We start from the raw sequence: 461,373 nt of genomic DNA on the forward strand, positions 1-461,373 counted from the left end.
CGACGGCGGATTCAGGCGTCACTGCGACACCAGATCACGACTCAGGTAAAGAAATGTGAGATTCCTGCTTTTCTTTTTGAGATCAATGCGGTACATTACGTCTCGTCTTGAGGGGGAAGCTCTTCCAGACACTGTCGGGACGTGGCGCAGCTTGGTAGCGCGCTGCAATGGGGTTGCAGAGGTCGCAGGTTCGAATCCTGTCGTCCCGACCAGATTCAAGTGAAAAGGCCATCCGGAAACGGATGGCCTTTTTGCGTTTTCGCATGTCCGAAAGATACCTGCCTCTTCACTGTTCGCTCTGCGCTCTTCATTTCCATTCTCCGCTCCTCATTTCCCTTCTTGCGCCAACCAGCCTGTCTCCCGCATCTCGCCTACGTCCGTATTGCTCACTTTCCTGGCCCCTCAGCTCAATCAGCGCTGTGCTCGCGAAAGTTCTTTTGTGTTGATCCAGGCAGATGCCTCTGACATGCGACCCTGAAAGCGCTGCCGATTGAGTTGATGTGGATCAATTTTCTGTCGGTTCGAAGGGCGGGGCAGGAAGGATGAGTTCTCTAAGCATGTAAGTATTAGTGTTTTCGTATATACTGCGCGTGTCGATATTGGGGGTGATAATGAAAATCATAGACATTTACACGGCATCTCGATTCAATCCCGAACGCTCCATCCTCAGAGAACAGCTGGGCGGAGGCTATGTGGTGCAGACCTGCGCCGTGGCCGCCGAGAACTACTGTTTCGAGGTCTCTCAGTCGCGCCATTTCATCCTGGGGTTTGAGGTCGCGGGTGCACGCAGTGCTGAATTTCTGTCCATCATCACCGAGGATTACGTCTTCCAGCATCCCGGCATTCGCCCGGAAACGCTCTCGGCCTACCTGCAGGATCGCGCCCGACATCCACTGCGTCGTCGCGCAGCCTCTGCGCCTTCCGCCACTGCGTCGGGCGCCGCACGGCGCAGTGTCACCAGCGTTGCCGTTGGCTGATGATGCTTGAGGCGACGCTCTTCAGCGAATGTCGTTGCGCCGTGCTGAGGTGAAAATCAGGCCAGAAGCAGGCAAGAGACAGGCAAGAGACAGGCAAGAGGCAGGCGCGTGCAGGGCTAGCGAGACAGCAAGAAAGACAGTCAGGAAGACTATAAAGACAAGAAAAATTAGAACGGCAAGGAAGGGTAGAACGCAGTGCTGGGGAAGGGGAGCCGTTCAGAGAAGACTGCGCAGGTTTTTCACTTTTTACGGCGCACACTGTTGCGGCACGGGCTTTTGCGGCACACGCTTTTTACGACGTTCACTCTTCGCCGTGCATCTGCTCTTCGCCCTGTATTTGCGCGCCCCATGTATTCGCAGGGCGCGCGCAGGGTCACGTTCTGGCCCGATAGCGCCTGAGCGCCCAGACCGTAGTGGCCAGGCTTACACAGCAGAGCAGCGGCAGGGCGACATCGAGACAGGAATCCAGATTCCAGTGTTGCAGCAGGCCGTAGTCCCAGCTCTCTGCCTTGGGGCCGTCGCCCTTGTATTCGTGCTGAGCAATCTCGCGGCCCACAAACAGGGCCACGGCGATGGCGCCTGCTGACCACACGCCAAACAGCGGCCATAGCGCCAGCTGGATCAGCACGGCGATCATGCCGTGCTGAACGGCACTGTTCAGAATCTCGGCGGTCATCTCTCGACCTTCACTTCTCGATCCTCATCCCTGGGCCCTCATTTTTCAACCCTCATTTCTCGACTTTGGTTGTTCGATCCAGCTTGCGCCTCTCACGTATAGCCCAACGCCTTCTGCAGGCGCTCGGCGTTGTCGGCGACCCACTGGGCATTGATCGGCCCCCAGTCACGAATCACGTAGTGGCCGATGTTGTTGCGCTGGCCTTCCTCGCGCTGGAATTCACAGACGATCTCGAGCTCACCCAGGGCGGTGATGGTGTCCTGGGCGGTGCGCCGCGGCATGCCGGTGGCCGCGATGATGGCCGGTACGCTGGCGATGTCATGCGCGATGAGGTGGGCCACGAACAGGCGTCGATAGAAGCTCGTCTGGGTCTTGCTCAGCGGGGTGTCGGACATGGGGGCTCCATACGGCGAAGAAGGGGGCTGTCGAGAGGTGATCAATGGCTCAGGGTGTAGTCGATGGTGGTCACGACTCTGACGTTCTTGATGTCAGGGGTATAGCTGTCGAGATCCGAGATCGAGAAATAGCCCTGGCTGGCATGCTTGATGTGGCCGACCGTGCTGCCGGAATCCTCTGCGAACTGCTGGGCGGCGCGTCGGGCATCCGCGGTCGCGGCCGCGATCATGTCGGGCTTGATGGCTTCAAGCCCCGTGAACAGGAATTCGGTGCGATAGGCATAGTCAGCCGAGAGCAGGATACCCTCGCGCACCAGCTCACCGGTCAGTGAGGCACTCTGCTTGACGAGGTCGACCTTGGGCGAGCGCACCAGCACCGTGGCTTCGGCGCGATAGCGCTCATCCGGGCGCTGGGCGTTGTAGCTGTTGGCGTAGAGGTCAGTCACCTGGGGAGAGGTCACGCTGACCTGGTCGGCGGGGAAGCCCCGGGCGGTGAGAAAGGCGCGAATCTTGCGCTCATCATTGGCCAGCGCCTCATGAAGGCCGGTCAGCTGATTGGCATTGACGCTGAAGTGCAGCGGCCAGAGGGCCAGATCGGCCTTGACCTCACGCTCCGCGAGCCCCTTGACCGTGACCACGCGGCTGGAAGATTCCCACACCTGCGCGGCCTGCTTGAGATAGCTGCCACTCCAGACCATTCCCACGGCCAGCAGGCCGCCCAGCACGGCCGAGCTGATGATGTTGCGCATGAATTGTCGTCCCTGACGTGAGCTGTGAGCTGGCCGCCGCCTGCGGCGGGGTCAGTCCTGTACCTTGCCGCGCATGGCCTTGATCTTGCCCTTGCGCGTCTTGCTGTCGACGCGGCGACGCTTGGCGCCCTTGCTGGGCGCTGTCGCACGGCGCGCCTTCTGTACCTTGACGGCTTCCAGAATCATCGCCTTGAGGCGCGCCAGCGCATCTTCCTTGTTCAGCTCGAGGGTGCGATGGCTCTGCGCCTTGATGATGATGACGCCTTCCTTGCTGATGCGCTGATCCGACAGCTGCATCAGGCGCTCCTTGTAGAAGCCGGGCAGCGTCGAGCGCTGCACATCGAAGCGCAGGTGAACGGCGGAGGCGACCTTGTTGACGTTCTGGCCGCCATTGCCCTGGGCGCGAATCTGGGTAAGGTCGATTTCCCAGTCGGCCAGCGCTACCGAATTGGAGATGGTCAGCATATTGAATCTCCTTGTTTTTGGGACTGTGTGGTTTGTCACGCAGGCACAGTCAGTAAAGCGATGGTCCATCTTAGCCTATTCGCGCACTGGCTTCAGAATGGCGGGTGCGTCTGCCCCTCCATTCGGTCAGCTCGCGACGCTGATCGCCTGCCCTCGCGTCACAGCGCAGAGAGCGGTGAGAACTGTCATGACGAGGAGGAGAGGCGGGGAGGCGAGGCGACGATTTATCCTGATATGGCGTTTAGAGAGGGTGAGTTCAACCGCGCGCTGCCCGAGACGCCCGGATATCGGGTACTCTGCTGGCTGCGTCTTGCGTCAAGTCTCTCTACTTTGCTTAGCCCCTCTCCCATCCTCTGCAGAGCGCCTCATGGATATCCCGCATCAGCGTCTCGTCTATTTTCAGGTCACCGTCGAAGCCGGCTCCATCCGGCGTGCCGCCGCGCGTCTGAACATCGCCCCCTCGGCTGTCAGTCGTCAGATAGGTCTGCTCGAAGAGGCCATGGCCGCCTCGCTCATCGAGCGTACCCGCGTCGGCGTGCAGCCGACGCGGGTCGGCGAGATGCTGCTGGATTACATCCTGCAGCGAGAGAAGCTCGACCAGCACCTCGGCGAGCGCCTCGATGCCTATCAGCGGCTGGAAACCGGGGAAATTCGCCTGATCATCGGCGAAGGCTTCGTCGGCGACATCATCAACAGCCCGCTGCGGGCCTTTCGCAAGCAGTACCCCGGCATCACGCTCAAGGTCGATACCGGCAGCATGCAGAGCATCATCGACAGCGTGATCGAGGATGAGGCGGATATCGGCCTGATGTATCACGAGCGGGTCCATCCCCAGCTGCGCTTCTGGCATTCGAGCCCGCAGCCGCTGGTGGCCATCATGTCACCGGAGCATCCGCTGGCGAGCGAGTCCCATGCGCTGACGCTCGAGGAAGTGGCACAGCATCCCATGGCGCTGTGGGGGCCGAGCCACGGCGTGCGTCAGCTGATGGACGATGGGTTTCGTGAGGCAGGAGTGCGCCCGCATATGGTGGTGCAGACCAATTCCATGGAAGTGCTCAAGCAAGCGGCGCGCTCCGAGCTGTGCATCACGCTGTTGCCGGCCTTCGCCGCGGCGCGTGAGCTTCAGGAGGGCGTGTTGATCGCGCGGGATGTGGAGTGCGCCAGCTTCCGCCAGGCCCGCGCACATATCATCACGCGGGTCGGGCGGCGCATGCCGCGTGCCAGCCTGCAGCTGCTGCGCCATCTTGAACGCTGGATTGCGGCGTTCAGTGGTCCGCGTCAGGAAGCGCGCTGATAGCAAGGGCTTGTGGTCTAGGGGCTCTGGGGTCGGTCAGGCGAGGCGGGTGCAGCTGGGCGGGCACCTTGCTCAGCCAGCGATCGCACAGATGATGGAGATCATCCTCGTCCGCCGGACACAGCTCCGGCGGCTGACAGCGCTCGAAGACCGCCTTCATCAAGCCTTCCGGCAGGTTGAGCGTGGTGACGAAACTGCGTGCCAGGCGCAGGTCGCGGCGCAGCTGGCCGGTGGAGATCCCCGAGTCATAGCGGCCCGGCAGCACCCAGCGCGGGAAATTCACCTCGCTCACGGCACTGCGACCGGCGCCCAGGTTGATGGCATCGATGCACGCCTGGGGTGTCACGCCCGCGCGATAGGCCATGGCGACCGCCTCGGCGGTGGTGATCAAGTGTGCGGCATGCAGATAGTCGCTGGCCAGGGCGGCGGCATGGCCACAGCCGGCATCCCCGACGTGAAGATGCTGCGTGCTGATGATGTCGAGCAGCGCTGTCATGCGCGTCACTGTCGCCTCATCACTGCCGATCAACAGCGTCAGGCTGTCATTCGCTTCATCGGCCGGATTGCGACTGGTGGCCGCTTCCAGCCAGTGATGGCCGGCGAGGCGTGTCTGCACGGCCAGTTCGCGGCTGAGCGTGACATCACCACTGCAAAGATCGATCACGGTACTGCCGGGCGGCGCCCTGCGCAGCAGGCCTTGTTTGCCCGTCAGTACCTTCTGCACCTGTTGCGATGTGGCCAGCGCCATCAGGTAGACCTCGGCACTGAAGGACGAATGGCTCGCGACTTGCCCCTCGGGCGCCGCCACTGCCATGACGCCCTCGACTCCGGCATGCGCAAGCGTCTGTATGGCCCGAGTGCCAATGGGCGCATCGCCAATCACGCAGATCTTCATGCTGAGCATCCCTCGAGGGTTTGTTCACCTGGCCTCAGGCGGCGGCCAGCAGCTGACGCACCAGCGACGTCCAGTAGCTGACGCCGATGGGCGTGGCAGCATCATTGAAGTCGTAGTGCGGGTTGTGAAGCGAGGCGCTGTCTTCGCCGTTGCCCAGCCAGATATAGGCGCCCGGACATTCCTGCAGCAGATAGGCGAAATCTTCCGAGGCCATCGAGGGCGGCAGGTCACGGTGGACCCGCTGGATGCTCGGCAGCTGCTCGAGAACGCTGGCGCAGCGTTCGGCATGGCCGGGTGCATTGAGCGTCGCGGGATAGCGCGGCTGATAGTCGAAGTTGACCTTGAGACCGTGGAAGGTCGCCATGGCATCGACGGCGTCATGGAAGCGCTGCTGCAGATGCGCGCGCAGTGCCGGGTCAAAGCAGCGCAGGGTGCCGCGCAGTTCGACCTCTTCCGGCATCACGTTGAAGGCGTCGCCGGCATGGAACTGGGTGATGCTGAGAATCGCGGTCTGGTGCGCCGGCGTCTCGCGGCTGATCAGCCCCTGCAGCTGGGTCACCAGCTGACAGGCCGCCAGGATGGTGTCCTTGCCCAGATGCGGCATGGCGGCGTGGCAGCCGTGGCCGCTCAGGGTCAGGGTGAAGACATCGAAGGCCGCCATCACCGCCTCTTCATGCACCGCCGCCTCGCCGAGCGCCAGCCCCGGCCAGTTGTGCAGGCCATAGATGGCATCCATCGGGAACTGCTCGAACAGGCCGTCCTCGACCATGCGGCGCCCGCCGCCTTCGTTCTCCTCGGCCGGCTGGAACACGAACACCACGCGGCCGGCAAAGTCAGGATCGCGCGCCAGTTCACAGGCCGCGCCCAACAGCATGGTGGTGTGGCCATCATGGCCGCAGGCATGCATCTTGCCCGGCGTGTGCGAGCAATGTGAGACAGCGTTGGCCTCGGTGACATCCAGCGCATCCATGTCGGCGCGCAGGCCGATGGTCTGGCCCTTCCCCAGCTTGCCGTCGAGCACCGCGATCACGCCGGTCTCGGCGAGTCCCGTGGTGACTTCCAGGCCCGCTGCACGCAGGATCTCGGCGACGCGCGCCGAGGTGCGGTGCTCCTCGAAGGCCGTCTCGGGATGCTGATGAAACTCATGACGCCAGCTGCGCAGCAGTGCCTCGTCGATCTTGTCGGGTAGTTGCATGCTGAATTCCTGTGGAAACCGGCACCCTGGAGTGCCGGCGTGAAAGTGATGAGAAGGGGGTAGCAAAGTGAGAAGCGAAAGGTAATGCGAAAGGTAAAGCCCGAAGCCCGTGTGGTCAGAGCAGTGCCTGCGCCACGACCGCCGAGCCGATATAGGTGCCAGTGAAGACCAGCAAGGAGATGATCACCAGCTTCCAGCCCGCCTGGCGGAACATGCTGAACTCGCGCTTGCTCAGCGCCAGACCTGCATAGCCGAGCACCGGCGTGACGATGGCGAGGAAGTTGACGAAGCCCAGCTGTTCGGTGATCCAGCCGCTGCCCGGGAACCACGGCAGCGTCATCAGGATGCTGACCAGCGACACCCAGGCGATGGCCGGCAGGTAGAAGGGCATGATGCGGGCGACCAGCAGGCCGAGCATGGTCATCACGTACAGGATCAGCATGCCGGGGGCGGCGTCGATCAGGCTGGCACCATTGATGGTGTTGACCACCCACCCGACCACGCAGACGGCCGCGACGACCATGGCTGTCTTGCCCAGCTGGTTCTCCGGGCGGTCTTCAACCAGCGCGTCTGAGGCGAGCTTGGCTTCCTCGTCATTCATGGCGTCATCGCTGCCGGCCCGCTTGCGGCTGAAGAAGCGGAACAGGCGCTCGGCGACCGGCAGGGCGATGAACAGCGACACGTAGAGGCCGGTGGCATAGGTCAGCAGGTTGCTGGCGCCGGCGAAGGCCAGCAACTCTTCGCCCATCTCCGGCAGAGCACCGGCGATGGCGCCGGAACATGCCGCCACCATGCTGCCGCTGCCGACACCGCAGGCCATGGCCAGCGCGCGCGGGTCGAAGATGTCCAGTGAGGTCAGGTAGCCCGCCATCAGCGCGAACCACAGGGTGCCGAACATGGTACCGACCACATACACGCCCATCACGCCGACGCCTTCCGGGCCCTTGAGGCCGTATTTGTCGGAGATGATCGCGATATTGGGTTCACGCGCGATGGAGTAGGTCGCACCGATCGCCTCACGGCCCATCTTGAGCACCACCACCGCGATCGGCATCGCGATCAGCATGGTGCCCAGATTGCCCAGCTCCTGCAGGATCAGCGCCGGACCCGCCGAGATCAGCTGCTCGATGGCCGGGCCGATGGTGGAACCGAAGCGGGCGATGAACGGCATGATCGACAGCAGGATGACTGGTCCTGCCGCCGCGCTGACCACCGGCGGGATGAAGCGCCTGGTACCACTGAACAGGTGCGGATTGCACAGTACGGCGGCAATGAAGGCATAGAACAGCGGCAACAGCAGCAAGGTGCCGGGGCCGAGCGGGAACTTGAGAATACCGATCAGTTCGGCGCCGAGAGACAGCACCACGACCAGCAGGTGCAACCGCCAGTCCAGGAGTTGAGAAAGGGGCATGTGGGACTCCGCTTGTTATTGTAGTTTCTCTAGCTGATGAAACGTCTGGAATGCAGCGCCTCGGGGCATGCCCGCGGCTGTCGGCTGCCACCCTCTGTCGGGGCGGTCAGCGCAATCCAGTATTGTCAGGAGCGGTGCTCTAAAGAAACACGGAGGGTGTTCGAAAAAATAGCGCGGGTCGTCCTTGCCACTGAACCAGACGCCCACAACGCAACGACCCGACACGCCGCGGGAGGCGGCGTATCGGGTCGTCGGGTGTATCGAACGTGTCGCGACTGGCCGCAGGCCGCCATTCACGGCCCGGCGGGCAATCAGTCGCGGGTGATCACGCGCAACAGCTCATGGCAGGCGCCGAGGCTGTGATAGTCACACTTGGCACCCGGCGAGCTCTTCAGGTCATCGAAGCGCTGGTTGTCGGCATTCAAAAGGCGATACCAGGCACCGTGCTGGTGATCGATGAAGTGCTGCCAGGCGTAGCCCCACAGGCGCTCGTACCACTCGGCGTAGTGTGAATCGCCGGTGGCCTCGTGCAGCAGCGCCGCGGCCACCAGGCTCTCGGCCTGCACCCAGAAGTACTTGTCGTCGTCGCAGATGGTGCCATCCGGCGCGAAGCCGTAGTAGATGCCGCCGCGTTCGCTGTCCCAGGCCAGATCCAAGGCGGTATCGAACAGACGCTGCGCGGTCGGCAGCAGCCAGTCGTCATCGCGATGACGCTTGAGCATCAGCAACAGCTTGGCCCATTCCGTCAGGTGACCCGGCTGGAAGCCCCACGGACGGTAGAGGTTCTTGGGGTCGTCGCGGTTGTAGTCCCAGTCGACGTTCCAGTCGCGATCGTAATGCTCCCAGATCAGGCCATCGGCCTTGGCGGCCTGACGCTGACAGATGTTGCTGGCCAGGGTCATGGCCCGCTCCAGATAGTGCGCCTCGTCGGTGGCTTCGAAGGCGGCCAGCATGGCTTCACAGGCATGCATGTTGGCGTTCTGGCCACGGTAGTCGGACAGCGTCTGCCAATCGGCGCTGGCCTCGTCGGCATAGAGCCCCGCCTCTGGCGACCAGAACTTGTCTTCCATCAGCGCACGGGTCTCCTCGAGCCAACCGCGAGCCTCCTCGATGCCGGCGCGCCAGGCCGTCGCATAGGCCAGCATCACGAACGCCAGGCCGTAGCACTGGTTGGTGTGGTCCGCCTCGCCTTGCTCGCTCAGCGACCACAGATAGCCACCGGTCTGCGGATCGAGATGGACATCGCGCAGGTAGTCGATGCCATGACGGGTCGCGGCCAGACACTGCTCATCACCGCTGCGCAGATATTCCATCGCGAAGTTGAAGACCATCCGCGTGCTGCTGACCAGATGTCGCGCCGCGGGCGCATACACCTTGCCGTCGTCGCGCCAGGCCTGGAAGTAGCCACCGCGCTCATGGTCTACCGCCTTGGGCAGATAGAAGTCCATGATCGAGCGGATATGCTCACCCAGAAAGCCGCGGCTGGCGAACGTTGCCGGCATGGGCGGTACTGCCTGGCGTGACAGCGGTGCCTTTTGCGGTGCCTGCATCAGTGGAGAGGCTTGTTGAGGCTGTTGTTGAGACTGTTGTTGAGACTGCTGCTGAGAGGCGTGCTGAGTCATCAGGAAGCCTCCACGACGCCGGCTGCCGCCTTGCTGGCAGTGAAGCTCTCCAGCGGGTTGAGCCAGTAGAGGTCCATCGCCGCGGTCCAGGAGAAGTCGCGGCCGCCACAGCCTTCGCCGGTCACCGAGTTGAAGTACTCGTAGTAGCCGGCAGCCTCGATGCACTTCTGGCTGGCCTGCTTGATCTGGTCGGCCTCGCGGGACATGTCATATTCCTCGCAGCCGATGGCCAGCATCCAGTTGATGTGCAGCCAGCTCGGTCCGCGCCAGTAACGCTTCGGCTCGAAGCGGGTGCTTTCAGGATGGGTGGAGGCGACACCGAAGGGCGCCTGTTCCAGCCATTCCTCGAGCAGACCGCCCATGCGCTGCGCCTGGGCGCCGCTGGCGACACCGGCGAACAGCGGCAGAATGCCGGCGGTGGTGACGTGCTCCAGCAGCACGTTGGCACGCGCATCGCGGCTCAGGAAGCAGCCCAGCTCATCGCTCCACAGCGCCTGCACGCCTTCCTCGGTGCGCGCCAGCGACTGCTTGAGGCTGAAGAGCGCCTCGCCGTGGGTGTTGACCAGGCCCAGACCGGCGGCATCCTCTTCGCACAGCGCGATCAGGTCGCGCGTGCCACGGTGCAGGATGGAGATCAGGCTGATGTCCTCGACGCGGTACGGGCAGTCGCGATACAGCACCTCGGCGTCGTGCTCGTTCTGCTGGAAGAACTTCACCAGATAGATGTAGCGATCATATTCATACTTGTGCGGGCGCTCGGACGGATCGACCAGCCCGGTATCGCGACGCACGTATTCGGCATCGACCGGCGGCACGCCAGCCAGCGGGCCATCCCACTGGGGGCTATTGTCCATGCCCGATTCCCACGGGTGATAGCTGCACACGCGGCCGGTGTGTTCCGGATCACGATCGCGGTAGAACCACAGGTGGTAGCGGATGACGCCAGGCAGGGTGGCGGCCAGTTTTTCCTCGGCAAGCCGGCGATCACGGCCTTCCTCAAACAGCAGTTTTATGACGCTGGCCAGCACCGGCGGCTGGGAGATGGCGCTGGTCGACGGGCTATGCTTGACGCCCCAGACTTCCGGCCCCGGGAAGTAGGTTTCCGCATCACCGTGGAAGACGATATGCGGCACCATGCCGTTGTCCCACTGACCTTCCAGCAGGCGCTCGACCTCACGCCAGGCACGCGCCTCGTCACCGGCGGCCAGCCAGCCCAGCGCGGTGATGGCGGCGTCCCAGTTCCACTGGAAGGGATAGAGGCCACGCGTGGGCACGGTATAGCCGCCCAGGTCGTTGAGCTTGAGAACGTCGTGAGCGCTGAGCGCGTCGAGCTTGGCATTCATGTGAGTCGGCTCCGTTCGGGATGAAAGCTTTGGGCTGAAAGGTTGGGTAGAGAGGGGGCGGGGTGCCTTACGCCGACATCAGGTGGCCGCTGTGGTCGTAGAAGCGCACCTTTTCGGCCAGCGGGCGGATGTGGATGTCGCTGCCATTGCCGACATCGAGATCACTCGGCACGTTGACGCGAATCATCTCGTCGCCGAAACGCGCGGTCAGCTGCTTGTGCGATCCCAGCAATTCCGAGACCAGTACGCGCACCGGGGCGAAGTTCTCGGTGGGCTCGAAGCGCACCTCGAAGTCCTCGGGGCGGATACCGCACTTGTGCACCTGCTGGCTCGACTGCTCGGGGCGGGTCGGGTGATTCCAGCGCGCATCCGGCGGGATGAAGTTCATCGGCGGGTTGCCGATGAAGCTGCCGACGAATTCGGTCGCCGGGTAGTGGTAGATCTCGGAGGGCGGCGCGTACTGCTCTATCTGGCCACCCTTCATGACCGCGATACGGTCCGCCAGGCTCATGGCCTCGACCTGGTCATGGGTCACGTAGATGGTGGTAGTGTCGGAGGCGGCGAGAATGGTCTTGAGCTCGGCGCGCATCTCCAGACGCAGCAGGGCATCCAGATTCGACAGCGGCTCATCCATCAGCAGCACTTCCGGCTCCATCGCCAGGGCGCGCGCGACCGCGACCCGCTGACGCTGACCGCCGGAGAGCTGACCGGAGTAGTGATCGAGGCGGTCCTCGATATGCATCAGTGCGGCGGTTTCCTTCACCTTGCGCTGGATATGCGCCTCGCTGTCCTTGCGCACGCGCAGGCCGAAGGCGATGTTCTCCGCCACGGTCATGTGCGGGAAGACGGCGTAGTTCTGGAACACCATCGCGATGCGACGATCGCGCGGTGCCAGCGAGGTGATCTCACGCTCGCCGATGCGGATCGAGCCGCTGCTCTCGTATTCCAGCCCCGCGATGATGCGCAGCAGGGTGGACTTGCCGCAGCCGGACGGGCCGAGCAGCACGGTGAATTCCTTGTCGCGGATCTCGAGATCGATGGACTTGAGGATTTCCTGCTTGCCGAACTGCTTGCGTACGGCGCTGATTTGGATGGCTGACATGGTCTGACTCCTTTGATCGAGAGCGGCGGCGAGGAAGTGAACTCGCTTGCGAGAGACGATGAAGATCGCCGCCGGTCATTGGCCTGATGAGCGGGCGTACGTTAGCGGTTGGAAATGCCCCACATGCTGAACAGGTACTTCCTGATCGCGAACAGGAACAGCAGCGCCGGAACGACCAGAATCAGACCACCGGCATATTTGATCTCGGCAGGTGACTCGGAAAGGCTCTGCACCAGGAAGGCGGTCAGGGTGCGGTTCTCGACGGTGAGAATCGCCGAGGCGAACACCTCGTTCCACGAGATCACGAAGGCGAACACGGCCGAGGCGGTGATGCCCGGCGCGGCCAGCGGCAGCACCACGCGGCGGAAGGCCTGCCAGCGGTTGCAGCCCATCAGCCAGGCGGCTTCCTCGAGTTCCACCGGAATGCCCATGAACAGGCTCGAGGTGATCAGCACCGCAAACGGCAGTGCCAGGGTGGCGTGCACCATCGCCAGACCCAGGATGGAGTCATCGATGCCGACCTGGATGAAGATGACGGCCAGCGGCAGCGCCAGCAGCGGCATCGGGAAGGCCCGCGACAGGATGATGATCATGCGGTAAGCATTCATGCCCGGGAACACGAAGCGGGCCAGTGCATAGCCTGCCGGTGCGCCGAGCACGATGGCGATCACCATGGTGAAGACGGCGGCCAGCAGCGAGTTGCCCAGCGCGCTGATCACGCCCTGGTAGTGCCAGAAGAAGTCGAGGGTCTCGAAGCTCAGCGCCGGGGTCAGGGTCTTGGGCCAGCCGGTGATCTGCTCCGGCGTGCTGACGCTGTTGAGCATCAGCAGGGCGATGGGCACCAGCACCCACAGCACCAGGATCGAGACACCAGCCCGGAACAGCCATTTCCAGGCCATGTCATTGCGACGAGGCTTGTGGGCGGTCTGCGCCACCTGGTTTGAGGAGTCGGCGGAGGAGGCGCTTGCGCGTGACGAAAGCGATGACGGCATGACGGCCTCGGAAGAAGAGGATTTCATCAGCGGGCCTCCTTCGGCACATTGAGGAACTTGATGTAGAAGCCGGTGATGACCACCGAGATCAGCATGATCAACACCGCGTAGGCTGCAGCGGCACCTGTCTGCTGGTAGAGGAACTGCCAGTCGAAGGTCTCGCTCATCAGTACCGGCATGTCACTGCCGCCCAGCATCATCACCACCGCGAAGACCTCGAGTGCCAGCAGGGTGCGCAGAATCAGTGCCGACTGGATGCTGGGACGCAGCATCGGCAGGGTGATCTTCCACAGGCGCTGCCAGTAGCTGGCGCCGAACACCTGACCGGCCTCGTCATATTCCTTGGGGATCAGCCCCATGCCTGATACCAGGATCACCAGCACGATGGCGGTACCGCGCCAGATCTCGGCGACCACCACGGCCAGGAACAGCGCGAAGGCATTCTGATAGTTGAGCCAGGACGCCGGCGCATCGATCACGCTGACCGCGCTCAGGAAGCTATTGAGGAAGCCGAACTGCTCGAGGATCGCCAGCCAGATGATGCCGGCGGCCAGATCGGAGATGCCCAGCGGGATGGTCCAGATGTAGAGGATGCTGTCGCGGCCCTTGTTCATCTTGGTAACCATCAGCGCCATGCCGATGGCCAGCACCAGCTGCAGCGGCACCACGACCCCGGTCAGCAGCAGGGTGTTCTTGAGTGACGGCCAGAAGTTGAAGTCCTGATAGATGCGTGTGAAGTTGGCCAGGCCCACGTTGCCGTCACTGCTGGTGAAGGCCTCGGCGAAGATCTGGATGAACGGATAGAGAAAGAAGGCACCCATGAACAGCAGGCTGGGGGCGATCAGGTAATAAGGTAGCCAGCGATCGTGCTTCATCTTTGCTCACCTTTGGCGTTGTTGTGATGGCTTGTCGGAATGGTTTGGTGGCACCGGGTCGGCATGACAGGGGTTGGCGTTCCGTCATGGCGACCCGTCGGGGGGTGCCGTTGCTGCTGCTGTGTTGCGAGTAATGCGTGTGTGGCGAGTGCTGCTGCTGTTGCGAGTGTTGCGTTCTTGAGTGTTGCGTTCTGACGCCAGCGGCTTACTTGACCGGGCAGGGGCCGTCGCTGGGCGTATCCGGGAGCCAGCAGCCTGCGCCTGATGTGTTGATCAGCGTCTGCAGGCGCGGAGCGAGGATATCCAGCGTCTCCTCGATGTCGGCGTCGCGCAGTACGATCTGCACGAAGGCATCGCGATAGATCTTGTTGAACAGGCCCGACTGCTGGCCCAGGCCGCTGGGCAGCAGCGAGAGCACGGCGTCATCGGCGGAGGACTGGGCCGCGACCGCCTTGCCGGACATGCGAATGCTGGCGGGCAGGTCATCGGGCAGTTCAGCCTCCACCACCGGGAAGAAGTTGGTGGCCCGCAGGGTGCGAATCTGGGCTTCCGGCGTCATCAGATAGCGGATCAGCTTGCGCGAGGCATCGGGATTCGTGGCATTGGCGGGGACTGCCAGACCGGCGACCACCGGCATGTAGCCGCGTCCGCTGGGGCCGGCAGGGGCCGGGAAGGCCACGTACTGATCCGGCTGCTTGTTGAAGGCATCCTTCAAGCGCGCGGTGTGATCGAAGGCGACCCACACCTCGCCATTGAGCAGCGGTTCCTGCATGAAGCCGTAGGCGGTGGAGCGCGGATTGGTCACCGCCCAGATCTCGCGGAACTTCTGCCACATGGTCACGGCGTCATCGCTGCGGAACTCACGCACCACCGAGTGGGTGAAGGACGGGTAGAGATAGCCTTCCAGGAAGCGGTGGATCAGCCCCTTGCGACCGGCCGGGAAGCCCAGCTTGGGGCTGCCGGTGGCCTCCTGCATGTTGCGGCCCCAGGCCAGCAGCTCGTCATAGCTCAGTGCGTTCAGGTCAGCGCCTTCGGGCAGGTAGGGCAGCGCCTTGCGGTTGGCGGCCATGATGTAGGTCGCCTGCATCCACGGAATGTAGCGCTGCTGGTCGCCGCCCAGCTTGCCCAGTGTCATGTACTGTTGGCTGATGCCCGTGTCCGCAAGCGAGCCTTGCAGGTCATCCAGCGGCGCCAGAATGCTGGGCGTCAGCGACCCCAGTTCGCCGTGCAGCCCGCCGAGCAGATCCAGCGCGCCATCAGGGCTGGTCTTCTCGGCCTCGAGACGCGACAGGAAGGTGCCCGTCTCCTGCGGCATGTAATTGATGGCCTCGGCGTAGGGTGCCAGCGCGATCTCGCGCATCTGCTGGGCCTCTTCCAGCGGTCTGGCCTGGGTGCTGAAGAAGGTGATGTCAGCGAGGGCGGACGTACTGCCCAGCAGCGCCAGCAAAGCGAGGGCGGTTGGCATCTTGCGCATGGAGGTCTCCCCGGTCGGGTGTTGTTTTTCTGGCGTCACGCTGACCACGTTCTGGCGATGGCATTTTCAGATCAGGCGTTTTGCGGTCAGGCATCTGGCGTCGTGAGGTCAGTCGATGGTCCTGTGTGCTCAGGCATGTGTGCTCAGGCAGTGGTATCGCGCAGCAGCAGGTCGTAATCGAAGCAGCGATGGCGTGGCGCGCCATCCTGCGGTGCCAGCACCAGTTCGATCAGCGCCTGACTGACGGTCTCGAACGAGATGTCCAGAGTGCTGAGGCTGGGCTGGCGGTACATCTGCGGCGGCAGGTTATCGGCGCCTATGATGGCGATGTCCTCGCCGGGTGTATGGCCGCAGGCACTGACCGCTTCCATCACGCCGTAGGCGAAGATGTCGCTGGCACACACGAAGGCGGTGGGGGCGTTGGCCCCGGACAGCGCTTCATGGGCGACCTGATAGGCGCTGGCATAGCCGTGCGGGCAATGGCGCGAGCTGGGCGCGAGGCCGGCGTCGTGCATCGCCTGCAGATAGCCGGTCTCACGTTCGACGGCGGTATAGAGATCGCTGAAGAAGTTGAGGAACAGGATGTTGCGATGGCCCAGGCCAATCAGGTGGCGGGTGGCGCGCATGAAACCGTCGGCGGCATTGATGTCGACCCAGTCGTGCTCGCTGGCACGGCCGGTACGACCGTGAGTGACGAAGGGGATGCCGCTGTCGAGCAGGAAGTCGACGCGCGGGTCCTGAATGCGGGTACGGGCCACCACGAAGGAATCGACCTTGCCGCCATCGATGAAGCGCTTGTAGGTGTCCAGCTCGTCGCGGTCCTCGGGCACCGTGGTGACGATGAGGTCATGTTCCGGTGCGGCGTCGTGCAGCGCCTGGCCCAGCGCGACCAGCAGGCGGGTGTTGAACTGATCACGAAAGTCGCCCTGGGCGCCGTTCATGATGTAGCCCACCGAGGAGGTGCGGCCTGTCTTCAGGCGGCGTGCGCTCTGATTGGGCTTGTAGCCCACTTCACTGGCGTAGGCCTGCACCCGCTCACGGGTCGTGGCGCTGACATCTTCGAATCCGCCCAATGCCCGCGAGACCGTCGTAACTGACAGGCCCAGCTGGCTGGCGAGATGCTTGAGTGTGATGTTCGGCGGCATGGCACTTTTCCTTTGCGGTAACTGTGAGCGGAAACCGTTACCCGAAACGTTTCGGAAGCGATCTTTTCACTGTTTTGATTAGCTTGGCAAGAATGACGAGACCAAAGAATATATCCGTAATAATCCCGACATATGGCGCTGAAAATCGCCGCTCAGGCTGGCGATTGAGCCGGCGACGATACCACGCTATTTGCACGTAGCGATCTGGCGCACGTCAGCGCAGGAGCAGGGGCAGCAAGCCATGTGCGTTGTGGGTAGTGGAGCCGCTCTCATGTCGTGAGGCGACGCTCGGCGGGGGCTCCTGACGGGCATGGCTGCCAGAGCCACAAACGCCGACACCCCGCACAGGGCGGGGTGTCGGCGTCTGGAGAGCGATGTTGAGTCAGGCTTCAAAGCCCAATCGTCAAGAGCCTCAGTTGCCCTGTGGCGCGAGTGCCGCGGCCTGTTCCTGCTCCTTCTCCTTGCGCGAAGGGCGGATCAGACGGCCCTGCAGGTCCTCAAGCGAGACACCCTTGGTCTCGGGCATGAAGAACAGCACGAACACCAGTTGCAGCAGCATCATGACGGCGAAGAAGGCAAACACCGGCCCGCCGCTGAAGTGGCTGAGGATGGTCGGCATCAGCAGCGCGATCAGCGCCGCGAAGATCCAGTGCACGGAGCTACCGAAGGACTGGCCCATGGCGCGTACCTTGTTGGGGAATATCTCGGAGATGAACACCCAGATCACTGTGCCCTGGCTCATGGCATGCGCCGCGATGAACACGCCAAGCAGCACCGGCACGCCATAGCCGCCCATGGCGGAGAAGTCCTCGAGATGGAAGGCCCAGGCGATCAGGCACAGTGACACCAGATAGCCGGCAGAGCCGATCTTGATCAGGGTGCGGCGCCCCAGCTTGTCGATCAGCGACATGCCCAGCAGGGTGAAGACCAGGTTGATCACCCCGATGCCCGCCGTCGAGAGCAGGGCGGCACTCGCTTCCAGCTGCGCCTCGGCCAGAATGCGCGGCGCGTAATAGATGATGAAGTTGATGCCGGACAGCTGATTGAAGGCCGCGATCAGGAAGGCGAACAGCACCGGCAGACGATAGCGCCAGGCGAACAGACGGGTGTGCTGCTTGGCACTCTCCTCGCTCTCGGTGCCGGGGATGATGGCGATTTCCTCGGCGATGTCGGCCTTGGGGTTGATCAGCGCGATGATCTCGGCGGCGGCCGCCTCATCGTTGCGCTTGAGGATCAACCAGCGCGGGCTGCGCGGTACCTTGCAGATCATCAACAGATAGAGCGCGGCCGGCACGGCTTCCACGCCCAGCATCCAGCGCCAGTTCTCACCGTCGATGAAGCCGATGAAGTAGTTGGAGACGAAGGCGATCAGGATCCCGAAGACGATATTGAACTGATAGAGCCCGACCAGCGCACCACGCCGCTTGCGCGGTGCGATTTCCGAGATGTAGATAGGCGCCGCGACGGACGAGGCCCCCACACCCAGCCCGCCCAGCAGGCGGAAGAACGAGAACACATAAGGGTCAGTGGCCAGCGCCGACCCCAGCGCCGAGACCAGATAGAGGATACCGATGCCGATCAGCGTGGCGCGGCGCCCGAAGCGATCGGTCGGCCAGTTGCCGAAGATGGCGCCGATCACGGTGCCCCACAGGGCCATCGACATGATGATGAGGCCGTGGTTGAGATCGCTCAGACCCCATTGGCTCTGCAGTGAGGTATCCGCCCCCGAGATGACGGCGGTATCGAAACCGAACAGGAAGCCGGCGAGGGCAACCGTGATCGACCATTGAAGTATTCGTGACATGGTGTAGCTCGTCCAATGAGGGCTAGGGTAAGTGACAGCAACTTGTGAAACTTAATCGTTCAAGATTGTATGGCTGAATCGTGTCACCGCGCAATGTCAGCATAGCGTGTGCGATTCTTTCTATCAGCTATACCTTATGGTGAAAGGCATTTCGCTGAGGGATGTCGCTCATCGCCTATTCGGAAATTCAATAGCTAGAACAATAGGTTATTGAAAATGCCTTATTGTTATTCTTTATAGTTTTAACGTTATTCTTTTTTGCGTTGTTGCCGCTGCAGGCGTAGGCTTGAGGCATCAATCCTTGAGCGAAGCAGGAGGTCGAAAGATGGCAACCTCAACACAGCGCCCCCAGGTCGAGAGCTTCTTCGACGAAGATAGCAACACCTTCACGCACCTGGTGCGCGACCCGCAGTCCCGCCAGTGCGCGATCATCGATCCCGTGCTCGACTTCGATTATCCCGCAGGCCACACCAGCACCCGCACTGCGGATGCCTTGCTTGCGCATATCGAGGCCGAGTCCCTCGAGGTGGCGTGGATTCTCGAGACCCACGTTCACGCCGACCATCTATCGGCGGCCGCCTATCTGAAAGGCAAGCTGGATTGCCAGCTGGCGATCGGGGCGCGCATACGCGAAGTGCAGGACATCTTTGCCGATATCTTCGCCGCCGAGGCGGGCTTCGCGCGTGATGGCCGCCAGTTCGATCGCTTGCTGGAAGAGGGCGACAGCCTGGCGATCGGGGGGCTTGAATGCCGCGTGCTGCATACGCCGGGCCATACGCCGGCCTGCGTGAGCTACGTGATCGGCGACGCCGTCTTCGTCGGCGATACCCTGTTCATGCCCGATTACGGCACTGCGCGCTGCGATTTCCCCGGCGGCGATGCGCGTACGCTGTATCGCTCGATTCACAAGGTGCTCTCGCTTGCGGATAGCACACGCATCTTCCTGTGCCATGATTATTCGGCCGAAGGGCGTGAAGGCTTCTGCTGCCAGACGTCGGTGGGTGAGCAGCGTGAGCACAATATCCATGTGCATGACGGCATCGATGAGCAGGCCTTCGTCGACATGCGTACCAAGCGTGATGCCGGTCTTGGCATGCCGCGTCTGATGCTGCCGGCGGTGCAGGTGAACATGCGTGCCGGCCAGATGCCGCCGGCGGAAGACAATGGTCGCGCCTATCTCAAGATTCCGCTCAACCTGCCGTTTGATCAGCTGTGATGGCTGCCATTCCGGCAGGGAGTATGTCCAGGCGCTTTGCCTATGTAGCTTGCTTACGTAATTTTGTGACTCAAATGGACGAATTTCCGCGATGGGAGCCTTATCGATGAGCCAGAGCACGCCACAGACCCCGCCAGTTTCGGATTCTGCAACGACGCCTTGTGACAATCAGGGGGCTGATTCGGCCACCGAAGCGACCCGCGCCGCCAATCACCGCCTGGCACCCAACGCCCACAAGGTGGTGATCATCGGTGGCGGGGCCGGCGGAATCGCGGTGGCGGCCAGTCTGCTCAAGCGCCAGCCGGGCATGGACATCGCCATCGTCGAACCCGCTGAGCAGCATAGCTATCAGCCGGGCTGGACGATGGTCGGTGGCGGCATCTTCACGCCGGAATTCACGCGCAAGCCGATGCACTCGGTGATGCCCAAGGGCGTGCACTGGTATCGCGATACGGCCACCGGCATCGATGCCGAGGCGCATGAAGTCACGCTCGGCAATGGCCATCGCCTGCGCTACGAGCGTCTGGTGATCGCCATCGGGCTGGAGCTGGACTGGGGCGCCATCGACGGGCTGGAGGAGACGCTGGGCGAAAATGGCGTCACCTCCAACTATCGCTATGATCTCGCGCCTTATACCTGGCAGCTGGTGCAGACCCTCAAGGGCGGCAAGGCGCTGTTCACCCAGCCGCCGATGCCCATCAAGTGCGCCGGTGCGCCGCAGAAGGCGATGTATCTGGCCTGCGATCACTGGCAGCGCGAGAACGTGCTGTCGCAGCTCGAGGTCAGCTTCCACAACGCCGGCGGCGTGATGTTCGGCGTGCCGGCCTACGTGCCGGCGCTGGAAGAGGCGGTCGCGGGCTATGGCATCGATGTCAGGTTCCATCAGCGGCTGGTCGCGGTGGATGGCGAGACGCAGACGGCACGCTTCGAGGTGCCGGCAGCCGAGGAGGGCGGCGAGCCGCAGATCGTCGAGCAGGCCTTCGATATGCTGCATGTGGTGCCGCCGCAGAAGGCACCGGCGTTGATCGCACAATCCGGGCTGGCCAACGCCGCAGGCTGGCTGGATCTCGAGCCCGAGACCCTGCAGCACATGAGCCATCCCGACATCTTCGGGCTGGGCGATGTCAGCGGTACCTCGAATGCCAAGACCGCCGCGGCGGTGCGCAAGCAGTCCCCCGTGGTGGTCCAGAACCTGCTGGCCACGCTGACCGGTGGCGCGCTCACGGCGGGCTATCGGGGCTATGGCTCCTGCCCGCTGACGGTGGAGAACGGCCGTATCGTGCTGGCGGAATTCGGCTACGGCGGTGAACTGCAGCCCACCTTCCCCAAGTGGGTCAATGATGGCACGCGCCCGACTCGCCTGGCCTGGCAGCTCAAGGCACGGGGTCTGCCGTTCATCTACTGGAACCTGCTGCTCAAGGGCCACGAATGGCTGGCGCGTCCGGCGTCACGCGATGTCTGAGCCGGTTCGAGAGGCAAGGGGGACGTCGTTTGCCCGCTGGCTGCCGCTGGCGGGTTGGCTTGCCCACTATGACCGCCACAGTCTCGGCCGTGATCTGCTGGCGGCGGTGATCGTCAGCGTCATGCTGGTGCCTCAGGCACTGGCCTATGCGCTGCTGGCGGGGTTGCCGGCGCAGGTCGGTCTCTACGCCAGCATGTTGCCGCTGGTGCTGTATGCGCTGTTCGGCACCAGCAGCACCCTGGCGGTGGGGCCGGTGGCGATCATCTCGCTGATGACGGCCTCGGCGATCGCGGGCATGAGCGGCGCCGATGGCGCGGCGCTCTCCACGCCCGAGATGCTGGCCGCCGCGCTGCTGCTGGCCTTTCTCTCCGGCGCGATGCTGATCGCCATGGGGCTGTTGCGCCTCGGAGTGCTGGTGAATTTCATCAGCCACCCGGTGATCTCGGGCTTCATGACCGCCTCGGGCATCCTGATCATCGCCAGTCAGCTCGGGCCGATCACTGGCCTGAGCCTGAGCGGCGGCAATCTGATCGCGATGGGCGAGTCGCTGTCGGCAGGCGAGCAAGGGCTTCATTGGCCGACACTCGCCATCGGGCTGGGCTGCCTGGCGTGGCTGATACTGGCACGCCGCCACCTCAAGCACGGCCTGATGGCCTTGCGAATGAGCGAGAGCGCGGCGGGCATGCTGTGCAAGACCACGCCGATCATCGCCGTCATCGTCTCCAGCCTGCTGGCCTGGGGGCTGAGCGGTCAGCTTGACCAGGGCCAGCTTGCTCAGGGCGAACAGCTTGAGCAGGGCGAGCGCGGCATGGCGCTGGTCGGGGCCGTGCCCGGCGGGCTGCCCGACCTCAGCCTGCCAAGCCTTGTCAGCCATGACTGGTCGGGGCTGCTGATCTCGGCACTCTTGATCAGCGTGGTCGGCTTCGTCGAATCGCTGGCGCTGGCCCAGACCCTCGCCGCACGGCGTCGTCAGCGCATCGACCCCGACAAGGAGCTGATCGCGCTGGGCGTCTCCAACATGGGCGCAGGCGTCAGCGGTGGCATGCCGATCTCGGGCGGGCTGTCGCGCTCGGTGGTCAACTTCGATGCCGGCGCCGCCACGCCCTTGGCGGGGGCCTTCACCGCCATCGGCATTCTGCTCGCCAGCCTGTGGCTGACCGACTGGCTGGCCTGGCTGCCGCGCGCGACGCTGGCGGCGATCATCATCGTCGCCACCACCAGCCTGATCGATATCGCGGCGATCAAGCGTACCTTCCGCTACTCGAAGGGTGACGGTGCGGCGCTGATGATCACGCTGATCATCACCCTCGCGCAGGGGGTGGAGAGCGGCATCATCGTCGGTATCGCCGTGTCGCTCGGGCTCTATCTCAAGCGCACCAGCCAGCCGCACAGTGCATTGGTCGGGCGCGTGCCGGGCAGCGAGCACTTTCGCAATGTCGAGCGCCATGAGGTGGAGACCGACCCCGAACTGGCGATTCTGCGCATCGACGAGAGCCTGTATTTCGCCAATGCGCGCTATCTGGAAGACACGGTGCTGGCGCTGATGGCCGAACGCCCCTCGCTCAAGCATCTGGTGCTGGCCTGTCAGGCGGTCAATCTGATCGACGCCTCGGCACTGGAAAGTCTGGAAGTCATCAATGAGCGCCTGAGCGCCGCTGGTGTGAAGCTGCACCTGAGTGAAGTGAAGGGCCCGGTGATGGACCGCCTCAAGTGCTCGGAGCTGCCAGCCAATCTCGGTGGCGACATCTACCTCAGCACCTTCGATGCCTGGCAGGCGCTGAGCATTCACGGCAGCCATTGCGGCCAGTCCTGCGCGCGGGACGGCATCAGCCAGACGGCGGCGGTCGGCTGATAGGGGAAGTCGCTGGTTTCAAGAAAGAGCCGTAAACGAAAACGCCCCGCCTCGGCAATCACCGAGGCGGGGCGTTTTCTTATCTGGTCACACAAGATGCTCAGTCAATACGTTCAATCAAGTGCTGGGCCGATGATGTGCTTGACCTCCAGATAGCCCGCCAGGCCCCAGGGGCCCAGCTCACGACCGATGCCGCTGCGCTTGAAGCCGCCCCAGCTGGCCTGCACCAGCGGTAGCTGCTCGCTGTTGTACCACACCACCCCGGCGCGCAGGCGACGGCCGATCTGCTGGGCGCGCCTGGCATCGCTGCTGACCACCGTGGCCACCAGCCCGAAATCACAGTCATTGGCGAGGCGGATCGCCTCGCCCTCATCGGCCACGCGGCGCGAGCACAGCACCGGCCCGAAGATCTCCTCACGCCACAGACGGCTTGTCACCGGCACATCGGTGTAAAGCGTCGGCGCCACGAAGTAGCCCTTGCTCGGCAGGCTGCGATGGGTGCCATCGCGCAGCGCCGTCAGGCCTTCCTCGCGCGCCACGTTCAGATAGCTCAGCACGGTGTCGCGCTGACGGGCACTGGTCATCGGGCCCATCTGGGCCGCGGCGTCCAGCGGGTCACCCAGCACCAGTGCATCGATGCGGCTGGCCAGTGCGGCGTGCAGCTCATCGGCGATGGCCTCGTGCACCAGCAGGCGCGAGGTGGCAGAGCAGATCTGACCGGCATTGAAGTAGATGCCCGCCATCACCCAGTCGGCGGCTTCCTCGACGTCGGCATCGTCGAGCACGATGATCGGCGACTTGCCGCCAAGCTCGAGAGAGACGCCGCGCGTGCCACAGGCCGCGGCCTGCATGACCTTCTCGCCGACCACATTGCTGCCGGTGAAGGAGATCTTGTCGATGCGCGGATGACGGGTCAGCGGCGCGCCGATGCCCTCGCCATCGCCGTGCAGCAGGTTGAACACGCCCGCCGGCAGTCCGGCTTCCAGCGCGATCTCGGCCATCACCTGCTCCTGCAGCGGCGTCACTTCAGATGGCTTGATCACCAAGGTGCAGCCCGCGGCGAGGGCCGGCGCGACCTTCCAGGCGCTGGTGACCAGCGGGAAGTTCCACGGCGTGATCAGTCCCACCACGCCTGCCGGCTCGTGATAGGTGCGCGCGGCAAAGCCTTCGACATCATGCGCGACTTCCGCGCCCTGACGCGCATCCAGCGCGCGTGCCTGGGCGGCGTAATAGCGGTAGCAGCCGATGGCGTCATCGAGATCGATCTCTGCCTCGGCGCGAATCTTGCCGTTGTTGCGACACGACATCTCCACCAGCGCTTCCCGGCGTGAGGTCAGCCCCTCGGCGAAGGCCTCCAGATAGACCGCACGCTCGGCGCCACTCAGTGCCTGCCAACCCTCGAAGGCCTCGGCGGCGGCCGCGACGGCGGCCTGTACATCACGCGCATCACCTGCCGTCACCTCGGCGATGACGGTCTCCTCGCAGGGATTGGTGACCGCCAGACGACGCTCGCCGTGGGACTTGATCCACTCGTTGTTGATGAACTGATGATCGAGCTTGTGCATGGACATTGTTGGCATGGACATTGTTGGCTTGGACATTTCTGGCATGTGAGTTCCTTGCCGCCTGCCACCTCAGGGTCACAGGCGGGCATTGTTCGTGAGAATGATGCGCTGCGCCTAGCCGGACTCAGCCGGCGATTGAGCGCTGCCATCCTGCCGCATCAATTTCCACCAGCAGCGGGGCGCTTGCGTCGCGCTCGCTGATCGCTGTCGCCAGCTCACTGGGGGAGTCGATCGCCACGGCGGCGCAGCCGAAGCCCTGGGCGAGCAGCTGGAAGTCGGGGGCCTTGATGTCGACGCCCAGGCGCGTGACGCCGGCGTTGTCCATGAAGCGGCGAATCTCTTCATAGCCCTGGTTATGCCACAGCACGATCACCACCGGCAGCTGTTCTTCCACTGCGCAGGCGAGTTCGGACAGCGTGAACATGATGCCGCCATCGCCGACCAGCGCGATCACCGGCAGGTCCGGGCGGCCCAGGGTCGCGCCCATCGCGGCAGGCAGGCCATAGCCGAGCGTGCCGTAGCCGGTGGAGGCATTGAAGTAGCGGCGCGGTGCCGGCTGGCTGAGCAGATGATTGGCGGCGTAGACGGTCGCGCAGGAATCGCCGACCCAGATCGCCTCCGGCAGCGCTTGCTTGAGGGTGTCGAACAGCGGCACGTAGGGTGCGAAGGCCGGGTCAGTCGGCAGTGCGAGGGCCTCGAGCGTGGCGGCGGTGATCTGCGCGCCGCGTGTCTTGCCTGCCTCTGCGTCAGCCGTCTCGGCCGGCTTGTCATAGGTTTCGCCCAGGCCATCAGCAACACGCGCGGCGAGGGTCTCCAGCGCCAGGCCGGCGTCGGCGACGATGGCGAGTGTCGCCCGCTGGTTGCGCGCCAGCTGTTCGGGGTCGATATCGATGCGGATCAGCTGGCCACCGATCACGAAGCCATCATCGAACACCACGTCGTAGTCGGTCTCGCCAAGTTCGGTGCCGATCGCCAGCACCACATCGGCGTCGCGCGCCAGTTCACGTACCGCAGGCAGCGCGGCGTTGGCACCGAGATCCAGCGGGTGGGCGCCGCCCAGCAGACCCTTGGCATTGATGGTGGTGACGGTGGGGGCATCGAGCGCCTCCACCAGCTGGCGGGCCGCTTTTGGCGCAGCGACACAGCCACCGCCCAGCAGCACCAGCGGACGCTCGGCGCCCTGCAGCAGGCTCACGGCCTCATCGAGCAGGGCCGGGTCCGGCGCGAGTCGGCCGATGCGCGGGCGCGTGAAGTCATGCGTGGTGCGACCGGCGGGCGGTGGGATCTCGGCATTGAACAGGTCGATGGGAATCTCGATATGCACGGGGCCGGGGCGGGCACCCTCGAACAGCGCGAAGGCGCGGGCCAGCACTTCCGGCAGCGCGGCCGGGTCAAGCAGCGTGTGGCTGAAGCGCGCCACGCCCGACACCAGCTGCTGCTGGCTGGGCAGCTCGTGCAGACGCCCCTGGCCACGGCCGAGGGTGTCGGTGCGATTGACGCTGGAGATCACCAGCATCGGGATGGAGTCGGCCAGCGCCTGGCCCATCGCGGTGGTGATGTTGGTCATCCCCGGGCCGGTGATGATGAAGCACACCCCGGGCTTGCCGGTGCTACGGGCATAGCCATCGGCCATGAAGCCGGCGCCTTGTTCATGGCGCGGGGTGACGTGGCGAATGCTGCGCGCGGCGGGATCGGCATCCGGCTCCAGGCCACGGTAGAGCTCGACGGTATGCACGCCGGGAATACCGAAGACGGTGTCGACGCTGTAGGTGTCACGCAGCAGTCGGATCAGGAGTTCAGCACATGTCATGGCAGGTTATTCCAATGACGGGAGCACCGTGGTGCTCCCGTATGAGATGAGAAACAAGTTGAGTGCCCGCTTGGCTCAGAACACGAACAGATGCGCGATACCGGCGATGATCGGCAGGGTGATCAGCGTGCGCAGCACGAAGATGGCCACCAGTTCCCAGATCTTGAGCGGAATCTTCGACTTGAGCAGCAGGGCACCGATCTCGGACATGTAGATCAACTGGGTCAGCGACAGGCAGGCGATCACGAAGCGCGTCAGTTCGCTGTCGATGTCCTTGGCCAGCACCGCCGGCAGGAACATGTCGGCAAAGCCGACCAGCGTCGCCGGGGCTGCCTCTGCCGCGTGAGGAATCTGCAGCAGTTCCAGCAGCGGAATCATCGGGTAGGAGAGCCAGGTGAACACCGGCGTGAACTCGGCCAGCATCAGCGCCACGGTGCCGATGGCGATCACCACCGGCAGCAGGCCGAGGAAGATGTCCGCCACGTTGAAGCCGGCCGATTTCACCAGCTTGAGCGGGTCCGGCGCATGTTCGGCGCGCGCGACCGCCATGCCGAGTGAGTAGCGCAGCACGCCACAGTCGCTCTGGTTCTCTTCACTGATCTGGCAGCCGACTGGCTCGTGGTAGTCATCACGCTTGCGTGACAGCGGCGGCAGACGCGGCACGATGACGGCGGCGATCAGGCCCGCGATGACGACGGTCAGATAGAAGGGCACGAACAGGTGGTTGATGTTCATGAAGCTGGTGACCAGCAACGCGAAGGCGATCGAGACCACCGAGAAGTTGGTGGCGATCACTGCCGCTTCACGCTTGCTGTAGAAGCCCTGCTCGTACTGCTGGGTGGTGATCAGCACGCCGACGGTGCCGGAACCCATCCACGAGGCGGTGGCATCGATGGCGCTGCGCCCGGGCAGATTGAAGATGGCGCGGAACGGACGACGCACCAGGCTGCCGATGAATTCCATGAAGCCGAAGTCGACCAGCAGCGGCAGCAGAATGGCCGCGAAGAAGAAGAAGGTCAGCAGCACCGGCGCGAGATCATTGAGCATCACGCCACCGGTGAAGGCCGCGGTGACCTGGGTCGGCCCCCACTGGAAGTAGGTCATCAACGCGAAGATGGCGCCGAGGGCACGCATGGCAAACCACACCGGCGAGACATCGAACAGCTCGTGTGCCGCGCCCTGACGTGCCCAGGCCGGCTTGGCGAGCTTGACGAAGCCGGTGAGGATCACCGACAGACACAGCACCGCGACGGCGATGGCGGGCAAGGCGCTGCCGAGCGTGGCCTTGAGCCAATCGGCCATCAGGCCCATGCCGATGTTGATGGTGTCGCCGACACTGAACGGCACCAGAAAGAAGCTGACGCCGAGCAGTGACGGCACCAGGAATTTCATCAGCCCCCTGGCCGTGAGCGGCACGGGGCGGGTGGCGATGAGGTCTTTCTGCGCCTTCTGTGGCTTGGCGGTCTCAGCTTGTTCAGCACCAGAGCCAGAACTTGATACGGAATTTGAGACAGAGTCAGAAATAGCGCGGGGCGGCGTATGGTCCGCCGCGGAGTCGATGCTGGTTGTCATTCGGGTCACCTAGATCTTGTTGTAATGGTCAGGCTCTAGCCGAGCATTGTGTGATGCATCATGCCGTATCGTGCCGGGTGATTCTGTGTGCGCCGAGGGCGGGACGGGCCCCCGGCGCGGGTGCAGCAGGACAGCGGGTCATTCGTGGGTCGTTCGTGGCTCAGTCGCGCTGTTGCACGCCCGGCAGTACGCAGAGCATCTCGTAGAGCAGGGTCGCGCCCATCAGCGCGGTGTTGCCGCTGGTGTCGTAGGGCGGGGAGACTTCCATCAGGTCACCGCCGACGATGTTGAGGCCACGCGCGCCGCGCACGATTTCCATGCCCTGCGGCATGGTCAGACCGCCGGCTTCCACGGTGCCGGTGCCGGGGGCGACGGAGGGGTCCAGGCCATCGATGTCGAAGGTGATGTACACCGGGCGGTCGCCCATCATGTCGCGCACTTCGGCCATCAGCGGGGCGAGTGACTTGAACCAGCACATCTCGGCGGTCTCGACACGGAAGCCCTGCTGGCGGCACCAGTCGAAATCATCGGCGGAGTAGCCGGTGCCACGCAGGCCGATCTGCACCACGCGATTGCTGTCGAGCAGGCCTTCTTCCTGGGCGCGACGAATCGGTGTGCCGTGGGCGATGGGCTCGCCGAACATGTGGTCGTTGACGTCGGCGTGGGCATCGATGTGGATCAGGCCGACCGGACCGTGCTTCTTGGCGATGGCGCGCAGCACCGGCAGGGTGACGGTGTGATCGCCGCCCAGCGTCAGCGGCACGCAGTCGTGGCGCAGCACCTCATCGTAGAACTGCTCGATGATGTCCATGCTCTTGGGCAGGTGGAAGGTGTTGATCGGCACATCGCCGATGTCCGCCACCTGCAGGCTGTCGAAGGGCGCGGCGCGGGTGGCCATGTTGTAGGGGCGCAGCATGCGCGATTCATCACGGATCTGACGCGGGCCGAGACGTGCGCCCGGACGGTTGGAGGTACCGATGTCCAGCGGAATGCCGATGAAGGCGGCGTCCAGGCCTTCCGCGGTTTCCTGAGCCGGCAGACGCATCATGGTGGCCGGGCCGCCGAAACGTGGCATGTCGTTGCCGCCCAGCGGCTGATTGAACTCGCTCATCTGTCTCTCCAGGGTCTTGAGTCGCTCGCGCTGACGTGACGGCGAGCGGGGTATTGTGATTTTTCGCCTGATCGCTCGGCCGGACGGTGTCATGAAGGCCGGCGATCTTCCTTGGCGCATACCCCAGCATTGCAGTAACCATGCCAATTTTTAGTCCATTGATTTTATTGATTTTTATTTGAGCGTGGTCGCTAAGTGATTCATTTATGGATCACTCGTGCACTGATAATGATTCAAAAATGGATCGCTGATTCATTTGTGGATCACATTCGGGCATCATCGAGAGTGTCTTCAAGCGCAGTGCGAGAAAGACCAGCAGGAAAGACCTGCTGGAAAGTACTGATAGAAAGAAGCGCTGGAAAGAACTGCTAGAAAGACCTGCTAGAAAGACCTGCTAGAAAGACCTGCTGGAAAGCCCCGCCCGATTCACAGGCGCGACCATGAGGTGCCCGCCATGTCAGAGCTCGACCGTCAGATTCTCAAGACCATCATCGACACCGCTCACGATCACTACTTCGTGGTCAATGCGGATGGCCAGGTGATGGATGTCAGCCCCGGCGCCGCGGCGGTCTATGGCATGACCCGCGAGGAGTTGTGTGCCGCCAACGTGCATGAGCTGGAAGCCAGCGGCGTGCTCAAGCCCTCCATCAGCCTGGAGGTGCTGCGTACGGGGCGCACGCTGCAGATGATGCAGCTCACCGCCACCGGGCGGCGGGTGGTGGCGCAGGCGCATCCGGTGTTCGTCGCGGGCAAGCTCGAGTGCGTGGTCAGCCGTTCGATGGATCTCACCGATATCCAGCTGCTGCAGCAGGAGTACGCGGTGCTCCAGCAGCGCTTCAGTGATCACCTGCGCCGTAACTCACGCGGTGGCGAGCTGAGTGGCGTCAGTCAGGCAGAGGGCGATCGGGCAACGGCGGGGGCAGGGCAATCAGTCCAGGCCACGGAGCAATATGCACAGAGCCAGGCTGAACAGCGGCAACGTGAACAATCAGCGCGCGAGCAGGCCGAGTGCGAAGACGCCGCGCTGGAGCTGGGCGAGCTGCAAGTCAGAAGCCCCGTGATGCGCGAGATAGCGTTGCTGCTCAAGCGGGTCGCGCCCACCAACGCCACGGTATTGATGCTGGGCGAATCCGGGGTCGGCAAGACGGCCTTCGCCCATCAGCTGCACCGCTGGAGCCAACGCGCCGACGGCCCCTTCATCGAGGTGAACTGCGGCGCCATCCCCGAGAGCCTGTTCGAGTCCGAGATGTTCGGCTATCAGGCCGGTGCCTTCACCGGCGCGGGCAACCGTGGCAAGGCGGGCCTGATGGAGCAGGCCGAAGGCGGCACCCTGTTCCTCGATGAAATCGGTGAGCTGCCGCTGGCCACCCAGACCAAGCTGCTCAAGGTGATTCAGGACGGGATGATCACCCGCCTGGGCGACACCACCACCCGCCGCGCCGACTTCCGCCTGGTCGTCGCCACCAATCAAGACCTCGCTGCCCGCGTGGAGCAGGGCCAGTTCCGCCTCGACCTCTACTACCGCATCAATGTGCTCCCCGTCAGCCTGCCGCCGCTGCGCGAACGCCACGAAGACATTCCCGCCCTGATCGAGCAACACCTCTCCCGCCTCAATCAACGCCACGGTCGCCGCAAACTCCTCGACGCCTCGTTATGGCCCATCCTCATGCGCCAGGACTGGCTCGGCAATATCCGCGAACTGGAAAACTGGCTGGAACGCGCCTGGCTCAGCGCCCCCAGTGATGTCATCGACAGCGACTCAGTGAAAACACTGCTCAACACTTGTTCCACGAATAACGCTAATGGACTAGGCAATTCATTTGGCTTCAGTAATGCAAAATCTAATGGAATAGGCGTTAATGATAGTTTTACCACTGCCGATAACTCTTATAGTTCCAATTCTCTCTCAGAGCCTGCCGCTGAGGGGGCGGTAGCCATGACAGTACCCAAACTCGGCCCCAACGAAACCCTCAAGGAAGGCCTGGCACGTATTGAAGCACAATGGCTACGTGAGATGGCTGCGGAATTGCCCAGTACCTATGCAATAGCGAAGAGGACAGGGATGAGTCAGCCGACAGTGGTGAGGAAGATGAAAAGATTGAAGGATTGAATCCTTTGCATCTGTATCCGCCATAGATAATAGACTGATATTGCCCAGTATCCATGGACACCAATCTAAGAGCTCATTCGGATTTCTAAGGCCTGTGGGCCAATCACCCTGATGGCACAGGCATTGTCAAAGCCCTTTCCCTTGACGCTCATGCTGCGCTGGAGATCGCAGTGGGTCAACAACGACCGATATAGGGATGAGCAAAATTGGCTGCCGCGATCTGAGCGGGGCAATCACATTTTCAGTATCTCTCGTCACCATAGGGCCATCTTTAAGGCGTTACCGGTCATTCATTCACTTATCGCCCAGTCGATAACATTACGCGAGTACAGATTGATCAACACTGTGGACGCTACCGGCAGGCGGCCTGGGCTGCAGCCCCAGCTCTCGGGCGGCGGCACTAATACCGATGAGGTCGGCAAGCGTCTGAGCCTCATTCTTGTAGGCTTGGGAGTAACTGTACGAGTCTTCTTCATGCCTTGCTATGAATTTCTTCGCTCAGTATACTTACTTAATGGGGGACACGGGTAATGGTTAAAATCAATGTGCTACTTTTCAGTCTGATTCCATAGTACAAGCCCGCAAAGACATTCCTCGTGAACGAGTAATACATCTTCCGTCTCAATCAACGTCAAGAATATCGCAAACTTCCCTACGCCTCGTTAAGGCCTAGCATCATGCGACAATAATTATTAAAATAATAACCTCAAGCTGGAAAGCTATCTGGAACGGTACCCGGCAACTAGCTTTATATCTCTAATGATGTTACAGCTCTCGTTTTAATAATCTGTGTTAACTTTCGATAATTAGGTTGGGGTTATGAATATTTTTGTTTGTACTATTTTTATTAATAAAATTCTGCAATTGATAAGGTAGAAGCTTTGATGTCTTTTGATGAATATTAATGTGTCAATTCACTTTAATATTAAGTTATACTAAATCGTCTTTGTTTTATAATATATCTTCTCAAGACGCTACTAGCGCGCAATGATGTGCAAGTGACAGTGCATTTGCTGAAATCTGAATACATAAAGTTGCACGGGTAATAGCGTAGTGACTGGCTACATTTTCTTGTTATGTATGTCTGCTCTAAATAGCATCGATTATTTTGGGGTGTGGTAAGTGTGTTTAATTTAAATGACAAATAGTGAGGGGAATATGGAATTTCTCAAAGTAGAGATCGAAAATGTTAAAAGCATCAAAAACTTTAGTTTAGAGATACCTATCGAGCAAGGGTTGTACGCTATTGCAGGTACTAATGGTGTAGGGAAAAGCACTATTATGGCCTTGCTGGCAGTGCCTTTTAGGCCTGCATTATTAAATGATCTTTTCGGTAGATGTGGTAATACATCCAAGGTTAATTATTTTTATGAAGGTAAATCAGATTACTGGGAGAAGGAGGAGGCAGGTGCAAGATGGAAAGTTAAAGGTAAGTCTTCTAAAGATATAAGGATCGATGGTTTTATTGAGGGTAGTATTATTCATGGTACACGTTTCTCCGATTCTACTCTTGAATCTTTACAACTGTCAGATAGTGTTAGTGAAGAGCATCTAGTCGATGCTGATGATTTTATAAACACTAACTTCAATTATATTTTGCATGGCAAGAAGAGTGTTTACCCTATTATTAGAAAAGTTAGAAATAGACAAGTAGCTTCTGAGCTTGGCTTTGAAACAGTACCTTATTTTATGCACTACCCAGATACAATGCTAAGTCAGTACTGGCTCAGCACTGGAGAAAATCTGCTTTTGAGCCTGTTACATTTTTTGAATAATAAGATTTTTCAGCAAAAACGAAAGGGCACAGATAACAAGTCATTTATACTTATTGATGAAGTTGAGCTTGCGTTACATCCTGTGGCTATCAGTAGGTTACTTGATTTCCTGAAGTCTATATCAAGAGAGTATAATCTCGCCGTATACTTTTCTACTCATTCAACTGAGCTATTACGTGGTATTGGTGCCGATAGTATATATTATCTTCAGACTTTGCCAGATAGAACTATTGAAGTGATTAACCCATGCTATCCTGCTTATGCAACGAGATTTCTCTATAATCAAGATAGTTACGACTTCTTGATATTGTGTGAAGATGAACTGGCTAAATTTGTTATTGATGAAGTGATAAATTCTGAAAATCTTTATAGTGGGAAGCTATATCATATATTACCTTGTGGAGACTGGAGGAACACTATTAGGCTTCATAGGGAGATTTACGATTCTAACTTAGCCAGCAAAGCTACAAAAATTATCTCTGTTTTAGATGGTGATGTAGTTGAGGAATTTGAAAAGAGTAAGTCTAACGATAGTATTGTTGCCAGGCTTAATGTAACATTTCTTCCCGTGCCTAGTCTTGAGAAATACTTGCATTCAAATTTAATAGAAAGCGTTGATACAACTTTGTTTAGAGAGTTGAATGATAGGTTTTTCAGGAAAGAGTCGCTAGATGATGTGATTACAAAATACCAAGATGGCAAAACTGACAATAAGGGAAAAAAGCTTTGGAGCCTGATGGTGGCAAGCGTAGCAAGTAATAATGTTAGTGAAAAAGAGTTTTTAAGAGAGGTTTGTGGGGTTATATATAAAAAGGTTAATACGGATTCGTTAACCAATCGAATTGTTAGGATGTTCTAGATAACTTATAGCTCGCCAATTGATATTGGCGAGCTATATCTGGGCTAAGTTTTACGGAAAGCTCCTAGTGGGAGCTATCTCTCTAGATGTTAAGTCTAAATATATTTATCATTAATATGGGTTTTGCAAGCAGATAGAGCATTTTAATAATTTTCGCAGATAGCCATGTATCTATTTTTTTGATAACGAAGAAATTTTATTTCTTATATGATTTTTTATATATGGCGGTGCTAATTTATTTCCATCACCACCAAACTCCCCATCACCCCTTGGCATAACGGCTTGATCTCGCTGAAGCCTTCATCGACGGCGAGGTCTGTCTTGGCTTTGGCGTAGGTGGTGCCGTCGGCGGTGGGGTGGTAGCTGGTGCAGTGCAGGCGGATCAGCTTGTCGTCGAGGAAGAGGCCGTATTCGCGGGTCTGCGAGGTGATGGGCGTGCCCTGGTGTCGCTGTGTCATGGCGATATCGAACCAGTAGACCTGACGGTGATCCACTCGGGTCAGGCCGGAGTCGAGCATCTGACTGTTGATGGGCGCCCACTGCGCCAATTGGTCCGTGGCGGCCATTACCTTGAGCTGCGCGTCGCTGACGGTGTCGCCATGCAGGTCATAGATCTCGAGGATGATCATGTCGGTGCCGGTACCCGCCTGACTCTGCCATTTCTGCACGATATGCGGCAGGCGCCCCTCGGCGGCAGACCATGAGGCGGGCAGATGCAGCGCCAGGTTGATGCCCAGTGACTTGCCGTGGCCCTTGGTGTGGAATTCCTGGAAATAGCCGTCGTACAGCTCGTATACCGGCTCGATCTGATATTTGGTTGCCAGCAGGAATTCCTTGAACGGCGAGGGCAGGTATTCCCCCTGGGCGCGCAGATGAATGGCCTCGATGAAGCGGGCCGCGAAGTCGCTGGTCAGCTTGTCGGTGGTCAGCTGGGAATCCAGTTCCTTCTTTATCTGACGGCGGATGCCATCCAGTACTTCTCGCGCGTGGTCCTTGCCCATCAGGGTGGCGAGGTTTTCCGCCAGACGATGGGTGATATTCGGGAAGGCATTCTTGAAGTAGGCGGAGGCCAGTTCGGTATCCGGCGCGAGGCCGGGAAACTCGTCGGCGATGCGTGACAGCGTGATGTCCTGGGCGATGACGAAGCCGTAGGTACTGCTCAGCGTATTGATGACCTTGGGCGTGGGGCGAAACTGTGCGGCTTCGGCGCGTGCCGAGGCACCGGGAGTAATGAGACACAAGCCCAGGCTCAGGCCCAGTCCGAGCGTCAGGGCGGCGGCGGCCAGCCCGGGAATTGCCCCAAAGGAGCGTGTTACGGCAAACGCCATGCGTGACATCCTGTCAGAGTGCGATCGATTCAATCCTATCATCGGCCTACGGTGACTTCTTGCGTGCTGACGCTGTTCAGATACCTAATCAGGCAGAAGTATCAGACTGCGCGTCATGCGGCGCACGCGGTTTCCCTTGTGAGAGAGCAGCAGACAATGATGTCCAGACGACACCAGTATTCGGTTGAACTTGAGTGGACCGGCAATCGCGGTGATGGCACCCGCCATTACACCGCCTATGAGCGTGATTTCGTGGCCCGCGTCAGTGGCAAGCCGAGCCTGGAAGGCTCCGCCGACCCCGCCTTTCGGGGCGACGCTGGCCGCTGGAATCCGGAAGACATGCTGGTGGCCTCCGTCTCGGCCTGCCACAAGCTGTGGTATCTGCACCTGTGTGCTGAGGCCGGCATTCGTGTCATGAGCTATCACGACCACGCCGAGGGCACGATGCAGGAAGGCGCGCCCGCCGCTGATGACAAGACTCAGACAGAGAACCAGGGTGAGGCGGGACGCTTCACCTCCATCGTGCTGCGCCCCGAGATCACGCTGGCCGCCGGTGACGATATCGCGCTCGCCCATGAGCTGCACCATCGGGCGCATGCGCTGTGCTTCATCGCCAATTCGCTGAATTTTCCGGTCAGCTGTGAGGCGGTGATCACCCATCAGTGATGGGTAGCCCTCAGCCCGCGTCGGACTGACCGTGTCAGAACCCAAAAGGCCACCAGAGCAATCTGGTGGCCTTTTTTGGTTTCAGCATCTCTCTAAAGACTCAGCTTCTCTCTAGAGAATCAGCGTCTCGCGGGCGAATCACGAGGTTGGATCAACCGCGTGCATTCACTTCCTCGATCAGCTTGCTGGAGCCGGTGAGGTCCGGCAGGCAGGCGCCGTCGGCAATCTTCGCCAGCAGCACTTCTTCGGCTTCTTGCACCTCGATGGCGTGGCTGGCGATGGCCGAGACTTCCTCGGGCGCCATCACGATGACGCCGCTTTCATCAGCGAGGATGGCATCGCCCGGATTGACGACGACACCGCCGATGCTGACCGGCACATTGAGCGCGCCGCCGATACCGGCGAAGCGGGTGGTCAGCGAGGCGACACCGCGACTCCAGACCGGGAACTGCTTGTCGCGAATGGTCAGCGCATCGGTGGCCATGCCATCGATCACCACGCCTGCCACGCCGAGGCGCGAGGCGACTTCCGTCATCACGCCGCCCCAGCAGGCGCGGTGGCGATCGCCCTGACGATGCACGATCAGCACATCGCCCGGTCGCACCAGGCGCATCAGGTGGTTGAGCAGGGTGCCGTCTTCCGGCGGCAGCGAGACGGTGACGGCGGTACCGGCGATGCGCACCTCGGGCAGCATGCTGGCAATCGCCGGTTCGACGAAGCCGTGGGTGTGGAAGTGGCCGATGGTGGCCGTCTCGCACTGGCGGAGCTGTTCCAGCCGTTCAGGCGCGACCTGCGCTGGCATGTCATTGAGTTGGTACATGGAAGTCTCTCGTCGTGGTCGGTCAGATCAGGCTGGGCAGGAAGGTCGTCAGCCACGGGGCCCAGTAGAGCATCAGCATCGCGAACAGGAAGCAGATGACGATCGGCCAGGCCGCGGCGTAGATGGTCTGCATCGGCGTCGCCGGGGCGGCGCCTTTCACCGCGAACAGGTTGTAGCCGAAGGGCGGGGTCAGACTGCCCACCGAGATGTTGATCAAGAACAGCGTCCAGAACCACACCGGATCAAAGCCATACAGCTTGACCAGCGGCGCGTAGATGGGAATCACCACCATCATGAAGGCGATCTGGTCGATGAACATGCAGGCGATCAGCGGAATCAGCATCAGGATCAGCAGCATCCACACCGGGTCAAGATCCAGCCCGGTCACGCTGCTCACCAGACCGCTGGTGGCGCCGGTGAAGCTCAACAGCTGCGAGAACAGCTTCGAACACGCCAGGATCAGGATGATCATGGTGCTGACCTTGAGCGAGGACATCACCGCCTCGCCGGCCATCTTGAACGAGAACTTGCGGTAGTAGGCCGCGACCACCAGCGAGCCCAGCACGCCGGTGGCGGCGGATTCGGACGGCGTGGCGATGCCGAGCAGAATCAGGCCGAGCACGGCGAAGATGATGATGGTGAACGGCAGCATGTTGATCACGGCGCGGCGCTTTTCCCGGGCCGTGCCGCCACCGCTTTCATCGACGGGCGGCGCGCGGCGCGGGTCCAGCGTGATGCGCACCTTCACATAGAGGATGAACAGCGCGGCCAGCAGGATGCCGGGCAGGATACCCGCGATCAGCAGGCGCGCGATGGAGACATCCACCATCGAGCCGATGATGATCACCAACAGGCTCGGCGGGATGATCGGCGCGAGACTCGCCCCACCCAGAATCAGGCCGATGGAGAGCCTGTCGTCATAGCCGCGCTCCTGCATGGTCGGCAGCGCCGAGCGGCTGAGCATGGCGGTCACGGCCAGCGCCGAGCCGGACAGGGCACCGAACAGCGTCGAGAGGGCGACGACGAAGAAGTAGAGGCGACCCTTCATGCGGCCCATCAGGGCATCCAGCGAGTCGAAGATCACATCGATGGAGCCGGAGCGGAACAGCAGCTCCCCCATCAGCACGAACAGCGCGATGGTGGTCAGCGTCTCCGAGGTCATGCTGTCGTAGACACTGTTGGCGAACATGCCGAAACCGGCGGTGCCCATCAACCACAGCGTGCCGAGCACGTTGATGGTCAGGAAGGCGGCGAAGACGGGAATGCCGAGGGCGAACAGGCCCATCAGCAAGGCGATGGCCAGGCCCAGAGAGGTATACCATTCCATGACTCAGGGTCCTTTTCTGGCGGCGGTTGCCGGGGGCGTCGCGCGGCTAGTCGAGCGGCTAAAGGCGTGGCGCAGGAAGTACAGGGCGGCGCTGATCATCGCGTAGGCGATGAAGCTGGAGACCCAGTACTTGGGAATGTCGAGGCCCATGGCAGTGGTGGTGTGGTAGTGGAACTGTCGCAAGCTTTCCTGCACGCAGATCCAACCGGCCACGGCGCAGACGGCGCCGGTCACCAGGGCGAGGAGACGATCATAGAAGGCGCGTGCGGCAGGGCCGAGGCGCTCCGGCAGCACGGTGATGGCGATATGGCCGTGGGTGCGTGCCAGTTCCGGCGTTGCCAGCGAAATCGAGAGGCATAGCAGGTAAGCCACCATCGCGCCGGACCACAGGGTGGGAGAGTTGAAGAAGTAGCGCGCGATGACTTCCAGCCAGAAGCACAGGACGATGCCACACAAGGTGACACCGCCCAGAAGGAAGCCTGCTCGCGTCACGCCGTCATGCACACGTGCAAGCAGGGTTAGCATGGTGGATTCCTTACTCGCTGACGGTGGTCAGGTTCTTCTCGATCGCCAGTTCACGCATGGCGGTCACCGTGTCCGGGGTCTTGTCGATGCCCAGCTGCCAGATACCGTCGGTGACGAGGGCATCCAGACGCTCGGCGTCTTCCGGTGCGAATTCGGTGGCCTGCATGCCGGCTTCGTCCAGCGCCTTCCACTCTTCGACTGCCAGCTCATCCAGGATCGGGACGATTTCGGTTTCCAGCTCACGCCCTTCGTCGAGCAGCACTTGCTGCTGTTCCGGCGACAGGGTGTTGAAGGCGTTCAGGTTCATCAGCACGAAGTTGTAGGTCTGACCGAAGGTCGGCTTGGAGTAGTAGCCGGCGACTTCCTGCCAGCCCATGTCCTTGACGCCATTCAGGCCCCAGGCCGCGCCGTCGATCACGCCACGGTCCATCGCGGAATAGACATCGCCACTGGACATCAGCACCGGCGTACCGCCCAGGCCCTTGGTGACGTTGGTATAGGTGGGGCTGCCGCGCAGACGACGGCCATCCAGACCCGGCGTACCGGTGATCGGCTCCTTCAGCACATACTGGAAGCCGTGGCTGCCCAGCGGCGGAATCGCGATCAGCTTGAGGCCCAGGTCGTTGTAGTGCTCATCAACCATGTCCCACAGGCCGGATTCGCGCGTCTGTTCCGGATTCACCGCCACGCCATCCATCGCAGCGCCGACGCCGGTGGTGTTGGTGTGATAAGCGGCGTGGGTATACAGCAGCTGGAAGACACCGGCCGCGACAGGCTGCAGCTGCTCGAAGGGCGGCACCACATCCGGGCCGGTCAGCTTGATGGTGAGGTCGGCGGCCTTGTTGGCTTCGACTTCCTTGATGAAGCGCTGGGCAATCTCGCGGGAGTAGGCAGTGGTCTGGTCGTAACTGGACAGCATGCGCAATTCGGTGGCCATGGACTGGGTGGCCGGGAGGAGGGCGAGCAGCGGGAGCAACAGAGCGGGCTTGAGGGTTTTCATAGCAGTATCCACGTTATCGTTATTGTGAGCGGGGCAGTGCATGCGGGACTTCTCGTGACCATGATGCTGCGTCCGGGAGATGCATGCGGTACCTGTCCCTGCTTCTTGTTGTGATGGTACGCCTTCAATCTATGAGGCCCTCCCTTCGCGGTCAACGAATCATCAGCCTTTTGGGCTTTCAAATTTCAATACGCAGTATTTGCCAAATTTATGTAAGAAAATATGTGTGTATTGTGCGCTGACAACATGCGGGGATTGCGATGAGAAATTGGCCGATTGATGCCAGAAAAGGCAGCCTAGTCGTCGCAAGGATAGTGGGCAGTCGAACGCGAAAAAACCGCCTGAAGCCATCTGCTCGGCTAGTAGAATGGTCAAAAGAATAGCCATCATGGTGGCCAGCAGAATGGCTATCAGAGTGGCGAGCAGGAAACCTGCAGAGCATTGATCCTGACCACAGCAAAGCCCCCGTTACCGATGCTTTCAAGAGATCATCGGCAACGGGGGCTTTCGGGTGGTGCATCACTACTTGATAAGCACTGAGCGCAACTGTTCTCTCAACCAGTCAGCTCGGCTAGTCAGCTCAGTCAGTCAGCGCGCTGCGGACTCGGTCGAGAGGCCCAGGCTCGGCTTGCGCAGCGCCAGCGGCATCAACGCCAGCGAGACCGGCAGGCCGATCATCACCGGGTGCAGGCCGAAGGGATGGCCCAGCACCTGCCACAGCACGGCGGTGGCCAGCCCGCCCCACATCATGATCACCCCGCCACGCGGGTCTGGCGTGCGACGACACAACGCGACCACCGTCGGCACCAGCACACCGCAGACCAGCATCGCGCTGCCGAGAATCCAGATATCGAGCAGACGCGGCGCGTAGAGCGCCAGGCCCAGCGAAATCAAGGACATGGCGACCACCGAGTGGCGGCTCATGCGCAGCATGAAGGCATCATCGCGACCCTTCATGCGCGGTTTGATGATGTCGTTGGCGATGGAGGACGCACCGGCGATGAAGAACGAATCCGCGCACGAGATGATGGTCGCCAGCAACACGACGACCATGCTGACCATCAGCGGCAACGGCAGGGTGGCCTTGATGATGGCGTAGAAGGACAGGTCCGGATTGGCGACCGCGATATCCAGTCCCAGCTTGGCGAAGGCGCCGATCAGGACCACGGCACCGCCGACCAGCAGCGTGAAGACGATGGCGACGGCGTAGCCGGTACGTGCCGCCTTGAGGCTGCGCGCGGCCCAGAAGCGCTGCCACAGGTCCTGGCGCACGAACTGATAGGCGCCGATGGTCAGCATGTAGACCGCCAGTTCATGGCCGGAAATGCCGGTCAGGCTCAGGAAGTCAGGGTTGCCTTCGGGCATGGGGGCCGCGCTGATGAATTCCCAGCTGCCGCTGGCGTAGTAGACGGTGACCAGCAGGAAGAAGATGCCCAGGGTCTGCAGGGTGCCCAGGATGGCATCTGACCAGATGACCGCCATCAGGCCGCCCAGCCATGTCTTGGCGGTCAGCAGTGCCCAGGTCAGCAGGATGCCCACCGGCAGCGCCAGGCCGAATACCAGCTTGAGCACCGTGGCCACGGCCACGAACTGCATGCCGGTGATGGCCGCGTAGGCACACAGGATGCTGAGCAGGGTCGGCACCCTGACGCCTTCGCCAAAGCGACTGACCAGGAAGTCGGCCAGGGTCACCATGTTGAGGCGCTCGCCTTCGGCGTGGATCTTGCCGATGAAGAAGTACAGCGCAATGCCTGCGAAGGTCATGCCCACCGGCAGCCACAGCTGTCCCATGCCGAAGGTGTAGCCCTTGGAGACGAAGCCCAGCAGGGTAGAGCCGCCGACGGCGGTACCGATCAGCGTACAGATCAGCGGGAAGGTCGAGGTGGAACGGCCTGCGACATTGTAATCATCATAGGTCTTGATGCGGCGGAAGAAATAGAGCGAAAGCCCCATCAGAAATACGCCACATGCTATGATCATGATCGAGAGAATGAAGGTTTCTCGGGTATCGAACATCGTCGTGTTTTCCGCTTTATTGATATTGTATTGATCGTCATTGGTGTCTTGAGCGAGGGGGAATATATCACTCGAGGGCAGACGTTGGTGACGCGGTGCTGACTTTATTACCATCTGGCGTGCCACCGGGAGTGCGTTTCATTGCGCTCTTGCCGGTCGCGCCACTTTCGGGACAGGAACAATCGCCATGCGACCCATACATGACACGCTGGACTGGAACCTGCTGAGAACATTCATCGTCATCGTCCAGGAGGAAAGCGTCAGTCGGGCCGCGGCGCGTCTCTACCTGTCACAGCCAGCGGTGAGTCTGTCACTCAAGCGCCTGGAAGAGCGCCTGGGGCAGCGTCTGATCGAACGGGACAGTCACAGTTTTCGCGTGACCGGGGCGGGGCAGGTGGTCTATCGCGAGGCGGTGGAGATCTACGCCAATGTGGCGCGTCTCGCCTCTGAGGTGGGCAATAGTCATACGGAGATTTCCGGACATGTCTCGCTCCTGTTCATCACCGGCATTGAATGCCGTTTCCTTGATAGCGTGTTCGCACGCTTTCACCGCTGTTTCCCCCAGGTCACCTTCTCGATCCAGGAAATGTCCAGTCACGAGGTGCAGCAGGGCCTGCTGCAGCGCCAGGGGGCCTTGGGTATCTGTCTGGCCCAGCAGACGCCTGAACAGCTGATGTCCCAGGTGCTGGCGCGCCAGAATTACCGCTACTTCTGTGGTCGCATGCATCCGTTGTTCGGCCAGCAGAACCTGCCGATGGATGCGCTGCGCAATGAACGCTATGTCTCCTTTGGCAGTGAGCAGCTCGATGGCGTGCTGTCACCGCTGGCGATGTTCCGTGCCCGCGAAGGCGTGCAGGGTCCGGTGATCGGTCAGTCCAGCAGCCTGCAGGAAATCCGCCGCATGGTGCTGGCCGGTTGGGGCATCGGCTGCATGCCCGAGCACATCGTGCGCCGTGAAGTCGCGGAAGGAGAATTGTGGCCCCTGCCGCCCTACGGTGGTGTGGCCGATATCGACCTGCACCTGATGTGGCACCGCGAGGCGCGTTTCAGTGCCGCCGAATCCACCTTCGTCAACTTCATGCACAACGCGCTGGCCAAGGTGCCGCTGGAAGAGCGCCTGCATCGGGGGCTGGAAATGCAGCCCGCCGCGGCCTCTGCCGCAGCCGACGGCGTGCCGGCCAGTCGCGACCCGCTTGCCGCCGTGCATGCTGATCCAGATGCGGCCCAGCCGGGTGCTGAACGGCCAGATTCCGGCGAGGGCGAAACCGTCTAGACCGAATTTCAGTTTCTAGCCCATTTCTCGACTACCACCATCGGCACCGCTGCCATCCTGCAATATCGGATGACAGCGGTGCCGTGGGTGAGTGGGTCGTCCGAGGCCTCAGTAGGCGAGATTGATCCAGGTGGTCTTCAGGTCGGAGTACTTGTCCAGCGCGTGCAGTGACTTGTCACGCCCGAAACCGGACTGCTTGACGCCACCGAAGGGCACGCTGATGTCGCCATCGGCGTAGCAGTTGACCCACACCAGACCCGCCTTGAGACGCCGCGAGACACGATGGGCCCGTGCCAGGTCGCGGGTCCACAGACCAGCGCCCAGCCCGTAGATGGAATCATTGGCCAGTTCGATGGCCTCTTCCTCGCCGCTGAAGCGGGTCACGCCGAGTACCGGGCCGAAGATTTCCTCGCGCATCACGGTGCTGTTCTGGCCGCCTTCCACGATAGTCGGCTCCAGATACCAGCCGCCGGCGGTGGCATCGCTGGGAGCGATCGCCTGGCCGCCCTGGTGCAGCGTCATGCCTTCCGAGAGCGCCGTCTCGACGAAGCCGAGCACCTTCTCGTGGTGGTCCGCGCTGACCAGTGCGCCCATGCGCGTGGCCGGGTCGAGCGGATCACCGGCCGGCATGGCGCGGGCGCAGGCGATCAGACGCGGCATGAAGTCATCGAAGATGGCCTCATCGACATACAGGCGCGAACCGGCGATGCAGACTTCGCCCTGATTGATGAAGATGGCGTCGGCGGCAGCGCGTGCGGCCTGGTCCAGGTCCGGGCAGTCGGCGAACACGATATGCGGCGACTTGCCGCCACACTCCAGCCACACACGCTTGAGGTTGGAGTCGCTGGCGTAGCGCATGAAGCGCTTGCCGGTCGCGGTGGAGCCGGTGAAGGCCAGCGCATCGACTTCCATGTGCAGGCCGAGCGCCTGACCCGCCACCGCGCCCAGGCCCGGCGTGACGTTGAACACGCCCGCCGGAATGCCGGCTTCATCGGCCAGTGCCGCGAGACGCAGCGCACTCAGGCTTGAGGCTTCGGCCGGCTTGAGCACCACGCTGTTGCCCAGCGCCAGCGCCGGCGCGAACTTCCAGGAAGCGATCATCAGCGGGAAGTTCCACGGCACCACCGCCGCGACCACGCCCAGCGCTTCACGGGTGATGGTGGCGTGCACGTTCTCGCCGGTGGGCGCGATCTCGTCGTAATGCTTGTCGATGGCCTCGGCGTACCAGGCTACCGAGCGCGCGGTTTCCGCCAGATCAAAGCCCAGGCTGTCGCCGATCGGCTTGCCCATTTCCAGCGTCTGCAGCAGAGCCAGTTCTTCGGCATTGTCGCTGATCAGCTGGGCAAAGCGCTGCAGCACGGCCTTGCGGGCCTGAGGGGACTGACGCGACCAGACACCGGATTCGAAGGCGCGACGCGCGGCCATCACGGCGCGGTCGATGTCCTGCTCGGTGCAGGCGGTGATATGCGCCAGCACTTCGCCGGTGGCCGGATTGTAGGCCGGGAAGGTGTCACAGCCGGTGCTTTCGGCATAGGCACCGTCAATGAAGGCACGTGTCTCGAAGGTCAGCGCGGCGGCGCGTTGCTGCCAGTCGGCATGCGTCAGCGGGGCGGATGTGGCAGTGCTCATTGGGCGTTCTCCGCGGTGTTGTGGGTCGCATTGGCGTCGTCAGTGTTGGTGCTGACGATGCCGGCACGCTTGAGCATCGCCAGCAGCAGGACGTTGGCGCCATCCTCGAGATCGGACGGTTCGGCGTTCTCGCTCTCGTTGTGGCTGATGCCGTCTTCGCAGGGCACGAAGATCATCGCCACCGGATTGATGCCGGCGATCTGCACGGCGTCGTGACCGGCGCCGGTTTCCATGTCGCGGTAGCTGAGTTCCAGCTCTTGACTTGCGCTGCGCACCATCTCGATCAGTTCCGGCGCGAAGGGCGTCGGCGGAATGTGCTGGACCTCGATCAGCTCGATGTCCACGCGTTGCTTGTCGCTCTGGTTGGCGGCGTGATGCTTGAGGCACAGCGCCTTGAGCTGGTCGTGCATCTCGGCCAGCACTGCCGGTTCCAGGTGACGCAGGTCGACGCTGAAGCGCACCTGGCCCGGAATCACGTTGCGCGAGTTGGGATGCACATTGAATTCGCCACAGGTGACGCGACCGTTGGGCTGGTAGGCATCGGCCAGCGTCAGGATGTCACTGACCAGCGCGCAGGCGGTCTTGAGCGCATCGCGGCGGTAGGGCATCGGCGTCGGGCCGGCGTGGGCTTCCTGACCGCTGACCACCACGTCGAACCAGTGCAGACCCAGCGAGCCGGTGACGGCGCCGATGGTGATCTCTTCCTGTTCCAGCACCGGGCCCTGCTCGATATGCGCCTCGAAATAGGCGCCGAAATCATGGCTGCCCACCGGCACGTCGCCGGCATAGCCGGTGCGCGACAGTGACGCGGCAACGCTGTCGCCGTCACGATCGGTGGCGGCCATGGCCTTCTCGAGCGGGATCAAGCCCGCATGCACGCCGGACCCCATCATCACCGGCACGAAGCGGCTGCCTTCCTCGTTGGTCCAGATCACCACTTCCAGCGGGGCTTCGGTCTCGATGCCGCGCTCATCCAGCACGCGCATGACTTCCAGGCCGGCCAGCACACCGTAGCAACCGTCGAACTTGCCGCCGGTGGGCTGAGTGTCGATGTGGCTGCCGGTGGCGACCGGCGGCAGGCTGTCATTGCGGCCCGGGCGACGGGCGAAGATGTTGCCGATCTCGTCGACGCGCAGTGTCAGGCCAGCGGCCTCGAGCCAGCCGGTGACCAGCTCGCGGCCGGCGCGGTCTTCTTCGGTCAGGGCCAGACGGCAGTTGCCGCCCTTGGGCGTCGCGCCGATCTCGGCCAATGTCATCAGCGCGTCCCACAGGCGCTTGCCATCGACGCGCAGGGCGAGGCTATCCAGAATCTGCTGGGTCTGTTCGGTGTTGGCAGAGGGAGCTGAAGGGGTAGTGGTAGTGGACATGTTGTTGTATGGCTCCTGTCGTCGCGCTCTGGCGGCATGGTTCAACTGTTCTGACGGTTCAACTGTTCTGACTGGCGACCTTCCCGCCTTCGGGCGACGGGAAGGTCGTCCGAAGGCGGGAAGGCGCGTCTCCCTGTGACTTACTCGGCCGCGTTACGCGTGAGGGCATCTTCACGGATGCCGCTGAGCAGCTTGCCCGGGGCGATGCCGTCCGGGTCATAGCGCAGCTCGATCAGGGCCGGCAGACGCTCGCGGTCGGCGAATTCCAGGGCGCGCTTGAAGCTTTCCTCGAAGTCCTCGTCCTTCTCCACCACCTGACCCAGGCCGCCGTAGGCGGTGACCAGCGCCGCGAAGTCCGGGTTGGTGAAGGTCAGCGCGATCTCGCGGCCCGGGAAGTCGTTTTCCTGGTGGGCGCGGATGGTGCCCCACATGCCGTTGTTGAACACCAGTACCACGACGCCGAGGCGGTACTGCAGTGCCACGCCCAGTTCCTGCAGGTTCATCTGGAAGCAGCCATCACCGGCGTAGCAGACGGCGGGGCGTTCCGGATATTCCAGCTTGCTGGAGATGGCGGCGGGCAGGCCGTACCCCATGGAACCGACGGTCGGGGCCAGCGAGCTGCCCAGGCCACGGAAGCGCACGTAGCGGTGTGCGTAGAGCGCATAGTTGCCGGCGCCGACGCTGATGCAGCCCTTGCCATCGAGGATGCGGTCGACGGTAAGGCTGACCTTGTCCAGGCTCAGCGGGCCCGGCGACGGCTGCTCTTCCAGCGTGGCCAGATAGGCGGCGCGCGCCTCGCGGGTAATGCCGGACCAGCGCGGCGCGCTATCCGGGGACAGAGTGGAAAGCGCCAGCGCGAAGCCGTTGACGTCGGTATTGATGGCCAGCGTCGGCTGATAGACACGGCCCAGCTCTTCCGGGTCTGCGTAGATATGCACCAGCTTCTGGGTCGGCACCGGCGACTGGATCCAGCTGTAGCCTTCGCTGGTGGCTTCGCCGATGCGGGTGCCGACGGCGATCACCAGGTCACTCTCGACCAGCTGCTGACGCAGCGCGTCATGCATGCCCATGCCGACGTGTCCGGCGAATTGCGGCAGTTCGGCATCGACGCACTCCAGACGGCGCCAGGCGACACCGGTGGGGATATCGAAGCGCTCGGCGAAGCCTTCCAGCGCGACCTGGGCATCGCGGGTCCAGCCGCTGCCACCGACCAGCAGGAAGGGACGCTCGGCAGTCGCGAGCAGGCTCTTGAGCTCATCCAGCTGCGGCTGACCCGGGTAGGTGGCCAGACGCGGGTGCGGCTTGACGTCCGCGACCTGGGCCTCGCCCCACAGGGTGTCTTCGGGCAGTGCCAGCACCACCGGGCCCGGACGGCCACTGCGCGCCACCTGATAGGCACGCGCGATGTATTCCGGAATGCGCGAGGTGTCGTCGATCTGCGCGACCCACTTGGTCATCTCGCCGAACATGCGGCGGTAATCGATTTCCTGGAAGGCTTCGCGCTCGATGAAGTCGCCCCCGACCTGACCGATGAACAGGATCATCGGCGTGGAATCCTGATAGGCGGTGTGCACGGCGATGGAGGCGTTGGTGGCGCCCGGGCCACGGGTGACGAAGCACACGCCCGGCTCGTTGGTCAGCTTGCCGTAGGCTTCGGCCATGTAGCCTGCGCCACTTTCCTGGCGGCAGACGATGGGCTCGATGGCGCCCTTGTGCTCATTGAGCGCATCGATGCACGGCAGGTAGCTTTCACCCGGTACCAGGAAGACACGCTTGGTGCCGTGCAGACGGATCTGGTCGACGAGGATCTGCCCGCCATTGCGCAGCGGCAGAGTGGAAGCGGAGGAAGTGTTCGCGGCCTGAGTCATGGGAGTGCTCTCGTTGTTGTTGAGAAATCAGTGTTGAGAATTCGGATGTTGAGAAATCGGTGTTGAGACGTCGGTAGTTTTTGACGCGGTAATGAATTCGGTGCGGCGCTCGGCAGGGCAGCGGCTCAGCTCTGAGGCGCGGTGCTGTCGACGGGCATCGGGTCAGCGCCGCGAGCGGGCATGAGGTCATAAAGCGCCTCGAGCTGTTCGGGGTAGATGACGCAACGCGCCTGCAGCCCCTGCTGATTGGCCCAGTGCTGGTCGGTGCCCAGCCCGTGCTTCCAGCGCCACGGGCCATCGATGGCCAGCCGGCGATGGGTCTTGCAGGCCCGCGCCAGCCCCTGACGCCACGGCTTGAGCGTCTCGGTGATGGCGGCGGCGGGCTGGTCGGGCATCAGGCCCAGATCCGTGGCCAGATCCCCGGTACCGATCAGCGCCCCCAGCAGGCGTGGCGTGTCATCGCCCGCGGCGAGCAGTTCCTCGGCGGCCAGCAGTCCGGCCTGGCTTTCCAGCGTCGCGACGCTCTTCAGACTGCCCCGTGGCAGGCCATGCAGGTCTTCCTGCTCGGCGAGGGCGTCATCCAGCGCGGCCAGCTGGGCGCGTTGCTCGACGGCGGGCAGGAAGATGGCGGCGGGCGTGCCCGCCATGTCGCCCTGGGCGCCTTGCAGCAGGGCGGCCAGTTCGTCGTGACCGCCGTGCTCCAGCAGGTTGAGGCGCACGGCCGGCCACACCTTCAGGGCACGGGCGCGTCTGGCGAAGTCGGCGAAGCGACTGATGGCGAGCTTGCGTCCGGCGGCAGGGGTGAACTCTTCGAGATCGACCACGATGGCATCGGCGCCGCTGGTGAGGGCGGCCTGCAGACGGGCGGCGTCGTCACCCGGCACGAACAGCCAGCGCTGGGGAAGCTTGTGGTCCATGGCGGTGGTCATCACTCAGCCCTCCATCAGGTTGGGCAGGAACAGCACGAGTTCCGGAATGAAGGTGATCAGCATCAGCACGGTCAGCATCGCGCCCAGCATCAGGCCCAGCGGGCGCAGCGAATCACTGACGTTGATACCGGCGATGCGACAGGCGGCCATCAGGTCGATCCCCAGCGGCGGCGTATTGGCGCCGATGGCCAGATTGACGGTCAGCAGTACCCCGAAGTGCACCGGGCTGATGCCGTATTGCGCCAGCAGCGGCATCACGATGGGCGTCACGATGATGATGATCGCCACGCTTTCCATGAAGGACCCCAGCACCAGCAGCACGGCGGTCAGCAGCAGCAGGACGCTGATGCGGCTGTCGGTGAATTCGCCGATCAGCTGGGCGATGGCCTGCGGCACCTGCTCGTAGGTCAGGCCCCAGGCGAACATGCCGGCCGCACCGATGATCAGCAGGATGGCGCCGGTGGTCTCGGCGGTTGCGCGGACGCTGTCCAGGAAGCCGCGCCAGGTCAGGCTGCGATAGACACAGGTGCCAATGATGATGGCATAGAGAATCGCGGAGGCGGCGGCTTCAGTGGGCGTGAAGACCCCGAAGCGGATACCGCCGATGATCATCACCGGCACCATCAGCGCCGGCATGGCGCTGAGCAGGGCGCGGCGACGCTCGCCGGGCACACGGGCCGCGACACCGCCCGACCAGCCATGCTTGCGTGACATGTAGAGGGCGACGCCGACCAGCGCGACGGTCAGCATCAGGCCGGGGATGATGCCGCCCATGAACAGCTGGCCCACTGAGGTATTGGAGGTGGTGCCGTAGACGATCATCACGATGCTGGGCGGAATCACGGTGCCGATGGAGCTGGCGGTACCGACCAGCGCACTGCTGAAGCCCTTGTCATAGCCGTTGCGGGCCATGGTGGGCAGCAGCATGCTGCCGATGGCGATCACGTCCGCCACGCCGGAGCCGGACAGCGCGCCGAACATCATGCAGGCGAGCACCGCGACCACCGCCAGACCGCCGCGGATGTCACCGACCATCGCCATGCACAGGCGTACCAGGCGTTCGGTCAGGCCGGCGCGGTTCATCAACTGGGCGGCGAGCACGAACAGCGGGATCGCCAGCAGGGTGAAGCTTTCCATCCCGGCCACGAATTGCTGCGCCGAGACCATCATGGGCGCGGCACCGAAGGCCAGCAGGTAGAAGAGGGCCGACATCAACAGCGCGAAGGCGATGGGGATGTCGATGAGGATGCCGAGCGCGAATACGCCGAGCAGAGCCAGGGCGCCGAGAGTCATGAGGCATCTCCTTGGCGTGGGGATGACGTGGCGTCATCGGCCAGGGTGTCACGGGAGGTTGCGGTCGGCGTCAGCAGGTGCTCCAGCTGTACCAGTGCCATCGCGGTGCAGCACAGCGGCACGGACAGATAGACGATACCGGCCGGAATCTGCAGCGCGGTGGTGGTCTGACGCATCGTGATGGCACTCAGGTCCATGCCTGCCTTGGCCAGCAACAGCAGCATGATCAGGATCATGGCGTCAGTGATGCGTCCGGTGATGCGCTGGATACGCACCGAGTGCACCAGCAGCGGCAGCAGGCCCGCACTCAGGTGAGTGCGGTTGCGGGTGCAGGACACCGCGGCCAGCAGGGTGGTCCATACCAGCACCAGCTGCGGCAATTCTTCTGCCCAGTGCGGCGGCTGACCCATGACCCAACGCATGAAGACGGTCCAGATCACCAGTGCCGACAGCGCGGCGACTCCGCTGGCAGCCAGGGCCAGACAGCCCCGGCAGCTCCAACGTGAGAGGGTGATCATCAAGGTACGCACGGCACACAACACGGCCAGCGGCTTGACGGAGGGAGAGGCGGAAGACATCGTTACTCGCCCTTGCGGTATTGCTCGACCAGGCCCATCAGCTCAGGCCCGAAGACGTCGGTGTACTCGGCCCACACACCCTGCACCTTGGCATTGAAGGGCGCGGTGTCGACCTCGTTGACCTGCATGCCTGCCTCTTCCAGCTTCGCGACCAGCTCGGCGTCATCCTTCTGGGTCATCGCGCGCTGCTTGTCACGCCATTCGTCGGCGCTCTTCTGCACTGCGGCCTGATCCTGCTCGGAGAGCTGATTCCAGGTGAAGTTGGAGATGGTCAGACACGCCGGTGCCCAGACGTGACCGGTGAGGGAGACATAGTCCTGCACTTCGCTGAAGGAAGAGGAATAGATGATGGCCAGCGGGTTTTCCTGGGCATCGAACACGCCCTGCTGCAGCGCGGAGTAGAGCTCGCCGAAGGACAGCGGCGCAGGGCTGGAACCCAGTGCGGTGAAGGTGTCCAGACGCATCTTGTCCGGCGTGACGCGAATCTTCAGGCCCGCGAGGTCTTCCGGGGTGGTGATGGGGCCACGGTTGTTGGTGACGTGACGGAAGCCGTTTTCCCACCACGACAGGATCTTCATGTTGTGCTCGTCGGCGACATCCTCGAGCGCATCGCCCAGCTTGCCATCGTAGGCGGCGTAGGCGTGTTCGCGGTCCGGCCAGGAGTAGGGCAGCTCGACGATGCCGAAGCGGGCATCCAGCGGCTGGAAGGAGCCACAGCCGATCACGCCAGCCGGCACGCTGCCGATCTGCATGCCTTCCACGACCGTCTTCTCGTTGCCGAGCTGTCCGCTGGGGAAGACCTGGAAATTGACGCGGCCATCAGTGGCCTCGGCGACATCCTTGGCAAAACCTTCCGCAGCGATGTTCCAGCTATGGGTGGGCGCCAGCACGTGGCCGAGCTTGATATCCTGAGCCTGAGCGGCGCTCAGCGGCAGGATAGCGGTAGCGGCAATTGCAGCGGTCAGCAGGGTACGCTTCATCGGGACACCTCTTGGAGTTGTTATCGTTGTGACAGGCGCCTCTGTGTGCGCCTTGATCCAAGAGTGTGTTCTGTTCGTGTATTTCGGTAGTTTCGATTTTTTATTCTTGGTATTAACCAGATTTATGCTGGGTCTCGATGGTTCGCCAATCCTGTAGTCCAGTCCTTTTATATACCGTTATCTTTCTTTGCTGCCCATTGTGATTCTGGCAGGCCTGGGCGAAGCGGCAGTCATCGGGACACGCAACACAAGGCGCCCGCGAAGAGGAGTGTCTTCGCGGGCGCTGAGATATCACTGAGACAGCCTGGTTGGCGCCTCAATGTCGTTTGGGAGCCGCTCTCGCGTCACGCCACCGCCTTGTCCAGCGCCTGGCTGACATCGGCGATGATGTCGTCGATGTGCTCGATCCCCACCGAGATGCGCACCAGATCCGCCGAGACGCCGGCCTTGGCCAGTTCTTCCTCGTTGAGCTGGCGGTGAGTGGTGGAGGCCGGGTGGCAGGCCAGCGACTTGGCATCGCCGATATTGACCAGGCGCAGAATCATCTGCAGCGCATCGATGAACTTGCCGCCGGCGATGCGCCCGGCTTCGGCCTTGTCGTCACCTGTCGCGTCCGTCTTGATGCCGAAGCTCACGATGCCGGAGGCCTTGCCGCCGGTGATCTTCTGGCAGGTGGCGTGATAGGGGCTGTCGGGCAGTGCGCCGTAGTTGACCCAGCTGACGCTCGGGTGCTGCTGCAGATACTCGGCCAGCGTAAGCGCATTGCTGCAGTGGCGCTCCATGCGCAGGCTGAGGGTTTCCAGGCCTTGCAGCAGCAGGAAGGCACTCTGCGGTGACAGCGCCGCGCCGGTATTGCGCAGCGGCACCACACGGCAACGCCCGATGTAGGCAGCCGGGCCGAAGGCTTCGGTGTAGACGACGCCGTGGTAGGAGGGGTCCGGCTCGTTGAGAATCGGGAAGCGCTCCTTGTTGGCGACCCAGTCGAACTTGCCTGAATCGATGATGATGCCACCCACGGTGGTGCCGTGGCCGCCGATGTACTTGGTCAGCGAGTGGATCACGATATCGGCGCCGTGATCGAAGGCGCGGCACAGCACTGGCGTGGCGACGGTGTTGTCGACGATCAGCGGCACGCCATGCGTGTGGGCGATCTCGGCCAGGCGCGCGAGATCGACGATGTTGCCGGCAGGGTTGCCGATGGACTCGCAGAAGACAGCGCGGGTCTTGTCATCGATCAGTGCCTCGAGGCCGGCGAAGTCATCGAAGGCCGCCATGCGCACCTCGACCCCCTGACGCGGCAGGCTATGGGCGAACAGGTTGTAGGTGCCGCCATACAGCTGGCTGGTGCTGACGATGTTGTCGCCGACCTGCACCAGCGCCTGGATGGCATAGGTGATCGCCGCCATGCCGGAAGCCACCGCCAGCGCCGCGATTCCGCCTTCGACGGCGGCCATACGCTGTTCGAGCACGTCGTTGGTCGGGTTCATGATGCGGGTGTAGATGTTGCCCGGCACCTTGAGATCGAAGAGGTCCGCGCCGTGCTGGGTATCATCGAAGGTGTAGGAGGTGGTCTGGTAGATCGGTACCGCCGCCGCCTTGGTGGTGGCTTCCGAGGTATAGCCGTGATGCAGGGCGAGAGATTCCAGCTTCATGTTGTCAACCGACATGACAGTGTCCTTGTGCGAGAGCGTGGCGAGATCTTGTTGTGTTGTGCTGTTCTTCGTGATGTTCAGTTCGTGCTGTTGTCGTTCGTCCGTATGCGGCTGCGGTCTGCCTCCACCGCCAGCAGGGCACATGCCGCAACGACGCTCAACATTAGCAACGGGTCATCGCCAAGTCCAAGCGTCGCTACGCGGGCACCAGCGGGCGCTGACTGGGCGGCACGCCGAACTGGCGGCGAAAGGCGGTGGCGAAGTTGGCCGCGCTGCGATAGCCCGCCAGTTCGGCTGCGGCTTCAATCGAAAGCTTGCGGTCCTGCAGCAGGTGCGCCACTCGGGTCAGTTGCCGCCGTCGCAGGTCCTGCGCCAGGGTCTGGCCGTAGGCGTCGCGATAGCGGCGCTGCAACTGGCGTACGCTCATGCCCAGCCGTGATGCCATCTCCGCCTGGCTCAGATAGGCGGCTTCCCCGCTGTGTATCCAGTCTTCCAGTCTTGCCGCCCAGTGCTCGCCAAGCCCTTCGGGAGTCGGATGAGAAAGAGAGGCGCTGGCCGCCAGACATTCGCTGATCACTTCCAGCGCCAATGACTCGATGCCGAGGCGCAGCGCCAGCGTCCCCGGCCGTTGGCGGCTGAATTCCTCCAGTCGCTCGATCAGACGCGCGGACGGCTGCCAGGCGTAATGGGCCAGATGCCGCGCCTCGGGCATCAGCTGGCTGGCGCGTGATACCCCCATGTGCAATTTCAGCCACGCCGGTGTCAGCGACAGGATGGCGCTGTGCTCCTGCGCGCCTTTCACACTCTTGAGCGCGAATTCCGTCACCTCATCGAGGGCGATGCATAGTGCGCGCCCCGGTGCCAGCGCATGGCTGTCCGGGCCGAAACTGACCTTCGGCTCCCCGCGCCACACCACGGCGATCTTGAGGGACGGCTCGATACGGGAGCGAATCATCAGATCGGCACGTTTGCGCACGCGGTTGAGGCGCATGAACAACCCCGGTTGAGCCTCATGCAGATGCATGTTGCCGATCAGCGCGCCATCGCCGGACTGGCCCTCGGCAGGCTCGCACTGGTGGTCGCTGGTCAGGGCGCGCGCCATGCGGTGGACGTGTTCCAGCTCGATGATCCTGGGCCTTGCGCTCTCGCTTGAGGGCAAGGAGGAGGCTGTAGAGAACGCAGTGGAGGAGAAAGCAGAGGAGAAGGAAGAGGAGGGCATAGAGGAGGAAATAGAGGGCGAAGCAGAAAGCGCATCAGCGGTCGTCGTGGCACCGCCAGCGCGGCCGGAAAGGGAGGTAAGGCTCATCTTGTCGCACCTGCAAACATCATGGAGGGTTCCGCAAAGGTTTTTGTCGTCGTGGAGTGCCAAAATGCCTCGTCAATGCATCAAATGCAAATAATTATCATTAGTGTCGATAGGCAATGAGCACCAGACAATGAGCACGAGGCAAGGGGACACGATGAACAAGAAGCACACTCAAGGACGCGGACTGTGTGGGGCAGGGACCCGTCGTTTGATGCTCGGGGCGGGCGTGGTGCTGGTCAGTCTGCCGGCGCAGGCGGACGACTCGACGTTGGTGCTGGATACGCAGCGAGTCACTGGTCTGCGTCTGTATGACATGGCCTCCAGTGAGGAGAGTGGTGGCTACAGCGTGGATGCCGCCACGGTGGGCTCCAAGGTGCCGGCCTCGCTGCGTGACATTCCGCAGTCGGTGAGCGTCGTGACCCACGACGCCATCGAGGACCAGAACTTCATCACCCTGGATCAGCTGGCGGCACGGACACCGGGTGTGCGGGTGTTGAACAATGACAGCGGGCGCTCGTCGATCTTCGCGCGTGGCTATGAGTACGATGCCTACAGCATCGATGGCCTGTCCGCACCGATGTCGAGCCTGACGGGCTCGGTGCCTTCGCTGACCGCCATCGATCGGGTCGAGGTCATGCGCGGGCCATCCGGCCTCTTCAACAGCACCAGTGAGCTGGGCGGCGTCATCAATCTGGTGCGCAAGCGTCCGACCGATACCTTCCAGGGCTCCATCAGCGGGAGTGTCGGTACACTGGATGACAGAAGCGTCAGCGTCGATATCTCAGGGCCCATCGATGCGCAGGGCCGTATCCGCGGGCGTCTGGTAACCCGCTCCACGGAGCAGGCGCAGTGGGTCGATGACAACGACAACACGCTGAATGATTTCTATGGCGCGCTGGATATCGATCTTGACGAGAACACCGAGCTGTCACTGGGCGTGATCCACAACACCAAGGACATCACCGTCAATCAGGGTCAGCCCGTCGACAGTGATGGCAACTTGAGCTATGGCCGGAGTTCGGCCTTCTATGGCGCGGACTGGAACAGCTTCGAGAGCGACTCCACCGATGTCATCGCCGAGCTGACGCACCACTTCAGTTCGCGCGGTTATGGACGGCTGGCGGCGCGTTACAGTGATCGCAATGCCGATTACGAGTACGCCTACAGTGGCTCCGCGCTCAGTGACAGCGGCGACATGAGCAGTGTCGCGGGCTATGCCGGTTTCACCGATGAGACCTCGGTGAGCGTGGATGCCAGCTACACCCAGGGCTTCGATGCCTTCGGCAACCAGAACGAATTCGTGGTCGGGGTCGACTACAAGACCTCAGAAGCGGACACCACCGCGGCGCGCACCAGCGACCTGACCGGTTCCAGCGCCAGCATCAGCGAGCTGAACAACCTGGCCTATGTCGACATTCTCGGCAACGCGCGTGACGGCGTCAGTGGCTACAGCCTGTCGCGCACCAAGACCACCCTCGAAGAACAGGGCCTGTACGGCAAGGTGACGCTGCGTCCCGTGGCGCCGCTGGCCGTGATACTGGGCGCGCGGATCAGCCATTTCTCGGCGGATTCCGAAGACAGGATCAATGGCGGCAGCAGCGACATGCAGGACACGGCTGTCACGCCCTACGGCGGACTCGTGTACGACCTGGACGCCGATCACTCCATCTATGCCAGCTACTCCAAGGTCTTCGAGCCTCAGACCAGTGAAGGCGAGGACGGGGACCTGATCGACCCTCGGGAAGGCGAGCAATACGAGATCGGCATCAAGGGCAGCTATCTGGATGGCGCCCTCAATGCGCGCATCAGTGGCTTCCAGCTGACCGACAGCCACCGCGCGGCATCCTCCACCGACAGCAGCGTCGATTACTCGGTGGATTCCGGCAAGATGCGCATCACCGGTGCGGAGCTGGAGCTGGCCGGCAACATCACGCCGCAGTGGGATGTCATCTTCGGCTACACCTACATGGACTCCGAAGTGCTGGAGGCCGGCAGCTCCGATGCCCTGTTGATGCTGATGCCCAACAACATGGTCAATCTGTGGACCCAGTATCGCTTCGAAGGCAACCCGCTGGACGGCGTTTCCGTCGGTGCCGGCATGACGGCGCTGAGTGACTTCGACAACACCCAGGGCACCATCCATGCACCGGGCTACGCGGTATTCGATGCCATGCTCGGTTATCAGTTCACGCCACGACTCAGCGGCCAGCTGAACGTCTACAATCTGTTCGACCGCGAATATTACGTGCGCGCCGGTTCTGCCAGTGTCTTCAACTTCGTGGGACGCCCGGCCAGCGCCGTTGCCACCATGAAGTATGAGTTCTGATGATGAGTCTCGGATTGCGAGCGCGCTTGAGGCTTTTCGCACGACTACAGGCATGGGGACTCATCATGCTGACATACGGTGCTGTCAGCGTGCCGGCCCTTGCCATGACTCACGCCGCTGATGAGGCGCTGCCAGGCACCACGACCTCCTTCACCCAGCATTCGCGCCTCACGGGGCACGATTATCTGATCCAGGTGGCATTGCCCAGGGTCGCGCCGCCTACGGGAGGTTATCCCGTGCTGCTGGTACTGGACGGCAACCGCCATCTCGATCTGTTCACGGCGGCGCGGGATGTGCTGGGACGTCGCGGCTTTGACAAGGCACCGGCGAATCTCGCCATCGTCGCGGTCGGCTATGCGGGCAGTGACGATCAGGCAGCGGCGGCGCGTACTACCGTCACGACACTGCGCTACAAGGACTTCACGCCACCGCTCACCAGCGGCACCGCACCTGAAGGCACGGGTGGCGGGGCGCAGTTTCTGGACTATCTGACGCAATCCCTGATGCCTGAACTGGCCTCACGCTATCCGCTCGATCTCAAGCAACCGGCGCTGGTCGGTCACTCGCTTGGCGGCCTGTTTGCACTCCATGCCCAGCAACAACAGCCCGAGGCGTTCGGCGCGATCTTCGCGATCAGCCCTTCGCTTTGGTGGCTGCAGGAGAATGACCAGGCCAACTGGCCGCTGCGTCTTGCCTGCTCCGAGGCGGCGGGCCCGGTATTGATTGCCGCTGGCGGACGCGAGCAATCCCCGCAGCCACAGCGCAATGACCCCAAGCGGGACAGGCTGCGTGTCCAGCGCGCGATGATCGACAACGCCCATGCCCATGCCCGCCAGTTGGGCGAGCGCTGCCCGCAGATCGAGGTGCAATGGCGGCGTTATGCAGGCGAAGACCACGGCAGCGTGATGTGGCCCGCCGCGCGCTCGGTGATGGAAATGTTGTTGGGGGCGCGCTGATCAGGCTTGCCTGCGCGAAAGTGCGAAAGCGCGTGCGTGCAGTTGAAAGGGGGCAGCTAGACAGTAAAGACACGACGGCGGCATCAGCGTGGGACGTTTTGTCCTTGCTGATGCCGCCGTCGTCTTGTTTCAGCGCCGCTTGTTCAGAGCGATTTGTATCAGAGCAACGCTTACATCACCGCACGTACCGCCAGGAACAGCACCGTCGGGGCGAGCAGGATGCCCAGGCCGGTGTAGAAGGTGGCCGTCATCGCGCCGTAGGGCACCAGGCGGGCATCGGTGGCGGCGAGACCGGCCGCGACGCCGCTGGTGGTGCCGATCAGGCCGCCGAAGATCATCGCGGAGCGTGGATTGTCGAGCCCGATCAGGCGCGCCGTCATCGGCGTGGCGACCATGGTCAGGATCGACTTCACCAGTCCGGCGGCGATCGACAGCGCGACCACTTCGGAGCTTGCCCCCAGGGTGGCACCGGTGACCGGGCCGACGATGTAGGTGACCGCGCCCGCGCCGATGGTGGTGATATCGACAGGGTCGGTATAGCCGAAGGCGATGGCGACACCGCCACCGGCGATGAAGGAGATCAGCACGCCGACGAACAGCGCCACGACCCCACGAAAGCCGGTCTGGCGGATTTCCTTCAGGTTGACCCCGTAGGCGGTGGCGATGATCGCGAGATCACGCAGCATGCCGCCGCCCATCAGGCCAAGCCCCGAGAACAGCGTGACATCCGAGAGCCCCTTGCTGCCGCCGGTGGTCGCGCCGCCCACATAGGCCAGCACCAGGCCGAGAATGATGGCGATGGCGGAGCCGTGCAGCTTGCCGTGGGTCAGGTTGTTGCTGATCCAGTAGGCGACATACATCGCCAGGCCGATCACGGCGAAGGCAGCGACCAGATGATACTTGTCGAACAGTTGGACGAGTGACTCGATCATGGTTCAGCCCTCAGTGTTTGTGCGCAGGAGTGGAGGAGGTGTGGCGGCTGCGGTCCAGCACCGGCGCCCCCGTCGTCACTGAGGTTCTGGTCGGCGTATAGCGGGTCTCGCCGGCGAGCGGGTCATCTTCCAGCGCATTCTCGGGGCGCTTGCCGGTCAGCAGCGGCACGAGGGCCAGCCCCAGCACCACGGCCAGCACGCCCGCCACCAGCGCGACCATGCCGCCACTGAAGGCCGCGACCACGTTCTGGCTGGCGGCCATCGCGACCACGATGGGAATGTACATCGCGTTCCAGAAATTGATGCCGCTGGCGGTGCTGTCGGCCATCTTGCCGCGGTCCTTCAGCACGCCGGTGATGAAGATGAGCAGCAGCATCGCGATGCCGACGCCGCCGAGATTGGAATCGATATTGAGCATTTCTCCGAGCAGATCACCGATCACGAGACCGGCCATCATGCACCCTGCGAGCAGGGCAACTCCGTAGATCACCATGGCGTAATACCTTCTTGTTGTTGTGGTGAAGTGGTGGTGAATCAGTGTGACGTCTTGTCGTCTATCTGATTTATCTCTCGTCTATCCAGGTTGGCTAGCCTGGCTTTACGTGTCTTGTGTCTGACTATTGCGCGTCCTTTGCCTGTCCTTTGCCTGTCCTTTGCAGGGCTTGAGGGTGAGTGAACCCACCGGCATGACGTGATGGCGTCACGCCATGCCGGTGGCACGAATGTATCGGGGGCAGGCCTGGCTGTGATGGCTCAGCCGTGTGAGCGGGCCGGTTCAGGTGCGAACAGCTCGGCATACTCCTCGCGCAGCTGTTTCTTCTGCACCTTGCCCATCACGTTGCGTGGCAGGCTGTCGATGAAGAACACGCGCTTGGGCTGCTTGTAGCGGGCCAGCTTGTCGCTGAGGGCGACCAGCACCGCCGCTTCATCGAGACTGTCCTGGTGGCCGGGCTGCATCACCACCACCGCGCAGACGCCTTCGCCGAAGTCCGGGTGGGGCACGCCGAACACCGCCGATTCGTTGACGCCGGGCATGTCATCGATCAGCAGCTCCACCTCCTTCGGGTAGATGTTGTAGCCGCCGGAGATGATCAGGTCCTTGTCGCGGCCGCTGATGCACAGATAGCCATCAGCATCGATATGGCCGAGATCGCCGGTGATGAAGAAGCCATCCTCACGGAATTCGCTGGCGGTCTTCTCCGGCATCTTCCAGTAGCCCTTGAAGACGTTCGACCCACGCACCTCGATCAGCCCGGTCTCGCCGCGCGGCAGGATGGCGCCTGTCTCGCGGTCGGTGACGCGCACCTCGCTGCCGGGCAGGGCCATGCCCACCGTGCCCGGACGGCGCTCGCCGTCGTAGGGGTTGGAGGTGTTCATGTTGGTCTCGGTCATGCCGTAGCGTTCGAGAATCGCGTGGCCGGTGCGTGCGCTGAATTCGCTGTGGGTCTCGCTGAGCAGCGGCGCGGAACCGGAGACGAACAGGCGCATGCTGGCGGTCGTCTCGCGGTTGAGGCGCTCGGATTCCAGCAGGCGCGTGTAGAAGGTCGGCACGCCCATCAGCACGCTGGAGCGTGGCATCAGATCGAGAATCTGCTCAGCATCGAACTTGGGCAGGAAGGTCATCGAGGCGCCGACGGTCAGCACGATGTTGCAGGCCACGAACAGCCCGTGGGTATGGAAGATGGGCAGGGCGTGGATCAGGTGATCGTCCGCGCTGAAGCGCCAGGTCTCGGCCAGTGCCTGACAGTTGGAGGCCAGGTTGGCGTGGGTCAGCATCGCGCCCTTGCTGCGCCCGGTGGTGCCGGAGGTATACAGAATGGCCGCGAGATCATCGGCGGCGCGTGGCTCGACCTCGTGGCTCGCGCTGCATTGGCGCGCCTGCTCCATCAGGCTGCCGTCTTGCTCGGTACCGAGGCTCTCGATGCGCGGCACGCCGCATTGCTTGCCGAGTTCGCGTGCCGTCTCCAGCACCTTGGGCTGGCAGACATACAGGTGCGGGCCGGCGTCACCCAGGAAGTAGCGGATCTCCTCGCCGGTGTAGGCGGTGTTGAGCGGCAGATAGACCGCCCCGACCTGCAGGCAGGCCAGATACAGGATGACGGTCTCGCAGCTCTTGTCGATCTGCACCGCGACGCGGTCGCCCGGTGCCACGCCCAGCTCGCGCAGGGCACTGGCCATCTGGCCGGCGGCAGTACGTGTCTGGGCGAAGGTGTAGCCGTGACCTTCGACGGTATCGAGGAAGGTGGCATCCGGGCGCTCGTCGAAGTTGCGCGCGAATTGCAGATAAAGGTTGTCGTGGTTGGCGTGAGACATCATTGGCTCCAAAGGCGTTGTTCTTGTAGTGAGGTATTGTCTTGTCATGAGGCGTTATTGACGCAAAGAGACGTTGGGGTCAGGCGTGCTCCGGCAGGCGGCGTGCCTGCCGAGCGACTCATTCTTCGAGCGGCTTATTCTTCCAGAGACTCAGGCGCTTGCTTGCTGTCGTTGGCATCAGCAGCCGGTTTCGGTGCTGGCGGCTGTTTGGCCGCTTTTGGTGTTTGGGGTGAATTGGAGAGGGGCGAACTGGACAGGGAATCGGTTTCCTTCTTGGTTTCGCGCCTTGGGGCCTTGGCCAGTTCCTTGTTGGCTTTCGATTCCTTCTTGACCTCGCTGCTGCACACCACGCTGTCGTTGCGGCTGAAGGCCTCGTGGTTCTGCTCGATACGGTGCGGCTCGTAGAGGTAATTCACCATCAGGCCGTGGGCCTGCTGGCGGCCATTGGGCGAGGTGTCGCCGGGCCAGTTGAGGCGATGCAAGCTGGCACCGTTGCCGAGGTGGAAGCGTGCGACCGGGTCCATCGGCTGACCGCTGCGATGCTTGACGTTGACCAGATAGTGGGCGGCGAGGGCACGCAGTTCCGGCGCCATCTTCTGCTGGGCCTCCTCGTCATTCATCCAGTCATCGTGTTGCAGGTGATGGGCCAGCAGGTCGGAGACTTCCAGGCCTTCCTCGTCACGCGCGCGTTCAAGCCACTGGCTGAAGCCGGGCACCGGCGAGAGGGTGACGAAACGGCTGAGATTGGGCAGTTCGCGTTGCAGTTCCTGCACCACCTGCTTGATGAGGAAGTTGCCGAACGAGATGCCTTTCAGGCCCTTCTGGCAATTGCTGATGCTGTAGAAGACGGCGGTATCCGCCTCGCGCTCGGTGGTCTGGCCGCTGTTGGCGAGCAGATGCTGGATGTTGTTGGGCACGCCCTTGCACAGCGCCACCTCGACGAAGATCAGCGGCTCATCGCCGATGGCCGGGTGGAAGAAGGCGTAGCAGCGGCGGTCCTCGGGGTCGAGGCGCCCGCGCAGGTCGCTCCAGTCCTGGATGGCGTGCACCGCCTCATAGCGGATGATCTTCTCCAGCACCGCCGCGGGGGTGTTCCAGTCGATGGCCTCCAGCATCAGGAAGCCGCGATTGAACCAGGAGGCGAACAGGTGCGCGAAGTCGGCATCCAGCGGTTTGAGCTCCGGATGCTGCTTGATGAGCTTGAGCAGGTCGGCGCGCATGCGCACGATTTCATAGGTGCCGCCGGGGCATAGATTCAGACGGCGCAGCAGCGATTGGCGCCTGGGTTCGCTGGCGGCGAACAGCGTGCTCAGATTGGCGTTGTCCGGGGAGTCACGATAGGCCGCGTAGGCGGCGTGGATCCGCGCTTCATCGGCGGCGTAGTGCTCGGCCAGCACATGGAAGAAGGCGAGGCGCTGCTCGTGGTCCAGCTGCTGATAATCCTCCAGCGCCCGCTGGGCCATCATGATGCGCGAGGCTTCACCGCTGCTCTCGGTGAGGTTGTGGCAGCTCTCGGTCAGGCGGGCGAGGGCGGTGTCTTCATTGCCGGCGCCTGGTGAGAGGCCGACCTGCTGGCGGGCACGCTGGCCGACATGGGTCAGCAGATCCTGCAGAAAACTCAGATTGATGTTCATGGCGGTCTTCCTCAAGGCGCGAGACGCGAAGCTGTGGTGGCTGGTGCATATCCATTGCTCAGTATGGCGTCTGAGGAATGAATATTTGGCTTCGTCTTGTTGTATACAACAGATAGGCGTCTGGTGTGTTAGCGTCAAGTCCTGGCATGCCAGACACGACTAAAGTCAGTTTCCTGCGCGGCCACTTCCCCTGTTCAATGAAGGCAAGGGGACGAGGCAGCGACTGGCCTCATGGCCGGTTGGCATGCCTGTGAGGGGGATTGAGGCAAGGTCGGCAGGAATTGGCGCCATCGTCACCGCAACATGGCCGCAAGGCATCAGCACCAGTGCTCAGCATCAGCACTCAGCATCAGTGCTCAGCATCAGTGCTCAGCATCAGTAAAAGGACGCCGCAGATGATCAAGATGTCCCACACCCAGCGCCTTCGCGATCTGCTCGAAGATGCCATCGTCGAAGGGCGCTTCCCGCCGGGGACCAAGCTCGATCCCGAGGCCCTGGGGCGCGAGTACCAATGTTCACGCACGCCGATCCGCGAGGCGCTGCAGCAGTTGGCCGCCTCCGGCATGGTGAAGGTGGTGCCCAAGCGCGGCACCTTCGTGACGCAGCTGGGGGTCTCGGAGCTGGTGGAACGCTTTGAAGTCATGGCAGAACTGGAAGCCATGTGCGGTCGACTCGCCGCGCGACGCATCACCACGCAGGAGCTTTCTGAACTCAAGGACGCCCACGCCGCCTGTCGTGAACGCCTGGAAGCCGACGACGCCAATGGTTACTACTACGAGAACGGCCTCTTTCATCACTGTCTCTACCGCGCCAGCCACAACGCCTTCCTCACTGAAGAAGCCACGCGCCTGCACGCCATCCTCAAGCCTTACCGCCGCCTGCAACTCCACGTCCGCCACCGCATGCACAGCTCCTACGCCGAACACGAAGCCATCGTCGCCGCCATCGAAGCCGGCGACGCCGCTGCTGCAGAACAGGCGCTGAAGGATCATGTGCATATTCAGGGGGAGAGGTTTACGGATCTAGTGGCGAATATTGAGCGGTTGCATGTATAATTTATTGTATTAAATATTTTGTGTGTATTCTAAAAGGAAAGTTTATGGATGAATTCTCTGAAAATAAATTTAATGAAAATTTGAGCAAGATTGATGTAGCGAGTGAGTTGTACGGTGAAATACGCAGAAGGGAGCAGGAGGTAGAGGAAGCGAAAAAAGAATTATCAGTACAGAAAGACGAGATGTATGATTACCGCGATAAAATCGAACAAGAATATATGCTTAAGAATAAATCTTTAGCTGAACAAAAGTCTCTGTTTAATAATGAGATAGCCAGTAGGGAAGCGCACTTTTACGCTGAGCAAAAGAAACTAGAGACTAAGTTTTCTGAGAAATTTTCAGAAGTTGAACAGGCTAGAGATATACTAGAAAAGGAATATCAGATAAAGCATTCTCGTTTGAATGAATTGATTAAGGAAACAGAAAAAGAAAAGGAGCGCTATAGAGAAGAAAGTCGCAAGAATATTGAATCTAAGTCTGAAAAATTTGTTCAGTCAGCCTTGGATTTGTTGGGTGATAAAGAAAATAGATTCCATGATATTTCAAAGTATTGGGCAATAATCGGTGTTGCTTCAATTATATTAAGTATTGTATTTGCCATATGGGTTACTATAGATAGTGCTAATGCTTATCATAGTTCAAATAATTCATCTATAGCTTACTATATTTATTCTCTTTTAAGAGGTCTGATAGTAGTAAGTTTATTTGGCCTATTGGCAAGATATGCATTCTTGATTAGTAATTCATATATGCATGAGTCTCTCAAAAGTGGAGAAAGGCTACATGCTATCAAGTTTGGTGAGTTTTATCTAGATGCTTATGGTGCCGATGCTGAATGGGACCAGCTTAAGGAAGCGTTTGAAAACTGGAATATAAGTGGTGTTAGTGCTTTCTCACGAAAAGAAAATTCTCAGAGTACTGATTACTCAGACTTGGTCGTATCTACTATAAAAAAGGGTATGAATAGTATAAGCTCGAAAAGCGACTAAAGATATATTTGCATGATTTAAGTTTAAAGTCTGTATCTGCTTGAAGTTGACTCACTAGTACAATCCCGCCCATTCAGAGGGCGGTATAGAGAGCTCGATCAATATTTAGGCGTCCTACTGGCTCTAGTGAGGAAAGTTTAGTCTTTATACAACTGATTGAAGCCTTTGACACTGAACCCCTTCAAGAACTGATCGCCAATCTTCAGGACAGGCACGCTGCGAAAGCCTGTCTTGGCGAATTCCTTCTGTCCCGCGGGGGATCGGACATCCACCAGGCGGAAGCCGATCTTCTGCTGCTCCAGATACTGCTTGGCTGTCTTGCAGTGCGGGCAGTTTGCCATGGTGAAGAGTGACACCCGTTTCATTGCTGTGCTCCCGTGTTGATCGATCCCGCGCGTTGTACGCATCGCCTGAGATGCTGGCGGGCAATGATACCAGTCGTCGCTTTCTCTCTACACCAGCGCTCTCTACACCAGCACTTCCCGCATCAGCGCCCCCACACCAGGCATCCTGAAGATCAGCCCTTGCGCGGGATATGGCTCATCGCATGTTCCGCCAGTGCAGTAATGGTCAGGCTGGGATTGACGCCCAGGTTGGCGGCGAGCATCGAGCTGTCACAGATCAGCATGTTGCGGTAATGGAAGACGCGATTCTGGCCGTCGCAGACGCCGTCCTCGGGGGAGGCCGCCATGGCCGCACCGCCCATGCAATGCGCCGTGGTCGGGATGTTGAAGAGTATCTCGGGAATGCTGCTGCCGGGGATGGCGCCGATGGCCTCTGCGCCACGCGTGACGAAATCATTCGCCTCGGGAATGAAGGTCGGGATGCGCTTGCCCTCGGTGACCAGCGCCTTGCGCAGCGGCCAGTACCACAGGCGTTTGAGCGTCATGTTGAGATGGCCATCCGCCGTCTGCATGCACAGAAAGATGATCGTCTCCTTCGCGAAGCCCCACGGCAGCTGGAATTTCAGCGCCCGCCGTGGATTGGCCGCCACCACCTTCGCCATGGCCTTGAGCCACGAGAAGGGCCGTGTCCAGCCGGGCTTGCCCCTGGCCATCGCGGTGAACAGCAGCCCCATGAAATCGGAGCCCGCCGGATAGCGCGTGGCTTCGATATGGGTGTGCTCATCGATATGAATGCCGGAGCCGATGGCGATGCCCTTGGACATGTCATCGGGACTGTCCGGCATGCGACAGCTGATCAACGACTCCGCATTGGTGCGCACCCGCTTGCCCAGTGCGTTCGAGATGTTCGGCAATGAGCCCCTGTCCCTGAGGTGGAACAGCAACTCCTGGGTGCCGAGCGACGAGCCTGCGAAGACGATGGACTGGCAGGTGACACGGCGCTTGCCCAGCCCAAGATAGAGCCCGGCGAAGGTGGAGGGCACCGTCGTCACCGCATAGCCATCGGCCCCATCCGCCTTGCCATTGAGCGGCACGACATCGATCACCTTGGTCTCGGCGTGCACTTGGGCGCCGTGCTTCTCGGCCAGATACAGATAGTTCTTGTCGAGGCTGTTCTTGGCGCCGTGTCGGCAGCCCATCATGCAGCCACCGCAGCCGATGCAGCTGTGTCTTTCAGGGCCTTCGCCAGCGAAGTAGGGGTCTGCATGCGCGCTACCGGCGGCTGGCGTGCCGCTTTCTCCCTCGGGGCCGAAGAAGATGCCGACCTCGGTGGGGTACCAGGTGTCTTCGCAGCCGGCGACTTGCGCCATGCGTTTCAGGTGGTGATCCGCTGGCGCGATGATCCGATTGGTCGTCACGCCGAGCATCTGCTTCGCCGTGGCGTAGTGCGCCGGCATCACCGCATGCCAATCATTGAGCCCCGCCCACTGGCCGTTGTCCCACACCCTGTCGGGCGGCACCAGCAGCGTCTGCGCATAGGTGATGGAGCCGCCACCCACCGCGTTGCCATGCAGCACGATGACATGGCGGAAAAAGCTCATGGTGAAGAAGCCGCGCAGGCCCAGCATCGGCCGCCACAACCAGCGTCTCAGCCGCCAGTTGGAGCGCGGCATGTTGTCCGGTGTCCAGCGCTTGCCCTGCTCCATGACCGCCACGCGATAGCCTTTCTCTGTCAGGCGATGCGCGCACACCGAGCCGCCAAAGCCCGAGCCCACGATGAGGTAGTCGTAGTTGTGTTTATGGGCGTGATTATGCTCGTGCTTATGGACGTGCGCCTGCTGCGCGGTGTCACTGGCATGGCGATCGGTCTCTGACATGGCGGCTCTCTTCAGGGAAGCGCTGCGCTCAGCAGGAAAGACTCCTTCGCACGGCGCTGGCTGGGCGACTGCCTCAGGAATGCTGGCGAACGGGCTAGCTAGCGAGGGGGCTAGTGAGGGAAATGCTGCGCCAGCTGCCGGACGATCAGGTCGACGAAGCCCTGGCGGTCGATATCGAACAACACCCTGGCGTTGTGCGGCTTGCCGGTGAGCTGATAGCGGTCCACCACCGTCATGCCCTGGGTGTGCTCGCCCTGTGTCTCGACGCCGACCCAGCACTCCACCGTGGTGAACAGCTCAGGCGCCAGCAGCCAGGCGATGGTGCAGGGATCATGCAACGGCGCGCCGTTGAAGCCCCACTTGGGATCGCGATGGTAGATCATGAAGAAGTCGAGCAGCTCGGCGACACACTGGGCGACGGGATTGTCGATGGCGCGGATGCGCTCGATGTCCTCATCCATGATCTGCGCCTGATGGGTGACGTCCAGCCCGCACATCACGATGGGCAGGCCGGACTTGAACACCATGTCGGCGGCTTCGGGGTCGACGAAGATGTTGAACTCGGCGGCGGGCGTCCAGTTGCCGACACCGGCCGCGCCGCCCATCAGCACGATGCTGTCGATGCGCGGGTGCAGCTCAGGATAGGCTGAGAGAAACAGCGCGATGTTGGTCAGCGGGCCGGAGGGCACCAGCGTGACCTTCTGCTCACAGGCGCGGACCTTCTCGGCCATCAGCTCGATGGCGCTCTGGGTGACGGGGGCAAAGCCGGGGTCCGGTAGTTCAGGGCCATCCAGGCCACTTTCGCCATGCACGTTGTCGGCGATGATCAGCTCGCGCGCCAAGGGCTTGGGCGCACCGCCTGCCACCGGGATATCGTGGCGGCCCAGCAGTGTGAGCACCCGCAGCGCATTGTTGAGCGTCTTGTCGGGCGTCTGATTGCCGGCGCTGGTGGTGACGGCCAGCACCTCAAGTTCAGTAGCGCTGAGGGCCAGAATCAGCGAGATGGCGTCGTCGTGGCCGGGATCGCAATCGAGAATGATGGGGCGCGGCATGCGGCAGTCCTTGTCGTGAGTCGTCTTGTTGTCGTGGTTTGCCTCTATAAGCTTTTCCTTTATGCCTGAACGCAAAACGACACGCCATCCTTGCGAAGGGCGTGTCGTCTGTCAGGGCATTCGCGGCAATGCGGGGCGGATCAGTCCGCCTGCTGGGCACGCGCCTCATTGAGCATCTGCACCAGCACGTCCACCGGCTGCGCGCCGGGCACGTAGTACTGGCCGACGATGGTGCTGGGCACCGACTGGATACCGGCGTTGCGCAGCGCCTCCTGCTGGGCGGCGACTTCCTGCTCGCCCGCGTCGGATTCAAGGAAAGCCAGCGCCTGCTCGATGCTCAGGTCGTCATCGTGCTGGCTTGCGATCTCGGCCAGCACCTGCCGGTCACCCACGTCCTTGCCATCGTGGAAGTAGGCAGTGAACAGGGCTTCCAGCAGCGGGCGCTCCGCCAGACCCTTGGATTGCTGGCGCCACACGATGCGCTGGGCATCGGTGGAGTTGGGCGTGCGCTCCATCAGGGCATGGCGGAAGGTGACGCCGCTCTGCGCGCCGGCCTGGGCCACCTGGGCATCCAGTTCCGCGCCGCGCTCGACACTGCCGAACTTCTGCGCGCGGTAGTCGGCCCGCAGCATGCCTTCACGCGGCACCCACGGATTGAGCTGGAAGGGCAGGTAGTTCACGCGCACCTCATCCTTGAAGTCGAGTTGCGCGATGGCGTCATCGAGATGGCGCTTGCCGATCCAGCACCAGGGGCAGACCACGTCGTAGGCGACCTGGATATCGAGCTGTGACATGGGGATTCTCCTGCTGATCTCTCAAGCGCTCTTCACTACAACGTGAAGGGCGCATGAGAGCACGTCGAAATGATTTTGAGCAATCGCTCATCAGTGTCCTGCCATCCTAGAGATTCTGGGCGTGGGACGCTACCGAAAACGCCCTGACCGATCATGTGTCATGACCGGACAGGGCGTTCGGGTTCAGTGCCTCGAGTTCAGCTCTGCGTATTCACTGCACCGGACTCAGCCCCTCAATCAACTCAGCGCCTTGCGCAGATCCGACAGGGCGCGGATGTCGTCCGGGCCGGTGCGGCAGCAGCCACCGATAGCCGTGGCGCCGGCGGCCAGCCAGCGCGGTGTCCAGCCGGCGAGGTCATGGTCGTGGTCATAGCCATGCTCAGAGCCGTGGCCATCGGCATCTGAGACGGCGCAGGCGGCAGACCAGGTCTTGGTGACCGGATCATAGACCTCACCGGAGTTCGGGTAGATGACGATGTCCTTGTCCGTCTCGCCGCGAATCTCGCGCACCAGCGATTCGATGTGCTCAAGCGCGGTGCAGTTGACGCCGATGGCGACCACCTGCTCGCAGTCGGCGATGGCGCGCACGGCGTCACGGATCGGCGTGCCGTCGCTCAATTCGGTGGCGTTGCGCGCGCTGAAGGCGATCCAGGCACGCGCGGTCGGGAATTCATCGCGCAGCAGATCACACACGGCCAGTGCTTCCTCGGCGCAGGGGAGTGTCTCGACGGCGAGCACGTCCGGCTTGGCATCGAGCAGCGTGGCGAGGCGGGCACGGTGGAAGTCGCGCAGACCGGCGCGGTCCAGCGCGTAGCCGCCACGGTATTCGCTGCCATCGGCGAGCCAGGCGCCATAGGGGCCGACGGAGGCCGCGACCAGCGGCGGGCAGTCCAGGCGCTCCGGGTGCGCGGCCAGATAGTCGCTGCGGGCCTGCGCCGCCAGGGTCACGGAGCGCTGGATCAACGCGCTGGCCTGGGTCTCGCTCAGGCTGCGTGCCATCAGGCCTTCAAGCGTTGCCTGGTAGCTGGCCGTGGTGGCGACATCGGCACCGGCCTCGAAGTAGGCGCGGTGGACATCGACGATCGCCTGCGGATCATCGGCGAGCACCTTGGCCGACCACAGCGAGTCGTTGAGATCGAACCCGGCGCGCTCAAGCTCGGTGGCCAGGGCGCCATCGACGATCATGAAGGGCTGGCGCGCGGTGATGGCGCTCAGCGGATTGCGGGTGGCATCAGCGGGCATCGAGGGCCTCCTGCGGGGTCGGGTTGTCAGATTTCGCGGCGTCACCAGACGTGCGATGGGTCAGATAGTGCACCAGATAGCACAGCGCCACGAAGGGCACGCCGAAGTAGAGCGCGATGCGCTGGTTGGGATCAAAGGCGATACCGATGCAGGCCAGCGCGCAGAACAGGAAGGCGGCAATCGGCACGACGGGATACAGCGGCGCACGGTAGGTCAGCTCGCTGGCGCTATGGCCGGCCTTCAGCCACTGGCGGCGGAAGCTGAACTGGCTGGCGGCGATCGCCATCCACACCAGCACCACGGCAAGCCCGGAAATCGACACCAGCGCCAGATAGAGGGTGTCCTCGGCATACACGCTGGAGAGCAGCGACAGCAGGCCGCCGAGCATGGTGATCAGCAGTGCGGGCACCGGAATGCCGCGCTGATTGACGCGACTGAATACGCGCGGCAGCGTCTTCTGGTCCGCCAGGGTCCACAGCATGCGCGAGGCGGCGTAGAGGCCGGAATTGGCCGCCGACAGCAGCGCGGTGATGATCACGAAGTTCATGATATCCGCCGCGTAGGGAATGCCGGTGAGCTGGAAGACCGCCACGAAGGGGCTTTCCTTGAGGCCGGCGCTGTCCTGCGGCAACAGGGCGGCGATGACGATGATGGTGCCGATGAAGAAGATGATCAGGCGCCACAGGGTCGCGCGGATCGCCAGGGGCACATTCTTCTCGGGGTTCTCGCTTTCGCCGGCGGCGATGCCGATCAGCTCGGTGCCGGAGAAGGCGAAGCTGACGGCCAGCAGCGTCATCAGAATCGGCATCACGCCGTGATCGAACACGCCTTCCTGCAGGATACGCGTGACGCCCGGCGCCTCGACGTTACCCGCCAGGGGCGTGAAGCCGAACATGGCGGCGGCGCCCACCGCGATGAACACGATCACCGCGGCGACCTTGATCAGCGACAGCCAGAATTCGGATTCGGCGAAGAAGCGCGCCGAGACGATGTTCATGCCGAACACGATCAGCGAGAAGATGCCGCACCAGATCCATGGCTCGACGCCGGGGAACCAGCGCCCCATGAACACGGCGGAGGCGGTGAATTCCGACCCCAGCGCCACGGCCCAGGTCAGCCAGTAGAGCCAGGCCACGGTATAGCCGGTGGCAGGGCCCAGATAGCGGGTGGCGTGGGCGCTAAAGGCGCCGGGTTCCGGGTGATGCACGGCCAGTTCGCCGAGGCACATCATCACCAGATAGACCACCAGGCCGCCGATCAGATAGGCGAGTACCGCACCCGCCGGGCCCGCCTGCTGAATGGTATAGCCGGAGCTGAGAAACAGGCCGGTGCCGATCACACCGCCCAATGACAACATCACCAGATGGCGCTGCTGCATGCTGCGTTTGAAGTCGGTGGCGTTGCTGTCAGACATGGTGGGTGTCACTCGTGGAGCTGATGATCTGACTGTCGCTCAGGCTGGTGATCAGAGCTTGCTCGTGCAGGCCGCGCTCGTGCAGGCAGTGCGGATGGATGGACACATGTGGCATGGCAGAAACCGGCTGGAGGTGGGAGGGAAACAGGCCGGATATGATAAATGAGCGATAAAGTCTATCCCAACGAATCATCAAGCCGATTGGCTATATATTTAGATGGGCAACTAACGGTGAGGTGCGCGATTGGTGGTTGACGAACCCCGCAGCGGCAGGGATTGGCGTGATAATTCATCTCACGCCTTGAAACGGGGTCGTGGCGCATATCGCTAGACTTTTCACAATGATGGCGCCGCCTTTTCTCGTGTCATATTGTGCGATATCAGGTTGCAGAAAACGCAAAACGGCCACCCGTAGGTGGCCGCTGTTTTTCTGCATGCCTGCGCTAGACGTTCTGCGCCAGGCAAGCGATCAGGCGAGGCTTTCCAGCGCCTGCTCGATGATGGCGAGACCTTCCTCGAGCACTTCCGGCTCGACGGTCAGCGGCACCAGGATACGGATGGTGTTGGAGTAGAAACCACAAGACAGCAGGATCAGCCCCAGCTCCTTGGCCTTGGCACACACGGCGGCGGTGGCGGCGGCGTCCGGCTGGCCCTTGGCGTCCACCAGCTCGAAGGCCGCCATGGAGCCCTGGTTGCGTGAGTGCGCGACATGCGCGAAGCGCTCTTCCCACTTGGCGAAACGCGCGGCCAGCAGCTCGCCCATCTGGGTGCTGCGCTCCAGGATGTTTTCTTCACGAATGACGTCGATGACGGCCAGCGCCGCTGCGCAGGACAGCGGGTTGCCGCTGTAGGTGCCACCGAGCGAACCCGGGCCGGAGGCATCCATCACCTCGGCGGTACCCACGACGGCCGACAGCGGCATGCCGTTGGCCAGGCTCTTGGCCATGGTCATGATGTCGGCCTCGACACCACTGTGCTCCATCGCGAACAGCTTGCCGGTACGCGCAAAGCCGGACTGTACTTCGTCAGCGATCAGCAGGATGCCGTGCTCGTCACACAGTTCGCGCAGTGCGGTCAGGAAGCTTGGCGAGGCGATATAGAAGCCGCCTTCGCCCTGGACCGGCTCGATGACGATGGCTGCGGTCCGGTGCGGTGCGATGTCAGTCTTGAACAGGGTGCGGATGGCGTTCAGGGACTGCTCTTCGCTGATGCCGTGAATCGGGTTCGGGTAGGGCGCACGGAAGATGTCACCCGGCATCGGGCCGAAGTCATTCTTGTACGGCAGCACCTTGCCGGTCATCGCCAGAGTCATCATCGTGCGGCCGTGGAAGGCGCCGTCGAAGGTGATGACACCGCTGCGACCAGTGGCGGCACGTGCGATCTTGATGGCGTTCTCGACGGCTTCGGCGCCGGAGTTGACCAGCAAGGTCTTGCGCTCGGGGCCACGCACAGGCGTCATCTCGGCCAGCTTCTGGCTCAGTTGCACGTACGGGGCGTAGGAGATGACGCCCGCGGCGGTGTGCATGACCTTGTCGAGCTGCGCCTTGACGGCGGCGACGATCTTCGGGTGACGGTGACCCAGGTTGAGCACGCCGATACCACCGGCGAAGTCGATCCAGCGGTTGCCGTCCGCATCCCAGATTTCCGCGTTCAGTGCGGTGTCGGCTGACTGCGGGGTGGCGGTGGCGGCACCACGTGCAACGTACTTCTTCTTGAGAGTTTCGAGTTGAGCGTTGTTCATCTTGTTCTCCGTACGGATTTCATCGGCATGCTCTGTACACGCCTGTCACTGTTCGGGGCCCGCACGCCGTGGCGTGCGGGGATCTTGTCGAGAGTTGCCGTGCCGCGCCTCAGAGGCCGCCGATGCAGACGTATTTGAGCTCGGTGAACTCTTCCAGGCCGTGGTGCGAGCCTTCGCGACCCAGTCCGGATTCCTTGATGCCACCGAAGGGGGCGAGTTCGGTGGAGATCAGGCCTTCGTTGACGCCGACCATGCCGTATTCCAGCGCTTCCAGCGTGTGCCAGATGCGGCGGTAATCGTTGGCGTAGAAATACGCGGCCAGCCCGAACGGGGTGTCGTTGGCCATCGCGATGGCTTCCTCGTCCTTGCCAAAGCGGAACACCGGCGCCAGCGGGCCGAAGGTTTCCTCATCCGCGACGACCATGTCGGTAGTGACATCGGCCAGCACGGTCGGCTCGAAGAAGCTGTGACCGAGAGCGTGCTTCTTGCCGCCGGTGACCAGGCGCGCGCCCTTGCTGACGGCATCATCGACGTGGCTCTGCACCTTGTTGACCGCCGCATCGTTGATCAGCGGGCCGATGGTGTTGCCTTCGACCAGGCCATCACCGACCTGCATGCTCTCGACACGTGCCGCGAGCTTGGCGACGAAGGCGTCGTAGACACCGTCCTGAACGAGGAATCGGTTGGTGCACACGCAGGTCTGGCCGGCGTTGCGGAACTTGGAGGCGATGGCGCCATCGACGGCTGCATCCAGATCGGCATCATCGAAGACGATGAAGGGGGCGTTGCCGCCCAGCTCCATCGCGGTCTTCTTGACGGTGGAGGCACACTGCGCCATCAACGTCTTGCCCACCGGGGTGGAGCCGGTGAAGGACACCTTGCGGATGCGCGGATCGGTGGTCAGCACTTCCCCGATGGCGATCGGCTTCATGGCGGTGACGACACTGATCAGCCCCTTCGGCAGGCCGGCTTCCAGCGCCAGGTCCGCCAATGCCAGCGCGGTCAGCGGGGTGGCTTCGGCCGGCTTGATGACTACCGCGCAGCCAGCGGCGATCGCCGGGGCGCACTTGCGGGTGATCATCGCCAGCGGGAAGTTCCACGGCGTGATCGCGGCTACCACACCGATTGGCTCGCGCAGCACCATCAGGCGCTTGTCGGCGCCGTGGGATGGCAGGGTCTCACCGGCCATGCGCTTGGCTTCTTCGGCGAAGAATTCGATGAAGGAGGCACCGTAGGTCACCTCGCCACGCGACTCCGCCATCGGCTTGCCCTGTTCCAGCGTCATCAGCTGCGCGAGGTCTTCCCGGTGCGCCAGCACCAGATCGAACCAGCGACGCAGCAGTGCGGAACGCTCCTTGACCGGCACCTTCTTCCAGGCGTTGCCGGCGATCTCGGCCGCGGCGACGGCGTCACGGGTGTCATCGGCGCTGACCTCGGCGACACGCGCCAGCTGCTCGCCGGTGGCCGGATTGGTCACGTTGAAGGTGGTGCCGGTCTCGCGGTGCTCGGTACCGATGAGCGCCGGGACGAAGACGTCGCTGCTGGTTTCCGAGTTGACGTAGCGCTTCAGGAAGTCGCTGATCGGGAGGGCGGAACGGGACATGTGAAGCTCCTCTGGCGTTCTGGCGTGCAGGTCATTCATGGAGTGAGCAGCATGTCGCAAGAGGCGTCAGCTGCTCTCGAGTCGGCTCGAATATGACTGAGTCGAGATGGCTGGGCAGGCGGAACAGACTGCCCAGCGGTGTAGGTATTGCGTGTTTACTGCGCCGTGAAAGCCGGTGCCATGACACGGTCGCTATAGGCTCGGCCGAATTGCTTCAGGGCGATGACATACATCACCAGACCCAGAGCCATCCAGGCGCCGAAGATCAGCCATTCGGTACCGGTCAGCGCGGAAGGACTACCCGGCAGATACAGGCAGGCCATGCCGAAGGACAGAAGGATGGCCAGTGTGCCGCAGAGCTTGCCGTGGCGGACGCGGAACGGACGCGGCATGTCGGGCTCACGGATACGCAGGATCAGGAACGAGATCGCGACGAACAGATAGGCGATGACGATACCCAGGCCACCCGCATCGACGATCCACACCAGTGCCGGACGACCGAAGAAAGGCGCGATGCAGGACAGCAGACCGATCAGCAGTACCGCATTGGTGGGCGTCTTGTGCTTGGGGTGCAGCTTGCCCAGCCAGGCAGGCAGCATGCCGGCATGTGCCAAGGCATAGATGGCGCGAGAGCCACCAATGTAGAAGGCATTCCAGCTGGTGATGATGCCGGCGATACCTGCAAGGATCATCAGCTTGCTGGCCCAGGGCGAATTGAACAGGGCGCCCATGGCGTCCGGCACGCTCAGTGAACTTGCCAGCAGGGAGTCATGATCCAGCGCCATGCTGGTGGCCAGAATGATCAGCGCATACCAGACCACGGCCAGTACCACGGACATCATCAGCACCTTGCCGATGGCGTTGTAGGGCAGATTGATTTCCTCTGCGGCCTGCGGAATGACGTCGAAGCCGACGAACAGGAAAGGCACCAGTACCAGCACCGCGATGATGCCTGCCACCACGCCGCCTTCGGATTGGGTGAACAGCGGTGTCATGTTGGCGACATCACCTTCGAACAAGGCGCCGGTCACGAACAGGACGCCGGCGATCAGAATTACGCCTGTGACGACCTTCTGCAGCAGTGCGGCAGTGGTGATCCCGACATAGTTGATCGCCATCATGGCCAGCGAGCCGCCGACACCGACAGCCACCCAGGTCGCCTTCACATCCCAACCGGCGATGGTCCACATGTGGCCAACGGCATAGTTGGGCGCGAGGTTCTCGATGACCGTGGGCAATGCCACCGCCTCGAAGGACACCACGCTCAGATAGCCGAGAATGATGGTCCAGGTGCACAGGAAGGAAGAGAAATGCCCCATGGCCCGGTAGCTGTAGACATGCTCACCGCCCACCTTGGGCATGGCTGCTGCCAGTTCTGCATAGGTCAGACCGATCAGGACGACGGCGATGCCGCCAATGATGAAAGCGATGATGGCGCCGACGCTGCCGGCATCCTGAATCATGCCGCCGGTGAGGACGATCCAGCCCCAACCGACCATGGCGCCGAAGGCAAGTGCCAGGACGTCGCCACGCGCAAGGACTCTGACTAGCTGTTCTGCAGGGGGAGTACTGTTGTTCATTGGAATACTCAAATCGATCTTGGAATTTGTTATATAGCGAAGCCGTTTCCTGCTGATGTCCCGTGCGCTCTTCTCAATTTCAAATCCAAAGCTTGCTGGCATGAACGAGAAGTAATGACAGTCCTGTCGCTGGCTGATGCTTGCTGAAAGGTCGCTCCTGTAAAGGGGGAGCCAAGAGCGATTCAGCAATCATTTCGCTGTGAGCATCAGTCAGTAGGCAACGCCTGAAACACACGCTACCAGCGCCATGCCCGATGGCGAATAGACCAATTTTGCGTTTGACTGGACCAATCAGCAGGGGCTGCGGATAATCAGGGCTGAATGGGCGTTGCACGCCGCCTGACAGGCGAGTGGCTGGCGGGGGGGGACGACCTCGGGAAGCTGCGTGACAGCACTACGACAACGACAACGACAACGACAACGACAACGGGAGACCGGGATGGAACTGGCCGCGCTTGAGCCGCTGATCGAATGTTATCGCCGCCAGTCCGAGACCCTGGGCAAGCAGGTACGGCTGGAGCAGGCGTTGCTCGAGGTGATTCGTGAGCAATGGCCGCTGGGCGCGCGGCTGCCGCCGCACCGCAAGCTGTGCGAGGCGCTGGGGGTGGCGCGCAATACGCTGGCCTTGGCCATCAAGTCGCTGATCGAGGAGGGCTATCTGCACACCGGCCAGGGTCAGGGCACCTGGACGCGTCGCCCGCATGCGCGCCGGGCCAGCGCGGGGTCGGGGGAGTTCGGGGCGGCGGAGTTAGGGCCGGGTGAATCAGGGGCGGTCGCGGCGGGGGCAGCACCGGCACCGCTGCCGTTGTCAGCTCGGGCCCGCAAGGTGCTGGGCGGGCAAGGGGCGAGCCTGATCCAGAGTGGCGCCTTCGTGCCGGGTATTCCGGACATCGCGCGCTTTCCGATGCGCAAGTGGCGTCAGCTGTATGCCAGCGTGACGGTGCCCCACAACGCGCTGTTGCTGTCCTACTCCAGCGGCGGCTATGGCCCGCTCAAGCGTGAGATCCGCGATTTTCTGCGTCGTTGGCGCAATATCGATTGCGATACCCAGCAGATCATCATCACCGAGGGCACCCACCACGGCATCGAGCTGTGCGCGCTGGCGCTGGCGGATGCCGGGCAGCGGGTAGTGATGGAGTCGCCCTGTTATTGGGGCGCGCGCAATGTCTTCCTGGCCGCAGGCCTCGAGACCCGCCAGATTCCGTGGCGGCCGGTGAGCGATACGACGAGTGATACGACAAGTGAGGCAGGACACGATCTCACCTCGCTTGGCGAGGGGCCGGTGCAGATCGCCTACTTCACCGGCTCGCATCACTATCCGCTGAGTGTGCCCACCTCGCGGCGTGACAAGCAGAGACTGTGCGAGGCCTGTCAGCCCGCCTATATCCTCGAGGATGATTACGAGTTCAGCGGTGATGATCACGGCGAGCTGCTGTTTGATCCCGATTCCGGCAATCGCCTGCTGGTGGGGTCGTTCTCCAAGCTGATGTTCCCCGGGCTGCGGCTGGGCTATCTGGTGGTACCGCGTGCGCTGGCCGGGCCGATGAACCGCCTGCGCAGCGAGGTGTTCCGTGAGGGGCGCATGCTGGATCAGGCGGTGCTGGCGCAGTTCATCGCCGATGGCGATCTGGACGCCTGGTATCAGCGCATCCAGCGCGATTATCTCGGCCGGCAGCAGGTGGTGCATGACCAGCTGTGTCAGGTGAAGGGCGTGATCAGCATCTCGCCGCCGTCGCGCGGCATCAGCCTGTGCGTGCAGTTCGCCCCCGAGATCGACGATCAGCGCGTCGCGCAGCTGATGGTCAAGGAGCATCTGATCGTGCGGCCACTGAGCATGGTCTGCAGCAGCGAGGACTCGCGGCGCGGGCTGGTGCTGGGGGTCGGCATGCTGGCGGGCGAGAGTCTGGTCAGTGAGGTGGCGCGCCTGAGACGCACGCTGGAGAGCATTCTGAGCATGCGGGATATTCGCCGCCACAACTGAAAACGCCTCCGCCGGCAGGGCGAAGACGTGGTATCGACGCTGATTGCGTGGGTTATTTTGCCTGCTGCATGCGCTCGGTCAGCTTGCGGAATTCCTCGCGCATGGCGCTGTTCTCGAAGCTGGTGGCGACCGGTACCTGCAGGCCGGCGAGGGTGTCGAAGGTCTTGACGCCCTGGCGGATCAGGTCGGCGACGTGGGCGCTGAGCTTGACGGTGCGATAGGTATTGGTCGCCACCGCAAGCTCGCGCTGGCTCTTGGTCAGAGAGGTCGTGACGCGGTCGCGCTGCTCGGTTACCAGCGAGCGATACAGGTTGATCGTCTTGAGCGTCAGCGCATTGGCGCGGATGTTGTTCACCAGACTCTCGCGTGATCCGCCTTGCTTGATCAGCGTGCGAGCTTCGCGCGTGGTGGCCTCGGCTTCGTCGGCGAAGCCTTGCAGTTGCGGCAATACTTCATCATTCACGCGCGTGATGAAGTCCTGCTGCATGGTCACGATCATGCGGTGAAGCATGACGACCATGCCGTAATAACGGCGCGCGTAGTCGAGGTTCTCGCCGCTGTCGCGGGTCAGCTCGGCGAGCTGCTGGGCCACCGACTTGATGCTGGCGAAGACGACACTCATGGTCAGCACATCATCGCCGACTACCGAAGATAGCCACACCTGGACCTGGTCCGGCGTCAGGGTGATACCGATCTCCTCGAGTCGCGCAGCCAGCTTGCCTTCCAGCGTGGTCAGCTCGTCTTGATAGGCGGCGATGTTCTTCTCATGCGCGGCGATCAGCAGATCATAATCGCCGCGCGTGCTGGCGGTGAATTCGCGCAGGGTATCGGTGGGCGTGAGGCGCGTCAGCGTCGAGACATCAGTGTCCGGCGCGAGGATGCGCTTTTCCTTCAACTCGGAAATCTCGCCGCGCGATTCGCGAATCTTGTCCTCGACCTGGCGATAGGTGCTGCGCAGTGTCGAGAGTTGTGGCACGTCGAGGGCCTGCATGGCTTCCTCGATCATCTCGTCCATATCGCTGCGCGCAGACGCTTGATCGCGGCTGATCCAGGCCTCTTCCGGCAAGGTGTCCATTTCATCGAAATAGCTGACCGCCTTCTTCAGAGTGGCGAAGGCTTCCGGCTGGTCGTAATCCATGTCCTGTGCGGCGAGCGCCGGCGAGGCGGCCAGCGTCGTCATGCTCAGGCCAAACCCGACGAGCCAGGCGCGCAGGGAGGGGATTAAGGAGTCGTCAGGCGCTTTTGGCATTCAAGAGTCTCGATTGATCAAACTGCTCGGCAGCGCAGGGTAGCAAAATCGCTGACAGGCGTCTTGCGACGCCCGAAGCGCTTGGTCATCACTCCTGGTCAGCATCCAGCGCAGGCACGACCTCTTCCTCGAGCCCGATACAGCACTCGTTGCACAGAAATTCGATCACCGCCTGCAGGTGCCCGTACTGCGGCACGCAGATGATGCTGCGCCCCTGTTTCTTCTGGGTGATCAGGCCGACGGCGGCCATGCGACTGAGGTGATGTGAGAGCGTGGAGCCCGGGATTTCCAGCGCATGCTGGATGTTGCCCACCGTGGCACCGTCGAAGCCGGCCTTGACCAGAAAGCGGAAGATCGCCAGGCGGTGAGGGTTGCCCAGCTCGGCAAGGCTGGCGGCAGCGGCATCATGTTCCATGGCAGTCATCCTGTTAAGCGTGTCGTCTGGAGAGGTGAAAGCATATGTTTCGATATTTCTAGAATTATAGTTGACACAAGCGTGAGCTGCAATCTAGGCTTTGCATCGTTTCCATGTTTCTAGAAATATAGATTCTAGGAGTATAAATCCTGGTATGTAGGGCCTGGCAATTTAGAGGTATGCAATGTCTGACTCACTGCACGACGCCTTGGGCATGTTTGCCTTCCTGGCGGTAGAACTCTCGGTATTGTTCCTGTTGATCAGTCTGCTGGTCGGGGTGTTGCAGCGACATATTCCGCCATCCCGGGTCGAGGCGCTGCTGAGCGCCAGTCGCCGCAGCAGTTACTTCATGGCCGCTGGCCTTGGCGCGATCACGCCATTCTGCAGCTGCTCGACCATTCCGATGCTCAAGGGCTTGATCCGTGCTCGCGCCGGCTTCGGGCCGATGATGGTCTTCCTGTTCTCATCACCGCTGCTCAACCCGATCATCATCGGCCTGTTGCTGGCCACCTTCGGCGCCAGACTCACCGCTGTCTATGTGACGGCCGCGTTGGGCGTGGCACTGGGGGCGGGCTGGTTGCTGCAGGCGCTGGGGTTCGAGCGCTTCATCCGCCAGGACAAGGTGCAGGACGCCTCGAGCTGTGGCGGAAAGGCGCAAGCCACCGGCGGCTGTGGCTCAGCCGTCGCCAGTACCAGCAACTGTGGGGCGGCGGTGGTCGCGGAGGCAACGCGCAAGCCCGAGGGGCGTTATCACGGCCTGGTGCGTGAGGCCTGGAAGGACTTCGTGAAGGTGATTCCGTATCTGTTGATCGGCATCGCCATCGGCAGTGTCATCTATGGCTTCATGCCGACGGAGCTGCTGGTGCAGTACGCCGGCCCGAGCAACCCGTTGGCCATTCCGGTCGCGGCGGTGATCGGCGTGCCACTCTATATTCGCGCGGAAGCGGTGATTCCGCTGGCCTCGGCACTGATGGCCAAGGGCGTGGGGGCGGGGACGGTGCTGTCGTTGATCATCGGTAGCGCGGGCGCCAGCCTGACCGAGCTGGTGCTGCTGCGCTCATTGTTCGGTATCAAGTTGATCCTGGCCTTCGTGACGGTGATCTTCGCGATGGCGATGATCGCCGGTTACGCCACCTATCTGTTGTTCTGACAAATGTCGTTCTGACAGCTGGCGTTCGAGAGAAGATCATTCGGGTTGATAGGCTTGCGGTCGGCCAGTGAGAGGGTCGATGCGATCCAGCGACGGCCCTTGATAGCGGTCGGTGATCAGGGCCACCACGGCGTCACCGTATTGCTCGAACCAGAAATCGCCCATGGCCTTCAAATGCTTGATGTTGGTGGTGCTGATGTCATCCATCGCGTCATCAGGCGCCTTGAGCATGCCGGGCTGTGGGCGCATCTCGGCATTGACGCGGATGTAGCTGCCCGGCGGCGAGATGGTGATGGCCTGATAGCCGACCACCTTCTCATCGGAGAGCACGTCGATCAGGCTGCCTTCCAGTACCCACTGCACTGCGCCCCAGTGCTGGGAATCCGGGCCATTGATCTTGCGCGTGCGTGTTCCGGTGCCGATCGACAGCACGCGACGCGGCTCATGCGGCCATAGGCGACAGGCTTCGGCGATGGCGCACATGGTGGGGTTGTTGGCGATGACGCCTCCATCGATAAGCCAGGTCTGCTCGTTGTCCGGCCCGAGCTTCATGTCGCGGGTCGGGAAGTAGGTGGGCGCCGCGCTTGAGGCGTCCGCGACCTGCCAGGCCAGCAGCTTGTGATGCTCGCGCTTGCTCGACTTCAAGACATGCGGGCGGCGTCGCTCGATGCCGTAGGTGACGACAAGCACCTGCTTGCCAGCGGGGACATCCCTGAGCTTGGCCTGGCCGAGGTGCTTCTTGAGCATCGTGCTCTTGCCCTTGGCCTCGTACTTGGGCGCATTGATGCCATCGAGTTCGAACCAGCCGCGGTTGTCGGCGAAGATCTGCCTGGCGCTGGTCGCGCTGTAGAGCCCACTTATGTCCTCGAGGCTCATGTTGGTGGTGGCCAGCGCCAGCGCGATCAGACTGCCGGTGCTGGTGCCTGCATAGAAATCGACCCGCTCACGCAGGCTGGTCTGGTGGTCATTTCTCAGTGTCGCGTCGACACGCATCAGGAATTGCGCGGTGGCTGCCCCGCGTATGCCGCCACCATCCAGTGAGAGAATCAGCTTGGACATGCTTGCCTCCTGCAGAGCGGGTAACGCTCAGTCCTGTCCACAGGCAATGCCTGTGGCTGCTACCAGAATAGAGAGGCCACTGGTTTTCAGCCGACTGAAATGACTGATACGGACAAACAGCAGGGCCTGATACTGGCAGGGAGAGCAGAGGTGACAGGCCAGCGAGGCACTGAAGACGAGACAAAGGGGGAAGGCGGAAAGAGGAGAGAGGGGAACAGAAGAGGAGAGAAAAGAGGCGTGGCGAGGAAAGTCGCGATTACCTCCCATGCAGCGGGCTGATCGCTCACTGCATGGGAGGCAAGCCGTTGGCGGCCGGAGTCGGTGCTAGAGGGTGTAGTCGACGCCGACCCACAGGCGGCGACCATCTTCCACGTAGCCGAAGTCGTCGTAGCGCACGCGCTTGTCGAACAGGTTGTAGAGGCCGGCGCTCAACGTCAGCTGAGTGGTGGCATCGAAGCTGACGCCGGTATCGACGATCGTGTAGGACGGCGCGATGACGGTACGACTGGTGACACCGGTGGCGGGCTGAGTCTCTTCGCCACGCCAGTCGACTCGTGTCCAGTGATTGAGGCGATGGTTGAGCTGCCAGTCCAGCTGAGCCGTGGCCTGGTGGCGGGGAATCTGGGTCAGCGGTTGGCCCTTGTTCTCGCCACTGGTCTGCTCGGAATCGGTATAGGTGTAGCTGAGTGCCAGCGCGAGGTCGTGACGCAGCTCCTGATTGAGGCTCAGCTCGACGCCCTGGGTGACGGCACTGTCGACGTTGTTGTACCAGCGCGCATCATCCGCGCCGCCGGCGCAGGCGCCATCCGGACACAGTTCGGTGACGATCTTGTCATCGAAGTCGCTGCGGAACAGGGTCACGCCCGCCTGGGTGCCTCTGGCATTGTCATACAGCAGGCCGATCTCGCGGCTGAGAGAGGTCTCGGCTTCCAGATCCGGATTGCCGTAGATATCGCCGCCGCGACTGTCCTGTACCCAGTTGTCGGCGACCTGACGCAGACTCGGCGCCTTGTAACCGGTCGCCACGCCCGTCTTGAGCGTCCAGCTGTCGGCCAGTTGATAGACGCTGTAAAGACGCGGTGACAGGTGGCTGCCGTAGTTCTCGTCTTCATCCAGACGCACGCCGCCGGTCAGCGCCCAGTCGTCGGTCAGCAGCCATTCGTCCTCGGCGAACAGTGACCAGCGGCTGTTGCGGATCTCGTTGATGTCGCTCAGAGCGTTGGTGTCGTTGTCCTCGAGGTGCTCCTCCTCGAAGCTCACGCCCAGGGTGGTCAGGTGATCGCCCAGCGGAATCAGCACGTTGCTGCTCGCCTTGGTATTGCTCAGCGTGATGTCACGGCTATCGTTGCGTGACGTCTCGTACTGGACGTAGGAATTGGTGCTGGCGCTGGCCCAGTCACCCTGATGGCTCAGGCTGAAGCGGCGAGTATCCCAATCACGATCACTGTCCTGGCCCTGACTGCGGTCTTCCTCGGTCTGACGATTCTGGTCATGGTAGGCGAATTCGGCCTCGATGCGCTGGTTGTCGTCCGGCGTGAGGCTGAGCTTGGTGTCGAGGTCCTGACGCTTGCGCTGTGGGTAGCCGCGGGTGATGTCATCTTCCTGGCGCGTGGTCTGTCCGGCGCTGACGCTCAGGCCCAGCAACCCATCGATGAGCGGGCCCGAGGTGCGAATGCGGCTCTGGCGTTCATGTCCCGACACGCTGTGCTGGGGGATGAAGGTGTCATAGTGCAGATTGGTGACCCATTCCTCCTGCGTCTTGCGGGTGATGATGTTGATGACCCCGCCGATGGCATCGGAGCCATAACGCGTCGACATCGGGCCACGTACCACCTCGATACGCTCGATCGCTTCCAGTGGCGGCAGCCAATCCTGCTCGAAGCCACCACTGCCGCTCGGTCGCGTATCACGGCTGTCGATCGGGCGGCCATCCACCAGAATCAGCGTGTATTCACCGGGCATGCCGCGAATGCTGATGTCCTTGGAGTATCCGCCGCTGGATACCGTCACGCCGGGCAAGCCGCGCAGCGCATCGGTGAGGTCGCTGTAATGACGGCCTTCAAGGCTCTCGCGTGTGATCACGCTCATCGAGGCCGGGGCATCCTTGACCATCTGATCGTGACCGGACGCGGTGACGACGATGTCTTCCAGCTGGTCGGAGGCATGGCTCGGGAGTACCACCAGAGAGGGGAACGCCGCCAGGGCCAACAAGACGGCTGAGCGTGAGGCCTTGGGGCGGTGAGGTGCAGGAGGGTGCGCTGGCATCGATTGAAGTTCCCGAGATTATCGTTATGTGTGTGCATCATTCGTGCACTTTTTGAATGATAATGCTTTGCATTGGCGAAGTGCAACGCACTGTTGCGAAAATGTGACGTTGGTGACAATCTTCGACGCTGAATCCATTCATCTTGGTGAGATAGGGCTATCTATGGGGAATTCTCGGCTAGTAACGGCAGGACTCTTGGCAGGGTTGATCGGCCTGCCGCTGTCAGGTGTCGCCTTGGCCAGCGCGGCATCGCAGCCAGCTGATGCTCCTGCTGCGGCGATGTCGCCGCTTGCGACCCAGCTTGCGCAACGGGGGTTGGCGGCGGGTGAGGGGTATCCCGGCCTGCACAGCCTGTGTAGCCTCGAGGCACCCCTGGTTGACGCGGGCAAGCGCCACCGACACTCCGAGGATGAAACTGCCAAGCCCAGACCCAGATCGAAGCCCTCCGCTGACAAGCGCAAGTCGCTGGGGCCGCACAGGGTATTCGACAATCTCTACTTCGTCGGCAATGGCCAGGTGTCGAGCTGGGCCTTGACCACCTCCGAAGGCATCATTCTCATCGATGCGATGAACACTCCGAATCAGGCCGAGACCATCATCGCGCCAGGCATGCGCGAGCTGGGTCTGGACCCTGCCGATATTCGCTATCTGGTGATTACCCATGGCCATGGCGACCATTACGGCGGCCAGTCCTGGATCGTGGAGCAGTATGCGCCCGAGGTGATCATGACCAAGATCGATTGGGACATGCTGGATGACCCCGAGCAGCGCATCGACAACCCGCGCTGGGGAGAGCCGCCAGAGCGGGACCATCAGGTCATCGACGATGAGAGGCTGACGCTGGGTGACACCACGCTCGGCATGTACATCACGCCCGGCCATACCCCTGGCACGCTATCGCTGGTGCTCCCGCTCAAGGATGGCGATGAGATGCATCAGGCCGTGTTGTGGGGCGGCACTGGTTTCAACTTCGGGCCGGATGAGGCCAGATTGCGCGGCTATTCTGCCTCGGCGTCACGCATGCATCAGATCGCGCAGCAAGCCGGCGTAGACGTCTTCCTGTCCAATCACCCCAAGCGTGACGGCACGCCCGGACTAATCGCGGCGCTTGAGGCTCGCAAGCCTGGCGAAGCGCATCCCTTCGTGACCGGAGGCCAGGCGTTGGGCGCGCTGGATCTGCTCAGTGATTGCACGTTGGCCCAGGCCGAGCGTCTGCGCGCCGCACGCTGAGTCATCCTGCGGACATTGCGCGCGACAAACGAAACAGGCCGCCCAAGATGGGGCGGCCTGTTTCGTGTCGAGCATGTCGCATCACACTCGACTTGCTCAGGTGTGTGCTGAAGGTCTGCGATCAGGTGTTGAGCACGACGCCACCATTGAGGTGAATCGTCTGGCCTGTCATGTAGCTTGAGTCTTCGCTGGCCAGATAGACGTAGGCCGGGCCCATTTCGCTGGGCTGGCCGGGGCGTTCCATCGGTACCTGCTGGCCGAAGTTGGCGACCTTTTCATCCTCGAAGCTGGCGGGGATCAGGGGGGTCCACACCGGGCCGGGGGCGACGGCATTGACGCGAATGCCGCGGTCCATCAGCGTACCGGACAGTGAACGTACCAGCCCCTGGATGGCGCCCTTGGTGGCGCTGTAATCGATCAGGCTGTCATTGCCCTTGAAGGCGTTGACGGATGAGGTGGCGATGATGGAATCGCCTTTGGAGAGGTGCGGCACGGCGGCCTTGATCATGTAGAAGTGACTGAACAGATTGGTCTTGAAGGTGCGCTCGATCTGCTCGTCATCGATCTCGGTCACGTCATCCCAGTCGTACTGCTCGGCGGCATTGTTGACCAGAATATTGAGCTGTCCGAATTCTTCCATCGCGCCCTCGACGACCTTGCGGCAGAAGGCCGGGTCGCCGATATCCCCTGCGATGCGGCGTCCGCGTCTGCCTTCGGCTTCGATCAGACGGATGGTCTCCTGGGCATCGACTTCTTCACTGCCCAGGTGCGTGATCAGACAATCGGCACCCTCGCGTGCGAAGTGCACGGCGGCGGCGCGACCGATACCGCTGTCACCACCGGTGATGACTGCCACCTTGCCCAGCAGTTTGCCGCTGCCGCGATAGCTCTCGCGGATATATTCGGGCTTGGGGTCCATGCGATGTTCATCGCCCGGTTGATGGTTCTGATGCTGTGGGGGCTGTTGCTGAGTCATGCCGTCACCTCCGGTTCGTTGATCTTGAATGCGCTGCAGCGCGTTCAGACGCTGAACGTCTCCCCACAGACCTGTGGACGATCGTGGCGGATTAAACCCCTTTGATCATGATTTTCTTGTTTAGCGATATAAAAACGCCCAGCCCCGTGTGAACGGAGCTGGGCGTCAGAATGTCTCATTATCGGCAAGCCTGACGGTTGTCAGGAGGCGATATCCTCATGCTTGTCATGCATGGTGGCTGGCGTACTGGCGCCCGCTGCCATGGTCTGCGCAAACGGAACACGCGGCTCGCTTTCCTGGGTCTGTTCTATTCCGTGCAGGCTCGGCAGATTGGCAGGGTCATGCCCGGGACCGGTTTCGAGGCTGGGCAGTGCCTTGCGAATGATGCTGGCGCACAGGGCACGGTGTGCATGCAGTGTCAGACCTTCCCGTTCGAGGAATTGCAGCAGCCGAGTGGCTGAGACCAACGCCACGATGGGATGGAGATCGCGAAAGTGTTCCTCGACCTGGCTGGCACTGATCGTCGCGAGTCGCTCCGGATGGGTATGCGGCATCGAAATATCCTCTTTTCGGGTTCCGATGAGTCGGAATCTTGAGTGCTTCTTCAGGTGTCACGCTGCCTCGACGGCGATGGGGGCGACCCATCTGCCGGCGTGACCGCTGCGCTTTCCTTGGCCCAGCGGTCATTGGTCTTGAGGTGACTGTTCGTATTGAGAGTGTTCGTGCTGAAAGTCTTTGCTTTACGACGGTGTTGCGTTCTTCAAAAGCTAGTATTAGAGAATTCGCGAATATCTTCCAGCCTTGATGCGCGCATGCTCTCATTTTTATCGTGCTTTCGCGAAACATCATGCCTTCGCGCAGGCGGATACCTGCCACGGGGTTCTGACTGTTAGACTAACGCTCCCCCATGTCGTACAGATGTCCGTCATGTTGAATATAGTCAGGATGGCCACGAAGCCACCTGACAGATGATCATTTTTCCTTCTATGGATGTGCCATGAAACGCTTTGTGCTGCTCGATACCGCGCCGATCCCCGGCACGACGGATTCGTTGTGTCTGTTCGAGTATGGCGAGGACTTCGTCATCAAGATCGAGAGTGGCAAGGGCGGGCAGCTGATGAATACCCGCATGCATGGCTCGGAAGATGCGCTGGCAGAGATTCCGGCCGGTCTGCTCAAGAGTCGCGGTACGGCCTCGGCGCCGCAGCGCGTTCTGATCGGCGGGCTCGGGATGGGCTTCACGCTGGCCGCCGCGCTCAAGCACTTCAAGGCCGATGCCGAGGTGGTCGTCGCCGAGCTGGTGCCGGGAGTGGTGGCCTGGAATGACGGCCCGCTGGGGGCCAAGGCGGGCTACCCGATTCGGGATCCGCGCACGACAGTCGAGAATCGCGATGTGGCCGAGGTGCTGCGTGAAGCGCCCGGCGGCTTCGATGCCATCATGCTGGATGTGGACAATGGCCCGGAAGGCCTGACCGCGGATGACAACGACTGGCTCTACAGTGCAGAGGGGCTGGCGGTGTGTGCCAAGGCGCTGCGACCGGCCGGCATTCTGGCGGTGTGGTCGGCCACGGCCGATGCGCGTTTCTCGCAGCGCCTGTCGCGGGCCGGTTTCAAGGCCGAGGCACGTCAGGTCTATGCGCATGGCACCTCGGGGGCCAAGCATACCATCTGGATCGCGCGTTACGTGGGGCGTGCGGAGAAGCCTGATGACAAGACGAAGGCCGGGAAAGGCAATGGCAAGCGCTCAGGCAGCCCGAGCAGAAAGCCGGCATCGAAGGGGGCCGCACGCCCGCCGCGCCGCAAGTAGGCTGAGTGTCTCATTGCTGATGATGTGATGGATGACTCTTCGCCTTAGTCGTTGTGACACACGCTGTGAGAGACAGCAGCGCCTTCACCGCAGGGTGAACGCATGACAAAACGGGCTGGCCACATGATGTGGTCAGCCCGTTTTGTCATGCGTCATTGGCGCTTATCGATAGCGTTCAGCCTGTTGAAGCGCCAAGCGCTTTCGACTAGGCCCGATGCTGGATTCTGGCTCAGGCCGCTTCGCGCGCCTTCATGTCCTGGTGATATTCCTCGGCGAGGCGCTTCTTGGTGGCGTCATCGAAGACGCGGCCTGCCAGCTGGAAGACTTCCTGCTCTTCCTCATCCAGGTGGTGGGTCACCAGGTGCTCGAGCTGCTTGGCAGTGGTCAGCCAGCCCGGTGAGCTGTAGTCGGTCGCCTCGAGCTTCTCGACCAGCTCATCGATCTCATGGTGCTCGGCGACACTGTGACGCGCCTTCTCCTGCGTCATGTCGTGCTCCATCATCGGCATGTAGAGCGCGCGCTCCTCAGCACCGGCGTGATTGGTGAGCGATTCCTTGAGGCGTTTGAACAGGTCATCGCGCGGCTCGCTGTCACCCTCGGTCTGCAGCAGCATGTCCAGCAGGCGGCGTTGTTCGTCGTGGGTCTCGCGCAGGGCTTCAAATACGGTCATGTTCCAGCTCCTCATCATGTCTGGCGTGTTGAGTGGCGGGTCTGCTTGTGTGCGGTCTTGCTCAAGTGCGATCTTGCTTGTGTCAGGTCTGTACAACTCTGGTGGCGGATCGGCGGAAGTTCAAGTGCGCAACGCCGATCGGCCTTGAAAAAGCCTTGGCGCGAGGCAAGGAAACAAGGGTGACCCTTGAATTCTTTGCTCGGTGGCGTGTCCGCAACGGTGTCTGATCGATGCCAGCTGCCGGCCGCCACCGTCAGGAGCCCCGACATGTCCCAAGACCAGACCACGCCAGTCGATTCCTTCAGCCCCAAGGGGTCCCACGCACCGGCGTTATCGGCGTCGCTGTCCGGCAGTCAGCTGGACCGGCCGCCGGGCGGTGGCTGGCCGTCGATCAAGGCGGTCGAGAAGTTCATCTGGCAAGAGCATCTGCCCATCGAGGGCCATCGCAGCCTGATGAAGATGAACAAGCCCGATGGTTTCTACTGCCCGAGTTGTGCCTGGCCGAATGGCGACAAGCCCAAGGGCGCCAACTTCTGCGAAAACGGCGCCAAGGCGCTGGCGTGGGAGGCGACACGCGAACGTGTCAGTGATGAGCTGTTCGCCAACAACACGCTCAGCGAGCTGCGCGAGTGGTCGGATCACCATCTGGAGAAGGAAGGGCGCTTGACGCGGCCCCTGCGCTACAACGCCCAGACGGACCGCTACGAGGTCACCAGCTGGGAAGCGGCCTACGCCGAGATCGGCCAGCGCCTCAAGCGCTATGAGGACCCGAACCAGGTCGAGTTCTATACCTCGGGGCGTACCTCCAACGAGGCGGCGTTCCTGTTTTCCCTGTTCGGGCGCATGTACGGCACCAACAACTTCCCGGACTGCTCGAACATGTGCCACGAGACCACCTCGCGGGCGCTTCCGGAATCCATCGGCATCGGCAAGGCGACGGTCAATCTCGAGGACTTCAAGCAGGCCGATGCCATCTTCATCTTCGGCCAGAACAGCGGTACCAACAGTCCGCGCATGATGGGTGATCTCCACGAGGCGCGTGGCCGCGGGGCCGAGGTGGTCAGCTTCAACCCGCTGCGCGAGCGGGCACTGGTCAGCTTTGCCGATCCGCAGTCGCCCAAGGACATGCTGAGCGGCAAGGGTGTCGAGATCAGCAGTCAGTATCATCAGCTGCGCATCGGCGGGGACCTCGCCGCCGTGCAGGCGATGTGCAAGTACGTGATCGAGGCCGACGATGCGCTGCGCGAGCGCAATCCGCATGCGGTGGGCTATCTGGATCATGACTTCATCGCCCAGCACACCCACGGCTTTGATGCCTTCGCCGAGCATTGCCGCAAGCTCGAGTGGCAGGACCTGGTCGCCATGTCCGGCCTGTCACGCGAATCGCTGGAACAGGCGGGGCAGACCTATCTGGAGGCCGAGCGCGTGATCTGCTGCTGGGGTATGGGCATCACCCAGCATGCGCGCGGCGGCGACACCATCCAGCAGATCATCAATCTGTTGCTGCTGCGCGGCAATATCGGCAAGCCCGGCGCGGGTGCCTGCCCGATACGCGGCCATTCCAATGTGCAGGGCGACCGCACCGTTGGCATCGAGAATCTGCCCAATGACGCGATGCTGGATGCCTTTGATCGGGTCTTCGATATCAAGTGCCCGCGCGAGAACGGCCATGATGTCGCTGAATGCTGCGAGGCGATTCTGCGCGATGAGGTACGCGCCTTCATCGGCATGGGCGGCAACTTCTTCCGCGCGATTCCCGATCAGAAGCGCGTGGTCGAGAAGGTGCACGAGATGGACATGACGGTGCATATCGCCACCAAGCTCAATCGCAGTCACCTGCATCCCGGCAAGCATGGCTGGGTGCTGCCCACGATTGGCCATAGCGAGCGCGACCTGCAGGCCGGCGCCGATGGCAAGGGCGCGGAACAGGTCTCCAGCGCCGAGGATGGCATGTGCAACGTGGCACCGTCGCGCGGTGTGATGGCACCGGCGGACCCAAGCCTGCACTCCGAGATCGCCATCACCTGTCAGCTGGCCAAGGCGACGTTGCCGCCGCATCCGACCCTGGATTGGGATTGGCTGCAGGCGGATTACGCGCGGATTCGTGATCGTATCGAAGAGGTCTTCCCGCAGATCTTCCCCGACTACAACGCGCGCCTGGCTCAGGGCGGCTTCCATATTCGCATCGCCCCGCGCGAGCGCATCTGGCATACCGACTCGGGACGTGCCAACTTCCTGTTCCCCGAGGGGCTGGGCACGGATGAGGAGGGCCTGAACAAGGTCACCCATGAGACCCTGAACATGGATAGCACCTTCCTGCTCATCACCATGCGCGGTCACGACCAGTTCAATACCACTGTCTATTCAAATGACGACCGCTATCGCGACGTCTATGGCACGCGGATGGTGGTGATGATCAGCCCGCAGGATCTCGAGACGCTGGGTCTGAGCGAGGGTCAGCGCGTGACGCTGGAAACGGTCAGCGAAGACGGCGTCGAGCGCAGCATGGCGGGCTTCAAGCTCAAGGAATACGACATCCCGACCGGCTGTCTGGCAGCGTACTACCCGGAAACCAATGATCTGATTCCGCTGGATCACCGCGATGCGCGCAGCAACACGCCCGCCTCGAAATCGGTGCCGGTCAGGTTGCGCCTGATGGACAGCGAAGAGGTCAATGCCAGCGAAGGGGTGCTGGCGAGTAGCTGAAGGGCTTCAGCATGAACCGCTAAACAAGAAAAGGCTGAAAAATTTGCATCCTGTACTCGGCGTCAGGTTTTGATGTCAGTGAAGGAGGGCGAGAGCCACGCCACGCGCTGCACTGAAAGAGTGCGCCGCGTGGCGTTCTGGTGTCTGGCGGTCAAGATGATGCCAACGTCGGCGTACCTGAGGGGTACGTAGGTGCTGCGCTGGACTTGTCGCAAAATCATTTCTGGAGGCGGTCTTGCGCCCAACCGCGCCTGTAGCCAGGCCGGATCCTGACGCCTGTGTCAGCTTCATGGCACAGGCGGCGAGCTGGCGTCTTGCACGGCTCGAGGATGGGTGGCGTGAATCTTGCGTGGTGGTAGGGTAGCGACCGCCACTCTGACCGCCCCCCCCCCTGCCCGCCACCTTGCCCGCAGGGGGGGGGCGGTGGCCGGCGTTCAGGCAGGCTGACACCACCACAAGACTCGACGACTCACGACCGAGCTCCAGGAAGGCACTCATGGCAGAACACTCCTCACCTCATTCCGCAGACCATGCATCGATGGCAGGCGAATCCGGCAACGATTATCCCTTGAGCGAAGTGCCTGCCTCGGCACGACGGGGACTGCTCTCCACCTCGATGGTGCTGCTCGGTTTCACCTTCTTTACCGCCACCATGTGGGCGGGCGGGTCATTGGGTGCCGCGTTCGCGCTCAATGAACTGCTGTGGATCATCGTGATCGGCAATCTGCTGCTCGGCGGTTACGCTGCCGCCCTGGCCTATATCGCCTGCAAGAGCGGTCTGAATTCGGTGCTGATGGGCCGGCTGTGCTTTGGCGAGAAGGGCAGCCGCCTGTCTGACTTCGTGCTCGGGTTCACCCAGATCGGCTGGTACGCCTGGGGCACCGCGACCATCGCCATCGTGCTGGTCAAGACACTCGGCTTGCCGGAGTGGCTGACCACGCCGCTGATGGTCATCTTCGGTTTCGCCTTCTGTCTGACGGCGATGATCGGGTATCGCGGGTTGGACATGCTCTCGCGCATCGCCGTGCCGGCCATGTTGCTGTTCATCCTGTTCAGTCTCTACACCGGCATGGTCGATGTCGGCGGTGTCGCAGGCCTTGCGGCACTGACGCCGACGGATTCCATGAGCTGGACGGCCGCCATCACCGCGGTGATCGGCACCTTCATCAGTGGCGGCACCCAGGCGACCAACTGGAGCCGCTTCGCGCGTTCACCGAAGATCGCCGTCATTGCCACCCTGGCGGCCTTCTTCGTCGGCAATGGCCTGATGGTGCTCACCGGCGCGCTCGGCGCGATGATCTACCAGCAGGCCGATATCGTCGACGTGATGATCGCCCAGGGGCTGGTCAGCCTCGCCGTCCTGATGCTGTTCCTCAATATCTGGACTACCCAGGACAACACCATCTACAACTTCGCGATCGCCGGCTGCAACCTGCTGCGCACTCCGCATCGTCAGCGTGTCACTCTGGGCGGTGCGGCCATCGGCACTGTGCTGGCGGTACTCGGTATGTATGAGTGGCTGATTCCGTTCCTGATTCTGCTCGGCACCTTCATTCCGCCGATCGGCGGCGTGATCATGGCCAACTTCTGGCTCGGTCACAAAGGGCAGTATCCGCGCCTCGCCGAGATGCCCAAGGTCGATTACCACTGGCCGGGCCTCGCCGCCTACGCCATCGCCTGCCTGTGCGCCTGGAGCTCACCCTTCATGCCGCCCGTCGTGGGTGTCGTGGTCGCCTTCGTCGTCTACGGCGGGCTGATCAAACTTGCCAAGGTCGAACTCTCCAACAAGGCGGCGGCGTGAGTGACTGAGCGTCTGATGTGAAGAGCAGTGGAATATGAAACGCCCAACGAGTCCTGGGCTCGTTGGGCGTTTTTCATGCGAAAGAAACGTCAGGGTAGAGCCGCTTCAGGGCAGAGTCACTTGATGCACAACATAGTTGTGCATAGAATGAGGGGAAAAGGTGCTGCCATGGCGGTGGAATTCAGGGATGTATGGCTCGAGAGCTTCTATGAGCATGATGTTGGCCACCGCAAGATACCTGCGGCGCTCTCCAGTTCGCTCTATCGCAAGTTGCAGATTCTCGATGCCGCAAGTCAGGAGTCTGATCTGAGGATTCCACCGGGCAATCGGTTCGAGCATCTGCAGGGCAATCTCGCAGGTTATTGCTCGATTCGTGTCAACAAGCAGTATCGACTCATCTTTCGATGGGAGGCAGGGATTGCCCATCAAACATATCTAGACCCGCATGCTTACAAGGGCTAGAGGAGGTAGCAGTGATGAGAAACACCCAGCGGCGCCCACTGACGGTAGGAGAGATGTTGACGGCAGAGTTTCTGGAGCCGATGAACATCGACATTCGCACCCTGGCCGAGGCGATGGGAGTGCACAGAAATACTCTGAGCCGTATCGTGCATGACAAGGGCACCTTGACGGCCCCGATGGCCATCAAGCTGGCGGCTGCGTTAGGCAATACGCCGGAGTTCTGGCTCAACATCCAGCATGCCGTGGAGCTTTGGGATGTGCGTCATCGTGCCTACGCGCAGGATGCCAAGGGCGTACGCCGGATAACGCCGCGCGTTGAGGCCGCCGAGCTTGCCTCGCATTGACGTTGCGCGCTCTCCACGGCAAGTGATTGAGATGGCGTGAGCCCGTGAGTTCATGCCCAGCAATGCAAAGCCCCAGCCTGAAACTCAGGCTGGGGCTTTGTGCTTTTCGCATTCGGTAACACCTCGTCGTGCCGCTCGCGTTGATCAGGCGGTTGCTGGCTTCACCTGAATCACCAGGCAGACGGCGATCAGCGCCATGCCCAGCCAGCCGAGTGGTGCGATATGTTCCCCGACGATGGTCACGGCGAGCAGGGCGGCGACCAGTGGTTCGAACAGGGTGAGAAGGGTGGCCTTGCTGGCGGCGACGGTCTTCAGGCCGTAGCCGAAGGCGATATAGCCGAGGAACATCGGCACCAGCGCCATATAGAGCGCGACCGATGTGTTGCCGGGGGTGGCGAACAGGCGCGGGTCTGCAACCAGCATGCTGAGGCCCAGGCCTGCGATCAGCGTGATACCGGCGACGCCGAACAGGCTGCCCATGGCAGCGCGGGCGTGGGTGCCTTGGTCCATCATGCGCCGGGCGATCAGCGAATAGGCGGCGTAGGTCGTGCCGGCGATGATGCCCAGCACGATACCGGTCAGGCGTTGCCAGTCAGCGTCAGGCGCGCTCCCTGACCCTGTCGCCATCGGGTCGCCGCCGGCACTGACGGTGGCAATGTCTGCGCCATGAGTGGCCGTTTCGCCCATCGCCATCATCACCACACCCGCAATGCCCAGCGCGAGGCTGATATACCAGCTCAGCGTGAGTCGGTGATGGCCGAACAGGCGCTCCAGAATCGCCGCGGCCAGTGGCGCAGTGGCGATGGTGATCACCGTGCCGATGGCGACGCCGGCCAGATGCATCGAGGAGTAGAAGGCCAGCGGGTAGATGACGACACACCCGGCGCCGAGCAATACCCAGCGCTTCTGCGCCATCAAAAGGCCCAGGCAGCCCATGATATTGGGCCGTGCGATCACTGCCTGAAGCAGGCCGCCGACGCCCATGGCGAAGGCGCCGGTCGCCAACGGACTGACATCCTGATTGAAGTGGGCCGCCGTGCCGGTGGTGCCCCACAGCAGCGCGGCAAACAGAACGGCCAGGCTTCCCATGTCGGTCGACCTTGAAGAGGCCGCGATATCGGAGCGAGTGGTTGTCATGGTGATGTCCTTGCGTGTCTTGCCAATCCCTTGGCCGTTTTCAGTCGCAGCATGAGCGCTGGCGAAAGTGTGCTGAAACCACTTTCGGGCAGTTGAGTTGCCGCGGTAGCTGGCTGCCGCTCAGGGCGCACTGTGACTTGCCCTCAATTCCCTCATCGGCGTCAGGCGTCGTGACGCTGCCATGGTTCTGTTCCTAGCTCCGTTCCTTGCTTGGCATCGCGGTCATGCTCGGTATCGCTCCACGGATCACGCTCACCCCAGTAAGCAGTGTCGCCGTGTGTATCAGCTAGCGCGTCGCAGGCCTTGTCAGGTGTCGTCCAGGCCGCGAGGTCTGCCTGCGGGCTGGCCATTGGCGCCTGCGTTGCCTGTGGACGCAATTGCAGCATCAGGCAGGTCATGATCAGCACCATGCCGATGGCGCCCATCAGCGTGAACTGCTCGCCGACCACGATGACGGCCAGCAGGCCCGCCACCAGCGGCTCGAACATCGTCAGAACCGTCACCCGGCTGATGGGCACGCTGGCAAGGCCGCGTCCGAAGATGAGACTCGCCAGCAGCATCGGGATCAGCGCCATGTAGATGGCGACCGCCGAATTCACCGGCGTGGCGAACAGGCGTGGATCGAGGAACAGGCAGCTGATGGCCAGGCCGATCAACAGCAGGACGCCGGCACAGCCGAACATTGCCCCCATGGCCGCACGGCGATGAACGCCCAGCAGCATCATGCGTCTGGCAAGCAGCGAATAGGTGGCGTAGCTCGCGCCGGCCAGCACGCCCAGCCCGATACCGATGAGCTTGCGGCTCTCGCTGGCAACGCCGCTGGCAGTGGCGTGCGCCGCGGTATCTGCCAGGCGTGTCTCGCCCATGGCCATCAACCCCACGCCGGCCATGCCCAGCATCAGCGCCGCGTACCAGCGCGCACTGACGCGCTTGCGATCCAGCACATATTCCAGCACCGCTGCCGCCAACGGCGCCGTGGCGATGGTGATCACGGTGCCCATCGCCACGCCGGTGTATTCCATGGCCGAATAGAACGCCAGCGGGTAGACGATGATGAACAGCGCCGCCCACAGCACGAGATGCTTGTGGACCAGCAGGGCGGCTAGCTCCTCATGGAGGATTCGTCGCGACAGCACGGCCTGCAGAATGCCGCCAAAGCCCATGGCGAAGGCGCCGGTGGCCAACGGGCTGACATCCTGATTGAAGTGGGCGGCGGTGCCGGTCGTGCCCCATAGCAGGGCGGCCGTGAGGACGGAAAGATTGCCGATCTGGCGTTCCAGCGCTGGGCGGAAGGGCGTCCGGGAGAAGGAGTGCTGCATGGTGGATGGCTCGCAATGAAGTGTGTCTCGGTGTGCACGAGATTACGCCTCATCGCGAGAATATATTGTGCTGAAACTACGCTCTGATCTGCCAGGAGAAGCAAAACGTCATATACCGCTGGAGTGCGGTGATTGACTGCTGGGTTCGGGTGCTCAAGCGGTTGTTCAGATGATCGAGTCAGTCGGTCATTCAGTCATTCATTCGGGGGAGTGAGGCTCGAATACTGTCGCGTCATCTCGCGTGGCGACTGGCCGAAGTAGCAGGAAAAGCGCCGCGAGAAGGCGGAAAGGTTCTGATAGCCGACGGCCTCGGCGACCTGCTGGACGCTGAGATCGGTATGGATCAACTGCGCCCGCGCGCGCTCCATGCGTCTGGCGGTCAGGTACTGCTTGACGCTGACGCCCAGATTGTCGCGGAACACCTTGTGGAACTGGGTCGGGCTCAGGTGGGCGAGCCGGGCCAGGGATGCCACATCGTGGGGCTGGGCCAGCTGCGCGTTCATGACGTCGAGCACTCTGAGCAGACGACGATCGACGCGCTGATCACAGGTCTGCTTCTCCAGCAGACCGAGAAACAGCGCGATGGAGAGCTGATCGATGTGCTTGTCGACCTCGCCCTGCAGCTGCGCTTCGAGAAACAGCAGGTAGTTCATCAGCAGGGTGCTGATCGAGAACACCACGCGTTGCGACGCCGCGAGATTGTCGGGCAGGTAGTCCAGATCGGCGACGATGAAACGCGCGGCGTCCTTGGCATGAAACAGGTGCGCCTCCCCGGGGCGAATGATGACGCACTCGCCGGTGACCACGGTGCCGTGATGGCTGCCGACCTGGATATCGAGATGGCCGCGGATCGGCAGCACCAGCTGGTGGTGGTCGTGGTCATGACTCGTCGCCTGTGGGGTATAGGCGCGCAGCGAGAGTGTCGTCATGGTGCGGTGGCCATCATCCGGCGATGCAAGGGCAGCAAGCAGAGCAAGAGGAACACGCGGGCTATCAGCGGCTCAACTCGATGCTGCGGGTCTGGCCGCGGCCTATCTGCACCTGACTGAGAATCAGCGGGCTGCGTGTGCCGTCCGGCAACTGGATGACACCGGCGACATAGAAGGTGCCGGATGGCAGGCCAGTGGCATTGAAGTAGCCATTGCTGTCAGTGCGCACGATGTGGGTGTAGGCCTGGGCACGCGGGTCGGCGCGAGACGCCGTCTTGCCCGCCAGGGCCAGTTCCGCGGCTTCGGCGGAGTAGGTGGTGACCGGCGCGATCGAGATGCCCGCCCGGTTGGCGTAGATCGTCTGGCCCTGCCACTCATAGGACATGCGACCCTTGATCACCGAGGTGCCGGTCTTGTCGAGCTTGGCGTACTCCGCCTCCGGGAAGGCGACGGTGCGCTGGACGCGTTGCTCGCCCTGTTCGGTCTGCGAGGAGGAGCCGAAGTCCGGCAGCGAAATGCTGTCGGCCATGCGCGAGGCGCTTTCACACCCGGCAAGAACGGCGGTGCACATGAGCAGAGCGAGCGGAGTACGCAAGTGACGAAGCATGGCGAGTCTTCCCTGAAGTCGAGTGATGGGCGGCGCGGGCGTCGGCTCGTGAGCGAGCCAGTCTGGCCACAGCTGCTGCCTTTGCCCCACATCCTACTGCGCCGAGCACAGTCAGGGAACTGTCGACGAGCGGGAGACAGGCGCGGGTGACTCTTCCGTCAGGCATCGGCATCCGTGGGCATCCGCTGGTAACTCTCGCGGTTTCGACCGACCCTTGTCAGTAGGCCAGCAGCAAGCGTTTGCCCGTGAGCGCGCTGGGTTGCGAAGCATGCCCCTGGAGTTGCTTAAACAGGAACTCCTTGTTCATTATACGTTTGTCTATAAGGTGATGGCGCTTGTTACCATGCGCTCATCAAACCCTGTGCAAGGGCTGCGCAAGAGCTGTTCAAAACCGCTCGAGGTCTGCTTGTGTGCTGTTTGAGTGCTATTCGGGTGCAGCTCACAGGAGGCAATACCGCCTTGTGCGCTGGCGTCGGGTGAACCATTCATTGTCCGGGAGGGCCGCATGTCGACATCCCAGAGCGCTACTGATCCTTCACGTCGCCAGCTGTTGAAGCTGGGGCTCGGTGGGGCAGGCATTGCCGTGTTCGGCGGCCTGTCCCTTCAGGCCCTGGCCGAGACAGTCGCTGACGAGCAACAGACGCAGGATGACAGTTCCTTCGCGACGTTCATGATCCTGTCGCGCTGGCTGCTGAGCGACAAGACCCTGGATGAGCGGCTGGGCCAGCGCTACTTCGAGGCGCTGGCGAGAATTCCGGCCGAGGGAGTGCCCGGTGTCGGCAGCTTGCCGGCCCTCAAGACCCGCTTGCTGGCCCTGGGCGAGTCGCGAGAGTACGTGAAAAAGGAAGACCTGAGTGACGGTGAGATGGCGCTGGTGCGCCGTCTGCTGCAGGCCTGGATGCTGGGCACGGTCGGCAGGTCGATCAGTGATCCTGCCGCCGAGGTCATCGCCTTCGAGCGCGCTGGCATGTATGCCGGGCCGCGCGATGTGCAGGTGGTGCGTACCTATTGCCCCAATCGTCCGGGGTTCTGGGCAGAGGCGCCCAAGGCCTGAGTGGTCACGCTTTCTCCCCAGGCTTGCGCGTTGCGGATGGTCGGGCCTTGAGTCCGTGCTTGGTCATCAGCTCCTGACATCGCCTGCGTGCCAGACCTTCCAGGGGCGTCCTGACCGCTCCTGTTGCTGTTCCCATTTTCCCGAGGAGAATCCTGCATGGCCGAGGAATCCCGTGCGTATGATGCCGATGTGATCGTGGTCGGTTCCGGTGTCGCCGGTGCCCTGATCGCACATCGCCTGGCCGAGGCCGGCAAGTCGGTCATCATGCTGGAAGCCGGCCCGCGCATGCAGCGCTGGCAGATCGTCGAGCGCTTCCGCAACCAGGCCAACAAGATGGACTTCATGGGGCCCTATCCTGCCAGCAAGGCGGCGCCCCATCCGATGCTCTACGGCGAGAATGCCGACTATCTGGTGCAGAAAGGCGAGCAGGCCTACGACGCCCAGTACATTCGCGCCGTCGGCGGCACTACCTGGCACTGGGCGGCATCTTCCTGGCGTTTCCTGCCCAGCGATTTCGTGCTCAAGAGCGAGTATGGCGTCGGGCGCGACTGGCCGATCGGCTATGACGACCTGGAAGACTATTACTTCCGTGCCGAGGTCGCGCTGGGTGTCTGGGGGCCGAATGATGTCGATCTCGGCAGCCCGCGCAGCGCCGAGTATCCGATGGCACCGCTGCCGCTGTCGTGGAACGAGCGGCGGGTCAGCGAGCGCATCAATCCCCACGGCTTCGACATGGTCACCGAGCCGGTGGCGCGCAACAGCCGCCCCTATGATGAGCGCCCGACCTGCTGCGGCAACAACAACTGCATGCCCATCTGCCCGATCGGCGCGATGTATTCCGGCATCATCCATGTCGAGAAGGCCGAACGTGCCGGCGCCAGGTTGATCGACAATGCCATCGTGCATCATCTGGAAAGTGACGCCAGCGGCAAGATTCGCGAGGTGCGCTATCTGGATCCCGACGGCAAGCAGCATCGCCTGAGTGCGGCGCGGGTGGTGCTGGCGGCCAATGGTATCGAGACACCCAAGCTGATGCAGATGTCGGTCAACGCCCATACCCCCGATGGGGTGGGTAACCAGAACGACATGGTCGGCCGGCATCTTATGGACCATCCCGGCACCGGGGTGAGCTTTCTGGCCGATGAGCCGCTGTGGGCCGGGCGTGGCCCTCAGGAGATGACCTCGATCATCACCTGGCGCGACGGCGACTTCCGCAAGGACTTCGCGTCCAAGAAGCTGCACCTGTCCAACATTGCCCGCACGCAGCAGATGACCACGGAGGTGCTGTCGGAAACACCGCTCAGGCTCGGCGCGGATCTGCAGGCGCAGATCGATAACCGCGCCAGCCGCTATGTGCAGTTCGACAGCTTCCACGAGCTGTTGCCAGAGGCCGCCAATCGCATCACGCCGTCAAAAAAACGTGACGCTCTCGGCCTGCCGCGCCCGGAATTCCGTTATGCTATCGATGATTACGTCAAGCGCAGCGCCGCGCATACCCGTGAACAATATGCGCGTATCGCTCAGCTGATGGGAGGCACCGACATCGCGTTCCGTGATGAGTTCTCCAACAACCAGCATATCTGCGGTACGACCCTGATGGGAGACAACCCCAAAGACTCCGTGGTGGATCGCGATTGCCGGGTGCATGGCCATGACAACCTGTTTGTCGCCAGCTCCGGCAGCATGCCCACCGTCGGGTCGGTCAATTGCACCCTGACCATCGCGGCGTTGTCTCTGCGTATTGCCGATCTGCTCGAACAGGAAATATAAGCATGGTCCCGCACGTCCGTACTGCTGGCACCCGTGATGCCATTGATGAGAAAGGTCGCGGTGCCCGCCCGATCCTTCGCCCCGCACGCCTGACCCGTGCCGTCCGCCTGGCCGCCATTGCGGGCACCAGCGCCTTGTTGCTCAGCGCCTGTGGTAGCGGCGAGGACGAGCACGCCAGCCAGGTGGAAGCCGACAAGGCCGCCACCAATGACCCCGCGCTGATCGAGAAGGGTCTGTACATGGCGCGCGCCAGCGATTGCGCGGCCTGTCACAGCACCGAGGACGGCGATGAATACGCCGGTGGCCTCGGCTTCGAGACCCCGGTGGGCGAGATCTACGCCACCAACATCACTCCGGACACCGAGCACGGCATCGGCAACTACACCCTCGAGGAGTACACCCGTGTGCTGCGCGAGGGCGAGGCTGCCGATGGCCACAACCTCTATCCGGCGATGCCGTTCCCGTCCTACGCACGTCTGACGGATGAGGACATCAAGGCGCTCTACGCCTGGAACATGCATGAGGTGACGCCGAGCAGCACGCCCAACCGCGAAAGCGAGATTCCGTTCCCGCTCAACATGCGCTGGCCGATGGCACTGTGGGAAGAGATCTTCTCGCCGCTGGAGCCGTGGCAGGACCACGACGACAAGAGTGCCGACTGGAACCGCGGTGCCTATCTCGTCCAGGGGCCGGGCCACTGTGGCAGCTGCCACACCGAGCGTGGCTTCGCCTTCCAGGAAACGGCACTGACCGGTGATGAAGAAGGCTATCTCGGTGGGGCGATGATCGAAGGCTGGCGTGCCTTCAACCTCACGCCGGACATTCAGGATGGTCTGGGCAGCTGGAGCGAGCAGGATATCCAGACCTATCTGGCGACCGGCAACCTCAAGGGCAAGGCGCAGGCTGGCGGCCCGATGGCGGATGTGGTCGAGCACTCCATGCGTCACATGAGTGAAGATGACCTGCGCGCCATCGCGGTCTATCTGAAGTCGATTCCGGCGGTGGATGGCAAGGGCGAGCAGGGCGAGGCGGTCAATGATGGCGATCGCGAGGCCGAAAGCGAGCCGCAGGTCGCCACGCGCTTCAATCAGGGTGCGCCGGCCGATGACGTGCTGTTGCTGCGCGGTCAGCCGCTGGACAAGCGCCCCGATGATGAAGACCTGATCGGTCAGCTGACCGACGCCACGCCGGGCGTGCGTCTGTATCTGGGCCACTGCGCCATGTGTCACGGCGCGGATGGCGCCGGCACCCAGGATGGCTACTATCCGTCGCTGTTCCACAACAGCGTGACCGGCAGTGTCTATCCGGACAATCTGGCCCAGGCGATCCTCAATGGCGTGCAGCGTGAGAACAATGGCCACAGTGTCTTCATGCCGGCCTTCGATGACAGCCTGACCGATGATGAGCTGATCAACCTGATGGACTATCTCGAGAATCGCTTCGGGGAAGGTCATCAGTCCGAGACGCTGGCATCACCCGATACACGTCGTCAGCAGCTGAGCGACAAGCTCGAGGACTGGCGCAAGCACTGAGTCCGGTGCAGGCCTGAGTCCGGTGCAGGCGCTGAGGTCTGTGCTGACAGGCCTGCGCAAGCGCTTGGTCGCCGAGTAAAAAGACAGCCCATGAAAGTGGGCTGTCTTTTCCGTGACCTGCGCCATGGCGGCGAGAGTGCGGTTGTCGTGTGCGTTCAGGCCGTCTCATTCCGTGTTCAGTTTCTCCGTGACTGGATCATCCGTGACTGGCGATGTCACACAGTTGGGGTAATATTGCCCCATGCAGGACCCCCGATTCACATTCATCCCGCTCGGGTTGCGCTCAAATGCAGCACAAACTGAAGAACTGCGGTAGAATGTGCGCCCAGACTTTAGCTCTTTATCAATTATTCGAGGCAACATAGCAGTATGACCGACGCTAATCTTGACGACCAGCTTGCATCCCTGTTTCAGGAGCAGGACACCAAGCAGGACCAGAACGCCCGCATCAAGGAGCTGGAGCGTCAGCTGCGTGAAGCCAGCAAAGAAGCCGACAAGCTCCGTAATGCCCGTGACAAGGCAAAGAAGGAAGTCGAAGACCTGCGCGCTCGCAACGAACGCCTGAGCGAGAAAGCCGCAGCCTCTGACAAGCACCGCAAGCAGGTCGAACACGAGTTCAACCAGAAGCTGGTGCAGTACAAGGCACGTCTGGCACGCGAACAGGCCATCGCCCAGTCTCGCATGATGCCGATGGGCGCAGCCGTCGAGGAAGCGACCGAAGAAGCCGATGCGGCCTCTCTGGAAGACCTCGGCCTCAACGCTGCTGCTATCCGTGCCCTGACTGACGCTGGCTACGACGACGTCGCCAAGGTTCGCAAGGCTCACGCCGATGGCGTGATCTCTGAAGTCAAGGGCATCGGCCCGAAGGCTCAGTCTCAGATCGCTGAAGCCCTCGACGCCTGATCGTTGCCGTTGATCCGAAAAAACCCGCCAATCGGCGGGTTTTTTTGTGTCTGTCATTCGCCCTGTGGCGGACGTGACTGTTGGGCCTGCGGCCGGGTCTACACCTGGGCCTACTGCCGGGCCTACTTCTGGGTCTACTGCTGTGGCTAATTCTGAATAGCAGGCCAGCTGACCGCTGACTGTTGCTCGCCCAGCCAGTCCTCGAGGGCGGTGCGCATGTCGGCGGTCGGGATCGAGCGTCCGTTCAGCGCATGCACCACCCTGGGCAGGCTCGGCGCCTCACCGGCATCCGCCGGCCAGGCCTGCTTGAGCGTGAAGGCAAGCTTCATCGGCTCCTCGCCGTGCAGGTTCTGCTGCATGCGGGCGTGTTCCACGGCCAGCGACTCGAGATCGGCCTCAAGGCTCGCATCCTCGAGATCGGCGCGGCTGACCAGCAGCATGCGCGGCAGGTCGAGCATGTCGGCGCGTGGCAGCCAGTCCTTGGACAGCGGATGCAGTGCCACCAGACGCGTCGCGTCATCGCCGTTGAGGAAGGCAGCGTGCATCTTGCGGCTGTTGATCAGTGCCTGGGGCGCATCGCCGACATATTCATCGCCTTCGAGCTCTTCCAGCGAGCGCGGGCTGACCAGCTGCATGCTGGAGCCGACCTTGACCTCGACCCACTGCTTCAAGGCCAGATGCGAGCGTGCATCGTCATCGCTCATTACCACTCGCACGGCACGCGTGGTGTCGTTGAGGAAGCGGATCAGCAGCTCCTGCGGCTCGAACAATTCGGTGTAGCGGATCAGCTCGTCACGCGCGACCAGGCTGACATCGTCGAGATCCGCGCCGTCCAGCACTCGCAGTGACATGCCGCCTTCGGCCAGAGCCTTGAGCATCTGCGGCGTCAGGTAGGCGGCGTCGAGGCTACCATCGCTCAGCCCTTGCTCCACGGCCTCGTGGCTTGAGAACTGCTTGAGCAACAGCGGGCTGCTCAGTTGCTCATCGAGGGTGCCCTCGGCTTCAAGCATCACGGCGGGACTGACGCTGACGCCACCATCGGCGGGCATGCCGATTTCCAGCGCGCTGGCGTGCTGGGCAAGGGTCAGGCTGGCAGTGGTGAGCGACAGGGTGGCGAACATGCGTGCCAGACGCGGGCGAGATATCGGTAGTGATATCGAAGGACAGAACAGTGCAGGGGGAAGCAGGGACATCTGGCACTCCGGCAACGGTAACAGGGTGATGGCGTACGGCAGCGATGACAGCACTCGCGCGTGGGCGCCAATGGTAGCCGTTTGGCCTGTGGGTGTCAGGCGCGGCGCGGCGTCATGTCTCACCTCGCCGCCAGGCATGCCATCCTGCAGGGTGATTGAGAGGAGGATCGTGAGGATGACCGTGAGGAAGACCGTGGAGATGAGCGTATGGATAGCCGCTGGCATGAAAAAGCCCCGTCTCCGAAGGGAGGCGGGGCTTTTGACGACTGTCAGTGCATGTGGCTCAGCACATGCGGCAGCTCACGGCTGTGAGCGTGCCACCGGTGCTTCACCGGTCGCGGCATCCGGCGCAGGCGTGGCCACCACACCATCGCGGCGCGCGAAGTGGTCGACCCACAGCGCGATCACGCCATCGCCGGTGACGTTGGTGGCGGTGCCGAAGCTGTCCTGAGCCAGGTACAGCGCGATCATCAGGCCAAGTTCCGCCTCGCCAAAGCCGAGCATGCTGCCCAGCACCCCCAGCGCCGCCATCACCGCGCCACCCGGTGCTCCGGGCGCGGCGATCATGGTCAGGCCCAGCATGATCAGAAACGGAATCACTTCGCCGAGGCTTGCGAGTGCCAGGTTGTGGCTCATCATCATCACGGCGGTGGCGCAGGTGACGATGGTGATGGTGGAACCGGAAAGGTGGATGGTGGCGCACAGCGGCACGCTGAAGTTGGCCACTTCATCGCTGACGCCGTTGGCCTTGGTCTGACGCAGGCTGACCGGAATGGTTGCCGCCGACGACATGGTGCCCAGCGCCGTCAGGTAGGCCGGCAGCATGTTGCGCAGGAGGCCCAGCGGAGAACGACGCTGGATCAGGCCGGTGATCAGGTAGGCCGTGCTCAGCCAGATCCAGTGCATCACGATCGCCAGCACCAGCACCTTCCAGAAGGTATCCAGAGTCGACAGCGCCTTGCCCTCGTAGGCCATCTCGGCAAAGGTGCCGGCGATGAACAGGGGCAGCAGCGGGATGATGACGCGATTGAGGAACACCTCGACCACTTCACGCGATTCGAAGACGGCGCTTTTCAGGGTTGGCAGTTCGCGGCGGCTGATGACCACGCCGAACACGAAGGCCAGCACCAGGGCCGTCATCACCGGCAGTGCAGCGGGGATTTCGAGATCGAGAAAGGGAGTCAGGGCATCGCGGCCTTCAGCGACCGGCGCCATGCCGGACAGCATGCCGGGCAGCAGGTTGCTGGCCACCAGGAAGGCGAAGATGCCGGCCAGAATCGTCGACCCGTAGGCCATGCCGACGGTGCGACCCAGCATGGCGCCGGAATTCTTCGGCAGCGACGCGATGCCGCTCATGACGTAGAACAGGATGATCAACGGGATGGTGAAGTTGATCAGCTGGCCGATGATGACCTTGGCGGTCAGCGCGGCACGTACGAGGGCATCCGGGGCCATCAGGCCGATCAGCAGGCCGGCAATGATGCCGAGGATAAGTTTGACGATGAGCTTCATGTGGATCTCGAGGGTTTGACGGGTTCTTGCCCCGATAACGGGTCGTGAATCGCGTACCACCTCGGCGACGCACCGAAATGGCGCGCAGAGTTTACCTGAATTGCGCCACCATTTCAGGCGCCTGGCCAGCTGCCGTGGCATGGGGTGTGAATGCCCATGACTCGACGTGCTGACCAGGCGCCATATCAGGCTCTCAGCCGTTCATCGCTTCGCTTTCATCACTTTCGCGCTTTCTCTCTTTCGCACCTCGCTTGCCCACCCAGCGCTTCGCTTGCGCTCTCGTCTCACTGTGTTGATCTCACTGTGTTGAAGAGGCCGAGCGGCGCTGCTTCACACCATGATGAACCAGTGCCACCGCTGCCAGTGCCAGCCCGAACAGCGACATGCCCTGCCAGCCATACACGCTCATCATCTTGACGCCGATGGCGGAACCGGCTGCCGCGCCGAGGTAGTAGCACAGCATGTAGACGGCGTTCATGCGGCTCTGGGCCTTGGGGTCGATCGAGAACACGCGCACCTGGTTGGGAATCTGGGCCGCGAAGACGCCCAGGTCCAGCAGGATGATGCCGACGATCAGCCCGGCCAGGCTGTCACCCCACGCGGCGAGCACCGCGAAGGACGCCAGCACCATCACCAGGGCGAAGCTGATCAGGCGCCCCGCGCCGACACGATTGACCAGTCGGCCCGCCGCCTTGGCACCGAAGATGCCCGCCAGCCCGATGATGCCGAACAGCCCCGCCTGCTGGACGCTGTAGTCAAACGGCGCATCGGTGACGTGAATGGCCAGTGTCGCCCACATGGCATTGAAGGCCGCGAACCACAGTGCGCCGGTCAGCGCGGATTCGCGCAGCAGGGCATGTTGTTTGAACAGCGTGCCCATCGAGGCGATCAGTCTGGGGTAGGCCATCTGCACGGCGGGCGCGCGGCTGGGCAGATGACGATGCAGCAGCACACCGATGATGACGGTGATGATGGCCGCGACCAGGAAGACGCTGCGCCAGCCCCAGTATCCGCCGATGCTGCCGCTCAGGGTGCGTGACAGCAGTATGCCGATGGTCAGTCCCATCATCAGGGTGGCGATGTTCTTGCCGCGAGCCTCGGGGGTGGACAGCGAGGCGGTCAGCGGAATCAGCTGCTGGGTGATGTTGGCGCCCAGCCCGGCCACGAAGCTTGCCAGCAACAGCGGCCAGAAGCTGGGGGCGAGGAAGATGCCCAGTGAGGCCAGTGCCAGGGTGATGGACAGATTGCGGATCAGCTGGCGCCTGTCCATGGTGTCGCCCAGCGGCGAGATCAGCAGGATGGCGGCGGCATAACCGAATTGGGTCGCGGAGGGAATCAGGCCGATCATGCCTTGGCTCACGCCCAGTGAGCGGGCCATCTCCGCCAGCAGCGGCTGGTTGTAGTACAGATTGGCGGCGGTCGCGGCGACCGCGATCGCCATCAGCAGCAACAACCCGCGGCCAATGGCGGGCGTGCTGTCGGTCTCTGGTGTCGATGTCGGCGTATCAGTGCCTGCCTGGACAGTATCTGATCGGGCAGTGTCCGATGGGGAAGTGCTTGAAGGGGAAGTGCTTGAAGAAGTGCCTGTCACCTGGGTGTCCTCATGTTCGTGCTGCCAAGCGTGGCAGCGGTGATTCACGAGGGGCAGAGTAGGCAGTGTTCACCTATAAGAGAAATGTTGTTGTTTGATATGTTTGATGCTCATCCGGTATAGATCTGTGATCTAGCCTGAAGGCGCTCAAACGTGGCCCAGAAGGCACTGGCCTGGCCGCGCGACACTGTCGCGTTCCACCAGCCTCGGGGCCAGTTGGGTCTGGCCCGGGAAGGGAGTGCCTTCCAGACGCGCGATCAGCTGATCGACGGCCGTGGTACCCAGCGCATAGATCGGCTGGCGGATGGTGGTCAGGGCGGGTGAGAGGTAGGCACTGATCTCGATATCGTCGTAGCCGATGATCGAGAGTTGCTGAGGTACCTCAAGGCCCAGGTCCTGGGCGGCGCGCAGACAGCCCAGCGCCAGCAGGTCATTGAAGGCGAAGATGGCATCCGGTCTGTCGGCCGGATTGGCCAGCAGCAGGTGGGCCGCGCGATGACCGTCGGCCAGCATCAACTGGGTCGCGATCTGCCAGTCCTCGGCAAGTCCCAGGCCGGCGGCGTGCAGGGCGTCCAGTGCTCCGCTCAGGCGCTCGCGGGAACGGGCATGATCACGAGGCCCGGTCAGCAGAGCGATGCGCTCGATCCCCTGCGCCAGCAGGTGCTCGATGGCAAGCCTGCCCCCCAGGCGTGAATCATCATTGACCACCGTCATGTCCCAGCCCGGCTGGGGCTCGGCGTCCATCATCACCGTCGGCAGTGGCAGGGCGCTGAGCGCCTCGAGAAAGCCGGCACCGTTCTCGGCGGTCATCACCACCAGGCCATCGATGCGCCGATCCCGCAGCGTCTCGAGATAGCTGAGCTGCTTGGCGTCGATATCGTCGCTGTTGCACAGGATCAGGCTGTAGCCTGCCTGGTAGCAGCGGTCCTCGACGCCGCGGATCACCTCGGCGAAGAAGGGGTTGTGCGCACTGGTGACGATCATCCCCAGGGTGCGGCTGCGGTTGGATTTCAGCGCGCGGGCGACGCTGTCGGGCCGATAGCCGAGTGCGGCGATCGATTCGCGTACCCGCGCCTCGGTCGCGCTGGCCACCGGGCGGGTGGCATTCACGACATGCGACACCGTGGTCACCGAAACTCCAGCGTGTGCCGCCACATCCTTGAGTCGAATCACTTTTCTATCCCTGGTGGTGAGCCTGATGGTGAAAGTCGAGCGGGCGTCACTGCCCCTGCGAGGCGAGCAAGACACGCCATTGATGAAAAGACGCAAAAAGACGAAAAAACGCCGGCCAGTGGCCGGCGTCCTGTCCCGCGATGCAGGCGGCGTGAGCCGTGCGAGCGCTTATTCGGTGATCAGCTTGAGCGGCACGGAGATGGTCTTCTCGACGTCCTCGTCCTTGAGCAGCTTGTCGGCGGTATCGACGCCGAGACTGCCGATCAGCGCCGGTTGCTGGGCGACGGTGGCGTCCATCTTGCCGGCCTGTACGGCCTTGATGCCTTCATCGGTGCCATCGAAGCCGACCAGCAGGATGTCCTTGCCGGCGGCCTGCAGCGCACGCTGGGCGCCCAGCGCCATTTCATCGTTCTGGGCAAAGACGGCATTCACGCCCGGATGCGCCTGCAGCAGGTTCTCCATCACGTTCAGGCCCTGGGTGCGGTTGAAGTTGGCCGGCTGAGTGGCCACCAGGCTGAGGCCTGACTGGCCGTCGATGGCCTTCATGAAGCCTTCACCGCGATCACGCGTGGCCGAGGCGCCGGCGACGCCTTCCAGCTGCACGATCTCACCCTTGCCTGCGAGTTTTTCGGCGATGAAATTGCCCGCCAGTTCGCCACCGGCGACGTTGTCGGAGGCGACGTGCGCCGCGACGCGACCGCCATTGGCGCTGCGATCCAGTGTCACCACCGGCACATCTCGGCCATTGGCGGTGCGCACGCTGGAGACTACGGCATCGGAATCGGTCGGGTTGATCAGCAGCAGATCGACACCGCGGGACAGGGCGTCCTCGACGTTGGACAGCTCCCGCGCGGCGTCATCGCCGGAATCCAGCACGATCAGCTCGTGGCCCAGTTCCTCGGCCTTGTCCTTGGCACCCTGCTGGAGGCTGACGAAGAACGGGTTGTTCAGCGTCGAGACCACCAGCGCGATCTTGTCGGCCATGGCGGATTGCACCGGCATCAAGCTCAGGCCTGCGGCAGTGATGGCGGTTGTCAGCGTGGAGGTGAGCATCTTTTTCATGGCGATGGTCCTTTCGTTGTTGTCGGCGACCCGCTGGAGGGCCCCCGTGGTTGGCGCACGGGGGCGAGGGTCTTCGATGCTGCCGGGAATGAAACCGTGTCGTGTGTTACTTACTTGCTCTTCTATTTCTGCGTTACTTGCGCTTCTATTTCTGCGCGCGGCTGTCGATCAGTACCGCAAGCAGTATGACGGCGCCCTTGGCGATCATCTGGTAGTAGCTGGAGACGCCCATGATGTTCAGCGCATTGTTGAGCACGCCGATCACCAGTGCCCCGATCAAGGTGCCGAAGATGCGCCCACGGCCACCCATCAGGCTGGTGCCGCCGATGACGACTGCCGCGATGGCGTCCAGCTCGTAACCGGTGCCGGCATTCGGCTGTGCCGAGCCCAGACGCGCGGCGAGGATGGCGCCCGCCAGTGCCGCGAAGGCACCCGCGATGGCATAGACACTGATCTTGATGCGATTGACGTTGATGCCGGACAGGCGCGCGACCTTCTCACCACCGCCGACCGCATAGACGTGGCGCCCGAAGCGGGTGTGATGCAGTACGCCCCAGCACAGCACGTAGACGAAGAACATCATGTAGATCGGGATCGGCACGCCGAGCCAGTAACCGCCGCCCAGATTCCAGAAGCTGTCGGCGGCTTCGCTGACGCCGATGGAAACCGGACGGCCATCGGTGTAGACGAGCGTGGCACCGCGCAGCACCGTCATCGCCACCAGCGTGACGATGAAGGCCTGGATGCGACCGAAGGCGACGAACAGACCGGAAATGGCACCCAGGCCGGCACCGGCGATGATGGTGCCCGGCACGCTCAGCCAGGGGGAGAGGCCGGCGGCGGTCATCGAGGCCGCGAAGGCGCCGGTCAGCGCCAGTACCGCGCCGACGGACAGATCGATACCCGCGGTGAGAATGACGAAGGTCACGCCCATGGCGATGATGGCATTGATGCTGGTCTGGCGAAGCACGTTGAGCAGGTTGTCAGACGACAGGAAGTTGTCGGACAGGCCGGCACTCACGGCGATCAGCAGAGCCAGCGCGATCAGCGCCTTGTTGTCGACCAGCAGGCGCATGACGTCGAGGCGGCGGCCGCTGGCGGCAGAGGAAGAAGGAGTAGACATCAGTTCGGCATCTCGTGGCGGGAAGCGGAGGAATCGGGGGTAGAAGACGGGCGGACGGTATCGCGTGATGCAGCGCTGGACGTTGACGTGCCATTCGCGGCGTCGTTGCCACTGCTGAGGGGGCTCTCGAGGCCCGAGGCCGCGGTCATGATCGCTTCCTGGGTCGCGTTCTCACGGCTGAATTCGCCGGAGATGCGCCCATCGGCGACCACCAGAATGCGATCGGCCAGGCCTAGCAGTTCAGGCATTTCGGAGGAGATCAGCAGCACGCACTTGCCCTGGCGCTTGAGCTCGTTGATCAGCAGGTAGATCTCGCGCTTGGCGCCGACATCCACGCCACGGGTCGGTTCATCGAGAATCACCAGCTCCGGCGCCGGCATCAGTGCCTTGGCCAGCGACACCTTCTGCTGGTTGCCGCCAGACAGCGTATCGACCGGCTGGTCGGTATTGCTGACCTTGATCTGCATGCTCTTGACGAAGCTTTCGACGGCGGCGGCTTCCTCGCCATGGCGAATGCGCCCGAACGCGCCACAGAAGCTCGGCAGGGCGCTCAACGACATGTTGCTGGCCACCGAGTGGGCGAGAATCAGGCCCGCCTGCTTGCGGTCTTCCGGCACATAGACCAGACCCGCGGCCAATGCCTCGGCCGGCGAGGAAAATCTCACCGGCTGACCATGCAGCTGCACGCTGCCGGCGCTGATGCGGGTATCGCCGCACAGGGCGCGGGCCAGTTCGGTGCGCCCGGCGCCCATCAGGCCGCCAAAGCCGAGCACTTCTCCGCGGCGTGCCGAGAAGCTGATGCCCTTGACGCCCGGCGCCTCGAGGTCCTTCACCTCAAGCATCACTTCGCCATCAGGGCTGGCGGGCGTGTAAGGGTAGCGCTCTGCCAGCTCACGACCGACCATCAAGCGAATCAGGCCGTCCTCATCCAGCTCCGCCGTCGGCCCCTGGTGGATCATCTGGCCATCGCGCAGCACGGCGACTTCATCGCACATGCTGAAGATCTCGTTCAGGCGGTGGGTGATCAGGACCAGCGAGCGGCCTTCGGCGCGCAGCTCCGCGACGACCTCGGCGAGAATCTCGGTCTCGATGTCTGTCAGCGCGTCGGTGGGCTCATCCATGATGATGATCTCGGCGTCCAGCGACAGCGCACGCGCGATCTCGACCATCTGCTGCTGACCGATGCTCAGCTCGCTGACGGCGGTGCGGGAATCCAGCGATTGGCGCAGGCGGTCGAGCAGCTGGCGGGCATCGCGGTGCAGACGCTTCCAGTCGACGGTGCCCAGCGCGGTGCGTGGCTCACGGCCGAGGAAGATGTTCTCGCCGGCGGACAGACCCGGCACCAGATTGAGTTCCTGGTGGATGATGGCGATGCGGCTGTCCATCGCCTGACGCGGGGTGGTGAAGACCACTTCCTCATCACGCAGCCACAGCGTGCCGGCGTCATAGCGATAGACGCCGGAGAGAATCTTCATCAGCGTCGACTTGCCGGCGCCATTCTCACCGGCCAGCGCATGCACGCGCCCCGCGCGCAGCGTCAGGTCGACACCCTTGAGCACGCTGACCCCGGAGAAGCCCTTGTCGATGCCCTTGAGTGCCATCAGCACCCGCGGTTGTGCATGGCTCTGCATCAGAAGGGCACTCCACAGTGCAGGATCACGTTGGCGTACGGCGTGCACTCGCCCGTGCGCACGATGACGCTCGCTTCGGGCAGCGCCGCCTTGAAGGCTTCATGACTGAGCTGCTGGCGGGCGATCGGTGCGAGGGACAGGCGGTCCAGCGTGTCCAGGCGTTCGACGATGGCGTCATGGAAGGAGGGACTCTTGACCGGCAGCTCCTCGGCCAGGGTCGTGGCCTCGATGCACAGCTCGGCCAGCAGGGCGTCCAGCACCGGCAGCATGGCGGGCAGGCCGGGAACCACCGCGAGATCGACACAGGGCACGCCCTCGGGAATCGGCAGGCCGGCGTCGGCGATCACCACGGTGTGGGTATGGCCGAGACGGGCGAGGTGGCCACTGAGAGGTCCGTTCAAGATGCCGTGTCGTTTCACGTCGCAGTCCTTGGGTAAAGCAGGAATGAGTCGATCCAGTGTCTGAATCCGCTGGTTCACAATGGCGCCAATTATGAACCGCAAACGTTTGCGGTGCGGTAAGCGATACGTCGTAGGCGCTGTAGGGTGACTACCTTTCTGTAGTCTGAGGTCTAGTGAGGGGTGTGCTCGGGAGGTGATCAAAACAGAAGGCGATCGAAAAGAAGGTGATCGAAAGAAGAGGGTGATCAAGAAGGTGATCGAAAACAGAAGATGCTTGCACAAGACAACGTCTGCACAAGAAAGCCCTCAAGTTCACGAACCCTGTGCCGATAGCCACCACACTCAGACAGACAAATACGCCCGGTATGCGTGCTTTTTCGCCTGATGGCGACTCAGCGGGCATGTGAAAATACCTTCACCCTATCGAGAGGTGCATATGGCGACGATTTCATCGCTGGGGATTGGCTCTGGGCTCGACCTCAACAGTCTGCTGACGGATCTGGAGACGGCAGAGCGTCAGAAGCTCACGCCGATCGAGACCCAGCAGGCAAGTTACGGGGCCGAGTTGTCGGCCTGGGGCACGATTCAAAGTCGTCTGGAATCCCTGGATACCGCCGCCGCGGCGCTGGCCGATGCCGAGACCTATGCTGGCATGACGACCACCGCCAGTGGCTCGGGCGTCAGTGCCACGGCAACCTCGGAAGTGAGTGCGGGCAGTTATTCGGTGGCCGTCACCCAGCTGGCGCAGGCGCAGAGTCTGGCGACGACGGGCCAGGCGAGTCGTGATGAGGCCATCGGTGATGGCACTGCGACCACGCTGACGCTGTCATTGGGCACGCTGGCCAGTGATGGCAGCTATGCGGCGGACGCCGAGCGCAGCGCCAGCATCGTCATCGACGAGAGCAACAACACGCTGGAAGGCATTCGTGATGCCATCAATGAGGCGGGCCTCGGGGTCACGGCCTCGATCGTCAATGATGGCTCTGACACGCCGTATCGCCTGGTGATGACCTCGGACGAGACGGGCAACGAGGCGGTGATGAGCCTCTCGACCAGCGGTGAGGTGGCAGAGCTCGATAGCCTGCTCAGCCATGACCCGGCGAGCTATGACGCGACAAGCAATGATCCTTCAGCCAGTGGGATGGAGGAAGTCGTCGCGGCGCGCAATGCCGAGTTCAGCGTCAACGGCATCAGCATGCAAGCCACCTCCAATGTCATCGATGATGCCGTGGATGGCTTGACCCTGACGCTTAGCGAGACCAACACGACTGCGAGCGTGGTCACCGTCAAGGAGAACGCCGAGTCGGTAAGCAAGGCGATGGAGACCTTCGTCAATGCCTACAACGATCTTCAGGACACCATCGACAATTACACCGCCTTCAATGCCGATGAAGGGACGGCGGGGGAACTGCTGGGCGATTCGACGCTGCGCACCATCGAGAGTCGCCTGACCTCGGCGCTGAATTTCACCAGTGAGGGCGATTTCTATGCGCTCTCCTCGCTGGGAGTGAGCCGTACCAACGATGGCAAGCTCGAATTCGACAGTGCCGCGATCGAGGCTGCCGACAGTGAGCAGCTGGCGGCGATGTCGGGGTTCTTCATCTCCGATGATGAGGCGGGCACCAGCGGTTTCGCCAGCCAGATGTCCAGTCTGCTGGAAGAGGTGGTCGGAGAAGACGGTACGCTGGAAAGCACCACGGAAGGTATCGAGGGGTCGCTGGAGAGTCTCGCCAGTCAGTATGAGCAGACCGAAGACACCATCGAGGCCACCATCGAGCGTTATCGGGAGCAGTTCACGGAACTCGACATCCTGGTGGCCAACCTGACATCCACCAGTGACTACCTGACCAGTCAGCTGGAAACGCTGGAAAACAGCTGGGACATGACGGGCTGATCGGTGGCTGATGCCCCGAGACATTGGTCACTGGTCACTGACCCAGGCCCAGGCCATCCGCAATCCGCTTGCGTGATTCGATGCGTCCGGCGATGCCCGCAGTCGAGACGGCATGCCGACGACGGCTCCATATCTGACAGAGATACTGACAAACGCCATGAACAAGGGAACCCAATCACCATGAGTCGCTATCGTGGCGCCAATGCCTATGCCCGTGTCGGCGTGGAATCCGGTGTGCTTTCCGCCAGCCCGCACCAGTTGATCGTGATGTTGTTCGAGGGAGCAGACCGCGCGCTGGCGGCGGCGCGCCTGCAGATGGAGGCCGGCGACGTGGCCGCCAAGGGACAGTCGCTGGCCAAGGCGACCAGCATCGTCACCGAAGGTCTGCGTGCCTGCCTGGATCATGAGCAGGGCAATGAGGTCGCGACCAATCTTGATCGCATGTATGACTACATCGCGCGCCTGATCATGCAGGCCAACCTGGGCAACAGCCCGGAAAAGCTCGACGAGGCGCGTCGCCTGCTCAACGAGCTGGGAGACGCCTGGCGTCAGATTGCCGTACACGACAAGGGAATGGGCTGACCATGGACAGCAATGCACTGCTCGCCGATGACACCTTCCAGCAATGCGATGAGCTGCTGGAGCAGATGAATGCCATGCTGCGTTCAGCACGCCTGGGTGATTGGCCCGCGGTACTCGGCGGGCAGGCCTGCTATATCGAGAAGATGCAGCAGCTGCGCATGCCGCGAGGTGGCAACGCCGAGACGCGCAGGGCGCTGGAACAACGTCTGCGCACGCTGACCACCCTGGAATCAGAGCTGACCGTCCAGCTCAAGGCGCGCCAGAGCCAGTTGCAGGAAGTGCTCGGGGATGTGGGTACGCGCCGCAAGCTGGCACGCAGCTATGGCCAGGGCAATTATGGCCAAGGCAGCTACGGTCAAAATACCTGAGGTCACAGTAGCCAAGGCCAGAACAGCCAAGATCAGAACGGCCAAGGTCAGGCAAGTTACGATCAGGGCGGCCAGGCTCAGCAGAGCAAGGCTTGATCGGACACGGGGAGAACCGAGTCTTCAAGGCCTCGCGCATGTCTCCCTGACGGCCTCCCCGGGCAATGAGGATTGCACGACATGAGCGGCATCAATCCCTTGATCGATAGTCTGCTTCATCAGGTGTTGGGGAGGACGGCACAACGCCCGCCGCCGGCGGACTCCGGTGTCGTCTTCCCGACCTCCGCTCTCCTATCGCGTCAGGGGCTGGGGGCGGAAGACGGCAAGGGTAGTGGCGGCCAGAATGGCGCCAATCCGCTCTTCCAGACGGGCACGGGAGTTGGAACAGGATCAGGCGCAAGGCCTGCGGCCCCGTCATTGAATGTCAGCGCAGCGTTGCTGACAGCCTCGCAAGCCTCCACTTCTCCCACTGGTATCCTAGCGTCAGCTTCCTCTTCCCTCCCACCGTCCGGTGCTTCCGTCGAACTGACGACGCAGACACAGACGATGTCGCGTTTGCTCGATGCCCTGTCACAGCTGGTGGCCAGTGGCTCAGCGTCTGCGCGGGTCGGGTTGGCGCTGCCGGAAGGGCAGTCATTTGTGTCTCTGCTGGCGCGCGGCCAGCCCTTGCCCGGTCTTCTGGCGCCCATGGCGTTGTCCAGCGCATCGCTTCTCAGTCTGTCGGCGGCCTTGAGCCAGCAGATTCACCAGAGCGGGCTCTTCTACGAAGCGGACCTGCTCGCCTGGGTCGAGAATCGGCTGGGATTGGCCGACCTCGCCGGTCATCCGCAGCTCGCCAATGCCAGATTGGAGGCTCTGTTGGCCTGGCGACAATGGCCGGTGCTGGCGGAGGCGCGTTTCATCCCCTGGGAGGCGACACGCGAGGACGCCTTTGTCTGGCGCATGCGAGACATGCGAACAGAGCTGCGCCGTGAGTCGCGCCCGGGCATGGCTCGCCCGAGCAGTGACATGCTCTTGCCGCCGGGTGGTATTGACGCAGCTAGACAAGGCGCCAGTGCTCATGAAGCCAGTGCGCTGGGTGCCTATCGCGCCAACATGCAATTGGGCGTCGCTCAACCTGCTGCCTCTGATGTGTCTCGCCAGGCGATTGGCTCAGACGCCCTTGCCAGCGGGCTGGTACAGCAACAGCTGTTGTTGATTCTGGGTCAGCCCTTCAATTGGCAGGGCTTGTTGATGCCCGGCCTGCATGTCTTCTTCAGCCTGTATTTCCCGGGGCCGCCTTATCGGCATCGCTCGCGGGATGAGGAGGAGCGACGTACAGCGCCATTGGCCGTGACGCCCGTGGCTGCGCATGACGCCACACCTGACAGTCGCCGCAGTGATCACGGCGAGGCTCAGCAGTGGAAGATGTCGCTGACCTTGGTGGCAGGCGACAGCGATGGCGAGGAGGGCAGCGATCGCAAGCCACAGGTGACTTCCGAGTCGGAGGATCTTGCCGCGAAGGACAATGCGGAGCAGGGCGAAGGGCAGGCGCCAGCGCCCGGTAGTGTGGAAAGTGCGGGAAGTGAGGGTGGTGATAAGAGCAAGAGTAGTGAGAGCGGTGATACTGCCGCGCGGGCAACGCTTGCAGTGAAGCTGACCTGGTATCAGCTCGCTGCGCCTGTGGCATTGGTGGTCGAGATCGAGCAATTGACGCAACCCTCCAGCAACGCAGGCGAGCGTGATGCGGCCTTGCGCGAGCTGCAGCATGCGCTCGCGCAAGGTCTGGCCGGGATGGCGCCCAGGGTGCACGTACGCCCCGTCGATGCAGTACCTGATCATGAGGCGCCCGCGTCTTCTGATGGCACATCTGTTGATGCCCCCCGGGCCACGGCAGAGCAAGCGACGGATTTCATGCATACCCAGGGTGAGAGGCTGGGGCAGCGCATCCAGCAGCGGGCCAATTCGCTGGGTCTGAGCGTGCATGAAATGCCCGAGCTGGTCGAAATGCTGGCCACCGGCCTGCCGGCACGCAAGGAATTGCCCACAGCCTTGATGCAGGTCGTCGTCAAAATCGCCGAGCTATGGACCGAGAGGCATCGCTCACAGAAGGCGCCTTCCGAGTAAAATCCTCGAATGTCCCGCCCTGCAGGATGATGTTTCATCCTTGTACGATTCTTGCTCATTGAGTCCTGGCGAATGTTTTTATGGCATGCCACTGCATGGCGACTGTGGAGGTGTGAAATGACACTTCAGGCGTCACGCCACAGGCCAGGATATCGAGAAATATAATTTATTTATAATATTTAAATAAAGCGTCACTCAGGCGAACTGCTTGCGTGGATACGGTATTGAAACTCCGCCGAGGGTCGCCATGAAAATGCAGCTCGATCCTGCATGTTGTTTGTGCCAGAACCCTCATATGCAGTGTTTTATTGTGTTGAAGCGGCGAGAGAAGCCCATTTGGGCGAGCCGCTGGCGGGTCCTCTCGCAGCGTTGAAATAGCAGATAGCCCGCCTTGGTCAAGTGCTGACATTGCATTATCCCTCGCCTTTACGCAGGGGTAACTTGCTGCCTGTTGGCGCCCCGTTCGGAGCAATTGCTCGATATTGTACAAGGCATGCCCCGGGTGTCGGGAAAGGGTCAGGCCTGCTTTCACGAAAATGCAACACACTGTGCGCACCATCCGCTTGCTATTGCTTTGTATGACAAATCTGGTGCATCGTGATTATGCAAGTCGTCTTGAAGACAAGATTGAGGGCTTTTCTGACACACCTTGCTGCCATTTCGGCGGCTTGATGCAGCTTTTGTGCATATAGCGTAGTGGTATGTAAAAAAATGTTGATGAAGAGTCTGGTCCATTACGTGATTAAGTATTAGAATCGCCATCTTAAAGTGGGTGGCTCATTTGGTCATGAAGCCGCTAGCCCGCATGGCGCCATTGGTCCGGCGCCATTGAGTATTTCGTTTCATCACATCAAAACCATAAGGAATGACGGTCGAGCGCCAGGGTTGGCGGTAGCTCGGGACGATCAGACCACTCAGGGAATCATGATGTCCTCACTGCTCAATGATATACAGAGTGTCAATCTGTCGTATCTTCTGCTTGTGCAGCGCTTGTTGGTCGAAGATACGGAAATGGCGCTGGTACGCCTGGGTCTCGATCAAGAGATGGCGGATCTATTGTCTGGCATGAGTGTCAGTCAGCTGGTGTCGTTGTCGTCCTGCAATCAACTGCTGTGCGAGCTGGCGTTGGATGATGCCTCGCAGCTCAAGGGAGTCTTGCAGGGTGGACGCGACCAGGATTTCAGCGCGATGCACACTGCCATGCTGCTGAATGCGCGCCAGAACGATGCTGGACTTCGCCAGGGGGGAGTCAGCTGATGATCCAGAAAAGTCTCGTCGATGAACTGCAACAGCTGCAGTTGGCAGTAGAGTTGATCGAACTGGGGGCCCGCCTGCAGGTGCTCGAGACGGAAACGGAGATCAGCCGCGCGCGTCTGGTCAAGCTGTACAAGGAAGTTCGGGGTGTCTCGCCGCCCAAGGGCATGCTGCCGTTTTCCACCGACTGGTTCATGACCTGGCAGCCCAATCTGCATGCGTCGCTGTTCCACGGCTTCTACCGCCGGCTCAAGGCGCAGGGCGCGTCGCGCATGAACGCCTTCGTCAAGGCATATCGCTTCTACCTCGAGCATGTCGGCGAAGACGAGCCGGTGCTGGCGCTCACGCGCGCCTGGACGCTGGTGCGCTTTTTCGAAAGTGATCTGCTGGAAGTGGCCAGCTGCAAGACCTGCAGTGGTCATTTCGTGGTGCACGCCCACACGCCATCACACGATTACGTGTGTGGCATCTGTCAGCCGCCATCGCGTGCCGGCAAGACGGCCGCCCGTCGCAAGGCCCGTGAAGAACTGGCACTGGAGCAGTCGGCAGCCGTCGCCAGCCTCGGCTGATAGCTGTCTCGTGTCAGTGAAGGCGCCAGGATGGCGCCAGGCGAACGAGCAAGACGAGCGTGCAAAGACCAGAAGGCTTGCCCATCCCCGGGCAGGCCTTCTTGCGTTGTGCGCCATTGCTCTGACGCCTGGCTCAATACCGACTGTTCGAGCATGACTGTTTCGACCATGGTGCTTTCGACCATGGCTCTTTCGGCAACGACTGCCTCAACGAATATTCCGCCGTGACCCTAAAGACATGCTCAGCGACGCCGATAGTCAGATTCATGCGACGTTGACCGAATGCCAAGGGGGTTATTGTGTTGTTGTTCATAGGCTATCTAGTGGTCATCGGGTCCACCCTGGGCGGGTATCTGATGGTGGGCGGGCACCTGGCGGTGCTGATGCAGCCCGCGGAATTGCTCATCATCTGTGGCTCTGCCGTCGGCGCCTTTCTGGCCGGCAACAACGGCAAGGCCATCAAGGCCACCGGCAAGGCATTCTCGAAGTTGAAGCGCACGCGTGGCTACAACAAGTCCCTGTATATGGAAGTCATCGGGCTGCTGTATCTGCTGCTGTCGCGTGCCCGTCAGCAGGGCATGCTGGCGATCGAGCAGGACATCGACAATCCGCAGGAAAGCGCCTTGTTCGCCGAGTATCCACGCCTGCTCTCCGACCCCATTCTGATGAATTTCATCACCGATTACCTGCGCCTGATGGTCAGCGGCAACATGGACCCCTTCGAGCTCGAGTCGCTGATGGAGCACGAGATCGAGACCTTCAAGCACGAGACCGAGATTCCGGTACATTCCCTCTCGGCGGTGGCTGATGGCCTGCCGGCCTTCGGGATCGTCGCCGCCGTGATGGGGGTGGTGCATGCGCTGGCCTCGGCGGACCAGGGCGCCGCCCAGCTGGGCGTGTTGATCGCCAATGCCATGGTCGGCACCTTCCTCGGCATCCTGCTGGCCTATGGCTTCGTCACGCCGGTCGCCAACAAGATCCAGCACGAGGTACATGAAGCCGTGAAGATGATGCAGTGCATTCGCGTCATCCTGATGGCCTCGCTCAATGGCTACGCTCCGCAGGTCGCGGTGGAATTCGGCCGCAAGGCGTTGTTCACCGCCGAGCGTCCCAGCTTCAACGAGCTGGAAGAGCATGTGCGCGAGATCAAGAACAAGGGTGCGGGCTGATATGGCGTTGCTGTCAGTTGCAAGTGCGTCTCTCGCAAGTGCGTCAGTCGCAAGTGCGTCATTCGCAAGCGCGCCCGTCACCTGCGTGTCAGTGACAGAGGTATCGCTGGCTGTCGTGGTCGAGGCAGTGGGTGTCTCTGGACTGAAGCTCGGAGGTCTCGATGAGTGAAGAGCGCAGACCCATCGTCATCAAGCGGCCGCGTATCGTCAAAGGACATCATGGCGGTGGCTGGAAGATCGCCTACGCCGACTTCATGACCGCGATGATGGCCTTCTTTCTGGTGATGTGGGTGATCTCGAATGCCTCGGACGACGACCTGCGGGAAATCTCCGATTACTTCGGTGCGCCGCTGGAAGTCTCGCTGCTGGGGGGCGATCGCAATTCGGCCTCCAGCAGCGCCATACCCGGTGGCGGCTTCATGGCCGAGCAGACCCAGGGCGAGAAGGGCGCTGATCTGCAACCCCTGCAGCGCCAGGCGCTGGCCGATGATTCCCGCATGGCCGCCATTCGCGACGAGATCGATACCACCATGACGCAGCGCATGGCCGATGATGCGGACCTGGCCGAACTGCGTGAGCAGCTGCAGATCGAGCTGACCTCCGAAGGCTTGCGCATCCAGATCACCGATAGCGATCAGCACCCGATGTTCGCGCTGGGCAGCAAGCAACCCTCGCCACAGCTCTCGCAGCTGCTTGGCTTGCTGGCGCCGATTCTCAAGCGGCTGCCCAATCATCTGAGCATCACCGGGCATACCGACAATCGTCCCTTCGTCGGTGAAGGCGGCTACGGCAACTGGGAGCTCTCCACCGATCGCGCCAATGCCGCGCGCCGCGTGCTGGGCAACAGTGGGCTGCCCTATGAGCGCATCGTGCGTGTGGTCGGCATGGGCTCGCGCATCAGCCTCGACAGCCAGAACCCCGAGGCCGCCATCAATCGTCGCATCAGCCTGATGGTGCTCAGCCAGTCGGCCTATCGCGATATCACCGACAGCAACGGCGTCAATCCCCAGCCCGCCGAGGACATCAACAGCCTGCGCGAGCGTCTCGAGCAGCTGGCAAGCCCGGTGCGCGTGACGAATCCCGTCGCTGGCAGTCCTGTCACCGACGGCCCCGTCGCCTCCGGGCTGGACAGCTGAGTGCGCTCAAGGCGCCTCATGTCAGAACTTAAGCGGCGCCGCTTCCCGTGTGATAGCGCAATGACAGCCAGCGAGAACATGCATGGATATCAGTGAGTTTTACGACACCTTCTTCGAGGAGGCGCAGGAGCTGCTGGCCGAGATGGAGCGCCTGCTGCTGGCGCTGGATGTCGAGGCGCCGGATGCCGAGCAGCTCAACGCCATCTTTCGTGCGGCCCATTCCATCAAGGGCGGCGCCGCGACCTTCGGCTTCACGGTCCTGCAGGACACCACCCATCACCTCGAGAACCTGCTGGACCGTGCCCGCCGTGGCGAGTTGCGGTTGAGCATTCAGCATATCGATCGCTTTCTGGAGACAAAGGACATGCTCGACGACCAGTTGGCGGCCTATCGCAATGCCCAGTCCCCCGATCCCGAGGCCTACGCGCATATCGTTGCGGTGCTCAAGCAGCTGGGCGAGGAGCCGTCGGTGATGGATGCCCCGAGCGTACCAGTGCCATCTGACATTGATGGCCCAGGGGCACCAGGGCCGTCAGGCGAAGCGTCTGCGCCAGTCGACAGCGATATGGCCACGCCGTCTGCGCTCGAGTCACACCCCAGCGCCGACGCAAGTGTGCCGTTGCTGTCGGTCACTTTGATGTTCGTCGACGACCGCGAGCGTGAACTGCTGATCGAAGAGCTGGCCAACCTCGGTGAGGTCATCTCCAGCAGCGGTGACGATCAGGTATGTCGCGTCATCGTGAGTTCCACGGTCAGCGCTACGGATATCGAGGCAGTAATGTGCTTCGTCATCGAGCCGGAGCAGATTCTGATCGAGCCCGCGACACCCGCTCCACCAGCGGAGGTTGATGACGTAGTTGATGGACAGGTTGAAGCGCTGGCTGAGGAGCTGTCTGAAAAGCAGGTCGAGGACGTCGCCGACGGCATGGCTGACGACGCAGCAAACGAACTTGCTGGCATGCAGCCAGCGCCCGCGGAAGCGGCTGTCGATACAGGCTCGTCGCCACGACTTTCCTCTGCTGGCGCGGCAGAATCGTCCTCCGCTGGCATGGAAGAGTCGTCCCCCGCTGGCGCGGCAGGGCCATCTACCGCTACCCCGGCGAGTGGTGAGCGACGCAGCCAGCCGGGGCGGCGCGCCACTGATGCGCCCACCGAGCAGGGCTCCATCCGCGTCGGCGTCGACAAGGTCGATACCATCATCAACCTGGTCGGCGAGCTGATCATCACCCAGTCGATGCTGGAGCAGACGGCATCGGCGACCACGCCGCCGGATCAGGCGGCGCTGGTCAGTGGCATCAGCCAGCTGCAGCGCAATGCACGAGATCTGCAGGAAGCGGTGATGTCGGTGCGCATGATGCCGATGGATTACGTGTTCTCGCGGTTTCCGCGCCTGATTCGCGACCTTGCCTCGCGGCTGGGCAAGCAGGTCGAGCTGGTCAGCCAGGGGCATGACACCGAGCTGGACAAGAGCCTGATCGAGCGCATCATCGATCCGCTGACCCATCTGGTGCGCAACAGCCTCGATCATGGCATCGAATCGCCCAGCGAGCGTGAGGCGAGTGGCAAGAGCGCCCACGGCACCCTGACGCTGTCTGCCCGCCATCAGGGCGGCAATATCGTCATCGAGGTGATGGATGACGGCGCCGGCCTCGATCGCGCCCGCATTCTGGCCAAGGCGCACAGCAACGGCCTGGCGGTCAGCGATGGCATGAGCGACGACGAGGTCTGGCAGCTGATCTTCGCCCCCGGCTTCTCGACGGCCGAGCAGGTCAGTGACGTCTCGGGGCGTGGAGTCGGCATGGATGTGGTCAAGCGCAATATCCAGGCGCTGGGCGGGCATGTGGAGCTTGCTTCCGTGACCGGACAGGGCACCACCACACGCATCGTGCTGCCGCTGACGCTGGCGATACTCGAGGGCATGGCCATTCGCGTCGGCGAGGAAATCTACATCCTGCCGCTGTCGGTGGTGGTGGAGTCGTTGCAGCCACAGGCCGACATGCTGTTCAGCATGGTCGGCAATGATCGCCTGCTGAAGGTGCGGGACGAATACCTGAGCCTGGTCGCCTTGCATGAGGTGTTCGCGGTACCTGGCGCCCAGACGCAGCCGGAGCAGGGCATCGTGGTGGTGGTGCAGGGCAAGGGGCGTCACTACGCCTTGCTGGTGGATGAGCTGATCGGTCAGCAGCAGGTGGTGGTCAAGAATCTCGAAAGGAATTATCGCAAGGTGCCAGGCGTCTCTTCGGCGACGATCCTGGGCGATGGGCGGGTGTCGCTGATTCTGGATGTCTCGGACCTGCATCGCCTCGCCAACCAGATGCCAGCGGTGCAGAGGCAGGCAGAGGTCGCCACTGAGTCCGCCATGCCCCAGGGCGCCATCATGCCCCGGGACGCCATTGTCAGCTGAGGCGATGGCCGTTCACCGGCCGCACACTCGCCCCTTGCGCCTCGGCGCGAAGCTCCACCCCATCACAGACAGGAGATGAGCATGTCTCACACTCAAGTTGCCGCGGCGCAGACGTCCAATGTCGGCCTGGCGCAGGACCACGCCTCCAAGGTCAATGACGGCGGCGAATACCTGGTATTCAGCCTCGGCGAGGAGCACTACGCCGTGGATATCCTCAAGGTGCAGGAGATTCGCGGTTACGAGAACGTCACGCGTATCGCCAATGCACCGGCCTTCATCAAGGGCGTGACCAACCTGCGTGGCGTCATCGTGCCGATCGTCGATCTGCGGCTGAAGTTCCAGCTGGGTCAGGCCGAATACACCGCGCAGACGGTGGTCATCGTGATCAATATCGGTGAGCGTGTGGTCGGCATCGTCGTCGATGGCGTCTCCGATGTGATCAGCCTCGCGGCCGATCAGGTGCTGCCGCCGCCGGAATTCGGTGCGCGCATGAACAGTGACTTCCTGGCGGGGCTGGCGACCGTCAATGATCACATGCTGCTGATCATGGATATCGAGCACATGATGACCAGTGATGAAATGGCGCTGATGGAGCCCGCGGCGCAGCCGGCATGACCTGCTGTCTCGCGGCATGAGTCAGGCGCAATGCGCGGCATGTTGCCTGCGGCGTGTGCTCGCCTGATCTCGCAAGCTTTTCCACCCGTTTCGCCTCGAGCGCCGCTGGCCTGCTGGTCAGCGGCGCTCTTGCATTCAAGAACTGCCGACAGCGGCCGATAAGGTGTGCACCACAAGGTCGTGGGCGGCTGTGCCGGGCAATGACGGTCATGCTGCCGGTCAGTGGTCTCGCCGGGTCAATGATGATCACGCTGTGACGAGTACGAGGCTAAGCAAGGGCAATGCGAAACAATCAGCCGGTGACGGCAAGGGAATACCCCATTGGTGAGCATGACTACCTGATCTCGCGTACCGATCTCAAGGGACGCATCACCTACGCCAACTCTGTCTTCATCGAGGTCAGTGGCTTCACGCGTGATGCCTTGATCGGTGCGCCGCACAATCTGGTGCGCCACCCCGACATGCCAGAGGCCGCCTTCGAGAATCTGTGGTCGACGCTCAAGCAAGGCGAAAGCTGGCAGGGACTGGTCAAGAATCGACGCGAGAACGGCGACTATTACTGGGTCGACGCCTGTGTGACGCCGCTGATCGAGCAGGGCGAGGTGATGGGATTTGCCTCGGTGCGCGTCAAGGCCAGTCGCGAGCAGATCGACCAGGCCGAGCAGGTCTACGCGGGCCTCAAGCAGGGCAAGCGCGACTATCGCTTGAGCAAGGGTCGCATCGTGCGTGCTGGTTTCACGGGGGCCTTCAAGCGCCTCACCCAGTGGCGCATGGCGCCGCGTATCGCGCTGCTGGCCGCACTGCCGTTGGTGGCCGGAGCCTTGATGGGCAGCGAGCTGCTGCAGGTGCTGGCCGATAGCCAGGCGCATACACGTACCGTGCTGACCCAGCTTGCCGCCGAGCTGCCCGCGGCACAGCTGGCGACGCTCGAGCAGCGCCAACAAGCGCTTGAGGCGAGCCATGCGCGTCTGGAGTGGGGGCTGTGGACCGCCTTCGCTGGCGTGGGCGTGGCATCGCTGTGGTTGGCACTGCGTACCTACCGCAGCCTGGTGCGTCCGCTGCGCAGCACCCTGGATTTCGCGCGTCAGATCGCCGCGGGCAATCTTTCCCAGTCGATGACGCTGGCGGGCAATGACGAGATGGCGCGCCTGGTACGAGCGCTGGACAGCATGCGCAAGTCGCTGGTCGGCATCGTCAGCGAGGTCAATGCGGGCATCAATGTGGTCAGGCCTGCCGCTGGCGACATGGCACACGGCAATCAGGAGTTCTCGGCGCGGGTCGAACAGCAGGCGGCATCGCTGGAAGAGACGGCGGCCAGCATGGAGCAGATGACCGGCACCGTGCGCCAGAATGCCGACAATGCCATCCAGGTCTCGCAACTGGCTGATCAGACCACGCGCTCCTCCAATGAAGGTGGCGAGGTGATGCAGGCGGTGGTGGTGCGCATGCAGGGGATTACCGCCACCTCTGAAAAGATGGCCGACATCATCAAGGTGATCGACTCGATCGCCTTCCAGACCAACCTGCTGGCCCTCAATGCCTCGGTGGAGGCTGCGCGCGCCGGTGAACATGGCCGCGGCTTTGCCGTGGTGGCCGGTGAGGTGCGCAATCTGGCCTCTCGCAGTGCCGAGGCGGCGCGCGAGATCAAGACCCTGATCGACACCACCCAGCGGGAGATCAGTGATGGCGGGGATCAGGTCGAGGCGGCGCGCGGCACCATGGAGGCGATCGTGACCGGCATCTCGCGGGTCAATGATCTGATCGCCGAGATCTCCTCGGCCTCGCGTGAGCAGAGCGGCGGCATCGAGCAGATCAATACCGCCATCAACGAGATGGACCAGGCCACCCAGCAGAACGCCCAGCGTGTGATGAGCAGCGCTCACTTGGCGCAGGATCTCGAGCGTTCGGTCGCGGGGCTGTCGCATGCGGTCAACGTCTTCCGCTTTGGCGGCGAAGGGCCGGAGCAGATTCCCGCACGCCTGCCGGGGGACGCATCAGCCGAGCAGTCTTCTTCTGTGCACGCTCAGGCCGCGACTCGAGCGCAGGTGCCTGGTGGCTCACAGGGCCCGCGACGGTGACAGATCTCACGCCGCCACCCGTCTGGTCAGCCCCGTCACCGGCCTCCCATGCCCTCGGGCGGGACCTGGTGATGACCGATGACGACTTCGAGCGCATCGCGCGCCTCATCTATCAGCGCGCCGGCATCGTGCTGGCGCGTCACAAGCGTGAGATGGTCTACAGCCGTCTGTCGCGCCGGCTCAGAGTGCATGGTCTGACGCGTTTCCATGACTATCTGACCATGCTGGAGGCCAGCCTGAGTCGCAGTGATCACGACGAGTGGCCTGCCTTCATCAATGCGCTGACCACCAATCTGACCGCGTTCTTTCGCGAGCCCCATCACTTCGTCATGCTCGAGAACTTCCTGCGCGAGCGCCTCCAGCGCCAGGCGACGGGTCAGCGGGCGCCACTGCGTATCTGGTGTGCGGCCGCCTCGACCGGGGAGGAGCCCTATTCCATCGCGATGGTACTGCGCGAGGTGTTGGGGGCCGCGGCGAATCAGGTCGAGCTGATCGCCACCGATATCGACACGGACGCGCTGCGGGAAGCCGAACTCGGCATCTACCCCTTCGAGCGCATCGCCAAACTGGGTGAGCAACGCTGCAAGCGCTTCATGCTGCGTGGCAGCGGCAGTCGCCAGGGGCAGGTGAGGGTACGCCCGGAGATCAAGCAGCTGGTGCGCTTTCGCCACCTGAATCTGCTGGACAGCCACTGGGACCTCGGTAGCGGCTTTGACGTGATCTTCTGTCGCAACGTGATGATCTACTTCGACAAGCAGACCCAGTCACGTCTGCTGGACCGCTTCGCACTGATGCTCAAGCCAGATGGACTGCTGTTTGCTGGTCATTCCGAGAATTTCTCATGGCTCAATGATGCCTTCACGCTGCGTGGCCAGACGGTCTATACCCTGTCTCGCCGCCGGACGGAGGGCGCGTGATGGGTCGTGATGGCTGGTGATGATTCCCTTTCTCTTACCCACTCTCCAGGAGTGTCTGGATGCCTACCCCCGCTTCATCGTCATGCTCGGTCTCAAGCTCAAATGCTGGTTCAAGGTCAGATTCGAACTCAAGTGCAGCTGCTGGCGCAGGCACGTTCCAGGCCGGGGCGGGGCGCATGATCCGTGTGCTGTGTGTCGATGACTCCGCGCTGATCCGTGAGTTGATGGCCGAGATCATCAATGCCCAGCCTGACATGCAGGTCGTGGCCACCGCGCCGGACCCGCTGGTCGCGCGAGACCTGATCAAGCGTCACGAGCCGGATGTGCTGACGCTGGATGTGGAAATGCCGCGCATGGATGGGCTGGACTTCCTCGAGCGCCTGATGCGCCTGCGACCGATGCCGGTGGTGATGGTGTCTTCGCTGACCGAGCGCGGCGGGGAAATCACGCTACGCGCGCTGGAGCTGGGCGCGGTGGATTTCGTCTCCAAGCCGCGCCTGGGAATACGTGGCGGCATGCTCGAGTATGCCGAGACGATTGCCGACAAGATTCGCGCCGCCGCGCGGGCGCGTGTGCGGCCTGCGGGTCGCGCCGTGACGTCGCCATCTGCTGGCGGTGTACAGGCCGGCTCGGTTCTGTCCAATCCGACCCTGTCCAATCCGGCTCAGTCCCATCCTTATCCATCCAGTCTGGCAGACAGGTCAGTCGCCGCTTCGGTCGCCGCTTCGGTCGCCACTTCAGTCGCCGCTTCGGTCGCCACTTCAGTCGCCACTTCGGTCAGTCAGGGCACGGTCAGCCCGCCTGCGACCGCTGCTGCCAGCCGCCGGCCATTGCTGTCGAGCGAGAAGCTGATCGCGGTGGGGGCCTCGACCGGCGGGACCGAGGCGATACGCGCGGTGTTGCAGTCGTTACCGGCGGATGCGCCTGCCATCCTGGTGACTCAGCACATGCCGCCGGGCTTCACGCGCTCGTTCGCCGAGCGACTCAATGGGTTGTGTCGTATCGCCGTCAAGGAAGCTGCGCACGGTGAGCGCATCCTGCCCGGGCACGCCTATATCGCGCCTGGCGACGCCCACCTGACGCTGTCGCGCAGCGGGGCCAACTATGTGGTCACCCTCGATCAGCGTCCGCCGGTCAATCGTCACCGCCCATCGGTGGATGTACTGTTCGATTCCGTGGCGCGGGTGGCCGGTCGCAACGCCGTGGGCGTGATCCTCACCGGCATGGGTCGCGACGGCGCGCGGGGGTTGTGGCAGATGCGCGAAGCCGGCGCCCACACCATCGCCCAGGACGAGCAAAGCTGCGTGGTCTACGGCATGCCGCGGGAAGCCGTCGAGCTCGGGGCCGCACAAAGCGTGTTGCCGTTGAGTCGCATCAGTGGGCAACTGCTCCACCTGGTACAGCTGGCCGGGCGTTCGCAACGCGTCTAGACCGCTTCGATCTGCCTGGGCGTGGAGGTTAAGTGGGTGTGAGTTGTCGGCAAGGAGAAGATGGGCGCAGAGGGTAAAGTCTGCCGGCTCGTGGCCGATAATCCCCTAACAAGGCTGGAATTTTCAGCCGTTCCCTCATGTGATTCTGGAAGAGAGCCCGACCGCTGATGGCCGACAAGAACCTGCGAATCCTCGTCGTCGACGACTTTCCCACCATGCGTCGGATCGTGCGCAACCTGCTCAAGGAGCTCGGCTTCACCAATGTGGAGGAAGCCGAAGATGGGCAACAGGCCCTGGAATTCCTGAATCAAGGCAGTTTCGAGCTGGTGATCTCCGACTGGAACATGCCCAACCTCGATGGGCTCGAGATGCTCAGGCGCGTGCGTGCCAATCCCGCCACGGCCACGTTGCCGGTACTGATGGTCACCGCTGAGGCCAAGAAGGAAAACATCATTGCCGCCGCTCAGGCCGGTGCCAGTGGCTATGTGGTCAAGCCCTTCACGGCGGCGGTGCTGGAAGAGAAGCTGGGCAAGGTCTTCGAGAAACACGGCCTCTGAGCCATCGGGCCACGTTGTCCGCGCCACGTTGGTCGGGCCGCGCTGGCCGCGTAGTTGGTCACATCAAGGAGGGTGTCATGAGTCATCTGGAATCATCATCTGAACCCCAGTCATCCTCGGGCGCTGATCCTGGTGTGATGGCGCGCGATGGGGCAGCCAACCTCGCCAGAACGGGGGATAGCAGCGAAGACCTGATTCGGCGTATCGGCCAGCTGACGCGCATGCTGCGCGACAACATGCGTGAGCTGGGGCTGGATCGCGAGATCGAACGTGCTGCCGAGGCGATCCCCGATGCTCGTGATCGCCTCAATTATGTGGCCAGCAAGACGGAGCAGGCGGCAGATCGTGCCCTCAACGCCTGTGAGCGGGCCCAGCCGCTGCAGGATGCCCTGGCCAATGAGGCGAAGTCGCTCAGCGGGCGCTGGGATGCCTGGTTTGCCGAGCCGGTGGCCCTGGATCAGGCGCGTGAATTGGTGATCGACACGCGTGCCTATCTGGCCGTGGTGCCTGATCAGACCAGCGCCACCAACAGCGAATTGCTCGAGATCATGATGGCGCAGGATTTCCAGGACCTTACCGGTCAGGTGATCAAGCGCATGATGGATGTCATCCAGCAGATCGAGATGCAGCTGTTGCAGTTGCTGCTCGACAATGTCCCGGAGGGCCATGCACGTTCGGCGCTGGCGTCTTCCGGGCAGGCCGCCACCCCGGCGGCCGCTGCGGGGCTTTCGGCAGCAGAACTTTCAGCCTCGGTGCTGGATGAGCAGGCAACCCCCGGCGCCGGGGACGCCCAGTCTGGCGCCTTGCTCAATGGCCCCCAGGTGCGAGCCGATGCACCGGGGGTGGTCGCCAGTCAGGATGAGGTCGATGACCTGCTGGATAGCCTCGGTTTCTAGCCGCCTTCCCGGCAGTGGCACCTGCTGGTCCTTGTTCTTAATACTCTCGTCCTTCATGCCCTTGCCCATCACGCCCTGCGTGGCGGGCAAGGGCGTTTTTGGGCGCTATTCCGCGCTTTGATCCCCGCCGTGCTTGGCACAATAAGACCCATTCTCGGCATGATGCGTTCGCCGTGCGCGCCAGTGTGAGCGTGCGTCATGCTCCTCGGCAGTTTAGGTAGATGCGATCCCAGGCAAGCGGAGTAGCCGGTGGCTGACGAGCAGAGCAGCGACGACAAGACAGAAGACGCCACGCCCCACCGAATACAGAAGGCCCGCGAGGAAGGGCAGGTGCCCCGTTCGCGGGAGCTGGCGACCTTTCTGTTGCTGGGCGGAGGTGCGGCAGGCCTGTGGCTGTTGGCTGGGCCGCTTGGCGACACCCTGGAGCGAGTGCTGGGCGCCTCGTTCGGCTTTGATCGCGCTCAGGCACTCGACAGTCGCGTGATGCTTGCCAACGCCTTGATGCTGGGCCAGGAGGCCTTGCTGGCACTGTTGCCGTTGTTCGCCCTGCTGATGGTGCTGGCGCTGGTCGGCCCGGTGCTGCTGGGCGGCTGGATGTTCTCCACCAAGTCGCTGGCGCCGTCGCTGGGCAAGCTCAATCCCATCAAGGGGCTGGGCCGGATGGTGTCCTCCCAGGCGCTGGCCGAGCTGCTCAAGACCATCGCCAAGTCGATACTGGTCGGTGGCGTGGTGGTGATGTATCTGCATGCCCAGCGCCAGGAATTGATGGCGCTGATGATGATGCCGCTGGGCAACGCCATGGCGGATGCGCTGGCGATCGTGGCGCGCTGCACGGCGCTGGCGATATTGATGCTGATCGTGCCGACGCTGATGGATGTGCCGTATCAGCTGTGGAGTCACGCCAAGAAGCTGCGCATGAGCCTCGAGGAGATCAAGCGCGAGCACAAGGAGACGGATGGCGACCCGCAGATCAAGGCGCGCATCCGTCAGCAGCAGCAGGCCATGGCGCGTGCGCGCATGATGAGCGCCGTACCCACGGCCGATGTCATCGTCAACAACCCGACGCACTACTCGGTGGCGCTGGTCTATCACGAGGGCGACATGCGCGCACCGCGGGTGGTGGCCAAGGGGCGTGATGAGGTGGCACTGCGCATTCGTGAAGTGGGCGAGGCGAACGGGGTGCCGATGCTGAGTGCGCCGCCCCTGGCGCGTGCCCTGCACACCCATGTCGATCTCGAGCAGGAAATTCCCATTGCGCTCTATCAGGTGATCGCCGAGGTGCTGGCCTGGGCGATGCGACTCAAGCGGGCGCGCCAGCAGGGTGGCCTGCGCCCGAGTCTGCCGGCAGATCTGTCCGTTCCCGATGAGTATCAGGTGCCCGAGGAGGCGCAAGGGACGGCTGAGGAGGCTGGTCCGCCAGGCACCGAGCGTGATGGCGGGGAGTCGACAGCCGAAGCTGACGCGTTAGCCTCAGGCGCACCGCCCTCTGACACGACATCCTCTGATGACGCCGATGCCGGGGCGGTGTTCCAGCCCAGCGCCAAGCCCGGGCCGGACGGTGATGCGACGACGGATTCTCGTGTCGGAAGTTGATGACCGCAGTTGATGACCGCCATTTGTGCTCCCCAAGCCCGGGCCGCTGCGCCGCACGCGCAACGCCCTTCACGATCGATGAGCCGCTTGCATGAATACCTTGCTGACACTGTTTGACCGCGTGGGGCTCAACACCTCCAGCCAGCTGAAGGTGCTGGCCGGGCCGCTGCTGATCATGATGATCCTGTCGATGATGGTGTTGCCGCTGGCGCCCTTCATCCTCGATCTGCTGTTCACCTTCAATATCGCGCTGTCGATCATGATCCTGATGGTCAGCATGTTTGCGCAGAAGCCGCTGGATTTCTCGGCCTTCCCCGCGGTGCTGCTGTTCTCGACCTTGCTGCGCCTGTCGCTCAATGTCGCCTCGACGCGGGTGGTGCTGCTGGAAGGTCACAACGGCGGTGACTCGGCCGGCAAGGTCATCGAGGCCTTCGGTCAGTTTCTGGTCGGCGGCAACTTCGCCGTCGGTCTGGTGGTGTTCTCGATTCTGGTCATCATCAACTTCATGGTCATCACCAAGGGTGCCGGGCGTATCGCCGAGGTCGGCGCACGCTTCACGCTGGACGCCATGCCCGGCAAGCAGATGGCGATCGATGCCGACCTCAACGCCGGCCTGATCGGCGAAGACCAGGCGCGCGAGCGCCGCCGGGAAGTGTCGCAGGAATCTGATTTCTTCGGCTCGATGGACGGTGCCAGCAAGTTCGTGCGCGGCGATGCGGTGGCGGGGCTGGTGATCATGGTGGTCAATATCATCGGCGGGCTGATCATCGGGGTCGGGCAGCACGACCTGAGCATGTCCGATGCGGCGCGCACCTATACGTTGCTGACCATCGGCGATGGCCTGGTGGCCCAGATTCCGTCGCTGGTCATCTCGACTGCCGCGGGTGTGATGGTGTCGCGGGTCAACACCAATGAAGACGTCGGTCAGCAGATGATCGGCCAGCTGTTCAAGAGCTCGCAGGTGCTGTGGTTGGCGGCTGGCGTGATGGGGCTGCTGGGTCTGGTGCCGGGCATGCCCAACATGGTCTTCATTCTCTTCACCTTGCTGCTGGCGGGGCTGGGGGGGTGGGCCTCCCAGCGCGAGAAGGAGGTCAGCAGCGAGGCGAAGGAAGAGGTGGCGCCCGCGCCTGCAGCGGCCGTGCAGGAGGTCAGCGAGGCCAGCTGGGATGACGTGCGACTGGTGGAGCCGCTGGCGATGGAGGTCGGTCATCGCCTGATCGCGATGGTCGACATGCGTCAGGGCGGAGAGTTGCTGGCGCGCATCAAGGGGGTGCGTCGCAAGTACGCCCAGGAGATCGGGTTCCTGCCGCCGGTGGTGCATATCCGCGACAACCTCGAGCTTGGGCCCAATCAGTATGTCATCAGCCTGAAAGGTGCCGAGGTCGGGCGGGGCGAGGCCTATCCGGGCCGCTGGCTGGCGATCAATCCGGGTAAGGTCTCCGGCAAGCTGCCGGGCGTGGCCACCACTGAGCCGGCCTTCGGCCTGGCCGCCACCTGGATCGAGCCGGAAACCCGCGAGCAAGCCCAGGTCTATGGCTACACGGTGGTCGACACCCCGACCGTGATCACGACCCACCTCAATCATCTGATGACCCGCCATGCCGATCAGCTGCTCGGGCGCAGTGAGGTCAGCAAGCTGCTCGAGAAGCTGGGCCCGCAGGATGGTGGCCTGGTGGAGGAGGTGGTGCCGGCCTTGATCAGTCAGGGCACCCTGCAGCGCATCCTGCACAACCTGCTGGATGAGGAAGTCTCGATTCGCGACATGCGTACCATCCTCGAGGCACTTGCGGAACATGCCCCGCACAGCAAGGACCCCAACGACCTGACTGCCATGGTGCGCGTCGCCCTCGGGCGTGCCATTACCCAGTACTGGTTCGGGGCCGAGCGCGTCTTGCGCGTGATTGGTCTGGAGGCGCAGCTCGAGCAGGTGCTGATGCAGGCCTTGAGCAGTGGCAATGCGCTGGAGCCCGGCCTTGCCGATACCTTGATGCAGCATGCCGAGAATGCCGTCGCCGCGCAGGACGCCAATGGCGAGCCCAGCGTGCTGGTGGTCGGGCATGCGCTGCGACCCTTGGTGGGCCGCTTCCTGCGTCGTCGCTTCAAGAGTCTGGCGGTGCTGTCCCAGGCAGAAATCCCCGATGACCGCGAGCTACGGGTCACGCAGATGATCGGGGGTCGTGCGGCGTGACGACGGGGTAGCGCGACTCACCACCGAGCAAGACAACAACATGCCGCAAAGGCAGAGAAGTGCGACAGGGAAGGCGTCGACAAGGGGTGTGTCGAGCGTCTGCAGCAAGACGGATCTGAAGGAGTCAGCAGTGCAGAGAAGAAGGCGAGTGGCGACAGGGTGCAGGAAGGCCTGGGCGGGAGTGGTGTCGAGAGCGAAGCTGAGTGCGAAGCCTGGAAGCAGGACGGCACCGATAGCGGCCTTGATGACAGCAGCAGCGCTGTGGGCCGCGACGCTGGCCGCGCCGGCACAGGCCGCCAGTGCGGCGGTGATGATGTCCGTCGAATCGCTGACCATCGCTCAGCGGGGGCATTGGTATATGCGCCCTCTGGCAGTGGCAGATGCCGTGCGTGCTTCAGGGCTGATGGCGCCTGACAGGACGCGCGTCACCGCGATTCATTGGCGCTATTCGCTCACGAGTGCGCCGGGGGAGTGGCAGGTCATGCTCTGCCTGGAAGAGCGCTGCGCCATGCTTGCGGCAAGGCGTGGCAAGTTGACCCTGCCCACCCGGGAGCTGGCGACGGCGCCATTCTCGCTGAAGGTCTATCGCAATGGGCGTGGTGTACTCAAGCCGGCGGCACATCTGGATGACATCCAGCTGGTGATCGACGTCGAGAGTCTGGAAGGCGCGTGACTGGCGGCGTTGTCAGCGAAAGGGGCTGGCTTTGAATGACTGACGATCGCTGGTTGATTGGCTAGTGAGTGGCGTGCAGCAGCAGTGTCTGGAGGCTCGGCAGAATGCCGGGCCTCGCGTGTTTCTGGGGCAGCAGGGGCGGCGTTGCAGTCGGGATGTGCAGCCCGCGGGTCTCACGCCTGAGATATTCAAGCCGGGACATTCAGGCCGGGACATTCAGGCCGAGACGTTCAGTCGTGAGGCCCCCGCCGCAGGCCGTCCATCGGCGGCGTAATGGCCGGGCGCACGTTGATGCAGGCTGTCGAGAATCTTGCTGTGCAGTGCCATGCGCTGACCGATCAGCTCACCATTCAAGCGATTGCGTGCCTGGGCGCGGCGCGTCAGCGTCACCAGATGCCACCACTGGGTGGCCAATACCGGCTGGCTGGCGAGCACCGTATGCAGTTCCAGTGGGTCATTGGTGAGCCCGGCGCTGCTCAGCCAGCTGCGCCGGCGGCTCTCCAGCGCTTCCAGGCGGGCGGCGTTGGCCAGCTTGGCTTCGCGCGAGGCCTCAAGGTCTGCCGCGCTCGGTAGTCGTTGGCCCAGCAGGCGCTGTTCTTCCTCGAGCAGGGCGATGAAGTCATTCAGCTCCTGCTCGAGGCCGGAAAAGATCTCGCCCAGCAAGGCTGTCGAGGCGTCATCGAGTGTCATGCGTCACCTTCGAAGGCATCGATCAGCCCTTGTGCGATGCGGTCGACATCGATCTTGATGCTGCCATCTGCGATGGCCTGCTTGAGGCTGTCGACGCGCGCCTGGTCGATGTCCTGGCCTGCATCGATCGCGCTGCTGGAAAGCTCGACCTGGGTGGAGTCGGCCGTGGAGGCCGCCGTCGTGGTGGCGGTGGTGTCCTTGGCCGTCTCGGGACGCAGTTCGCGCGGGGCTTGAGTGTCGCTGCGCTGTATCGGGCCGCCATGTTCAATCTTCATTGACTGTCCTCTCTGGCCGTCGGGCCGGGCTCGACGATGAGCCTGTCATGGATGGGTTGCGTGCGTCATCTGCGCGCTTGAATCGACTATCGGCCATGCCGGCACAAGCTTTACCCCACACAGGCAATATGGTCCCTCAGGAATGAGGTATCTGGTGCGGGTGGCGGCTTGTCAGTATCAAGCATTTCGGCCTTTGAACGTCAGCGTCTCGTTCCGGTGCGTCAGCGTGTCGTGGCTGGGCGTGCGCAGTCAACAGGATGACTCGGGTTGGTCCGGCGCGGTTCAGCTCGGCTCAACTCAACTGAAGTCATCATGGCGCTACCCGCCGCGGCCCGATGACGCGGGCGCGCACCCAGTCGCCCGGGGCGAGTTCGATGCGGATGCGCTCATCGAGCGCCCCTGCCTCCAGTGCCCGCGCACTGCGCTGCATGCTGAAGCCTGTGCCGCTGACCTGATAGGTCACGGTATCGCCGAAGTTTACCAGCGGGATGGCGCGCACGCTGTTGCGGGTGATGACTTCGCCGGCGCGCAGGCGGCGGCGTACCTCGAAGCCTGACAGTGCCGCGGCGCTCTCGAAACCATTGCCACGCAACTTGCCCAGTGGCGTCAGTACCGGCGTCAATCTCGCGGGTGCCAGCGGGGTGCCGCTCGCAAGCGGCTGTGGCGTGCTCAGGCGCCAGGCGAAGCGTTCCATGCGAACGCTGACGATATGTTGCTGGCCGTTGGCGCACAGCAGCTGCAGGCGTTTGAGACCCGGTGTATGGCGGTCACTGCGCGCGGCATTGAGGCTCAGTTGGGGTGCCGAGCAATCTTTCAGGCGGGCGGGCAGGCGACGCAGCTCGAGTTGTACTGAGGCCTCGCTGGGCGCGCGCAGTGGCGGCTCACCGGGCATGCGCACTCTGACGGAGCCGCTGTCCTCGGCGGTGAAGAAGTCGCTCAATTGCCAGCGCAGGGCCTCGACGGCGCGTGTCTGCGCGTCTTTGACTGAAGGCGCTGTTGTTGAGGCTATTGATGAGGTTGTTGCTGATGCTGATGCCTGGGCGGCAGACAGCTGAATGGTAGAGCCGATCGTGTCTGAGGTGTTGGCATGCACAGCGGCCCCCGCGGGCAGCAGGACCAATAGCCCGGTGCTGGCGATGGTGCGCCACAGGCCTTTTATCGTCGCCAGTCCTCTAGCCACAGACAGGCCTTTCGCTACGCTGATTTTCGGCATGCTGTCTCTCATCGCGAGTGGCGTCCGGGGCGGAAGGCGGGGTCAAGCGCCCCTGGTTCAGGGCACAAGGTTCAGGGCGCTGGATCAGTGCCGCGAGAGATTGTAAGCCGCCCCCGACACCGGCATGGCCAGAAATAGCCGCGATAAAGTGGCTTGTTCTTACCTTCATCCTGGCGCTGGCTGACTATTCTCAGTCCTGCTTTCCGTCATGCTCCCCTACGCGTGAGCTGATCGATGGATGTTCCCTCGCTCACATCAGGGCGAGGTGCCGACAGTGGGGCACTTCCATGTTTGATCGACTTGATTCCCTCATGAGCTTTCACCAGCAGGCGCTGGGCCTTCGCGCCGAGCGTCAGCAGGTGCTGGCCACCAATATCGCCAATGCCGACACGCCGGGCTATCTGGCACGCGATATCGACTTCTCCGCCACCCTGGCCAAGGCGACGGCGGGCAATGCCGCGCCGGGGCCGCTTGCGCTGAACACGACCCAGGCCGGCCACCAGGCTGCCAGCGGGGCGGGGCTGTCGCTGGGCGCAGACCTGCTCTATCGCGTGCCGACACAGCCGAGTCTGGATGGCAATACCGTCGACATGGATGTAGAGCGGGTCAATTTCGCGGACAACAGTCTGCATTACGAGGCCAGCCTTGAGCTTCTGACCGGCAAGATCCAGGGCCTGCGTCTGGCCATGCAATCGGAGAACAGTTGATGGCAGCGTTCAGCATCTTCAACGTCGCGGGTTCCGCGATGGCGGCCCAGTCGCAGCGCATCAATGCCGTGGCCAGCAACATGGCCAACGCCGACAGTGTGGCGGGCCCGGATGGCAAGCCCTATCAGGCGCGTCAGGTGGTGTTCGAGTACGCGCCCCTCGCGCGTCAGGCCAATGCCTCGCTGGCGACGGCCAACCTGGCCGGTGGCGGTCTGGCGACACAGATGGCGTCACGCAGTGCAGGCCTTGGGGGTGTCAGGGTCAGCTCGGTGGAGCTGAGCGATGCCCCGGCGCGGCAGGAGTATCGCCCCGATCATCCCCTCGCGGACGAGCAGGGCTATGTGACCTTCTCCAATGTCGATCCGGTCGCCGAGATGGTCGACATGATCGCGGCTTCCAAGTCCTACGAGGCCAATGTCGAGGTCTTCAATACCTCCAAGTCCCTGCTGCGCAAGACACTGACGCTGGGGGAATGACCCTCGCTCAGGGCTTTGGCCTTCTGACCGCTTCTTCTGATTTCGGGTAACCGCATGGCGACGCTAGACACCAGTGTGCTCAACAGCATCAACCAGACCACCACGACCTCCGGTGTCATCGACAGCACGCAGTCGGTGAGCAGTACCGAGGAGCTCAATGATCAGTTCATGACCCTGCTGGTGGCGCAGATGCAGAACCAGGACCCGATGGACCCGGTGTCGAATTCCGACCTGACCGCGCAGCTGGCCCAGATCAGCACCGTCAGTGGTATCGAAGAACTCAACACCACCCTTGAGGGCATCACGGCGCAGATTTCCAGCAGTGAAGCGCTGCAGGCGGCCAGTCTGCTCGATCAGGGCGTGCTGGTCGGCGGCAATGCGGTGCTGGTGGGCAACGCGACTTCGACACCCTTCGGCCTTGAGCTGGCCGACGATGTCGACAATGCCACCGTCGAGGTGCTGGGCGCGGATGGCAGTGTGGTCAAGACCTTCGAGTTGGGCGCATTGGAGGCGGGTATTCATGGCTTCGTCTGGGACGGTTTGCTGGATGATGGCACTGAAGCCGCCGATGGCTCCTACCAGCTGGCCGTGACGGCCGAGCGGGCAGGCGAGAGCTATGACGACCTGCAGACGCTGAGTTATGGCGTGGTCAGTGGCGTCAATCAGACCGACAGCGGTGCTCAGCTGGACTTGGGGCCGGTGTTGGGTGTCGTCAGTCTGGACGCCGTGCGTCAGGTGCTTTGAGCTGAGCCCATGGCGCCGGGATAGCGCCAGCGAGCCCGCCGGACGGGCCACCAGTTTCAGGCCGTTTGGCCGCCCCCGAGCTCGCTGACAGGTCTCGGGCTTTCATCTTCATCGCGATCAAAGGGACAGACCATGGCGTTTTCACAGGCATTGAGCGGTTTGAGTGCGGCGGCAACCAATCTGGATGTGATCGGCAACAACATCGCCAACTCGGAAACGGTAGGCTTCAAGTCCTCCGAGACCCAGTTCGCGGATCTTTATGCCAGTTCCCAGGCGGCGGGTATCGGGGTCCAGGTTGCCTCCATCTCCCAGGACTTCTCGACCGGTTCGCTGGAAACCACCGGGCGTGATCTCGATATCGCGATTTCCGGCGAAGGCTTCCTGCGCTTTGCCGACAGCACCGGTCAGGTGGTGTATTCGCGCAATGGCCAGCTCAATGTCGATGCCGATGGCTATATCGTCAATACGCAGGGTGCCCAGCTGACGGGTTATGCCGGCGAGCGGGTCACTGGCGAGCCCGTCGTGCTGCAGGTGCCGACCGCGCCCCTGGCGGCCAGTGCGACCCAGGACAATCTTGCCAACAGCATCTATGGCGCGCAGATATCCATCAATCTGGATTCCGAAGCCGAGCCGACCACCACGACCTTCGATCCGATGGATCCGACCAGCTATGACTATGCGTCGTCGATGACCGTCTATGACAGCCTGGGCAGCGAGCATGTCGTGACGTCGTTCTATACCAAGACCGGCAGCAATACCTGGGATGTTCAGCATGTGATGGACTTCGCCGGCAAGTCGGCCGAATACCAGTCGGATGTGAATGCCGGCATCACCCCGACGGTGGATTTCGATGTCCAGGTGGAGCAGATCAGCTTCGGTACCAATGGCCAGCTGAACAGCGACTACACCCAGACCGCCATGACCTACACCCTCGCGAACGGTGCCGAAGACATGAACTTCAGCATCGACCTGACGGGCAGCACCCAGTACGCCAACGACTACGAGGTCACCTCGCTATCCCAGAACGGCTACACCTCGGGCAGCCTGGTGGGCATCTCCATCGACGGAGACGGGCGGGTGATCGGCAGCTACTCCAATGAACTGACCCAGACGCTGGGCACCATCGCGCTGGCCAACTTCGCCAACGACCAGGGCCTCAAGCCCAATGGCGACAACAGCTGGCTGGCGACCGCGGAATCCGGTGAGCCGCTGGTCGGCGTGCCGGGTGAGGGGGTGTTCGGTGATGTGGTCTCGGGTGCGGTGGAAGCCTCCAACGTCGACCTGACCACCGAGCTGGTCGATCTGATCATCGCCCAGCGCAATTACCAGTCGAATGCCCAGACCATCTCGGTGCAGGACGAAGTCCAGCAGACCGTGATCAACCTGCGTTGATCCGGGCTGACTGATGCCATGTCGCCTGACAGCGCCAGCGCTGCGCGCGTTATCTGACCAGATCGGAGTCGGCTGATGGACAGAATGCTCTACACCGCCATGAGCGGCGCCCAGCGCAGCCTGGCGGCTCAGGATGTCGCCAGTCATAACCTGGCCAACCTCACGACCACCGGCTTTCGCGAGATGCTGACGCTGTCGCGGGCGGTGGATGTGCAGGGCGAAGGGCTGGCGACACGCGTCTCCAGTCAGCTGACCACCGCGGGAGCCTCGATGGCCCAGGGCACGATCCAGACCACGGATCGCTCGCTGGATGTCGCGCTGGACGGCCCCGGCATGCTGGCCGTGCAGGGCGCGAATGGCGAGGAACTCTACACCCGCAACGGCGCGCTGCAGATCGATGCCGATGGCGTCCTGACCTCCGGCGGCTTGCCGGTAATGGGCGATGGTGGGCCGATCGAACTGCCGCTCAACGCCATCGTGCATATCTCCGCCGATGGCAGCGTGAGTGCGCGCTCGGCGGCGGATGCGCCTGACACCATGGTGCTGCAGGCCCAGCTCAAGCTGGTCAATCCCGAGGCCATTCCCGGCAGTCCGGCGCTTGTGCGCGGCGAGGACGGCTATTTCCGTCAGCCGCCGACTGCGGCGGGAGAGGCCGCGCCACCGCTGGCTGCCGACCCGCTGGTGCGGGTCGTCTCCGGCGCCCTGGAGAGCAGCAACGTCTCGGCGACCGACGCGATGGTCGCCATGATCAACAACGCGCGCAGTTTCGAGATGCAGATGAAGAGCATCGATACGGCAGAGCGCATGGCCGAGCGTGGCAACAGCCTGCTTGGTACCGACTGACCCCGTAATCACGGCGGAGCCCCCTGATGATTCGTGCCCTATGGACAGCCAAGAGCGGCCTTGAAGCTCAGCAGATGCAGATGGACGTCACGGCCAACAACCTGGCCAACGTCTCGACCAATGGTTTCAAGCAGTCGCGTGCGGTGTTTGAAGATCTGCTCTACCAGAACATGCGCCAGCCCGGCGCTGCCTCCTCTGCCACCACCGAGCTGCCCTCGGGGCTGCAGGTGGGCACCGGGGTGCGCACCGTGGCCACCGAGCGTCTGCACATCCAGGGCAATCTGGAGCAGACCGAGAACTCCAAGGATGTCGCGATCAATGGTCAGGGCTTCTTCGCGGTGATGCTGCCGGATGGCACCAATGCCTATACCCGCGATGGCTCCTTCCAGCTCGACAGCACCGGCCAGATGGTCACCGCCAGTGGCTACCCGCTGGACCCGGCGATCGTCATTCCGGCCAATGCCCTGAGTGTCGATATCGCCTCCGATGGCGTGGTCAGTGTCACCCAGCCCGGCTCCACCAACAGCACTGAGGTCGGTCAGCTGCAGCTGTCCACCTTCATCAACCCGACGGGCCTGTTCAGTCGTGGCGAGAATCTGTATTCCGAGACCGACGCCTCCGGGCCGCGCAGTGACAACGTGCCGGGCTTCAATGGTGCGGGCACTCTCTATCAGGGCTTTGTCGAGACCTCCAACGTCAACGTGGTGGAAGAGATGGTGGGCATGATCCAGAACCAGCGTGCCTACGAGATCAATTCCAAGGCCGTGACCACCACCGATCAGATGCTGGAGCGTCTGGTCCAGATGTAAGGGTTGTCGCATGTCGCTTTCGCGTGATCTCTTGGTGGTGGCACTGCCATCCCTGTCAGCTGTTTGCCCACGCCAGATTGGCTTGGCGATGCCTGGATTGGCGTTGCCTGGCTGGCGTCGCCTGCGCCGCGCGCTGGCTGGATTGGCGATGCTGACCATGACGCTGGTAGGCGCCGGGTGTGCCCATATCCCCAGCGAGCCGCTAGTCGATACCACGCCAATGGAATCGACGATGCAGCCGCGCCCGGAACCGATGGCCAATGGCGCCATCTTCCAGCCGCTGTATGGCAACCAGCCGCTGTTCGAGGATCGCCGCCCGCGTGCCATCGGCGACATCATCACCATCCTGCTCGACGAGAATGTCAGCGCCAGCAAGAGCTCGGCCAGCAATGCCAGCCGCGACGGCAGCCTCGGTTTCTCGCTGACCGCCATCCCCGATTTCATGACGGGGCTGCTGGATGGAACCGATGCCGATATCGAGGGCGAGAATGACTTCACCGGCAGCGGTGGCTCGAATGCCAACAACAGTTTCACCGGCACCATCACCGTGACGGTCAGTCAAGTGCAGCCGAACGGCAATCTGGAGGTGCGCGGTGAGAAGCGCATCGCGATCAATCAGGGCACCGAGTCGATTCGCTTCTCCGGAGTGGTCAATCCGCGCACGATTTCCTCGGCCAATACGGTGCAATCCACCCAGGTGGCCAGTGCACGCATCGAATATGTCGGTGATGGCTATATCAACGAGGCGCAGAACATGGGCTGGATGCAGCGCTTTTTCCTCAATCTGGCGCCGTTCTGAGTCTGGCATGACGATTGCCGCGGCTTGTTCTGCAGAGGATTGCCCTGTTTTGAATGCTTCGTCCAGATCTCTCACCACGCTGTCCCATCATGAGTCGCTATCCGATGCCTGAGATGCTCCCTTATCCCCGCTGGCGCGCTGCGCTGGCCGCCTGCCTGATGCTGGTGAGCTGCCTGACCTTGACGTTGCAGTCGGCGCAGGCCGATCGCATCAAGGACCTCGCCCAGGTGCGCGGCGTGCGCGACAACCCGCTGGTCGGCTACGGCCTGGTGGTGGGGCTGGATGGCAGTGGGGACCAGACCACCCAGGCGCCGTTCACCGGCCAGAGCCTGACCAACATGCTCTCCCAGCTGGGCGTGACGGTGCCGTCGGGCACCAACATGCAGCTCAAGAACGTGGCGGCGGTCATGGTCACTGCCAGCTTGCCGGCCTTCGCAAGCTCCGGTCAGCCCATCGATGTCGTGGTGTCGTCGCTGGGCAATGCCAAGAGTCTGCGCGGTGGCACCTTGTTGATGACGCCGCTCAAGGGCGTGGATGGCCAGGTCTACGCACTGGCGCAGGGCAATCTGATCATCGGTGGCGCCGGTGCCTCGGCCGGCGGTTCCAGCGTGCAGGTCAACCAGCTCACGGCCGGGCGCATTCCCAGTGGCGCGACGGTGGAGCGCGGTGTGCCGACGCGTCTCGGGGATGAGAATGGCGTGATCCATCTCGATCTGTTCGAGGGCGATTTCAATCATGCCCAGAACGTCGCCAGTGCCATCAATCGCAACTTCGGCGGCTCGCTGGCCTCGCCGCTCAGCAGCCGCGATATCGTGGTGCAGGCACCGCGTGATCTCAGTCAGCGTGTCGGGTTCATCGCCAGACTCGAGAACATCGAAGTCGCCCTGGGCGTGCCGCGTGCGCGTGTGGTGGTCAATGCCCGGACCGGCTCGGTGGTGATGAACTCCGAAGTGCGCCTGGCGCGCGCTGCGGTCACCCACGGCAACCTGTCGGTGGTGATCGACGCCAATCCGGTGATCAGTCAGCCTGCGCCGCTGTCCCAGGGGCAGACGGCAGTGGTCAATGACCCCGATATCAGCGTGAACCAGCAGGGCGGTGCGCTGCGCATGGTCGAGGGGACTGCCAGCCTGCAGGAGGTCGTCGATGGCCTGAATGCGCTGGGCGCCACGCCGCAGGACCTGGTCTCGATTCTGGAAGCGCTCAAGGCAGCCGGTGCGCTGCGTGCTGATCTCGAGGTGATCTGATGAGTGTGCTTGGTAGCGGTGCCAACGTGGATGCCGGTCGTCTGGCCTTCGACACCCAGGGTCTGGCGAGCCTCAAGGGGGCGGCCAGCAGTGGCGGCGAGCGTCAGCAGGAGGCGCTGGAAGAGAGTGCGCGCCAATTCGAGGCCTTGATGCTCAACATGATGCTCAAGCAGATGCGCTCGGCGACCGAGAACTCAGCGCTGACCGGCTCCCAGCAGCAAGAGATGATGACCTCGATGCTGGACCAGCAGCTCTCCCAGCAACTGGCCAGTGTCGGTGACGGTATCGGCCTGTCGAAGATCCTGATTCAGCAGTTGTCCTCCAGCACGGCGACGGGCACTGACACGAAGATGAGCACTGACAGCAGCGCGACGCCTTCTGCGGCAATCTCCCCCAGCGCAGCAGCCGATGGGAAGTCGGTCGCTGAACAGGGTGCCGGTGGCTGGTTGTCGGCGGTGGGTCTGACCCCGGAGGGGGGCGCGGCTCGCGAAGGTGATTGGCAGGCGGCGGTGGAGACACGCGCTGCAGACGAGGTTACTGGCTTCATGGCGATGCTCGATACGCTGGCGCCCGGCGACACGGCGCGAGGCGTCTATGCCGAGTTGCCGATGGCGACGACAGGCAAGGATGACGTGTCTGACACCGTCAGCCCCGTGAAAGAGACCGACATGGCAGTGCTCAGCGAGCAACAACGCCGTCAGCCCGAGAATGTGCAGCGCTTCGTGGCGGAATTTGGCCCCGCCGCTCAGGCGGCCAGTCGTGAAAGCGGGCTGCCCGCAGAATTGATTCTGGCGCAGGCCGCGCTGGAGACGGGTTGGGGTCAGCGTCGCATTCACACCGAGGCCGGCACCGACAGCCATAACCTGTTCGGCATCAAGGCCGGCAGCAGCTGGCAGGGCGACAGCACCACGGTGCTGACCACCGAATACCGCGATGGGCGTCGCATGCGTCTCGAAGACAGCTTCCGCGTCTATCCCGATCAGGCCAGTGCGCTGCGCGATCATGCCGCGCTGCTGACCGGCGCCCAGCGTTATGCCCACGTGACGCAGTCTCCGGACGCCGAGAGTGCAGCGCGCGCCTTGCAGGAGGCGGGCTACGCCACTGACCCGCACTATGCCGACAAGCTGATCTCGATCATGAGTCGGGTTGGCCCGCTGGAGGCCAGCGGGCCGCTCGAGACAGCGGAGACCCGCCTGGCGTCACGCGATGCCGTGCCTGCGTCAGCGCCTGTCGCAACCGCCAACTCAAGCTCCCCGCGCGGGCTGCTTGAGGCTTCTGCGCCGCTGTTTGCCCTCGATGCGCGCGATGCTCAGCCGCTGCTCCAGATGGCGGCTGCGACGGATGCGGTGTCTGCGACGAATAAAGAGATCGGTGCTGGCAGTCAAAGTAATGCATCAGGGGCCATCCAGTTGGCGATGGGCCGTTCAGAGCCGCTGATCCGCTAGAGCCGCTGATGACGATTCACTGTTGATGAATTGCTGGCAACTATTGCTGCCTAGGGTCTCAAGTTGGCGTCTGGCGCGCCGATAATCACAGCATCCGTACGCCGGTGTGGCGTCATTCATCTTCTCCCTTTTCCCATTGTTCCTTTCAGGTAAACGCCATGGCCAGCAGCATGTTGAGTATCGGTGTCAGTGGTCTGCAAGCCGCCCAGACGGCGCTTGCCACCAACAGCAACAACATCGCCAACGTCTACACGCCGGGCTATAGCCGTGAAACGGTCGAACTGAGTGGCAGCAGTGGTGGCGGTGTCAGCGTGGCGTCGATCAGCCGCCAGACTGACAGCTATCTCGCTGCGCAGCTGGACAGCGCCATGAGCGCCAGCACGGCGCTTGAGACCCACGAAGCCAACATCAGTCAGATCGACAATCTGCTCGCCGATGACGAGGCGGGCCTGGCGCCGTTGATGCAGGAGTTCTTCGGCGCCATCGAAGGCGTGGCCAGTCAGCCGAGTGATCCGGCGGCGCGCGAGAGCCTGCTGGGCAGCGCCGAGAGCCTGGCCGGGCAGTTCAATGCCTTCTCCGCCTATCTGGATGACATGGACGCTGCGGTCAATTCACAGCTCGGCGATGTGGTCGGTGACATCAACACTGCCACCAGCCAGATCGCCTCGCTCAACGAGCAGATTTCCCTGACGCGTGCGCGTACCGGCGAAGAGCCGCTAGGCCTGCTGGATCAGCGCGATCAGGCGGTGACCGACCTGCAGACGCTGGTCGGCGTCGAGGTGCAGGAGCAGGATGGTCGGCTGAGCGTCAGCCTCGGCAATGGCCAGCTGCTGGTCAACGGCAGCAGCAATTACGAACTGGCCGTGGAGCCAGACCCGCAGGACATGAGCCGTTCGGTGGTCACCTACAGCGTGGCGCCGGGCGTCACCAGCGCCATCGATGAGGGGCAGCTCGAAGGCGGCACCCTGGGCGGGCTGTTGAGCTTCCGCGCCGACAGCCTCGAGCCGACCCAGAATCAGCTCGGCCAGTTGGCCGCGGGTCTGGCGTTGACCTTCAATGCCCAGCACGCCGACGGTGTCGACGCCAATGGCAACGCGGGGGGCGACTTCTTCACTCTCGGCGATCCGGAAGTGCTGCCGGCCAGCGGCAATGCCGCCGGAGCGGACCTTGAGGTGACATTCGCCCCCGCCACCCAGCAGGAAGGTGACGACTTCTACAGTGTCGCGCTGACCGGCGATGACTACCGCCTGAGTCTTGACGGCGGCACCTATCAGTTGGAAAACCTCAGCAGCGGCGCCGTGCAGACCCTGACTCCGGACAGTGAAGGCGTGATGCGCCAGGATGGCCTGGTGTTCACCGCCACCGGCATGGCGGACGGTGACAGCTTCACCATCCAGCCGACGCGCAATATCGCCGATACCTTCGGGGTCGCGATCGACGAGGGCGCCGAGATCGCGGCGGGCTCAAGCGATGCCAGCCTCGACAACCGCAACATTCTCGCCCTGCAGTCACTGCAGAGCAGCGACGCCCTGGGCAGCGCCGGCAGCTTCAATGATTACTACGCGTCGCTGGTCAGCCAGGTCGGCAACCAGACCCGCCAGGTGCAGGTCAACCTGGAGGCTCAGCAGGGCCTGACCGAGCAGCTGTCGGCGGCAGACCAGTCGATCTCTGGGGTCAATCTGGATGAAGAAGCCGCGGACCTGATCCGTTATCAGCAGTATTACCAGGCCAACGCCCAGGTCATCCAGACCGCGTCGACGGTGCTGGATACCATTCTGAACATCCGCTAACGAGGCCGTGATGCGCATCAGTACCCAAACCCTCTATGCCCAGGGCGTCACCTCGATGCTGGATCAGCAGGCGGCGTTCTCCAAGGTGTCCGAGCAGCTGGCCACCGGCAAGCGCGTGGTCAATCCCTCGGATGACCCGAGTGCGGCCAGCCAGGCGGTGACGATCTCGCAGTCCCAGGCCGTCAATGAGCAGTTCAGTGACAGCCGCACCACGGCGCGCAACAACCTCTCCATCGAGGAAAGCGCGCTCAATCAGGTCACCGACACCATCACGCGTGTCCAGAGCCTGATCGTGCAGGCGGGCAACGGCACCCTCAGTGACAGCGACCGTGATGCGCTGGCCACCGAGCTTGAAGGCAGCCGCGAAGTGCTGCTGGGGCTGGCCAACAGCACCGACGGCAACGGCAACTATCTGTTCGGCGGCATGAGCGGTGATACGGCGCCCTTTGGCGAGGATGGCAGCTATCGCGGCGATGATGAGCAGCGCCAGCAACGCGTCGACAGCTCGCGCCTGATGGAGGTCAATCATACCGGCAGCCAGATCTTTGGCGGCGTGGCATCCGGCAATCAGCAGCTGGCCCGCCAGACCAGCGAGAGCGAGTCGTCACTGCCGATCACCTTCAAGGGGCCGGAAGTCGTTGATGCCGCGGCGCGGGTCGATGGTGCGGCCTACAGCGTCAGCATCGATGCCGCTGGCGTCACGATCAGCGGCACCGATGCTGACGGCAATGATCTCCCGATCCTGGATGGCGAAGGCAACCCGCTGCCATCGCCCGTGGCGTTCAGCGATGGCATGACGCTTGCGTTCAATGGCCTGTCGATGACGCTGTCCGGTGATGAGCAACAGGTGCTTGAGGCTCAGGCCTCCGGCAAGGCAACCCAGCTGGTGGTCGAGGAGGGTGAGGCCAGCGCCGATCTGTTCGCCAACCTGGATGGGCTGATCAGCGCGCTGAGCACGCCGATCGAGAGCGAGGCCGACCAGGCCGCCTTCAACAACGCCATCTCGACCGCCAGTCGCCAGTTCAGCAACAGTCTCGACAATGTGCTGACGGTGCGCGCCGATGTCGGCACCAAGCTCAACGAGCTGGATTCACTGGATATCATCGGGGATGACCGTGAGCTCAACTATGCCTCGACACGCTCGGACCTGATCGATCTGGATTACAACGAGGCGATCTCCGACTACTCGCTGACCCAGGTGGGGCTGCAGGCCTCCCAGCAGGCGTTCTCGGATATCTCGGGCATGTCGCTGTTCGACTATCTGCGCTGAGTGATGGCGTGACCGCGCTCGAGAAATGATGAAAAAGCCGCACTGGATACTCGCTCTCGCGATGGCATTCGGTGCGGCTCTTGCGTTCTGGTGGTTGCTTTTCAGATCAGTGCTTGCGTGTCATGGCATCGTGCCCAGGCCTTCATGCACGGCCTGGAAGGCGCCCAGCGCCTGACGGAACAACAGCGACAGCCAGTCCGTCATGCCCGGCATCATCAGCCACAGCATCGCGATGCCCAGCAGCAGGGTCAGCGGGAAGCCGATCGAGAACACCGACAGCTGCGGCGCCGAGCGGTTGAGTACGCCCATCGCGAGATTGATCGCCAGCAGCGAGGCGACCAGCGGCAAGGCCAGCAGCAGGCCGGCACTGAACAGGCTGGCACTCCACAGCAACAGATTCTCGAGCCCGACGGGCCCCATGCGGCGCAGGTCGAGGGGAATCTCGTGGAAGTGGGTGACCAGGATTTCCAATACCAGCAGATGGCCATTGAAGGCCAGAAACAGCAGCATGGCCAGCATGCCCAGCAGACGCGACAGCACCTGGGTATTGGTGCCGGTGTCGGCCGAGAAGAAGCTGGCGAAGGCCAGCCCCATCTGCAAGCCGATGAATTCCCCGGCCGCCTCGACGATGGCGAAGGTGATGCGCATCACCAGCCCCAGTGCCAGCCCGACGCCCATCTGCAATGCCAGCTGCCAGACGGCGGCCGGGCCGAGCACGTCCACGGGAGGCGGGCTCTCGACCAGTGGCGCGATGATCAGCGCCAGGCCAAAGGCCATCAACAGGCGCACCGGCGTGGGCAGGCTGCGGTGACCGAACAGCGGCGCGCTGATCATGAAACCGGACAGGCGCGCGAAGGGCCACATCACGCTCAGCAGCAGGGCCTGGAGATGCTCGGGGGACAGCAGATCATTCGGCAATGGAGCGTCCTCCCGCCGGGCTTGCGTCGAGCCTGTTGTCGATGCGCATGCAGGTGTCGCTCATCCGATCAGGTGCGGGAAGCCGGTGAAGACGCTGCGCGTGAAGTCCATCAGCGTCTCCAGCAACCAGGGGCCGGCCAGTACCAGGGTGCCGAACACGCCAAGAATCTTGGGGATGAAGGACAGGGTCATCTCGTTGATCTGGGTCGCGGCCTGGAACAGGCTGACGATCAGGCCGATGAACAGGGCGCTGGCCAACAGCGGGCTTGCCACCAACAGGGTGATGTACATGGCATGCGAGGCCAGGCTGGTGATGACTTCAGGTGTCATGGCGGCGCGTTCTCGATGGGCAGATGGGAGGTGTCGAGGCTGGCAGTACACGGTTGCGCGTCACGACTAGAAAGCCTGGTGATGTCAGGGCCTGGCTCAGTAGCAGCTCTCTCAGTACCAGCTCTCTCAGTACCAGCTCTCTCAATAGAAGCTCTCGGCCAGCGACCCCAGCAGCAGCTGCCAGCCATCGACCATCACGAACAGCATCAACTTGAAGGGCAGCGAAATGGTGGCGGGTGGCACCATCATCATCCCCAGCGCCATCAGCACACTCGCCACTACCAGGTCGATGATCAGAAAGGGCACGAACAGACTGAAGCCGATCTGGAAGGCGGTCTTCAGCTCGCTGGTGACGAAGGCCGGCAGCAGCACCCGCCACGGCACGTCCTGCGGGGTCTGGATTTCCTCGACCTTGGCCAGGCGCGCGAACAGGGCGATATCCGGCTCACGCACCTGACCGAGCATGAATTCGCGCAGTGGATCGCCACCGCGTTCGATGGCTTCCTGCAGGCTGATGGCCTGGCTGTCATAGGGTTGCCAGGCCTCGTCGTAGATGCGCTCCAGCACCGGCGACATCACGAAGAAGGTCAGAAACAGCGCGATGCCGACCAGCACCTGGTTGGGCGGCGCAGACGCGGTGCCCAGCGCGGTGCGCAGCAGGCCCAGCACGATGATGATGCGGGTAAAGGCACTCATCATCAGCAGGCCCGCCGGCAGCAGGGCGAGGCCACTGAGCAGGATCAGCGTCTGGATATTCAGCGACCAGGACTCGCCGCCGTCCGGCAGTGGCTGGCTGGTCAGGCCGCTGAGCACATCGGCGTGCGCCGCTTGGCTGGTCAGCAGACATACCGACAATGCGATCAACAGCCCTGTCAGCAGCTCTCTTGTCTTAAGCCCTCTAGCTCTCAAGCCCGGCGACAGCCTTACCAGCCCCGTCATGAGCGAGGCTCCGCGTCATCTGCCTTGTCTGAGGTAGTAGTTTGCGTCACATCAGAGGGCGTCGTGGCGGACATGGCAGCCGACGAGCGTCTGGCGAGACGGTCGCGCAGCAGCTCGGCGAAGCCGGCCGCGGCACCGCTCCCGCCGGTTGCGGAGACAGGCGAGGCCAGCGATGCGTCGTTCGGAGTGCTGCCAGCGTGTGCGGGTACCAGGCCGCCATTCTCGGCCGTCAGCTCACCGAGGGAGGTGATGCCCGCCGGCCCGACGCCCAGCAGCAATTGCTGGTTGCCCACCGCTACCACCACCAGACTCTGCTTGTGACCCAGCGCCAGACGCGCCAGCGGGCGCAGGGCAATGCGATTGCCGCGCAGTGTCTGGGCACCCCCGAGCGTCTTCATCAGCCATGCCAGCAGCAGGATCACGCCGATCACCGCAGCAAGCGCCAGCCCGGTATTGACCAGGCTGGCCGCGCCCAGCGGTGAGCTGTGGCCTGTGTCGGCAGTCAGGTTTGCATCGCTACCGAGAAAGGCCGGTGACGGCGCCTGGGTGGTGGCGCTGGTATTGGTATTGGTATTGCTGCTGGCGCTGGTATTGGAAATGGCGCTGGCAGCGCTGTAGGGCGCTGTCTCGGCATCCGGCAGCAAGATCGCGCCGTCAGGGGCATCGGAGGTCATGACAGGAACAGCCTTAGCGGTTGAGCTTCTGTACCCGCTCATTTGGGGTGATGATTTCCGTGATGCGGATACCGTACTTGTCCTCGACCACGACCACCTCGCCCTGGGCGATCAGGTAGCCGTTGATCAGGATGTCCATCGGCTCACCGGCCAGGCCATCCAGTTCGATCACCGAGCCCTGCGACAGCTCCAGCAGCTGCTTGATGGTCAGGCGCGTGCGTCCCAGCTCCACGGTCATCTTGACCGGGATGTCCATGATCATGTCCAGCTCGCGCGGGCGTGCGCCGCCACCGCTGCCATCGAGGGGCTCGAAGATATCGCCGCCCTGGGGGGCAGCCTCGCTCTGCTGTTCTTCCAGCGCCTTGGCCCACTCGTCGCCCATCTGCTCGGTCATCGCATCGGCCCAGGGGTCGTCAGTGCCGGATGTCGGGGAATTTGGGGTGGCCTTGGGCGCGGGCGCGTCTGGCGAATTGGGCTCACTCATCGCCGCTGTCCTCGCTGGCAGTGTTGATCGGATGATTGATGATGCGGGTCACGCGCAGGGCGCGGTGGCCATTGGCGCGACCGAAACCGGCTTCGAGCACCGGCACATTGTTGACGTAGGCGTTGACGCGCTCGGGCTTCTCGATGGGCAGCACATCGCCCACGGCAAGTTCGGCCAATGCGCCCAGCGTGGTGGTGATGCTGGCAAAGTCGGCGTGCAGCTCGACATCGGTGGCGCGCACTTCCTTGCGCAGGCGCTCGCCCCAACGACTGTCACCCTCGGCGCTGGTTTCCTGCAGCGGGCTCGAGAGCAGCTCGCGGTGCGGCTCGATCATCGAGTAGGGCAGGCAGATCTGGAAGTCGCTGCTGTGATTGCCGACCTCCAGATGGAAGCTGGTGCACACCACGATCTCGTTGGGAGAGCTGGTGATATTGGCGAACTTGACCTGCATCTCGCTGCGCAGATAGTCGGTTTCCACGGCGTAGACCGCCGACCAGGCGTCGCGGTAGGCATTCAAGGCCAGCTGCATCAGGCGCTGGATGACGCGTTGTTCGGTACGCGTGAACTCGCGACCCTCTGACTTGGTCACGAAGCGGCCATCACCACCGAACAGGCTGTCGACCACCATGAACACGAGACTGGGCGGAAACACCAGCATCGAGGTGCCGCGCAGCGGCTTCATGGTGAACAGGTTGATGTTGGTCGGCACCGGCACGTTGCGGGAAAATTCGTTGTAGCTCAGGAACTGCACCGGCCCGGCAGTGATATCGGCGCCGCGGCGGATCAGGTTGAACAGCCCCATGCGGAACTGACGACTGAATCGTGAGTTGATGATATCCAGGGCATGCAGGCGATCCCGGATGATGCGGTGCTGGCTCGCCGGGTCGAAGGGGCGAATGCGCGCTTCGCCGGGCGTGCTCGAGGCGTCAGCCGTCGCACCGCTGTCACCGTTCACGCCGGAGAGCAGAGCATCGATTTCGTCCTGTGACAGCAGATCGTCTTGAGCCATGGCCAGTTATTGCACGATGAAGTCGTTGTACAGCACGCCGGAGATGGCCAGTGGCTGGCCGCCTTCACTGTAGGGGCGCGAAAGCGCTTCGGTCAGGGTGCTCTGCAGCGTCTGCTTGCCGGCCTGGGTGATCAGCTCATCCGGGCTCTGGCCCGACAGCAACAGCAGCAGACGGCTCTTGAGTTCTGGCTTGAGCTCTTCCACACGCGCCACCGCGTCCTGATCGGCCATCTTGAGCGTGATGCCGATATAGAGCAGGCGATTGCCGCGCGGGCTTTCCAGGTTGACCGTGAAGGGCGCCAGCGGCATGAAGACCGGGGGCGGCACGACCACGACTTCCGGCTCGGCGTCCTGTGCGGCCTTCTGCTCACTGAGCATCGGCAGTGCGAAATAGACGGCCACTAGCGCGGCGATCACGGCACTCATCAGGCTGATGACCCCGATCAGCAGCCAGGAGCGACGCTGACTGGCGGGGGTGGTGATAATCGTTGACATCGTGGTGCGGTGTCCCTGGAGTCGGTAGCGGGGCCAGTATGACCGAAGGCGTGGTTATCGAACGGCGGAATAACGCCACGTGCGAGCGCTTACTTGAATGATGACGCGCCAGGCGGGCTCATCTGACAGCCACCTGACGGGAGCCGCTGACACAAGCACCTGGCAAGCGCCAGGCCCGTCATGCCTGCCATTCACGCCGTCCCCAGGCTGCCTGGGATGCACTTGCAAGATTGCTTGTGAGATTGCCCGCGGCGAGGCTTCCCTCCATGGCGTCAGCGCTTGTGCTGGAATCACTCGCCGGCTGACCCTCGAGGTGCTGGGCGAACTGGCCCTGATTGGCCGAGTTGTCCGCCGCCCCGTCCGGTGTGTCGTCCGGAGCACTGAAACTGATCGCCGTCAGCTCGTGCCCCCGGGATTCGAGTGCCTGACGCAGCTCGCTCAGGGATGACTCGACAGCCGAGCGCACCTGTTGGTGGCCCGTGAAGAAGTGCGCACTGGTGCCCTGTTCGCCAATGTTGAGGCGAATGGTCAGCTTGCCCAGGTTGGCCGGATTGAGCGCGATCTCGGCCTGCGGCGACTTGCTCAGCTGCATGCGTACTACCTGCTCGCTGAGTGCCTGTTGCCAGGCCTGAGTGCCGACGCTTGCGGGAATCAAGGCTCCCGCCTGTGATGCCATGCCCGCTGGATTGGCTGCTGGGCTGCCGGCAGCATTCAGCAGGGCACCGCTGCCTGCAGCGCTCGAACTCGACGCGCCGACTGACACGCCAGCAGATGACGCACCCGAGAGCTGGGACAGATCGGCACCGGTGCGTGAACCGTTGGCGTCAAGCAGGGCGCCGTCTGCCTTGGCGGTGACGCCTTCAATGGCCTCCTCGGTCAGCGGGCCCAGCGCGCCGTCCGTCAACGAGGACGGCGCATCCGTGCTCAGGCTGCCTGCCGCTGCCGCGGAGGTCCTGCTGGTGGGCGCCTGAACCGCAATGGCGCCGTCCAGTCCCGCCGCCGCAGGATTGCGCAGCGCGGCGATCCAGTCACCTTGCAGCGCTGAGTTGCCTGCTGTGCTGCCTGCCGTGTTGGCCGCTGTGCTGCCCGAGGTAGAGAGCGCCTGTGCGCCAGCGGGCGTTGCCGTTCCCGCCGTCGTGGCAGATGTTGTGGCCAATGTCGCGTTCAGCGCTGCCTCGTCGCTGCCAGAGGCGCCGTGGCCGCCTTGCGTGAGTTGCTGCAGCTGTTGCATGCGCGAGATGCCGCGCTCGACGCTGCTATCCAGTCGTGAGGCCTCAAGTGACTGCGCTGATGGTTGTCCTGCTGTCTGGCTTGCCGATGAGGGCTGGGCAGGCGGGAGGTTGCCATTCTGGAGGGCGGAAGCGACCGGGTCCGGAGTGGGCGAGGACTCTGACGACGCTGCCTGAGCCTGCTCGAGGTGCTGGGCATGCTTGTCTTCGGCGGCCTCGCGACGCTCGACACGCTGCTGCTGTGCGTCTTTCGTTTCTGTCTGCACTTGCACCTGCGCCGCTTGCCTGTCCTGCTGGCGATCCTCACGCTGGGCGCGTGACAGGTGGGCCTCGAAGGCACTCTCTGAGGAAGCCGAGCTGACGTCGTCGCGCGAGCGAGCCTCCTCAGAGGAGACCTTGGCGCTGGTCGGCGCCCTGGTTGGCGAGGTGGCCGACAACATCGAGATGCGTGCAGTGTCCGTCATGGTGTCACTCCTTCGACTGGCCGTATTCAGCCATTGGCACGGCGTAACCAGGCCTGGGTGGCTTGTTCATCACTCTGGCGTTGCTCGGCGCTGCGCGCCTGCAGCGCGGCGCTCAGGCTGGCGCGATCCGCCAGGCCCTGCCAGGCCGCGTGGGTCTGCTGTTCCTTCACCAGCCGCTGATGCTGATGGTGCGTCTGGGTCTGTTCCTGGGCTACTCGCGCGCGACACTGGGCAATCGCCTTGTCCAGCGAGGCGATGAAGGCCTGATAGTTGTGCCAGCTGGCCGGGTCCAGCCCCTGAGTCAGGCGTGCCTGCATCTGCTGGCAGTAGTCGAGACGGTATTGCTCGAGGGTGACCAGTTGCTGGGCGGCGGTTTCCTGACGCTGACGCTGGCTGGAGAGCTGGCGCGCAGCGCCATCACGCCGGCGCTCGCTCAGCTGGGTCAGGGTGTCGAAACGTGACGATGAGATGGCCATTCAGTGAGGGTTCCCGATCAATGACAGGTGAAGGCGGCCATCATGGCTGGGCCAGCAATTGTTCGAGCATGTTCGTACTATCGGCAAGACTTGCGTGCTGTGTAGTGCCTTGTTGCAGGAAACGTCCCATCGGCTCGTGCAGGCGCACCGCGGCGTCGAGCACCTTGTCGTTGCCGGGCTGGTAGGCGCCGATGGCGATCAGGTCCTGATTGCGCTGATAACTGGAATAGAACTGCTTGAAGCGACGGGCGCGGGTGAGCTGCCGCTCCGGCGCCACCGCCGACATCGCGCGGCTGATCGAGGCTTCGATATCGATGGCCGGGTAGTGGCCACTTTCCGCGATGCGCCGCGACAGCACGATATGTCCATCCAGAATCGCGCGGGCACTGTCGGCGATGGGGTCCTGCTGGTCATCGCCTTCGGTCAGTACGGTATAGAAGGCGGTGATCGACCCGCCGCCACGCCGGCCGTTGCCGGTGCGTTCCACCAGCGCCGGCAGCTTGGCGAAGACCGACGGCGGATAGCCCTTGGTGGCCGGTGGCTCACCGATGGCCAAGGCGATCTCGCGCTGTGCCATCGCGTAACGGGTCAGCGAATCCATGATCAGCAGCACATTCTGGCCCTTGTCACGCAGGGACTCGGCGATGCGCGTCGCGTAGCTGGCGCCCTTGAGGCGATGCAGCGGCGTCATGTCGGCCGGCGTGGCCACGACCACGGCGCGCTTGAGGCCTTGTTCGCCGAGAATGTTCTCGATGAATTCCTGCACCTCGCGCCCACGTTCGCCGATCAGGCCGACCACGATCACATCGGCATCGGTGAAGCGCGCCATCATGCCCAGCAGCACACTCTTGCCGACGCCAGAGCCGGCGAACAGCCCCATGCGCTGGCCACGGCCGACGCTCAGCAAGGCGTTGATGGCGCGAATGCCCACATCCAGCGGCGTGTCGATGGGCGCGCGCTCCAGCGGGTTGAGCGGGCGGCTCTCCAGCGGCGCATGTTCGACATCTTCCAGCGGGCCGAGGCCATCCAGCGGGCGGCCCACGCCGTCGACGACCCGCCCGAGCAGCGCTTCGCCGACCGGATAGCGTCGCTCGCCGACATTGCCATGGCCGAGGGGAAACACCCGAGCGCCCGGTGCGACGCCGCTGAGCGGGTCGATGGGCATCAGGTAGAGGGTCTGATCGGCGAAGCCGACCACCTCGGCCTCGGCCGGCGGCAGGTTCGCGCCCAGCTCGACCAGACAGCTGGCACCCACCGGCAGGCGCAGGCCGACTGCTTCCAGCACCAGGCCGGTCGCGCGCACCAGGCGGCCATTGCTGCGCTGGGGCTCGAGGCTCTCGACGCGCTCACGAATGGCGCCCAGCGCGCTGCGCCATTGCTGTGCGGAAGAGGTGCTCATGGCGTGTCACTCATGTGCGATCTCCTGCCAGCTCGGTGCGTGCCTGCTCTGGCTGTACATGTTCTGACGACTGGCGTTGCACGATGCGCGAGCCGCTGGCCTCATCCTTGCCATGCAGGCTGCCGTCGGCGCTGCCGCGATGGCGCAGCTGGCGTGACAGCATGTCCAGGCGACTCTCGAGGCTGGCATCGTGACAGCCGCTGTCGGCTTCGGCGCGACACCCGCCGAGGCTCAGGCTGGCATCCGGCAGACATTGCCAGCCCAGCTTGGCGAGCTGTTCGCCCATCGCCTGCTCGACGCGCGGCAGGTCGTCCGGATTCAGGAAAAGACGCGGACGGCCGATCAGCGGCGGATCCGCCGCCAGCAGGCTGCGCACGCTGTCGATGATGTGCTCCGGGTGGGCGCGAAATGCCTCGCGAGCCAGATGCTGTCCGACGCTGATGGCCAGTGCCGCCAGTTCATCGCTGATCTGCTCATCCAGGCACGCCAGTGATTGCTGCAGGTTCTCGATCAGCGGTGCCAGCTGTGCGGCCTGCTGTTCGAGTGCCTGCTGGGCGGCCTCGGCCTGACGTGCCGCCTGCTCGGCGGCTTCCTGCCTTGCACGCGCCAGACCCGCTTCATAACCGGCTTTCTCACCCGCGGCATAGCCCTCGTCACGTGCCGCCTGTTGCTGCTGTAGCGTCTCCTGCTCGAAGGTCGAACGGGCACGCTGCGCCATGCGCCGAATCAGGCCGACATCCGGCGCCGCAGTGTGCGGCATGCCGGCTTGAAAGCCGCCACCCGACTGGGGCGACGCGGACTTGCCATCCAGCGCGTCGAGTTCCAGCGGTTGCCATTGATGCATGTCATCGCTGCCTGCCACGTCGCGCTCGGCCCACGGGTCAGGCGCGTCATGATGCGGATCAGAACTGGAGATGGTCCTCACTAGACATGCTCCTTGCTAGACATAGTCCTCGCCACCGCTGTTGATCACGATCTCGCCGCTGTCGGCCAGTCGACGTACCGTCTGCAGGATGCTCTTCTGTTCGGCCTCGACCTGGCTGACACGCACCGGGCCGCGCGCCTCCATGTCATCACGCAGCATCTCGGCAGCACGCTGCGACATGTTCTGCAGGAATTTCTGGATGATCGCCTCGGGGGAGCCCTTGAGCGCCGTGACCAGCGTCTCGTTGTCGATTTCCTTGAGCAGCAGCTGGATGGAGCGGTCCTCGAGCCCGACCAGGTTCTCGAACACGAACATCTCGTCAATGATCTGCTGCGCCAGACTCTCGTCGTGGTTGCGCACCGCCTCGAGGACCTGCTCTTCCTGCTGGCCCGGCATCAGGTTGAGTATCTCGGCCGCGGTACGAATGCCGCCCATCTTGCTGCGCTTGAGGTTCTGGCCACTGAGCATGTTGCTCAGCACTTCGGTCAGCTCCTGCAGGGCCGCCGGTTGCACGCCACTGAAGGTGGCGATACGCAGCAGCACATCGTTGCGCAGGGTGTCGGAGAAGTGCTCGAGAATCTGCGAGGCCTGATGGCGCTCAAGATGCACCATGATGGTGGCGATGATCTGCGGGTGTTCGTCGCGGATCATCTCGGCCACCAGCGGTGGCTCCATCAGGTTCAGCGTCTCGATGCCATTGTTCTGGCCGGAGCTCTCGTAGATGTCTTCGAGAAGCGAACTGGCGCGCTCCTGCCCCAGCGCCTTCACCAGCACCGAGCGGATATGGTCGGTAGACAGCAGATTGACGGCGCTGAACTGCTCGCTGTCGGCGTGGAATTCCTCCAGCGTCTTCGCCATCTGCTCCTGGGTGACCTGCGGCATGTTGGTCATCGTCGCGCTGAGCCGTTGGATCTCCTGGGCAGACAGGAACTTGAAGACCTCTGCGGCGCTGTCCTCGTCGAGGCTCATGATCAGGGCCGCGCTGCGTTCCATGCTTGTCAGTGTCTTACTCATGGTGACTCATCCAGTTCTTAAGGATCATGGCGACCATGCGCGGGTCATCGCGGGCCATGTCACGTGCATCCTTGAGGTTCTGCTGATAGGTGGTCGGCGTGCGCGGGCCACTGGCCGGTGCTGTCTGGCTCGCCATCATGCTGCCCAGCTCACCATTGGCCGTCGCCAGGCCTGACTCCATGCCGCCGATGCCACCCACTGCGCTGCCGGCTGTCTGAGTGCCGGGCGGCTGACCGATGGTCTGGTAGGCTTCCTGCGGACGCAGCAGCGGCTGCAACAGCGGGCGCAGCAACTTGCGATACAGCAGCCAGGCGATGAAGCCGATGATCAGGTAGCGGCCAAGCTCGATGGCCAGCGCCTGCATCTCGGGATTGTTGAGCCACTTCTCCCACCACTGCTGTGGCGGGCCGGCGTTCTGCTGTTCGGCGGTCATGAAGGGCGCATTGATCACGCTCAGGCTGTCGCCACGCTCGGCATTGAAGCCCATCGCCTCGCGCACCAGCGAATCGATCTGTGCCAGCTGGTCGGCTGCCAGCGGTTCGCTGGTCGGGTTGCCGTCACTGTCCATGATGCGACGGTGATTGATCACCACCGCCACCGAGAGATTGTCGAGACGACCCAGGCGCGCGCGGGTGTGGCGCACGCGCTTGTTGACTTCATAGTTGATGGTGCTGCTGCGCTGATAGTTGCTCAAACCGCTGGCCGCGTCGTCAGCCTGTGTGGTGCCGTCAGCATTCGCCGCGTCATCGGCATTGATGGGCGAGGCGGCAATCCCCGGGGGCGTGTTGGAGAGGGCACCCGGCACGCCGCCGATGCCGAGCATCTCGCCGGCGCCGGTGTTGTTGAGCTGTTCACTGCGCACCGCTGCGCTGCCCGGCTGCTGATTGGGCGTGTAGTGCTCTTCGGTCTCTTCGGCGTGGGAGAAATCGAGCTGGGCGCTGACCTCGGCACGGAAGTTGTCGCGTCCGACCAGTGGCGTCAGCAGGGCATTGATGCGCGATTGATAGCTGCGCTCCAATGCCTGGGCATATTCCAGCGCGCTGCCATCGAGATTGAGCGCATCGCCCGCCGGGCGCGACAGCGGATTGCCGTCCTGATCGACGACGGTGATGTCTTCGCTGGCCAGGCCCTGCACGCTGCCGGCCACCAGATGCTGGATGGCCTGGATCTGACGTGCCTTGAGCTGCTGGCCGCCCTTGAGTTCAACCACCACGGACGCCGTCGCTGGGCGGCGCTCGCGCACGAAGACGGAATCTTCCTGCAGTGCCAGGTGCACACGGGCGCTGGACACGGGCTCGAGACTGGCGATGGTGCGCGACAGTTCGCCGGACAGGGCGCGCTGGTAATTGACGTGTTCGGTGAACTGGCTGATGCCGAAGGCCTGGGTATCCATCAGCTCGAAGCCGGAACCGCCCTGGCTGGGCAGGCCCTGCTGGGCGAGTGCCAGACGCAGGCGATAGACATCCTCCTTGGGAACCTCGACGGTGGCGCCTTCATGGCTCAGCCGATAGGGCACGCCGGTCTGCTCCAGCTGCGCGACGATCTCGCCGCCTTCGCTGGCGGGCAGATCACGATAGAGCACACTCCACTGGGTGCCAGCGCCCCACAGCAACAACGCGACGATGACAGCCACGCTGAAGGCGGCCGCCATGATGAGCGGCAGACGTGGCAATGCTGCCAGGCGCGCCAACAAGGGATTGGCTGGCTTGTCCGGTGATTCTGACGTCGTCGTGGTGCCCGACTGGGGCGCTGTCTGGCTGGGTGTACTCATGCAGATGTCCGATAAGCGCCGTGGTCTGAACTCGCAGCGGGTGATTCCAGCAAGCGGGGCGAAACATGAAAACGATGGATCAACAATGTCGCGTTTCGCAGCGCCTTCTTGCGTAGGCTGGCCATTATCGAAGCTGGGCGCACATCCAATCAGACGAATAGCGTCGCAAAACAGGGGTATTAGTCACTTTCAGCCGCTCGACTGACTGGTAGTCTGAGCCCCACTGAAAGCGGCAGACGAATGGCGCGCGTTGAGAAAGGAGAGGCGGGATGGCGATTGAGGCAGTCGGCGCGGCGATGTCATCCGCGATGACGGGCAGTCTGCAGCAGCTCGATCAGATGGCGGCGCAGGCGGCTGGGAGCAACGCTCTGTCGGCGGGCGCAGTGTCAGAGGCCAGCGGCACTGACGCACGGGGCTTTGCCGGCATGCTCAAGGATTCGCTGGCACGCGTCAGCCAGTCACAGCAGGTTGCGGCAGGCCAGGCCAGGGCCTTCGAGCTGGGCAGCCCGGATGTCAGCCTCGATCAGGTCATGGTGGCGGGCCAGAAAGCTTCACTGGAATTCGAGATGACCGTGCAGGTGCGCAACAAGCTGCTCAGCGCCTACAAGGAAATCATGAACATGGCGGTGTGATTCCTATCCGCACTTATGTAGTGTTTTCCTTGGCAACATGAATTGAATAGTTGAAGTATTAAAAGAAAGAAATCAATGAAAAAGGGCAGACGCGATGCGTCTGCCCTTTTTTGCTTGTTGCTGCTTGATGTCGCTGGCGGAGGTTGAAATGCAAGAGCGCTGTTGACTAAAAGGACCAATATCAACAAGGCCACTATCCTCTGCCAGCGACGGGCCTGCCACTCTTGCTGAGTGACAGGCTTAAGCAGCATGCGAGCCAGAGATCAGCCCAGCAGTGACAGCACGTTCTGCGGCACCTGGTTGGCCTGGGTCAGCATGGAAGTCCCCGCCTGCTGCAGAATCTGTGCAGTGGTCATGCTGGACACTTCTTCTGCGTAATCGGCATCCTGGATACGTGACTGGGCAGACGCCAGGTTGGTTTCAGTGGTTGCCAGGTTGGTGATGGCGGAATCGAAACGGTTCTGCACGGCACCGAGGGCGGAACGCTGGCTATCGACCTGAGCCAATGCTTTATCCAGAGTGGCGAGTGGATCAGCTGTTACGGGCGACTCAACTTCTACTGTAGTTCCATCCGCGACATCTGAAGGTGTAGCCGCGGTTGCCTCTGCCGTAAGGTCGTCACTACCTGCTGTTACTGCACCAGTTGTTGGATCAATGATGGCATTTGTATAGGCGCTTCCATCACCGGCAGTATCAATTGCGTAGACGGTATCGCCGTCCGAGTTTGAGTAGGATGCGAGCTTTGCTGGACCTGCAATTCCAGAGGTATCAACATCAACTTCAGTCATACCACCGACGCTGAAACCATCCAGTCCCAGCGTAGAACTATTGGTGGTTTCCAGTTCGATGCTGATTGTTTCACCGTCATTGGCGCCTACCTGAATACTCAAGGACTCGTCGGTATTCAATACATCCACACCATTGAAGCTGGTTTGCTCAGAGATCCTGTCAATCTCCTCCATTCTCAAGGTGATTTCGTCCTGAATCGACTGTAAGTCGTCAGCATTGTTGGTGCCATTGGCCGCCTGAACAGTCAGTTCACGGACGCGCTGCAGGTTATCGTTGACCTGATTCAAAGCACCTTCAGCGGTCTGGGCGACAGAGATGCCGTCGTTGGCGTTACGCTGCGCCTGGGACAGGCCGGTGATCTGGGAGTCCATGCGGTTGGCGATGGCCTGGCCGGCGGCGTCGTCCTTGGCGCTGTTGATACGCATGCCGGAGGACAGACGTTCCATGGAGGTGTTCAGGGCGTTCTGGGACTGATTCAGGTTCTGCTGAGTCACCATGGAGAGGGTGTTGGTATTGATCACTGAAGCCATGTGTCACTTCCTGTCGTAATGGGGAGATAGATGGCGTGTCGCCAGTAACGACTCCTGTGCCGTTGCTTAAGTTATCGTCGCGGCGCGACAGAACTTTAGAAATTTTTTGCGGCCTTTTGACGTTTCTCGTTCCCGCTGTCCCTCTGGCTTTCCTCATGTGCTCTTCATACGGGCGCTCCTCATGACACCTCGCGCCTCTCTCGCTTCACCCTCGCGACATTCTGTCGACCGGCTGGCGGGCATTCTGCGTGTCTCGTCTTCTCTTACTGTCTCTTTCTGTCTTCCTTCATTTCCGCCTCCCCGAGGCGGAGTGGCGACGTAAGGCAGGAAAGCCGTCGCTGAGGGTAGCTATTCGAGCGAATGGTTGGTGGCGAGGGCGCGACAATACGCTGGGAACAGGAGTCCCGAGGATGGGGGCACGACCCTGAGTCAAACGACCCCGAGGGATGCAAGCGAGGACCAGGACGCCGATGTATACCGCCAAAGGGCGCATGGCCCAGCAGGATATCTACACCGAGTATCAGCCGCTGGTGCGCCGGATCGCGCTGCAGCTGCAGGTGCGCTTGCCAGCGAGTGTCGATCTCGAGGATCTGATTCAGGCCGGCATGTTGGGGCTGTGTGAATGCGTGGGCCGCTATGAGCAGGGCCACGGTGCCAGCTTTGCCACCTATGCCAGTCAGCGCATCCGCGGCGCGATGCTCGATGAGCTGCGCTCGCGTGACTGGTTGCCGCGTAGTGTGCGGCGGGCCGGACGCGAGCTTGAGAGCGTGATCCAGCAGCTGGAGCAGAGCCTGGGCTATCCGCCCGAGGAGACCCAGATCGCCGCCGCCATGGGGCTTGAGCTGGAGGACTATCGCCGCCTGCTGTTGGACACCAACAACGGCATGGTGATGTCGCTGGACGAGATGATGGATGAGGAAGGCGGGCTGGCGGGCGGTTATGCCTCGCCTGAAGCGACGCCCTTCACCACGCCGTTTGCCTTGCCGCATGACGCCCTGGAAGAGGCCGATACGCGGCGGGCCTTGAATGAGGCCATCGCGCGGCTACCGGAGCGCGAGAAGCTGTTGATGGCGCTCTATTATCAGGAGAAGCTCAACCTCAAGGAGATCGGCGCGGTACTCGATGTCACCGAATCGCGTGTCTCGCAGCTGCATTCCCAGGCCGTGCGCCGGCTGCAGGGTGTGCTGGCACCGCATCTGGTGGCGAGGGCGGGCAAGCGTCGTCGCTGAGCCTCTATCCTGAGTCTCTATCGTTGTGAGCCTCCTTCGTTTCCCCGAACTTTATCCTCTCGCTGAACCGTCTTGCTGTTACGCCTGCCTTGTTTCTGCTGTCTCAGTTTCCCCTGTCCCTATTCCGCCCGCCCCAAACAAGAACACCGCCCTGAGAGGCGGTGTTCTTGTCTATCACTCGAGCATGTCGTCAGACGTGATCAGTAGCTCTCACGCTCCGGCTCCGACTTGACGCGGCGTTCCTCTTCGCTGAGGTGCTGGGCCTGTTCGTCGATATGGCCATCCAGATGCCAGTCGTCTTCCATGCCGGTGACGCGGTCGTTCATCACACCTTCCTCGTTGTCGACCTGCTGCACGACACCTTCTTCTGTTTCAGCGGTGGCTTCCTGTTGCTGGGCAGCGAGCTCTTCCTCGCTCGGTTCCGGCTCAGGTTCGGCATCGAAGTCGAATTCCAGCTGACCGGTTTCCGGCTCGGTGATGGCTTCCTCGACCCAGGCGGCGCTCAGCGGGCTGGTGGTGGAGGGCGCCACCACATAGTGGCCGGGGTGATCGCCTTCCTCGGCATCCAGTTCCTGACGTGGCTTGCTGGTGACACTGGCGGCCAGAATCACGATCAGCACGTGAATGGCGGTCAGGGTATAGAGGAAGCCGACGGCCCCGAAGCGCTCCATCAGCAGACCCGCGGTGAGCGGGCCCAGAATCGCGCCTGCGCCATGCATCAGCACCAGCGTGCCGCTGGCGGAGATGATCTGTGGTGTGGTCAGCAGGTTGTTGGCCGCCGCCAGGAACAGCGAGTACTGGGTCAGGATCAGCCCGCCGAGGCCTGCACCCAGCAGCGCCATGGTCAGCATGCTGCCGCCACTGAACGGCACGCCGCCGATGGACAGCGCGATCGCCCCGAGACTGCAGCCCAGAATCACCTTCTTGGCCGACAGCTTGTCGGAGAGCTTACCCAGCGGCCATTGCAGCAGGGCGGCACCCAGAATGAAGGCACCCATGAACCAGGAGACTTCCTGCACCGGCAGGCCGGCGCGGTCGGCATACACCGCGCCCATGCCGAAGACAGTGCCGTTGGCGATACCGGTGGCGAAGCCGCCCAGGGTGCCCAGCGGCGCCAGGCGCAGCAGACGAACGATCCCCATCGCCTCCGGCTGTGCGCCTTCCGGTTGTGGTGAGGCGGAAAGCAGCATCGGCACCAGCGCCAACGACATGATCACCGACACCAGAATGAACAGCAGATAGGTGTCCGGGTTGGCGACGTTGAGCAGCAGCTGGCCACCACCCATGCCCAGATAGGTGATCACCATGTAGATGGCCAGCAGGCGGCCACGCATCTGGTTGGTCGCCTGGCTGTTGAGCCAGCTCTCCGCGACCACGTAGAGGCCGGCGAAGGCGAAGCCGGTGATGAAGCGCATGGCGATCCACACCTCGGGCACCACATAGAGTGCGTGGATCAGGATGCACACCGAGGTGATGGAGGCCAGCGCCGCGAAGGTACGCACATGGCCGACCCGGCGCAGCTTGCGGGGCGCAAGTGTCGAGCCGAGCAGGAAGCCGGCGAAGTACGCCGACATGATGATGCCCGTCATGGTGTTGCTGAAGCCTTCCGAGGAGGCGCGAATCCCCAACAGACTGCCCTGCAGTCCGTTGGCCAGCATCAGCATCCCCATTCCCAGCAGCAGCGACCACAGAACGACCGCTGCGCCGAGACTGCTGGTCGGCTGCAGTCGTTTGCGCGAGTTGTCGAGCGGCTCGGTCTCGAAGGTGGGAGTGGGTATGGCTTCCTGCTGGGGGTTCGGCATGGAAGGGGGCCTCATCGGTCAGGGTCGGGACCGTGGGAGCGGTGCCGACGAGATGTCAGGTACGACACTTGCGTGCGTGGTGTTGGTCAGTCGTGGTCGGTCCTTGCGGGAACGGCGCTCAGTCTACCGACCGAATCCGGAGTCTGCGACCCGTGGTGCGCCATTGTGTGGTTGAAAGGCGACATATCGTGAAATTTGTCTCAAGGATGTAATGGGGTGGATAAATATACAGTTCCTCGTGAAATCATGACCCGACCCGGACTCGGGACACGCTGGCGCTGTAAAAGCACGGCATCTTGCAAAGGGCAATATCGTCAAACTCCCTGTTGGCGGGGCCTGCGCGAGGGTTGGTCCTCTTGAATCGCTGGATGCATTCCTTGGCAACACACGCTGATGACACCACATGGTCGAGCGTCTTGCGCAAGGGCCTGGGCAGGGACCCGCACAGAATGCGTCGCCGGAGCACAAGGAGTCTGACCATGAGTCCTGATCTCTGGTTGCTCGCAAGCTTTGCCGCGCTGTTGATACTCGGCGTGCCGGTGGCCTTCGCGCTGGGGCTCTCGGGGGCGGTGGGTATCGTCGCGGGGCTGCCGGTCAGCATGCTGGCTACCCTCGGCACCAATACCTACAACAGCATCGCCAAGTATCCGCTGATCGCCATTCCGCTGTTCATACTGACCGGCCTGGTGTTCGAGCGTGCCGGAGTGGCGGCGCGACTGGTGCGCTTTGCCCAGGCGCTGATCGGCCCTCGGCATGGCGGTCTCGCGCTGGTGGCGGTGCTGGTGTGTCTGATCATGGGCGGCATGAGTGGCTCCGGCCCGGCGGATGCCGCTGCGGTGGCGATGGTGATGATTCCCAGCATGACACGGGCGGGCTATCCCAAGGCGTTTTCGGCGACGCTGATTGCGGCCTCGGCCTCCACGGCGATCCTGATCCCGCCGTCCATTGCGCTGATTCTTTACTCCATCGTGGTACCGGGGGTGGATCTACGCGCACTGTTTGCCGCGGGCCTGATTCCGGGGCTGCTGGTGGGAGTGGCCTTGCTGCTGCCGGCCTGGTTCCTCTCGCGTCGCTATCGCTGGGAAGACCCGACTCAGGTCGAGCGTATCGCGCTGGGTCCGGCGTTCAGATCGGCGATCCCGGCCCTGCTGGCGCCTGTGATCATCCTCGGCGGGCTGCGTTCAGGCCTCTTCACGCCCACGGAAGCGGCAGTGGTCGCGGCTGCCTATGGGCTGTGTGTCGGGCTCTTCATCACCCGCGAGCTCAAGCTCTCTCAGGTGTGGGAGCTGCTCAGGGAGGCGGCCGTGATCTCCGGTGTGGTGATGCTGATCATCGCGCTGGCGGGCATATTCGCCTGGGCGGGCACCATGCTGGGCACTTTCCGGCATCTGGCCGAATGGCTGATCACGCTGTCGGATAGCGGAACGACGTTGCTGATACTGGTGATGGTGGCAGTGCTGATCGCCGGGATGCTGCTGGATGCGGTCTCCATCTACCTGATCCTGATGCCGGTGCTGATTCCGGTGATGCAGCACTTCGGCTGGCATCCGGTGTGGTTCGGTATCCTGCTGGCGATGAACATCGCGATCGGGCAGTTCACCCCGCCAGTCGCGGTCAACCTGATGGTGACCAGTAGTGTGGCCGGGGTTCGACTCGAGAAGACAGTCGGGTGGGCGATGGTCTTCGTGGTGGCGATGCTGGCGGCGCTGGCGGTGGTGATGCTGTTCCCTGAGCTCGCCTTGTGGCTGCCACGCGTGCTCGGCTACGCGGTGTAGTCGACCCTTACGATCATCACTTGATGTCTTCACTGTGCAAAACAAACGGCTTGCCTTCTGGGTAAGCCGTTTTGCGTCTCAGGCCAGCTTGGCCGCTGCTACCACCTGAATGTCTGGTGACCATTTCGGTTGTGCCGGTTAGCGCGCAGCCAAATGGAGCGCGGATTCTGGTCGCGCGCTGTGCAAGGAATGGGGTGATTCTTCTCACGCAACGGTGTACGGCGGTGAAAAATGTTAGCCTGCATATATTCTCAGCGATGACGCTGCCCTCAAGATTCGCGCAGTGGAACAGTTCACCCTCGGGCCTTGAATGCACGCCAGGCAGCCACCATCGTTGAACGCTGATTGCACGCATGGCAGTCGCTATTCAGCTATCGCATACACAAGCCAGATCTCGCATACGCAAGCCAGCTCTCGCCCAACGCAAGTCAAGGACATCTCGATGAAGGAAATCGCCGCAGGCAATGATGTTACGTCTGGCTTCAATGCGCTGCATGAAATGGTGGTCGGGGAATTCCTGATCAGCCCGATGCTGGTCTATGCGCTGGTCGCCTTGCTGGCGGCGGGTCTCATACGCACGCTGCTGCATCGTCTGCTGGCCAATCACGAGCTCTGGTTCGAGGCCTGGTTCGATATCTCGCTGTTTGTCATCTGTCTGGCGGCGGTGGTGGCCCTCGTGACGTGACGCACGTCATTGCCCCAGCGTCTTGTCATTCGTCATCCTGATTTCCCCGAGAACTCTTTCGTGGCACCCATTCCCCTCAGCCCCTCTATCCCCCAAGGAAACCGCATGCGCAACCTGCGACAGAAAGCCGTCAAATGGATCATCACTCTATGTCTGGTGGCGGCTGCAGCCTGGTGTGCGGTGTGGCTGTGGAATACCTACATGTACAGTCCCTGGACGCGTGATGCCCGGGTGCGCGCCGAGGTGATCACGCTGAGCCCGGATGTCTCCGGCTGGGTGCGTGAGCTGAACGTGGCGGATACCACGCGGGTCAAGGAGGGGGATGTCATCCTTCAGGTCGATCGTGCGCGCTATGAGGCGGCGCTCGCCAAGGCCAAGGCTAGTCTCGCCAGTGCCAAGGCGACCCTGAGCCTCAAAGAGCATGAATCCAATCGTCGTGGTCGCTTGACCAATCGTGCCATCAGCGAGGAAGAGCGCGACAGTGCGCGTCTGGAGGCCGAGGTTGCCCGCGCTGATGTGCAACAGGCCGAAGCCGCGGTGCAATCCGCGCAGCTGGATCTCGATCGTACGCGTGTGGTGGCACCTGCCGACGGCAGTATCCTCAACATGCACCTCAGTCAGGGCAATTACGTCACGGCAGGCACGGCGGTGATGGCGCTGATCAAGGACGACTCCTTCTACCTGAGCGCCTACTTCCAGGAAACCAAGCTGCAGCATGTGCGTCCGGGCGATCCGGTCCAGATCACGCTGATGAGCGGCAATGAAGACTTCAAGGGGCGAGTCGTGGGGATAGGCCAGGGCATCGCCGATGACAATACCGCGACCAATGCCCAGCAACTGCCCCAGGTGAGCGCCACCTTCAGTTGGGTGCGTCTGGCGCAGCGCATTCCGGTGCGGGTGGAATTCGATGATATCGAGGCGGTACGTGCCTCAGGTGTCAATCTTGCCGCCGGCATGACGGCGAGTGTCAGGCTGATCACTGCCGAAGATGGCAATGATGAGGCGACGCAGGCCAAGGCGGCACCTGTCGAGGCGGAATCGGTCGAGACAGCTCAGGCCATCCAAGACGAAGACGGGAAGCACTGATCCATGTCTCCCGCTCTGGCCGCCTTCTTAACGCCTTCGGCGTTCGCGCTCAAGTTCGCCACCAAGGGTGTGCTGGCGATGGCGCTGGCCCTCTACGCCGCCTTCTTCTTCGACCTCGATCGCCCCTATTGGGCGCTGATCTCGGCGGCGTTTCTGCAGACACGCCCGATGTCGGGCATGGTGGTCGAGAAGGGTATCTGTCAGGTCGCGGGTACCTTCGTCGGTACCTGTGTGGCCGTGGTGATCATGGGTTGCTTTGCCCAGGTGCCGGAACTGGCGCTGGGTTCGGTCACGCTGTGGATCGGGCTATGCATCTATGGCGCCTCGTTGACGCACAATAATCTGTCCTATGGCTGTGTGATGGCGGCGGTGGCCTGCATGATCATCGTGGTGCTGACGTCCTCGGCGCCGGATGACTTCTTCTCGGTGGCACTGGCACGTCTCAGCGAGCTGAGTCTCGGCGCGCTGTGTGCTGTCGTCGTGAGTGCGCTGGTCTGGCCGATCCGTGTGCGGGATCATCTCGGCCAGCTTTCGGACACGGCGGTGAATGCCACCTTCCGCTATATGGCGCTGGCCTTCTCGATGCCGCTCGAGGCGGATAGGGCCGTAAACCGAGACACTGCCGGTCAGTCACAAGCTCATTCACAAGACCTGTCACAAGGTCAGTCACAAGGTCAGCAACGCGAACGCATGGCGATGCTCGAGCAGATGATGACCGGGCTGGATGCGCTCAACAATCTCGAGATCGACGCCCACTCGGCGCGTTATGAAGGCCCCCAGGGCAAGGGGCGCATTCGCGGCGTACACCTGCTGACGCGGCGAAGCATGCGTCTCTACGCGACCCTCAAGGCCCTGCACCAGCTGCGTCATCCCGAGTTCTTTGTGCCATCACAGAGCGATGACGGTGAGGCGATAGCACCGACGGGTGAGCAGAACCAGACCCAGACCCAGAGACAGGAAGCCGAACGCTTCAGTCAGCCGACGCAGGACCTGATGCAACGTCTGGGGGCTGCCTTTCAGAGCATGGCCGACAATCAGGGCACGGCCCAGGCGCGCAAGACGCTCAAGGAGCTGCGCGGAGAATGTCTGCGCCTGTCTCGCGGTCAGCGAAGCATCACCGCACTGGAAGCCCGGCTGCTGTTCAGTCTGCGCGAGGTGCTGGGGCATGCGCTGGTCATTTTGCAGGCACGCGAGGTCATCAATCATCCTGGCCGTCATCAGCTGCGTCAGCCAAGCATGAGCTGGCACCGCGATCACGGACGCGCCGCCATCGATGCGCTGCGTGCGATGGCCATCTTCAGTGCCACGGCGATCTTCTGGCTTGCGACGGCGTGGGACAACGGTGCGGTAGCCATGCTGCTGGGTACGCTGTTCTCGGGCATCTTCGTCAGTCGCGGGGATCCGGCGCCGATCATTCCGATGGTGCTCAAGGGCTTGCTGCTGGCGGTGCCGAGCGTATTGCTGTTCGGCAATGTCATGCTCAGTCACGCCCAGCACTTCGTGCCCTTCGTGATCATCTTCAGTATTCCCCTGTTCATCGGTCTGCTGGGGGCCGTCGTGCCTGCATTGGCGGGGATCGCCTTGCCCTTCGTGGTGTTCAACATTCTGTTGGTGATGCCGGACAACGGCATGACCTTCGATGTCGCCTATACCCTCAATCGGAGTCTGGCGGCCGGGATCGGTCTGATCGTGACCATCATCGGTTTCCGCCTGATTCCCGTGCCGGGGGCCGGCTGGGACAAGCGTCAGCTGATTCGCGCCACGGCGAGTGATATTCGTGAGCTGGCGGAACGCTCCACCGAGCGCCTGGACAGCTGGTTCGGCGGGCGCATGGGAGACAGGCTGCTGCGCCTGGCCCGGCATGAGCAGACTCGCAGTCGTGAACAGGAAGCGCGCCGCAGTGGCGAGAATGCAAGCGGTCTGCCCGATGATGCACAGCAGCAAGTGCTCGGCATGCCGCTTCTGACGTTGGGGCTGACAGGGATGGATATCGGACGCGGCATAGGCTTCGTGCGGCGGGAATTGGGCAACGAGGTGCCACGCCCGGTACAGCACGCCTTGCGCGAATTGATCCATGCGCTGGCGGATGATTATCAGCGCTGTGCCCGAGGAGAGAGTCCCACCAGGATGCGTGCGGCCGGTGACCGATTATGCGAAGTGATCGAGCAACATCACACCATGAGTCGGCATAAGCAGGCGTTGCTGGCGGGCTGGCTGACACGAGTTCAGCTAACCTTGCAAAGTGATGCGCTACGCCAACAACGCAGCTGATATCGCGTCAATGAGCGCCACATGCAGGTTCCAACAAAATGTTCTAATAAACCGGTCCGCAGCATATCTTCTGCGCTATGATAAGAAGGTCAGCTCAAAAATGAGCGAAATGTATTAGCGCCTTACTGTAGGAGAGAGCCATGGCGTTCATGAACGATATCAGCAACAGTGGGCGCACTGTTCCCGAGCGTTTTCGGCGCGTGACCTTCACGACGCAATATCTGCATGAGTTGAATCTCTATGTATTGCCGGCAAGCGAGGTATTGTTGCGCATCTCTCAGGCGGGCGAGGACCTCATGCTGCTGCAGTTCGACGATGAGTTTCATGCCGAATTCATTGCCTCGCGTATCGTCGAGTGGGTCGCCGAGAATCCCGGCGCCGACCGCGATGACCTGACGCTGTGGATCAAGACGCGGGCACGCCATGAGACGCTGGACCCGAAGCGGGCTCACCACGTCTATTGAGGTGCCAGCATGTTGCTGGCCAGCGTGATTTCTCAACAAGAAGGCCACCCGAATGGGTGGCCTTCTTGTCATTGGCCTTCTTGTCATTGGCCTGGCGTCATTTTGCTCCACTCATGCTCGAAAACTTCCCACTGCTGTGGAGCTGATAGGACTCAGAAGCTGCCGACGAGGCTGCCCAGGGTCACGACCGCAATCAGGGCCAGCATCGGGAAGGCGACCGTCATCATGAACATCTGGCCGTAGGACTGGCGGTGAGTCAGCTTGCAGATCGCCAGCAGGGTGATGACCGCGCCGGAGTGCGGCAAGGTGTCCATGCTGCCCGCCGCCAGCGCCGCTACGCGGTGCATCAGCTCCAGGTCGATGCCGGCATTGACGGCCATCTCGCGATAGGTCTCGCCCAGAGTCGACAGCGCAATGCTCATGCCGCCGGATGACGAGCCGGTGATGCCGGCCAGCACGTTGACCGCCACCGCTTCCGAGATCAGCGGGTTGGCCGGATACAGGCCGAGCACTGCCTCCTTGACCATCGCGAAGCCGGCCAGACTGGCGATCACCGCGCCATATCCCACCTCTGAGGCGGTATTGAAGACCGGCAGCATGGCACCGAAGCAGCCATTGTTGACGGTGATCTTCAGGTCGGCCCACTGCTTCCAGCGTGAAATGACCAGCCAGGTGGAGGCGAAGGCCAGCGCGATCAGGATCGACCACATGCCGGTGGCGCCCGCCGGATCAAGCTCCGGGAAGGCCTCGCTCAGGTAGGAGAAATCGATGCGCGGGAAGACAAGATAGGTCAGCAGGGCATTCAGGCCGATGACCATCACCAGCGGAATCAGCGCCGTGATCATGCCCATCTGTGCGGCGGGTGCCGGGGATTCCTCAAGCGCTTCATCCTTGTGGACACCGTAGCCTTCCCCCTGTGTCTGAGCCTTGCTGGCACGTCCCTTCAGCCACCAGGTACCCAGCCCCAGCATGATCAGGCCCGCGATGATGCCCAGGCCTGGCGCTGCAAAGCTGTTGGTCTGGAAGTAGGGGATCGGAATGGCGTTCTGGATGGCCGGCGTGCCGGGGAGTGCCGTCATGGTGAAGGTGAAGGAGCCGAGGGCGATGGCCGCGGGCAGCAGTCGCTTGGGCGTGCCAGTGCGCTGGAAGAGCTGTGCGCCAATCGGATAGACGGCGAAGGCGACCACGAACAGCGAGACGCCCCCATAGGTGAGCAGTGCACAGGCCAGGACCACGGTCAGGATCACATGGCGTGTCCCCAGGCGTTTGACCAGGCCTTCGGAGATGGCATGCGCGGCCCCGGAATCGGCCATCAGTTGACCGAACAGGGCGCCGAGGATGAACAGCGGGAAGAACTTGGCCAGATAGCCGCCCAGCTGACTCATGAAGGTCACGGTGTAGCTGGGAAGCAGGGCGGCTGCATCTCCTGACAGGACGACGGCGAGGGCGGCCATCAGAGGGGCGAGCAAGAGAACGGTGATACCGCGGTAGGCCAGGAACATCAGCAGCCCGAGCGATATCAGAATGGCAAGAATACTCATGGGGGTATCTCGTGGTTGGCGTTATCGTAGTCGTGGGTCGTCTGCCATTGACGACGGTTGTCCTGTTTACAGGTGCGTGGCCTGTTGTTTTTGCTATTTATTGGCTTATATACAGAGACATCCAGCACACTAGAGATTGTCTGACATGAGAACAATGCGCCTTAAGTGGCAGCAGCCGTGACACAAGGCATGGTGATATCTCAATATTTATACCGTTATCTATTTTAAGTTATAAATTTGACGCAACAAGCAGGTAGCCGTGAGGCAAGGGGGATTCGCCTCAAAAGTACGGCACTCTGAAAACAACCGTGAAATCAGAGTGCCGCAAATGTCGATCGTCCAGCCTGTTGGTCGCGAGATCCAACAGTGGTCACTGAGTCATACGTCGCCAGCAGCGATCTGGATGTCGCGCGGAGTCTTTCAATGACCTGCTGTTTGCTTGCTGCAGCATCTGGTCATGATGATCGCTGGCCCATGAGTCCCGTCAGTTACCTTTCCAGATACTGACGCCTGCTGCTGGAATCTGCTGTTCTCCCGCGAGATAACCGCTGGCAGATACCATGTTGTCCGGCAGCCAGCGCGGCTCGGGGGCATAGTTGAAGGCGAAGCTCAGCGGCCCGCGCCGCCGTAGACGCACCCCGTCGGGCAGGGCATGGGTGGTGATGCCGCAGGCCTGACACTCCGCCTGCAGCATCGCCACCAGACTGTCTTCACTCAACCAGGCGGTCAGATAGCTGACCCCGTGATGATGCAGGATGGCGGGTTCGCCATCCTCGAATCGCGTTACCACCTGTGCACTGGTGCGCTGATGATCGAGCAGGTCGCGCCAGCGCAGAGCATGACCGCGTGCGCCGTTGCTCAGGGTGACGGCCGGCTCGGCGCCTGGGCGCAGGCCATCGACTCGATCGACCGTGACGCCCGTCAGCTCGCTGAGTGCGCCGGGCGCCAGCTGCGCGGGTATCTGAAACTCCGGCGTGCGCGAGCCGGAGCGTGCGCCGATCACCACGCGACTGCCTGAATCGCGCGCCGCGCTCAGACGCGCCGCCAGTGCCTCATCGGCGATCACCTGACAGGGCAGCACGATCAACGAATAGCCAGTGAGCGCAGCGCGCGGTGAGACGATATCGACATCAAGCCCGAGACGCCGAAGCGCGCTGTACCAGCTCAGGTACAGCTCGAGCGGATTGAAGTTCTCGGCGTGGGGCTGGATCTGACAGGCCCAGATGGAGGCGTAATCGAACATCAGGGCGACAGGCGCCTGCTGGGCAGTCGTCGTGTCATGTTCCGCGAGTGTCGCCAGCTCATCGCGCACCTGCAAAAGCTCCGGCCAGGCCGAGGCGGGCGAGCCGTCCGGGCGCAGCAGGCCAGCGTGCATCTGCTCCTGGGCGAAGGGCGCCTGACGCCAGCGGAAGTAGGAGACGACCTCTGCGCCATGCGCGAAGGCTTCGTGGCTCCACAGTCGCACCATGCCGGGCAAGGGCGCGGCGTTGCTGATCGCCCAGTTGACCGGGCCCGGCTGCTGCTCCATCACCCACCAGCGGCCCTTGCACATGGCGCGGTAGAGGTCGTGATGAAAGCCGGCAAAGTCCGGATGACCTTGCTGGCGATAATGGGCCTTGGTGGCATCATCGTGGGCACCGCGCTCCAGAAAGCCCAGCGGGTAGCTGTCCCAGCTGGCGATATCCAGATCACGGGCGACATCGAAGTGATCGAATTCGGTGAACAGGCCCATGAAGTTGTGCACGATATCGCCGCTGACACCCGCGGCACGCAGGGTATCCACCTGCAGGCGGTTGTATTCGACCACCATGTCGGAGCAGAAGCGTCGATAATCGAGCACGATGGCCGGATGCGGTTCGGTCACGGTGCCGACGGGTGCCTCGACCTGGGAGAACTCGCTGACTTCCATGCTCCAGAACACCGTGCCCCAGGCCTCATTGAGCGCCTCGACCGTGCCATAGCGCGTCTCGAGCCATGCGGGGAAGCGGGCGCGGGCGGCCGCGGAGTAGCTGAGGATGGTGTCATGACAACCGTACTCGTTGTCGGTCTGCCAGGCGATGATCGCGGGATGGTTTGCGTAGCGCTCGCCCATCAGGCGCACGATGCGCTCACTCAAGGTACGAAACGTCGGCGAAGAGAAGCAGTAATGACGACGCGAGCCATAGCCACGCGTGTCGCCATTCTCATCGACGGCCAGAATTTCCGGGTGGGCATCCACCAGCCACTTGGGCGGTGTCGCCGTGGGCGTGCCCATCACGATCTTGAGACCGGCCGCCGCCAGAACCTCGACGGCCTCATCCAGCCACTCGAAGCGCAGGTCACCCGCGCTGGGTTCCAGGCGACTCCAGGCGAATTCGCCGATACGCACGACACGAATGCCGGCTTCCATCATGTCGCGAGCATCCTGCGGCCAGCGATCACGTGGCCAGTGTTCCGGGTAGTAACAAACACCGAGCTGCATGGGGTTCATCCTTGAAGCTGAAAATGGGGAGCGAGTGCCGCGCACGCCACCAAGGCCTGCGCGGCACGGGTCATGCCGCAACCGCCTGAAGGTGAATCAGGATCGCCTGGTCGGGGTCCAGCACCGGCAGGGCAAGGCCTTCACGCATCAGGTACTCACCGGAGACGACGACCGGCTCGCCGGCCTGTTGTCGGCTGATCCAGGCGGGCAGCTGCTTCATGCGTCGCTCCGGGTGCTCCGGAAGTTCCAGCAGCTCGAGCTGGTAGGCCGTGTCGGCTTGCAGGCCGGTCAGCGGCTGGGCGGCGGGCACAGCGTGGCGTGGCATGGCCAGCTGGCTGATGCTGAAAAGGGCCTGTTGGCCATCCTGACTGACCACGCCATGGGCATGCTGATGGTCATCCAGGCAATCCAGGCGCCAGCTGACACCGTTGTGCAGCAGGCCACGCAGCGCCTTGTAACTCGCTATCCAGCCGCGCAGCTCACTGCGCTCTGCCTGATCGAGCTGGCTGACATCCAGCTCCAGCCCCAGATGACCGAACAGTGCCGTGGAGGCGCGGAAGGCGAGCGTCGTGCGTCGCGAGGTGGTGTGAGCGTGTTGCGGCCCGATATGCGCGCCCAGAAGCTCCGGTGGCAGTACCCGACTGGCCCCGCGCTGGATGTGCGTGCGCTCGTGGGGGTCGTTGCAGTCAGATGTCCAGACGCGATGGGTGTGCCGCAGAATGCCGTGATCGGTGCGCGCGCCACCCGAGGCGCAGCTCTCGATCTCGATGCCGGGATGTGCCTTTCGCAGGCGGGCCAGCAACGAGTAGAGCGCGCTGACCTGAGCATCGGCGGCAGGCTTGCCTCGCCCTTCCTCCGACTGGCCGCCCGCGTGGGTCAGGTCGCGATTCATGTCCCATTTCAGATACTTGATCGGGTACTCACTGAGCAGCGCATCGAGGCGCGCAAACAGGTAGTCACAGACCTCGCGGCGGGTCAGGTCCAACACGCATTGATAACGTCCCAGCGGCTGCTCGCGCCCCTCCAGCCCGAGAATCCAGTCCGGATGGGTGCGGAAGAGTTCACTGTCCGGATTGACCATCTCGGGCTCGACCCACAGGCCGAATTCCATGCCGTGCGCGTGTACGGACTCGATCAGCGGCCCCAGTCCCTGCGGGTACTTGCCGGCATCCAGATACCAGTCGCCCAGGGCGGCGCGCTCGCCATCCCGGCCGACGAACCAGCCATCGTCGAGCACGAAACGCTCGGCACCCACCTCACCGGCGGCAACGACCAACTCTTGGAGGCGCGTCGCATCGTGATCGAAGTAGAGCGCTTCCCAGGTGTTGACGTGAACCGGACGCGGCTTGTCAGCCACCGGCCAGTCAAGGCGCGCGCGCAGGGTGCGATGCATGCGCTGGCTGGCGCCATTGATGCCCGTATCCGACCAGGCCATCACCACTTCCGGGGTGGTCACGCTGTCGCCGGCGGCCAACATCTGTTCGCCGGGCAGCAGCAGGGCGCCCATCTGCAATTGGGTGCTGCCATCGAATTGACGCTCGATCAGGGCGCGATGGTTGCCACTCCACGCCAGATGCGCGGTGATGACTTCGCCACGCTGCTCGCTGAAGCCTGGCGTGCCGGTGATCAGCGTCGGCACGCGTTGATGCGAGCTGCGCCCGCGACGGTTCTCGAGCGTGAAGGTGCCTTCGCTGAGACGATGACGCGTCTCGGTGAATTCCTGCACCCAGCGGCCACCGAAGCTCAGGCATTCCTCGAAGCGGACCGGCAGCGGCAGGCAGGCGGCCGCCAGCCATTCGAGCCGGTAGGGCGCTGAAGACTGATTGGTCAGGGTCGTCTGCTGACGCAATACGCCCTCGCGGGTGACGGTCAGCGCCAGCAGCACTTCCAGCTCACTCAGGCTGTCACGAAGCGTCAGGCGGGCGTGGGCGCCGGTGGCATCCGTCGAGCAGGCCACATCGCTCAGGCGCATCGCCGTCAGCCAGTCGCGGCCTTCGCGATCACCGATCAGCGCGGGATAGCCGGCAAAGCCGAGTCCGGCATCATTGAACAGGGTATTGGGCGGCAGCTGATCCAGGCTCGCCTGGGGCGTGGCGGCAGCGCTCATCAGGCGGTGCTGGTCCGGATTGATGGGCGCAATGCGCCCGAAATGGGCCAGCTTGAGCAGGCCATCGGCGAGATCCAGCTGCAGCTGGATGCCATCGGCACTCAGGCTCAACCACTGCTGATCGCTTGACCAGGTCGCGTCAGGCGCGGCCGACGGTCGGGAAGATGGGGCGTCTGCGGTCATCATGAGAGGTCCAGAAATAAAGAAAGATCAGAGACGGAATGGCAGTTGTCAGCCCAGCACCAGCGGTGGCTCTGCCAGTCCCTTGAAACCGTGTGCTGACAGGTCCAGCGCGAAGAGGTCACCGTCACCCGCCGCATGATCCGGCGTGGCCATGCCTTCATGCGCCGTGGTGATGTACAGCGTGCTCAGCCCCTCGCCACCGAACAGCGGGCACGAAGGCTGGCTGACCGGCAGCGCCACATGGGCGATTTCCTTGCCGTCGTGATCCAGCCTTGCCACGCGGCCGCCTCCCCAGAGCGCGATCCACATGTGGCCAGCGGCATCGATCACGGCGCCATCCGGGCCACCACCGGCCTCCCGCAGATCGGCCCAGACCTCAGGGGCGTTGTATTCACCTGCCGAGGTGAGTGGCCAGCCATCGGCGTCCAGCTGCCAGCGCATCACCTGACCGGTGACGGTGTCTGTGAAATAGGCGAAGCGGCCATCCGGCGAGAAGCACAGCGCATTGGGAATGGTCAGCCCCTCGAGCACGCGGGTCAGCTCACCGCGATGCAGCCGATAGAGGCTGCCGGCGCCGGTCTCGGCGTTGCAGCCCATGCTCGAGAGCCACAGACTGCCATGGCGATCCACCCGCGCATCATTGCTGCGCGTGGCCGGCATCGTGTCTGCCTCGAAGGGCATGACATCTTCCACGGCGCCGGTCTCGGGATTGAAGCGCGAGAGCATCCCCTGCGCGACCAGCAGGTAATCGCCGTCTTGGGTAACGGCTGCGTAGGAGGTGCGGCGCGCAAGCTGAGTGATGACGTGATCACTGCCGTCAGCGGCGGCGTGATGCAGCTCGCCGGCGAGAATGTTCAGCCAGCGCACCCGCGCAGGCAGGGTGTTCGTCGCGGGCGTCCAGCCCGGTCCTTCGCCCAGCTCGCAGCCACTGGCGACGAGGCGCCTGGCAGTGCCAAGGCATGGTGATGACGTCATCTGCTGCTCCTTTGCGATATCCGTGGGCTCTTTACGCTGTTCAGTCAGCCGCCTGCCATGCCGCGACCAGAGTGCGGGCCCGTTCGCCCACCTCAGCGGCGCTCAGGCCGGGCGTGTAGATGGCCGTGCCGAGGCCAGCGCCGTGGACACCCGCCGCGCGCCATTCGGCGAAGTTGTCACTGCCGATGCCGCCGACGGCATAAAGCTCGGTGTCCTTGGGCAGCACGGCCAGCATGGCCTTCATGTTGACGATGCCGACCTGAGTCGCCGGGAACAGCTTGAGACCCGAGGCGCCGGCAGCGAGGGCGGCGAAGGCTTCCGTCGGCGTGACGATGCCGGGCAGCGAGACCATCTCCAGCCGGCGACTTTCGCGGATGACATCGACATCGGCATTGGGCGAGACGATCAGACGGCCGCCGGCGGCGTGCACATCGCGCACCTGTTGCGGGGTCAGCACGGTGCCGGCGCCGATCAGGATCTTGCCGCCATGCGCGCGCTCGCAGTGCTCGACCAGCGCGGCGATGCTCTCCAGCGGTTGAGGAGAATTGAGCGGGACTTCGATACGGGTGATGCCGGCGGCGATGATCTCGTCGGCGATGGCGATGATGTCTTGCGGTGTCACACCGCGCAGTATGGCGACCAGAGGCAGGCTCATGGCGATCTCCAGAAATGGGGCTGTTTGAAGAGGAGCTCTTTGAATAAGGGCTGTGTGAAGTGAGGAGTGACGTGGCTCACTGGCTGGCAATGCCAGAAATGCTGAATCAATGGCTCACAGAGGCGCGATCCGATGACGACGCACGGGCCGATGACAAGCCACGGTCTGATGACGATGCCTGCGCGGATGATCGTGCACGCTGGATGCGGCCGAGCCCCGCCAGAATCATGTCGGCGTTGGCTGCAGTGGTGACCTGATAGCCCAGATGTTCCAGCGCGACCTGATAGCGCTGGCACAGCACGGCGTCGCCGATCAGGGTGATGGTGGCGTGGTCAGGTAGCTGCGCAGTGGCGCCCGCCAGCTCAAGCCCCAGCACCAGGCCTGACAGGCGTGCGCCGAGTACCGCCTTGCGAGCATCAGCCTCAGGCAGCGCCGTATCGAGCAGATCGCGGGCACGAATGCCGAACAGCTGCGCGGTGGTGCGCTCCGGGGCGGCAAGCGCCGTATCGATGCCCTCCAGATAGGCATCGCGCTGGGTGGCGTCGCTGAGATCTCCCGCGGCGACGGAGTGCTTGAGCACCGAATCCTGACTGAGCAGCTTGAAAAGCTCGCCGCTCATGAAGGTGCTGAAGCCGGTGATGGCGCCACTGGCGAGATGTGCCCACTTGGCGTGGGTGCCGGGTAGACACACCGCACCGCTGTAGTCGGGATGGGCGGCCACCAGGCCCGCCAGCTGGGTCTCCTCGCCACGCATGACATCGTAGCTCGGCTGTTGCTGACAGAGGCCCGGCACGATGGCGACGGCAAGGCGGCTGTCGCGGGTCGCGACATGGGTCAGCTGGTCGGAGAGTGCCCTCAGCACATCACGGGAAGGCGTCTTCTCCGTAGGCAACGGCAGGTAAGCCGCCTCCTGCCAGCCCTGACGCGCGCCGGCCATGCCACAGATCAGCACCGGCATGGGAGAGGTTGCATCGTCGGGCAGCCAATCATTGATCAGCACGCGCAGCACATCCTCGAACTCATCTGCCGCCAGTCCCAGCATGCCGCGGGCACTGCTGGCCTGAGCGATGACTGCATCGTCGCCATTGACGGCCCAGGCGCGCAGATTGCTGGAGCCCCAGTCGACGGCGATCCAGGCCGGCGTGACGCTGACGGCGCTCACACTCGGCCTCCGTCTACCACCATCGGCTGACCGGTCATCATGCGCGAGGCGCTGGAGGCCAGGAACAGGCACGGATTGATCATGTCCTCGACCGGAATGGCCTCTTTCAGACACTGCTGATCAATGCACTCGTTCAAGTCCTTGTCGTTGACCCACAGCTCGCGCTGACGCTCCGTCATCACCCAGCCCGGGATCAGGCAGTTGACGCGAATGGCGTCCGGGCCCAGCTCGCGCGCCAGTGCCTTGGTCATGCCCATGATGCCGGCCTTGGCGGTGACGTAGGTCGGGTAGCCGCCCAGTCCCAGCATGTAGCTGTTGGAGGACAGATTGATGATGGCGCCGCCACCCAGCGCGCGCATGTCGGGGGCGACGGCCTGGGCAGTGAAGAATTGCGGGCGCAGGTTGGTGGCGATGGATTCATCCCACTGTTCCACCGTCCACTCATCCAGCGTATGACGGGTGTCACGGGCGGCGTTGTTGACCAGTACGTTGATCAGGCCGTGGGCCTCACGCGCCTGAGCGACGGCGGCCTGCAGCGCCTCGATATCCTGGATGTTGCAGGGGATGAACAGCGGACGATTGGCGTAGCGAGCTTCCATGGCGTCACAGAATTCGCTGGCATCGGACAGGCCGACGAAGGCGACCTTGGCACCCTGGGCGAGGAAGCCTTCGGTCAGTGCGGCGCCGATGCCGGAGCCACCGCCGGTGATGAAGACGCTGGCACCCGCGAGGTCCGGGTAGCGAAAGTCGGCGAAGGCGGGGCGTTCAGGCGTGGATGATGCGGTAAGAGTCATGTCGAATCCTTCCTTGAGCGTGACAGGCCCTCGGCGGAAGGCCTGTCCTGGCATGGCGTCTGTGTTGTCAGTGTGTGCGTTGCGGCATGCTCAGCATTACCACTCGGCGACGGAGCCGTCTTCGTGGGTCCACAGCGGGTTGCGCCAGCGATGGCCGACCTTGGCACGCTCCTCGACGAAGGCCTCGTCGATCTCGACGCCCAGCCCCGGGCCCTGCGGAATGGCGCAGAAGCCGTCCTTGATCGCCAACGCATCCTTGTCGACCAGGTAATCCAGTACGTCGTTGTCCTTGTTGTAGTGGATTCCCATGCTCTGTTCCTGGATGAAAGCGTTGTGACACACCGCGTCCAGTTGCAGCGAGGCCGCCAGCGTCAGCGGGCCGAGCGGGCAGTGCGGGGCCAGCGCCACATCGTAGGCCGAGGCCAGGGTGGCGATCTTCAGGCCTTCGCTGATGCCGCCACAGTGGGAGAGATCGGGCTGGATGATGTCGACCATGCCGTCCGCCAGCAGATCACGGAACTGGAAGCGGGTGTGCAGGCGCTCGCCGGTGGCGATGGGCGTCGCGATGCCTTCGGCGATGTGCTTGAGGGACGGCAGGTGCTCAGGCGCGACCGGCTCCTCGATGAACATCGGGTGGAACTGCTCCAGCTCACGCAGCAACGCCTTGGCCATCGGGCGATGCACGCGACCATGGAAGTCGATGCCGATGCCGACATCCGGACCGACCGCATCACGAGCCTCGGCGACACGTGCCACGGCGTCATCGATCTTCTTGTGCGAATCGACGATCTGCATCTCCGGCGTGCCATTCATCTTGAAGGCGGTGAAGCCCTGATCGACCAGCGCCTTGGCGCCTGCGCCGACATCTGACGGGCGGTCACCGCCGGTCCAGGCGTACATGCGCATCTTGTCGCGTACCGGACCGCCGAGCAGCTGGTGCACGGGCACTCCCAGATCACGGCCCTTCAGGTCCCACAGCGCCTGATCGATGCCGGCGATGGCAGACATCAGGATCGGGCCGCCACGGTAGAAGCCCGCGCGGTACATCACGTTCCACAGGTGCTCGATATTGCGCGGGTCCTGACCGACCAGATAATCGGACAGCTCGTGCACGGCGGCCTCGACGGTCGCGGCGCGGCCCTCGATGACCGGTTCGCCCCAGCCATAGCAGCCTTCATCGGTCTCGATCTTGAGGAACAGCCAGCGCGGCGGAACTTGCCAGGTCTTGAGTCGGGTGATTTTCACGGATGCATCCTTGTTGAGAATGGGCGTTTGAACGAGGCTCAGCGCCAGGCGAAGCGAGTGGTGGAATCGGTCGTCATCGGCTGACGCCCGATCAGCATCAGAAGCGGCGGTGGCCCAGCTGCGGGTGGTCCGGTGAGAAGCCGAGATCGCGCGCTGCGGTCTCCAGTACCCGCTCGGCACAGGTGCGTGCCATCTCGGGCTGGCGCAGGCGAATGGCCTCCATCACCGCGCGGTGACGGTCGAGGCTGGCGCGATGATGGCTGTGATCATGCTGCTGCGCGGACTGCTGAGTACTGTGGATCAGTTGGCTGATGGAAGGGCGCAGCAGGCTGCCAAGCTGTGTCCATACCAGATTGTGCGTGGCGTGGTAGATGGCTTCGTGGAAGACGACATCGTGCTCGGCATGCGCCTCGCGCGAGCTGTCATTGGCGGTATTGACCATGCCTTCGAAGGCGCGCTCCAGGCGCGCGAGGTCCTGGGCATTGGCCTTCATCGCGGCCAGCGCACTGACATAGGGCTCGACGGAGAGGCGGAAGGCGTAGATCTCGCGCATCAGGTCCGGGTTGATACCGTCGAGACCGCTGACCCAATGGCTCATCAGCGGGTCCAGCAGCTGCCATTCGCTCATCTCGCGCACGATGGTGCCGCGCCCGGCGGTACGTTCCAGCAGCCCGGCGCTCACCAGCTGAGCCAGGGCGTTGCGAACACGGTTGCGGCTGGCGTCGAAGCGCTGGCAGAGGTCCAATTCACGCGGAAAGCTGTCACCGGGGCCGAAGCTGCCCGCGAGGATTTCCCGCGCCATGCAGGTGGCGATGGCCTCCATGCTGCGCGGGGTCGCGTCGTCCGCTGAGGCGCTGTCAGTGGCGAGCGCGGCTGTCGCCAGAGAGTCGGTCATTGAGATGCCTGTCGTGAGGAGATGGTCAGGTGAGTCACTGCATCGCACCGCCTTGGAGCCTGGCGCTGACGCATGAGGTTCCGAGCATCAGAATAAATGTCTGAACACACATTAATAAATGTCGGACATTTCAACAAGACGCAAATACTTCAACTTTGGTCGCGCGAGAAGGTAGTAAAAAGGAGTACGTCCACAACGAAAGGGGCCAGACACGATGTCTGGCCCCTGTCATGTCATGTGGCCTTTTGAAGCCGGGTCACATGCAAAGCGGGTCATAGGGAAGCGGGTCACATGCAAAACGCCATGACCGGGTCAAGCCGATGGCGGGTAGCGAGCCAGGTGGCCATTGAGGGTCAATTGCCATTCCTTGAGTGTCTGGGCACAGGAGAGATCGAGCAGCGTGACCTCCAGCGTCGCAGTGTCCTCCAGCGATGACAGCAGCGATGTCAGGGAATCGGCGGTGGGCGGCGAGGCAGTACCATTGGCTGGCGCCTCGAACAGTGGCTCATTGCCTTCAGGGCGGCGAGTCACTTTCTGCGCAGGCGAGATATCCCGACATTGATGGCCCATCACGATGAAGTTGCCCTCGCTGACGCGGAAGACACGCAACGGATAGAAGCAGGCATTCAGGTGCGGGCCAAGCTGAGCATCGAGTGGCGCAAGTTGCCTGTCGCCAGCGTCGCGTCGCGCGCCTCCCTTCCGGCTCAGGCGAAGATGGCACAGCGTGATGTGCTGCCCCATGGCGTCCTGACACTCACGGGCCAGCGCTTCGAGAGCGGCATCCAGCAGCGCGCGGGTGAAGCAGCCACTGTGGCTGTCGCGCCACCGGTTCGGGTCACGTTCTACCTGCTGCGGGCAGAGTCGATGCAGGGTGGGCGCCGGCGGTATCGGTTGCTCCGTCAGCACTTCACGCGCCGCCTGCAGCAACTCTGGCGGTAGATGGCCATGACGGTGCTCGATATCGCACAGCGCCTGGGCCTCACTGACACCGGTATGACGCACCAGCTCGATGACCTGCACGACCAGCGCCAGAGTGCTGGCAGCGAGCGACGTCTCGCCAAGCGACGTTGCAGCAATATCGGTAGAGGCCTGCTCCGCCTGTGGGATGTCTGTATTAGGAGGAGCAGAGGGAAGCTCAGAAGGAGGTGTTGTAGAGGTTTGCGACAGCTGCGATGACGCGTCAGCGTTGCCGTTTGCATGCGGCGCCAACCTGCTGCAGGCACCGAGCATGAACTGCTGGCTGGCACGCAGCAGGTCAGCTTCGGCGGGCGCCATCAGGGCGTCTTCCATCATGCGAGCACCGATCTCGACATGGCGACGCAGCAAGTGATACTGATCGAAATGCAGTTCATCGCGTGGTCGCAGCAGTGAGTCGGGCAGCGCCAGCTTGCCGATATCATGCAGCATGGCAACGCGCTCCAGCGTGGCGATTTCCTGGCGGTCCATCCCGAGTCGTGTCGCGATGGCGCTGACAAGATTGGCGGCCAGCCAGTCTTCTCCCGAGCGCTCGGGACAGCGTTCGTCGCGGATCATGCGCATCACCGACCCGAGCCTGTCTTCACCGCGCTGTTCAAGCTCATGCTCCAGCTGATTCATGCGCTGGCGCATCTGCAGCTGTCGCTCGCGATACTGGCGCAGGAAGGCGTAGCCAAAAGCCAGGCAAAGCATCAAGGTCACCAGCAGGGTGATCAGGAAGTGCCAACGCTCCAGCGCGTGCTTCTTCTTCATCAAGTCTGCGTGCGCCTGGAAGGCGGCTTCACTGATGTCATCGAGATAGACGCCGCTGGCGATGATCCACTGGAAGGGGGGATACAGGGCGGCGTAGGCGGTCTTGTCGACCTGCTCGGCGCCCGGGCGCTTGGGGAAGCGGTAATCGAAGTAGATACCACTGCCGTTCAAGACACCCTCGAGCTCGGTACGATACGGGAAGCGGCCACTGCTGTCCTGGTACTCGGTCGACAGCAGCTTGCCTTCGGTGTCGGGCAGCAGAGGATGGATCAAGCGGCGTGCATAGCCCTCACCGCCGGCCGGGTCCAGGATATCGTTGATCCAGACATAGCGGCTTTCCTCGCGCTCGATACTCGCGTGCAGAGACTGTCTCAGCTCATTGGCGACCAGAAAGGCCACCATCTTCGGGTCGATATGCACCAGTGCCCAGGGGGCAGGCTGCTGTCGACGATCAAGGCGTACAGCGCCGGGGCTGTCTTCCTCTTGCCCCAGAGGCACGGCAAACACCAGTCCGGCATCCGTGCCGCGCAGGAATTGTGCCTTGCGCATGCCCGCGTTGAGGCGCTGATTCAGCTCCTGATTCCACCAGTCAGGGTGGAGCGTGGTGGGGAGCTGCACGATGTCGATCCAGTCCGGGTTGATGCGCAGGTCCGGGAACTGGCGCAACAGTTCGGTGCTGACGAAGGAGCGATCACGACCACTCAGATGGCTGATGCCCAGTGACGGGGAGCGCATGGTGGTGATGAGAAGACGTTGCAGACGATGCTCGTAATCGCGATGTCGCGAGGCGATCATGCCCAGTGTCTGCTCCACCATCATGCTGGCCTGTTGACGCCGTTCCCTGGCGACCAGCATCTGGGTCGCCTGGGCCTGCAGAATGTCCTGTTCGCGACTCTGCGATTCTTGAAATACCAGCAGGCCGCCAAGCGAGATACAGGAAAGTGCGGTCAACCCCAGCCACAGGCGCAAGGGTTTGCCGAACGGACGCTGTCTGTCCGAGGAGCGAAGATCGGGCGGGCCGGTATCTGGCCCATGTCGAGAGAGATCACTATCCTTGATCATCGAGTCACGTCATCCATGAGTGATGCGGTGGCGCTGCGAAGGGCGATGATGGCACTGTTTCGAGCATAGCGGCTAGCGCAACACCCATGAGATGTCGTTTCAGGTATCGACGTCATCTAGCCAACGCTACGGTGTTGCCGTCCAGATGCCAAGTGAGAGTGCCCAACACTCCGTGAAGCCCCAGTTCAGGGCACTTGCGCGCTTTGCGTATCGCGCGATGTCTTGCGAGCAGGCGTTGAAAGGGGCATGATGAAGCTAGTTTTCTGTATGGCTTTCAAGAAGATATCTGTTATTTGTCTATGGCTGTCCAGAAGAGGCTCGCTAACATCTTGATTTGAGGCGCGCCGGTCGAGTGTTGAAGGTGTCGTGCATAAGCTGCAAGTCAAATTGTCGCTCATCGTCCTGCAGTGAACTCATAGCGTTGTCTTCTTGTTGTCGACAAGATCAAAAGTGGAAAATCGTGCATGAACCGACATGATGAAAAGATCATTGCCAGTGCTCGCAAGCAGCGTGCTCTCTTTGATGAGCTCGAAAAGGCGTTGGCGGAAGAGCTGAATGCGCTGGATCGCTCTTCTCAGCCTTCGCCCGCCGCTGAGCCGAACCACGATGCCGACGACGCGCGCGCTCAACAGCGTGAAGCGGAGTTCGTGGCGCGGCTCGAGAGTCTGATCGCGGAATTCGATCTCGATCGCGAGGCCGCCCAGACATGGCTGCGTGAGCTTGAGGCCTTCAAGGGAGACGCGGAGTCAGAGGAGTCAGCGTAAGCCTTAGTCTTGCCTGACGTCTCTTGCACTACGCCCTGAGCGACTCCTGAAATACGCCCTGAACTATCACCTGAGCTATGACCTGAGCTACGCAGATATGACGCTGCGTGTCGCGCTGGTCTGTTCAGGCCTGCAAGCGTGTAAGCGTGTAAGCCTGCAAGAACAACGCCCAGCACTTCTTTGAAGGCTGGGCGTTGTGCGTTTCTCGCTTGGCGCATCTGGATCCAATGGTTATCTAGCCCGATAGATTTTCTGACGTCTTGTTATTGGTTTACCAGCTTAGCGAATTATTGGCTTGCCGACGTATCTACGAGACCGCTTGCCTGTTTGACGGCAAGCTTCATTCGGCAACGCTCCCACCGGCCCTCGACCTCGGGTTTGGGCCTAGATCTCCTCCCAGATGGCTTCCTTCAATTCATCTGTCAGGCCTTGCAGGCGTTGCAGGCGCTTGACGGTATGTTCCTGCACATCACTGACGATCTCCGTCAGGCACTCCTTCGACTCGTGTGGGTCAACGAACCCGGTCGATAGCAGGCACTGGCCCATTTCCATGCTCTTGGTCTGCCACATGCGAATAAACTCGATTTCCTGCTCATATGCCTTGAGGCTCAGGGTCCACCATACCTGCTGACAACGCATCAAGGGGGCGAGGGGATGCACGAGGTCGTCTGGTCGATTCATCCAGGGCAGTGGGGTGCTGAACATGGCAGCGAAAGGCTGCATCGGTTGATTGGCGACTGGCATTCTGGACTCCTGTCTCATGGTATCTGATAGCTGATGAGTGCAAACCTTGGGGGAAATACCTGCGGGGCGGCTGGTGTTTGGCGTTATTGTGACCAATAGTGATAGTGGCTGGTGTCTAGTGGCACAGGCTTCGCAACCTGAGCTGAGTTGAGCATAGCTCCCTCTGCTGGAATGCGCGCGAGCATCCTGTGCTGTCCCCAGTCAACTCTGTTTTCAACAACTCTGGCTTCAACAACCCTGTCCTCAGACAACCCTGTGCCCAGATGATGAATTGCGTGAGGTCACCGACTAGGAGGCGATCATGATCAATGAAGTCAAATCCGTACTGGCAGCATTCTTTGGTGTCCAGAAGGAGGCCAATCGCAAGCGTGATTTCGAGCACGGCCATGCGCTGGACTTTCTGGTGGTGGGACTGGTGATGGCCGCACTGCTTGTGGGAGGGATGGCGCTGCTGTCCACGGTCGTCGCCGGCTGATGAGCCGCTCAGGCGACAGAGACGAAACGTCAGGCAAGACTCTCCAGATACGAAATATTTGGCACGAAAAAGCCCCCGCCCAGGAGACCATCCTCGACGGGGGCTTTTGCTTGGTTCACTCGGCTGCGATTGCCTTCTATCCCGCGTCTGTTCGCAGGCAGAAACCGTGAGTGATCAAGAGCGGGCGATCAACGACGCGCGAACAGCGGCGTCTTCTGATCGACACCGGTCTGGTAGCTGACGCTGAACGAGCTCAGCGCATGCAAGGCATCTTCCACGTACTGATCATCACGCAGAGCAAAGGCACTGATGCCGCAACGGCTCATGTAGTGGAGTTGATCCACCAGCACGTCACCGATGGCGCGAATCTCACCCTGGTAGCCGAAGCGCTCGCGCATCAGGCGGGCGATGGTGTAACCGCGGCCATCATTGAAGTTCGGGAAGTCGACCGCCAGCAGCGGTGCGTCCGCCAGTGCCTTGCCCAGTTCCGGCGTGAGCTCGGTGTCACTGGCAAGCCAGGGCGCCAGATGATCAGAGCCTTCGCCGGCGGCGACCAGTGCCTGCCATTCTGCCAGCGGCAGCAGGGCGGGTTGCTGATAGCTCGGCAGATTGCCGTCTTCATCCTGACGCACGACCTGCCAGGCATCTTCGCTCACCAGCTGATTCTGACGGATGACGCCACCCTGGCGCTGATCGGTCAATTCACGTGCTGATGTCATTTCTGCAGTCACCTCAGGCATAGACCCGCTCCTTGAACGGCTTCATGCCGATGCGGTGGTAGGTATCGACGAAGACTTCATCTTCCAGACGCTGCTCGACGTACACCTGCAGCACCTTGTCGATGACGTTCGGCATGTCTTCGGCATTGAAGGACGGGCCGAGGATCTTGCCGAGCGTGGCGTTGTCGTCGCTGCGTCCGCCCAGCGAGACCTGGTAGAACTCCTGGCCTTTCTTGTCGACACCGAGGATACCGATGTTGCCGACGTGGTGATGGCCACAGGCGTTCATGCAGCCCGAGATGTTCAGGTCCAGCGGGCCGAGGTCGTAGAGGAAGTCGAGGTCTTCGAAGCGGTCCTGCAGTGCCTGAGCGATGGGAATCGACTTGGCATTGGCCAGCGAGCAGAAATCGCCACCCGGGCAGCAGATCATGTCCGCCAGCGTGCCCACGGTCGGGTTGGCCATGCCGAGTTCTTCCAGCGCCTTCCAGAGTGTCTCGAGTTCATCAACCGGCACGTCAGACAGCACCAGGTTCTGCTCGTGCGTCACGCGCAGTTCACCGAAGCCGTACTGCTCCGCGAGGTCAGCCACGGCGTCCATCTGGTCGGCGGTGACGTCACCCGGGGCCAGTTCACGGCGCTTGAGCGACAGGGTGACGGCCTTGTAGCCCGGCACCTTGTGGCCGACGACGTTGTTGGTCACGAAACGCGCGAAGGCACGGTTCTCGCGGCGCAGGGTCTCGTAGGCCTCGATGGCCTCGGCGCTGACTTCACGGCGCTCAGGCTCGGGGAAGTAGCTGGTCGCCTTGGTGACGGCGGAGTCGGTCAGGGTTTCCGGGCCATCCTTGATGTGTGCCCATTCTTCCTCGACGCGACGACGGAATTCCTCGATTCCCAGTGCCTTGACCAGGATCTTGATGCGCGCCTTGTACTTGTTGTCGCGACGGCCCCACTGGTTGTAGACACGCACGATGGCGTCCAGATAGGTCAGCAGGTGCTGCCAGTCGAGATCTTCGCGCACGATGTCGCCGACCATCGGCGTACGGCCGAGACCGCCACCCGCCAGGATGGTGGCCTTGACACTGCCATCGTCGGCGCGGTTGAGGCGAATGCCGATATCGTGGACCTGGATGGCAGCACGGTCGGCGCTGGCACCGGTAACGGCAATCTTGAACTTGCGCGGCAGATAGGCAAATTCCGGGTGAAGCGTCGACCACTGACGGATTAGCTCACACCACGGACGCGGATCGACGGTCTCGTCTTCCGCGATACCGGCGAACTGGTCAGTCGTGGTATTGCGGATGCAGTTGCCACTGGTCTGGATCGCATGCATCTCGACCTGAGCCAGTTCGGCGAGAATCGCCGGGACATCTTCCAGCTTCGGCCAGTTCAGCTGCAGATTCTGGCGAGTCGTGAAGTGTCCATAGGAACGGTCATAACGGCGGCTGATGGCCGCCATGGCGCGCAGCTGAACAGCGCTCAACATGCCGTAGGGAATGGCGATACGCAGCATCGGGGCATGACGCTGGATGTATAGCCCGTTCTGCAGGCGCAGAGGGCGGAATTCTTCATCTCCCAGACGGCCCGCCAGATAGCGATCCATCTGGTCCTTGAACTGAGCTACCCGCTCGTCGACCAGTGTCTGGTCGTAGGTGTCATAGCGATACATGTCAGGGGTGTCCTGCGGTCGGGCATCAGATGATCATCCACTGATGCGAATCTTGTTGATGCTGGAGCCACCATACCCTCTATTCTTTATTCTTTAAAAGAATAAATCCTCATAGTTTTCGATGATGACGTTATTAAGAAGGGCGCGTTGAGTTTGCCTACCAGCAGCGAAAAAGAAAAGACCAGACGCCTGAGGGGGAGTCTGGCCATGATCCGTCGTCTGACGACAGGCAAAGCCATGGGAAAGCCCCGGGCTTGCGCAGAATAGATGACATCAGCCCATGTCGTTGCCTGTCCTTGGTGTGGTTCTGACAGGTTTGAGCAAGCTCACGCGCGCATCGGCATTGGTGGTAAAGCGCGCCTCAAAGGCCTGCTGCGGCATCGGGCGCCCGAACAGAAAGCCTTGGAAGGCACGAACCCGCATGGCCTTGAAGATCTCGGCTTGACCACGCTCCTCGACCCCCTCAACAACGACGTGCATGCCGAGTGATTGCGCCATAGCGACGATGACCCGCGCCAACTCCCTGTCTCGGCGGCTGGTCTCGACATTCATGACAAAGGAGCGATCGATCTTCAAGATGCCAAAAGGCAGATCATGCAGATAGGAAAGGCATGAGAAGCCTGTCCCGAAATCATCCAGCGAGAGGTTGACACCCAATTTACGTATGGCCTTCAGTTGATGACGCAGGCTGTCTTTACTGTCGAGCATCAGGTTCTCGGTGACCTCGATCACCAGTTGCGACGGATGAATCGGGTAGCGTTCGAGCAGTGATTCGAGCTGATGCAGCATGCCTTGATCTCTGAACTGGATGACGGAGGCATTGACGGACAGGTAGCGCTCTTCGATGCCGAGTTTGCGCCATTCACACAGTATGATGGCAGCCTCTTCCAATACCCAGTTACCGATATCGACGATCTGGCCGGTCTTCTCGGCTGCCGAGATGAACTCATTGGGTGGCACCAGGCCAAGCTCAGGATGTTCAAGGCGAATCAGTGCCTCCGCGCCCAGCAGTTCCGGAGCCTCCAGATCCGGACTGTCTGCACGGAAGATGGGTTGTAGATGAAGGCGGAACCAGCCCATGGTCAAGGCTTCGCGAATCATGCGCTCCTTCAGAAACAAGGGCTCACCATCTTCCAGCGCACTATCGCGGACACAGGTACGGTATTGATTGCCCCCTTTATGCTTGATATCCACCACGGTGAGCTCAAGCAGACGCATCAGGCGACTGGGACTCTCATCGTGTGCTTGGGCCTCCAGGCCTGCCATGCTCAGGCTGAGATTGATAGGTTCACCAGCCTTGAGCAGCGGGTTGGAGAAAGCGATTTGAATTCGGTGCACAAGAGCGCTTAACTCATTGATATCGCAGGTCATGACGAATTCATCACCACCGGTACGCCCAATCCAGGTGGGGTTGCACTCCTTGAGCCGTGTACCAGCTTCCTTCAACAGCAGGTCGCCATCCATCGGCCCCAGATGGTGATTGATGCTATGGAATCGATCGATATTGACCAGAAGCAAGCCAAAGACAGCATCGCGTGCGATCAGTTGCTGCAGGTGTTGATTGAGTGACAAGCGGTTGGGCAGCTGGGTCAAGGGGTCAGTCAGCTCATGCTCCAACAGTCGCTGCTGGGTCAGGGTCAGTTCGGTGATGTCCGTCAGCAGCATCATGGTACCCCGAGTCTGGTCACCCTTGGCGGAAGGGATGACCACTTGAACCTGACGATCTTCCTGGTGCTGACATTTCAAGGTCATTACCAGATCATCGCAGGCATTACCCAGTCGCAAGGCCGTACTGATGCGATGGATGTGATTGCCATTCTGGCTGCTGATAAGCGCATGGCAGGGCGTGCCGACAAGGTGTTCACGTGCCCAGCCGGTCACCTCCAGCATCAGCTGACTGGCATCCTGCACGACTCCCTTGCCATCAACTACCAGAAGCAAGGCGGGGGTGTCACGATAGAAGTGCTGATAGCGCTCCTCATTGTCACGCAGCGCTTCCATCATGTTGAAGATGCGCTCCCCCAGCTTGTTCAACTGCACGATGACCCTGTTGATCTCGCGTGAGCGGGCAAAAGGGATTCTCTGGTAACTGGCTTGCTGGCCCTCAAGCTGGCGCATGCGACTCACTGCCGTGTTCAAGGGATCCATCACGTAGCGCTTCAACTGCCAGGAAATCATCAATAGCACCGACAGGATGATGGACAGGGCAATTGCGAGCAGGATGGCACCACCCTGGTAGCGAGCGGAAAGTAACGGCGCATTGGTGCTTTCCAGCTCCAGCCTGCCAACGGCTTGCTTGACCAGCGAATTCTGATAGACAAGATGCTCCGAATGAGTGACAGGGCTCAATGCTGTTCCGCTCTTGGCAATCTCTTCGACAAGTTCTCCTTCATGATTGAAGTAGCGTACCGCATGGACGCTATCGTGATGGCTGAGAGATTCGAGGTAGGCATGGACCCTCTCGTCGTCGAAGTTCCAGATGGCATCCGGCATGGACAGTGCCACGATTTTCATCATCTCTTGATGGTCATCGTGCATGTGCTTTGTGGCCTCACTGGAATAAAAGGAATAACTCACGACTCCACTGATGGCACAGATGGTGAAAACAAGAGGGGCAAGTATCCGCAGTATGCGCCATCTGAGTGGTGCCGAATTTTCCTCACCCTTGTCAGTCATCGCTTGGGGAGTCTTGATGAGTGTCGAGTCATCATTCATGAGACTGCACCTCTTTGATGGTGGCTGCCAGAGGTGTGCGGCTTACAGCGTCAGAAGGGGAGGTCTGGCGTGGCGATACTGGCAGGAAAGGCGCGGCGCTGTCTGGCAGTGTCGACACTATGTCTACCAGCTGCCCCATTGGTTTCAATGCAAGTACTTCCAGCGGGATCTCATCGAGATAAGAGCCGGGGTCAGCACTCGTGGCAAGCCCCATGGTGTAGTAGCGAGTTCCGATATCTTCAGGTGTGATCACCTCTTGCTGAACAGCTGCCAGCAATACCAGTGACCAGGCAGCGGCCAAGGCATCGCCACCCGCACTGACCTCCATTTCACCCGAACGAAGACGACCAACCCCTTCACGTGTCCAGCCCATGCCAGCAACAAGCACATCGTCGCCTGGGCGTAAGCCATTGAGTTTCAAGGCGTCAATCGCCGCGATCGCCATCAGGTCACTGGCTGCCCAGATGACTCGCAATGGCACGCTGCCGTCCTGACGTTTCACATAGCGATCCACCACTCTGAACGCATCTTCATAGTTCCAATTGGCTTGAAATGTTCTGTCCATGGAGAGGTAGGGGGCTTTGCGCAGGGCATCCTGCATCCCGCGCAACCTCAGACGAGTCGCTTCATCGTGTTGTCCACCCACAAGAGCAATCCCCCTACCCTCAGCTTCGCCGTGCAATCTGTGATGACGATCGATGAGTGCCTGCATGGTGTCATGTCCGCCTTGTTGATGATCAGGCGAGACACTGCCTAACCAGTGGGCATGGCGGCCAAGAGGGTTGCCCTCAGCCTTGTGCTGCTCAGGAGACAGGTTGTTCAGTACTACCATTACCGGCACCCCAGTGGCGTCACTGGTGGCCAGCAGCGGAATGGCAAGGCCATGATTATTGGTGATGATCAGCAAGTCAGGGGGATCCTGGCGTGTCATCACCTGCGTGCCCAAGCGAATGAATTCATCGGTATTGCGCTTGGCACTGACGACTTCCAATGTCATCCCCAGTGAGGCAGCGGTGGTGGAGGCTGACTTGATCATCTGTGCCCAGAAGGTTTCCGTGGCATGGCCAGGGTTCAGGAAGACGACTTGCTTGATGGACCTGATGGTCTCGGTCTCGGCCTGAACCATCATGGGCGTGAATACCAGAGCGGCAACGATGCCTGTCCTGACTCGCTCAAGGCAATGCTCCATGGAGAGCAGGCGTGTCAGTCTCATGATGACTCCGCGATTCAGGTATCGTGCCGAGTGCCAGTAGCGATGAAAGCCGTCCTGCGGCCTGTCCTTGATCGTCCTCATTGGGGGGGGGGCATGAGTTCGCTGGAACGTGCAATCTTCTTCAAGGCGGAGGGGGCATGAGGACTCAACCTGGAGGCTTGATCCTGGTGGGTAATCATCTGAGTCAATACTGTGATTGGATCAAACACATAGACATCACGTGAATCCTGCAATCCGAAGGCGGCGAAATCTGCGGTTTGCCAATCAGGATTTGCCAGAAGAGGGCCGTAAAGTTCCACATTGTCATGCGTGATGGCGCTCATCGGGAAGTTGACGGATCTGGGGGCCCATTCCTCGATATCGGCATGATCTCGCGCCATTACCATCGCCCACGCCCCCGCCATGAAATGCCCACCGTCCGTCAACAGCATACGGCGGTTTGACACCATGCTGATGCCTTCCGGCGACCAGTTGAGCCCCGCCACCAGTACATCCACGCCTGGCGTGAGGCCCGCAGACTCAAGCGCAAGAATGGCACCCTCGGCCATGGCATCGTTCGCCGCCCAGACCAGGTCATTGCCCAAGCTTGAGCGACTGGCCCACTTGAGATATTGCCCAGTAAGACGTTTGGCATCCCGGGTATTCCAGCGCGCCTCGAGAATGCGGTCTATCTGGACGGCCTTGTCCTGGGCAAAGCCGGCTACCATCCCGGCATTTCGTGCAATCGAGGCCGGAGTTCGGGTATCGCCGATCAAGGCAAGTCCATGCAATTGACCAGTGGGCGAGCCTTCTCGCGCCACCTTGATCAGCTGGGTCGCCATGCGTTTGCCCGCGGTATGATTGTCCGGGATGACGCTACCGATCCAGGAGGGGTGGATAGTCCCCGGGGAGCCATGTGTCAGCGCCTGCTCACGGGTCAGCCCGTTCAGCAGCATCACGACATGGGTGTCGTGATTATCCGCAATCGTCAACAATTCGGAGGCAGCCTGCTCTTCATTGACCAGCACGAGATAATCAGGTGAAGCAGGGCTCTCCAATGCCTGAATCGCGAGCTTCTTGAGCAGATAGGGGTTGCGCTCGGCGTAGACGACTTCCAGTGTGATATTCAGATCAAGGGCAGCCGCCTGCATGGTGTCGGTCACCATGTCCCAGAAGCGTTCGCCACGGAGTCCGGGATTCACGAAGGTGGCGGTAAGCGTTTGTCTTGAGACTGCCGCCTGCGTGCCACGGTTCATCAATCGGCCAGCAGTGTCAGCTGAGGGCTGAATGTCGAGGGGAGTCAGGGGTGCGTCAGTCGTTGCGACATTGACAATGGAAAGGTTGAGAGCCGGCAGGGCGGAGGTGGAGGAGGCATTGGTCAGCCCGCTGATCGCCAGGCAGCAACACAGCGCAAAGAGTCTTTGCGTACCGTATTGTGGCTGTCTTGCCCTGACGGTTGAAACTGACATGGCACTCTCCCTATTACATGATCTTACAATGCAATCAGGATACGCTAATGAGAACACCATGATCTGTCTTCAGCAAGGCAGCCGTTCACCAAACTTCAACGATTGAGCGGCACATATCATCGTGTTCGCGATATATGCCATGGTCTGCAGAAATAGAGACATTAGAAGCCACTGGGAGACGCAACAGGGGAGCACAAGAGCCCCTGAAAGGAAAAGAGTCCGAAGTAGCCAAGCACTCTCAAAGACGCAAGGTCTGCCACGACCTACGCTGCCAGATAAGCCCGAAGACGAGCGAGTTGAGCAGGCGATAGGCGAGCTGTATCGCCCAGATGGCGACGAGGCCACCTTCCTGATGGACGCCCCACCACCAGGCTGCGGGCAGAAAGATCAGCCACTGCAGGCTCAAGGTGGCAAGCATCACGGTGCGATGGGCGCCGGCGCCCAGCAGTGCCTGGGCCAGCACGATGGCGGTGCAGTCGAGCACGATCATGGCGGCTGTCATCTGCAGCGGCAGCAGCCCTAGCTCGATCAATGGCGGGCGATGCAGGAACAGCCCGAGCACGCTCTGGGGCGCGGCCCACAGCGGCAAGCCCAGCAACAGCAGACACGGCAGTGCCACGCGCACGGTGTCCCACCCCCAGCGATGGGCCTCTTCATGCTCGCCGCTGCCCAGGGCCTGGCCCACCAGACTCATGGCGGCAAGCCCGAGCCCGACTCCGGGCAATATCAGCAGCAGGGAGAGATTCACCAGCACATGGCCGACCGCGACACTGGCCGCATCGATCTGACCGAGTATCCAGAACAGCATCGCGTAGCCCGCCGCGAACCATAGCTGTTGAAAGGAGTGGGGCACCGCCAGCTTGAGCAGCGTCAGGTAATGCGTCATCGGTGGCCAGGCGTGCAGGACACCGTGCAGACTGCGCTCGCCCAGCGTCGCCTTGATCCACAGCGCCAATGCGACCAGCAGGGACAGTGTCGTACCGGCCCCGGCGCCATCGGCGCCCATCTGCGGGGCGCCGAACAGACCGTGGATCAGAATGATGCTGAGCACGACATTGACCGACTGGGTGATCAACATGATGCGCAGATAGATGCCGGTGCGCTGCAGGCCATTCCAGAAGCCTCGGAAGCAGAACGCCATGGCGACCGGTATCAGCCCCAGCACGCGCCATTGGAAATACGAGGCGGCGGTTTCATGCACGCCGGGCTGGTCATTGATCAGCGACAGCAGCGGCTCAGCCCAGTGATGGCAGGCGAGGGTGACGGGGATGCCGATCGACAACGCGAGCACCAGACCGGCATTCAGGCCTTCACCACAACGCTCCGGCGCTTCCTCGCCCAGGCGTCGCGAGGTCTGGGCCTGGACGGCGGAAGACAGCCCGAAGATCAGCGCCGTGACCATGAACATGGCATAGCCACCGATCCCCACACCGGCCAGCGCCGTCTCGCCCAGACTGCCGACCAGTGCCGCGTCGATCAGGTTGAGCAGACTCTGCGACAGCATCGCCCCGATGATCGGCAGCGCCAGCTTCAGAATTCGTGTGTTGCGCGCAAGATCCCCCAGCATCAGACGCTCCCACGCGGGGAGTCGGAAAGGTGAGAAGAGCAGGAAGAGTCAAATGCCTCGAAGGCGGCTGACAAGCGGGAAACCAGGGAACTGGGCTGCGATAAACGGAACAGCGAGAAACCGAGCAGTGATAGACAGGACAGGGACAAACAGGAGAGCGATAAACAAAGCAGTGACAACGGCAGCACGGGCGACTCACGACAGCAGACAAGGAAGAGCGCCATGATAGCGCGCTCGGCAAACTGAAGACATCGCCTCTCAGACGACAGCGCGCCCCACCTCCTGAGAGGTGAGGCGCGTGGAGCTGTCATTGGCTGCATCAACCGGCGGGGCGGCTGATGGAGGGGATCAATCGGCGTCGGGATCGTAGCTCAGCACCGGCGACAGCCAGCGTTCCATCTCGGAAAGCTCCATTGCCTTGCGGCTCGCCAGGGACTGCACCTGATCGCGTGTGATCTTGCCGGTGGAGAAGTACTTCGACTCCGGGTGCGCGAAGTACCAGCCAGACACGGCGGCCGCCGGCCACATGGCAAAGCTCTCGGTCAGCACCATGCCGGCATGCGTCTCCGGTTCGAGCATGCGGAACAGCGTGGCCTTCTCGGTGTGGTCCGGACAGGCCGGATAGCCGGGTGCGGGGCGAATGCCGCGATACTTCTCGGCGATCAATGCCTCGTTGTCGAGCACTTCCTGGCTATCGTAGCCCCAGAACTCCTTGCGCACGCGCTCGTGCAGGCGCTCGGCGAAGGCTTCGGCGAGACGGTCCGCCAGCGCCTTGACCATGATGGCGTTGTAATCATCGCCAGCCGCCTCGTAGTCCCCGGCCAGTTCATCCGCGCCATGTCCGGTGGTCACGGCGAAGCCACCGATCCAGTCCGGCTTGCCACTGTCACGCGGGGCGATGAAGTCGGCGAGACTGTGACAGACGCCATCACGATTCTTGGTCATCTGCTGACGGATGTGATGCAGGCGCTCGACGACCTGGGTGCGTGACTCATCGGCGTAGACTTCCAGGGTGTCGTCGTCGACACAGTTGGCCGGCCAGAAGCCGATCACGCCACGTGCCAACAGCACCTTGTCATCGATCAGCTTGCGCAGCATCACCCTGGCATCGGCAAACAGCGAACGCGCCGCTTCCCCGACCGTCTCATCCTGCAGAATCTTCGGGTACTTGCCCGCCAGCTGCCAGCTCATGAAGAAGGGCGTCCAGTCGATGCGCTCGACCAGTTCATTCAGATCGTAGTCATCGAAGACCTTGAGGCCGGTGAAGCTGGGGGCCGGCGGGGTGTAATGCTCCCAGTCCGGCTGGAAACGGCGCTTGCGCGCCTCGCGGTAGTCGAGGTCCGCGGCCTTGGGGCGGCGCTTGGCATTGCGTTCGCGCACCACGGCGTACTCGGTGCGAATCTGATCGACATAGGCTGCCTTGAGTTCCGGCGACAGCAGGCGCGAGGCCACGCCCACCGCGCGCGAGGCGTCGGTGACATAGATGACCGGCTGATCATACTGCGGTTCGATCTTGACTGCGGTGTGTGCCTTGGACGTGGTCGCACCACCGATCAGCAGCGGCAATTCAAATCCACGGCGCTGCATCTCCCTGGCGACATTGACCATCTCGTCCAGCGACGGCGTGATCAGCCCGGAAAGCCCGATGATATCGGCCTTCTCGTCGATGGCGGTCTGCAGGATCTTCTCCGCCGGCACCATCACTCCCAGGTCGATCACCTCATAGTTGTTGCACTGAAGCACCACGCCGACGATGTTCTTGCCGATGTCGTGGACATCGCCCTTGACGGTTGCCATGACGATCTTGCCCTTGGCCTGGGTCTCGCCGCTCTTCTCGGCCTCGATGAAGGGGATCAGGTGGGCGACCGCCTGCTTCATGACGCGCGCCGACTTCACCACCTGGGGCAGGAACATCTTGCCCGCGCCGAACAGGTCGCCGACCACATTCATGCCGTCCATCAACGGCCCTTCGATGACCTCGATGGGTCGGGCTGCCTGCAGGCGCGCCTCTTCGGTATCTTCCTCGATATGGACGGTGATGCCCTTGACCAGCGCGTGCTCGATACGCTTGTTGACCGACCAGCTGCGCCATTCGAGGTCCTCCTTCTTCTCACCGCTGCTGCCATCGCCCTTGTACTTGTCGGCGATGTCGAGCAAGCGCTCGGTGCTGTCATCGCGGCGGTTGAGCACCACGTCCTCGACGGCGTCGCGCAGCTCCCCGGGCAGGTCATCGTAGAGCGCCAGCTGGCCGGCGTTGACGATGCCCATGCTCAAGCCCGCCTGGATGGCGTGATAGAGGAATACCGAGTGGATTGCCTCGCGGACCGGATTGTTGCCACGGAACGAGAAGGACACGTTGGAGACACCACCCGAAATCATCGCGTGGGGCAGGTTGTCATGAATCCAGCGCGTGGCCTCGATGAAATCGACCCCGTAGTTGTTATGCTCCTCGATGCCGGTGGCGATGGCGAAGATGTTGGGGTCAAAGATGATGTCCTCGGCCGGGAAGCCGATGTCATCGACCAGCATCCGGTAGGCGCGCTCGCAGATCTCGATCTTGCGCTGATAGGTATCGGCCTGGCCGACATCATCGAAGGCCATGACCACCACGGCGGCGCCGTGACGGCGACAGATCTGCGCCTGCTGCCGGAAGCTTTCCTCGCCTTCCTTGAGCGAGATGGAATTGACCACCGCCTTGCCCTGGATGCACTTGAGCCCCGCCTCGATGATGTCCCACTTCGAGGAGTCGACCATGATCGGCACGCGCGAGATGTCCGGCTCCGAGGCGATCAGGTTCAGGAAGCGCACCATGGCCTCCTGTGACTCCAGCATGCCCTCATCCATGTTGACGTCGATGACCTGGGCGCCGTTCTCGACCTGCTCGAGGGCCACTTCCAGCGCGGTGGTGTAGTCCTCTTCCTTGATCAGGCGACGAAAGCGCGCGGAGCCGGTGACATTGGTGCGCTCACCGACATTGACGAACAGCGAGTCCGGCTGGATGTTGAAGGGCTCAAGCCCCGACAGGCGGCAGGCCGGCGCGATCTCCGGCACCTTGCGCGGCGGGTACTGGGCCACCACGCGCTTGACCGCCTGGATGTGCTCTGGGGTGGAGCCACAGCAGCCGCCGATGATGTTGAGCAGGCCCGCCGCGGCGAAGGAGCCGATGATCTCGGCCATCTCGTCCGGGGTCTGGTCGTACTCGCCGAATTCGTTGGGCAGGCCGGCGTTGGGGTGCGCGGAGACGAAGGTATCGGCCTTCTCGGACAGCTCACGCAGATAGGGGCGTAGCTCCTCGGCGCCCAGCGCGCAGTTGAGGCCGATGCTCAGCGGACGTGCGTGACGCACCGAGTTCCAGAAGGCTTCAGTGGTCTGGCCGGACAGCGTACGTCCCGAGGCATCGGTGATGGTGCCGGAAATCATCACCGGCAGGCGCGGATGGCCTTCGTCGAACAGCTCCTCGAGGGCGTAGATCGCCGCCTTGGCATTCAAGGTGTCGAAGATGGTCTCGATCAGGATCAGGTCCGCGCCGCCCTCGAAGAGCGCCAATGCGGCCTCGCGGTAGTTGTCGCGCAGGATATCGAAGGTGACGTTGCGCTTGGCGGGGTCATTCACGTCCGGCGAGATGGAGCAGGTGCGGCTGGTCGGGCCAAGCACCCCGGCGACGAAGCGCGGGATGCCGGTCTCGGCGGCCACGGCGTCCGCCGTCTTGCGCGCCAGGCGTGCCGATTCGAGATTGATCTCGTGGACCAGTGCCTGCATGCCGTAATCGGACTGCGACAGCTGAGTGGCATTGAAGGTGTTGGTCTCGACGATATCAGCGCCGGCCTCGAAGTAGGCGCGGTGGATCGCCTCGACGATGTCCGGCCGGGTCAGCGCCAGCAGGTCGTTGTTGCCCTTGATGTCGCTGGGCCAGTCGGCGAAGCGCTCACCGCGGAAGTCTTCTTCCTCCAGCCCGTAGCTCTGCAACATGGTGCCCATGCCGCCATCGAGGATCAGGATGCGCTCCTGCAGCGCCTGGCTCAGCGCGTCGGGCAGGGGCAGAGAATAGGGTACAGGGGATAGGGCTTGCGCCATGACGGACTCCAGCGTGCGTGACCTGTCGCGTTGTCTCCCGAGCGTGTAACTCTCTTTACCAGGCCAGTACTTTGCCAACCCAGTACTTTGCCAAGCCAGTACCTTCTGAGCCCAGCACCTTGCCGAGAAAGTCACACGCCACAGGCGCGAACTCATTGCTATTGAGAGGCGCTGGCGAGGGATCTGCTCACGAAATCCCCGCCTAGCCAGTTTGGGATATCGTATCAGACTGCAGAATCGTCACGATGAGCATGATTCATGCGCAACATGAGTCAGCCAGGAGTGCCCGCAAGGGAGTGGCTGCGCGCAGGACACCAAACCCGAGTGATTTGCTCAGGATTGCGAGTGCAGCAGGTTTTCCTTAACATGGAGCCATTAGTCACCTGACATCAAGAGAGTCTCTGCGCCATGAGTGAGAGCATCCAGATTACCGATAGCGCCCAGGAGTATCTTGCCGAGCTGCTCGAGAAGCAGAACGTCGAAGGCATTGGCGTGCGCATCTTCATCACCCAGCCGGGCACCCCGTATGCCGAGACCTGTCTCGCCTACTGCCGCCCGGGCGAAGAAGAGCCGACGGATGAGATCCTGGATCTGCCGAAGCTGAAGGTCTATCTCGACACGCACAGCGTGCCGTTCCTGGAAGAAGCGACCGTCGACTTCAATGCCGATCGCATGGGGGGGCAGCTGACCATCAAGGCGCCGAACGCCAAGATGCCCAAGGTCAACGCCGACAGCCCGCTGGAAGACCGCATCAACTATCTGCTCTACAGCGAGATCAACCCGGGCCTGGCGGCTCACGGTGGCGAGATCAAGCTGGTGCAGCTGACCGAAGAGCAGGTCGCGGTGCTGCAGTTCGGTGGCGGTTGCCAGGGCTGCTCCGCCGTCGATCTGACACTGAAGGATGGTGTCGAGAAGACGCTGATGGAGCGTATCCCGGAGCTGACCGGTGTGCGTGACGTCACCGATCACACCGACACGACCAACGCCTACTACAGCTGATGTCGGGTCTGGCTTCGGGCCCGAGGTCAGGGTCGAAGCCAAGCACAGGCCAGAAACGCAATCTCCCATCGATTTTCGGTGGGAGATTTTTTTATGGGCACGACGTCAGCCTTCAACCGGCTGAGGTGATCTGGCGCGAGCCTGAGACATCCAGGCCAAGGCATTGGGCGTATGAAGGGAGGCTCGGTGAAGTTGCTGAGTAAAGCATTAGAGTTATCTGGTATCGTGGCAGTAGCTTTTTCATGCTGGTGGCAGCCCCACGGCTGCCCGGCGTGACGCGGTTTTCGTCGAACGTTTCCTCCCATCGTCAAGAGATAGCCTTCATGAGTCTGGCCAACCTGCGTTTTCGCACCATCAACATCATCATTTGTGTGCTCTCTGCCTTGGCGGGCCTCGTGTTGCTGGTCGTGTTGGCATTCATTACCCGCAACGTGTCGGACCTGCAGCACGACTGGCAGGAATATCAACAGGCGCGCTCCGACAAACCGCGCCTGGAAGGCCAGCTGACCAAGGCTCTGGGCTATGGCGGCATGGTGCATGACTTCAAGAATCTCGTGCTGCGTCAGGACCTCGAGCTGATCGGCGAGGTGCAGAACGAGATCGGTGCCGCTCGCAGCGCTCTGAGCCGTTACCAGAACCTTGGACTGACCCAGGGGGAGGAAAACGCGGTGGCGGGCCTGCGTGCCACCATCAGCCGCTATGAGCTGATGGTGCCCAGAATACGCACGATGATCGAGCAGGGGCGCTCGAGTGCCGATATCGACAAGCTGGTTCAGATCGATGATTTCCAGGCCGTCTCGGGGCTGGATACCCTGCGGCGTATCTCCATTGCGGAGCTGCGTGACAATGACAATCCGCTCGAGAACGGCATGGGCAAGGCTCGCCTGGTGGCCAACCTGCGCCGTGATCTCGGCTACGGCGAGATGATCCATCACTTCAAGAATTACGTGCTGCGCAGTGATGCCATCTACGGTCAGCAGGCGGCGCAGGACATCGAATCGCTGCGCGCCACCCTGGCGGCTTATCGTGCGCTGGGCATGAACACCGCCGAGCAACGTGCCATCCGCGATATCGCCGATGTCATCCAGTCCTACGGTGACCGCTTGAACAAGGTCAATCAGCTGCATGACGAGCAGGCAGACCTTTCACCGCGTGAGATCGATCAGCTGGTCAAGGTCAATGATGCGCCGGCGCTTGACGCACTGGCGGTGCTGGATCATGAAAGCCGCATGCGGATCGGGGCCACCTCTGCCGCGGTCGGCAAGACGCTCAAGCTGCTGGCCACGGTGGCCCCGGTGGTCAATGGCCTGGCACTGGCGATGATCGTGGTGCTGATCGGCATCTCGATGTGGCTGTTCGGGCGTTATGTGCTGGTACCGATCCGTCGTCTGACCCAGACCATGAATACCCTGGCCAATGACGATGTCAGTGTGGTGATCGACAGCACCCAGCACACCAATGAAGTGGGCCAGATGGCGCGGGCGCTGCAGAAGTTCAAGTACAACATCATCGAGAGCAACAACTACAAGAAGCGCATCACGCAACTGGCGATGCATGACTCCCTGACGGGGCTGCCCAATCGACAGCATTTCTATGAGCGGGTCGAGCATTGGCTCGAAAGCGTCAGTGACGAAGGCGGGCAGCTGGCGTGTCTGATGCTGGACATCGACAAGTTCAAGCCCATCAATGACACCCATGGCCATGCCGCCGGGGATGTGGCGCTCAAGGTGATCGCGGAGCGACTCAATCAGGTGGTGCGCAAGGGCGATTTCGTCGCGCGTCTGGGAGGCGATGAGTTCGTGGTGCTGGTCCACAATGCCGACATCCAGGCGAATCTGGGTCGCCACGGGGAACTCGCCCAGCTGGCCCAACGCATCATCGACAGTCTGGGCAAGCCATTCCTGTATGAAGAGCACAAGCTGGAAGTGGGCTGCAGCATCGGGATTGCCATCGCCCCTCAGCATGGCAGCGATCGTGAACAGCTATCACACAATGCGGACATGGCGCTCTACGCCGCCAAGCATGAGGGACGCAATTGCGCGGTGCAGTTCAGCCGCCATGATGAGCTGGGCCAGATTGTCGCGACCGCCAGCAAGAAGCGTGAGGGGCAGAAACAGCAGTGACGGATGCCCTGGGGTTCAAGCCCTGGGTCTCAAGCACTAGAGCAGAAGCCGCCTCAGCGGCAATGGAAAGGCAGCGGCAGTGGCAACGCAAGCAAGGCCAGATGCCGCATGATCAAGCAATCAAACGGCGCCCCTCGGGGCGCCGTCTTGCGTCTGGTGGGGACAAATCATCAGCGGCGGTGGGCAAGGGCGAGAGTTGCCCGGTACTGGTACTGGCCACGGCTTGCACGCTCACCGATACGGGGCTTGGGATAATTCTACGTTATCCATACGCTTCACGAGAATAATTTATGGTTTGCGACATCCATAACGGTTTGTTATGGTTTATAGCGAATTCGCCAACTGCGAAATATTTTATGAAAACCATGACAATGACTTCCACGATTCAGGGCTTGGCCCACCACACCCACGATGCCGTGATCAACCGCGCCAGCGCGCCGTTGTTCATCCGTCAGCCGACTACCGATGATGGTTGGGGCATCTACGAGCTGGTCAAGGCCTGCCCGCCGCTGGACCTCAATTCAGGTTATTCGTACGTTTTGCTGGCCACGCAATTCCGTGACAGCTGCGCCATCGCGACAGATGAGGAAGGTGAGGTCGTCGGCTTCGTTTCCGGTTACACCCGCAACGACGCCCCGCAGACCTTCTTCCTGTGGCAGATCGCCGTCGGTGAGAAGGCGCGTGGTACTGGCCTTGCACGTCGCTTGATCGAAGCCGTGATGAAGCGTCCTGAAATGGCGCACGTGCGTCATCTGGAGACGACCATCACGCCGGACAACGAGGCGTCCTGGGCATTGTTCACTCGCCTCGCCGAGCGCTGGCAGGTGCCGCTGCACTCGCGTGAATACTTCTCTTCAGACCAGCTGGGTGGCGTGCACCTTGCCGAAAACCTGGTGCGCATCGGCCCGTTTCTGCCGAGCGATATCTGAGTGCTCGACGCGCTCAAGGCTCTTGTGCCGCCAGAGCCCATGTGCAGCACGGGCGAATAGCAAGCCGCAAGAAGTCCCGGACGGGACGCCGTCATGATTCTTGTGTCGGTCGTCGAGAAGAATCACGTCCCGTCCGGCAGATGTTCACGACAGGAAGGTTGTGACATCTCCTGCTGACCCCATGTGTGAGTGAGGTAGGGTCAGTCTCATTCGTTGGATCGTCTTTACATTCTGGTATGGCCATTTCAGTACGCGGCCATCCATCACCAGGGAGGTGACAGCATGAATACGCAGATTCTCGAACAGATGGAATCCGAGGTACGCACTTATTCGCGTTCTTTCCCGACCGTTTTCACCAAGGCGCAGAATGCCCACCTGTTCACCGAGGATGGCAAGCGCTACATCGATTTCCTCGCCGGTGCCGGTGTGCTCAACTACGGGCATAACCATCCGGTACTCAAGAAGGCACTGGTCGATTACATCAGCAATGATGGCATCATCCACGGCCTGGATATGTGGACTTCCGCCAAGCGCGATTTCCTCGAAGCGCTGGAGGAAGTGATCCTCAAGCCGCGTGGTCTGGACTACAAGGTCCACTTCCCGGGGCCAACCGGCACCAACGCGGTCGAAGCTGCCATTCGTCTGGCGCGCAAGGTCTCCGGCCGCCACAACATCGTGTCGTTCACCAACGGCTTCCATGGTGTGACCATGGGGGCGCTGGCCACCACCGGTAACGCCAAGTTTCGTGATGCGGCGGGTCTGCCGGCGCAGGGTGCGCAATTCGTGCCCTACGATGGCTACATGGGTGAGGGCATCGACACCGTTGCCTACCTCGACAAGCTGCTCAAGGATTCCTCCAGCGGTCTGGATCGCCCGGCAGCAGTGCTGGTCGAGACCGTGCAGGGTGAGGGTGGTATCAACCCGGCCTCCATCGAATGGCTCCAGCGTCTGGATGCCTTGTGCAAGGAGCACAAGATCCTGCTGATCGTCGATGATATCCAGGCGGGTTGTGGCCGTACCGGCAAATTCTTCAGCTTCGAGCACGCCAACATCGTGCCGGACATTGTCTGCAACTCGAAGTCGCTGTCTGCCTCCGGTGTGCCGTTCGCGATGGTGATGATGCGTCCCGAGCTGGACCAGTGGAAGCCGAGCCAGTACAACGGCACCTTCCGTGGCCACGCCCTGGCCTTCGTGACTGGCGCCGCTGCGCTGCGCCACTTCTGGAGTGATGACAAGTTTGAGCGCGATATCCAGCGCAAGGGCCGTATCGTCGAAGACCGCTTCCAGAAGATTGCCGCCAAGGCCCGCGAGAACGGCTTCGAAGCGCACGAGAAGGGCCGTGGCCTGATGCGCGGTATCGATGTCCGTGACGGTGATCTGGCCGATGCCATCACCTCACGCTGCTTCGAACAGGGCTTGATCATCGAGACCAGTGGTCACTCCGGTCAGGTCGTCAAGTGCCTGTGCCCGCTGACCATCCGCGACGAAGACCTGCTGGAAGCCCTCGATATCATCGAGGAAAACGCTGCCGCAGTGCTGTCCAAGTAACGCTGTCTTCCCGCGGGGCGCCCGGTCATCGGTGTCCCGCGGGTCGTTGGTGAGCCTCTGGCTTGCCATCCCCACCGATTGCCCATCCAGGTCACCCCTTCGTTACGGTAATCGCCATCTTGTCAGCTGTCGATGTCAGGCAGCCTAGTGAGGAAAACACATGATCGTTCGCAATCTCGAAGAAGCCCGCAGCACCGATCGTCTGGTCAAGGCGGAGAATGGCAACTGGGATAGTACGCGCCTGCTGCTCGATGAAGATGGTGGCAAATGTTCGTTCCACATCACTCGCATCTTTGAAGGCACCGAGACCCACATCCATTACAAGCATCACTATGAAGTGGTGTATTGCATGGAAGGTGAGGGTGAGGTCGAAACACTGGCTGATGGCAAGATCTGGCCGATCAAGCCGGGCGACATCTATATCCTCAACGAGCACGATGATCACCTGCTGCGTGCCACCAAGACCATGCACCTGGCCTGTGTGTTCACCCCGGGCCTGACCGGCAAGGAAGTCCATCGTGAAGATGGCTCCTATGCACCTGCCGAAGCCTGAGACCCTGTCTCCTCGTGAGTAAGGCGCGAAGCGTCTGACCTCAAAGGGACAAGCGTCATCCAGAAAGCCCCGTAGCCTTGCTGCGGGGCTTTCTGCGTCGTGGTGGTGAGAAACCGCAGTGTGAGGTTGCCGCGCAGTATTGCTCGCAGGATTTTAAACGCTCAATTATCGTTAGTGGTGCGCAGCTTGCCGGCTCTGCCAGTCAACAGTCGAGACGAGTATGCTCAAGTACGAACATGCGGTTATATCTCCTGGAAATTCCAACGAGGCAGTAGGCCATGGCAGATTCCACCCCAAAGACGACCCTCGCGCCAGGTGGGCGCCCCGGCTTCAGGCCGGCGGCGCCTCATCCGCGTGAAGAAGAGCGTCTCAATAGCCTGCATTCTCTGCATGTATTGGATAGTGATCATGAAAAGCGCTATGACGATCTGACACGGCTGGTCGCTGACATCTTTGACATGCCTATCTGTCTTGTATCGCTGGTGGATGAAGACCGTCAGTGGTTCAAGGCCCATTGTGGGTTGGATGCAAGGCAGACGGGCAGGGATCTCGCCTTCTGCGCCCACGCACTGCATGAAGAGCGCTTTCTGGTCATCAATGATGCGCGCCAGGATGAGCGCTTCTTTGATAACGCCTTGGTGACGGGGCCACCGCATGTCTGCTTCTACGCGGGTGCCGTGCTGCGTGATAGCAGCGGCCTGCCGCTGGGGACTCTGTGCCTGATCGATCACAAGCCCCGTGAGATGGATGCGGCTCAGCTGGAGCGTCTGGAGCGTTGTGCGGTATTGGTCGAGAACGAACTCATCCAGCGTGATGCGCTGTTGGCAGAGCGCGCACGTGCCACCCTGCAAGCCAATATCGACCCGATCACCGGCTACAGTCTGCGTCGTCGCTACCTGCAGAGAATGACGGCCTGGCTGGAAGAGCGTGCCAGTCAGGGGGCGCTACAGGTCATCCTGGTCAAGCTGCAGAATGCCGAAAGACTGCGCAAGCAGCAGGGCGTCGACTTCTACGAGGGCGTGCTGCAATCACTGTCCCACCAGCTCAATGAAAACTTCGATGACGATGGCCTGCTCAAGGGGCGCGTCAGTCACGACACCTTGATGATCCTGTTGCCGCGTGATCAGGCATTGCACGGCATGCGCTGGCATCGCTTCGTGGAGCAACCCTGGCTGCTGCATCTCTCCGCCAACAACCGGCCTGATCTATTGATCGGGTCGGGTACCTTCGTAAGCGACAGCATGTCAGCGGCGGAACTGGTCGAGGTGGTGGAAGAAGAGCTTGCCTGCGCCAGTGAGTGGGCGCCGCAAGAGAAGGGCGTGCAGTTCGCGGATCTCACGGACAACCTCAACCTACGCCTCGAGATGAACAACCGCTTTGCCCAGGCGCTGCGCGACAATGAGCTGTGCATCCATCTGCAGCCCATTGTCACTGCTGGGAGTCAAAGCCTCAGCGGTCAGGAAGTGCTGTTGCGCTGGCAGGACAAGAACCGCTGGATCACCCCCCATCAGATGTTGCGCATCGCCAGGCACGCCGGACTGGATGAGGAGCTCGATATCTGGGTATTGCGCAGAAGCTGCGCCTTGCTGAGCCATTGGCTGGCGACCAGGCAGGGCAACGATAGCTTGTTGCCGCTGTCGCTGAATATCACGGCGTCGCGCCTGATCGAAACGGAGTACATCGATGCCCTGCGCCGTGTCCTGCGCCTCTATAGAATCAAGGGTGATTGCCTGCGCCTTGATGTCAGCGGTATCGAGAGTTTCGTCGCAACGCCTGAGTCATTGGTGCTGGCGATGAAATCGCTGGCCAATGACGGCATCAGCTTCTGTGTCGACCGTTTCGGCCCTGAGCATGACAGCCTGCGCCTGTTGAGCATGCTGCCCATCACCAGCGTGAAACTGCATCCGCGTTGGATCAGTCTGTTGCAGACGGATCCACGTCAGGCGCGCCTGCTGAAAGCCTGGACGGCGGCCTTGCATGCGTTGGAGATCTCCGCCGTGGCGGTTGGCATCGAACACTCACGCCAGCGCCAGACCATGATTGATCTGGGCTTTGACCAGTTGCAGGGATATGCCTTTGGAGAGCCCATGGCGCCAGAAGAGGATTACGGCAAGTGGTTGTCCAAGGTGGAGACATCGCTCGAGCAGCATGCGGGTGACTCCGCCGCCTCATGAGGGTTGGGCTGTCAGGCGCTGGAACCGACAAAGGCTGGCGCTATCGAGGGGTGAAGCCATCAGGCAAGGCTTGAAGCCATCAGGGGCTCACGTGGGTGCCGCGCACGAGTTGTCATTTCGGCTCAGCTGCCGGTGAGTCACAGGGGCAGCGCTGAAATGCCAGGGTGATACTGGCGGCTTCGAGGCCCAGTTTGCGCATCGAGGTCCGGTTCAGAATGCGGCCACCCGGTTGCAGATACATCCAGTCATCCATGCTGAACTCCCAGGTACTGTCGTCGATCGGTACCTGAAGCACGTAGTTCATGCGCAAGGCGTTACCGCGGGTCGTCGCTGTCGCTTCGCCCGTCACATCCGCCGCTCGACCAGTCCATTGGCGATCACCCGCCGGGGTAAAGGTCCAGCGGCGGTGTTGTGTCTCGCCATCGGCATAGACGAAGTCTTCCTCCAGAATCAGCTGGTTGCCTTGCATGCTGCCGATGACATCGACCACGAACCGCCGCGTCACCTCACCACGGTAATCCTGCACCATGCCCCAGCCACGTGTGTGGCCCAGGAAGTAGTCATCGATGCGCAGCTCAGGGCCGCTGCCCGCGTAATCCTCTATCTGAGGCCCGCTACAGGCTGACAATCCCGCTGCCATGATCAACACGGCTGTACGGACGCTGATGCGCCGAAGGCGTCGAATGCCGTTGTGCATGAATCCAGTGCTAGCTGACAGACAGGACGGGAAGGAGGGCATCGCTGACTCCGGTTCGCGCCGACCCGTGAGTCATCACGGCGCGCGGCAAGGTTGAGTGACAAGGTGTGCTGTGTGGGTCACATGTGGCCCGAATTATTCTACAACACTTGTGCATGAATGCTATCAAGGATAAGTTTGTTCGCGCTCTTGGGCAACGGGCTGTTTGGCACTTGGATCGTGAAACAGGCCATCGCTGATGCAAGCCGACAGGTTCAACTCGCTGGACTTGGCCCGAGGACGCGACCTGATTGACCTGACCTGATGGGCCAAGGCAACTGACTATACGGGTGCCCAGGATCACTGACGAAACCCGCATACCCTTTGGTTCGTATAATATATATTATGTTAAATACGATGGTTCGTGAGCGTGCTCAAGCTCGGTGCTTTGTTCATCCGGGCTGCGTACGTCAATGCTTGAGCGTCGATCTTCAGGCACCTGACTTCAGGCACCTGACCTCCTCCGCGCGAATGTCAGCTTCTGCATGCCTGCTTCTGAATCTCAGGTTCTGCTTGTCGATGAAGTCAGTTGATAAAGTCAGCCGATGGAGTCAGTCGACGTTCCCGCCTATCTTTTGCTGAGTGGCCTGCATTTGATCAGTTTGGCGACAGTCTGACTCGCTTCGTCGGCGGGCTCGCATCCGAGATCGTGTCGTTGCCATGTTGTGATCCCGCGCTGATGATGCAGTGACATCCTGAACAATGCGCAAACAGTGAGGTCTGGCTGTGCAAACTGCCGCGAAGGCTGCTCCTGTCCGGAGGCTGGATTCCATCAAGGTTTTCGTCACCGGAAGGCGACGCAAGCCAAGCTGGCGTTATATCTCCAGCCGGCTGACAGCGGCCCTGACCCACGCCTGGTGGGCCGTCGTGTGGTCTGTCCTCGACTGGCGACAGAAAGTGATCGCTACGTTGGTGAATCGCAGGAAATGGCTCGGCGTCAGGTGCTGAAACATGGACAGTCACCATTCGGGCTACGTATGATCGCCCCCAGTAACGCTTCGGTGCTAGAACGCCCAAGCTATACAAGGGAATACCCAGGCATCGTCGGATCAGTGTGCTGACTGACTGACGATGGACAAGAATTATGTCTGCCGTTCACACAGGTTGTAGAGCGGCAGCAAGGCTGAACAGGAACCTTCTCCCCTATGCTGATCCGCAAGCTGCTATTGCCTGTTACCTTGACCAGTGTCGTCGTCATGGCCGGCTGCGTCCCGGCACAACCGCAACCGCAGAAACCGGTATTGACGCCAGATGCCTTCTCGCAGCGCATCGATGCCCTGCAGGAGCAGCTGGCAGGCCAATGCAACGTCCAACAGCAGCAACTGGCCGACCAGCAGGCACTGAGCCGCTCTCTGCGTCGTGACGTGCGAGAAGTCGGCAGTCAGCTGCGTCAGATCCACGCTGAGATGGAACAGCCCGCACAGCCTCAGGCCGTGGAAGCCTGCAAGGCCGTGACCGACAACCCCATCCTCGACAAGGCCTTGCTTGGGCGTGTCGAGTGGGTCGGTTTCCCGACCATCAGCAGCTACTTCAAGGCACGCATCGATACCGGTGCCAATACCTCGTCGCTGTCGGCGCGTGATATCACCGAATTCGAGCGCGACGGCGCCAAGTGGGTCAAGTTCAAGCTCGCACTGCGGGATGATGGCAAGTATTTCGTGTCAGGCGATCGTGACAAGTGGGTCGAAGCCCAGGTCAGCCGCACGGTGACCATCATCCAGGCCTCCGGCCGCGAAGAGCGTCCCGTCGTCAGCCTGCTGATGACGCTGGGTGACATCAAGCAGAAGGTCGAGTTCACCCTCAATGATCGTCGTGATCTCACCTATCCGGTATTGCTGGGCCGTCGCTTCATGATGGACATCGCTGCGGTGGACGTCAGCCGTACCTTCATCAATGCACGTCCACAATACCCGGGCAGTGCCCCCAGTAACGAAGCGGCCAAGGACGAGGACCCGAACGAAGGCAACCGCGACTGAGTGGCAAGCGCCCTCCTGTCTCCTCTGCCCGGCTTCGCTGCCTGACATGGCTCGGTGCTCCACCGAGCCATCATGACTGCTCCAGACATTTCAAGGACTCCCATGTCGCGTTTTGCTTTCTATCTTCTGGTCGGCCTGTTGATGCTGATCGGTGTGGGCCTGACCGCCTATCGCCATATTTCGTTTGATGTGCCCTGGGTGCCCGGTGCACAGCAGAAAGTGTGGGATATCGAAGCCCAGGTGGCCTTCACGGCCACTGGCGGCCCGGTCAAGGCGTCGCTGGCGCTGCCGGAAAACCAGAAAGGCTACAGCGTTCTGACCGAGAACACGGCGTCCTCGGGCTTCGGGCTTTCCTATCTGGATGACCTGCCGGGCCGTCGTGCCGAATGGTCGATCCGTGAAGCGGCAGGCTCGCAGCTGCTGTATTACACCGTGACCATGCTGGAGTCCGACAACGCGACCCCTGCGGCCATCAAGCGTCTGCCGGCCCCTCAGGAAGTCTCCTGGGAGCGTCCCTACGATACCGCCGCGGCCCAGGTCATCGATCAGGCCCGTGAGCGCAGTGCCGATTCGTTCACCTTCGCACGCGAGTTGATCAAGCAGTTCGACAATCAGCGTCAGGGCGAGAATGCGCGCCTGCTGCTGACCCAGTTCGAGCGTCCCGAGCTCATGCTGCGCCTGCTCAATGAGGCCGGTGTCAGTGCGCGTCTGGTCAGCGGCCTGAGTCTGGAAGACGGTCGTCGTCGCCAGACTGTCTCGTCCTGGTTGCAGGTCTTCGCCGAAACGCCGCAAGGCAACGAGGCGGTGGATGTCGAGGCCGCCGATGCTGAAGACATCAACACCGACTGGGTGCTGATCAACCCGGAAACCGGCAAGCAAGGTGAGCCGGACAACCTGCTGCTGTGGGAAGGTCGTGGCGCGCCGATGCTGGAAGTCGAAGGCGGCGTGAATTCCCGTGTCAGCTTCTCGATGATCCGTCACAACGAGCCGGCGGCCGTCGCGGTGCGCAACAAGCTGGCCAATGACGAGCTGCTCAACTTCTCGATCCACTCCCTGCCGTTGGAAGAGCAGGCACTGTTCAAGACCATCCTGCTGATCCCGATCGGCGCGCTGGTCGTGGTGCTGCTGCGTGTTCTGATCGGTCTCAAGACCTCCGGTACCTTCATGCCGGTATTGATCGCCCTCGCCTTCATCCAGACAAGTCTGGTGACCGGCTTGATCGGCTTCCTGCTGATCGTCGCGACGGGCCTGGTGATCCGCAGTTACCTGTCGCGGCTCAATCTGCTGTTGGTGGCGAGGGTCTCGGTGGTCATCATCACGGTGATCGCGATCATCTCGATCTTCTCGGTACTCGCCTATCGCTTCGGTCTGAACGCCGGCCTGACCATCACCTTCTTCCCGATGATCATCCTGTCGTGGACCGTCGAGCGCATGTCGATCCTGTGGGAAGAGGAAGGTCCCAAGGAAGTGCTCAAGCAAGGTGGCGGCAGCCTTCTGACCGCCGTACTGGCCTATCTGGCGATGAACAATCCGTGGGTGCGTCACCTGACCTTCAACTTCCTCGGTCTGCAACTGGTGCTGATGGCCTTCATCCTGCTGCTCGGCAACTACACCGGCTATCGTCTGCTGGAATTGCGCCGCTTCAAGCCGCTGACGGAGGATTGAGATGCTCTCGTCATGGCTGAATCGCTGGTCGCGCAACTGGACCACGCCGGGCGCCTTGCGCGCCCGGGGGGTTGTCGGCATGAATCGCCGCAACATCGGGTATATCTCGAAATACAACGACCGCCGCCTCTATCCGCTGGTCGATGACAAGCTGCAGACCAAGCTGTTGTGTCAGAAGTACGGCCTGGCCTCGCCGGAGATGATCGGCAAGGTCGCCAGCCAGTTCGAGGTCGAGCGCGTCGTCGACATGGTGCGCGATCACGCGGGCTTCGTGATAAAGCCGGCCAAGGGCTCAGGCGGCAAGGGGATCCTCGTCATCGAGCACCACGATGGCGAAGAGTATGTGAAGCCCAGCGGCGCGCGCATCACGCGTGCCGACATGGAGCGTCACGTCTCCAACATCCTGTCAGGGCTCTATTCGCTGGGCGGCTCGCCGGATGTGGCGCTGGTCGAAGGCTTGATTTCCTTCGATCAGGCCTTCGCCGAGTTCACCTATGAGGGTGTGCCGGACATTCGCGTCATCGTCTTCAAGGGCTATCCCGTGATGGCGATGATGCGCCTGTCGACGGCGGCCTCGGATGGCAAGGCCAACCTGCACCAGGGCGCGGTCGGTGTCGGGCTGGATATCGGCAGTGGCTGGGCGGTGCGCGGCGTGCAGTACGATCGTCCGCAGTTCGCGCACCCCGATACCGGGCACGATATCTTCTCGCTCAAGGTGCCGCAGTGGGACACCCTGCTCGAGCTGGCTGCCGGCTGCTACGAGATGACGGGACTGGGGTATCTGGGCACCGACATGGTGCTGGATCGTCGCCATGGCCCGATGCTGCTGGAGCTCAACGCCCGTCCGGGTCTCGCCATCCAGATGGCCAATGGCGAGGGCCTGCGCAAGCGGCTCGAGCTGATCGAGCGTCAGCCCGACGGCGTGCCGGTCGCCGAGCGTGTCGCCTTTGCGCGCAAGCATTTCTCGCGCAGCAAGGAAGATGTCGCCAATGTCGGCATGGCGCCCATCGCGGACTGATGCCGGACCCGAATGTTTGCTGACCAATGCCTTGGTTGATCGACTGCTCCAGCGTCTGGAAAGACAGAAACACCCCGCCTTGGCGGGGTGTTTCTGTTTGGTAAGTCGCAAGCGAAGTCTCGGCTCAGCCGGGGTCCATGCTCAGCATCAGGCGACTGCCATTGGGCACCACCGGTGAGCGATGGATCAGCCCCCGCCCTTCGTTGCCCGGCCAGCACTCGCCCTTGAGCAATGCCAGGCTGCCCGGGCGCAGCTCATGTATCTCGCCGGGGGCCAGGCAGGTGTCCTGATGGCCGGGTTGGCCGTGGCCCAGCGCCAGTCTGTCGGCGGCATGTTCCGGCAGCCACTGGGTGCCCGGGCCGTCGTAGGTCGTCACCAATCTGACCGGGATGCGATCGACATGAAAGCGCGGGCACATGGCGCTCTGGGTCATCTCCAGTCGCATGCCGATATCCTTGACCTCGAAGAGCTCGCCCATGGCCTCACCCAGCACGCAGATGTCCTCTATCAGCGCAGCCCCGGCATCCGGTGCCGGGAGGTAGCGCTCCAGCGCCTCACGCAGGTCACTGATCGGGCCGCGCCAGCGCATGCGCAACGGGTAGGCACCCGAAGATTGAGCCTTCACCGCCATCTTCAATGCCGCATCGATACGGCGTTGCATCACGGCCAGACTGATGTCGGGGTCGAAGATGGCTCCCAGGTCATGTGCCTCGTGACCGATATGCCAATGGGTTGCGGGCCTTGGCGCCGCCGCGAGGGTCGAAGGTGGCGAACTGGCTGCCAGGCGAGTCTCGGGTCGTGTGTGAAGGGGTGGGTGCAGCGCCTCGAACTGGGCCATGAATTCCTCCTGTCAGGGATGGTCGCGGGTCTATCACCGCGACCAGAAAGCGATAATTGTTATGTTATATCATATTGATCGCTTGTCCACGCTTTCATGTCGGCTCCGCGCCTTGCGTTGCCTTTGAGTGACTCACGCAGCCCTGATGCCTTTGCCGGTGGCCCGTCATGGCCCATTTGCCCTAGAATAAGCATCTGGTCATTCAGGCTGCGCGCTGACGCACTTGCCCTCATCGCGCTTGACGCCTTTTGACATCCGGGATTCACGACACTCAGGATTCTTCATGCCAGAGCCACTTTCGCTGATCGACCAGGCCGAACGTCAATGTCTGGCGCGCGGTGTGCGATTTACGCCGATTCGGCGACGTGTACTGGAAATGATCGCGACCAGTCATGGCGCACTCAAGGCGTATGACCTGCTGGATCAGCTCGCCAAGGAACATGGCGCTGCCCGCCCTCCCACGATCTATCGTGCACTGGACTTCCTGCTCGAACAGGGCCTCGTCCATCGCATCGAATCACTCAATGCCTACCTTGCCTGCCACTGCCCGGAACATCAGCACGGCTTTCAGCTGTTGATCTGCCGCGGCTGCGGTCGTGTCGAGGAAATGCATGATGACGATCTCGGTACTCGGCTAGTCGCCAGCGCCGATCGCCATGGTTTCTCGATCGAACGCCAGACCATCGAACTCGAGGGGCGTTGCCAGGATTGCACCTCTCAAGCAGCTGCCATGGCAGAAAACGCTCAGTGAACGGCGCTTGCGAGCGCTTTTGATACGATATAACATTTGCTTCCCACGGAGGACGTCACATGCTGGACATCCGCATCTCACAGGCGCAAGTCGTCAACGAAGGCACCATTTCCACTCAGGATGTGGGCATCAAGGACGGGCGTATTCACGCCATCGGCAGCGACCTGTCTCACCTCGATGCACGTGAAGTGATTGATGCCGCCGGCCGCCATCTGCTGCCGGGCATGATCGATGATCAGGTGCACTTCCGTGAGCCGGGCCTGACCGCCAAGGGCAACATCGCCACCGAGTCTGCTGCTGCCGTGGCCGGGGGGATCACCACCTTCTTCGACATGCCCAACGTCAAGCCGGCGACCCTGGACAGCGATGCACTGGAAGCCAAGTTTGCCGTGGCGGCCGGTCGTGCCCATGCCAACCACGCCTTCTATCTGGGTGCCAGCAACGACAACCTGGAAGCGATCAAGACGCTGGACCCGAACCAGACCTGCGGCATCAAGATCTTCATGGGCGCCTCTACCGGCAACATGCTGGTCGATGATCCGGAGATTCTCGAAGGCATCTTCAAGCATGCCCCGACGCCCATCGTCACGCATTGCGAAGACACGCCGATGATTCTCGAGAACGAGGCGCGCTGGCGTGAGCGTTTCGGGGAAGACGTGCCCTTCTCTGAACACGGCCTGATCCGCTCGCGCGAAGCCTGCATCAAGAGCTCGCGTCTGGCGATCGACCTGGCGACCCGCAACGGTACCCAGCTGCATGTCCTGCACCTGACCACCGCCGAGGAAATGGCGCTGTTCAAGGCCGGCCCGATGAAGGGCAAGCAGATCACCGCCGAAGTCTGCGCGCACCACCTGTGGTTCAGCGATGCCGATTACGACGCCCGTGGCAGCCTGATCAAGTGCAACCCGGCAGTGAAGACCGCCGAAGACCGTGCCGCCCTGCGCGCTGCCGTGATGGATGGCCGTATCGACATCATCGCCACCGATCACGCGCCGCATACCTGGGAAGAGAAGCAGAACCCGTACTTCAAGGCGCCTTCCGGCCTGCCGCTGGTCCAGCATGCCCTGCTGTCACTGCTCGATCAGGTTCAGGACGGCATCTATGACCTGGCGACCCTGGTGCAGAAGACCAGCCACAACGTGGCGGATCGCTTCTCCATCGTCGATCGCGGCTATATCCGTGAAGGGGCCTTCGCAGACCTGGTGCTGGTCGACCTCAATGGCGAGACCAGCGTCACGCGTGACAACGTGCTCTACAAGTGTGGCTGGAGCCCCTTCGATGGCGTGACCTTCAAGGCGCGTATCGATGCGACCTTCGTCAACGGCGTGAAAGCCTATGACGGCAAGACCGTCAATCCGGTGGCCAACGGCCAGCGACTCTCGTTCAACCGCGGCTGATGGCGGTCCTGGCGTGCCGGTTCTCGGCACGCCCTGTCCGCATCATGCCGTGATCACTAGCAAAGGAAGTGGTGTCATGAGTATGCATGCGGGCTCTCCCCTGGCGTCTCGCCAAGTGTTGTGTGAAAAGCTGCTGTCCCGGGTCCAGCGCACGCTGGGTCCGCGGGCCGCGCGTGCCCTGCCGCTGAGTGTGCTGGGCGCGCTTGCCGCGTTCGCGACGCCTGCCGCTCACGCCCAGGACAGCGCCCCTCTGCATGTGGCCGTCAGCGTGCCGCCCATCGCGTGGATGGTCGATCAGCTGGCCGGTGAGCATGTCGAGATCACCACGCTGGTCAAGCCGGGCGACAGCCCGCACGCCTACGACCCGACCCCGCGCCAGGTGGCCGAGCTGTCGACGGTCCCGCTCTATCTCGCCATCGGTGTGCCCTTCGAGCAGGTGTGGTTGCCGCGCCTGGTGAAGAACAACGCCGAGATGCAGGTCGTGCACCTGGAAGAGGGTCTCAACACCCGCCACTTCGGCAGTGGTGAGGCGCATGACCATGGGCATGATGAAGCGCATGCTCATGAGCAGGACGCACATCACGATGATGATCACACCGACGACCATGCCGACCATGATGAACACGACGAGCATCACGACGACCATGCCGACCATGATGAACACGACGAGCATCACGGCGAGCATGCTGATCATGAGGCCCACGAAGAACACCACGATGAGCACGCTGATCATCAGGAGCATGGTGCCCAGCATGGCGAGGATGAGGACCTCGGCGAAGCCGACCCCCACCTCTGGCTGGACCCGCAGCGCATGCAGACCGTCGTCGAGCGTGCCGCCGAGGTGCTCGAGGCACGCCTGCCGCAGCATGCCGGCGAGATCGATGCCAATGAGCAGCGTCTGCTCAAGACCCTGAGCGAGCTGGATGCGCAGATCGCTCAGACGCTGGCCCCCTACAAGGGCCGCAACTTCCTGATCTTCCATCCCAGCTTCGGCTACTTCGCGGACCGCTACTCGCTCGAGCAGCATGCCATTGAGGTCAGTGGCCGTGAGCCCACGCCGCGCGAGATGGCCACGCTGATCACGCGTGCCAAGGATGAGAACATCGGCACCATCTTCGTCTCGGGGCAGTTCTCCCAGACGGCGGCCAAGCGGATCGCCAGCTCCCTGGAGGCCGAAGTGGCCGTGCTGGACCCGCTGGCAGAGGACTATCTCGACAATCTGAAGCACGCCACCGAAGCGCTGAAGGCGGGTTTCGAGTTGACTGACAGCCAGTAATTGCCGGCCGGGTATTGCGCATATCGCCTGATCTTGCACAATGCCCTGCCCCATCGAAAAGTCAGACGGGCGCTCATGCGCCCGTCTGCGTTGCAACGAGGTACCTTACGTCATGGTCAGCCCCATCTCCGTCGCGCGCCCGCGCACGGACAGCCATCCGGAGGCGTCAGCCACCGGGCGCAGTGTCGGACCGGTCTTTCGCCCGGTGCCGGCAGATGCACCGGATGCCATTGATATTCGCGGCGTGACCTTCCGGTATGGCGAGCAGGTCATTCTCGACGATGTCGACTTTCAGGTCGGCGCGCGCGAGATAGTGGGACTGATCGGGCCCAACGGTGGCGGCAAGAGCACGTTGCTCAAGCTGATACTCGGTCTTCACAAGCCGGCGGCTGGCTGTGTCCGCGTGCTGGGGCGCACGCCCAAGGCTGCCGCGCGCCATATCGGCTATGTGCCGCAGTTTGCCAACTTCGTGAAGCGCTTCCCCATCCGCGTGGAAGATGTTGTGCTGATGGGACGTCAGGGGCGTCGTCGTCAGTGGGGCCCCTGGCCACGCGCGGACCGTGAGGCGATCGGTGCGGTGCTGGAAGAAGTCGGCATCAGTCATCTGCGCCGTCGGCATATCGATGCCCTCTCCGGCGGTCAGCTGCAGCGTGTGCTGATCGCCCGCGCCCTGGCGGCCGAGCCTCAGCTATTGCTGCTGGATGAGCCCACCGCGAGTGTCGACAGCGATGGCGAGCGCTCCCTGTTCGAGCTGTTCAATCGTCTGGCCAATCGCATGAGCGTGGTGGTGATCAGTCACGATCTCGGTTTCATCAGCGATTACGTCGATCGGGTCGCCTGCCTCAACCGCAAGATGATCGTCCATGACACCGAGACGCTCACCGCTGAATCGATCGAGCGACTCTATGGTGAAAACGTCCAGATGATCCATCACCATCACTGATGTCGCGGCCGGTGACTGTCCGTCTGGCCTGTTTCACTTCCTTCACGTCGCCCGCTCTGCGCTCTAGGCTTACATTACATGAATTTCATCACCGCCCTGGGCAGCCAGGATTTTCTCCAGAACGCCCTCTTCGCCGGCCTGCTGGCCAGTCTTGCGGCCGGTCTGGTCGGCCCCTATGTCGTGGTACGCCGCATCGGCTATCTGGCCGGGGGTATCGCCCATACCGTGCTTGCCGGCATGGGGATCGCCTACTTCATTGGCGCAAGCCCGCTGGTGGGTGCCTTCATCAGTGCCATTCTCGCCGCTCTGCTGATCGGTTACATCAGTCTCAAGGGCTTTGATCAGGAAGACACCGTCATCGGTGCGCTGTGGGCCATCGGCATGGCTACCGGCATCCTGTTCATCAGTCAGACCCCGGGTTACAAGGTCGACCTGATGAGCTACCTGTTCGGCAACCTGCTGCTGGTGCCCGCGGATGCCATCGGTACCCTGGCCTGGATGGTGGGAGGCCTGGCACTGGTGTTGCTGCTGGTGCATCGCCCGCTGACCGCGGTGATCTTCGATGAAGAGTTCGCGCGTCTGCGGGGCGTGCCGGTCAAGACGCTCTACCTGCTGCTGCTGGTGATGGTGGCGATCACCGTCGTGCTGCTGTTGCAGGCGGTGGGCTTGATCATGGTGCTGGCCTTGCTGTCCTTGCCTGCCGCGCTTGCCGGTCATCATGCGCGCTCACTGGGCATGATGATCGTGATCGCGAGCCTGGCGGCCATGGCCTTCACCACCGGCGGCCTGGCGCTCTCCTGGCAGTTCGACCTGCCGGCCGGCGCGACCATCGTGCTGGTGGCAGGCGTCGCCTACCTGCTGTCGCTCATCTGGCGCAGCGCCCGTGGCGGACTGCGTCGCTGATTCGCGGCTTGTGACACTGAATACTGCGTGAGCCCCTGCCGGCGTGACATGACGCTTGAGGGGGGCTTCGATATGGACTCTGCAAGGAAACACCCTCAATGGCACAGGATGGACTGCTCAAGTCGCTGGAGAATGCCGATATCGGCGAGAAGGTCGCGTTGGAGGCGCTGATCGCCGCCTTGCCCTGGAATGGCGACGGCCTGATTCCCGCCATCGCGCAACAGCATGACAGCGGCGAGGTGTTGATGATGGCGTGGATGAACGCCGAAGCCCTGCGCGAGACGCTCGCCACCGGTCGCGTGTGCTACTTCTCACGCTCGCGCAGCAAGCTGTGGCGCAAGGGTGAAAGCTCGGGCCAACAGCAGAAGCTGGTCAGTACGCATCTGGACTGCGATGGCGATACCCTGCTGGTCAAGGTCGATCAGACAGGTCCTGCCTGCCATACCGGGCGCAAGAGCTGCTTCTACTGGCGCCTGGATGCTGAAGGTGCCGAGATTACCGATGCACCGATCATTGACCCGAACACCCTGTATGGCAACGCCTGAACGTCGCCACTCCCTCAGGCGCGGCGTGACGTCGGTCATGACGCGCCTGCTGACCGGCTTGCTGCGCGGCTATCAGCTGGTGCTCAGCCCGCTGCTGGGGCCGCGCTGTCGCTTCTATCCTTCCTGCTCCAGTTACGGACTGGAGGCCATCAAGGTGCATGGGCCCCTCAAGGGGTGCTGGCTCACGGCCAGGCGTCTGTCACGTTGTCACCCGCTGGGTGGGCCGGGTGGCGTGGACCCCGTGCCACCGCGCAAGGATCATGCCTCGTCTGCCAGCTGCTGTGATGCGCATGATCAGGACGACGCGCCCAGGTCTTGAGGGCGTACACCTTGCGAGTGACTGGGTCGAGTGCCCTGCGAGCGGCGGAGTCTTGCGGCTGGCGGTACGCATGTGAAGTGTTTCTGTGCTATCATTCACATGTGTATGGCGTCAGCTGTGACGTCATCGTCAGTCAGCAGGAGAATGTCATGTCCACCGCAGCCGCCCTCGATCGTGTGTCCCCGACCAGCCCCAGTGCGGGCCGCGTTGCCCTCAAGTCCTTCTTCAACATCATGGAGAAGTGGCAGTGCAGCGCGGCGGATCAGCGCGTGCTGTTGGGGGGCATCGGTACCACCACCTATCACAAGTATCGCAAGCTGCCGGAAGTGCGCCTGCCCAACGACACCCTGGAGCGCATCTCCTACGTGATGGGGATCCACAAGGCCCTGCGCATCCTGTTCAGCAATACGCCCGAGATGGCCCATGAATGGGTACGGCGCCCCAATCGTGCGGCGCCCTTCAATGGCCAGAGTGCGCTGGACTACATGCTGGCCGGTCAGGTGGTCTCGCTGGCCGACACTCGCCGTTATCTCGACGGAGTGCGTGGATGAGCGAATGGACGAGCGAAGGCAAGCATGTCGATGACTCCGCCCTGCCCGCGCTGACGCTGCCGGACTGGCAGAACGCCTGGCGCGTGATCTCCAGCGCCTTCCCGCCCATTTCGGTATTCGAGGATATTCTCGAGCCTGATGAGCTGGAGATGGCGTTTGCCATCGAGGCGCTCACCAATGACCGTCTGCGCGAAGAAGCCGGCGAGCTGAGCCGCGTCGCACCGCAAGACCGTATCAGCGGGCCGGGCTCCACGCCGGTGATGGCGGCCTTCACGCACATCGGGCGTGCCTCGCGCTTCACCGATGGCAGTTTCGGGGTCTATTACTGCGCCAGTACGCTGGATACCGCGATCAGCGAGACCCGCTTCCACATGGCGCGCTTTCTGGCCGATACCGCGCAGCCCAGTCAGGAAATGACCATGCGCAGCTACGTCAATCGCGTGACGCAGCCACTGCATGACATCCGCGAGGGCCATGACGCCCTCTGTCAGCCAGACATGGCCAGCTACCCTGCCGGCCAAGCCTTTGCCGCCAGGCTGCGAGAGGCTGGCAGCTTCGGCCTGCTCTACCCCAGCGTGCGCCACGCCCAGGTGGATACAAGCGCCGAGTGCGCGGCCATCCTGCGTCCGCCGGCGGTCAGCATTCCCATTCAGGGGCCGCACCTGCGCTATGTCTGGGATGGTCAGCATCAGGCCATGACGCATGTGCTGGAAGTGCGCGAGCATCGCTGAGGGTGTGAAAACGCCCTGCCGAACGACCTGAGAAAGCCCTGAGAAATTCTTGAGAAAAGCCCAAAAAAGACGCCCGCCATTCCGCTCGAAATCTCGAGGCTGGAATGGCGGGCGTTTTGCGTTACTCGTGTCGGCTCAGACCTGAAGCACAAGACCTGAAGCATCAGAGCTAAAGCGCCAGGCCTCAGGCGTTGGCGTGCAGCTCGGCCACACCGTAGATACGCTTGAGCATCGCATGCAGGCCGTTGGAGCGCGTCGGCGACAGGTGCTTGTCGAGGCCGAGCTCGTTGAGGAAGGTCGGCTGGGTGGCGACGATTTCCTGCGGCGTCCGGTCGTTGTAGATGCGCAGTACCACGGCGATCAAGCCTGCCACGATGGCAGCGTCCGAGGTCGCCTGGAAATACAGGCGCTGCTCGCTGCCTTCGCCACGCACTTCAGGATGAATCCAGACGTTGGACTGGCAGCCGTCGATCTTGGTCTCAGGGCCTTTCAGTGCTTCCGGGTATTCCGGCAGCGCCTTGCCCATGTCGATGATGTACTGATAGCGGTCCATCCAGTTGTCGAAGAAGCTGAATTCCTCGACCAGTTCCGCCTGCGCTTGTTGCGCGTCGCTCATGCTGACTCCCGATGATGTCACTGCAAAGTGTCTGAAGATACGCTGTCGCCATGATAACGCCTGACCTCGCCGGACGCACGGCGCCTTCGGGCCTGAGCGTGGTGACAACGCTCATGAGTCGTGTTCTGGCGCCTCAGGCGGATGGCCTGACGTCGCCAGCGAATGTCTGGCCATCTGCTGCTGCCACTCGCTGTCCTCGGCGTGCAGGTAGCGCGATGTCGTATCCAGTCGCGAGTGTCTGGCGGAGCGCGACAGAAAGCGCAGCTCTACCCCGGCCTGTGCCTGATGGGTGATCGCGGTGTGGCGCAGCCAGTGAGGGCTTGCCTGATCAAGGGTGCGTGCCATCAGCTCGCTGGCGTCGCCGGGGCTCTGGATTCGCTGTCTCATGTCGTTGGCGGCCCGGGCAAAAGTCTGCTTGATCAAGCGGTAGAGCTGGTTGTCGCCGAGCGGTGTCGTGCCATCCAGGCGCGCCAGCAGCGGCAGCGACTTGTCGGCGGGCAGTGCCTGCGGCAGATCACTGAGCCCGCGCAGGCGTCGCCAGCGAACCAGCGCCTCGAGCATCGGCGGCGGCAATGGAATCTCGGCCAGCTTGGCGCCCTTGCCTATCACGCGCCACCACCATTGGCCTTCCCGCTTGACGATATCGCCCATCCTCGCGGCGGCCATCTCCGCGATGCGCGGCGCCATCAAGTAGGCGAATGCAAACAGAAAGCGCTGGCGCTCGGCCACGAAGCGCTCGCGGGACACCCCGCCCTCAGGTGAAGCACCGAGCGGTGTCAGCTCCTCGCAATGCGCTTCGATACGCCCCCACAGCCAGTCCCACAAGGGGCGCTCGAGATAGCGTTCGATGCGCAGCGTGCGGTTGTCCATGCGGCGCTTGTCGCGCATCAGACGGAACGGATTGCGTGACAGGTAGCCGGCCTCGATCAGCCAGGCATACATGCCCTGCAGGATCACCAGGCTCTGACGGCGGCTGGCGGCGGCCAGCGGGCCGCGAAAGGGTCGCCACTGCGGATGCTTGCGGGCACGCACGCTGCCGATCCAGACCTCAGCAGGCTGTGGGTCGGCCAGAAACGCCTCGAAGTGCTCGAGGCGTTCGCGATCCAGACTGGCCAGGGCGGATTCTCTGCCCTGCTCTCCCTCGGCCTTGAGCCATAGCAGCAGGCGCTCTGCCTCCTTGCGATAGGCACGCAGCGTCTGAGCACTGTGGCGATACTCGTTGAGCCAGGCGGCCACGGCTTCGACATCCGTGCGGGCGCGAATCAGTGAGCGATCATCAGCGGCCGTCAGCTGGGCATGCCGCTGCGCTCTGGATAGCTCGCCCTCCAGATGTCCGACCAGCGCCGTGATGCCGTCATGCGTGCTTTCTTCCACCGATCAACCCCCGTTGCTGCCTCTCGGCTGTATATCGCCCGTCTGGCGTGTCATTTCAGGCGTGCGCCGCTCTGTGGCGCCCCTGTCCTTCTCTTGTCTGCCCTTTCCTGCTCTGTCCTTCCCTGTTCTGACCAGGCTTGCCCTGTCCTCGGGGCTGATTGTGACGTTATGGTCATGATAATTCAAGATAAGGCGCGTAATCATGAATTTATAGTTCTATCCGTATTGTAAATTACGTATTACGTAATATGTAATTATCTTTATCTTGTCAGAAAACATCGCTAAGATGGGCACCAGGCTGATGACAGGCTGACGGCAGAAGAAGCCGAGCGGCATCCACGCTGACGCTCTCGTCAGACGGCGTGCACCATCGCCTTTGCGTGTATGAGAGTGCGTACTGGAGAGTGGTAGTTGGCCGCGCTTCATGGCGTAATGGCGGTCAAGCAGCAACGACTGACGACGTATCAATGACAGACTACGTATCAATGACGGACTACGGACGGAGATTCCCATGGCGCGCACTGGCGTCCAGTACGAGGATGTACAACGAGCCATCGAGTCACTGATGGCACGGGGCGAGGCCCCGAGCGTGCAGAAGATTCGTGAAGTGCTGGGGACCGGCAGCTTCACCACCATCAGCGATCACCTGCGTGACTGGCGCCAGCGGCGCGCCGAGAAACGCGATGAGCCGCTGAGCCAGGCCATGCCTGACAGTCTCACCGAGACCCTGGCCACGGTGTGGAAGGAGGCGCAGTCACTGGCCAATGAAAGCCTGGTGCACTATCGCCAGGAAGCGGACAAGCAGACCGTCGAGGCGCGTGAGGCCGAAGCGCAGGCACAGCGCCGCGCGGAAGATGCCGAACAGCGTCTCAGCGCCCTGTCCGAGCAATTGGCCCAGGTGCAGGCGCGTCTTGAAGAGCGCGTGCAGGCCCTGGCGACGTTGACCAATGAGCAGGAGCATTGGCAGCAGCTGCAGGACAAGCTCGAAAAGCGTCTGACCCTGGCCCAGGAAGACATCGCGGCCATGGAGCGCACGCGCGAAGTGGACCATGAGCGCCATCAGCAGGCGATTCAGGCACAGGAAAGCGAGTGGAAGGAGCGTCTGGCGCAGGAAGAGGCGCGTCATGAAGCCAGTGAAACGCGTCTGATGAAGATGCTGGATGATGCACGCCTCGAGAAGAGCGAGCTCGACAAGCAGCATCGACGCCGTCAGGAGCAGCTCGAGAAGCGCGTCGAGCGTCTCGATGCCCAGGCGGCCGAGCAACGCAAGCAGCTGCAGGAAGAAGAGCGCCGCCGCTTTGAGGAGACCTCGGCTCGCCAGCAGCGCGAGACGGAGCTCAAGGACATGCGTGCGCAGCTGGAGCACTCCTCGGCGGAATACTCACGCCTGGAGGCCCAGCTGGGGCAGCTGACGCACGAGAACAAGCTGCTCAAGGAACGGCTGGCCTTTGCGCCCTTGCCGCCCTTCGTATGCTGAAAGCCTTGTCGAGTGATCACCACGCACTTGCGGCGTGATCTCCATGACTGACATGACGCAATGCACACGAAAACGCCGCCCATCAGGGCGGCGTTTTTTGTCAGTGCTACCGTGTTCTCATTCTCGTGATATCAAGCTCGTGATACCAAGCTCGTGATATCAGAGCCGTCAGTGTCGTGATGGCGACGCCATCGGGTGACTATCAGGTTGTCGAAGGTGTGGCGAACACCTCACAGCAGTTCTTCCGCGACCAGCGCCAGACGTGAGCGCTCGACGCACTTGAGTGTCACGTGACTGGCATGCGGCCACGAGCTGAAGCGCTGCACTGCCACCGCAAGGCCGCAGGTGTTGGCGGTCAGGTAGGGAGTGTCTATCTGGCCCACATTACCCAGCAGTACCACCTTGGTGTTGGCGCCCGCCCGTGTCAGCAGGCCCTTGAGCTGCTTGGGCGTCAGGTTCTGGGCTTCATCGATGATCAGGAAGGTGTCGCTCAGCGTGCGGCCGCGCATGAAGGACGGGGAGCGGATCTGGACACGATTGCCGATCCAGGCGCGCGTGGCCTCCTCATTCCAGGCGCTGGTGCCTTCTCCCTCCTTGCGCAGCAGGTTGTCCATGTTGTCGTGGAAGGCCCCCATCCACGGCGACATCTTCTCTTCTTCGGTGCCGGGCAGAAAGCCGATCTCTTCGCCCATCGCGATCGGCGCGCGGGTGAAGATGATGCGCTCGAAACGCTTCTTCTCCAGTGTCTGCTCGAACGCGGCAGCCAGCGTCATGTAGGTCTTGCCGGTGCCTGCACTGCCCGCGATTGACACCATGTCGACGCTGTCGTCCATCAGCAGGTTGAGGGCGAAGTTCTGGCGACTGTCATGGGCATTCACCCCCCATGCGCTGCGCTCGTTGCGATAGTTCTGCAGCACTTCCAGGCGTGCATAGTCATGCTCCAGCTCGCGCACGATGGCCTCGAAGCTGGCACCATCGTCCCCATCGCAATCCGCGATCAGCATGCCCGGGTACCAGTCCTTGGGCATCTGGCCTGACAGCTCATAGAAGGTGCGATGGTGCTCGCGCGTGACGGTGACATCGACCTGCATGTCGTCCCAGACGCCCTGGCCGTCGTGGCCGGCCTCATGAAAGAGCTTGACGCCCTCGATCATGGCGTCGCTGTCGGTGAAGGCGCGATCCGTCAGATAGTCTTCCACCGCCATGCCCAGGGCGGCGGCCTTGATGCGTAGATTGATGTCCTTGGTCACCAGGATGACCGAGGCGTCCTGACAGCGTGCAGACAGGCTGCGAGTCTCGGCGAGAATACGATTGTCGGCACAGGCGTCGCTCTGATCGACATGGCCGGAGAGGAAGTGAAGGTTGCCCGCGCCATTCATGGAAGGCGGGAGCGGAATTCCACGCAGGATTTCCTGAGGTGTGACATCCGCGGTGAGATCGGACAGCGTACGGCTGATCTGGCGGGCGGTATGGGCAATCTCCTTGTTGCCATTCTTGTGCTTGTCCAGCTCCTCCAGCACCGTCATCGGAATGACGACATCATGCTCGTCAAACTGGAACAGGGCTGAGGGGTCGTGAATCAGCACGTTGGTATCGAGGACGTACAGACGACGGGACTGCTTCTCGACTCTTACCATTGGCGACATGCCTTCCGTTGGAGTGTGCCCCTTGAAGCTAGCATGCTGAATATGTCGATCGTGTTGCAAAAACGCGTTCATATTTCACGCTAGCCTTGCAGACAGGTCACGCAAGGCAGGCGCATACTGTTGCTCCCTCATGAAATGCCCTCTTGCCTGGTGCCTGACAGCATCATGCTGAGCAGCGCCACCTGGCAGCAGAGAGAGCCAGCCGCGCCGCAGGCAAAGTCAGCGCCTCAGGTATAAGTCAGCGCCGCAGGCATGAAAAAGCCGCCCACCGAGCATCTCGGGGGCGGCTTTTGTTTATCCCCTCACGGCATCGGCCGTGAGGGTTGGTTCTCTCAAACGCTACCTTGTTGCGCGGATAGCGCGTCGGCGTCAGGCAACGGCGGGTTGCTGACGGCGTCGACGTACCTGCAGGAAGCCGATCAGCCACAGCAATGCCAGTGCCGGTAGCATGGCGATTTCCTTCGGAGGACGCTCAGCCGTCTGCTGGATGCCATCGATGGTGTAGTCGAAATCGATGCCGGCCTGCTGCGCCACGCTGCCGTACTCGATCATGCTGACCAGCACCTGCTCGTCGCTGATATCCAGCGTCAGGCCGACATCGGTCAGACGGGCTTCGCCGCTCTCGGCGTCAGAGACCGGCAGCAACACGGTCTTGGAGACCTCGTCGCCATCCAGGTTGATGCCCGAGACGTGAATCGGCAGCTTGCTGTCCACCGGCGCTTCGGCGATCAGCGTCTCGATCTGCTGCGGCGCGGCCATGGTGGTCGGCGGATAGATCATGTCCCACCAGTAGCCCGGACGGAACAGCGTGAAGGTGATCAGCAGCAGACCGATGGTCTCGTACCAGCGCGTGCGTGTAAGCCAGTAGCCTTGCGTCGCCGCCGCGAAGACCAGCATCGCCGCGACGGCCGAGGCCACCGTGATCGCCAGGTGCCAGTAGCTGTCGATGTTCATCAGCAACAGATTGGTATTGAAGATGAACATGAACGGCAGGATCGCGGTGCGGATATCGTAGGTGAAGCCCTGGATACCGGTCTTGATCGGGTCCGCCTTGGCGATCGCGGCCGCCGCGAAGGCGGCTAGCCCCACCGGTGGCGTGTCATCGGCCAATATCCCGAAGTAGAACACGAACAGGTGCACGGCGATCAGCGGCACGATCAGGCCGTTTTCCGCGCCCAGATTGACGATGACCGGCGCCATCAGCGTCGAGACGACGATGTAGTTGGCGGTCGTCGGCAGGCCCATGCCCAGAATCAGGCTGATCACGGCGGTGAAGATCAGGATCAGCATCAGGTTGCCGGCCGAGATGAACTCGACGAAGGCGGTCATCTTGAGGCCCAGCCCGGTCAGGGTCACGGTGCCCACGACGATACCTGCCGCCGCGGTGGCCACACCGATGCCGATCATGTTCTTGGCGCCGATCACCAGGCCATGGAAGAGGTCTTCGCCACCGCGTTGTGCGGCGCCGCCGACATTGCCTTCCTTGCGGAAGATGGCCACCAGCGGACGCTGGGTCACGGTGATGAAGATCATGAACAGCACGGCCCAGAAGGCCGACAGCCCCGGTGACATGCGCTCGACGGTCAGGCACCACACCAGCACCACGACCGGCAGCAGGAAGTAGAGACCGACCTTGACGGTCGGGCCGACCGGCGGCAGTTCATCGATGTCGCCTTCCCCAAGTTCCGGGAAGCGTGCTGAATAGGCGATCAGGGCCACATAGGAGGCCAGCAGCAGCGGCAGCACGATCCAGACCGCGCCATCCCCCGCCAGGGTCTTGATCCAGCCGATGCCGTAGTAGACGACCAGCGTGAGTATTCCCATGCCGATGAAGACGGTCAGGAAGGTCAGCAGAGTCGCGATCATGCTGGTCTTCTGGGTGCGCTTGAGGCCTTCCATGCCGGCCTTGCACGCTTCCAGGTGCACGATGTAGATCAGGGCGATGTAGGAGATCAATGCCGGCAGCAAGGCATGCTTGATGACGTCAAGGTAAGGAATGCCGACATATTCGACCATCAGGAAGGCCGCGGCGCCCATGATCGGCGGCGTCAGCTGGCCATTGGTGGACGCGGCCACTTCCACGGCGCCCGCCTTGGTGGCCGGGAAGCCGACCTTCTTCATCAGCGGGATGGTGAAGGTGCCGGTGGTGACGACGTTGGCGATGGAGGAGCCGGAGATGATACCGGATAGGCCAGAGGCGACGACGGCGGCCTTGGCCGGTCCGCCACGCATGTGGCCGAGCATGGAGAAGGCCATGCGGATGAAGTAGTTGCCGGCACCTGCGCGTTCCAGCAAGGCACCGAACAGCACGAACAGGAACACGAAGTCGGTGGAAACGCCGAGCGCGACCCCGAACACCCCTTCCGTGGTCAGCCACTGGTGGCCGAGCAGCTTGTTGAGACTGGCCCCGGCATGTGCGATGACGTCGGGCATGTAGGCGCCGAACAGGCTGTAGAGCAGAAAGACGCTGGCGACGACCGCAAGGGGCGGCCCGAGTGCACGACGCGTGGCTTCCAGCAGCAGGACCAGGCCGATTCCCGAGAACACCAGGTCCACGGTGGTATAGGCGCCCGCGCGACGTGCCAGTTCATCACTGAAGATCAGCACATAGGCGACACCCGCCACGGCGAAGATCGCCAGGGCCCAGTCATAGAGGGGAATGCGATTGGCGGGAGCACCCTTGTAGGCCGGGTACGCCACGAAGGCCAGCGAGATGGCAAAACAGAGATGCACGGCGCGCGCGGTGTCGGAATTTAGCAGTGACAGCGGCGAGGCGTGATAAAGCTGAAACAACGACCATGCCAGTGGAATCAGCCACATGAAGTGGCGGCCCACGAAGCCCACGGGATGACGGCCGCCGGTTTCCGACTCCAGCATCTCGAGGACTTCAGCATCATGATGCGTCTCGGCGTCTGGCGCCTGAGACGTTGCTGCAGTTTGGGTTTTGGTCATTTTTTGTGATCCGGTACGCGAGTCAGGCGATGGCTGACAGGTCACCTTCTTGCTCGACCAGAAGGCCCTGCTCAACCACATGCTTATCAAGCTGGTTACGTCTTCAGTATGTCCGGCCTGACAGATGTTTCCATTGATTCACCCGATCAGGGCGCAAATTATCTGAACGATTTCCTGAGCGGGCAGCGAGCTAGGCTCGTGACGAGCGTGAGACCTTGCCTGGTCACGCTTGTCCATGCTGCGGCTGCCGTCACGCCACTTGCCACTCGCAGGCAAGTCTTGATTGCGCAATGACGGCGGGTGTCTCTGCTGCGCTTTCCCTGCTCGGCCTTTTCCTGGTTGGCCCTTCCCTGCTTGGCCCTTTCCTGCACGACCTGAGTGGCCGCCCGGGAATGCAGACTTTCCACAAGCACGGAGACCGCAACGAGTGCGGTCTCCGGGAATTCCCTGTGCTCCCTGTGCTCGGATCCCTGAGCGCAGGGTGAGCGTTCATGCACGGCGCCTCGCAGGCGAGGCGCGCAGGGCATATCACTCGCTCAGCAGGCCAGCTTCCTTGTAGTACTGCTTGGCACCATCGTGCAGCGGCGCCGTCAAGGAAGCATTGACCATCTCTTCCTTCTTCAGGACCTGGAACGCCGGGTGCAGGCGCTGGAACTGATCGAAGTTGTCGAACACGGCCTTGACCACTTCGTAGGCGACGCGATCTTCGACTTCGGCACTGGAGACGATGGTGGCGCGGACACCGAAGGTGGTCACGTCGTCATCGTTGCCGCGGTACATGCCACCCGGGATGGTCGCGACGGAGAAGTAAGGCTTCTCTTCGACCAGCTTGGTGACGGCGTCGCCGGTGACATTGACGATGTTCGCGTCACAGGTGGTGGTCGCTTCCTTGATGGAACCGGACGGGTGACCCACGACGTAGACGTAACCGTCGATCTTGTTGTCACACAGTGCGGAAGACATCTCGGAGGCCTTGAGCTCGGAGGCCACCGAATACACGCTGGTGTCCTTGTCCTGCGAGGACAGCAGAGTGTCGATGGTCGAGCGCTGACCGGAACCCGGGTTGCCGATGTTCATGCGCTTGCCTTCCAGCTGGTCGAACTCGGTCACGCCGCTGTCCTTGCGAGCGACGACGGTGAACGGTTCCGGATGCAGGGAGAACAGTGAACGCAGGTCCTTGTTCGGGCCGAAGTCTTCGAAATCGCCCTTGCCTTCATAGGCATTGTAATGCGCGTCAGACTGGGCAACGCCCATGTCCAGCTCGCCGGTACGGATGCTGTTCAGGTTGTAGCCGGAACCGCCCGTGGACTCGACGCTGCAGCGAATGCCGTGTTCGGCCTTGCCACGATTGACCAAGCGGCAGATTGCACCACCAGCCGGATAGTAAACGCCTGTTACACCGCCGGTGCCGATGGTTACGAAGGTCTGCTCGGCGGCGCTTGCGCCTCCGGAGATCCCCATCAGGCCAAGACCTGCGGTCGCGACCGCCGCTGTCAGCGACTTCTTGATCATGGTCATGTTGAAACTCCCTTTGCTGGCTTGTTATTGGTCTTGCCGTCGTGCACCTCGATACCGGCCAGGCCCTTGCTTGTATCGCGTGTGAAACAGGCCGATTTTCAGGCTTATCCACTGCCACATGGCTGATATTTCAGTAATTTGAGGTGCATAACGCTGCACTGAGACTAGCATAGCTGAAGTGTGCGAGTACCAGCTTGTCATGCTTTATGCTACGAAAGGTGTAGGTGTTGGCAGTGAACTGCGCAGACAGCGACTTATCCCCCGCCACACGAGGATTGCCGCTTCCTCATTGCGTGCAACTTTCACCGCGGATTCAGGTGGTCGCTGTTGCTGACTGTGTAACCTGCACCGTTACTCAGTAACCATGACTCCCCTTTCGCAGTTGATTTGCCCCTGGGAGCACGCAGAAGACGCATGCAAAAACGCCCCACGGCAAGGCCGTGGGGCGTTCTGTTTTCGACGTTCTGTTTCGACGTTCAGTCTTTCCGAAGCTCAGTCTTTTCGACGAGCCGTCTTTGCGACTGGCTTGTCAGGTGCGCGTGACACTACGCATGGTGACGAACTCTTCCGCTGCCGTCGGGTGAATGCCCACGGTCAGGTCGAAGTCGGCCTTGGTCAGGCCGGCACGCACGGCGATGCCGATGCCCTGCATGATCTCACCGGCTTCATCACCGACCATGTGCACGCCGACGACCTTGTCGCTGGCGTCATCGACGATCAGCTTCATCAGGCTGCGCTCATCGCTGCCGGACAGGGTGTGCTTGAGCGGACGGAAGTCAGCGGTGTAGACGCGGATGCTGTCGAACTTCTCACGCGCCGCTTCCTCGCTGAGGCCGACGGTACCGATGTTCGGATGACAGAATACCGCTGTCGCGATGCTGTCGTAGTCCAGACCACCCACGACGCCGTCGCCGAAGTGCGCACGCACCAGGTGCATGGCTTCTTCAAGCGCCACCGGCGTCAGTTCCGGACCGCCGATGATGTCGCCCAGCGCGAGGATGGACGGGGTGGTGGTCTCGAAGCGCTCGTTGACGCGCACGGTGCCATCGACATTCAGCGCCACATCGACATTCTCGAGCCCCAGGCCTTCGATGTTCGGCTTGCGACCGGTGGCGGCGAGGATGCAATCCACTTCCAGCACCTGGCCATCGCTCAGGCGCACGCTGTAGACATCGCCTTGCTTGTCGATGGACTCGACAGTGGTGTTGAAGTGCAGGTTGACGCCCTTCTTGGCCATCTCGTCACGCGTGAACTCGCGCACTTCGTTGTCGAAGCCGCGCAGGAACAGGTCACCGCGATAGCTCAGGTGCGTCTCGGCACCCAGACCATTGAAGATGCTGGCGAACTCGACCGCGATATAGCCGCCACCGATGACGAAGAAGCGCTTCGGGAAGCTTTCCAGATCGAAGATGCGGTTGGAATCCAGCGCATGTTCACGACCCGGGAAGTCCGGCAGGAACGGCCAGCCACCGGTGGCGACCAGAATCTTGGCCGCAGTGTGACGCTCGCCATTGACGACGACGGTGTTGGCATCGGCGATGCTGGCACGGCCTTCGATCAGCGTGGCACCGGAATTGTTGAGCAGATTGCGATAGATGCCGTTCAGACGAGAGATCTCGGCGGTCTTGCGATCACGCAGGGTCGCCCAGTCAAAGCGCGGGGCGTCGCCCAGATCCCAACCGAAGCCGGCGCTGTCCTTGAATGAATCATGGTAGTGGGCAGCGTAGGAGTAGAGCTTCTTGGGCACGCAACCGACATTGACACAGGTACCGCCGAGGTAGCGGTCTTCTGCCACGGCAACGCGGGCGCCGGTCGCGGCGGCGGTCCGGGCAGCGCGAACGCCGCCGGAGCCGGCACCAATGACGAACAGGTCGAAGTCAAACTGGCCTGTCGCAGGCTGATGGGTCTGATCGGTCACGGGAATCTCCTTGATGAATTGGCCACATGGTATCAGGACTCGCGCGGCCTCGGGAGTCCCGTGTCGCTGGGCACGGTTACCCGCGTATCGGCCTTCAGGTTGACCCTGTGGCCTCTGACACGGTAAATATGTCCAACAAGCATGTTAGACAAAAGTTACAACGTGCTGGCACAGGGGCTAGCACCGTCATTGGCGAAGCGCTCTGCGGGCGCGTAACACTGTCACTCGTAGCGTTAGCGCTCTGACGTCTTGCCTGACGCTGCCGTAAATGCCTGCCTGATGGGTCTGAGCCAAGAGGCTCTGCGCCCGAGAGGCACCATGGCCAACGTCCCTGTGCGACAACCGTCCCCTGCCCCCGTCATTTGAAAAAGTGGTCTCCCTGCCATGAGCAATATCGAAAAGCTGCTTGAGCAAAACAAGGTCTGGGCTGAATCCATGACCGAGCGCGACCCTGAGTTCTTCAAGCGCCTCTCGGACCAGCAGAATCCTGACTTTCTGTGGATCGGCTGCTCGGATTCCCGCGTACCGGCCAACCAGATCATCGACCTGCCGCCCGGCGAAGTCTTCGTTCATCGTAATGTCGCCAACCTGATCCACTACAACGACATGAACGCGTTGTCGGTGATCCAGTACGCTGTCGATGTCCTGAAGGTCGAACACATCATGATCGTTGGCCATTACGGTTGTGGTGGCGTGCGTGCCTCGATCACCGGCGGTGACAATGGCATGGTCGACTACTGGCTGCACACCCTGCGTGAGCTCTACAACCTGCACTATGACGAGCTCAAGGACCTGCCGCTGGATGAGCAGGTCGACCGTATGTGCGAACTCAATGTCCGCTCTCAGGTGCAGAACCTGGCCAGAACCAAGATCCTGCAGCGTGCCTGGGAGCGCGGTCAGAAGCTGGAAGTGCACGGCTGGGTCTACGGCCTGTCCGATGGTCGAGTTAACAACCTCGATTGCACCATCAGTAACCTGTCACAGGTGCCGCAGCTGTATCGTGTGGACCGCATCGAGCCTTTGCCGCAGCAGGACTGATCAGGCCGACCTGATCAAGCTGCCGGTGCTGCAGGATGCCGGTAGCAACATCAGTGCCCTCCAACGCGCCTCCCACCCGGGAGGCGCGTCGCGTTTCAGGCCTCGCGTGCGCGATCGCGCCGAACTGGGTCTGCTTTCTGCTCTTTGTCTCCCTCCCTTTTACTGTCCCTTTTTGCAATATCCTTGCTTGCCTCCTCGGCAACCCTTCGTCGGTTCTGATCACCTAGGGTTTGGCGTCTATTGAATGGAATCAGGCCTGGCAGTCACCGGCGCTGGAAAGTCTTTCACGTGTTTTCAGCGCAGCGTTCGGGGATTTTTCAGCGCAGTATCGACCTTGCAGGCCTTCGTGGAGGGCCTCTGAGGCGCAACTTTGGTCGCAGAACGCTAGGCGCACCAATCAAGTGCAGAGACTGCACGCATTGGAAAATCACTGCCTATCCTGTCGGCTTTTCTGCCGCTGATGGTGTCTGTTTATCGCCAGGCGGCGTAAAGCCGGATTGGCGGTATTCAGCGTACGCAATGTCTCTCAACCAGGCACCGTCGACTGACGGAACTGATACACACCACGGCCATGCAGCGCCCGAGAACTCCCCCAGACCTCGATCATCAATTTTGCTTCAAATAGTTGATTTTATTGGAATTGACTTGTCGTCATGGCTTGCAATGTGAACGAGGCAGGCCAGTGTCACGGCGGCTTGCCCAGCATATGGCAGTGCTGAATCGCTCCGTATTGCCCTAAGAGAAAGCGTCCTCAGCTCGCGGCGTTATTGATGAGAGAGATGGCGTTGCCGTGTGACATCCGGGGTGTCGCTTCGTCGATCTCGCGCCCTGCACCAGCCTGGATGACGTTGCGTGGTCAGGAAAAGGCTATTCACCACCTGCATCCGGCTACTCAACATTTCGATTGTCCCGCGACCAAGTGACTCTCTACTGTTAGAACGCATCCTGCGTGTCTGCCTCGACAGCCGCGCAGGATCGCCACAACAACAATCAAACTACACAAGCAAAGGGATGCTCATGACCCGTCAGAATGCCCTCCAGTCTTTCTTGCCCAAGAAGACCCTGTGTGCGCTGATCGGCAGCGCGACATTGGCCATGGCGGCTCCGGCAATGGCCGAAGACGTCACCCTGCGCATGGCCTACGACGCTGACCCCGTGACCCTCGATATCCACGAACAGCTCTCCGGCGGCACCCTGCAGCTGTCGCACATGGTCTACGACCCGCTGATTCGCTGGAACAAGGACCTCGGCTTCGATGGCCGCCTGGCCAAGAGCTGGGAGCGTGTCGATGACAACACCATGCGCTTCCATCTGCGCGAAGGCGTCAAGTTCCACTCCGGCAATGACTTCTCCGCCAAGGATGTGGTCTGGACCATCGAGCGCCTCAAGAAGAGTGCCGACTTCAAGGCCATCTTCGCACCCTTCACCGACGTCAAGGCCGTCGATGACTACACCGTGGACCTGGTGACTGACAAGCCGTTCCCGCTGGTGCTGAATGCCGCCACCTACATCTTCCCGATGGACAGCGCGTTCTATTCCGGTGAGACCGAAGACGGCAAGGCCAAGGATGAGATCGCCAAGGCGGCCAATACCTTCGCCTCACGCAACGAGTCCGGCACGGGCCCCTACAAGGTCGCGGACCGTCAGCAGGGTGTGAAGATAAGTTTCGAGCGCTTCGAGGATTACTGGGACACCGAATCGCCGGGTAACGTCGATGACATCGTGCTGACGCCGATCAAGGAAAACGCCACGCGTGTCGCGGCGCTGCTGTCCGGCGACATGGACTTCATCGCGCCGGTACCGCCGACCGATCTGGAACGCATTCGCAAGCAGGACGGCGTGCACCTGGTCGAGATGAGCGGCACCCGCATCATCACCTTCCAGATGAACCAGGAGCGTGTCGAAGCCTTCAAGGACAAGCGCGTCCGTCAGGCCGTCAACTACGCCATCAATCAGGAAGGCATCGCCCAGAAGCTGATGAAAGGCTTCGCGACCCCCGCAGCCCAGATGTCACCGGATGGCTATCAGGGCCACAACCCCGAGCTGACGCCGCGCTATGACGTGGCCAAGGCCAAGGAGCTGATGAAGGAAGCCGGATACGAGGATGGCTTCGAGATCAGCATGATGGCGCCCAACAACCGCTATGTGAACGACGCCAAGATCGCCCAGGCCGTGGCCTCGATGCTGGCCAGGATCAACATCACGGTGGATCTGAAGACCCTGCCCAAGGCCCAGTACTGGCCGGAATATGATGCGCGCGCCGCCGACATGATGATGATCGGCTGGCACTCGGACACCGAAGACAGTGCCAACTTCTTCGAATTCCTGACCTTCTGCCCGGATGCCGACAGCGGTGTCGGTCAGTACAACTCCGGCAACTACTGCAATCCGGACGTCGACAAGATGGTCACCGAGGCCAACCTGGAGACCGACACTGAGAAGCGCGCCAAGATGTTGCAGGCCGCCGAGAAAGCCGTCTACGACGATGCCGGTTTCGTGCCGCTGCACTGGCAGAACCTGGCCTGGGGCGCGCGTGATGGCGTCAACATCGAGCCGGTGCTGAACGTGATGAACTTCCCGTACCTGGGGGATCTGGTCATCGACCAGGAGTGATCCCGCCGCGTGAGTGAGGGACAGACAAGACGGCTGTGAAGGTCTGATTCCTTGCTCTCAGTTCATCCACTGCTCATCCAACCCTCACTCGCCCCTCGCGTCAGGCAAGGCAGGCAGCCAGAGACAATCAATCAGAGTCAGTCAACACGTGAAACGCTGACATTGAGTTCTCTGGTTGCCCTGCTGACCTGAACGCGACGACTTACCCCCGCCTGTCGTTTTCCTCGCCATCGCCTGTCGGTGATGGGTTGGGGAGCCTGTGCCCGATGGCTGGCCAGCGACAGGCGGGATACCTGACACCCAGCGTGATCGGCCAGCATGAATAGGGTCGACACGCGCGAGACCGTGATGTTCACGAGGAAGGTGGCGATCCATGATTGCCTTTCTGATCAAACGCCTGATGCACGCCGTACTGGTCATGTTCGTGATCAGCATCATCAGCTTCGCCATCCAGGACAACCTGGGCGACCCGCTGCGCGAGATGACCGGCCAGGCCGTGTCGGAAGCCCAGCGTGAAGTCATGCGCGATGAAATGGGCCTCAACGACCCCTTCATCACCCAATATCTGCGTTTTGCCGGCAATGCCCTGCAGGGCGATCTCGGCAACTCGTACTTCTACAAGCAGCCGGCGACCGAGGTGATTCTCAAGCACCTGCCCGCCACGCTGGAACTGGTGATGGCCTCGAGCCTGATCATCATCCTGCTCTCGGCGCCCATCGGGGTGTTCGCGGCGATTCGCCCGCGCAACTGGCTGTCACGCCTGTTCATGGGTACCTCGATCATCGGTATCTCGGTGCCGGTCTTCCTGACCGCCATCGTGTTGATCCAGCTGTTCGCGATCGGCGTGACGGTGGACTGGTTCCCCAGCGACACCACCTGGGGCAGTGTCCTGAACGGCATGCTGTCCACCGATGGCGGCATGCCCTCCTACGGACGTGGTGAGCTGGTGCACGTCGCGGGCACCTGGTCGAGCGGCCTCTTCACCGCCGACGGCCTCTGGCACCTGGTGCTGCCGGCCATCTCGCTGGCCTCGATCATGCTGCCGCTGTTCATCCGCCTGATTCGCGCCGAGATGATGGAAGTGCTGCAGTCGGACTACATCAAGTTCGCGCGCGCCAAGGGTATCGGCCTCAAGCGTATCTACTTCCTGCACGCACTGAAGAACACCATGCTGCCGGTGATCACCGTCGGCGGCGTGCAGATCGGCACCATGGTCGCCTACACCATCCTGACCGAGACCGTCTTCCAGTGGCCGGGCATGGGCCTGATGTTCCTCGAGGCCATCACCCGCTCCGACATCCCGCTGATCGTGGCCTACCTGATGATGGTCGGCGTGATCTTCGTGATCACCAACACCCTCGTCGATCTGATCTACGGACTGGTCAACCCCACCGTCAAGCTTGCGGGGAAACCGGCATGAGCCAATCCAATACCCAATCGAGCAACGCGCCCGTCACCCCGAAGACCAGCTCCATCGTGGTCCCCGGCCGTTGGCAGCGATTCCGCGAGTCCTACCTGGTCTACAGCTTCAAGCGTGACTGGATGGCTCAAGCCTGTCTGCTGGTGTTCATCGCCATGGTGCTCGGGGCCTTCCTCGCGCCGTGGATTGCCCCGGCCGACCCCTATGACCTGGCCAGCATCGACATAATGAACTCGGAGCTGCCGCCGGCGTGGATGGCGGGCGGTGATCCGGCCTTCCTGCTGGGTACCGATGCCCAGGGGCGTGATCTGCTCTCCACCATCCTCTACGGCACGCGCGTGTCGCTGTTGATCGGCTTCGGCGCGGTCATCCTGCAGGCGCTGCTCGGTGTGACCTTCGGGCTGCTGGCGGGCTACCTGGGTGGGCGTATCGATGCCTTCCTGATGCGCATGGCCGATATCCAGCTGTCGTTCTCGACCCTGATGGTGGCCATCGTGGTGGGCGCCATCATCAAGGCAACCTTCGGCGGCGCCGCCTTCTCGGACTACGCGCTGATCCTGTTGATCCTGATCATCGGGCTGGCGGAATGGCCGCAGTATGCGCGTACCGTCCGCGCCTCGGTGCTGGCGGAGAAGAACAAGGAATACGTCGATGCCGCGCGGGTAATGGGCTTCCGCTCCCGTCGCATCATGTTCCGTCACATCCTGCCCAACACCCTGTCGCCGATCTTCGTCATCTCCACGGTGCAGATCGCCAACGCGATCATCTCGGAGGCGGCGCTGTCCTTCCTCGGTCTCGGCATGCCGGAGACCCAGCCGTCGCTGGGGTCACTGATCAAGTCCGGCTTCGACTACCTGCAGTCAGGCAGCTGGTGGATCACGCTGATCCCCGGTGGCGTGCTGATCGTGCTGGTCCTGGTCATCAACCTGCTGGGCGACTGGCTGCGTGATGTCATGAACCCGCGTCTCTACAAGGGCTGAAGCCGAGAGGAGTCAAGACAATGGCACTACTTGAAGTCAACAACCTCGACGTCCGCTTCGCCATGCGAGGCGGTGAGGTCCGCGCCCTGCGCGACGTCAGTTTCACCCTGGAACGCGGTGAGCGCCTGGGGATCGTCGGTGAATCAGGGGCCGGCAAGTCGGTCGCGGCCTTCACCATCCTGAATCTGATCGCCAAGCCCGGCTACATCGCCGGCGGCGAGATCAAGTTCGATGGCGAGGTGCTCAACACCCTCAAGCCCAAGGCGATGCAGTCGATTCGCGGCAACCGCATCTCGATGATCTTCCAGGACCCGATGATGACGCTCAATCCGGTGCTGACCATCGGCGAGCAGATGATCGAATGCCTGAAGGCGCACCGCCGCATCTCCCGCAAGGATGCGCGCGCCATCGCCCTGCACAAGCTCAATCAGGTCTTCATTCCCTCACCGGAAAAACGCCTGGATCAGTACCCCCATGAGCTGTCCGGCGGCATGCGTCAGCGCATCATCATCGCCATCGCGCTGCTGCTGGACCCGGACATCATCGTCGCCGATGAGCCGACCACCGCGCTGGATGTGACCATCCAGGCCGAGATCATGGAGCTGTTGCTGCTGCTGTGCGAGAAGCACAACGTCGGGCTGATCCTGATCACCCACGACCTGGGCGTGGTCAGCCAGGTCACCCAGCGCACCCTGGTGATGTATGCCGGGCGCGTCATCGAACAGGGGCCGACCCGCGAGATCATCAATGATGCTCAGCACCCCTACACCCAGGGGCTGATCAACGCCCTGCCCCAGATGGCCACTCCGGGCAGCCGTCTGAACCAGATTCGTGGCTCGATGCCGACCCTGACCAAGATTCCGGCCGGTTGCGCCTTCAATCCGCGCTGTGACTTCGCGGCGAATATCTGCCTCGAGAAGGTGCCGGCCTTTGCCCATTCCGGCAACTGCAAGGTGGCCTGTCATATGGTCGATGCCATGGTGGCCGGCGAGCGCTGGACCCCGATCATCACCGATGCCAACGGCAACGGCACCACACCCACTGACAGCCACCGCACGGAGGTGAACGCATGAGCGCGGCAATTCTGAAGGACGCTCAGTCCTCCTCTCAGGCCTCCACCCGTGTGGATAGCGCCGAGCTTGGCGAAACCCTGGTGGAAATTCGTGATCTCGAGAAGCGCTTCTCGTTGTCCGGCGACTTTCTCGAACAGCTGACCTTCGAGAAGGGGCGCCTGCGTCGCAAGCAGGAATACGTGCACGCCATCAATGGCGTCACCCTGGACGTCAAACGCGGTGAGGCGCTGTGCGTGGTCGGGGAATCCGGCTGTGGCAAGTCGACGGTCGCGCGCACGGTGATGGGGCTTCTCAAGCCCAGTGGTGGCGAGGTCCGTTTTGACGGCACCCGCATCGACAATATGGCCCCGCGGGACCTGCTGCCCTTCCGCCGTCGCATGCAGATGATCTTCCAGAATCCCTATGCGTCGCTGAATCCGCGCATGACCATCCAGCAGACGCTGGAGGAGCCGCTGCGCTTCCATCAGCCGACGCTCAAGGATGGCGAGGTGCGCGACAAGATCGAGGAGGTGATGCGCTCGGTGGGCATCGACCCCGACTGGGGCAAGCGCTTCGCGCACGAATTCTCCGGCGGTCAGCGTCAGCGTATCTCGATCGCCCGCGCGCTGGCGGTGGACCCGGAATTCATCGTCGCCGATGAGCCGATCTCGGCGCTGGACGTGTCGATCCAGGCGCAGGTGCTCAACCTGATGATGGAAGCGCAGGAGCAACGCAACCTGACGTATCTGTTCATCACCCACGACCTGGCCGTGGTCGAGCACTTCGGAACCCGCGTTGCGGTGATGTATCTGGGCACGCTGTGCGAGCTGGCGGACACCCGTTCACTGTTCGCCCGCCCGCGTCACCCCTACACCCAAGCATTGATGTCGGCGATCCCACGCCTGCACGATGACAAACCCAACCACATTCGCCTCGAGGGCGAGGTGCCGACGCCGGTCAATCTGCCTTCGGGCTGTGTCTTCCATGGCCGTTGTCCGCATGCCAATCAGCGTTGCCGCACGGAGATTCCGCGCCTGATCGCCACGGACACCGGTCAGGTCGCCTGCCACGCCGTGGAAGAAGGCCGCATCGACTGATGTGATGGCAGTGACGAAAGTGATGACGGCGATGTGATGGGCGCCATCGATCATTGCGTTTCCGGCCCCAAGCAAGGAAAGACCGCGCAAGGTTGCCATTGTCATCGGCAACCTTGCGTCTTGCGCTCATTGACGATTGCATCTCGCGTTTTGTGTGGGCAAGATTTCGCACAACCGTCACTGACCAACAGGTCAATTGGCGCCATTGCCCACGATGCTTGAAGAAGATTCAGCGTGGCACCGGGCCCCGATGACGCATCCCCAAGATACTCTGGTGTGACACGTCCGAAGAGATGTGCGCCCGACCTCCTGACATGGCCTGTTCCCAGGCCGACGAGGCACTCCGATTACATGGAAATTCGCTGGCTCGAAGATTTCATCGTTCTGGCTCAGACCCGACATTTCTCGCGGGCAGCCGATGCACAGAATGTCTCTCAGCCCACCTTTTCCCGCCGCATCAAGTTGCTGGAAGAGGAGATGGGCACCACCTTGATCAATCGTCAGACCCTGCCGCTGTCGCTGACTCCCGCCGGAGACGAGTTTCTCCAGCTGTGCGAGCAGATCACCGAGCGCGTGCGCATCACACGCGAACGCCTGCAGGACATGGCCCAGCAGCAAGCCAGCAAGATATCGCTGGGGGCACCGCAGTCTCTGGTGTCCCACTTCCTGCCTGATTGGCTCGATCAGCTTCAGCTGCGTGAACAGGTGCTGCCCTATCTGCGTGCCACCGGCTGGCTGGCGGCCGACTATTTCCACGGGCTGGATCGCGGCGAATGTGATCTGGCGCTGTGCTATTGGCCCCAGGCACGTGTGGACCTGGGCTTTGAGCTGGACAGTTACCAATACCTGGTGGTCGGCGAAGAAACCTTCATCCCGCTGTGCGCGCCCGGCGCGGATGGCGAACCCCGCCATCAGTTGCCGGGCACGCGGCGCAATCCGCTGCCGTTCATCAGCCCGCATCCGCGCGCCGTCATCGCCACCTCGCTGATGGCGCATCTCGCTCAGGTCCCGATTCAGGCGCATCTGGTCACCATGAACGAGAATATCCAGGCGGCCAACATCAAGGCGCTGGTGTTGCAGGGCTATGGCATCGGCTGGCTGCCGCAGCGTCTGGCCGCAGAGGAAATCGCCAGCGGCAAGCTGGTACGTGCCGGTGACCCGCGCTGGGACCTGAGTCTGCATATCCGCCTGTATCGCCCGCGCGTGCCGCGCCACGACAGTGTCAGTGAACTCTGGCACCAGCTGGAAGCCCATTTCTCGTGAGTCAGCCAGGCAGGAGAGGCGCAGGCGCCGACTCAGCGGCGCTCTCCCCTTTATTTCTACATTCTCCATCACCTCACGCCATTGACGTTTACTCATCCAGGTCAGGCGTGCCGACCGTTTGCAAGGAAACATGATGTCTGACAGCCAGCTCAACGACCCGACACTCACCCACGCCGCGGCACACCGCGCGCATCTGGCGGCGCTGCAATCCGGCTACGAAATCGCCATGCAGCAGCATGATCTGGACGCCATCGTGCTGCACAGTGGCAAGCCGAAGCGGCATTTCGCCGATGATCAGGATGCCAGCTTCAAGTCGCATGCCCATTTCCTGCACTGGGTGCCGATGGCGGGTCTCAGCGATAGCTGGCTGGTGATTCGCCCAGGTGAGCGCCCGACGCTTTACCTCTATGCCCCCGATGACTTCTGGCATCTGTCACCCAGTCTGCCGACGCCGGACACTGCGCCCTGGGCCGAGCAGTTCGAGATCGTCCATCTGCGCAAGCCGACACTGCCACAGCGTCCCGAGGGTCGCGTGGCGCTGCTGGGCGAAATCGCCGAGCTCAACCCGCAGGTGGTCAGCGAACTTGAGGCACTGCCCAACCCGGTCGGCTTGGTGCGCCAGCTCGACGAGGGGCGCGTCTGCAAGAGCGAATTCGAGATCGCCTGTCTTGAAGAAGCCAGCCTGCGCGCCGCGCGTGGCCATCTGGCTGCCCGGCGCACCTTCATGGAAGGCGGCGCGGAGCTCGATATCCAGCTGGCCTATCTTGGCGCGTCGCGCCAACGGGAATCGGATGTGCCCTACGGCAACATCGTCGGTCTCAACGCGCATGCCGCGGTCCTGCATTACCAGCATTATGCTTTGCAGGCCCCCGCCGCCCGTCACAGCCTGCTGGTGGATGCCGGCGCCAGCGTGCACGGCTATGCCTCTGACATCACGCGCAGCTGGGCGGGCGATGATGCTCTGCCGCTCTATCGCGCGCTGATCGAGGGCGTGGAGGCGCTGCAGAAGCGTCTGATCGCAAGACTCGCGCCCGGGGTGGACTACGTCGACCTGCACCTCGAGATGCATCGTGAGCTGGGTGAGCTGCTGCGGGAATTGGGCGTGGTGTCCCTGCCCGCCGAGGATCAGGTCGCACAAGGCATCACGGCAGCCTTCTGCCCGCATGGTCTCGGGCATCTGCTGGGACTGCAGGTCCATGATGTGGCGGGTCGCATTCCTGATCACACCAATGGCGACATCCGTCATCCGCCGCAAGGTCACCCGATGCTGCGCCTGACGCGTGTGCTCGAGACCGGCATGGCCATCACCATCGAACCGGGCTGCTACATCATCCCCATGCTGCTGGAGTCGCTGCGCAACGATGCACGCGGTGAGCATATCGACTGGAAGCTGGTCGAGGCGCTGGCACCCCATGGCGGTGTGCGTATCGAGGACAATCTGGTCATCACCGCAGGCGGTGCCCTCAATCTGACACGTAGCCCAGCCACGGGCCTGTAATCAGGCCTGTCACACCACTGTCCGGGTTTCTCGCTGTGACGATTGCCGTCACACGCCTGCCTCACGCCGCCATGGGCCCTGTGCCGATGGCGGCTTTTTGTCGCGTATCCCGGGGCTGAGTATTCGAGCACCAGGCCAACAATGTGATCCAGGGCCGAGCTATCGCCATCGGCGTCGATGCGTATGCTGCACTGCGACTAGCGATTGGCGTCGCCAAGTGAAATGATGCCAACGATATCCGTGTAGAAATTCCTGTCAGATCTTGCTGCAGGCCACCGCCATCAAGGGCATGTCCATCATCCGACCAACAACGTCATCGCCCTGGCCTGCCACTGGAGCTACCTTACATGCCGCACTCCATCTTCACGTCAGAGTTTCGCCCTGCCCTTGGTCTGCGCAATCGCCATGTCCAGACCTTGTTGCCCCGCTTTCTGCCCCGCGCGCCCCTGAGTCGGCGCACCGAGATTCTCAATCTTCCCGATGGTGACTTCGTCGAGCTCGCCTGGGTCATCAGCGACGGTCATGAAAAGCGGGAGCGTACGACGCCCCTGAGCGACGATGCGCCCCTGTTCGTGCTGTTTCATGGCCTTGAGGGTGACTTGAGCTCGCCCTACGCCCGTGAGCTGCTCAATGCAGCCGCCCGGATGGGCTGGCGACCGGTGATGATGCATTTCCGTGGCTGCGGGCAATCTCCCAACCGCCTGCCACGCGCCTATCACAGCGGAGATACCGCTGACGCCTATTGGGTGCTCGGCGAGCTGGGGCGACGCTATCCACACGCCATCAAGGTCGCCTGTGGCGTATCGCTGGGCGCCAACATGCTGCTCAAGCTGGTGGCAGAGCAAGGTGGTGATGGTCTGGACCTGGCCGGCGCGATCGCCATCAGCGCCCCGCTGGACCTGGCGGCCAGCGCGGACGTGCTCAATCAGGGCTTCTCGCGCCTCTACCAGCGCCATCTGCTCAAGGGCTTGAAAGCCAAGGTGGCAGCGAAGCTTGCCAATGGCCCGCTGCCCATCTCGATCGGAGCGCATCAGCTGACGCAGCTGAACAGTTTCTGGGCCTATGACAACGAAGTCACCGCGCCCCTGCATGGCTTCACCTCGGCGAGTGATTACTACACGCGCTCCTCGGCGGGCCGTCTGCTGAGCGAGATCGAACTGCCGACGCTGATACTGCAATCGCTGGATGACCCCTTCATGCCACGCGATCTGTTCGCACGCTTCCACCAACCCTCCGAGGCCGTGCGTATCGAGCTCAGTGAGCGCGGTGGGCATGTCGGCTTCGTCGAGTGGCGCCGTGGGCGACTGAGTTCCTGGCTGGCTCGCCGTGTCAGTCAGCAACTGGATGCCTGGAGCGGGCTGCCCAAGCCGCAAGCGCAGGCCGAGGTGCAGAGCGAAGCGCACTGAGCTGCCTGCATTGAACAGGCTGCATTGAACTGTCGTGCATCGAACTGGCGGCATTGTCCGCCATTCAGACGCCAACACGCTTTCCCCTACCTGGCTTTCTTGTCCCTGGCATTCCTCGCCTCTTTTTGCTTCTCCCACCCTTGCTCGCCTTCCCACCCTCAGATCCGGTGGGAAGCCCTTAACCCTGCCTACGACCGTATGCTCTTCAGGACGGCCAAAGTTTTAGCAACAAAAACGATAACGGTATACAGGATGAGGGTGTGTAGGATGACACGGATCACTGTCACGATTCAGGGAGAATGGTAGACTGCGCGCCCATCCTACGTTCAAGACTCTACTGGCCTGATAATGAACCTGATTTTTCGCCTGGTGCTCGGCATCGTGGCTGGCATACTGCTGGGGCAATGGGCTCCCGAATCCCTGATACGCGCCCTGCTGACCTTCAAGGTACTGTTCGGTGAGCTGCTGGAATACGCCATTCCGCTGATCATCCTGTTCTTCATCATGAGCGGGATCGCACGTCTCGAGCGTTCCTCGGGCCGTCTGTTGACCCTGACCATCGTGCTGGCCTATGCCTCGACGACGCTGGCAGGACTGTTGGCGGGCATCGTCGGGCTGGAGGTCGTGCCGCATATCGTGCAACAGGACCAGCTGCCGGTCAGTCATGCCATCAAGCACTTGAGCCCCTACTTCACGCTGGATATTCCGCCGCTGACCGATATCAGCACGGCTCTGGTGACGGCCTTCCTGTTCGGCATCGGCATTTCCGCCACCGAGCATGACGGCATGCGTCAGCTGGCCGACGGCGGCCGTGACATCGTCGAGCGCTTCATCGCCAAGGCGTTGATTCCTGCCCTGCCGTTCTATATCGCCGGCCTGTTCTGCGAGATGACGATCGCCGGTACGGTGGCCAATACCCTCAAGAGCTTCGGCATGATCCTGCTGCTGGCACTGACCCTGCACTGGCTGTGGCTGAGCTTGCTCTACGTCACCAGCGGCACCAGCACCGGTCGCTCGCCCATGAAGGCGCTGGCCCACATGCTGCCCGCCTATTTCACCGCGGCCGGGACCATGTCTTCCGCGGCCACGATTCCGGTCACCGTGCGCCAGATGCACCTCAATCACATCTCGCCGTCCGTGGCGAGCTTTGCGGTGCCGTTGCTGGCCACCATCCACATGTGCGGCAGTGCCATCACGCTGACCGTGTGCGCCATTGGCGTGATGCTGGTCACTCCCTCCCTGGCAACGCCCGAGCTCACCACCCTGCTGCCGTTCATCGCCGCGCTGGGCGTGACCATCATTGCCGCGCCCGGCTCGCCCGGCGGGGCCGCGATGACCTCGGTGGGCGTATTGCAGAGCCTGCTGGGCTTCGATGCCGCCGCCGTCGGCCTGATGATGGCGCTCTATCTGGCGCAGGACAGCTTCGGTACGGCGTGCAATGTCACCGGCGATGGCGCCCTGGTACAGTGGATCGATCGCTTTGCAGAAGCCGAGCAGGACCGACAGCGCTACCGCTGACACTGTGCCTTGCAGCGCCTGACCTAAGGCTGCTCCAGACAGAAAAAAGCCTCATGGCGGCCGTGTACTGCGCGGCGACCATGAGGCTTTCGTGTCTCTCAGCGGCAATCTGTCACCAACAGTCTTATGACAGCGATGTCATGGCAGGCAGGACATGACTGCCGGGCTGTCAGCCGATGGGGCAGCTGATTCCCGTGCCTTTCAGGCCGCAGTAGCCGCCCGGATTCTTGGCCAGATACTGCTGGTGATATTCCTCGGCGTAGTAGAACTCGCGCAGCGGTGCGACCTCGGTGGTGATGCGGCCGAGACCGGACTGGTCCAGCGCCTGCTGGTAGTCGGCCATGCTCTTCTCGACGATGGCGCGCTGGTCTTCGCGGGTGTAATAGATCGCGCTACGGTACTGGTTGCCGATGTCATTGCCCTGACGCATGCCCTGGGTCGGGTCATGGGCCTCGAAGCTGGCCCGCAGGATCTCCGGCAGACCGATCACCGTCGGGTCAAAGATCACGCGTACGACCTCGGTGTGGCCTGTCTTGCCGGTGCAGGTCTCTTCATAGCTCGGATTCGGCGTATGGCCGCCGGCATAACCGACCGCCGTCACCTTGACGCCTGGCAGCTGCCAGAAGAGGCGCTCGGCTCCCCAGAAGCAGCCCAGCCCCAGCACGATCTCCTCACACTCACTGTCGAACGGCGGTACAATCGAGCGGCCATTGACGTGATGAACGCCGCTGATGCGAACCGCTTCACTGCGCCCTGGCAAGCTGTCCTGCGCTGAAGGAATGGTCTGCTTATCTTCCGTTATCCACATGGCGGACTCTCTCCTGTGTCGCGTCGTGCAATCGTGTATAGGTTCAATGATGTCATCTCTGCCCCCCAAGATCTGCCCCTGCCAGCCCAACAGCGCAAAGGCGCGACGCTACGCCGATTGCTGTCAGCCGATTCATGCTGACATCACCCGCGCCGAACGCCCCGAGCAATTGATGCGCGCCCGCTACAGTGCCTTCTGCCTGTCGCTGAGCGATTTCCTGATCGACAGCTGGGACCCGGCCCATTGCCCGGCACGCGCCGACCTCGAAGGTGCTGGCCCGCAGTGGCTGGCATTGGAGATTCTGGACAGCGGACAAGACGCCGATACCGGCATGGTACGCTTTCATGCCACCTTCTTCGAGCAGGGAAAGTTCCAACAATTGCAGGAACTTAGCCGCTTTCATCACGATGGCCATCACTGGCGTTATGTCGAGGGTGATGCCGAGTGGCAGACACTGACGCCGGGGCGCAACAGCCTGTGTCCCTGTGGCAGCGGCAAGAAGATCAAGCGGTGCTGCACTGCGTGACCGTCAGCGTCTTGTGCTGACGCGCGTGCGCTTGATCTCTCAAGCATAAGCGAAACGAGCACCTCTGAAACGCCCCCTCCATAACAAGACAGCCCCCACCGAACCTGTCGATGGGGGCTGAGCCTGTGGCAATCACTTGGCCTGACGTGTCATCTGTCCTTGCCGACTCTGGGCGCCAGCTCGCTGCGACCCAGCGAGAAGCTGTAGAGCAGATCCACGGCCTGCGCCGTGCCGGACACCGCTTCGGCATACAGATTGCGGAACAGCTTGTAGCGCAGTGTCAGCTCCGCGATCGGCGAGAACAGCCCGACGCCGTAGCTGAGCTTCAGGTCCGGGGCGATATAGCCGCTGACCACTACCTGGCTGTCATCCCCGCTGCCGGAGCTGTCCAGACTCAGGTCACGCACGCCGAAGGTTTCCCCGATCTGGCCGACCACCTGGCCACTTTGTGCCAGTGACATGCCGATCAAGGCGGACGTGACCGCACTGTCACTGCTGGTGTCGCTGTCCAGGCCTTCACCGCGCAGCAGATAACTCAGTGCCGAGGATTCATCCATCGACGGGTCCGAGAAGATCTCGACGCTGGGTGACGAGGCAAGTCCGGTCACACGCACCCCTGCGGTCACGTCGTCCTCGGTGTTGTCAGGATCACGGATCGCCTCGATATTCAGACGCGGGCTCGAGGGCGGTCCGGCCAGCAAGACCTGCCCCTTGCTGATCTGCAGGTCCTGCCCGAAGCTCTTGTAGGTCCCGTCGACCAGATTGACCTCACCGAAGACCTGCACGCCGCCCTTGGACTGGCGCACATCGAGATCGCCTCTGAGCTTGGTCTTGAGCCCCATCGCCTCCAGGCGCGCATCCGGCCCGATATGGATGCCGATACGCACATCCAGCGCCATGCCGGCCTCGTTGAGCGCCTTGGCGGTATCGCTGCCATCGGCAAGCTCGGCCGGGTTGGAGGTGTCCTCATCACTGGGACGCTCGATGATGATGGTGTCACTGGAGGGTGACACGGCAGACGGCGGCACCTGGTCCACTTCGATGCGTGTCCACGGCACCTTGACGTCACCCCGCAGCTTGAGCAGCGTGGGGCTGGCATTGATCTCGAGATCCGGCGCGACGCGCATGCGGCCGATTCCGGCGATATGCAGCTCGAGCGGATTCTTCGCGCCGTCGAGGTTCAATGACGCCGTCCAGTCCTCAAGCGTGGGCCAGGCCGCCTCGCCATCGATGCCCCAGCGCGCATCATTGCCCACCAGATAGCCATCGATATCGGCACTGTTGCCATCGAAGTCGACGGTGAACTGGGCATCCGACAGCGACACCGGCAGGCCTTCGCCCTGCACCTTGACGCCGGTCAGCGCGATCGGGCCGGTCAACGACGGCAGGCTGAGATTGCCACCGACCTCGACGTCACCCGCAAGCTTGCCTTCCAGCTGAGTCATGCCTGCCACCAGCGGACGATACGGCGAGAGGTCGATGTCGCGGATGGCCAGCGAGCCATCCAGCTTGCCTGCGCCCGCCGGGTCGAGAACCGACACGGTGAGGCCGATGCCGCCAGCGCTGTCGAGGCGAATCTGGGTATCGAGATCGGCCTTGTCGGGCGTGGCTTCCAGCGCCAGTTGCAGGGTGGTCTCCGGCAGAGACCAGGCATTGCCGTCGGCGTCTTCGCCGGCCAGCGTCAACTTGCCCGCCAGCTCCGCGTCAGCATTCCAGCGTTGGCCACCCTGCTTCCAGCTTGCCGTGATCTTGCCGCCCGTGGCACCGCCGATGGTCCAGCTCTCCGGCATGGCGCTCTGGGCCATGTCCAGCGGAATCCCCTCGAGAGTCACCACGGCCTGACCGTCATTGCCCGCGCTCAAGGGCTCGGAGACACAGATCTGGCCACCCTGTTCACGACTCAGACAGAACGGCTGCACCAGCACGCTGCCCTTGGCGAGATTGGCATCGAAGCTCGCCGGCGTGTCGAAGTTGAAGTCCCCGAAGTCGGTATTCGCCGTCAGCGGAGACAGCGCACCGCGATAATGCTCACGCGCCTTGTCGAGCCCCCCCTTGAGGGTCAGCCCCAGACGAGAAAGCGGCATCTCACCGGCCATCTCGGTATCGAACTGCAGGGTGTGATCGCTCAGGAAGCCCCCCAGCGTCAGCGCGACCGTCGCGATCTGCTGTCCGCCAGCTCTGACATCATCGGCATTGAGGGCAATATCCAGTGCCGGGTCATCAATGCCTCGCTTGCGGGCATCGACCCCGGCCGACAGCGCCATGTCGGAGATACGGTTCTCACCGATCTGCAGGCGTCGTGCGGTGAAGTTGCTGGCCAGCTGAGGCTTGTCGAGTGTGCCCGAGGCGTCGATCTTGCCCTTGAGCTCACCCGCGATATCCGGCATCAGGGTCGAGAGCGCCGGGAAATCGATGTTGGCCGCCAGGGTGATGGTCTTGGCAATCTTGCCATTGGCGCTCAGACGGTTCTGGCCCTGGCGCAGCTCCAGCGCGTTGACGTCCCACTGCATGTCGGCATTGCCTGAAAGCTTGCCGGTCAGCGTGAGCGGACGCTCGAGCAAGGTGCCATGGATATCCAGCTTGCTGACATCGACGGCCCACGGTCCTTGCTGCGGCTGTTGGAAGCTGGCCACGAGATTGCCGCTCAGCTCACCACGCACGGCTTTCTGACCGCCCCCGGCCGGGGCCGGCAGCAAGTCTTCGGGATGCAGCTTGTCGAGGGCCAGCTCGGCGGCGACCCTAATGCCTTCCTGCCAATGAATCTCGCCACGGGTGGTCGCGGAGCCGCGCTTGAGTGCGATCTTGAGCGGCTGCCAGCGGTAATGCGCGAGATCGCCGTCGCCTGCCAATGACAAGGTGGCGCGCGGAATGTCACGCCCCTCGATGATGGCATCCAGCGTGGTCGTATACCCCGACAGTGAGCCCTTGGCGACCAGCGCCAGATTCTCGACGCTATAGTCAGGCGTGAAGGAGGCAGCGGCAGCGGTGCCAGACGTGTTGTTGCCACCCTTGGCTTGCGTCGCTGTCTGAGCGCCTTTCTGTGCATCCGCGGTGGCATCAGAGGCATCAGTGACGGCGGCAAAGGGCCAGGTGATCCGCTCGGAGCTCAGGCGTGCCTCGAAGGGCAGATCGCTGTCCAACACATCCGCGCTGGCCACGAGTTCAGCGGCCAGCGGACCGTCGGACTTGAGAGAGGCTTCAAGATCCGCCAGCGAGCCTTCCAGAGACAGGCGCAGCTTTTCATGACGCACGGGGTCAATCAGGGTCTCGGCATTGAGCGTGGCGCTCAGGGGATACTCGTCCTTCAAGGTGACCTGCGCCACGAGATCGGCGTTCACATCGCGGGAGTCGACCTCGAGACGCGAGAGCGTGATGTCATGCCCTTCCGCCTTGAGCGCCAGCGACAGGCGACTGACCTCATACGGGCTTGGCCCCTCGAGCGCAAAGTCTTCAATGGCGAGATCGGGAACCTCGATGGTCAGCGGAATATAGACTTCCGGCAAGGCGATGCGCCCGGCCTGTGCTGGCTGATCCGTGGTTTCAGCGGCAGTCTTGCCAGACACTTCTGCGGCGTCATCAGTGACGGTCTTATTCGAGATGGCCTTATTAGAGATCGCCTTGGCGGCGCTCTCGGCTTGAGACGCCACGACCTGAGTGTTGACCACTGCACTTGCCGCTTGCTGAGCCTCAGGCGTGATGCTCACACCCTCGAGGCTGGCAGTGTCTGACGTCGCTTGCGCCGCGGCGGCATCGGCCGGAATGAAACGGCTGGTGATCAGGCGTGTCTCGCCCAGCACCAGCGTACTCACTGACAGCGCAGCCGAGGTATGGAAATGATCGAAGGTGACGCGACTGCCATCCGCCAGCGCCAGGGCGAAGTCATCAATGGCGACCTTGCGCACCTCGATGGGAATCGGCACCACGATGGGCACGTTGAGACTCTCACCGCTCTCCGCTTCCGGCTCAGTGCTGGCACCGCTTTCGTTCAGGGTGATCGCGAGACCACTGGACTCCAGCGACTCGAGACACAGCTTGCCCTTGAGCAGACAGTCCTCGCCCCAGGCCAGCGACAGTGAATCGGCATTGACGGCCAGCCCCGGCAGATCCAGCGAGACGTCCTTGAGCGACAGTGCTTCCAGCGGTGAGCCGGAGGCCTGGGAGTAATCGATGAAGCCACGCGAGCGCGCCTGATCGAGCACCAGCCCGGTGCCCCACGGGGACAGCACGCCCCCGACCAGCAGCATCGTCAGCCCGATCAGGAACACGAGCAGCCATATCAGCAACCGGATGACCAGGCCGCCCCGACGTACATAGGGATTAGACAATTCCAACATCTCCATATCTTTTTTATCAGCTCACCCGCTCAGCTGATGGTCCTTTGCTGGCGCTTGATCCGCACGACACTCGCTCAAGAGACGCGAGCCGCTCAGAATTCCGGCCCGATCGAGAAGTGAATACGGTAATCGTTGTCATCGTCATCGAAGGGATGGGCGATATCGAGACGAATCGGCCCTACCGGCGAGATCCAGCGAATCCCCATGCCGGCCGCCGTCTTGAGCTCGAGTGCGTCCCAGCCATTGAAGGCGTTACCGGCGTCGTAAAAGGTCGCGCCCCACCAGTCGCCGGTCAGGCGGTAATCGTATTCCAGGCTGCTGGTGAGCAATGAGCTACCGCCTTCCAGATCGCCATCATCATCTTCCGGGGCGAGTGTCTCGTAGGAATAGCCACGCACACTGTTGTCGCCCCCGGTGAAGAAGCGCATCGAAGGTGGCATGTCATCAAAGTTGTCGGTATCGACGTGGCCGACGCCCATGCGCGCCACGAAACGATGGTTGTCACCGATGGAGCGTATCCAGTTGGTGTTGAACTGGGAGCGCAGGAAGGTCACGTCCGAGCCCCACATCTGATCGCCGTATTCGAAGGTCAGCTGTTGGCGGTCGCCCCACATCGGGAAGGTCTTGGGACGCGTGCGGGTACGGTTCCAGCTCACACCGGGATACAGCAGCAGCACGGCCCCGGATTCGTCCGCCTGGGTGTAGTCCTCATAGGTGGAACCGAAGAACACGCGCTGGGTCCAGCCGTTGTCGAACTTCCACTCGCGGGTGAAGCGCACGGTGGTCTCGAGACTCTCGGTATCTTCATCATCGGTGTTCGACATCCCGTACTCGAGGACATAGCTATCCTTGAGCGGGTCTTCGAGCGGCATGCGGTATTCGCCCTCGAAGGTCTGTTCCGGCGAAGACAGGAACAGGCTGTTGGTCAGGCTATGGCCATAGCGATTGACCCACGGCATCTCCCAGCTGAACTGCAGCCGTGGCCCGACATCCGTCGCGTAGCCGATACCGGTCTCGAACTTGTGACGGTCAGCGGGAATCAGGCTGATGTCCACGGGGATGATGGGGCCGTTGGCCGTCTTGACCGCGGCCTCCAGCGCATCGCCCGTCAGCACCGGCGTGCCGTTGCCGGCGGCTTCGGTAGTGCCAGCCACAGCGGAGTCAGCGTCATCAGCATTCACGGTGGCCTGCGCAGCAGAGACCGTCGTGTCCGAGCGGGACGCCGCGTCAGCGCGGCGGCTCTCATCCCCCGTCTCGATTTCAGCCCTTTCGACATCGGCAAGCCATGAGCCCTCATACCCCTGTGCCTCGGCATAGGGAGTCTTGATCTCGCTGTCGGGACTGGTGGTCTTGAGTTCGGCGCCCGGATTGAGCTGTGGCTTGATCGCGGCCGAGCGGAACCAGCCGGCCTCACTCAGCCGCTGGTTGAACTGGGTCAACTTGCCGGCTTCGTAATAATCGCCAGCCTCGAACGGCTGCATGGCCTTGACGCGATCCAGCTCTATCTGACTGTTGAGGTAGTTGATATCACCGAAGCGGTAGCGCTGACCGCTCTGCATGACCAGATAGATGCGTGCCGAGTGCAGCCAGGGGCGTACCTCGATACGCTGCTGGGAGAAGGAGGTGTCGAAATAGCCGCGTTCGAGGCTGAGTGACGTCAGGGTCGACTTGAGGCTGTCATAGCGAGAGTGACGCAGTACATCGCCTTCCTCGAGCTCGGCGTCGGCCAGCACCTTCTTCATGACCTTGTCGCGCGCGGCGTCGCCCTCGAGTCGCAGCTCCAGCGTCTCGATGGTGACCGGCTCACCGGCATCCACCGTCACGACCACATCATCTCCGCCCAGCAACCCCTTCTCGGGATAGCTGAGCGTGATCTGGGCATCGTAGTAGCCGAAGGCCTGCAGCGCTTCTTGGGTGCGCCGGATGATTTCACCCTCGTAGCGCTCGGCCGGTGCATCGCCCTCAAGCGTCATCCCGGCCAGGAAGTTGACCACGTTAGTGGCCGTCGCGCCCTTGACGCCCTTGACGGCGGCATCGATCGCCAGGGCCTGCGGCGCGAAGCACAGGCCGCCACACACGATCAGCGGCGTTAGATAGCGATGCGGCAAACCGCGCGTCCCGGTCGCTCGAGCAGACTCTTTGTTGTCGCCACTCATGATTCGTCCTTTGTTGAGTGCTGGTGGAAAGCACTGTCCATCGTTCCCATTCATCATGTCGTGCGGCGCTCGGTCATCACGGGGCGTGTCACATGGCCCGCCAGAGTGGCGGACCACGCCATATCTCATTGCTTGTATCCCTGCGGAGCCAGCTCAGCGACGTTCCAGTCGACTGACGCGCTGCTCAAGCTCAGACACCTGACCCAGCAGCGACGCGACACGGCCACTCAGCTGACGGCGGCTGGCGTCCAGCGAGCGCAACTGCTCTCGCGTGTCCTCTGACGCCCCCTGTGAGCTGGCTTCAAGGCCGGCACTGAGCGCTGTCTGCTGACGGCGCAGCTCACCCAGCTGGGAGTCCAGTGAGCGTTGCGCGGTTTCAAGCGCTGTCAGCTCGTCAAGCGGCGCGAAACGGCCCTTGAGCTTGCTGGCCAGTTCATCGCCATCAGCGGCGGCTGCAGGCTCCGGCAGTGCCTTCAGCGTCTCGCCCAGTTGCTGCTGCGATTGCTGCAAGTCACGCGTCTGGGTCTGTTGCGTGGCCAGGTCCGTCTTGAGCGCCGTGAGGCGAGTCTCGAGCGAGGCCAACTGCTCGGCGCTAACGCTTTCAATATTGTTCTCAACCTCGCTCTCGATATCGCTCTGCAAGCTCTCGATGCGAGTAGCCAGCGTGTCCAGGGTGCTGGAGGTCTTGTCCACCAGCGGCTCGAGGTGCTCAAGCGTTGCCGACTGGGCATCCAGACGCGCACCCAGCGCTGCACGGCCATCACGGCTGAGGGATTCCAGCGCCGCCATCGAGCCTTGCAGCGCCGTGATCAGGGTCGCGTGATTGTCACCTGTCTGGGCAAGCGTCGTGACGCGACCATCCAGGCGATCAAGCGCCTCGTCCATGGCGGTCAGACGCTCTTGAGCGCCATCCGCGTCCTTTGCCACCTTGCCTTCCAGCGTCTCGAGGCGCGCGACGGCCTCACTCGACAGGGACGCCTTGTCCTTCTGCAGGGTGGTCAGCGCCGGCAGAACAGTGTCATTCAACTGGCTGTCCAGGGCGCTGAGTTGCTCACCCAGTGCATCACGCAGTTCACTCAGGCGCTCATCACCCTGCTGCTCAAGCTGGGCCACGGAACGTTCGAGCTGGCTGACTCGCGCGCCGAGCTGATCGCGTTGATCGCCCCCGAGGGTCTGCAGGTCATGCAGCTGCCATTGCTGCCAGCCCACCACGCCCCCCAGGGCGAGGAGGCAAAGCCACGTCGGCCAGCGCCTGGGCGCGGGGGGACGGGAGTGATGCACGCCAAGCGCATCGTCGGGACGCGCGACCAGCGCATCATCCGGTGAGTCATTGAGAGACGGTTCAGCGTTGTGCGGCCGCATTCTGGCTCCAGGTCCGGCAAACGATCAGCAGCGAAAGGTTCAGCGCAGCATCTTCAGGGCGGCGCAAGACGACCGGAAGTGCGCTTTTTCACCTTGCTGTATAAAAATACAGTCATGCAGGTTCTGCAAAAGATAAGTCACGGTTCACGTACAGGAAATCGAGTCTAACAGCTGACCTCGGTCATCTCATCAGGTTCCCGCCACGGCCCGTCATCGAGGGCAAAGTGGCAGGAATGTGGCAAAAGCCTGGCAATGCACGCGAGCCTTGCAAGACGCTTGAGAGGATCCCGCGGTCAGTGCCCACCAGCGTTGGCCTGTCGGTGTCTGGGTGCTATAGTGCCAGACACTGCGATACGCGCAGCCTCTGTCTTCGTAGCTATCTGGATTCACAAGGTTTTTCACGCTGATTGCACATTTCATGCGCGTAGCCACGGCATGAAGGATGCACGGCGAGTCATGCACTTTCGCCCTTGCCCGCTGCCTGAGCGGGTGGCCAGTTTCAGGGCCGGGAGTGATGCTGGTCGCGGAGCTTGAGTCTGTGCTTGTCTGACCCTCTTCCACCACGCGATGGCAGGTCAGGCATTGAAATACTCAGCCCCAAGCCCCACGAAGGCAGAGTACGACCCAATTGGTGAGGAAAAGGAGCTGATCCCCATGGCATTTGAACTTCCAGCACTGCCGTACGAAAAGAACGCACTCGAGCCGACCATCTCTGCCGAGACCCTTGAGTACCATTACGGCAAGCATCACCAAGCCTACGTCACCAAGCTGAACAGCATGGTCGAAGGCACTGCTGACGCAGAAAAATCTCTCGAAGAGATCATCCAGAGCGCCCAGGGTGGTCTGTTCAACCAGGCAGCTCAGGTGTGGAACCACACCTTCTACTGGCACTGCCTGTCCCCGAATGGTGGTGGCGAGCCGTCCGGCCCGCTGGCAGACGCCATCGTGGCCAAGTGGGGCTCCGTTGCTGACTTCAAGGAAGCCTTCAACACTTCCGCCGCTGGCAACTTCGGTTCCGGTTGGACCTGGCTGGTCAAGAACGCCCAGGGCGAGCTGGAAATCGTCAACACTGACGACGCTGACACCCCGATCGCCAAGTCTGGTCAGACTCCGCTGCTGACCGTCGACGTCTGGGAGCACGCCTACTACGTCGACTACCGCAATGCGCGTCCGAAGTACCTGGAAAGCATCTGGAACATCATCAACTGGGAATTCGCTGCACAGAACTTCGCAGCCTGAGCTTTTCCAGATTGAGTTTGGCTAGATCGAGATTGGCTAGCCTCAGGAGGTCGAGTCGTTTACCGCTCGAGACTCCAGCTGAACCAAGGCATTCAACGTCACCCTGATATGACGCCTGGACGCCCTGCTCTGAAAACCCCGCCACCTGGCGGGGTTTTTTTCGTTCAAGACAACGTCACCCAGCCGCGAGCCTGCTACACGCAAGGCTTGGCTACGCTGTATGCACCACCAGGAGAAGAATCTCGTCTGTCGACTTGCAAATGACGGCGGTGCCCCTATCTAATGACCGACAAGTAGAACGTATGCTCTACCTCGTTGCGTACCCTTGATCGCTCACAGGGATTCGACGACAAGAGACTCGACGACATGGTTGGCACACACTGCTTGAAATGCATTCTTTGACTGCACGAAATACATACTTTGAAAAAAGGGAATACCGATGCCCACTGACATCTCGACCTCCTCTCTGCCCGACTCCATGCTGGCGATCGTGACCACCGGCCATGGGGGTTATGAATGCCTCGAGACGCAGCAGCGCCCGGTGCCGACACCCGGTGAAGGCGAGGTGCTGATCAAGGTGCTGGCGGCTGGCATGAACAACACCGAGATCAATACGCGTCTGGGCTGGTATTCCTCCACGATCACTACCGCGACCCAACAGGCCAGCAGCGTGCATGACAACGCGGATGCAGACGCGACGACTGACAAGCCGGCACCGCCGGAAGGTGGCTGGAAGGGAGAGACGCCCTTCCCCCTGATACAGGGCACGGATTGCTGTGGCGAGGTGGTGGCATTGGGTCCGAATGCGGATGCCAGCCTGCTGGGCAAGCGCGTGCTGGTACGCTCCTGCATGCGCAGCGAGGGCTGGGGGTCATTGGAGAATGAATGGATGGGCTCGGACTTCGACGGCGCCTTCGCGCAATTCGTCAGCGTGCGCGCCAGTGAAGTGTTCGCGGTGGACTGTGACTGGAGCAATGTCGAGCTTGGCTCCCTGCCCTGCGCCTACGGCACGGCGGAGAACATGCTCGAACAGGCAGAGCTCAAGGCGGGCGAGCGTGTGCTGATTCTGGGCGCCTCGGGCGGGGTCGGTTCCGCTGCATTGCAGCTGGCCAAGCGCCGCGGCGCGACGGTGTATGCCGTGGCGGGCGTCGCCAAGCATGAGGCTCTTGCAGAACTTGGCGCCGACAGGCTTCTGGACCGCAAGGCCGACCTGCTCGAGCAGCTGGGCCATGAAAGCGTCGACCTGGTGGTCGACAATGTCGCGGGTGACAACTTCCCGGTCATGATGAAGTTGCTTGCACGTGGCGGCCGTCTGGTGACCACCGGCGCCATCGCCGGGCCGATGGTGACGCTGGATCTGCGCGACCTGTACCTCAAGAACCTGCGCCTGCTTGGCACCACTGCCTGGTGTGAAGCCACCTTCCCCAATCTGATCCGCTATGTGGAGCAAGGCGAGATTCGCCCGCTGATCGCGGCCAGCTTCCCATTGACCGAGATCGTCACTGCCCAACAGCAGTTTCTGAGCAAGGGCCACGTGGGCAAGTTCGTGCTCGAGCCCTGGGCCTGAAGCCAGCCTGGCGGTCATCATGAAAAGCCTGGTGGTCTGCATGAAAAGTCCAACGCTCATGATGTAAAGCCTGGCGGCCTAGATTTTAAACCTGAGCCCCACGACAAAAAGCCCTCATCCGGAACCGGATGAGGGCTTTTGCGTGCCAAGTACGCAAGAGTCAGTCTGAAGGAGCGTCAGTCTGAGAGAACATCAACTTCAGAGCCCGTCAGCCTGACCCACCGAGTTGCCCGTCAGGGGCTGGCACGGCGGCCGATGCCGCGATAGACCAGCCCCTGGCTTGCCACGTAACGCGGGTCGAAGATGTTGCGGCCATCGAGCACCAGACCCGCGCCCAGCTCACGCTTCAGGCGCTGCCAGTCCGGGTTCCAATAGCACTTCCACTCGGTGACCAGCATCAGGGCATCAGCGCCCTCCAGGGCGTCATACATGTTGCCATCGACCAGCTCCAGCAACGGATGCGCACCACAGGCCTCACCCAGCGCCGACAAGGCCGCGGGATCATGCACGCGCACGCGCACGCCCTGGGCCCACAGCGCCTCAAGCAGTGTCAAGACCGGCGCATGGTCGATACGCGCGGTACCCGGCTTGAAGGCCGCGCCCCAGATCGCCACGGTACGACCGCGCAATTCACCATCGAAGTGCTGCCACAGCTTGCGGAACAGCGTCTCCTTCTTGGCCTCGTTGATGTCGAGCACATGCTCGAGCAACATCGATTCCCGCCCTGTCTGATGTTGGACATCGGCCAGACGCATCAGATCACGCGAGAAGTTCGGGCCACCGAATCCACAGCCCGGATAGAGATAGCCGAAGCCGATACGCGGATCGGCGCCCATGCCCTGACGCACATATTCCACATCGACGCCGAGGGAGTCGGACAGACCCGCCACTTCGTTCATGTAGCTGATACGCGTCGCGAGCATGCCGTTGATGGCCAGCTTGGTCAGTTCGGCGGCGCGGCGCGGCATGATCTGGAAGACATCTTCACGCCGGTTGAAGGCACGCAGCAGCTCCTGCACCCGCAGGGTGGCAGGTTCCGCTTCGCTGCCCAGCAACCAACGGGCCGGACGCTCGAAGGTGGCCAGTGAACGGCCCTCCTCCAGCATGTCCGGCAAGGCGACGGCGTACTGGTCATCACGCGGCAGCAACGCCTCGAAACGCTCGGTCGTGCCCACCGGGAAGGTCGAGTTGTTGACCAGCACCAGCGGCTCATCCAGGGTCGCCACCAGCTGCTCGACACGGCTCAGCGCGCTTTCGCGCTGGTCCGGCGAGACGGCGATCCAGTGGATATCGATGCGCCGCAGTGACTCGAGGTCCTCGATGAGAGTGAGATCGCCCCGCTCCCGATGGCGATCAAGACGTTCGCGCAGGCCTGGCTCACTGTTCAACCAGTCGACGCGTTCCAGGGCAGCCCAGTCCATGTCCTCATGTGGCCACCACCAGACACGGTGACCCACGCTCGCCAGAGCGGCGCTGGCCGTTGCCGCCGCCAGTTCGCTTCCGTGCACCAGCACCTGCATGGCTTATTTCTCCTGGTAGCGAGTCAGCAGCTCGCGGAAGCCTTCACCGAAGGTCGGGTGACGCTTGGCGAAGGAAAGAGTCGCTTCAAGATAGCCCAGCTGGTGGCCGCAATCGTAGGTATCACCGGCCATGCGGTAGGCCGCGACGGCCTTGTCGTCACGCAGGGTGTCGATGGCATCGGTCAGCTGGATTTCACCACCCGCGCCCGGCGGAGTGTTCTCCAGAAGCTCGAAGATACGGCCCGGCAACAGATAACGGCCGATGACCGCCAGGGTCGACGGCTCGGTGCCCGGGGCCGGCTTTTCGACCATGCCGTTGATCAGGGCAGACTTGCCGGCTTCCGGCGTGTCACCGTCGATCGCGACGATACCGTACTTGTAGGCCATGTCCTGCGGGACATTCTCGACCATGATCTGGGCAGCGTTGGTGGCTTCGTAGGCCTCCATCATGCGCGCCAGGTCATTCTTCTCGAGACCTTCGCCATCGACCAGCACGTCCGGCAGCATGACGATGAACGGCTCATCACCGACGATCGGCTTGGCACACAGCACGGCGTGGCCCAGGCCCAGCGGCTCCGGCTGTCGCACGCTGATGATCTTGACGTCATCCGGAATGATGTTACGCAGCTGTTCGAGCAGCTCGAGCTTGCCCTTGGCTTCCAGGGTGCTTTCCAGCTCGAAGTGCTTGTCGAAGTGGTTCTCGATGGCATTCTTGCTGGAATGGGTGACCAGCACGATTTCCTTGATACCGGCTGCGACCGCTTCTTCCACCACATATTGGATCACCGGCTTGTCGACGATGGTGATCATTTCCTTGGGGATGGCCTTGGAGGCCGGGAGGCAACGTGTGCCGAGACCGGCAACAGGCAGAACAGCCTTGCGTATCATGTAGCGTCTTCCTTGTGTCTATGTCGTGGTGAAGCCCGTCGAAGGACCTCCACCGGGTTACTGTCGTCGAAGCCAATCAACGACCATCCTCAATCTTAGGCAGAAATTATGCCAGTTTGTTCAAGGAGTGCGAAATTCCTGCGCTGTGCGAGATTTGGTAAGCGTCTCCACCCTGATGCGCCCTCAGCGACGCATGGCTCGCCCGAGCAGCGCGCCGACACTGTCGCTATCGGGAGACTCTACCACGCCATGTTCCGTGACGATGGCATCAATATACTCATGCGGTGTGACATCAAAGACCGGATTGAAGACATCGATCTCCTGCGGCGCGATCTGGCGTCCGCCTGCCTCGCGCAGCTCGGCGGCGTCACGTGTCTCGATGGGGATGTCCGCGCCACTGGCCAGGCTGCCATCGAAAGTGGCCAACGGGGCCACTACCATGACCTTGATGCCGTGGGCGCGCGCCTGAACGGCCAGCGAGAAGGTGCCAATCTTGTTGGCCGTGTCACCGTTGGCCGCAATGCGGTCCGCGCCGACGATCAACCAGCGCACTCCTTCCGGCGTCCGGGCACCCTGCTGCATGATCAGCGAGGCTGCGCCTTCCACGGCCAGACGCGCGGGAATCTTCTCCTGCACCAGCTCCCACGCCGTCAGGCGAGAGCCTTGCCACCAGGGACGCGTCTCGTTGACATGCACACGGCCGAGAATGCCCTGGGCGTAGGCGGTACGAATCACGCCCAACGCCGTGCCGTGGCCGCCGGTGGCCAGCGCGCCGGTATTGCAGTGGGTCATGACCTCGCACCGCGTCTCGCCTTGCGCGAGAGAGGCCGCAATCACCTGGGCGCCAAACTCGGCCATGCGCAGATTGTCCTCCAGATCCTGTTCGTGAATGCGCACGGCCTCCTTCAGCAACGCCTCATACGGGGCCTGCGACCGGGTGGCGTGTGCGGCAATCACCTTGCGCATGCGATCCAACGCCCAGAACAGGTTGACCGCTGTCGGGCGCGAGGCAGCCAGCACATCACAGGCACTGGCCAGGCGTGACTGCCAGTCACCGCCCTCGCGGTTGATGACGAAAGCCTCCAGCGCCACGCCATAGGCGGCGGCGATCCCGATGGCCGGTGCACCGCGGACCACCATGTCGGTAATGGCAGTCGCGACCCCGCGTGCATCCTCGAGCAGCACCTCGCGGGTCTCACCCGGCAGCAGGCGCTGGTCGAGCAGTGCAAGCTTCACCGCCACCGGGGGGGCGACAGAAGTGACATCATGAGTGACGTCAGCGCTGGCATCGGGCGGGGTGCCTGCCCTGTCTTCTTCCTGCGACGCACACTCTTGCTGGCTTACCCAGCGAATCGGAACCAGGCTCATGACCACTCCCCGTTGCTACATGACAATAATGACGACTGGTCATCGCGCGTGGCGCGACGTCCCGCCCCATCGTAACGCAAGTGCCCGTCATGATGAGTTTTTTGCGCTGGACGCTGACCCGCGACGGCAGTCGGATTAGAATGGTGGAATCGTGCCCGAGGGTAAGGTGCCTGTACAGGCCTGCCACTTCCCGAACAGCACTTCCGTAACGGTAAGGATGCAAAGATGAGCGATAACGACACCCAGCAAGATGCCCAGCCCCAGGACCATCTGGGCAATGTCGATGCCAGCGAGATCGCCAAGTTCTCGGCATTGGCCAGTCGCTGGTGGGACCGTGACAGTGAATTCAAGCCGCTGCATGACATCAATCCGTTGCGGGTCGACTATATCGACACCCACGCTGGCCTGGCAGGCAAGCGCGTGATCGACGTCGGCTGCGGCGGCGGCATTCTCTCCGAAGCCATGGCGCATCGTGGCGCCCAGGTGACGGGTATCGACATGGGTGAGGCGCCGCTTTCCGTTGCCCGTCTGCATCAGCTGGAGTCCGGTGTCGAGGTGGACTACCGCCAGACCACCGCCGAAGCCGCCGCAGAAGAGATGGCCGGCCAGTTCGACATCGTCACCTGTCTGGAAATGCTCGAGCACGTGCCGGACCCATCCTCGGTGATCGCGGCCTGCGCACGGCTGGTCAAGCCCGGTGGCATGGTGTTCTTCTCGACCATCAACCGCAATCCCAAGGCGTATGCCTTCGCGATTCTCGGCGCGGAATATGTGCTGCAGATGCTGCCGCGTGGCACCCACGAGTATCGCAAGTTCATCCGCCCGGCCGAGCTGGGTCGCTGGACACGCGATGCGGGCCTCAAGATGGAAGGCTCCACCGGCATGACCTACAACCCGCTGACACGCAAATATCGCCTGAATTCCTCCGATCTGACCGTCAACTATCTGATGCACACGCGTCGCCCGACCGAGGAAGAGCTTGCGTGAGCCTGCCGGCAGCGCTACCTCGTCCCGCCGCCTTGATCTTCGATCTCGATGGCACCCTGGTGGACACCGCGCCAGACCTGGCGCGCGCCACCAATGAGCTACGTCAGCATCACACCCTGCCGGCGCTGGACTACGACGTGATTCGCGCCGAAGTCTCGCATGGTGGCAGCGCTCTGGTGACCCTGGCCCTGGGCCATGAGCTCGATCACCCCGAGCATGCCAGCGAGCGCACTCGCCTGCTGGAATTCTATGCCCGCGATGTCGCGGCTCACAGTGTGCTGTTCCCGGGCTATGACGCCCTGATCGAAATCTGTCAGCGCGCAGGCCTGCCGTGGGGCATCGTGACCAACAAGCCCCGTCAGTTCGCCGAGCCGCTGATCGCCGCGCTCGAGCTCACGCCCGGCTGCCTGCTGTGTGCCGATGACCTGCCGGTCAAGAAGCCGCATCCAGAGCCTCTGTGGGAGGCAGCACGCTGCCTCGGTGTCGACGCCTCCGAATGCTGGTATCTGGGGGATCACGACCGTGACATGCAGGCGGCACGCGCGGCGGGCATGCTGGCGGTCGCGGTGCGCTACGGCTATGTCCGTGAGGGCGACGATGTGGACGCCTGGCCTGCCGATGTGTGGTTTGACACCTCGGAAGAAGTCATCAATGCCGCGCTGCGGGCAGCGGACCTGCGCTGACCGAGCGACACGCACGTAGCTCACACCAAGCTCGCACGAACCAGTCCCCACGAGCGGGTGATCCGTAGATGAACATCAGAAGATAGACACAAGCCGCTAGAAACAAACAGCTAGACACAAGAACGCCGACGGCCAATGCCGTCGGCGTTCTTGTTGCAGGGTATCGCGACTGACCCGCCTGGCGGCGTCACTCGTCATCCAGTGAGGAGATGACAGTCGACTATGGCTCAGACTTTCGGCGGCTGGGCGTCGAACATCTCGCCGGTATGACCACGACTGTCCGGCCCCATCAACCACAGATAGGTCGGCATGATGTCGGCGGGCGTACGCAAGGTATCGGGGTCTTCGGCCGGGAACGCAGACTTGCGCATCGGGGTCCGTGTCCCGCCGGGATTGAGCGTATTGACGCGCACCTGGCTGGTATTCTCCAGTTCCTGAGCCAGCATCTGCGAGAAACCTTCCGTAGCAAACTTGGAGACACTGTAGGCGCCCCAGAAGGCACGCCCCTTGCGCCCGACACTGGAACTTGTCAGCACGACGGAGGCGTCCTTCGAGGCCTTGAGCAACGGCAGCAATGCCTGGACCATCCAGATAGGACCATTGATATTGACCTGCATGACCTGCTCCCACAGCGCCGGATCATACTGCTCGAACGGAGTGATCTTGCCCAGCAGGCTGGCGTTGTGCAGCAGGCCATCCAGGCGACCGAACTCGCTGTGCAGGGTATCAGCCATCTGCTGATAATCCTTGAGCGATGCCCCTTCGAAGTTGAGCGGATAGATGGCCGGTTGTGGTGCCCCCAAGGCCTCGATCTCGTCGTAGACTTCTTCCAGCTTGGCAATGGTTCTGCCCAGCAATATCACCGTCGCCCCATGACGCGCATATTCGACTGCCGCTTCACGCCCAATGCCGGACCCCGCCCCGGTCACCAGAATGATCCGCCCTTTCAGCATGTCGTCCGGGGCCTGATAGTCGATCTTGCACTCTGCCATGGTGATATCCCTGTCTGAGATCTGTCGTCAACCGCCGATAAGAGCCACTGTCTCTTCACCGGCATTATTACTTGCTCGGCCACATGAATCGAATGAAGCGCACCCGGGTCGCCTGCCGATGGCACCCGGGTTGTCTGACGATGGCATGAGGCGCCGAGCGCCACATAACACAAAGCCCGCACCTGGTAGAATACCAAGCGCGGGCTTTGGGGAATACAGGTGGCCAATGGCCACGGGCACTCAGGCGCCGGAGGACAGGAAGTCCTTGGCCATGGTGCCAGCCTTGCTGTCCGGATACTGCTGGACCAGCTTCTCGAGCAAGGAGCGACTTTCCTGCGCCTTGCCTTGACGCGCCTTGACCAGGCCCAGCTTGTACATCGCATCCGGCACCTTGCTGGATTGCGAGAATTCGCTGATCACGGTGTCGAAGGCCTGGGCAGAAGCATCCAGCTGGTTCTTGGCCGAATACAGCTCGCCCAGCCAGTAATGGGCATTGGCTGCGAGGTTGGAATCCCCATGGTCCACCACGAAGGCTTCAAAGGCGACAATGGCACCGTCGAAGTCGCGAGACTGAACCTTGGCGAAGGCATTCTCGTAATCCTTCTGGGCAGCTGCACCGCTGTCGGCATTGCTGGCGCCATTGGTGCTGGGTGCACCACCGGCACTTGCGCCGCCAGTGACTGCCGCTGCTGCCTGTGAATCGACAACCTGACCGTTCTCCCCGGCGGAAGCGCCGCCAGAAACCCGCTGTTCCAGATCCAGGTAGCGTTGCTGCGACATCTCGGTCAGACGCTTGAACTGGTATTCCAGCTCATCGATCCGGCCGCGAAGTCGGGCAATTTCCTGTGCCTGTTCGTCGAGTTGATTGAGAAGGGTCAGGGTGCCGCCGCCACTCAAACGAGTATTGGCCTGCTGATAGAGCGAGTTTGATTGCCCAGTGAGGTCCTCGACCGTCGGTGCGGCCAAAACGGACAACGGGAGCAACAAGGCTCCCGCACCGAACAACCCTTTCAGGCTGTGTTTCATGCTGTCGGCTCCGCCGAATCATCATGGTATCGCGCAAGCAAGCCCGGGGTTCAAGGACACGCCTCTTGCCCGGGCCAGCTCAACACAAGTTTCTAGCGTCTCCGCGCCTCCTCAGGGAATCGCGAAGATGAACCGTACTTAGTAGTCGAAGACCACACGACGATTCTTGGCGTAGGAAGACTCGCCGTGGCCCTGGACAGCCGGACGCTCTTCACCGTAGGAGACGATCTCGATCTGTGACGGAGACACGCCCTGGACAGTCAGGAAGCGTGCGACAGACTTGGCACGACGCTCGCCCAGACCCAGGTTGTATTCACGAGTACCGCGCTCATCAGCGTGGCCTTCCAGAACGACATTGGCGCTGGTGTTGGCTTTCAGGTACTGCGCGTGACCCATCATGACGCTTTCGAACTCAGGACGGATGGTGTCCTTGTTGAAGGCGAAGTAGATGGTACGCACGTCAGGCATTGTGGCGTTGCTCATCTGGTTGGCGTTGCTGTTGGCACCAGTGTTCATGCCGGCAGTGTTCGCACCGCTGTTGGCTGAATCCATGTCGCCGTCCTGAGCGCCGCCGCTGCTGGAACAACCTGCCATGACGCTCAGGGACAGGGCAACCAACAGACCTTTTGCATACGGGGTGAACTGCATTGTGAAACTCCTTGCTCTAATGGGTACGAATGCCAAGCCTTTCTTGGTGGCTCGGATGCATTCTAGTGGTTTAGTTCAGGAACGGCGACCACGCAGGTTCACGCACGTCGCCTTGTGCTGACGGCAGGGAGAATTGTGCCCTTCCGTCTGCCGACACCTGGCCCAGGACCCCGCGGGTTCCTTGCTGAGTGGCATATATCACCATAGTGCCATTCGGCGCAACACTTGGTGATTCATCCCACTGAGTATCGGTCAGGGAGGTAACCCGACCGCTCTTCAGATCTTGCTTGGCAACCTGATAACCGTTGCCTGCGCGGTTGATCATGAACAGGTTCTCTCCATCGGGTGAGATGCGCCCGCGGGAGTTGTAATTGCCGGTATATGTCACACGTTCCGTGCCGCCGGACAGATCAAGACGGTAGATCTGTGGGGAGCCTGCACGATCAGAGGTGAACACCATACCGCTGCCATCCGGCAACCAATCCGGCTCGGTATCGATCGCAGGATTGTTGGTCAGACGCTGGAACTGACGGCTGGCAATATCCATCACATAGATTTCCGGCTGGCCATCCTTTGACAATGCCATTGCCAGTTTACGTCCATCCGGCGACCAGGCCGGGGCACCATTAATACCACGGAAACCTGTCAGTTTTGCACGACGACCACTGCCCAATTCCTGCACATAGATAGCGGGACGTTCGGCTTCAAAACTGACATAGGCCAGCTTCTTGCCATCCGGCGACCATGCCGGTGACATGATCGGTTCATCGGAGGCCAGAATCTCCTGACTATTGTGGCCATCTGAATCCGCCACGTACAGGGCAAAACGAATATTGTCGCCAACACCATTGGCGGTAATGTATGCGATTTTTGTCGAGAAAGCACCGCGAATTCCAGTGATTTCCTCAAATATTTCATCGCTCATATAATGGCCGCGCGCGCGCAGCTCACCATTGCTTCCGGTGATGACTTCGCCAAGCATGCGCTTGTTGCCCAGCACATCCATCAGCTCATACTGGATGCTATAACCGCCATTGCTGGCCGTCTTTACCTGACCCACCACAAGGTAACTGGCCCCCAGGCGCTTCCAGTCATTGACGAAGACGTCCTGCGTCGTGCCCGGCAACGCGATCAGATTGTCGCGCTTGATCGGGTCGAACTGGCCACTGCGCGCCAGGTCATCGGAGATGATGCGTGCGAGGTCCTGCGGCAGACTTCCCCCGGTCAGATTCTCGAACGGCACGACAGCGATAGGTGTGGCGCTGTCATTGCCCTTGGTGATCTCGATGGTCAGGTCAGCTCTTGCCAGGCTGGTCACTGCCAGCAAGGCGGCTGCCATCATCCATGCGGTCAATCGTCTCATCGGCCCAGGTCCTCTGGATTGAAGTACAGGTTGAAGTTTCGGAACTGGCTCTTGGCACCAGCCGGCAGGTCCTGCATCTCGGTAAACGGCGCGGCTTTCTGGATCGCCTGAATCGCGGAGCGATCAAAGGCGGCGTTACCACTGCTCTTGCTGACCGCTGCCGTTACCAATTCGCCTGTCGGCAACAATGACACTCTCAGCGTGACCGTCATACCGGGAACGGAGCCCGAGGGCCGATTCCAATTCTGTCCGACATACTTCTTGAGCAGGTTCTCGAAGCTGTTGGCAGCCTGAGCGGCCTGTTTGGCGCCGCTGATGGCGTCGCTTTCATTGTCTATCAGGCTATCCAGCGAGCCGGCAGAGGCCTGCGCCGCTTTCTCGGCAAGTGCCTTCTGGCGTGCGGGTTCAGCGGCCGCCTTCTTGCGCGCTTCTTCCGCCGCCTTGGCCTTGGCTGCCTTTTCCTTGGCGGCCTTGTCGGCTGCCGCCTTGGCCGCCTTTTCCTTCTCGGCCTTCTCCGCTGCTGCCTTGGCCTTGGCTGCCTTTTCGGCTTCCGCCTTCTTGGCTTCAGCGTCTGCCTTGGCCTTGGCCGCCTTCTCCGCTTCGGCTTTCTTGCGGGCTTCTTCTGCGGCTTTTTCCTTGGCGGCCTTTTCGGCTTCCGCCTTGGCCTTGGCAGCCTTCTCGGCTTCCGCCTTCTTCAAGGCATCGGCCTTGGCCTGCTTTTCCGCTTCGGCTTTCTTGCGATCAAGGGCAATCGCCTTGGCTTCCTCCGCACGCCTGGCCGCTTCTGCCTTGGCCTTTTCGGCCGCCGCCTGCTCAGCCTTCAACTGCTCCGCCGCCTTGGCCTGCTCAGCCGCCTTTTGCTGTTGCGCCTTCTGGGCAGCCGCCTTTTCCTCGGCGGCGCTGCGCTGCTGTTCCGCTGCAAGCTCTGCCTCTCTGGCCGCCTCTTCCTTGGCGCTCTGGCGCTGATCGGATTCTTCGGCCGCATCACGCGCCTTGCTGGACTTCGCCTGCTGGGCCTGATTGGTCGTGGTCTCGGTACTGACCAGCGTCGCGTTGACGATGGTGGTGTTGGTCTTCTCCGGTTCGGATTCTGGCCAACTCACCAGAGTCAGAATCAGGATGCCCAGGTGCAGACCAACGGCCAGCACCACAGGCAACCCCAACCCGACCCGCTGTTCTATCTCTGGCTGACTCATCCATCAGCCCTCGGTCGGTGGTTCTGAAATCAGCCCGACATTGGGGACACCGGCACCCTGCAGCGTGCTCATCAACCCCATGACATCGCCGTAGGGCGCCGTCTTGGCACCCTTCACCAGCACGGGCGTCTTGGGCTTCTCGGCCACGATGGACGCGACCTTGCTGCCCAGTTCGTCCAGCGCCACCGGCGTGCGCTTGTCTTCATCCGACCCCAGATCGATGTAGTAATTGCCGCTGTCATCCAGCGAGACGATCAATGGCGTCACATCATCGGGATTGTCGATCGGCTTGGAGGTGACCTTGGGCAATTCGACCTGAACCCCCTGCGTCATCATCGGCGCGGTGATCATGAAGATGACCAGCAACACCAACATGACGTCGATGAAGGGCACCACATTGATCTCGGAGGACAGCTTGCGCTTGTGGCCTCTGCTATACGGTCCTTTCATTGACTCGCCTCCCTTCAAGCGTCGTTGCTGCCACGACCGTGCAGATTACGATGCAGAATGGAGTGAAGTTCTTCGGCGAAGTCTTCATAGCGACCCAGCAGCTGATCAGCACGGCTGGCCAGACGGTTGTAGAAGATGACGGCCGGGATTGCCGCGAACAGGCCCATGGCAGTCGCGACCAGTGCTTCGGCAATCCAGGGGGCGACGGTGGTCAGAGTTGCCTGCTGAGCCGTACCCAGTGCCTGGAAGGAGCCCATGATGCCCCACACGGTACCGAACAGACCGACATAGGGGCTGACGGAGCTGACCGTGGCCAGAAACGGCAGATGAACGTTCAGGCGCTCTTCTTCACGTGACAGCGTGACGCGCATGCTGCGTTGCACGCCATCCATCACCGCATCGGCATTGCTGGACTTGGGCTTGAGGCGGCTGTACTCGCGGAAGCCGGCACGGAAGACGCCAGAGGCGCCCGGGGTGGATTCTTCATCCGTCGGCAATTCACGATAGAGGTGATTGAGGTCGACCCCGGACCAGAAGCGCTTTTCAAAGGCCGCGTAAGCCTGCTTGGCACGGGACAATGCCATCCCGCGCTGAAAGATCACCACCCAGGATGCAATGGAAGCTGCCAGCAACAGCAACATGACTGCCTGAACGACCAGACTGGCGTTCACGAACAGCGAAATGATCGACATCGAATCTTCCACGGAAATCCCTCTTTACTTGGTTCAGTCTGTGCCACCGTCAATCAGTGACACGATAAATAATCTGTTCATCAGCCTGGCGTCTCGGCGCCTGGCTGGCAGCGGCCTCGTCTGCGCCTTGTGATCTCAGACCTCAAGAGCCGCAAGCAATTCCCCGGGCCAGCGTCTGGGACGCAAGGTCGTGGCATCGACGCAAGCGATCACGACTTCCGCTTCGCTCAATATCTGCTCACCGCGCAGCGCCTTCTGGGTGAACGTCAAGCGTGCACCGCGCAAGGCACCTGCCGTTGCCGTCACGGTCAGCAGGTCGTCCAGATGCGCAGGACGAAGATAACGATTTGTTACGCTGTGTACTACCAGCTGAATGCTTTTTTCAAGCAAGGCTTGCTGCGTGAAACCCTTTGCTCGCAACCATTCACTGCGAGCGCGCTCCATGAAGCGCAGATAATTCACGTAGTAGACGATGCCACCGGCATCAGTATCCTCGATGTAGACGCGCACAGTATGGTGAAAACATGCAGCTTCACCCTTCAACGTATTTCCTGCGCCTTCAGATGTCATGACGCGTCACTTCCTTCCTGTCCCAGCCGCGCCTGCTCTTCACGCGGGGTGATCCCGAAGTGCAGATAGGCCGAGCGCGTAACCAGTCGCCCACGCGCCGTGCGCATCATGAAGCCTTGCTGAATCAGGTAGGGCTCCAGCACATCCTCGATGGTATCGCGCTCTTCCCCGATGGCCGCCGCCAATGAATCGACCCCGACCGGCCCGCCATCGAACTTCTCGATCATTGCCAGCAGCAGTCGACGGTCCATGTGATCCAGGCCGTGGCTGTCGACGTTGAGCATGTTGAGCGCCTTGTCGGCCACTTCCAGCGTCAAGCGACCATCCGAGCGCACTTCGGCGAAGTCACGCACCCGGCGCAGCAGGCGATTGGCGATACGCGGCGTGCCGCGGGAACGACGCGCAATCTCCAGCGCCCCTTCCATCTCGACTTCCATGCCGGAAAGCCTGGCACTGCGTGCCACGATGTCGGTGAGTGACTCGATATCGTAGAACTCGAGGCGCTGGACGATGCCGAAGCGATCGCGCAGCGGCGCCGTCAGCAGCCCCGCGCGCGTCGTCGCGCCGACCAGGGTGAATCGTGGCAGCTCAAGCTTGATCGAGCGGGCCGCGGGGCCTTCACCGATCATGATGTCGAGCTGGTAATCTTCCATCGCCGGATAGAGCACTTCCTCGACGGCCGGAGACAGGCGGTGAATCTCGTCGATGAACAGGACATCGCCTTCCTGCAGGTTGGTCAGCATCGCTGCCAGGTCCCCTGCCCGCTCCAGCACCGGCCCGGAGGTCGACTTGATATCGACACTCATCTCGCTGGCGATGATATGCGCCAGCGTCGTCTTGCCGAGACCGGGCGGGCCGAAGACCAGGGTGTGATCCAGACTATCGCCTCGTCCTCGCGCGGCACTGATGAAGATTTCCATCTGCTCGCGGACGATGGGCTGTCCGATGTAGTCACTCAGCGTGCGTGGCCGGTTGGCGCGATCGATCCGCTCTTCCGGATCATGCGTCGCCGCGGAGATCAGTCGGTCCGACTCCATCATGATGCTTGCTCAACTCCTGATGACGCAGGTCACGCACATGACGCGGGTCATGGGCCATGAACGTGCGTCAGTGGCAGGTGGCAAGGTTTGCCAGGGCGGTGCAACGATCTAGCGCATCTGCGTTCAAGCGCGCACTTTCTACCCCAGTAACCTGCCAACCCCTAGTCAATAAATCCAATCACGATGCGCCGTTTCCTTCACGGAAACTATAGGGCGCATGTTTGCTGCCCTGGCGAGGCTTCAGCTGGCCATCTTGCGCGCCAGCGCCGCCTTGATGAGCGCTTCGGTGGAGGCGCCGGTCTCGAGCCCGGAGAGCATCTTGGCCGCCTCGACAGGCTTGTAGCCCAGAGACACCAGCGCGGCTTCGGCATCCGCCAGAGGATGGGTGACCGGCGGTTGCGGCTGGGAGGCACGCGCCATTTCATCCAGCCCATCATCCGCCGGCAGCGTCCAATGCTTGAGGCGATCACGCATCTCGATGATCAGGCGATCCGCCGTCTTCTTGCCGACGCCCGGCAGACGTGTCAACGCTCGGCTGTCTTCGTCGTGAACACAGCGAATGAAATCGGACTGCTCCATTCCCGACAGAATCGCCAGCGCCAGTCGCGGACCGACACCGGAGATCTTGATCAATTCACGGAACAGACGACGCTCGGGCTCCTTGCCGAAGCCGTACAGCAACTGCGCGTCTTCGCGCACCACCAGGTGGGTGTAAAGCTGGCAATGTTCGCCCACGGCCGGCAAGCCCAACAGGGTGTTCATCGAAGCTTCCAGTTCATAACCGACACCCTGTACATCAAGCACCAGCTGCGGCGGTTGTTTTTCCAGCAATGTCCCGGTCAGGCGTCCAATCATGTTGCGGCTGTCCTTGCTCGGCAGAGAACGTGTTCGGTGGGATCGTGCTGCTCGCAGACCCGATTCTCTGCACGGATTGTTACAATGCGGGCAAGCCTACCAAAGATGAAGCGTAGGCGGCATGTCCCAGTGTCACGACGAATTTGTCGCATCTTTCTGACAGTCATACCTTGGGTGATGGCACGAAGCCTGATGCCACGCGGCTTGGCGCATCACGCAATCGGCTGCTGCCAGGCTCGGCAGACACTCTACAAGTGACTGAAAAATCGCTATTAATTGAGCACAATACCGCATTTGTCGCTCAGCGGCATGTCAGGCGTCGGGCTCGAAGTCTCGCCAGCTGCTGCTACGCCGTACACGGGTTCCCTTGCGTCGACTGGTATTCCCCAGCCCCAAGGCTTCCAACTGGTCATTGCCGGGCGTCAGGCGTCGACGCGCGAAACAATGCGTCAGCGCAATGGCCAGCGCATCGGCGGCATCGGCCTGCGGCGTGGCGGAAAGCTTGAGCGTATGCGTGACCATATGCTGCACCTGTGACTTCTCGGCGGCGCCGGTACCGGTCACGGCCTGCTTGATCTGCCGCGGCCCATATTCGAACACCGGCAAGCCGTGATTGGCCGCACACACGATGGCAGCCCCGCGCGCCTGGCCCAGCTTGAGCGCCGAATCGGCGTTCTTGGACATGAAGACCTGCTCGATGGCGAATTCAGCGGGGCGATGCAGGGCGATCACCTCGCTGATACCGGCATAGATCTGCGCCAGGCGCTGATCCAGGCTGACCTGTGACATGCGAATGCAGCCACTGTCCACATAGCGAGGCTGAGCCGCAGAGACATCCAATACCCCATACCCGGTCAGACGTGAGCCCGGGTCGATGCCAAGAATGATCATGCTGCCGCCTCGTCTCTCACACCTTGCGTCTTCGCTGTCGTCATCGCGCCATCGCTCTTACTGTGTATATAACCAGCTACCATGCCACAAAAAAGGCGGTGCGACACTGTCATCGCCTGACGTGAACGCCAGCAAACAGTCTCGCACCGCCTTGTCGGGCTTGCTCGCCCCCTCGCCTACCAGGCCAAAGGGACAAACCTGCCACTGCGGGACCGCCCTTGTCTGATCGAATCAGTCCAGACGGCCCCACCAGTCACTCTCTCGGTCATGCGCCGCTGAATCAGGCCTGACCGCTTTCGTCTTCGATCTTGACCTTCTGACGCAGACGGATGTTCAGCTCCTTGAGCTGCTCACCGCTGACCACACCCGGGGCGTCAGTCATCATGCAGCCGGCGCTCTGGGTTTTCGGGAAGGCAATCACTTCACGAATGGTCTTGGCGCCGGTCATCAGCATCACCAGACGGTCGAGACCGAAGGCCAGACCACCATGGGGCGGCGCGCCGAACTTCAGGGCGTCGAGCAGGAAGCCGAACTTCTCTTCCGCTTCTTCTTCACCGATGCCCAGCACTTCGAACACGGTACGCTGCATGGCCTGATCGTGGATACGGATGGAGCCGCCACCCAGCTCGGTGCCGTTGATGACCATGTCGTAGGCGCGAGACAGTGCCGCTTCCGGGTTGGCCTTGAGCTCTTCCGGCGTGCAGGACGGCGCGGTGAACGGGTGGTGCAGCGCGCTCAGGCGGCCGTTGGCATCGGCTTCGAACATCGGGAAGTCGACGACCCACAGCGGCGCCCACTCGCGGGTGTAGAGGTTGAGGTCTTCACCCAGCTTGACGCGCAGCGCACCGATGGCCTCGGCCACGATGTTGGCCTTGTCAGCGCCGAAGAACACGATGTCGCCGTCGACGGCGCCACAGCGGTCCAGCACTTCATCCACGACGTCTTCCATGAACTTGACGATCGGCGACTGCAGACCCTCGATGCCCTTGGCACGTTCGTTGACCTTGATCCACGCAAGGCCCTTGGCACCGTAGATGCCGACGAACTTGGTGTAGGCGTCGATTTCCTTGCGTGACAGGCTGGCACCGCCCGGCACACGCAGTGCGGCGACACGGCCCTTGTCGTCCTTGGCCGGACCGGAGAAGACCTTGAAGTCCACGCCGCTCATCAGGTCATCGACATCGACCAGTTCCAGCGGGATACGCAGGTCCGGCTTGTCGGAACCGAAGCGGCTGATGGCCTCGGAGTACGGCATGGTCGGGAAGTCGCCCAGCTCGACATCGAGCACTTCCTTGTAGAGGCCACGGATCATGGTCTCGGTCATGCCCATGATGTCCTGCTCGTCGACGAAGCTGGCTTCGAGGTCGATCTGGGTGAACTCCGGCTGACGGTCAGCACGCAGGTCTTCATCACGGAAGCATTTGGCGATCTGGTAGTAACGATCGACACCGGCGACCATCAGCAGCTGCTTGAACAGCTGGGGAGACTGCGGCAGTGCGAAGAAGCTGCCGGCGTAGGTGCGGCTCGGCACCAGATAGTCACGTGCGCCTTCCGGCGTGGCACGCGTCAGGATCGGGGTTTCGATGTCGAGGAAGCCCAGGGCTTCGAGCTGGGCGCGCACGCTGTGAGTGATGCGCGAGCGCAGACGCAGCTTCTCGATCATGTCGGGACGACGCAGGTCGACATAACGATACTTGAGGCGAACTTCCTCACCGACCTTGTTGTGGTCGTCGAGCTGGAACGGCGGCGTCTGTGCGGTGTTGAGCACTTCGACGTCCTTGGCCAGCACTTCGATCATGCCTGTCGGCATGTTCGGGTTCTGGGTGCCTTCCGGGCGCAGACGGATACGGCCCTTGATACGCAGCACGAACTCGCTGCGCGCCTTGTCGGCAGTGGCGAAGGCATCGACGGTGTCCGGATCGACGACGATCTGGGCGATGCCATCACGGTCGCGCATGTCGAGGAAGATGACGCCACCGTGGTCGCGACGGCGGTGCACCCACCCGCACAGAGTGACATCCTGATCGATCAGGGTCTCGTTCAGTTTGCCGCAATAGTGGCTGCGCATGTTGATTCCTTGTTGCTCAAATTCATGATCGACGCGCTGATGCGCATCTGTCTCAGAGGGCCTGCCGTTGGCGATGAGGGGCAAGGGTACCCGCTGGGCGCCCCTGACCCTCATCACGCTGATGCCTGACGCACTATCCCAGCTGTGTCAGGCGGTGCTGTCGCTACCACCGGCCAGATTCTTCTTGCTGCCGGACTTGAAATCCGTCTCGTACCAGCCACTGCCTGCCAGACGGAACCCGGCGGCGGAGACCAGCTTCTCGAGCTGGTCCGTCTTGCATTCCGGGCACTCCGTCAGCGGCGCAGCGCTGATCTTCTGCAACTTGTCCATCCGATGGCCACAGGCCTTGCAGTGGTATTCATAGATCGGCATGGTTTTCTTTCCTGACAATACTGGTCACGGGGCTGTCTGAGCACCATGAACCATGACAATGTTATGCCTTGCGGCGCGTCTTGCGTTCAGCGCACCTGCGGCCCCAACATGAGAGCTTTCGCAAGCACCAGCAAGAGACGCCTACAATAAGGCCAGTTGAGCGGCTTTCAAGTCAAAGCGAAAGGGGCACATTATAGCGTGCTCGGCCCCGTGCGGGGCAACACCCAAGCACAAACCGGCCCAGACGCTACGCACTCGTCATTTCCGGGCCAGCCTTTCTGTCTTCCTATCTATCTTCCTACGCCATCATGAGGCACCTATGTCCGATCACGATCGTACTGCGCAGTCTCCCTCTCATTCTTCCACGCCCGCTTCCTCTCACTGCGAGCCTGCCTCGTCCACCGGCGCCCCGCAGGCCGTCATGCTCGATGCCGGCTCCGTCGGTGACGGGCTGGACTTCTCGCGTCTCGAGGCCCGCCTGGAAGGATTGGTCTGTCATGACGCGACCGCGCCCGAGGAAGTGGTGCCACGGCTGAGCGGTGCCTCCATCGTGCTGGTCAACAAGGTACGCATCGAGGCGCACCACTTGGATGAGTTGCCGACCCTCAAGCTGATCGCGGTGATGGCGACCGGCACCAACAATATCGACATGGCGGCCGCCGAAGCACGCGGCATTCGAGTCATGAACGTCAATGCCTATGGCACTCACTCGGTGGCGCAGCACACCTGGATGCTGCTGCTGGCACTGGCAGGCCGCCTGCCGGAATACCAGACCGACATCGCCGCGGGCGAGTGGCAACGCAGCGCGACCTTCTGCCTGATGGGACGCCCCGTGGTGCAGCTGTCCGGCAAGCATCTGGTCATCATCGGCAAGGGAGAGCTGGGCACTGCGGTGGGCAGGCTGGCCGAGGCGTTCGGCATGCGCGTGACCTTTGCCGCCCGTCCGGGCACCGCCCCCACCGCCGAGCGCCCCGCGCTGGAAAGCCTGCTGCCCCAGGCTGACGCCATCAGTCTGCACTGCCCGCTGACCCCAGAGACGCAGCATCTGATCGATGAGCAGGCGCTCGCCGCCATGAAGCCCGGTGCACTGCTGGTCAATTGCGCCCGCGGGGGCATCATCGACGAGGATGCAGCGCTGGAGGCACTGGCCACCGGACAACTCGGCGGCCTGGCGGTGGATAGCCTGCCGGAGGAGCCGCCACGTGAAGGCCACTCGCTGCTCTCGGCCCTGGAAAGCCAGCACCATTCGGCGAGTGCGCCCTTGAACCTGATCGTCACGCCGCACAATGCCTGGATCAGCCAGGAGGCGCGCCAGAACATGCTCGATCTCAGTCTGGCCAATATCGAGACATTCCTGAGCGAACACGCCTGACACGGCCTCAACCTCGCGGTGACAGCCACTGACGCCGAGTGGCAGGAGTGATCGGCACGTCACGAAAAAAGCCCCCGAACCGGCATATGCGCCGAGTCGGGGGCTTTTTATGAGTGGCCTGGCGTCAGCGGATGCGGATATGCATGCCCGCCGCCTTGAGGGCGTTGCCTTCAGCGTCCCACGACACCACACGACCGCGTGAGCTCAACAATACCCACCGGGTGCCGCTCGCTCGCTCGCCGTCCTCATGCTCACCGTCATCGTCAGCGCTCAGGCTCCGCTGTTGCAGGAACTTGTCGCCAGCCTTGCCTGTGGCGTCCGCCATGCCTGCCTCGTTCATTCCCATCGCCTCGATCTGCTGAAGGTCCTCTTCCTGTGGCGCACGCATGCGATATTGGCACTCACAGCTTTCGCCGTAAGTATTGATGACCTGATGCCTGAGCACATGTACCTGCTCAAGGTCATCCGGGTGGATCAAGCGATCGAAGTCCATTTCGCGCATCGCCAACGGCTCGTGTCCCGAAGCGCCGAGCATCTTCCAGAGATTGGGATGGATGCGCACGATGCGCTCAGGAATATCCATTTCCCACAGGCTATCGCCACTGGCTTCAAGAGAATCCAGCAAGCGACGTTCACTGGACTGCAACTCCTTCTGGGTCTGGCGCAGACGCTGATACATCTCTTCGGCGGTGGCGTTGGCATCATCCAGCTCGACGATACCACTGCCGCCCGCCGATTCGACTTCCGCGCCCATGCCGATGCGATGCAGTCGTTCACGCAGCTCGGCCAGCGGCACCGAAAGGCGACGGCTGATATGGTGCGTGCGCCAGCTCATGAGAATGAAGAAGGTGAAATAGAACAGGATCAGGCCACCGACCAGCGCCATGCCGACCAGCTGGAAGTTGCGCCCGATCTCGGCGGTACGAAAGAAGACGGCACTCTCCTCGACCATGCTCAACATGATCCAGCCATTGCCCGGCAAGCGCTCCCACGCCACCTTGTAGGGCGCTCCCGCCACATTGACGCTCTCCAGGCCACGCCGCTGCTCGAGGATACGGGGCGCGAGTCTCTTGAAGACGTCATGACCTTTCAGCTCCAGCTGGGCGGGCCGAATGACATCCTCTTCCTGGAGGTCATTGGCATCGGGAATCTCCAGCGGCAGCAGCGACAGCAACTGCTCACCGGCCCGCGGGACGGCGAGTGAGCGCCCCTCGGCATCGAACAGCATCGCGAAGCCTTGCCAGGGCAGCTCCATCGCCAGCACCTGATTGACGATCACGTCCAGGGTCATGTCGACGCCGGCGACGCCGAGAAACTCGCCTTGCTCAGAATAGTAGGGACTGACGGCCGACGTCATCCAGCCATTGCCGGCCGGGTCTTCGTAGATGTCGGTCCAGATGGTGTTTCGCGAGGGATTTGCCTCTGGCGCGGCCAGATAGAAGAAGGAGAAGTCACGACAGTCGTGGTCGGCTGGCACCAGCGAGGCCAGATCGACATAGGGGAAGAGGCGGACATAGCAGTCGGCTATCGTGACGAAGGACTGCACCACGGCCGAGTGCGAGGACACGACACTGCGCATGATCGGGTCGACCGCCGTCATGCGCAGCGCCATGGGAATGTCCTGCTCAACGCCTGGCAAGGCGGGATAGAAGCCACTGCCCTGATTGTCCGCCGTCTGCTGACTGGCCCAGACACCGCTGGGCAGGCTTGCGTGACGGGCAACCTCGCGCGCCGCCACCCCGGTACCGGTGTCGCCCATGGCCAGTTCGCCTGCCTGGGCACCAAGCCCGCGCGACAGGTTCTGGACATGCTCCAGTTGCTGGCTGAGTGACTTGGCCTCCCGCAGCATCGCCAGATTGAGCTCACTGCTCGACTGGGATTGCAGGTAATTGAGGTTGGCATCACGAATCTCGTCATTGGACACGAAATACACCGCCACCAGGGCGGTCTCGACCAACAGCAACGGAATCATGGTACTGGTGAAGAGCGCTCGCCAGACCCACTTCTTGATCGTGACGGCGGGTTGCTTCGACTCCGACATGGGCGGCTATCCTGAATCCAGCGAGATGACAGGAAGTATGCACTTTCTCTTGCGTTCCAAGAGGCTGATTGCTTCAACGCTTAAACATGACCTTTAGGTCAGACCTTGGTGATACGACTGGGGACAGGCGGCCAAGGCTTTGCTAGGATGCTCGACCCCAAGGAGGCTGCATGCTTTACAACTACGGTTCTATCAATATCGATCACGTCTATCGGGTACCTCACCTGGTACGACCGGGTGAAACCCTGGCGAGTCTCTCCTACCGTCAGGTACTGGGTGGCAAGGGTGCCAACCAGTCGCTCGCGCTTGCGCGCGCCGGAGGCGACGTCACGCACTGGGGCCGCCTTGGCAACAGTGATCGCTGGGCACTTGAGCCGCTGGAAAGCGCCGGTGTCATCACCTCGCAGGTCGAGCTGAGCGCCAGCGCCAGTGGCCACGCCATCATCCAGGTGGACGACCACGCCGAGAACAGCATCATTCTGCATCCGGGCGCCAACCACGGTTTCACCGACGAGCATCTCGCGACGCTGTTCTCTGGCGTGACGCAGGGAGATTGGCTGCTGCTGCAAAATGAGTGCAACGCACTGGGCAAGGTCATCGAGCTGGCACATGCCAAGGGCATGAAAATCGCGTTCAATCCGGCCCCGATGGGTGCTGACGTCCTGCGCCTGCCGTTGGAGCATTGCCAGGTGCTGTTCCTCAATCGCGGTGAAGCGGCACAGCTGGTCGAGCTGGAAGAAAGCGCGCCTGTCGCCACCCTGCTCGCCGCGCTTCACACACGCCTTCCCGACACCGAAGTGGTGATGACCCTGGGCAGTGAAGGCGTCTGCTACCAGCTGGGGGAACAGCGCATCCAGCTGCCGGCGCACCGCGTCAATGCCGTGGACACCACCGCGGCGGGCGACACCTTCATCGGCTATTACCTGGCAAGCCAGATCGAAGGCCAGAGCATCGAGGAAAGCCTGCGTCGTGCCAGCACTGCCTCTGCCCTGTGCGTGAGCCGCGAAGGCGCAGCGCCGAGCATTCCGCTGGCCAGTGATGTCGCCGCTGCCCTGGCCGAATGGCCGACGCTCGACGTCCTGAGCAACTGAACAACTGAGCTACCTGCACGGGACACCACCACGTGTCCCGTGCAGTGCCCGTGTCACCTCATGGGCGCCCTGTTGGCGTAACGCCCTCTATTGCAGGTCACTTCTTTCACGAGGTCAGCATGAAAACACCGATTATCTTTGATACCGATCCGGGCGTGGATGATGCCCAGGCGATTGCCATCTGTCTGGCGCATCCGGACATCGAATTCCTCGGCATGACCACCACCTTCGGCAACGTCACCATCGAGACGGCCACCTCCAACGCCCTGCTGCTGGGCGAACTGGCGGGTCAGGAGATTCCGGTCGCCCAGGGCGCTGCCCAGCCTCTGGTCAAGGACAAGTTCCCGGCGCCGGCGCACATCCACGGTGCCAATGGCCTGGGCAACATGGAGATCCCGGAGCCCAAGGGCAAGGCGCTGTCCATCAGCGCACCGCAGTTCATCGTCGAGCAGGTCAATGCGCGTCCTGGCGAGATCACCCTCGTCGCCGTCGGCCCGCTGGGCAATCTGGCCACCGCACTGCAGCTGGACCCAAGCATCATCAGCAAGGTCAAGCAGGTCGTCATCATGGGCGGTTCCATCCGTGAAGGCGGCAACGTCTCACCGGTCGCCGAAGCCAACATCTTCAATGACCCGCATGCCGCCGCCAAGGTGCTGACTGCCGGCTGGCCGCTGACCATGGTCGGTCTCGATGCGACGCACCGCTGCGTGCTGTCTCCGGCCCATGTCGAGCGCATCCGCGTCGCGCAAGGCGCACTCGGCGAAGTGCTGTCCGGCAGCTATCAGTTCTACAAGGCCTTCTATCAGGAAGCGCGCGGCATCGATGGTTGCTGCCCGCACGACAGCTGCGCCCTCGCCTGGCTGATGAAGCCGGAGCTATTCACCACCGAGCGCGGCCACCTGAATGTCGAAGTCGAAGGCCTGGCCGAAGGTCAGACTCTGTTCGCCCCTGAGGGTCGCGAATTCCTCGGCAATCAGTGGTCCCAGACGCCGCTGGTCGACGTCTGCGTCAATGCCCAGGGCGACAAGGTCGTGGAGTGGATCACCGACGTACTGACCGCCAAGGCGTCCTGATCCGGCGCCCGGCAGGCCCGCCTGGGCCTGCCATCGGCCTTGCCACAAACCGAGACAACGCCCGTCAGCGTCATTGCTGGCGGGCGTTGTCTCGGTTTGTGCATTCGCGCTTGTTCACTTTCCCCTTTCCTTCCTCCGTTCCCTCTTCTCCTCTTTGGCGTCTCTCCTTTACCGCAACGACCTCCCCATGCCCCCAAAGACCGAGAAGTTGCTTGATTATCAAGGCTCCCTTACAAAGATAACGGGATAAACTTTTGACTAATCCTTACCAGACGAGAGTGAATGGCGAGCCGTTCGGCGCATGCACATAATCTGATACGCTAGCGGAACCTCACTGGGCAAGCGCCTCATACGCCGCCCCATCCTGCCTGCCACGGAGCTCATCATGCCTTCGACGACAACGTTGCCCTCTGCACCCGCTGCAACGCTTCGCACTCAGGATTCTCCCGCGATCGCCGACACCCAGTACGACTGCCTGGTCTTCATCGGTCGCTTCCAGCCCATGCACCATGGCCATGTTGCCGTGATGGAAGAGGCCCTGCGCCTCGCGCGGCAGGTCATCGTGCTGGTCGGCTCTGCCTGGCAGGCACGTTCACTGCGCAACCCGTTCACCTTCTCTGAACGCACGCGCATGATCCGCAGTTGCTTTTACGATGCCGACAATGCGCGCCTGGAAATCGTGCCGTTGCTGGATGCCCTCTACAACGACGATGTCTGGGTGCGTGATGTGCAGCGCAAGGTACGCGATATCGCGCGTCCGCAGGCCAACCGGATGCCGAGAATCGCGCTGATCGGTGCCAATCGGCGTGACAGCAACAGCCAGTCAAGCTACTACCTGAGCCTCTTCCCGCAGTGGGAGTCGGTGGCGGTGCCACTGCGCGAGGGGATGGAGGCCAGCCGTATTCGTGAGGTCATCTTCACCGAGCGTGCCCGCGCCGAGGATTGGCTGGACAACGAGGGACTGGAGCTGCTGCCACCGCCGGTGGCTCAGCATCTGCATGGCTTCCTGGATGAGACCGCGTGGCAAGGGCTGGTCGAGGAACATCGCCTGCTGGAGCAATATCGCGCCGCCTGGAGCGATGCGCCCTACCCGCCACTGTTCATCACGGTCAACGCCGTGGTGGTGCAGTCCGGCCATGTGCTGCTCACCACGCGGCGCGCGGCACCCGGCAAGGGGCTTTACGCCCTGCCTGGCGGCTTCGTGCAACCCCAGGAGCGCCTGCTGGATGCCTGCCTGCGTGAGCTCAAGGAGCGTGTGCGCCTCAAGGTGCCGGAACCTGTTCTGCGTGGCTCTCTGCGCGGTCAGCGTCTGTTTGACGCGCCGCATCGCAGCTGGCGCGGACGCACCCTGGCAGAGGCCTTCTACTTCGCCCTGCGACCGGAGCAGCAGCTTCCCAAACTCAGAAGCGGCGGCGAGAACGAGGAGCAGGCACGCTGGGTCGCGCTGGCGGATCTGGAGCCCGACACCCTCTTCGAGGACCACTTCTTCATCATTCAGAATTTCCTCGGCCTGCATGCAGGCCAAAGCAGTTTCTGACTTCCCGGAACGGCCTATGCAGGCGCGCACACTTCCCTGCATCAGCACAACGAAAACGGCAGCCCCGCGGGGCTGCCGTTTTCGTCAGAAGACACCTGGCTTTCTTTTGTCTTCGCCTTTGACTTTGCCTGCAACACTCAGGCTCAGGCTTCGAGGAAATCTCGCGGCAGATTCATCAGCTGCTTCCACAGCTTGTCGATGCCGGGCTTGTGGACCAGCGAACACCGATAGAGACGAATCTCCAGCGGGATATCCCACGCCTCGTTGCCCGCGCGCACCAGCTTGCCGCTTTCCAGCTCATCGCGAATGCAGAAATCCGGAATCCACGCCATGCCGACGCCCTGCAAGGCCATGCCCTTGAGACCCTCGGCCATCGCCATCTCATAGACGGTGCGCAGGCGCAGGCGCAGCGGATCATTCTTGAGCAGCATCTTCACGCTGCGGCCCAGAAATGCGCCCTGGGTATAGGACAGCAGGGGAATCGCATCCTGGCTGGTCTCGCTCTGCCCGGTCAGCGGGAAGCGGGGCTCGCCATTCTCCAACGGCACGCACACCGGCAGCATGTTGACCTTGGCGACCGAGAAGGACGGGAAGGCCTCGGCGTCCAGCTGCATGCTGGCGTAAGGGTCATAATAGGCGAGCATCAAGTCGCAGTTGCCTTCGCGCAGCGAGTGAATGGCGTCGCCGACATTCATCGCGGACAGGCGTGTCGGCAACTCCCCCAGGCCCTGCTGGAGACGCGAGATCCACTTGGGGAAGAAGGCCAGAGCCAGCGAATGCGCGGCCGCGATATCCAGGGTCTCGTTGGCCATGCCCAGCCCGCGCAGGTGGGCGAGACACTCTGACAGCTGCTCTGTCAGGTTGCGCGCGGTGACCAGGAACAGCTGGCCCTCCGGCGTTAGACTGACCGGGGTCGTCGAGCGGTCGACCAGCGTAGTGCCCACGGCCTGTTCAAGCGCACGGATGCGGCGACTGAACGCAGGCTGGGTAACGTGTCGCAGGCGAGCCGAGGTGGAGAAGCTGCGGGTATTGGACAGCGCAACGAAATCTTCCAACCACTTAGTTTCCAGGTTCACCCGAACTCCCAAAAATGTCGAACATGCCCAAGCGAGGCTTGCCTGGCCGGTCATGCAGGGTCTTGTCATGGAGAATGGTGCGTCGCGGCGCACCACCACCTTCGTCTTATGCGTTTGACGTATACGGCAGCGTTGAATGGCATTGGCCGCCGAGGGGCTGCGCTGGTTACCCTTGTCCACCTAGCCGCCATTCAAGCGCCACAGTGTACTTCAGCCAGGAGTTCCGCCCAAGTGAACCATCTCTCGGAAACCCCCATCGCAGCCAATGCCACCCCGGCAACTTCCACGCCGGCCGACCTGAGCCATGCCGAGCGTGAGGCACTGGCCAACGGCTTCCGACTTGAAAAGGATCTCCTCGGGCGCGAGCCGGTGCCGGCTGATGCCTACTACGGTGTGCAGACCCAGCGCGCGCTGAACAACTTCCACCTCTCCGGCGTGCCGTTGTCGCACTTCCCGCGTCTCGTCGAAGGGCTCGCGCTGGTCAAGGCCGCCGCCGCCGAAGCCAACCATGCGCTGGGCTATCTCGAGACACGCGAGCATGATGCCATCCAGCACGCCTGTGCGCGTCTGATGAATGGCGATCATCACGATCAGTTCGTGGTCGACATGATCCAGGGCGGCGCCGGCACCTCGACCAACATGAATGCCAACGAAGTGATCGCCAATCTGGGCCTGGAATTCCTCGGCTACGAGAAAGGCGAATACCAGCAGCTGCACCCCAACAATCACGTCAACATGGCGCAGTCCACCAACGACGCCTACCCGACCGCCATCCGTGTCGGCCTGCTGCGCAGCCACTCGGTGCTGGTGGATGCGCTGAGCGAACTGGCCAACGCCTTCGCCAGCAAGGCGCTGGAATTCGATGACGTGGTCAAGATGGGTCGCACCCAGCTGCAGGACGCGGTGCCGATGACGCTGGGCCAGGAATTCCGCGCCTTCGCCAACACTCTGCGCGAAGACGTCGAGCGCATCGCCAACCTCAATGAGTTGCTCAAGGAGGTCAATCTGGGCGGGACCGCGATCGGTACCGGCATCAATGCTGACCCGCGCTACAGCGCACTGGCGATCGAGGCTCTGGCGCGTCGTTCCGGCATCGACTTCCGCCCGGCGTCGGACCTGGTCGAGGCCACCAGCGACATGGGTGCCTTCGTGCTCTTCCACGGCATGCTCAAGCGCCTGGCGGTCAAGCTATCCAAGATCTGCAACGACCTGCGCCTGCTGTCCTCAGGCCCGCGCACCGGCTTCAACGAGATCAACCTGCCGCCTCAGCAGCCGGGTAGCTCGATCATGCCGGGCAAGGTCAACCCGGTGATTCCGGAAGCCGTCAATCAGGTCGCCTTCGATGTCATCGGCAACGACACCGCGCTGACCATGGCGGCGGAAGCCGGCCAGCTGCAGCTCAACGTGATGGAACCGCTGATCGCCTACAAGCTGCTCGACTCCATCCGCCAGCTGAGCCGTGCCATGACCATGCTCAAGAATCGCTGCGTGATCGGCATCACCGCCAACCGTGATCGCTGCGCCGAGCTGGTCAACAATTCCATCGGCCTGATCACCGCGCTCAACCCGTATATCGGCTATGACAATGCCACCCGCATCGCCAAGGAAGCCCTGGTCAGCGGTCGCAGCGTGCTGGAACTGGTACGCGAGGAAGGCCTGCTGGACGAAGCGCGCTTGGAGGCACTGCTGTCCCCGCAGGCCATGACGCGCCCGCGTCAGATGAAGGACTGACCCTTCAGCGAGAGTCTGCTCGCTTGCCGCATCAACCTGTTGTCACATGCGACAGCGCCGCACCAGAAAGCCTCTGGTGCGGCGCTGTCGTATCAAGGCCATGAGTCAGACGACTTTACCGACTTCGGGCATCACGCTTACTGCTGTGCGCTGGACTGTGAGATTACATCATCACGATGCGCGGCAAAGTATTTGCGTGCACGCTCAGCTTCTTCCACGGTGGGTGTATAGGTCGTCCATTCTCCGCCCTTCTCATCACGATAACGCACGACTCCCTCGTCATGGTCGATTTCATAGTAAGGGTGGACTTCACGCAGATTGAAGAATGCGGCGGGGGCAAAGAACAGGATATCTAGCGCCAGATAACCGCCATTGAACTTCAGCGGCAGAATGCCATACATGGGCATCTTGTTGTCATCCACTACTTCAAACTCGTAATTTCCGAAGCTGGTAGTGGGTAGCGTTTCTTGAACGGTAGACTGATCTCTGGAGACATCTTTCAAGTTGATTCGCGCCGTCTCTGACGGGCTGCTGATCGTCGTATGCGCGCTACATCCTGCCAGCAGCGCCAGAATAGCCAGACCACCTGAGGCTTGACGCAATTTCCGGGTGAGAGGTCGAGACATGAGTACGTTCCCTGTAGGTTATCGATTTTTATCGATCTGATTATTGAGTTCAGCAAGATCAGCAATGATCACGCGACGTGACACTAACACGAATCACGATAATCACGGTTATATAAATCGGCATCACTATGCGACTGCCATCCAAGGCAAACTCCTTTTCACACCGCGCGCGGGTCCCGTGGATAGAAGCGTTCGGGTTGCGCCTCGATATGATCGAAATGCTTGGTGTTCTTGTAGGGCATCTTCATGAAGCCGGATATTCCCAGCCCGGAGATCAATGGCACGGCATCGAGAATCTCCGCCAGCAGACGCGCGAATTCCTGCTCGCGCGAGGGGTCCAGCAGTCGGTAATAACTGTGAATCTTGAGGTGGTGTGGCAGGGCTTCGAAGATCAGCATGCCGGTGTGATGGATGGCATTGAGTGACTCCAGTACCTTCAATATCTTCTCGGGCAGCACCAGCAGTTCCTCAGGGTCCGGGCCGTCCTCGAAGTAGGAGTGCACACGCGAGTCATCCTCAAGCTCCGGCACCGCGCTGACCTCATAGCTCAAGCGAGGTATGGCCTCCCCGTCTGCCGTCGGTGCAAAGACGAAGGCGGCCTCCGGGTCTTCCCGCTCCAGATGCAGGGTATCGCGAGCATTGAACAGACACGCCTTGAACACGCCCTGGCGATAGATGGCACGCGCCAGAGCGACCATGTTGTTGATCGCGACGACGAAGGCGGCCTTCAGGGAAGGGTCATGCAGGTGCAGCGCAGTATCCACGAAGATGCCCTGTGGCTCCCAGCGAATCGCCAGACCGCCGACGATCGGGTATTTGCCCAGACGACTGACCGCGGCCAGGAAGGCTTTTTCGGTGCCGCCCATGCCTTGCATGAAGTTCTTGTAGTAACGATCCAGCTGGACATCATTGACGGCGTCCAGCGCGTTGCCAGCATGTTCGCCGGTCTCGTCCGCCTCGAAGGCCTCACGCAGGAAGGATTTGCGCGAGGTATAGACGACCGTGTCGATCTCGCGTGTTGCCGGCCTCACCCAGACCGGCAGCAGAGACTGTGCCGCCTCGAGAGGCAATTCCGGCATCACCAGCCGTGCGATCCTGCCCATCTCGCGCAGGAAATAGTCGCCGGCCTGCATGCGCAGCAACGGGTCATCCGCCAGCATGCCATCGAGCAGACGCGCGAATTCTCGGGGCAACCCCAATGACACCGCCGGGATGGCACGCACGCCAAAGCGACACGACTGGCCAGACGCCAGCGCGTAAAGTGTGGCGGCCACGCCCTGCTCATCGAAGCGCGGCGAGGACAGCGCACCATTGAGCTGCTCCTCGCCGATGAAATAGACATCGCCCAGACGCGCATTGGTCTGTTGCAGGTTATCCGACATCAGCTGCATCACGTTGGTGGTGATGAACTGCTGATGCTCATCGAGCTGAGCGAATACCGAACTGCCCCAGTCGATCAATGCCACCTGCTCACGCTCGACATCGAAGACCAGATTCGACGGCTTGATGTCACCATGCACGACCGGTGGCGTACCCGCTCCCGTGGATGACCCGCGCAGTGACTTGAGAATGTCGGCCAGCTGGCTGGCGATCTTGACCACCAGACGCGGCGACATGCGCCCGTGACGCAGCGAATATTCCTCGAGATTGATGCCCGGCGCGCGCTGCATGACCAGAATCGACTGCCGCCGTACCCGCTGATAGCTGACCAGACGCGGTATCAGCGGGTGAGCGACCTGGTCGAGCATGTAGGCCTCTTCCTCCAGGCGGTCCTGCAGTGCCTGGGGCAGGGTCACCCGCGTGAACTTGAAGACGTGCTCTTCACGCGTGCGCCGGTCTTCGCCAGGGCGCCAGCCCGCGAACACGAAACCGTAGGCGCCCTTGCCGACCAGATGGATATCCCGGTAGCCCAGCCCCTCGAGCTGAGCGATGCACAGCGCCACCCAGTCCTTGAGCTTCTTGGCATCATGATGCGAGAGCAGATAGATCGACTGCTCTTCCGGGATATAGAACTGTTGCAGGCGCTCGTGGGCGCGCGCATCACTCATGCAGGATGCTCTCTAGCCGGACCCTGGATCAGACAGCGCCTCATGACAGCGACAGCAGCATTTCGTCAGGGTGCTCGAGATAGTGCTTCCACAGATTGCTGAAGCGCGCGATGGTACCGCCATCGATGATGCGATGATCCCCCGCCCAGGTGATGGTCATGATGTCACGCGCACAGACATTGCCCTCGCCATCGAAGCGCGGCAGACGCTGAGTGCGCCCCAGCGCGACGATGGCGACCTCCGGCTGGTTGATGATCGGCGCGGCATAGGTTCCACCCAGCGCCCCGATATTGGAGATCGACAGGGTGCCGCCCTTAAGGTCCGCCTGGGCAACGCGCCCGCTGCGTGCAGCCTCGGTCAGCCGCCCGACCTCACGCGCGATCTCGAGAATGCTCAGACGCTCGACGCCCTTCACGTTCGGCACCATCAGCCCGCTGGCACTGTCCACCGCCATGCCGATGTTGCAGGCGCCCTGATAGAGAATCTCGCTCTCATCCTCACTGAGGCGCGCATTGAGAATCGGCTCCTCGATGACCGCCAGCGCCATGGCCTTCATGATGAACGGCATCAGGGTCAGGCGAATGCCCTGCTGCTCGGCGCGTACCTTGAGGCGGGCCCGCAACGCCAGCAGATCAGTGATATCGAGCTCATCGCCATAATGGAAATGCGGGATCTGGGTGCTGGCCTGCACCATGCGCCGAGCCATCACCGCCGCGACACCTTTGAGCGGTACCGCTTTCGACTCAAGGCGTGACGATCGCACCTCGTCACTGGCCACGTCACTGGCCACAGCACACGCTTCGGCAGCTGCCTTGTCGGTCTCGGCGGCCGCGCCGACCTTGTGAGAGTCATCAGGTGTCACGTCAGTCTCGTGAGCCTCGGATTGCTTGAGATATGCCAGCACATCTTCCTTCAGCACCCGGCCGTTACGCCCCGAGCCTGCGATGGCCTGGATATCGAGCTGATGCTCACGCAATAGGCGGCGCACGGCAGGGGTCGCGGGTATGCGAGGCCGGCTCTCCTCGTGACACCCGTCTTGCCCACTCTTTTTGTCGCTCTTGTCGTCGCCCTCTTGGCGGTGCTCCGCCAGATACTCTGGCTGAGCCTGCTTGTGTTCAGGCGCGGTGACGTCACTCTCAGTGCTCTCAGCGCTTTCAGCCTCTGCCTCCTCATCAGGCACATAGGCATACAGCGGCGTATGCACTCGGGCATTTTCGCCCTGGGCGTAATGGAAGCGCACGATACGCCCGGGCTCCGAGGCGGTGATCTCGACCAGCGCCTTGTCGGTCATCACATCCACGATCGTCTGGTCTTCTTCCACCGTGTCGCCTTCCGCGACGTGCCAGGTGACCACCTCACATTCGACGATGCCTTCGCCGATATCCGGCAGGATGAAATCACGCGAGCGCCGCTCAAGGGCCGCGGCTGTTGGTGTGGCAGCTGCACCATTGGTGGCTGCCGCCGCGGGTGCTGACGTTGTGGCATCCGACTGACTGCTGGTCGCCTGGCTGGCAGCTGACTGAGTCTGTGCCGTCGAGCGAGCAGGCGCTGCAACCGTCATGACATCGCCGGCGTGGTCATCCTCACGCTCGCCGTGTCCGGTCTTGTCACTATCACTGTCACTGCCATCATCCACCGCAAACAGCGGCGCATGGACACGGGCAATCTCGCCTTCCTGACAGTAAAGCTTGACCACGGTGCCGGCGTGGGGCGCGGGGATTTCCACCAACGCCTTGTCTGTCATGACCTCGGCCACCGGCTGATCTTCCTCGATCACGTCGCCTTCCTTGATCAACCACTTGACCAGCTCGCACTCGACGATGCCTTCGCCGATATCGGGCAGGATGAAATCATTCATGGCGCGCATCACTCCCTGTCATCAGTAATTCAAGCTTTGCTTGATGGCCTCGTAGATCTTGAGCTCGTCCGGCAGATGCTCCTTCTCGAGCACCAGCGGGAACGGCGTATCAAGGCCAGTGACGCGTCGGATCGGCGCCTCGAGATACAAAAAGCAACGCTCCTGCACGGTGGCGGCAATCTCGCTGGCAAAGCCTCCCGTCAGCGGCGCTTCATGACTGACCACCAGACGACCGGTCTTGAGCACCGAGTCACACACCGTCTCGATGTCCCAGGGAAGAATGCTGCGCAGGTCGATGATCTCGCAGTCGATGCCATCCTGCTCGGCGAGCGCGGCGGCCTTCTCGATGACCTCCATCTGAGCGCCCCAGCCGAGCAACGTGATATCGCGGCCTTCACGAATGACGTCGGCCACGCCCAGTGGCAGTTCGTAATCGGCTTCTGGCACCTCGCCCACCGAGGCGCGATAGAGCCGCTTGGGCTCCATGAACAGCACCGGATTGGGATCGCGAATCGCCGCCAGCAAGAGCCCCTTGGCCTGGTGGGGATTGCGTGGCATCACGATCTTGAGGCCCGGGGTATGCGCGAAATAGGCCTCGGGCGACTGGGAGTGATAGAGCCCGCCTGCGATGCCGCCACCATAGGGCGTGCGAATCGTCAGGCCGCCGACATCGAACAGATCACCGGAGCGATAGCGGAACTTGGCCGCCTCGTTCACGATCTGGTCAAAGGCGGGGAAGATGTAGTCGGCGAACTGGATCTCGGCCACCGGCGTCGAGCCCTGCGCCGCCAGCCCGTTGGCGAACCCGATGATGCCCTGCTCGGTGAGTGGCGTATTGAAGCAGCGCTCTCGACCGTATTTATCCTGCAGGTGGCTGGTAGCCCGGAAAACGCCACCGAATACCCCGACGTCCTCCCCGAACAGCACCACACGGGGATTGGCGGCCATGGCGATATCCAGCGCATTGTTGATCGCCTGCAGCATGTTCATCTGCTTCTTGCCCGAGGCCGAGGCTACTGCATCCTTGCTGCCAGTCGCCGCAGACGCTTCTTTCGCAGCTGAACCCACCGCAGCTGAGTCGCTTGTAGCTGAGTCTGTCACTGGTGTTTTCTCCAACGGCTGCTCACTCATCTGCTCGCTCATGATGTCTGGCCTCCATCCACAGGCTGATGGCTCACTACCGGCTGATGGTTCTCAACAGGCTGATGGCTCTGCATGCGCTGCTGACGTGCCTGATACGCCTTGCGACTGTCTTCCAGCTCCTGCGCAGTGAACCCAATGCTGGCGGCGCCCTTGGGATAGGCATGCGGATACTTGCGAATATGCTGTTTCACGTCTTCGAGCTGCTGCGTGAGCAACGGCGTCGGCGTGTCGTAGACATCGCTGATCAGCGTGTCCAGCGCCGGTGGCGCCAGTTTCTCGGCACGCTTCATGGACTCAAGCACTTCGCGACGCAGTTGATCGCCAGTGGCCTTTTCCTCCTCCTCGCTCCACCAGCCTTGCGCTTCCAGCCAGTTGCGCATGCGCAGGATGGGGTCCTTGTCACGCCAGATGGCCTCCTCCTTCTTGCTGCGATACCCGGAGGGGTCATCCGAGGAGGAGTGCGCTGCCAGACGATAGGTCATCGCCTCGATCAATACCGGCTGATTCGTCTCGACCGCGATCTTGCGCGCCGCCAGGGTGGCTTCGTAGACGGCGATCACGTCATTGCCATCCACCCGGATGCTCTGCATGTGATAGCCGAAGGCGCGTGGCGCGATGCCATCGGCAGCGAATTGCTCGCATGACGGGGTGGAAATGGCATAGCCATTGTTGCGACACAGGAAGATGCACGGCACCCGATGCACGGAGGCCATGTTGAGGGCGGCATGGAAATCCCCCTCGGAGGCGGCCCCTTCACCGAAGATGGTGATGGTGCACTGCCCCTTGCCCGCCAGTTTCTGGCCGTAGGCATAGCCGGTCGCCTGGGGAATCTGGGTCGCCAGCGGCGAGGAAATGGTCATGTAGTGCAGGTCACGCGACCCATAGTGGATCGGCATCTGACGGCCCTTGCCGTAGTCGCGCTCGTTGCCGAACATCTGGTTCATGAATTCGTCGCAGCTGAAGCCGCGCCAGGCCAGCGCCCCCTGCTCACGGTATTGCGCCATGATCATGTCATCGTCTTGAAGCGCCGCCGCACTGCCGATCACCGTGGCTTCCTCGCCGGTGCATTGCATGTAGAAGCTCAAGCGCCCCTGGCGCTGGGCGGCCAGCATGCGCTCATCCAGCACCCGGGTGAACAGCATCGTCCGGTAGATCTTGAGCGCCGTGTCGCGGTCGATAGGTGAACTGTCCTGCGACTGGCCTCCCCGGGTATCGTCACTCTGCCCCTGTGGCACATCGACGGGATAAAGGGTGCCGTCCTGACGCAGGCGCTTGAAGATCGGGATGCAGAGTTCATCGCCGGTCATGAAGGCCAGGTGATGCAGCACCGTCGGCCCCTGCGGCGCGATCTGGTCTGCCGTCGGCATGGCGGTCAAGTCATTGAGCTCTGGCTGTGAGCCATCGGGCGGCGCGGTCCCCGGGGATACGGGTCCGCGTGTTGTTGTATCGGACATGCTCAGCGTCCTCTCTTACCGATCAGGCGTTTGAGGGATTACCCAGCCCTCGTGAGGCCGGGCAGGCAATGGCGTACCTTCAGGAATGTCGAACCGGAAGCTGTCGATTCGACGATGACAACAGTGCCTACCATCAGACTAGTGGAAAGTCGCTCTGGCGGCCCAAAAGTTAACGTTAACGTCAAGGTAACGCAAAGACAGACGATATGCCTGCCTGACAACTACTTCTTTGGTGGAACCTTTTGCGGCATGGGCTCATGCGCGTTCGGCATGGAAAGCTGAATTCGCCTGTAAGAACGCTTTTTTGCGACTAAAGGTGCAGAGGGTGAGTGAAGGCTGACTGTTAATCTTCCCGCACCCAAAAAGTGCTTAATGCAGTGCGCAATCGTGACAAGGCATCGAGACGACAGACTCGGGCGCGCCCTGAGCATCATCAGCGATGATCATCGCTAGACACCTAAGGACAGTTCCATGAGTGATTCCTCCCGCCCTAACCTGTGGCGCCGTTTGCCGTTGTGGCAGAAGATCCTGGGCGGCCTCGCCCTGGGGGTACTCGCTGGTGCCCTGATGGGAGAAAGCGCCAGCATGTTCAAGCCGCTGGGCGATATCTTCATCAATGCGATCAAGATGCTGATCGTGCCGCTGGTCTTCAGCACCCTGGTGGTCGGTATCACCTCGATGCGTGACCCGCAGAAGATGGGCCGCATCGGCGGCAAGACCATCGCCCTCTACCTGCTGACGACCGCCTTCGCGATCGCCATCGGCATGCTGGCCTCCAGCATCTTCCAGCCAGGCGCCGGCTTCGAGTTCAACTTCGACAAGGCGATGGAAACCAAGGATGCGCCTTCGCTGGTGCAGATTCTGGTCGACCTGGTGCCGAGCAACCCGATCGATGCGCTGGCCAATGGCAACATCATGCAGATCATCGTCTTCGCCATCGGGATCGGCATCTCGCTGATCATGATCGGCGACAAGGGCGAGCCGGTCGTGCGCGTCTTCGATAGCTTCGCCGAAGTGATGTACAAGCTGACCGAGTTCGTGATGGCCTTCGCGCCGTTCGGTGTCTTCGGCCTGATGGCGCATGTCTCCGGCAACTACGGCCTGGATGTGCTGCTGCCGCTGGCCAAGGTGATCGGCGTGGCCTATCTGGCGAGCATCGTGCACGTGCTGGTGGTCTACTCCGGCCTGCTGGCGACGCTGGGCAAGCTGAACCCGGTGCGCTATCTGCGCGGTATCGTCGATGCACTGGTCGTGGCCTTCTCCTCGGCCTCCAGCTCCGGCACCCTGCCGATCTCCATCCGCTGCGCCCAGAAGAACCTCGGCGTCTCGGAAGGTGTCTCCGGCTTCGTGCTGCCGGTCGGCGCGACCATCAACATGGATGGCACCGCCATCTATCAGGGCGTGGTGGCACTGTTCATCGCCCAGATGACCGGCATCGAGCTGTCGATGATGGATTACGGCATGATCGTACTGACCGGTACGCTGGCCTCCATCGGCACCGCCGGTGTGCCGGGCGCCGGCCTGATCATGCTCTCCATCGTGCTGAGCCAGGTAGGCCTGCCGCTGGAAGCCATCGCGGTGATCGCCGGTATCGACCGTATCCTCGACATGGCGCGTACCACCGTGAATGTCGCGGGCGACCTGATGGTCACCACCCTGGTCGGCAAGTCCGAGAACGAGCTGGACCTCGAGGTCTACAACGCGACCCAGCCCAAGAAGGACGCCTGACGCCAGGCGCAGGCCTTCTCGCCAGCGCCTTGCCTTGAAACACGAACGCCCCGCTCAATGAGCGGGGCGTTCGTGTTTCAAGGGCTATGTTTGAGCTGTCACACAGGGAGAAAACAAAGGCAAGGTCAGGCAGATTCCGGCGGCGAGTCGCGCAGCTCACGTCTGAGCACCTTGCCGACGTTGGTCTTGGGCAGCTCGTCGATGAAGACCACCTGACGCGGCACCTTGTAGCTGGCCAGTTCCTTGCGCGACCAGTCTCGCAGCGCATCCGCCTCGAGCTCTGCGCCGTCCTTGAGCACGACATACAGCTTGATCGCCTCACCACTGCGCTCATCCACCACCGAGACGGCGGCCGCCTCGAGCACGTCCGGGTGACGCACGATGACGTCCTCGACCTCATTGGGATACACGTTGAAGCCGGAGACGATGATCATGTCCTTCTTGCGATCGACGATGCGCATATAGCCATCGTCCTGGAAGACCGCGATATCACCGGTGCGCAGGAAGCCATCGGCAGTGAAGCTGTCCTTGGTTGCCTGCTCACGCTGCCAGTAGCCCTTCATCACCTGCGGCCCCTTCACGCACAGCTCGCCCGGCTCCCCCATCGCGACCAGCGCGCCCTCATCGTCATACAGACGCACCTCGGTGGAGGGCATCGGCCGACCGATGGTGCCGAGCTGAATGGCATCCAGCGGATTGAACGACACGATCGGCGAGGTCTCGGTCATGCCGTAGCCCTCGGAGATATCGCTGCCGGTGACCCGCTTCCACTCTTCTGCCGCCTTGCGCGTCAGCGCCACGCCCCCTGAGGTGGTGATCTTGAGCTTCGAGAAGTCCAGTGCCTGGAAGCCGTGGTTGTTGCACAGCGCCACGAACAGCGTATTGAGGCCGACGAACATCGTGAAGTCGTGCTTTTGCAGCGTCTTGACGAAGCCCGGGATATCGCGCGGATTGGGAATCAACAGGGTGTGATTGCCTTCACTGAGCATGCAGGCCAGATGAATGGTGAAGGCGTAGATGTGATAGAGCGGCAACGGCGCCACCAGCGTCTCGTGGCCGGGATTCAAGCCCTGCGTGAGGGCCATCTTGCCTTGCAACATGTTGGCGAGCAGGTTGCGGTGAGTCAGCATCGCGCCCTTGGCGACCCCGGTGGTGCCGCCGGTGTACTGCAGCACAGCGACATCATCGAGTGCCAGTGTCGGCCGCTCCCAGCGCTCGGCCTTGCCCTGCGAGATGGCCGTGCGCAGCGAAATGGCGTCGGGCAGGTGATAGCTCGGCACCAGTTTCTTGACGTGCTTGACCACGGTGTTGATCAACAGCCGCTTGAAGGCCGGGTGCATGTCGCCCAATTCACAGACCAGCACGTACTCGAGGCCAGTGCGCTCCCGCACGCGTTCGACCTTGTCCGCCATGTTGGCCAGCACCACCAACGCCCGCGCGCCGGAATCATTGAACTGATGCTCCATCTCACGTTCGGTATACAGCGGATTGGTATTCACCAGCACCAGGCCTGCTCGCAGCACGGCGAAGGCCACCACCGGAAACATCAGCGTATTGGGCAGCTGGATGGCGACCCGATCGCCCGGCTTGAGGTCGGTCTCATGCTGGAACCAGTCCGCCAGCTGACGACTGGTGGCATCCAGCTCCGCAAAGCTCATGGTGCGGTCCATGCAGGTAAAGGCAGGACGCTCGCCATGCGCCGAGCAGGCCTTTTCCAGCATGTCCATCAGGGAGTCGTAGCCGCTGAAATCCACCTCTTGAGAAGACCGCAGGCACGACATGCCGCTCATGTCGCCTGCCGCTGGCTGTACTCTCGAAGCATCGGGCGAGGCATCTGCCACGCGAGAAGGTTCTGTAGTGGAATCGGCAGTGGTATCGGTAGTGGACTTGCCTGACTCATCGGGTCGAGCCGCTAGGGGATCATGCATGGCGTTGCTCCTTGATCAGTACGTGGGGCGCTCGGCATCACTGCCCCCGCTACCTTGTTGTTGTAGACGTCGTTGCAAGACGTCGTCGTGAGACTAGGTCGAAATACATCGTGGTGAGATGCGTGGTGAGGCGCTGTCGGGACTCCGTCGGGTGGGTATCAGCCTGTGGGCCCTTCACTGTCGACAGCATAGCCGCAAACCGATGCTGCGCGCCGTTGGCGGAATCGATGGACCTGTCAGCATTGGAACATACGTACGTTTGATATTGCCTTGCGACCTTGGTGACATGCGCAAGCCTGCTCTGGAGCAGGGAAACAGCTCTGAGCCCAAGGAGGTAAACAGCCCTGACTCGAAAGCGAGAAACAACGAGGCCCCTGCCCGGGGGGCAGAGGCCTCATGTCTTGCACACCGAACGCATACGCGCCGGAGTTACACATCAGGCGCATACGTCTGGCAAACGGCAACTCAGGAGAGGTCGCGGACCTCGTTCTCGATCATCTTGCGGATATGCTCCTCGTTCTCGATCATCGATTCGCCGTCCTTGCGCAGCGATTTCAACAGTCCGATCATCATGGCGATCAGCACGAAGGTGAACGGCAAGGCGCCGGCGATCGAGGCAGCCTGCAGGGACTTGAGCGCCTGATCGCCCCCCAGCAACAGCAGGATCAAGGTCACGGCGCCCAGCATCATGCCCCAGATGATGCGTTGCTGAACCGGAGGACGACGACCGAAGGCCAGCAGGCGTCCCAGCACCAGGGTGCCGGAATCCGCAGACGTGACGAAGAAGATGATCACCACGACCAGCGCGGCCACCTTGGCCACGGTCGCGGCGATACCGGGCGTGAGCACCTCGAACGAGTGGTAGAGGGTGCCGGCGTAGTCCCAGTTGGTGACCGCAGCCGTGTAGATGCCCATGTCGGCCCCGTACAGGGACTGATAGATCCCCGCCGAGCCGATGACGCCGAACCAGACCAGCGCCACGATGGAGGGGATAACCATCACCCCGAGAATGAATTCCCGGATGGTCCGGCCGCGCGAGATGCGGGCAATGAACATGCCGACGAAACCGGCCCAGGCGATCCACCAGCCCCAGTAGAAGATGGTCCAGCCGCCCTGCCACACTTGCTCGTCCGGCGTCCGCGCCGTCCACAGTGTCATCGAGACGCCATCGGTGAGGTAATCCCCGAGCGCGGTGATGGAGCTCGCGATCAGATAGTTGGCGTCGCTCACCAGCAGGAAGTAGGCCAGGATGCCGAGGCAGACCCAGGTATTGAAGGTGGAAAGCAGCTTGATGCCACGTGCCACGCCGCTGGTCGCTGACAGGGTAGCGATCACGCTGATCAACACGATGGAGACCACGGTCACCATGCGCGACTTCTCTTCGATGAGACCCAGTGACATCAGGCCGGAGCCGATCTGCTCGACGCCCAGACCGAGCGTGGTGGCGATGCCGAAAATGGTACCGAACACGGTCAGGATATCGACGGTGTGCCCGATAGGCCCGTAGATCCGGTTGCCGATCAGCGGATAGAGGGCCGAGCGCATCGAGAGCGGCAGACCCTTGCGGAAGGCGAAATAGGCCAGTGACAGCCCGACGATGGCATACATGGCCCAGGCGATCGTGCCCCAGTGGAAGACGGTGAGCTTGATGCCACCGGCGGCCGCTTCCGCGACGCGGCTGTCAGGCACCGGGAAGCCTTCGTCCCCCGGCATGAGACCACTCGCCAGGGCGGCCTGCTTGGCCTCGAAGAAGGCGGCGACGGCCGCCTTGACGTCAGCACTCAGAAACGGATTGCCGCCGCTCCAGTCACTCGCGAAATGGATCATGGGCTCGGACATCGAGAAGAACAGCATGCCCGCGCCGGTCCCGCAGCCGAACAGCATCGAGAACCAGGCAAAATTGCTGAACTCGGGACGCTCATCGTCGCGCCCGAGTCGAATCTTGCCGACACGTGAACACATCACGTAAAGGCAGACCACGAAGGTCGAGAACATCACCAGCACGTAGTACCAGCCCAGGGTGCTCTCTATCCAGGCCTTGATGCCCAGAAACTGATCGCTGGCCGTCTTGCCCAACAGAATCGCATAGAGAATGAAGAACACGGTCATGGTGATCGCGGTGATACCGAGCGTCGAGTTGAGTCCCTTCAGGACACCTCGCTGCTCGATGAGTGCATCCAGTTCCTTTCCTTTCAACATGTTTCTACCTCGTGACGGGTTTTTATTATCATTTTTCATGATGCCGCTATCGTCGTTCGTGACATTAGTACCGTCGTTCATGACAGCGGTATCGTTGTTCATGACTGCGGATGCTGGGGCTCAAGGAACCTCAGTCGTCATGGGGAAATTGCGGGCAGATCGCGTTCACCTTCGGCCAGTCATGGGCGGGAACCTTGGCAGACGACAACACCACGGCATGTCATCTGACCCCAGCCGATATGCGACTTTGTGGGGAGAGTCCATGCTATAGGGCCCCCGCTTGCGAGACCAATAAGATCTCGACGCCGCCTGGATAAGCAGAGCTAATGCCTGAGCCGAGAAAAAGAGGCCTCACATTACGGCGTCTTTCGGCAGAGGTCCTATCCAGGCCGGTTCCTTCAGGGAACCTCATCCAGACAGACAAAAGCCCCCGGCGGATCTCTCCACAAGGGGCTCTTGCGTCATGGCGACGCGTGAAGCGTCACTGACTGCCCGCTCGGATCATTGACCGACGGACTGGCTCAGACGCAGCTGGTGCAGGTAGTGCATATGACGCTCGTACTGCTCGAGCAGATCATTGATGACCTGGTCCTTGCTGTAGCCCATCAGGTCATAGGACTGACCGCCTTCCTTGAGGAAGACTTCGGCACGACAGTAGTCCTCTTCATCCCCCTCGTCTTCCTGATCCAGATTGAGGTCGGGACGCAGGTGAGAGCGAATGCGCACGCCGTAGATGAAGTCATCTTCCTCACCATGGCGTGCATTGAAGTAGACGCGATCACGGCTGATGGTGACGTCGACTTCCAGTCCCTGGCTACGCAGCTCTTCAGCCAGCTCCTGCATGCCTTCCGCGACAGTGCCGCGCAGGAAGCCACGTACCATGGCGCGCGTCGGGAAGCTCATCAGGTGCTGGGCACGCTTGCGCCAGTTGCCCTTCTCGCCCATCGGCGTCGCGGCTGCGGTGTTCACCGACAGCGAGCGGCGCTTGACGGACTCGAGATTGAGCTGGCGCAGCAGGCCGAAGATCGCGGCCAGCAGAATCATGCCGAACGGCAAGGCGGTGGCGATGGTGGCGGTCTGCAGCGCCCCCAGCCCACCGGCCAGCATCAGCACGATGGCCAAAAGCCCCACCGCGAAGGCCCAGTAGATACGCTGCCAGATCGGGGTGTCTTCACGACCACCGGAAGCCAGCATGTCGACCACCATCGAGCCGGAATCCGCCGAGGTGACGAAGAACACGATGACCATCACCAGCGCGATCACCGAGGTGATAGATGACAGCGGCAGCTGCTCGAGGAAGGTGAACAGGGCCAGCGAATAGTTGTCGTTGACGGTGTCGACCAGCGCCGTGACGTTCTGCTCCAGAATCATCGAGATGGCGGTGTTGCCGAAGATGGTCATCCACAGCAGGGTGAAACCGGCCGGCACGAACAGCACGCCGATCACGAATTCCCGGATGGTACGGCCACGCGAGACACGCGCGATGAACATGCCGACGAACGGAGACCAGGACATCCACCAACCCCAGTAGAGCAGTGTCCAGCCACCGATCCAGTCATTGGGTTCGTAGGCGTAGAGTTCGAAGGTCTTGCCGACGATATCGGCCATGTAGAAGCCGGAATTCTGGACGAACGCCTTGAGCAGGAAGGCGGTCGGGCCGAGCAACAGCACGAACAGCAACAGCACCACGGCGAGGCCGAGGTTGATCTCGGACAGGATGCGGATGCCCTTGTCCAGGCCGGTCACGACCGAGATGGTGGCAAGGCCGGTGATCACGACGATGATCGCGACCTGGGTCCAGTCGTTGTTCGGCATGCCGGTCAGGTGCGAGAGCCCGGCATTGACCTGTGCCACACCGTAGCCCAGCGTGGTGGCGACACCACAGACGGTGCCGACGATGGCGAAGATGTCCACCGCATGGCCGATCGGGCCGTAGATGCGCTTGCCGATCAGAGGATACAAGGCACTGCGCAGCGTCAGCGGCAGGTCATGGCGATAGCTGAAGTAGGCCAGAATCAGCGCGACGATGGCGTAGATCGACCAGGCATGCAGCCCCCAGTGGAAGAAGGTCAGCTTCATCGCTTCACGCGCGGTCTCGACCTGCTCCGGGGTGCCCGTCGGCGGATTGAGGAAGTGCATCACCGGCTCGGCCACGCCGAAGAACATCAGGCCGATGCCCATGCCCGCCGAGAACAGCATCGCGAACCAGGTGACGTTGCTGTAGTCCGGCAGTGAGTGGTCCGGCCCCAGGCGAATCTCGCCATGGCGTGAGAAGCCGACATATACCACCGAGATCAGCACGATGGCCACGCACAGGATGTAGAACCAGCTCACGGTGTTGGTGATCCAATGCTGGACCGACTCGAACACGGACATGGCCGTGTCCGAGAACACCGCGGTGAAGATCACCAATAACAGGATGATGGCATTCGCGCCGAAGAAGACCGGCGGGTTGACCTTGGCAAACAAGCCGGTGCGCGGCTGGGCACTGGCATCTTCGCCACCGCCCGCTGCAGGGGTATTGCGCATGGAGATTTCCTTGTGAGTGTCCGGGAGAGACGCCGTGAGCTGTCTCGGCGCCCTGCTGGCAAACAACACTATAATGAAAAAACATGATCAAATTGCGCGCGGATAATATCACCTGATGCCTACATGACCAATGTCTTGTCCAACTACCGTCCAACTTCTCGGCGCACACATGGCGCAGGATGCCATTTGTTTTCTTGATGCTTGCACGCTGGCACCCAACGTCATCGGCACACTCAAATGCCATGCTGGTCACACAGGAGTAAACGCATGAGTCGCAATCGTCATTCCGGCAAGGGCCCCCTGCGCGCGCTCGCGCTGTCTCTCGCCCTGATGAGTGCCCTGCCGACCACGTCCGCCATGGCGGGCCCGGGGCATGGGCGCTTCGATGGGCCGGGCTACATAGGCCCAGACATCGTGATCGGGCATGGTGAGCCCGGTCGGCTGATTCGCTGGGCACCGGGTGGCCCGGGGCACGGTCATGGCCTGCCCGCAGGGGCGCGCGGTGTCTGGGTGGGCGCTACGCTGTATTTCCTGGCGGCAGGCACCTATTACCTGTGGGAAGAGAGTCAGCAGCAGTATCTGCCCGTCCAGGCCCCCGCTCAGGCGACACTCACGGCCGCGGCGGTCGATGTCATCGCCTACCCCACCAAGGGCCAGAGCGAAGACCAGCAAGCGCGTGATCGCTATGAGTGCCATCGCTGGGCCAATCAGCAGAGTGGCGCCGAAGCCAATTCCGCGGCACCGCCCGTGACCGCCAGCAACGCAGACACCTATCGCCGCGCGCTGAGTGCCTGCTTCACCGGTCGCGGTTACAGCGTGCAATAGTCAGCTTGAGCCATGAGCATGAAAAAGCCCCGCCAGCTCGCGACGATCGCGGCCTGGCGGGGCTTTCTTGTGTCTATTGTCGGCTTTCTGTTGTCTGATTTGACTGCTTGCGGGATTTGACTGCTTGCGGGATTTGCTGCTCGTGGCGATCAGCCGCGCCGCTTCTGATGCCGTTCGCGGTTGTTGTCACGCGCCGCGCGGGATTTGCGCAACATCACCAGCGTCGCTCCCAACCCACCATGGCGCGGCGTGGCACTGCTCCAGGCCTGCACCTCGGGCATCTGCTCCAGCCAGTGCACCAGGTAGGCACGAATCAAGGCGGCATGCGATTCGCTGTCACGCCCCTTGCCATGAATCACCAGCAGGCAGCGCAACTCGCTGCGCCAGGCATCCTGGATGAAGCGATGCACCTCACGGCGACACTCGATGAGCGGACGACGCATCAGATTGAGCTGCGCCTCGGGTGGGTAGCCGCCCTGGCGCAAGCGCTCCAGCACACCGGTCTGGATGCCATCGCGGCGAAACTCGACCGGGTCATGCGGCGAGAGATGCTCCACGTAGCTGTCGGACAGTCCGTCCAGCTCGTTGCCCAAGGTCTTCTGCGCGTCTTCACGCCGTGCCAGCTGAGCCTCGCTGGGGCCCTTGCGGGCCGTGGTGACATCGGCGCGGTCCTTGCCGCGCGTCAGGGGAGCAACGCCTTGCATCTCACGACTGAACAGATCATCCGCCTCGGCACTGCTCAACTCACGGGCATGCGCCGCCGACATCATTGCAGGGGAAAAACGTGACATGGCACCCTCCAGTCTTCACCAGGACGTGTCAATTACGTGGAGCGCGCAGTCAAGATCGACAAACGACGACGCCCCGAGACAGAGCATGCCTCGGGGCGTCGGTTCAGCTCAAGTCACTGACGTGATTTCTTGCGTCATCACGCCTCAAGGGCAGGTCAATGCCCGGTCTTGAGCTGCTCCCAGTACTTCTGATAGATCGACAGCGCATCGCCGACATCGGTCTGGAATTCGCCGCGGGCGAGATCCTGCTGAGTCGGGAAGACCACCGGGTTGTCACGCACTTCCGGGTCCATCATGTTCTTGGCCGCCAGGCTCGGCGTGGTGTAACCCACGTACTCGCTGATTTCCTTGCTGACTTCCGGGCTGATCAGGTAATCGATGAACTGATAGGCCGCATCGACGTGACGCGCGTTGGACGGAATCGCCATGGTGTCCATCCACAGGATGATGCCTTCCTTGGGATAGACATACTCGACCGGCACGCCTTCCTGGTTGGCCTGATAGACCTCACCGTTCCAGATCAGGCCGGCATCGACCTCGCCCTGCATGAAGGGCACGCGCGCCGCATCGGAGTTGAAGGCACGCACGTTGGGCATCAGCTGGGTCAGCTTCTCGTAGGCCGCCTTGATCTCGTCCGGGTCCGTGGTGTTGCCACTGAAGCCGAGGCTTGCCAGTGCGACATGGAAGACTTCACGCATGTCGTTGGAGAGCAGCAGCTTGTCACGATACTTGTCGTTCCACAGATCGTTCCAGCTGGTCAGCGCGCCCTCTTCGACATAGTCCGGGTTGTAACCGATGCCGGCACTGCCCCACATGTAAGGCACGCTGTACTGGTTGCCCTTGTCGAAGTCACGATCGACCAGATTCGGGTCGAGGTCCTCGAAATGGTCGAGCTTGCTGACATCCAGCTTCTGCAGCAGGCCTTCACGCGCCATCTTGTCGATGTAATAGGTCGACGGGAAGACGAGGTCGTAGCTGTTGTCGCTGTCCAGCAGCTTGAGCTTGGCATACATCGCTTCGTTGGAATCGAAGGTGGAGTAGACGACATCGATGCCGGTCTGCTCTTCGAAGCGCTCGATGACTTCATCGGGCATGTACTCGGTCCAGTTGTAGACGTAGAGGACCTTGTCGCTGTCATCCGCGGCCAGAACGGGGGCGGATGTAGCCACGGAAGCCAGGCTGACGGCAGCCATCAGGCCAGCGGCACGCAGCGGGAAACGGGTACCTTGCATGTTATTTTTTCTCCTTGAGCAACAACTGTGAAATCAACAGCAGACAGAGCGACAGCCCCAACAGCAGGGTTGCCAATGCATTCACTTCAGGTTTGAGCCCCAGTCGCACCATCGAGTAGATGCGCAATGGCAGCACCTCGAAGGTCGGCCCGGTGACGAAGGTCGAGATCACCACATCATCCAGCGACAGGGTGAAGCTCAGCAGCCAGCCGGAGGCGATCGCCGGCATCAGCGCCGGTACCAGCACGTGCCAGACGGCGCGTGCTTCGCTGGCACCGAGATCACGCGCCGCTTCCAGCAACTGCGGGTTGATGCCCGTCAGGCGGGAATAGACGGTGATCACCACGAACGGCAGACAGAAGGTGGCGTGCGAGACCAGCAGCGAGAAATAGCCCAGCTGGATACCCAACGCAATGAACAGCGCCAGGAAGGCGATCGCCATCACGATGTCCGGCATCATCATCACCGTGAACAGCATGCCATTGAGCAGCGGCTTGCCGCGGAAGCGATAGCGATAAAGCGCAGTGGCCGTCAGCGTGCCGATCAGGGTCGCCAGCGTCGCCGCCGTCACCCCGAGCCACAGCGTGTTGAGCGCAGCCTCCATCAGATTGCCATTGCCCAGCAGCTTGTCGTACCAGCGCAGGCTGAAGCCGCCCCACACGAAGGGGTTGCGTGAGTCATTGAACGAGATGCCGATCAACACCAGGATCGGCACATACAACAGCGTGAAGATCAGCGTCAGATAACAGCGGCTGAACCAACGCAGCGCGGCGCTCGCCTTCATAGGGTCACCTCACGCTTGAAGAGCTTGACGCTGCGGTAATAGGCCAGCAGCAGGAACGCCATCACCAGCGTCAGCATTACGCTGATCGCCGCGCCGAAGGTCCAGTTGTTGGCCTCCAGGAACTGACCCTTGATGATGTTGCCGATCAGCGGATGGCGCGAGCCGCCCAGCAGGTCCGAGACATAGAACATGCCCATCGCCGGCAGGAACACCAGCAGCACGCCCGCGATGATGCCCGGCATGGTCAGCGGCAGCACGATATGGCGGAAGGTGGCCAGACCATTGGCGCCAAGGTCGCGGGCCGCCTCCAGCGTCGGGCGGCTCAGCTGCTCGAAGACGGCATACAGCGGCAGGATCATGAACGGCAGCAGCATGTAGACCAGCCCCACGATCACCGCCTCCTCGGTATACAGCAGACGCAGCGGCGCATCGATCAGGCCGAGATTCATCAGCACATCGTTGAGCAGCCCGCGCGTCGCGATCAGCGTGCGCAGGGCATAGATGCGGATCAGCGAGTTGGTCCAGAACGGAATGATCACCAACAGCAGCAACAAGGGCTGCAGGCGCGGGCTGGCCCGCGAGATCATCCACGCGAAGGGATAGCCGAGCAGCAGACAGATCAGCGTCGTGATCAGGCCGATCCACAGCGAATGGCCGAAGACGCTCAGGTACACCGGACTGATCATCTGGCCATAGTTGGTCAGAAAGCCCTGCCACAGCGTGCTCAGCGACAGCTCACCGCCCAGCAGCTGGCCGGTGTTTTCCGGCATCAGGCTGACCAGCACCACCAGCAGCGTCGGAGCCAGCACCAGCACGATCAGCCAGCCCCAGATGATGGTCAGGGTGGCGGTCTTGAAGGGATTGCGCACCAGACTCATGCACCCGCCCCCGTCACGGCCGGCTCATCATCGGGCAGGATGATCTCCCAGTCCGGCACCCAGCTGACGCGCACGCGCTCGCCGAGTCGGTAATCGAAGTCAGGGTCATCCTCGTCGAAGAACTCGCTGGCCAGCAACTGCTGACCGCTGTCCAGCTCCAGCACCGTGTCCAGGGTCATGCCCTTGTAGTTGCGCTCGATGACGCGCGCCGGGAAGCCTTCGCTGTCCCCTGCGCCCTTGAGTCGCATGTCTTCCGGGCGCAGCAGCACCTGCACCGCCTCTCCGCCTTGATAGGTGCGGCCATGGCTGCTGAGTTCCAGCGTCTGACCGAGCAGCGTTATCTCGATGCGCCCGGCCGTCGCCGCGGGGCGCACGACCTGCGCCGCCAGCTGGTTGATCTCACCGACGAAGCGCGCCACGAACAGCGTGCTCGGCGATTCATAGACCTCACGCGGCGTGCCGATCTGCTCGATGCCGCCTTCGCGCATCACCACCACGCGATCGGACATCGACAGCGCCTCTTCCTGATCGTGGGTGACGAACACGAAGGTGATGCCCAGGCGACGCTGCAGACGCTTGAGCTCGTTCTGCATCTGCTTGCGCAGCTTGTAATCCAGCGCCGACAGCGGCTCATCGAGCAGCAGGACGCGGGGACGCTTGACCACGGCGCGGGCAATCGCGACGCGCTGCTGCTGCCCGCCGGAGAGCTGGTCCGGGCGGCGGTCCGACAGATGGGCCAGTTGCACCATCTCCAGCGCTTCGCGCACCCGCTCATGAATCTCGGCCTTGGCGACCTTTTCCATGCGCAGGCCAAAGGCCACGTTGTCATAGAGGTTCATGTGCGGAAACAGCGCATAGCTCTGGAAGACGGTATTGACCGGGCGCTGGTGAGCGGGACGCTCATGCAAGGCCGTCGACTCGAGCGTGATGGTGCCGCTATCCGGCGATTCGAAGCCGGCGATCATTCTCAGCACGGTGGTCTTGCCGCAACCGGACGGGCCCAGCAGCGTGACGAACTCACCATCGTTCAAATCCAGGTCAAGGCTGTCCAACACCTTGCGATCACCAAAGGTCTTGGAAATGCCACGCAGCTTGACCAGCGGGGCCTTCTCAGGAGCAGAGCTTTTCATCGGCGGGTTGTCACCTCCAGCGGGCGCCGCGAACGGCACCCTCATGCATGTCAGGCGCGCCAGGGACTGGCACGCCACATCGTCAATTCCATCGTGCCTGGCCACCGGCAGACTGCCAGCTCTCGCCTCGCCGCTCGCTTTGGCGCTGGCGCAAAGGTCACATCAGACAGCGGGAAGGCGGCGTCGCCAGTCTGGCATGCGAACCTTTCACTTGCGTGTCTGCCTAGCGGGCAGTCGCCAGCTGACCTGCCTCACTCATGCCTCGACCACGCCTCACCCTTACCTCGCCCATACCTCGCTCATCCCTCAGTCAGGCTTTCCAGCGTGCAGGCCGAATTGCGGCAAGACAGGCGAGCGGTTCCGGTTGATGCGCGAGAGACAAAGGAAAAGGCCCGAACAGGTGTCGGGCCTTTTCATTGGCGTCATCGCTTTCGATATCGGGGTATCGGCATCCGCCTCAACCCCCGTCGGGATGAGCAGACGGCACAGGGTGCGCATTCTGCCCATTCGGCATCAGACTGTCACCTTGCAATCGCGTTCCAGTGCCGCTCAGGAAGTCGCAAGTCGCGGATCTTGCGGGTCTTTTTCCTCCTGAGTCATGGCCTCATCACCCACCTCACCGACACTGGGCAGCACCTCGACCAGACCGCAGGTCATGCGCTCCTTCTCGGCGGCACGCGCACGCGCCAGCGCCTCACGTAGGGGTTCCAGGCGCGGATGCGGCGCTTCGCCCGCCTCGCCGGCCGGCAATTCCCACGGCAAGGCGTGCGCCATCTCCCACAGCGAGTATTGACTGAGATCACGCCCGAGCACCCATTGGCCATCCTGGGTCTGGCTGGCGATGTTCTCGGCGATCAGCGGCTTGAGCACACGACGATAACGACTGCCCAGCACTTCCGTGAGTCGATCATCGGACAGCGGCTCACCGCGCTCATGGGCATCCTTGAGCAGCATCACGGCGCCGAGGGTCTGCCAGAACGGCGGCCAGCGATGCCAGTCAGCATTGGAGCGCTCACCCATCCAGGCCGCGACTTCCGCCCCCAGCAGCACGATGCACCAGGACAGGAACACCCACAGCAGGAAGAGCGGCACAGCCGCGAAGGCGCCGTAGATGGCCTGATAGGACGGGAAATGCGTCACGTACAGCGAGAAGCCCGCCTTGGCCAGCTCCAGCGCCAGCGCCGTGGTCAGCGCGCCGACCGCGGCGTCACGCAGGCGAACCTTGCAGTTGGGCACCGCGGCATAGATGAAGGTGAAGGCCGCAGCACTCAACAGCGGCGGCAACAGACGCAGCAACAGGGCCTTGCCGCCCAGCATCTCGGCGGCCGAGTCGAAGAAGGACAGTGAGGTCAGAAAGGACGACAGCAAAAAGCCCGAGCCCAGCATCAGCGGCCCCAGCGTCAGGACGGCCCAGTACATCAGGAAACTCGACAGCCCCTTGCGCCCTTCCGGCACCTGCCAGATGGCATTGAAGGCGCCTTCGATGGTGATCATCATCATCACCGAGGTCACGAACAGGAAGATCAGACCCACCGAGGTCAGATTGCGCGCCTGACCGGAGAACTCGTTGAGATACTCGAGCACCGTGGCGCCGGTCGAGGGCAGAAACTGGGAGAACACCGTCGTCTGCAGTTGATCGCCCACGCCGTCGAAACTCGGAATGACGGCGAACATCGCATAGATGACCGTCATCAAAGGCACGATGGCGAACAGCGTCGTATAGGTCAGTGCCGACGCGGTCTTCTTGCCGTCGTGATAGTTGAAACGTGATACCAGCTTGAGGATGACGCCGATGGCGGGCATGACCCGCGAGATCCCTGGCAGTTGTGGCATTCTTGTGCGCCCCTCTACAATGCGTGCCTGATTCATTCGCCACCGCCGGCCATGGCCAGTAGCGCTTGCGTGAAACCCATCACCTGTCCGGAAACGGAGACAGTCATGTCAATATTGAAACTCTACCATAACCCACGCTGCTCCAAGTCACGGGAAACACTGGCGCTTTTGACCGCGCGCCTCGAGGGCGATGCCTTCGAGACCGTCCGCTACCTGGAAGATCCCCTCGATCGTGAGCAGCTCGAGGCCCTGGCCGCCCGAGTGGAAGGCGGCGCGCGGGCTCTGACCCGCGAGAACGAAGCCGAGTGGAAGGCACTGGGCCTTGTAGACCCCAGCGATGCGCAACGCCTTGACGCGATTGCCGCAACGCCGAAATTGATGCAGCGGCCGATTCTCGATGACGGCACCCGTGCCGTCATCGGTCGCCCGCCCGAAGATGTACTGGTGCTGTTGAGCGACGCCTGATCCCCTGATGACAGGGTGTGCTCACGCAAGCCCCGCTTGCCCCTTTTGATAGATTGTCATCCACCTGAGGAAGCTCATGTCCGCAACGACCCACGACGCGACGCCGTACGTCCTCGTCCTCTATTACTCGCGCCATGGTGCGACCCGCACGCTGGCCGAGCAGATCGCCGCCGGCATCGAGTCCATCAGCGGTGTCGAGGCACGCCTGCGCCGGGTGCCCGAGATCTCGGCCACCTGCGAACAGACCGAGCCGGAAATCCCCGACAGCGGGGCCATGTATGTCGAGCTGGACGACCTGCGTCACTGTTCGGGCCTCGCGCTGGGCAGCCCGACCCGCTTCGGCAACATGGCGGCGCCGCTCAAGTACTTCCTGGATTCCACCAGTGAACTGTGGATGAACGGCGCCTTGATCGACAAGCCTGCCACCGCCTTCAGTGCCTCAAGCTCTCTGCATGGCGGTCAGGAAACCACGCTGATCACCATGCTGATCCCGCTGCTGCATCATGGCATGGTGTATGCCGGTGTGCCCTACAGCGCCACCGAGTTGCTCGAGACCACCCAGGGCGGCACGCCCTACGGCACGACCCACGTCAGCGGCAAGCGTGGCGACAACGATGTCGATGACAACGAACAGCGCCTGGCCCTGGCGCAAGGCAAGCGTATCGCTCGCCTGGCCCTGGCCATGCAACCTCTCAGGGAGACGAAATAGATGCGCGCCTGGCTTGAACGACTGGAACGTGAGCAAGGCCTCGACACGCTCGAAGCCAAGAGCCGTCGTGGGGTGATCGCAAGTTTTGCGGCCGTCGCCCTGCTGCTGCTGATCGGCGGCATTCAGCTGATGGCGCAGAGCGAGAACAGCGGCCTGCTGCCGCTGTTGATCCGCCTGCTGCCCATCGCACTGTTTCTGCCCGCCATCTTCACCCGCCGGGCACGTGGCCATGTCTGGCTGGCCTTCGTCAGCCTGCTCTACATCATGCAGGGCGTGATGCTGGCCGGTGTGCCTGGCCACGCCGTCATCGGCGTACTGGAAGCACTGGCGGCGCTGGGGCTGTTCATTTCCAGCATGGCTTACGCCCGTTTCCGCTCGCGCAACCTCAAGCGTCAGCCGCAGGCCTGATCAAGCCCTGGCCTCTCCATTGCCCGCCCTTCTCGTCGTGCCTTGTTCGGCTAGAATAGCCGACTAAAATAGGCGACAGAATGGCGGGTATCGGTTTGCGCCTTCCTATGGCGGCTTGCCGCTTTCCCCATCGCTCCCCACCGCTTCTTCCAGCGTGTCTCCTCAACCATCGCGAGCCGCCCATGCTGTATCGGCTTTGCGAGTTGACCACAGCGAGGCTTTGCCATGATCGGCCTGACAACACACTTGTCTTTTTACCGCCCTGCGGGCATTTCGCGCTACCGCCCTGCGGGCGTAGCGCGCAACTGCCTGACCACTGGCGTGCTGGCGGCTGGCGTGGTGCTTGCCAGCCTGTTGGCGTCGCCAGCGGCACTGGCTGACAAGACGGAAGATGCCATCCAGTATCGCCAGGCAGTCTTCCAGACGCTGGCGTGGCAGTTCAGTCCGATGGGTGCGATGGTCAAGGGCAAGCAGGATTATGATGCCGAGGAGTTTCGCACCCGCGCCGAGCGACTGGCGCTGTTGGCTCAGATGCCATGGGAGGGCTTCATCGCCGGTTCCTACGACGGTGATACCGACGCGCTGAGCAAGATAGAGAGCGACCGTGCAGGCTTCGACAAGCGTGCCGAGGCGCTGATGACCCAGAGCCGGGCATTGGCTGACGCCGCCGCCAGTCAGGACCTTGACGCCCTGCGCAGCCAGTTCGTCGAGACAGCCAAGACCTGCAAGGGCTGTCATCAGCAGTATCGCGCTGACTGAGATAGCCAAAGCTCCTTCAAGACGCAAAAGCGCCGCCATGAGATTGCTCGTGGCGGCGCTTTTGCGTCTTGGCATACTTGAGGGCGAGAGCAGGAGTGAGCAGAGCTTACGGCAACTGCGCCCCCTGCCAGATGACCAGAACGGCAATACCGATCGCCAACCCCAGCGCGAGCCACTTAGGTGTCCGTGAAGGTGATACTGGCTCGCCCTCATCCACTACCGATTCATCGCGCCTGAAATGCTTGCGACCATGCACCATCGCCCAGATCAACCACTCACCGCGCAGGCCGTGCCAGACGATGGCCATCAGATGCAGGGCGATCAGCCCCCACAGCAGCGTGATATTGGTGTGATGCACCCAGGCCAGCCCCTCGGCGACACTCGCTGGGACCCGGTCATGCAGGGGCCCTTCGAACAGCAGATCATCGGTCAGAAACAGCCCGCTCGATCCCTGAATCGCCAGCACCAGCAACATGGCCAGCGTCATCCAGCCACCCAGGGGATTGTGGCCTGCATGGCGTGGCGCGCGCCCCGCCAGAAAGTCACCGGCGTAGCGCCAGGTCGTGCGCGGTGACGCCACGAAGCGGCTGAAGCGAGCATGCCCGCTGCCCGTCAGCCCCCAGATGAGACGAAACACCGCCAGCCCGATCACGCAATATCCCAACCGTGCGTGCCAGACCATCGGAAAATCGAGCCCTGCACCCACCTCGGCGGTGTACCACATGCCGATGATCGCCAGAATCAGCAGCAGGTGAAACAGCCGGATGGCCAGCCCCCAGATCACGACACTGCGCAGCGGCGAAGGCTCGCCCTGATCAAGAAGCGACGTCTCAGTCGAGGACTTGCGGGATCGGTTCGAACTCATCCTGATGACTCCCTCAGCGAATGAACCTTTGATGGCACGGCACAGGGCAAGGCAGCGATAGGCAGCCAATACGTAGCTACAGACCAGTATAGGTGGCCGTGACCTGGCGACCCACGGTAAATCAATCCGCCCTGCCGCCATGAGACATGTGAAATATCAGCAATAAAGCGCTGATTCAGCACTTTCCACTGCCAGCTGCCACCTTGGCAGCATCGCCTGACGCTTGATGACATTATATGCTGCGTAGATTGTCTGCGGCTTGCCGGGACTCGGCCTCTTGAAGGCCCCCTGCATGTGTCGCCCGTCTTCACCCCGCCTGCGCAGAACGGAACTCTCGCCATGTCATCGCCATCCACGGCCAGTACCTCGCACGCCTCCCGGGACGACGCCGCCGGTGCGGGCTCGCCTACCCGGCAACCAGTCAGCGGTCGCCACCTATGGCAACAGGCACTCAACCAGACCCTGCCGGTGATGTTCGGCTATATCCCGCTGGGCGCTGCCTTCGGCGTGCTGTTCACCCAGCTGCCCTTGAGTCCCTGGCTGGGCCTTCTCATGTCACTGGTCATCCTGGCCGGGGCCGGCCAGTTCCTGGCGGTAGCCTTGCTCGGTGCAGGCGCCGGCATCACCGAGGTCTTCGTGGCCACGCTGCTGCTCAATTCGCGCCACCTCTTCTACGGCCTGTCGTTGCTGGAGCGCTTCCGCGCGGCGGGCCTTGGCAAGCTCTACCTCATCTTCGGGCTGACCGATGAAACCTACTCGCTGCTGGCCAGCCTGCCGCGCAGCGGCGAACGCGATGATCCCGTGGCGCGCCGTGATGACCAGCGCCTGATGTTGCGCATCACCTTCCTCAACCAATCCTGGTGGGTACTGGGGACGCTGCTGGGTCTGGCAGCTGGACAGCTCAGCTTTGACAGCAGCGGCATCGAGTTCGCGTTGACGGCGCTGTTCGTGGTGCTGGGCATCGAACAATGGTTCGCCCTGCGCGAGCGCTGGCCCTTCATGCTCGGCCTGCTGGTCACGCTCGCGGGCCTGTGGCTGCTGCCGGAAGATCAGCTGTTGCTGGGCAGCATCGCGGCAGCCTGCGCTCTGTTGCTCGGGCAGTATCATTACCAGCGTGGCAAACATCAGCCACACGTCACGCCTGCCCCGCGTGACGATCATCCCCCACACGGCAAGTCTGGCGCGCGCCAGACTGAGCACAATCAAGCCTCGGAGCACACCACCCCATGACGACCCTGCAGGCCTTGCTGTTGATCGCCGTGTCAGCCGGTGCGACCTTCGCCACGCGCGCGCTGCCCTTCGTGTTTCTGTCCCGCCATTCGGCCCATCCGCTGATTCTGCATATGGGCCGCTATCTGCCGGCCATCGTCATGGTCGTGCTGATCATCGTCTCGCTGTCGGCCATGCAACTGCCTGACATGTCAGAGTCCGCGCACCGTATCTCGGCCTGGCAAAGCTGGCTTGAGAGCGCCGAGGGCGCTGGCATGCTGGTCGCGGCCCTCTGCGTGGCAGGACTGCATCTGTGGCGACGCAATGCGCTGCTCTCGATTGCCGTCGGTACCGGGCTTTACATGGCGTGGCTGCAGCTGGGCGGTGTCTGAGGCTTGCGATCCAGCACGTGAGCGGTCACAGTCATGTCATTACATGAGCAATTCATCAAGGGAGCCCACCATGAACCGCGATATCGCCGATGTGCGCAGAACCTATTCCGGTGATGGCCTGAGCCTTGCGAACACACCGCTGGAGCCCTTCGAGCTGTTTCAGGAGTGGTTGACCAGCGCCCTGTCCGCCGATGACAACGACGCCAATGTCATGACGCTCTCCACCGTCGACAGCCAGGGCAAGCCGCATGCGCGCATCGTGCTGCTCAAGGGCTGCGACAGTGAAGGCTTCATCTTCTATACCAACTATCAGAGCCACAAGGGCAGCGAACTGGCCAATGTGCCCTTCGCCGCGCTGACCTTCTGGTGGCCCGCGCTGGAGCGCCAGGTGCGTATCGAAGGCAGCGTCGAGAAGGTCGCGGACGCCACCTCCGATCAGTACTTCGCCTCACGCCCCAAGGAGAGCCAGCTGGGCGCTTGGGTCTCGCAGCAGAGTGTCGAGATTCCCGATCGCGAATGGCTCAGCGAGCGCCAGGGTCGCTTCGAGCAGGTCTATGCCACCACCGAGGTACCGCGTCCGGAGCATTGGGGCGGCTATCGCGTGGTGCCGGAAATGATCGAATTCTGGCAGGGGCAGCCCTCGCGCCTGCACGATCGCGTGCGCTACCAGCGCCTGGACACGGAAGACGGCGAATGGCACAAGCAACTGCTGGCGCCCTGACCCGCTAGCCAGTCTCTGCCGCTAGCCAGTCTGTGCCACAACAGGCGCTCTTCTCGAGGCTCCGCTCATGCGGGGCCTCTTGCGTTGCCGTTCGGGTTACCGTACGGGGCGCCGTCCGGGCTGCCGCTTGTGTTATCGCTTGCGCTAGCCTTGAGACCCCGCAGGTGCAGATTCGCGCGTTCAGCGGCTTGCCCTCGCCGGGCACAAGCCGGACAATGGCCGCCCTTTCGGCCTCTCGAACGCCAGTCAGCCTGCGTCCTTCACCGGCGCATCCGACATGGCCTGCGATGCCAGACACGCTCAGATTGGAGGCTTCATGGCCTGGGATGACAGCGGCACCCCCAAGGTGGCACGCCAGACACTGGTAGACCGTCTGCTGGCCGGTTATACGCCGTCCGACAGTCATGGCATCTCGCTGGTCGATCACGCCGTGGTCGGCAATGTGCTGTATACCGTGCTGGAACACCCTCACGGCCATACCTTCATTCGCCAGCACCTGATGCAGGCACCCAGGAACGGGGACCCCAGCCGCTGGGAATACCATATCCGTGACGAGGGCACGCCAGACATTCCGCTGCAATGCCCCGAGGAGCTGCTCGAACAGTCGACAGCGCCCGGTGAGATTGCCGCCCAGTGGCGCGCCGACACCCGCGCGGCGCGTGATGCTGCCGCAGCACGCAAGCGCAAGATCAAGAAGCTCAAGAAGGGTGAGCTGCTGACCGCACTGGATGGCAGCCAGGTGATCTTCGTGCGCGCCTTTACCGCCAGCCTCTTCATCGGTCGTGCGCCAGAGGATGGTGAGGACGATGAGTACGAGTATCACTGGCAGGATATCGCGCTTTAGACCATGCCAACGCTCTAGACCACGCCAGCGCTTGCGCCCACTTGCCGTTTCGCCCCGCCCCCCCTTGACGTCACTGACGAGCCTTTATGCAGCCACAAGCCGACCCGTTCATCGTTCCCGTCTGCCACGAAACCTACGCGGTTCTGTACGCCGACGATGACATCCTGCTGATCCACAAGCCCAGTGGCCTGCTCAGCCTTTCCGGCAAGCATCCGCTCAATCTGGATTCGCTGCATCATCGCCTGGTCAAGGAATATCCCAGCGCCAAGCTGCTGCATCGGCTGGATTTCGGCACCTCGGGCATCATGCTGGTCGCGCTCAACAAGCCGGCCAACGGCAACCTGACGCGCCAGTTTCAGGACCGCAACATCGGCAAGTCCTACACCGCGATCCTGCATGGCCATCTCGAGGAGGACAGCGGGCGCATCTCGCTGCCCATCGCCAAGGACGTCGACCAGTTCCCGCTGCAGAAGATCTGCCACGAGACCGGCAAGACCGCCATCAGCGATTTCCGCGTCATCGAGCGCCTGGAGAATCCGGCGCGCACGCGAGTCGAATTCACGCCGGTGTCAGGTCGCACGCATCAGTTGCGCATCCATAGCCAGCAGATCGGCCACCCGATCCTGGGCTGCGACCTCTATGCGACGGATGAGGCCTTTTTCATGGCCGAGCGCCTGATGCTGCATGCCGAGATGATCAGCTTCGATCACCCGGTGAGTGGTGAGCGCATGGAAGTGCGCAGTCCCTGTCCTTTCTGAGCCCGCCCGTTCTGATCAGGTCAGGCTGAGCCATTCCGCTCCCGCTCGCCCGGGGTGAACGACGCGTCTTTTGCAGGCACACAACGAAACGCCCCCACAGGAGACCCTGTAGGGGCGTTTCGTCATTCATGACTCAGTGAGTCACGCCAGGCATCACTCAGCCGCGGCCGGCAGCCATTCCTTGACGATATCCTGATGGCTTTCCACCCACGCCTTGGCGGTTTCGTAGGGGTCAGCGTCGTCTTCCTGGTTGTTGAGCATCACTTCGCCCATGTCAGCCGGCGTCCAGGCGAAGTTGTCGAGAATCGCGTAGACCTCCGGCATGTCTTCCTCGAGTCCCTTGCGCGCCAGGGTGTGAATCTCCTCGGCACCGCCGTAGACCCCCTTCGGGTCATCCAGGTACTTGAGGTCCCAGCGGGCGAACATCCAATGCGGCGTCCAGCCAGTGACGACGATCTCACGCTCACCCTTGATCGCATTGCTCAGCGCGGCGGTCATGGTCGCCCCGCTGCCGGTGGTCAGGTCGATGTCCTCGAGATCGTAGTCCTCAAGCACCTGCTCGGTCAGACGCGTCAGACCTGCGCCCGGCTCGATGCCGACGATGCGCTCATCGATATCCTCGGCGTGGGTCTTGATGTCGTCGATGGTCTCGAGCTTGCTGTAGGACGGCACGACCAGCCCGAGCTTGGTGCCTTCGAGGTTGACGCCCAGGTCGTCGACCTTGTCGGCGATCTTGGCCATGTAGTCTTCGTGGGTGGTGGGGAGCCACGCACCGACCATGCCATCGGCATCGCCGAAGGCGACTGCCTGGAACATCGCCGCCGCAGACAGCGCCTTGAGTTCGACGTTGTAGCCCTGTGATTCGAGCACTGCCTTGACCACATTGGTGGAGGCGACTTCAGAGGACCATTCGACGTAGGCCAGCGTCACATCGCCCTTGTCACCGGCGGCATACACGGCGCTTGCCCCGACCAGTGAGGAGGACATGACAGCGCCGAGCAGCAATGCCTTGGTGGCGGCATTCATCTTCGCGGTGACGTTCAAGGTAGTGCGGGAGGCATCTTGCTTGTTCATCATTTTCCCCTTTATTCGAATTTACTCATTGTTTGTCGAAGCACGCCTATCGAAAACGCGTGACGACGGCCAAACGTTGAGTCGGGTATGGAAAGTGCTCGAGGCGGCCTCCGCATCGCCAGGCAATACACGGAGGCCGCCGGTGAATCCCCTCATGAACGGGGCTTCTTTTCCTTGCTGAAGGTCTGGGTCAGGCGGTCGAGCAGCATGGCCAGGATGACCACCGCGATGCCCGCTTCGAAACCATCTCCCGGGCGCAGGCGCTGGATGGCTTTCCAGACCTCATTCCCCAGGCCATCGGCGCCGATCATGGCCGCGATCACCACCATCGACAGTGCCAGCATGATGGTCTGGTTGATGCCGGCCATCACGGTGGGCAGGGAAAGCGGCAGCTGCAGCTTGAAGAGCTTCTGGCTGCGGGTGGCACCGAATGCATCGGCCGCTTCGATCAGGTCATTGGGCACCTGACGAATGCCCAGCGTGGTGAAGCGAATCGCCGGCGGCATCGAGAAGATCACGGTGGCGAAGATGGCGGAGACCGAGCCGATGCCGAAGAAGGGAATCGCCGGAATCAGGTAAACGAAGGCCGGCATCGTCTGCATGAAATCCAGCACCGGCATGATGACCTTGTAGAAGCGGTCCGAGAGTGCCGCCAGTATCCCCAGCGGTACCGCGATGACCACGGCGACCAGGGTGGCGATCACCACCAGGGTCAGCGATTCGATCATCGGGTCCCACAGATCCAGGTTCCAGATCAGTCCCAGCCCCAGTACGGAGCCGATGGCCAGGCGCGTGCCGGCCAGCCGCCAGCACAGCAGCGTCACCAGGGCGATCAGCGCCCACTCGGGCAGCCACATCAGCGCATCGTTCAGGACGTCGATGCCGGTCTCGGTGAACTTGGAGATACCGCGCGTGATGCTGGAGTAGTTGGTCGTCAGGTAATCAAGCCCCGTCTCGATCCAGTCACCCAGCTCTATCTTCGGGATGGTAAAACCGGTTGCGTCGCTCATGCGTGTGCCTCCCCTGCTTCCGCCAGTTCCGCGAGTACGGACCCTTTGATCACCACGCCCAACAGGCGGGATTGCTCATCGACCACCGCCAGCGGATGGTGATGGCCGGCAAACATCGCGAACAGGTTGTGCAGCGGTTCTTCCGGCGAGACCTGACAGCAATCGGAGTGGATGATGCTCGAGAGATCGGTGAGATTCTCGCGCACGGCACGTTCGGTATCCTCGGCGGTGATGATCCCGAGTACCGTGCGATCGCGGCGCACCACGAACAGGCTGTCGAGGCCGTTGTCGCCCATCTTGCGCAGCGCCGTGCGCGGGCCATCATCATCACGTGCGGTGGCCCGCACATCGGTCATCGCCGAGCGGGCAGTGAGGATGCGCGACATGTCGACGCCTTCGACGAAGCGCGCCACATAATCATTGGCCGGGGAAGTGAGGATGCTTTCGGGGGAGCCGATCTGCACGATCTCGCCATCCTTGAGCAGGATGATGCGGTCGCCGATGGAGAGGGCTTCATCAAGATCGTGGGTGATGAAGATGGTGGTCTTCTTCATCTTGTGCTGCAGCGCCAGCAATTCCTGCTGCATGTCCTTGCGGATCAGGGGATCAAGCGCCGAGAAGGCCTCATCCATCAACAGCACCGTGGAGTCGTTGGCCAGCGCTCGTGCCAGGCCGACACGTTGTTGCATGCCGCCGGAGAGCTGGCTGGGGTAGGCATCTTCCCAACCATCAAGGCCGACCTGCTTGAGCGCATCGCGACCGCGCTGATAACAGACTTCCTTCTCCTCGCCGCGCACCTCAAGCCCGAACTCGGCATTCTGCTGCACGGTGCGGTGCGGGAAGAGCGCGAAATTCTGGAACACCATCGAGAAATGCTTGCGACGACAGCGCAGCAGCGACTTGTCATCCAGCTTGGCGACATCATCGCCATCGATGAGGATCTCGCCCTCCGTCGGCTCGATCAACCGGTTCAGGCAGCGGATCAGGGTCGATTTCCCGGAGCCGGACAGCCCCATGATGACCAGCAACTCGCCTTCCATCACATCGAAATCCACGTTGGAAAGCCCCAACGTCTGGCCAGTCTTCTCGAGAATCTCGGGGCGTTTCATGCCCTCATCACGCAATTTGAGCGCCTTGTCGGGCTGATTGCCGAACACCTTGCTCAGATTGCGCACTCGAATCTTCACGTCGCGAGTGTCAGTCATTGGCTTTCCTGTCGTCAGCGGGCAGGAAATATCCACGGATTCTGTCAATTACGCACTCAATCCGGCAGGGAGAATGGCTCGCCCTGCCGCTGACATCGCGCAATCTGGCCGCAAGCATCGCTTGCCGACCTGCTGACAGAATACTGTGTCATCCCCTGCGCCATTATCCATAAAGGATTCTTATATTTGTAATTACAATACAGTTTTATTGATAAGCGCTCAAACACGAACAGACGTTTATACGACCAAGGTGGTATGCCCTTGACGCTTCTTGCTGATACCTCCCTGAATCACGACATTGCATGTTGTTATTGGTCTATTGCTCTCCATCCCCTGACGCATTGCGTGTTGCCGAGAACCGCCTGGCAAGCCTACGCATGCGCCCATGAACAACCTCCGCACACGCCTATCAACAAGCCCAGGCACGCGTCTATCAAATAAGCCCAGGCACCAACAAGGCGCATCAGGCCTTGGCTTCCAGCCTCAGGCGCTGCCAATCACTGACTGGCTCGTTGAGACGGATGCTGGCATCGATGACCTGCTCCTCCATGTTGTAGCGGCAGGTGAAGCCGAGGTGCTTCATCAGGGCACGCATCGGGTGGTTGTCGATCATGATTTTGCCGACCATCTCCAGCGTGCCCAGCGAGCGGCAATAGCGCAGCATCTTCTCCATCAGCAGACTGCCGATTCCCTCGCCTTGCATGTCATCACGGATGATGACGGAGAATTCGGTGCGAATGTTGTCCGGGTCATTCCATACCCGCACCACCCCCAGCATCTCGCGCTGCGGCGACTCACCTGACTGGGCTTCCACTTCACGCTCGGCGATGAAGGCCATCTGGCGGTCGTAATTGATCTGAGCAAGCAACGCGAGATCTCGCTGCGTCAGCGCTGCCTTGTGATGGAAGTAGCGGAAACGAATGCTCTCCTCTGAGAGCCGGGCATGGAAGGCCGTGATCAAGGGCGCATCCTCGCCGCGTATCGGGCGCACCTCGACGTGCATGCCATTGTCCAGCGACACCCATTCACGCAGCTCCTCCGGATACGGCATGATCGCGAAACGGGCCGGTTTGCCGAGATCCAGCGCGAAGTCCACCGCCACGGCCTCCTCGCGGTTGAGCAACAACGGATTGATTTCCAACCCTCTTATGTCAGGCAAATCCGATGCCAACTGTGAGAGCTTGATCAACAGCGTGCTGACGCGCTCGAAATCGCGCTCCGGGTCCGGCGAGTGCTCGGCGATCAGGCGGGAGGCATGGCTGCGCGATATCAGCTCACGCGCCAGTGTCATGTTGAGAGGCGGCAAGGCGACCTGGCGGTCCGCCAGCACATTGACCTTGTAACCGCCGATGCCGAACACGATCACCGGGCCGAATTCGTCATCGCGCGTGATGCCTGCGCTCAACTGCAGCGAGTGTTTGCCACGCTGCATCGGCTGCAGACAGAACTCATGAATGCGTGTGCGCTCGTGGTCACTGCGGCCGCGCTCGGCATCGCCCTCCGCCACCTTCTGGGTGATGCGGCGAATCGCCAGCGCGATATCCTCCGGACCGGAAAGGTCCTGCACCACGCCGGAAGACAGCCGCTGTGGGTAGCGGCGATAACGAAACGGCTGGCTGTTGTGTTCATGCACCACGCGCAGCGCGTAGGGCCCCTGTCGAGAAGGCTTGTCGTCATCCGTGGCAGAACGCTGCAACTCGACGATGGCGCGCGCGCCTTCGGCAGCGTCGAGCACATAGCGACTCGGTGCGGTGGCGATGCCGTAGGTATCGAGCACCTGCGCTGCCTCCGAGTGGGTCAACCATTCCCGGCCCGCACGCCGCGCGCTGTGCACCAGGTCATGGGCGCGGGCGCGGATCTCGGCACTGGTCGAGAAGGCCAGACTCGGCGGCGTCTGCTGCAACAGTGTCTGCACACGGTGGTAATCGACCATCTGCAGGAAGGCCTTGACGCCCTTCTCTGGTGACAGATAGGTCGGGATGCCGGCCAGATGGCATTCATGGCGGGCCGAAAGTGCCTGTTCGAGCCCCATCCAGCTGGTCAGCAGGTTGCGTCGGAATTGCTTGCGATGCGCCACCAGCGCCTCGGCCGTCGCCCGTGAGGGAGCAAGGCGTGTCGGCGCATGCACGACCAGCACGGCGTCCACGCCACGGTCATTGGCCACGATGTTGACCGCGGCCAGGAAATCTTCCGGCGTGGCATTGCCGCCCAGATCCACCGGATTGCGCCCCGGCAGGCTGACATCCAGCTCGGCCTTGAGCAGCGCCTGGCGGCTCTCCTCGCTCAGCTCGGCCAGCTTGCCGCCGCCCGCCATCAGCTTGTCGATGGCCAGCAAGGCCGGGCCCAACCCATTGGAGACGATCGCCAGTCGATCACCGCGCAACGGCTTCATGCGATTCAGCGTCTCCAGCGCATCGAACATGTCTTCGCTATCATTGACGCGCACCACCCCGGCACGCGCGAGGGCAACATCGACGATCCGGTCGCGGTTGGGCACACCACGTGTGACATGTGTGCCGAACAGGTCGGCTTCTGGGGTACGGCCACTCTTGATCGCCAGCACCAGCCGATTGCGGGACGCCTCGCGCAGCGCGGTCATGAAGTGCATCGGGTCGTGAATGCGCTCCAGGTGCAACAACAAGGCCTGCGACGGCCCGTACTGGTTCAGGTAGTCGATCAGATCGGGCAGCATCACATCGACGCTGTCGCCCAGGGTCACCAGATGCGAGAAGCCGATGCCGCGCCCCGCCGCCCAGTCGATCATCGCATTGCCCAGCATCCCCGACTGGCCGAGATAGGCGACCTTGCCCTTGGCGACAGGCTGCCCGCTGAAGGAGGCATTCAGGTGCCGATTTGGCACGCAGATGCCCATGCATTCCGGCCCGAGCAGGCGAATCCCACTGCCACGGGCGGCCTTGAGCAACCGACTGTTGAGGCTTTCCTGATCACGGTGGATACGCGGAACTTCGACCCCCGGCTCACGGGCCTGCGAGGCATCCAGCACGTCGTTCGTGCTGTCGGCGATCCGCGGGTAGCGCTCGGCGCTCGACGCGGCAGGCTCGCCGGCCTCATCCAAAGACGTCGACTCGGTGGCGGAGGGTTCGGGGCCTGGCTTGCCAGTAGTGGACCTGTGAATACCGGGCAGACGCGGGGCAGAGAAGTTCAGCCCGTCGCGGCGTGACAGCATCTCAAGCCCCTTGCCGGTGACGCGGGCCAGCGAGCTGACCGGCGTCGGCGCGACACCTCCCGAAATCAGCAGCGCCGCCTTGACGCCGCGCCGACCCAGCTTCTCGACCACCCGCGGCAAGGTATCCGGCGGTGAGCACAGAATGGCCAGGTCCGGCACCTGCTCCAGCTCACTGACCCGCTTGACGCACGCCACGCCATGCACCGTCTCATATCCCTTGGGGTTGACCACCGTCAGGGCGCCCTTGAAGCCCCCTTCAAGCAGATTGCGCAGTACCTGCCCGCCCAGTGAATGCGGCTTTTCCGAGGCGCCGATCACCACGATACTGGCGGGCTCGAAGAAATTGCGCAGAAATCGCGTTCCCATAGGTTTGTCCTGTCAGCGGTTGCGCCTCGTCAGCGCGATATGAGCAGCATGCCGCGAAAGCGCAGGTCTGAACAGCCATCCTCGCGCCCTTCATGCGTGAAACAAGGTAGACCATCGGCGACTGGCTCATGCCATTGACGACTCTTACTGTTACGTCATGGTGCAGACCATTATGACCCGCACACTCACGCAGGCATGCCGATGATCACCTCCTACATATCCCATCGCGACTGCGGTCAGCATTTCATGGGCCCCACCCATCCCGAAAGCCCACTGCGTCTGCAGGCCATCGAGCGTCAGCTGGCGCTGAGCGGCGTGATTCAGCATGTCCAGCAATACAGTGCGCGAGCGGCAACGCTTGAGCAGCTGGCGCGCGTGCACCCCATGCGCCACCTGCAGGCGCTGGAGAAATGTCCGCCTCAGGCCGGGCAGCTGCTGACCATCAACGAAGACACCGTGATGTGTGCCGATAGCCTGGTCGCGGCGCGACTGGCCGCCGGCGCGGTAGTACGCGGGGTCGACCAGGTGATGCGCGATCAGGCCGACAACGTCTTCTGCGCCGTGCGCCCACCGGGCCACCATGCCGAACGCGCCGATGCGATGGGGTTCTGCTTCTACAACAACGTGGCGGTGGGTGCCCTGCACGCCCGCCAGCATTACGGCGTGAAGCGGATCGCAATCCTCGATTTCGATGTGCACCAGGGCAATGGCACCGTCGATATCTTCAAACATGATCCCGATACGCTGGTGTGCTCCTCGTTCCAAGACGCCATGTACCCGTGGCGCTACCTGGAGAGCCGCTGGGAGCACATCCACAACACGCCTCTGAGCGAAGGCAGCGGCTCGCTGGCCTTCCGGCGCGCCATTGAAGCCCAGTGGCTGAAGAAGCTCGATGACTTCAAGCCGGAGTTGATCCTGATCTCGGCCGGCTTTGATGCACACCGCGAAGACCCGATGGCGGAACTGTGCCTGGAAGATGACGACTATTACTGGGTCACCCTGCTGGCAATGGATGTCGCGCGGCGTCACTGCCACGGGCGTATCGTCTCCGTGCTGGAGGGCGGGTATTGCCTGGAGGCGCTGGGGCGCAGCACCGAGGCGCATCTCAAGGCGCTGGCGGGCTTGCCGATGCAGGATGGCCTCGATGCACGTGCCGGCAGCCATCGCCCTTCTGAGCAACCCATGTCAGAGCAACCCAACTCAAACAAACCCGAGCCAGACCAGCTCGATCTCGCGCCTCCCCCCGTGGATGCCCTCTCACCTCGCTCCGCCTCTGGCAAGCCAGACGGCGTCCAGCCGCCGCTTGCCAAGCCCGCCGAGGATGAGCGTGACCACCCGCTGTTCTAGCGTCTGGCTGCTCTAGTGCCCGGCTGTTCTAGCGCTGGGCATCCCCCGCACCGGTAACTTTTCCCCTGGCGCACTCCACACCTCGCGCCAGGTTTCCCGCAGCCAGGAAACCTGTCGCTGCATCACGGGAGTACCAGCGAGCCTTCGGTGTCGCGGACAGCCATGTTGGCTACGTGTCGGGATGATGCGCGCTTGCCATGCTGTGATAAGCTGGCGATAAAGTTTCCGATAGTAAACTTTATCGCCAGCTGACAGCGCTGCGACACCCGAAGTCGTACGCCGCCAATATCACGCCCATAGCGAAGCCACTCTCATGAGCACACCGACAGACAAGGACGCCGCCGTCCGGATCGCCTCCGGTCGCAAACCCTTCGTTGAGCCCCTGAAGCTTGGCGAACGCGTGAAGCAGATCCGCCTCTCCCATCATTGGACGCTGGAAGATGTCAGCCAGCGCACGGGGCTGGCACGCTCGACATTGTCCAAGATCGAGAACGAGCAGATCTCGCCGACCTTCACGGCGGTCCAGAAGCTGATTCATGGTCTCAACATCGACCTGCCGCAGCTGCTGAGCCCGCCCAAGCGCCAGAGTGGCACTCTCGGGCGTCGCGACCTGACGCGCGTCGGTGATGGCAAGTCCCACCCGACACCGACCTATGAGCACGAGCTGCTGTCTTGGCAGCTGGCGCAGAAACGCATGATTCCTTTCAAGACTCGCGTGCGTGCGCGCAGCTTCGATGACTTCCCCGATTGGGTGCGTCACGACGGCGAGGAGTTCCTGATGGTCTTGGCGGGCAGCATTCTGCTCTATTCGGAATTCTATGAACCCTTGCCGCTGGGTGAGGGTGACAGCATCTATTTCGACTCCGACATGGGTCACGCTCTGGTTTCTACCAGCGAAGAAGATGCCATCGTGCTGTCGGTGTGCACTCGCAATGATTCGGATCCGAGCTGATCTGATTTGAAGTGCGCTGGGCTGTGTTGAAGTGAGCTGAGCTGTGTTGAAGTGAGACAAGCCACGTAACGCACTGGCAGGAAGCTAAACCGTAAAGATAGCCTTCACGCGAGCGTCACCTGGCCGGTCCATTCAAAACAATGACTTGCTTGACCATGCTCGCCGTCAGTCCAAAATAAAAAAATCGCCCACTAGCCATGCGCTAATGGGCGATTTTTTTGGATGTCGCAAAGACGCTCATGGCTTGCGCCGAGTCCTGACCGCCAGCATCCGCTAGGCGGTCAGTTTATCGAGCGTCTCATTACAAAGCGTCTCAATCGTGCTGTGCGGCATCGCCGCGCCAGATCAACTGACCGCATTCGCGCAGATCATAGCCGCCGAGGGATTGCGCCAACTGGATGCCATTCGGCGTGGCCAGATAGTCCAGCAATCCCTGGAAGAGATCGCGGAAGTAGACATTGCGCGGCACCACCAGATCGAAGGCCTCTTCACAGACCGGCACGAAGCCGAGGCCGAACTCATTGGCGGCCGACAGCGTGCCGGGGCCGACATCCACCTCGCCCCGCGCCACCATCGACGCCACTTCACGCTCGGAATAGGCGATCGCCAGGGTGTTGAGCTGCTCGGCACGCATCTGATGGCCGGACAGCCACTCCTGCAGGAAGCGCTGCGAACCTGCCCCCTCCTGTCGCACCGCCCAACGCCGCTGCGAACCGAACAGGCCGCTGGGGTCGATGGACAGATGACGATCATCATTGCGGATGATCAGCCCCTGGGTACGACGCGCAAGCCGCACCATCACCCACTGACGATAGCCATCATGGCCGCGAATCAGCGCCGGATGACGCAGCGCCGCCTCTTCAGCGCGCCCCCAGTGAATGGCGCAGACGTCAGCACGCCCCTGGCTGAGCAGATCAAGCCCCAGACGCGTGCCGGTGACGCTCATGCCATAGAAGGCGCTACCAGCATGCTGCTGATTGAGGCGCATGGAGAGCGCCGCCAGCAGCGGGTCATCACTGCCGGTGATCATCAGGCGATCCGCCAGTACACCATGATGGCTGGACTCGAGAATCCATTGCTCCACCAGGCGCCTCGGAAACAACCACTTGCCGGTCACCTTGGTCGCCGGCATGGTGCCGTCACTGGCCAGCTGATAGATCTTCTTCTCATTGAGATGCAGCAGACGCGCGACTTCCTGCACCGTCAAGAAGGGGTTGTCGTGGGGGACCGGAGCCTGCCGGCCGGTGGCCGCATTCAGGGGCTCGCCTGAAGACTCAGCGACAGAGCCACCTGAAGGCGCGCCGAGTTCAGAGGAAAAGCTCTGTGAGGGTATGACGCCCAGCGGCGAAGAAAGACGACTCATCACTGCGCCCCCTTGTCATGTCCGGCTGCGCCGTCTGCTGAAGATGGCTTGCCTGACGCGTCATGGCGCGATGACTTGAGAGCGTCACCCGCACGCAGCGGCGGAATGGCGTCCAGCACCAGCCGCCCGGCAGGGTCCACCGCCTGGAAGTGGCGCCCCTTGGCGCGCGCGATCAACAACACACCAAAGCGCTCCGCCAGCTCCACTCCCTTCTGCGTGACACCGGAGCGTGAGACCAGCACCGAGATCCCCGCCTGAGCCACCTTCAGTACCATCTCGGAGGTCAGGCGGCCGGTGGTGTAGAAGACGTTGGCTCCCTGGTAATCACTGTCATCATCACTCAGGGGCGCCAACCAGCTCAGCCCCGCCAGCGTATCGACGGCGTTGTGGCGGCCGACATCCTCGATGAACGCCAATACCTCATCATCCCGACACAGGGCGCAGCCGTGAACCGCACCGGCCTTGCGATAGGTCGCGTTGTGCGCCGCCAGCGCCTCCAACAGGCGATACAACAAGGCCTGGCTAAAGGGGCCTGCATCCAGCGCGGCCAGCGATTGGCGCTCCAGCAGATTGCCGAATACCGTGCCCTGCCCACAGCCGGTGGTCACGGTGCGCTTGCCAAGGCGCTGCTCGATATCCTCGGGCAGATGACGCGTCACCACCGAGGCGCTCTCGACTTCCCAGTCCACCTGCAGCGCCTCGAGGTCCTCAAGCTCACCCAGCAGTCCCTGATTGCGCAGATAACCGGCCACCAACGCCTCAGGTTCGGCACCCAGGGTCATCAAGGTGACGATCTCGCGCCGATTGAGATAGATGGTCAGCGAGCGCTCGGCGGCAATGGACTGCCGATGGCGCTCGCCGCGCTCATCCATGACTTCGATGTCCAGCGTGGTGGGTAGCGTGGCGCGACTGATCGCTGGCCGTGCAGAGGGCATCATGAACTCGGGTCTCCCTGATCGAGCCGGTTGGAATGGCAATTCTTGCGCTGAATCGCCGTAGAGTACCAGTCCGATGGCAGAGCTGTCCCCGCACTGACTGACGGTGACCCTGATATCGCATGCGCCGGCATGTATCTTGCACACTAGCACCATCGCAGCATTCTTTTCAGACCCGCTTGCGGGTACAGCAGTGAACAAGGAAGCCATGTCTGAGTCCATCCCTCCCCGTAGTGACGATACCCGCTGGTTGAGCGTCACCCTGGCACCCACCACGCAGAAGCTGGGGCGTTTCAGCATCGACACCTGGCGGATTGCCGACCTCTCGCCCTCTGCAACGCCAGAGATGGAATCGCACGTAGCAGAGCCTGCCGCCGCTGATGAAGTAGCGCATCGCCGCATCCTGCCGCTGCAGCTTCACCTGACTGAGCGCACCGATTACCGCTACAACCTGCGCTGCGAGCAGCCGCGTCTGTTCGTCCAATGCGATGAGCGCGAAGCCGACGGCATGCAGCCCCGCGTGGTGACGGCCTGTCAGGAAGTGGCATCGCATTGGATGGATGGCGACCAGCTGGTGCTGGACGTGCCGATGCCCCCGGCCTTGATGGTGTGGCTGGAAGCCTACCTCGCGCGTCACGGCGAACGACTCGACGAAGGCAAGAAGAAGAAACGCAAGGGCGCCGGGCGCGCCAGTCAGGCAGAGCAGCACGCCGCGACGCCCGACAAGACGCATCAGCCCGGTGATGGTACGGAAAGCACGTCATGAGCCAGCACGACGACAACGCAAGCCGGGCCAATGAAGGCCTGTTCTCGCGCTGGTCACGCCGCAAGCAAGGCGACAGCCGACGTGAAGACCAACTGGCACAGATGGACAGCGCCGAGGGAACCAAAGGCGACAGCCTCCCGCCGCCACAGGCGGGAGTCGCCTCTGACAATAGCGCTGCCCCCCCTGCAACGCGCGGCTCGCAGCACGAAGCCCTGGGCGGCGATAGCCCCTCCTCGGCAGCCGAACAGGCAGCCGAACAACCAGCAGAGCAGGCATCAACCGAGAGCGATCAGCAGGCACCGGGCGCTGACAACGCTGAAGCGCCAGTCATCGAGCTGCCAGACCCCGACACCCTGACACCAGACGCCGACATCAGCGCCTTCATGCAGAGCGGCGTGGACCCGGCGCTACGCCAGCGTGCGCTGCGGCGCATCTTCATGGGGGGCGAGCACTCGGTGCGCGATGGGCTGGATGACTACGACCAGGACTTCTCCCAGATGCGCCCACTCGCCGAAGGTGTCGCCGACACTTTGCGCAGCTGGACCCGCAAGGTCGAAGAAGGCCTGGAAAAGCTCGATGAGGCAAGCGAGACACCCGCGGTGGATACGACCCTGGAGACAGACGACAAGATCGCTGAGCAGGCGCCTGACGGTGAGACGCCAGTGGGCGAGTCACACGCGACGCCCAGCGACGAGATACTCGAGTCGCCTGCCCCGCAAGCGATACCTGCGGAAAACTCGCGTGAGCCTGCTCCCGCGTCAGATGATGACAGCGGCGTCCGCCACAAGCCGTGACCCGGGGCTGGCCCCATAAGCGCCTCCAGCGCCAGGGCTGAGCGCGTCAGGGCTCAGGATGCCAGGGCGTCAGGATGACGCGCCGCACAACCAGCATGAGTCATTATGACCCACGAGTAAGCCGGACACGCCTGACCGAGGTCATCCTGATGCCTCATGGGTCACCCTGACGCGCCTCATCAAGGCGCACTGACTGCAACGCACATGCAAGATTCAGCATGACATGCCAACCCTTGAAGATGATGACTGGCGTCAACCGCCTGCGATGATGAGTGCCTGCGCGACCTGACCGCGCCTCTCTTCTCGCCGGGCGTGAAAACGTCAATGTCATCAACAGCATGCAAAGATGGTTGGCCTGTCATGAATCCCCCACTGAACGACTGTCGATCGCCGACCCGGCTCTGACCGCGAAAGACCGCGAGAGACCGCGAGAATCAGCGACGACCGGGACCTGCATCATCCGCCTGCCACCTGACGGCAGCTTGCATGCCAGGTCCGCCACGACCGAATAAGGATGAGGATGCTCAGCTCAAGCCTCGAGAGCGCTCAGCGCGCCCTCAATCAACAAGCACGCCAACGCGCCCTGTCATCCGCCATGGGTGGCTCGCCTGCCTCAAGTCTGCCGCTGTTGGCGACGGATGCCGGTAGCGCCCCCATCCGCTATCACAGTCAGGGACGCACCGTGATCATCGGCAGCGAAGCGCGAGTGCGAGCACTGGCGAGTCTGCTGACCCGCCTGCCGGCCACCGCTCAGCTGCCGGTGGCACTCTTGATCAGTGAGCAGGACAACAGTGCGCTGGTGACGATGGATGAACAGCATCTCGCCGCCAGTGAGTCGCTGCCTGCGCACAGTGCTCCGCGTGACATGCTCGCGCTGAGCGGTCACCTCGGCCAGTTCAGCCTTGCCAGTGATGGCGTCAATCTGGCCGCCGCACTGGTGCCGCAAGGTGCCGGCAGCGCGACCCATTTCGATCTGATCGCCGACCTGTCCAGCCAGCCGCTCAACCAGGCGGAACTGCCACCGCCCGGCTATCTGCAAGCCGGCGCGGACATCATCGCCGAGCTGGATCAGCTGGTCGCCGATGCTGAGGCCTCTCAGGAACCACTGTCACAGCTGACCGCTTGGGCGATGCAGTTCGCGGGCCTGATCGGCAATTTCGACAAACCGAATTACGTGACCGTCAATCTCGATACCTGCGCGCATTCCAGTGCCGGCAATATCGGCTGCACGCGTTGCCTGTCATCGTGCAGCGCCGATGCCATCTTCTCGGTGGCCGGTCGTCGCAATGCGCATATCGAGATTGACCCTTACCTGTGCCACGGCGCGGCCAGCTGCGTCAGCGCCTGCCCGACCGGCGCGCTGAGTTTCACCCAGCCCCCGGCCGAGCAGCGCATGGAGCAGATCCAGCGCCTGCTGGAGCGCTATCAGGATGGCGGCGGCCTCTACCCGCTGCTGCGCTATCGCCTGGAGAAATCCCCTGCCTCGCAGACTGCCCTGGCGAGTGTCGACCAGGAGCGCTGCCTCGATATCACCCTCGAGGAAATCTCCGCCACCGGGCACGACGAGTGGCTGGCCGCTCTCGCACTCGGCGCGACGCAGGTCATCGTCGAACTGCCCCACGACCTGCCCGCAGGCCAGCACCAGCAACTCGATAGCGAACGGCGTCTGGCGCTGACCCTGCTCGACAGCATGGGGCTTGCCAATGCGGACAGTGGCGAGCCGCGCATTCGCTTCGTCTCTTTGCCATCCCCCCTGCCACAAATGGATAGCAACGAAGCTGACCCCCTGCCCCTGATCACGCCGCTGTGTGTCGCTCTGGCACCGGGCGCTGACAGTGAAGAAGAGCAGCAGCCCAGCCAGCCGATCGCCCGTGACTGGCTGCTGGGTCAGCCGCAGGCACGCCCCGGCAAGCGCGAACGCCTCAATCGGGTGCTCGATCACCTGGCGACCCTGTCGGTCGCGGACCTGGCGCAGGACAGCGTCGCCGTGCCGACAGGCGCGCCCTTCGGCGTGGTGAACGTCGACAGCGACAACTGCACGCTGTGCCAGGGCTGCGTCGCCGTCTGCCCGACCAGCGCCCTCTCGGCCAATCGCACGTCGCCTGCACTATCCTTCACTCAAGGTGACTGCGTGCAGTGTGGCCTGTGCGAGCAGGCATGCCCGGAGCAGGTCATCACCCTGACGCCTGGCTTTGCTCCGCAGCCCGACGTGCGCCGCGAACCGCAGCTGATCAAGCAGGATGTGCCCTTCCCCTGTATCAGCTGTGGCACGCCGTTCGGCTCCACCGCCACCATCACGGCGATGCAGACCAAACTGGCCTCGCATGCCTACTTCCAGGGCGATGGCGCACTGCGCCTGAAGATGTGCAGCGACTGCCGCGTCAAGGACATCTGGCACGAAATGGCACGTAATCCCGATGCCCAACTCAAGGTTTGAGCCAATGACATCACCCACGTCGACTCCCGACGACTTTGCAGCAGGTGGGACTGACGATCGTGCACCTGACACCACTGCGGCCGACTCTCTGATAAGCCATAGTGAAGAACAGCAGGCATTGCGCGCCGACCTCTACCGGCTGCTGGCGCGGCTGTTGCGCGCGGCACCGGATGCGGAGCTGATCGACTTTCTGGCCGAACTCGACCATGACGCCATCAGCCTGCCCGGGACCGCCGAGCAGCAACTGCCGCGCGCGCTGGCGTCGCTGTCATTGGCCTCCCGCGTCAGCGACTCGCGCCGGCTGGAAGACGACTTCTTCCAGAGCCTGGTAGGCGTGGTGCAGGGCGAGGTAGTGCCCTACGCCAGCTGGTACCTCACCGGCTCGCTGATGGAAATGCCGCTGGTCGCCCTGCGCCAGGACCTGAAACGCCTCGGCTTCGAACGCCAGAGCGACGTGCATGAGCCCGAGGATCATCTCGGCGCACTGTGCGAAGTGATGGCCATGCTGATCGATGAGGTGCCCGGCGAGCAGGTCAATTTCTTCCGCCGCCATATGGCCAGCTGGGGCGAGCGCTGCTGCGCCGACCTCGCGGGACGCGAGAGCCCCTTCTATGCCGCCGTCGGCTACCTGGGGCAGGCCTTCCTGCGGGCAGAGCGCCTGAACCTCGGCGACTCGATCCCGCTGCATGCGGCTACCGAAAACAACTCTGGCGAGCAGGTGACGGCCGAGGCCGTCCAGCTCGTCACGCCAGCCAGTGTGGCGCCCGGCGCAAGACACTGATGTCACGCATGACGTGAAGCAACATTCGAGACTGCAACGCTAACCATCTCGCATTACCCAGCAGCATTGCCGACAGGAGATCAGCATGAAGACTGATGACGCAAAAGACAGCCATAACCAGGCGCGCCAGGGGCGCCGCAAATTCCTGCGCGTACTGGGCGCCAGCACCGTAGGGGTTGCCGCAGCAGGGTCATTGGCCGGTGCCGTGATTCCGGACCAGGCCGCGCCAGAGGCCCCCGTCAAGGACAAGGGCACGGACAACTATCGCGAGAGTGATCACGTCAAGGCCTTCTACGCCACGCTGCGTGACTGAATGCAAGACAGACAGTGCCCTGAGCCTGCGCCATGCGCGCGGCCAGCGGCCTGAACAACGGGCAGCGCGGAGAGGTTTCCGCCCGCCATCGACAGTGACAAGTCGGCACGGATCAGGACTGCCCCTGATCTGAAAGACCGCCGCTCCCGACATTGCCCCCTGACCCGCTTACGCGGCCCGGGCAATGATTCGGGTGACGAGGAGAGATGATGTCATGCGACTGACCCCCACCCCCTCTGCCAAAGAGACCTCAGGACTCGGTATCAACCGCCGCCAGTTCCTGAAACGCAGCGGTGTCGCCACCGGCGGCCTTGCCGCCGCGAGCTTCATGGCCGCCCCGATGATGAAACGCGCCGAAGCCAAGACCGAAGTGTCTGACGCGCCGGTCGAGACGAAGCGCACCATCTGCTCACACTGCTCCGTGGGCTGCGGCGTCTATGCCGAGGTCCAGGAAGGTGTCTGGACCAAGCAGGAACCCGCCTTCGATCACCCCTTCAACCGTGGCGCGCACTGCGCCAAGGGCGCATCGCTGCGTGAGCATGGTCACTCTGACCGTCGCCTCAAGTACCCGATGAAGCTCGAAGGTGGCAAGTGGAAGAAGCTCTCCTGGGAACAGGCCATCGAGGAAGTCGGCGACAAGGTGCACGAGCTCACCAAGGAGCATGGCCCCGATAGCATCTACTGGCTGGGTTCGGCCAAGTTCAGCAATGAACAGGCCTACCTGATGCGCAAGTTCGCGGCCCTGTTCGGCACCAACAACGTCGATCACCAGGCGCGTATCTGTCACTCCACCACGGTGGCCGGGGTCGCGAATACCTGGGGCTACGGGGCGATGACCAACTCCTTCAACGACATGCACAACTGTCGTTCGATCCTGTTCATCGGTTCCAACCCGTCCGAAGCGCATCCGGTGGCCATGCAGCACATCCTGCTGGCCAAGGAGCGCTCCAACGCCGAGATCATCGTCGTCGACCCGCGCTTCACGCGGACCGCCGCCAAGGCCAACAAGTACGTGCGCCTGCGTCCGGGCACCGATGTCGCCTACATCTGGGGCCTGCTGTGGCACATCTTCGAGAACGGCTGGGAAGATGAGGCCTACATCCAGCAGCGTGTCTACGGCATGGATGAAGTGCGTGCCGAAGTCGCCAAGTTCCCGCCGGCGGAAGTCGAGCGCATCACCGGCGTCAACGAGGCCGACATGCTCGACGTCGCGCGCCGCCTGTCCCAGAACCGTCCGGGCAGCGTCGTGTGGTGCATGGGCGGTACCCAGCACACCACCGGCAACAACAACACCCGCGCCTACTGCATTCTGGAACTGGCGCTGGGCAACATCGGCAAGTCCGGTGGCGGCGCCAACATCTTCCGTGGCCACGACAACGTCCAGGGCGCCACGGATCTGGGCCTGATGTCCCACTCCCTGCCGGGCTATTACGGCCTCTCCGAAGGCGCGTGGAAGCACTGGTCCAAGGTCTGGAACGTCGACTTCGAGTGGATCCAGAACCGCTACGACCAGACCGAATATCACGACGGCAAGCCGATGCACACCAACGGCATCACCGTCTCGCGCTGGGTCGATGGCGTGCTCGAGAACCCGGACCGCATCTCCCAGCGCACCGCGCTCAAGGCGATGTTCTACTGGGGCCATGCCGTCAACTCCCAGACCCGCGGGCCGGAGATGAAGAAGGCGATGGCCAAGCTGGACATGATGGTGGTGGTCGACCCCTACCCGACCATCGCCGCCGTCATGCACGACCGTACCGACGGCGTCTACCTGCTGCCGGCCGCGACCCAGTTCGAGACCACCGGCAGCGTGACCAACTCAAGCCGCTCCCTGCAGTGGCGCGATCAGGTCATCGAGCCGATGTTCGAGTCCAAGCCTGACCACGAGATCATGTACCTGCTGTCTCGCAAGCTGGGCTTCGCCGACGAGTTGTTCCGCAACATCAAGGTCGAGGGCAGCGTGCCTGTCGTCGAGGACATCACGCGCGAGTTCAATGCCGGCATGTGGACGGTGGGTTACACCGCCCAGAGCCCTGAGCGCCTGAAGGCTCACCAGCAGAACTGGCACACCTTCGACTTCGAGACGCTCAAGGCCCGTGGCGGCCCTGCCAACGGCGACTTCTACGGCCTGCCCTGGCCGTGCTGGGGCACGCCGGAGATGGGTCACCCGGGCTCGCCCATCCTGTATGACACCTCCAAGACGGTGGCCGAGGGTGGCGGCAACTTCCGCGCGCGTTATGGCGTGGAGCACAACGGCACCAACATCCTCGCGGAAGGCTCCTGGTCCAAGGGTGCCGAGATCGAGGATGGCTATCCGGAGTTCACCGACAAGCTGCTCAAGCAGCTGGGCTGGTGGGATGACCTGACGGCCGAGGAAAAGCAGGCGGCGGAAGGCAAGAACTGGAAGACCGATCTCTCCGGCGGCATCCAGCGCGTGTGCATCAAGCATGGCTGCATGCCGTATGGCAACGCCAAGGCGCGTGCCCTGGTGTGGACCTTCCCGGACCCGATCCCCAAGCACCGCGAGCCGCTGTACACCGCGCGTCGCGACCTGGTGAAGGACTACCCGACCTGGCCGGATTCCGAGTCCATCTATCGTCTGCCGACGCTCTACGCCTCCATCCAGGAGAAGGACGTCAGCGCCAAGTACCCGATCACCCTGACCTCGGGCCGCCTGGTGGAATACGAAGGGGGTGGCGAAGAGACACGCTCCATTCCGTGGCTGGCCGAGCTGCAGCAGGAGATGTTCGTCGAGATCAATCCGGCCCTGGCCAATGACCAGGGCATCAAGGACGGCGACATGGTGTGGGTCGAGGGCGCCGAGGGCGGCCGCGTCAAGGTGATGGCGATGGTCACCGAGCGTGTCGGTCCGGATGTCGTCTTCATGCCCTTCCACTTCGGTGGGCATTACGAGGGCGAATCCCTCGAGTCCCGCTATCCGGAAGGTACCGTGCCCTATGTGCTCGGTGAATCGGCCAATACCGCGACCACCTACGGCTACGACCCCGTGACCCTGATGCAGGAAACCAAGGTCACCTTGTGCCGCGTCAGCCTCGCCTGACTCGAGTGACGGCCGCGTCCGAGTGACGCGGCCCGGACGCAGCGCAAGACACGATCGGACGTATCCGTTACCAGAATCATCCGGCCTGTTGACCGAGAAACCCGGCGACAGGCCGTGAAGGAGAAGCACCATGGCCCAGATGAAATTTTTGTGTGATGCAGAGCGCTGCATCGAGTGCAATGGCTGCGTGACAGCCTGCAAGAACGCCAACGAGACCGAATGGGGCGTTCAGCGTCGCCGCGTGGTGACCCTGGACGACGGCAAGCCGAGTGAAGTCTCCATCTCGGTGGCGTGCATGCATTGCGATGACGCGCCGTGCATGGCGGTCTGCCCCACCGACTGCTTCTACAAGACCGATGACGGCATCGTCCTGCACGACAAGGACATCTGCATCGGTTGCGGCTACTGCCTGTACGCCTGCCCGTTCGGCGCCCCGCAGTTCCCGCAGCAAGGCGCCTTCGGCGAGCGCGGCAAGATGGACAAGTGCACCTTCTGTGCCGGCGGCCCGGCCGAGAGCCCGGAAGAAGAGTTCGAGAAGTACGGCGCCAACCGCATCAGCGAAGGCAAGCTGCCGCTGTGCGCCGAGATGTGCTCCACCAAGGCCCTGCTGGCCGGCGATGCCGAGACCGTCTCCGACATCTTCCGTCAGCGTGTGGTCTACCGTGGCCATGAAGACGGCGCCTGGTCGCCGGTCGACAAGGCCAGCCATCCGGAGACGTCTGCCAACCTGACCACCAGCAGCGTTCAGCAGGCGGACCACCTGGCCTACGACGCAGCCCGCAAGGGGTAAGGAGGCGACATGCGCGCGCACTTTACAGCTTCACGGTTGACCGTGGTCGCCATGTTCCTGTGCCTGATGCTGGCCAGTCTCTGGCTGGCTCCTCAGGCACTGGCCGCGAACCCTGACGGCGAGATCGGTCAGGCGGTCGGCACGGTGGACGCCGATACCTGGCGGCAGGTCAAGGATGGGGGCAACTCCATCGACAGCCGTCATGACTCCAACTACAGCCTGATCAACCAGAGCGGCGAGACCTGGCGTCAGATCCGCAATCGCTGGATCTCACCGGGCGGCCTGATCGCACTGGGTGGCATGCTGGCCGTGCTGGTGATCTTCTACCTGCTGGTGGGACGCAACAATCTGGACCACCCGCGCAGCGGCAAGCTGATGCTGCGCTGGACGGCGCTGGAGCGTGCCATGCACTGGACGCTGGCGACGCTGTTCCTGACGCTGGCCATCACCGGCATCAATCTGCTGTGGGGCAAGTTCGTGTTCCGCAATGTGTTCGGGGACGTATTCTGGGCCAACATGATCATGGCGACCAAGGTGATCCACAACTATGTGGGCCCCCTGTTCTCGATCATGCTGATCCTGGTGCTGGCCAAGTGGCTGAAGCTCAACCTCCCCAAAAAGCATGACCTTGACTGGTTCCGTCAGGGTGGCGGCATGATGAAGGGCAAGCATCCGGATGCCGGCTTCGCCAATGGCGGGGAAAAGGCCTGGTACTGGATTCTGGCGACGGTCGGCCTGGTGGTGATTGCCAGCGGGCTGGTGCTGGACTTCCCGATCTTCGGCCAGACGCGTGACAACATGCAGTGGGCCAATGTCTTCCACGGCATCGCCTCGCTGATGCTGATCGCGGTGTCCTTCGGCCACATCTATATCGGCACCGCCGGTACCGAGGGCGCCTTCGAGGGCATGAAGACCGGCTATGTCGATGAGACCTGGGCCAAGCAGCACCACAATCTGTGGTACGACGAGGTCAAGCAGGCCGAAGCGGCAGACCCGGCAGCAGACCCCGCCACGGCGCCTGACGATAGTCTGGCACGTCAGCAACGTCCGAATTAGCGCGGCGTCAGACATCCGCAGGATGAGTGAAGATACGCCCGGTCAGGTTCGCCTGCCGGGCGTTTTCGCTTGCCAGCGCCCGCTCTCTCGCTTGCCAGCGCACATTCTTTCGCTTTCCAGCACATTCTTTCGCTTTCCAGCACAGTCTCTACCATCCACTGGCACTCCACCTGCCAACCCGCCTGCCAATCCGTCTGCCAAACCCCAGACCAAGCCACAGGCGTGCAGCGCTGGTTCACAGCCCTGCATTAGTTGCGTAAAGTTTCAGATATCCCGCCTGGGCCCACCAGGCACCCCGACAGCATGAAGGCAGGCGCTTGGCTGCGCCTTCTCAGGAGAATTCGATGAGCGACCCGACCCCTCAAGCCGTACAAGACCTGAGCCAACTGGACGAACAGACCCGCACCGAGCTGGAAGCGGCCGCGTTCCGTCGTCTGCTCAAGCATCTGGATGACAACAAGGATGTCCAGAACATCGATCTGATGATCCTCGCCGACTTCTGCCGCAACTGCCTGTCCAAGTGGCTGATGGCCGCTGGCGAGGAGCGCGACGTGAGCTTCGATTACGACGCGGCGCGCGAGCATGTCTACGGCATGCCCTATTCCGAGTGGAAGACACATCACCAGGCCAAGGCGACCCCTGAGCAGCTGGCAGCGCTCGAGGCACGTCAACAAGGCAAGAAGGACTGATCATGAGCGGCAATGACGAACAGATCGGCCTCACCATCGCGGTATTGACCGTCTCGGATACACGCACCGCAGAGAATGACCGCTCCGGCGACGCTCTGGTCGACAACCTGACGGCGGCTGGCCATACCCTGCATGAAAAGCGCATCGTACCCGATGACGTCTACCAACTGCGCGCCGTGGTCAGCGAGTGGATCGCGGACCCGGCCGTTCAGGCCATCCTGACGACGGGCGGCACGGGCTTCACCGGGCGTGATTCCACGCCGGAAGCCATTCGCGTGCTGCTCGACAAGGAAATCCAGGGCTTCGGCGAACTCTTCCGTCAGCTTTCACACCAGGAAGTCGGCAGCTCGACGATCCAGAGCCGCTGTCTGGGCGGGCTGGCCAACCGTACCGTGGTGTTCTGCCTGCCCGGCTCCACCGGCGCCTGCAAGACGGCCTGGAACGGCATCCTCAAGGAACAGCTCGACAGCCGTCACCGCCCCTGCAACTTCGCCAACCTGGTGATCCCGGAGCGCGGAACCCATGCCCACTGACGCCAGTAAAGACCCGCATTCCCAGCCGTCGCCTTCCGCGGCGGTAGAGTGTGGCTGCGACGCCGTGCCTGTCGGCGCCAAGGGGCTGGCGCCCCTGGCCAGTGCACTCGCAGCGCTCCGTGACAGCTGTCCGCTGATGCCAGCCGAGCGCGTGGCAGTCAGTGACGCCGCAGGACGTGTGCTCGCCGAGGACGTGCATGCCGAGCTTGACGTGCCGCCTGCCGACAACTCCCAGATGGATGGTTACTGCGCCCGGGTGGCGGACATCGGTGACGGTGCCTGGCTGCCGATCAGTCAGCGTATCGCGGCAGGCCAACATGCCACGCCGCTGGCCGTGGCGAGTTGCGCGCGCCTGTTCACCGGGGCGGAAATTCCCGACGGCGCCGACGTGGTGGTCATGCAGGAAGAGGTGACACTGCGTGAGAACGAAGATGGCACCACCCTGGCCTGGCTGCCCGGGCCTCGCACCCCCGGCGACAACATTCGCGTTCAAGGCCGGGATGTCAGCAAGGGCAATCGATTGCTCGCGGCGGGCACACGACTGGACGCTGCCGCGCTGGGCCTGCTGTGTGGCCAGGGGGCAAGTCACGTGCTGGTGCGCCGCAAGGTACGAGTGGCCTTGTTCGCGACCGGTGATGAACTGATCGAACCCGGCCAGCCGCTCAAGCCCGGCCAGATCTACAATTCCAATCGCGTGATGCTCAGCCAGATGCTCAGCGACTTCGGGGCTGAGGTGGTGCTGGCACCGCTCAATGTGGCCGATACCTTCGAGGCCACCCGTGACGCTCTCGCTTCGGCGGCGCAACAGGCTGACCTGATCGTCACCTGCGGTGGGGTCAGCGTCGGCGAGGAAGACCACGTCCGCCCCGCCATCGAGGCGCTCGGCAGCCTGGATCTGTGGCGCCTGGCCATCAAACCGGGCAAACCACTGGCGCTGGGGCGCATCAACAGCCCCCGGGGTGACACGGTGCGTGTCGTGGGCCTGCCGGGCAATCCGGTCTCCAGCTGGGTCGGTGGCTGGCTGTTCCTTCGTCCGTTACTGGGCGAGATGACCGACTGCACTGCATTGCGCGAGCTGAAACGTCTCACGGTACGCGCGGTCTTCTCAGCCCGCACCGCCATCCGTCAGGATCATCTGCGCGTCACCCTGTCGCCCGGCAGTGATGGACAGCTTGAGGCACATGCCTTCCCGGACCAGAACTCGGCGGTACTCTCCTCCTGCGCCGGTGCTCAGGCACTGGCCGTGATTCCGCCCCATGCTCAGCTCAGCCACGGTGACAGCGTGGAATGCCTGTGGCTCGAGCGCTGACACCGCTCCCCCCTCCCTGTTTTCACAACTGTCTTTACAACTGTCGTGACTACTGACGCGATAACTGTCACGACAACTGACGCTGGAATGCGACACCCTAGTGACACTCCAGCGTCATCTTGACCTCGCCCCTGAGTCCGGCACACTGACTGCCTTCATTCATCTGAGTTCTGACTGCCTACGGCGGCTCAGGACACTGATCGGTTACGGACTCTTGAGCAAGGACAACTCAATGCCAGCCTCTTCCTCGTCGCCCTGCGCGCTGTTACGCCCACTTGCCATGGCTGTGCTGCTTGCCACCACGTCGTCATCCTTGCCGGCGCTCGCCGATGACATTGCCACGTCGCCTGCGCCGGGCACGTCGGTCACTGAATGGAGCTATGCGAGTGAATCCGCGGATGACACCAACGCCGGAGCCAATGGCCCCGAGCATTGGGGAGAGCTCACCCCGGGCTATGCCGAGTGTTCGGCCGGCAGCCAGCAGTCGCCGATCGATATCGACAGCCAGTCACGCACGCTGAATGAAGCGGGCCCGAAACTCGACTACCACTCGCCGCTGCTCGTCACGCGCGATACGGGCCACACCCTGCAGATCGAAGGGGCCAGCGGCAATACCATGACGCTGGATGGCACCCAGTACACCCTGTCGCAGGTGCACCTGCATGTGCCGTCAGAGCACGCCATCGACGGCAAGCGTGCCGCCATGGAAATCCATCTGGTGCACAGCACGCCGGAAGGCAAGCTGGCCGTGCTGGCCGTACTGGTCGAGGAAGGGCATGACAACCTGGCTCTCAGCCGCCTGTTGAGTCGCCTGCCCCAGCGCGGCCTCTCCGAGACCCTGACAAGCGGCCTGTCTGCCAACCTGCTGCTGCCACGCGAACATGCTGGCTGGCAGTACTCCGGCTCGCTTACCACCCCGCCATGCTCTGAGCCCGTCACCTGGTTTGTCATGCAGACGCCGATCGAAGCCTCCCAGGCTCAGATCGACGCCTACCATGAGTGGCAAGGCGGAGAGAATGCCCGTCCCCTTCAGCGCTGATTAATTCAAGGCACTCCATGGACGACAAAGGCGCCACCCTCTTGGGTGGCGCCTTTCTTGTTGCACCTTCAAAAAACATAGTTCATACGTTAAAAAATCGGATATCAGCAGCCAGCAGGAACTAATTTATAAGAGTAACTTGAACTATTGCCATCTTTCTTCGCAATATTAATCAGTTAGCATTAATTTATTAGCAAGCTAACACAGATTAGAAAAACCATACTCAAGGAATGATCCAAACCGACTGCCGAAGCGTTCTTGAAGTGATGCAACATCACCCAGGCCCCCTCTGGACATCAGGGGTGGCAGCCGTTCGATATGCAGGGCAAGTAAATGAAAAATTCCAGATCGTTTATAAATACATACAAACGATACACAAACGTAACTTGCAATCACGATAGAACTAGAAAATTCATCCCAACCATAATAATGTGTTAATTGTTGATAATTAATAAGAAGTCGGGAAAGCATTCAAGAAGTCCATTGAGGATTCGCATATGCCAGTCTCTGCCAAGATCGCCCCCCATGGCCAACTCGCAAATCAGGAAGCTATCCTGCGCGAAGTCGACACTATCCCCCTCAATGAAGCATCGGATGTCAGCCTGAACCTACATCCCCGTGACATCGAGATGATGACCCGCCAGGGAGACAACCTGCTTGTCACCCTTGAAAACGGGGAACTGATCAGGGTCGAAAACTTCTACGCAGACCCCACCGAGCTCAGCCATCTGTATCTGCAAGGCGATGAGTTCGCCGGTGAGCTCTTTCAGGTGGGTCTGGGTGAAGCTGGAGCAGGGGGTACTGTGCCCTTCACCAGTACCGCGACCTTGACGACGGCAGAGACTGCACTCACTACCGCAGCAGCGGGTGCGGGCACTGCGGGAGTAGAAACTGCAACGGGCGCAGGCGCAGGCGCGGGGGCTGGCATCAGCACCGCTGGCCTCGTGGCAGGCGGCGTTGCCGTGGCCGCCGGTGTCGGCGTAGCCGCTGCCACCGGCGATGACAGCTCCTCCTCGGATGAGGACACGACAGCACCTGAGGCGCCTGTCCTCGACGAGACCAATGGCAGCATTCTCACGGGCAGCAGCGAGCCCGGCGCCACTATCGAGGTCACCAATGCCACCGGCGACAGCGTAGGAAGCGCCGTTGCCGATGCGGATGGCAACTTCTCGGTCGAGCTGTCTCCCAAGCAGGCAGCCGGCACCGAACTGACCGCCACCGCCACCGATGATGCCGGCAACGTGAGCGAAGCCTCCACCGCAGTCACCGTGCCGCAGGATGCCGATGTCGCGGCACCCAACACCCCGACCATCGCCGCCGCGACCGATGATGTGGAAGCCATCACTGGTGCGTTGGAGGAAGGCGACAGCACCAACGATGCCACCCCGACCCTGACCGGCAGCGCCGAGATCGGTAGTACTGTCACCGTCACGCATAATGGCGAAGTGATCGGCACTACCATCGCCGATAGCAATGGCACATGGAGCTTCACACCAGACACTGAATTCGCCGATGGCGAGCACGTCTTCAGCGTCACTGCGACTGACGAAGCCGGCAATGTGAGCGTGCCGTCTGGCGAGTTCACGCTGACAGTTGATACCACCGCACCGGATGCGCCAATCCTGTCCGAGACGGATGGTGAGACCGCCAATGGCAGTACCGTCAATGGTAGTGCCGAGGCCGGTGGGACTGTCGAAATCACCAATGGTGATGGTGATCTGTTGGGCACCGGCACCGTTGCCGATGACGGCACCTTCAGCATCACGCTGTCTCCGAAGCAGGAAGCCGGCGCTGAGCTGACCGCCACCCTCACCGACGCCGCGGGTAACGTAAGCCCTGCCTCCGATGCCTTGGTGGTGCCGGAAGATGCTGACGTGACTCCGCCGAACACCCCGACCATCACCTCGGCCATCGATGATGTGGAAACCGTCACCGGCACTCTCGCCTCTGGCGACAGCACCAATGACGCGACGCCGACCCTGACCGGCAGCGCCGAGATCGGTAGCACCGTCACCGTCACGCATAATGGCGAAGTGATCGGCACTACCACCGCCGACAGCAACGGTGCATGGAGCTTCACTCCAAACACCGAGCTTGGCGATGGCGAGCATGTCTTCAGCGTCACCGCAACCGATGCTGCTGGTAACGAAAGCGCTGCGTCTGCCGAGTTCACGCTCTCTATCGACACTGTCGCTCCTGATGCGCCGATCCTGTCCGAGACGGATGGCGAGACCGCCAATGGTAGCGCCGAGGCCGGAGGCACCGTCGAAATCACCAATGGTGATGGTGATCTGCTGGGCACCGGCACCGTTGCCAATGACGGCTCCTTCAGCATCACCCTGTCACCCAAGCAGGACGCCGGCACCGAGCTGACCGCCACCGTCACCGATGCTGCAGGCAACGAAAGTGCTGCCTCAGACACCCTGGTGGTGCCGGAAGACGCCGACATCACTGCGCCGAATGTCCCGACCATCGCCTCCGCCACCGATGATGTGGAAGCCGTCACTGGCACCCTCGCCTCGGGCGACAGCACCAACGATGCCACCCCGATCCTGACCGGCAGCGCCGAAGTCGACAGTTCTGTCACCATCACACTCGATGGTGACATCGTCGCTACCATCGTGGCCGATGCCAATGGCAGCTGGAGCTACACCCCGGACACCGAACTGACCGATGGCAATCATGTTTTCAGCGTCACCGCGACTGATGCCGCCGGTAATGAAAGCACGCCGTCCGGCGAGTTCACGCTCTCTATCGACACTGTCGCTCCTGATGCGCCGATCCTGTCAGAGACGGATGGCGAGACCGCCAATGGCAGCACCGTCAATGGTAGCGCCGAGGCCGGAGGCACCGTCGAAATAACCAATGGTGATGGCGATCTGCTGGGCACCGGCACCGTTGCCAATGACGGCTCCTTCAGCATTACGCTGTCACCCAAGCAGGCAGCCGGCACCGAGCTGACCGCCACCGTCACCGATGCTGCAGGCAACGAAAGTGCTGCCTCAGACACCCTGGTGGTGCCGGAAGACGCCGACATCACTGCGCCGAATGTCCCGACCATCGCCTCCGCCACCGATGATGTGGAAGCCGTCACTGGCACCCTCGCCTCGGGCGACAGCACCAACGATGCCACCCCGATCCTGACCGGCAGCGCCGAAGTCGACAGTTCTGTCACCATCACACTCGATGGTGACATCGTCGCTACCATCGTGGCCGATGCCAATGGCAGCTGGAGCTACACCCCGGACACCGAACTGACCGATGGCAATCATGTTTTCAGCGTCACCGCGACTGATGCCGCCGGTAATGAAAGCACGCCGTCCGGCGAGTTCACGCTCTCTATCGACACTGTCGCTCCTGATGCGCCGATCCTGTCAGAGACGGATGGCGAGACCGCCAATGGCAGCACCGTCAATGGTAGCGCCGAGGCCGGAGGCACCGTCGAAATAACCAATGGTGATGGCGATCTGCTGGGCACCGGCACCGTTGCCAATGACGGCTCCTTCAGCATTACGCTGTCACCCAAGCAGGCAGCCGGCACCGAGCTGACCGCCACCGTCACCGATGCTGCAGGCAACGAAAGTGCTGCCTCAGACACCCTGGTGGTGCCGGAAGACGCCGACATCACTGCGCCGAATGTCCCGACCATCGCCTCCGCCACCGATGATGTGGAAGCCGTCACTGGCACCCTCGCCTCGGGCGACAGCACCAACGATGCCACCCCGACCCTGACCGGCAGTGCCGAAGTCGACAGTTCTGTCACCATCACACTCGATGGTGACATCGTCGCTACCATCGTGGCCGATGCCAATGGCAGCTGGAGCTACACCCCGGACACCGAACTGACCGATGGCGATCACATCTTCAGCGTCACCGCGACTGATGCCGCCGGTAATGAAAGCACGCCGTCTGGCGAGTTCACGCTCACCGTCGATACCACCGCACCGGATGCGCCAATCCTGTCCGAGACCGATGGCGAGACGGCCAATGGCAGTGCCGAGGCCGATGGGACTGTCGAAATCACCAATGCTGATGGCGATCTGTTGGGCACCGGCACCGTTGCCGATGACGGCACCTTCAGCATCACGCTGTCTCCGAAGCAGGAAGCCGGCGCTGTGCTGACCGCCACCGTCACTGACGCCGCGGGTAACGAAAGCCCAGTCTCCGACACCCTGGTGGTGCTGGAAGACGCCGACATCACTGCGCCGAATGTCCCGACCATCGCCTCCGCCACCGATGATGTGGAAGCCGTCATTGGCACTCTCGTCTCTGGCGACAGCACCAACGATGCCACCCCGACCCTGACCGGCAGCGCCGAGATCGGTAGTACTGTCACCGTCACGCATAATGGCGAAGTGATCGGCACTACCATCGCCGATAGCAATGGCAGCTGGCGCTTCACACCAGACACTGAATTCGCCGATGGCGAGCACGTCTTCAGCGTCACGGCGACTGACGAAGCCGGCAATGTGAGCGTGCCGTCTGGCGAGTTCACGCTGACAGTTGATACTTCAGCACCGGATGCGCCGGTTCTGAGCGAGACCGATGGCACCACCGTCGCCGGAACCGGTGAAGCGGGCACTACGGTGGAAGTCACCAATGCCAACGATGATGTTGTGGGCACCGCGGTCGTCGATGCAGAAGGCAACTTCTCGGTTGAGCTCTCACCGGAGCAGGAAGCTGGCAGCACTCTGACAGCCACGGCAACCGATGCGGCCGGCAATGAAAGCGCAGCGTCCGCGGCACTCGATGTGCCGGAAGATGCTGACGTGACTCCGCCGAACACCCCGACCATCACCTCGGCCATCGATGATGTAGAAGCCGTGACCGGCACCCTCGTCTCTGGCGATAGCACCAACGATGCCACCCCGACCCTGACCGGCAGCGCCGAGATCGGTAGTACTGTCACCGTCACGCATAATGGCGAAGTGATCGGCACTACCATCGCCGATAGCAATGGCACATGGAGCTTCACACCAGGCACTGAATTCGCCGATGGCGAGCACGTCTTCAGCGTCACTGCGACTGACGAAGCCGGCAATGTGAGCGTGCCGTCTGGCGAGTTCACGCTGACAGTTGATACATCAGCACCGGATGCGCCGGTTCTGAGCGAGACCGATGGCACCACCGTCACCGGAACCGGTGAAGCGGGCACTACGGTGGAAGTCACCAATGCCAACGATGATGTTGTGGGCACCGCGGTCGTCAATGCAGAAGGCAACTTCTCGGTTGAGCTCTCACCGGAGCAGGAAGCTGGCAGCACTCTGACAGCCACGACAACCGATGCGGCCGGCAATGAAAGCGCAGCGTCCGCGGCACTCGATGTGCCGGAAGATGCTGACGTGACTCCGCCGAACACCCCGACCATCACCTCGGCCATCGATGATGTGGAAGCCGTGACCGGCACTCTCGCCTCTGGCGACAGCACCAACGATGCCACCCCGACCCTGACCGGCAGCGCCGAGATCGGTAGTACTGTCACCGTCACGCATAATGGTGAAGTGATCGGCACTACCATCGCCGATAGCAATGGCACATGGAGCTTCACACCAGGCACTGAATTCGCCGATGGCGAGCACGTCTTCAGCGTCACTGCGACTGACGAAGCCGGCAATGTGAGCGTGCACGACTTCATCACCAATGACGATGATGGCCTTACGATCACCGCCACCCTGGATGCCGCACTGGCCGAGGGCGAGACCCTGCAGTACAGCAATGATGGCGGCACCACCTGGATCGACATCAGCGGCAGTGTCGACGGCATCACCGTCAGCCATGTCGACGCCGGCCTCACCGCCTCTGCCACCGTGCAGCTCAAGGTGCAGGACGCCGCCGGCAACGATGGCGCCGTGGCTTCCCAAGCCATCGTGATCGACGTGACCGCGCCGACCACCACCGCGACCATTGACGCGATCAGCGACGATAGCGGCATCGCCGACGACTTCGTCACCAATGACGATGATGGCCTGACGATCACCGCCACCCTGGATGCCGCACTGGCCGAGGGCGAGACCCTGCAGTACAGCAATGATGGCGGCACCACCTGGATCGACATCAGCGGCAGCGTGTCCGGCACTGCCGTCAGCTACGCTGATGCCGACCTTACCGCCTCTGCCACCGTGCAGCTCAAGGTGCAGGACGCCGCCGGCAACGATGGCGCAGTGGCCTCGCAGGCCGTCGTGATCGACGCCGAGGTGCCGGAAGCGCCGATCATCGTCAGCATCATTGATGATGTCGAGACATCGACGGGCCCTCTTACCGATGGTGATAGCACCAATGACACAATTCCTCTCATTGGAGGTACAGCGGAAGCTAACAGCACTCTGACTCTCTACAACGGGTCAGATGTAGTGGATATTATAAGTGTCGATGAACGTGGCAACTGGACATTCATGCCAGATGAAGCACTCGTCGATGGTGACTATATCTTCAGCGCTGTTACAACCGATGCAGCTGGCAACGTCAGCAATTCTTCAAACACGTTCTCAATTACAGTGAGCACCATACCCTTCGTGGAGTCTGGGAACTCTGCGGTTACAGAAGACGGCATTGGCGCTGCGCCAATGGCTGCAATGATGTTCCGAAGCTTCGCTTTCGCACCAGCATCCGATAGCGATTCAGATATTACCTCTGCTACTGACAGCGGCGTATTGTCATTCGGCAATGTGTCGACTGATACTACTTTCACATTAGTGAAGCCGACGGCAGTTGATATTGAGGCAGAAGACCAGCTGCTTGTCTGGAGCCTGTCTGCGGATAGCAAGACACTACAGGCACTTTATACCGATGAAGAGACCAGCGTTGAGTCTGCCGTCATCACAATCACTATCGATGATAACGGCAACTACACCACGACTATCGCGCAAGGAATTGATCATCAACTCGATGGTGCTGACAGCCTTACCTTTGACGTCGGTGTCCAACTAGTCGATGGAGCCACCAGTCTCTCCAGTACTATCAGTGTCAAGGTCGTGGATGATACCCCAACGGTTAAAGCGAACCAGTTCGTTGTCGTATCTGCTCTCAATACTGACTATAACGGCTCAGCCCTGGGTGATGATGGTGGGTTCGGTGCGGATGGTGGCTATGTTCAGCAGACCACTATTCACGGTGTCACTTTCACCGTATCCGATGACTTATCAAGCGCCACTGTGAGTGGCAGCTCGCCCTTGGTCGATATCGAGATTGGTAGTACCGTTACTATTAATGACGGACTTCTGACGATAGAAACCGTGCTTGGTGAGACTCTCTCGGTGAACGTCGAGACAGGTGCCTACACCTATAACAATAGTGGTAACTCCACTATTACCGATAGTCCGAATAGCGCACCAGAAGCTACGATAAGCGGCCAAGGCGGCTTGCTGGGCATCGTCGATATTGAAGCACTAGGGCTTATTGACTTGGCAGGCACTCAGGACCTGAGTGTCAGTGATTCTGACAATAACATCACTGAAGTCGTGATCGAGAAATCCGCACTTCTTGGACTCAACGCATTGTCGCCCAATGTGACACTCGGCTATTCACAGGAGCTTGCCGTCGAACTTGGACTCATAGTCACGCCTGATACCATGGGTGTCGAATTTGATCTTGGGATCGGGCTCGGTTTTATTACTTTAATTGGAGCCTCTACCCTAACGATAACCAAAGTGGGTGGCGGGGTAATTGATCAGCAGGTGCTCAATGAATTCTTGGCTACTGTTGTCATAACGTCAGATGGTGCCATAGACGTTGAAGCACTTGGCGAAACAACTCTCACAGTAATGGATAGTGGTGGGCTCAGTGACACTGCCGATGTCAGTGGTTTGCTTGGCTTGAGTGTTCTAGGCGGTAGCAACAGCACCACTGCTACTGTCATTGAAGATACTGAGGGTACAGGAGAACTGACTGCAGCCTCAGAAACCGGCAGTTCCCGTCTCTACGGCTTCGCTGGCGACGATGAGATCACCGGCAGCGCACAGGCAGATATTCTCCGCGGTGGAGAAGGAAATGACATACTCAATGGCGGTGGTGGTAGTGATCTGATCATCGGTGGAACAGGTGACGATACACTTACCGGCGGCGCTGGGGTTGACGTCTTCCGCTGGGAAGCGGGCGATGAAATCACCAGCGATGGCAGCATCGCGACCGACATCATCACCGATTTTGATACCAGCCTGCCCCTGAGTGAAGCCGGCGGCGATATCATCGACCTTTCCGGCATGTTGCAAGGAGAGTGGCGTCTCGGCAATGCTGCCAATAACCTCACCAGCTTCTTGCACATCACTTACGATGCTGGCCTGGATAAGACCATTATCGCCATCAGTACCGGCGGTGGATTTTCTTCTGGGTACGATGAAAGCCAAGTCAATCATTACATTGACTTGGCAGGAGTGGACCTTGTTGCCGACAGCACCACTGATGAAGAAATCATTGCTAGTCTGCTTGAGCAAGGCAAGCTAATCGTTGATGAGGCCAACTCCTCTACGGTCTTTGGTGATATCAGCTCCGATGTAAACTTCACAGTCATTGATGGCGACGGTGATACCGCTAGCAGCAAGGTCACCTTCAATGGCCAAGGTGGTACAGAGCCGGACACAACGACAAACTCTGCACCTGAAGTCACCGCCAGTAGCAGCAAGTTACTTGGACTTGTTGGGCTCGAAGCGCTTGGGCTCATCGATTTCTCACAGAACGATGTATTCGTGACGGATGCTGACGGTAATCTGGCATCTGTCACGATCACCTTCGAGCCATTGTTGAGTGTGGAGGTGGGGGGCACATTACTTACCGGCCCAGAATTTACGGCTAACAGCGAACTCGCTGCAGAATTGGGACTGCAGTTCACAACCACGAGTCGTGCAGGACTACTGGGGCTGGTGGCTCCCGAAGCCAGTATTACCATCACTGCGATAGACAATGGCGATATCGACAATCTCGCCATCAATGAACTGCTATCGACGATAGCGCTAAACGATGGCATCGCTAATGTGGAGGTACTCAACTCCATCACCATCACTGCCACTGATTCCGATGGCGCCAGCACAACGCAAAGCCTGGCATCTTTGGCTGACGTAGGAGTGCTGGACGGCAATGATGACTCGGTCTTTGATGGCGATACGACCGGCAATACCATCGATCAAAGTTCTGCCTTGATTGATGTGCAGCTCTACGGCTATGCCGGCGATGACACTCTCACAGGTGGGAACGGCAACGACCTGATTCGCGGTGGAGATGGCAACGATATCGCAAGTGGCGGCGATGGGAATGATCTACTGTTTGGTGGAGGTGATGACGATACCTTATACGGTGGCGCTGGCAGCAATATATTCGATGGCGGTGATGGCGATGACACCATCGTAACATCCACCCTCACCTTCGACGTCGATGGTGGCGTAGGTATTGATACCTTGAGCTTCGACAATACCGGGGAAAGCATTGACCTGACTGCCCTGCTGGATGCGGATGCTTCGGTAAATACTGCGGCCAACATCGAAGTTCTCGATATCTCGGCCAGCAGCGAGACCGGCACCAGTCTGAAAATCGATGCCGATACGGTATTGAACCTCACCGATGGTGATAACGAGCTGTACATCGATGGCGATGAAGGCGATAGCGTGGAAGCGGCTGGGGCAACATCCTCCGCGACAACGACCGAGTTCAACGGCACGACGTATGATACTTATCAGCTTGGTGAGGCAACGCTGTATATCGATCAAGACGTGACTGTGAATACCAGCAACGGATAAACCTGATCGAGGTGCCCCGCAAGGGGCACCTCCCTTGATGATCAGCATGATTCAGAAACACTAGAGCGTCAGGATGACGCAGCACTTCAGAGGACACTCTGAAGACAAGGAGTCACATGATGCCCACCCTATTTCGTTGCCCGTCTGCCCACAGACAGGCAACACTGCCGCGCATGCCAGCGACGAAGCGTTGCGTCGCCATCTTTGTCATCTCCGCCGCGCTTTCAGCATCACTCCCGGCCACTGCCCAGACGAATCGCGATCTCGCCGCCGTGCTGAGCGATGTGCTTGCCCATGACCCTCGCATCGAGGCCGCTCGGGCCAATGTGCGTGCAGCGGGCACGGAGATCGAGATCGCCGAGGATGGCTATTGGCCGCGCCTGGAGAGCAGTGTCGGCACCGAGGACAACTTCACCGAAGGCGGTTACCGTCTGACCCTGAGCCAGATGCTGTACGACTGGGGCCAGGTGGAGGCCGAGGTCGAGCAGCGCAAGGCAGAGCGGAACGTCGAGCGTGACACCCTGGATCAGACCCGCATGGAAATCGCCCAGGAGGCGATCACTGCCTATATCGATCTGGGCGCCAATCGCGCCATGATGCGCCGCGTGCGCGATTACATCGAGAAGCTCGAAAGCCTCGAGCGCCTGGCCAATGACCGCACCTTCTCGGGCTATGGGGATCGGGTCGAGCTGGACCGGGCCGCCGTTGATCTTGCCAGTGCCCGCGAGTGGCTGGCACGCCTGCAGGGCGATGCCGACACCGCCCGTCAGGAGCTCGAGATACTCAGCGGCCGCTCCTTCAGGGATGTCGCCCTGAGCGCCCCGCCGCCGCTGCCGATCGTGGCGGATCTGGCCCGCGACCCCGCCACCACCGATGCCGCCATCACCAACGCGCCGGCCTATCGCAGTCATGTCAGCCAGCAGAATGCCGCGCGCCACGCCCTGAGCCTGAGCGAGGCCGAGCGCTGGCCGGAGTTGCGTCTGGAGGCGACCAGCTCACGCTATGAGTCGAACGACGACATGGTCAGCGACTCCAGCATCGGCCTGCGCATCGAGGCCCCGGTCTTCCAGGGTCTGACGCCGTTGCGCCAGCCCGAAGCGGACCGCGCACGCCTGACCGCCGCCCAGTTCGAGATCGCCTCCACCGCCCGCGAGCTACGCCGCCAGATAAAGCGTCTGTCAGCCAGTCAGCCTGCGGTCGAGGCGCGCATCAAGGCGCTGGATCAGCAGGCACGAAGCGGCGAACGCCTGCGCAGCAGCTATCGCGACCAGTTCATCACCGGCTCGCGCAATATCGAGGATCTGCTGACCATCGAGAGCGAGATATTCGCCGCACGGCGCCAGATGATCGAACTCAATACTCAGCTGCTCACCGATCAATATGACCTGGCGACCCAGCTTGGTGCCCTGCCGCTGGTCTCCTCGCCCTATCGGGCTGAAGCCGCTGCCACCCCGCCAGAGACGGCGCACACCTCGCTGCCCCACTCTCATCACCATGCCAGCCAGGGAGTCAGCCCATGAGCGCCCCACAGACCACCGTCTCCTCGGCCACGGCGACATCGCAACCCGACCCATTGCTGGAGAGCGTTCGCCAGTTGCTGCGCCTGCAGGGCCACGGCATCGATCTCGAGCGCCTGCGACACGGCATGCCACTCACCAAGGGTGAACTGGCGCCGCAGGATCTGGAGCAGGCCCTGTCGCGCCAGGGAATCGCCGCGCGCCTGAGTCAGGCACCGCTCAGCGAGATTCCCGAAAGCCTGATGCCCTGTGTCGTGCTGCTGGAAGACGGCAGCAGTCGCGTGCTGCTGTCCCATGAGGCCTCGCATCAGTGGCCTGCCAAGTCGAGCACGGGATCGAGCAGCGAGTCATCTAGTGAGTCGGGCAGCGACACGAGCGACACCCAGGCAGGCGATGACTTGGACACCCCCCCCAGCGGCCCCGGCTACAAGCTGCTCGATCCCCTGTCCGGTGGCGCCTACTGGCTGCCACAGGCCGAACTGGCTGCCGCCTACGCCGGCATTGCGCTGTTTGCGCATGGCGAGATCTCGCTGGAGCGCGCGGAAGGCTACAGCCAGACCCGGAAGGGGCACTGGCTGACCTCACGGCTCAAGTCGCATTGGCGCGTCTTCGCCGAGGTCGCATTGTCCTCCTCGCTTGCCGCCCTGCTGGCCGTGGCCACGGCCCTGTTCGCGATGCAGGTCTATGACCGGGTGGTGCCGACCGGCGCCGTCGATACGCTGTGGGCGCTGGGCATCGGCGTGATGCTCGCCATCGGGCTGGAAGCCTTGTTGCGCGCATTGCGAGCGCAGCTGATCGAGAACTCGGGCAAGAAGATCGACCTCGAACTCAACGATCACATCTTTCGCCACGCCGTGCAGATGCGCCTGGCCGCCAAGCCGCGCTCGACCGGGGCGATGGCCAGCCAGATTCGTGACTTCGACGCCATCCGTGAATTCTTCACCGCCTCGACCCTCGGCGCCTGTGGTGACCTGCCCTTCGCGTTGTTGTTCCTGGGCCTAATCGCCCTGCTGGGTGGCCCGGTGGTCTGGGTGCCGGTGGCGGCCATCGTGTTGATGCTGATTCCCGTGCTGCTGGCGCAACCGTGGCTGTCGCGTCTGTCGCGTGAAGGCATGCGCGAATCGGCGGTCAAGAACGGCGTGCTGCTCGAGACCCTCGACAACCTCGAGAATCTCAAGGCCTGTCGCGCCGAGGGCCATGCCAGCCGTCAATGGCAGCGCCTGACCTCAGAGCAGACGCACCGCGGCGTCACCTTCCGCCACGCCGTCGCCTGGTTGACCAGCTGGGGCACCGGCATGCAGCAGCTGGCCTATGTCGGCGTCATCATCGCCGGGGTCTACCTGATCATGGCCGGCGAGTTGAGTGTCGGTGCCCTGATCGCCTGTTCGATTCTCTCGTCGCGCGCCATCGGCCCGACCCTGCAGATCAGTGCGCTGCTGAGTCGCTGGCAGCACGTCAAGGTCGCCAAGGAAGGGCTGGATGCGCTGATGGAGACCGACATCGAGCGTCCCAGCGATCGTCGCTTCGCGCGCCTCGCCCAGGCACGCGGGCACTACCAGGCCGAGAATCTGCACTGGCGCTACGACGAGGAAGCCCCGGAAGCCCTGGCGTTGGACCGCCTGAGCATCGCGCCCGGTGAGCACTTCGCCCTGCTGGGAGGCAACGGCGCCGGCAAGAGTACTCTGCTGCGTCTGCTGGCCGGCTACTTCACGCCCACCAGTGGCGAGCTGACCCTCGACAACCTCGCCCTGAGTCAGATCGATCCTGCCGACCGCCAGCGCGCCATCGGCTATCTGCCGCAGGACATCAGCCTGTTCAGCGGTACGCTGCGCGACAACCTATGCATCGACGGGCGAGATGTCAGCGACATGCGCCTGCTGGAGGTCATCGAGATGACCGGACTGGGCGACTTCGTGCGCCGCCACCCGCTGGGGCTGGACATGATGCTGCATGACCGCCACAGCCTGTCCGGTGGCCAGCGCCAGAGCCTCGGCCTTGCCCGCCTGGTCCTGCAGGACCCGGCCGTGGTGCTGCTGGATGAGCCCACCGCCTCGCTGGATCAGGCCACCGAGCAACACGTCATCAAGACCCTTGGCCCCTGGCTTGCTGGCCGCACCCTGGTGCTGGCCACACACCGCAAGTCGCTGCTCGGCTGGGTCGAACGCGCCCTGGTGCTGCGCCACGGCAAGCGCGTCATGGACGGCCCGCTGGATCAGATCATGGCCAGACAAACGGCCGGCAAGACACCGGCCACCTCCGCATCCCGTCAGCGCCAGGAGGCCTCATGAGCCAGCGTTTCGATCCCGAACTCATCAAACGCGAGCTGGGCGCGCCGGACCAGAAGCTGGAAAGCCACTGGTCGCGTCCGCTGCTGTGGGCCAGCTTCCTGGTCATCGCACTGTTCATCGCCTGGGCCAGCTGGGCCGAGGTCAATGAGGTGGCGCGTGGCGAAGCCAAGGTCATCCCCTCCTCGCGCCAGCAGACCATCCAGAGCCTCGAGGGCGGCATCCTCGACGAGATGATGGTCAGCGAAGGCGAGATCGTCGAGGCCGGTCAGCTGCTGGCCGCCATCGACGAGACCCGCTTCCGCTCCGCTTACATGGAGTCACTGAGTCAGGCGCAGGCGCTGCGCGCCACCATCGCCCGTCTGGAGGCTGAGGTGCTGGACAAGTCGAGCATCGAGTTCCCCGAGGAAGTGCGTGACAACGAGGCACTGACCGCCACCGAGCGCGAGCTGTTCACGGCCCGGCGCAAGAAGCGTGACAGCGCCCTGAATGCGGTCAGCAAGGAAATCAGTGCCGCTCAGCGTCAGCTCGCGGTGATTCGTCCGCTGGTCAAGCGGCGTGCCGTGGGCGAGATGGAGATGCTCAAGCTGGATCGCGAGATCGCCGAGCTCAACGGTCGTCAGGCCGAGATCCGCAACACCTATCTGCAGGATGCCTACGCCGAGCTTGCCGACAAGAAGTCCGAGCTGGCCGCCCTCGAGGAAACCAGCGTGCAGCGGCGTGATCAGCTGGACCGTACCCGGCTGCTCTCGCCGGTGCGCGGGGTGGTCAACAACATCGCCATCACCACGCGCGGTGGGGTGATTCCGCCCGGCGAGGAGATCATGCAGATCACGCCACTGGAGGACACCCTGGTGTTCGAGACGCGCATTCGCCCGCAGGATGTCGCCTTCATCGCCCCGGGCATGCCGGCGACGATCCGCATCAGCGCCTACGACTATGCGGTCTACGGCACGTTGGAGGGCAAGGTCGAGCGCATCAGCTCGGACACCCTGGAGGAGGAGACGCCACGCGGCGAGGAAAGCTACTATCGCGTGCTGGTCAGCAGCGAGACCGCGGCGCTTGAGCACAACGGCGAGACGCTGCCGATCAAGCCGGGCATGGTCGCCACGGTCGACATCGAGACTGGCGAGCGCAGCGTGCTCTCCTACCTGCTGAGGCCCTTCACGCGTCTGGAGCTGCGCTGAGCGCAAGCCTGATCGTCAGATAGCGGGCGGCTGACGCAATGCCAGCATGTCCGGCCACAACCGCGCGAAGCTGTCCTCGAGCATCGCGCGGTTATCCTCCAGCCACGGCGTCATGTCCGCCAGCGGATTGGCGTCTGCATCCAGATTCCCCACCCTGTGCGTATGCCTTCCATTGCGAGTATCACTTGTCTGGCGGGTATCAATTGTCTGGCGTAAGCGGCGTCTGGCCGTCATGCGCTCGCCGATGCTGGCAATGGTCGCGAGCGTGAACTCCAGCTCCCGATAGCGCCTGAGTGCATCGCGCACCTGAATCCATTCGATCAGGCTCGACAGGCGTGACGGCACCTCCTCACGCGCCAGCAGGCGATAGAGGCGCTCGATATCGTCATCATGCATCTCGGCGGCCAGCAGGTGATCCCACATCATGTCGAAGGCGATGCCGGCGACACGTCGCGACGAAGGCGGCACCTGGGTCAACAACCAGCGTGTCTCGGGATGGGCGTCGATCACCGCGTCGCAGCGGCGGTGAAAGCGGATGCCCGCCTCTACCTCCGGCGACCAGTCGCTCAGGTCACTGCCGCGCACGCCATCGGCAATCAGGTTGCCAAACAGGAAGTTATCGCTGCCCGCCAGACTCAGGCGTGCATGACCGAGAAAGTTCAAGTTGCTAGACTCCTGCTTTTGCGAATCCTGTCGCCGGTCTCATCTGGCGCGCCCTGGCTCTGCATACCCCTGCTCCTGTTTCCCTACTCTACTGACTATCGAGATTCACGATGCCGTCCGCCTCCATGCCAGTCAAAGCGCCTATCGTGCGAGATATCGTCCTGATCGGCGGTGGGCACAGCCACGTCGGCGTGCTGATGCGCTTTGCCATGCAGCCAGAGCCCGGTGTCCGCCTGACCGTCATCTGTCGCGACACCGACACGCCCTATTCCGGCATGTTGCCGGGCTACGTCGCCGGTCATTATACGTTCGACGATGTGCATATCGACCTGCGCCGGCTGTGTCAGTTCGCCGGCGCCCGCTTCTATCGCGATCAGGTGATCGACATCGACCGCCGCGAGCGCCGCGTGATCTGCGCCGAGCGCCCGGCGGTGGACTACGACCTGCTGTCGATCAATATCGGCTCCACGCCTCGCCTGTCCCACATCGACGGTATCGGTGACCCTGAAGCCGCAGACGCCCCCGTGGTGGCGGTCAAGCCGATCAGCACCTTCCAGCAGCGCTGGCTGAGTCTGCTCGAGCGTGCCAGAAGCGCCGAGCGCCCGCTCGATATCGTGCTGGTCGGCGGCGGTGCCGGCGGGGTCGAGCTGCTGCTGGCCATCCAGCAGCGCCTCGCCACCGAGTTGCCCGATGCGCTCGCGCCGAACCTGACGCTGATCACCCGCGGTCAGCGTCTGTTGCCCACCCATGCTCACTCGGTCAGTGAGGCGCTTGCCACTACCCTGCACGAGCGCGGTATCCAGGTGCATTACGGTGAGGAGATCACGGCCGTCGAACGCGCATCCTCGACCGCCCAGCGCCAGCTGATCAGTGCCAGCGGTGCCTGCCATCAGGCCGATGAGGCCATCTGGGTGACACGGGCCGGTGGTGCGCGCTGGCTGGAGAAGACCGGACTGAGCCTGGACGAGGATGGCTTCCTCAAGGTTCGCGATAGCCTGCAGACGCTTGAGGATGACGCCATCTTCGCCGCGGGCGATATCGCGCATCAGCTCAACCATCCCCGCGAGAAGGCCGGCGTGTTTGCCGTGCGTCAGGCGCGGCCACTGGCCGACAATCTGCGACGGGCCGTGCGCGGCGAGCCACTCAAGGACCATATCCCGCAGTCGCGCTGGCTGGCGCTGATCAGCACCGGGGATCGCGACGCCATCGCCTCGCGCGGCAGCCTGGGGCTGGTCGCCCCGCGTCTGCGCCCGTGGCTGTGGCGCTGGAAGGACCATATCGATCGCCAGTTCATGGCACGCTTCAATGAACTGCCCAGCATGCAGGACGCCACGGTCACCGGCGGCCTTGCCGGGTTGGACCAGCGCATCAGCGCTGCCTGGCAGGCGTTAAAGGGCAGCGATGGCAAGCTGCATCCGCGCCTGACCGCCGAGCTGGATGAGCAGGAGGCACATCAGGCCCTGTCTGCACTGGCGATGCGCTGCGGCGGCTGCGGGGCCAAGGTCGGCGCCAGCGTGCTGTCGCGAGCGCTGCAGAGTCTGGCCCCGCGCGAGAACCCGGACGTGCTGGTCGGGCTGCATGCCCCGGATGATGCCGCCATCGTACGCGTGCCCGAAGGACAGGCGCTGGTGCACAGCGTCGACTTCTTCCGCGCCTTCATCGATGACCCCTATCTGTTCGGGCGCATCGCCGCCAATCACGCACTGGGCGATCTCTACGCCATGGGCGCGACGCCGCATACGGCGACGGCGGTGGCCACGGTGCCACAGGGGGTCGAGCGCAAGGTCGAGCCGCTGGTACGCGAGCTGATGCAAGGCGCGACCGAGGTGCTCAACGAGGCGGGCTGCAGTCTGGTCGGCGGCCATACCGGCGAAGGTCAGGAGCTGGCACTGGGCTTCGCGCTCAATGGTCTGGTGGAGGAGAGCCTGGCCGGCGTCACCTGCAAGGGCGGCATGCAGCCGGGTGATGTGCTGTTGCTTACCAAGGCCATCGGCACCGGCACGCTGTTGGCAGCGCACGCACGCCTGGAAGCCCGCGGCCGCTGGATCGACGCCGCGCTGGACAGCATGCAGCAATCCAGTCAGCGCGCGGCGGATATTCTGAGCACGCATCAGGCGAGCGCCTCCACCGATGTCACCGGCTTCGGTCTGCTCGGCCATCTGGTCGAGATGACCCGCGCCAGCGGCGTGGATGCCGAGCTCGAGATCGATGCCCTGCCGGTGCTCGACGGCGCCGAGGACTGTGTCGCCCGCGGCGTGGTCAGCTCGCTGCAACCGGCCAATCTGCGCCTCAAGCGTGCCCTGAAGGACCAGGCCGGCGTCATCGATCATCCGCGCTATCCGCTGCTGTTCGATCCGCAGACGGCCGGTGGCCTGCTGGCCAGTGTGCCCCCCGGGGAAGCCGAGGCCTGTCTGGCCGCGCTCAAGGCCGCCGGCTATCACGCCAGCGCCATCATCGGGCGCATCACACCCCAGGGCGATGCACTGGCGCCGATCAGCATCAAGCGCTGAGAACGGTTAGACGGCGAGCCAGCCAACCGGCGGTCAATGACAACCGGCGACTCGCAGCGACGCTTCACAAGCGTTGTGACATTCAGATGGCAAGACGCCCGCCAGAGAACTCTCTGGCGGGCGTCTTCATGACTGCCGACTCATGCGCGGGGCGTCTGGCGACAAGCGTCAGACTGACCGGCTATCTCAGGCTTCAGCTTCGCGCTTGAGCGCCTCGAAGGACTCCACGAACGCATCCATGGTCTCGGCGCAGTAATCCCGCAGCCCACTGACGACCAGCTTCTTGGAGCCACTGCCGATGCACTGTTCGCCATCATGGATGCTGAACTCGAGCAGGGTATCACCACGCTTGCCGTTGACCTCGAGCGAGGACCCCACGAAATCGAGGTGCAGGTCGGCGATATCCAGGCGCTCGAAACAGAAGCCCATGCTGTCGTAGATCACCAGCGGGCGTGCCGGGTTGAACATCACGCCCTTCTCCAGCATCAACGGCTGCAGGAAGTGCGGGAAGTTGCGCCCGGAGAAGGCGATGTACTGGCGGGTGAAATTGGCGACCACTTCCTCGTCATGGGTGGTATCGCCGCTGCGCTCGACCGTCAGGTAGACCTTGCCGGCTTCGTCACGCACCAGCAGGGACACGCCATTCTCGTCGGGGGCGTCCAGCGCTTCGAAGATCAAGGGCACATCATTGCCGACCATGCCGCAGAAACGGATGGTCATGCACTGCGACAGACCGAATTTCGCCAGCAACAGGGAGAACAGCAGGTCGCCGGGCACACAGAAGCGTCGCGCGTCCGGGTCATGAATGGGGTTGTAATCCCCCGCCATCTGCTTGGCGAAACGACTTGCCTGCTCGGCGGTGATCCGCACGCGGCCATCTTCGACCCGGTGAAACTGATCAAGAAACATGGACTGCCTTCCTGCCCTGCTTGAATGATGATCGATGGCCCGTCCTGAACCATCGCGGAAATGCCTCCGAGGGGAGGAATCGCGGTCGACGCGCTGTCACGCCTGCCCACCTGTCGTGTCATGAAGCTTTCAAGACATGCAGATGAAACGATTTTACCACTGGATGACAGTCAGGTGGTGACTCGTGACAGGCTTTGCAAGAGATTGCAGCGCGACAGATGGCCATATACTGTATATAACCCCATGCTTTCGGGCAAACCGCCGCACTGCCCGCCACTTCGACAGGTCGCCATGCAAGCCGCTCCCCTCGACAATCCGCGCTACTACCTAGCCAACTTCGACACCCTGATCGACTGGGTCTGCCAGTGTCACGCCGATCTGCTGACAGAGGCGGAGCGTGCCACGGTGGACGCCATCACTCGCCTGCCGGATGCCTCGCGGGCCTTGCTGGTGCGACTGCTGATGCGCAAGGGCGATCATTTCGAGCGCTCACAGCTGCACTATGCCGAGATCGGTGCGATCGAGGCCGCAAGCCAGCCATTGATCACACCGCTCGCCGACAGTGCCACGCCTGACGGCCTGTGCCGCCACAATGCCGACCTGAGTCTGGACGAGATGCTGGCGCTGGTGACCTTGCCGCGCCTCCGGGCAGCCTTTGCCGAGCTGCCCAGAAGCACGCCCAAGCGTCGCATGCATGATGCCATCAGCGAGCTGCTGGGCGATGTCACGCCACGGCCACTGCCAGCGTGGTTGAACGACCCTGCCGCCGACACCTTGAGTGTCGGGCTGGGTGAGCTGTCGCGACGCCTGAGCCTGATGTTCTTCGGCAACCTGCGCCAGAATCTATCGGACTTCGTACTCAGCGAGCTGGGCCTGCTGCGTTGCGAGACGGTCGCCCTGTCGCCGTCCTCGCGCGCCTTCACCCATCGCTGGGAGGTGGATCGCTATCTGGCGCTGGAGCAACTGCGTGAGGACTGGCAGCAAGCCAGCGAGCGGCTGGGCCACACGGCGAACGCCGAGCTTGAGTTGCACTGGCAGCGCATCGTCGCGGCGCTGGATGCGACGCCGTCTGCAGCGGCAAACGAGCTCCGCAGTGAGCCGTCCGTGACTCATCAGCTCACTGACGCTCATGCCACTGGCGGGCGCGCTATTGATGATCGTGCCAATGCCTGGCTGGCGCAGCGGCGTGACCGGCTGCGCTTCTCGCTGGCCCGCGACGCCGAGCGTCAGGGCTGGCATCAGACCGCTGCCCGTCAATACGCCTGTCTCGAGGACTCCGCGTATGCCCCGCGGGCCATGCCGCGCCGGGTGAGAGCACTGGAGCTGTCGGGCGATATCAGCGCAGCTCACGCGCTGGCCAGCGAGCGGTTGGCGCGCGCCGAGATCACGCTGGACGAGCAGCTGGCACTCGAACGCGCCCTGCCGCGTCTGTGCCGTGGCCTCGGATTGCCCGCGCCCAGACGCGCCAAGGCGCCGACCACGCCACAGATCACCATTACGGTGCCCGACCTTGCCACATCCGCGGCTGACGGTATCCACGGCGTCGAGCGCGCGGCCGCCCATGCGTTGGCCATGCCCGAGGCACCGGTCTTCTATGTCGAGAATGGCCTGATTCCCGCGCTCTTCACCCTGCTGTGTTGGGAGGCGCTGTTCGCCCCCTTGCCGGGGGCCTTCTTCCACGCCTTCCATACCGGCCCGGCGGACCTCTATCGCCCTGATTTCGTCAGTCGTCGCCAGGCCGCTTTCGAGGCCTGCTTCGCACGTCTGAACGATGAAAGCTACCGAACGGTGATTCGTGAACGCCACCAGCAGAAACAGGGTATTCAGGCACCCTTCGTGCACTGGGAGCTGTTGAGCGAGGAACTGCTGAACCACGCACTGGACTGCATTCCGCCCGCGCATCTGGAAGCCTGTTTCCGCCACCTGCTGGCCAACCCTCGCGAACATCGCGCCGGCCTGCCGGACCTGATCCAGTTCTTCCCCGAGCACAGCAGCGACCGTTATCGGCTGATCGAGGTCAAGGCGCCGACCGACCGTCTGCAGGACAACCAGCGTCAATGGCTGGCCCTGTTCGCACGCCATGCGATGCCGGCGCTGGAGTGTCGCGTCGAATGGCAGAGCGCGGCCGAAGCCTCAGCGGACGAATGCTCCCGGCACAAGGCACCTCCTGCATCATGATCAAGGCGGACGAGACCCACGCTGAGCCCGCACGCTACCGGATCGCAGTACGCGAACTGTGTGCCTTTGCCGCGCGCGAGGGCGATCTGGACCTGCGCTTCACGCCATCGCCTACTGCCCAGCAGGGCATCCGTGGTCATCAGCGTATCGTGCGCCGACGCGGCAAGGACTATGAAAGCGAGATCTCGCTCAGCGGTGACATCGGCAACCTGACCATCCGTGGGCGCGCCGATGGCTATGATCCCAAGCGCAACTGCCTCGAGGAGATCAAGACCCATCGCGGCGACCTCTCCCGCCAGCCCGCGCACCATCGCGCCCTGCATTGGGCCCAGGCACGCGTCTACGGCGCCCTGATGTGTCGCAGCCGAGACCTCGAAGGCATCACGCTGGCGCTGGTCTATCTGGACATCGCGGCGGATGCGCCCAGGGGCGTCAAGGGCAGCAAGGATGAGCAGAACGAGCAGGATGAGCAGAACGAGAAGGACGCGGGCGCCCTGGATGATCGAGACGAGCAGACTGGCCAGGTTGACCCCAAAAGCCGCAAGGCACAGCATGATGAGCAGCGACTGGAAGCCTGGTGGAGCCGTGAGGCGCTGGAGGCGGAGCTGGCACGTCTGGCGGCACGCTTCAGCGAGTTCGCCGCCAATGAGCTGGCCCATCGCAGTGCCCGCGACAGCGCGCTGAGCCGCCTGGCCTTTCCATGGCCGAGCTGGCGCCCCGGGCAACGCCAGCTGGCCGAGCACGCCTACAAGGCGGTGATGACCGGCCGCGAGCTGCTTGCCGAGGCACCGACCGGCACCGGCAAGACCCTGGCGACGCTGTATCCGGCACTGCGCGCGATGCCCGCAAGCGGCACGGACAGGCTCTTCTACCTCACCGCCCGCACCCCGGGGCGCGCGCTGGCACTCGATGCGCTGGCCACCTTGGCACCAGCCGCTGATGACAGCGAGGGGCAGGAAAAGACACCGGCGACACCGCTACGCATTCTGGAACTGGGCGCGCGCAGCAAGACCTGTGAGCACCCGACCCTCGCCTGTCATGGCCAGTCCTGCCCGCTGGCGCGCGGCTTCTATGATCGCCTGCCCGCGGCGCGCGACGCCGCCCTCGCCGACCAACGCCCCCTGAAACTGGCGACGACACGCCGCCACGCTTTGGCCCACGACATCTGCCCCTACTTTCTCGCCCAGGAGCTCTCGCGCTGGGCGGATGTCATCATCGGCGACCACAACCACTACTTCGACAGTCATGCGCTGCTGTTCGCCCTGACCCAGGCCAATGACTGGCGCACGGTGGTACTGGTCGATGAGAGCCACAACCTCATCGAGCGCGCCCGCGGCATGTACAGCACCGAGCTCGACGCGCGCCAGTTCCACTTTTTGCTCAAGCAGTTGAGCCGTACGGGCCATCCGGCTCCGCTGCGCTCGGCTTCACGCGCGCTGGCTCGCCAATGGCGAGCGCTGGAGCAGCTCAAGCAGGGTGCTGACGCCGAGACACAGGCGAGCAAGGTCGATAGCAAGGACGCAGGCCACAAGGCGCGGCGCCTTGCGCTGGAGGCTCTGCCCGGCGACTTCCTCAAGGTCTTGAGCCAGTGGACCGGCGCGATGGGCGACTGGTTGGCGGAGCCTGACAAGGCCGCAAACCCTGCTGCGGCCAGGCAACAGCCAGCGAGAGCCACCGCCATACAAGCCCCTGAACAGCTGGGACTGATCGCAAGCGATGCCTCCTCTGCTGCTCCGAGTGTTACCGATACAGGCACTGCAACGACAGACTCCGGCTCGCCCCCCTCCACGGCCAGGCGCCGTGTGGAACCCGATGTCGAGATGATGGAGGCCTACTTTGCGGCACTGACACTGGCGCGACTCGCCGAAGGCTTCGGCGATCACTCGCTGTTCGAGGTCGAACTCGCCGCCACGCCCCCTGCGCGGCAGGCGTCGCTTGCCAGCGATTCAAACTCGAGTTGCGGCGTAGCATCGGATGCAGGTGCAGAAGCAGAAGCAGGAGGAGGAGAAGCAGCCCGGCCACGCAAGGCCCGCGGGCGCAGCGTGCGCCAGATCCAGCCGCGACTGCGCTGCGTCAGCCCGGCGCCGTGGCTGGCGCCCCGCCTGCGCGCCAGTCACGCCACCCTGTTGTTCTCGGCCACGCTCAATCCACCGGCCTATCATCATCGCCTGCTGGGTCTGGCGGACGACGCCGTCTGGCTGAGTGTCGATTCCCCGTTCAGCGCGGCCCAGGTGCAGGTCAGTCGTCATCGGCTCTCGACACGCCTGCGGGATCGCGACGCCTCCTGTCGGCCGATCGCCGAGCTGATGGCGCGCCAATACCGACAGCGCCCGGGCAACTATCTGGCATTCTTCTCGAGCTTCGCCTATCTGGAACAGGTCGCCAGCGCTCTGCAACAGCTGGCGCCGGAGATTCCCCAATGGCGCCAGACCCGCGCCATGACGGAGGCTGAGCGCACCCGCTTCATTCAGCGCTTCACGCCCGAGGGACAAGGCATCGGCTTCGCAGTGCTGGGTGGCGCCTTCGGCGAAGGGATCGATCTGCCCGGCTCGCGCCTGATCGGGGCCTTCATCGCCACCCTGGGACTGGCCGGTTTCAGTCCCGAGAATGAAGCACTCAAGCAGCGTCTGGCCACGTGGCTGGAGAACGACGCACAGCGGCGTAGCCAGCCGCAACAGGCTGAAGGCGACCCACACGACGATACGCGCGCACCGCGCCCGGTCATCCAGCCCTTGAATGCCGATGACTGCACCTATCTGTACCCGGGGCTCACCAGAGTGGTGCAGGCTGCCGGCCGAGTAATTCGCAGCGAGCAGGATCAGGGCGTGATCCACTTGATCGATGACCGCTTCATGCGCCCGGAAGTCGCACGGTTGCTGCCTCGCTGGTGGACACCGACGAATTGATGCGGGATGCAAGCGTGACGACGCCACGATGCGCCGTGATGGCACAAAGCCTGCACATCAATGGAGAGTGATTGGGTCTTCATTTCGCTCTTGTCTTCGCTCTTGTCTTCACTCTTCATTACGTTACGTTAGCCATCCGCAAGGAAGCCGCACGATGCCAGACACCGACAATGCCCTATGGGGCGATGAGTATCCGCGTGACCTGATCGGTTACGCCGACACGCCACCGCATGCCAACTGGCCGGGTGGCGCGAAGATCGCGGTCCAGTTCGTGCTCAACTACGAGGAAGGCGGCGAGAACTGCCTGCTGCACGGCGATAGCGAGAGCGAGAAGTTTCTCTCCGAGATCATCGGTGCCGAGGCCTACCCCGCGCGGCACATGAGCATGGAGTCGATCTACGAATATGGCTCGCGCAGTGGCGTGTGGCGGATTCTGGATGAATTCAAGCGCCGGGAATTGCCGCTGACGGTCTTCGGGGTCGGCATGGCGTTGGCGCGCCATCCGGATCTGGTGGCGCGTTTCCTGGAGGATGGCCACGAGATCGCCAGTCACGGCTGGCGCTGGATTCATTACCAGCATATGGATGAGGCCCATGAGCGCGCCCACCTGGAACGCGCGGTGGAAAGCTATCGCGAGCTGGTCGGCCATGCACCGCAGGGCTGGTATACCGGACGTGACAGCCCCAATACCCGCCGACTGGTGGTGGAACACGGCGGTTTCACCTACGACAGCGATTACTACGGCGATGACCTGCCGCTGTGGATGGAGGTGACCACCGCCAATGGTGAGCAGGTGCCGCATCTCGTCGTGCCCTACACCCTGGACACCAATGACATGCGCTTCGCCAGCGCCCAGGGCTTCAACAACGGCGAGGACTTCTTCCAGTACCTGCGCGATGCCTTCGATGTGCTCTATGCCGAGGGCGACACCACGCCCAAGATGCTCTCCGTCGGACTGCACTGCCGGATCGCCGGCCGCCCGGGACGCTTCGCGGCGCTGAAACGCTTCCTCGACTACGTTCAGTCGCATGACAAGGTATGGATCACGCGACGCATCGATATCGCCGAACACTGGCAACGCGAACATCCCTATACCCCCGCCAGCTGACGAACCATCACTTCAATCCCAAGTGCCAGCATCACTAACGCCGCAGCCCTTTCGGGATGCGGCGTTTCTGTTCAACCCCAGACAATGTCTGCAATCGCACATGCAAGGCAGCGCTGGTCAGTTTTCCAACATGCTGGTCAGTCTTCCAACATGCGGGCCAATGCCAGCAGGCTCTCATCCCGACCCGGCAGGCCCAGCAATGACACGCCCCAGGGCGGGGGCGCGGATTCCTGTGGCAGACGCGCCGCCGAGTCGGCAAGCCACGGCAGACTCAGCTGCGGCGCACCGTTCAAGCCCGCCAGCGCGGTGAGTCCCATCAGGCGATGACGATAGGCCTCCATCACCTCTAGGCTAGCGCCCAGCAAAGGTGAGGCGCCCGGCGTGGTGGGCAGCACGAAGACCGCCTCGCTGGTGGCTTCGGCCTGAGCATGAAGCGCGCGACTGCCAGCCTCCGCTGGCGCCTCGCTGTCTTCCTGATGACTGGCTCCCAACTGCTGGCGATACCAGCGGCGAACGGTGGCTGCCTTGGCTTCTGCTGCCTGCTCATCGCTATCGCTGAGCGTCATGCACCATTTGAGTCTTGCCGCGATATCCGGATTCAGCTGCGGCCAGCGCGATTCGGGCCCCTGCTCCGGCGTACTCAACCACGCCTGATGCGTACGCCGAATCTCGAAGCCCTGCAGAACCCGGAAGGCTTCACTGGCGCGTGCCATGAAGGTCTGACTCAGCATGCGCCGCTCGCACTGAAAGCCAAGCGACTCAAGACGCCGGGACAGCGGCCCCAGCAGGCGCTGATAAGGCCCCGCGGTCAGTCCTTCCGGCACCAGCAGGATGATGCGAGCCGGCAGTCGTGTGGCTGTCGTTTCCGGCATCAGCACCTCGCTGACCTGCGTCAGCGTCGCCAGATCCCGCGTCATCCAGCCGATGGTGTCAAAGCGCGGCGCCAGCGGCTTGAGACCCGTCATGCTGATACGACCATGGGTCGGACGCAGCCCATAAAGCCCGCAGTAACTGGACGGTACACGGATGGAGCCACCGGTATCGGTCCCCAGTCCGATCTCCGCCTCACCGCGCGCCACCGCTACCGCAGAGCCCACGCTTGAGCCTCCCGGCAACCTCAGCGGCGCGCGAGGGTTCTCCGGCGTGCCGTAATGCGCATTGGTGCCGTTGAGGCTATAGGCCAGCTCATCGGTGGTGGTGCGGGCCCGATAATCGGCCCCCGCCTGCTGAAGCGCGAGGACAGCAGGTGCCGTCTGCCGCTCGATGGGGGCGCTGTCCAGCAGGTCAGGGTTGCCTTGGCCGATGCGCTCGCCCTTGATCGCGAACAGGTCCTTGACCACCAGTCGCAGGCCATTCAGCGGGCCTTCTTTCTGCCCCCGCGGCCCCGAGAAACGCGCCGGCGCTACATAGATACACTTGTCCACTGGGAGCGACTCCTTTCGACTCATGATGTGGTCCACCGCTGATCGCTCAAGACGCTGTGCTCATAGCACCGCGCCGAGGAACTGGCGCAGCTCTTCCGTGGCCGGATTGGCGAACAGCGTCGCGGGGTCGCCCGACTCATGCACACGCCCCTGGTGCATGAAGATCACGCGGTCCCCCACATCGCGGGCGAAATTCATCTCGTGGGTGACCAGAATCAGCGTCATGCCCTCACGCTTGAGCTGCTCCAGCACCTTGAGCACATCGCCGACCAGTTCCGGGTCCAGCGCCGAGGTGATCTCATCGCAGAGCAGCACCTTGGGGTGCATCGCCAGGGCGCGCGCGATCGCCACCCGCTGCTGCTGACCACCGGAGAGCTGACTCGGCCAGGCATCGAATTTCTCCCCCAGCCCGACCTTGGCCAGCATCTCGCGGGCCTCGAGCTCGGCGACATCCCGGGCGATGCCCTTGACCAGCATCGGTGCCAGCATCACGTTCTCGCCGACGCGCTTGTGGGGAAACAGATTGAAGCTCTGGAACACCATGCCGACATCCTGCGCCAGGGCGGCGGCGTCCATCTCGCTACCGTCCAGCAGCTTGCCGGCGACATGAATGGCGCCGCCGTCATGCTGTTCGAGCTGATTGATACAGCGCAGCAAGGTGCTCTTGCCGGAACCGCTGCGACCGATGATCGACACCACCTCACCCGGGCGCACCTCGAGATCGATCCCCTTGAGGACCGCCACGTCACCGAAGGACTTGGTCAGCGCCGACAGGCTGACCAGCGGCGCCTTGGCGCTCTCGTTGACAGGGGCGCTGTCGGAGACAGGTGCGCTCTCGGAGACAGCGGCGTCGGATGAGGCGCTATCCAGCGCAGAAACTTCAGCGAGCAGTGACATTGAGACGTGCCTCCAGATGGCGAGCCAGCCGCGACAGCGGATAGCACATGGCGAAATACAGCAACGCGACCAGCGCGAAGACGGTGAAGGGTTCCAGGGTGGCGTTGTTGAGCATGGTGCCGGCCTTGGTCAGCTCGACGAAGCCGATCACCGAGGCAAGCGCGGTGCCCTTGATGATCTGCACCGAGAAGCCGACGGTCGGCGCGATGGCCATGCGCAGCGCCTGCGGCAGGATGATGTGACGCATGGTCTTCAGGTAGCCGAGCCCCAGCACCCGCGCCCCTTCCCACTGCCCCTTGGGCACCGCTTCGACACAGCCGCGCCAGATATCGTGCAGGAAGGCGCTGCTGAACAGCGTCAGCGCCACGGCCGCCGCCGTCCAGGCCGAGACATCCAGCCCGAAGACCGCCACGCCGAAGAAGGCCAGGAACAGCTGCATCAACAGCGGCGTGCCCTGGAACAGCTCGGTATAGAGACGACAGAAGAGCGCCGCCCCCGGCCAGCGAGTCAGGCGCAGAAAGGTCAGCGCAAGCCCCACCAGACTGCCGCCGATGAAGGCGATCAGGGACAGCGCCAGTGTCCAGCGCGCCGCCAGCAACAGGTTGCGCAGAATGTCCCACAGCGTGAAGTCGATCATGAGTGGGCCTCTTTCAGGACATGGGAAGACAGACGGCTACGCGGGGCCGGCGTCAGGTGGCGAAAGCCGAACAGGTGACGCCCGATGCGGTTGAGCAAGGCGCGCATCGCGATGGCCAACAGCAGGTACATGCCTGCCGTCACCACGTAGCTCTCGAAGCTCAGGAAGGTACGTGACTGGATGAAGTTGGCCGCGAAGGTCAGGTCCGCCACGCTGATCTGGGAGACCACGGCGGAGCCCAGCATCACGATCACGCACTGGCTGGTCAGCGCCGGATACATGCGTTCCAGCGCCGGCATCAGCACCACATGGCGATAGCTCTGCCAACGGGTAAGGCCCAGTGCCCGCCCGGCTTCCCACTGGCCGCGACCGGTGGCATCGACCCCGGCACGCAGGATTTCACTGCTGTAGGCCGCCAGGTTGAGTGTCATCGCGATCACCGCAGCCATCTCGGCACTGAGTGACAGCCCCAGCGCCGGCAGACCGAAGAAGATGAAGAACAGCTGGACGATGAAGGGCGTGTTGCGCAGCAGCTCCACCAGCATGCCCAGCAGCCGGCTGAAGAGGCTGGTCGGCGCACGATGGCGCTGCCAGACACACAGCACCGCGCCGAGTATCCCCAGCGTGGTGGTCAGCGCCGTCAGCCAGACCGTCGTCATCAGCCCGGCCATCAGGTCGGGCAGATACGGCAACAGGCGCGGGAAATCCGGGAGATAGTTCATCGATCAAGCCTCACGGGCAAAGGGATCAGACGTGTGACGTCTCGATTCAGGCATCCAGTGACGGCAGCGGCGCCTTGAACCAGGTCTCGGAGAGCGTATTGAGCGTGCCATCCTCGATCCCCTGGGCGATCAGCTCATTCACGCGCGCCTTGAGCGCCGGCGTGTCATGACGCATGCCCACATAGCAGGGAGAATTCTTGAGCGGCAGCACGCTGACCGGCACGCGGGCAGGATTGCGTTCGGCGATGGCGGCGGTGACGAGATTGCCGGTGGCGATCATCTCGACCTGCCCTGACAGGAAGGCCGACAAGGTCGTGTTGTTGTCTTCGAAGCGCTTCACGGTGGTCGATTCCGGTGCCACCTTGCTGAGCTCCATGTCTTCCACCGAGCCACGTGTCACGCCGATGGTCTTCTCGCTCAGTCCCTGCGCGGAGTCCACCTCACTGCCCTTCTCGCCGAACACGCCGAGGAAGAACGGCGCATAGGCATCGGAGAAATCGATCGCCTTCTCGCGCTCGGGATTCTTGCCCAGGCTCGAGATCACCAGATCGACCTTGCGGGTCTGCAGGTAAGGGATGCGATTGGCCGAGGTGACCGGCACCAGCTCAAGCTTCACCTCCATCTCGTCTGCCAGATAGCGCGCCATGTCGATATCGTAGCCACGCGGCTTGAGGTCCGGGCCGACCGAGCCGAAGGGCGGGAAGTCCTGGGGCACCGCCACTTTCAGCACCCCGCTATCTTTGATGTCACTCAGTGCATCCGCGTGTGCGCTCAGGGCGGTGGACGCCAACGTGCCCCACAGGGCCAGCAATATTCCCTTGCGGACCCAGTTGCCAAGACGCTGCTTGTTGCCTGTCCGTGTGGCGCGCTGCTGGGCCTTGCTCTCGTGACGCTTGCTCATCGGTCGACTCCGGTATCGGTCAATGCCAGGCGCTGATGCGAGGACGACTCGTCATGCACCTGGTGCCTTGCGGCAGTGAATTTTTGTTGGTTGTTGTTGAGTGTCCCGCCGAGTCAGATCCAGTGACTCCCTGTCCCATTCGTCTTCAGAACCTGACCAATGAAACAAGTGATTCCCTTATCAATCTTTGCAACAGGTGTGCCAAAGCTTCCGCTTCGTGCTCAATAAGGTGATCGAGTTGCAGGCAGCGCAGAGTCACCTGCGGCTCACACGACTGTGCATGGGCTTGCGAACGCACTTGAGCACGCGCCTCAGCGCAGGATTTAGAACAGGCCTGAAAGCAAAACAGCGAGCAGCAACGAGAAGAAACGACACACGTCTGCGGGAGACGAAATCGCGGATGACGCCCTCGCCTGGCGGCGCGATCAGGGCGCCGACACCAGCGACATGGCAGCAGATGATGCAGTCAGGGAGGTGCATGCGCCCTGGGGGTGCGCAGAGCGCGACGAGGCGAATCGGGCCGCCGCACAGATCAGAAGCGAGGCTGGCGGCCCACCGGGAGATAGATATAGAGAGGAAGGAAAGGCAGGAGCACTTCAAGGTGGACGATCAGCCGTCGCCCAGTTCCTCCAGCGCATCGAAGGTATCGGTCACGCGGCGTATCTGACTGCGCCCGCCGACGAGGTCGTCATGCAGCAGGCGCGTGGCCAGCAGGTTGATCTGACTCATGGCTGCAGCGTAGCTGTCGAAGGCGCTGACGCTGTCCAACGGGCAGCGCAGAACATGCTCGATACCGGCGGGGATGCTGCTCAGGCTGTCATCGCAGACCAGCAGCACCGTACATGGCGCCTGCCCCAGCCATTCAAGCAATCGTGCCAGCCCCTGCGGTCGCCGGCGCATGGCGAATACCACCACGGCATCATCGGCGCCCAGGCGTGCGACCTCCTCGCCGAGTGATTGGCCGGGTTGCGGCAACACCGCCACCTGCGCGCGTAGCTGCAGCAACTGTTGGCGCAGGTGCAGCGCCAGTGGATAGGCATTGCGAAAGCCGATGATCTGCAGCCGCTCGGCCTTGGCCAGAGCGCTGCTCAGTGCCTCCATGTCGAGCATGTCCAGCGCCGCCAGCGCCTGACGCAGGTTGCGACACTCCTGCTCATAGTGGCGCTGGTGATGGTCTGCCGTCGGCGCTGCCGCCACCGGAACACCCGATTGACGCAGACTGCGCGCCTGGTCCCGCGCTTCACGGAAGTCCTGATAGCCGAGGCGGCGGAACAGGCGGCTGACCGTCGCCTTGGAGACGTCGGTCAGGCGTGACAGTTCCGCGGCGTTGTATAGCGCCAGTTCATCCTGATGCGCGAGCAGAAAGCGCGCGATGCGCTGCTCATTCGGGGTGAGCTCCTCAAGCGAACGGGTCAGACGCTGATGCAGACTCAGGCTCCTGGTGCCCTGCCTTGCGGCATGGCGAGCGAGACTGGTAGCAAGATTGACGGTGGCATCGGCATCGGGGGCAGGCGCTTCCCCATCCGGGTGCACTGCCCGGGATTCACCGGACACGTCATCCTCGGGGGGCGCGCTGTGATCTATGGGCGCTCGTGGCATGAAGACACACTCCTGGAAAGATTCTGCGTGAGCGCAGAGCAACGATTGCATCAACGATTGCATCAAGACAGTGCAAAGCCTGGGCCAGGTGCTGACTGACAGTGCATAGACGAAAGGCGTAACCCTCGAGATGAGCGGTTTTTCCTCATCCTGGACGCCTCTGACGCCCTCAAGCGCTGCACGACGCCAACCATCCGCACCGCGCGACAGACACAAGCGACTGTTTTTACTGTTCATCACATCAAACCGGCACGCAAGCCGCTTGATCAAGACTAGCCAGCCGACAGGTCATACGCCGTGCAGTAACGCCAACGACCCTTGCCGGACTGCAATATTCCCGATAAAGCGCTCGCGATGCGCAAGGAGCATTCTTATGGCCACCTCAACGATGACTGCCCTCCTCGATACCTGCCGAGCCATGACAGCCAAGGTCACGACACAGACATTCACCCTCTTGCCGCGCTCTAGCAGCGCCACCCAGGATGTCGCCAATGCCCAGTCCGCTCAATTGCTGGGCGTGATGGCGATGGGCGACGAGGCACCGCCGCTGAGCCTGAAGGCAACGGCGGCCCCCACGACGCCTTCACCGGCCCATGACACGCGCAGCCAGGCTGACATTGCCGCCTCGGCCGTAGCGGCCCAGACCTCAGCCCAGGCCTCAGCCCAGGCCTCAGCCGAGACATCGACTCCGACAGCATCGCCCATCGCGCAGCAGAAAGCCGTCTTCAACCCCGACATCAACCACAAGGCTCACGCTGACTGGGAGGCGATGCACCGCCACCACACCCTGCTGCGTCAGAGCATGACGCGTCGAGGAATGCTGGCATGAGCGTCTATACCATCGGCATGGAATGCGGTATGCACATACCGCTGGAGAACAGCATCGCCCTCGCTCCGGCGCCTCGCATCAAGCTGGAACTGACCGCCGGCCAGCACGCTGGCGAATACCTGAGCATGATGTCAGGAGCCATCCAGCCGCTGACGGATAGCGACGATGCGTTGCTGAAAAGCCTGGAGGCGCAGCTGCCGCGCCGCAGCCTGATCTGGACGGCGCGCGGGATCACCGAGGTCGGGCGTGGCTGGCGCTGGCAGTCATCGCCCGGTCATCCCCAGGCGCCCTGGCTGGACGCCGTGCATCACAGCTGGCCGAGTCATGCGCCGCGCTGGCTGCGCAAGGCGCCGGTGGTGGTGGTCACCGCCGATGCGCTGCCGCTGGCCAACCGCACCCGCCACCAACGTGACCTCGCGCGCCTGTGGGCAAGCGCCGATGCCGCGCTGATCTATCTGGCCGACGATGCCCGCGATGGCTGGCAGATGCATCAACACTGTGACCTCTCTCAATTGGAGAAAGCCGAGTTGTCGGGGGCCAAACAAGAGGAAGAAGCCGTGCTGGATCGCGATCCTGGCATGCCCTTGGAGATGGCAAGCTGACCCCCTGATGGCGGTTTCCTTCACTTTTCCAGAATGACGCAAGAGCGACTCAAGAACCAAAAAGCCCGCCCCGGATTCCGGGGCGGGCTTTTTGATGTGCGGCGAGGCTGTGAGAACAGACAACTAACAGCAGGCGACTGACAGAGCGCCGAACCCGCCGGCTCAAGCGCTCAGCCGCACAGCCGCTCATGCCGCTCATGACTGTCGCGGGCACAGACCATCACATAGCGTGCTGGCCACGAAATCCGCCAGCTGCTCCCAGTCTTCATCGCTCTGCGGCGCTCCCCCCAGCTGATCGATCTGGGCGGCGAAATCCGCGTAATGCTGAGTGGTGGACCAGATGAGGTAGATCACCCACATCGGCTCCGCCTCACGCAGTTTGCCCGCGGCCATCCAGGCCTTCATGACATCACAGCGCGCCTGCACCCAGTCACGCAGGTCGCCACTGAGATAATCGCGCAGGAAAGGCGCCCCGCTGATCACCTCTGCCGCGAACAGACGCGAGGCCTGCGGTGCCTGGCGTGCCAACTTGAGCTTGACGCGCACCAGCGCCTCCAGCACCTCACGCGGCTCATCGTCGGGCGAGATATCCTCGAGCGAGGCATTCCAGCGCGTCAGGGTCTGCTCCAGCAGATGAACGTAAAGCTTCTCCTTGGAGCCGAAGTAATAGAGCAGATTGGCCTTGGGCAACTCGGCCACTTCCGCAATCTGCTTCAAGGTGCTGCCGCGATAACCGTGACAGGCGAATACGCATTCGGCGGCCTCGAGAATTCGGCTCTCGGCTTGCTCACGCGGAGAGCTGGCAGGCGGCACGCTCAACTCCGCGCTACGGGTACGACGGACTTCAGCGTAAAGGGAAGAAGGAGAATCCGCGGGCATCGGCATCACTCATCAGGTCAGAAAAAAGCATTCGAGTCTCTTGGCGACAGCCCCCTGTCTGTCTCACTCGCCAGTCAGCGGCGATGTGCGCAAGCAGGAGGCTCTGGTCAAGCGACTATCACGTGGCGTTGGAACAGCAGTGAAAACAGCCCGTTGAGACACCGGCGAACAAAATACCACAACATGCACTGACCATTTGGTCAGATTCTTGCAGGAATCACAATACGACCTGTTACATTGATAGAGACAACAGCCTGCAGACCGACGCTCGCCGACTAGATAGAACAGACCCGCTGGCAAGACAGAACAAGCCCGCTGGCAAGACAGAACAAGCCCGCTGGCAAGACAGAACAAGCCCGCTGACAGGGCAGCACAAGGACTTGAGCGTTGGAAGCACGCTGTACGCAACAAGGCACCACAATGACAATACGACCTGACAGGATGCCCGCATGATCGACTTCACCTTGAACGGGCGCGCGTGCCGACTGCCCTCACCTGCACCGGGAACGAGCGTACTCGAAGTGCTGCGCACCTCACTTGGGCAAGACGGCACCAAGGAAGGCTGTGCCTCCGGCGACTGCGGCGCCTGCACCATTGCCTTGCAGGGGCCGGGCCACAATGTGAGCACCGCCAATGCCTGCCTGATGCCCGCCCACCAGCTGGCCGGCTGCGACTTGATCACCGTCGAGGGATTGGCGGATGCCAGCCAGGCGCCAACCCTCTCGGCGGTGCAGCAGGCATTGGTCAGCACCCATGCCAGTCAATGCGGTTTCTGCACCCCGGGCATCGCCATGAGCCTTGCGGTGCTGCATGCCCGTCATCAGCGCCAGATCGATCAGGGCGAAGTGATCGATATCCGGCAACGCGACACCATGATCGACCATGCACTGGGCGGCAACCTGTGTCGCTGCACCGGTTATCGCCCGATCCGCGAGGCCGCTCACCGTCTGCTGCAAGGCGAATTCGGGCCAGCCTGCCTGCAGGACGCTGGCGATAGCACAGCGGAAGCGCACGACTCCGCCCCTGATGATGAGCGCGACACCGGCCGTTTCTATCGCCCTGTCACGCTGCAGGCCCTGCTGGCACTGCGCGCCGAGCGCCCGGATGGCGCGCTGATCGCCGGTGGCACGGACCTGATGCTGGAGCATACCCAGCGCCTGCGCGACTTCCCGGCCTTGATCGACACCACCCAGGTCGCGGCGCTTGGCAAGATAGAGGAAGGCGAGCATGCCGGTCAGGCAGGCTGGTGGATCGGGGCCGCGGTCAGCTATCACCAGCTGATGCCGCTGCTGCGGGAGCATTACCCGGATGGCGCGGAGTTGCTCACGCGACTGGGCAGTGAACAGATCCGCCATCGTGGCACCCTGGGCGGCAATATCGGCAATGCCTCGCCCATCGGTGACATGCCGCCGCTGCTGATCGCGCTGGACGCCTATCTCCAGCTGATGAGCCAGGACAATGAACGCATCCTGAAGCTCGAGGACTACTTCCTCGACTACAAGCGTACCCAGCTGATGCCGGACGAGATCATCTACTCGGTCTTCCTGCCACGACCGCTGCCCAACCAGCGACTGGCGGTGCACAAGCTGTCCAAGCGGCGTGACGATGACATTTCCACCCTGCTCGGCGTCTTCGCCTGGCGGCGGGATGCCAGCGGGCGCGCGCAGCACTGGCGGGTGGCCTTCGGCGGCATGGCCGGCGTACCGTCCCGCGCCCCGCACCTGGAAGCACTGCTGACGCTGCAAGCACTGGAGTCCCTCACGCCCGCCCGACTGACGGCGCAGACTCGCCAGCAGATCGAACAGGCCGTGCAGGCCGATTTCTCACCGCTCAGTGACGTGCGCGGCTCACGCGAGTATCGCCTGCTGGCCGCCAGCCATCTGATTCCCCGCGTGGCCCAGCGCATCCTGAATGAGCGCCAGCCCACGACTTCCCTCACGCCACTGGAGAGCCTCGATGCGTACCTTGCACAGTCTTGAGTCCGACGCCAGCGCCGCGCCGGCCGCCCCCGTTCTCCAGTCGCGTCAGCATGAAAGCGCCCAGCGCCATGTCAGCGGCTCGGCGCGTTATGTGGATGACCTGCCACTGCCCACCGGTACGCTGCATCTGGCCATCGGCATGAGTGAGGTCGCGCACGCCACTCTGGATGCGCTGGATCTCGAAGCGGTGCGCCGTGCCCCCGGCGTGGTCTGCGTGCTCAGCGCCGCCGACATCCCCGGTCACAGCGATGTGGGGCCGGTCTTCCCCGGCGACCCGCTGCTGGTCAGTGACATCATCAGCCATCATGGTCAGGCACTGTTCGTGGTCGCCGCCGACAGCGAGCGCGCGGCACGTCAGGCCGCGCGACTGGCCAAGGTCGCAACGTCCCCCCTGCCGGTGTGCCTGGACCCGCGCGAGGCGGCCAGCCGCGGTGATCTGGTGCGCCCGACCCACACCCAGGCACGGCTTGCCAATGGTCGCGCCGGCGATCTCGACAGCATCAGCACCAAACTCGCCAAATCCGCCTGGCACTTGAGCGGTGAGCTGGAAAGCGGCGGCCAGGAACACTTCTATCTGGAGAGTCAGGCCGCACTGGCCTTGCCCGGCGAAGATGACGAGATGCTGGTGCACAGCTCCTCCCAGCACCCCAGCGAAGTCCAGAAGCTGATCGCCGAAGTGCTCGGCGTGCCCTTCCACGCCATCACGGTGGAGACCCGCCGCATGGGAGGCGGCTTCGGCGGCAAGGAAACCCAGGCCGCACCGGTGGCCTGTCTGGCCGCGATGGTCGCCCGGCGCACCGGCCGCGCGGCACGCCTGCGACTGGCACGCGCAGATGACATGCGCCTGACCGGCAAGCGCCACCCCTTCCACCACCGCTATGAATTCGGCGTCGATGACAGTGGGCGCATCGAGTCCGCCATCATCGAGCTGACCGGCGACTGCGGCCACTCGCCGGATCTGTCGGACGCCATCGTCGATCGCGCCATGTTCCATGCCGACAACGCCTACTACCTGGGCAATGCCCACGTGCGCGGCATTCGCGCACGCACCAATGTGGCGTCCAATACCGCCTTCCGCGGTTTTGGCGGCCCCCAGGGCATGTTGGCGGTCGAGGCCGCGATGGAGGATATCGCTAGGCGTCTGGGGCGTGACCCGCTGGAGATCCGCAAGCGCAATCTCTACTGCGAGGGCCGTGAGACCACGCACTATGGCCAACACGTCAATCAGCACCCGCTGCTGGCGACTCTGATCGATCAGCTCGAGGACAGTGGCCGCTACTGGGCGCGCCGCGCCGAGATACGCGCCTTCAATGCCGCCAATCCGGTGGTCAGGAAGGGGCTGGCGCTGACACCGGTCAAATTCGGCATCTCCTTCACCGCCAAGCACCTCAATCAGGCAGGGGCGCTGGTGCATGTCTACACCGATGGCAGCGTGCAGGTGAATCACGGCGGCACCGAGATGGGCCAGGGCCTGCACACCAAGATCACCCAGGTCGCGGCGCGTGAACTGGGGCTGGCCGTGGACAAGGTACGCATCACCGCCACCCGCACCGACAAGGTGCCCAACACCTCTCCGACGGCGGCAAGCTCCGGGGCTGACCTCAACGGCATGGCGACGCGTGATGCCTGCCTGCGCCTCAAGATGCGCCTGCTCGACTTCGCCGCCGAGCATCTCGCCCAGCCACGCGTCAGCCTGAGCCTCACGGATGGTGAGCTGCATGGCCCGAGCGGTGTGCTGATGACCTGGGGCGAGCTGATCCAGGCGGCATACCTGGAACGCATCTCACTGTCAGAGAAGGGCTTCTATGCCACCCCGGATATCCATTACGATCGCGCCAGCGGCACCGGCCACCCCTTCTACTACTACGCCTTCGGCGCGGCGCTGTGTGAAGTGGTCGTCGATACGCTGAGTGGTGAATACCGTCTGGAAAGCGCCGAGATCCTGCACGATGTCGGTGATTCGCTCAATCCGGCCATCGACATCGGCCAGATCGAGGGCGGCTTCGTGCAGGGGATGGGCTGGCTGACGACGGAGGAGCTCAAGTGGAACGAGGATGGTCGGCTGCTCACCGATGGCCCGGCGACCTACAAGATTCCGGCGATCAGTGACGTGCCGGCCGGCGCGCTCAAGGTACGCCTGCTGGAGGGCCACCCCAACTCGGCCGCCAGCATCTACCGCTCCAAGGCGGTCGGCGAGCCGCCCTTCATGCTCGCCATCAGCGTGTGGGCGGCGTTGCGCGATGCGCTGGCCTCGCTGACCGACTATCGCCGCGCGGTGCGCCTGGATACCCCAGCCACGCCGGAGCGCGTGATGCTGGCGGCGCGCGAACAGCGTGACTGGCAGGAGCAGCACGACACTGCTGGCGCAGAGCCAACGCAGGTGCCGTCATGAGTGCAGTCAAGAGTGCCGCGACCGACCGCTGGTATCAGGCGCTCGCCGAGGCCCAGGCAGCGCTGACGGCGCATGCACTGGCCACCGTGGTGACGGTGGCGGGTTCTGCTCCGCGTGGTGCCGGCAGCAAGATGCTGATCACCCCGGATACGCTGTACGACAGCCTCGGCGGTGGACGGCTGGAGCAGCTGGTGGTGGAGCGCGCCCGCGAGAGGCTGGCCCGGGGGCAGTCAGGCTGCCTGCTCGAGGAGATCGCGCTCGGCCAGCATGCCCAGCAATGCTGCGGTGGCCATGTGCAGGTGCTGATCGAGCTGTACCCGGCGCTTGCGCCACGGCTGGCCCTGTTCGGCGCCGGCCATGTCGGGCAGGCGATCGTCACGCTGCTGGCACCGCTGGGCTGGCAGATCGACTGGCGGGACTCACGCGCCGAGCAGCTCACGGCCGCCACGACTCCGGCGGGTTACGAGGGCCGTGTAGCGCGTCAGGCGTTCAATATCTTGACTGACCTGCCGACCGCGAAAGCCGCGCCCGCCAGTGAGTCACTACCCGTGATGGCGGGCAGCCATGTGCTGGTATTGACCCATGATCATGTCGAGGACCAGGCGTTGATCGCCGCGCTCGCACCACGAGATGACCTGGCGTCACTGGGACTGATCGGCTCCAGCAGCAAGTGGGCGCGCTTTCGCCAGCGCCTGCGCGGCGATCTCGAGGAGCATCAGATAGCCCGCGTTCGCTGCCCGATCGGCGTGCCCGGCATTCCCGGCAAACGCCCTGAGGAAATCGCGATTGGCGTCGTCGCAGAACTGCTGCAGATCGAGGCGCGGCGCAGTGACGAAGCGGCCGTGAACTCGTCCGACAAGGCCACCGGACATGGCGCGTCTCTCCAAGGCACGTCAGCCCAGGGCACGTCACTGGACAGCCATGGACTGACGCGTCAGGGTGCCCGCCAGCTGCGCGCCCGTTTTGCCCCTGACGCGATGCACCAGACAGAAACGACACAGAAGGCCGAATGATGACTGACCAAGACACGTCGCACACTGCGGCCCGCCACCTGGATGAGCAGCGCCTGACGGCAGCCCTGCGCGCGGCCGCCAAGGACGCTTCCTGCGTCAGCCTGCTGCGCGGAGCGCTGCTGCATTTCGTCGCCGACCCTGCAGACGCCATGCTGAGTGAGGCGGCCTCGAGCGATGGCAGCGATATGGGAGAGACACGAGCCTCTGACATGGCGGCGACCCTGGCACGCGCCGTCGAGCACTACGCCGATGCCCTGCTGGTGATGCATGCAGGCCATGTGGTCGCCGTGGGCGATCATCGCTCGCTTGCCCGGCATGAGGCCGTGGGCGAGCTGATGCGCCTGTCTCCGCCGCGCAACGTCGAAGGCCTGATGATGCCGGGCTTCATTGATACCCATGTGCACTTCCCGCAGCTGGATATCATCGCAAGCTACGGCCACTGCCTGATCGACTGGCTGAATACCTACACCTTCCCCGCCGAGCAGCGCTTCGCCGACCCCGCACATGCCGCCGAGGTCGCCGATGCCTTCCTCGATGCGCTGCTGTGTCATGGCTCGACCAGCGCCCAGGTGTTCGCCACCTCACATGCCAGCAGTGCCGATGCCCTGTTCCGGGCTGCCCGGGCGCGCGACATGCGCGTACACGCCGGGCGCGTGATGATGGACCGCAATGCCCCGCCCGAACTGCTGGACTCCGGAGTCACCGCGCTCAAGGACGATGAGCGCCTGATCGCCGACTGGCACGGGCGTGACCGCCTCGGCTATGTGCTGACGCCGCGCTTCGCGCCGACCTCCACGCCCGAGCAGCTGAAGGCTGCCGGCCAACTGCTCAAGAGCCAGCCGGACCTGCACCTGCAGACCCATCTGGCCGAGAATCTCGATGAGGTGAAGTGGGTCGCCGAGCTGTTCCCCGACGCTCGGGATTATCTGGCGGTCTATGAGGATGTCGGCCTGAGCCATGAGCGCACCACCTTCGCCCACGGCATCCACCTGGACGATGGCATGCGTCAGCGCATCGCGGATCGTGGCGCCAGCATCGCCTTCTGCCCGACCTCCAACCTGTTTCTCGGCAGCGGACTGTTCGATCGCGCCAGTGCCCGCGCCATGGGCATGAACATCAGCATCGCCACCGATGTCGGCGGTGGCTCCAGCCTGTGTCAGCTGGAGAGCCTCAAGGCCGCCTATCAGGTCGGTCAGCTTCACGGCGCCGTCGCCCATGATGTGGCAGGGCTCGCGTCACGCGCCAATCAACCGCTGACGCCCTGGCAGGGCTTCTATCAACTGACGCTGGGCAATGCGCGCGCCATGCGCCTGCAAGACAAGGTCGGCAACCTGCGTCCGGGCATGGAAGCCGATGTCATCGTGCTCGACCCGGCCGCCACGCCCTTGCTGGCACGGCGCACTCGCTGGGGTCAGTCCAGCCAGGTGTCGCTTCAGGAGGTGCTGTTCGCATTGATGATGCTGGGCGACGACCGCGTGATACGCGAAGTCCATGTGGCGGGCCAGTGCCGCAAGCTGCACGGCCTGATGCTGAGTGCTTCTTCTGAGACGCCATCCAGAGAGCCTGCCGCAGCATTAATGCCATGAAAGCATCACAGCGATGACAAGTAATTGACATATGGCACCAATTCTCGGGATTGGTGCCATTTTTTCATCTTAAAGATGCGCGCAACGCGGATACTCAACGCTGAATCCACTCGCTATGATGGCGACATCTTCTTCCAAAAGGTCATGGGCGCTCAGCGACTGGCCTGCCACTACGAGGACCATCATCATGACTCCCACCGCCATCATGCAACGTCGTTATTCCACCAAGGCCTTCGATCCGGCACGCAAGATCAGCGCCGCCGACTGGCAGGAACTGGAAAACGTGATGCGCCTGAGCGCCTCCAGCGTCAATTCCCAGCCGTGGCACTTCCTGGTGCTGGAATCCGACGATGCCAAGCAGCGCTTCGCGCGCGCCGGTACCGATGACAAGTACGCCTTCAACTCGCCGAAGATCACCAATGCGTCTCACGTCGTGCTGTTCTGCACTCGCTCCACCCTGGACGACGACTACCTGAGCCACCTGCTGGACACCGAAGCGTCTGATGGCCGCTTCAAGAAGGATGACGAGTTCAGCGCGATGATGGACGGCGCGCGTCGTCTGTTCATCGACCTGCACCGTCATGACCTCAAGGACCTGCAGCACTGGATGGACAAGCAGGTTTACCTCAACTACGGCAGCCTGCTGTATGCGGCCTCCAGCCTGAACATCGATGCGGTGCCGCTGGAAGGCATCGACCCGGTGGCGCTGGATGCGGAATTCGGCCTGCGCGAGAAAGGCTTCAACGCCTTGGTCGCCGTGAGCCTGGGTTACCGCGCCGCTGACGATTTCAATGCCGAGCTGCCCAAGTCCCGTCTGCCGGCAGACGAGATCTTCACTCGCCTGTAAGGCTCGCGCTCAAGAGCGGATTCTGCAGATCTGTTCAGAGCAGCTGTCCGCAAGACATCGACGTGTCCGCCTTGCGGGCCAACGGCGGGCACGGGGGGCAGGTCGCCGCCCGTGCCCGCCGCATTGCATCCCGATGGCGGACATGCCACCTTTTCGAGGCAGGCCAGCGCAGTGCATTCCCGGCGGCGATGTCCGGCTTGCGTGCCTGATTCGTTTCGCCCATCCGTTACGTCCACTTCTTACGCCCACGACAGGATTCATGCCATGTCCATCAAGCTTATCGCGACACTGACCTTCCCCGCCGACCAGCAGGACAAGGCACGCGATGCTCTCGCCGAACTGGTCGAGAAGAGCCAGTCCGACAAGGGCTGCCTGCAGTACGAATTCTTCGCGATCGACAAGAACGTCGCGGAAGGTGAGCCGGTACCGGAAGGCGACTTCGTGGTACTGGAAGAATGGTGGGATGAAGACGCCATCGAAGCCCACGTGGCCACCGAGCACTTCCAAGGCTTTTTGAGCACCTTCGGCGAAGGCGAGATCAGCCTCAATATCCAGCGCCTGCTGACGCCCTGAGCCGCTGGGCGTACTTTCGCTCAGACAAGGCGCCGCGAGAGCAAAGACAGATCCCCGCCGGGCATCACGCCCGGCGGGGATCTTGCGTTTGTGGCACACGGGCTTGGCCTGCTGATCCGCTGGCCTGGCCGCGGGACACGCAACAAGTGATGGAAAAATCGATACGAGCACTGAACTTGGTTCACATCTTGCTTATAATTGGCTGCCCGCGCTGAACACTCCAGTGCCCGACACCATTTTCGCCATTGCATCGCGAGCAGAACAAGGAGCGTCACATGAGCCAATCCTCTTCCGATTCCAAGGGGATCGACGAACCACTGCTCGGCCTCGAAAGCTGCCCTTCGGTCCCCATCTCGGCACTCGCCGGCGCCCAGCATCTGCTGGCCAGTCTGGCCGGTATCATTGCACCGACATTGATCATCACCAGCGCGCTGGGCCTCGATGCCTACACCGCCAGCCTGCTGTCGATGGCGCTGGTAGTCTCCGGTGTCGCCACCTGGATCCAGTCCCAGCGCATCGGCCCGTTCGGCTCAGGGCTGTTGAGCATCCAGGGCACCAGTTTCAGCTTCGTGTCCGCGCTGATCACCGCCGGACTGATCGCTCGTTCGCAGAATGCCAGTGACGAACAGGTACTGGCGGTGCTGTTCGGCACCTGCCTGGCGGGCAGCCTGATCGAGATGGCGCTGGGCACGGTATTGCCGTGGCTCAAGCGGGTCATCACGCCCGTGGTCACCGGCGTGGTGGTGATGCTGATCGGCCTGAGCCTGATCCAGGTGGGCATGACGGACATCGGCGGCGGCTTCGGCGCCGAGGACTTCGGTGCGCCCGCCAATCTGGCACTGGCCGGTTGTGTGCTGATCACGGTGCTGGCCTGTCAGGTCTCGCGTCATCCGTGGCTGAGAATCGCCTCCATCTTCATCGGCATGGCCGTCGGCTGCATCATCGCCGCCATCGGTGGCCTCTATGATGCACCGCAGCTGGCCGATGCCGCCCTGCTGGCTCTGCCGCATCCGGCGACCCTGAATACCGGCTTCGATTTCTCGCTGGCCGCCTTCCTGCCGGTGGCCTTCATCTTCATGATCACCGCCATCGAGACGGTCGGTGACCTCACCGGCAGCGCACGCGCCTCGGGTCTCGCCGTGGATGATGAGCGGCACCAGAAGCGTCTGCGTGGCGGCGTGCTGGGCGATGGCCTGAATTCCGCGCTCGGCGCGCTGGCCGGTACCTTCCCCAACACCACCTTCAGCCAGAACACCGGCGTGATCCAGCTGACCGGCATCGCCAGCCGCCATGTGGGCCGCTACGTGGCCGGCTTCCTGCTGCTGCTGGGCCTGTCGCCCTTCATCGCCACCCTGCTGACCCAGATGCCGCGTCCGGTGCTCGGTGCCACCACTACGCTGATGTTCGCGCTGATCGCGGTGTCCGGCATCCGCATCCTGATGGCGCAGCCCATCGGGCGTCGCGAGATGATGATCATCGCGCTGGCCCTGGGGCTGGGGCTTGGCGTCGGCATGGTGCCGGATGTGCTGAACGCCATTCCGGGCGCCTTCGCCGATGCGCTGCGCTCGCCGATCACCATGGGCGGCCTGACCGCCATCATCGCCGAGCTGCTGCTGCCGAAGATGGAAGACGCCGAGGTGTTCAACCCAAAAGCGAGTGAGCGTGAGTCCACCGACAGCATCAGCGCGGACCAGGAACACGCCTGACCCGCAGCCCCAGCAATGAGACATGAAAGAACCGGCGCATCATTGGCCGGTTTTTTCATGTCGGTCTAGAAAGTTCGCACTTCGGGTGTCGGTCATCCAATCTCCACAGCAATGAGGCAGACTGCATGGGGTTGTTCATGCCGTCTCCACCTTTCAAGCAGTTTTACCATCAACACTCTTGCAATCAGTACTCTTACAATCAGCACTTATAGATTGGAACGCGCCATTGCGCCTCGGAGCCAGACACAAGGAACGTATCGCTCATGCTGAATACTCGACTCACCTCATCAAATGCGCCGGGCTTGTGCGCGCCTACCCGCTCGCGCATGGCGCTGAAGGCCCTGTTGGGGGCTGCACTGCTCAGCACGCTGAGTGCCTGTGCCAGCCAGGCGGGCCATGAATGGCAGGCCGACACCACCTATCACCTGACGGTGCTGCACACCAACGACCACCACGGTCGCTTCTGGCAAAGCAGTGATGGCGAATACGGCATGTCGGCGCGCAAGACGCTGGTCGACCGCATCCGCGCCGAGGTGGAATCCGCAGGCGGCAGCGTGCTGCTGCTGTCGGGTGGCGACATCAACACCGGCGTGCCGGAATCCGATCTCCAGCAGGCCGAACCCGACTTCAAGGGCATGAACCGCATCGGCTACGACGCCATGGCGGTGGGCAACCATGAATTCGACAATCCGCTGGAGGTGCTGCTCAAGCAGCGCGACTGGGCCGACTTCCCGATGCTGGCCGCCAATATCTATGACAAGACCACCGGCGAGCGCCTGTTCGCGCCCTGGAAGATCTTCGATGAGCATGGCATCCAGATCGCGGTGATCGGCCTGACCACCGAAGACACCGTGCGTATCGGCAACCCCGAATACTTCAGCAATCTCGACTTCCGTGACCCCAAGGAAGAGGCGCGCAAGGCCATCGAGGAGCTCAACGAGCATGAGCAGCCGGACCTGATCTTCGCCGTCACCCACATGGGCCACTATCAGAATGCCGAGCATGGCATCAATGCGCCGGGCGATGTCTCGCTGGCGCGTTATCTGCCCTACGGCGAACTGGACATGATCGTCGGTGGCCACTCCCAGGAGCCGGTCTGCATGGAGGGCACCAACCGGATGGCGGACTTTGCGCCCGGCGATGATTGCCAGCCGGACCGCCAGAACGGCACCTACATCGTGCAGGCGCATGAATGGGGCAAGTACGTGGGACGCGCCGATTACGAGTTCCGCAATGGCGAGCTGACCATGGTCAACTATCAGCTGATTCCGGTGAATCTCAAGAAGACCGTCGAGGAGAATGGCGAGCGCAGGAAGGTGCTGGTCGCGGAGGAAATTGCCGAGGACAGCGAACTGCGTGAATTCCTGCGCCCCTATCAGGAAAAGGGCCAGGCGCAGCTCAACGTCACGGTCGCGCAGAGCAACGGCAAGCTGGAAGGCGATCGCGACGTGGTGCGCTTTGCCCAGACCAATCTGGGACGCCTGATCGCCACCGCCGCCATGCAGGCCGGCAAGGCCGACTTCGGCGTGATGAACTCAGGTGGCGTGCGCGCCTCGCTGCCCGCGGGCGAGATCACCTACAAGGATGTGCTGACCGTGCTGCCCTTCGGCAATACCGTGGGGGTCGTGACCATGTCGGGCAGCGAGGTGCTCGAGTATCTCGAGGCGGTGGCCACCCAACCGGTGGACTCCGGCGCCTATGCCCAGTTCGCCGGCGTCAGCCTGCGCGTCAATCGCGAGGAAGGCAGCGTCTCCGACGTGATGATTCAGGGCCAGCCATTGGCCATGGACGCGCAGTATCGCTTCACCATCCCGAGCTTCAATGCCGCCGGCGGGGATGGCTATCCGAAGGTCACTGAGCTGCCGGGTTACCTGGATACCGGCTTCGTCGATGCCGATGTGCTCAAGGCCTATCTTGCCGAGCAGAGCCCCATCGACGTCGCGGCATACGCGCCCCAGGGCGAGATCGTCTATCAGTGACGCTTGAGGCTTCTGCTCTAAACATGCACCTGACAACGGGACGCCTCGGCGTCCCGTTGTGGTTTCCAGAGCCGGAATATCCTCGCCAGAGGCGGAAGTCGGACTATACAAGTGCGGATCGCACAGGTTTGATAAGACATGCGCACCACTACAACAAAGACCGTCGAGACCCTGGCCCATGAATCTCAACCGCACCGACAGTGAGCTGCTCAACCTGCTGATCAAGGACGGTCGCATGTCCTACGCCGATATCGCCCGCAAGCTCGGCATTTCGCGTGCCCATGCGCGCAGCCGCGTCCAGGCGCTGGTCGAGAGCGGCGTGATCGAACAGTTCACCGCCGTCATCAACCCCGACAAGCTCGGCAAGGGCATTTCCACCTTCGTGGACCTGACCGTCGCCCCCAGTGCCATCGAACGCATCGCCGAGGAGCTTTCCGCCTGCGTCGAGGTGGTCAGCCTCTATATCATGAGCGACCTGAAAAGCCTGCACATCCACACCCTCACCGACAGCTACGAGGCCTTCGATGCCTTCGTGCGCGCGCATATCTTCAATCGCGACGAGATTCTCTCCGTCGACTGCAAGTCGCTGATGACCCGCGTGAAGCACCGGCGTGGCGGCGCGCGGCTATGACGTCTCTGTCTCTGACGCCCCAGCCCCGGACGGCGCCGGGGCTGTCATTTCACTCGTCACCTCAACTATCACTGCTAGCGTCACTTCAACCTTGCCAGCCCGCGCAGCAGCCGTAGCGCGACCCACAGAAAGCCCAGCGGGAACAGCACCGTCTGGGTGATGAACAGCATGGTGAGATCGATCACCTTGTCGGTCATCGCATCAAAGCCCTGGGTGACACTGGTGATCGGTCCGCCGACCCAGCCTTCCATGCTGCCCTTGAACTGCTGCCACCAGCTGCGCTCCTCGTGCGCGCCGCCTACCTGCTTGTCGGCGACTTCCGCCAGCTGCTGCTGCGTCACGCTCAGCTGCGCCATCTGGGTATCGCGACTGTCATCGAGAAAGGCCTGACCCGCGGCGCCGCTGGCCAGCGCGACACTCAGCACCGCGAAGCGCAGTGCGATGCCCCACAGGGCCACGCGCAGGATGGCCACCTGCCACCAGCGCTGACGGGAATGCATGCCATCGGCCGATTGGCGACTGCCCGTGAGCAGCCCCAGCGCTGCCAGCAGGCAGGCACCGCTGGCGAATGCCTTGATGATCAGCGAGCCGGAGATGCCCAGCAGCAGCTTCTGCAGCGCCAGCGAGCCGGTCGCCGCGAACATCACCCACGAGAAGCGCTCGATCATGTCATTGGCGGGGTCCAACGCTTCCCCGGGCGAGACCTGAAACACCTGCAGGTCGATGGTCGAGGACTGCAGCACCGAGATGGTCGCGTTCAGGCCCTTGGCGATGGCAAAGGCGCTGAACGCCTGGCCCAGAGTGGCGTCGAGGAAATCCAGCGCCCACTGCTGCGGCATCTCCCACCAGGCAAGCACCGCCATCACCACCAGGATGGCGACCAGCAGGATGCGCGGCACCTGTGCCTCTCCTGGTGCCCCGGGCGTGACGGGCAGGCGCGGCCCGGCAGTCTTCGCCACGGAGGTGGATGAGGCGGCAGGCGAAGACTCCGAGCGAGTGGCGGGCTCTTCAGGCTCATGAGGTGACATGCAAGGCTCCGTCGAGACAAAGCCGCATGATGCCACTGCGCCGTCGGGCTGTCGTCACTGGTGAGCCGGCAATCGTGGTCTGCGCTCCACATACCTGATGAGACAGGCTGCACCAGGATGCATCCAATGCACCATGATGATTCATCAATGACAAATGTTAACCATAACCCCACATCTGTCAGCCAGTTGCACCTCAGACTGCCGCGACTCCTGAACAAAAGTGTAAAAAATCTGCAAAATCGTCCGATTGTCAGCTGAAGAGCGTCGCGCAAACGCGATCCTGAGTGCTCTACTGTGCAACTCCATCGGGAAATCACAGACTGACGAGCCCCCAAAACCCCTTGACCTCATACTTCAAGACACTGATTTATCAGTTAAAAAATATAATTTTGCGATATGGCACAAGCTTTGCAATACCTTGTCAGCAGCGCAATGACAAATGGCAGCCATCCAGCTGACAAATGACAGTCATCGCTACTACAGCAAATCCAACAATAGAAATCACAACAATATCGCTGATATCCCATCAGCCCGCCGTACAGGCACTCCCCGCTCAGCGCCAGTTGCCACCTTGGCGCGACAGGGAATTCCCGGTCATCCGTCCGCAGGAGATCCTCCCATGACATTCGATCGTCGCAAGTTCCTGGGTGCCGCACTGGCAACCTCAACCGCTGGACTCGTGATGGGTGCGCCCGCCATCGTGCGCGCGGAATCCAACAAGACCTATCAATGGAAGATGACCAATGCCTACGGTCCTGGCTCGCCCTTCTATGTCGAGGGCCCGGGCAGTCCGACCGATTTCTGCCGCAAGGTGGAGGCCATGTCGGGCGGGCGCATGAAGATCCAGCACTTCGCGGCCGGTGAACTGATTCCGGCCCTGGAGGGCTTCAATGCCGTCGCCAGTGGGGTGGTGGAGATGAACGCCGGCAATGCCTACTTCTGGGCCGGCAAGATTCCCGCCGCCCAGTACTTCACTACCGTGCCCTTCGGCATGAATACCCAGGGCATGAACGCCTGGCTGTACCACGGTGGCGGCCTGGAGCTGTGGCATGAGCTCTACGCTCCCAAGGGGCTGATCGCCTTCCCGATGGGCAATACCGGCGTGCAGATGACCGGCTGGTTCCGCAAGCCGATCAATACGGTCGAGGACTTCAAGGGCCTGAAGATGCGCATCCCCGGACTGGCCGGCAAGGTCTACGCCGAACTGGGCGTGGCCGTGCGTCTTTTGCCCGGCGGAGAGATCTTCCCGGCGCTGGAACGTGGCGTCATCGATGCCGCCGAGTTCGTCGGCCCCTATCAGGATCGCCGTCTGGGGCTGCAGAAGGCCGCCAAGTATTACTACACCACCGGCTGGCACGAGCCGACCAACGTCACCGAGCTGATGATCAACAAGGCGGCCTGGGAGGGCTTGCCGGAAGACCTGCAGGCCATCGTCAAGGCTGCCGCCCAGGCGTGCAACGTCGAGAGCCAGGCCTGGTGCGAATCGGTGAATGCCGAGGCGCTCAATGACCTGGTCGACAACGAAGGCGTCACCGCCCAGCCGCTGCCGGACGCGGTAGTAGCGCGCCTGAAGGAAGTCACCGAGAAGACACTGACCGACATGGCGGCGGCCGATCCGGACACCGCGCGTGTGCACGAGTCCTTCATGGCCTTCCGCGACCAGCACAAGGAATGGGCCGCCGTCAGCGAGAAGACCTTCCTGGCACTCTAGTCACCACGGACCCGACCCGCTCCCTTGCCACACTTGCTTGTCACACCCGCCAGTCACGCGCGCTGACTCATCATCGCGCAGCCCTGCGTCATCGCACGTCCATTCGTGTTGCTCTGTCCCGCCACGGCCTGTCCCGCCGTGGCGCCTGTGAGGTTCTGCCATGCTGAAAATCATCCACTTTCTCGAAGCCATCATCGAGCGGTTGGGCATCATTGCCCGCTACTCGTTGCTGGCGCTCGTGGTGCTGGTAGCAAGTAACGTGTTGCTGCGTTATTTCTTCAGCATCAGCCCCGTGCCACTCCAGGAACTCGAGTGGCACCTGATTTCCCCCATTGCGTTGCTGGGCATTTCCTATGCCCTCAAGCACCGTGCCGACGTCCGCGTCGATGTCTTCTACGACCGCTTCTCCCTCAAGGGGCGTGCGGTGATCGACCTGCTGGGGGCGCTGATGACCATCGCCATCGGCGCCGCCATCGCCTGGTTGGGCCTGAGCTACACCGAGCAGTCCTGGCAGCTGATGGAAGGCTCACCCGACCCCGGCGGCCTGCCCTTCCGCTATCTGTTGAAATCCTTCATCCCGCTGGGCTTTGCCGCCCTGGCCCTGCAGGGCGTCTCGGACTGCCTGCGTGCGCTGCTGGTGCTGTCCGGCAAGCCTGTTACCAGCGACATGGATCGTGAGGTGAGCCCATGAGCCCGAACGAGTGGATCGCGCTGGCCATGATCGGCGGCTTCCTGATCCTGATGCTGATCGGGATTCCGGTGGCGATTTCCCTGGCCGTGGCCGGATTCGTCGCGGGGCTGGCAGGCTTTGGCCCGCTGCTGTTCAGTCTGATGCCGGCCCGACTGTATGGCGTGGTCACCAACTACACCCTGCTGGCGATCCCCTTGTTCGTCTTCATGGGGGTCATGCTAGAGAAATCGCGGGTCGCCGAGGACATGCTCGAGACCATCGGGCGCGCCATGGGCGGCGTCAATGGCGGCATGGGCATCGCGATCATCCTGGTCGGCGTGCTGATGGGCGCCTCCACCGGCATCGTCGGCGCGACGGTGGTCACCGTCGGCATGTTGACGCTGCCGACCCTGCTGCGTCGCGGCTACCACCCGGGCGTGGCCTCGGCCACCATCTGCGCCTCCGGCACCCTGGGGCAGATCATCCCTCCGAGTCTGGTGCTGATCCTGCTCTCGGAAATTCTCGGCGAATCCGTCGGCACCCTGTTTGCCGCCGCCTTCGTGCCGGGGCTGGCCATCGCCGTCATCTATATCGTCTATCTGCTGGTGCTGGGCTGGTGGAAGCCGGGCCTCGTCCCGGCCATCCCGGAAGAGGAGCGCGCCGCTGCCGGTGGCATGAAGGAATTGCTGCGTGATCTGGCGCGTAGCGTGATCCCGCCGCTGATGCTGGTGTTCGCGGTGCTCGGCTCGATTCTGGGTGGCGTGGCCGCTCCCACCGAAGCGGCCTCGATGGGGGCCTTGGGCAGCATGCTGATCGCGCTGCTGGCCCGGCGTCTCAACTTCACCATGCTCAAGGCCTGTCTGCACTCGACCCTGACCATCACCGCCATGGTCTATTTCATCCTGTTGTGCGCGCAGCCCTTCTCGCTGGCCTTCCGCGGCCTTGGCGGCGAGAACATGGTGCATGATCTGTTCAACCTGCTGCCGGGTGGCGAGCTGGGCGCGCTGATCTTCCTGATGGTGATACTGTTCGTGCTCGGCTTTTTCCTCGAGTGGATCGAGATCAGCTATATCGCGCTGCCGATGTTCCTGCCGGTCTTCATCGACTATGGCACCGACATGGTGTGGCTGGGCGTGCTGGTGGCGATGAATCTGCAGATGTCCTTCCTGACGCCGCCCTTTGGCTGGGCGTTGTTCTTCCTCAAGGGCGTCGCTCCCCCCGAAGTCACCACCCGCCATCTGTATCTCGGTGTGCTGCCCTTCGTGGGCCTGCAGGCTGCGGCAGTCGTGCTGCTGTTCTGCTTCCCGGGGCTCGCTACCTGGCTGCCGGAGGCGATCGGTTGGTAAGCCGGCCAGCCATGTACCGGGCGGTTCGGGACACTTGACGAGGGATTCAGCGCAAAGGCCATTGGAAAGGTAATTCAGCAACGCGTAATGTCTTGTGGCCTGCCCACCGGCTCGCCTCCCCTGGAGACAGCACACCCGCCAGCGCTCCAGGGACATGCATCGACTGCCGATGGCGTTCATCGGCAACCTTCATCAGCAATGAACCACCCCGCGCCATACGGGGACGACAAGGAAACACCATGGAACTGTTCTCAGCCTATCCACTGCACTGGATTCTCGGCCTGATCGCCGCACTGATCGTCACCGGCATGATTGCCGGCGTGATGGCCGGCCTGCTGGGGGTCGGCGGCGGCATCGTCATCGTGCCCGTGCTCTTTCACCTCTTCAGCCTGCTGGGCGTCGATGAAGCGGTGCGCATGCACCAGGCCGTCGGCACTTCACTGGCGACCATCATTCCCACCTCGATCATGTCGGCCAGGGCGCATTACGCCAAGGGCAATCTGGACCCGGCGATTCTCAAGCGCCTGCTGCCGGGCGTGATCATCGGCGTCATCATCGGCGGCCTGCTGTCCAACCTGTTCAGCGGTGCGGTACTGATGGGGCTGTTTGCCACCGTGGCCTTCCTGGTCGCGCTCAACATGTTCCGCCGTCAGTCCACCGTGCTGGGCTCTGGCCTGCCGGGCCCGCTGGGCAGCGGCGCACTGGGCACCTTCATCGGTGGCGTCTCGACGCTGATGGGCATCGGCGGCGGCACCCTGAGCGTGCCGACCCTGAGCACCCTGGGCACCCCGATGCACCTGGCCGTCGGCACGGGCGCGGCGCTGGGTCTGGTCATCAGCCTGCCGGGCACCGCCAGCTTCCTGCTCAATGGCATCGGCGAACCGAACCTGCTGCCGGGCTCCATCGGCTACGTCAATCTGCTCGGCTTCGCCGCCATCGTGCCGGCGACCATGCTGTGCGCCCCGATCGGTGCGAAGCTGGCCCACGCGATGGACGCCGCCAAGCTCAAGAAGGTCTTCGCCATCTTCCTGATGTTCACGGCACTGCGCATGTTCTACGACCTGTTCACCGGTAGCTGAGACGCACTGGACGCTCAATAACAACAACGGAATCCTCAGGAGCAAGACGCCATGATTCATACCCGACGTGGTTTTGGCGGCGCCTGCGCCGCGCCCCATCATCTGGCGGCGCAAGCGGGCCGCGATATCCTGCGCGATGGTGGCAACGCCATCGAGGCGATGGTCGCGATGGCAGCAACCATCGCGGTGGTCTACCCCCATATGAACGGCATCGGCGGTGACGGCTTCTGGCTGATCAAGCGCCCGGGACTGGCGCCGCTGGCCATCGATGCCTGTGGCCCGGCGGCAGGGCTTGCCAGCCGCGAGTTCTATGCCGAACACGGCCATGGCTTCGCGGCTGACAGTGAGGGGGCCACTCCTCTGGCCAACGGCAGCAGCATCCCGACCCGCGGGCCGCTGTCGGCATTGACCGTGGCCGGCACCATCGGCGGCTGGCAGGAGGCGCTGGCCTTCTCTGCCGAGACCTCGGCGGATGAGCGCTCGCCCCTGCCGCTCTCGACATTGTTGAGCCATGCCATCCGGCATGCCAATGATGGCGTGGCCGTCAGCGCCAGCCAGAAGGCACTCAGCGAAAAACACCTGGCCGTGCTCTCGCAGCAGCCCGGCTTCGCTGAGCGCTATCTGGGACAGAGCGAGTCAGGTGAGCCGATCGCACTGGAAGAAGGCGCGCGACAGCGTCAGCCGGCGCTGGCCGCAACGCTCTCGCGTCTGGCAGATGCCGGACTCGATGACTTCTATCGTGGTGAACTTGCCACGCGCATGGCACAGGAACTGGAAGCCGCCGGCAGCCCGCTGCGCCTGGCTGACCTAAACGGCTATCGCGCCCAGCGCGTCACGCCGCTGAAGGTTCGCCTGCGTGACAGTGAGGTATACAACCTGCCCGCCCCGACCCAGGGCCTCGCGACGCTGATGATTCTGGGGCTCTACGATGCATTGAGCGCGACGCATGGCATCAGCGAAGCGGACGGCAACACCCCGCGTCACCTGCATGCGCTGATCGAAGCCACCAAGCGCGCCTTCCTGGTACGCGACAGCCTGATTACCTCGCCGGAATGCATCGAGGGGGCGCTCGAGGACAGCCTCGAGGGCAGCATCGCCACGCAACAGGCACAGCTCTCCCCGGAGGCCCTCGCCCGCCAGGCCGAGATGATCGACATGCAGTCCGCGCTGGGCTGGCCACATGAGCCCGCCGAGGGCGACACCATCTGGATGGGCGCGACGGACAGTGACGGCACCACCGTCAGCTTCATCCAGAGCGTCTATTGGGAATTCGGCAGTGGCATGGTGCTGCCCAGCAGCGGCGTGATGTGGCAGAACCGTGGGCTGGCGTTCGACCTGGCGCCGGACAGACTGCGCAGCCTGGCACCGGGCCGCAAGCCCTTCCATACCCTCAATCCATCACTGGCCTGCTTCGATGATGGCCGCGTGATGGCCTTCGGCACCATGGGCGGAGAAGGCCAGCCGCAGACTCAGGCGGCTGTCTTCACGCGCATCGCCCGCCACGGCATGTCATTGCAGGCCGCAATCAGCGCGCCGCGCTGGCTGCTCGGCCGCACCTGGGGCGATGTCAGTACCAGCCTCAAGCTCGAATCGCGCCTCGCGGGTGAGATGGCTCAGACACTCGCGGCCATGGGCCATGAAGTGGAAGTCCTCGATGAGGCCTTCAGCGACACCCTGGGGCACGCCGGTGCCGTGATGCGCCACCCGGATGGGCAGGTCGAGGCGGCCCACGACCCGCGCAGTGATGGTGGCGCGGCACTGACGTGATGCAAACCGGCCAGTGTCATGTCACGAACTGGCCAGCTTCTTGCTTGACTCGATGGGAGATGAAGCCTTTCGTCTGACGACCGCCTCCACCCCGTGCTGAGCATCAATCGCCACACAAGATGACAAGGAGAACTGACCTCTTAGATTTAGACATTCCTTATTCATGAATAATGAAAGATTGAGACACGACCTTCATTTGCCCTCATAACAACGACAGAGCGACTCACCACAATGACAACAGCTGACTTCATGACTCCCCGCCGCCTTGTAGCTGCCATCTCGATCGCCGCCTGTTCACTGGCCTATGGCATTCAGGCCAACGCCGCGGAACACCCGGGAGTGAAGATCTATGCCACCGGCGGCACGATTGCGGGTAGCTCTGCCTCCTCCACGGACACCACCAACTACGAATCCGGCAGCCTGGGGGTGCAAGCGCTGCTGGACGCCGTACCAGAACTGGCCGATGTCGCCGAGGTGACCGGTGAACAGATCGCCAATACCGGCAGCAGCAATATCGATCAGGAAATCCTGCTCAAGCTGTCAAAGGCGATCAATGAAGAGCTCGCGACGGACGCCACCCACGGCGTGGTCATCACCCACGGTACCGACACGCTGGAAGAGACCGGCTTCTTCCTGGATCTCACCGTCGACAGTGACAAGCCGGTGGTAATGGTCGGCGCCATGCGTCCGGCGACTGCCATCAGCGCCGATGGCCCCTTCAACCTGCTGGAGGCGGTCACCCTGGCAGCCGATGAAGGCGCGGAGGGTCGTGGGGCGATGATCGTGCTCAACGACCGCATCGGCTCGGCGTATTACACCACCAAGACCAATGCCATCATGATGGACACCTTCAAGGCGACCGAGCAGGGTTACCTCGGTGCCTTCATCAGCGGCAAGCCGCACTTCTATTACACACCGGCGACACCGACCGACAAGCCTCACTTTGACGTGACATCCCTCGATGGCCTGCCGAAGGTCGATATCATCTACGCCCACCAGGACATGGACCCGGCGCTGTTCACCGCCGCCCTCGACAACGGTGCCAAAGGCATCGTGATCGCCGGCAGCGGCAATGGCTCGATTCCGGAGACCGCCAAGCCGCTGGTCAAGCAGGCCATGGCGGATGGCATCCCGGTCGTGCGCAGCACCCGTACCGGCAATGGTATCGTCAGTGCCAAGGAAGAAGGCATCGGCAGTGGCGCCCTCAATCCTCAGAAGGCGCGCATTCTGCTCTCGCTGGCGCTGACGGAGACCGATGACATGGACAAGGTGCGTGGCTACTTCGAGTGAGCCGGCAGTCACATGACGAAACGTGACTGACTATCAATGCAAAAAGGGACTGCTCAGGCAGTCCCTTTTTGCTGCGACACTCATTTGTCGAGGCGTGGAACGCTATCGCCCCTTCAAGGCGCGTTGCGCTGCGAGGGGCTGCGCGTGAAGGCGCCGGGGCGCTTCTCACCGTCTTCGCTCTCGTGATAACGCCTGGCGGCATTCGCCCACCAGGCAAGTTGTTCGAAGGCGCGCTCGAGATAGCCGCCCCATTCCTGGGCATCCTGATTCTCGGCGTAACCGCCATCTTCATTGAGTACTTCCTGCGCTCGAGGCACGTGAATCATCGCCGAGACCGGCAAGCAGCCCAGCTCCGAAAGGAAGGTGCGCATGTTGACTGCTGCGCGTACCCCGCCCCACTGTCCTGCGGAATAGGTCGCGATCACCGAGGGCTTGTAGGAGTAAAGCGAGCTGCCGAAGTGATTCAGGAGATTGGCCAGCGCCGGACTCATGGAATGGTTGTACTCGGGGCTGACCATCACGTAACCATCCGCCGCTTCGATCTGCTGGGCGAGGTTGAGCAAGACCTGGGGGGCATTGCGCTGCGCATAGGAAAACAGCGGCTTGAAGGGGTCTGCCAGATCGTAATCGAGTGGATCGATCAGCACCGCCTCATGGCCACTTTCCTCGAGCTGTGCGACGCAGCACCTGGCGACCCTTTCCCCAAGACGTGCAGGTGCGGGGGGGGGTGCTGGTACGCACCGACCCCAGAAAGACCAGAATCTTCAGCGCCATTGTTCTCTCCTTGTTGCGAGCCCCATGAAGTGGATTCCTGTGCTCGATATTCACTCTTGCATTGCATCATATCCCGAACTCTGAACACCGATGCACTGCATCGCAAGACACTGCATCGCAAGACACTGCATCAATCTTCATGCTGCGCCTGACGCAGATCATGAATTTGCATTCACAGCCGTGCATGCTCTGCCATTAATTTCCTGCCATGAATTTCTTGCCTGGCGGCTTTACCGCCTTCCCCATTCTTTCCTTGATTGCTGCGCCAGCACCCTTCCAACTCCCGCAGGGGCATGACCTGCTGGCATGAACCATATCACCCTCAGCATCTGCAATTGGCGACTGATACCCCTCTGCGAAGGTGCGTGGCGGAGTCTTTGGTGTTGCGTCAGCAGCCCCGCCATTTCTCATGACAATACCGATCTCGTATCTCATGGGGCCAAGGCCTCAAGGCCACCCACAAGTCAGCCTCAGGCAATGCAGCAAAGCGCACCTTCATCTCTTTTATCCTCATGTTAGCCGCAAATATCGAGATTATCGTGACATGAGGACATCATCCGCCACGCCGGTTTCATTTCGTCGATGCGCTGACAATCATGCTATCTGGGCCATCTTCGCCATAGCCAACTCCGCGTCATGATGCTGCAACAAACATGCACTAAAACTAATTAAGTGTTAGGTTTGCCATCCCAAAAGCATGAGAAAACCAACCAACCTCATGACACGAGGAGACAGAAAGGGAATGCAAGACACTCAGGACGTTGCCGTCATCCAGCAGTTCACCGCTTCTTTCACGCATCAGACCCATCGAGAGACAGTGTCTTTCTTTGGTCGCAATCACCCGCTCTTCCGCCAGGTGCGCACGCTACGTGAAGACCACCACAGCGCCTCGAAGGCCTATCTACAGAAGCACCGTGATCACGATGATGTGATCGACAGCAACAGCCAGCATATCTGCCTGATGGACACCCAGCACGACACCCTACTGGGCAGCATTCGCGTCACCCCCGGGAGTCTCGAGTCGCGCACGCTCTTCGATGACAGCGATGCGGTGTCCATCCCGGAGGGCGCCATCTATGAGTTCAGCCGGCTGGTGATGGCCCCGGCGGCCAAGCGATTTGCCCATGGCAATCTGCTGATGGCTGCTGCGGCACGTCATGTAAGATCCCGAAAAGGCGATGGCATCCTGGCCTTGTGCAAACGCGCCAACATGAAGATCTTCAAGCGTTTCGGCCTGGCACCACTGCACGATGCCACGCTCAGGACTGACAAGAACCTGGGAGACCTCTACATGGTGTATGCCAGCATGGAGACCATCATGCATACGGCGAAACAGCGCTATTCCTCGCCCGAGCAAGCGCCACAGCCAGCGGAACTCTCACCAGACGCTACCTCGCTCTCGCCGGGCCCGGGCCTCGCAAGCCAGCCGCTCTGAACGTAGAACGCTCACCAGCACCGCGTCGCCCGCCAGTCTGTGCGCTGACAGCTCGCGTCTGATCTTGCGCACAATACCCGGGGCCAAGCCGCCTTCCCCCTGATTTGCCATCCCCCTCTTGCAGTCGCTGAGGCTTTGCATCACTATTGAATGATAATGATTATCATAATAATGTAGATTTGCTTAGGACGACGATATCCGGTCACGGGAGGGCCTCATGGACGAATGGAAGCGTGAAACACAGGCAGGCAATGTGATGTTCGAACAGGGCGACTACACCATGGCAGAGCAGCACTATCTCAGCGCCTGCCATTTTGCCGACATCTTTCTGATGCCCTGTGCAGACCCGGATGGCGGCGTCGCGGCACTGGTCGTGAGTTACCAGAATCTGGCGGAGCTTTACCGCGCCCAAGGCCAACACCCGCAAGCGATGCGCTCCCTGCAGGCTGCCCATGCGCGCCTCTCCCATGCGCTCTCCGCCCCGGGTCTGTGCCATGCCCATCAACAGGCCTTGCTGCGCGGCAGCGGCCAGGTACGCATGGAGATCATGAACACCGTGCAATGGCTCGGCGTTACCACGCGACGGACTCACCAGGCGAACCCCGCGGGACACTCCACGACGCGGGTCCATCACTGACTCTCACCCCCACAGGAGATACGGCATGAAGAAAATCCTTACCGCGAGCGGACTGCTGTTGCTGACCGCCGCCAATACGGCCCTGGCCCACCCGGGACATGACCACAGTGACTGGAGCAGCCCGCTCGTTCACACCCTGTTCTATGGCGCCATCGCAGCCGTCATCGGTACCGCGTTCTTCGTCATTCGTCAGTCGCGTCACAAGCGCCAGAACACTCAGCAAAAGGAGGATTGAGCATGATTCACGCCCTGCTTCGCGGCATTGACCGCCTGGTATCAGTCCCTGCGGCTTCCGCGCACTGTGATATTCCCTGCAAGATCTACGACCCGTCTGCTGCGCAGATCGCCGCACTCAGCGTGATTCGCTTCATGGACCTCATCAATGAGCTGGGCCAGAAGGACAGCCTGACGCTGGCAGACCAGGCCTTGTCGGCGCGCCTGGTGGAGCAGAAGGAAAGCCACGCCGAGAAAGCCAAGCATGAGATTCGCATCATCTGGGGCGATTACATCAAGCAACCGCAGCGTGATGCCTATCCCAACATCGATGCGCTGGTCCACAGCATCATGTTGGCTGGTTCTGCCTGCAAACAAGGCATCGAGCGCGACAAGGGAGAGAAGCTGCTGACGCTCATCAACGAGTTCGCCGCGGCGTTCTGGGATACCAAGGGTGTCACGACCTTTACCGCGACCTGCCCGTATCCGCCGTCTGAAACTGTCGTCTATCCGAAGCTGGATTGAGGCAACGACATGACGTGCCAAAGAACTGATGAAGAGTGAATTGATCAAGAGTGAACGGATGCCCATCGGACTCTATCGCGTCAATGGACTCAGCATGTCTCCCGGCCTTGCGCCGGGAGATTATGTCGTGACGCTGAAACGCTGGAAGTCGCGCTATCGCATCGGCGATATCGTGGTGGCACAGCCCCCCCACTTCGGCCGCATCATCAAGCGTATCCGCGCGATACAACCAGACGGCATGCTATGGCTGGAAGGCACCCATCCTGACAGTACCTCGACTGAAAAGATGGGCTTGCTGATGCGCGAGTGGATCCAGGGGCGGGTAATTCGATCCATTTCTCAAAGCACTGTGTGAGACTTTACACGCCACCCTGTAAGACTTCCCCAGCCCGAGTCATGTCTCTGCAGTGGCGCCCCTTCTCTGTCATCCCCCTCACACCACCTTCATCAGCCTCAACGCGTCATGGATCGCCGCATGGGTATTGCGGGTCGCGACGGCGTCGCCGATGCGATAGAGCTGGAAGCTGCCCTCTGCTGCGCGCTCGGTGTGTTCCGGGCTCGGGCCGTCCACCGGTTGGGCGAGGCCTGCGATCAGGGCGTCGTAGTCCACTGCCCCGCCATTGCGTGAGTGAGGCTTGAGTTCGAAGTAGAGATCTTCCATCGGGCGGGCACCGTAGTTGACCACTACCTGATCGACGAGGCGCTGATCCGCGTAGGCACCGGTGCCCTTGCCTTGTGCCACGGCGTCATCCAGATAATCACTGCCGATATGAGCGATCAGCTGGCCATCCTCACTGCGCGTGACACTGCCGAGGCGATAGGTCGGCGTGAAGGTGACGGCGAGACGTTGCAGGCTGCGCATGTAGGGCACCAGGTTCATGGCCATGATTTCCGGCGCGAAGGTGCGGTCTGGCGTCATCATCTCGAGCCTGGCACCGGAGTTGGCGATCATCTCGGCGGCCTGTAGCGCAGCGTGGTCTCCCGCATCATCGAACAGCAGCACGTTGCGGCCAGGCGTGACATGGCCCGAGAGCATGTCCCAGCTGGAGACGACCAGCTCACTGCCGACCTGCGGCATGTCTTCCTCGGGATAGCCACCGGTGGCCACGATGACGACATCGGGTTGCTCCGCCAGCACATCCTCGGCCTCGGCGAAGACGTTGTAGCGCATCTCGACGCCGAGCGCCTCACAGCGACTGATGCGCCAATCGATGATGCCGATCATCTCGCGTCGCCGCTCGCTCTGGGCGGTGAGGCGAATCTGGCCACCCGGCTGGTCCGCCGCTTCCAGCACCACCACCTGATGCCCGCGCTCACCGGCGACGCGTGCGGCCTCGAGGCCTGCCGGGCCCGCGCCGATGATCACGACCTTCCTGGTGACCTCGGCAGGCGTGATGTCATGCGGTTGCTCCAGCTCCCGCCCGGTCGCAGCGTTATGGATACAGTAGGCGGAGCCGCCCTGATAGATGCGATCCAGACAATAGTTGGCCCCGACACAGGGGCGGATGGTCTCCTCCTGCCCGGCCATCAGCTTGCGCACGATGTGCGGGTCCGCCATGTGGGCGCGCGTCATACCGACCATGTCGACCTTGCCAGTGGCGATGGCGTGACGCGCGGTGGCGATGTCCTGAATCTTGGCACCGTGGAAGGTCGGAAAATCCATCGCCTCGCGAATCTGTCCGGCGAAGTCGAGATGCGGCGCACTGGCCATGCCCTGGATCGGGATGACATCGGTGAGGCCCGCATCGGTATCGATATGGCCGCGCACCACATTGAGAAAATCGACCTGACCGCTATCGCGCAGCAGACGCGAGACTTCCAGGCCATCGCTGGCATCCAGCCCGCCACTCAGACACTCATCTCCCGTGTAGCGCACGCCGACGATGAACTCGTTGCCCACCCGTGCGCGAATGGCGCTCAACACTTCCATGGTGAAGCGCAGTCGATTCTCGAGACTGCCGCCATAAGGGCCCTCAAGGGTATTGGTGAGCGGCGACCAGAACTGGTCCATCAGATGGCCATAGGCCTGCAGTTCGATACCGTCGAGACCGGCTGCCTGCATGCGCTCGGCGGCGTCGGCGTAGTCCTGGATCAGTCGTGCGATATCCCAGTCCTCGACCCGCTTGGGGAAGGCGCGGTGCGCCGCCTCACGACGATGGGATGCCGAAACCGCCGGCAGCCAGTCGGCCTTGTCCCAGCGCGTACGGCGCCCCAGATGGGTGAGCTGGATCATCACCGCGGTGCCGTGCTCGTGACAGGCATCGGTCAGCTCGCTGAGCCACGGCACCACCTCATCGCGATACGCCAGGATGTTGTTGAACACCGGCGGGCTGTCCTTGGAGACCGAGGCAGAGCCCGCCGTCATGGTCAGGGCGATGCCGGCGCGCGCACGCTCCTCGTGATAGGCGCGGTAACGCGCCTTGGGCATGCCATCTTCCGGATAGGCAGGCTCGTGGGAGGTCATCATCAAGCGATTCTTGAGGGTCAGATGCTTGAGCGTGAACGGCGTGAGCAGCGGGTCCTGAGCCATGTGGCCTCCTGATGAGCAGACAGCGAGAACAAGGGTGTCTTTATTGAGTACACCTGTGTACATACGCTGACTATAGTCCTAGGCTTCAGACCATGCGTCGCCGGACACGCCGTTCTCGCCCGCCTGACGCAGCCAGACTCGTCGCTGTCGCAAACAGCATGCTCTTGGCGTCATCACACGATTTACCTCACATCAGCCCCACCATCCCCCGCCTTTCAGGAGACCGCCGATGCCAGAGTCCCCATGCGTCCCCCCGGCAAGTGACGGCGCCCAGGCTGCCGGGCGCGGCAAGGCCGAGGACTGGCTGGAAGCCGCCTATCAGCAGCTGTTGCTGGGCGGCGTGGATTCGGTGCGCGTCCTGACATTGGCCAAGATATTGGGTCTCTCACGCACCAGCTTCTACTGGAGCTTCAGGGACCGCGACGCCCTGCTCACCGCGCTGCTCGCGCGCTGGGATGCTCACAATACCGCCGGCCTGATCGGTCGCTGCGAGCAATATGCCGCCACGGTGGTGGAAGCCATGCTCAATGTCTTCGACTGCTGGCTGGATGCGTCACTGTTCGATTCACGCTTCGAGCTGGCGATCCGCAACTGGGCCTCTCAGAACGCGGAGGTCGCCGCTGCCGTCGCCCGCGCCGATCAGGCACGCATTCAAGCGCTGACCAGCATGCTGATGCGCTACGGCCAGCCCGAGCAACTCGCCAACGTGCGGGCACGCACCACCTACCTGACCCAGATCGGCTATCTGTCGATGCGCACTCAGGAAAGCGTCAGCGAGCGCATCAGCCGCGTCGCCGAGTATGTCGAGGTCTTCGTCGGCGAGCGCTGCGAGCCTCAGGAGCTGGCACGCTTCGCGGCGCGACACCCGGCCTGAAAGGACAAAGCCCTTACCGACGGCAGTCAGCAAGGGCTTGGCAGAAACATCAACGGCTAGCTGTCACGTTCACTGGCGCTCGATCAAGACCTGATCACAGGGTCGCGCGGCTCAGAAGGCTTCCCACTCCTCCTCTTCGCGACGCCGGGATCCGCGCGAGGCGCTTGCCGGCGGCGTGAAGGCAGACTGCTCGCCATCCGCCATCGGCTGAGTGTTCATGTGCGACATGGACTGATGCGACACGGACTGGCGTGGCATGGCGTGTGTTGTCATGGTCTGTCCAACCGTCACCTTGAAGCCGGCCATCAGCTGCTCCAGTGCCTGGGCCTGGGCACTCATGCTGCGCGCCGCGCCACTGACCTGATTGACCAGGGTGGTGTTCTGCTGCGTCATCGCATCCAGCTCGCTGACCGCGGTATTCACCTGGCCGACGCCGGCACTCTGCTCACGCGCGCCGGCGCTGATCTCGGCGATCATGTCGTTGACGCGCTCGACGCTAGAGAGAATTTCGGCCATCGCCTGACTGGCGTCCTTCACCTGCGCCACGCCTTGCTGAGTGTGCGAGATCGACTCGTCGATCAGGCCGCGAATCTCGCGGGATGCATCACTGGAGCGCGTCGCCAGGGTGCGCACTTCCTGCGCAACCACCGCAAAGCCACGCCCATGTTCACCGGCCCGCGCCGCTTCCACCGAGGCATTGAGCGCCAGGATGTTGGTCTGGAAGGCGATGCCGTCGATCAGACTGATGATCTCGTTGATGCGCTCGGCGGAGCGATTGATGTCTTCCATGCTCGCCTGCGCCTTGCGCATGTCGTCATTGCCGCGGCGTGCCTGCTCGGAGGTCGAATTGACCAGCTGGCTGGCCTGCTGGGCGGAATCGGCACTGTGCTGCACGGTGGTGGTGATCTCCTCCATCGAGGCCGAGGTTTCCTGCAGACTGGAAGCGGACTGCTCGGTGCGCGCCGAAAGCTCCTCGTTGCCCTGGGCAATCTCGCCGGCGGCCTGATTGACGGCGCCCGTGGTGCCCCGCACCTGACCGACCACTCTGCTCAAGTCCTCGCCGACGCTGTTCATGGCCGCGGTCAGCTTGCCGATCTCATCCTGACGCTGACTGGTGATGCGCTGGGACAGATCGCCTCGCGCCAGCGCCTGAGCCAGTGACACCAGCGCATCCAGCGGACGACTGATCAGACGACGCTCGAGGAAGTAGAGGATGCCGGCCACAGCCAGCGCCAACAGCAGTGCCAGCCCGAAGACCTGATTGCGGGCCTGCGTGATGCCCGCCGTCACTGCCTGCTTGTCGATCGTGGTCGCCACCACCCAGTCCCAGGCGGGATAGTGCTGGAAGCTGGTGATACGGTCACTGTCTTCACCCGCCAGGCGGTAATCGATCTGACCGCTGTCGGCGGCGAAGAGCGGCGCGAAGGCCGGCTCGCCCTGCGCATTCTTGAAGTCCATCAGCGAGCGGCCCTGCCACTGACCCGTCGTCAGCACCTTGCCCTGCTGGCCCGGCGCCGTGCTCGCCACCAGACTGAAGTCCTTCTCATGCAACTGGATATTGGTGATGGTGGCATACAGCTCATCGATCTGCTCGCCGACATCCACCCCGATGAACGAGGCCCCGATGAGGTTGTCATTGAAGTCGGTGATCGGGCGATAGCGCGTCATGTAGTGACGGCCTGCCAGATAGAGCATGCCGGTATAGGGCTGGCCGGCATTCAGCGCATCCTTGACCCCACCACTCAGCGTCAGCCCGAGCAGGCTTGAGCCATCATCGGTCTTGAGAGTGGTGGCAATGCGCACAAAATCCTCACCATCGCGCACGAAGAAGCTGACCGGCGCACCGGTGCGATTTGCGAAATCGGCCAGATAACCGGATTGATTGTTGAGCATGAAGCCGGCATTGAGCAGCGCCGGCGCATCGCGCTCGCCGATCGGCAGACGTCGGTCCTCGATCAGCGTGAAGTTGTCAGGAATGGTCGCCAGGAAGGCATTGAGCATGCGCGTCACGCTGGATTGCATGGTGGTGTCGAACAGTTCGATGGTGTTGGTGATCTGTTGCTGCTGCTGAGCGAGAGCGCGTTCGGTGCCCTCTTCTACCTGCATCTTGCTAGCCGTCGAGAACACCAGGCCCAGCGCCGTGAAGGCCGCCATCATCAACAGCAATACCAGCAAGGCGAGCTTGCTGCCGACACTGGCGCGGGCCAGACGCTTTTTTATTGTCATCACTACGCGATACCCCGATCCATGAGAGAAGTATCACGTCTATCGGCCACCGGACTCAGAACTGTAGCGTTGCTGGTGACGAGTGGATTCTAAAAGTGGCCCTGACGCGAGTGGGTTCTGACCAGCGGCGCCCTTGGAGCGTCGCTGGTCAGTACGCCCCCATTCATGACTCTCTCGGCCATTGCCCCTCAGCGTGTCGCCTGCCACCAGTCATCCAGCAGCTGGCGTTCGGCATCAGTCATCTGGGTCATGTTGGCCAGCGGCATGCTCTTGTCGACCACCGTGCGCTGGTGGATACGCATGGCCTGGCGCTGGATGTCATCCCAGCCATTGAAGGCCACGCCGGCTGCCGGAGCCGTCAAGCCGATCAAGTTCGGCGTATCACTGTGACAGCCGGCGCAGCGTTGCTCGACGATATGTCTGACCTTGTCTCGCAAGGCCTGATTCTCCCCCGGAGCCTCATTGTCAGCGCCGCTGCTGGCCGCAACGGATGCTGAAGGCGCGCTTGTCTCGACAGTCGAAGTCGCCGTCTGTGAGCGCGGCGCGCAGAGCAGGATCACGCCGATCAGCGCCAACACTGCCCCCGCGGGCACCCACAGGCGCTTGACGCCCTTGTGGTGATCCACCGTGGCGATGCGGATCAGACCGCCCGTCACCAGCAACAGCAGAATGACGCCGAGGCGATAGTCATTGGCATACAGCAGCGGATAGTGGTTGCTGATCATCATCAGCACCGCAGGCAGCGTGATGAAGGTGTTGTGCACCGAACGCTGCTTTGCGCGCTGGCCGTGGATCGGGTCCGGCGTTTCCCCACGCTGGGCAGCAGCCAGCAGGGCCTTCTGACCCGGGATGATCACATTGAAGACGTTGCCCGCCATGATGCTGCCCATCAGCGCGCCCATCAGCAGGAAGGCGGCACGCCCCGAGAACAGTTCGGTCGCCACCCACGCCGCCAGCGTCAGCCACACACCGACCGCGACGAACAGCGCCCCGGCATGGCGCTTGAAGGGGCTGCGACACAGCGCCTCGTAGCCCAGCCAGCCGCCGACGAGCACGCCCAGAGCGCTGCACACGGCCAGAGTGCCGCTCATCTCGAACACGCGCGGGTCGATCAGGTAGGCGTGAGGCTGCAGCAGGTAGATCAGCGTGAAAAGTCCCATCCCGGACAACCAGGTGACATAGGCCTCCCACTTGAACCAGTGGATCTCGCTGGGCAGCGTTTCGCTGACCCCATCGTGGCGAAACAGATGATAGAGACCGCCACCATGCACCGCCCAAAGCTCGCCGCCGGGGCGGCCATCCACCGCATGAGTGGCCGGCTTTCGCCGATTGTCGAGCCAGATGAAGAAGAACGATGCGCCGATCCAGGCGATCCCCGCCATGACATGCAGCCAGCGGGTCAGCAGCATCGCCCAATCGAGAAGATATGCGCTCATGCCGGCTCCTTAGCTGCCGCGGTAGACACTGTAGGCCCACGGAGTGACCAGCAGCGGAATGTGATAATGGCCACTGGCCTCGAGGGTGAACTCGACCGGCACGCGGCCGAGCATGCCCTTGCCCACCGCGCGGCTGGCAAAGTAATCCCCGACCTGAAACGTCAGACGATAGACGCCGGAGAGATCAGCGGAAGCCTCGGTTTCCTCAAGCAGCGGCGCATCGAGACGCCCATCGGCATTGGTCGTGGCCTGCGCGATCTCGTGAAAGTGACCCTGCGCATCCTGGCGCTCCAGGGTGATATGCACACCGCTGGCAGCGATGCCTTCGGCCTGATTGAGCACATGCGTCGTCAGTCTGGGCATGGCGATTTCCTGTTCTTGTGTGAATGTGGCGGGTACGACTCGAATCTGGGCAGATGGAAGCTGTACGAATGAAGACTGTGTTCTGTTTTCTGGCCAGGCCTGCTCTGGCCTGCCGTCAGCGGTTGGTGGTATTGCACCCGATGAGTGCATTGCTGCATTCTGACCGATCGGTCAAGGTGCAGGCCGTATCGCCCCAGGACAGACGCCGCTCGGCGCCGTCAGGCAGGTCAGTGGCGATACAGCCTTGTCGTCAACCGCTGGCATGGCGATGCAGCGCGTGACACAGCGTTGGTCAGACGCGTTGCCAGCGACGGCATGCGCCTTGCAAGCTGATGATTCCGTGAGCTTTTCAAACCTATCCCCTCTCTGGAGCAAGGCGCATGCCAATCGAGACCCCGATGCACTATCTGGTGATGCTGGACACGCTCAACGCCCTGCCACCCGAGGCGCTGGCACGACGCTTGAGTGGTCTCTATGAGCACTCGGACTGGGTGGTGGAACGCGCCGCGGCAGAGCGCCCGTTCGCGAGCATGGAAGTCCTGCTGACGGCGTGTGCCAATGCGGTACGCCAGGCCAGTGATGCCGAGCGCCACCAATTGATTCTGGCCCATCCTGAGTTGGCTGCCGGCAAGCTGGAGAGCCTGACGCCCGCCTCGCAGGGCGAGCAGCGTGGCGCAGGGCTCGATCAGCTCGATGACGCCACCCGTGAACGCTTCCTGACGGCCAATGCCGACTACCAGGCCCGCCACGGCATTCCGTTCATCATCTGCGTCAAGGGCCACAGCGCCACCAGCATTCTCGAGGAACTGGAGCGCCGTCTGCCGCAATCCACCGAGGCGGAGTACCAGGAGGCATTGGCCCAGATAAATGCGATCGCCGCAGTGCGCCTGCCGGGGCTGCTCGAGGCCAGTTAGACACGAGCGCCCCTGCGGCCGCCGAGGCGTGCTGTCTTACGCGTGCTGTCCTACACGTACCTGACGGCCACGGCCTCGATACTGGCGATCAGGGCCGCCAGGGCCTTGGCGACATCGTCTTCGGTCACCGCCTCCAGCGGGTGGTGGCTGATACCGCGCTCACAGCGCAGGAACAGCATGCCCACCGGACACAGATGACTGACCGCCATGGCGTCATGCCCGGCACCACTCGGCAGCCGGAATGGCGCCTGACCAGTGGCGGCGATACCGGCATCGATGGCCTGCATCAATCCCTCGTCACAGGCCACGGCATCGGCCGCATGCGTCTGCTCGCAGTGGAAGGTGAGGCCCCGTCGCGCTGCGATTCGATGTGCCTCATTCAAGAGTTCATCCAGCGCACGATCCCGCTGCGCATCGTCCAGCGCGCGGATATCCAGACTCAGTGCCGCACCCCCGGGGATGACATTCACCGCCCCGGGACGCAGCTCGCAACAGCCCACGGTCGCGACCAGCGAGTGGTCCGCCATGTCAGCGCGCTTGCCCGCCTGGACATCACGCGCCAGCGATTCCACCGCCAGTGTCCACTCCGCCGCCGCACACAGCGCATCCTGACGCAGTGCCATCGGGGTGGTGCCGGCATGTCCCGCCTGGCCGACGAAGTTGACCGCGAAGCGTCGTGCGCCGGCGATACCGGTCACGGTACCCAGCGCCAGATTCTCGGCTTCCAGCACCGGGCCCTGCTCGATGTGTACTTCCAGATAGCCCAGCGGCGGATTCGCCTGCAGGCTGGCCCTGGCGGCCGTCTGCCCGGAAAGCCCGAAGCGTTCGAGTGCATCCCCCAAGGAGATGCCGTCCTCATCCTTCACCCGCTCCCAGTCCGACTGCCAGCGTCCGGCGATGGCATGGCTGCCGAGCAGGGTCGCACCGAAGCGGGTGCCCTCTTCATCGCCGAAACCGACCACTTCCAGCGCGAAGGGCAAGCTTTGCTCGCCGGCATCGGCGCGCTGCCTGAAATGCGTCAAGGCGGCCACCCCGAGCAGAACACCAAGAATGCCGTCATAACGGCCGGCGTCCGGCACACTGTCCAGATGCGAGCCGATCACCAGTCGCGGCACGCCGGCTTCGCTGTCAGCGGCAGCGGTGAGAGCGGGTGGACACCAGCGGCCCCAGAGATTGCCGGCGCCATCCTGCCAGCTGCGCAGACCGGCAGCCTTGAGCCAGCCAGCCGTGGTGGCGTTGGCGGCGGCGTGTTCCGGCGTCAGATAGCGTCGGTCGATCCCGCTGTCGCTGCGTGAGATCGCCGCCAGGGTGTCGCAGGCGGCCAGCACATCGGCGGCCGTTTCCAGCGGCGCGGTGGCGTCCGGGGGTATGGATCCGGCATCGCTCATGACTGGCCTCCCGTGCTGGGATCGGCGTGGCCATTGGCCGCCTGATCCTGATGCTCCTGATAGAAGTCCAGCGCGGCACCGACGCCACCGCCGGCCACAGTCTTGACGCCACCCCGGCGCAGGGTCTGCTCCAGCGCCGCCAGCGTGGTCAGCACGGTATCGCGACGCGCGTTGTAGCCCATCACGCCGAGACGCCAGACCTTGCCATGCAGCGGACCGAAGCTGGTGCCGATCTCGATGCCGAAGTCCTCCAGCATGCTGCGGCGCAGGCCATCACCATCCAGGCCGTCGGGAATCATCACCGCGCTGACGTTGTTCATGCGGTGGGCCTGGTCGCCGAACAGCGCAAGCCCCAACCCCTTCAAGCCTTCGACCATCGCCTGGCCATGCAGTGCATGGCGCGCGATGGCGTTGTCCATGCCCTCATTGACCAGCAGGCGCGCACACTCACGTGCGCCATACAGCATGCTGGTGGCTTCGGTGTGGTGATTGAGGCGCAGCTCTCCCCAGTAATCGAGCACCATGGAGAGATCGAAATAGTTGGAGCGGATGCGCGCGCCCGGCTCCGCCAGACGATCACTGCCGCTGCTGATGCCCGCCTCGACATGCCGCCGGGCATGCACCACCTCCACCGCACGCGGCGATAGCGTCAACGGCGAGCTGCCTGACGGCCCCGCCAGACACTTCTGCAAGCCTGCGGTGACGGCGTCCAGCCCCCACTCATCGGTCTTGAGCGGATTGCCCGCCAATGACGCCGTGGCATCGCTGTAGAACAGCACGCCTTCGCGGCGACAGATGGCGCCGATGTCTTCCAGCGGCTGGCACATGGTGGTCGAGGTATCGCCCTGCACCAGCGCCAGCACACTGGGCTTGACCTCGCGAATGGCGGCTTCGATCTGCTCCGGTCGGAACACCTGGCCCCACTCGCATTCCAGCGTATGCACCTCGGCACCACAGCGCTCGGCGATCTCGCGCAGCAGATGACCGAAGCGGCCGAAGATCGGCACCAGCACACGCTCCCCCGGCTGGATCAACGAGACCAGCACCGCCTCGATACCGGCACGCGAGGTGCCATCGATCAACAGGGTGGCATCATTGGTGGTCTCGAAGACGCCGCGATAGAGCTGCATCGTCTCGTTCATGTAGTGCGTCATCGCCGGGTCGTACTGGCCGATCAAGGGAGCGGAAAGCGCTCGCAATACACGCGGGTCCGCATTGATCGGACCGGGGCCCATCAGCAGGCGCTGGGGAGGATGAATCTGGTCAAAGGTCGGGCTCACGGTCGCTCCTCGTGCAGCAGGGCATGGAATGCGGGAAGACTCGCCAACTCGCCGAGCCTCATGCCCAGACTACTGCAACAAGTGCGCCATAATTCCAGAAATGAAACAAATGTTGAATTGCTGGTGTATTCGACGGGCGCCGCCCCCCTGTCATGGCGTGGGCATCGAGTGGCAAAAGGCTCTCTGATAACCGAGTGACAGAAAGGTAGCCCGTAAAAGACAGCATGCCCGCAAGATAACGCTATAATCTTGCTAACCACACTGACCGGTGTCGCTCTGACAGTGCATGCCTTGCCTGCCAGGCACCATGACGGGGCATGAATGAGCTGAATCGACGCTTTCATTACCTCTTTCATGCGCCGGCGCTCACTGCCCGAGGCTGAACTCGCCACATGAGTCTGTTATACAAGGAGGCATCGGATGAGTGTGGGTTGCCTCATCCGACCTGATCATCGCTGCCGGAGAGCCACATGACGCTGGAACAACGCCTGGAACGAGCAACGGAACTGGCCAGACAGGCTGGTGAACGCATGGTGCAAGCGCGCGAGGAACAGGGTTTCGCGCACCATTACAAGAAAGGCGATGAGCTGGTCACCGACATCGACGTGGCGATCGATACCTTCCTGGCGGAAGCGCTTGAAGCCGAATTTCCCGAGGATGCGCGCCTTACCGAAGAGCTGTCGCCTGAGCGGGATGTGATCGGTACCAAGGGCGGCCTGTGGGTGATCGACCCCATCGACGGTACCGTCAATTTTGCCCATGGCCTGCGCCATGTCGCCGTGTCCATCGCCTGGTGCGAGCGCGGCAAGATCCAGATGGGGGTCGTGCATGCACCCTTCCTCGGTGAGACCTTCACCGCCATCCGCGGCAAGGGAGCCTGGCTCAACGGCGAGAGCATCTCGGTCAGCGAGACCGATGAGATGAGTCGCGCGCTGGTCGCGACCGGCTTCCCCTACAACCGTGACAGCCGTCCGCCGCTGCTCAAGCGCCTTTCGGCCATGCTGCTGGTCTGTCAGGATGTGCGCCGCAACGGCAGTGCCGCGCTGGATCTCTGTGATGTGGCGTGCGGCCGTCTGGACGCCTATTACGAAAGCGTCTCCCCCTGGGACTTTGCGGCAGGCCTTCTGATCGCGCGTGAAGCCGGCGCACGCACGGGGCACCTGTATCGCTGCCCGGACGGCATTCCCGATGAGCTTTATGGCGAGAATATCGTGGTGGCCTCACCGGCCTTGCATGCCCCGCTCAAGCGCCTGCTGGAAGAGGCCGATGCCAGTTCAGGGCTGCCGGGGCTGTAGTGAAGAACTCAAATACAGGACTGTAGTGACGCGGCTGTGATGACCTGACTTTCATGACCTGACTTTCATGACCTGACTGCCGCTGCAATACGCAAGAGCCCCGCCAATTGGCGGGGCTCTGAGTTTCTGGCTGGCACTCGGCCTCAATCGCCCAGGTTACCGCCCTTCTTCTTGCCCTTGGCAGCCGACTTGCTGGTCGCCTTGCTGCTGTCTTTGCTGGCATCTTTGCTGGCAGAGTCCTTGCTCGCCGGCTTCTTGTCAGCACTGGGCGCTTTCTTGCTTGAAGCTGCCTTGCCGGCAGGCTTGGCCGCGGGTTTGCTTGAAGCTTCCTTGCTGGCGGGCTTGGCCACGGACTTGCTGGCCGCCTCCCCTTTGGCGCTGGCCTTGCCGGTAGCAGCACCTTGAGGCGCGGTGACGGTTGATTCAGCCTCAGCGGCCTTGGCGGCGGCTGGCGCTGACGCCACCGTCGGCTCCTTGAGCAGGCTCAGCCGTTGGCCGATTTCCTGCCACAGGCTGCGATAGCTGACCGCCGGTGAGCTGTTGCGCGAGAAAGTCCCGATGGGCTTGCGCTCGATCCCCATGCGCTCGACCACGCTGGAATACGGGATAAAGCCACTGAGCTGCAGCGGATAATCCTGCTTGAGCGATTCCATCACATCCTTGTGCAATGTCTTGCGGCGATCCACCAGAGTGAAGAACGGCCAGACGGGCACATCGAGATCGATCTCGGCCAGATAGGCGTTCAATTGCTCCAGGGTACGCAGCGACAGAACCGTGGGAATGATCGGCACCAGCAGGGTATCGGCAGAGGCGAAGACCTGCTCGGAAAGACTGGAAATGCTCGGCGGGCAATCGAGGATGACGAGGTCGTAGTCATCGCGTACCGGCTTGAGGACCTTGCGCAGTCGGGTGCGCTTCTCTTCCTCGAGAATGTGGTCGAGATTGCGGTAGGAGAATTCCGCCGGCAGGACATCCAGGTTCTGATAATCAGTGGAACGGATCACGCGGGACATGTCCTGCTTGCCGCTGATCAGCTTCTCGACCCCACCCTTGAGCTTGGGCTTGGTACGCACGTAGAAGGTCGCAGCGGCCTGCGGATCAAGATCCCACAGCAACACACGCAGGCCACTGTTGGCGGCACAATGCGCCAGATTGATGGCAGAAGCAGTCTTGCCCACGCCCCCTTTGATGCTGTACACCGCAGCGATTTTCATGGCTCCCTCCCGTCATTCCAGTTTGTGCAACGTTAGCACAATCCGGCGCCATGTCCCTGACTGACAACGGCGAAACGGGAGAAAATGATATGACAGTTTTATGTCAGACAGGCTCTCGCTCATCGACCAAGCCGCGTTTGAGCAACTGGTTCGTGAGGCGATTGAGCAACAATCCGTACATCGGCAGGAACAGCAATATCGAGATGGCCAGCTTGATCGCGTAATCCACCCAGGCGATCTCGACCCAGTGAGCCGCCATGAAAGCATCGGGCCCATTGCGGAACGCCACCGAGAAGAAGGCAAAGGTGTCAGCGAGATTGCCGAACAATGTCGACGCCAACGGCGCGATCCACCAGTGGGCATTGCGACGCAGACGATCGAACACCTGGATGTCGAGCAACTGACCGATCACGTAGGCAATGAAGCTTGCCAGCGCGATACGGGCCACGAACAGATTGAAGTCAGCCAGTGCCTCTACCCCGGCAAAGCTGCCCGCCTGAAACATCACCGACACCATGTAGCTGACCAACAGCGCCGGCAGCATGACCAGCGCAATGATGCGCCGCGCCTGATACTTGCCGAACAGACGCACGGTCAGATCCGTTGCCAGGAAGATGAACGGGAAACTGAAGGCGCCCCAGGTGGTATGGAAGCCGAACAGGGTCATCGGCAACTGCACCAGGTAATTGCTGGCGGTGATGATGAGGATGTGAAACAGGGCCAGGGCGACGAGTGCGCGCTGCGTCTGGGCAGACGAGAGGAGTAGCATTGCAGGTCCTTTTTGGATCAAAGCCGTCGTCCAGGGGTGAGGGAACCCTGTCACGAGCGTGTTGAGGTTTGCGTCGTCGATTCTGACATCAGCTGCCATGGCCTGACATCGGCCTTGACGCCTTGTCGCAGCGATTGAGCGTTGCAGGCATGCGTCAGCCGACATGCTTCACTGACAACCGCCGCGAGGCTTGCATATCGCCAGAACGCAAAATGGCCGCGCATCGTATCACGATGCGCGGCCATTGACAGGTACCTGCGGGGAAAATCTGGCCAGATGGTCAGGCCGTCAGTCTCCCCCGGCGCCCCTTACGTTGCAAAGACAGCGATGCAATGAAATCCATGCAATGAAAGCGAGTGTCAGAGTCACTTCTTCCAGATGCTGGCATCGACCTTGCCCTTCAGCTCCGGGAACTGCTCCGGATCAAAGGTCGGCTCCTTGCCGGCCTTATGCTGACGGTCGTAATCCTTGAAGATACGGAAGGCCAACGGCGACAGCAGCAGGATGGCGATCAGGTTGATCAAGGCCATCGCGCCCATCGACAGATCAGCGAAGTTCCAGATGTTCTTCAGGCTGGCGACAGCACCGAGCATGACCATGCCGAGCACGGCGAAGCGATAGACCATGATGACGGCCTTGGCGTTCTTCTTGCCGGCGATGTACTCGATATTGGACTCGCCATAGGAGTAGTTCGCCACCAGAGAGGTGAAGGCGAACAGCAGAATGGCGATCGCCACGAAGCCGCCACCCCAGCTACCGACCTGTGAGGACAGCGCCGCCTGGGTGATCTGAATGCCGTCATTGCCGCCATCGTTGCCCAGGGTGCCGCTCATGATGATGATGGCCGCGGTCGCGGTGCAGATGACCAGGGTGTCGATGAACACGCCCAGCATCTGGACGAAGCCCTGGGAAGCCGGGTGCTTGGTGGTCGCCATCGCGGCGGCGTTCGGGGCGGAACCCATACCCGCTTCGTTGGAGAACAGACCCCGCTTGATGCCGTTCATCATCGCCTGGGCGATGGTGTAGCCCAGCGCGCCACCTGCAGCCTGTTCAAGGCCGAAGGCACTGCGGAAGATGGTCCCCAGCGCCGCCGGCAGCTCGGTGATGTTGATAGCCACGACGAAGATGGCCAGCAGCAGATAGAGCAGCGCCATGATCGGCACGATCAGCTCGGCGGTACGCGTGATGCGCTTCATGCCACCGAAGATGATCGGCACCATGACCACGACCAGCACCACGCCCATGATCCACGGCGGCACGCTGAAGGCCTGCTCCATGGCCAGTGCGATGGAGTTGGACTGCACGGAGTTGAAGGCCAGACCGAAGGCGATGATCAGACACACGGAGAACAGGATCGCCATCCAGCGCTGACCGAGGCCCTTCTCGATGTAATAGGCCGGGCCACCGCGGAAGGTGTTGTCATCGTGGGGGACCTTGTAGGCCTGCGCCAGGGTGGACTCGATGAAGCTGGTGGACATGCCGACCAGCGCCGTCATCCACATCCAGAAGATGGCGCCCGGGCCACCCAGGGAAATCGCCACGGCGACACCGGCGAGGTTACCGGTACCGACGCGCGCCGCCAGAGAGGTGGCCAGTGCCTGGAAGGAAGAGATGCCGCCTTCGCTGCCCTGACGAGATGTGGCCAGCAGCTTCCACATGTGTCCGAAATAGCGGAACTGGATACCCTTGGTCATGACCGTGAAGAAGAGACCCGCTCCGATGAGCAGGTAAATCAATACACTGCCCCACAGCAGGCCATTGCCTGCATCGATCAACGCCAGAATCGGCGCTGGAATGATGGACGTTGTTTCCGACATGTCGGTCTCGCTTTGGCGGGTTTTTGGTCTTGTCGACGCTGCCAGGGCAACGGAAAGCCCATGACTTTCCTGCGACTGACAGCGAGCAACCACTACGATGGGGTTGCTCGACATGCTTTGGTGAGCGCCATTCTTCATATCCCACGGGGATAAGCAAGAAGAGCCCACTGTAAAGCGGTCTTCTACGCCCGAATTCTAGGGGAAAAATAGCGTAATGGCGGTGTTTTTCACTGAAACCTAGACTTTAGATGAACACGGTAATGTTTCACGTCTTGTTTGGCTCGGGCATAATGCGCCCCCTTCCGGAAGTCGCCGCCTGCCAGTGGCGGCCCAGGACTTGTCGGGCGCAGGCTCGCGACTCATCGATTGCCGTTGCGCAACGGCGATCCCGCGAGTGTGCGCTGCGATCAGGCGGTGCAACTCCCTGACACCCACGCACCATAACCGCCATAACGGCACCCGGTAGCGCGCTTTGTCCCGGCGCCTGCCTTTGATTACAGGTGATACATGGAACTGACCAGCTACGCGGCGTCCCCGCTTTCGCTGCTCGCCCCGATCATAGCCATCGGTCTCGCAATACTGACACGTCGTGTCATGCTCTCCCTCGGGCTGGGTATCGTGTCAGGCGCCCTGCTGCTGAATGATTTCTCGCCGCTCGTCACGCTGCACTATCTCTGGCAGCAGCTGGTTGCCGTCTTCATCGAGATGCCGGACAGCGGTCAGCTTGCCGAGGCCAGCCTCAACAGCTGGAACGTCTATATCCTGCTGTTCCTGCTGGCACTGGGTGCCATGGTCGGCGTGATCACGCTGGCAGGCGGCACCCGTGCCTTCGGCAACTGGGCGCGGGCGCGAGTCACGACCCGCCGTGGCTCGCAGCTGATGACCGTGCTGCTGGGGGTATTCATCTTCATCGATGATTATTTCAATAGCCTGGCCGTGGGCAACATCTGTCGCCCGCTGACCGATCGTCAGGGGCTGTCGCGCGCGCGCCTGGCCTATCTGATCGACTCCACCGCCGCGCCCGTCTGCGTGCTGACGCCGATCTCCAGCTGGGGTGCCTACATCATCAGCCTGATCGCCGGTATCCTGGCGACCCACCACATCACGGATGTCAGCCCGTTCGGTGCCTTCCTCGAGCTGTCCGCCCTCAACTACTACGCGATTGCGGCGCTGGTGCTGGTGATCGCCTCGGCGTGGTTCGACATCAACTTCGGTGCCATGCGCCGTCATGCCATCGCGGCGCGCGACGGTGAGCTTTTCGATGCCAAGCGCGGCAATCCGCCGGGCAACACCCACGTGGAAGAGTCCGAGCGTGGCCGCCCCATGGACCTGCTGATCCCGATCATCGTGCTGGTCATCGCGACCTTCTTCATGATCGTGCAGACCGGCGCCAGCGCACTGGCCGCCGAGGGCGAGGCCTTCGGTCTGATTCGCGCCTTCGAGCTGACGAATGTCGCCAAGTCACTGATCATCGGCGGCGCCATCGGCCTGCTGGCCGCGGTAGTGATGCTGCTGCGTCATCGCATGGGCGCTGGCCGCAGCCTGAGCGCCATCGCCCAGGGCGCCAGTTCCATGCTGCCGGCCGTCTATATCCTCGTATTCGCCTGGTTGCTGACCGGCATCATCGGCTCTCTGGGGACCGGCCAGTACCTGGCCACGCTGGTCGAGGGCGTCGTGTCTCCGACCTGGCTGCCGATGCTGCTGTTCGTGCTCTCCGGCCTGATGGCCTTTGCCACCGGCACCAGCTGGGGCACCTTCGGCATCATGCTGCCCATCGCCGGTGACATGGCGGCCGCCACCGAGCTCGCCATGATGTTGCCGATGATGGGCGCGGTGCTGGCCGGTTCCGTGTTCGGGGATCACTGCTCGCCGATTTCCGACACCACCATCCTGTCCTCGACGGGTGCCAGCTGCCATCACATCGATCACGTGATGACCCAGCTGCCCTACGCCCTGCTGGGTGCCGCGATCTCGCTGATCGCCTACCTGGTGATGGGCCTGACCGATAGTACCCTGTTCGGCTGGTTGAGCCTGGCGGGTCTGCTGGTCATCAGCATTGCCTGGCTTGCACGCCGCGAGATGACCAATCCGGTCGTGGCACGCACCTGATGCAATAAATGCTGCCTTGCTGAAAAAAAGCCCCCGCCATGTCTCATGGCGGGGGCTTTTTCATTATTGGAGCAGCGCGAGCCGCGTCATGCATCCGCAATGTCACTTCTTCGACTCACGCGCTACGTGCCTCACTCGCCTGACCGACGCCGGCCTCGCTCAGCGCCTCACGTACATCTTCCAGGCTTGAGGGGTCATCTATCGTCGAGGGCACCTGGTATTGCTCGCCCGCGGCGATCTGACGGATCATCTTGCGCAGTATCTTGCCGGAGCGCGTCTTGGGCAGGCGCTCGACGATCAGCACCTCCTTGAGCGAGGCAAAGGCCCCGATTTCCTGGCGTATCCGCTGGGCAAGCTCGGCGCACAGGCTGGCTTCATCCCCCTGCCAGCCATCCTTGAGAATCACCAGCCCCAACGGCATCTCGCCCTTGAGCGAATCCTCGATGCCGATCACCGCGCATTCCGCGATCGCGGCGTGTGCACCGAGCACCTGCTCCATCTCGCCCGTCGACAGGCGATGCCCCGCCACGTTGATGACATCATCAATGCGTCCCATCACGAACAGATAGCCCTGCTCATCGAAGTAGCCGCCATCACCGGACAGGTAATAGCCGGGGTAGGCGGCAAGATAGGCAGCATGGAAGCGCCCGGGGTCCTGATAGAGTCCGGTCAGGCAGCCCGGCGGCAGCGGCTGACGCAGCACGACATTGCCCTGCTCTCCCGTGGGCACCTCATCTCCCATGCCATCGAGAATCTGCACATTGAAGCCCGGCAACGGCCAGGTGGCGCTACCGGCACGCGCCTCGACCGGCGCCTTCACCTCGCGGGTGCCTTCGGTGAACATGTCGAGGCCCAGCAGGTTGCCGGCGATGGGCCAGCCGGTTTCGGTCTGCCACCAGTGATCGACGACCGGCACCGGCAGGAGATCGGCGAGCCAGTGATAGGTCGGCGGGTCCAGTCGCTCTCCGGCCAGGAACAGACTGCGCAGGCTGGAAAGGTCGTAATTGGCCATATGACTGGCTTCCGGATCTTCCTTCTTCATGGCGCGAAATGCCGTCGGCGCAGTGAAGAAGCAGTTGATGCGGTATTCCTCGATCAAGCGCCAGAAGGCTCCGGCATCCGGGGTCTTGACCGGCTTGCCTTCATACATGACGGTACTGGCCCCCATCAGCAGCGGGCCATAGACGATATAGGAGTGGCCGACGACCCAGCCGATGTCCGAGGCCGCCATGAAGGTATCCCCGGGGCGGGTCGCATAGAGAAGCTCCATTGAGTAATGCAGCGCCACGGCGTAGCCGGCGTGATCACGCACCACCCCCTTGGGCTTGCCGGTGGTGCCGGAGGTATAGAGGACATAGAGAGGTTCGCTGCCCAGCATGCTGACCGCTTCGGTGGCCTGGGCGCTGGCCAGACATTCATGCCAGTCATGATCACGCGGCCCGAGTGTCGCCCGCTGCTGTTCACGCTGCAGGATCAGACAGGCTTGCGGGGTATGCTCGGCAAGCTCGATGGCTTCATCCAGCCAGGGCTTGTAGGGGATGATGCGATCGACTTCCACCCCGCAGGACGCCGCCATGATCACCTTGGGCGCGGCGTCATCGATGCGTACCGCCAGCTCCTTGGGGGAAAAGCCGCCGAAGACCACTGAATGCACCGCCCCGAGACGTGCACAGGCCAGCATCGCCATCATGGCCTCGGCGACCATCGGCATGTAGAGCACGACACGGTCGCCCTTCTCCACCCCGAGATTGCGCAATGCCCCCGCCAGCAGGGCCACCTCATCACGCAGCTCACGAAACGTGTACTGCCGCTTGCTCTGGGTGACCGGCGAATCCCAGTACAACGCGACCTGATCCGCGCGCCCATTGGCGACGTGATGATCCAGCGCGGCATGGCAGATGTTCATCTCGCCATCGATGAACCAGCGTGCATGCTGTTGCTCGTCCCAGGCCAGAATGGTCTGCGGCGGGCGAAACCAGGCGATGCGTTGCGCCTGCTCAGCCCAGAAGTCTTCTGGCGTCTCGTTGGCTCTTGCCGTCAGAGCTAGATAACGCTCGCGTGCACAGGAGTGATTGGCGTCGGGCATGGCGTACCTCGTGATCCACGAATGGCTTTGTGGGCATCTCTTGCCTGTTCTGGCGCAAGGCCTTGTCTCCGGGGCCCGTTGACCGGACCTCTTTTCATGTCGTCATTGATGTCGCTCGCCAACGGCGATGCGACAGACGACGATGGAGGAAGGACTGGCAGGACAGAGATGCCTGAACCGATAGTTACGTTGAAACATTAGGCCAAAAATCGCCCTTCAAACGCGCTCGGCTCACCGTTTTCAGCGTCTGATGGTCTTATACTCAATCCTTGGTCGCAGACGAGCTGACAGCGTGAAAGGCGTCATTCGCACAATAAAACATACGCTTGAACGTGGTCTCACAGCAGATGCGACAAAAAGTCAAAGCCTGAGAACGACAAAGTCGATGATTTATCGTTTAAGATTGTCTTGGACGTAGCACGCGGAGTTATTGATCATTCACTAAAACAAGGTTAGGTCATAACAACATGCCAATGGCCCATTGCGTCCCTCGGGATGCACCAAGATAGACCGACCGGGAGAGACCGCATGAACGCAACACTTTCTACAGCTGCAAGGAATAACCCCATGCCAGTGTCCAGCGATGCCATCACCCTGCACCAGGCCGGTGACCGCGTCATCGAAGAAGCCACTGCCCTGCTCAAGGCGATGGGCAACGAGAATCGTCTGCGCATCCTGTGCCTGCTCAGCGACAGCGAAATGTCGGTGAGCGAGCTCAACTCGCGCCTGGAACTGTCGCAGTCCGCGCTGTCGCAGCATCTGGCGATTCTGCGTCGTGAAGGCATGGTGCGGACGCGCCGCGCTTCGCAGACCATCTACTATTCGCTGCAAGGCCCCAACGCCGCAGGTGTCATTCGTGCCCTGCAGGACCTCTATAACTGAAAAAGGGCGCCAGCCGGTGACTGACGCCCTTTGAGGGGAATGTCGCTGAGTCACGCTGATCGTGACCCGCTAGACATCTGTATCACTCGCCGACTCCAACAAGATCGGGCAGGCCACGGAATGGCCTTCCAAGCCTCTTCTCTTCGCCCGCGACGGCAATCTGTCACTTATTGCTGATGCCAGCGCGACTCCGCATTGCGCTCCAGCACGCGGTCCAGCACACGATCCAGACTCGATGTCACGCCCTTGCCGAAACGGTCCATCACGCGGCGCGGCTTCTCGAGACTCACCTCGAAGATCTTGACCTCTTCCTTCAGATAGCGTGCCAGCAACGCCTGACTGGTACCGACCTCGTCGATCAGACCGATATCGATGGCTTCACTGCCATACCAGATATCGCCCTGGGACACTGCCTCGACGTCCAATTGCGGACGACGACTGCCGACATGCTGCTTGAACAGTTCATGGGTGCGCGCCAGGTCCGACAGGAACTTCTCACGCCCTTCTTCACTGTTCTCGCCGAGCATGGTCAAGGTGCGCTTGTAACGCCCCGCCGTCAGAATCTCGACATCCACATCATGCTTCTTGAGCAGACGGTGCACATTGGGCACCTGAGCCACGACACCGATCGAGCCGATGACCGCAAAGGGCGCTGCCACCACGTGGTCCGCCGCACAGGCCATCATGTAGCCGCCACTGGCCGCGACCTTGTCGACCGTGATCGTCAGGCGCGCGCCACTGGCACGCAGACGGTCCAGCTGTGCCGCGGCCAGGCCATAGGCATGCACCAGGCCACCACCGGACTCCAGTCGCAGCACGACCTCATCCTGCTGACCCAGCACGCCTTCCAGCGCCGTGATCTGCTCCGCCAGGCTTTCCACACCGCTGGCCTTGATGTCGCCGACGAAGTCGAGCACGAAGACCCGACGCCCACGCGTATTGGCCGGCGCATCGTCCTTGTCTGCATTGCCGCCCTTGTTGGCTTTCGCCTTGGCCTTGAGCGATTTCTTGAGCGCCTTGGCTTCCTGCTTGTGCTTCTTGGCCCGCGCCTTCTCCTTGGCGGCGTACTCGGCCTCTTCCAGGCCAGCGTGGCTCAATTCGCGTTGATAGCCCTTGATGCGCTCATGCCAGGGGCGAATCTTCAGCTTGGCCTGGCGCTCCCCCGCTTCCCCCTGTCGTGCACGTGCAATGATGAGCACGATGGCCGCGATCGCGACCACTACGGTGATCGCCTGGGCCAGAAAGAGGCCGTACTGTGAAATCCATTGCATGCACTTGCTCCTGAAACATTGAAGAAGGTGTCTGATCTCTCGCCAGCACGTGAGCGACAAACGCTCGCTCTCGAGTGCATGGCTGCCGGGCAGAAGGTCAAGACATTTGCCACACGACCAGGACCCCATAACGAAATCACCGGCTAAAGGGCCGGTGCGGGATGGTACTCGATATGGGGGCAAGCTTGCCCGCCTGCAAGGCTGGCTGGCACCTGGGCAGATTTCACACTGTTCGCATTGTCATGGGACTGGCGAGCCGCCTGTGCGGGTTCTCCAGGTGACCTGGACGCGATCTGTACGTTATCCCTGTACATTATGTTTGCACGTTACTTCTGCAGGTTCAGAGCTGAGCGCTGAAGCGCGGAACACGCCAGATCGATCACACGACTTGATTGGAACGCTCGTTTGAAATAATCTGATGTCAGTCTTGAAGGTCAGCAGCGTGATCACTTCATGGTGAGCAAGGTGATGAACGACACCCCACCCCTCGCCATGTACGTCATCTTTCCCCGTGATCATTGGCCTTTCTCCACCGCTAGCACTGACAAGGAATATCACCATGGCCGACGCCAACGCCGTCATCGACATGCTCAAGAGCCGTTTCAACCCCGAAGCCGCCAAGGGCATGGATGAGGTCTTTCAATTCAACATCACCGACAGCGATGACTACTACATGGTCGTCAAGGACGGCACTCTGGACGTCGGCGAAGGTGAGCACGATGATCCGTCCGTGACCCTGAGCACCGACAGCGACACCCTCAAGGGCGTGATGAAGGGCGAAGTCGACGGCATGCAGGCCTTCATGACAGGCCGCCTGAAAGCCACCGGCAACATCATGCTGGCCACCAAGCTGACGTCTCTGTTCCCGAACAAGTAAGCGTCTGCTTGAGCAGGTGCATCGCTGCGAACAAGCCCGATGGAAAGGTTCGCTTGATGCACCAGCCAAAGAAAACGCCCCGGCCAATGGTCGGGGCGTTTTCTTTGGGGAGAGGCCTGCAATATCAGCGGCCCGTCGCGACCGAGCGCAGGAAGTTGTCGATCAAGGCATGCGAGATCGAGAACTTCGGGGGCAGCCCCGGCAAGTCTTCCGGCGTGAACCACTGGGCATCTTCGATCTCGACACCATCGATGGTGATGTCGCCACCGGCATATTCCGCGTAGTAGCCCAGCATGAACGAGTGCGGGAACGGCCAAGACTGACTCTGGAAATAGCTGACTCGCCCGACTTCAACACCGACTTCCTCGTGCACCTCACGCCGCACGGCTTCCTCGGCACTTTCACCGGCTTCGATGAAGCCCGCCAGGGTCGAATACATGCCCGGCCCGAAGCGCGGACTGCGGGCCAGCAACATTTCGCGGCCCCGGGTGATCAGCGTGATGATGCACGGCGAGATACGCGGGTAGCTGCGATGCTGACAGCCGGTGCAGTGCATGGCGAATTCATGCTCCAGACGCTTCATGCGCTTGCCACAACGGCCACAGAATCGATGGTCTCGCAGCCATTTGAGCACCTGCAACGCACTGGAAAGCAGCGGAAACTGATCGCGGGGCAGCGTATGCAGCCACTGACGCGCGGCGGGCCAATCGGCACTGCCATTCTCACCGAACACCGCAATCGGCGCGCCCTGCCATTCCCCGAGGGCCACGGCGCCGCTGGGCCAGTCCGCGATGGGCTGGATGATGCCGCCATCCGGCGCAGGCGCCACGCCATCACGCCCCACGCGAATCAGATAACCATGGCGCTGGGTCACACGCGAGAGATCACGAATCAACATCAGGCGTCGTCTCCGCGGTTGCCTCGGCTGTCCAGGCTGGCGCCCTCAAGACTGGCACTATCAATACTGACACTATCAAGACTGCCCAAGGCATCGATCGAGAGGCGATCGAACAGGCACTCATCCGCCTTGCCGCGAATCTCTTCACACCAGGCCGAGTGACGCTCAAGTTCCAGCGCGGAAAGGCCGGGCGTGACCAGACGTGGGCGATCGGCACGCAGGCGACGAACCCCGACGATACCGCCCTCCTCGCCATCGCCTTCCTCTATCACGTCCAGGCCCAGCGCCGTCTGGCCACCGGTCATCGCCAGATAGACGTCGCCGAGAATCTCGGCATCCAGCAAGGCGCCGTGCAGCACACGATGCCCGTTGTCGATATCGTAGCGCTTGCACAGCGCATCCAGGTTGTTGCGCTGTCCGGGGTGCTTCTCTCGGGCCAGCTTCAGGGTATCGAGAATGGCGCAGTGATCGGCGACCGGGCCCAACGGGTTGGCACGCCCGGGGTTGATCAGCCCGAATTCGTGATCGATGAAGCCCACATCGAAGGGCGCATTGTGGATGACCAGCTGGGCACCCTTGATGAAGTCCCAGAAGGCATCGGCAATCTCGGCGAAGACCGGCTCGTTGGCGACTCGCTCATCGGTGATGCCGTGGACCCCGATCGCCTCTGCATCGATCAAGCGCTCAGGATTGACGTACTGATGGTAGGTGCGTCCGGTCAGGCGGCGGTTGATCATCTCCACCGCGCCGATCTCGATCAGGCGATGGCCTTCCTTCGGATCGATACCTGTCGTTTCGGTATCGAGAATAATCTGACGCATCTCAGACCTCTTGGTAAACAGTGACAGCTCCCTGACCGACATCTGCCCTCACCTTCGGGCCGCGCATCAGGGTGCCTCAATATCGGATCCTGCATGTCCGTGCTCAAACACGGCTGGCCACCACGCTCGGTGTTCCTGCCAGCCGAGGCAATCAGCGGCGGCGCTGCATCTCGTCGATGGCCTCGTTGGCCAGCGCATCGGCGCGCTCGTTGCCCTCATCGCCGCTATGCCCCTTGACCCAGCGCCACTCGATATCATGACGCTCACTCTGGGCCAGCAGAGCCTTCCACAGATCTTCATTCTTGACCGGCTGCTTGGCTGCCGTCTTCCAACCGCGCTTGACCCAGCCGTGCACCCACTTGGTGATGCCGTTCTTGACGTATTCGGAGTCGGTCCACAGCACCACCTGACAGCGCTTGGTGAGCGCCGTCAGTGCCTCGACCGCCGCCATCATCTCCATCCGATTGTTGGTCGTCTGGGCCTCGCTGCCATTGAGTTCCTTGCGATGCTTGCCACTGACCAGAATCGCGCCCCAGCCACCCGGGCCCGGGTTGCCACGACAGGCACCATCGGTGTGGATGACCACGCGAGTCGGCGCAGCCTTGGATTCGGACGTCGCAGCAGCGGAGGGATTCTGGGATTCGGGCGTGGATGCACTCTGGCTCACAAACGGCACTCTCGACAAAGGAAACGAAGACGGGCAAGTGCGACGGCGCTGGCTGTCACGACAGGGGCAAGCCTGGCCCGCAGAGGCGGGGCTTGGAAACCGGCCCCTGACAATCACTCTCCGGTAGCGCTCCCGCGGCAACAGCAGGCCTCGCCACAATGAGCGCCATTCTACCCACTCGCATGCAGCATGGCCAAAGTCCCTGTGTTTTTTTACAGCTTCCGCCAGACTGAAGCCTTGAAGAAAAGGAAGCCCTGCAGCGAGCCGCCAAGCTAGCCGCGCTCAGACAGATCTCTGCGCGACTCACGCTTCACATGCCCCTCCCGGGAATGCACCCGCGTGGCCTGGCCGATGGAGACACCGGGAATGGCGACTCGCGGTCGCTTGGCATTCAAGGGTTGCACGTACCCGACATTGCGCCGCGCCCGTATCAACATCAGGCTTCCCAGCGGCAGGTTGTAGCGGCGCCCCATGCGTTCAAGCCAACCGTGTCGCAGGCGTAACCCCGGCAGGTGGAAGCCGGCATAGTCGATACGCTCGATCTCGAAATCCACAAAGGCCAGCCAATCGCGCAGGGCCGCCGGTGTTCGCCAGCTACCCTCCCAGGGAGTGATATGGCGACGCCGCGGGTCCAGACGCAGCAGCCCCTCACCGGAGAACGGCTGCCAGGCGACGATGACCAGACAGCCACTGGAGCGCAGGACACGGGCCGCCTCGCGCAGCAGTCGGTGCGGCTCCGGCGCGACCTCCAACAGATGGTGGAGCATCACCAGATCCATGCTCTCGTCCGGCAAAGCCAGCTGCGTCAGCGGGCAGATCAAGGTGGATGGCGACTCGGCGAGCGCCGCCTCGGGACTCCATTGGATGGCATGGCGAATGGCGGAGAGTGACAGGAGGTCATTGCCGCCCGGGCCCAGGTTCAGGCTGTGAAAACCGAAGCAGCGCTCGAACAGCGGCGACAGCATCTCGCGCTCCGCCGTCAGGATGTCCTGCCCATCCGGGCCCTCGAAAAAGGCACGCATGGCGCGCACATGGGCACTCAATTGGCGCGCATGCTGGCGCTGGCGCTCCTCGGCGGTCAGGGACGCGCTGGCCTTGTCCGCACCGGAGTCATTCACACCAAAGGGGCCTTTCCACATCTTGCATCTCCCGGGCTTCAGGCGGGGAGACACTCCCCACGGCATAGACAGGCTTTGACACTTGTCTACATTCTCACACCATAAGAGGTTTGACACTTACCTGCTGGCTCGTCAGGCTTGTTATCCGGAAAATTCAGATTCCCGCCACGAATCAATCCACTGGGCATCACCGTGCTGGCTATTGGCCTTGCGATTGATGGCGCTCATGGACTTTGGCACCGGCGGCCAGTCGTGACTTTTCCTGCTGGACTCTTCTTGTTGGGCTCTGCGTCAGCCACTCGGCGCCTGATCGCACACGGCGAGTCTGACCGGGAACGAAATGCCGACAAGCGAGTCTTGAACAGGACTGCGGGCACCGAGCGTCTCGACACGCCCGGCCCAACACTCAGGATAGAGTGAAGCAAGGTGTTGCCCAACATCCTGCGAATGACCCATAAAATGCGTTGTCGATGATAGAGCATACGGATTGCCCCTCCCGCCCACATACGCGGCCAGGGGAGCGGCCAGGAGCACGACCGTCCTGAGCCGTCTCTGAGCATGATCTTATGCCGCTTTCGACAACTAACTCTCAGTAAGGAGTCGATGGAACCGCCTGCCCATCAGCATTGCAGGCGATGATGACATGCCATGTTCATCTGCTTCAGCCTGGCCGAACCCACGGCGAGGACGTATGAAGCCCCTTTTCGCGTCACTGGCCTGTCATTGCTTCGATCGATGACTGCAAGACATCAAGAGCACCTGACCACCATGATGAGCGTAACGCCCATAGCGGCCTTTCAGGACAACTACATCTGGTTGATACAGAGCGACGACAACCCCCGCGTGGCGGTCGTCGACCCCGGTGATGCACGCCCGGTGATGGAGGCCCTGGAGTCCAGAGGCCTGACCCTCGATACCATCCTCATCACCCATCACCACCAGGATCACACCGGCGGCCTGCCGGAGCTGATCGAACGCTATCAGCCTCGCGTGGTTGGCCCGCACAATCCGGCCATCCACGGTATCGACGAGCGTGTCGGCGATGGCGACAGCTTCCGCCTGCAGGGCCGCCTCTTCGAGGTGATGGAAGTGCCGGGCCATACGCTGGATCACATCGCCTTTGTCAGCTCCGGCATGCCGGGACTGCTGTTCTGCGGCGACACCCTGTTCAGTGGCGGTTGCGGTCGCCTGTTTGAGGGCACGCCAGAACAGATGCATCACTCCTTGTCGCGCCTCGCCGCTCTGCCGGAAGAGACGCTCGTCTTCCCGGCACACGAGTACACGCTGGCCAACCTGGCCTTCGCCAGTGCCGCCGAGCCGAACAACCCCGCGCGAGACACCCTCAACGCAGAATGTGAACAGCTGCGTTCACTGGGCCGCCCCACGCTGCCCACCCTCATCGGCCGAGAAAAGCAGATCAATCCGTTCCTGCGCAGTGATGAGGTCGCGCTGCAACGCCACCTCGAGCAGGAAGGACGCCTCTCGGCACCCTCGGGTCAGGAAGATTCCCCACTGGCGGCCTTCACGGCACTGCGTCAGTGGAAGGACAACTTCTAGCCCTGCTGCCCGCGTGCCATTGCCCCCGTTCTGACGCCACCCAGGTGAGCAGTTGGAGCGCGGCGTGAGTGGCATTTCGCGTGACAGCGGGTCGAGAACATTCCTGATCTCGATCAGCCCCCGCAGTCACTGATTCGTGCCGGCATGACCGGCCAGCCGAGCCGCTGCTGACCCATCCAGCCGCGGCTCGCCAGAGAGTATTTCGTCAATGCATCAGCAAGACCTCCGTACCGACGGCCAGATGGCCGCCGACACGCCGTGTCGTGTCACTCCGACCCAGGCCCCTTTCCGTCCGGCTCGACTGCGTCACCTGATTCGCCTCGCCTCTCTGGGTGCCACCCTGTGCCTGATGCCGCTGACCGCCAGCGCCAATTCAGCGATGGTGTCCGGGGTCTCGCCCACCAGTGAATATCAGCGCGCCCCGCTGAACTTCATGGAGGCCGTCGACGCCATTCCCGCGCACTACGACGACGTCTGGGAGCGCCTGCGCGCCGGCTATCAGCTGCAGCAGGACACCGGTCGTCCACGCGTGCGCAAATGGATCAGCTGGTATCAGGAGCACCCCCACCACGTGGAGCGTATCGCGGAACAGGCCCGCCCCTGGATTCGCTACGTGACACTGCGCACCGAAGCACGCGGCCTGCCGGCAGAGCTGGCACTGCTGCCCTTCATCGAGAGCGCCTACGATCCGGATGCCGCCCATCCGGGCGGTGCGACCGGCATGTGGCAGTTCATGCCGCGCACCGGTGACGCCATGGGGCTGACACGCAACCGCTGGTATGACGGTCGCAAGGACGTGTTGCTGTCCACGGATGCCGCGCTGGATTACCTGGAGACCCAGGGCGAGCGCTGGTATGACGGCGACTGGGAGCTGGCGCTGGCCGCCTACAATGCCGGTGCTGGCACCGTGAATCGTGCACGCCGCCGCGCCGGTGGCGATGAGGATTACTGGAACATCAAGCTGCCCAACGAGACCATGGAATACGTGCCGAAGCTTCTGGCACTGGCCGCGGTGATTCGCGACCCTGAGGAATATGGGCTCTCGCTGCCGAAGATTGACGACAGGCCGGAAATCGCGGCCGTCGAGACGGGCGGACAACTGGACCTGTCCACCGCCGCCAAGCTGGCCGGCATCAGCGAAGACGAGCTGCGCGCCCTGAACCCGGCCTACAAGCGCTGGGCCACCACGCCGGGTGACAGCTCGCTGGTGATTCCCGCCACCGCCCGCGACACCTTCCTCAGCCAGCTGGCCACGCTGCCTGAAAAAGCGCGCCAGAGCTGGGCCAGCTATCGCGTCAAGCGCGGCGACACCCTGTCCGTCATCGCACGCCGCAATGGCCTGACGCTGTCCGAGCTGAAGCAGAAGAACCGCCTCTCGGGCAACACCATCCGCATCGGCCAGGCACTGATGGTGCCGGACCGCGGCGCCTCGGTGGCCACCCAGCTGGCCTCGGCCAACGGCGAGAAGAAGGTGCGCGTGAAGAGTGGCGATTCCCTGTCATTGATCGCCGCACGTCACAATGTCAGCACTCGCCAGCTCGCGCGCTGGAACAAGCTGTCATCTGCGGACTACCTGCGCCCCGGTCAGATGCTGACCCTTTACAGCGCCAACTGAGTCAGTCGATTCACGCGTCGTTGCACGACGCTTGATAGGCGATTCCTCAACGCCCCTGCCATCCGTGATGGTGGGGGCGTTTGCGATTCAAACGCCGCAGCATGGCCGCTGACAGGGAACTTCGTTACTCTTGGCGGGGTCGATGCAAGGAGACCGGCCGCAGCCCGGCGCGTGGCGTGCACCTGCTGCAGCGCGCCTGCAGTTCTCCTGCAACTTTAGGCAGCTCACGGTAGTGCGTCGACAGCTGTATGGACAGCCGCTGAGGCGGCCCAAACCAGCGGAGTTGATGGCGAGTCAGGCGCAAACCAGTCGCTGCCCAGATGCCGGTCATTTCATCACGGCCGCGAGGCCCGGGTCATTCAGTCAAGGAAGTCTTCGATGCAGCGTGTTTCTTCACTCACCCACCGTCGCTGGGCCGCGCTACGCGCGCTATGCCTGGGGGCGCTGATGGTGAGCGGCTCGTTCACTGCCACGGCCAACGCGGCTGAGCCCAATGCAGCCGGGTCCAATGCGGATAGCGAGCAATCTGCCGATTCACGTCCCAGCGCCGACATGGCGTCGGCCACGCAGGCAACCAGCGCGCAGGCAACCAGTATCCCCACCTCGAACGTGCAGACACCGCTGGACGTCCCGACCGTGCATGGCCTGGCCATCTACGGCGAGCCCGCCCACAAGCCCGGCTTCACGCACTTCCCGTACGTCAATCCAGAGGCGCCGGTCGGCGGGCGCATGACGCGCGCCGCCATCGGCAGTTTCGACTCCACCAATCCCTTCATCCTCAAGGGCAATTCGGTGGCGGGGCTCAATTACTTCGGCGGACTGATCTACGACACCCTGATGATCCCCTCCGCCGATGAGCCCTTCACCGAATACGGATTGCTGGCCAGTGGCGTCCGCCTGGCCGAGGACCGCAGCGCCATCGAATTCGATATCGACCCTCGGGCGCGTTTCCATGATGGCGTGGCGGTGACTGCCGAAGATGTCGTCTTCACCTATCGCCTGCTCAAGGATGAAGGCCTGCCGTTCTTCAAGAGCTACTACCACGATGTCACCGGCGTCAGCGTGATCGATGCCGACACGGTGCGCTTCGAGATGGCGCCCGATGCCGCGCGTGAATTGCCGCTGATCATCGGGCAGCTGCCGGTATTGCCGGAACACTACTGGAAGAGCCGCGACTTCACCCGCGCCACCCTGGACTTTCCCCTGGGCTCCGGCCCCTATCGCATGGCGTCTCTGGATGCCGGTCGCCAGGTGCGTTATGAGCGCGTCGACGATTACTGGGGCAAGGACCTCCCCGTCAACAAGGGCCGCCACAACATCCAGACGCTGGTCTACGACTATTACCGCGACCAGACCGTGTCGCTGGAAGCCTTCAAGGCCGGCAGCATCGATCTGCACGTCGAGAGCAGCGCCAAGAACTGGGCGACGGCCTACGACACTCCCGCGCTGCATGAGGGTCGTCTGAAGAAGCTGGAAGTCCCGGACAGCAACCCGGCCGGCATGCAGGGCTTCGTGCTCAACGAGCGGCGCGCACGCTTTCAGGACCCGAGAGTCCGTGAGGCACTGGCGCTGGTCTTCGACTTCGACTGGATCAACCGCAACCTCTTCTACGGTGCCTACCAGCAGACCCACAGCTATTTCGAGAATTCGGACATGGCCGCGGATGGCATGCCCACCGGCAAGGAGCTCGCGCTGCTTGAGCCCTTCAAGGATGAGCTGCCCAGCGCGGTCTTCGACAAGCCTCTGCCGATCGATGAGCCACAGGAATTGCGCCCTCGCCTGCGCAAGGCGTTGGGGCTGCTGCGCGAAGCGGGCTATGAAGTGGTCAAGGGCCAACTGGTCAGCCGCAGCAGCGGCAAACCGCTGACGCTTGAGGTGCTCAACTACGACACCCAGTTCGAGCGCATCATCCAGCCGTGGATTCGCAATCTGGCGCGCATCGGCATCAAGGCGCGCATTCGCACCGTCGACGTCAATCAGTACATCAATCGCCGTCGCAGCTTCGACTTCGATGTGGTGGTGGGCAGTTATCCGCAGTCCAACAGTCCCGGCAGCGAGCAGCGCGAATACTGGACCAGCGACTATGCCGACGTGGCTGGCTCACGCAATCTGATCGGGTTGAAAAGCCCGGTGGTGGACGCACTCACCGATACCCTGATCCAGGCGCAGACCCGCGAAGACCTGCTCAGTGCGACGCGGGCACTCGACCGTGTGCTGCGCTGGGGCTTCCATGTCGTGCCCCAGTGGCATCTGGCGGCGACGCGTATCGCGCTGTGGGACAAGTTCGGTTATCCGCAGCCGTTCCCGGAATACCAGTTGAGCCTGGACAGTTGGTGGATCGAGCCCGGCAAGGATGCCTCGCCTGAGTCGGGTGAATGAATCGAAAGAGCACGCCGGACGTATGTTTCGGATGAATGCACCGGGCATGAAAGACAACTGGCTTACGCGTTCACGACACCAATAACCGATGTCCCTTGCACCGCACATCAGATGCCGGCGATGAGGGGCACGCAGGGAGATTGCCATTGGGTGCCTATATTCTGCGCCGGATTCTGTTGATGATTCCGACGCTGCTCGGAATCCTGTTGCTGAATTTTCTGATCGTTCAGGCCGCCCCCGGTGGCCCGATCGAACAACTGATGTCACGTCTGGACGGCATGAGTGCCGGTGCCAGCACCCGTCTCAACAGTGGCGGCGGTGATGGTGTCACCAGCGGTGGTGGGGGCTCCTCGACCTATCGCGGCGCCTCAGGGGTCGACCCGGCCTTGATCGAGGAGCTGGAGCAGCAGTTCGGCTTCGACAAGCCGGTCTGGGAGCGCTTCACCGACATGGTCGTCGACTACGCGCAGTTCGATTTCGGCGACAGCTTCTTCCGTGATCGCCCGGTGATCGACCTGATGCTGGAGCGCCTGCCGGTCTCCATCTCGCTGGGGCTATGGACCACGCTGCTGGTCTATCTGGTCTCGATCCCGCTGGGTATCCGCAAGGCACTGGTGCATGGCTCGCGCTTCGATATCTGGACCTCCGGCGTCGTCATCGTCGGTTACGCCATCCCGGGCTTCCTGTTCGCGATCCTGTTGATCGTGGTATTCGCCGGCGGCAGCTATCTGGACTGGTTCCCGCTCAGGGGGCTGACCTCGCCGGACTTCGAGGAGCTGTCCACCGCCGGCAAGATTCTGGACTACTTCCATCACATCGCCCTGCCCGTGCTGGCCTCCGCGATCGGCAGCTTCGCGACCCTGACGATGCTGACCAAGAACAGCTTCCTGGACGAGATCCACAAGCAGTACGTCCTGACGGCACGCGCCAAGGGGGCCAGCGAGAACCGCATCCTCTACGGGCATGTCTTCCGCAACGCCATGCTGATCATCATCGCCGGACTGCCCGCGGCGCTGGTCGGCATCTTCTTCACCGGCTCGCTGCTGATCGAGGTGATCTTCTCCCTCGACGGGCTGGGACTGCTCGGCTTCGAGGCTGTCCTGCAGCGCGATTACCCGCTGATCTTCGGCACCCTGTATCTCTATACCCTGATCGGTCTGATCCTGAAGCTGGTCTCTGATCTGATGTATGTGTGGATCGACCCGCGCATCGACTTCGCGACACGGGAGGCCTGACATGCGTCACGAGACAACGCTTCACGAAACGTCGGTTCATGAAACAAAGCGTCACGAAACACCCGCTCACGACGTGAGCGACGAAAGCCAGCAGCCACTGCAACGCCCGCGCGCCTCACGCCTGTCGCCCATCACCCGACGGCGCATGGCGGCCTTTCGTGACAACCGTCGCGCCTGGTGGTCGCTGCTGATCTTCGGCGTGCTGTTCGTGCTCTCGCTGGGGGCCGAGCTGATCGCCAATGACCGCCCCCTGCTGGTCGAGTATCAGGGCGAGACCTACCTGCCGATGCTGCACGAGTATCCGGAGACCACCTTCGGCGGCTTCCTGCCCACCGCCACCGACTATCGCGACCCCTATGTGATCGAGGCCATCGAGGCGCAGGGCTTCATGCTCAACACCTTGATTCCCTACTCCTACGACACCCTGGATCTGAATCTGGGCTCTCCGGCGCCGTCGGCCCCCAATGGCCGTCATTGGCTGGGCACCGATGACCAGGGCCGTGACGTGCTGGCGCGCGTCATCTATGGCTTCCGGCTGTCGGTGATCTTCGCGCTGGTACTGACGGCGGGCTCGCTGGTGCTGGGGGTGGTGATCGGTGGCGTGCAGGGCTACTTCGGCGGCAAGGTCGACCTGATCGGCCAACGTCTGATCGAGGTGTGGTCCGGCCTGCCGGTGCTCTTCCTGCTGATCATTCTCGCCAGCATCGTCGAGCCGAACCTGTGGTGGCTGACCGGCATCATGTTGCTGTTCTCGTGGCTGGGCATCGTCGATATCGTGCGCGCCGAATTCCTGCGCGCGCGCAATCTGGAATACGTGCGTGCCGCTCGGGCCATGGGGCTGCCCTCGCGGCTGATCATGTGGCGTCATGTGCTGCCCAACGCGATGGTCGCCACCCTGACCTTCATCCCCTTCCTGTTCACCGGCGCCATCACCACCCTGACCGCGCTGGATTTCCTCGGCTTCGGCCTGCCGGCCGGCTCACCCTCGCTGGGCGAGCTGGTCGCCCAGGGCAAGAACAACCTGCAGGCACCGTGGCTGGGCATGACCGCCTTCCTGAGCCTCGGCATCATGCTGACGCTGTTGGTCTTCATCGGCGAAGGGCTGCGCGATGCCTTCGACCCACGTCATATCAGCGCTCGGGAGCAGAACGCATGAGTCATCCCTCTTCACCTGTGGACAACAGCGGCGCCGCTGCCAGCGTGCTGAGACTCGACGATCTCTGCATCCGCTTCGGCCAGACACCCGTCGTCAGGCATCTCTCCCTAGAGGTCCGACGGGGGGAATGTCTGGCCATCGTCGGCGAGTCCGGGTCGGGCAAGTCCGTCAGCCTGTTGGCGAGTCTCGGCCTGCTGCCGGGGCATGCCCATGTCACCGGGCAGCGCGAATTCACGCGGCCTGACGGCAAGACGCTGGATCTCGCTGCCCTGACGCCACGCCAGTGGCAGCGGGTGCGCGGCGGCCAGATCGGCTTCGTGTTCCAGGAGCCGATGACCTCGCTCAATCCGCTGACGCGTGTCGGCGAACAGATCAGTGAAAGCCTGCGCCTCCAGCAGGGGCTGCGCGGCAATGCCGCCCGCCAGCGCGTGCTGGAACTGCTCTGCCAGGTGCAGCTGCCGCGTCCCGAGGGGTTGATCGACGCCTGGCCGCACCAGCTCTCCGGGGGGCAACGCCAGCGTGTGATGATCGCCATGGCGATGGCCAATCAGCCACCGCTGTTGATCGCCGATGAGCCGACCACGGCGCTGGATGTCACCGTGCAGCAGGAGATACTCCAGCTGCTGGATCGCCTGCGCCGCGACCAGGGCATGGCGATGGTCCTGATCAGCCATGACCTCAATCTGGTGCGCCGTCACGCCGACCGCGTGATCGTGATGCGCGACGGGGAGTGCATCGAGCAAGGGCGCGTCGACGAGGTATTCGATGCGCCGCAGGCCGATTACACCCGCGAGCTGCTGGCCGCCGAACCCGAAGGCCTCGCCAGCGACTTGAGTGCCGAGGACGCCGCGACACCGGTTCTCGCCGCGCGCAAGCTGGAGGTGCGCTTCGCGCGCAGCAAGAAGCTGTTCCAGAAGCGCCCCGCGGACTTCGTCGCCGTTCATCCGCTGGATCTGACACTGGCGCGCGGCGAGACGCTCGGCGTGGTCGGGGAATCGGGGTCCGGCAAGACGACACTCGCCCTGGCGCTCTTGAAGCTGCAAAGCGCCAAGGGCGAGATCCACCTCGAGAACGAACGCATCGATACGCTGGATCGCAATACGCTGCGTCTGCGTCGCCGCCAGATGCAGATCGTCTTCCAGGACCCCTATGGCTCGCTGTCGCCACGCATGCCGGTGGCGGACATCATCAGTGAAGGGCTGCGCTTTCATCATCCAACGCTCAGCGAGGACGAGGTTCGCCAGCGGGTGGCACAGGTGCTGGAGGAAGTCGAACTGCCCTCGGCGTGTGCCGATCGTTATCCCCATGAGTTCTCCGGCGGCCAACGTCAGCGGATTGCCCTGGCGCGCGCCCTGATCCTCGAGCCCAGACTGCTGGTGCTCGATGAGCCCACCTCGGCACTGGACCGCAGCGTGCAGAAACAGCTGATTGCCCTGCTGCGTGAACTCCAGACACGCCGAGGCCTGAGCTATCTGTTCATCAGTCATGACCTGGCGGTGGTACGCGCGCTATCCCATCGAGTGATGGTGTTGCGTGAAGGACGCCTGGTGGAGACGGGCACGACGGCAGAAGTGCTCGGCAATCCCCGCGAAGACTATACGCGCGCCCTGATACAGGCCGCGGGTCTGGCCTGACACGCTCTGCTCTGCTCTGCCCTGCTCTGCCATAGCATGCCGATCGCCCTGCTCGGGCAGCCACAGATGATGAGCAGGGCGTTGGCGCATTGCAGTCAGTGCATCCCTGCGTTGCAGGACGCACGTTTTGTCGATTGCAAATAATAAAGGTTCTCAATATGATCCAGTGAGATGCGGGCCGACCATCGAGAGACCGTGTAATGACTTCCCGCCCCCTCTCGAGCGGCCCCACGCACTGCCGTTCTGCGCGCACTGCATAACAACAGACCGATCAAGGGATCCACATGACTGCCTCTTTCCGTTTTGCCTCACGCAAGCCGCTGGCAGCTGCCATCGCATTGTCAGCCTCCATGTTCACCGGTGCCGCTCTGGCAGAGCATCATGGCGACGCGCATGACAAGGCACTGACGGCCGACGCTGTCGTCGCCCAGTACGCCAACGTCGCGCATGCCACCTACAGCGATGCCCTGGCCAGTGCCAATGCCCTGCGCGCCGCCAATGCCGCGCTGATCGAGTCGCCGTCCGACGAGACGCTGGCCGCGGCACGTGCCGCCTGGAAGCAGGCGCGCGTGGCGTATCAGCAGAGTGAAGTGTTCCGCTTCGGCAATGCCATCGTCGATGACTGGGAAGGTCAGCTGAACGCCTGGCCGCTGGATGAAGGCCTGATCGATTACGTCGAAGGCGACGGCTATCAGGCAGAGCTGGGCAACCCGGGTGCCAGCGCCAACATCATCGCCAGCGACAGCGTGCAGATCGGTGCCGACAAGATCGACACCACCGAGATCACCCCGGAGCTGCTGGCGTCCCTCAACGAGCTGGGCGGTTTCGAGGCCAACGTGGCCAGCGGCTACCATGCCATCGAATTCCTGCTCTGGGGGCAGGACATGCACGGCTTTGAGGCCGGTGCCGGCGAGCGCCCGGCGACCGACTTCGCCAAGGGCGATGCCTGTACCGCCGACAACTGTGACCGTCGTGGCGCCTACCTGCTGGCCGCCAACGACCTGCTGATCAGCGACCTGGAATACATGGTCGGCCAGTGGGCGCAGGGCGAGAAGGACAACTACCGCGCGGAACTGACCTCGCTGCCGGCCGGTGAAGGCCTCGAGAAGATGCTGTTCGGCATGGGCTCCCTGTCACTGGGGGAGCTAGCCGGTGAGCGCATGAAGGTCGCGCTGGAAGCCAACTCCTATGAAGACGAGCATGACTGCTTCTCCGACAACACCCACTACTCGCACTTCTACAATGCCAAGGGCATCCAGAACGTCTACGAAGGCAAGTACGTGACCCTGGACGGTCGCACCTTCGAAGGCCCGTCACTGCATGCACTCGTCGCCCAGAATGATCCGGAACTGGCCGAGAAGATGCACGAGGCACTGGACACCACCATGGGCCAGCTGCAGGTGATGGTCGACACGGCAGAAGCCGAGGGCGGCATGAAGTTTGACCAGATGATCGCCCCGGGCAATGCCGAAGGCGCCGAGATCATCAATGCCAGCATTCAGGATCTGGTCGCCCAGACCCGCCTGATCGAAGAGATCGCCGACGATGTCGGCATCAGCGGCATGAAGGCCGATACCGCGGACCATGAGTTCTAAGCACACGCTCGAGATTGCCAGTCCATGGGGTGACGATTGATCCTCCCCATGCAGCGCAGCCCCACGCCCGAACCCGTCTACGCACAGGTTCGGGCGTTGATGCTTTTCGCGCCAGCATTTGATGCGCGTCTGCTGATTCTTTCAGGCTGCTGCGCAGCACCGGAAGAACCTGCAGCCTGACCGCGCAAGCCAGGACCTACATTGATGCCACACGCCGTCCCGAAACACCCCACACTCCACGCGTTGTCTCTCGCCATCACGCTTGCCGCCCTGCCGCTGGGCGTAGCACAGGCCGCCCAGCCAGCGCTGACCGTGAGCGCGTATCTGGCCGAACTGCCATTGCAGGACACCGACAGAAGCGGTGGCGACGGCAGCGTGCCCAAGCACGATACCAATGCCTATTCGCTGCCGGCCAAGAACCTGAGCTTCGATCAGCGCCTGTCCTTCAGTGTCGGCAACAGCTTCTTCAAGAGCCCCTGGGTGATCGCGCCCGCCAGCACCACCGCGCGCGATGGCCTCGGTCCGCTGTTCAACACCAACGCCTGCCAGAACTGCCACGTCAAGGATGGTCGCGGCAGCCTGCCGGCCGAGGGCGATCCCTCGGTGGGGCTTTTCCTGCGCATTGGCCTGCCAGACAGCCACGAGGACAACTGGAACGATGAGGAGCGCGAATTCCGGCGTATCGCCGGGGTGATGCCGCATCCTGTCTATGGCACCCAGCTGCAGAATGCCGCCGTGCCCGGCATCGAGCGCGAAGGCCGTATGCAGGTGGATTACGAGGACGTGACGGTGACACTGGCGGACGGGGAAGTGATCGCATTGCGCAAGCCGCGCTATTCCATCGTCGAACCGGGCTTCGGTGACCCGGGCGCCATCGCACTCTCCCCACGTCTCGCCCCCGGCATGGTGGGGCTGGGGCTGCTCGAGGCGGTCAGCGACGAGACCTTGCTCGAGTGGGCCGACCCGCAGGATGCGGATGGCGACGGCATCAGCGGACGCGCCAATACTGTCTGGTCACTTGCCGAGCAACGCGAGGTCATGGGGCGTTTCGGCTGGAAGGCCGGCCAGCCCGATGTGCGACAGCAGAGCGCCAAGGCCTTCGCCGGTGACATGGGGCTGACTTCCCATCTGGTCAACTCCACCGACTGCACCCCGCTCCAGAAGTGCGAGGCATTGCCCGATGGGGGAGAGATCGAGGTCGACGACAACGTGATGGACAACGTGGCCTTCTACTCGCGAAATCTGGCCGTGCCCACCCGGCGTGACATCGATGCCCCTACGGTGCGCCAGGGCGAGCAACTGTTCCGCGAGCTTGAATGCGCCAGCTGCCACCGCACTCGCCTGACCACCCAGTCCGGCGGCGTGGCGGAACAACTGGCCGAGCAGACGATCTGGCCCTACAGCGACATGCTGCTGCATGACATGGGCGAAGGACTGGCGGATGATCGCCGCGAATTCGAGGCCAGCGGCCAGGAATGGCGCACGCCGCCCCTGTGGGGCATCGGCCTGGCCCAGACGGTCAACCCTGCCACGGGCTTCTTGCATGATGGCCGTGCACGCACCCTGCTCGAGGCCGTGCTCTGGCATGGCGGCGAAGCCCAGCCAAGCCGCGATGCCGTCGTGGCCCTGCCGACTGACCAGCGTGAAGCCCTGTTGCGCTTCCTCGAGACTCTCTGACAAGGAATACCCGTTCATGCCCCGCGCCACCTTCACCCCAGCTGCAACCCCGATGAAACCTGCCCTGCGCAAGACCTCGCCCCTGGCCCTGATGGCCTGTGGCATGGCACTGCTGGGCGCCGCGCTGTTCTCGACGAGCACACTGGCGGCGACGGACTCTTCTGCGGCCAACACAGACGCTACCACCACTGACACCAACAGCGCAGCGGCCGTCAGCCAGTTTGCCGCTGACACGCTGAGCGAGGCGCACCAGCAACTTGCCAGCCGCCTGCAACAGCTCGCGCAGCATACTCAAGCGTTCTGCTCTGCCGAGGGTGACGTGACCCTCGACACCCTCAAGCAGGACTGGCGCAGCGCCATGCTGGGGCTGAATCAGGTCAACTGGGTGGAAATGGGCCCGATCCTGCAGAACTCGCGTCAATGGCAGCTGTATTTCTGGCCGGACAAGAAGGATCTGGTCGCGCGCAAGACCCGCGCCCTGCTCGCCGGTGATGCCCCGATCACGGTCGAGAATCTGGCGGAGCAATCCATCGTCATGCAGGGACTGGGCAGCGTGGAGTATCAGCTGTTCGATGCCCGCTATGCCGACTCGCCCCTGACGGCCGACTCGCGCCGCTGCGAGTTGATGACGGCCAACACCGCCTACGCCGCCAATACCGGCAAGACGCTGCGTGATGAGTGGCAGCAGTTCGCGCCGCAACTGGCCGAAGGCACTGGCGCCTTCAGCGATTCACGTGACGCCGTGCTGTCTCTGGTTCGCGCGCTGACCGTGCAGCTGGAAGCCATCAAGGACCGCAAACTGCGCCGGCCGATCGGCCTAGACAACGGCGGCACGGCCAACCCCTACGCGGCTGAGTCCTGGCGCGGCGGCATGGGGCTTGCCAACATCGCAGCGACCCTGGCGATGATGGAACGCCTCTGGCTCGGCAATGACGAGGCCGCTGGCATTCAAGGCTACCTGAATGGCCAGCTCGACCCGCGCATGGTGGCCTCCACCACCAGCGATTTCGTCGATGCGCGCCAGGCCTTCGCCGCCTTGCCGGATGACCTCGCCGGCATACTGCGCGATGACCCGCGCAATGGTGAGCTGCAGCAGGCCATGATCCATGTCGAGACCCTGCAGGCCGGTTTTGCCGACACGCTCAACCCGGCACTGGGCCTGTCACTGGGCTTCAACAGCACCGATGGCGACTGAGGAATTGAGAGCGGCGAATGACAACTGACAAGGGGCCAGGCGAGATGCCTCACGGCATGACAGACACACACGCGGCCGACGCCCGCCAGCGACGTCGGCTGCTCAAGGCGTTGGCCTGCACGCCACTGATGGGGCTGCCCGGCGGCATGGCCGTGGCGGGCGGCAACAACGCCGCCAGTGCCCAGGGGCGCGAGCCACTCGGGGTGGCCATCTCGGCATGTGATGATGACACGGGGCAGCACTTTGCCAGCTGCACCAGTTATCAGGGAGTGGAGCGCTGGCGCCAGCCGATACGCCAGCGCGCCCACGGCGCCACCCGACATCCTCACAAGCCGTGGGCGCTGATCTTCTCACGGCGCCCGGGGACGGAAATCAATGTCTTCGACCTCGATAGCGGTGAGCGGATCGCACGCATCGAGGCCGCACCGGACCGCCACTTCTATGGGCATGGCGTATTCAGCCCGGATGGCGGTCTGCTCTACACCACCGAGAATGCCATCGCGCCCGGAGAAGGCCGCATCGGCATCTACGACGTGAATCGCGACTTCGCGCGGATCGGCGAGTTCGCCAGTGGCGGGATCGGCCCGCATGAAATTCGCCTGCACCCGGATGGCCAACAGCTGATCATCGCCAATGGCGGGATTCTGACGCGGCCTGAAACCGGTCGGGTCAAGCTCAACCTGGACAGCATGCAGTCGAATCTGACCTTGCTCGACCGTGTCTCGGGCGAGATTCGCTGGCAAGGCGAGCCCTCCCATCACCAGCTGTCACTGCGCCACCTGGACGTCAGCCGCGAGGGCGTCATCGTCGCGGGCTATCAGTACCAGGGCCCCGCGGCGGACCACCGCCCGCTGGTGGTGATGAAGCATCCCAGCAGTGAGAGCTTGCAGGAACTGCCGTTGCCGCGGGACTACGTCGCGCAGTTCAAGCAGTACATCGCCAGCATCGCCGTCTCCCCCGATGGGCGACTGGCCGTGGCGACCGCCCCACGCGGCAATCTGATCACGCTCTGGAATCTCGCGACGGGAGAGCTGGACACGACTCTGGACTTCGCCGACTGCGCTGGTGTGCTGGCGGTGCCGGCCACGCAGCGGACGCCGGCAGGCTTCGTGGTCAGCAATGGTCGCGGCGAGTGGCTGCTGATCGATGAGGAGGGGCTGCCGGCGCTTGGCCCGGTGCGGCTGGCGAATACCCACTGGGACAATCACCTAGCGCTGATGTAGCAAGCGGTAACCATGCCCCAAACGCGCATGTCTCAAGATGACAATGCCTCAGGAACGACAAGGCCTCGCAGGTAGCTGCCTGCGAGGCCTTGTCGTTGATAGATTGCCATGCTCTCACGAGCATCAGCACTCAATAGCAGCCAGCTGCCTCAGAAGTGATAGGTCAGACTCCCGATGATGCTGCGAGACTCTCCGTAATAGCACCAATAACTGCAACTGGCGACATACTCCTTGTCGGTGAGATTGCTGACATTGACCTGCGCACTCAACTCGCGAGTGAAGTCATAGCCAACCATCGCATCGAACAGCAGATAGTCGGACACGGTGGCATCGCCATCCACTGATTCGCCGACATAACGGGCACCCGCCCCCAGACGCAGCCCCTCCAGGGCACCACGCTCGAAGGCGTAATCCAGCCAGCTGGAGGCCTGATGGCGCGGTATCAGCGGGGCACGCACATCGTTTTCCAAGCGTGCATCGGTATAAGTATACGCTGAAGTCAGTTTGAGATGGTCCGTCAGATAACCGACCATCTCCAGCTCGAAGCCACGCGACTGGCGTTCCCCTTCCTGAACCTGAAAACCTCCGGTGGTGACAAGAGTATTGTCCTCAGTGAGTTCAAAGACGGCAGCCGTAAGATACCCATCCCAGCCCGCAGGCTGGTACTTGGCGCCCAGCTCCCACTGACGACCTTCGCGAGGCTCATAGAGCGAACCGCGATCATCGGTCGCGCTGATCGGCTCGAAGGATTCGGTATAGCTCAGATAAGGGTTGAGGCCGAAGTCACTCAGGTACATCACCCCGCCCGACCAGCTGATCTCGTCATCATCGGAGCGCTCACGAGACCCCGTCGTCTGATTGACGTTCTCGGTCTCGGCCTGGTCGTAGCGCACTCCCGCCAGCAGTACCCACTTGTCGTCGATGCGCAGCTGATCCTGCACGTAGAGACCGATCTGCTCCTTGTCGATATCGCGCCGCGTGATCTGTTCATCGCTCAATGCGGTGTAATTGCCGTATTGCGGATCAAACAGATCGATCGGGTCGCCGAAGGCATAGTCATCCGCTTCCTTGCCCGACAGGCTCAGATTCTGATAATCCACACCCAGCAGCAAGGTGTTCTCGGTGCGCTCGCCATACCATTTGCCGATGGCCCGGTTGTCGACGGTATAGCTGTCGATGGTGCCCTCGCGGTACAGAAGCCCCCGCTGACCTTCGCGCGCCGAGGACTGATAGAGGATGTAGCTGCTGATCAGGTCGAGATCCAGCTGGCTATAACGGAAATCCTGCTCCAGCGCCCAGGTGTCGTTCACTTGATGGCGAAACTCATAGCCCAGGGATGTCTGGGTACGCTCATCCTTGTCATACCCCGGTTCACTGTAATTGGTCTGCGGGTCCACCTTGCCGAACGGCGTATCATCATTGGTGCCATAGGCCAGCTTGAAAGCGTTGGTAGGTACGCCATCATCCTTCTGGAGGCTGGCGAGTAGCGTCAGTTGGGTCGCATCCGAAATGTCCCAGGTCAGGCTCGGTGCGAAGTAGTAGCGCTCGTTCTCGGTATGATCCAGATCCCCATCACGTTCGCGATACAGCCCTACCAGACGATAACGCACATCCCCATACTCGCTCAGATAACCACTAGTATCGAGCCCCGTCTGGCGAAGACCGCGATTGCCGATCTGCAGCTGCAGTTCCGTCTGGGGCTCATCGGTCGGACGCTTGCTGATGGCATTGATCAGACCGCCAGGAGGCGCCTCCCCATAGAGGATGGAGGAAGGCCCCTTGAACAGATCGACCCGCTCCAAGCCCCAGGTCTCCGGCAACCACTGATAGAACCCTTCACGGTAGATGCGCAGACCATCCTGATAGGTGGATTGATCAAAGCCACGCACCTTGAACCAGTCGGTATTGTTATCGGATCCATAATGGCCAGACAGGACGCCGGCACGGTAGCGGAAGGTTTCATCGAGCTGCTGGACGTTACGCGTGTCGAGCTCTTCGCGATTGACCGTCGAGACCGGACGTGGCGTCTCCACCAGCGGCGCATCGACTTTCAGTGCCGTTCCGACCACGACCATGGTGTCATCGGTCTCGGCGGCCAGCACGATGGCGGACTGTGACAGGAGCCATGCCGCGATGCAGAGCCGTATGGTGTGAGACAGTGGGGCTTGTGACAGAACGGCATATGAATAAGGTGCAGGTGCCGGCCGGGCAGCTACCTGTCGAGATGATAGGTATCTTGGCATGTTGTGTTCCCTTGCAACGATCGTTGTGTGGTCAATCTCCCCTTCCGTCTCGTGGCGTCTCTCACTGGCACGCTCATATCCAATGCGGAATGGAATCAGGATGATTCGTATTCAAAAAATGTAATTTGCGGTGACACACCGTTCTGCATGCACCTGCATGTAATCCCGAGAATGGCGCGTCCTACCGACTGCAACACCCCGAGGGGCGATTCACTCTGCAGCCGGACATCATCCCTGACACATCACATGAGACCGTCTCCTGGGCTCACGTCCTGGCGTTGCGACTTCTTGCGTCTGCTACCTGCATCGCGTCTTCCATCTTCGTCCATGTTCTTCTGCCCAGCGCTGAGACGATGCCCAGCCCGTGGGACGTCTTGCAGGGCATCGGCAGGTATGCGCTTTCGTCTTCCCGGTCACGCTTCATCCAGGCGCGCCACAGCGTCCCGACTGATACGATCACGCTGGGCGCCCGACAACTCCTGCAACTTGCCGGCGCGCATCTCGAACAATCTATCCGCTTGCCCGAAATAATGATCATCGTGACTGATGGCGAAGACCGTCTTGCCCATCTCGCGCAGACGCGGCAGCAGATCACGATAGAAGATGCGGCGGAATTGCGGGTCCTGATCTGCCGCCCATTCATCCAACAACACGATGTCGCGACGCTCTACCACTGCCATCAACAGCGCAAGTCGCTTGCGCTGCCCTTGAGACAGCTCGGTATTGATCACACGGTTTTCCTCAAGCACCAGCTTCTCGCGCATCTGCAGGTAGTCGACCCACTGCGCGATCAATGCCGGGTCTGCCGGCCCACCGGTCGGACCCAGCAGGCGATCGAACTGATGGAAATCAGTGAAGACCGCCGAGAACTGCTGACGCCAGGCTTCCCGCTCGTCTTCGCCTATCGGGTGCCCGTCCCGCAAGAGCGTGCCTGAGATTGGCCGATAGAGGCCGGTCAGAAGCTTGGCCAGGGTCGACTTGCCACTGCCATTGCCACCGATCAGGAAGACCAGCTCTCCGCGCCTGAGGGTAAGATCCAGCGGACCGACGCAGAAGGCCTGCATGTCATTGTGCGCAATGTCCTGTCCCGTGTTCTCGCGGCCGGCGTAGCGAAAGCAGACACCCTGTAGACTCAGGGTCTGCCAGTGAGACTCGGCCGAAGTGCCTGCGGCTGAATCATGTCCTCGCGGCTCGGGATGCCGAGGAGACGCGAAATCGGCGTTGACCGGTGCCAATGCCAACTTGCGCAGCTTGGCAAAGGCCACATCAGCCCCCAGCAAGGTGGGCAATGCCCCCACGGCCTGGATCAAGGGCGTGCGCAGAAACAGCAGAGTCAGGGAAAAGGTCGCGGCGACTTCACCACTGGCCCATCCCAGGCCATTGGCCAGATAGAAGACAATACCGATGGCGCCCAGCATCATGATGTTGGAGAAGTTGACGGCGCTCAGGTGGTAGGTGTCCGCGCGCACGACATGATGGCGATACTCACAGGCATTGACACTGTAGCTGGTGTCGAAATAGTCACGCGCACGTGGACGATTGAGCGCCAGCTCCTTGCGCCCGTCGATGACAGCCTCATAGTCGGCATAAAGGCGACTCTCCGCTTCACGCACCTCGGCCAGGTGGCGATAGACTCGCGTGACCATCCAGCTGCCCCCCATAATGGTCAAGGTCACCCAGATGGCGGTGATCAACATCATGCCGAGAGACAACCAGCCAAGATAGAACACGGCTCCCAGGGTCAGCACGATGCCTTGTACCAGTTCTGGCAGGCGCACGAACGCCAGGGTGATGTTGCGGATGTCACTCGAAAGACTCGCCAGCAGGTTGGCGCTGCCGAGCTGCTCGAGCCGCTCGATATCAGTATCGAGGATCTGCTTGACCAAACGCCCGCGCAGTCCATGCACGAAATGATGCCCCAGCGTCGTCAATGCCAACTGTGCCCCCAGCGTGATCGCAAGCAACAGCAGAATCAGCCCAAGAAACTCCGGAAGCACCCCGACATGGGCCGCAAGCCCCTCGTCCAGGGGGACGGTGGCAGAATGCGCGATGAGTCGCTGGTTGATATAGGCAATGACACCGATGCCTAGCCCTGCACTGACAAGGCTCAGAAAGATCACACCAAGAAAGGACCAGCGATATTGGGCAAGAACCACTTTCAGTAACGTCACACCTGCTCCCGGACATCATGGCAATCAGACCGCCACCAAAAGGCGGCGACGCAGGTCATGTGACTGCGCCGAAAGAGGATCTTACGGCGCGCATACTTTAATGCAAGAAATAATGAGAAATATTATCACTACTAAATAACGACTATAGATACCGTCGCGCGATCCCCCTCTCTTGCACCACTCCCCGATAGGAACACCCCGCTCATGGGCCACTCATGTGGCCGTAAGTCTCACCACAGCGTCATCTGACGATCCAGCAGCCGATCGAAATCATCGTCGACGAATGGCAGGATGCCATCGGCGACGGGCTTGAGCTGGCGACTCAGGTAGTGCTCGACATCAATGGGCGAGCGCAGATATTCGACGGGTTCCGGGCCGGAGGTGGTCATCACATAGCGAATCCAGCCGCCGCGCTGATAGCGTAACGGCAGGCCTCGCCGGCGGTTCTCGTCATCCGCCAGACGCGCCGCACGGACATGGGGCGGCACGTTGCGCTGATAGTCGTCGAGCTTGCGCCGCAGTCGCTTGCGGTAGATCAAGGCCTCGACATCCGAGGTGTCCGCCGCGCCATGGGCATGGCGTTGCAGGTAATCCTGCACGTAGCCTTTCAGATACTCCTGATAGGGGCTGCCTTCGAAGATGCGGCGATAGAGTCCCTGCTGGAAGGTCTTGGCCAGCGGCGTCCAGTCGGAACGCACCGACTCCAGTCCCTTGAACACCAGTTCCGTCTGGCCGCTGCTGCCTGTCTGTTGCAGCCCGGCGTAGCGTTTCTTGCTGCCCTCTTCGGCCCCGCGAATGGTCGGCATCACGAAGCGCTGATAGTGGGTCTCGAACTGCAGCTCCAACGCGCTGTCGAGATCGAGACTGTCCTTGAGATGCCGTCGCCACCAGTCGGTGACATGCGCCGCCAGCTCACGGCCGATCCGGCTCGCCTCGGCTTCCTCATGCGCAGCGCCCAGCCACACGAAGGTGGAGTCGGTATCGCCATAGATGACGCGATAGCCCTGCGCCTCGATCAACTCCACCGTCTGCTGGATGATCTGATGGCCACGCCGCGTGATCGAGGACGCCAGCCGTGGATCGAAGAAACGACAGCCACGTGATCCCAGCACGCCGTAGAAGGCATTCATGATGATCTTGAGCGCCTGGGTCAGCGGGGCGTCACCCGCCGCGCGGGCGGCGTCACGTGCTTGCCAGATCTCGGCGACGATGCCCGGCAGGCAGTGTCGGTCACGCGAGAAGCGCGCGCCGAGAAAACCGGGCACACCGGCCTCAGGGGCATCATCCGAGCCGTTCTCCGACCCACGCAGCCCTTCGATCAGGCCCAGCGGGTCGATCAGGAAAGTGCGGATGATGGAGGGATACAGACTCTTGAAATCCAGCACCAGCACCGAGTCATAAAGCCCGGGCTGGGAATCCATCACGAAGCCGCCGGGGCTGTCCTCCCCCACCACGTCTCCCAGATTGGGCGCGACCTTGCCCAGCCGGTGCAACCTCGGCAGATACAGATGCGTGAAGGCCGCCACCGAACCACCGCTACGATCCGCCTCAAGCCCTGTGGCAGCGGCCCGCGCGAGCAGAAACTCCATCAGTCGCGTCTTCGCGAAGATACGCGTGACCAGCTCGCAATCCTTGAGGTTGTAGCGCGCCAGGGAAGGCTTGTCCTCGGCGAACATGCGCAGAATCTCGTCCAGCCGGCCGTAGGGGTCATCGATGGCCTTGCCTTCCTGCAACAGCTCACGCGAGACATTCTCGAGACTGAACGACTCGAAATGCCAGAAGGCCGACTTGAGCGCCTCGATGCCATCCACCACCCAACGCCCGGCGATCTCGGCAAAGAAGTGCTCGGCCTGGCGGGAATGAGAGCGCCACTGCATCACGCTGGCGTCACGTCCCAGTCGCAGCGGCAGGCCTTCGGCCTCTGACAGCCGCACCAGCATGCGCAGATCGAACTGGATGACGTTCCAGCCGATGATGACATCCGGATCATGCCTTGCGACCCAGTCCAGCAGGCATTGCAGCAGCTCACGCCGGCTATCGCGGTATTCCAGCGAGAAATCGCGGCTGGTGTCCTCCTCGCCATTGGGGTGCCCCAGCATGTAGACCTGACGCTGTCCGCAGCCCTCGAGCGCGATGGAATACAGATTGCCCCGCGCATCGGTCTCGATATCCAGCGATGCCCAGCGCAGCGGTGGCCGATAGCCCTCCAGCGGTGTCAGACGTGCATTCTTCACGCTGCCATCAGGTTGGCGCTCGCCGCGTGCCGTGACGCCTGCCGTGATGAAACGCTCCATCAGGTAGCGGTCCGTCGGACGCACATCCGCTTCGTAGACGTCGACGCCAATCGCCTTCAAACGGCGCGCCAGCTGGCCCAGGGTGCGATATTCACGACAGTAGAGCCCCACCACCGGGCGATGGTGGAAGTCTTCCAGTGCCAGCGGACGCAGCTCGGCGCCGGCCTCAAAGCTCACCAGTGTCTGAGCCAGCACTTGCTGTTCGGCGGGCAGGAAAGCGACGACTTCCTGGGGCGCAAATTCGACACGTACGGCGCCTTCGTCGGTGCGGATCCAGAAGCTGATCACCACCCCCTCGGGCGTGTCCCGCCAATGACGTGTCAGCACGAAGCCATGAAGTTCAACAGGAGCTTGGCGGGAATCTACGGATGCGGCCTCTGGCACTGCACTACCCTTACGTTGAATATACGAATGCCGAGAAGAATGAGTTCAGGACGCGACCGTATGCTCATACGTTAATATGAGTTATGTATCGTGCAACAGTCATCATGAGGCCTATGCTTGATGACGAAAGCGTCCGTGCCTTCCCAGCGACAGGAATGACGACTGCGGCAAGGAATGCCTCTCCCGAGATAGCGGCACGACCCAAGGAGCATGCGTCATGCAACGCTTTGAGACGATTCAAACCCTGCTGGGCCAGATGCTTGGCCAGATCGACGATATCATCTTGCTTGCAGATGATCAGCGCCACATCACCTACATGAACGATAGCGCGGTAAAGACATTCGGCTATCCCCGCGAGGAACTGATCGGCAAGCAGACCAGGGTACTGTATGCCTCCAGCGATGAATTCGAGCGCCAAGGAGCAAGACGCTTTCGTGTCGATGCCCCGCCCGAAAAGGAAGGTCGAGTCATTCGCTATCGACGCCAGGATGGCACCTATTTCTATGGGGAGACGCTCGGCGGCCCCATCAAGGACCCCACCAGCGACAACATCTTCATGTTCGGGCTGATCCGCGATGTCTCACGCCGCGTGACGGCGGAACATACCCTCCACAGCCTGCATGCCATCACCTCATCACGAGAACTCAACTTCAATGCTCGCATCGACGAGCTGCTGAAACTGGGCTGCGCCCATTTCGGCCTGCCGATCGGTATCTTCAGCCGCATCAAAGGCGGAGATTATGTCGTCCAGCGTGCCTGTCACCCGGAAGACCTGCTGGAGCCGGGACTTAGTTTCTCGCTCAGCGATACCTATTGCGATCACGTCTACAAGGCTGATAGCGTACAAGCCTTCCATCATGTGGCAAACAGTGAAATCAGAAATCACCCCTGCTACGCCAACTTCAACCTGGAAGCCTACATCGGGGCGCCGGTGATCGTGGATGGTGAACGCTACGGTACCTTCAACTTCTCAAGTCCTGACCCTGTACCGCCCTTCACCTCTCAGGACATCGAGCTGGTGCGACTCATCGCGTTATGGGCCGGCCACGAAGTCGCACGAGCCAATGACATCAATGCCTTGCAGGAAGCGCATCAGGCGCTGGAGAAGATCGCGATCACCGACCCGCTGACCGGCCTCTACAACCGACGTCATGCTCAGCAGGTACTGGATGACAGCATCGCGGCACTGGCCAATGCCGAGGTTGACCACCCCCTGTGCGTGGCACTGCTGGATTTCGACCATTTCAAGAAGATCAACGACAATCATGGTCATGACGCCGGTGATCTTGCCTTGCAACACTTGAGCGCCCTCGCCGAGGAGATTCTGCTGCCCGGCGACACCCTCGCCAGATGGGGAGGTGAGGAATTCCTGGCCATCCTGCCTGACTCGTTGCTCAGTGACTCTGCCACACGCATCAACCTGTTGCGACAACGCATGAAGGACAGTGTCGTGGAGTACGCTGGTCAACGTCTGCCCCTGTCATTGAGCATAGGTCTGACCTGCCTGGAGCCCAATGATAGTGCCACCCGCGAGCAGTTGATCGCTCGTGCCGATGAAGCCATGTACGCGGCCAAGGAAGAAGGACGCAACTGCCTCAGGATGCTGTAACGCAATGATGCGTGAATTGCTCCGTCCTGCCTGTCCTGATCAGGAGCGCCAAGCAGGACGGAGCCCTCTCACCAAAGCCCGCTCACCAAAGCCCTCTCGCCGAAGCCCTCGCATCACGCCATCACCCCTCTCGCACTCAGGTAGCGAACACGCTAAGGTCAGGCCCATCCCCTTCTGCCGAGCCACCCGACGTCGTCGTTGCCTATCCTCATGCCTTCACACGATTCCAGCGCTACGCCGCCCGATGCGTCCTATGCCTTCGGCCTTCCGGAAGACGGCGTATTGTCTGACCAGCCCACCAGCATTGCGCCCTTGACCGCCACCCTTGCCTCGCCTGCCCCCGCTGACCGTCACCAACTCGGCATCTTCCTGCTGCCGGGCTTCGCGATGGTCGCGCTGTTCTCGATGATCGAGCCGCTACGCATCGCCAATCGACTGCGCGGAACACGCCTGTATCAGTGGACACTCGCAAGCCAGGATGGCGCGTCGGTCAAGGCCTCCAACGGCATGGTGCTGCCGGTGGATACCGCACGTGATGACCTCGCCGCAGTGGACAAGCTGGTGGTGTGCACCAGCTTTGCCCCGGAAGCCTATCTGGAAGACCGCACCTTGCACTGGCTACAGGAGCGCTCCCGTAGCGGCTGCCAGCTCGGCGGCGTAGACACCGGCTGCTTCGTGCTGGCGCGTGCCGGCCTGCTCACCGGCAAGACGGTGACGCTGCATTGGGAAAGCCTGCCGGAATTCAGCCAGCGCTTCGATGAGGTGGACGCCGTGGAGTCACTGTATGAAATCAGTGACGATGGCTTCTTCTGCGCCGGCGGCAGCGCCCCGCTGGACATGAGCCTGGAGCTGATTCGCCGCCAGCATGGTCAGACGCTCTATCAGGCGGTACGCGAACAACTGATTCTCGATCAGGGCCGCCTGCCGGCCAGCCGCCAGCGCGGCATCAGTCAGCAGACGGCCGATCTGGCCGACCCGCTGCTCAGGCGTGCGATCACGCGCATGGAGAACACCCTGGAGGCCCCGCTCAGCATCGAGGCACTTGCCGAGGAGCTCGGCCTCTCATGGCGCCAGCTGGAGCGCCGCTTTCAGCAAGGGCTCGGCTGCACGCCTCGCGCCTATCATGGGGAGCGTCGCCTGCTGCACGCACGCAGCCTGCTTCACGATACCCGCCATGGCGTCACCGATATCGCCCTGGCCTGCGGTTTCACCTCGCATTCGAGTTTCACTCGCGCCTTTCGTCGTCGCTTCGGCATCACCCCGACCCAGGCGCGCCGCCAGCCACCACGCCCTCTGATGTGATCCACGCCCGATACCCGCATCGCGATGTCGAATTGGGCACAGTCGGTGTCGAATTGGGCACAGTAGCGAGCGCCGTGGGCTGCCATTCTGTCGGGGAATCGCTCACCTGACAGAAGGAAGGACTCTCCATGGCGCTCCCGATCACACCCGATTACGACAGCTGGCCAATTGACGAGACTCTCGTGAAGGTCGTTCACGAAGCACGCTATCTGAGCGTGACCTGGAGCGATGGCCGCGTCAGTCGTTTTCATAGTGTCTGGTTGCGCGAGAACGCCGCGGACGATACCACCGTCAACCCGGCGACGCGCGAACGCATCCTGGACCTCTCCCAGATTCCCGCCTGGCCGGAAATTTCCGAGGCCAGCATCGATGAGGACGGCGCACTCAGCGTGCTGTTCACGCCCGAAGACCGCCGCCTGCGCTTCCACCCGGGCTTCCTGCGTGCCAATGACTATGACAACCAGGACTCGCTGCCGCCGGAACTGCCACCGCTGACGCTCTGGCACGGTGAGCAGCTGGGCCAGCCGCCGACCATCGATGCCGCCCGCCTGGCCGAAGCCGATCATGGCAGCGCGCAGGAGGCGGAGATTCTGTATCCAACCCTGCACGAACTGCTCGGCAAGGGACTGGTGCGCCTGCGCAACCTGCCGACGGAAGAAGGCGCCATCGAAAAGGTCGCCGAACGCATCGGCTCGATCCGCACCACCAACTTCGGCCACCTCTTCAATGTCCGCGCGATCCAGAACCCGGATTCCAACGCCTATACCTCCATCGCCTTGCCGCCGCATGTGGACCTGCCGACCCGGGAATATCAGCCGGGCCTGCAGTGTCTCTACTGTCTCGAGAACACCGTGGAAGGCGGCATGGCGGTGATGATGGATGGCTTCGCCATCGCGGCGGCGCTGAAGGAAGAACACCCCGAGGCCTACGAGACACTCACCACGGTGCACTGGCGCTACGCCAATACCTCGCGCAATACCGATCATGTCTGGTATTCGCCGATGATCGTGCTGGGTCAGGCAGGAGAACTGCTGGAGGTGCGGATCGCCGACTTCCTGCGCGGGCCGATGATGGCGCCGTTCGAGCAGACCGAGACCGCCTATGAAGCACTGATGACGCTGCAACGCATGTTGCGTGAACCGCGCTTCGCCATGCGTTTCACCTATGCCCCCGGCGACATGGTCATCTTCGACAATCGCCGCCTGCTGCACGCCCGCGATGCCTTCGAGGGCGAAAGCGGCAGCCGCTGGTTGCAGGGCTGCTACCTGGAACGTGACGAAGTGCGCTCGCGCTATCGCATGCTCAAGCGTGCCGAACGAGCCGAGCGGGTCGAGGAAGCCACCCAGGCGGTGTGATTCGGCACGGCGTGCCTCTGCTCGCGCATTGGCTCACACATCAGCTCACGCCGATGGCCGGCATGAGAATGAGAACGTGCGGGGAATCAGGGCGTGCGTGGCGTGATGACGAGCGTGAAACCGGGGTCCTGCGGAATCAGGGGCGGCAGACAACGGACCTCATGACCGGACAACTGGCGGGCAAGACATCGGGTCAGCGTCGCAGGTTCAAAGGCGCTGACCCATGCCGGCATGTCAGGTTTCTCGCCCCGCCAGTGGACGGCATGCATGCCCCATTCCGGCTCCAGCGAGTGGCACGACAGGGTCTGCCAAGCCAGTTGATGACGACCGCTGCCCGACACGATGCGCGTGGACAACGGCAGACGCTCGACATCAAAGGCATCGATCACGATTCGCAGGCATGGATGACGAAGAATCGCCTCGACGAGTCTGGTGAGTTGCTCACCCTGCTGCCAGTTGGCACTGATGCGACAGCTGATCGCCACGCAGGATGCCGGCGTCTCTGCCAGCACATCGAGAATGTCGCCATGCACCACCTCGTCAAGCTGAGGCCGGCTCTGGCATTGCACGCCGGTCAGGCACGCCATGTTGTTTGCGGCTGGCCGTGTACGTCACTTCCGATGAATGATGCTGACCCTTCAATGTTGATGCTCTGCATCATGTGATGAGTGAGGATGATCCTCAGCCCGGTCACTGCCCTCCGGCTCATGGCTGCCCTTCCGCTCATAGCTGTCTTGTAAATCAGCAGGTCCATCAGCTTCCTTGGCGCGGTGTGGTTGGCGGGTGTCATCGTCATGATGCGATGACGATGATTGTGCAGTCTCCCCTCCGCCATGTTGATGACCATCACTTGCTGCCACAAGAGCCGTATAACGCGCAGCACTCATGCCCGGTAGCTCTTGCATGAAAGCGACCATCTGCCAGATATATTCATCCTGCATGCTCTTGCCCCATGCCGGCATTCCACTGGCTTTTATCCCATGCTTGATGACCCAGAAGTGCTCTCCAGGCTCACCATGCATATCCGAAGTCACAAAATTCGGTGGACTGGGATAAAGCCCCTTGCTGAGTTCAGTCTCTTGCATGCCTGGCGCGAGATGGCAGGAGGCGCACATCGATGCATAATTGCCGGCCCCCGCCACTTTCATGGCTTCATCATCGAGGGATGGCGTTGCGATATCACTCGCGTGGCTCTCGATCGAACGATCACGCGCCGTTTCAAGAATTCCATAGACCCATGGCCCATGCGGATCATCTGCCGCGACACTGACGACGCCGGAGTAAATGACTCCAGCCCCGGCTGCCAGCAGCACCATGAATGCCAGACACATCCCTACCAGTACTTTTTTCATGTCAGTCCCCTTGATGAAACAACATGATTCAACGCCCAGACCGCTATGTAAAAAAGCCGGTGGCTGACGGCCAACAATACCAGCGACATGACGCGATGCATCGGGCAGCGCCTTGGCACCTGAAACGCTTGTCCGATTTCATTGAGCTGTCTCTGCATCATTCAAGGAACACCTCCAGAGAATGACTTCGACCACCAGCAGCCAATACACGACAGCCATCGAGATTCAGAACATCAAGCGCACACCGACCACGACAGCCGTATCCTCCACATCCTCACCTTCTTCATGCTGCATATCGGCGGTTTCGCCATACTCTCTCTGCCAGTACATGCCGACATAAGGCGCTACGCGCCGAGTTATCTCATAGCGAGCACGCAAGCCGATTCGTAATGAGTTGAGGCCCGTCCCAATCCCCTGTTGCCTGGACTCATTGGCAGCGAAGACCATTTCACTACGTGGCTGTAGATACCAGCGCTGGGTCAGGCGCACATCATGTTCAAGCTCCAGGCTGGCAGTCACGATACCTTCCTCTCGGTACTGCACTGCGGCATCCGTCTCGATCCGGTAGGGGGCGGTTCCCTGAAAGCCGAACACCCCATACACGCTTTCATCATGATCATCGTTGAACACACCACCCTGATAGCCAGCGCCGATCTGGAACTCCCAGAAATCGGCAACCAGCTGACTGTAGAGAAGCTCAAGGGATTCAAACTCGGCTTCTTCCCCATCGCCCTGGACATTCTCCCCTTCTGACTTGAGATAGACGCGGTGGGTATCTCCGCCATACCAGGCCTGAAAATCCCACACCAGGGAGTCCTCTCCCTTGTCCGGAAGGCTATATTCCAGGCGATCGAAGACTGCGCTCCACTGGAGATGTTCGGCCATGGGTGATGGCCATGACGCGGGGGCATCATATCCATCCTGGGCAAATGCCAGGGAGACACCAGCACCGGAGAATAGACATACCGTCACGCAGGCAAGACGAAATGAATGCTGACTGATTGACATGATGACTCCTCAGGAAACCTTTACGACACGGAACATACCTGCATCCATGTGGTACAGAAGATGACAATGGAAAGCCCAGCTACCTTCTGCATCGGCAGTGATCAACGCTGAAACGCGCTCACCGGGTTTGACATTCAAGGTGTGCTTGCGAGGAATCAGATCACCGTGGCCATTCTCGAGCTCCATCCACATCCCATGTAAATGAATGGGATGCTCCATCATGGTGTCATTGATCAAGATGAGACGGAGGCGCTCATCTTTATGAAAATGAATAGGGCCATTGACTTCGCTGAACTTCTTGCCATCGAAGGACCACATATAACGTTCCATATTGCCGGTCAGATGCAACTCCATCTCGCGCATGGGGCCGCGTCTGTCCGGCCATGGTGAATAGGCCTTGAGATCCTGATAGACCAGTACACGACGCAGCGATTGGTCCAGACCGATTCCCGCCTGGTCATAACGAGCCCCTTGCTGAGCAGCGCCTGCCATCAGCGTGCCGCCCTGGGCTGCATCGGCTTGCAGGCCAGTCATCTTCGAATGGTCCATGCCTGCCATCTGCGAATGATCCATGCCTGCCATCTGCGAATGGTCCATGCCCGCCATCTTCGAATGGTCCATGCCCGCCATCTGCGAATGATCCATGCCTGCCATCTGCGAGTGGTCCATGCCTGCCATCTGCGAATGATCCATGCCTGCCATCTGCGAATGATCCATGCCTGCCATCTGCGAATGATCCATGCCTGCCATCTGCGAATGGTCCATGCCTGCCATCTGCGAGTGCTCCATTCCAGCATGAGCGCCCATGGCCTCCATCCCGCGATCAGCGATCTGCCGTCGTTCAGGTACGGGCGCCTCCATCCCGGGGCGGGGTGCCAACGTGGCTCGCGCGTAGCCACTGCGGTCCATGGCTTCGGCGAAGATGGTGTACGCCTTGTCATCTTCCGGTGTCACCAGCACATCGTAGGCTTCCGCCACGGCAATACGGAACTCATCCACATCTACCGGTTGCACTGGCTGACCATCTGCCGCCACCACGGTCATCTTCAAGCCGGGAATACGTAAATCGAAGTAGCTCATTGCCGAGCCATTGACGACACGCAGACGCACTGTTTCCCCACGCTTGAATAGCGCGCTCCAGTTTTCTTCTGGTGAATGACCATTGAGAAGATACGTATAGGTACTGCCGGTGACATCGGCAATATCCCGTGAACTCATGCGCATCTCTGCCCACATGCTGCGCGACTCGATCGTGTCCACCCAACCACCCCGCCGTACATCCGCAAAGAAATCAGCGACGGTACGCTCCTGGTAGTTGTAGTAGCCTTCCATGGTCTTGAGATTGCGAAATACGGACTTGGGGGCTTCGAATGTCCAGTCAGTCAGCAGCAGGACATGCTCACGATCATAGGTGAAGGCTTCGGGGGTTGCGGAGTCGATGATCAATGGACCTGCGTGGCCTTCCTGCTCCTGGAGGCCTGAATGACTGTGATACCAGTAGGTACCGCTCTGAGTGACAGGAAACCGGTAGGTAAAGGTTTCGCCCGGTGCTATCCCTGCGAAGCTGATACCCGGCACGCCGTCCATTTCCGGGGGAAGTATGATGCCATGCCAGTGAATGGAGGTTGGCTCATCGAGCAGGTTTGTCACCTTGATGACAGCATCCTGCCCTTCCTTCAAGCGCACCATGGGCCCGGGACTACTGCCATTGATGCTGATGGGACGCGCGAATTTCCCGGCAATGTCGATGTCTTCACGTCGAATGACAAGAGAGATCTCGGGCCCATGCTCAACCCCTTGGGAGTACCCTGATGTGTGCCCCCAGGGGTTGGCCCAGGCGGGTGCCACGCCTGACATCATTGCGCCCAACCCCAGGGCAGAACCTCCCTTGAGCAACTGTCGACGTGATACAGAAAATTCAGACGGTTTTGGTGCCATGGCCGTAGCTGCTCCCGGGTCATGAATGATGAGTCAT

360 protein-coding genes, 1 tRNA gene and 4 pseudogenes are annotated in these 461,373 nt (G+C 62.3%); 177 read left to right on the plus strand and 188 right to left on the minus strand.

The features are described from left to right. Positions 1 to 135: 135 nt before the first annotated feature. Together ACJJV2_RS07290 and ACJJV2_RS07295 are read left to right on the plus strand one after the other, a co-directional pair. Positions 136 to 212, plus strand: a tRNA-Pro gene (locus tag ACJJV2_RS07290). A gap of 399 nt (positions 213 to 611) precedes the next feature. Then, positions 612 to 977 carry a hypothetical protein gene (locus ACJJV2_RS07295; protein ID WP_405279495.1) on the plus strand — a complete coding sequence of 122 codons (366 nt, stop codon included), beginning with the start codon at positions 612 to 614 and terminating at the stop codon, positions 975 to 977. Positions 978 to 1,350: 373 nt separating this feature from the next. Here the strand turns inward: ACJJV2_RS07295 and ACJJV2_RS07300 are convergent, their stop codons facing one another. From ACJJV2_RS07300 to arfB, 4 genes are all read right to left on the minus strand, one after another. Next, positions 1,351 to 1,653 (minus strand): hypothetical protein, encoded by a 303-nt coding sequence (locus tag ACJJV2_RS07300; RefSeq protein ID WP_405279498.1) that lies wholly within the window; start codon positions 1,651 to 1,653, stop codon positions 1,351 to 1,353. Positions 1,654 to 1,745: 92 nt separating this feature from the next. Then, the gene (locus tag ACJJV2_RS07305; RefSeq protein ID WP_405279501.1) at positions 1,746 to 2,048 is read right to left on the minus strand and encodes a helix-turn-helix domain-containing protein; all 303 of its coding nucleotides are present in this window, start codon (positions 2,046 to 2,048) and stop codon (positions 1,746 to 1,748) included. Between the two features lie 41 nt (positions 2,049 to 2,089). Further along, positions 2,090 to 2,797: an SIMPL domain-containing protein gene (locus tag ACJJV2_RS07310; protein WP_131432172.1), complete on the minus strand. Its 708-nt coding sequence runs from the start codon at positions 2,795 to 2,797 to the stop codon at positions 2,090 to 2,092. Between the two features lie 51 nt (positions 2,798 to 2,848). Continuing rightward, positions 2,849 to 3,262 carry an alternative ribosome rescue aminoacyl-tRNA hydrolase ArfB gene (gene arfB, locus ACJJV2_RS07315; RefSeq protein WP_043334927.1) on the minus strand — a complete coding sequence of 138 codons (414 nt, stop codon included), beginning with the start codon at positions 3,260 to 3,262 and terminating at the stop codon, positions 2,849 to 2,851. A gap of 367 nt (positions 3,263 to 3,629) precedes the next feature. On the opposite strand from arfB, the gene ACJJV2_RS07320 reads away from it, so the two are divergent. Beyond that, positions 3,630 to 4,556 carry a LysR family transcriptional regulator gene (locus tag ACJJV2_RS07320; protein WP_405279505.1) on the plus strand — a complete coding sequence of 309 codons (927 nt, stop codon included), beginning with the start codon at positions 3,630 to 3,632 and terminating at the stop codon, positions 4,554 to 4,556. Here the strand turns inward: ACJJV2_RS07320 and ACJJV2_RS07325 are convergent. The 11 genes from ACJJV2_RS07325 to ACJJV2_RS07375 form a co-directional block, all read right to left on the minus strand. Next, positions 4,528 to 5,451, minus strand: a complete 924-nt coding sequence (locus tag ACJJV2_RS07325; protein ID WP_405279508.1) for an NAD(P)-dependent oxidoreductase — start codon at positions 5,449 to 5,451, stop codon at positions 4,528 to 4,530. The two genes, ACJJV2_RS07320 and ACJJV2_RS07325, sit on opposite strands and share 29 nt — an antisense overlap. A 34-nt stretch (positions 5,452 to 5,485) precedes the next feature. Next, positions 5,486 to 6,646, minus strand: a complete 1,161-nt coding sequence (locus tag ACJJV2_RS07330) for a M20 aminoacylase family protein (protein WP_405279511.1) — start codon at positions 6,644 to 6,646, stop codon at positions 5,486 to 5,488. A 115-nt stretch (positions 6,647 to 6,761) separates the two neighbouring features. Next, the gene (locus tag ACJJV2_RS07335; protein WP_248377992.1) at positions 6,762 to 8,057 is read right to left on the minus strand and encodes a DUF3100 domain-containing protein; all 1,296 of its coding nucleotides are present in this window, start codon (positions 8,055 to 8,057) and stop codon (positions 6,762 to 6,764) included. Between the two features lie 311 nt (positions 8,058 to 8,368). Next, positions 8,369 to 9,679, minus strand: coding sequence for an AGE family epimerase/isomerase (locus ACJJV2_RS07340; RefSeq protein ID WP_405279514.1), 1,311 nt, complete (start codon positions 9,677 to 9,679; stop codon positions 8,369 to 8,371). After that, a complete protein-coding gene (locus ACJJV2_RS07345) occupies positions 9,679 to 11,022 on the minus strand; it encodes an MGH1-like glycoside hydrolase domain-containing protein (protein ID WP_405279517.1) in 1,344 nt (447 codons plus the stop codon). The genes ACJJV2_RS07340 and ACJJV2_RS07345 overlap by 1 nt, the downstream gene beginning before the upstream one ends. 67 nt (positions 11,023 to 11,089) lie before the next feature. Continuing rightward, positions 11,090 to 12,124, minus strand: coding sequence for an ABC transporter ATP-binding protein (locus tag ACJJV2_RS07350; protein WP_107334666.1), 1,035 nt, complete (start codon positions 12,122 to 12,124; stop codon positions 11,090 to 11,092). A gap of 101 nt (positions 12,125 to 12,225) precedes the next feature. Next, entirely contained in the window at positions 12,226 to 13,143 is a 918-nt protein-coding gene (locus tag ACJJV2_RS07355; RefSeq protein WP_199852322.1) for a carbohydrate ABC transporter permease, read from the minus strand. Then, positions 13,143 to 13,991, minus strand: a complete 849-nt coding sequence (locus ACJJV2_RS07360; protein WP_043334942.1) for a carbohydrate ABC transporter permease — start codon at positions 13,989 to 13,991, stop codon at positions 13,143 to 13,145. Before ACJJV2_RS07360 ends, ACJJV2_RS07355 begins: the two co-directional genes overlap by 1 nt. A gap of 205 nt (positions 13,992 to 14,196) precedes the next feature. Next, on the minus strand, positions 14,197 to 15,465 hold the full coding sequence (locus ACJJV2_RS07365; protein WP_405279522.1) for an extracellular solute-binding protein: 1,269 nt from the start codon (positions 15,463 to 15,465) through the stop codon (positions 14,197 to 14,199). Positions 15,466 to 15,608: 143 nt separating this feature from the next. After that, on the minus strand, positions 15,609 to 16,610 hold the full coding sequence (locus ACJJV2_RS07370) for a substrate-binding domain-containing protein (protein ID WP_054556976.1): 1,002 nt from the start codon (positions 16,608 to 16,610) through the stop codon (positions 15,609 to 15,611). A gap of 412 nt (positions 16,611 to 17,022) precedes the next feature. Further along, positions 17,023 to 18,414: a sugar porter family MFS transporter gene (locus tag ACJJV2_RS07375; RefSeq protein ID WP_405279525.1), complete on the minus strand. Its 1,392-nt coding sequence runs from the start codon at positions 18,412 to 18,414 to the stop codon at positions 17,023 to 17,025. A gap of 325 nt (positions 18,415 to 18,739) precedes the next feature. Between ACJJV2_RS07375 and ACJJV2_RS07380 the strand changes: the two genes are divergently transcribed. The 3 genes from ACJJV2_RS07380 to ACJJV2_RS07390 all read left to right on the plus strand — a co-directional run bounded on the left by ACJJV2_RS07380 (position 18,740) and on the right by ACJJV2_RS07390 (position 22,944). Then, positions 18,740 to 19,630 carry an MBL fold metallo-hydrolase gene (locus tag ACJJV2_RS07380; protein ID WP_405279528.1) on the plus strand — a complete coding sequence of 297 codons (891 nt, stop codon included), beginning with the start codon at positions 18,740 to 18,742 and terminating at the stop codon, positions 19,628 to 19,630. A gap of 106 nt (positions 19,631 to 19,736) precedes the next feature. Further along, positions 19,737 to 21,092, plus strand: a complete 1,356-nt coding sequence (locus tag ACJJV2_RS07385) for an FAD/NAD(P)-binding oxidoreductase (RefSeq protein ID WP_405279531.1) — start codon at positions 19,737 to 19,739, stop codon at positions 21,090 to 21,092. Further along, the gene (locus ACJJV2_RS07390) at positions 21,085 to 22,944 is read left to right on the plus strand and encodes a SulP family inorganic anion transporter (protein WP_405279533.1); all 1,860 of its coding nucleotides are present in this window, start codon (positions 21,085 to 21,087) and stop codon (positions 22,942 to 22,944) included. The genes ACJJV2_RS07385 and ACJJV2_RS07390 overlap by 8 nt, the downstream gene beginning before the upstream one ends. A 113-nt stretch (positions 22,945 to 23,057) precedes the next feature. Here ACJJV2_RS07390 and ACJJV2_RS07395 read toward each other — a convergent pair whose 3' ends face one another. The 4 genes from ACJJV2_RS07395 to speB all read right to left on the minus strand — a co-directional run bounded on the left by ACJJV2_RS07395 (position 23,058) and on the right by speB (position 29,002). Next, the gene (locus tag ACJJV2_RS07395) at positions 23,058 to 24,515 is read right to left on the minus strand and encodes an aldehyde dehydrogenase family protein (RefSeq protein ID WP_405280715.1); all 1,458 of its coding nucleotides are present in this window, start codon (positions 24,513 to 24,515) and stop codon (positions 23,058 to 23,060) included. 118 nt (positions 24,516 to 24,633) lie between these two features. After that, positions 24,634 to 26,319, minus strand: coding sequence for a 5-guanidino-2-oxopentanoate decarboxylase (locus tag ACJJV2_RS07400; protein ID WP_405279535.1), 1,686 nt, complete (start codon positions 26,317 to 26,319; stop codon positions 24,634 to 24,636). A gap of 75 nt (positions 26,320 to 26,394) precedes the next feature. Next, positions 26,395 to 27,711, minus strand: coding sequence for a YjiH family protein (locus ACJJV2_RS07405; RefSeq protein WP_405279538.1), 1,317 nt, complete (start codon positions 27,709 to 27,711; stop codon positions 26,395 to 26,397). A gap of 340 nt (positions 27,712 to 28,051) precedes the next feature. Then, the gene (gene speB / locus ACJJV2_RS07410) at positions 28,052 to 29,002 is read right to left on the minus strand and encodes an agmatinase (RefSeq protein ID WP_054556970.1); all 951 of its coding nucleotides are present in this window, start codon (positions 29,000 to 29,002) and stop codon (positions 28,052 to 28,054) included. Positions 29,003 to 29,456: 454 nt separating this feature from the next. Between speB and ACJJV2_RS07415 the strand changes: the two genes are divergently transcribed. Together ACJJV2_RS07415 and ACJJV2_RS07420 are read left to right on the plus strand one after the other, a co-directional pair. Next, entirely contained in the window at positions 29,457 to 31,112 is a 1,656-nt protein-coding gene (locus ACJJV2_RS07415; RefSeq protein ID WP_405279542.1) for a sigma-54 interaction domain-containing protein, read from the plus strand. 1,158 nt (positions 31,113 to 32,270) lie between these two features. Beyond that, the gene (locus tag ACJJV2_RS07420; RefSeq protein WP_405279545.1) at positions 32,271 to 33,746 is read left to right on the plus strand and encodes an AAA family ATPase; all 1,476 of its coding nucleotides are present in this window, start codon (positions 32,271 to 32,273) and stop codon (positions 33,744 to 33,746) included. 230 nt (positions 33,747 to 33,976) lie between these two features. Here the strand turns inward: ACJJV2_RS07420 and ACJJV2_RS07425 are convergent, their stop codons facing one another. Continuing rightward, on the minus strand, positions 33,977 to 35,074 hold the full coding sequence (locus ACJJV2_RS07425; protein ID WP_405279548.1) for a hypothetical protein: 1,098 nt from the start codon (positions 35,072 to 35,074) through the stop codon (positions 33,977 to 33,979). 159 nt (positions 35,075 to 35,233) lie between these two features. Between ACJJV2_RS07425 and ACJJV2_RS07430 the strand changes: the two genes are divergently transcribed. Beyond that, positions 35,234 to 35,740, plus strand: a complete 507-nt coding sequence (locus tag ACJJV2_RS07430; RefSeq protein WP_405279550.1) for an OsmC family protein — start codon at positions 35,234 to 35,236, stop codon at positions 35,738 to 35,740. Between the two features lie 151 nt (positions 35,741 to 35,891). Here ACJJV2_RS07430 and ACJJV2_RS07435 read toward each other — a convergent pair whose 3' ends face one another. The 5 genes from ACJJV2_RS07435 to ACJJV2_RS07455 form a co-directional block, all read right to left on the minus strand. Further along, positions 35,892 to 36,560, minus strand: a complete 669-nt coding sequence (locus tag ACJJV2_RS07435) for an RraA family protein (RefSeq protein WP_043334961.1) — start codon at positions 36,558 to 36,560, stop codon at positions 35,892 to 35,894. 22 nt (positions 36,561 to 36,582) lie between these two features. Continuing rightward, positions 36,583 to 37,887 carry a TRAP transporter large permease subunit gene (locus tag ACJJV2_RS07440; RefSeq protein ID WP_279833455.1) on the minus strand — a complete coding sequence of 435 codons (1,305 nt, stop codon included), beginning with the start codon at positions 37,885 to 37,887 and terminating at the stop codon, positions 36,583 to 36,585. 3 nt (positions 37,888 to 37,890) lie between these two features. Further along, positions 37,891 to 38,412, minus strand: a complete 522-nt coding sequence (locus tag ACJJV2_RS07445; protein ID WP_405279554.1) for a TRAP transporter small permease — start codon at positions 38,410 to 38,412, stop codon at positions 37,891 to 37,893. A gap of 10 nt (positions 38,413 to 38,422) precedes the next feature. After that, on the minus strand, positions 38,423 to 39,412 hold the full coding sequence (dctP, locus tag ACJJV2_RS07450) for a TRAP transporter substrate-binding protein DctP (protein ID WP_405279557.1): 990 nt from the start codon (positions 39,410 to 39,412) through the stop codon (positions 38,423 to 38,425). Between the two features lie 588 nt (positions 39,413 to 40,000). Continuing rightward, positions 40,001 to 41,428 (minus strand): sodium:solute symporter, encoded by a 1,428-nt coding sequence (locus ACJJV2_RS07455; RefSeq protein ID WP_054556963.1) that lies wholly within the window; start codon positions 41,426 to 41,428, stop codon positions 40,001 to 40,003. Between the two features lie 187 nt (positions 41,429 to 41,615). On the opposite strand from ACJJV2_RS07455, the gene ACJJV2_RS07460 reads away from it, so the two are divergent. Then, positions 41,616 to 42,701 carry a LysR family transcriptional regulator gene (locus ACJJV2_RS07460; RefSeq protein ID WP_405279560.1) on the plus strand — a complete coding sequence of 362 codons (1,086 nt, stop codon included), beginning with the start codon at positions 41,616 to 41,618 and terminating at the stop codon, positions 42,699 to 42,701. A 108-nt stretch (positions 42,702 to 42,809) separates the two neighbouring features. Here ACJJV2_RS07460 and ACJJV2_RS07465 read toward each other — a convergent pair whose 3' ends face one another. From ACJJV2_RS07465 to ACJJV2_RS07505, 9 genes are all read right to left on the minus strand, one after another. Beyond that, positions 42,810 to 44,330, minus strand: coding sequence for an aldehyde dehydrogenase (locus ACJJV2_RS07465; RefSeq protein WP_405279563.1), 1,521 nt, complete (start codon positions 44,328 to 44,330; stop codon positions 42,810 to 42,812). Next, positions 44,327 to 45,697, minus strand: coding sequence for a Zn-dependent hydrolase (locus tag ACJJV2_RS07470; protein ID WP_405279566.1), 1,371 nt, complete (start codon positions 45,695 to 45,697; stop codon positions 44,327 to 44,329). The genes ACJJV2_RS07465 and ACJJV2_RS07470 overlap by 4 nt, the downstream gene beginning before the upstream one ends. Positions 45,698 to 45,837: 140 nt before the next feature. After that, positions 45,838 to 47,565 (minus strand): thiamine pyrophosphate-binding protein, encoded by a 1,728-nt coding sequence (locus tag ACJJV2_RS07475; RefSeq protein WP_248378028.1) that lies wholly within the window; start codon positions 47,563 to 47,565, stop codon positions 45,838 to 45,840. A gap of 125 nt (positions 47,566 to 47,690) precedes the next feature. After that, positions 47,691 to 48,494 (minus strand): aldolase/citrate lyase family protein, encoded by an 804-nt coding sequence (locus ACJJV2_RS07480; protein WP_405279570.1) that lies wholly within the window; start codon positions 48,492 to 48,494, stop codon positions 47,691 to 47,693. 3 nt (positions 48,495 to 48,497) lie between these two features. Continuing rightward, positions 48,498 to 49,787: a TRAP transporter large permease gene (locus tag ACJJV2_RS07485; protein ID WP_054556959.1), complete on the minus strand. Its 1,290-nt coding sequence runs from the start codon at positions 49,785 to 49,787 to the stop codon at positions 48,498 to 48,500. Continuing rightward, complete coding sequence (locus ACJJV2_RS07490) at positions 49,784 to 50,365, minus strand: TRAP transporter small permease (protein ID WP_405279573.1); 582 nt, start codon at positions 50,363 to 50,365, stop codon at positions 49,784 to 49,786. The genes ACJJV2_RS07485 and ACJJV2_RS07490 overlap by 4 nt, the downstream gene beginning before the upstream one ends. 2 nt (positions 50,366 to 50,367) lie before the next feature. Then, a complete protein-coding gene (locus ACJJV2_RS07495; RefSeq protein ID WP_054556958.1) occupies positions 50,368 to 51,345 on the minus strand; it encodes a DctP family TRAP transporter solute-binding subunit in 978 nt (325 codons plus the stop codon). Between the two features lie 344 nt (positions 51,346 to 51,689). After that, complete coding sequence (locus tag ACJJV2_RS07500; protein ID WP_405280718.1) at positions 51,690 to 52,997, minus strand: O-acetylhomoserine aminocarboxypropyltransferase/cysteine synthase family protein; 1,308 nt, start codon at positions 52,995 to 52,997, stop codon at positions 51,690 to 51,692. Positions 52,998 to 53,193: 196 nt separating this feature from the next. Then, positions 53,194 to 54,303, minus strand: coding sequence for a helix-turn-helix transcriptional regulator (locus ACJJV2_RS07505; RefSeq protein ID WP_405279577.1), 1,110 nt, complete (start codon positions 54,301 to 54,303; stop codon positions 53,194 to 53,196). A 154-nt stretch (positions 54,304 to 54,457) separates the two neighbouring features. On the opposite strand from ACJJV2_RS07505, the gene ACJJV2_RS07510 reads away from it, so the two are divergent. Both ACJJV2_RS07510 and ACJJV2_RS07515 read left to right on the plus strand, forming a co-directional pair. Continuing rightward, entirely contained in the window at positions 54,458 to 56,629 is a 2,172-nt protein-coding gene (locus ACJJV2_RS07510; protein WP_405279580.1) for a TonB-dependent siderophore receptor, read from the plus strand. A gap of 65 nt (positions 56,630 to 56,694) precedes the next feature. Further along, on the plus strand, positions 56,695 to 57,585 hold the full coding sequence (locus ACJJV2_RS07515; RefSeq protein ID WP_405279583.1) for an alpha/beta hydrolase: 891 nt from the start codon (positions 56,695 to 56,697) through the stop codon (positions 57,583 to 57,585). Positions 57,586 to 57,755: 170 nt separating this feature from the next. Here ACJJV2_RS07515 and madM read toward each other — a convergent pair whose 3' ends face one another. From madM to ACJJV2_RS07535, 4 genes are all read right to left on the minus strand, one after another. After that, positions 57,756 to 58,517, minus strand: a complete 762-nt coding sequence (gene madM, locus ACJJV2_RS07520; protein WP_054556957.1) for a malonate transporter subunit MadM — start codon at positions 58,515 to 58,517, stop codon at positions 57,756 to 57,758. A 10-nt stretch (positions 58,518 to 58,527) separates the two neighbouring features. Continuing rightward, positions 58,528 to 59,010: a malonate transporter subunit MadL gene (gene madL, locus ACJJV2_RS07525; protein WP_131432133.1), complete on the minus strand. Its 483-nt coding sequence runs from the start codon at positions 59,008 to 59,010 to the stop codon at positions 58,528 to 58,530. 260 nt (positions 59,011 to 59,270) lie between these two features. Then, positions 59,271 to 60,830 (minus strand): malonyl-CoA synthase, encoded by a 1,560-nt coding sequence (locus ACJJV2_RS07530; RefSeq protein ID WP_216060710.1) that lies wholly within the window; start codon positions 60,828 to 60,830, stop codon positions 59,271 to 59,273. Positions 60,831 to 60,964: 134 nt separating this feature from the next. Next, positions 60,965 to 62,464 (minus strand): malonyl-CoA decarboxylase, encoded by a 1,500-nt coding sequence (locus ACJJV2_RS07535; protein ID WP_405279588.1) that lies wholly within the window; start codon positions 62,462 to 62,464, stop codon positions 60,965 to 60,967. Positions 62,465 to 62,859: 395 nt separating this feature from the next. Between ACJJV2_RS07535 and ACJJV2_RS07540 the strand changes: the two genes are divergently transcribed. Together ACJJV2_RS07540 and ACJJV2_RS07545 are read left to right on the plus strand one after the other, a co-directional pair. Next, positions 62,860 to 63,519 carry a GntR family transcriptional regulator gene (locus ACJJV2_RS07540; protein ID WP_405279591.1) on the plus strand — a complete coding sequence of 220 codons (660 nt, stop codon included), beginning with the start codon at positions 62,860 to 62,862 and terminating at the stop codon, positions 63,517 to 63,519. A 44-nt stretch (positions 63,520 to 63,563) separates the two neighbouring features. Then, positions 63,564 to 64,508 (plus strand): hypothetical protein, encoded by a 945-nt coding sequence (locus ACJJV2_RS07545; protein WP_405279594.1) that lies wholly within the window; start codon positions 63,564 to 63,566, stop codon positions 64,506 to 64,508. Between the two features lie 137 nt (positions 64,509 to 64,645). On the opposite strand, the gene ACJJV2_RS07550 is transcribed toward ACJJV2_RS07545, so the two are convergent. The 10 genes from ACJJV2_RS07550 to ACJJV2_RS07595 all read right to left on the minus strand — a co-directional run bounded on the left by ACJJV2_RS07550 (position 64,646) and on the right by ACJJV2_RS07595 (position 76,155). Beyond that, a complete protein-coding gene (locus ACJJV2_RS07550) occupies positions 64,646 to 64,873 on the minus strand; it encodes a glutaredoxin family protein (RefSeq protein WP_054556954.1) in 228 nt (75 codons plus the stop codon). 152 nt (positions 64,874 to 65,025) lie between these two features. Beyond that, positions 65,026 to 66,729, minus strand: coding sequence for a GMC oxidoreductase (locus ACJJV2_RS07555; protein WP_405279597.1), 1,704 nt, complete (start codon positions 66,727 to 66,729; stop codon positions 65,026 to 65,028). 110 nt (positions 66,730 to 66,839) lie between these two features. Next, positions 66,840 to 67,781, minus strand: coding sequence for a pyrimidine-specific ribonucleoside hydrolase RihA (gene rihA, locus ACJJV2_RS07560; RefSeq protein WP_405279600.1), 942 nt, complete (start codon positions 67,779 to 67,781; stop codon positions 66,840 to 66,842). 140 nt (positions 67,782 to 67,921) lie between these two features. After that, entirely contained in the window at positions 67,922 to 68,575 is a 654-nt protein-coding gene (locus ACJJV2_RS07565; RefSeq protein ID WP_405279602.1) for a DsbA family oxidoreductase, read from the minus strand. A gap of 237 nt (positions 68,576 to 68,812) precedes the next feature. Beyond that, on the minus strand, positions 68,813 to 69,817 hold the full coding sequence (gene mmuM, locus ACJJV2_RS07570; RefSeq protein ID WP_405279604.1) for a homocysteine S-methyltransferase: 1,005 nt from the start codon (positions 69,815 to 69,817) through the stop codon (positions 68,813 to 68,815). Further along, positions 69,807 to 71,231, minus strand: a complete 1,425-nt coding sequence (locus ACJJV2_RS07575) for an amino acid permease (RefSeq protein ID WP_405279607.1) — start codon at positions 71,229 to 71,231, stop codon at positions 69,807 to 69,809. The genes mmuM and ACJJV2_RS07575 overlap by 11 nt, the downstream gene beginning before the upstream one ends. Then, complete coding sequence (locus tag ACJJV2_RS07580; protein WP_405279610.1) at positions 71,224 to 71,346, minus strand: hypothetical protein; 123 nt, start codon at positions 71,344 to 71,346, stop codon at positions 71,224 to 71,226. The genes ACJJV2_RS07575 and ACJJV2_RS07580 overlap by 8 nt, the downstream gene beginning before the upstream one ends. Positions 71,347 to 71,700: 354 nt before the next feature. Continuing rightward, positions 71,701 to 72,972 carry a 4-aminobutyrate--2-oxoglutarate transaminase gene (gabT, locus tag ACJJV2_RS07585; RefSeq protein ID WP_405279613.1) on the minus strand — a complete coding sequence of 424 codons (1,272 nt, stop codon included), beginning with the start codon at positions 72,970 to 72,972 and terminating at the stop codon, positions 71,701 to 71,703. Positions 72,973 to 73,081: 109 nt separating this feature from the next. Next, entirely contained in the window at positions 73,082 to 74,575 is a 1,494-nt protein-coding gene (locus ACJJV2_RS07590) for an NAD-dependent succinate-semialdehyde dehydrogenase (RefSeq protein WP_131432122.1), read from the minus strand. A 155-nt stretch (positions 74,576 to 74,730) separates the two neighbouring features. Further along, entirely contained in the window at positions 74,731 to 76,155 is a 1,425-nt protein-coding gene (locus tag ACJJV2_RS07595; protein WP_131432121.1) for an APC family permease, read from the minus strand. A gap of 439 nt (positions 76,156 to 76,594) precedes the next feature. Between ACJJV2_RS07595 and ACJJV2_RS07600 the strand changes: the two genes are divergently transcribed. Then, positions 76,595 to 78,136, plus strand: coding sequence for a PLP-dependent aminotransferase family protein (locus tag ACJJV2_RS07600; RefSeq protein ID WP_405279618.1), 1,542 nt, complete (start codon positions 76,595 to 76,597; stop codon positions 78,134 to 78,136). Positions 78,137 to 78,188: 52 nt separating this feature from the next. On the opposite strand, the gene ACJJV2_RS07605 is transcribed toward ACJJV2_RS07600, so the two are convergent. Further along, on the minus strand, positions 78,189 to 79,316 hold the full coding sequence (locus ACJJV2_RS07605; protein ID WP_405279621.1) for a hypothetical protein: 1,128 nt from the start codon (positions 79,314 to 79,316) through the stop codon (positions 78,189 to 78,191). A gap of 157 nt (positions 79,317 to 79,473) precedes the next feature. Next, positions 79,474 to 79,800 (minus strand): ArsR/SmtB family transcription factor, encoded by a 327-nt coding sequence (locus ACJJV2_RS07610; RefSeq protein WP_405279624.1) that lies wholly within the window; start codon positions 79,798 to 79,800, stop codon positions 79,474 to 79,476. 184 nt (positions 79,801 to 79,984) lie between these two features. On the opposite strand from ACJJV2_RS07610, the gene ACJJV2_RS07615 reads away from it, so the two are divergent. Next, positions 79,985 to 80,950: a permease gene (locus ACJJV2_RS07615; protein WP_405279627.1), complete on the plus strand. Its 966-nt coding sequence runs from the start codon at positions 79,985 to 79,987 to the stop codon at positions 80,948 to 80,950. Positions 80,951 to 80,986: 36 nt separating this feature from the next. Here the strand turns inward: ACJJV2_RS07615 and ACJJV2_RS07620 are convergent, their stop codons facing one another. Continuing rightward, positions 80,987 to 82,009, minus strand: a complete 1,023-nt coding sequence (locus ACJJV2_RS07620; protein WP_405279630.1) for a patatin-like phospholipase family protein — start codon at positions 82,007 to 82,009, stop codon at positions 80,987 to 80,989. Positions 82,010 to 82,333: 324 nt separating this feature from the next. Beyond that, the gene (locus tag ACJJV2_RS07625; protein ID WP_405279633.1) at positions 82,334 to 84,274 is read right to left on the minus strand and encodes a TonB-dependent receptor domain-containing protein; all 1,941 of its coding nucleotides are present in this window, start codon (positions 84,272 to 84,274) and stop codon (positions 82,334 to 82,336) included. Between the two features lie 196 nt (positions 84,275 to 84,470). Between ACJJV2_RS07625 and ACJJV2_RS07630 the strand changes: the two genes are divergently transcribed. Continuing rightward, a complete protein-coding gene (locus ACJJV2_RS07630) occupies positions 84,471 to 85,505 on the plus strand; it encodes an MBL fold metallo-hydrolase (RefSeq protein WP_405279636.1) in 1,035 nt (344 codons plus the stop codon). Between the two features lie 121 nt (positions 85,506 to 85,626). On the opposite strand, the gene ACJJV2_RS07635 is transcribed toward ACJJV2_RS07630, so the two are convergent. Together ACJJV2_RS07635 and ACJJV2_RS07640 are read right to left on the minus strand one after the other, a co-directional pair. Continuing rightward, a complete protein-coding gene (locus tag ACJJV2_RS07635) occupies positions 85,627 to 86,481 on the minus strand; it encodes an SDR family oxidoreductase (protein ID WP_054556575.1) in 855 nt (284 codons plus the stop codon). Between the two features lie 200 nt (positions 86,482 to 86,681). After that, complete coding sequence (locus ACJJV2_RS07640; protein ID WP_215822818.1) at positions 86,682 to 87,035, minus strand: hypothetical protein; 354 nt, start codon at positions 87,033 to 87,035, stop codon at positions 86,682 to 86,684. A gap of 443 nt (positions 87,036 to 87,478) precedes the next feature. Here ACJJV2_RS07640 and ACJJV2_RS07645 point away from each other — a divergent pair. Then, a pseudogene (locus tag ACJJV2_RS07645) lies at positions 87,479 to 88,159 on the plus strand (spermidine synthase); the annotation flags it as partial. 358 nt (positions 88,160 to 88,517) lie between these two features. Here ACJJV2_RS07645 and ACJJV2_RS07650 read toward each other — a convergent pair. Next, complete coding sequence (locus tag ACJJV2_RS07650; RefSeq protein ID WP_405279641.1) at positions 88,518 to 88,958, minus strand: hemerythrin domain-containing protein; 441 nt, start codon at positions 88,956 to 88,958, stop codon at positions 88,518 to 88,520. A 267-nt stretch (positions 88,959 to 89,225) separates the two neighbouring features. On the opposite strand from ACJJV2_RS07650, the gene ACJJV2_RS07655 reads away from it, so the two are divergent. From ACJJV2_RS07655 to ACJJV2_RS07670, 4 genes are all read left to right on the plus strand, one after another. Then, entirely contained in the window at positions 89,226 to 91,664 is a 2,439-nt protein-coding gene (locus ACJJV2_RS07655; RefSeq protein WP_405279644.1) for an FdhF/YdeP family oxidoreductase, read from the plus strand. A gap of 496 nt (positions 91,665 to 92,160) precedes the next feature. Then, positions 92,161 to 93,465, plus strand: a complete 1,305-nt coding sequence (gene codB / locus ACJJV2_RS07660; RefSeq protein WP_405279646.1) for a cytosine permease — start codon at positions 92,161 to 92,163, stop codon at positions 93,463 to 93,465. Between the two features lie 168 nt (positions 93,466 to 93,633). Next, positions 93,634 to 93,927: a type II toxin-antitoxin system RelE/ParE family toxin gene (locus ACJJV2_RS07665; protein WP_215822797.1), complete on the plus strand. Its 294-nt coding sequence runs from the start codon at positions 93,634 to 93,636 to the stop codon at positions 93,925 to 93,927. 14 nt (positions 93,928 to 93,941) lie between these two features. Continuing rightward, positions 93,942 to 94,271 (plus strand): HigA family addiction module antitoxin, encoded by a 330-nt coding sequence (locus tag ACJJV2_RS07670; protein ID WP_404324733.1) that lies wholly within the window; start codon positions 93,942 to 93,944, stop codon positions 94,269 to 94,271. A 144-nt stretch (positions 94,272 to 94,415) separates the two neighbouring features. Here the strand turns inward: ACJJV2_RS07670 and ACJJV2_RS07675 are convergent, their stop codons facing one another. From ACJJV2_RS07675 to ACJJV2_RS07690, 4 genes are all read right to left on the minus strand, one after another. Beyond that, positions 94,416 to 95,408: a DMT family transporter gene (locus ACJJV2_RS07675; protein ID WP_405279651.1), complete on the minus strand. Its 993-nt coding sequence runs from the start codon at positions 95,406 to 95,408 to the stop codon at positions 94,416 to 94,418. 161 nt (positions 95,409 to 95,569) lie between these two features. Then, complete coding sequence (locus ACJJV2_RS07680) at positions 95,570 to 96,727, minus strand: DMT family transporter (protein ID WP_405279654.1); 1,158 nt, start codon at positions 96,725 to 96,727, stop codon at positions 95,570 to 95,572. Positions 96,728 to 96,921: 194 nt separating this feature from the next. Then, positions 96,922 to 97,656, minus strand: coding sequence for a helix-turn-helix domain-containing protein (locus tag ACJJV2_RS07685; protein WP_405279657.1), 735 nt, complete (start codon positions 97,654 to 97,656; stop codon positions 96,922 to 96,924). 64 nt (positions 97,657 to 97,720) lie between these two features. Next, a complete protein-coding gene (locus tag ACJJV2_RS07690) occupies positions 97,721 to 98,185 on the minus strand; it encodes a carboxypeptidase regulatory-like domain-containing protein (RefSeq protein WP_405279660.1) in 465 nt (154 codons plus the stop codon). 583 nt (positions 98,186 to 98,768) lie between these two features. Here ACJJV2_RS07690 and ACJJV2_RS07695 point away from each other — a divergent pair. The 4 genes from ACJJV2_RS07695 to ACJJV2_RS07710 all read left to right on the plus strand — a co-directional run bounded on the left by ACJJV2_RS07695 (position 98,769) and on the right by ACJJV2_RS07710 (position 103,522). After that, positions 98,769 to 99,317 carry a sugar dehydrogenase complex small subunit gene (locus tag ACJJV2_RS07695; protein ID WP_405279663.1) on the plus strand — a complete coding sequence of 183 codons (549 nt, stop codon included), beginning with the start codon at positions 98,769 to 98,771 and terminating at the stop codon, positions 99,315 to 99,317. A gap of 156 nt (positions 99,318 to 99,473) precedes the next feature. After that, positions 99,474 to 101,087: a GMC family oxidoreductase gene (locus tag ACJJV2_RS07700; protein ID WP_192838864.1), complete on the plus strand. Its 1,614-nt coding sequence runs from the start codon at positions 99,474 to 99,476 to the stop codon at positions 101,085 to 101,087. A gap of 2 nt (positions 101,088 to 101,089) precedes the next feature. Further along, positions 101,090 to 102,619, plus strand: a complete 1,530-nt coding sequence (locus ACJJV2_RS07705) for a c-type cytochrome (protein ID WP_405279667.1) — start codon at positions 101,090 to 101,092, stop codon at positions 102,617 to 102,619. 369 nt (positions 102,620 to 102,988) lie between these two features. Next, the gene (locus ACJJV2_RS07710; RefSeq protein ID WP_054556587.1) at positions 102,989 to 103,522 is read left to right on the plus strand and encodes a hypothetical protein; all 534 of its coding nucleotides are present in this window, start codon (positions 102,989 to 102,991) and stop codon (positions 103,520 to 103,522) included. Between the two features lie 146 nt (positions 103,523 to 103,668). Here the strand turns inward: ACJJV2_RS07710 and ACJJV2_RS07715 are convergent, their stop codons facing one another. From ACJJV2_RS07715 to rbsD, 8 genes are all read right to left on the minus strand, one after another. Next, positions 103,669 to 104,715: a hypothetical protein gene (locus tag ACJJV2_RS07715; protein ID WP_405279669.1), complete on the minus strand. Its 1,047-nt coding sequence runs from the start codon at positions 104,713 to 104,715 to the stop codon at positions 103,669 to 103,671. A 300-nt stretch (positions 104,716 to 105,015) separates the two neighbouring features. Next, a complete protein-coding gene (locus ACJJV2_RS07720; protein ID WP_347421161.1) occupies positions 105,016 to 106,227 on the minus strand; it encodes a dicarboxylate/amino acid:cation symporter in 1,212 nt (403 codons plus the stop codon). A 298-nt stretch (positions 106,228 to 106,525) separates the two neighbouring features. Then, positions 106,526 to 107,818 carry an MFS transporter gene (locus ACJJV2_RS07725; RefSeq protein WP_405279673.1) on the minus strand — a complete coding sequence of 431 codons (1,293 nt, stop codon included), beginning with the start codon at positions 107,816 to 107,818 and terminating at the stop codon, positions 106,526 to 106,528. A 147-nt stretch (positions 107,819 to 107,965) separates the two neighbouring features. Next, a complete protein-coding gene (locus tag ACJJV2_RS07730; RefSeq protein ID WP_405279675.1) occupies positions 107,966 to 109,066 on the minus strand; it encodes a LacI family DNA-binding transcriptional regulator in 1,101 nt (366 codons plus the stop codon). 93 nt (positions 109,067 to 109,159) lie between these two features. Further along, positions 109,160 to 110,053 carry a ribose ABC transporter substrate-binding protein RbsB gene (gene rbsB, locus ACJJV2_RS07735; RefSeq protein ID WP_405279677.1) on the minus strand — a complete coding sequence of 298 codons (894 nt, stop codon included), beginning with the start codon at positions 110,051 to 110,053 and terminating at the stop codon, positions 109,160 to 109,162. A 145-nt stretch (positions 110,054 to 110,198) separates the two neighbouring features. After that, positions 110,199 to 111,176, minus strand: a complete 978-nt coding sequence (rbsC, locus tag ACJJV2_RS07740; RefSeq protein ID WP_107334720.1) for a ribose ABC transporter permease — start codon at positions 111,174 to 111,176, stop codon at positions 110,199 to 110,201. Beyond that, complete coding sequence (locus tag ACJJV2_RS07745; RefSeq protein WP_405279680.1) at positions 111,176 to 112,807, minus strand: sugar ABC transporter ATP-binding protein; 1,632 nt, start codon at positions 112,805 to 112,807, stop codon at positions 111,176 to 111,178. Before ACJJV2_RS07745 ends, rbsC begins: the two co-directional genes overlap by 1 nt. Then, entirely contained in the window at positions 112,807 to 113,286 is a 480-nt protein-coding gene (gene rbsD, locus ACJJV2_RS07750) for a D-ribose pyranase (RefSeq protein ID WP_341773663.1), read from the minus strand. The genes ACJJV2_RS07745 and rbsD overlap by 1 nt, the downstream gene beginning before the upstream one ends. A 358-nt stretch (positions 113,287 to 113,644) precedes the next feature. Here rbsD and fliD point away from each other — a divergent pair, with 358 nt between their 5' ends. The 18 genes from fliD (at position 113,645) to ACJJV2_RS07840 (ending at position 135,634) form a co-directional block, all read left to right on the plus strand. After that, positions 113,645 to 115,102 carry a flagellar filament capping protein FliD gene (gene fliD, locus ACJJV2_RS07755; RefSeq protein ID WP_405279684.1) on the plus strand — a complete coding sequence of 486 codons (1,458 nt, stop codon included), beginning with the start codon at positions 113,645 to 113,647 and terminating at the stop codon, positions 115,100 to 115,102. A gap of 180 nt (positions 115,103 to 115,282) precedes the next feature. Next, positions 115,283 to 115,684: a flagellar export chaperone FliS gene (gene fliS, locus ACJJV2_RS07760; RefSeq protein ID WP_286989484.1), complete on the plus strand. Its 402-nt coding sequence runs from the start codon at positions 115,283 to 115,285 to the stop codon at positions 115,682 to 115,684. A 2-nt stretch (positions 115,685 to 115,686) separates the two neighbouring features. Further along, complete coding sequence (locus ACJJV2_RS07765) at positions 115,687 to 116,052, plus strand: flagellar protein FliT (protein WP_405279688.1); 366 nt, start codon at positions 115,687 to 115,689, stop codon at positions 116,050 to 116,052. 177 nt (positions 116,053 to 116,229) lie between these two features. Next, on the plus strand, positions 116,230 to 118,155 hold the full coding sequence (locus ACJJV2_RS07770; protein ID WP_405279691.1) for a hypothetical protein: 1,926 nt from the start codon (positions 116,230 to 116,232) through the stop codon (positions 118,153 to 118,155). 927 nt (positions 118,156 to 119,082) lie between these two features. After that, entirely contained in the window at positions 119,083 to 119,412 is a 330-nt protein-coding gene (gene flhD / locus ACJJV2_RS07775) for a flagellar transcriptional regulator FlhD (protein WP_159055718.1), read from the plus strand. After that, complete coding sequence (gene flhC, locus ACJJV2_RS07780) at positions 119,412 to 119,978, plus strand: flagellar transcriptional regulator FlhC (RefSeq protein ID WP_405279695.1); 567 nt, start codon at positions 119,412 to 119,414, stop codon at positions 119,976 to 119,978. Before flhD ends, flhC begins: the two co-directional genes overlap by 1 nt. A gap of 299 nt (positions 119,979 to 120,277) precedes the next feature. Next, positions 120,278 to 121,147 (plus strand): flagellar motor stator protein MotA, encoded by an 870-nt coding sequence (motA, locus tag ACJJV2_RS07785; RefSeq protein WP_176677172.1) that lies wholly within the window; start codon positions 120,278 to 120,280, stop codon positions 121,145 to 121,147. A gap of 161 nt (positions 121,148 to 121,308) precedes the next feature. Beyond that, positions 121,309 to 122,283, plus strand: coding sequence for a flagellar motor protein MotB (motB, locus tag ACJJV2_RS07790; protein WP_405279699.1), 975 nt, complete (start codon positions 121,309 to 121,311; stop codon positions 122,281 to 122,283). 82 nt (positions 122,284 to 122,365) lie between these two features. Beyond that, on the plus strand, positions 122,366 to 124,687 hold the full coding sequence (cheA, locus tag ACJJV2_RS07795; RefSeq protein WP_405279702.1) for a chemotaxis protein CheA: 2,322 nt from the start codon (positions 122,366 to 122,368) through the stop codon (positions 124,685 to 124,687). A gap of 75 nt (positions 124,688 to 124,762) precedes the next feature. After that, the gene (locus tag ACJJV2_RS07800; protein WP_176503356.1) at positions 124,763 to 125,302 is read left to right on the plus strand and encodes a chemotaxis protein CheW; all 540 of its coding nucleotides are present in this window, start codon (positions 124,763 to 124,765) and stop codon (positions 125,300 to 125,302) included. 281 nt (positions 125,303 to 125,583) lie between these two features. Then, positions 125,584 to 127,380 carry a methyl-accepting chemotaxis protein gene (locus ACJJV2_RS07805; protein ID WP_405279706.1) on the plus strand — a complete coding sequence of 599 codons (1,797 nt, stop codon included), beginning with the start codon at positions 125,584 to 125,586 and terminating at the stop codon, positions 127,378 to 127,380. A 71-nt stretch (positions 127,381 to 127,451) separates the two neighbouring features. Beyond that, positions 127,452 to 128,297, plus strand: a complete 846-nt coding sequence (locus ACJJV2_RS07810) for a CheR family methyltransferase (RefSeq protein WP_405279709.1) — start codon at positions 127,452 to 127,454, stop codon at positions 128,295 to 128,297. A gap of 176 nt (positions 128,298 to 128,473) precedes the next feature. After that, complete coding sequence (locus tag ACJJV2_RS07815; RefSeq protein WP_405279711.1) at positions 128,474 to 129,727, plus strand: chemotaxis response regulator protein-glutamate methylesterase; 1,254 nt, start codon at positions 128,474 to 128,476, stop codon at positions 129,725 to 129,727. A 167-nt stretch (positions 129,728 to 129,894) separates the two neighbouring features. After that, positions 129,895 to 130,284 carry a chemotaxis response regulator CheY gene (gene cheY, locus ACJJV2_RS07820; protein WP_131432094.1) on the plus strand — a complete coding sequence of 130 codons (390 nt, stop codon included), beginning with the start codon at positions 129,895 to 129,897 and terminating at the stop codon, positions 130,282 to 130,284. A gap of 137 nt (positions 130,285 to 130,421) precedes the next feature. Beyond that, entirely contained in the window at positions 130,422 to 131,180 is a 759-nt protein-coding gene (gene cheZ, locus ACJJV2_RS07825) for a protein phosphatase CheZ (protein ID WP_405280721.1), read from the plus strand. Between the two features lie 249 nt (positions 131,181 to 131,429). Next, positions 131,430 to 132,773 (plus strand): flagellar biosynthesis protein FlhB, encoded by a 1,344-nt coding sequence (gene flhB / locus ACJJV2_RS07830; RefSeq protein WP_405279715.1) that lies wholly within the window; start codon positions 131,430 to 131,432, stop codon positions 132,771 to 132,773. Between the two features lie 91 nt (positions 132,774 to 132,864). Beyond that, positions 132,865 to 134,961, plus strand: coding sequence for a flagellar biosynthesis protein FlhA (flhA, locus tag ACJJV2_RS07835; protein WP_405279718.1), 2,097 nt, complete (start codon positions 132,865 to 132,867; stop codon positions 134,959 to 134,961). A gap of 244 nt (positions 134,962 to 135,205) precedes the next feature. Then, the gene (locus ACJJV2_RS07840; RefSeq protein WP_405279721.1) at positions 135,206 to 135,634 is read left to right on the plus strand and encodes a flagellar protein FlhE; all 429 of its coding nucleotides are present in this window, start codon (positions 135,206 to 135,208) and stop codon (positions 135,632 to 135,634) included. A 216-nt stretch (positions 135,635 to 135,850) separates the two neighbouring features. Here the strand turns inward: ACJJV2_RS07840 and ACJJV2_RS07845 are convergent, their stop codons facing one another. The 3 genes from ACJJV2_RS07845 to flgA all read right to left on the minus strand — a co-directional run bounded on the left by ACJJV2_RS07845 (position 135,851) and on the right by flgA (position 137,812). After that, complete coding sequence (locus ACJJV2_RS07845) at positions 135,851 to 136,324, minus strand: flagella synthesis protein FlgN (RefSeq protein WP_405279724.1); 474 nt, start codon at positions 136,322 to 136,324, stop codon at positions 135,851 to 135,853. Further along, positions 136,321 to 136,599, minus strand: a complete 279-nt coding sequence (gene flgM, locus ACJJV2_RS07850) for a flagellar biosynthesis anti-sigma factor FlgM (RefSeq protein WP_405279727.1) — start codon at positions 136,597 to 136,599, stop codon at positions 136,321 to 136,323. The genes ACJJV2_RS07845 and flgM overlap by 4 nt, the downstream gene beginning before the upstream one ends. 310 nt (positions 136,600 to 136,909) lie before the next feature. Next, positions 136,910 to 137,812, minus strand: a complete 903-nt coding sequence (gene flgA, locus ACJJV2_RS07855) for a flagellar basal body P-ring formation chaperone FlgA (protein WP_405279730.1) — start codon at positions 137,810 to 137,812, stop codon at positions 136,910 to 136,912. Between the two features lie 311 nt (positions 137,813 to 138,123). On the opposite strand from flgA, the gene flgB reads away from it, so the two are divergent. The 11 genes from flgB to flgL all read left to right on the plus strand — a co-directional run bounded on the left by flgB (position 138,124) and on the right by flgL (position 149,331). Next, positions 138,124 to 138,519: a flagellar basal body rod protein FlgB gene (gene flgB / locus ACJJV2_RS07860; RefSeq protein ID WP_318833290.1), complete on the plus strand. Its 396-nt coding sequence runs from the start codon at positions 138,124 to 138,126 to the stop codon at positions 138,517 to 138,519. Beyond that, positions 138,519 to 138,995, plus strand: a complete 477-nt coding sequence (gene flgC / locus ACJJV2_RS07865; protein WP_054556609.1) for a flagellar basal body rod protein FlgC — start codon at positions 138,519 to 138,521, stop codon at positions 138,993 to 138,995. The genes flgB and flgC overlap by 1 nt, the downstream gene beginning before the upstream one ends. Positions 138,996 to 139,049: 54 nt before the next feature. Continuing rightward, positions 139,050 to 139,739: a flagellar hook assembly protein FlgD gene (locus tag ACJJV2_RS07870; RefSeq protein ID WP_405279734.1), complete on the plus strand. Its 690-nt coding sequence runs from the start codon at positions 139,050 to 139,052 to the stop codon at positions 139,737 to 139,739. 132 nt (positions 139,740 to 139,871) lie between these two features. Further along, on the plus strand, positions 139,872 to 141,131 hold the full coding sequence (gene flgE / locus ACJJV2_RS07875) for a flagellar hook protein FlgE (protein WP_192838841.1): 1,260 nt from the start codon (positions 139,872 to 139,874) through the stop codon (positions 141,129 to 141,131). Positions 141,132 to 141,206: 75 nt separating this feature from the next. Further along, complete coding sequence (locus tag ACJJV2_RS07880; protein WP_405279737.1) at positions 141,207 to 141,974, plus strand: flagellar basal body rod protein FlgF; 768 nt, start codon at positions 141,207 to 141,209, stop codon at positions 141,972 to 141,974. 26 nt (positions 141,975 to 142,000) lie between these two features. Further along, a complete protein-coding gene (gene flgG / locus ACJJV2_RS07885) occupies positions 142,001 to 142,783 on the plus strand; it encodes a flagellar basal-body rod protein FlgG (protein ID WP_054556613.1) in 783 nt (260 codons plus the stop codon). 148 nt (positions 142,784 to 142,931) lie between these two features. Continuing rightward, positions 142,932 to 143,582, plus strand: coding sequence for a flagellar basal body L-ring protein FlgH (locus ACJJV2_RS07890; protein WP_342357192.1), 651 nt, complete (start codon positions 142,932 to 142,934; stop codon positions 143,580 to 143,582). A 104-nt stretch (positions 143,583 to 143,686) separates the two neighbouring features. After that, on the plus strand, positions 143,687 to 144,826 hold the full coding sequence (locus ACJJV2_RS07895) for a flagellar basal body P-ring protein FlgI (RefSeq protein ID WP_373456576.1): 1,140 nt from the start codon (positions 143,687 to 143,689) through the stop codon (positions 144,824 to 144,826). After that, the gene (gene flgJ, locus ACJJV2_RS07900; RefSeq protein ID WP_405279742.1) at positions 144,826 to 146,271 is read left to right on the plus strand and encodes a flagellar assembly peptidoglycan hydrolase FlgJ; all 1,446 of its coding nucleotides are present in this window, start codon (positions 144,826 to 144,828) and stop codon (positions 146,269 to 146,271) included. The genes ACJJV2_RS07895 and flgJ overlap by 1 nt, the downstream gene beginning before the upstream one ends. A 158-nt stretch (positions 146,272 to 146,429) precedes the next feature. Continuing rightward, positions 146,430 to 148,061 (plus strand): flagellar hook-associated protein FlgK, encoded by a 1,632-nt coding sequence (gene flgK, locus ACJJV2_RS07905; protein ID WP_405279746.1) that lies wholly within the window; start codon positions 146,430 to 146,432, stop codon positions 148,059 to 148,061. Between the two features lie 10 nt (positions 148,062 to 148,071). After that, entirely contained in the window at positions 148,072 to 149,331 is a 1,260-nt protein-coding gene (gene flgL, locus ACJJV2_RS07910) for a flagellar hook-associated protein FlgL (RefSeq protein ID WP_405279749.1), read from the plus strand. A 120-nt stretch (positions 149,332 to 149,451) separates the two neighbouring features. Here flgL and fliR read toward each other — a convergent pair whose 3' ends face one another. The 13 genes from fliR to fliF form a co-directional block, all read right to left on the minus strand. Beyond that, a complete protein-coding gene (fliR, locus tag ACJJV2_RS07915; RefSeq protein ID WP_225996565.1) occupies positions 149,452 to 150,249 on the minus strand; it encodes a flagellar biosynthetic protein FliR in 798 nt (265 codons plus the stop codon). Positions 150,250 to 150,309: 60 nt separating this feature from the next. Next, a complete protein-coding gene (gene fliQ / locus ACJJV2_RS07920) occupies positions 150,310 to 150,579 on the minus strand; it encodes a flagellar biosynthesis protein FliQ (RefSeq protein ID WP_054556620.1) in 270 nt (89 codons plus the stop codon). Between the two features lie 141 nt (positions 150,580 to 150,720). Further along, complete coding sequence (fliP, locus tag ACJJV2_RS07925) at positions 150,721 to 151,518, minus strand: flagellar type III secretion system pore protein FliP (protein ID WP_405279753.1); 798 nt, start codon at positions 151,516 to 151,518, stop codon at positions 150,721 to 150,723. Continuing rightward, positions 151,515 to 152,192, minus strand: a complete 678-nt coding sequence (fliO, locus tag ACJJV2_RS07930) for a flagellar biosynthetic protein FliO (protein WP_405279756.1) — start codon at positions 152,190 to 152,192, stop codon at positions 151,515 to 151,517. The genes fliP and fliO overlap by 4 nt, the downstream gene beginning before the upstream one ends. Before the next feature lie 13 nt (positions 152,193 to 152,205). Then, a complete protein-coding gene (gene fliN / locus ACJJV2_RS07935) occupies positions 152,206 to 152,676 on the minus strand; it encodes a flagellar motor switch protein FliN (RefSeq protein WP_107334750.1) in 471 nt (156 codons plus the stop codon). Continuing rightward, entirely contained in the window at positions 152,669 to 153,685 is a 1,017-nt protein-coding gene (gene fliM / locus ACJJV2_RS07940) for a flagellar motor switch protein FliM (protein WP_107334751.1), read from the minus strand. Before fliM ends, fliN begins: the two co-directional genes overlap by 8 nt. Before the next feature lie 6 nt (positions 153,686 to 153,691). Then, the gene (gene fliL / locus ACJJV2_RS07945; RefSeq protein WP_405279761.1) at positions 153,692 to 154,180 is read right to left on the minus strand and encodes a flagellar basal body-associated protein FliL; all 489 of its coding nucleotides are present in this window, start codon (positions 154,178 to 154,180) and stop codon (positions 153,692 to 153,694) included. A gap of 178 nt (positions 154,181 to 154,358) precedes the next feature. Beyond that, the gene (locus tag ACJJV2_RS07950; protein WP_405279764.1) at positions 154,359 to 155,873 is read right to left on the minus strand and encodes a flagellar hook-length control protein FliK; all 1,515 of its coding nucleotides are present in this window, start codon (positions 155,871 to 155,873) and stop codon (positions 154,359 to 154,361) included. Positions 155,874 to 155,899: 26 nt separating this feature from the next. Continuing rightward, positions 155,900 to 156,349: a flagellar export protein FliJ gene (gene fliJ, locus ACJJV2_RS07955; RefSeq protein WP_405279767.1), complete on the minus strand. Its 450-nt coding sequence runs from the start codon at positions 156,347 to 156,349 to the stop codon at positions 155,900 to 155,902. Between the two features lie 40 nt (positions 156,350 to 156,389). Beyond that, entirely contained in the window at positions 156,390 to 157,748 is a 1,359-nt protein-coding gene (fliI, locus tag ACJJV2_RS07960; RefSeq protein ID WP_107334754.1) for a flagellar protein export ATPase FliI, read from the minus strand. 10 nt (positions 157,749 to 157,758) lie between these two features. Further along, positions 157,759 to 158,673 carry a FliH/SctL family protein gene (locus tag ACJJV2_RS07965; RefSeq protein ID WP_405279770.1) on the minus strand — a complete coding sequence of 305 codons (915 nt, stop codon included), beginning with the start codon at positions 158,671 to 158,673 and terminating at the stop codon, positions 157,759 to 157,761. A gap of 15 nt (positions 158,674 to 158,688) precedes the next feature. Further along, entirely contained in the window at positions 158,689 to 159,687 is a 999-nt protein-coding gene (gene fliG, locus ACJJV2_RS07970) for a flagellar motor switch protein FliG (RefSeq protein ID WP_288388090.1), read from the minus strand. After that, positions 159,680 to 161,458, minus strand: a complete 1,779-nt coding sequence (fliF, locus tag ACJJV2_RS07975) for a flagellar basal-body MS-ring/collar protein FliF (protein WP_405279773.1) — start codon at positions 161,456 to 161,458, stop codon at positions 159,680 to 159,682. The genes fliG and fliF overlap by 8 nt, the downstream gene beginning before the upstream one ends. 269 nt (positions 161,459 to 161,727) lie before the next feature. Here fliF and fliE point away from each other — a divergent pair, with 269 nt between their 5' ends. Continuing rightward, positions 161,728 to 162,090: a flagellar hook-basal body complex protein FliE gene (fliE, locus tag ACJJV2_RS07980; RefSeq protein ID WP_405279776.1), complete on the plus strand. Its 363-nt coding sequence runs from the start codon at positions 161,728 to 161,730 to the stop codon at positions 162,088 to 162,090. A gap of 263 nt (positions 162,091 to 162,353) precedes the next feature. Here the strand turns inward: fliE and ACJJV2_RS07985 are convergent, their stop codons facing one another. Then, positions 162,354 to 163,409 (minus strand): flagellin, encoded by a 1,056-nt coding sequence (locus ACJJV2_RS07985; RefSeq protein WP_405279779.1) that lies wholly within the window; start codon positions 163,407 to 163,409, stop codon positions 162,354 to 162,356. A 470-nt stretch (positions 163,410 to 163,879) separates the two neighbouring features. Between ACJJV2_RS07985 and ACJJV2_RS07990 the strand changes: the two genes are divergently transcribed. After that, on the plus strand, positions 163,880 to 164,638 hold the full coding sequence (locus ACJJV2_RS07990; RefSeq protein ID WP_405279782.1) for an RNA polymerase sigma factor FliA: 759 nt from the start codon (positions 163,880 to 163,882) through the stop codon (positions 164,636 to 164,638). A gap of 200 nt (positions 164,639 to 164,838) precedes the next feature. Here ACJJV2_RS07990 and ACJJV2_RS07995 read toward each other — a convergent pair whose 3' ends face one another. Beyond that, complete coding sequence (locus ACJJV2_RS07995) at positions 164,839 to 166,440, minus strand: MFS transporter (RefSeq protein WP_405279785.1); 1,602 nt, start codon at positions 166,438 to 166,440, stop codon at positions 164,839 to 164,841. A 479-nt stretch (positions 166,441 to 166,919) separates the two neighbouring features. On the opposite strand from ACJJV2_RS07995, the gene ACJJV2_RS08000 reads away from it, so the two are divergent. The 5 genes from ACJJV2_RS08000 to ACJJV2_RS08020 all read left to right on the plus strand — a co-directional run bounded on the left by ACJJV2_RS08000 (position 166,920) and on the right by ACJJV2_RS08020 (position 172,721). After that, positions 166,920 to 168,215, plus strand: a complete 1,296-nt coding sequence (locus ACJJV2_RS08000; protein WP_131432069.1) for a TRAP transporter large permease — start codon at positions 166,920 to 166,922, stop codon at positions 168,213 to 168,215. A 442-nt stretch (positions 168,216 to 168,657) separates the two neighbouring features. Continuing rightward, complete coding sequence (locus ACJJV2_RS08005; protein WP_054556634.1) at positions 168,658 to 168,900, plus strand: DUF1656 domain-containing protein; 243 nt, start codon at positions 168,658 to 168,660, stop codon at positions 168,898 to 168,900. 105 nt (positions 168,901 to 169,005) lie between these two features. Continuing rightward, positions 169,006 to 169,986 carry an efflux RND transporter periplasmic adaptor subunit gene (locus ACJJV2_RS08010; RefSeq protein WP_405279790.1) on the plus strand — a complete coding sequence of 327 codons (981 nt, stop codon included), beginning with the start codon at positions 169,006 to 169,008 and terminating at the stop codon, positions 169,984 to 169,986. Positions 169,987 to 169,989: 3 nt separating this feature from the next. Beyond that, positions 169,990 to 172,257 (plus strand): FUSC family protein, encoded by a 2,268-nt coding sequence (locus ACJJV2_RS08015; protein ID WP_405279793.1) that lies wholly within the window; start codon positions 169,990 to 169,992, stop codon positions 172,255 to 172,257. A 140-nt stretch (positions 172,258 to 172,397) separates the two neighbouring features. Beyond that, a complete protein-coding gene (locus ACJJV2_RS08020) occupies positions 172,398 to 172,721 on the plus strand; it encodes a hypothetical protein (RefSeq protein ID WP_405279796.1) in 324 nt (107 codons plus the stop codon). A gap of 152 nt (positions 172,722 to 172,873) precedes the next feature. Here ACJJV2_RS08020 and ACJJV2_RS08025 read toward each other — a convergent pair whose 3' ends face one another. The 10 genes from ACJJV2_RS08025 to ACJJV2_RS08070 form a co-directional block, all read right to left on the minus strand. Next, positions 172,874 to 174,262, minus strand: coding sequence for a GntP family permease (locus ACJJV2_RS08025; protein WP_405279799.1), 1,389 nt, complete (start codon positions 174,260 to 174,262; stop codon positions 172,874 to 172,876). A 484-nt stretch (positions 174,263 to 174,746) separates the two neighbouring features. Next, positions 174,747 to 176,723 carry a beta-galactosidase gene (locus ACJJV2_RS08030; RefSeq protein WP_405279802.1) on the minus strand — a complete coding sequence of 659 codons (1,977 nt, stop codon included), beginning with the start codon at positions 176,721 to 176,723 and terminating at the stop codon, positions 174,747 to 174,749. A gap of 70 nt (positions 176,724 to 176,793) precedes the next feature. Continuing rightward, positions 176,794 to 179,016, minus strand: coding sequence for an alpha-galactosidase (locus ACJJV2_RS08035; protein WP_405279805.1), 2,223 nt, complete (start codon positions 179,014 to 179,016; stop codon positions 176,794 to 176,796). Between the two features lie 45 nt (positions 179,017 to 179,061). Further along, positions 179,062 to 179,988 (minus strand): SMP-30/gluconolactonase/LRE family protein, encoded by a 927-nt coding sequence (locus ACJJV2_RS08040; protein ID WP_405279808.1) that lies wholly within the window; start codon positions 179,986 to 179,988, stop codon positions 179,062 to 179,064. Positions 179,989 to 180,028: 40 nt separating this feature from the next. Next, entirely contained in the window at positions 180,029 to 180,643 is a 615-nt protein-coding gene (locus ACJJV2_RS08045) for a 2-dehydro-3-deoxy-6-phosphogalactonate aldolase (protein ID WP_216060643.1), read from the minus strand. Between the two features lie 106 nt (positions 180,644 to 180,749). Further along, on the minus strand, positions 180,750 to 181,805 hold the full coding sequence (locus ACJJV2_RS08050) for a 2-dehydro-3-deoxygalactonokinase (protein ID WP_405279811.1): 1,056 nt from the start codon (positions 181,803 to 181,805) through the stop codon (positions 180,750 to 180,752). Then, a complete protein-coding gene (locus tag ACJJV2_RS08055; protein WP_405279814.1) occupies positions 181,802 to 182,599 on the minus strand; it encodes an SDR family NAD(P)-dependent oxidoreductase in 798 nt (265 codons plus the stop codon). Before ACJJV2_RS08055 ends, ACJJV2_RS08050 begins: the two co-directional genes overlap by 4 nt. 96 nt (positions 182,600 to 182,695) lie before the next feature. Next, positions 182,696 to 183,844, minus strand: coding sequence for a galactonate dehydratase (gene dgoD / locus ACJJV2_RS08060; RefSeq protein WP_054556643.1), 1,149 nt, complete (start codon positions 183,842 to 183,844; stop codon positions 182,696 to 182,698). A 97-nt stretch (positions 183,845 to 183,941) separates the two neighbouring features. Continuing rightward, positions 183,942 to 184,739, minus strand: coding sequence for a FadR/GntR family transcriptional regulator (locus ACJJV2_RS08065; protein WP_405279818.1), 798 nt, complete (start codon positions 184,737 to 184,739; stop codon positions 183,942 to 183,944). A 312-nt stretch (positions 184,740 to 185,051) separates the two neighbouring features. Next, a complete protein-coding gene (locus tag ACJJV2_RS08070; protein WP_405279821.1) occupies positions 185,052 to 187,529 on the minus strand; it encodes a cache domain-containing protein in 2,478 nt (825 codons plus the stop codon). Between the two features lie 464 nt (positions 187,530 to 187,993). Here ACJJV2_RS08070 and ACJJV2_RS08075 point away from each other — a divergent pair, with 464 nt between their 5' ends. Beyond that, positions 187,994 to 188,293 (plus strand): hypothetical protein, encoded by a 300-nt coding sequence (locus ACJJV2_RS08075; protein ID WP_405279824.1) that lies wholly within the window; start codon positions 187,994 to 187,996, stop codon positions 188,291 to 188,293. 384 nt (positions 188,294 to 188,677) lie between these two features. Here the strand turns inward: ACJJV2_RS08075 and ACJJV2_RS08080 are convergent, their stop codons facing one another. Then, positions 188,678 to 189,037 carry a hypothetical protein gene (locus ACJJV2_RS08080; protein ID WP_153635789.1) on the minus strand — a complete coding sequence of 120 codons (360 nt, stop codon included), beginning with the start codon at positions 189,035 to 189,037 and terminating at the stop codon, positions 188,678 to 188,680. A gap of 301 nt (positions 189,038 to 189,338) precedes the next feature. Here ACJJV2_RS08080 and ACJJV2_RS08085 point away from each other — a divergent pair, with 301 nt between their 5' ends. After that, complete coding sequence (locus tag ACJJV2_RS08085) at positions 189,339 to 189,512, plus strand: DUF2970 domain-containing protein (protein ID WP_082388754.1); 174 nt, start codon at positions 189,339 to 189,341, stop codon at positions 189,510 to 189,512. Positions 189,513 to 189,700: 188 nt separating this feature from the next. Here ACJJV2_RS08085 and ACJJV2_RS08090 read toward each other — a convergent pair whose 3' ends face one another. The 7 genes from ACJJV2_RS08090 to metH form a co-directional block, all read right to left on the minus strand. Next, positions 189,701 to 190,252: a DUF934 domain-containing protein gene (locus ACJJV2_RS08090; protein WP_240548558.1), complete on the minus strand. Its 552-nt coding sequence runs from the start codon at positions 190,250 to 190,252 to the stop codon at positions 189,701 to 189,703. Then, positions 190,245 to 191,897, minus strand: coding sequence for a nitrite/sulfite reductase (locus ACJJV2_RS08095; RefSeq protein ID WP_405279829.1), 1,653 nt, complete (start codon positions 191,895 to 191,897; stop codon positions 190,245 to 190,247). The genes ACJJV2_RS08090 and ACJJV2_RS08095 overlap by 8 nt, the downstream gene beginning before the upstream one ends. Before the next feature lie 273 nt (positions 191,898 to 192,170). After that, the gene (locus tag ACJJV2_RS08100; protein WP_405279832.1) at positions 192,171 to 194,612 is read right to left on the minus strand and encodes a putative bifunctional diguanylate cyclase/phosphodiesterase; all 2,442 of its coding nucleotides are present in this window, start codon (positions 194,610 to 194,612) and stop codon (positions 192,171 to 192,173) included. After that, complete coding sequence (locus ACJJV2_RS08105; RefSeq protein ID WP_405279835.1) at positions 194,605 to 195,825, minus strand: ABC transporter substrate-binding protein; 1,221 nt, start codon at positions 195,823 to 195,825, stop codon at positions 194,605 to 194,607. The genes ACJJV2_RS08100 and ACJJV2_RS08105 overlap by 8 nt, the downstream gene beginning before the upstream one ends. 77 nt (positions 195,826 to 195,902) lie before the next feature. Beyond that, on the minus strand, positions 195,903 to 197,273 hold the full coding sequence (locus tag ACJJV2_RS08110) for an ABC transporter substrate-binding protein (protein WP_405279837.1): 1,371 nt from the start codon (positions 197,271 to 197,273) through the stop codon (positions 195,903 to 195,905). A gap of 238 nt (positions 197,274 to 197,511) precedes the next feature. Beyond that, positions 197,512 to 198,840 carry an MATE family efflux transporter gene (locus tag ACJJV2_RS08115; RefSeq protein WP_405279839.1) on the minus strand — a complete coding sequence of 443 codons (1,329 nt, stop codon included), beginning with the start codon at positions 198,838 to 198,840 and terminating at the stop codon, positions 197,512 to 197,514. 348 nt (positions 198,841 to 199,188) lie between these two features. Then, entirely contained in the window at positions 199,189 to 202,914 is a 3,726-nt protein-coding gene (gene metH, locus ACJJV2_RS08120) for a methionine synthase (protein ID WP_405279842.1), read from the minus strand. Between the two features lie 408 nt (positions 202,915 to 203,322). On the opposite strand from metH, the gene nfuA reads away from it, so the two are divergent. The 6 genes from nfuA to ACJJV2_RS08150 all read left to right on the plus strand — a co-directional run bounded on the left by nfuA (position 203,323) and on the right by ACJJV2_RS08150 (position 211,240). Then, positions 203,323 to 203,913: a Fe-S biogenesis protein NfuA gene (gene nfuA, locus ACJJV2_RS08125; protein ID WP_054556652.1), complete on the plus strand. Its 591-nt coding sequence runs from the start codon at positions 203,323 to 203,325 to the stop codon at positions 203,911 to 203,913. A gap of 323 nt (positions 203,914 to 204,236) precedes the next feature. Beyond that, positions 204,237 to 206,036, plus strand: a complete 1,800-nt coding sequence (locus tag ACJJV2_RS08130) for a diguanylate cyclase domain-containing protein (RefSeq protein ID WP_405279846.1) — start codon at positions 204,237 to 204,239, stop codon at positions 206,034 to 206,036. Positions 206,037 to 206,407: 371 nt separating this feature from the next. Next, positions 206,408 to 206,965: a diaminobutyrate acetyltransferase gene (ectA, locus tag ACJJV2_RS08135; protein ID WP_084589501.1), complete on the plus strand. Its 558-nt coding sequence runs from the start codon at positions 206,408 to 206,410 to the stop codon at positions 206,963 to 206,965. 282 nt (positions 206,966 to 207,247) lie between these two features. Then, positions 207,248 to 208,513, plus strand: a complete 1,266-nt coding sequence (ectB, locus tag ACJJV2_RS08140; RefSeq protein WP_192838801.1) for a diaminobutyrate--2-oxoglutarate transaminase — start codon at positions 207,248 to 207,250, stop codon at positions 208,511 to 208,513. A gap of 160 nt (positions 208,514 to 208,673) precedes the next feature. Continuing rightward, positions 208,674 to 209,066, plus strand: coding sequence for an ectoine synthase (locus tag ACJJV2_RS08145; RefSeq protein ID WP_043334232.1), 393 nt, complete (start codon positions 208,674 to 208,676; stop codon positions 209,064 to 209,066). A gap of 278 nt (positions 209,067 to 209,344) precedes the next feature. Next, the gene (locus tag ACJJV2_RS08150; protein ID WP_405279851.1) at positions 209,345 to 211,240 is read left to right on the plus strand and encodes an EAL domain-containing protein; all 1,896 of its coding nucleotides are present in this window, start codon (positions 209,345 to 209,347) and stop codon (positions 211,238 to 211,240) included. A gap of 112 nt (positions 211,241 to 211,352) precedes the next feature. On the opposite strand, the gene ACJJV2_RS08155 is transcribed toward ACJJV2_RS08150, so the two are convergent. Further along, positions 211,353 to 211,979, minus strand: a complete 627-nt coding sequence (locus ACJJV2_RS08155) for a DUF3833 domain-containing protein (RefSeq protein WP_405279854.1) — start codon at positions 211,977 to 211,979, stop codon at positions 211,353 to 211,355. A gap of 1,142 nt (positions 211,980 to 213,121) precedes the next feature. Here ACJJV2_RS08155 and ACJJV2_RS08160 point away from each other — a divergent pair. The 3 genes from ACJJV2_RS08160 (at position 213,122) to ACJJV2_RS08170 (ending at position 216,635) form a co-directional block, all read left to right on the plus strand. Further along, positions 213,122 to 213,952 carry an ATP-dependent zinc protease gene (locus ACJJV2_RS08160; RefSeq protein WP_405279856.1) on the plus strand — a complete coding sequence of 277 codons (831 nt, stop codon included), beginning with the start codon at positions 213,122 to 213,124 and terminating at the stop codon, positions 213,950 to 213,952. A 102-nt stretch (positions 213,953 to 214,054) separates the two neighbouring features. Then, positions 214,055 to 215,617 carry an inactive transglutaminase family protein gene (locus tag ACJJV2_RS08165; RefSeq protein ID WP_405279859.1) on the plus strand — a complete coding sequence of 521 codons (1,563 nt, stop codon included), beginning with the start codon at positions 214,055 to 214,057 and terminating at the stop codon, positions 215,615 to 215,617. A gap of 1 nt (position 215,618) precedes the next feature. After that, entirely contained in the window at positions 215,619 to 216,635 is a 1,017-nt protein-coding gene (locus ACJJV2_RS08170; RefSeq protein WP_043334235.1) for an alpha-L-glutamate ligase-like protein, read from the plus strand. Positions 216,636 to 216,759: 124 nt separating this feature from the next. Here ACJJV2_RS08170 and ACJJV2_RS08175 read toward each other — a convergent pair whose 3' ends face one another. After that, positions 216,760 to 217,473: a DUF1826 domain-containing protein gene (locus ACJJV2_RS08175; RefSeq protein ID WP_405279862.1), complete on the minus strand. Its 714-nt coding sequence runs from the start codon at positions 217,471 to 217,473 to the stop codon at positions 216,760 to 216,762. Between the two features lie 283 nt (positions 217,474 to 217,756). Between ACJJV2_RS08175 and ACJJV2_RS08180 the strand changes: the two genes are divergently transcribed. The 9 genes from ACJJV2_RS08180 to ACJJV2_RS08220 all read left to right on the plus strand — a co-directional run bounded on the left by ACJJV2_RS08180 (position 217,757) and on the right by ACJJV2_RS08220 (position 224,889). Beyond that, a complete protein-coding gene (locus tag ACJJV2_RS08180) occupies positions 217,757 to 218,224 on the plus strand; it encodes a Fur family transcriptional regulator (RefSeq protein ID WP_043334236.1) in 468 nt (155 codons plus the stop codon). 59 nt (positions 218,225 to 218,283) lie between these two features. Continuing rightward, positions 218,284 to 219,621 (plus strand): dihydroorotase, encoded by a 1,338-nt coding sequence (locus ACJJV2_RS08185; protein WP_405279864.1) that lies wholly within the window; start codon positions 218,284 to 218,286, stop codon positions 219,619 to 219,621. 76 nt (positions 219,622 to 219,697) lie between these two features. After that, positions 219,698 to 220,897 (plus strand): metal ABC transporter solute-binding protein, Zn/Mn family, encoded by a 1,200-nt coding sequence (locus tag ACJJV2_RS08190; protein WP_405279867.1) that lies wholly within the window; start codon positions 219,698 to 219,700, stop codon positions 220,895 to 220,897. A 112-nt stretch (positions 220,898 to 221,009) separates the two neighbouring features. Further along, complete coding sequence (locus ACJJV2_RS08195) at positions 221,010 to 221,840, plus strand: metal ABC transporter ATP-binding protein (protein ID WP_082388762.1); 831 nt, start codon at positions 221,010 to 221,012, stop codon at positions 221,838 to 221,840. A gap of 78 nt (positions 221,841 to 221,918) precedes the next feature. Then, positions 221,919 to 222,743, plus strand: a complete 825-nt coding sequence (locus ACJJV2_RS08200; RefSeq protein ID WP_285460836.1) for a metal ABC transporter permease — start codon at positions 221,919 to 221,921, stop codon at positions 222,741 to 222,743. 98 nt (positions 222,744 to 222,841) lie between these two features. Further along, positions 222,842 to 223,288 carry a phosphoribosyl-AMP cyclohydrolase gene (hisI, locus tag ACJJV2_RS08205; RefSeq protein ID WP_405279872.1) on the plus strand — a complete coding sequence of 149 codons (447 nt, stop codon included), beginning with the start codon at positions 222,842 to 222,844 and terminating at the stop codon, positions 223,286 to 223,288. 37 nt (positions 223,289 to 223,325) lie between these two features. Continuing rightward, complete coding sequence (gene yidD, locus ACJJV2_RS08210; RefSeq protein ID WP_405279875.1) at positions 223,326 to 223,607, plus strand: membrane protein insertion efficiency factor YidD; 282 nt, start codon at positions 223,326 to 223,328, stop codon at positions 223,605 to 223,607. 149 nt (positions 223,608 to 223,756) lie between these two features. Then, a complete protein-coding gene (locus ACJJV2_RS08215; protein ID WP_052384668.1) occupies positions 223,757 to 224,158 on the plus strand; it encodes an MbcA/ParS/Xre antitoxin family protein in 402 nt (133 codons plus the stop codon). Continuing rightward, positions 224,155 to 224,889: an RES family NAD+ phosphorylase gene (locus ACJJV2_RS08220; protein ID WP_405279879.1), complete on the plus strand. Its 735-nt coding sequence runs from the start codon at positions 224,155 to 224,157 to the stop codon at positions 224,887 to 224,889. The genes ACJJV2_RS08215 and ACJJV2_RS08220 overlap by 4 nt, the downstream gene beginning before the upstream one ends. A 184-nt stretch (positions 224,890 to 225,073) precedes the next feature. Here the strand turns inward: ACJJV2_RS08220 and ACJJV2_RS08225 are convergent, their stop codons facing one another. Together ACJJV2_RS08225 and ACJJV2_RS08230 are read right to left on the minus strand one after the other, a co-directional pair. Next, positions 225,074 to 225,505: a SufE family protein gene (locus ACJJV2_RS08225; protein WP_405279882.1), complete on the minus strand. Its 432-nt coding sequence runs from the start codon at positions 225,503 to 225,505 to the stop codon at positions 225,074 to 225,076. Positions 225,506 to 225,616: 111 nt separating this feature from the next. Then, complete coding sequence (locus ACJJV2_RS08230; RefSeq protein WP_405279885.1) at positions 225,617 to 226,879, minus strand: tyrosine-type recombinase/integrase; 1,263 nt, start codon at positions 226,877 to 226,879, stop codon at positions 225,617 to 225,619. A gap of 511 nt (positions 226,880 to 227,390) precedes the next feature. On the opposite strand from ACJJV2_RS08230, the gene ACJJV2_RS08235 reads away from it, so the two are divergent. Continuing rightward, the gene (locus ACJJV2_RS08235) at positions 227,391 to 228,356 is read left to right on the plus strand and encodes a DNA-binding protein (protein ID WP_248378283.1); all 966 of its coding nucleotides are present in this window, start codon (positions 227,391 to 227,393) and stop codon (positions 228,354 to 228,356) included. A 230-nt stretch (positions 228,357 to 228,586) separates the two neighbouring features. Here the strand turns inward: ACJJV2_RS08235 and ACJJV2_RS08240 are convergent, their stop codons facing one another. The 4 genes from ACJJV2_RS08240 to gorA all read right to left on the minus strand — a co-directional run bounded on the left by ACJJV2_RS08240 (position 228,587) and on the right by gorA (position 236,390). Then, complete coding sequence (locus ACJJV2_RS08240) at positions 228,587 to 229,993, minus strand: PhoH family protein (RefSeq protein ID WP_043334244.1); 1,407 nt, start codon at positions 229,991 to 229,993, stop codon at positions 228,587 to 228,589. Positions 229,994 to 230,371: 378 nt separating this feature from the next. Continuing rightward, positions 230,372 to 232,954: a TRAP transporter permease gene (locus tag ACJJV2_RS08245; protein WP_153635767.1), complete on the minus strand. Its 2,583-nt coding sequence runs from the start codon at positions 232,952 to 232,954 to the stop codon at positions 230,372 to 230,374. A gap of 528 nt (positions 232,955 to 233,482) precedes the next feature. Further along, complete coding sequence (locus tag ACJJV2_RS08250) at positions 233,483 to 234,466, minus strand: TAXI family TRAP transporter solute-binding subunit (RefSeq protein ID WP_215824541.1); 984 nt, start codon at positions 234,464 to 234,466, stop codon at positions 233,483 to 233,485. A 535-nt stretch (positions 234,467 to 235,001) separates the two neighbouring features. Then, positions 235,002 to 236,390: a glutathione-disulfide reductase gene (gene gorA, locus ACJJV2_RS08255; protein ID WP_043334248.1), complete on the minus strand. Its 1,389-nt coding sequence runs from the start codon at positions 236,388 to 236,390 to the stop codon at positions 235,002 to 235,004. A 384-nt stretch (positions 236,391 to 236,774) separates the two neighbouring features. Here gorA and can point away from each other — a divergent pair, with 384 nt between their 5' ends. The 10 genes from can to ACJJV2_RS08305 all read left to right on the plus strand — a co-directional run bounded on the left by can (position 236,775) and on the right by ACJJV2_RS08305 (position 250,275). Then, positions 236,775 to 237,428: a carbonate dehydratase gene (gene can / locus ACJJV2_RS08260; RefSeq protein ID WP_043334249.1), complete on the plus strand. Its 654-nt coding sequence runs from the start codon at positions 236,775 to 236,777 to the stop codon at positions 237,426 to 237,428. Between the two features lie 1,017 nt (positions 237,429 to 238,445). Continuing rightward, a complete protein-coding gene (locus ACJJV2_RS08265; protein ID WP_404326831.1) occupies positions 238,446 to 240,041 on the plus strand; it encodes an ABC transporter substrate-binding protein in 1,596 nt (531 codons plus the stop codon). 373 nt (positions 240,042 to 240,414) lie between these two features. Next, the gene (locus ACJJV2_RS08270; protein ID WP_405279889.1) at positions 240,415 to 241,461 is read left to right on the plus strand and encodes an ABC transporter permease; all 1,047 of its coding nucleotides are present in this window, start codon (positions 240,415 to 240,417) and stop codon (positions 241,459 to 241,461) included. Next, a complete protein-coding gene (locus ACJJV2_RS08275) occupies positions 241,458 to 242,441 on the plus strand; it encodes an ABC transporter permease (RefSeq protein WP_052384673.1) in 984 nt (327 codons plus the stop codon). The genes ACJJV2_RS08270 and ACJJV2_RS08275 overlap by 4 nt, the downstream gene beginning before the upstream one ends. A 20-nt stretch (positions 242,442 to 242,461) precedes the next feature. Continuing rightward, positions 242,462 to 243,514 (plus strand): ABC transporter ATP-binding protein, encoded by a 1,053-nt coding sequence (locus tag ACJJV2_RS08280; RefSeq protein WP_084589505.1) that lies wholly within the window; start codon positions 242,462 to 242,464, stop codon positions 243,512 to 243,514. Then, positions 243,511 to 244,590: an ABC transporter ATP-binding protein gene (locus ACJJV2_RS08285; protein ID WP_405279894.1), complete on the plus strand. Its 1,080-nt coding sequence runs from the start codon at positions 243,511 to 243,513 to the stop codon at positions 244,588 to 244,590. The genes ACJJV2_RS08280 and ACJJV2_RS08285 overlap by 4 nt, the downstream gene beginning before the upstream one ends. A 351-nt stretch (positions 244,591 to 244,941) precedes the next feature. After that, positions 244,942 to 245,853, plus strand: coding sequence for a LysR family transcriptional regulator (locus ACJJV2_RS08290; RefSeq protein ID WP_279838429.1), 912 nt, complete (start codon positions 244,942 to 244,944; stop codon positions 245,851 to 245,853). 133 nt (positions 245,854 to 245,986) lie between these two features. After that, entirely contained in the window at positions 245,987 to 247,351 is a 1,365-nt protein-coding gene (gene pepQ / locus ACJJV2_RS08295; protein ID WP_405279898.1) for a Xaa-Pro dipeptidase, read from the plus strand. Between the two features lie 347 nt (positions 247,352 to 247,698). Then, positions 247,699 to 248,757, plus strand: coding sequence for a hydrolase (locus tag ACJJV2_RS08300; RefSeq protein WP_279836488.1), 1,059 nt, complete (start codon positions 247,699 to 247,701; stop codon positions 248,755 to 248,757). A gap of 348 nt (positions 248,758 to 249,105) precedes the next feature. After that, positions 249,106 to 250,275, plus strand: coding sequence for a dicarboxylate/amino acid:cation symporter (locus ACJJV2_RS08305; protein WP_131432039.1), 1,170 nt, complete (start codon positions 249,106 to 249,108; stop codon positions 250,273 to 250,275). Positions 250,276 to 250,444: 169 nt separating this feature from the next. Here ACJJV2_RS08305 and msrA read toward each other — a convergent pair whose 3' ends face one another. Further along, complete coding sequence (gene msrA, locus ACJJV2_RS08310) at positions 250,445 to 251,083, minus strand: peptide-methionine (S)-S-oxide reductase MsrA (RefSeq protein WP_131432038.1); 639 nt, start codon at positions 251,081 to 251,083, stop codon at positions 250,445 to 250,447. A 49-nt stretch (positions 251,084 to 251,132) separates the two neighbouring features. Between msrA and ACJJV2_RS08315 the strand changes: the two genes are divergently transcribed. Then, a complete protein-coding gene (locus ACJJV2_RS08315; RefSeq protein WP_405279903.1) occupies positions 251,133 to 251,609 on the plus strand; it encodes a YchJ family protein in 477 nt (158 codons plus the stop codon). A gap of 149 nt (positions 251,610 to 251,758) precedes the next feature. Here the strand turns inward: ACJJV2_RS08315 and ACJJV2_RS08320 are convergent, their stop codons facing one another. From ACJJV2_RS08320 to ACJJV2_RS08330, 3 genes are all read right to left on the minus strand, one after another. Then, complete coding sequence (locus tag ACJJV2_RS08320; protein WP_405279905.1) at positions 251,759 to 255,943, minus strand: translocation/assembly module TamB domain-containing protein; 4,185 nt, start codon at positions 255,941 to 255,943, stop codon at positions 251,759 to 251,761. 92 nt (positions 255,944 to 256,035) lie between these two features. Beyond that, the gene (locus tag ACJJV2_RS08325; RefSeq protein ID WP_405279908.1) at positions 256,036 to 258,099 is read right to left on the minus strand and encodes an autotransporter assembly complex family protein; all 2,064 of its coding nucleotides are present in this window, start codon (positions 258,097 to 258,099) and stop codon (positions 256,036 to 256,038) included. Positions 258,100 to 258,252: 153 nt separating this feature from the next. Beyond that, positions 258,253 to 259,461, minus strand: coding sequence for a hypothetical protein (locus ACJJV2_RS08330; protein WP_405279911.1), 1,209 nt, complete (start codon positions 259,459 to 259,461; stop codon positions 258,253 to 258,255). Between the two features lie 654 nt (positions 259,462 to 260,115). Between ACJJV2_RS08330 and ACJJV2_RS08335 the strand changes: the two genes are divergently transcribed. Together ACJJV2_RS08335 and ACJJV2_RS08340 are read left to right on the plus strand one after the other, a co-directional pair. Then, positions 260,116 to 260,700, plus strand: coding sequence for a superoxide dismutase (locus ACJJV2_RS08335; protein ID WP_043334256.1), 585 nt, complete (start codon positions 260,116 to 260,118; stop codon positions 260,698 to 260,700). A gap of 439 nt (positions 260,701 to 261,139) precedes the next feature. After that, a complete protein-coding gene (locus ACJJV2_RS08340; RefSeq protein WP_405279914.1) occupies positions 261,140 to 262,267 on the plus strand; it encodes an alcohol dehydrogenase family protein in 1,128 nt (375 codons plus the stop codon). A gap of 233 nt (positions 262,268 to 262,500) precedes the next feature. Here the strand turns inward: ACJJV2_RS08340 and ACJJV2_RS08345 are convergent, their stop codons facing one another. The 3 genes from ACJJV2_RS08345 to mtnA all read right to left on the minus strand — a co-directional run bounded on the left by ACJJV2_RS08345 (position 262,501) and on the right by mtnA (position 266,043). After that, positions 262,501 to 263,787 carry a nucleotide sugar dehydrogenase gene (locus tag ACJJV2_RS08345; RefSeq protein ID WP_107334805.1) on the minus strand — a complete coding sequence of 429 codons (1,287 nt, stop codon included), beginning with the start codon at positions 263,785 to 263,787 and terminating at the stop codon, positions 262,501 to 262,503. A gap of 3 nt (positions 263,788 to 263,790) precedes the next feature. Beyond that, on the minus strand, positions 263,791 to 264,675 hold the full coding sequence (gene galU / locus ACJJV2_RS08350; protein WP_405279918.1) for a UTP--glucose-1-phosphate uridylyltransferase GalU: 885 nt from the start codon (positions 264,673 to 264,675) through the stop codon (positions 263,791 to 263,793). A 183-nt stretch (positions 264,676 to 264,858) separates the two neighbouring features. Beyond that, positions 264,859 to 266,043 carry an S-methyl-5-thioribose-1-phosphate isomerase gene (gene mtnA, locus ACJJV2_RS08355; protein ID WP_405279920.1) on the minus strand — a complete coding sequence of 395 codons (1,185 nt, stop codon included), beginning with the start codon at positions 266,041 to 266,043 and terminating at the stop codon, positions 264,859 to 264,861. A 270-nt stretch (positions 266,044 to 266,313) separates the two neighbouring features. On the opposite strand from mtnA, the gene ubiG reads away from it, so the two are divergent. Both ubiG and ACJJV2_RS08365 read left to right on the plus strand, forming a co-directional pair. After that, on the plus strand, positions 266,314 to 267,030 hold the full coding sequence (gene ubiG, locus ACJJV2_RS08360) for a bifunctional 2-polyprenyl-6-hydroxyphenol methylase/3-demethylubiquinol 3-O-methyltransferase UbiG (protein ID WP_192838960.1): 717 nt from the start codon (positions 266,314 to 266,316) through the stop codon (positions 267,028 to 267,030). 2 nt (positions 267,031 to 267,032) lie between these two features. Beyond that, complete coding sequence (locus tag ACJJV2_RS08365; RefSeq protein WP_279833775.1) at positions 267,033 to 267,713, plus strand: HAD-IA family hydrolase; 681 nt, start codon at positions 267,033 to 267,035, stop codon at positions 267,711 to 267,713. Between the two features lie 227 nt (positions 267,714 to 267,940). On the opposite strand, the gene ACJJV2_RS08370 is transcribed toward ACJJV2_RS08365, so the two are convergent. From ACJJV2_RS08370 to ACJJV2_RS08430, 13 genes are all read right to left on the minus strand, one after another. Then, complete coding sequence (locus tag ACJJV2_RS08370) at positions 267,941 to 268,705, minus strand: YciK family oxidoreductase (RefSeq protein WP_054556682.1); 765 nt, start codon at positions 268,703 to 268,705, stop codon at positions 267,941 to 267,943. 240 nt (positions 268,706 to 268,945) lie between these two features. Beyond that, positions 268,946 to 269,731 (minus strand): tol-pal system protein YbgF, encoded by a 786-nt coding sequence (ybgF, locus tag ACJJV2_RS08375; protein ID WP_405279922.1) that lies wholly within the window; start codon positions 269,729 to 269,731, stop codon positions 268,946 to 268,948. A 138-nt stretch (positions 269,732 to 269,869) separates the two neighbouring features. Continuing rightward, positions 269,870 to 270,379 (minus strand): peptidoglycan-associated lipoprotein Pal, encoded by a 510-nt coding sequence (gene pal / locus ACJJV2_RS08380; protein ID WP_405279925.1) that lies wholly within the window; start codon positions 270,377 to 270,379, stop codon positions 269,870 to 269,872. 70 nt (positions 270,380 to 270,449) lie between these two features. Then, on the minus strand, positions 270,450 to 271,742 hold the full coding sequence (tolB, locus tag ACJJV2_RS08385; protein ID WP_107334808.1) for a Tol-Pal system beta propeller repeat protein TolB: 1,293 nt from the start codon (positions 271,740 to 271,742) through the stop codon (positions 270,450 to 270,452). Then, complete coding sequence (gene tolA, locus ACJJV2_RS08390; RefSeq protein WP_405279929.1) at positions 271,739 to 272,938, minus strand: cell envelope integrity protein TolA; 1,200 nt, start codon at positions 272,936 to 272,938, stop codon at positions 271,739 to 271,741. The genes tolB and tolA overlap by 4 nt, the downstream gene beginning before the upstream one ends. Positions 272,939 to 272,941: 3 nt before the next feature. Next, the gene (gene tolR / locus ACJJV2_RS08395; protein ID WP_054556687.1) at positions 272,942 to 273,388 is read right to left on the minus strand and encodes a protein TolR; all 447 of its coding nucleotides are present in this window, start codon (positions 273,386 to 273,388) and stop codon (positions 272,942 to 272,944) included. A gap of 14 nt (positions 273,389 to 273,402) precedes the next feature. Further along, positions 273,403 to 274,080, minus strand: coding sequence for a protein TolQ (tolQ, locus tag ACJJV2_RS08400; RefSeq protein WP_107336548.1), 678 nt, complete (start codon positions 274,078 to 274,080; stop codon positions 273,403 to 273,405). 135 nt (positions 274,081 to 274,215) lie between these two features. Continuing rightward, positions 274,216 to 274,650, minus strand: a complete 435-nt coding sequence (gene ybgC / locus ACJJV2_RS08405; RefSeq protein WP_405279934.1) for a tol-pal system-associated acyl-CoA thioesterase — start codon at positions 274,648 to 274,650, stop codon at positions 274,216 to 274,218. Then, positions 274,647 to 275,690 carry a Holliday junction branch migration DNA helicase RuvB gene (gene ruvB, locus ACJJV2_RS08410; RefSeq protein WP_347421411.1) on the minus strand — a complete coding sequence of 348 codons (1,044 nt, stop codon included), beginning with the start codon at positions 275,688 to 275,690 and terminating at the stop codon, positions 274,647 to 274,649. The genes ybgC and ruvB overlap by 4 nt, the downstream gene beginning before the upstream one ends. 240 nt (positions 275,691 to 275,930) lie before the next feature. After that, a complete protein-coding gene (ruvA, locus tag ACJJV2_RS08415; protein ID WP_043333607.1) occupies positions 275,931 to 276,545 on the minus strand; it encodes a Holliday junction branch migration protein RuvA in 615 nt (204 codons plus the stop codon). Between the two features lie 312 nt (positions 276,546 to 276,857). Further along, entirely contained in the window at positions 276,858 to 277,436 is a 579-nt protein-coding gene (gene ruvC, locus ACJJV2_RS08420; RefSeq protein ID WP_043333606.1) for a crossover junction endodeoxyribonuclease RuvC, read from the minus strand. A gap of 280 nt (positions 277,437 to 277,716) precedes the next feature. Further along, positions 277,717 to 279,504 carry an aspartate--tRNA ligase gene (gene aspS / locus ACJJV2_RS08425; protein WP_405279939.1) on the minus strand — a complete coding sequence of 596 codons (1,788 nt, stop codon included), beginning with the start codon at positions 279,502 to 279,504 and terminating at the stop codon, positions 277,717 to 277,719. A 147-nt stretch (positions 279,505 to 279,651) separates the two neighbouring features. Further along, complete coding sequence (locus ACJJV2_RS08430; protein ID WP_043333602.1) at positions 279,652 to 279,876, minus strand: FmdB family zinc ribbon protein; 225 nt, start codon at positions 279,874 to 279,876, stop codon at positions 279,652 to 279,654. A gap of 319 nt (positions 279,877 to 280,195) precedes the next feature. Between ACJJV2_RS08430 and ACJJV2_RS08435 the strand changes: the two genes are divergently transcribed. Next, positions 280,196 to 281,248: a D-2-hydroxyacid dehydrogenase gene (locus ACJJV2_RS08435; RefSeq protein WP_405279943.1), complete on the plus strand. Its 1,053-nt coding sequence runs from the start codon at positions 280,196 to 280,198 to the stop codon at positions 281,246 to 281,248. Between the two features lie 124 nt (positions 281,249 to 281,372). On the opposite strand, the gene ACJJV2_RS08440 is transcribed toward ACJJV2_RS08435, so the two are convergent. After that, positions 281,373 to 283,289: a hypothetical protein gene (locus ACJJV2_RS08440; protein WP_405279946.1), complete on the minus strand. Its 1,917-nt coding sequence runs from the start codon at positions 283,287 to 283,289 to the stop codon at positions 281,373 to 281,375. Between the two features lie 170 nt (positions 283,290 to 283,459). On the opposite strand from ACJJV2_RS08440, the gene ACJJV2_RS08445 reads away from it, so the two are divergent. From ACJJV2_RS08445 to ACJJV2_RS08455, 3 genes are all read left to right on the plus strand, one after another. Next, positions 283,460 to 284,380: a ribokinase gene (locus tag ACJJV2_RS08445; protein ID WP_054556692.1), complete on the plus strand. Its 921-nt coding sequence runs from the start codon at positions 283,460 to 283,462 to the stop codon at positions 284,378 to 284,380. A gap of 119 nt (positions 284,381 to 284,499) precedes the next feature. Continuing rightward, a complete protein-coding gene (locus tag ACJJV2_RS08450; RefSeq protein ID WP_131432025.1) occupies positions 284,500 to 285,453 on the plus strand; it encodes a nucleoside hydrolase in 954 nt (317 codons plus the stop codon). 385 nt (positions 285,454 to 285,838) lie between these two features. After that, a complete protein-coding gene (locus tag ACJJV2_RS08455; RefSeq protein ID WP_405279950.1) occupies positions 285,839 to 286,990 on the plus strand; it encodes a bifunctional nicotinamide-nucleotide adenylyltransferase/Nudix hydroxylase in 1,152 nt (383 codons plus the stop codon). A gap of 143 nt (positions 286,991 to 287,133) precedes the next feature. Here the strand turns inward: ACJJV2_RS08455 and ACJJV2_RS08460 are convergent, their stop codons facing one another. Beyond that, positions 287,134 to 288,066: a LysR substrate-binding domain-containing protein gene (locus tag ACJJV2_RS08460; RefSeq protein ID WP_054556694.1), complete on the minus strand. Its 933-nt coding sequence runs from the start codon at positions 288,064 to 288,066 to the stop codon at positions 287,134 to 287,136. 321 nt (positions 288,067 to 288,387) lie between these two features. Here ACJJV2_RS08460 and ACJJV2_RS08465 point away from each other — a divergent pair, with 321 nt between their 5' ends. Next, complete coding sequence (locus ACJJV2_RS08465; protein WP_405280727.1) at positions 288,388 to 289,797, plus strand: aspartate ammonia-lyase; 1,410 nt, start codon at positions 288,388 to 288,390, stop codon at positions 289,795 to 289,797. A gap of 137 nt (positions 289,798 to 289,934) precedes the next feature. Here ACJJV2_RS08465 and ACJJV2_RS08470 read toward each other — a convergent pair whose 3' ends face one another. From ACJJV2_RS08470 to ACJJV2_RS08495, 6 genes and pseudogenes are all read right to left on the minus strand, one after another. After that, positions 289,935 to 290,423: a hypothetical protein gene (locus ACJJV2_RS08470; RefSeq protein WP_405279954.1), complete on the minus strand. Its 489-nt coding sequence runs from the start codon at positions 290,421 to 290,423 to the stop codon at positions 289,935 to 289,937. Positions 290,424 to 290,581: 158 nt separating this feature from the next. Further along, positions 290,582 to 292,471 (minus strand): protein kinase domain-containing protein, encoded by a 1,890-nt coding sequence (locus tag ACJJV2_RS08475; RefSeq protein ID WP_405279957.1) that lies wholly within the window; start codon positions 292,469 to 292,471, stop codon positions 290,582 to 290,584. A gap of 40 nt (positions 292,472 to 292,511) precedes the next feature. Then, a complete protein-coding gene (locus ACJJV2_RS08480) occupies positions 292,512 to 293,864 on the minus strand; it encodes a 2-oxo acid dehydrogenase subunit E2 (protein WP_405280730.1) in 1,353 nt (450 codons plus the stop codon). Between the two features lie 306 nt (positions 293,865 to 294,170). After that, a pseudogene (locus tag ACJJV2_RS08485) lies at positions 294,171 to 294,338 on the minus strand (biotin/lipoyl-containing protein); the annotation flags it as partial. A 12-nt stretch (positions 294,339 to 294,350) separates the two neighbouring features. Beyond that, complete coding sequence (locus ACJJV2_RS08490) at positions 294,351 to 295,319, minus strand: alpha-ketoacid dehydrogenase subunit beta (protein WP_043333588.1); 969 nt, start codon at positions 295,317 to 295,319, stop codon at positions 294,351 to 294,353. A gap of 149 nt (positions 295,320 to 295,468) precedes the next feature. Continuing rightward, the gene (locus ACJJV2_RS08495; protein ID WP_405280733.1) at positions 295,469 to 296,839 is read right to left on the minus strand and encodes a thiamine pyrophosphate-dependent dehydrogenase E1 component subunit alpha; all 1,371 of its coding nucleotides are present in this window, start codon (positions 296,837 to 296,839) and stop codon (positions 295,469 to 295,471) included. Between the two features lie 558 nt (positions 296,840 to 297,397). Between ACJJV2_RS08495 and ACJJV2_RS08500 the strand changes: the two genes are divergently transcribed. Next, positions 297,398 to 298,654 carry a dicarboxylate/amino acid:cation symporter gene (locus ACJJV2_RS08500; RefSeq protein WP_054556697.1) on the plus strand — a complete coding sequence of 419 codons (1,257 nt, stop codon included), beginning with the start codon at positions 297,398 to 297,400 and terminating at the stop codon, positions 298,652 to 298,654. A gap of 125 nt (positions 298,655 to 298,779) precedes the next feature. Here ACJJV2_RS08500 and ACJJV2_RS08505 read toward each other — a convergent pair whose 3' ends face one another. From ACJJV2_RS08505 to ACJJV2_RS08515, 3 genes are all read right to left on the minus strand, one after another. After that, on the minus strand, positions 298,780 to 300,444 hold the full coding sequence (locus ACJJV2_RS08505; protein WP_405280736.1) for an AMP-binding protein: 1,665 nt from the start codon (positions 300,442 to 300,444) through the stop codon (positions 298,780 to 298,782). A gap of 603 nt (positions 300,445 to 301,047) precedes the next feature. Further along, the gene (locus ACJJV2_RS08510) at positions 301,048 to 302,781 is read right to left on the minus strand and encodes a BCCT family transporter (protein ID WP_405279961.1); all 1,734 of its coding nucleotides are present in this window, start codon (positions 302,779 to 302,781) and stop codon (positions 301,048 to 301,050) included. Between the two features lie 501 nt (positions 302,782 to 303,282). Continuing rightward, positions 303,283 to 305,310, minus strand: coding sequence for a BCCT family transporter (locus tag ACJJV2_RS08515; RefSeq protein WP_405279964.1), 2,028 nt, complete (start codon positions 305,308 to 305,310; stop codon positions 303,283 to 303,285). A 267-nt stretch (positions 305,311 to 305,577) separates the two neighbouring features. Here ACJJV2_RS08515 and ACJJV2_RS08520 point away from each other — a divergent pair, with 267 nt between their 5' ends. After that, complete coding sequence (locus ACJJV2_RS08520; RefSeq protein ID WP_405279967.1) at positions 305,578 to 306,135, plus strand: hypothetical protein; 558 nt, start codon at positions 305,578 to 305,580, stop codon at positions 306,133 to 306,135. Positions 306,136 to 306,284: 149 nt separating this feature from the next. Here the strand turns inward: ACJJV2_RS08520 and smrA are convergent, their stop codons facing one another. The 6 genes from smrA to ACJJV2_RS08550 all read right to left on the minus strand — a co-directional run bounded on the left by smrA (position 306,285) and on the right by ACJJV2_RS08550 (position 312,783). Beyond that, positions 306,285 to 306,926 (minus strand): DNA endonuclease SmrA, encoded by a 642-nt coding sequence (gene smrA, locus ACJJV2_RS08525; RefSeq protein WP_347421393.1) that lies wholly within the window; start codon positions 306,924 to 306,926, stop codon positions 306,285 to 306,287. A gap of 155 nt (positions 306,927 to 307,081) precedes the next feature. Then, complete coding sequence (locus tag ACJJV2_RS08530; RefSeq protein WP_197738736.1) at positions 307,082 to 308,158, minus strand: extracellular solute-binding protein; 1,077 nt, start codon at positions 308,156 to 308,158, stop codon at positions 307,082 to 307,084. Between the two features lies 1 nt (position 308,159). After that, on the minus strand, positions 308,160 to 308,942 hold the full coding sequence (gene potC / locus ACJJV2_RS08535) for a spermidine/putrescine ABC transporter permease PotC (protein ID WP_043333579.1): 783 nt from the start codon (positions 308,940 to 308,942) through the stop codon (positions 308,160 to 308,162). Beyond that, positions 308,939 to 309,820, minus strand: a complete 882-nt coding sequence (potB, locus tag ACJJV2_RS08540) for a spermidine/putrescine ABC transporter permease PotB (protein ID WP_043333577.1) — start codon at positions 309,818 to 309,820, stop codon at positions 308,939 to 308,941. The genes potC and potB overlap by 4 nt, the downstream gene beginning before the upstream one ends. Further along, entirely contained in the window at positions 309,817 to 310,950 is a 1,134-nt protein-coding gene (potA, locus tag ACJJV2_RS08545; RefSeq protein ID WP_405279973.1) for a spermidine/putrescine ABC transporter ATP-binding protein PotA, read from the minus strand. Before potA ends, potB begins: the two co-directional genes overlap by 4 nt. Positions 310,951 to 311,499: 549 nt before the next feature. Continuing rightward, a complete protein-coding gene (locus ACJJV2_RS08550; RefSeq protein WP_405279975.1) occupies positions 311,500 to 312,783 on the minus strand; it encodes a YihY family inner membrane protein in 1,284 nt (427 codons plus the stop codon). Between the two features lie 105 nt (positions 312,784 to 312,888). Here ACJJV2_RS08550 and ACJJV2_RS08555 point away from each other — a divergent pair, with 105 nt between their 5' ends. From ACJJV2_RS08555 to ACJJV2_RS08570, 4 genes are all read left to right on the plus strand, one after another. Beyond that, positions 312,889 to 313,248: an arsenate reductase family protein gene (locus ACJJV2_RS08555; protein WP_043333573.1), complete on the plus strand. Its 360-nt coding sequence runs from the start codon at positions 312,889 to 312,891 to the stop codon at positions 313,246 to 313,248. A 76-nt stretch (positions 313,249 to 313,324) separates the two neighbouring features. Further along, positions 313,325 to 313,957, plus strand: a complete 633-nt coding sequence (wrbA, locus tag ACJJV2_RS08560; protein ID WP_131432016.1) for an NAD(P)H:quinone oxidoreductase — start codon at positions 313,325 to 313,327, stop codon at positions 313,955 to 313,957. Continuing rightward, on the plus strand, positions 313,958 to 314,365 hold the full coding sequence (locus tag ACJJV2_RS08565) for a DUF2069 domain-containing protein (RefSeq protein WP_153635739.1): 408 nt from the start codon (positions 313,958 to 313,960) through the stop codon (positions 314,363 to 314,365). Positions 314,366 to 314,611: 246 nt separating this feature from the next. Then, entirely contained in the window at positions 314,612 to 315,124 is a 513-nt protein-coding gene (locus tag ACJJV2_RS08570) for a c-type cytochrome (RefSeq protein WP_405279980.1), read from the plus strand. Positions 315,125 to 315,230: 106 nt separating this feature from the next. Here ACJJV2_RS08570 and ACJJV2_RS08575 read toward each other — a convergent pair whose 3' ends face one another. Continuing rightward, the gene (locus ACJJV2_RS08575; protein WP_405279982.1) at positions 315,231 to 315,989 is read right to left on the minus strand and encodes a cytochrome b/b6 domain-containing protein; all 759 of its coding nucleotides are present in this window, start codon (positions 315,987 to 315,989) and stop codon (positions 315,231 to 315,233) included. A gap of 339 nt (positions 315,990 to 316,328) precedes the next feature. On the opposite strand from ACJJV2_RS08575, the gene ACJJV2_RS08580 reads away from it, so the two are divergent. From ACJJV2_RS08580 to ACJJV2_RS08600, 5 genes are all read left to right on the plus strand, one after another. Further along, positions 316,329 to 317,219, plus strand: coding sequence for an AzlC family ABC transporter permease (locus ACJJV2_RS08580; RefSeq protein ID WP_405279984.1), 891 nt, complete (start codon positions 316,329 to 316,331; stop codon positions 317,217 to 317,219). Continuing rightward, positions 317,216 to 317,590: a branched-chain amino acid transporter permease gene (locus tag ACJJV2_RS08585; protein ID WP_043333568.1), complete on the plus strand. Its 375-nt coding sequence runs from the start codon at positions 317,216 to 317,218 to the stop codon at positions 317,588 to 317,590. The genes ACJJV2_RS08580 and ACJJV2_RS08585 overlap by 4 nt, the downstream gene beginning before the upstream one ends. Positions 317,591 to 317,660: 70 nt before the next feature. Beyond that, positions 317,661 to 318,311, plus strand: a complete 651-nt coding sequence (gene pdxH / locus ACJJV2_RS08590) for a pyridoxamine 5'-phosphate oxidase (protein WP_043333565.1) — start codon at positions 317,661 to 317,663, stop codon at positions 318,309 to 318,311. A 316-nt stretch (positions 318,312 to 318,627) separates the two neighbouring features. Next, entirely contained in the window at positions 318,628 to 319,155 is a 528-nt protein-coding gene (locus tag ACJJV2_RS08595; protein WP_405279988.1) for a hypothetical protein, read from the plus strand. Positions 319,156 to 319,241: 86 nt separating this feature from the next. Further along, positions 319,242 to 319,913, plus strand: coding sequence for an RluA family pseudouridine synthase (locus ACJJV2_RS08600; protein ID WP_054556709.1), 672 nt, complete (start codon positions 319,242 to 319,244; stop codon positions 319,911 to 319,913). A 153-nt stretch (positions 319,914 to 320,066) separates the two neighbouring features. Here the strand turns inward: ACJJV2_RS08600 and ACJJV2_RS08605 are convergent, their stop codons facing one another. The 4 genes from ACJJV2_RS08605 to ACJJV2_RS08620 form a co-directional block, all read right to left on the minus strand. Further along, positions 320,067 to 320,987, minus strand: coding sequence for a glycine betaine ABC transporter substrate-binding protein (locus ACJJV2_RS08605; RefSeq protein ID WP_405279991.1), 921 nt, complete (start codon positions 320,985 to 320,987; stop codon positions 320,067 to 320,069). A 152-nt stretch (positions 320,988 to 321,139) separates the two neighbouring features. Beyond that, a complete protein-coding gene (locus ACJJV2_RS08610; protein WP_043333557.1) occupies positions 321,140 to 321,997 on the minus strand; it encodes a proline/glycine betaine ABC transporter permease in 858 nt (285 codons plus the stop codon). Continuing rightward, positions 321,994 to 323,202, minus strand: coding sequence for a glycine betaine/L-proline ABC transporter ATP-binding protein (locus ACJJV2_RS08615; RefSeq protein ID WP_043333554.1), 1,209 nt, complete (start codon positions 323,200 to 323,202; stop codon positions 321,994 to 321,996). Before ACJJV2_RS08615 ends, ACJJV2_RS08610 begins: the two co-directional genes overlap by 4 nt. Before the next feature lie 463 nt (positions 323,203 to 323,665). Next, a complete protein-coding gene (locus ACJJV2_RS08620) occupies positions 323,666 to 326,755 on the minus strand; it encodes a GNAT family N-acetyltransferase (RefSeq protein ID WP_405279995.1) in 3,090 nt (1,029 codons plus the stop codon). Between the two features lie 201 nt (positions 326,756 to 326,956). On the opposite strand from ACJJV2_RS08620, the pseudogene ACJJV2_RS08625 reads away from it, so the two are divergent. Both ACJJV2_RS08625 and ACJJV2_RS08630 read left to right on the plus strand, forming a co-directional pair. Further along, a pseudogene (locus tag ACJJV2_RS08625) lies at positions 326,957 to 327,889 on the plus strand (histone deacetylase family protein); the annotation flags it as partial. A 526-nt stretch (positions 327,890 to 328,415) separates the two neighbouring features. Beyond that, positions 328,416 to 329,054, plus strand: coding sequence for a helix-turn-helix domain-containing protein (locus ACJJV2_RS08630; protein ID WP_054556712.1), 639 nt, complete (start codon positions 328,416 to 328,418; stop codon positions 329,052 to 329,054). 313 nt (positions 329,055 to 329,367) lie between these two features. Here ACJJV2_RS08630 and ACJJV2_RS08635 read toward each other — a convergent pair whose 3' ends face one another. Together ACJJV2_RS08635 and ACJJV2_RS08640 are read right to left on the minus strand one after the other, a co-directional pair. Next, a complete protein-coding gene (locus tag ACJJV2_RS08635) occupies positions 329,368 to 330,417 on the minus strand; it encodes a substrate-binding domain-containing protein (protein WP_405279999.1) in 1,050 nt (349 codons plus the stop codon). Continuing rightward, positions 330,417 to 331,352, minus strand: a complete 936-nt coding sequence (locus ACJJV2_RS08640; RefSeq protein ID WP_405280739.1) for a formate dehydrogenase accessory sulfurtransferase FdhD — start codon at positions 331,350 to 331,352, stop codon at positions 330,417 to 330,419. The genes ACJJV2_RS08635 and ACJJV2_RS08640 overlap by 1 nt, the downstream gene beginning before the upstream one ends. A 208-nt stretch (positions 331,353 to 331,560) precedes the next feature. Between ACJJV2_RS08640 and ACJJV2_RS08645 the strand changes: the two genes are divergently transcribed. From ACJJV2_RS08645 to ACJJV2_RS08720, 16 genes are all read left to right on the plus strand, one after another. Continuing rightward, positions 331,561 to 332,118 carry a DUF3305 domain-containing protein gene (locus ACJJV2_RS08645; protein ID WP_405280002.1) on the plus strand — a complete coding sequence of 186 codons (558 nt, stop codon included), beginning with the start codon at positions 331,561 to 331,563 and terminating at the stop codon, positions 332,116 to 332,118. Beyond that, complete coding sequence (locus ACJJV2_RS08650; protein WP_405280005.1) at positions 332,115 to 332,912, plus strand: DUF3306 domain-containing protein; 798 nt, start codon at positions 332,115 to 332,117, stop codon at positions 332,910 to 332,912. Before ACJJV2_RS08645 ends, ACJJV2_RS08650 begins: the two co-directional genes overlap by 4 nt. A gap of 520 nt (positions 332,913 to 333,432) precedes the next feature. Then, positions 333,433 to 335,349, plus strand: coding sequence for a 4Fe-4S dicluster domain-containing protein (locus tag ACJJV2_RS08655; protein WP_405280008.1), 1,917 nt, complete (start codon positions 333,433 to 333,435; stop codon positions 335,347 to 335,349). Between the two features lie 4 nt (positions 335,350 to 335,353). After that, entirely contained in the window at positions 335,354 to 336,130 is a 777-nt protein-coding gene (locus ACJJV2_RS08660) for a molecular chaperone (protein WP_405280010.1), read from the plus strand. A gap of 85 nt (positions 336,131 to 336,215) precedes the next feature. Next, the gene (locus ACJJV2_RS08665) at positions 336,216 to 336,443 is read left to right on the plus strand and encodes a twin-arginine translocation pathway signal (RefSeq protein ID WP_107334842.1); all 228 of its coding nucleotides are present in this window, start codon (positions 336,216 to 336,218) and stop codon (positions 336,441 to 336,443) included. Between the two features lie 214 nt (positions 336,444 to 336,657). Further along, a complete protein-coding gene (locus ACJJV2_RS08670; protein ID WP_405280013.1) occupies positions 336,658 to 339,504 on the plus strand; it encodes a molybdopterin-dependent oxidoreductase in 2,847 nt (948 codons plus the stop codon). A 130-nt stretch (positions 339,505 to 339,634) separates the two neighbouring features. Further along, entirely contained in the window at positions 339,635 to 340,294 is a 660-nt protein-coding gene (fdh3B, locus tag ACJJV2_RS08675; protein ID WP_043333544.1) for a formate dehydrogenase FDH3 subunit beta, read from the plus strand. Between the two features lie 9 nt (positions 340,295 to 340,303). Next, on the plus strand, positions 340,304 to 341,350 hold the full coding sequence (locus ACJJV2_RS08680) for a formate dehydrogenase subunit gamma (protein ID WP_405280017.1): 1,047 nt from the start codon (positions 340,304 to 340,306) through the stop codon (positions 341,348 to 341,350). A 344-nt stretch (positions 341,351 to 341,694) separates the two neighbouring features. Beyond that, positions 341,695 to 342,039, plus strand: coding sequence for a DUF1244 domain-containing protein (locus ACJJV2_RS08685; RefSeq protein ID WP_405280020.1), 345 nt, complete (start codon positions 341,695 to 341,697; stop codon positions 342,037 to 342,039). A gap of 2 nt (positions 342,040 to 342,041) precedes the next feature. After that, a complete protein-coding gene (gene moaB, locus ACJJV2_RS08690; RefSeq protein ID WP_405280023.1) occupies positions 342,042 to 342,572 on the plus strand; it encodes a molybdenum cofactor biosynthesis protein B in 531 nt (176 codons plus the stop codon). Next, on the plus strand, positions 342,562 to 343,881 hold the full coding sequence (gene glp, locus ACJJV2_RS08695) for a gephyrin-like molybdotransferase Glp (RefSeq protein WP_405280026.1): 1,320 nt from the start codon (positions 342,562 to 342,564) through the stop codon (positions 343,879 to 343,881). The genes moaB and glp overlap by 11 nt, the downstream gene beginning before the upstream one ends. Before the next feature lie 232 nt (positions 343,882 to 344,113). Beyond that, positions 344,114 to 344,920, plus strand: a complete 807-nt coding sequence (locus ACJJV2_RS08700) for a carbonic anhydrase (protein ID WP_405280029.1) — start codon at positions 344,114 to 344,116, stop codon at positions 344,918 to 344,920. 497 nt (positions 344,921 to 345,417) lie between these two features. Beyond that, entirely contained in the window at positions 345,418 to 354,645 is a 9,228-nt protein-coding gene (locus ACJJV2_RS08705) for an Ig-like domain-containing protein (protein ID WP_405280032.1), read from the plus strand. Positions 354,646 to 354,818: 173 nt separating this feature from the next. Beyond that, the gene (locus ACJJV2_RS08710; RefSeq protein WP_405280035.1) at positions 354,819 to 356,165 is read left to right on the plus strand and encodes a TolC family protein; all 1,347 of its coding nucleotides are present in this window, start codon (positions 354,819 to 354,821) and stop codon (positions 356,163 to 356,165) included. Then, a complete protein-coding gene (locus ACJJV2_RS08715) occupies positions 356,162 to 358,450 on the plus strand; it encodes a type I secretion system permease/ATPase (protein WP_405280038.1) in 2,289 nt (762 codons plus the stop codon). The genes ACJJV2_RS08710 and ACJJV2_RS08715 overlap by 4 nt, the downstream gene beginning before the upstream one ends. Continuing rightward, positions 358,447 to 359,634, plus strand: a complete 1,188-nt coding sequence (locus ACJJV2_RS08720; protein ID WP_082388547.1) for an HlyD family efflux transporter periplasmic adaptor subunit — start codon at positions 358,447 to 358,449, stop codon at positions 359,632 to 359,634. The genes ACJJV2_RS08715 and ACJJV2_RS08720 overlap by 4 nt, the downstream gene beginning before the upstream one ends. Positions 359,635 to 359,649: 15 nt before the next feature. Here the strand turns inward: ACJJV2_RS08720 and ACJJV2_RS08725 are convergent, their stop codons facing one another. Continuing rightward, positions 359,650 to 360,297, minus strand: a complete 648-nt coding sequence (locus ACJJV2_RS08725; RefSeq protein ID WP_405280041.1) for a DUF479 domain-containing protein — start codon at positions 360,295 to 360,297, stop codon at positions 359,650 to 359,652. A gap of 146 nt (positions 360,298 to 360,443) precedes the next feature. Between ACJJV2_RS08725 and selD the strand changes: the two genes are divergently transcribed. Continuing rightward, a complete protein-coding gene (gene selD, locus ACJJV2_RS08730) occupies positions 360,444 to 362,807 on the plus strand; it encodes a selenide, water dikinase SelD (protein ID WP_405280044.1) in 2,364 nt (787 codons plus the stop codon). 186 nt (positions 362,808 to 362,993) lie between these two features. Here the strand turns inward: selD and ACJJV2_RS08735 are convergent, their stop codons facing one another. Continuing rightward, positions 362,994 to 363,716, minus strand: coding sequence for a DUF3581 family protein (locus tag ACJJV2_RS08735; protein WP_054556084.1), 723 nt, complete (start codon positions 363,714 to 363,716; stop codon positions 362,994 to 362,996). Positions 363,717 to 364,007: 291 nt separating this feature from the next. Here ACJJV2_RS08735 and ACJJV2_RS08740 point away from each other — a divergent pair, with 291 nt between their 5' ends. The 3 genes from ACJJV2_RS08740 to puuE all read left to right on the plus strand — a co-directional run bounded on the left by ACJJV2_RS08740 (position 364,008) and on the right by puuE (position 369,908). After that, complete coding sequence (locus ACJJV2_RS08740; protein WP_405280047.1) at positions 364,008 to 365,894, plus strand: VRR-NUC domain-containing protein; 1,887 nt, start codon at positions 364,008 to 364,010, stop codon at positions 365,892 to 365,894. After that, a complete protein-coding gene (locus ACJJV2_RS08745) occupies positions 365,891 to 368,800 on the plus strand; it encodes an ATP-dependent DNA helicase (RefSeq protein WP_405280050.1) in 2,910 nt (969 codons plus the stop codon). Before ACJJV2_RS08740 ends, ACJJV2_RS08745 begins: the two co-directional genes overlap by 4 nt. 154 nt (positions 368,801 to 368,954) lie before the next feature. Then, positions 368,955 to 369,908 (plus strand): allantoinase PuuE, encoded by a 954-nt coding sequence (puuE, locus tag ACJJV2_RS08750; RefSeq protein ID WP_405280053.1) that lies wholly within the window; start codon positions 368,955 to 368,957, stop codon positions 369,906 to 369,908. A 137-nt stretch (positions 369,909 to 370,045) separates the two neighbouring features. Here the strand turns inward: puuE and ACJJV2_RS08755 are convergent, their stop codons facing one another. From ACJJV2_RS08755 to ACJJV2_RS08780, 6 genes are all read right to left on the minus strand, one after another. Then, positions 370,046 to 371,332: an amidase family protein gene (locus ACJJV2_RS08755; protein ID WP_405280055.1), complete on the minus strand. Its 1,287-nt coding sequence runs from the start codon at positions 371,330 to 371,332 to the stop codon at positions 370,046 to 370,048. Positions 371,333 to 371,392: 60 nt separating this feature from the next. Further along, the gene (locus ACJJV2_RS08760; protein WP_405280057.1) at positions 371,393 to 372,229 is read right to left on the minus strand and encodes an amino acid ABC transporter ATP-binding protein; all 837 of its coding nucleotides are present in this window, start codon (positions 372,227 to 372,229) and stop codon (positions 371,393 to 371,395) included. Then, on the minus strand, positions 372,213 to 372,866 hold the full coding sequence (locus ACJJV2_RS08765; protein WP_077376658.1) for an amino acid ABC transporter permease: 654 nt from the start codon (positions 372,864 to 372,866) through the stop codon (positions 372,213 to 372,215). The genes ACJJV2_RS08760 and ACJJV2_RS08765 overlap by 17 nt, the downstream gene beginning before the upstream one ends. After that, the gene (locus ACJJV2_RS08770) at positions 372,863 to 373,588 is read right to left on the minus strand and encodes an amino acid ABC transporter permease (RefSeq protein ID WP_405280061.1); all 726 of its coding nucleotides are present in this window, start codon (positions 373,586 to 373,588) and stop codon (positions 372,863 to 372,865) included. The genes ACJJV2_RS08765 and ACJJV2_RS08770 overlap by 4 nt, the downstream gene beginning before the upstream one ends. A gap of 46 nt (positions 373,589 to 373,634) precedes the next feature. Then, entirely contained in the window at positions 373,635 to 374,489 is an 855-nt protein-coding gene (locus ACJJV2_RS08775; RefSeq protein WP_082388543.1) for a transporter substrate-binding domain-containing protein, read from the minus strand. 609 nt (positions 374,490 to 375,098) lie between these two features. Beyond that, complete coding sequence (locus ACJJV2_RS08780) at positions 375,099 to 376,088, minus strand: MurR/RpiR family transcriptional regulator (RefSeq protein ID WP_405280065.1); 990 nt, start codon at positions 376,086 to 376,088, stop codon at positions 375,099 to 375,101. Between the two features lie 373 nt (positions 376,089 to 376,461). Between ACJJV2_RS08780 and ACJJV2_RS08785 the strand changes: the two genes are divergently transcribed. Continuing rightward, complete coding sequence (locus ACJJV2_RS08785; RefSeq protein WP_405280068.1) at positions 376,462 to 376,917, plus strand: hypothetical protein; 456 nt, start codon at positions 376,462 to 376,464, stop codon at positions 376,915 to 376,917. Next, a complete protein-coding gene (locus ACJJV2_RS08790) occupies positions 376,914 to 377,519 on the plus strand; it encodes a hypothetical protein (protein WP_405280070.1) in 606 nt (201 codons plus the stop codon). Before ACJJV2_RS08785 ends, ACJJV2_RS08790 begins: the two co-directional genes overlap by 4 nt. A 195-nt stretch (positions 377,520 to 377,714) precedes the next feature. Here the strand turns inward: ACJJV2_RS08790 and ACJJV2_RS08795 are convergent, their stop codons facing one another. Beyond that, on the minus strand, positions 377,715 to 378,398 hold the full coding sequence (locus ACJJV2_RS08795) for a TetR family transcriptional regulator C-terminal domain-containing protein (protein WP_054556074.1): 684 nt from the start codon (positions 378,396 to 378,398) through the stop codon (positions 377,715 to 377,717). A 449-nt stretch (positions 378,399 to 378,847) separates the two neighbouring features. Here ACJJV2_RS08795 and ACJJV2_RS08800 point away from each other — a divergent pair, with 449 nt between their 5' ends. The 9 genes from ACJJV2_RS08800 (at position 378,848) to ACJJV2_RS08840 (ending at position 391,104) form a co-directional block, all read left to right on the plus strand. After that, the gene (locus ACJJV2_RS08800) at positions 378,848 to 380,377 is read left to right on the plus strand and encodes a xanthine dehydrogenase small subunit (RefSeq protein ID WP_405280073.1); all 1,530 of its coding nucleotides are present in this window, start codon (positions 378,848 to 378,850) and stop codon (positions 380,375 to 380,377) included. After that, the gene (xdhB, locus tag ACJJV2_RS08805; RefSeq protein ID WP_405280076.1) at positions 380,355 to 382,769 is read left to right on the plus strand and encodes a xanthine dehydrogenase molybdopterin binding subunit; all 2,415 of its coding nucleotides are present in this window, start codon (positions 380,355 to 380,357) and stop codon (positions 382,767 to 382,769) included. The genes ACJJV2_RS08800 and xdhB overlap by 23 nt, the downstream gene beginning before the upstream one ends. Next, positions 382,766 to 383,782 (plus strand): xanthine dehydrogenase accessory protein XdhC, encoded by a 1,017-nt coding sequence (xdhC, locus tag ACJJV2_RS08810; RefSeq protein WP_405280079.1) that lies wholly within the window; start codon positions 382,766 to 382,768, stop codon positions 383,780 to 383,782. Before xdhB ends, xdhC begins: the two co-directional genes overlap by 4 nt. Further along, positions 383,782 to 385,368: a guanine deaminase gene (gene guaD / locus ACJJV2_RS08815; protein WP_405280082.1), complete on the plus strand. Its 1,587-nt coding sequence runs from the start codon at positions 383,782 to 383,784 to the stop codon at positions 385,366 to 385,368. The genes xdhC and guaD overlap by 1 nt, the downstream gene beginning before the upstream one ends. 187 nt (positions 385,369 to 385,555) lie before the next feature. Further along, positions 385,556 to 386,215 carry an oxygen-insensitive NAD(P)H nitroreductase gene (gene nfsB / locus ACJJV2_RS08820; protein ID WP_405280085.1) on the plus strand — a complete coding sequence of 220 codons (660 nt, stop codon included), beginning with the start codon at positions 385,556 to 385,558 and terminating at the stop codon, positions 386,213 to 386,215. A gap of 264 nt (positions 386,216 to 386,479) precedes the next feature. Next, complete coding sequence (locus ACJJV2_RS08825) at positions 386,480 to 386,788, plus strand: putative quinol monooxygenase (RefSeq protein ID WP_052384416.1); 309 nt, start codon at positions 386,480 to 386,482, stop codon at positions 386,786 to 386,788. Between the two features lie 275 nt (positions 386,789 to 387,063). Next, positions 387,064 to 388,494: a uracil-xanthine permease family protein gene (locus ACJJV2_RS08830; RefSeq protein WP_405280089.1), complete on the plus strand. Its 1,431-nt coding sequence runs from the start codon at positions 387,064 to 387,066 to the stop codon at positions 388,492 to 388,494. A 263-nt stretch (positions 388,495 to 388,757) separates the two neighbouring features. Then, complete coding sequence (gene ushA / locus ACJJV2_RS08835; protein WP_405280092.1) at positions 388,758 to 390,473, plus strand: bifunctional UDP-sugar hydrolase/5'-nucleotidase UshA; 1,716 nt, start codon at positions 388,758 to 388,760, stop codon at positions 390,471 to 390,473. Between the two features lie 178 nt (positions 390,474 to 390,651). After that, a complete protein-coding gene (locus ACJJV2_RS08840) occupies positions 390,652 to 391,104 on the plus strand; it encodes an Lrp/AsnC family transcriptional regulator (protein ID WP_043332694.1) in 453 nt (150 codons plus the stop codon). 80 nt (positions 391,105 to 391,184) lie between these two features. On the opposite strand, the gene ACJJV2_RS08845 is transcribed toward ACJJV2_RS08840, so the two are convergent. Continuing rightward, positions 391,185 to 392,132, minus strand: a complete 948-nt coding sequence (locus ACJJV2_RS08845) for a hypothetical protein (protein ID WP_405280096.1) — start codon at positions 392,130 to 392,132, stop codon at positions 391,185 to 391,187. Positions 392,133 to 392,751: 619 nt separating this feature from the next. On the opposite strand from ACJJV2_RS08845, the gene ACJJV2_RS08850 reads away from it, so the two are divergent. From ACJJV2_RS08850 to ACJJV2_RS08875, 6 genes are all read left to right on the plus strand, one after another. Next, positions 392,752 to 393,843 carry a TRAP transporter substrate-binding protein gene (locus tag ACJJV2_RS08850; protein ID WP_405280099.1) on the plus strand — a complete coding sequence of 364 codons (1,092 nt, stop codon included), beginning with the start codon at positions 392,752 to 392,754 and terminating at the stop codon, positions 393,841 to 393,843. Between the two features lie 160 nt (positions 393,844 to 394,003). Continuing rightward, positions 394,004 to 394,534 (plus strand): TRAP transporter small permease subunit, encoded by a 531-nt coding sequence (locus ACJJV2_RS08855; protein WP_405280102.1) that lies wholly within the window; start codon positions 394,004 to 394,006, stop codon positions 394,532 to 394,534. After that, complete coding sequence (locus ACJJV2_RS08860) at positions 394,531 to 395,859, plus strand: TRAP transporter large permease subunit (RefSeq protein WP_405280105.1); 1,329 nt, start codon at positions 394,531 to 394,533, stop codon at positions 395,857 to 395,859. The genes ACJJV2_RS08855 and ACJJV2_RS08860 overlap by 4 nt, the downstream gene beginning before the upstream one ends. 239 nt (positions 395,860 to 396,098) lie before the next feature. Continuing rightward, a complete protein-coding gene (locus ACJJV2_RS08865; protein WP_043332700.1) occupies positions 396,099 to 396,938 on the plus strand; it encodes a sulfite exporter TauE/SafE family protein in 840 nt (279 codons plus the stop codon). 51 nt (positions 396,939 to 396,989) lie between these two features. Then, entirely contained in the window at positions 396,990 to 398,705 is a 1,716-nt protein-coding gene (locus ACJJV2_RS08870) for a gamma-glutamyltransferase family protein (protein ID WP_405280108.1), read from the plus strand. 249 nt (positions 398,706 to 398,954) lie between these two features. Further along, positions 398,955 to 399,995: a type II asparaginase gene (locus ACJJV2_RS08875; RefSeq protein ID WP_405280111.1), complete on the plus strand. Its 1,041-nt coding sequence runs from the start codon at positions 398,955 to 398,957 to the stop codon at positions 399,993 to 399,995. A gap of 113 nt (positions 399,996 to 400,108) precedes the next feature. Here the strand turns inward: ACJJV2_RS08875 and ACJJV2_RS08880 are convergent. Continuing rightward, a pseudogene (locus ACJJV2_RS08880) lies at positions 400,109 to 400,651 on the minus strand (NADPH-dependent FMN reductase); the annotation flags it as partial. An 860-nt stretch (positions 400,652 to 401,511) separates the two neighbouring features. On the opposite strand from ACJJV2_RS08880, the gene ACJJV2_RS08885 reads away from it, so the two are divergent. The 5 genes from ACJJV2_RS08885 to ACJJV2_RS08905 all read left to right on the plus strand — a co-directional run bounded on the left by ACJJV2_RS08885 (position 401,512) and on the right by ACJJV2_RS08905 (position 403,934). Continuing rightward, the gene (locus tag ACJJV2_RS08885) at positions 401,512 to 402,204 is read left to right on the plus strand and encodes a hypothetical protein (RefSeq protein WP_405280114.1); all 693 of its coding nucleotides are present in this window, start codon (positions 401,512 to 401,514) and stop codon (positions 402,202 to 402,204) included. A gap of 217 nt (positions 402,205 to 402,421) precedes the next feature. Beyond that, positions 402,422 to 402,841, plus strand: a complete 420-nt coding sequence (locus tag ACJJV2_RS08890; RefSeq protein WP_405280117.1) for a hypothetical protein — start codon at positions 402,422 to 402,424, stop codon at positions 402,839 to 402,841. 25 nt (positions 402,842 to 402,866) lie between these two features. Then, complete coding sequence (locus ACJJV2_RS08895; protein ID WP_192838218.1) at positions 402,867 to 403,076, plus strand: hypothetical protein; 210 nt, start codon at positions 402,867 to 402,869, stop codon at positions 403,074 to 403,076. A gap of 2 nt (positions 403,077 to 403,078) precedes the next feature. Next, positions 403,079 to 403,579, plus strand: coding sequence for a superoxide dismutase, Ni (gene sodN, locus ACJJV2_RS08900; protein ID WP_405280121.1), 501 nt, complete (start codon positions 403,079 to 403,081; stop codon positions 403,577 to 403,579). Between the two features lie 28 nt (positions 403,580 to 403,607). After that, the gene (locus ACJJV2_RS08905) at positions 403,608 to 403,934 is read left to right on the plus strand and encodes a S26 family signal peptidase (protein ID WP_405280124.1); all 327 of its coding nucleotides are present in this window, start codon (positions 403,608 to 403,610) and stop codon (positions 403,932 to 403,934) included. 78 nt (positions 403,935 to 404,012) lie between these two features. Here ACJJV2_RS08905 and ACJJV2_RS08910 read toward each other — a convergent pair whose 3' ends face one another. Continuing rightward, positions 404,013 to 406,109, minus strand: a complete 2,097-nt coding sequence (locus ACJJV2_RS08910) for an FAD-dependent oxidoreductase (protein ID WP_405280127.1) — start codon at positions 406,107 to 406,109, stop codon at positions 404,013 to 404,015. Positions 406,110 to 406,338: 229 nt separating this feature from the next. Here ACJJV2_RS08910 and ACJJV2_RS08915 point away from each other — a divergent pair, with 229 nt between their 5' ends. Next, entirely contained in the window at positions 406,339 to 406,983 is a 645-nt protein-coding gene (locus ACJJV2_RS08915; RefSeq protein WP_405280130.1) for a TetR/AcrR family transcriptional regulator, read from the plus strand. A 111-nt stretch (positions 406,984 to 407,094) separates the two neighbouring features. On the opposite strand, the gene ACJJV2_RS08920 is transcribed toward ACJJV2_RS08915, so the two are convergent. From ACJJV2_RS08920 to uraH, 3 genes are all read right to left on the minus strand, one after another. Next, positions 407,095 to 409,209, minus strand: coding sequence for a methyl-accepting chemotaxis protein (locus ACJJV2_RS08920; RefSeq protein WP_405280742.1), 2,115 nt, complete (start codon positions 409,207 to 409,209; stop codon positions 407,095 to 407,097). 188 nt (positions 409,210 to 409,397) lie between these two features. Next, positions 409,398 to 410,645 carry a urate hydroxylase PuuD gene (locus ACJJV2_RS08925; protein ID WP_405280133.1) on the minus strand — a complete coding sequence of 416 codons (1,248 nt, stop codon included), beginning with the start codon at positions 410,643 to 410,645 and terminating at the stop codon, positions 409,398 to 409,400. A gap of 9 nt (positions 410,646 to 410,654) precedes the next feature. Further along, positions 410,655 to 411,008, minus strand: a complete 354-nt coding sequence (uraH, locus tag ACJJV2_RS08930) for a hydroxyisourate hydrolase (protein WP_405280136.1) — start codon at positions 411,006 to 411,008, stop codon at positions 410,655 to 410,657. A gap of 380 nt (positions 411,009 to 411,388) precedes the next feature. On the opposite strand from uraH, the gene uraD reads away from it, so the two are divergent. Further along, positions 411,389 to 411,922, plus strand: a complete 534-nt coding sequence (gene uraD, locus ACJJV2_RS08935) for a 2-oxo-4-hydroxy-4-carboxy-5-ureidoimidazoline decarboxylase (RefSeq protein ID WP_405280139.1) — start codon at positions 411,389 to 411,391, stop codon at positions 411,920 to 411,922. A 50-nt stretch (positions 411,923 to 411,972) separates the two neighbouring features. Here uraD and ACJJV2_RS08940 read toward each other — a convergent pair whose 3' ends face one another. Together ACJJV2_RS08940 and ACJJV2_RS08945 are read right to left on the minus strand one after the other, a co-directional pair. Next, positions 411,973 to 413,310: an allantoate amidohydrolase gene (locus ACJJV2_RS08940; RefSeq protein ID WP_405280142.1), complete on the minus strand. Its 1,338-nt coding sequence runs from the start codon at positions 413,308 to 413,310 to the stop codon at positions 411,973 to 411,975. Beyond that, the gene (locus ACJJV2_RS08945) at positions 413,307 to 414,590 is read right to left on the minus strand and encodes a pyridoxal-phosphate-dependent aminotransferase family protein (RefSeq protein WP_405280145.1); all 1,284 of its coding nucleotides are present in this window, start codon (positions 414,588 to 414,590) and stop codon (positions 413,307 to 413,309) included. Before ACJJV2_RS08945 ends, ACJJV2_RS08940 begins: the two co-directional genes overlap by 4 nt. Positions 414,591 to 415,060: 470 nt before the next feature. Between ACJJV2_RS08945 and ACJJV2_RS08950 the strand changes: the two genes are divergently transcribed. Further along, positions 415,061 to 415,885 (plus strand): inositol monophosphatase family protein, encoded by an 825-nt coding sequence (locus ACJJV2_RS08950; RefSeq protein WP_043332713.1) that lies wholly within the window; start codon positions 415,061 to 415,063, stop codon positions 415,883 to 415,885. A gap of 143 nt (positions 415,886 to 416,028) precedes the next feature. Here ACJJV2_RS08950 and ACJJV2_RS08955 read toward each other — a convergent pair whose 3' ends face one another. The 3 genes from ACJJV2_RS08955 to ACJJV2_RS08965 all read right to left on the minus strand — a co-directional run bounded on the left by ACJJV2_RS08955 (position 416,029) and on the right by ACJJV2_RS08965 (position 419,685). Next, the gene (locus ACJJV2_RS08955) at positions 416,029 to 417,099 is read right to left on the minus strand and encodes a ParA family protein (RefSeq protein ID WP_405280149.1); all 1,071 of its coding nucleotides are present in this window, start codon (positions 417,097 to 417,099) and stop codon (positions 416,029 to 416,031) included. 103 nt (positions 417,100 to 417,202) lie between these two features. Further along, positions 417,203 to 417,868 carry a 7-cyano-7-deazaguanine/7-aminomethyl-7-deazaguanine transporter gene (locus tag ACJJV2_RS08960; protein ID WP_200019710.1) on the minus strand — a complete coding sequence of 222 codons (666 nt, stop codon included), beginning with the start codon at positions 417,866 to 417,868 and terminating at the stop codon, positions 417,203 to 417,205. A 365-nt stretch (positions 417,869 to 418,233) separates the two neighbouring features. Continuing rightward, entirely contained in the window at positions 418,234 to 419,685 is a 1,452-nt protein-coding gene (locus ACJJV2_RS08965; protein WP_279830388.1) for a sodium:alanine symporter family protein, read from the minus strand. Between the two features lie 507 nt (positions 419,686 to 420,192). Here ACJJV2_RS08965 and ACJJV2_RS08970 point away from each other — a divergent pair. Further along, entirely contained in the window at positions 420,193 to 421,794 is a 1,602-nt protein-coding gene (locus ACJJV2_RS08970) for a Na+/H+ antiporter NhaC family protein (RefSeq protein ID WP_405280153.1), read from the plus strand. A 115-nt stretch (positions 421,795 to 421,909) separates the two neighbouring features. Here the strand turns inward: ACJJV2_RS08970 and ACJJV2_RS08975 are convergent, their stop codons facing one another. Continuing rightward, positions 421,910 to 423,880 (minus strand): acetate--CoA ligase, encoded by a 1,971-nt coding sequence (locus ACJJV2_RS08975; protein WP_405280156.1) that lies wholly within the window; start codon positions 423,878 to 423,880, stop codon positions 421,910 to 421,912. Positions 423,881 to 424,447: 567 nt separating this feature from the next. Here ACJJV2_RS08975 and ACJJV2_RS08980 point away from each other — a divergent pair. After that, positions 424,448 to 424,762 carry a helix-turn-helix transcriptional regulator gene (locus tag ACJJV2_RS08980; RefSeq protein WP_054556050.1) on the plus strand — a complete coding sequence of 105 codons (315 nt, stop codon included), beginning with the start codon at positions 424,448 to 424,450 and terminating at the stop codon, positions 424,760 to 424,762. 167 nt (positions 424,763 to 424,929) lie between these two features. Here ACJJV2_RS08980 and sohB read toward each other — a convergent pair whose 3' ends face one another. Then, a complete protein-coding gene (sohB, locus tag ACJJV2_RS08985; protein WP_405280160.1) occupies positions 424,930 to 426,033 on the minus strand; it encodes a protease SohB in 1,104 nt (367 codons plus the stop codon). 559 nt (positions 426,034 to 426,592) lie between these two features. Between sohB and ACJJV2_RS08990 the strand changes: the two genes are divergently transcribed. After that, a complete protein-coding gene (locus tag ACJJV2_RS08990; RefSeq protein WP_043332726.1) occupies positions 426,593 to 426,910 on the plus strand; it encodes an SCP2 sterol-binding domain-containing protein in 318 nt (105 codons plus the stop codon). Positions 426,911 to 427,034: 124 nt separating this feature from the next. On the opposite strand, the gene nudC is transcribed toward ACJJV2_RS08990, so the two are convergent. The 4 genes from nudC to ACJJV2_RS09010 form a co-directional block, all read right to left on the minus strand. Continuing rightward, a complete protein-coding gene (gene nudC / locus ACJJV2_RS08995; RefSeq protein WP_107334885.1) occupies positions 427,035 to 427,808 on the minus strand; it encodes an NAD(+) diphosphatase in 774 nt (257 codons plus the stop codon). After that, positions 427,808 to 428,629, minus strand: coding sequence for a DNA polymerase III subunit epsilon (dnaQ, locus tag ACJJV2_RS09000; RefSeq protein ID WP_348471366.1), 822 nt, complete (start codon positions 428,627 to 428,629; stop codon positions 427,808 to 427,810). Before dnaQ ends, nudC begins: the two co-directional genes overlap by 1 nt. A 151-nt stretch (positions 428,630 to 428,780) precedes the next feature. Further along, positions 428,781 to 429,215 carry a ribonuclease HI gene (gene rnhA, locus ACJJV2_RS09005; protein ID WP_054556047.1) on the minus strand — a complete coding sequence of 145 codons (435 nt, stop codon included), beginning with the start codon at positions 429,213 to 429,215 and terminating at the stop codon, positions 428,781 to 428,783. Positions 429,216 to 429,568: 353 nt separating this feature from the next. Then, positions 429,569 to 430,435 carry a class I SAM-dependent methyltransferase gene (locus tag ACJJV2_RS09010; RefSeq protein WP_279836327.1) on the minus strand — a complete coding sequence of 289 codons (867 nt, stop codon included), beginning with the start codon at positions 430,433 to 430,435 and terminating at the stop codon, positions 429,569 to 429,571. Between the two features lie 747 nt (positions 430,436 to 431,182). Here ACJJV2_RS09010 and gloB point away from each other — a divergent pair. The 10 genes from gloB to ACJJV2_RS09060 all read left to right on the plus strand — a co-directional run bounded on the left by gloB (position 431,183) and on the right by ACJJV2_RS09060 (position 445,680). Further along, complete coding sequence (gene gloB / locus ACJJV2_RS09015) at positions 431,183 to 431,971, plus strand: hydroxyacylglutathione hydrolase (protein ID WP_107334887.1); 789 nt, start codon at positions 431,183 to 431,185, stop codon at positions 431,969 to 431,971. Between the two features lie 208 nt (positions 431,972 to 432,179). Then, the gene (locus ACJJV2_RS09020; protein ID WP_225348027.1) at positions 432,180 to 433,586 is read left to right on the plus strand and encodes a LysM peptidoglycan-binding domain-containing protein; all 1,407 of its coding nucleotides are present in this window, start codon (positions 432,180 to 432,182) and stop codon (positions 433,584 to 433,586) included. Positions 433,587 to 433,964: 378 nt separating this feature from the next. Next, entirely contained in the window at positions 433,965 to 435,965 is a 2,001-nt protein-coding gene (locus ACJJV2_RS09025; RefSeq protein WP_405280168.1) for an extracellular solute-binding protein, read from the plus strand. A 146-nt stretch (positions 435,966 to 436,111) separates the two neighbouring features. Continuing rightward, complete coding sequence (locus ACJJV2_RS09030) at positions 436,112 to 437,200, plus strand: microcin C ABC transporter permease YejB (RefSeq protein WP_107334889.1); 1,089 nt, start codon at positions 436,112 to 436,114, stop codon at positions 437,198 to 437,200. A gap of 73 nt (positions 437,201 to 437,273) precedes the next feature. Next, positions 437,274 to 438,356 carry an ABC transporter permease gene (locus ACJJV2_RS09035; RefSeq protein WP_405280172.1) on the plus strand — a complete coding sequence of 361 codons (1,083 nt, stop codon included), beginning with the start codon at positions 437,274 to 437,276 and terminating at the stop codon, positions 438,354 to 438,356. Then, positions 438,353 to 439,990: an ABC transporter ATP-binding protein gene (locus ACJJV2_RS09040; RefSeq protein ID WP_405280175.1), complete on the plus strand. Its 1,638-nt coding sequence runs from the start codon at positions 438,353 to 438,355 to the stop codon at positions 439,988 to 439,990. The genes ACJJV2_RS09035 and ACJJV2_RS09040 overlap by 4 nt, the downstream gene beginning before the upstream one ends. Before the next feature lie 284 nt (positions 439,991 to 440,274). Then, complete coding sequence (locus ACJJV2_RS09045) at positions 440,275 to 441,585, plus strand: imelysin family protein (protein WP_405280178.1); 1,311 nt, start codon at positions 440,275 to 440,277, stop codon at positions 441,583 to 441,585. 204 nt (positions 441,586 to 441,789) lie between these two features. Further along, a complete protein-coding gene (locus ACJJV2_RS09050) occupies positions 441,790 to 443,262 on the plus strand; it encodes a di-heme oxidoredictase family protein (RefSeq protein WP_405280181.1) in 1,473 nt (490 codons plus the stop codon). Positions 443,263 to 443,278: 16 nt separating this feature from the next. Then, positions 443,279 to 444,457: an imelysin family protein gene (locus ACJJV2_RS09055; RefSeq protein WP_405280183.1), complete on the plus strand. Its 1,179-nt coding sequence runs from the start codon at positions 443,279 to 443,281 to the stop codon at positions 444,455 to 444,457. A 56-nt stretch (positions 444,458 to 444,513) separates the two neighbouring features. After that, positions 444,514 to 445,680: a DUF1513 domain-containing protein gene (locus ACJJV2_RS09060; protein ID WP_405280186.1), complete on the plus strand. Its 1,167-nt coding sequence runs from the start codon at positions 444,514 to 444,516 to the stop codon at positions 445,678 to 445,680. Positions 445,681 to 445,829: 149 nt separating this feature from the next. Here the strand turns inward: ACJJV2_RS09060 and ACJJV2_RS09065 are convergent, their stop codons facing one another. From ACJJV2_RS09065 to ACJJV2_RS09075, 3 genes are all read right to left on the minus strand, one after another. Then, the gene (locus ACJJV2_RS09065) at positions 445,830 to 447,755 is read right to left on the minus strand and encodes a TonB-dependent siderophore receptor (protein ID WP_405280746.1); all 1,926 of its coding nucleotides are present in this window, start codon (positions 447,753 to 447,755) and stop codon (positions 445,830 to 445,832) included. 581 nt (positions 447,756 to 448,336) lie between these two features. Beyond that, entirely contained in the window at positions 448,337 to 450,094 is a 1,758-nt protein-coding gene (locus ACJJV2_RS09070) for a multidrug ABC transporter permease/ATP-binding protein (protein WP_405280189.1), read from the minus strand. 230 nt (positions 450,095 to 450,324) lie between these two features. Further along, positions 450,325 to 452,772: a DNA polymerase II gene (locus ACJJV2_RS09075; protein WP_405280192.1), complete on the minus strand. Its 2,448-nt coding sequence runs from the start codon at positions 452,770 to 452,772 to the stop codon at positions 450,325 to 450,327. 217 nt (positions 452,773 to 452,989) lie between these two features. Between ACJJV2_RS09075 and ACJJV2_RS09080 the strand changes: the two genes are divergently transcribed. The 3 genes from ACJJV2_RS09080 to ACJJV2_RS09090 all read left to right on the plus strand — a co-directional run bounded on the left by ACJJV2_RS09080 (position 452,990) and on the right by ACJJV2_RS09090 (position 457,038). Next, complete coding sequence (locus ACJJV2_RS09080) at positions 452,990 to 454,381, plus strand: diguanylate cyclase (RefSeq protein WP_405280195.1); 1,392 nt, start codon at positions 452,990 to 452,992, stop codon at positions 454,379 to 454,381. 210 nt (positions 454,382 to 454,591) lie between these two features. Then, positions 454,592 to 455,683 (plus strand): GlxA family transcriptional regulator, encoded by a 1,092-nt coding sequence (locus ACJJV2_RS09085; protein ID WP_405280198.1) that lies wholly within the window; start codon positions 454,592 to 454,594, stop codon positions 455,681 to 455,683. A 128-nt stretch (positions 455,684 to 455,811) separates the two neighbouring features. After that, the gene (locus ACJJV2_RS09090) at positions 455,812 to 457,038 is read left to right on the plus strand and encodes a TauD/TfdA family dioxygenase (protein WP_405280201.1); all 1,227 of its coding nucleotides are present in this window, start codon (positions 455,812 to 455,814) and stop codon (positions 457,036 to 457,038) included. 86 nt (positions 457,039 to 457,124) lie between these two features. Here the strand turns inward: ACJJV2_RS09090 and ACJJV2_RS09095 are convergent, their stop codons facing one another. From ACJJV2_RS09095 to ACJJV2_RS09110, 4 genes are all read right to left on the minus strand, one after another. Beyond that, complete coding sequence (locus ACJJV2_RS09095) at positions 457,125 to 457,625, minus strand: hypothetical protein (RefSeq protein ID WP_405280204.1); 501 nt, start codon at positions 457,623 to 457,625, stop codon at positions 457,125 to 457,127. Positions 457,626 to 457,676: 51 nt separating this feature from the next. Further along, complete coding sequence (locus tag ACJJV2_RS09100; RefSeq protein ID WP_405280207.1) at positions 457,677 to 458,390, minus strand: c-type cytochrome; 714 nt, start codon at positions 458,388 to 458,390, stop codon at positions 457,677 to 457,679. A gap of 225 nt (positions 458,391 to 458,615) precedes the next feature. Next, the gene (locus tag ACJJV2_RS09105) at positions 458,616 to 459,398 is read right to left on the minus strand and encodes a copper resistance protein B (RefSeq protein WP_405280210.1); all 783 of its coding nucleotides are present in this window, start codon (positions 459,396 to 459,398) and stop codon (positions 458,616 to 458,618) included. 9 nt (positions 459,399 to 459,407) lie between these two features. Continuing rightward, complete coding sequence (locus ACJJV2_RS09110; protein ID WP_405280213.1) at positions 459,408 to 461,336, minus strand: copper resistance system multicopper oxidase; 1,929 nt, start codon at positions 461,334 to 461,336, stop codon at positions 459,408 to 459,410. Between the last annotated feature and the right edge of the window lie 37 nt (positions 461,337 to 461,373).

The sequence above is a fragment of the Cobetia sp. Ld8 genome, from assembly GCF_045066615.1.
Taxonomy (GTDB): domain Bacteria; phylum Pseudomonadota; class Gammaproteobacteria; order Pseudomonadales; family Halomonadaceae; genus Cobetia; species Cobetia amphilecti.

Excerpts from the sequence above, each read along its gene's own strand:
- flgM (WP_405279727.1), bottom strand. The coding sequence starts at position 136,599 with ATGAAGATTGAACATGGCGGCCCGATACAGCGCAGCGACACTCAAGCC.
- ACJJV2_RS09065 (WP_405280746.1), bottom strand. The coding sequence starts at position 447,755 with ATGGTCGTGGTCGGAACGGCACTGAAAGTCGATGCGCCGCTGGTGGAG.
- ACJJV2_RS08575 (WP_405279982.1), bottom strand. The coding sequence starts at position 315,989 with ATGAGTTCGAACCGATCCCGCAAGTCCTCGACTGAGACGTCGCTTCTT.
- madM (WP_054556957.1), bottom strand. The coding sequence starts at position 58,517 with ATGATCGAGTCACTCGTCCAACTGTTCGACAAGTATCATCTGGTCGCT.
- ACJJV2_RS07565 (WP_405279602.1), bottom strand. The coding sequence starts at position 68,575 with ATGTCACAGCTCGATATCCAGGTCGCCTACGACGTGGTCTGCCCCTGG.
- ACJJV2_RS08330 (WP_405279911.1), bottom strand. The coding sequence starts at position 259,461 with ATGCGGCCGCACAACGCTGAACCGTCTCTCAATGACTCACCGGATGAT.
- ACJJV2_RS08190 (WP_405279867.1), top strand. The coding sequence starts at position 219,698 with ATGAGTATGCATGCGGGCTCTCCCCTGGCGTCTCGCCAAGTGTTGTGT.
- cheZ (WP_405280721.1), top strand. The coding sequence starts at position 130,422 with ATGGCGCGCGATGGGGCAGCCAACCTCGCCAGAACGGGGGATAGCAGC.
- ACJJV2_RS08875 (WP_405280111.1), top strand. The coding sequence starts at position 398,955 with ATGACTCCCCGCCGCCTTGTAGCTGCCATCTCGATCGCCGCCTGTTCA.
- ACJJV2_RS08700 (WP_405280029.1), top strand. The coding sequence starts at position 344,114 with ATGCCAGCCTCTTCCTCGTCGCCCTGCGCGCTGTTACGCCCACTTGCC.
- ACJJV2_RS09025 (WP_405280168.1), top strand. The coding sequence starts at position 433,965 with ATGCAGCGTGTTTCTTCACTCACCCACCGTCGCTGGGCCGCGCTACGC.
- ACJJV2_RS08200 (WP_285460836.1), top strand. The coding sequence starts at position 221,919 with ATGAATTTCATCACCGCCCTGGGCAGCCAGGATTTTCTCCAGAACGCC.
- ACJJV2_RS08950 (WP_043332713.1), top strand. The coding sequence starts at position 415,061 with ATGACGCTGGAACAACGCCTGGAACGAGCAACGGAACTGGCCAGACAG.
- ACJJV2_RS07600 (WP_405279618.1), top strand. The coding sequence starts at position 76,595 with ATGGAACTGGCCGCGCTTGAGCCGCTGATCGAATGTTATCGCCGCCAG.
- ACJJV2_RS08335 (WP_043334256.1), top strand. The coding sequence starts at position 260,116 with ATGGCATTTGAACTTCCAGCACTGCCGTACGAAAAGAACGCACTCGAG.
- ACJJV2_RS08010 (WP_405279790.1), top strand. The coding sequence starts at position 169,006 with ATGCGCAACCTGCGACAGAAAGCCGTCAAATGGATCATCACTCTATGT.
- ACJJV2_RS07575 (WP_405279607.1), bottom strand. The coding sequence starts at position 71,231 with ATGTCTGACAGCAACGCCACCGACTTCAAACGCAGCATGCAGCAGCGC.
- ACJJV2_RS08830 (WP_405280089.1), top strand. The coding sequence starts at position 387,064 with ATGAGCCAATCCTCTTCCGATTCCAAGGGGATCGACGAACCACTGCTC.
- ACJJV2_RS08555 (WP_043333573.1), top strand. The coding sequence starts at position 312,889 with ATGTCAATATTGAAACTCTACCATAACCCACGCTGCTCCAAGTCACGG.
- ACJJV2_RS09020 (WP_225348027.1), top strand. The coding sequence starts at position 432,180 with ATGCATCAGCAAGACCTCCGTACCGACGGCCAGATGGCCGCCGACACG.
- ACJJV2_RS08245 (WP_153635767.1), bottom strand. The coding sequence starts at position 232,954 with ATGACCAAAACCCAAACTGCAGCAACGTCTCAGGCGCCAGACGCCGAG.
- ACJJV2_RS08185 (WP_405279864.1), top strand. The coding sequence starts at position 218,284 with ATGCTGGACATCCGCATCTCACAGGCGCAAGTCGTCAACGAAGGCACC.
- ACJJV2_RS08130 (WP_405279846.1), top strand. The coding sequence starts at position 204,237 with ATGAGTCTGGCCAACCTGCGTTTTCGCACCATCAACATCATCATTTGT.
- ACJJV2_RS07510 (WP_405279580.1), top strand. The coding sequence starts at position 54,458 with ATGAACAAGAAGCACACTCAAGGACGCGGACTGTGTGGGGCAGGGACC.
- ACJJV2_RS07480 (WP_405279570.1), bottom strand. The coding sequence starts at position 48,494 with ATGACCACCGCCATGGACCACAAGCTTCCCCAGCGCTGGCTGTTCGTG.
- ACJJV2_RS09045 (WP_405280178.1), top strand. The coding sequence starts at position 440,275 with ATGACTGCCTCTTTCCGTTTTGCCTCACGCAAGCCGCTGGCAGCTGCC.
- ACJJV2_RS07770 (WP_405279691.1), top strand. The coding sequence starts at position 116,230 with ATGAGCGGCATCAATCCCTTGATCGATAGTCTGCTTCATCAGGTGTTG.
- ACJJV2_RS07710 (WP_054556587.1), top strand. The coding sequence starts at position 102,989 with ATGACCGACGCTAATCTTGACGACCAGCTTGCATCCCTGTTTCAGGAG.
- ACJJV2_RS08495 (WP_405280733.1), bottom strand. The coding sequence starts at position 296,839 with ATGCCGACGGCAGACCAGATCGCGCCGCAGGGGCCGACGGTGCTGCAT.
- ruvB (WP_347421411.1), bottom strand. The coding sequence starts at position 275,690 with ATGATGGAGTCGGACCGACTGATCTCCGCGGCGACGCATGATCCGGAA.
- codB (WP_405279646.1), top strand. The coding sequence starts at position 92,161 with ATGGCAGAACACTCCTCACCTCATTCCGCAGACCATGCATCGATGGCA.
- ybgC (WP_405279934.1), bottom strand. The coding sequence starts at position 274,650 with ATGACATCTGAAGGCGCAGGAAATACGTTGAAGGGTGAAGCTGCATGT.
- ACJJV2_RS07325 (WP_405279508.1), bottom strand. The coding sequence starts at position 5,451 with ATGAAGATCTGCGTGATTGGCGATGCGCCCATTGGCACTCGGGCCATA.
- ACJJV2_RS08990 (WP_043332726.1), top strand. The coding sequence starts at position 426,593 with ATGGCCGACGCCAACGCCGTCATCGACATGCTCAAGAGCCGTTTCAAC.
- ACJJV2_RS08885 (WP_405280114.1), top strand. The coding sequence starts at position 401,512 with ATGCAAGACACTCAGGACGTTGCCGTCATCCAGCAGTTCACCGCTTCT.
- ACJJV2_RS08275 (WP_052384673.1), top strand. The coding sequence starts at position 241,458 with ATGAGCCAATCCAATACCCAATCGAGCAACGCGCCCGTCACCCCGAAG.
- ACJJV2_RS08705 (WP_405280032.1), top strand. The coding sequence starts at position 345,418 with ATGCCAGTCTCTGCCAAGATCGCCCCCCATGGCCAACTCGCAAATCAG.
- smrA (WP_347421393.1), bottom strand. The coding sequence starts at position 306,926 with ATGTCACGTTTTTCCCCTGCAATGATGTCGGCGGCGCATGCCCGTGAG.
- ACJJV2_RS07435 (WP_043334961.1), bottom strand. The coding sequence starts at position 36,560 with ATGTACCAACTCAATGACATGCCAGCGCAGGTCGCGCCTGAACGGCTG.
- ACJJV2_RS08910 (WP_405280127.1), bottom strand. The coding sequence starts at position 406,109 with ATGGCTCAGGACCCGCTGCTCACGCCGTTCACGCTCAAGCATCTGACC.
- ACJJV2_RS07655 (WP_405279644.1), top strand. The coding sequence starts at position 89,226 with ATGTCCCAAGACCAGACCACGCCAGTCGATTCCTTCAGCCCCAAGGGG.
- ACJJV2_RS07640 (WP_215822818.1), bottom strand. The coding sequence starts at position 87,035 with ATGCCGCATACCCATCCGGAGCGACTCGCGACGATCAGTGCCAGCCAG.
- ACJJV2_RS08905 (WP_405280124.1), top strand. The coding sequence starts at position 403,608 with ATGAAGAGTGAATTGATCAAGAGTGAACGGATGCCCATCGGACTCTAT.
- uraD (WP_405280139.1), top strand. The coding sequence starts at position 411,389 with ATGCCAATCGAGACCCCGATGCACTATCTGGTGATGCTGGACACGCTC.
- ACJJV2_RS07395 (WP_405280715.1), bottom strand. The coding sequence starts at position 24,515 with ATGTCCATGCACAAGCTCGATCATCAGTTCATCAACAACGAGTGGATC.
- ACJJV2_RS08585 (WP_043333568.1), top strand. The coding sequence starts at position 317,216 with ATGACGACCCTGCAGGCCTTGCTGTTGATCGCCGTGTCAGCCGGTGCG.
- ACJJV2_RS09080 (WP_405280195.1), top strand. The coding sequence starts at position 452,990 with ATGCAACGCTTTGAGACGATTCAAACCCTGCTGGGCCAGATGCTTGGC.
- ACJJV2_RS08155 (WP_405279854.1), bottom strand. The coding sequence starts at position 211,979 with ATGCCCTCCTTCCCGTCCTGTCTGTCAGCTAGCACTGGATTCATGCAC.
- ACJJV2_RS08100 (WP_405279832.1), bottom strand. The coding sequence starts at position 194,612 with ATGAATGATGACTCGACACTCATCAAGACTCCCCAAGCGATGACTGAC.
- ACJJV2_RS08005 (WP_054556634.1), top strand. The coding sequence starts at position 168,658 with ATGAAGGAAATCGCCGCAGGCAATGATGTTACGTCTGGCTTCAATGCG.
- gloB (WP_107334887.1), top strand. The coding sequence starts at position 431,183 with ATGATGAGCGTAACGCCCATAGCGGCCTTTCAGGACAACTACATCTGG.
- fliP (WP_405279753.1), bottom strand. The coding sequence starts at position 151,518 with ATGACGGGGCTGGTAAGGCTGTCGCCGGGCTTGAGAGCTAGAGGGCTT.
- ACJJV2_RS08840 (WP_043332694.1), top strand. The coding sequence starts at position 390,652 with ATGAATCTCAACCGCACCGACAGTGAGCTGCTCAACCTGCTGATCAAG.
- fliN (WP_107334750.1), bottom strand. The coding sequence starts at position 152,676 with ATGAGTGAGCCCAATTCGCCAGACGCGCCCGCGCCCAAGGCCACCCCA.
- ACJJV2_RS07685 (WP_405279657.1), bottom strand. The coding sequence starts at position 97,656 with ATGACGACACTCTCGCTGCGCGCCTATACCCCACAGGCGACGAGTCAT.
- ACJJV2_RS08180 (WP_043334236.1), top strand. The coding sequence starts at position 217,757 with ATGCCAGAGCCACTTTCGCTGATCGACCAGGCCGAACGTCAATGTCTG.
- flhC (WP_405279695.1), top strand. The coding sequence starts at position 119,412 with ATGATCCAGAAAAGTCTCGTCGATGAACTGCAACAGCTGCAGTTGGCA.
- ACJJV2_RS08620 (WP_405279995.1), bottom strand. The coding sequence starts at position 326,755 with ATGGGAACGCGATTTCTGCGCAATTTCTTCGAGCCCGCCAGTATCGTG.
- ACJJV2_RS07475 (WP_248378028.1), bottom strand. The coding sequence starts at position 47,565 with ATGACTCAGGCCGCGAACACTTCCTCCGCTTCCACTCTGCCGCTGCGC.
- ACJJV2_RS08095 (WP_405279829.1), bottom strand. The coding sequence starts at position 191,897 with ATGTATCGCTATGACACCTACGACCAGACACTGGTCGACGAGCGGGTA.
- ACJJV2_RS08665 (WP_107334842.1), top strand. The coding sequence starts at position 336,216 with ATGAAGACTGATGACGCAAAAGACAGCCATAACCAGGCGCGCCAGGGG.
- tolA (WP_405279929.1), bottom strand. The coding sequence starts at position 272,938 with ATGAGTCAGCCAGAGATAGAACAGCGGGTCGGGTTGGGGTTGCCTGTG.
- ybgF (WP_405279922.1), bottom strand. The coding sequence starts at position 269,731 with ATGAAACACAGCCTGAAAGGGTTGTTCGGTGCGGGAGCCTTGTTGCTC.
- ACJJV2_RS08035 (WP_405279805.1), bottom strand. The coding sequence starts at position 179,016 with ATGATGACCGCAGACGCCCCATCTTCCCGACCGTCGGCCGCGCCTGAC.
- ACJJV2_RS08165 (WP_405279859.1), top strand. The coding sequence starts at position 214,055 with ATGTCGCGTTTTGCTTTCTATCTTCTGGTCGGCCTGTTGATGCTGATC.
- ACJJV2_RS08645 (WP_405280002.1), top strand. The coding sequence starts at position 331,561 with ATGTCTGAGTCCATCCCTCCCCGTAGTGACGATACCCGCTGGTTGAGC.
- ACJJV2_RS07670 (WP_404324733.1), top strand. The coding sequence starts at position 93,942 with ATGAGAAACACCCAGCGGCGCCCACTGACGGTAGGAGAGATGTTGACG.
- cheY (WP_131432094.1), top strand. The coding sequence starts at position 129,895 with ATGGCCGACAAGAACCTGCGAATCCTCGTCGTCGACGACTTTCCCACC.
- ACJJV2_RS07375 (WP_405279525.1), bottom strand. The coding sequence starts at position 18,414 with ATGTCACGAATACTTCAATGGTCGATCACGGTTGCCCTCGCCGGCTTC.
- ACJJV2_RS07400 (WP_405279535.1), bottom strand. The coding sequence starts at position 26,319 with ATGACATGTGCTGAACTCCTGATCCGACTGCTGCGTGACACCTACAGC.
- ACJJV2_RS08430 (WP_043333602.1), bottom strand. The coding sequence starts at position 279,876 with ATGCCGATCTATGAATACCACTGCAAGGCCTGTGGCCATCGGATGGAC.
- ACJJV2_RS08965 (WP_279830388.1), bottom strand. The coding sequence starts at position 419,685 with ATGTCGGAAACAACGTCCATCATTCCAGCGCCGATTCTGGCGTTGATC.
- ACJJV2_RS07650 (WP_405279641.1), bottom strand. The coding sequence starts at position 88,958 with ATGACCGTATTTGAAGCCCTGCGCGAGACCCACGACGAACAACGCCGC.
- cheA (WP_405279702.1), top strand. The coding sequence starts at position 122,366 with ATGGATATCAGTGAGTTTTACGACACCTTCTTCGAGGAGGCGCAGGAG.
- ACJJV2_RS07350 (WP_107334666.1), bottom strand. The coding sequence starts at position 12,124 with ATGTCAGCCATCCAAATCAGCGCCGTACGCAAGCAGTTCGGCAAGCAG.
- flgB (WP_318833290.1), top strand. The coding sequence starts at position 138,124 with ATGAGCTTTCACCAGCAGGCGCTGGGCCTTCGCGCCGAGCGTCAGCAG.
- ACJJV2_RS08795 (WP_054556074.1), bottom strand. The coding sequence starts at position 378,398 with ATGCCCGCGGATTCTCCTTCTTCCCTTTACGCTGAAGTCCGTCGTACC.
- ACJJV2_RS08760 (WP_405280057.1), bottom strand. The coding sequence starts at position 372,229 with ATGTCACTGCTCGCTGAAGTTTCTGCGCTGGATAGCGCCTCATCCGAC.
- dctP (WP_405279557.1), bottom strand. The coding sequence starts at position 39,412 with ATGAAAACCCTCAAGCCCGCTCTGTTGCTCCCGCTGCTCGCCCTCCTC.
- ACJJV2_RS07455 (WP_054556963.1), bottom strand. The coding sequence starts at position 41,428 with ATGTTCGATACCCGAGAAACCTTCATTCTCTCGATCATGATCATAGCA.
- ACJJV2_RS07745 (WP_405279680.1), bottom strand. The coding sequence starts at position 112,807 with ATGCAGAGCCATGCACAACCGCGGGTGCTGATGGCACTCAAGGGCATC.
- fliG (WP_288388090.1), bottom strand. The coding sequence starts at position 159,687 with ATGAGTAAGACACTGACAAGCATGGAACGCAGCGCGGCCCTGATCATG.
- ACJJV2_RS08825 (WP_052384416.1), top strand. The coding sequence starts at position 386,480 with ATGTCCATCAAGCTTATCGCGACACTGACCTTCCCCGCCGACCAGCAG.
- ACJJV2_RS07305 (WP_405279501.1), bottom strand. The coding sequence starts at position 2,048 with ATGTCCGACACCCCGCTGAGCAAGACCCAGACGAGCTTCTATCGACGC.
- ACJJV2_RS08490 (WP_043333588.1), bottom strand. The coding sequence starts at position 295,319 with ATGAACATGCTGCAGGCGATCAACAATGCGCTGGATATCGCCATGGCC.
- ACJJV2_RS07515 (WP_405279583.1), top strand. The coding sequence starts at position 56,695 with ATGCTGACATACGGTGCTGTCAGCGTGCCGGCCCTTGCCATGACTCAC.
- dnaQ (WP_348471366.1), bottom strand. The coding sequence starts at position 428,629 with ATGCGTCAGATTATTCTCGATACCGAAACGACAGGTATCGATCCGAAG.
- ACJJV2_RS07840 (WP_405279721.1), top strand. The coding sequence starts at position 135,206 with ATGACAGCAGCAGCGCTGTGGGCCGCGACGCTGGCCGCGCCGGCACAG.
- ectA (WP_084589501.1), top strand. The coding sequence starts at position 206,408 with ATGACTTCCACGATTCAGGGCTTGGCCCACCACACCCACGATGCCGTG.
- ACJJV2_RS09100 (WP_405280207.1), bottom strand. The coding sequence starts at position 458,390 with ATGAAAAAAGTACTGGTAGGGATGTGTCTGGCATTCATGGTGCTGCTG.
- ACJJV2_RS08020 (WP_405279796.1), top strand. The coding sequence starts at position 172,398 with ATGGCGTTCATGAACGATATCAGCAACAGTGGGCGCACTGTTCCCGAG.
- ACJJV2_RS07495 (WP_054556958.1), bottom strand. The coding sequence starts at position 51,345 with ATGAAGCGTACCCTGCTGACCGCTGCAATTGCCGCTACCGCTATCCTG.
- ACJJV2_RS09105 (WP_405280210.1), bottom strand. The coding sequence starts at position 459,398 with ATGTCAATCAGTCAGCATTCATTTCGTCTTGCCTGCGTGACGGTATGT.
- ACJJV2_RS08325 (WP_405279908.1), bottom strand. The coding sequence starts at position 258,099 with ATGAGTGGCGACAACAAAGAGTCTGCTCGAGCGACCGGGACGCGCGGT.
- gabT (WP_405279613.1), bottom strand. The coding sequence starts at position 72,972 with ATGAACAACGCTCAACTCGAAACTCTCAAGAAGAAGTACGTTGCACGT.
- pdxH (WP_043333565.1), top strand. The coding sequence starts at position 317,661 with ATGAACCGCGATATCGCCGATGTGCGCAGAACCTATTCCGGTGATGGC.
- ACJJV2_RS07380 (WP_405279528.1), top strand. The coding sequence starts at position 18,740 with ATGGCAACCTCAACACAGCGCCCCCAGGTCGAGAGCTTCTTCGACGAA.
- ACJJV2_RS08715 (WP_405280038.1), top strand. The coding sequence starts at position 356,162 with ATGAGCGCCCCACAGACCACCGTCTCCTCGGCCACGGCGACATCGCAA.
- ACJJV2_RS08765 (WP_077376658.1), bottom strand. The coding sequence starts at position 372,866 with ATGATCGACTTCACGCTGTGGGACATTCTGCGCAACCTGTTGCTGGCG.
- pepQ (WP_405279898.1), top strand. The coding sequence starts at position 245,987 with ATGTCTGACAGCCAGCTCAACGACCCGACACTCACCCACGCCGCGGCA.
- ACJJV2_RS07420 (WP_405279545.1), top strand. The coding sequence starts at position 32,271 with ATGGAATTTCTCAAAGTAGAGATCGAAAATGTTAAAAGCATCAAAAAC.
- motB (WP_405279699.1), top strand. The coding sequence starts at position 121,309 with ATGAGTGAAGAGCGCAGACCCATCGTCATCAAGCGGCCGCGTATCGTC.
- guaD (WP_405280082.1), top strand. The coding sequence starts at position 383,782 with ATGACTGACCAAGACACGTCGCACACTGCGGCCCGCCACCTGGATGAG.
- ACJJV2_RS07540 (WP_405279591.1), top strand. The coding sequence starts at position 62,860 with ATGATCAAGATGTCCCACACCCAGCGCCTTCGCGATCTGCTCGAAGAT.
- ACJJV2_RS08065 (WP_405279818.1), bottom strand. The coding sequence starts at position 184,739 with ATGACCGACTCTCTGGCGACAGCCGCGCTCGCCACTGACAGCGCCTCA.
- ACJJV2_RS09055 (WP_405280183.1), top strand. The coding sequence starts at position 443,279 with ATGCCCCGCGCCACCTTCACCCCAGCTGCAACCCCGATGAAACCTGCC.
- ACJJV2_RS08080 (WP_153635789.1), bottom strand. The coding sequence starts at position 189,037 with ATGCCAGTCGCCAATCAACCGATGCAGCCTTTCGCTGCCATGTTCAGC.
- ACJJV2_RS08975 (WP_405280156.1), bottom strand. The coding sequence starts at position 423,880 with ATGCCCGACGCCAATCACTCCTGTGCACGCGAGCGTTATCTAGCTCTG.
- ACJJV2_RS08780 (WP_405280065.1), bottom strand. The coding sequence starts at position 376,088 with ATGCCACGAGCGCCCATAGATCACAGCGCGCCCCCCGAGGATGACGTG.
- ACJJV2_RS08510 (WP_405279961.1), bottom strand. The coding sequence starts at position 302,781 with ATGTTGAAAGGAAAGGAACTGGATGCACTCATCGAGCAGCGAGGTGTC.
- ACJJV2_RS08955 (WP_405280149.1), bottom strand. The coding sequence starts at position 417,099 with ATGAAAATCGCTGCGGTGTACAGCATCAAAGGGGGCGTGGGCAAGACT.
- ACJJV2_RS08870 (WP_405280108.1), top strand. The coding sequence starts at position 396,990 with ATGATTCATACCCGACGTGGTTTTGGCGGCGCCTGCGCCGCGCCCCAT.
- ACJJV2_RS07720 (WP_347421161.1), bottom strand. The coding sequence starts at position 106,227 with ATGAAGCTCATCGTCAAACTTATCCTCGGCATCATTGCCGGCCTGCTG.
- ACJJV2_RS08075 (WP_405279824.1), top strand. The coding sequence starts at position 187,994 with ATGAACCGACATGATGAAAAGATCATTGCCAGTGCTCGCAAGCAGCGT.
- ACJJV2_RS07810 (WP_405279709.1), top strand. The coding sequence starts at position 127,452 with ATGACCGATGACGACTTCGAGCGCATCGCGCGCCTCATCTATCAGCGC.
- ACJJV2_RS07815 (WP_405279711.1), top strand. The coding sequence starts at position 128,474 with ATGATCCGTGTGCTGTGTGTCGATGACTCCGCGCTGATCCGTGAGTTG.
- ACJJV2_RS07440 (WP_279833455.1), bottom strand. The coding sequence starts at position 37,887 with ATGGAATGGTATACCTCTCTGGGCCTGGCCATCGCCTTGCTGATGGGC.
- ACJJV2_RS08550 (WP_405279975.1), bottom strand. The coding sequence starts at position 312,783 with ATGCCACAACTGCCAGGGATCTCGCGGGTCATGCCCGCCATCGGCGTC.
- ACJJV2_RS07985 (WP_405279779.1), bottom strand. The coding sequence starts at position 163,409 with ATGGCTTCAGTGATCAATACCAACACCCTCTCCATGGTGACTCAGCAG.
- ACJJV2_RS09090 (WP_405280201.1), top strand. The coding sequence starts at position 455,812 with ATGGCGCTCCCGATCACACCCGATTACGACAGCTGGCCAATTGACGAG.
- ACJJV2_RS08980 (WP_054556050.1), top strand. The coding sequence starts at position 424,448 with ATGCCAGTGTCCAGCGATGCCATCACCCTGCACCAGGCCGGTGACCGC.
- ACJJV2_RS07550 (WP_054556954.1), bottom strand. The coding sequence starts at position 64,873 with ATGAAACGGGTGTCACTCTTCACCATGGCAAACTGCCCGCACTGCAAG.
- ACJJV2_RS07335 (WP_248377992.1), bottom strand. The coding sequence starts at position 8,057 with ATGCCCCTTTCTCAACTCCTGGACTGGCGGTTGCACCTGCTGGTCGTG.
- ACJJV2_RS07545 (WP_405279594.1), top strand. The coding sequence starts at position 63,564 with ATGGATGAATTCTCTGAAAATAAATTTAATGAAAATTTGAGCAAGATT.
- ACJJV2_RS08290 (WP_279838429.1), top strand. The coding sequence starts at position 244,942 with ATGGAAATTCGCTGGCTCGAAGATTTCATCGTTCTGGCTCAGACCCGA.
- ACJJV2_RS08515 (WP_405279964.1), bottom strand. The coding sequence starts at position 305,310 with ATGCGCAATACCCCTGCAGCGGGCGGTGGCGAAGATGCCAGTGCCCAG.
- ACJJV2_RS07805 (WP_405279706.1), top strand. The coding sequence starts at position 125,584 with ATGCGAAACAATCAGCCGGTGACGGCAAGGGAATACCCCATTGGTGAG.
- ACJJV2_RS08785 (WP_405280068.1), top strand. The coding sequence starts at position 376,462 with ATGGCCACCTCAACGATGACTGCCCTCCTCGATACCTGCCGAGCCATG.
- ACJJV2_RS08770 (WP_405280061.1), bottom strand. The coding sequence starts at position 373,588 with ATGAACTATCTCCCGGATTTCCCGCGCCTGTTGCCGTATCTGCCCGAC.
- fliF (WP_405279773.1), bottom strand. The coding sequence starts at position 161,458 with ATGAGTACACCCAGCCAGACAGCGCCCCAGTCGGGCACCACGACGACG.
- ACJJV2_RS07690 (WP_405279660.1), bottom strand. The coding sequence starts at position 98,185 with ATGGCCGACAGCATTTCGCTGCCGGACTTCGGCTCCTCCTCGCAGACC.
- galU (WP_405279918.1), bottom strand. The coding sequence starts at position 264,675 with ATGATACGCAAGGCTGTTCTGCCTGTTGCCGGTCTCGGCACACGTTGC.
- ACJJV2_RS07605 (WP_405279621.1), bottom strand. The coding sequence starts at position 79,316 with ATGACGACGCTGGCCGCCTCGCCGGCGCTCGCCGCACAGGACATGGAT.
- flgA (WP_405279730.1), bottom strand. The coding sequence starts at position 137,812 with ATGCCGAAAATCAGCGTAGCGAAAGGCCTGTCTGTGGCTAGAGGACTG.
- flhD (WP_159055718.1), top strand. The coding sequence starts at position 119,083 with ATGTCCTCACTGCTCAATGATATACAGAGTGTCAATCTGTCGTATCTT.
- ACJJV2_RS09085 (WP_405280198.1), top strand. The coding sequence starts at position 454,592 with ATGCCTTCACACGATTCCAGCGCTACGCCGCCCGATGCGTCCTATGCC.
- ACJJV2_RS08680 (WP_405280017.1), top strand. The coding sequence starts at position 340,304 with ATGCGCGCGCACTTTACAGCTTCACGGTTGACCGTGGTCGCCATGTTC.
- ACJJV2_RS08740 (WP_405280047.1), top strand. The coding sequence starts at position 364,008 with ATGCAAGCCGCTCCCCTCGACAATCCGCGCTACTACCTAGCCAACTTC.
- tolR (WP_054556687.1), bottom strand. The coding sequence starts at position 273,388 with ATGAAAGGACCGTATAGCAGAGGCCACAAGCGCAAGCTGTCCTCCGAG.
- ACJJV2_RS08520 (WP_405279967.1), top strand. The coding sequence starts at position 305,578 with ATGAGTCGCAATCGTCATTCCGGCAAGGGCCCCCTGCGCGCGCTCGCG.
- ACJJV2_RS08280 (WP_084589505.1), top strand. The coding sequence starts at position 242,462 with ATGGCACTACTTGAAGTCAACAACCTCGACGTCCGCTTCGCCATGCGA.
- potA (WP_405279973.1), bottom strand. The coding sequence starts at position 310,950 with ATGAAAAGCTCTGCTCCTGAGAAGGCCCCGCTGGTCAAGCTGCGTGGC.
- ACJJV2_RS07310 (WP_131432172.1), bottom strand. The coding sequence starts at position 2,797 with ATGCGCAACATCATCAGCTCGGCCGTGCTGGGCGGCCTGCTGGCCGTG.
- ACJJV2_RS07490 (WP_405279573.1), bottom strand. The coding sequence starts at position 50,365 with ATGTCTTCCGCCTCTCCCTCCGTCAAGCCGCTGGCCGTGTTGTGTGCC.
- ACJJV2_RS08115 (WP_405279839.1), bottom strand. The coding sequence starts at position 198,840 with ATGCTGGGGGATCTTGCGCGCAACACACGAATTCTGAAGCTGGCGCTG.
- ACJJV2_RS08970 (WP_405280153.1), top strand. The coding sequence starts at position 420,193 with ATGGAACTGACCAGCTACGCGGCGTCCCCGCTTTCGCTGCTCGCCCCG.
- ACJJV2_RS07990 (WP_405279782.1), top strand. The coding sequence starts at position 163,880 with ATGTATACCGCCAAAGGGCGCATGGCCCAGCAGGATATCTACACCGAG.
- ACJJV2_RS07320 (WP_405279505.1), top strand. The coding sequence starts at position 3,630 with ATGGATATCCCGCATCAGCGTCTCGTCTATTTTCAGGTCACCGTCGAA.
- ACJJV2_RS09040 (WP_405280175.1), top strand. The coding sequence starts at position 438,353 with ATGAGTCATCCCTCTTCACCTGTGGACAACAGCGGCGCCGCTGCCAGC.
- ACJJV2_RS08045 (WP_216060643.1), bottom strand. The coding sequence starts at position 180,643 with ATGAGCCTGCCTCTGGTCGCCATACTGCGCGGTGTGACACCGCAAGAC.
- fliL (WP_405279761.1), bottom strand. The coding sequence starts at position 154,180 with ATGTCAACGATTATCACCACCCCCGCCAGTCAGCGTCGCTCCTGGCTG.
- rbsC (WP_107334720.1), bottom strand. The coding sequence starts at position 111,176 with ATGTCTACTCCTTCTTCCTCTGCCGCCAGCGGCCGCCGCCTCGACGTC.
- ACJJV2_RS08345 (WP_107334805.1), bottom strand. The coding sequence starts at position 263,787 with ATGCAGGTGCTGGTGCACGGAAGCGAACTGGCGGCGGCAACGGCCAGC.
- ACJJV2_RS08215 (WP_052384668.1), top strand. The coding sequence starts at position 223,757 with ATGTCCACCGCAGCCGCCCTCGATCGTGTGTCCCCGACCAGCCCCAGT.
- flgC (WP_054556609.1), top strand. The coding sequence starts at position 138,519 with ATGGCAGCGTTCAGCATCTTCAACGTCGCGGGTTCCGCGATGGCGGCC.
- ACJJV2_RS07300 (WP_405279498.1), bottom strand. The coding sequence starts at position 1,653 with ATGACCGCCGAGATTCTGAACAGTGCCGTTCAGCACGGCATGATCGCC.
- ACJJV2_RS08315 (WP_405279903.1), top strand. The coding sequence starts at position 251,133 with ATGTCATCTCTGCCCCCCAAGATCTGCCCCTGCCAGCCCAACAGCGCA.
- sohB (WP_405280160.1), bottom strand. The coding sequence starts at position 426,033 with ATGCAATGGATTTCACAGTACGGCCTCTTTCTGGCCCAGGCGATCACC.
- ACJJV2_RS07700 (WP_192838864.1), top strand. The coding sequence starts at position 99,474 with ATGGCCGAGGAATCCCGTGCGTATGATGCCGATGTGATCGTGGTCGGT.
- ACJJV2_RS08660 (WP_405280010.1), top strand. The coding sequence starts at position 335,354 with ATGACATCACCCACGTCGACTCCCGACGACTTTGCAGCAGGTGGGACT.
- ACJJV2_RS08225 (WP_405279882.1), bottom strand. The coding sequence starts at position 225,505 with ATGAGCGACGCGCAACAAGCGCAGGCGGAACTGGTCGAGGAATTCAGC.
- nfuA (WP_054556652.1), top strand. The coding sequence starts at position 203,323 with ATGAGTGAGAGCATCCAGATTACCGATAGCGCCCAGGAGTATCTTGCC.
- arfB (WP_043334927.1), bottom strand. The coding sequence starts at position 3,262 with ATGCTGACCATCTCCAATTCGGTAGCGCTGGCCGACTGGGAAATCGAC.
- ACJJV2_RS08305 (WP_131432039.1), top strand. The coding sequence starts at position 249,106 with ATGAACCTGATTTTTCGCCTGGTGCTCGGCATCGTGGCTGGCATACTG.
- ACJJV2_RS08475 (WP_405279957.1), bottom strand. The coding sequence starts at position 292,471 with ATGAGTGATGCGCGCGCCCACGAGCGCCTGCAACAGTTCTATATCCCG.
- ACJJV2_RS08925 (WP_405280133.1), bottom strand. The coding sequence starts at position 410,645 with ATGAGCGCATATCTTCTCGATTGGGCGATGCTGCTGACCCGCTGGCTG.
- xdhB (WP_405280076.1), top strand. The coding sequence starts at position 380,355 with ATGCGTACCTTGCACAGTCTTGAGTCCGACGCCAGCGCCGCGCCGGCC.
- fliE (WP_405279776.1), top strand. The coding sequence starts at position 161,728 with ATGGCGATTGAGGCAGTCGGCGCGGCGATGTCATCCGCGATGACGGGC.
- ruvA (WP_043333607.1), bottom strand. The coding sequence starts at position 276,545 with ATGATTGGACGCCTGACCGGGACATTGCTGGAAAAACAACCGCCGCAG.
- ACJJV2_RS08025 (WP_405279799.1), bottom strand. The coding sequence starts at position 174,262 with ATGAGTATTCTTGCCATTCTGATATCGCTCGGGCTGCTGATGTTCCTG.
- ACJJV2_RS08670 (WP_405280013.1), top strand. The coding sequence starts at position 336,658 with ATGCGACTGACCCCCACCCCCTCTGCCAAAGAGACCTCAGGACTCGGT.
- ACJJV2_RS08505 (WP_405280736.1), bottom strand. The coding sequence starts at position 300,444 with ATGAGCGGCATGTCGTGCCTGCGGTCTTCTCAAGAGGTGGATTTCAGC.
- ACJJV2_RS07715 (WP_405279669.1), bottom strand. The coding sequence starts at position 104,715 with ATGTCCCTGCTTCCCCCTGCACTGTTCTGTCCTTCGATATCACTACCG.
- ACJJV2_RS07445 (WP_405279554.1), bottom strand. The coding sequence starts at position 38,412 with ATGCTAACCCTGCTTGCACGTGTGCATGACGGCGTGACGCGAGCAGGC.
- ACJJV2_RS08630 (WP_054556712.1), top strand. The coding sequence starts at position 328,416 with ATGAGCACACCGACAGACAAGGACGCCGCCGTCCGGATCGCCTCCGGT.
- ACJJV2_RS07675 (WP_405279651.1), bottom strand. The coding sequence starts at position 95,408 with ATGACAACCACTCGCTCCGATATCGCGGCCTCTTCAAGGTCGACCGAC.
- ACJJV2_RS07430 (WP_405279550.1), top strand. The coding sequence starts at position 35,234 with ATGTCCAGACGACACCAGTATTCGGTTGAACTTGAGTGGACCGGCAAT.
- ACJJV2_RS08220 (WP_405279879.1), top strand. The coding sequence starts at position 224,155 with ATGAGCGAATGGACGAGCGAAGGCAAGCATGTCGATGACTCCGCCCTG.
- ACJJV2_RS08735 (WP_054556084.1), bottom strand. The coding sequence starts at position 363,716 with ATGTTTCTTGATCAGTTTCACCGGGTCGAAGATGGCCGCGTGCGGATC.
- ACJJV2_RS07880 (WP_405279737.1), top strand. The coding sequence starts at position 141,207 with ATGGACAGAATGCTCTACACCGCCATGAGCGGCGCCCAGCGCAGCCTG.
- ACJJV2_RS07360 (WP_043334942.1), bottom strand. The coding sequence starts at position 13,991 with ATGAAGCACGATCGCTGGCTACCTTATTACCTGATCGCCCCCAGCCTG.
- ACJJV2_RS08790 (WP_405280070.1), top strand. The coding sequence starts at position 376,914 with ATGAGCGTCTATACCATCGGCATGGAATGCGGTATGCACATACCGCTG.
- ACJJV2_RS09095 (WP_405280204.1), bottom strand. The coding sequence starts at position 457,625 with ATGGCGTGCCTGACCGGCGTGCAATGCCAGAGCCGGCCTCAGCTTGAC.
- ACJJV2_RS07530 (WP_216060710.1), bottom strand. The coding sequence starts at position 60,830 with ATGTCTCACGCCAACCACGACAACCTTTATCTGCAATTCGCGCGCAAC.
- ACJJV2_RS08500 (WP_054556697.1), top strand. The coding sequence starts at position 297,398 with ATGAGTGATTCCTCCCGCCCTAACCTGTGGCGCCGTTTGCCGTTGTGG.
- ACJJV2_RS08000 (WP_131432069.1), top strand. The coding sequence starts at position 166,920 with ATGAGTCCTGATCTCTGGTTGCTCGCAAGCTTTGCCGCGCTGTTGATA.
- can (WP_043334249.1), top strand. The coding sequence starts at position 236,775 with ATGAGCAATATCGAAAAGCTGCTTGAGCAAAACAAGGTCTGGGCTGAA.
- fliD (WP_405279684.1), top strand. The coding sequence starts at position 113,645 with ATGGCGACGATTTCATCGCTGGGGATTGGCTCTGGGCTCGACCTCAAC.
- ACJJV2_RS08160 (WP_405279856.1), top strand. The coding sequence starts at position 213,122 with ATGCTGATCCGCAAGCTGCTATTGCCTGTTACCTTGACCAGTGTCGTC.
- ACJJV2_RS08615 (WP_043333554.1), bottom strand. The coding sequence starts at position 323,202 with ATGACTGACACTCGCGACGTGAAGATTCGAGTGCGCAATCTGAGCAAG.
- ACJJV2_RS08605 (WP_405279991.1), bottom strand. The coding sequence starts at position 320,987 with ATGAACAAGCAAGATGCCTCCCGCACTACCTTGAACGTCACCGCGAAG.
- ACJJV2_RS08960 (WP_200019710.1), bottom strand. The coding sequence starts at position 417,868 with ATGCTACTCCTCTCGTCTGCCCAGACGCAGCGCGCACTCGTCGCCCTG.
- ACJJV2_RS07870 (WP_405279734.1), top strand. The coding sequence starts at position 139,050 with ATGGCGACGCTAGACACCAGTGTGCTCAACAGCATCAACCAGACCACC.
- ACJJV2_RS07500 (WP_405280718.1), bottom strand. The coding sequence starts at position 52,997 with ATGAAGCTGGAATCTCTCGCCCTGCATCACGGCTATACCTCGGAAGCC.
- ACJJV2_RS07995 (WP_405279785.1), bottom strand. The coding sequence starts at position 166,440 with ATGCCGAACCCCCAGCAGGAAGCCATACCCACTCCCACCTTCGAGACC.
- ACJJV2_RS07595 (WP_131432121.1), bottom strand. The coding sequence starts at position 76,155 with ATGAACAACAGTACTCCCCCTGCAGAACAGCTAGTCAGAGTCCTTGCG.
- speB (WP_054556970.1), bottom strand. The coding sequence starts at position 29,002 with ATGAGCGAGTTCAATCAGCCGCTGGGCGGCAACGACATGCCACGTTTC.
- ushA (WP_405280092.1), top strand. The coding sequence starts at position 388,758 with ATGCTGAATACTCGACTCACCTCATCAAATGCGCCGGGCTTGTGCGCG.
- ACJJV2_RS07615 (WP_405279627.1), top strand. The coding sequence starts at position 79,985 with ATGTCTGACTCACTGCACGACGCCTTGGGCATGTTTGCCTTCCTGGCG.
- ACJJV2_RS07590 (WP_131432122.1), bottom strand. The coding sequence starts at position 74,575 with ATGTCCCGTTCCGCCCTCCCGATCAGCGACTTCCTGAAGCGCTACGTC.
- ACJJV2_RS08865 (WP_043332700.1), top strand. The coding sequence starts at position 396,099 with ATGGAACTGTTCTCAGCCTATCCACTGCACTGGATTCTCGGCCTGATC.
- ACJJV2_RS08300 (WP_279836488.1), top strand. The coding sequence starts at position 247,699 with ATGCCGCACTCCATCTTCACGTCAGAGTTTCGCCCTGCCCTTGGTCTG.
- ACJJV2_RS08030 (WP_405279802.1), bottom strand. The coding sequence starts at position 176,723 with ATGCAGCTCGGTGTTTGTTACTACCCGGAACACTGGCCACGTGATCGC.
- ACJJV2_RS08440 (WP_405279946.1), bottom strand. The coding sequence starts at position 283,289 with ATGTCGGAGTCGAAGCAACCCGCCGTCACGATCAAGAAGTGGGTCTGG.
- ACJJV2_RS08435 (WP_405279943.1), top strand. The coding sequence starts at position 280,196 with ATGTCCGATCACGATCGTACTGCGCAGTCTCCCTCTCATTCTTCCACG.
- ACJJV2_RS07355 (WP_199852322.1), bottom strand. The coding sequence starts at position 13,143 with ATGAAATCCTCTTCTTCCGAGGCCGTCATGCCGTCATCGCTTTCGTCA.
- ACJJV2_RS08340 (WP_405279914.1), top strand. The coding sequence starts at position 261,140 with ATGCCCACTGACATCTCGACCTCCTCTCTGCCCGACTCCATGCTGGCG.
- ACJJV2_RS08855 (WP_405280102.1), top strand. The coding sequence starts at position 394,004 with ATGCTGAAAATCATCCACTTTCTCGAAGCCATCATCGAGCGGTTGGGC.
- potB (WP_043333577.1), bottom strand. The coding sequence starts at position 309,820 with ATGAGTCTGGTGCGCAATCCCTTCAAGACCGCCACCCTGACCATCATC.
- ACJJV2_RS07635 (WP_054556575.1), bottom strand. The coding sequence starts at position 86,481 with ATGACTCAGCAACAGCCCCCACAGCATCAGAACCATCAACCGGGCGAT.
- ACJJV2_RS08895 (WP_192838218.1), top strand. The coding sequence starts at position 402,867 with ATGAAGAAAATCCTTACCGCGAGCGGACTGCTGTTGCTGACCGCCGCC.
- ACJJV2_RS07415 (WP_405279542.1), top strand. The coding sequence starts at position 29,457 with ATGTCAGAGCTCGACCGTCAGATTCTCAAGACCATCATCGACACCGCT.
- ACJJV2_RS08150 (WP_405279851.1), top strand. The coding sequence starts at position 209,345 with ATGGCAGATTCCACCCCAAAGACGACCCTCGCGCCAGGTGGGCGCCCC.
- ACJJV2_RS08250 (WP_215824541.1), bottom strand. The coding sequence starts at position 234,466 with ATGATCAAGAAGTCGCTGACAGCGGCGGTCGCGACCGCAGGTCTTGGC.
- ACJJV2_RS07370 (WP_054556976.1), bottom strand. The coding sequence starts at position 16,610 with ATGCCGCCGAACATCACACTCAAGCATCTCGCCAGCCAGCTGGGCCTG.
- ACJJV2_RS08090 (WP_240548558.1), bottom strand. The coding sequence starts at position 190,252 with ATGCCTGAGGTGACTGCAGAAATGACATCAGCACGTGAATTGACCGAT.
- flgE (WP_192838841.1), top strand. The coding sequence starts at position 139,872 with ATGGCGTTTTCACAGGCATTGAGCGGTTTGAGTGCGGCGGCAACCAAT.
- ACJJV2_RS08370 (WP_054556682.1), bottom strand. The coding sequence starts at position 268,705 with ATGGCAGAGTGCAAGATCGACTATCAGGCCCCGGACGACATGCTGAAA.
- ACJJV2_RS07555 (WP_405279597.1), bottom strand. The coding sequence starts at position 66,729 with ATGTCAGAGACCGATCGCCATGCCAGTGACACCGCGCAGCAGGCGCAC.
- ACJJV2_RS08450 (WP_131432025.1), top strand. The coding sequence starts at position 284,500 with ATGAAAACACCGATTATCTTTGATACCGATCCGGGCGTGGATGATGCC.
- ACJJV2_RS08800 (WP_405280073.1), top strand. The coding sequence starts at position 378,848 with ATGATCGACTTCACCTTGAACGGGCGCGCGTGCCGACTGCCCTCACCT.
- ACJJV2_RS07845 (WP_405279724.1), bottom strand. The coding sequence starts at position 136,324 with ATGACACTCGATGACGCCTCGACAGCCTTGCTGGGCGAGATCTTTTCC.
- ACJJV2_RS07505 (WP_405279577.1), bottom strand. The coding sequence starts at position 54,303 with ATGAGCCTTACCTCCCTTTCCGGCCGCGCTGGCGGTGCCACGACGACC.
- ACJJV2_RS07665 (WP_215822797.1), top strand. The coding sequence starts at position 93,634 with ATGGCGGTGGAATTCAGGGATGTATGGCTCGAGAGCTTCTATGAGCAT.
- fliQ (WP_054556620.1), bottom strand. The coding sequence starts at position 150,579 with ATGACACCTGAAGTCATCACCAGCCTGGCCTCGCATGCCATGTACATC.
- ACJJV2_RS08235 (WP_248378283.1), top strand. The coding sequence starts at position 227,391 with ATGGCGCGCACTGGCGTCCAGTACGAGGATGTACAACGAGCCATCGAG.
- tolB (WP_107334808.1), bottom strand. The coding sequence starts at position 271,742 with ATGAGACGATTGACCGCATGGATGATGGCAGCCGCCTTGCTGGCAGTG.
- hisI (WP_405279872.1), top strand. The coding sequence starts at position 222,842 with ATGGCACAGGATGGACTGCTCAAGTCGCTGGAGAATGCCGATATCGGC.
- madL (WP_131432133.1), bottom strand. The coding sequence starts at position 59,010 with ATGGTGATCTACGGAGTTGCCCTGCTCGCAGGGTGCATGATGGCCGGT.
- ACJJV2_RS08720 (WP_082388547.1), top strand. The coding sequence starts at position 358,447 with ATGAGCCAGCGTTTCGATCCCGAACTCATCAAACGCGAGCTGGGCGCG.
- ACJJV2_RS07385 (WP_405279531.1), top strand. The coding sequence starts at position 19,737 with ATGAGCCAGAGCACGCCACAGACCCCGCCAGTTTCGGATTCTGCAACG.
- ACJJV2_RS08745 (WP_405280050.1), top strand. The coding sequence starts at position 365,891 with ATGATCAAGGCGGACGAGACCCACGCTGAGCCCGCACGCTACCGGATC.
- wrbA (WP_131432016.1), top strand. The coding sequence starts at position 313,325 with ATGTCCGCAACGACCCACGACGCGACGCCGTACGTCCTCGTCCTCTAT.
- ACJJV2_RS08195 (WP_082388762.1), top strand. The coding sequence starts at position 221,010 with ATGGTCAGCCCCATCTCCGTCGCGCGCCCGCGCACGGACAGCCATCCG.
- pal (WP_405279925.1), bottom strand. The coding sequence starts at position 270,379 with ATGCAGTTCACCCCGTATGCAAAAGGTCTGTTGGTTGCCCTGTCCCTG.
- ACJJV2_RS07800 (WP_176503356.1), top strand. The coding sequence starts at position 124,763 with ATGAGCATGTCTCACACTCAAGTTGCCGCGGCGCAGACGTCCAATGTC.
- ACJJV2_RS07580 (WP_405279610.1), bottom strand. The coding sequence starts at position 71,346 with ATGCCACATGTGTCCATCCATCCGCACTGCCTGCACGAGCGCGGCCTG.
- fdh3B (WP_043333544.1), top strand. The coding sequence starts at position 339,635 with ATGGCCCAGATGAAATTTTTGTGTGATGCAGAGCGCTGCATCGAGTGC.
- ACJJV2_RS07625 (WP_405279633.1), bottom strand. The coding sequence starts at position 84,274 with ATGCCAGCGCACCCTCCTGCACCTCACCGCCCCAAGGCCTCACGCTCA.
- ACJJV2_RS08655 (WP_405280008.1), top strand. The coding sequence starts at position 333,433 with ATGCTCAGCTCAAGCCTCGAGAGCGCTCAGCGCGCCCTCAATCAACAA.
- ACJJV2_RS08600 (WP_054556709.1), top strand. The coding sequence starts at position 319,242 with ATGCAGCCACAAGCCGACCCGTTCATCGTTCCCGTCTGCCACGAAACC.
- uraH (WP_405280136.1), bottom strand. The coding sequence starts at position 411,008 with ATGCCCAGACTGACGACGCATGTGCTCAATCAGGCCGAAGGCATCGCT.
- tolQ (WP_107336548.1), bottom strand. The coding sequence starts at position 274,080 with ATGTCGATCATTTCGCTGTTCGTGAACGCCAGTCTGGTCGTTCAGGCA.
- ACJJV2_RS08055 (WP_405279814.1), bottom strand. The coding sequence starts at position 182,599 with ATGACTCTTACCGCATCATCCACGCCTGAACGCCCCGCCTTCGCCGAC.
- ACJJV2_RS08070 (WP_405279821.1), bottom strand. The coding sequence starts at position 187,529 with ATGATCAAGGATAGTGATCTCTCTCGACATGGGCCAGATACCGGCCCG.
- ACJJV2_RS07620 (WP_405279630.1), bottom strand. The coding sequence starts at position 82,009 with ATGTCCAAGCTGATTCTCTCACTGGATGGTGGCGGCATACGCGGGGCA.
- fliJ (WP_405279767.1), bottom strand. The coding sequence starts at position 156,349 with ATGGCCATCTCATCGTCACGTTTCGACACCCTGACCCAGCTGAGCGAG.
- ACJJV2_RS08265 (WP_404326831.1), top strand. The coding sequence starts at position 238,446 with ATGACCCGTCAGAATGCCCTCCAGTCTTTCTTGCCCAAGAAGACCCTG.
- ACJJV2_RS08170 (WP_043334235.1), top strand. The coding sequence starts at position 215,619 with ATGCTCTCGTCATGGCTGAATCGCTGGTCGCGCAACTGGACCACGCCG.
- sodN (WP_405280121.1), top strand. The coding sequence starts at position 403,079 with ATGATTCACGCCCTGCTTCGCGGCATTGACCGCCTGGTATCAGTCCCT.
- ACJJV2_RS08110 (WP_405279837.1), bottom strand. The coding sequence starts at position 197,273 with ATGTCAGTTTCAACCGTCAGGGCAAGACAGCCACAATACGGTACGCAA.
- ACJJV2_RS07465 (WP_405279563.1), bottom strand. The coding sequence starts at position 44,330 with ATGAGCACTGCCACATCCGCCCCGCTGACGCATGCCGACTGGCAGCAA.
- ACJJV2_RS07610 (WP_405279624.1), bottom strand. The coding sequence starts at position 79,800 with ATGGAACATGATGCCGCTGCCGCCAGCCTTGCCGAGCTGGGCAACCCT.
- ACJJV2_RS08040 (WP_405279808.1), bottom strand. The coding sequence starts at position 179,988 with ATGACGTCATCACCATGCCTTGGCACTGCCAGGCGCCTCGTCGCCAGT.
- mtnA (WP_405279920.1), bottom strand. The coding sequence starts at position 266,043 with ATGAGCCTGGTTCCGATTCGCTGGGTAAGCCAGCAAGAGTGTGCGTCG.
- ACJJV2_RS09050 (WP_405280181.1), top strand. The coding sequence starts at position 441,790 with ATGCCACACGCCGTCCCGAAACACCCCACACTCCACGCGTTGTCTCTC.
- ACJJV2_RS08610 (WP_043333557.1), bottom strand. The coding sequence starts at position 321,997 with ATGAGCGACGCAACCGGTTTTACCATCCCGAAGATAGAGCTGGGTGAC.
- ACJJV2_RS09060 (WP_405280186.1), top strand. The coding sequence starts at position 444,514 with ATGACAGACACACACGCGGCCGACGCCCGCCAGCGACGTCGGCTGCTC.
- ACJJV2_RS09010 (WP_279836327.1), bottom strand. The coding sequence starts at position 430,435 with ATGTGGAAAGGCCCCTTTGGTGTGAATGACTCCGGTGCGGACAAGGCC.
- ACJJV2_RS08685 (WP_405280020.1), top strand. The coding sequence starts at position 341,695 with ATGAGCGACCCGACCCCTCAAGCCGTACAAGACCTGAGCCAACTGGAC.
- ACJJV2_RS08085 (WP_082388754.1), top strand. The coding sequence starts at position 189,339 with ATGATCAATGAAGTCAAATCCGTACTGGCAGCATTCTTTGGTGTCCAG.
- ACJJV2_RS07895 (WP_373456576.1), top strand. The coding sequence starts at position 143,687 with ATGCCTGAGATGCTCCCTTATCCCCGCTGGCGCGCTGCGCTGGCCGCC.
- ACJJV2_RS08240 (WP_043334244.1), bottom strand. The coding sequence starts at position 229,993 with ATGGTAAGAGTCGAGAAGCAGTCCCGTCGTCTGTACGTCCTCGATACC.
- ACJJV2_RS07460 (WP_405279560.1), top strand. The coding sequence starts at position 41,616 with ATGCGACCCATACATGACACGCTGGACTGGAACCTGCTGAGAACATTC.
- ACJJV2_RS08775 (WP_082388543.1), bottom strand. The coding sequence starts at position 374,489 with ATGAGCAAGCGTCACGAGAGCAAGGCCCAGCAGCGCGCCACACGGACA.
- nudC (WP_107334885.1), bottom strand. The coding sequence starts at position 427,808 with ATGTTGATTCGTGATCTCTCGCGTGTGACCCAGCGCCATGGTTATCTG.
- ectB (WP_192838801.1), top strand. The coding sequence starts at position 207,248 with ATGAATACGCAGATTCTCGAACAGATGGAATCCGAGGTACGCACTTAT.
- ACJJV2_RS08320 (WP_405279905.1), bottom strand. The coding sequence starts at position 255,943 with ATGTTGGAATTGTCTAATCCCTATGTACGTCGGGGCGGCCTGGTCATC.
- ACJJV2_RS08175 (WP_405279862.1), bottom strand. The coding sequence starts at position 217,473 with ATGGCCCAGTTCGAGGCGCTGCACCCACCCCTTCACACACGACCCGAG.
- rbsB (WP_405279677.1), bottom strand. The coding sequence starts at position 110,053 with ATGAAAAAGATGCTCACCTCCACGCTGACAACCGCCATCACTGCCGCA.
- ACJJV2_RS08915 (WP_405280130.1), top strand. The coding sequence starts at position 406,339 with ATGCCAGAGTCCCCATGCGTCCCCCCGGCAAGTGACGGCGCCCAGGCT.
- ACJJV2_RS07470 (WP_405279566.1), bottom strand. The coding sequence starts at position 45,697 with ATGTCCACTACCACTACCCCTTCAGCTCCCTCTGCCAACACCGAACAG.
- flgK (WP_405279746.1), top strand. The coding sequence starts at position 146,430 with ATGGCCAGCAGCATGTTGAGTATCGGTGTCAGTGGTCTGCAAGCCGCC.
- aspS (WP_405279939.1), bottom strand. The coding sequence starts at position 279,504 with ATGCGCAGCCACTATTGCGGCAAACTGAACGAGACCCTGATCGATCAG.
- ACJJV2_RS07365 (WP_405279522.1), bottom strand. The coding sequence starts at position 15,465 with ATGCGCAAGATGCCAACCGCCCTCGCTTTGCTGGCGCTGCTGGGCAGT.
- ACJJV2_RS07705 (WP_405279667.1), top strand. The coding sequence starts at position 101,090 with ATGGTCCCGCACGTCCGTACTGCTGGCACCCGTGATGCCATTGATGAG.
- glp (WP_405280026.1), top strand. The coding sequence starts at position 342,562 with ATGCCCACTGACGCCAGTAAAGACCCGCATTCCCAGCCGTCGCCTTCC.
- ACJJV2_RS08845 (WP_405280096.1), bottom strand. The coding sequence starts at position 392,132 with ATGTCACCTCATGAGCCTGAAGAGCCCGCCACTCGCTCGGAGTCTTCG.
- msrA (WP_131432038.1), bottom strand. The coding sequence starts at position 251,083 with ATGTGGATAACGGAAGATAAGCAGACCATTCCTTCAGCGCAGGACAGC.
- flgL (WP_405279749.1), top strand. The coding sequence starts at position 148,072 with ATGCGCATCAGTACCCAAACCCTCTATGCCCAGGGCGTCACCTCGATG.
- ACJJV2_RS08650 (WP_405280005.1), top strand. The coding sequence starts at position 332,115 with ATGAGCCAGCACGACGACAACGCAAGCCGGGCCAATGAAGGCCTGTTC.
- ACJJV2_RS07295 (WP_405279495.1), top strand. The coding sequence starts at position 612 with ATGAAAATCATAGACATTTACACGGCATCTCGATTCAATCCCGAACGC.
- ACJJV2_RS08015 (WP_405279793.1), top strand. The coding sequence starts at position 169,990 with ATGTCTCCCGCTCTGGCCGCCTTCTTAACGCCTTCGGCGTTCGCGCTC.
- ACJJV2_RS07695 (WP_405279663.1), top strand. The coding sequence starts at position 98,769 with ATGTCGACATCCCAGAGCGCTACTGATCCTTCACGTCGCCAGCTGTTG.
- ACJJV2_RS07765 (WP_405279688.1), top strand. The coding sequence starts at position 115,687 with ATGGACAGCAATGCACTGCTCGCCGATGACACCTTCCAGCAATGCGAT.
- fliO (WP_405279756.1), bottom strand. The coding sequence starts at position 152,192 with ATGACCTCCGATGCCCCTGACGGCGCGATCTTGCTGCCGGATGCCGAG.
- metH (WP_405279842.1), bottom strand. The coding sequence starts at position 202,914 with ATGGCGCAAGCCCTATCCCCTGTACCCTATTCTCTGCCCCTGCCCGAC.
- ACJJV2_RS07950 (WP_405279764.1), bottom strand. The coding sequence starts at position 155,873 with ATGACGGACACTGCACGCATCTCGATGTTGTCGGCCACCTCGCCAACC.
- ACJJV2_RS07340 (WP_405279514.1), bottom strand. The coding sequence starts at position 9,679 with ATGACTCAGCACGCCTCTCAGCAGCAGTCTCAACAACAGTCTCAACAA.
- fliM (WP_107334751.1), bottom strand. The coding sequence starts at position 153,685 with ATGGCTCAAGACGATCTGCTGTCACAGGACGAAATCGATGCTCTGCTC.
- yidD (WP_405279875.1), top strand. The coding sequence starts at position 223,326 with ATGACGCGCCTGCTGACCGGCTTGCTGCGCGGCTATCAGCTGGTGCTC.
- ACJJV2_RS08455 (WP_405279950.1), top strand. The coding sequence starts at position 285,839 with ATGCCTTCGACGACAACGTTGCCCTCTGCACCCGCTGCAACGCTTCGC.
- potC (WP_043333579.1), bottom strand. The coding sequence starts at position 308,942 with ATGAAGGCGAGCGCCGCGCTGCGTTGGTTCAGCCGCTGTTATCTGACG.
- ACJJV2_RS08445 (WP_054556692.1), top strand. The coding sequence starts at position 283,460 with ATGCTTTACAACTACGGTTCTATCAATATCGATCACGTCTATCGGGTA.
- ACJJV2_RS08580 (WP_405279984.1), top strand. The coding sequence starts at position 316,329 with ATGTCATCGCCATCCACGGCCAGTACCTCGCACGCCTCCCGGGACGAC.
- ACJJV2_RS08595 (WP_405279988.1), top strand. The coding sequence starts at position 318,628 with ATGGCCTGGGATGACAGCGGCACCCCCAAGGTGGCACGCCAGACACTG.
- flgJ (WP_405279742.1), top strand. The coding sequence starts at position 144,826 with ATGAGTGTGCTTGGTAGCGGTGCCAACGTGGATGCCGGTCGTCTGGCC.
- fliI (WP_107334754.1), bottom strand. The coding sequence starts at position 157,748 with ATGAGCACCTCTTCCGCACAGCAATGGCGCAGCGCGCTGGGCGCCATT.
- ACJJV2_RS07345 (WP_405279517.1), bottom strand. The coding sequence starts at position 11,022 with ATGAATGCCAAGCTCGACGCGCTCAGCGCTCACGACGTTCTCAAGCTC.
- ACJJV2_RS08710 (WP_405280035.1), top strand. The coding sequence starts at position 354,819 with ATGCCAGCGACGAAGCGTTGCGTCGCCATCTTTGTCATCTCCGCCGCG.
- ACJJV2_RS08285 (WP_405279894.1), top strand. The coding sequence starts at position 243,511 with ATGAGCGCGGCAATTCTGAAGGACGCTCAGTCCTCCTCTCAGGCCTCC.
- ACJJV2_RS08145 (WP_043334232.1), top strand. The coding sequence starts at position 208,674 with ATGATCGTTCGCAATCTCGAAGAAGCCCGCAGCACCGATCGTCTGGTC.
- nfsB (WP_405280085.1), top strand. The coding sequence starts at position 385,556 with ATGACTCCCACCGCCATCATGCAACGTCGTTATTCCACCAAGGCCTTC.
- ACJJV2_RS08860 (WP_405280105.1), top strand. The coding sequence starts at position 394,531 with ATGAGCCCGAACGAGTGGATCGCGCTGGCCATGATCGGCGGCTTCCTG.
- ACJJV2_RS07485 (WP_054556959.1), bottom strand. The coding sequence starts at position 49,787 with ATGACTCTCGGCGCCCTGGCTCTGCTCGGCGTATTCGCGCTCGGCATC.
- ACJJV2_RS08470 (WP_405279954.1), bottom strand. The coding sequence starts at position 290,423 with ATGTCTCGACCTCTCACCCGGAAATTGCGTCAAGCCTCAGGTGGTCTG.
- ACJJV2_RS08850 (WP_405280099.1), top strand. The coding sequence starts at position 392,752 with ATGACATTCGATCGTCGCAAGTTCCTGGGTGCCGCACTGGCAACCTCA.
- flhA (WP_405279718.1), top strand. The coding sequence starts at position 132,865 with ATGAATACCTTGCTGACACTGTTTGACCGCGTGGGGCTCAACACCTCC.
- ACJJV2_RS08640 (WP_405280739.1), bottom strand. The coding sequence starts at position 331,352 with ATGCCCTCTGCACGGCCAGCGATCAGTCGCGCCACGCTACCCACCACG.
- moaB (WP_405280023.1), top strand. The coding sequence starts at position 342,042 with ATGAGCGGCAATGACGAACAGATCGGCCTCACCATCGCGGTATTGACC.
- ACJJV2_RS08635 (WP_405279999.1), bottom strand. The coding sequence starts at position 330,417 with ATGAGTCGTCTTTCTTCGCCGCTGGGCGTCATACCCTCACAGAGCTTT.
- ACJJV2_RS08270 (WP_405279889.1), top strand. The coding sequence starts at position 240,415 with ATGATTGCCTTTCTGATCAAACGCCTGATGCACGCCGTACTGGTCATG.
- ACJJV2_RS07535 (WP_405279588.1), bottom strand. The coding sequence starts at position 62,464 with ATGAACATCAATCTGAGTTTTCTGCAGGATCTGCTGACCCATGTCGGC.
- ACJJV2_RS08940 (WP_405280142.1), bottom strand. The coding sequence starts at position 413,310 with ATGAGCGATGCCGGATCCATACCCCCGGACGCCACCGCGCCGCTGGAA.
- ACJJV2_RS09110 (WP_405280213.1), bottom strand. The coding sequence starts at position 461,336 with ATGGCACCAAAACCGTCTGAATTTTCTGTATCACGTCGACAGTTGCTC.
- flgG (WP_054556613.1), top strand. The coding sequence starts at position 142,001 with ATGATTCGTGCCCTATGGACAGCCAAGAGCGGCCTTGAAGCTCAGCAG.
- ruvC (WP_043333606.1), bottom strand. The coding sequence starts at position 277,436 with ATGATCATTCTTGGCATCGACCCGGGCTCACGTCTGACCGGGTATGGG.
- ACJJV2_RS08920 (WP_405280742.1), bottom strand. The coding sequence starts at position 409,209 with ATGACAATAAAAAAGCGTCTGGCCCGCGCCAGTGTCGGCAGCAAGCTC.
- ACJJV2_RS08530 (WP_197738736.1), bottom strand. The coding sequence starts at position 308,158 with ATGCAAGGTACCCGTTTCCCGCTGCGTGCCGCTGGCCTGATGGCTGCC.
- ACJJV2_RS07890 (WP_342357192.1), top strand. The coding sequence starts at position 142,932 with ATGCTGACCATGACGCTGGTAGGCGCCGGGTGTGCCCATATCCCCAGC.
- ACJJV2_RS08890 (WP_405280117.1), top strand. The coding sequence starts at position 402,422 with ATGGACGAATGGAAGCGTGAAACACAGGCAGGCAATGTGATGTTCGAA.
- puuE (WP_405280053.1), top strand. The coding sequence starts at position 368,955 with ATGCCAGACACCGACAATGCCCTATGGGGCGATGAGTATCCGCGTGAC.
- ACJJV2_RS07425 (WP_405279548.1), bottom strand. The coding sequence starts at position 35,074 with ATGGCGTTTGCCGTAACACGCTCCTTTGGGGCAATTCCCGGGCTGGCC.
- ACJJV2_RS07680 (WP_405279654.1), bottom strand. The coding sequence starts at position 96,727 with ATGCAGCACTCCTTCTCCCGGACGCCCTTCCGCCCAGCGCTGGAACGC.
- ACJJV2_RS08105 (WP_405279835.1), bottom strand. The coding sequence starts at position 195,825 with ATGAGACTGACACGCCTGCTCTCCATGGAGCATTGCCTTGAGCGAGTC.
- ACJJV2_RS07405 (WP_405279538.1), bottom strand. The coding sequence starts at position 27,711 with ATGAAATTCCTGGTGCCGTCACTGCTCGGCGTCAGCTTCTTTCTGGTG.
- ACJJV2_RS07330 (WP_405279511.1), bottom strand. The coding sequence starts at position 6,646 with ATGCAACTACCCGACAAGATCGACGAGGCACTGCTGCGCAGCTGGCGT.
- rihA (WP_405279600.1), bottom strand. The coding sequence starts at position 67,781 with ATGCCGCGCCCCATCATTCTCGATTGCGATCCCGGCCACGACGACGCC.
- xdhC (WP_405280079.1), top strand. The coding sequence starts at position 382,766 with ATGAGTGCAGTCAAGAGTGCCGCGACCGACCGCTGGTATCAGGCGCTC.
- ACJJV2_RS08565 (WP_153635739.1), top strand. The coding sequence starts at position 313,958 with ATGCGCGCCTGGCTTGAACGACTGGAACGTGAGCAAGGCCTCGACACG.
- fliS (WP_286989484.1), top strand. The coding sequence starts at position 115,283 with ATGAGTCGCTATCGTGGCGCCAATGCCTATGCCCGTGTCGGCGTGGAA.
- mmuM (WP_405279604.1), bottom strand. The coding sequence starts at position 69,817 with ATGCCCGCTGATGCCACCCGCAATCCGCTGAGCGCCATCACCGCGCGC.
- ACJJV2_RS07390 (WP_405279533.1), top strand. The coding sequence starts at position 21,085 with ATGTCTGAGCCGGTTCGAGAGGCAAGGGGGACGTCGTTTGCCCGCTGG.